We start from the raw sequence: 336,010 nt of genomic DNA on the forward strand, positions 1-336,010 counted from the left end.
CCTCTTTCACCAGCCGCGCCATCGTGACCGGCGCGTACGCCCGCAGGAACTCCTCCATCGCCGTCGGCAGCAGCCCCGGCTCGGCCACCAGCCGCTCCCGATCGGCCGGCGTCCTGGCCAGATGCCACAACGACGCCCCGATGGCGCTCCACGTCGTGTCGATGCCGGCGATGAGTAATAACGCCATCGTCCCCGCCACGTGCGACGATTCGAGCTTGCGCCCGTACAGCTCGGCGTTGATGAGATAGGTCGTCAGGTCGTCGCGCGGCTGGTCGAGGTGGGCGCGGATCTGGACGAGCAGGTAGTCGAACAGCTCGTCCATCCGCGCCGTCCGCTCCTCCGCCGGCAGGTTGACGCCTTCGAGCACGTTCTCGATGAAGCGACGGAAGCGCGGCCCGTCCTCCTGCGGGAAGCCCAGCATGTCGGCGATCACCCGCCGCGGGATGTGCTGGGCGTAGTCGCGGGCCGCGTCCACGACCTCCTGCCCGCGCAGATCGTCGATCAGCGAGTGGCACATCGCCCGCGCCGCCTCCTCCCGCTTGGCGACCGCGCTCTTGGTGAACGCCGGCAGCAGCAGCCGCCGCGCGTCGTGGTGGAACGGCGGGTCGGAGGAGATCGGCGGCGTGCTGCCCACCGGCGCCAGCTCGCGCGGCGGCCGGAAGTTGCTCATGATGATCGAGCGCGAGGAGAACCGCTCGGTGTCGTACGCGATCGCCGCGACGTCCGCGTAGCGCGTCGGCAGCCACCCGCCGCCGAACCGCCCGGTGTGCGCGATCGGGCAGCGCCCCCGCAGGTCCTCCATGATCGGGTACGGGTCCGCGGCCCATTCGGGTTCGAGGTGGGAGAAGTCGGTCGCCCAGTCGGACACCGGCCCGGTGATGATCTCGTTGCGCGTACCGCCGGGCTCCTCCCCGTCGTCCTGCCCGAAGTCTCGGACGAAACGGTCGTCCACGCCCATATCACGCCTCCTCGGTGGTGGAGCCCGCCGGTGCGAGGCCGGCGATGACGCGGGTGAGCAGCGCGGCCCACTCCTCGCGGTCCACCGCCCGCAGGTCGGGCGGGACCAGGGCGCTGCCCATGGCGAGCAGCAGGCAGAAGTGGGCGAGCGCGTCCGGCGACAGCGCGGGATCGAGCTCGCCGTCGCCCTGCGCCACGTGGACGAGGTCGGCGATCCACCCGGCCCGTTCGCCGATGTAGTCGCGCATCGGACCGGCCACGTCCTCGTCCCTGCGGGCCGCGACCAGGGCCTCGACGATGAGGTAGGCGCCGGGATCGCGGCGGCGCGGCAGGTTGCGGCCGAGCGTGAGCAGCAGGTCCGTGGCCGACCGGTCGGGATCGGTGGCGAACAGGCCGGCCAGCAGCCGCCGCCCGTGCGCCCGCAGCGCGGCCACGAGCAGGTCGGCCTTCGAGCCGAAGTGCGCGTACAGGGCGCCGTTGCTCACGCCCGCGGCGGCGGCGATGTCCGCCACGCGGGTACCGTCGTAACCGCGTTCGGCGAAGACCTCCGCGGCGGCGGCCAGCAGCCGCTCACGCGTCTCGGCAGCCGTGACACCCGGAATGCGCCCCATGAGGAAGATTAAAATGATCGTTCATTTGATTCGTCAAGAGTCACCGGCCGGATATCCCGGTCAGCGTGACGCCCCTGATGAACGTCTTCTGCGCGATGAAGAACAGCATGAGGATGGGCATCAGCGTGATCAGGGCCACGGCCATCATCTGGTTGTACTGGGTGGCGTACTGCCCCGAGAACATCGCCAGGCCCAGCGGGATCGTGAACCTGTCCGTCGTGCGCAGATAGATCACCGACTCCAGATACTGGTTCCAGTTGCCCACGAACGAGAACAGCATGATGGAGGCCAGCGCCGGTTTCGACAGCGGCAGCATCACCCGCCACAGGATGCGCAGTTCGGAGGCGCCGTCGATGCGGGCGGCGTCGATCAGCTCCTGCGGGATCGTGGTGAAGAACTGCCGGAGCAGGAAGATGTAGAGCGCCACCCCGAAGAACTCGGGCACGACCAGCGGCAGGTACGTGTCCACCCAGCCGAGGCCCGCGAACATGACGTACTTCGGCACCAGCGTGATCTCGCGCGGGATCATCATGGTCGCCAGCAGCAGCGCGAACATCACACTCGCCGCCCTGGCCCGCAGCCGCGCGAAGGCGTAGGCGGGCAGCACGCAGGAGATCAGGTTGCCCAGCATCGACAGCGCGGTGATGAGCACGCTGTTGAGCAGGAACGTGGTGAACGGCAGGCTCCCGCTCCACCCGCGCGCGTAGTTCTCGAAGTGGAAGGAGCTCGGCAGGAACTCCGGCGGGAAGGCCAGGTTCTCGGCGTCCGACTTGAGCGACGTCGTGACCATCCACAGGAACGGCAGGACGAACACGGCGGTGGCGATGACGAGCAGGAGGTAGGCGCCGGTGCGCCGGATCCGCCGGACGCGCTCGGCCTGGACGGCGGTGAGCGTCCTGGGCGGGGCGGCCGGGGGCCTGGCCGTCTCCAGCAGCATCACGGCCTCCTCACGCGAACTCGTAGTGCACCCAGCGCCTGGCCAGGCGGAACTGGACGAACGTGACGGCGATGACGATGACGAACATCGCCCACGACAGGGCGGCGGCGTACCCCATGTCGAAGTAGACGAAGGCGTGCCGGTAGATGTAGAGGCCGAGGACCATGGTCGAATTGGCCGGGCCGCCCTCGGTCATGATGAGGATCAGCGAGTACGCCTGGATGCTCGCGATGAACCCGGTGACCACGTTGAAGAAGATGACCGGCGACATCATGGGCACGGTCACGCTCCAGAACCGGCGCCACCAGCCGGCCCCGTCGATCTCGGCGGCCTCGTACAGGGACCGGGGGATGCCCTGCAGCCCGGCCAGGTAGATGATGATCGTGTTGCCCGCGCCCCACACGCTCATCAGGATCAGCGCGGGCATCGCCCAGTCCGGCGAGCCCAGCCAGCCGGGCCCGGTGACGCCGGCCATCGCCAGCAGCTTGTTGATCAGCCCGTAGTCGGGGTGCAGGATGTTCAGCCAGAGCAGCGCGGTGGCCACGCCGGAGACCACCGACGGCATGTACATCACGGTGCGGAACAGGCCCTGGAAGCGCAGCGGCTGGTTGAGCAGCATCGCCAGCAGCAGGGTGAAGCTCACGCCGAGGGCCACCGAGCCGACGCCGTAGTAGAAGGTGCCCCTGATGGCGTCCCAGAACTCGGTGTCGGCCAGCATCTTGCGATAGTTGTCCAGGCCGATCCACTCGGGCGGGCGCAGCAGGTTCCACTTGGTGAAGCTGAGCACGACGGAGGCGAGGATCGGGCCGCCGCTGAACAGGACGAACCCGATCACCCACGGTGAGACGAACAGGTGGAAGCGCCGCGCCTCCCGGCGACTCGTCGTAACGGGCCGCCTTATACCGAGCGTGGTCATGCGATCTTGTTCTCGGCCAGCAGCGGAGTGACCTTGTCCGCGATCTGCCGCAGCGCGTCCTCCAGGCCGAGTTTGCCGATCATGGCCTGTTCCCAGATCGGCTTGGCCGTGTCCACGACCTTCTTGTTGGCGGGCAGGTGCATGACGCCGTCGCTGGTGGCGTACTCCTTCATGGCCTCCTGGGCGACCTCGATGACGTCCTTGGGGATGCCCAGCGCCTCGGCGTTCGGCAGCCAGGCCGACTGGCGGGCGGGCGCGCTGATCCGGCGGAACTGCTGGCCGGTGGAGGACAGATACTCGTTGAGGTAGATCCAGGCGGCGTCCTTCTGCCGCGAGGCCGCCGTCATCGCCAGGCCGCTGCCCACCGCCGGGGTGAAACGGCCCGCCGGGCCCTTCGGCACGGGCGCGGCGCCCCATGTGAACGCCTTCTGCTTGGCCAGCTCGGTGAGGATCCACGCGCCCTGGATCGACATCGCCGCCTTGCCGATCTTGAACGGTTCCACCTTCTCCAGCACCTGGTTCAGCTCGGCCAGGCTGGGCACCGCCTTGTCCTTGAGCAGCACGTCCAGCCACATGCCCATGGCCTTCTCGGCGGGCGCCTGGGCGATGGTCACCGTCATCTCGTCCTGGCTGAGGAAGCGGCCGCCGTACGGGAGCAGGAAGATCGTGGTCAGGTCGGGCGCCGGGAGCGGCATCGGGGTGAAGCCGAAGATCTTCTGCGCGCCCTCGCCCTTGGTCAGCCTCCTCGCGGTCTCGACCATCTTCTCGACGGTCCACGACGCGTCGGGGTAGCCGACGCCGGCCGCGTCGAAGGCGTCCTTGTTGTAGAAGAGCAGCTTGGGGGCCATATCCGTGGGCAGCGCGTACAGCTTGCCGCCGGCGTCCTTGAAATAGCCGAGCGCGTTCTCCGGCAGGTCGTCCATGCCGAAGCCGGGCGTCTTGGCGATGTACGACTCCAGCGGCTCGAACACGGCGTTGGCGATGAAGTTCTGGGCCCAGCTGTAATGCGTGTACATGACGTCGGGCAGCTTCCCGCCCGCCGCCTGGGCCATGTACTTGGTCAGGTAGGCGTCGATCGGGGAGGTCTCTCGCCTGATCTCGATGTTCGGGTGCCGCCGCCGGAAGAACAGGTCGAACTGGGCGTTGCGCACCTCGGCGATGACGTCCGCCGTGATGGCCACGGTCAGCACCACCTTGGCCGGCGGCTCGGGCACCTGCGTGGCCGGCCAGGTCAGCGACTTGTCGAGGGCCTCGGCCTCCTCGAAGGGCCAGGTCTCGTTGCCGGGCCGGTTCGGGTCGAGGGCGGGCACGCCGGACTTCACCGGGGCCGGGGGTTGCGCCTGGGGGCGCTGCCGGGTGTCTCCGGCGCACGCGCCGAGCGCGGGCAGGGCTACCGCGAGGGCCAGCAACTGGCGGCGGTTCAGATTTGGGGGAGCCGGTCGGGCGGCAGAGATCGGATGAATAGCCGGGCCGGTCGGTCGTTCTTGCGACAGTCCGTGAGGCATGGCCGTACCGTAGACCTGGTAATTAACTTCGTCAAGAATTGAATTGAAACAGCTCTCAACCTAGGCTAAAGCCCGCTGTGAGGAGACTGGCGACCGCCTGTTCTGGGCCGCCGCGAGCGGTGCCGCGCAGTGACGCGGGGCGGTCGACTCCTCCTATCTCTTCGTACTGGAGGGCCTGTGCCGGAGTGGACGTTCAGTGAGGACGATCTGGAGGCGGCGGTCGCGCTCGGCGCGGCCGGCGAGCTGACCCTGGAGGTACGCCACGAGGGCCGCGCCGTGGTCCTGCCGTCCAGGCTCGGGATCCGGACCGCCCACGAGGACCTGACCACGGGGCTGGCCTTCACCGGGAGCGACAGCCGGCGGATCGACGATTTCTATCGGACCGTGACGGGGAAACGGCGCGAGCACCGGTACACGGCCACGGAGTGGACGCTGTCGTTCGCCAAGGGCCCGCACCGGCTCGACCTGCTGGTCCGGGTGGGCGGGGGCGGCGTGGCCTACCGGTACGCGGTGCCCTGGACCGGGCCCGTCACGGTGACCGGGGAGCTGTCGGAGTATGTGGTGGCGGGGGACGCCCGGGCGGTGCTGCTGCCGTACGAGAACGGGCGGTGCGACTACGAGGAGATCCACCGCCACACCACGGTCGCCGGCGCCGAGCCCATCCTGTACGGCTACCCGTCGCTCTTCCAGACCGGCGGCATCTGGCTGATGCTCACCGAGTCCGACCTGGACGGCGGCTACGCCGGTTCCCGCCTGCGCTTCGACGGTCACGCCTTCCGCCTCGACCTGCCCGACCCGTACGTGACCGCCGCCAGCCCGCTCGTCACCCCCTGGCGCACGATGATCGTCGGCGACCTGGCCGCGATCGTCGAGAGCGACCTGGTCACCAGCCTCGCCGCGCCCTCCAAGGTCGCGGACCCCGCCTGGATCCGCCCCGGGGCCGCCGCCTGGTCCTGGTGGTCGGACGGACCCTCGACCCGCGACCTGGACGCCCAGAAGCGCTGGGTGGACTTCGCCGCCGCCAACGGCTGGCCGTACGTGCTGGCCGACGCCGGCTGGAACAAGGAGTGGATGCCCGAGCTGATCGGCTACGCCACGGACAAGGGCGTCGGCGTGTGGCTGTGGTCGCACTGGCAGCACGTGGACACCGAGCTGGAGCACCGGGAGAAGCTCGCGCTCTGGAAGGAGTGGGGCGCGGCCGGCGTGAAGATCGACTTCACCGAGTCGGACGGCCAGGACCGCATGCGCTGGTTCGACGCCATCCTGGCCGCCACCGCCCGGCTGGAGCTCATGGTCGTCTTCCACGGCGGCACGATCCCGCGCGGCACCGAGCGTACGTGGCCGCACTTCATGACCGCCGAGGCGGTCAAGGGCGCCGAATGGATCAAGCCGAAACCCGGCAAACAGCCCCTTTACCCGGCCACCCACTACCTGTCGCTGGCCTGCACCCGCAACGTGCAGGGCCCGATGGACTTCACCCCGTGCACGTTCACCGGCGTCCGCACGATCACGGCCGGGTTCGAGCTGGCCCTCGCGGTGCTCTTCGAGTCCGGGATCCAGCACTTCGCCGACGGCATCGCGGCCTACGAGGCCAGGCCGGAGGCGCTGCGGCTGCTGTCGAACGTCCCCGTCGCCTGGGACGAGACGCGGCTGCTGTCCGGCGACCCCGCCGACCACCTCCTGCTGGCCAGGAGGAGCGGCGGCGAGTGGTACGTCGGCGCCGGCGTGTCGGGCGAGGCCCGCACGCTCACTGTGCCGCTCGGCTTCCTCGACGAGGGGGAGTGGGCGGCCGAGATCTACCGGGACGCCCCCGGCGACCGGATCCTCGCCGAGACGGCCACCGTCTCCGCCGGGGGCAAGCTCGACCTCGCCGTGCCCCCCAACGGCGGGTTCACGCTTCACCTCAGGAGAGAGATCTCATGATCAAGCAGCTCAGCGGCGTGCTGGCCGCACTGACCCTCACCGCCACCGCCCTGCCCGCCTCCGCCGCCGCCTGGACGCTGCGCTGGAACCCCGGCATCCAGGGCGTCTCGGCCACCTTCGAGGGCATCGAGGACGACCGCGCCGACTCCCACTCCGGCACCACGCACATCTACGTCTCCGGCGACGCCTACCGCTTCGACATGCACACCCAGGACCGCGACGGCTCCGACCGGCAGCGCAACGAGGTCAAGGGCATGCGCACGAGCGGCAGCTCGTACCTCAAGATCCTGAAGAACCAGACCTGGCGGATCGGCTACCAGCTCTACATTCCCACCTCCCTCGACGCGACCACCTCCTTCAGCCACATCGCGCAGATGAAGACGCCCGGCTCGGGCGCGCCCCTCTACACGATGTCGCTGCCGGTCTCCGGCGGCACCCCGAAGATCAACGTCAGGTATTGGGACGAGTCCGAGCAGACCCACGAGGTCGGCAACACCAACCTCAACCCGATCCAGGGCAAGTGGCTCGACACCACCTTCGAGTTCAAGGCCGCCGACAACGGCTACCTGCGCTGGACGCTCAAAGACGGCTCCACCACGCTCGTCGACAGGCGCATGGACGGCACCGACCTGTGGCGCGGCGACGACGAGTACCTGCGGCCCAAGTGGGGGATCTACCGCAGCGTCAACAGCTCGGGGCTGCAGAACACCTACCTGCTGATCAGGAACCTGCAGGCCCACCAGCTCACCGGGAGCGCCGAGTGAGGGCCCGCCTTCTGGGCGTTCTGGCGGCGTTCGCGCTGGTCGTCCAGGTCGGCGGCGCCGTCCCGGCCGGGGCGGCGCCGCGCTGGGAGCGCCGCTGGGACCCGAGCCCGGCGCGCGACGGGCTCGGGGCGTTCGAGGCGCTGGAGGACGACCGGCGCGGCTCGCACCCCGAGGGGCAGCCGCACGTGCGGGTGGAGGGGAACGCCTGGCGCTTCGACGCGCACCTGGAGGACCGCGACGGGGCCGACCGGATGCGGAACGAGGTACGCGGCCTGCGCACCTCCGGCGGGCGGCCGCTGGAGATCCGTAAGGATGAGACGTGGCGGCTGTCGTACCGGATGTACATTCCGGACACGCTCGACGCGACCACCGGCTTCAGCCACATCTGGCAGCTCAAGACCTCTGACATCGGTACGCCGGTGGCGCAGGTGTCGCTGCCGGTCGTGGGCGGGGTGCAGAAGATCGCGGCCCGCTACTGGACGCTTGCGGACAACAAGTCACACGACTTCGCCCTGGCCGACCTGGAGCCGATCCAGAACCGGTGGGTGACGACCGTGATCGAGTTCAAGTCCGGTGATGACGGATATATGCGGTGGATCCTGCGGGACGGGCGGCGCACGATCGTCGATCAGCGGGTGGACGGGATCGACCTGTGGTGGACGGCCGAACAGTACAACCGGCCGAAGTGGGGCATCTACCGCAGCATCAAGAGCGCCGGGCTGCAGGAGACGTACCTGCTGGTCAAGGATCTCAAGGCCGAGCAGCTCGGGGCCGCGACGCCGCCCGTGCGGCTGCCGCCGCCGGACCGGAGCCCGGGGACCTACGAGGCCGAGCGGGCCGGGAACGTGTGGGAGGGCGCGGCCGAGCCGGCGTACTGCGCGGTGTGCTCGGGCGGGCGCAAGGTGATCCTCATCGGCGGCAACGTCTACGACCACACCGTGGTCAGGGGCGTGCTGGCGGAGACGGCCGGGGCGCGGCGGATGACCGTGCACGCGCTGGTGGACGGCGCGCAGACGTTCTCGGTCAGCGTGAACGGCGGTGACGCGATCCAGGTGCCGATGACCGGGACCAAGGACACGGTCACGACCGCCACCGTGCCGGTGGAGCTGGTGGCCGGGGTCAACACGATCCGCTTCTTCGGGCACGCGGCACGCGGGCCGGAACTGGACAAGATCGTCATCGGAGAGGTAGTCAATGGCACCTGATCTCAGCAGACGCGGGCTGTTCGCGGCGGGCGGCGCGCTGGCCCTGACCACCATGGCGGGCGCCCCTGCCTCCGCCGGCGTGCTTTGGCAGTCCCGGCTGGTCCGGTACGACCGGCGGGGGCGGCTGGTCTACGAGCAGGACGCCGAGGGCAACCGCGTCCCCGACTTCAGCCACGCCGGCTACCGGGGCGGCGAACGCCCGATCCCGCACGTGCCCGTGGCCAGGACGATCCGGCCGGTCGAGGGCGACAACACCGCGCACATCCAGGCGGCGCTCGACGCCGTCGGCGCGCTGCCCCGCCGCCGGCGCGGCGCCGTGCTCCTGCTGCCCGGCCTCTATCCCGTCGCCGGGACCCTGTACGTCCGCGCGAGCGGCACCGTGCTGCGCGGCTCCGGCGACGGCGAGGACCCGGCGGGCAACACGATCATCAAGGCGACCGGCAACACTCCGGCCGCCCGCGACGTCATCGTGGCCGGCGGGGTCGCGGGCGGTGGATGGGCCGGTGAGGTGCCGGGGACCCGTACCGAGATCACGACCGGGTTCGTGCAGGTGGGCGCACGCGAGTTCGAGGTGGCGAATCCGGGTGCGCTCCGTCCTGGCGACAACATCGTGATCAACCACCCGTGCACCGAGGAGTGGCTGAAGGCCATCGACTACGGCGGCCATGACGTGGGCCCGGCGTGGAAGGTGGGCGAACAGCCGATCATCTACAACCGCTACGTACGCAACATTTCCGGAAATGTCGTGACCCTCGACGTGCCGGTCTTCAACCACCTCAACGGCGCCCACGCCACCTCATACCTCTACCGATGGGACCGGGCCGGGCTCGTCACCGAGGTCGGCGTGGAGCGGCTGCGCGTGGACATCGAGTATCACGGGGATCCCGAGCAGGACGAGGAGCACGCGTACAACGCGATCGTGCTGCTGCGCACCGAGGACTCGTGGGTGCGGGACTGCACGATGCTGCACTTCACCCAGGCCGGGGTCGCCACCCAGGAGACCACCCGCGCCACGGTCGAGAACTGCCGCGCCATCGACCCCGTCAGCGTCGTCACCGGCAGCAGGCGCTACAACTTCAACACCTACACCTACTCCCAGCAGGTGCTCTTCCGCGACTGCTACGCCTACAAGGCCAGGCACGCCTTCGTCTCCAACGGCCACAGCACGGTGTCGGGCGTCGTCTTCCTGCGTGGCACGTCGGAGTACGCGCTCAACTCCAGCGAGGGTCACCGCCGCTGGTCGCAGGGCCTGCTGTTCGACGGTCACCGGGACGTGGACCCGCACTACGACTACACGCTCGGCCTCTACAACCGGGGCCGCTACGGCACCTCGCACGGCTGGTCGGCGGCCCATTCCGTGGCCTGGAACTGCGACGTCGCCACCAGCCGGCTCATCGTCCAGAAACCTCCGACGGCCCAGAACTACGCGATCGGCTGCCGGGGCACGGTGACGGGCGACGGCCCGTTCGCCCAGCCCACCGGCTACATCGAGGGCCCGAACCAGCCCGGCCTCCTGCCACCCTCCCTCTACCAGGCCCAGCTCCTGGACCGGCTACGCCCCTGACGCGGTGGCCCGCCCTCGGGCACACCGGCCCGAGGGCGGGAGGGCGCCGCTAGACGGTGAAGAGGGTCTGGATGGCGACCGCGGCCGCGCCGCGTGCCCACTGCTCGAACGTGCGCGGCCGCAGCAGCACCCGGCAGTCGGCCGCCGCGCCGAACGCCTGGGCGGCGAAGGCCCGGTTGACCTGCTCCTCGAACAGCTCGTACGCCGCCAGCCCCGGCACGTCACCCGTCACGATGATCCGCTCCGGCCCGATCAGGTTGGCCATCGACGCCATGGCCAGCCCGAGGGCGTGCCCGGCCCGGTCGAACACCTGCCGCGCCGCCGCGTCCCCCGCGTGCGCGGCCTCGATGGCCGCCTCGATGCTCAGCGGCCCCCGTCCGGTGGCCGCGCCGACCGCCGCCACCAGGGGCGCGGTCCCGGCGATCGCCTCGACGCAGCCGCGCCCGCCGCAGTGGCACGCGGGCTCGTCGCCGCCCACGGGAATGTGGCCGATCTCCCCGGCCACCCCGTGCGACCCGGCGATCACCCGGTCGTCGACCACCAGCCCGCAGCCGATCCCCACCCCCACGGTCACCAGCGCGAACGACGACGCGCCCACGCCGTCGCCGAACCACTGCTCGGCCACGGTGAGCGACTTGACGTCGTTCTCGATCGTGACGGTCAGGCCGGTCGCCTGGGCCGCCAGCCGGGCCAGCGGCACCTGCCGCCAGCCCAGAAACGGCGAGTAGCGCACCAGCCCGCCGGCCTTGTCGACGTCGCCGGACACGGCCAGCCCCAGCGCGTGGCAGCGCCGGCGATAGGCGGGATCGGTGTCGAGCAGCCCTGTCACCAGGGCCGCCAGCTCCGCCACCACGCCTTCGGGCGCCGTGGCCGTCAGCGGGCGGTGGGCGGAGGCCAGGGGCCGCGCGCGCAGGTCGGTGACCACGCCGATGAGGTCGTCATGGGTGATCTTCACGCCGATGAAGAACTCCCGGTCGGGCCTGATGACCAGCGGGCTGGCCGGGCGGCCGGCGCCGGGTCCGGTCCGTTCGGTCGCCTCCAGCTCCTCCAGGTAGCCCGCGTCGATGAAGGGCCTGGCCGCCTTGGTGACGGCCGCGGACGACAGGCCCGTCCGCCTCGCGATCTCCACCCGGGAGACCGGCCCCTGCGTCAGCACCATGGTGAACACCGTGGTCGCGGCGGGGGTGGTGGTGAGCCGAGGGTGCATGCCGGTCATCGTAACAAGAATTAACTTCGTCAAGAATTGAATTCGAGGCGTTGTGTCGCGGGCCTACGGGTGGGGGGTATGTATAGTGGAACATATGAACACCTCTTCAGATATAAGCGGTTTGGACGGCTGTTCGGTCAAGGTCGTCGATGCCGGCCGGGTGGAGGCGGTCCGCGAGCGGATGCCGGCCGCCCAGGAGCTGGCCGACACGGCGGAGATCTTCGGCCTGCTGTCGGATCCCGGCCGGTTGCGGCTGCTGGTGGCGTTGCTGGACGGCGAGTTGTGCGTGTGCGACCTGGCGGCGGTGACCGGCCAGAGCGAGTCCGCCGCCTCCCACGCGCTGCGGCTCCTGCGCGCGCACCGCGTCGTGGCGGTCCGCCGCTCCGGGCGCATGGCGTACTACCGGCTGGCCGATCCGCACGTGCGGATGCTGCTCGACCTGGCGATCGCCCACGCCGAACACACCGACCCCACCTCCGGGCACGCGCACCCTGACCCCGGACCCGCCCTCAGGTCCGTTTCCTTCGAGGCGCGCGGAAAGGGGCTGTGATGGGGGCGGGGCACGGTCACGGGCACGCCGCCGGGCGGCACCGCTGGCGGTTGGTGGTCTCCTTCGGCCTGGTCGGCTCCTACTTCCTGGTCGAGCTGGTCTTCGGCCTGCTGTCGGGTTCGCTGTCGTTGCTCTCCGACGCCGGGCACATGGCCGCCGACGTGGTCACCCTGGGCGCGGCGCTGGTCGCCACCAGGATCGCCACCCGTCCCGACAGCACCGGCCGCCGCAGCTACGGCTCCTACCGGGCCGAGGTGTTCGCGTCGCTGCTGGCCGTGGTGCTCATGTTCGGCGTCTCGGTCTACGTCGTCATGGAGGCCATCGGACGCATCGGCCGGGACGCGGAGGTCTCGACCGGGCCGATGCTGATCGTGGGCGCGATCGGCCTGGTGGTCAACATCATCGCCCTGCTGCTGCTCAGGGCGGGCGCGGCCGACAGTCTCAACGTCAGAGGCGCCTACCTGGAGGTCGTCGCCGACACCGCCGGTTCGGTGGGGGTCATCGTGGCGGGCTGGCTGGTGGCGACGACCGGCGAGCCGCTGTGGGACACGCTCGTCGCCCTCGCCATCGGCGCCTTCGTGGCCGTACGCGCCGTCGGACTGGGCCGGCAGGTCTTCGCCGTGCTGGGCCAGCACGTACCGGAGGGCATGGACTCGGCGGCCGTCGCCGCCGACCTCGCCGCCATCAAGGGCGTACGCGACGTGCACGACCTGCACCTGTGGACGCTCACCTCCGGCATGAACGTCGCCACCGCCCACCTGGTCACCGCTGACCAGGGCGACCACCACGCGGTCCTGGACGAGGCCCGCGACGTGCTCCTCCGCCGCCACGCCATCGCCCACGCCACCCTCCAGGTGGAGCCGGCCGATCACCGGGGCTGCGACGAACTCGGCTGGTGACGAGCGGCCCGCCACAGTTGTAAGACCCCTGCGCCACGGAAGACCACCTCGCAGTGCACGGATGGTTCGCCGGGACGTGGCGCGCCGATAACCTTCTGGACCACTTTTTCGGAATACGCACGTTGTGTCCTGTTTGTCGGGGCAGGAAGAAACGTCAGTGGGAAAAGTTAGCCTGGGCGGTGTCGTTCCGGCGCCGGGCTCTGGCTCGGCCCGGAGGTGATGGATGTCCCAACGTCCGACCGGAGGGGAAGCGATCGTGGGGTCTTTCGCGGGCGGAGCACTGCCCCCGGACGACGTCGTCGTCACGGCCCTGCGCGCCGGCGACGAGACGATGTTCGCGGCGCTGCTCGACACCTGGTCGCAGGGCCTCCTGCGAGTGGCCAGGTCCTACGTCTCCACCGACCACTCCGCGGAGGAGGTCGTGCAGGACACGTGGCTGGCGGTGATCGACGGGATCGACGGCTTCGAGGGCCGGTCCTCGGTCAAGACGTGGGTCTACCGCATCCTGGTCAACACGGCGAAGAAGCGGGGCGTGCGGGAGAGCCGCACGCTGCCGTGGAGCGCCTTCGAGCGCGACGGACTCAAGACCGCCGAGCTCGAACCGCCGGGCGGATGGCCGGCGCCGACGGCGGCCTGGCCGACCCCCGAGGGCGAGGCGCTGGCCTCGGAGGTGCGCGGGCTGATCGCCGAGGCCCTGGGCCGCCTCCCGCCACGGCAGCGGATCGTGATCGCGCTGCGTGACGTGGAGGGGTGCACCTCCGACGAGGTGTGCGAGATCCTGGAGATCTCCCCGGCCAACCAGCGGGTCCTGCTGCATCGGGCGCGGATGGCCGTGCGGGGCCGGCTCGCCGGCTACTACGAGTCCGTGAAGCAGCCCGAATAGTTTGCGGGCGCCATGACCTCCGTACGCGCGGCACAATAAGTGAAACGGTTCATCTCACAGACAAGGGCGGTCAACGTCGTGAAGCGGTTCACCTGCGACGAACTGGTGGAATCCCTCACCGCCTACCTCGAAGGCGCCCTCGACCAGCCGGCTCATGAGGGCGTGCGGGCACACCTGGCCTGCTGCGAGGGGTGCGGGCGTTACTTCGAGCAGTTCAGCGCGACCATCGGCGCTCTCGGTGACCAGCCGCAGGAAAAGCTGCCCGCCGGCGTACGCGACCGGCTCATGTCCGCCTTCCGCGAGCGCCACCGGCCATAGATTTCAAGACGCCGTGAAGCTCTCCCGCAGCGCGGCGAGCACCGGCGGCGAGATGGCGCCGGCCCGCAGGCAGCGCAGCGCCGCGATCGTCGCGAGAACCTGCGCCAGCCAGGCGTCACACCCCCGGCACCGGTGCAGATGCCGCGTCACGGCCTCCCGCCGTCCGTCGGGAAGCGCCTGCTCCAGATAGTCCGTGAGCAGCTCGCACACGTCGGCACACCCGAGCTCGTCCGCTCGCCCTTCCCTCGCCCGTTCCATGTGACCTAGTCCCCGCTCCGGCCCCATCCGTTACACGACTCCACACGAACCTCTCGAAATTCGTCTGTAACGATCGCGCGGCTCGCGGGTCTGTAGGTGCGGACCGCGACCCGGCTGCCGGGTCACGGCCCACCGCGGACCAGTGGCCACGCGAAGGGGAGACGATGACCGGGCTTACGGCGGAGAGCACGCCGCTGCGGGACGCCTCGGAGGTGGCGGACTACGCGCGCCGCTGCTTCCGTCCCGCCGCCGAAGACCATGTTGGCGTCGAGCTGGAATTCCTGATCTTCGACCGTACGGACCCGGCCGCCCAGGTTCCGCTGGCCAGGGCCGAGCGGGCGGTGCCCGCGCCGCTGCCGGGCGGCAGCCGGGTGACGTTCGAGCCGGGCGGGCAGCTCGAACTGTCCGGCCCGGCGGGCCCGCTGCCCGACGCGGTCGCCGCCCTGGCCGCCGACGTGGCCGTGGTGCGGGATGCGCTGAAGGCGGCGGGCCTGGCGCTGGGCGGGGTCGGCCTCGATCCGGTACGACCGGCGCGCCGCCAGCTCCATTTGCCCCGGTACGACGCGATGGCCGAATTCCTCGGCCGGCCGTACGGGCAGCTCATGATGTGCTCGACCGCCTCCATCCAGGTCAACGTGGACCTGGGGGAGCGGCCGGCGGCGCGCTGGGAGCGGGCCCACACGCTCGGCCCCATGCTGCTGGCGGCCTTCGCCAACTCCCCGCTGCGCGCCGGCCGCCCGTGCGGCTGGATGTCGGGCCGCCAGGAGGTCTGGAGCCACCTCGACCCCACCAGGACCGCCCCCGTGCCCGCCAGCGGCGACCCGGCCGCCGACTGGGCCGAATATCTGCTGGATGCCCGGCTCATGCTGGTGCGGGAGGACGACGAGCGCTATCTCCCGGTGCGCGATGGCTCGACGTTCCGCGACTGGCTGCGCGAAGGAAACCAGGGCGGCCGCCGCCCCACGGCCCAGGACCTGGCCTACCACGCCACCACCATCTTCCCCCCGGTGCGGCCGCGGGGCTGGCTGGAGATCCGCTACCTCGACGCCCAGCAGCCGGCGGCCTGGCCGGTGTGCGTGGCCGTGACCCACGCCCTCATCACCGACGACCGGGCCGGCGACACCGCGATGGCGGCGGCGCAACCGTTCGTCGGCGCGGAATCGTGGCGGATCGCCGCGCGGTGCGGGCTGACCGACCCCCGCCTGCGGCAGGTCGCGGAGGCGGGCTTCCGGGCGGCGCTGGAGGCGCTGCCCCGGCTCGGCGCCGGCCCCGGGCTGACCGGCGCGGTGGCCGCGTTCGCCGACCGCTACGTGACGACCGGCCGCTCCCCGGCGGCCGACCTGATGGACCTCACGCCGGGACCGCGCGTCCCGGCCTGGCTCAACGACGAAGGACCGCGATGAACGACTTCAAGGAACGCATCGCCGCCGAGCTCATCGCCGTGCGCGACAGGTCGCTGGCCTACACGGAGGCGGACGACGATCTGCTGATACGCCAGCACTCCCCGCTCATGTCGCCCCTCGTCTGGGACCTGGCGCACGTGGGCAACTACGAGGAGCTCTGGGTGCTGCGCGAGGCCGGGGGCATCACCCCGCTCCGGCCCGAGATCGACGACATCTACGACGCGTTCAAGACCCCGCGCAAGGACCGGCCCAGCCTGCCCTTCCTGAAGCCGAACGAGGCCCGCCGCTACATCGAGGGCGTGCGCGGCCGGGTGCTCGACGTGCTCGACACGATCGACCTGGAGAGCCCGTCCCCGCTGCACCGCGACGGGTTCGTGTTCGGCCTGGTCATCCAGCACGAGCACCAGCACGACGAGACCATGCTCGCCACGCTGCAACTGTCGAGGCAGCCTGGCCTGGTCCGCGAGGGCGACCTGCCGCCCGGCCGCGACCAGGGCCGGGAAGAGGTGTACGTGCCCGCGGGCCCCTTCTTCATGGGCACCGACACGCTGCCGTGGGCCTACGACAACGAGCGCCCCGCCCACCAGGTGGACCTGCCCGGCTACTGGATCGACCGGCTGCCCGTCGGCAACCGCGCCTACGTGGCCTTCATCGAGGAGGGCGGCTACGACGACCCGCGCTGGTGGACCGCGGAAGGGTGGGAGTGGCGGCGGCGCAAGGGCATCGTCGCCCCGCTGTTCTGGGCCAAGGACGGCGCGTCGTGGTCGCGTACCCGGTTCGGGCGGACCGAGGCGCTGCCGATGGACGAGCCGGTCCAGCACGTGTCCTGGTACGAGGCCGACGCCTACGCCCGCTGGGCCGGCAAGCGGCTGCCCACCGAGGCCGAGTGGGAGAAGGCGTGCGGCTGGGACCCGGAAAGGCGGCGGGCCCGCCGGTATCCGTGGGGCGAGGCCGACCCCGGGCCCTCCCTGGCCAACCTCGGGCACCGGGCCGCGCGGCCGGCGCCGCTGGGGGCGTACCCGGCGGGGGCCAGCGCGTACGGGGCCGAGCAGATGGTGGGGGACGTGTGGGAGTGGACGTCGTCGTGGTTCCACCCGTACCCGGGGTTCCGGAGTTTCCCGTACAAGGAGTACAGCGAGGTGTTCTTCGGCGAGGAGTACCGGGTGCTGCGCGGCGGCTCGTGGGCGGCCGATCCGGCGGCGGTGCGGACCACGTTCAGGAACTGGGACTATCCGATCCGGCGGCAGATCTTCACCGGCTTCCGCTGCGCCCGCTCCGAACGGGCCGCCTGAGGTGTGCCGGCACGCCGCCTGGCTCGGGGCCGCCCGCCCGCTGACCTCGCTCATCCACGAGCCCCAGCACGGGCTGCTCGAACAGTCGTACGCGCCGCGCCGCCAGCGGGCCGGCCTGATGAACGCCGACGGGTACGGCATGGGCTGGTACGACCCCGCCCGCCCCGAACCCGTGCGCTACCGCCGTTCCGTACCGATCTGGACCGACGCCAACCTGCTCGGGCTCGCCCAGACGGCCCGCTCGACCTGCCTGCTGGCGGCCGTGCGCTCGGCCACCGTCGGCATGCCGATCGAGGAGAGCGCCACCGCGCCCTTCACCGACGGCACGTGGCTGCTCAGCCACAACGGCCGCGTCGCCCGCGACGCCGTCAAGGATCTCGCCGACGGCGCCGAGAGCACCTGCGACGCCGCCTGGGTGGCCGCGGCCGTGTTCCTGCGCGGGCGCGCCGGGGCCGAGCTGGGCCAGGCGCTGGCCGAGGTCGTCGTACGGGCCGGGGAGAAGGACCCGCGCGCCCGCCTGAATCTGCTCGCCTGCGACGGCGCCTCGCTCGCCGCGACCGTCTGGGGCGACACGCTCTTCTTTCAATCACTCGCCGACGGCGTGCTGGTGGCCAGCGAGCCGCTCGACGACCTGCCCGGATGGCAGGCCGTGCCCGAGCGGAGCCTGCTGACCGTCACCCGCGAGGACGTCCGCGTCCAGCCGTTGTGATCTCTACACCAGGAGGCCCCGTGCCTGTCAGCCAGTCGACCGTACGTGTGATCAACCATCTTGACCGCGACTATCTGCGCGAGGCGCTCGAACACGACGTCACCAGCGGCCTGACGTCGTCGCCCAAGTGGCTGCCGCCCAAGTGGTTCTACGACGCCACCGGCAGCGAGCTGTTCTCGCGGATCACCCGGTTGCCCGAGTACTACCCGACCCGGCGCGAGCTGGCCATCCTGCGGGCCCGCTCCACGGACCTGGCGGCCGACTCCGGCGCCGACACGCTGGTCGAGCTGGGCTCGGGCACCAGCGAGAAGACCGTGCTGCTGCTGGACGCGCTCGCGGCCGCGGGCACGCTGCGCGGCTACACGCCGGTGGACGTGGACGCGGTCACCCTCGGCGCCGCCGCGCGGCGGGTGGCCGCCCGCTTCCCCGGGCTGGACGTGCGGGCGGTGTGCGCCGACTTCGAGCGACATCTGGCGCTGCTGCCGCGCAACGGCCGGCGGATGGTCGCCTTCCTGGGCGGCACCATCGGCAACCTCGAACCGGCCGTGCGCGCGGTCTTCCTGAAGGAACTGCGGGCCACGCTGCGGCCGGGGGACACGTTCCTGCTGGGGGCCGACCTGGTGAAGGACATCGGGCGCCTGGTGGCGGCCTACGACGACGCGGCCGGGGTGACGGCCGCCTTCAACAGGAACGTGCTGCGGGTGATCAACCGGGAGCTGGCGGCGGACTTCGTGCCGGAGGCGTTCGAGCACGTGGCCCTGTACGACGAGCGCCAGGACTGGATCGAGATGCGGCTGCGGGCGAGCCGGGCCATGCGGGTGTGGGTCGGAGGGCTCGGGCTGACGGTGGACTTCACGGAGGGGGAGGAGATGCGGACGGAGATCAGCGCCAAGTTCCGGCTGGAGGGGCTGCGGGCGGAGCTGGCGGTGGCGGGCTTCCAGGTGCGCCGCCACTACACGGACCCGGAGGGCGACTTCGCCCTGGTCCTGGCCGAGGCGTGAACCCTGCCACGACCCAGGCCGGTACGGCGGTCGGAGAGAGGTGGCGGGCCGCGCGGAGTGTGATGCCGGCCGGGCACCTGGACGCGGCCGGGTGCAACGTGCCCGCCGACCGGGTGCTCGACGCGGTCGTCGGCCACCTGCGGCTGGAGCGGGAGCGGGGCGGTTACGCGGCCGTCCCCGACCTCACGGAGGCGCGAACGGCCCTGGCCGCCCTGGTCGGGGCCGGTCCGGAGGACGTGGCGTACCTGGAGAGCGGGACGGCGGCGATGGCGGCGCTCCTCGGCGGGTGGGACCTCGCGCCGGGCAGCCGCGTCGGCGTCGCCCGCACCGAGTACGGCGGCACGGTGCTCCTGCTGCGCCGCCTGGCCGCCCGGCGCGGGTGGCGGCTGGTGGACCTGCCGGTGGACGGGGACGCCCGCGTCGATCCGGACGGCCTGCGCTCCCGGTTGACGGCGGGGCTGGACCTGGTGGTCGTCTCGCACCTCGGCTCCCACCACGGCGTCGTGCAACCGGCGGCGGAGCTGGGGGCGCTGTGCCGGGCCGCCGGGGTGCCGTTCGTGCTGGACGTGTGCCAGTCGCTGGGGCAGGTGGAGGTACGGGGGATCGGGGCGAGCGCGTACGTGGGGACGTCGCGCAAGTGGCTGGCGGGCCCGCGCGGCGCCGGCTTCCTGATAGTCCCGGACCTCACCCCCGCCATGGACGCTCCGGCGCCCACTCTCGGCGGACACCTGCTGGATGAGGATCCGGTGCCCGTGCGCGGAGTCGCTCGCTATGAGAGCTCCGAGGGCGCGATCGCGTCCCGGGTCGGCCTCGGGGCGGCCGTGCGGGAGCAGCACGAGCTGGGCCCGGCGCTCTACGCCCACCTGGCCGGACTCGGCCGCACCGCGAGGGACCTGCTCGACGGCGCCGGCGGCTGGCGGGTGGCCGAGCCGCTCGGCGAGCCGTCCGCCATCGTCACGCTCAGACCCCCGCCCGGCGACCCGGCCGAGCACGCCGCCGCGCGGGCGGCCGAGGCGTCGCTGCTGGTCAACGTCGTACCGACGGCACGGGCGCCGCTGCACCTGCGCGAGCCCGTCCTGCGCGTGTCACCCCCGCCCGGCACCCCCGAGGAGACCCTGAGAACCCTGGCCCGCGTCCTGGCCCGATGAAAGGTTCACCCTCGATTGACGGGTGGCGGCCCCCGTTGTACGCCTGATCAAAAAGGGGGGGACCGTTGACCTTCTTACGTGTGATCATCGCCACGGCCACCGCGGCGGCCCTGACCGCGCACCCGCAGCCGGCGGCGGCCCCGTCCGTCCAGGTCCTGCGCAACACCCTGGTCGACCCGCGGGCCATCTACTTCGTCTCCTACGACGGCCTGGTCAACCAGGCGACCTTCCAGCAGGACGGCATCCTCACGCACGCCGGCCACCAGTACACCGCCTGGTACACCGCCGACCGCAGCGCCATGATCGCCCGCCGGACGTACAACGGCACCGCCCAGCCCGGCCCGTGGCAGACGCTCAAGCTGCCGCACAGGCTGACCGCCGACGACTCCCACAACGTCATCTCGCTGGGCGTCTCCCGCCAGGACGGCCGGCTGCACATCGCGATGGACACCCACAACACCGCCGTCCACTACGTCAAGTCGGCGCCGGGCCTCGTCAACGCCGCCACCTGGTCGCTCGCGCAGTTCGGCCCCGTGCAGCGCACGCTCGACGGCGTCGGCCTGGGCGACATCACCTACCCGCAGTTCCTCGCCACCCCGGAAGGGCGGCTGCAGCTCAGCTATCGCACCGGCGGGTCGGGCAACGGCACGAACGAGCTGGCCGAGTACGACAACGGCACCTGGACCAGGCTCGGCCGCTGGCAGTCGGCGACCGGCACCTACACGACCGCGCACGGCGGCAGCACCACGCGCAACATGTACCTGCACGGGCTCGACTACGGGCCGTCCGGCCGGCTGCACGCCGCCTACACCTGGCGCGAGGGCAACTTCGGGGTCATCTGCGCGCCGGGCGGCATCAGCAACCACGACACCGGCTACGTCTACAGCGACGACCGCGGTCGCACGTGGAAGACCGCCAACGACGCGACGGCCGCCGTGACCGGCACCGGCACCCAGGTCTCCATCAATACCCCGAACCAGGTCGTGGACCCGCTGAACCCCGACCACGCCCTGATGAACCAGGAGGCGCAGGCCGTCGACTCCCAGGGCCGCCCGCACGTGCTCATCAGCTACGTGCCCGGCCGCTTCACCCAGTGCGTCACCGACTTCGTGGCCGGCCGCCGCGCGAACGCCCGCAACTTCCACCTCCGCCGGCTCGCCGACGGGACCTGGAGAAAGGTCGAGGTGCCGGTGCCCCTGCAGGCGTTCGGCCGCTCCCGGCTCGTCCTGGACGCGCGGGACAACGCGTACGTCATCATGCCCGGCGGCCGCATCGTCGCGGCGAGCGCGGCCGCCGGCTGGAGCGACTGGACGCTCCGGTACGACGCCGCCGGCCTCAACGCGTTCGGCGAGATCGTCGTGGACGACTCCGCGGCGCGCACCACCGGGGTGATCTCGCTCGCCTACCAAGAGCGCTCCTCGGGCACCACGCCGTCCCCTCTCCGCGTCCTGGACGTCCGCCTTCTCGGTTGACACTCTACCCCGTTCAATGTCTATGCTCTGCTCAATAACTACACGGCGTTCAATTTATTGAGGAGAGTCATGCGCATCGGAGTGTTCGGCGCCACGGGGGTCATCGGATCGCGTGTCGTCACCGAGGCCACGAGCCGCGGCCACCAGGTCACGGCGTTCACCCGCGGTTCGGCCTGGACCCCGGCCGAGAACGTGACCTGGCGGACGGTCGACCCCCTGGACGCCGACGACGTGGCCGGTGTCATCGGCGGGCTGGACGTGCTGGTCAACGCGCTCAACGCGGGCCGGGGCATCCCCGACACCATCGCCAACGCGGACGTGCTGCCGAGCGCCGCCCGGTCACTGCTGGAGGCCCTGAACCGGCACCCCGCCATCCGGCTGATCGTCATCGGGGGCGCGGGCAGCCTGGAGGTACGGCCCGGACTCCAGGTCGCCGACGTCGAGGGCTTCGCCGAAAGCCTGCCGGTGAACCTCGGCGTCCCCGTCGAGTACGCCAAGGTCGTCGAGGCCGGCCGCGAGGCGCTGGCCCTCTACCGCCTGTCCAACCGGAACTGGACCTACCTCAGCCCCTCGTCCGGCCTGATCGAGCCGGGGCCGCGCACCGGCCGGTTCCGGATCGGCGGGAACCAGCTCCTCACCGGCGAGGACATCTCCGCGGAGGACGTGGCCGTCGCGGTGATCGACGAGGCCGAGCTGCCCCGGCACGTACAGCGCCGGTTCACGGTGGGCTACTGACCGTCAGCAGCCGGCCGATCGCGGCGGTGACACGCCGGGTGAAGGGCGAGACGCGGCCGGGGCCGTGGAAGGGCTCCGTGGCGCCGTCCGTGACGCCCTCGACGGTGGCGAGGTCGGCGCCGGGATGGCACACGACGTCGGGGCCCGGCAGGTCGGCGAGCAGGAACTCGCCCTGGTCGGCGCGGGCGTCCGCGGGGTGCGCGCCGGGGCGCTCCCAGCGCAGGCGATCGCGGTCGTCGAGCCGGTAGACGCCCGATCCCTGCCCGGCGGTCACCCGCATCGGCCCGCCGTCGTGGCCCAGCCGGACCCGTACCGAGAAGGGGCCGCCCCGCTGGGTGGCGCGTACCAGGCTGAGGTGGTTGAACTCGTTCGGGTCGGCCAGCCAGCTCACCCGCGTCCCCAGCATCACGGCCAGGTGCGCGAGCATGAACGGGGGCAGGCCGATGAGCTGCTGGCCGGCCCCCGACACCTCGGGGCTCTTGTGGTGGCGCCACTTGACGCCGGACAGGTAGACGCGCTCGCTCGGCGTGAGCAGGGCGTCCAGGGTGAACAGCCCGGCGACGCCGTACCGGCGCCAGGCCCAGAGCGCGACGCGCTCCGCGCACTCGAAGAGCAGCGCGGCGGCGGTCGCCGGCCAGGGGCGCGACCAGTCGTGGCCGTCGCAGGACTCGTCGGTGGTGGCGTGCGAGGGGCGGTCGACGTACACGTTCAGACCACCGGCGCCGTCGGGGACGCCGAGCACGGTGACGGCGCACGGCCAGCCGTCCACGTACGCCGCCACCCGGTACGGCCCCAGCAGCCGCACCGCCCGCCCCATGTCCGCCTCGTCCGCCACGATCACCGTCCTGCTCCCGCCGGACATACCGCCCGCCTGCACCACGACCCGCTCGGTGCCGACCGAGCGCCGCAGCTCGGCCAGCCCCGGCAGCCGGTCGGCGGGCACGCAGCGGATCCGCGCCACGGCGGGCACCCCGGCCGCGCGCAGCAGGTCGTCGAACAGGTGCCTGGCCTCCAGAACGGCGCGCACGCCCGGGTCGATGGCCGCGACCGTGCCGCCGGGCCCGGCCAGCTCGTACGGCCGTTCCCCGGCACACCAGGTGGAGATCACCGGCGGCCGGTCCAGCTTGACCAGGTGGCGGGCGGCGTCGTGGCGTACCCGGCGCAGCCAGCCCTGACGCTCGGCCACCGACCGGACGTGGGTGCGTTCCTCGGCGGCGACCACCATGCCGGGCAGGGCGGGGGCCCACGCCGCGTAGCAGCCGATGCTCAGCGCGGGCCGCAGCGCCCCGATGGGGGCGGGGCCCGTGTAGCAGGCGCGCAGGGCGGCGCCGAACCGGTCGACGGTGACCAGGGGACGGCCCGCCAGGGCGGTCAGCAGCTCGCGGTGCGCCGTCTCGGCACGGGCGTCGTCCATTCCTGTTCCTTCTTCTCAGCGAGAGTGGTCACGATGCGCACTATTGACGGTGCGCTGCGTACGGCGCATCGTCGAGGGCACCGCGTTGTGAAGCGATGTGAAGCTGCGATGCCGCCCCGGCGTACCCGTCCCGTCGTGAACCTGGCCCTCGCCGCGCTGATCGAGCGGGCCGGCTGGACGCACGCCGAGACCGCGCGGCACGTCAACGCCGTCGCCGCCGAGACCGGGGAGCGCATCCACTACGACCGGTCGGCCATCGGGCACTGGCTGACCGGCACCATCCCCAGGCCCGAGGCCGTGCACGCCGCGGTGGAGGCGTTCCGGCGCCAGCTCGGCCGGACCGATCTCACGCCCGCGCACCTCGGCTGGCCCGACCCGGCCGTCGCGCCGCCCGCCGACGACCCCTGGCGCGGCGACCCGGTCGCCCGGCTGGCCACGCTGGGGGAGGACGACCTGCTGAACCGGCGGACGGTGCTGACGGCGGGCACGTTCACGCTGGCCGCCCTGTCGGCGCGCGGCGGCGGGATCCGGCCCCGTGCCCCCGCCGGGCGCGCGGGGGCGGGCGACGTCGCCCGCATCCGCGCCGCCACCGCCAGCTTCGCCGACCTCGACGACCAGTACGGCGGCGCCCACGCCCGCGCCGCGGTCGCCGCCTACATCGCCCGCGAGGTCGCGCCCCTCCTGCACGAGGCCACCGGCCGGACCCGCCCCGACCTGTTCGGCGCGGCGGCCGAGCTGAGCTACCTGGCCGCGTACATGGCCATGGACGCCGGGGCCAACGCCCTGGCCCAGCGCTACTACATCAGCACCGTGCGGCTGGCGGACGAGGTCGGCGACCTGGTGCTGCGCGCGACCGCCTTACGCAGCATGGCCGTCCAGGCGGCCGAGCTGGGCCACGACGGCGAGGCCCTGGCGCTGGCCGACGCCGCCGCCTCCGCGCTCGGTGGCCGCGGTCCCGACCGTACGCAGGCGTGGATCACCGGCATGCGGGCGGAGGCGCACGCGGGAGCGGGCACCCGCTGGGACGCGCTCAACCTGCTGCGCCGCACCGAGACCCAGCTCGAACGCGCCGACTCGCCGCCGGAGGCGCTGTGGACCGGCAACTACCGGCGCGAGTCCCTGGAGCACCAGATCGGGCTGACCCTGACCCGGCTGGGCGACCACGCCACCGCCGCCCGGCACTTCGCCGCCTCCATGGAGGCCCGCCGGCCCGGCGAACGGCGTACCAGGGCGCTGATCGGCCTGCGGGCGGCGCACGCGTTCCTGCGCGCGGGCGAGCTGGAGCGGGCCGCCGGCACGGTGCTCGGTCTCAGCGACGACGTGCGGCTGATCGCCTCCGCCCGGGTGCGTGACGAGTTACGCAGCCTGCGGGCGGACTGGCAGCCGTACCGCGACAGCCCGGTGATCGCCGAGGTGGACCGGGCCGTCGCGGAGGCCGCCGGGCTCAGAGCGGGCCGGCGCGGCGGCCGGCGCCGCGCCTAGCGCACGACCGTACGGGCGGCGACGAGCTCCCCGCCCTGGAAGCCCTCCACCCGGATCACCCGGGCGGCGCCGGCGCCGGGAACGGGCACCGTGACCACCTCCTGCGCCAGGTCCGCCGACGCCCGCGGCCGGCCGTCCAGGTAGACGTCCGCCCGGTCCAGCAGCGCGGTCGTGAGCGTCAGCTCGTCGGCGGCCACCGCCACGTCGAGCCGCCGCACCGTGCCGGTGGCCAGCAGCTCCCCGGCGCGGGCGAGCAGGTCCGCGTTGCTCTCCAGCACGTCCGTGCGGGTCATGCGGTGGCGGTGCGTGGGCACCACGCCGAGGTCCTCGACCGGCGTGCCGGCCAGGTCGCCCACGCGCAGCGTGCGCCGGATCGACACCCGCATGTTCGCCTTGCCGGGCAGCGGCTTGTACGGGCTGTCCGGCGACGGCGAGGGCAGTTCGAGCAACTGCTTGAGCAGCGCGTGCGTCCACACGTTGGCGCCGCCCGCGCCGGTGTTGTCGTCGGTGCCGAGCACCGGCCCGATCCGGTGGTCCTGGAAACCGGCGGCGAAGATGTCGGTCGCCGAGTAGCAGCGGGCGTCGGTGATCAGCACGACCGGGCCGAAATACTGCTGGCCGAGGGCGTTGGCCCCGCCGGTGGGCGTGATGGAGTAGCCGCCGGAGAAGACGGCGCCGGTCTCCAGCGCCTGGTTCATGGACGGGCACCAGGGGCCGAGGTCGATCTGGCCGGTCGGGTTCTCCTGGTGCTGCTTGCAGATGCGCACGTTCAGGGCCGTCGCGATGAATTGGGTCGGCTCGGGCGTGATGGGGCGCGGGGTGAGCGTCTGCAGGAGGAACTCACTGGCGAAGATGTGCCCGCCGCCGTTGGCGCGCACGTCCACGACGAGGCCGTTCTGCGGCAGCAGCCCGATGAGCCGGACGAACTCGCGGACGAACCCGTCGGGGTCGTTGACGCTGAAGGTGAACACGCGGATGTGGCCGAAGGTGCCGGACGGCGTGACGATGCTCCTGGCACGGAAGATCGACGGCATGGGCGTCGGCAGGTCCGCGCCCGGCTGCGCCTTCTCGGCCGACAGCTCGCCGGTGTCGATCCGCTCCTCGCTCGTGATGGTCTGCGGGACGTACAGGAGCTGGAGCGCGCGGCCGATCTCGTCGGTGCCGAGGTCGAGCCCCTGCGCCACGGCCGCCGTGCTGACCTGGTCGGCGTCCACGAAGGACGGCTGGTTGTCGGTGACCTGCCACCTCTCGCGCAGCTCGCGCTCGATCCCGTCGGGGTCGAGGTAGGTGAGCACGACCCAGTCCTCGTCGGGCGGCACGTGGATGCGCAGCGGCCGGATGGTCAGCGACTCCAGCCCGCGCGAGTGCCGCGCCGCCGGGTTACTGCCGGCGAACTTGGCCGCGTTCAGGTCGACCGCTCGGTCGATGGGGACGCCGTTCCAGTGGGTGACCTCGACGCCCGGCCCGAACCCGGCCGGCGCGGCATAGCCCTGGACGGTCCTGGTCACCGCGTAGCGGCGGGCGTCGCCGTCGTAGTACTCCTCGATCAGGTACGGGAGGTAGGCGATCTTGGTGTTGTACGGCGCCGGCAGGATGTAGTTGGTGTGCAGGTCGCGTACCGAATGGAAGATCTCCGACAGCTCCTGGTGGAAGCGCGCCTCCGGGTCCATGGTCGTCGCGCTCTGCCGGCTCAGCCGCACGGCCAGCAGCCGCAGCCGCTGCACCGGATTGACCGCGTGCATCGCGGCCTTCAGCGGCAGATGCACGTAGTTCTGCTCGATGAGCACCAGAGCCTGCTGGACCAGGGTCCTCCGGTCGGCGAGCGTCAGCGTGCCCGCCATCCGCACGAAGTCCTGGAGCTCCATCGCCCCGGCGAGCTGCTTGCCCGCGCCCTCGGTCATATCGTTCACCCGTCCCGGTCGTGTGTGATCGAATACCGGCACGGTGACACGAGATCGGCACGTGGCGCATCGGGAGCCGTCCTAGGGTTTTCCCTAGTCAGAAGGCGTAGTTGCGGAGCACGGCCAGGGCCTGCGCGCCGTGCGGGCCCGTCGCCTTGAGCGCCGAGTCGGCGGGCGACAGGCGGCGGGCGCCGACCCGGCAGAAGTCGGCGGCCGGGCCGGTCACCGTGGAGGGCGCGGCCGGGTCGCCGAAGTGCCAGAGGTCGCCGCCGGGCGCGGTCAGCTCGCAGTGCACGGGGCCGCCCTCGATGCCCTCGACCTGGAAGGCGTACGGCAGCGTGCGATGGCCGAGCCAGGCGATGTGACGCAGGCGGGCGGTGTCGGGGTAGGGCAGGCCGAGCGGGGTGGTGATGTCGTAGGCGTGCGCCCAGTGCTCGGCCAGGCGGGTGGTGGCCAGCGTCGCCGGCGACAGGGCGGTGGCCACCCACGACAGGCGGGTGCCCTTGGGCAGCGCGCGCAGCGCTCCGGGCGTGGCGGCGGTGGCCGCCCGCCAGCGGGCCAGCAGGTCGGCGGGGGTGACGTGCCGCTGGGCCGCCACGACCGCTTCGGCCATGGCGTCGACGTCGCCCCGGGGCAGGGTCAGCTCGTCGCCCGCGATGGAGGCGGCGACGAGTTCCTCGGTCTGGGCCAGGTGCACGACCACGTCGGAGACGGTCCAGCCGGCGGCGGCCGAGGGGTGGGTCCACTGGCCGGCGGTGAGGCCGGCCAGGACGGCGTCGAGTTGCGCGTACTCGGCCTGGAGGTCGTCGAAGATGTCGGTCATGATTGCAGAATAATGTTCGGGTGGCCATTGGTCGATGAGATCTGACCGCTCGCCGTACGAGATCGTCCGAATTTTAAATACTGCATACCGTATGTGGTACCCGTGGTTCGTGGCAGACAGGACGAGGTTCCTCAGTCGTTCCCGTACCGTGGCGGGCCCCACCTGGAGCCGGTGGCTCGTGCCGCCCGCCGCGCTCTCCGTGCACCTGGCGATCGGCCAGGCGTACGCGTGGAGCGTGTTCAAACCCCCCTTGGAGTCCTCGCTCGGGCTCTCCGGCACGCAGAGCGCGCTGCCGTTCCAGCTCGGCATCGTCATGCTCGGCCTGTCGGCGGCCTTCGGCGGCACGCTGGTCGAGCGCAACGGGCCCCGGTGGGCGATGTTCGTCTCGATGGCCTGTTTCTCCTCCGGTTTCCTGCTGTCCGCGCTCGGCGTGGCCACCAGTCAGTACTGGCTGGTCGTGCTCGGCTACGGCGTCGTGGGCGGGATCGGGCTCGGCATCGGCTACATCTCGCCGGTGTCCACATTGATCAAGTGGTTCCCCGACCGGCCGGGCATGGCCACCGGCATCGCGATCATGGGGTTCGGCGGCGGAGCGCTGATCGCCTCGCCGTGGTCGGCGCAGATGCTGGCCTCCTTCGGCGCGACCACGGGCGGGATCGCCACGACGTTCCTCGTGCACGGCGTGGTCTACGCGGTCTTCATGTCCATGGGCGTGCTGCTCGTCCGGGTCCCGCCCGAAGGCTGGACGCCCAAGGGCTGGCGGCCGGCCGAGAACCGTACGCGGGCGCTGATCACCACGGCCGACGTCTCGGCCCGCAACGCGATCCGCACGCCGCAGTTCTACTGCCTGTGGGTCGTGCTGTGCTGCAACGTCACCGCCGGCATCGGCATCCTGGAGAAGGCCGCGCCGATGATCTCCGACTTCTTCGCCGGTACGACGCTCGCCGTCGCGGCCGGGGCGGCGGCCGGGTTCGTGGCGCTGCTGTCGCTGGCCAACATGGCGGGGCGCTTCGTCTGGTCGTCCACCTCGGACCTGATCGGGCGCAAGAACATGTACCGCGTCTACCTGGGGGTCGGCGCGCTGCTCTACCTGGTCATCGCGCTCTGGGGCGACGGCTCCAAGCCGCTGTTCATCGTGGCCGCGCTGGGCATCCTGTCCTTCTACGGCGGCGGGTTCGCGACCGTCCCGGCCTATCTGAAGGACCTGTTCGGCACCTTCCAGGTGGGCGCCATCCACGGGCGGCTGCTCACGGCCTGGTCCACCGCCGGCGTGCTCGGCCCGCTGATCGTCAACGCGATCGCGGACGCGCAGAAGGCCGCCGGGCGCTCCGGGCCCGACCTCTACACGACGTCGCTGTTCATCATGATCGGGCTGCTCGCGGTCGGTTTCCTCGCCAACGAGCTGATCAGGCCGGTGCACGACAAATATCACGAACGGCCGGTGGCTGATCGCCTGACGCCGGTGGCGGAGAAGGGACAGGCGCTATGACCGGCACCAGGCGTACGTGGCTGATGGTGCTCGCGTGGGGCTGGGTGGGCGTGCCCTTCGCGTACGGGGTCTACCAGCTCTTCCTCAAGCTCGCCCAGCTCTTCAGCGGGTAAGGCGAAGGTTACCCAGGGCGATGCCGGGGCACCGCTTCCATGGTGGAAATGGTGACGGTGTCGTCCTGGCGCGAGCTGGACGAGGCGATCAACGAGGCCGGACGCTCGGCGGGTGCGTTGCCCGCGCACTCCACGCTGGTCTTCCGTGGCCTGGCGCGGAGCACGTACTCGCACGTGTCAGGGCTGGCCCGCCTCAAGGGCGACTACGCGGCCCTTGAGGCGCATCTCCTCAGAAATTTCCGCAAATACGCGCACCGTCAGGCGCCCGGCCCGGCGATCTGGGACTGGCTGGCCCTCGGGCAGCACCACGGCCTGCCCACGCGGCTGCTCGACTGGACGTTCTCCCCGCTCGTGGCCCTGCACTTCGCGACCGCGTCGTGGCCGGGCGAGGACGCCGTGCTCCTGACGGTCGACTGCGCGGCCGCGCACCGGCTGCTGCCCGACCCCTTGCGTGCGTGCCTGGACACCGAGGGCGCGCTGGTGTTCACCACCGAGATGCTCGCCAAGGTCGCCGCCGACCTCGCCTGTTTCGACGGGCTGAGCGGCGGGCGGCCCTTTCTGGCGTTCTTCGAGCCGCCGTCGCTCGACGAGCGGGTGATCAACCAGTCGTCGGTCCTGTCGGCGTTGTCGGAGCCGACGTTCCAACTGGAGCAGTGGCTGCGGGAGCACTCCGGCCTGGCGCGGGCCTGGCTGATCCCGGCCGGGGTCAAGACCGAGATCAGGCAGCGGCTCGACCAGGCGAACATCACCGAACGCGTGCTGCTCCCCGGCCTCGGCGGGCTGGCCGACTGGCTGCGCCGCTACTACTCGCCCTGCGATATCGAGAGCGGGACGGACGACGGCGGCGCGTCGATGGCAGGTCGGCGGAACCACGTGTCCGGATGATCCGTCATGCCGCTTCGGCCGAGCCGGGGCGGACGATCATGAGCACGACCACGGCCGCCCACAGCAGGTTGTAGAAACCGGCGAGCATCGAGAGCCCCTTCAGCTTCGCGGGGTCGCCGGGCGCCGCGAGCACGTCGCGCTGGCGCGGATAGATCCGCAGGGCCAGCAGGAGCCCGGCGGCCAGGGTGAGGACCATGGAGACGATGACCCAGATCTCGCCCATCCGGCCCTGGACCGAGGCCAGCGTCATGCCGGCGACGGGCACGACGAGGCCGAAGAGGCTGTAGCCGCGGGTGATGCGGTGCATGGCGACGGCCACCGGGCGGCCGCGCTCGTCGGCGAGCGCGTATTTGGGGAAGAGGCTCGTCGCGACGGCGGGCCCTCCGACGAACACGATGGCACCCAGTACGTGCACCGACAGCAGAAAACCTTCCACGAGCACTTCCTCACGAGCCGAACCTTCAGAGTGGCTGAAGCCTAACACGCACCTTCAGATGCCCTGAAGGATGGCGTGATCTGTGGGGTAGCGGTCGTTGACGCCACAGACGGTCCCGGACCAGGCTGGAGACGTGAACCAGCGCCGCGTCGCCTTCGTCGTCTTCGACGGCTTCCAGTCCCTCGACCTGGCCGGGCCGTACGAGGTCTTCCAGCAGACCCGCCGCTACACCTGCCAGATCGTGGCGGCGCGCCCCGGCCTCGTACGCGCGGGCAGCGGCCTGCCCGTGCACGCCGAGCACGGCGTCGCCACCCTGGACCCGGACGGCGTCGACACGCTGGTGGTCGCCGGCGGCTCCGGCGTCTACGAGGCCAGGAACGACCCCGCGCTGACCGCCTGGATCGCCGCGGCGGGGGCCGGCGCCCGCCGGGTCACCTCGGTGTGCAGCGGGGCGTTCCTGCTGGCCGCGACCGGCCTGCTCGACGGCCGCCGGGCCACCACGCACTGGGCCAGGGCCGGGCAACTGGCCAGGGAGTATCCCGCCGTCACGGTCGACGCCGACCCGATCTTCATCAGGGACGGGCGCGTGTGGTCGTCGGCGGGGGTGACCGCCGGCATGGACCTGGCGCTCGCCCTGGTCGAGGACGACCTCGGGCGCGACGTCGCGCTGGCCGTCGCCCGCCACCTGGTGTTGTTCCTGCGCAGGCCCGGCGGGCAGTCCCAGTTCAGCGTGGCCCTGTGGTCGGCCCAGCCGGCCACGGACCCGATCAGGGCGGCGGTGTCGGCCATCCACGCCGACCCCGGCGCCCGGCACGGCATCGACGACCTCGCCGCGCACGCCGGGCTCAGCCCGCGCCACCTGCAGCGCCGGTTCACCGCCGAACTCGGCGTGCCGCCCGGCTCGTACGTGGAACGCGTACGCGTCGAAGCCGCCCAGCGCGCGCTGGCGGAGAGCGACGACCCCGTCGAGGCCATCGCCCGCCGCTGCGGATTCGGCACCGCCGAGACCCTGCGCCGCACCTTCCACCGTCGCGTCGGCGTCGCGCCGTCCGACTACCGAGACCGCTTCCACACGAGGGGAACCCCATGACCACGTACGGACTGCTGATCTTCGACGACGCCGAGGAGCTCGACTTCGCCGGGCCCTGGGAGGTGTTCACGGTGTCGTCGATGCTGCGCGGCGGCGCCGACACGCCGGTGCTCATCTCCGAGCGGCCCGGCCCCGTACGCTGCGCCAAGGGCATGCGCGTGCTCGCCGACCACACCCTCGACGACCACCCGCCGCTGGACGTGGTGCTGGTCCCCGGCGGCAAGGGGGCCAGGCAGACCGAGCTGCACAACCCCGTCGTGACCGGCTGGATCGCCAAGACGGCCGCCCAGGCCACGTGGACCGTCAGCGTCTGCACGGGCTCGTTCCTGCTGCACGAGGCGGGGCCGGCCCGCGGGCGCCGGGTGGCCACGCACTGGAGCTGCGAGGACGCGCTCGAAGAGCGGGGCGACGTCACCGTGGTGCGCGACGCCCGCTATGTCGTGGACGGTGACCTGCTCACCTGCCAGGGGGTGTCGGCCGGGATCGACGGCGCGCTGTGGCTCGTCGGCCGGCTTCACGGCCGCGACCACGCCAGGGCGGTGCGCCGCTACATCCAGTACGACCCCGCGCCGCCCTACCTCGCCGACGAGCCCGCCTGAATCACCGATTCGAGAAGGCGGCGCGGACCGCGTCGCCCACCTGGCGCTGGATCGGGTCGGCGGCCGGCCCGAACATGCGCTCGTCCACCTCGGTCACCGCGGCCTGCGCCGCCCCGAGCAGCCGGGCCCCCTCCGGGGTGACCTCGATGGTGGAGGCCGACCCGGCGCGGGCGGTGTTGTCGCGCACCAGCCCGGCGCCGGCCAGCGCCTTCACCGCCGTGTGCATGCTCTGCACCGTGATGCCCGACATGCGCGCCAGGTCACTGAACGACGCCCCCGGCACGGCGGCGATGTGCGCGAGCAGGCCGAGCCGGTTCACCGTGAGGTCGAGCGGCGCGAGCACGGCGTTGAGCTCGGTCTCGATGCGGCGGGCCAGCGTGAGCACGACGATGGAGGTGCTGCTCACGGGGGCGGCGGGACGGTCGTTCTCGATGCTCACGCCTCTAGTCTCCCGTACGGCGGGATAGTGTTCCGGCCATGGCAGACGACGTACCGGAGAAGGTGGCCTGGGTTCTGCTCCGCGACCAGCGGGTGCTGGTGACCCGCAACCACGGCCGGGAGGTGTTCTACTTTCCCGGCGGCATGCGCGAGCCCGGCGAGTCCGACGATCAGACCCTCGTGCGGGAGATCGACGAGGAGCTCCAGACGGTGATCGACCCGGGCACGATGGTGCACGTCGGCACCTTCGAGGTGCCGCCCGGCCATTCGGAGCGCGGGCCGTTCCGCATGATCTGCTACACCGCCGACCACGAGGGGCCGCTGAGCCCGGCCAGGGAGGTCGAGGAGAAGGCGTGGATCGGATACGCCGACCGCCACCGGGTGTCATACGTCGACTCCCTGGTCCTCATCGCCCTCCACGAGCGCGGCCTGCTTTCATGAGCCGGTGATCGAGAGGTAGGCGCCGAGCTCCGAAGGGACCCGGACCTTACCGTTCTTGGGGGCCACGGCGAGGTAGATCGCGGACACCGACTTGGTGGCCCGCTTCGTGTAGCGGCGGCCGTGGCTCGTCGCCGCCGCGACGGGGTCGTCGAAGTTCAGCCGGCTGGTTCTGGTGCGGGCCGTGAAGGTCTCCTTGAGCGTGATGGCGTACCAGACCAGGGCGCCGCCGGCGGCGGTCCGCAGCGCGTAGAGCTCCGCCGCCCGCGCGAAGATCACCTGCGTCCAGCCGCGCTCACCCTCGCGGGCGAACTCGGCCATGAACCACGGCTTCCGCGTGGTGCCCTTGGCGGGGATCGCGAAGCGCGGCTTGATCATGGTCGCGTGGGAGGTCTCGACGCGCTCGCCGAGCGACTTGCGCAGCGCGCTGTTGATCTGGCTGATCTTCATGACCGGTCCGGCCTCGGCCGCCGCGAAGTCCGCGCCGCCGTCCGACTCGGCCTGCTTCACGGCCTGGTCCCAGAGCTTGAGCACGTTCCCGGCCTCCGCGACGGTGACCACGCCCGTGGGCTCGGGGGCGGCCTTGACGGCGGGCGGCCGTTCGGCCGCGCCGCAGGCGGGAAGGGCGAGCAGGCAGATGAGCGCGAGAGTGGGGCGGCGCATGGTCATGGTCGTCTCCGGGATGCCGATTGCCAGGGTGTACGAGGCCATCGGCGGCCCGGGTTCGACCCATACCGGATCGGTCGTTTCTACGGGGTGAGGGCGGTGACGGCGGTCGCCAGGTAGAGGCAGCCGCCGATCGCCACGGCCACGCCCGCCAGCGCCGGCGTCCAGGCCGTCGCGGCGCGTAGCAGCCGGTGACCGGGCACGCGGCGGCGCAGCAGCACGGCCCCGTGCACGGTCACCATCCCTACGGCGGTGAGCGTGACGGCCATCCCGGCGCCGAACGCCAGCACCAGCACGACGGCGTCGGCCGAGCGGCCGGTGAGCAGGCCGCTGACCAGCACGATGAACGCCGAGGGCGAGGGCACCAGGCCACCGGAGAGCGCGAGCGCGGTCAGTCCACGCCGCGACCAGGGATCCACCGGGTCCCCATGGCCGTGGCCATGCCCATGACCATGACCGTGCCCATGACCGTGCCCATGGCCTTGGGGTTGACGGGGGCGGAGGTGGCGGTAAGTCAGGTGCATGCCGACCGCGATCACGATCACGCCCGCGACCACCTGTAGCCAGGCCGTCACCGTCTTGGTCGCGACGGCCGCGCTGCTCAGCCCCACCCACGCCAGCGCGAGCGCCAGCACCGACACCGTGTGCATCAGCGCCACGACCACCCCGAGCCGCAGCGCGTCGCGGTAGCGGCCCCGCGTGCCGATCAGGTAGGCGGCCGTCACGCTCTTGCCGTGCCCGGGCGCGACCGCGTGCAGCGCGCCCACGCCCAGCGCGACGGCCAGCACCAGCCAGAACGCGCCCGCCCCGTCGAACAGGGCGATCAGGTAGCCGTCCTGCTCGTTCACGCGGCCGCTCCCGCCCGGCGGCGGCGTACCAGGAAGGTGACCAGCACGCCGAGCACGGCCACCAGCGCCACGGCGGGCACCGCGAGGGGCACGCCGCTCGCCGCCGACGGGTCGAAGCGCAGGCGGTGGGCGCCGGACGAGGCGGTGAACAGCGTCCGCGCGGGCGCGGCCGGTGTCTCGGCCGTGAGCATGGTCCGGTACGCCTCGTGCACGTCCGTCAGCGCGTCGATCCGGACGTCGACCTCGACGACCGGGGCCGCGCACGCGAAGCTGAACCGGGCTCCGTCGGCGAGCAGCCGCTCCAGCGGTGCCAGTTCCGCCGCGCACGGCCGTCCGGCCTGGGTCACGCCGACGCGGGCCAGCAGGTAGTCGCGTACGGCGGTCGAGCGGGCCAGCTTCTGCTCGCCGGTCAGCGTCGTGTCGGTGCCCGTCGCCGGGTCCTCGAACGCGCCGACCGAGCGGCCGAGCGCCACCCAGTCGTCCTCGGCGGGCAGCCAGGCGAGCGTCACCCGCGTGCCGTCGGCGCCGATCCTGGCGGTGGAGGGCGGCCCGAACGGATGCGCCAGCGCGGGCTGCGCCGCGATGATCACGGCGGCGACGGCCATGAGCAGGGCGCGTTTGATGAGGATCACGAGGTGGCTCCTGTTGGGCCCGGACACGGCCGGTCCCGCGATGGTTGGGCTTGGGTGCGGTTTGTCCGCGGCGGTTGGGGCTCGGGCTCGGGCGCGGGCGGTGCGCGGCAGTTGGGGTTGGGTGTGGCTGGTCCGCGACGGTTGGGCTTGGGTGCGGCCAGGCCGCGACGGTTAGGGCTTGGGTGCGGGCGGTGTGCGGCGGTTGGGGCCGGGTGAGGCCGGGGGACGGCCTCACCCGGGGTGGGTCACTGGGTTACGGAGATGGCCGGGCTGGTGATCTTCTGGTTCCGGCTCTCCATGAGGACCTCGTACGTGCTGCCGGCCTTCACCCCGGCCGGCACGCTGATGGTCTGCAGGACGCGGCCCAGCTCGTCGGCCGACACCTCGCCGATCAGCGTGCCCGGCCGGCCGCCGGGACGCCCGCCGCCGTTGGCCGCGTCGTTCTGGTCGCGCCACCACACGGTGACCTTCTCGCCCGGGTCGTAGCCGTAGGCCGCCGCCTTGACCTGGTCAAGCCGCCGTACCGTGGTCTTGTCGACGGTGACCTGCGCCCCGACCGTGTTCTCCGGGGTGCGAATGTCGTTGACGGTGCGCTCGCCCTTGGCGTTCTTGCGGATGACGAACCCGTCGTGGTGCTCGCCGTTGGCGTAGCGGGCCTCGAACGTGATGGAGTCGCCCGCCACGTCGATGAGCTGGTAGAGCTGGGTGTTCTGGCTGGTGCTGCGCACCTCGGCGCCGTTGCCGGTCCAGTTCTCGCCGCCGTTGAGCGTGTACATCTTGCCGCCGGAGACCGACACGACGTACGCGACGCCGTTGTGCACGCTCGTCGACTTGCGCGCCGCCATCTGGTTGCCGCGCCCGTACGAGTGGTCGTGGCCCTGAAGCACCAGGTCCACGCCGTACTTCTCGAACAGGGGCGCCCACTGGGTGCGCACGTTGGGGTTGTTGCGGGTGCCGGTGGTCGAGTAGACGGGGTGGTGGAAGGTCACCACGGTCCACTTGTTCGGGTTGTCCTTCAGCAGACCCTCCAGCCAGGACGTCTGCGCGGCCATCAGGGTGGCGTTGCTCTGGTGGTTGGTGTCCAGGCCGATGAACCGCACGCCCTGGTAGTCAAGCGTGTACGCGGTCTGCTTGAGCTCGGCGTTGCCGGGCCCGTTGTCCGGGTACGGGAACTGCGGCCGCCAGAAGGTGGACAGGCCGCCGCTGTACTCGTGGTTGCCCGGGATCGAGACGTTGTTGACCTGGCCGTCGATGAACCCGGCCGCCTTGAACCACTGACCCCACTGCTCCTCGCTGTTGGCGGAGTCGATGAGGTCGCCGGCGTTGACGATCATCTTGGCCTGCGGCCGGTCGCCGAACGCCTGCCGGAACACGCGCGGCACCGCCGAGTCGAGGTAGTTCTGCGCGTCGCCGTAGTAGATGAACGAGAACGGCTCGAAACCGGCGGCGGCCGTGGTGAAGTCGGTCCACGCGCTCCAGTTCGTGCCGTCGCCGACGCGGTAGGTGTAGCGGGTCTCCGGCTTCAGGTCGGTGAACTCGGCCGTGTGGTACGTGGAGGCGTACCCGAGCGTGGTGTTCACCGGCGTGCTGGCCAGGGCCCGGACGGTCTTCACCGCGCCGGCCGCGGGCGTGACCTGGCCGAGCGCGCGCGGCGCCTCCAGGAACTCGGCCTGCGCGGTGTCGGCGGTGGCCTCGGCCCGCCACGACACGCGCTGGCTGGTGGCCGGCGTGGTGGTCGGGATGAGGATCATGCGGTCCGGGATGGGGGAGGGCTTGTGCACCTGGGCGGCCGGGTACACGGGTGGCGCCGCCGCGCCGACGGCGGCGCCGCCGAACGCGAAGCCGGTGATCAGCAGCGCGCCGGTGCCGATCGCGGCGAGCTTCGCCTGCCGGGGCCCGAACGGCCACGGCTTCCTGGGGTTGTTCACGTCTGGCTCACTCCATGAGAAGCGGTCTCGTCCACCCGCGAGCGCGGGAATGGACGCCAGCGCATTCACCCAGGCACCGCTGACGATCACCTGTCCGGTGTTCGTCCGTCAGATGAATTCACGATCGTCAAGGCGGCGGTCATCGCACGTTGGCCCGGCGTTTCCCCGGCCCCGTCTACGATCGGCCACGCATCGTTACGGGAGGGAAGGTGCACGGATGCGCCACTGGGGGCTGCTGCCCGCCGTCGCCGCCCTCGGGACGCTCTTCGTGATGCCGTCCGTGGTCAAGACGGACGCCTTCATCACCGCCGAGACCACTGGGATCCTGCTGATCGAGGGCGGGGAGTGCTTCAGCGATCCGGCGTACTCGCCGGGTGCGGGGGAGCGGACCGTGCTCTACACCCCTTGTGACGGCGGGGCCGACAATCAGTCGTACGGCTTCACCCACGTCCCCGACGGCCCGTACGACCGGGTGGCGCTGTCGGCGTTCGCCTGGCGGAGCTGTGGTGAGCGGTATGCCGGGCTGTGGGGCGGCCGGGACGACCTGCGGTACTACCCGATCATGCCGACCGCCGAGACCTGGGCTGACGGGGACCGCGACGTGATGTGCGCGGTCTACCGTCCCACGGGCCGCCTCACTGGTTCGGCGCTGCCTTAGACGCCCGGTCCGCGCCGGGGATCCAGGTGGAGAGCGGCGCGTCGATCTGGTGCGCGGTCGCCGGCCCGCCCAGGCGTGCTCCCCGGACGTCCGTGCTGAGCTCGCCCAGCACACCGACCGCCACCAGGAACCGGCGCTCGGTGGCCGGTTGGTGGTCCGGTGAGGGGAGGCCCAGGGCGGCCGACTGGGGCAGCAGGTCCGGCTCGGCGGTGGCCTGGTGGAAGAGCTGGTGCGGGGCGGCGAAGGGGAGCTCGACCTCCGACTCGACGCCGTAGGCCCGTAACACGCGAACCGGTCCCGCGCGGTCCAGGAGGGCTGATTTGCCGATCCCTGGCTCGCCGCGGATCACCAGGGCGGCGCCGCGGTGCTCCCGTACGCCCGCGAGCGGCGCGTTCAGCCGCGCGCATTCGACGTGCCGGCCGGGCAGCATGCGCCGATCGTCAGCCACCGGGACCGGGGGTGTCAGACGAAGGCGCCGTGGCCGGTGATCGCGCGGCCGACGATCAGGGTGTTGATCTCGCGGGTGCCCTCGTAGGAGTAGATCGCCTCGGCGTCGGCGACGAAGCGGCCGATGTCGTAGTCCAGGATGATGCCGTTGCCGGCCAGCAGTTCCCGCGCCCAGCCGACGACCTGGCGCATCTGGGTGGTGCAGTACGCCTTGGCCAGCGCGGAGTTCTCGTCGCGGTAGATCCCGGCGTCCTGCAACTGCGCCAGTCGTACGACCATGCCCAGGCAGGCCGTCGCGTTGCCCAGCATCCTGACCAGGAGATCCTGGACGAGCTGGAACTTGGCGATCGGCCGGCCGAACTGCTCGCGCTCCTTGGCGTACCGCAGCGCGATCTCGTAGGCAGCGATCATGATGCCGCACGCCTGCCAGGCCACGCCGCTGCGGGTGCCCCGCAGGATCTTGGCGGTGTCGCGGAACGAGCCGGCGCGCTGCAGCCGGTTGGTCTCGGGGACACGGCAGTCCCGCAGCGTGATGTCGGCGTTCTGGACCGTGCGCAGCGCCATCTTGTTCTCGATCTTGGTGGCGGTGAAGCCGGGCGTGCCCTGTTCGACGACGAAGCCCTTGACGTGCCCGTCCTCGGTGTCGCGGGCCCAGACGACGATCAGGTCGGCGAAGGTGCCGTTGCCGATCCAGCGCTTGGCCCCGTCGAGCACCCACGTGTCGCCCTCGCGCCTGGCGGTGGTCCGCATGCCGCCCGACACGTCGGAACCCCCGGTCGGCTCGGTCAGCGCGAAGGCGCCGATCTTCTCCATCCTGCTCATCTCGGGCAGCCAGCGCTCCCGCTGCTCCTCGGAACCGCAGGTGGCGATGCTGCCCATGGCGAGCCCGGTGTGCACCCCGAAGAACGTCGCCATGGACGGATCCGCGTGCGCCATCTCCAGCGCCAGGAACCCGCTCAGCAGCCCGCTCGGCTTGGGCCCCGGGCACTCGGGATAGGCGAGCCCGGCGATCCCCAGCTCGGCGTAGCCCTTCACCAGGTCCAGCGGGAACTCCGCGCGTGCCCAGTAGTGGTTCGCGACGGGGACGACGTTCTCCTGGAGGAACGCGCGGACACGATGGAGGATCGCCCGCTCGTCGTCGGCGAGCAGGTCCTCGAATGTGTAGAAGTCTCCGGTCAGCAGATCGGCCATGGGTCTCGAGTACCCCGCGAGAGGGGTCCTATCCTGGACCGACTGTGACGCAAACCCTGATATCGGCTTTGAACCGCGCCGTCGCCGGTCGCCCCGCCGCGCCCGTGCGTATCCTGCACCTGGGCCTGGGCGGGTTCTTCCGCGCGCACCAGGCCTGGTACACCGACCACGCCCCCGACGCCGCCGGCTGGGGCATCGCCGCCTTCACCGGCCGCAGCACCCGGATCGCGGCCCGGCTGGCCGCCCAGGACGGCCTCTACACGCTGGTCACCCGGGGTCGCGACGGCGACGCCTACGAGGTGATCGGCTCGGTCAGCGCGGTGCATCCGGGCGGTGAGCACGGCGCCTGGCTGGCGTACTGGCGGCGGCCCGAACTGGCGGTGGTCACGCTGACGGTCACCGAGGCCGGCTACACGCGCGGCCCCGGCGGCGGGCTGGACCTCGGCCTGCCGGAGGTGGCCGCCGACCTCGCGGCGCTGCGGGCCGATCCGGAGGCCCCGGTCGGTACGGCGGCGGCGCGGCTCGTGGCCGGGCTGGCCGCGCGGCGGCGCGCAGGGGGCGGGCCGGTGGCGATCGTGTCGTGCGACAACCTGCCGGGCAACGGCGAGGTGACCGCGCGGGTGGTCGAGGAGCTGGCGGAGGCCGCCGGGCTGCGGGGCGAGGCCGCCTACGTGACGACGATGGTGGACCGGATCACGCCGTACCCGGAAGAGGAGGATGTCCGGGTCGTGGCCGGGGCCACCGGCTGGGCCGACGCCGCGCCCGTGGTGACCGAGCCGTTCGCGGAGTGGGTGCTGAGCGGGGACTTCCCGGCGGGCCGGCCGGAGTGGGACGCCCGGTTCGCGGCCGACGCGACCCCGTACGAGGAACGCAAGTTGTGGCTGCTCAACGGCGGTCACTCGCTGCTCGCCTACGCCGCCTCCCTGCGCGGGCACGTCACGGTGGCCGAGGCCGTGGCCGATCCGGTGTGCCGGGGCTGGCTGGCGGAGTGGTGGGCCGAAGCCTCCCGGCACCTGGAGTTTCCCGAGCATGAGCTGGCCGCGTACCGGGAGGCGTTGCTGGAGCGGTTCGCCAACCCGCGCATCCGGCACACCCTGGCGAAGATCGCCGAGGACGGGTCGCAGAAGGTGCCGGTGCGCATCCTGCCCGCCCTGCGCGCCGAGCGGGCCCAGGGCCGGATGCCCGGCGGTGTCGTACGGGCGCTCGCGGCCTGGCTGCTGCATCTCAGGGGCGGCGGCGTTCCGGTGCGGGACGCCGCCGCGCCGGTCGCCGGCGGGTCCTTGACCGAGGCCGCCCGTGCCGTGCTGGCCTGGCTTGAGCCGGGGCCGGCCGAGGACGCCGCCCTGGTCGAGGCCATCGTGCGGGAGGCGGGGGAGCTCAGCTGAGGGGCTCCCATTCGAAGGCGTCCCGGTGCCGCCTGACCCGGCCCAGCCCGGGGAACGGCAGGTGGTAGGCGTGGATGAGCAGGCTCTCGTCGGCCGCCCACTCCAGGATGCGGCGGCGGCTGCGTACCGAGCGGGTGGCGTCCAGGTCCCAGGGCGTGCGCCACGCGGGGTGCCTGAGCTGCAGCGGGTCGTAGAAGGAGTCACCCACGCACAGCAGCCGCTCCCCCCGTGACTCCAGCAGCACCGCCGTGTGCCCGGGCGTGTGGCCGGCCGCGTCCACGGTGCGGACGTGCGGCAGGATCTCCACCCCGTACTCGACCGCGTGCAGCCGCTCGCCGAACAGCCGGATCGTGTCCAGCGCCGATCCGCGCGCCAGGTCGGGGATCGAGGCCGCCTCGTCCGTCCAGAACGCCACCTCCGCCGCGTGCGCGAACGCGGTCGCCTCGGGGAACGCCGGCTCGCCCGCCCACACGGCGCCCCGGCTGTGGTCCTCGTGCAGGTGGGTGAAGACGACGGCCGAGACGTCGGAGGTCGTGTACCCGGCCTCGCCCAGCCCGTCGGTGAACCGGCCGACCAGGGGCGCGAAACCGGGACCGTACCCGAAGAACTGTTCGCCCAGTCCGGTGTCGATCACCGCGAGCCCGCCCGGCGTCTCCACGCACACGCAGTTGTAGGCGGCCGTCAGCGTGCTCCTGCCGCTCCCCTCCCGCTCCACGGCGGCGCGCAGCTCCTGCTCGGGCACGCCCGAACCGGGGGTGTAGAACAGCTCCAGCGGCGGCTCCCACGGCGGCTCCGGCTGGCCGTCGCTGATCACCAGGCAGTTGAGGTCTCCGACCGTGAACCGATTCCACATAGCCGACACCATAGATCCGCGCGCCGTCCGCCATCTAAGGGTGCGAGACCTCGACGAGGAGAACCTTTGCACCCTGACCAGCAGCGGGATTTCACGGAGTTCGTCACCTCCCGCTCCGACAGCCTGATCAGGCTCGCGTACGTGCTGACCAACGACCAGCACGCCGCCGAGGACCTGCTGCAGACGGCGCTGGCCAAGACGGCCGCGCACTGGCGCCGGATTCGCGAGAATCCGGAGGCGTACGTGCGGCGGGTCATGTACCACGAACAGGTCGGCCGCTGGCGAAGCCCGCGCTGGGGCCGCGAACGCGTGCTCCAGGAGCCACCCGACCGGGGCGTGGCCGACCGGACCGGCGAGATCGAGACGCGCGTCACCCTGGCCGAGGCGCTGCGGGCGCTCCCCGTGCGCAAACGGGCGGTCCTGGTGCTGCGCTACTACGAGGACCTGCCGGAGTCCGAAGTGGCCAAGATCATGGGCTGCTCGGTGGGCACCGTACGCAGCCAGACCCACGAAGCCGTCGCCCGCCTGCGCCGCCTGGCCGGCGAGAGCACCAACCTGGAGGGCCTGCGATGACCATCGACGAACGGCGGATCGCCGACGAGCTGCGGCGGATGGCCGCCGAGGCCACCCCGATCGACGCGGCCGCCTACGCCCGGCGGGCGAGCACCCGTTCCCGGCGGAGGTCCTGGCCGATCGCCGGGCTCGCGGCCGCCGCCTTGGCGGCGGTCGTGATCGTGGTGCCCGCCCAGAACCAGGGCCCGGACACCGCCGTGAAGGTGGGGCTGCTGCCGGACAACGATGCCGCGCAGCGGCGGCTCGTCAGTGAGTGCATGCCGAAGGGCGGGCCCGTGCACAACATGGACGGTAACCGGCGTATCCCCGAGCACGGCTCGGCCGAGGACTTCCGGGTGCTGGTGGAGGCCAGGGACGAGGGCGGGTCGACCGCCCTGGTGGGTAGTACCGCCGGTTTCGTCCTGTGCACGCCGACCACGCAGAGGGACTTCGCGGAGCGGGCGGTGTTCACCTACTGGGGCAACGAGGCGCCGGGGGACATGCGGGGCTTCTCCGGTGATCTGCGGGTGGACGGGTACACCTCGCACACGCACTCGTACGCGGTGGGCGAGCGGCGGATCCAGCGGGACGACGTCTACCGGGTCGTCGTCGGCCGGGTTACCGAGAGCGTGCGGCGGGTCGGGATCGACTGGGCGGACGGGCGGCGTACCGAGGCGCGGATGGCAGGCGGGTTCTTCATCGCGCGGGTGCTCGGCAAGGTGCGTCCGGACTCGGTCCTGGAGTCGCCGGACGTCACGGTGACCGCGTACGGGGCGGAAGGACAGGTGCTCGGCCAGGAGAAGACCGCCTTGGGCCCACTGGGCAGCGAGTAGCGGCCAGACCGTCGGGCGGCGCGGGCGGCGGCCAGATCGTCGGGCGGCGCGGGCGGCGGCCAGATCGTCGGGTGGCGCGGGCGGCGGTCAGGCCGTCGGGCGGTGCGTGGTGGTCAGGTCATGGGGGCTGGTGGCGGTCAGATCGTCAGCTCGTCGAGGAACTGCCCGGAAAGCCGCCGCGCGGGCCCCTCATACGCGCGGGCCAGCGAGCGGAAGACCTGTTCGGCCCGGATGGCGGGCCAGTCGGGCGGCAGGTGCTCGGCGGGCAGGTGAGGGTCTTGGCGGACGAGCTGCAGCCAGTCCGTGTGCAGCAGGAGCTGCCTGGCCAGATCGTCGGGCAGTGACGGGAGCGGCCGCGGGGTGTCCCAGCGGTCGAGGAAGGCCCGGTAGCGCCCGGCGATCTGCTCGGTGTCGAACGCCCGCCCGACGAGGTCGGCCGACTCCGTCGGCTTGAGCGCGCGGGCGGCCAGCACGGTGACGTGATCGTGCAGACCCAGCGCGGCGACCATGGCGCTCACGTCCTTGGCGCCGGGAGCGATCCACATGCCGCCCAGCAGCGGGCCGAACCCGGCCCAGACGAGCTGTGAGCGCAGGTCGTGGCGGGTGCTGCGGCGGCTGTCGGGCAGGGAGAAGCCGACCAGGGTCCAGGTGCCGTCCCAGTCGCGGTTGACGGCGCCGGTCTCCCAGACGCGTCGGCGGCCGTCCTCCAACACCTCCGCCGCGTACGCGGTCAGCCCGAAGTATGTCTTGCGCCCCCGCCGATGCCGCGCCAGCAGCCCCCGCTTGGCCATGCGCGTGAGCGTCGAGCGCACCGCCTCCTCCGACAGCCCCAGCCGGGCGAACACGTCGATGACGCTGCCCGAGTAGACGGCGACGCCCCGGCCCAGCACGTAGATGCCGAGAAAGCTGAACATCAGCGACTGCGGGCGGGCGGACTGCCCTTGGTCGTCCGTCTCTGCTTCACCCAGCGTCACAAGCAGAGGCTAGACGGATCCACGATATTGGGCAAAACTCTGACGAGAGTCACAAGAGTGCCCCAATTCGAGAGGTCGCGCGGATGGATCTGTCCGGAAAAGTAGCCGTGGTCACGGGAGCCGGTCGCGGTCTCGGCCGCGCGTACGCCGAGGCGCTGGCCGCCGCCGGCGCGGCGGTCGTGGTCAACGACGTGGACGCGGAGGCCGCCGCGGGCACCGCCACCGCGATCGCCGCCATCGGGGGCCGGGCCGTCGCCGCCGCCGGGGCGGTCGGCTCAGCCGAGGTGGCCGAGCGGTTGGTGGGGACGGCTGTGGCGGAGTACGGGCGGCTGGACGTGATGGTCACCAACGCGGGCGTGCTGCGCGACCGGATGATGTGGAAGATGTCGGACGACGACTTCGACACGGTGATCGACGTGCATCTGCGCGGCACGTTCACCTGCGCCAGGGCGGCCGCCGTACGGATGCGGGAGCAGGGCGAGGGTGGCCGCCTCATCCTCATCTCCTCGCCGGCCGGGCAGCGCGGCAACCTCGGCCAGACGAACTACGCCGCCGCCAAGGCGGGCATCGTCGCGATGGCACGCACTTGGGCGATGGAGCTGGCCAGGGCGAACGTCACCGTCAACGCCGTCGTCCCGGTGGCCGTCACCGAGATGACCAAGACCATCCCGGCCTTCGCCCCGATCCTGGAAGAGGCCGAGCGCACCGGCGGGCCGCTGCCGGGCTGGCTGCGCAGAGACGAGGGCATGGGCACCGTCGAAGACGTCGCCGGGCTCATCGTCTACCTCGCCTCCGACGCCTCGGCCGGGGTGGCCGGGCAGGCCATCGGCATCGGCGGCGACAAGCTGGCGCTCTGGTCGCACCCGGCCGAGAAGGCCGCCGCCTTCGCCGACGGCGGCTGGAGCGCCGACGCGATCGCCGGGGCCTGGAACGCCTTCGAGCCGGAGACGTACGGCATCCCGGCCCCGAAAGCCCCGATCGCATGAACGCCGATCCTACGAACGCCGATCGCACGAACGCTGGTTCTACCAGCGCCGATCGCACGACCACCGGTCCCGCGACCACCGATCGCACGAACACCGATCGCACGAACACCGATCGCACGAACACCGATCGCACGAACGCCGGTCTCACGAACATCGATGAGCTGGTCGCGATCGACGTCCACACGCACGCCGAGATCTCCAAGGACGGGCACGGCTCGCTCAGCCCCGAGCTGTTCGGCGCGTCGGGAGAGTACTTCGGTGCCCATGAGCAGCCGACCATCGCCCAGATGGCCGCCTACTACCGGGAACGGAAGATGGCCGCGGTGGTCTTCACCGTGGACGCCGAGCACGCCACCGGCCATCCGCGCATCGCCAACGAGGAGATCGCCGAGAGCTGCGCCGAGCACGCCGACGTGCTGATCCCGTTCGCCAGCGTGGACCCGTGGAAGGGCAGGGCGGGCGCCCGCGAGCTGCGCCGCCTGATCACCGAGTACGGCGTGCGCGGCGTCAAGTTCCACCCCAGCATCCAGGGTTTCGCCCCCGATGACCCGATGGCCTACCCCCTGTACGAGGTCATCGAGGAGCTCGGCGCCATCGCCCTGTTCCACACCGGTCAGACCGGCATCGGCGCGGGCGTGCCGGGCGGGGGCGGGGTCCGGCTGAAGTACTCCAACCCGATGCTGGTCGACGACGTGGCGGTGGACTTCCCGCAGTTGCGGATCATCCTGGCCCACCCGTCGTTCCCCTGGCAGGACGAGGCCCTCGCGGTCGCCACGCACAAGCCGTACGTGCACATCGACCTGTCCGGCTGGTCCCCGAAGTACTTTCCGCCCCAGCTCGTCCGCTACGCCAACTCGCTGCTGCAGGACAAGGTCCTGTTCGGCTCCGATTACCCGGTCATCACCCCGGACCGCTGGCTGGCCGACTTCGCCAAGCTCGACATCAAGCCCGAGGTCCGGCCCAAGATCCTCAAGGACAATGCCGCCCGCCTGCTCGGACTCAAGGAGAGCACCCCATGACCACCGCTCACGGCCTCGCCGAGCTGAAGGCTCTCGCGGGCAAGGACCTCGGCCACAGCTCGTGGCTGGAGATGACCCAGGACCGCGTGAACCTGTTCGCCGACGCCACCAACGACCACCAGTGGATCCACACCGACGCCGAGAAGGCCAAAGAGGGTCCGTTCGGCGGCACCATCGCCCACGGTTACCTGACGCTCGCGCTGGTCATCCCGTTCTTCACCGAACTGCTGGAGATCCAGGGCGTCAGGATGAGCATCAACTACGGGCTGGACAAGGTCCGCTTCCCCAGCCCGGTCAAGGTCGGCGACCGGATCCGCCTGGCCGCGACCGTCGCCTCGGTTGATGACGTACCAGGCGACGGGGTCCAGATGGCCATGGACTTCACCATCGAAATCGAAGGCTCCACCAAACCCGCCTGCGCCGCCCGCGCCCTCCTCCGCCACTACACCTGACCACACCTCCCCCACCCTCCGAGAGGGACCGCGCTCTCCGGGAGGATCTCGGCTCTTCGGGAGGGGCCCCCTTCCGTGGAGGGGACTCGCCTTCCGGGAGGCCCTGGCTCTTCGGGAGGGGACCGCACCCTCCGGGAGGCCCCGGCTCTCCGAGGGGGCTCGCCTTCCGGGAGGTCCCCGGCTCTTTGGAGGGGCCGCGCTCTCCGGGAGGCCCTGGCCCTTTGGATGAGTCGCGCTCCCCGGGACGCCCTGGCTCTCCGGGGGCTGTCATTCCGTGGAGGGGGCTCGCCGTCCGGGAGGCCCCGGCTCTTCGGGAGGGGCCGCACCCTTCGGGAGTCTCCCGGCCCTCTGAGAGTCCCCAGCCCTCCGAGAGGGATGCCCGCCCGCTGAGAAGGACCCGCTCTTCCCCCCATCTCCTAGAAGGACGCCAGCCGAAGTGCGGTGGGAAAGGGGTGTGCGGGGCGGCCTGGGCCTGCTCAGAGGAGGCAGGTCGGCGTATGGTGAGGGCCCACGACGGTGCGTCAGGCGGTGGCGGGCATGGCTGACAGCGGCGGGACGGTCGAATCCGGGCTCCTTCGTGACCGGCACCCCTACGTGCGCTTCGGTACGGGGCCGCGTTCGCTGGTCGTGCTGCCGGGTATGGCGCTGGACAACGGCGTGCACGGCCGGCTGGCCGCCTGGGCGTACGCCCGTGCCTACAAGGCGCTCGCCGCCGACCACACCGTCCACGTCATCCAGCGCGGCCGGGGCCTGAAGCCCGGCACCACCACCCGCGACCTGGCGAACGACTACGCCGCCCTCCTCGGCGACGGCCTCGGTCCGGCCAGGGTCATGGGGTTGTCCACCGGCGGGCTGGTGGCCCAGTACCTCGCCCTCGACCACCCCCACCTGGTCGAACGCCTCGTCCTCGTCGTCACGGGCGCCCGCCTGGCCCCGGCCGGGCAGGAGATCTGCCGTCGCTGGCGGACGCTGGCCGAAGGGAAGCGGTGGCGGAGCTTGCGCGGCGACATGGCGGCCATCGCCGTCGACGGCGCCGCCGCCCAGCGCGTGGCCCGCCTGATGGGAGAGCTGACAGGCGGCAGAGCGCCGTCGGCCACGGAGGAGGGCGACTTCCTGGTCACCGTCGACGCCGTGCTGGAGCACGACGCACGTGACCGGCTCCCGTCCATGGTCACGCCGACGCTGCTGATCGGCGGCGCGGAGGACCTGTTCTTCCCGGCGGCGTCGCTGCGCGAGACCGCCGACGCCATCCCCGGATCGACGCTGAACGTCCATGACCGCAGCGGTCACGGACTGCCCAAGAACCAGGCGAGCCGCATGCTGGCAGAAACGCTCGACTTTCTGCGAGGATGATCGATGAATTGCGGCCCCTGAGTTCAGGAGCGGAATGTGACTGCGACCGAACCGTCCGTTCCCGGAGTCGATCCCTCGATTCCCAGCGTGGCCCGCATGTACGACTATTACCTGGGCGGAAAGGACAACTTCCCGGCCGACAGGGAAGCCGCCGAGAAAATCATCGCGATCGTGCCCGAAGTGCGCGAGACGGCCCGTGACAATCGTGCTTTCCTGGGTAAGGCCGTGCGGTTGATGGCCGAGCACGGCGTCCGCCAGTTCCTCGATCTCGGCGCCGGTCTGCCGACTCGGGAGAACGTCCACGAGGTCGCCCGGCGGGCCGCTCCCGACGCCCGCGTCGTCTACGTCGACAACGACCCGATCGTGCTGGCCCACGCCCGTGCCCTGCTGGCCGACGACGCCGGCACCATCGCGGTGCACGGCGACATCACCGACCCCGGCGCCATCCTGGCGGACCCGGCGGTCACCGGGCACCTGGACTTCGGCCGGCCCACCGCCGTGCTCATGTCGGCGGTGCTTCATTTCGTTCCCGGCGACCGGGAGGCGGCCGATATCGTGACCGCGCTGCGCCGTCCCCTTGTGGCGGGAAGTCACCTGCTGATTTCGCATTTCTACACGCCGGACAGCGAGAATGCGAAAGTGAAGGCGGGGCAGCAGGTGTACAAGTCGACGCAGCCCGGAGCGCTGAGCGCACGCTCGTTACGGCAGATCACCGCCTTTTTCGACGATATGACGTTGCTGGCGCCCGGTCTGGTGCCGGTCAAATCGTGGCGGCCCGAATGCGATATCGACCGGCTCGCGGAAATCGACCTGTCCATTCCAGGGTTAGTGGGAGCGGTCGGCCGCCTCTGAACCGGCCCTGGTGACCGTCGTGCTTCTAGGAACCGGGCCGCGCTGACCGTCGTGCTCCTCTGAAACGGGCCCCGCTGACCATCGTGCTACTGTGAAAACGCCCGTAGTCGGATCAAGGGGAGACCAGACATGGCAGGTGACGACGACATCTCCGGGTGATACCGGAAGTGATCGGCCCACGGCCGGCGTGTGTGAAAGCCGCCGTCGCTGTGGCCGTGTCGTCGTTTCACGTTCCCATGTCCCCTTGCCGGGCGGCCGTGGCGCGCCCGCGTTCCGTACGAGGTCTCCTTTCATGTCCGATGCTTTCATCGTCTGCTCCAACCTGTCCTTCTCCTGGCCCGACGACACCCCGGTGTTCGAGGACCTGTCGTTCACCGTGGGCGCCGGGCGTACCGGCCTGGTCGCGCCCAACGGCGCCGGCAAGAGCACGCTGCTCAAGCTGATCGCCGGCGAATACCGCCCGCGCGGCGGCGGCGTCGGCGTCCAGGGGGTGCTCGGCTACCTGCCGCAGAGCCTGCCCTTCGACGGGGATCTGACGGTGGCCGAGGTGCTCGGCATCGCGCCCGTGATCGCGGCGCTGGACGCCATCGAGTCGGGTGACGCGAGCGAGGAGCACTTCACCACGATCGGCAACGACTGGGACATCGAGGAGCGCACCCGGGCCCAGCTCGACCGGCTCGACCTCGGGGAACTCGCGTTCGACCGGCGGCTGAGCACGCTCAGCGGCGGCCAGGTCGTCTCCCTGGGGCTGGCGGCGCAACTGCTGAAGCGGCCCGACGTCCTGCTGCTCGACGAGCCGACCAACAACCTCGACCGCGACGCCCGGCGCAAGCTCCACGGCGTGCTCGAAGAGTGGAACGGCTGCCTGCTGCTGGTCAGCCACGACCGCGAGCTGCTCGACCGCATGGACCGCATCGCCGAGCTGGATCAGGGCGAGCTGCGCTCGTACGGGGGGAACTTCGCCGCGTACGAGGAGGCCGTGCGCGCCGAGCAGGAGGCCGCCGAGAAGAACGTGCGCAACGCCGAGCAGGAGCTGAAGCGCGAGAAGCGGGAGCTGCAGCAGGCCCGCGAGCGCGCCGACCGCCGGGCGAGCAACGCCGCCCGCAACCTCAAGAGCGCCGGCCTGCCGCGCATCTTCGCCGGGAACATGAAACGCGGCGCTCAGGAGTCGGCCGGGCGGGCGGGACAGATGCACGCCGCGCGGCTCGGCGACGCCAAGGCCAGGCTCGACGAGGCCGGCCGGGCGCTGCGCGACGACCAGAAGATCGTGCTGGAGCTGCCCGGCACGAACGTCCCTGCCGGGCGCACCGTCTTCCACGGCGAGCACCTCCAGGCCCGCGGCCTGTTCGCCGGCCAGGGCGTCGACCTGACGGTCCGCGGCCCGGAGCGCATCGCCCTGACCGGCCCGAACGGCTCCGGCAAGTCGACCCTGCTACGCATGATCGGCGGGGAGCTGGAGCCGGAGGGCGACGGCAGGACCAGGCGGGCCGACGGGCGGGTCGCGTATCTGTCACAGCGGCTCGACCTGCTCGACCTCGACCGCACCGTGGCCGAGAGCCTCGCCCTGGCCGCGCCCGAGATGCTCCAGGCCGACCGGATGAACCTGCTCGCCCGTTTCCTCTTCCGCGGCTCCCGCGCGCACCTGCCCATCGGGGTGCTCTCGGGCGGCGAACGGCTGCGCGCCACGCTGGCCTGCGTGCTGTGCGCGGAACCGGCTCCGCAGTTGCTGCTGCTCGACGAGCCCACCAATAACCTCGACCTGGTCGGCATCGGGTGGCTGGAGAGCGCGCTGGCGGCGTACGAGGGGGCGTTCGTGGTGGTCAGCCACGACGAACGGTTTCTCACGGAGATCGGCGTGAACCGGCGCCTGACCCTGTCGGACGGCCACCTCCTGGAGCACTAACCGGGTGCCCGGTCGGTGGGGAACAGGATCGGGCTCACCAGATAGGGGCGCCGGTCGGCGGTGGGCTCGTGGTCCAGGTGGTCGCCGATGGCCTCGGTCACCCGGCCGACCAGGTCGGCGAGCTCGTCCTGGTCGAGCCAGACCGGGATCTGCCGGTAGCCGACCGAGTCGGCGGCCGGGTCGGCGCCCTCCTGGCCGAGATAGGCGTTGAACTCGGCCAGCAGCGCCGCCATCGCGGCGGCGAACCCGTGGCGGTGGTCGTCGAGGGACATCGACGCGGCCGCCTCGGCGTCGATCGCCGCCCGCTCGCGGCGCAGCCGGTAGCTGCGCTCCACGGCCCCGTGCACCCGCCGCTCGCTCTCCACCTCCAGCACGCCCGCCTCGGCCAGCAGGGCGACGTGCCGGTAGAGGCTCGTCTTCGGTATGTCGGGCAGCCGCGCGCACAGGTCGGCCGTGGTCCGCGTGCGCTCACCCGACATGGCGTGCACGATGCGCACCCGGACCGGATGAAGGAGCAGGTCGAGCATGTCCATCGCCCTACGATCCCACATCTGGTACCTTTACCAAAATTGGGAATGCGGGAGGGATGACCATGAATGGACTGAGTGGCGGGGCGATCCATCCGCTGGCCACGCTGGATCCGGCGGCGCCGCCGGACGATCTCGACTGGCTCGACGCGGCGATCGGCGACGCGCGGGTGGTGGCGATCGGGGAGAGCGCGCACTACAACCGGGAGTCCTACCTGCTCCGGCACCGGCTGCTGCGGCACCTGGCCGAGCGGCACGGGTTCGGGGCGTACGCGATGGAGTCCGGGTTCGTGGAGGGGTGGCTGGCCGACGGATACGTGCGTGGCGGCGACGAGCGGCCCGGCCACGTCGCGGCGAACGGCCTGACGTCGCTGATGGGGCTGTGGCAGGAGATGGGCGACCACCTGGCGTGGATGCGCCGCCACGGCGGGGTCCGGTTCTACGGCATCGACCTGCCCGGATCGGTGATGTCGCCGCTGCCGGGGCTGGACGCCGTGACCGCCTATCTGGCCGAGGCGGATCCCGGCTTCGAGGTGGACCCCGCGCTGCGCGAGACGGCCTCCGCGTACGCGGCGCCGTCCGCGTTCTCCGCCCCCGAGGCGCTGGCCGCGTACGGGCAGTTGGCGGGCAAGGACGCGCTGACGGCGGGGCTGGCCGATCTGCTGGCGCGCATGACCGCCACGCGGCTCGACCAGGTCAGGCGTACGTCGGCCGACACCTATGAGCGGGCCCTGCACACGCTACGGCTCACCATCGCCCTCGACGCCGCGCTGCGGGCGATGGCGCGCGGCGCGGCCGATGGCACCCACTTCCATATCCGCGAGGCCGCGATCGCCGATACGGTCGAGTGGATCCTGCGCAGGGAAGACCGCGTCGTCCTGGCCGCCCACAACGGTCACGTCATGCGCCACCCCGTCACCATGCCCGGCCTGCCGCCGTCGGCCACGATGGGCATGCGCCTCGCCGACGGGCTCGGCACGGGCTACCTCGTCATCGGCACGACCACGGGCGCCGGCCACACGCTCAACCTGGAGCCCGACTTCCGCACCGGCCGGCTGTTCACGGAGATGGGCGCACCCGAGCCGGGCACCCTCGACGCGCTCATGACCGCGAGCAACGCGGCCCAGACGGGCCAGGCAGGCCACTCAAGCCAGGCAGGCCATGCGGCCCCCTTTGCGATCGACCTGCGGCACCTGTCCCCGGCCGACGCCGAAGCCGTCAAAGCGGTCTCGCTGCAGCGATTCGGTGGGTTCTCGTCCGAGGTCAGGCCGCTGGACGCCTATGACCTCGTCGTGCACCTCCCGCACGTCACCCCCGCCCACCCGGACCCCGCCGCGCTGGCCTGCGCGCCGGCGGAGGTGCGGGAGGCGTTCGCCGCGTTCACAGGCGGCAGCTGATCTCCATGCCGTCCTCGGTGGGGAACGTCACGCTGTGATAGCCGTTGGCCGGGTCACGCACATAGTCCAGATAGGGCCGGAGGTTCGGCAGGTTCACGTCGTCGGCGACGATCGTGGTGCCGGGGGCGAGTCGCGGTTCGAGCAGGCGTAGCACCGGCAGGCACAGCTCCTTCCAGCCGTCCAGCAGGACGAAGCCGGCGTCGGCGCCCGCCAGGGTCTCCCGGGCGTCCCCTTCCAGCACCGTGATCACGTCGTCCAGGCCCGTCTCGGCGAACGTGCGCCGCGCGGCGTCGATCTTCTCCTTGCTGTACTCCGTGGTGATGACGTGGCCCGCACCGTTGTCGCGGACGGCGGCGGCCAGGTAGAGGGTGGAGATCCCGTAGGACGTCCCGAACTCGACCACCGTCGCCGGGCGGGCGGCGCGGACCAGGTTGTAGAGGAGCTTGCCGCCGTCGGCGGAGATCGGCATGTAGATCTCGGCGGCGGCGGCGATCTGCTCCTCGAAGGTCATCGCGGCGAAGCCGCGCGCGAAGGTCCGTGCCGCGACGGCGTCGTCATTGCCGGAGGCGGCGAACATGCCGCTGAGGGCGCTCTCGACCCGGGGGTCGGCGAGCGTGTACGTGTAGGTCATGCCTTTAGAGTAGACGCAACGTCCTGTCTAGTCTAGAGACGGGTGTCCTATGCTGACGAAATGGCACAAGGGACGGACCGGCGTCACCACGGCAACCGGCACGGGCGCAGTGAGGAGGCCCGGCAGGCCGTGCTGGAGGCGGCCGACGACCTGGTCGCGGAGAAGGGCTTCACCAAAGTCACGATGGAGGGCATCGCGGCCCGGGCCGGAGTCTCCAAGCAGACCGTCTACCGCTGGTGGGGCACCAAGACCGAGGTGCTCATGGACGCGTTCCTGCAGGACATGGCCAAGGACCTGGCGCCGCCCGATCACGGCGACCTCGCCCTCGACCTGCGCGCCTACCTGGGGCGGCTGGCCCACATCCTGTCCGCGACCGACACCGGCGTCGTGGTCAGGGCGCTGATCGCGCAGGCGCAGCACGATCCGGCGTTCGCGGTGGAGTTCCGGGCCAGATATCTGGACGAGCAGCGGCGCCGCGACCGGCTGCCGCTGGAACGGGCGGCGCTCAGGGACGAGCTGCCCGCCGGGCTGGATCTGGCGGCCGAGACCGATCGGCTCGTGGGGCCGCTGTACTACCGGGTCCTGGTAACGGGAGAGCCGGTCGGCGTGGAGTACACCGACCGGCTCGTTGACGACTTTCTCGCCAGATTCCGCTAGGACCTACCGGGTGCGGTAGACGCGCACGTAGTCGAACTCGGCGTCCACCGGAGGCTGCGCGCCGCCGTGGGAGACCAGGCCGATGCGCGGGGTGGTGCCATTCGGGAACGTCCACACGCCGGCCCACGTCCACGTCTTGCCGTCCCGGCTGGAGGCGGCGCGGAACTCGTGCTCGCCGTTGGCAGGGTCGACGTGGTGGGCCAGCCTGAGCCAGGTGGTCTTGGCCGGCGGGCCGGCGATGTTGCCGCCGTAGGACAGACGGCCGGCGAAGGGCAGCTCCCTGCCGTACTCGACCTGGCGGGTGTTCCAGATGGACACCTGCGAGAGACGGGCGAAGTCGTCGTCCGACGCGTACGCGACCAGCCCGGCCTGCTGATAGTTCCGTACGGTGTCCTCGCCCAGGTCCAAGGTCACCTTGGTCTCGACGATGTAGTCACCCTGCGGCGCGTCGCGCAGCAGCACACTGGCCGTGTTGCCGGTGCCGACCAGGTCGGCGCTCTGCACCGGCCAGGTCAGCGCACCCTTGGCGACCTTGGCGGCCGGGTCCTGGCGCACCCAGGTCCAGCCGGCGCCACGGCCGTCGAACTCGTCGCCGTCGAGCCGCCGGCCCGGCTCGGGGACCGGCACGGGGCGGGTCACCGGCTTGGTGAGGTGGGCCGCGCTGACGTTGTCGAAGTCGGCCGCGCCCTCGGTGACCAGCGCGAACGCGCCCGCCAGCGGCACACGGGCCTCCAGGCGCACCGTGGCCTGGGGGTCGCCGAGCCGGGCCGAGGTGACCTCGGCGGTGATCGTGTGGCCCTTGACCGTGACGGCCAGGTTCCGCCAGGTGGCCGCGCCGCCGGGCAGCGCCACCGTGCGCCGCGCGGCGCCCGCCGTGACGGTCAGCCCGTCGGCGGAGACGGTGGCGGTGGCCTCGCCGATCCGCAGTCCGGCGGTCGCGCCGTCCTTGACGCGCAGGTCGGTTTCGGCGCGGAGATCGCCGCCCATGCCGAGCCTGGCGGTCAGGGTGCCGGTGCCGCTGATGTGGCCGTCGCGCACGGACCAGCCGTTCGTGTCGCGCCAGGCCGACAGGTCGCCGGAGAAGCCGTCGTGCACGGATCCGCGCGTCACCGGCGCCTCATCGGAGCGCTCGGAGGGCCCGGCACCCGCGCGCACCATGGGCCAGCCGTCGATCCAGTCCAGCCGGTCCAGCAGCATGGGACGCTCGTTGATCCCGTACGGCTGGTCCAGGAACGGGTCGGACCGGTCGATCGCGTGGTACAGCATCCAGTCCTGCCCGGCCACGTCGGTGAGCTGGGCGTGGTGGCCGGTGCCGATCCAGCGGTCGCCGTTCGGGGCGACGACCGGGGTGCCGCCCGCCCGCGAGGCGAGCAGCGGCTGACCCTCGCGGTCCACGAACGGGCCGCGCGGGCTGGTGGCGCGGCCGGCCAGCACCGAGTAGCCCGTCGTCGGGCCGGCGCAGCAGTTCGCGGAGGAGGCCAGCAGGTAGTAGTAGCCGTCGCGGCGGACGACGTACGCGCCCTCGAACTTGTTGTCAATGGCCACCTGCGACGGCTTGCCGACGGTGCGGAGGCCGTCAGCGGTCAGCTCCGTGACCCACATTCCACCGAAAAATCCGCCGAAATAGAGGTATTTCGTGCCGTCCACGTCCGTGAACTGCGACGGGTCGATCGTGTTCCAGTACGAGTCCCCCGACGGGCGCGGCGGCACCACCGGGGCGGCCTGGTGCGTCCACGGGCCGGTCGGCGTCGGCGACGTGGCCACGCCGATCGAGTAGTCCCACTGGTGCGGCGTGCTCGTGGTGTTCGTGACCGTGAAGTACATGACGTACCGGCCGTCGAGGTAACGGATGTCGGGCGCCCACAGCAGGCTGCCCGGCGCCGCGTACGGCGGCAGTTCGTTCTCGCCGAACGCGTCCCCCACGTACGTCCACTCGACCAGGTCGGTGGAGCGGGCGATGGGCAGCCGGTGATGCTTGCCCTCACCCTCGTGCATCGGGTCGGAGGTGCCGTAGGAGTACCAGTAGCCGTCGAGCCCGCGAATCACGGCCGGATCGGCGAAGGTGTCCGCGATGTCCTTCGACACCGGATTCTCGAACGCCGCCGGTGGACTCGCCGAGGCGACGGGACCGGCGAACAACGACGCGACCAGCGTCGCGACCGCTGCGATGTGCATATTTCAGCCTTTCAATCCACTACGAGAGATGCCCTCGATGACGTAGCGCTGGGTGAACCCGAACAGGATCAGCACCGGCACGCTGGCCAGCACCGCGCCCGCCATGATCACGGGATAGTCGATGCTGTACGCGCCCTGCAGGATCGACAGCCCCGGCGGCAACGTGAAGTACTCGGGGCTGAAGAGCACGAACACCGGCCAGACGAAGTCGTTCCAGTTGCTCAGGAAGCTCAGCACGGCGAGCGTGGCCAGCGCGGGACGCGACAGCGGCAGCGTGATCCGCAGGAAGATGTGCCAGTGGTTGGCCCCTTCGAGCAGCGCCGCCTCGTCCAGTTCCCGGGGCAGCCCGAGGAAGAACTGCCGCAGGAAGAACACCCCGAACGCCCCGGCCGCGCCGGGCACGATGAGCGCGAGCAGGCTGTCGAGCCAGCCGAGCTGGTCGACGATCAGGAACGAGGGGATGAGGAACACGAACCCGGGCACCAGCAGTGTGCCCACGATCACGCCGAAGATCAGCTTCTTGCCCCGGAACTCCAGCCGGGCCAGCGCGTACGCCGCCAGCGACGACACGACCAGTACGAGCACCATGTGCCCGGTGGCGGCGACCAGGCTGTTGACGAACCAGCGCAGCACCGGAGTCTGCGAGGTGCCCTCGAAGATCGTGTCGTACGCGACGCCGGTCGGCGAGGTGGGGAACAGCGTCGGCGGCACCCGCGTGGCCTCGGACTTCGTCTTGATCGAGGTGCCGAACGCCCACAACAGCGGCGCCACGAACAGCACGGCCAGCCCGATCAGGGCGGTGTAACGCTTCACGAGCGCCCCCTGAACAGCCGGAAGTTGAGGACACTGATGACGATCAGGGCGAGGGTCAGCACGTAGCTCATCGCGGAGGCGCTGCCCATCTTGTACTGCTTGAGCCCCACGTCCAGCATGTAGACGATCGCGGTCCTGGTCTCGCCGCCGGGCGAGCCCTGGGTCAGCAGGTACGACTGCCCGAACATGTTGGCCGAGGCCAGAATCGTCGTCGTGACCACGAACAACGCCACGGGCCGCAGCCCGGGCAGCGTCACGTGCCGGAACTCGGCCCACCTGCTGGCGCCGTCGACCTTGGCGGCGTCGTACAGCTCGCGCGGGATGTCCTGCATGCCGGCCAGGTAGATCACGCCGTTGAAGCCGATCGTCCACCAGACGGTGACGCCGACGAGGGCGACCCAGGCCCAGGGCAGCGACGTCGTCCAGGCGATGTCGGTGCCGAGCAGGGAGTCGATCAGGCCGAGGTTGGGGTCGAGCAGCAGCCGCCACATCAGGCAGACCACCGCCACGCCCAGCACGTACGGGGCGAAGAACAGCCCGCGGAAGAACGTCCTGCCTCGGAAGGGCCGGTTGAGCAGCAGCGCGATCCCGAGCGGCAGCACGACCAGGAACGGCACGCTGATCAGCGTGAAGATCCCGGTGGCCCGCATCGACATCCAGAAGTCGGCGTAGACGGCCGAGGCCGGGTCGAGCAGCGCGGTGTAGTTGTCCAGCCCGACGAACGGCCTGCCTTCGAGCATGAAGTCCCAGTCGTGCAGGCTGACCCAGATCCCGAAGAGCGCCGGGGCCAGCACGAACACGCCGAACAGCACCAGGTACGGCGCCAGGAAGAGGTAGGGGGTGGCCCACCCGTTCCAGGACATCGACTTCGATGTCCGGGAACGGGCGGCCTTGGCTGCGAGGGAGACCATCAGGCGCCGTACTTCTTCCGGTTCTGCTCAAGGATCTTGTCGGCCTTGGCGGCCGCCTCGGTCAGCGCGTCCTTCGGGCTCTTCTTCAGCAGGATCGCCGCGTTGACGGCCTGGTCCACGGTCGCGGAGGCGTCGCCGATGCCGGCCACGGACGGCAGGAAGTACAGGTTGTCGATCTGGGAGCCGATCGCCGCCTGCTCCTTCAGCCCCTGGAACTCCGCGCCGTCGCGGATCGACTTGCGCGCGGGGACCTGGCCGGCCTTGGCCCACTCGATCGAGTGGCCGCCGATCCAGTTGATGAAGACCTTGGCCGCGGCCAGCTTGTTCTGGTCGGCCTGGCGCTGCTTGAAGATGACGAACTGGTGGGAGCCGGCCCAGGCGGCGGGTTTCGTACCGATCTGGGGGAGCGGCGCGACACCCCACTCCAGGTCCTTGGCCTCACGCAGGGTGTTGATGGACCAGATGCCGTTCCAGTTGAAGGCGGCCTTGCCGTTCTGCAGCGCGATGAGGTCGGCGTCCTGGCCCACGTTCTTGGGGCTGTAGCCCTTGTTGACCAGCTCGACCAGCCAGGTCAGCGCGGTCACACCCGGCTCCTCGGCGAAGCGTGACACGCTCGCGTCGTCGGCGAAGAGCGCGCCGCCGTGCTGGTAGAGCAGGCTGCCGAACTGCATGTTGCCGGTGAACGGGAACGGCGTCGCCCAGTGACCCTGGATGCCGGCCTTCTTCAGCGCTTCGAGCGCGGCCAGGTACTCCTCGCCGGTCTTGGGCGGGTTCTCCGGGTCGAGCCCGGCCTTCTTCATGACGGCCTTGTTGTAGAACATGCCGAGGGGGTGCACGTCCAGCGGGATGGAGTAGCGCGCGCCCTTATAGACGCCCGCCTGCCACACCGGCGGCGAGAAGTCGGCCTCGGTCAGGCTGAGCGCCTTGGCCACGTCGTCCAGGGGCAGCACCACCTGGCGGGCCGCGTTGGTCGCGACGCTGTCGACGTGCATGATGCCCAGGTCGGGCCCTTGCCCGGCGGCGACGGCCGCCGGGACCTTCGCGTAGTAGTCGGCCCACTGGTAGACGTTCATCGTCACCTTGATGTTGGGGTGGGCGCTGTTGAACTGCTCGACCAGCTTCTTCATGAACGGGCCGTCGCCGCCGGTGAAGCCGTTCCAGAAGGTGAGAGAGACGGCGGGACCTGTGTACGAGGTCGGTGCGGCCGTGGCCGCCGCGCCTGTCTGCTGGGCGGCCTGCTGCCTTGGGCCGCCGCCCCCGCCGCATCCGGTGAGAACTAAGGCGCCGAGGCCGAGACCGAGCGCGCGCCGCCGGGTGAGGTTGTCCAGGGACATCTTGCATCACTTCCTGCCCGTGTGGTGATGCCCCGTTGTACATCGTTGTATCTAACGTTGTAAACAGCGTCCGGCCAATTCGTTACATCGTTGTAAATCAGGCGCCGGACCGTGGTCCGGCGCCTGGGATCATGCGTACGCCTTCACCTCCAGGAGGCCGACCGACGCGGTGCCGCTCTGCAGCACGGCGCGGAGCCTGCTCGTGGTCACCGGGCTGAACGTCACCCGGTTGTAGGCGTTGAGGCTGCGCGGATAGGTGCCGGGGATGTCGGCGTAGGCGGTGCCGTTCCAGGACTGCAGCTTCCAGGACGCGGGCAGGCGCACCCCGTTGTTGTCGTCGAAGAAGTACACCTCGGCCGAACTCAGCGTCTGGGCCGACGGCCAGGTCAGCTCGGCCCACTGCGAGCCGGTCTGCGGCCAGGTGCCCCAGCGGCGGTTGACCGTGTCGTTGGAGGAGGGCGGGTCGATCCCGTCGTTCAGCGCCGCGACGCTCTCCCACGGGGAGGTGTACGACGCGGTCGGCGTGGCCGTCCTGGCCAGGTTCGTCGCGCCACCGCCGCCTCCGACGGTGATCGTGAACGACTTGGTCACCGGCGTGCTGAGCCGGTCATAGTCCCTGAGCTGGACCGTGAACGTCGAGGTGCCGGCCGACGTGGGCGTGCCGGTGACGGCGCCGGTGAAGCGGTCGAGGCTCAGCCCCGCGGGCAGCGAGCCGCCGGTGACCTGCCAGTCGTAGAACGGCACGCCGCCCTTCGCGGCGAGCGTCTGCTGGTAGGCGGCGCCGGGGGTGGCCTGCGGCAGCGAGGCGGTGGTGATCGACGGCTTGAGGAACGGCGTGAGGTTGCGGTTGAGCTTCCAGCCGGCGTTCTCGGCCACCAGCAGGGCCAGTTTGGTGAGCATCCACCTGCGGGTCGGGAACAGGTGGGTCCAGCCGCCGCTCTGGCCGCTGAGCCGGTCCCAGTTCGGCTGGTCGCCGGGGATGTGGTAGCTGCCGTCCAGCGGGACCGCGCGGCCCTGGTACTCGACGACGTCGGGGTCGGTGCCGCCGCCCGCCACGTACGAGCGCATGCCGGCCCAGTCGCTGTGGAAGGCGACGGCGTGGCCGTACTCGTGCATGACCAGGCCGTGCACGTCGAGGACCGAGCCCTGGATCTCCGTCTTGTACCAGTCCTCGTCGGCCAGCGAGGTGAAGAGCTGCTTGCCGGCCTCGTCGTACTCGAAGATCATCGCGGTCGACCGGTGCAGCGGGCCGGCCAGTTGCTGGCCGTTCCTGGTGCTGTAGCGGCCGTTGTTGGCGGGATAGCCGGTCGAGTACGGGGTCTGGATGCCCCTGAAGTAGACGTACATGCCGGTGTAGGCGCTGTTGTTGGTGACGTTGATCGTGTTCTGCCAGTCGTTGCCCGGCAGGTGGTTGGGCTCGGCGCCGGCCGCCACGGAGTCGAAGGGCGCCATGTCGAAGAAGCGGAACCAGTCCTTGACCGCCTCCTCGGACGCGGTCCTGAAGGCCGGCTGGTTGAAGTAGCCGGTGATGTTGTCGTAGCGGTAGTCGAAGGTGAGCGGCAGCGTGGGCTGCAGCGCGGTCTTCTCGTCCTGCTGCACGAAGATCGGCATCGACTGCTGGTACGTCGCCCCGCCCGCGGCCCTGATGTTCAGGCGCAGCGTGTACTGCTCGTCCTCGCCGGGGCCGCGCTTGGAGTGGATGGCCAGCCGGAAGATCTTCTGCTCCGACGCGTTCGCGAAGGTCAGGGTCTTGGTCGCGCCGGTGGCGGTGAGCTGGCTGGGCAGGTCCATCATCAGCCGCGACGTGCCCTCGGCCTTCAGGTCGATGGACACCGGGAACGACACGTCGGACGGGGGCCGGACGGTGAGCTCGATGTGGGGGTTGGCCAGATACCCCTGCCAGTCCACGAGCTTGACGCCGTAGGAGTTGACGTTCCTGCCGAACATGTCGATGACCTGTGCGGTGGGCGCCGCGTGCGCGGGACCCGGTAAGAGGAAGGAGATGAGTAGGGCGGCGACGGCCGCGACAACCTTCATGAGGGCTCCTCTACGAAAGAGCTAAAAGGTTTTCGGCAGCAAAGCCCACCGGTCAGGACTCTGTCAAGGGCCCCTGCACTTCTGTACAGTTCAGAGCAAGGCTTGTTTTCAGAAAAGGTTTTCGGAAGCCTGCTTGCCGCACGGGCCGATCTATTGACTAGTGCTGTGTGACATCTTACATTGCGGCGAGAAACCTGTTCTTGCTTTCGAGGAGCACGATGTCCGGCTTCGTCCGTGGTCCGTTCGTACCTTCGACCGGGGCGCAGCGCCCGCTGAGCATTGACGATGTGGAGATCCACGGCGGCCCGTTCGGGCGCTGGCAGCGCGTCAACAGGGAGCACAGCATCCCGCTCGGCATCGAGCAGATGGAGCGGTCCGGGGCCGTGCCCAACCTGCGGCTGGCCGCGGGGGAGGGGAGCGGCGCCTTCAGGGGCTTCCGCTTCCAGGACTCCGACCTGTACAAGCAGCTCGAAGCGGTGGCCTGGGAGCACTGCCGGCTGCCGGACGACGCCTACCCGGCCTTCGTCGCCGAGTCCGCCGCGCTGCTGGCCCGCGCGCAGCGCCCCGACGGCTACCTGAACTCGCACTACCAGGTGACCAAGCCGGACCTGATCTACCAGGAGCTGGACTACAGCCACGAGATGTACTGCGCCGGCCACCTGTTCCAGGCCGCGGTCGCCGCGACGCGGGCCGGCTGCGGCGAGGAGCTCCTGGCCGTCGCCCGCCGCTTCGCCGACCACCTGGTCCGGCGCTTCCTCGTCGAGGGCGACGACGGGATCGACGGGCACCCGGAGGTGGAGACGGCCCTGGTCGAGCTGTACCGGCTCACCAGGGAGCGGTCGTACCTGGAGCTGGCCGGCAAGCTGATCGACAACCGGGGCAAGGGACTGATCGCCGAGCGCGGCATGGGCCCGCTGTACGCCCAGGACCACCTGCCGGTCCGCGAGGCCGACACCGCGGTCGGGCACGCCGTGCGCCAGCTCTACCTGGAGGCGGGCATCGTTGACGTCTACCTGGAGACCGGCGACGAGTCGCTGCTGGAGTGCTCGGTCCGCCGCTGGGAGGACCTGGTGGCGTACAAGACCGCCATCACCGGAGGCCACGGCTCCCGCCACGACGGCGAGGCGTTCGGCGAGCGGTACGAGCTGCCGCCCGACCGCGCCTACAACGAGAGCTGCGCCGCCATCGCGAGCATCCACTGGAACTGGCGGCTGCTGCTGGCCACCGGCCACGGCCGCTACGCCGACCTGATCGAGCGCACCCTCTACAACGCCTTCGCCGCCTCCACCTCGGCCGACGGCACCCGCTTCTTCTACGTCAACCCGCTGCAGCGCCGCGCCGACCTGTTCGAGGACGCCTACCTCGGGCGGCGGCGGGAGTGGTTCGCGTGCGCCTGCTGCCCGCCCAACATCATGCGCCTGGTCTCCTCCCTCGGCCACTACGTCGCCACCACCGACGACGAGGGGCTCTCCGTCCACCAGTACGTGCCGGGCACCATCCGGGCCGGCGCCATCACCCTCGACGTCGAGACCGACTACCCGTGGGACGGCCGGGTGCGCGTCACCGTGCGCGACACCCCGGGCGGCGAATGGACGCTCAAGCTGCGGGTGCCCGCCTGGAGCGCCTCCGGCGACCTCACACCCGACGCGAACGGCTACGCCTCGATCAGGCGGGCCTGGGAGCCGGGCGACACCTACACCTTCGACCTCGACCTGACCCCGCGGCTCGTGCTCCCGCACCGCAAGATCGACGCGCTCCGGGGGTGCGCGGCGATCGAGCGGGGCCCGCTCGTCTACTGCTTCGAGCAGATCGACCAGGACGGCGACCTCGACGACCTGGCGCTCACCCCGGACACGTGGTTGCGCACCGTGGAGCACGACCTGCCCGGCGCCGGCCGGACGGTGCTGATCGAGGCGGACGCCGTACGCCTGCCGTCCGCTTCCGCTGTGCCGGTTTTTGGGGGCCTGCCCTACGCCACGGCCTCCGCCGACCTCCAGGACCACACGCCGGTCACCGCCACGGCCGTCCCCTACTACCAGTGGGACAACCGCGACGGCGGCCTCATGCGGGTCTGGACACCCCTCATGTAAGGAAACGCGCAGATGAACCGTAGAGACCTGTTCAAAGCGGGCGGCCTGGCCGCCCTGGGCGCCGCCGCGGCGGCCTGTGGATCGGGGGGCGGAGCCGCCGCGCCGGGGGCCACGCAACTGCAGTTCATGTACTGGGGCTCGACGTTCGAGAAGGCCGCCATTGAGAAGATGCTCAAGGCGTTCGAACAGAAGAAGCCGAAGATCAAGGTGAAACCGGTCTTCACCCCCGACGAGTACGACATCAAGCTCAACAGCCTGGTGGCCGGCGGCAAGACCCCCGATCTCGGCTACGTGCCCATGTCGATGTCCTACCGCCTGGCCGAGCAGGGCAACCTGGTCAACCTGTTCCCGTACCTGCAGAAATATCCGCAGCTCGCCGGTTACCTGCCCGACGCCTACCTCTGGTACGGCCAGGACAAGCTGCACGGAGTGGCCACCGCCAACGAGATCGAGCTGCTCTGGTACAGCAAGTCCGCCATCGCCGAGGCCGGGATCGCCGCGCCGCCGGCCGTGGCCGCCTCGGCGTGGTCGTGGGACCAGCTCGTCGAGAACGCGTACAAGCTCACCGTCGACCAGAACGGTAAACACCCGGACGAGTCGGGCTTCGACCCCAAGCAGGTCCGGCAGTTCGGCGTCTCGATCAGCTTCACCTACGCCGCCGCCTGGTACGGCTTCCTGCGCAGCAACGGCGGCGACTTCGCCGACGAGACGGGCAAGAAGTGCCTGCTGGACAGCCCCGAGGCCATCAAGGTGTTCCAGAACCTGCAGGACCTGGTCTACAAGCACCGCGTCGCGCCCGGCCCCGGCCAGCTCGCCGCGACGGGCGACGACGTGCCCGGCACCAACATCCTGCTCAAGACCAAGCGGGTGGCGATGGTCGTGGACGGCCACTGGTCGCTGCTCGACATGAACGAGAGCAAGGTCGACTACGGCATCGGCGTGCTGCCGAAGTACGGCGAGCCCTTCACCACCTCGCAGGTCGCGGGCGCGTCGTCGGTGTTCAGCGGGACCAAGCACGTGGAGGAGGCGGTCGAGCTGTTCGCCTTCCACATCGACCCGCAGTACGTCGACCTCTACAAGCAGGGGCTCTGGATGCCCCAGGAGAAGAAGTACTACGAGGACCAGGCCGCCATCGACTCCTGGACCAAGAACGACGGGCACCCGCCGGAGTTCCGGACGGCGGTCGTCGACTACGCGCGCGAGCACGGCGTACCCGACCTGCGCAACCGGGTGAAGAACCTGTCCGCGATCGCCAGCGACGTGATGACCCCGGCCCTGCAGGAGATCGAGTCCGGCAAGCGGACCGCCGCCGAGGTCCTCAAGGCCGCCACCCCCAAGATCACCGGCATGCTGCAGGGGTGGCAGCACGTTCAGGAGCTGTGAGGTGGCGGGCCTCTCCGGCCAGCGGCGCATGGAACGGCGCTGGGGGCTGCTCATGGCGCTGCCCGCGATCCTCGGATTCGTGATCTTCACGGCGGGGCCGATGGTGGCCTCGTTCGTGTTCAGCCTGACGGACTGGCAGGTCGGGGGCACGCCCGCCTACGTGGGGCTGGACAACTACGGCGCGATGGCCGGCGACGAGCTGTTCTGGAAGTCGCTGAGCGCGACCACGTACTACACGCTCGGGGCGGTCCCGCTGGTCCTGATCGTGTCGTTCGCGGTCGCCATGCTGCTCAACCAGAAGGTCCGCGGCCTGTCACTGTGGCGGACCATCTTCTACCTGCCCACGCTCGTGCCCGCGATCGCCAACGTGGTGCTCTGGATCTGGATCTTCAATCCCGACTTCGGGCTGCTCAACTCGCTGCTGCGCCAGACCGGGCTGCCGTCCGGGCAGTGGATCTATGACGAGGCGACGGCCATCCCGTCGCTGATCGTCATGAGCACCTGGGGGTTCGGCAACACCATGGTGATCTTCCTGGCCGGGCTCCAGGGGGTGCCGAGACACCTGTACGAGGCCGTCGCGATCGACGGCGGCGGCCCGTGGCGGCGCTTCTGGCACGTGACGCTGCCGATGATGACGCCGACCATCTTCTACAACCTGGTGGTGGGCGTCGTCGGCACCTTCCAGGTCTTCAACCAGGCGTACGTGATGACCGAGGGCGGCCCCAACAACGCCACGCTCTTCTACGTCTACTACCTGTTCAGGATCGCCTTCAAGGAGAGCGAGATGGGTTACGCCAGCGCGCTCGCCTGGGTGCTGTTCATGATCATCGTGGTGATCACGTTCCTGCTGTTCAGGAACGCCCGCCGCTGGGTCTACTATGAGATGGCGGGCGCCCGATGACGGCCGTCGAGGCGCCCCCGCGCCCTGGCCGGGTCGCGCCCACCGCCGGGCTTCGCCGGCCGCGCAAATACGGCAAGGCGCTCATCTACCTCGCCCTCGTCGCCGGCGCGGTGCCGACGCTGCTGCCGTTCGTGTGGCTGGTGCGCAGCGCCCTGATGCAGGACGCGCAGATGTTCGTCGCGCCGCCGGAATGGATCCCCTCGCCGTTCCAGTGGAACAACTTCAGCGAGGCGCTCACCGCCCAGCCGTTCTGGCTGTACTTCGTCAACACCGTGATCATCGCGGTGATCAGCGTGCTGGGCACGGTGCTGACCTGCTCGATCGCCGCGTTCAGCTTCTCCCGCCTGCGCTGGCGGGGGCGCAACGTGGTGTTCGCGCTGCTGTTGAGCGCGGTCATGCTGCCGTACGCGGTGACGCTCATCCCGACCTTCGTCATGTGGCAGGAGCTCGGCGCGCTCGACTCCTTCATCCCGCTCACCGTCCCGAGCTGGTTCGCCGGGGCCGGCGGCGGGGTGTTCAACGTCTTCCTGCTGCGGCAGTTCTTCCTGACGATCCCGTTCGAGCTGGACGAGGCCGCCTACATCGACGGCGCCTCGCCGTGGCGGGTCTTCTGGACGATCGTCATGCCGCTGTCGAAGCCCGCGATCGTCGTGGTGACCATCTTCACCTTCATCGGGACCTGGAACGACTTCCTCGGGCCGCTGCTCTACCTCAACGACGAGGAGAAGTACACGCTCTCCCTCGGCCTGGCCTCGTTCCAGAGCGTCTTCCTGACCCAGTGGGGCTACCTGATGGCCGCCTCGGCCGCCGTCATCGCCCCGATCATCGCGCTGTTCTTCTTCCTGCAGCGCTACTTCATCGAGGGCGTCACGCTCACCGGCATCAAGAACTGACAGGAGACGGGCTGACGTGCCTCCCGGCCCACGGGCGGGAGGCACGTCCCGGTCAGCCGAGGCGGGCGAGCTCCTCCTTGGTGAGCTCCAGCGTGGCGGCGGCGACGGAGTCGAGGATCGTCTCCGGGCGGCTGGCGCCGGGGATGGGGATGACGACCTCGCTGCGGGCCAGCTCCCAGGCGAGGCAGACCTGCTGCGGGGAGACGCCGCGATCCTCGGCGATGGCGGTGAAGGCGGCGTTGCGCTGGTGCAGCTCGCCGGTGCGGCCGATGCCGCCCAGCGGCGACCAGGGCAGGAAGGCCAGGCCGAGCTCGGCGCAGACGTCGATCTCGGGCTCGCTGGAGCGGAAGCGCGGCGAGTACTCGTTCTGGACGCTCGCCAGGCGGTCGCCCAGGATGCCGTGAGCGAGCCTGATCTGCTCCGGGTTGGCGTTCGAGATGCCGGCGAGCTGGATCTTGCCGGCGTCGTGCAGGTCCTTCAGCGCCCCGATGGTCTCCTCGTACGGGACCTTCGGGTCGGGACGGTGGTGCTGGTAGAGGCCGATGCTCTCCACCCCGAGGGCCTTCAGCGACCGGTCACAGGCCTCCTTCAGGTACGAAGGCCGGCCGTTGGCGTCCCAGCCACCGCCGGGCGTGCGGGTGTGCCCGCCCTTGGTCGCGACGAGCACGGTGTCCGCGTCGCCCGCCCACAGGGACAGGGCGTGGGCGACCAGGCGTTCGTTGTGGCCCACGTCATCGTGCGAGGGGGTGTAGGCGTCGGCGGTGTCGATCAGGGTCACGCCGGCGTCCAGGGCCGCGAGCAGCGTACGGATCGACTGGTCCTGGTCGGGCATGTGACCGGCCACCGACATGGGCATGGCGCCGAGCCCGATGACTCCGACCTGGCGGTTTCCGATGGCACGCGTTCTCATGGCGTTCTGCATGAGTCCACCCTGTCTGCTGGAGCGCACTCCAGGTCAATGCCGGTTACGTGGCTTCCGGAGCTCCAGGCGTCAGAATGGGCGGATGACGGTCGATGATCATTCGCCGGTCGGCCCGTTCGAGGAGCGGTTGTGGGCGGCGTACCGGGACGGGCGGCGAGCGGTGTGCCTGAGCCTGCTGCGCGGAGCCGACCTGGCCCTGCCGATCACCGCCGCCGCGGCGGCCGGCGACGAGGCGCCCGCCTGGGCGACGGCCGCCGACGCCGAGCGGACCTGGGTGCCGGCCTACACCTCGGTCGAGGCGATGCGGCTGGCCACCGGCGGGGTCGCCACGCACTGCCGGATCGTGTCGCTGATCGAGCTGGCGGCCGGCTGGCCGGACCCGCGCTGGGGGCTGGCGATCAACCCGGGGCTGGAGGTGGCGTTCGCGCTGGAGCCGGGCACGGTGGCCAGGCTGGCGGTGCCCACGATGCTCCAGGACCTGCTGCTCGAACCCGGCTCCGGCGTGCCCGTGGTCCAGAAGCTGCTCGCCCCCCGCGACATCCACGCCCTGCTGACCGGCGGCGAGCCGAAGGTGTCCGGCTACTGCCACAACGCGCTCGACGTCTCGCACATCGCCACGCCCGCGGTGCTCGCCGAGGCGCTGCGGCAGCCGGAGATGCTGACCGAGAGCGGCGCGCTGAACATCCTGCGCTGGCGCCCGGTCGGCCTCGACCTGTACCGCACCCCGTACGGCGGGACCGACGAGGAGGGCCGGGCGGCGATGGCGGGCTGGGTGGTCGAGGAGCCGCCGTTCGTGGGCATGGGCCTGGTGCCCAGCGTCGACAACGTGATCCGCGAGTACAAGGTGTACGGCGTGGGCCTGCCCCACGGCGCCGAGATCTGGGAGCTGACCTTCGAGGGGACCGAGCGCCGGCACGCCGTCTACCACGGCGACCTGCGCCGCTGGCTGCTGATCGGCACGAGGTCATGACCTACCGAGCCCGCTGGCGGGGCGCCGACTATCCGGCCAGCCCCGAGCCGCACGCCATGGAGCTGTGGGTACGCCTGCGCAGCGCCGAGCCGCTGGACGGCTTCGAGGAGGTCGAGCCCGGCTGCCACGTGCGCACCGTCCCCGCGCCCGAGTGCGAGTCCCTGCACCTTGTCACCACCGTGTGCCGCTGGCGGGGGGAGCCGTTCCTGGTGTGCGCCGAGGAGGAGGGGCGGCTGCTGATCGAGTATCCGGGCGGGTCCGCGATCGCCGCGCGTGAGCTGGGGCTGGAGCGGGTCGAACGGGGAGTGTACCGCCTCTGGGTGCCGCGATCGGAGGTGAGCGGGCTCCAAGAGGAGGTTGTGGCCATCGATGTCCAGAATCAACACATTTACGACTAGCCCTTGTTTCATGGTGTTAATGTGACGGAAACTTACTCGTCAGGCAGGAGAGCCGTAAGACACGTATGGCACGAGCTACGGGAGGGTCATGGGTTCAGAGGACCGGCCGGACGTAGCCGCCATGCGGGCGTACGCCGACGAGCTGCGCGACACCTTCAACCGGCTGCAGGACGAAGGGTCCGAGTTGCACGCCCGGGCCAAGGCGGTCCAGGTGACCGAGACCTCGCGCGACGGCCTGGTCACGGTGACCGTCGGCGCGCGCGGCGACCTCGTCCGGCTCGACCTCGATCCGCGCATCTACCGGCGGCCTGACGCGCGCCACCTGGCCGACACGATCGCGGAGACCACGCGGCGGGCGGCGGCCAGGGCGCAGGAGCGGATCACCGAGATCTTCGAGCCGGTGATCCCGCCCGAGCAGTTCAGGGCGCATCTCGACGGTGACCTCGAAACCGTTCTTGCCATGCTGGCCGACCAGATGGAGGGCAACAGGTGAACCTGTGGGATGGCTCGTACATCGCCAAGCCGATCGTGGACCGGGGAATCTCCGCGTGGTCCCTGATGGCCGAGGATCTTGAGCGCGGGCTGCCGAAGCTGACGGCCCAGGTCGAAGAGTGCCTGGCCAGCGCCCCGTGGGGCGGCGGCGCGGAGGGCCGGGCCTTCTTCTCGGCGCACTTCCGCGACGACGGGCCCAGCGAGATGCTGAGCCAGTGCGGCCGGCTCACGCGCGAGATCGCGGACGCGGGCACCAGGCTGCGCAAGGTCATCGACAACACGGTCCAGACCGACCTCGACATCGAGCACGGCATCAGGACCGGCATGGTGCGCGAAGTCTGAGGCGCCGCACATGACGCATACCGGGGGCATCGAGGTCCAGGGCCAGGGCGGCCAGTCGAACGGGCCTGAACTCGTCCGCATCGACACGGACACGCAGCCCGTCTGGGAGACCGAGGTGCTCCCGGACTGGGTGGAGCGCTTCGTGATCCCCATGCTGGCCGCGGGCCAGAGCTGGACGGGGGCCAGTGAGAGCGGGCTGTCGCAGCTCGCCCACGCCTACGCCGCCCTCGCGGACGGGGCCGCCAAGCCCACGGAGCCCGCGGGCGCGGCGGCGCGCACCATCGTGACCGGCTGGGCCGCGCCCGCCACGGCGAACTTCGTCACCCGGGCGAAGGTCCTCTACGGGAAGGAGGGCGGGCTGGCCGGGGTGACCGGCAACGCGCGGGCGTACGCGCAGCAGGCCAGCAACTTCGCGGTCGAGACGCAGTACACGAAGCTGTCGATCAACGTGGCGTTCTGGATCACGGTCGTCGCGATCGCCATCGCGATCATCGCCTCCTTCTTCAGCGCCGGTACGTCCACCGCGCTCATCGGCCCCTACGCCGCCGGGGCCCGGGCGGCGATCAGCCGCATCCTCGTCCGGCTCATGACGGTGGCCGGGCGCGAACTCGGCGTGACCCGGCTGGCCAGAGTCGCCTCGCTCAGCGGGGCCACCGGGCGCGGCGTCCTGACCCGGCTGCTGGCCTCGCCGCTCGGCAGGGAACTCGTCGAGGAGATCGGCGAGGAGTTCTTCATCGACGCGGCGACCCAGTACCAGCAGATCCAGATGGGCACGCGCAAGGAATGGGACTGGCAGAAGTCCGCGGCCTCGATCATCGGCGCGGGCGGCGGCGCGGTCATCGGCACGCGGCTGGCCGGTCCGGTGTCGCGCGTCACCCGGCACGTGCCCGGCTTCACCGGCCGGGCGCTGAGCACCGGCCTGACCAACACACTCGCCTCGCCCGTCGGCAGCTTCATCGCCAACGGGGCCGTGTACGGGCAGTGGCAGAGCCCGTTCACGACGGAGTCGATGCTGGGCGGGTTCATGGGAGGTGTGGGGCGTACCGGGAGCATCAGCCCGTTCAGCCCCGACGTGTACACGGCCCTGGCCAACCCGGTGACGACGCTCGCCTCGGCGTACGACGCGGCGGCCCGTACGGACGCGGCCAATGCGGGCAACGGCCCTTCCGGCGGTACGGCGGGCGGCGGCACCTCCCCGAACGGCGCCCCCCATCCGGACGACGGCCAGCCCTCGGCCCCCGGCGCCACCCGCACCCCGGACCCGGCCACCGTCCCGGCCACCCGCACCACGACCGGCCAGGGCTCAGGCCCTGCGCCGGGCCAGGGGCCGGGTCAGAACGGCAGGCCGGGCTCGGCGCCGGACCTGGACGGCTCCACGCAGCGCCGCACCTCCACCACCCCGGACGACGCCTCGGCCCCGGCCCCGGACGAAGACCCCACGGCCGACGACGCACCCCAGCCGGACACCGCCGGCACCCCGGCGGGTGGCGCCACGGTTCCCGTGGGCGGCGCGACCGCCCCGGCGGCCGGCGCTCACGCTCCGGCGGGCGGCGCCACCGCTTCAGCGGGCGGCGCTGCGGCCCAGCCGGACGGCGCAGCGGCTCAGCCGGATGGCACGGCTGCTCAGGCGGATGGCACGGCCGCTCAGCCCGGCGGCACGCCGGAAGCCTCCGGCGACAGCGCCCCTGCCCAAGGGGACGGTGCCCCCGACCAGGGGGGCAACCCCTCGCAGGCCGGTGGCATGGCGGCGGCGCAGTTGGGTGACCAGCAGGGCCAGCCCGACCAGAACCCCGCCGCCACGTCGACGGCCGCGGTCACACCGGCGCTCAGGGCCAAGACGGCGCTGCTGGACGCCCTCAGCACCAACTTCCCCAACGCGGTGATCGGCCCCACCGGCGACCTGATCCTCCCGGGCCCCGACGGCGACCGCATCGTCCCCGCCGCCACCATGGGCCGCATCCGCACGGCGCTGAACGCCCGCGCCGGCGACCTCCAGAACCAGGCGGACCTCCAGGTCGAGGCCGCCTCCATGCTGCTGGTCGCCCAGGCCGACGACAGACTGTCGGCCCCGGCCCCGGACGACGCCCCGAGAACCCCGGCACCCACCACGTCCCCAAGCCCCGCCCCGGACACCGGCAGGCCGGAGAGAGTCCCCGCCGCGACCAGCAAGCCCGGCACGGTCACCTCCAGGCCGGTGCGCGACACCCGGTACGTGCCCGACGCCCGCCAGGGCCCCGACCTGACCCTCGACGAGGCCAAGGACGGCACCGCCAGGTTACGGCCGCGCCACTTCACCGGCGAGGGCGTACAGGACATCGCCTGGTCCCCGACCGGCGACACCCTGGTGGTCAGCACCCAGAGCCAGGGCACCCAGCACTTCCGCCCGGTGGTCGGCGGCCTCGACCCGAGCCTGATGGGCATGACCGAGCTCAGGGCGGGCACGGCCGACGACCCGCATATAGTCCACCTCGCCCCCCGCGCGGCCAACGACCAGCTCCCCAGAACCTGGCTGCACGAGATCACCGACACCCTGCAGCGGCTGGCGGCCACCGAGGAGGGCAGCCGGCAGGGCGTCCTGCGCCGGGTGCTGCCGGGCAACCGGCCGACGCGCGACGACTGCGTACCGGCCAGGCGCAACGAGCTGGCGTTCCTGATCGAGGAGTGGCACCAGGCACGGTCGCTCCCGGAGAAGCGGCACCTGGCCGTCGACATCGACGGCGTGCTCCGTGAGCTGGCCGCCCACGGCGACACCCCGCCGCTTCCACCCTGGGCCCCGTCCCAGGGCACACGGGACACCCATGCCCCGCCCGTCCTGGGCGAACATCCGCTCGCCGCGGACGTCGCCGGCGTCATCGAGCAGCTCAAGAAGGCGGAGGCGGCGCTCCAGCGGCAGATCGACACGAAGACCAAGAGCGCGGAGGAGGCCGGCCAGGCCGCCAAGAAGGCCAAGAACGAGGCGAGAAAGGCCGGGAAGCAGCGCGACAGCGGCAAGGCCGAGCGCGCCCGCAAGTCGCGGCGGGAGGCCACCACCCACCGGTCCACGCAGGCCAGGCACAAGAGGATCGCCCAGTCGTACGCCGCCGCGCTGACCGAGGCGACCAACGCCAGGGAGGCGTACGAGCGGGCGCTCCAGGCGATGAACCAGTCCGCCGGGCCCGTGCGGCCGGGTGAGGTGGGCATGGCCGGCATCGCCGCGCGCCTGGCGGCCGACGCCGCGCGGCAGCACCAGACGTACCTGGACACGCTGGCCAAGGCGCTGCCGCAGGAGATCGCCCTGTCCGCGGCGATGCCCACCGGCAGGCTGGCCCATCTCGGCGCGCTCACCGGCCGGGTCAACGCGCTGCTGGAGCGGAACGGGGTCGCCAAGCAGTTCACGCCGGACGAACTGGAACGCGCGCTGCGCGCCGACTTCCACAAGGCCGTCACGGCGGACGGCGTCGTGCTGCGCGCCGGTGAGGGGAAGTCGGCCGCCGAGGTACGGATCAAGCTCGACCTCAGCGACCTGGTCGAGGTGATCGACCCGGCCGTCAAGGCGTCCGAGATGATGGTGGGCAACTTCTTCCAGGCGGGCAGGACGGTGACCGCCGCGGAGGCGGGCAGCGCCGGCGTGTCGATGGGGTTCAACACGAAGGTGCTGGCCCAGTTCATGCCCGACGGCGAGTGGCCGCGGATGGTGGCCGAGCTGCTGGGCGTCGGCGTGGGGGTGAGCGCCGGGCGCAACTGGTCGGCGTCGGGCGGGGCGGGTACGTACGCCCAGGGCGGCTCGGTCTCCGACAACCGGAGCGAGTCACTGCTGTTCGACGCCGCGGCGACGTGGACCGTCGAGATCCGCACCGGCCGCGACCAGGCGTGGCGCGACGCCACCACGGTCAGCGCCGGCCTGCCGGGGGACACGGGCGCGCAGCGGATGTGGGTGTCGCACTCGTACACCGACGAGGCCCCGCGCAAGAAGGCCTGGATCGACCCCGCCAAGCGCGACCTGAAGATGCCGAACCACACCCTCACCGGCATGACCGGCCTGGAGGAGGCCCTCGCCACCCTCACGGGCCGGCTGGGCGGCGACTTCGCGCGGGTCGGCACGAACGCGCACAACGACCTGCGCAAGTTCGTCACCGACGAGCTGCCGACCCGGCTGCGGCAGGCGGTCAACGGCGGCTTCACCCGCGACCTCACCGTGGACGGCGAGTTGCGAGCGCGGGTGCGGGTCGAGACCGAGGTCGTGCTGGTAAGCAGTGAGATGGTGGGCGGGCCGACCAACGACGAGTGGGAGGAAGAGGTCCTCGTCGACTTCGCCGCCTCGCCCGGCGGGGTGTCGTACGGCGGGTCGCTGGAGGGCAACGCCTCGGCCGGGTTCAACCATCCGGGCCTGGAGGACGTGGACGTCCTCGGCGACATGGGCGACTACGCCCCGAACCTCGGGCCCAGGCTCAGGGGCGCGCGGGCGGCGTCGCAGTCGTACTCGTCCACGGCCAACGGCCAGGCGATCCACCCGAGCGTGCACAGGAAGACCCGGCACACGCAGGGCTACCGGCTGGAGCTGCGGCACACGTTCGCCGTGGAGGAGATCGGCGAGCCGCCGGTCAAGCTGAAGCCGATGACGAGCACCGCGCTGGTGCGCATGCAGGAGTCGGCGGCCTACCGCTTCGGCCTGCCCGTGGACGCCGCGGCGCTGGTCCACCACAACGGCAAGATCCTCACCGACCGCGACGGCAACGTGGTGCTGCGCGGCGACCCCCGGCCGGTGCCGATCAAGGGGCGCAAGACGGAGCTGCCGGACTGGCTCGGCGACGGCCCCGGCCAGATGCGCGGCTCGGGCCCGGCCCTCGTCCAGGAGATCAGCGGGCTGGACAAGGCCACCCAGGACACGATGGACGAGCTGGCCAAGCTCGGTGTGATCCCGAAGGTGGTCAACGGGCAGCCGCAGTACTCCTCCAACGACCTCGCGCGGGCCAGCCAGATCCTCAACCTCCAGGAGATCGTCACCCAGCTCTCCGAGCACCGGCTCAGGACCGCGTACGACCAGCTCGCCCAGGACGGCATCTTCATCGACCTGGTGCTGCACGGCCTCAACGCCGCCCCGGACCACTACACGGTGCACGTCCAGCTCACCCAGGACTTCAGCGACCGCGACGACTACGTCGGGGTGACCGACGACGAGTCGGCGGTCAACCTGGACATCGGCACGGACACCTCGGGCCGCGGCATCTCCCGGTCCAGGACGTACAGCGGCGGGCCCTCGGGAAGCGAGAGCGACGGGCCGGACCAGGGCCAGGACGGCCTGTCGCACGAGGTGGGCGTCAACGCCGGCGGAAACCAGACCCGGACGGCGGGCTCCAGCGTCGGCAGCACCGTCAACATGGTGACGCTGGCGGAGAGCACGGGCCCGGTCGCCATCTTCAACGTCAAACACCAGCTCACCGTCACCCTGCACCACAACGGCGAGGTCACCGAGCTGGCGTCGGAACCGGGCAAGGCCAAGCTGCTGTTCGCCACCGACCTCCTGCCGCCGAGCGACGCGACGCCCCCCACCCCGGTGGGAAAGCCGAAGAAGAGCCTGCTGAGCCGGGCGACGCTGCTGCACATGGACGTGCGCGGGGCGGTGGACGCCGCGCGGCGGGTGCTGCCCGGCGCCATGAACGAGGATTCGCCGGCCTTCCACCACATCGCGGCGTTCCTCAACATGCGCAACCTCATCTCCCACCCCGAGATGCTGACGAACCCGCTGACCACCGACGTCGCCGTCCGCCCGCAGGGGGCGATGGCCACGCGCTCGTCGTTGTCGGTGTCAGGCGAGATGGACAACGCGGAGGTCCTCGGCGTCGTCGACCACGTGAACGGGCGCATCGTCTTCGGCCTGGGCAGCGCCGGAGTGTCGTGGGGCGGCTCGACCGGCGTCTCCGCCGGCGCCTCGGTCGGGGTCTCCGACCTGGACGACGCCGGCGCCTCGAACGACGGCGGGAAGATCGGGCTGCCCTCGCGCTCGGGAGGCACCGCCACCTCGACCTCCATTCTGGACATCTGGGGCACCGAGGAGCTGACGATCGAGTTCGGCCGCCAGTACCTGCTGCGCGCCGACGTCAACCTCACGCTCACGGGCTCCGAGAGCGCGGCCAACGCGGTGCCGACCGGCCGGGGCCGGATCCCGCTCGTCCCGGGCGAGACGGCGGACACCCAGGGCAGCGCGCTGTTCACGATCCCGGAGTACGACGCGCTGCGCCTGTACGCCGACGGCGAGCTCGATCTGCCGCTGGCCCTGGTGGGCGACGCGGTGGAGCGCTTCCGCAACGGCAGCCTGACCCTCGACAAGATGCTCGCCGTGCCCCTGGTGCAGGCGTACGTCAAGGCCCTCACCCAGGCGCGGGCGGCGGGCGAGGCCCCGAAGATCTCCGAGAAGCACACCCCCGACAGCCTGATCAGGGCGCTCAAGCAGGTCGCCGGGCTCGACGCGACCGCGAGCCAGCCCCGGAAGGGAAAGGCCACCAGGCGGCTCAACCAGGTGCTCAGCGAGGCGAAGGAGCTGATCAAGCGCGCCAGGGACGTCGTCGTCGCGCCGCAGTACGAGAACGGCATGGGCCTGAGCGTCGTGGAGTCCTTCACGATGAGCGACCAGGGCAACGAGGTCAACCTGCTGGACGCGGTGCTGGACGCCGTGAACGACACGGTGCCCGGGGCGGTGGACGACACGCCGAACCTGCGCAAGGAGATGAGCGTCGACTTCGCCGGTGACCGCGGGCAGATCCACATTCCCGACATGTGGTCGCCCAGCGGTTTCGAGAAGGACTACACCGTGCAGACCGGCCCGCAGGCCGACCAGTCCGAGGTGGTCACCGTCCGGGTACGGATGGAGCCCGCCGACGGGACCGACCCCCGCAAGGCGACGCTGCTCGGTCACACGTCCGACTCGGGGATCATCGTCCAGCGTTACCGCTACACCGACCTGTCGCACACCGAGGCGTACAACGGCTCGTACTCGGCCGGGCTCGACTACTCGGCCGCGGACGACGGCAGCGGCCGGGGCACCGGGGTGTCCACCGACCGGGGCCGCTCCTACTCCGGCACCACCAACCAGCAGGGCACGAGGCTGCAGCGGATCGGCCTGTTCAACGGGCTCGACCGGATCCAGCAGGACATGACGCTCGTCATCGAGATCGAGCGCAGACCGGCCCGCACACGGACGCTGCCGGGCGCGGCCGCGATCCGGAAGGCCGCCGCGCGCATCCGCCGCGGGCGCCGCCCCGCCGTCCACTCCAAGAGGTACGACGCCTCCCTCGTCCGCCGGATCCCGACCGGGATGACCAGGCCCGAGAGCGAGGACCCAGGACCCGTCACCACCGTGACCGACACCCGGCGGGTCGAGCTCCACCCCGGCCACTTCGTCGAGACCCTGAGCCAGGACCTGGGCAGGCCCTCGCTGTACGAGGTCGTCTCCGCGCAGTTGTCGAAGATGCTGGGCGCGAGCACCGTCAAGGAGCGCCAGGCCGAGCTGTTCACCCGGCTGAAGCCGTCCGCGCTGATCACCGGCTTCGAGCGGATGGCCGGCGTGGACGGCGACGTCGTCGTCCGGATGTCCCGGCCGAAGTTCAAGGACCAGGGCGCCGACGTCACGGTCAGGGCCCGCCTGTCCGACCTCACCGTCGTCGGTGGGCCGTTCGACGCCGAGATCGGCGAGGTGGACCGGAAGGCCGACGCCCAGAACGTGTCCGTCTCCCGAGGCCACGCCGTTCCCGTCGCCGGGAACGCGAACGCCTCGAACGACGCGCTGGGCATCAACGGCGGCGTACGGGCCGGCGAGCAGTCGTCGACCGGCGTGACCGAGCACCACGGGGCGCGGCGCGAGCGCAGCAAGTTCGAGCACGGCAAGGCGTACACCATCCGGCTCCGGGTGGACTACGACCTCACCTTCCAGCATGTCGCACGCCGACGCGACGGCAACGTCCATCCCGTCGGCGAGCCGACCCACCTGCCGGGCGCCAGCGGCGGCGTCGTGGACGTGACGCTCTTCGCGCACCAGATCGAGGAACTGCTGGATCGGATGACGGCCGGGGTCAGCCTCGGGTCCACCGTGCCGGGGCTGAAGACGTTCCAGTTCGTGATGGACGAGGCACGGCAGCCGCTGGTCACGACCCTGCGGGCGGCGCAGGTCGCGGCCCGCGAGCGCGGGGCCGTGGCGGTCGTGCCGGTGTACGAGCCCGACGGGCTGCGCCGCTACGAGGTGTCGCCCGACGGGACGGTGCACAGCGTGACGCCCGACGGCGGGTTCGCGGCGGCGTACTCGACGCTCTCCCCGCCGGTGCTGGACGCGGCCGAGGAGAGCCGGCTCGACCTGCGGGACGTCTTCCTGAACTCGCAGGTGCCCGGCACCTTCGACGAGCAGGTCACGGCGGCGCTGGCGGCCGGAAACGTGCAACCGGCCGCCCCCGCCGCCCCCGCCTGGCCCGCCACCGGCAACCCCGCCGCACACGCGGCGCACGCACCGGTGCCCTCCTCGACGGCGACGTCGGCCCCGTCGGCCACGCCGGGCTCATCGGGCCCGTCGGCTCCCTCCGCGACCTCGCCGGAGATCGCGAATACGCCGTTCGACGCCGGCGCCCGGCCCGAGGGCGAACCGGATCTGACCGTCGCCGAGATCCTCGCCCAGGACGTCACGGCGGCCGACTTCGGCGGCGCCGTCGCCCACCTGCGCACCGCCGGGCCCGACCGGATGGTCCTGCAGGTGCCCGGCCTGGCCGACCAGCACGTCCGGGTGCTGGCGGAGGATCCGGGTGAGGGGCTCACCGGACGTACCGAACTGCGGGCGGGCACCGCGCAGGACCCGCACGTGCTGCGGATCGGCCCGCGCATCGATCCGGCGGTCGTGTCGTCGGTGCTGGTGCACGAACTCTCGCACGTCGCCCAGGACAGGATGGCGGGCGCGCGGCACGGGGTGGTCAGGGCGTCGCTGTCGGAGCAGCAGACCGAGGGCACCGACCACTGCCTGACGCCGCGCCTGAACGAGCACGCCCACCTGGCGCGGAAGTGGCGCGGCAGCACCGACCCCCGGCAGCGGGCCCGGCTGGCCGAGGCCATCGACGCGATCGCCGCCGACGTCCAACGCCGCGGCCACACCCCACCCCCGTCCCCCTGGGGACCGGCACCGACGGGCGCTCCAGGGAATCGCGCGCCGGGTTCGCCGGTGGCCGCCAAAATTCGTGAGCTGGTCAGCGCCATGGCCGACGCGCCCGCCACGCCGAAGCACCGTTCCCTGGCCGCGGCCCTGGGCGGGGTGAAGCCGGAGGCCACGGCCGACGAACTGGCCACCGAGCTGCGGGCCGAGGCCGCGAAGGCCGGGCTGGCCCCCGGGCAGCCGGGCGCGGCGGCCAGGACGGTGGCGCTCGCGCGGGCCGGGGAGCTTCAGCCCGAGCACGTCGCGGCGCTGCGCGGACCGGCGGCGCTGCCCGAGATGGCCGCCGCCAAGGCCCTGGAGCGGGCGGCGGCGCTCCTGGGGGCGCGCGTCCGTACTCACGGCCCGGGGCTGCTGGACATCGAGATCCCGGGGCACCCGCCCGTCCCCGTCGAGATCCGCCCGCCCCAGAGCGGGCCCGCCGCCCCCGAGCTGCTGACGTTCCAGGTGGACGGCCGCACCACGATCGGCGCGAACGAGCGCGCCGCGGCCGCCCTGGCCGCGGGAGCGGTGGCCCGGGCGCGCGGCCTGCCGGTCGTCGACCTTCAGGCCGTGGCCGAGCTGCACGAGGCCGTCCGCCAGGTCAGGACGGCCACGTCCGCGCAGCTCCCCGGGCGCAGAGGCGTCCTGTACGACCTGGCCGCCGCCCTGCCCCAGCGCCTCATCCCCCCGGCGCTGGCCGCCGAGCTGGACACGCTGCTCGACGGCTGCCGCCCCGGCGACCGGCACGCCTACTGGGAGCGCATGCGCAAGCTCAGCAACGGAACCGGCCTGCCGCGCGACGACGAGTGCCGGTGCCCGGAGGGCGGGCCGTGCCTGTGCGGCCGCCGGGTCGGGGCGGGCACCGTACCGGCATGATAGGAATCCCGAGGGAAGGACGGTTATGGCATTCGCGGTAGCACGGACGAGGGATGAGGCGCATCTCTACCTCGACCTGCACCCGTGCGCGTGCGGTTCGGTGGACACCACCTGGGACAGCGGGCTGGTCAGCGTGGAGGGCGAGCTGAGCAATCGCTACTCCGGGAGCTGCGGGGCGTGCGGGCGGCCGCGGGAATACCTGTTCGGGCTGCCGGGCAAACCCGTGATGCCCGCCGGATATCCGACGTTCGGCGGCGCCGAGTCCTCGCAACTGCTCGACGCGGGGGAGTGGATGTGGGTGGCCGATCTGACGGCGGGCAACGTGCCGGTGGACGACGAGGCCGAGGCCCGGCGCACCCTGGCGGTGGCGGCGGCGGCCGTGGAGGAGGTCGTCAAGTTCATCCCGCCGGGCGCCGACGAGGTGCCCGACGACGGGTTCTGGTCGGAGCGCGGGCAGCAGGTGCGGGCGGCCGAGCCCGGCCGGTTCCGGCTCGACCGGCTGCTGATCGTCAGGGACACCTACCGTGACCTGAAGGCGCGGCATGCCTGAGCGCGGCACGGGCCGCTCCCTCGTGGAGGCGTACGTCCACCTCGACCTGATGGTGTCGGGCGCGTCCGACCGCGCGACGGTCACCGACACCCCCGAGGGGTGGGTGCTGCGCGTAGAAGACGTCGAGGTGCTGGTGCCGTACGAGGCGGAGGAGACGGCCCAGCAGGCGGGCGCGGTGTTCGGGACGGGGCTGTCCGAGCTGCTCGACCCGGGCCAGTGGGTGCTGATCGCCGGCACGTACGCGAGCCGGGCCCTGGAGGAGGGCCTGTTCTACGCCGCGGGCCCCGAGGATCCCGAGCAGTTCGACGCCATCGCCGCCGACTGGAGCTTCGCGGCCGAAGCGGTGGCCGAGGCGCTGAAGTTCCTGCCCGAGGGGGCCACCGAGCTGCCCGTGGAGGAGTTCTGGAGCGAGATGGGCAGAGAGGCCCGCGACGCGGAGCCCGGCCAGTTCACCAGGGAGAAGCTGGAGGGCGACCTCGCCTTCTTCCGCCAGAGCCTCGACGACTTCCACCGCCTGCACGCGCACTAGGGCAGGCGCCGGGCCGTCGAGGCGCGGGCGCGTAACTCCATCGGCAGCTTGCGCACCCGCGGCTCCGCCTCGTCGGCCAGCAGCAGCTCCACGGCCCGCCGGCCGAGGTCGAAGTAGGGCAGGTCCATGCTCGACAGCGCCGGATGCAGCCAGCGGGCCAGGTCGGAGTTGTCGAACGAGATCACCGACAGGTCCTCGGGGATGCGCCGGCCGGCCGCGGCGGCCGCCTGGTAGACGCCCATCGCGGCCCGGTCGTTCATGGCGATCACCGCCGTGGGCCGTTCGCGCTCCCACCAGCCCGCCTCGAACAGCCCGCCCAGCGCCCGGCGCGTCTCGTCGGGCCACCAGCCGCACTGGAGGTGCCCGGCGAGCCGGAGCCCCACCGCGCGCAGGCCCGCCCGGACCCCCGTCAGGCGGCGGCGGGCGGCGGGGGCGCGCGGGAGCACCTGGCCGACCAGCCAGATCCCGGTGGTGTGCCCGGCCTCTGCCAGCGCCCTGGCGGCGTCGCGGCCGGCCCTGGCGTCGTCGGGGATGACGGCCGGCACCTCCAGCGTCGGGTCGACGTTGTTCATCGTCACGAGCCGCTGCCCGCGCAGCACCTGGGGGACGGTGTGGACGGCCGTCGCCATGGTCGCGTACACGAACTTGCGCACCCCCTGCCCGAGCAGCGCGCCGACGGCCGAGACCTCCAGGGCGTCCACGCCCTCGCTGTCGGCCATCAGCACGACGTGGCCCTGGTCGGTGGCGGCGGCGACGCAGCCGCGGAGCATCTCCCCGGCGAAGTGCTCGGTGGCCACGACGTCGGAGATGACGCCGATCGCCGGCGCTCCGGGCGGAAGGGGCGTTCTGGGCACGAGCCGGCGGCGGTAGTCGAGCGTCCGAGCGGCCTGGACGACCCGCTCCTCCGTGGCGGGGGAGATGCGCATGTCGCGGCGGCCCGACAGGACGAAGGAGGCCGTGGTGGTCGAGACTCCGGCCCGCTCGGCGACGTCACGCAGCGTCACGCGGGTGCGTTGGCCTGCAGACATGTCGGCCCTGCCCGTCTTCGTCCGCCAGGATGCGTGTCTTGACATCCCGTGTAAGGAGAAGCACACTCGCGCTAAATATTTAGCACAGGGGCGAAATCCCGTGAACGCCACCGACCCCCTCAGGGCTCCGGTGGCCGGCGGCAAAGGAGACCCCCATGGCCACCCCCCTCAAGGCCCGCGACGACACACGACTGGCGCTGCTCTTCATCCTGCCCGCCCTGATCGGTTTCCTCGTCTTCCTGGTGTGGCCCGCGCTGCGCGGCATCTACCTGAGCTTCACCAAGTTCAACCTGCTCACGCCGGCCGAGCTCAACGGGCTCGACAACTACGTGCGGATGGCCCAGGACCCGGTCTTCTGGAACGCGATGCGGGTCACCGTCTACTACGTCGTCGTCAACATCGCCGTGCAGACGGTGCTGGCGCTGGTCATCGCGGTGATGATGCAGCGGCTGACGCGCCGGACGTGGTTACGCGGGATCGTGCTGACGCCGTACCTGGTGTCGAACGTCGTGGCGGCGATGGTCTTCCTGTGGATCCTGGACTTCCAGCTCGGCATCGGCAACAAGGTGCTGGAGGCCATCGGGGTCGGCAAGATCGCGTTCCTGTCCGACTCGGCCTGGGTCATCCCGACGATCGCGCTGATCAACGTCTGGCGGCACGTGGGCTACACCGCGCTGCTGATCTTCGCGGGCCTGCAGACCATCCCCGCCACCGTGTACGAGGCCGGCCGGGTGGACGGAGCCGGCGAGGTGCGGATGTTCCGCAGCATCACCCTGCCGCTGCTGCGCCCGATCATGGCCCTGGTGCTGATCATCACGGTGGTGGGGTCGTTCCAGGTGTTCGACACCGTCGCCATCGCCACCAGGGGCGGGCCGGTGGACTCGTCGAGAGTGCTGCAGTACTACATCTACGACGTCGCGTTCGGCCGCTTCCAGTTCGGCTACGCCTCGGCCATGTCGGTCGCGCTGCTGGTCGTCCTGGTGATCATCACGTTCGTTCAGTATCGGCTCACCCGGGCCGAGTCCACGGACCTGGGCTGAGGAGGGCTGCATGGCCATCGTCACCGGCACCCCGGCCACCGCGGCCGGCTCGTACGCCGACACGGCGGAACCGCCGCCACGGCCCCGCTTCGGGGTGGGCCGCGCGTTCGCCTGGGCGTTCATGATCCTGGTGATCCTCGCCAGCCTGTTCCCGTTCTACTGGATGCTGCGCACCGCGCTGTCCAGCACCAACGCCCTCTACGCCGGCGGCGACAGCCTGCTGCCGGTCCAGCCGTCATGGGGCGGCTTCGCGCGCGTCTTCGGGCTCCAGACCGGCCAGGAGGCGATCGACGCGGGCGGCGCGGGCCAGCCGATCGACTTCTGGCGCTACCTGCTCAACTCCGTGCTCGTCTCGACGCTGATCACCGCCGGCCAGGTGTTCTTCTCCGCCATGGCCGCCTACGCCTTCGCCCGGCTGCGCTGGCGGCACCGCGAGAAGGTGTTCGCGTTCTTCCTCGCCGGGCTGATGATCCCCTCGATCTTCACGCTGCTGCCCAACTTCGTCCTCATCAAGCAGATCGGCCTGATCGACACGGTGCTCGGGATCGCGCTGCCCAGCATGCTGATGACGCCGTTCGCGGTGTTCTTCCTGCGCCAGTTCTTCCTGACGATCTCCCGCGAGGTCGAGGAGGCCGCGCTCGTCGAGGGCGCCTCCAAGGCGCGGGTGTTCTTCCGGCTCATCCTGCCGATCTCGGCCGCGCCGATCGCGACGCTGTCGCTCCTGACCTACATCACCGCGTGGAACGAGTACTTCTGGCCGCTCATGGTCAGCTACACCGACCGCTCCCGCGTGCTCACCGTCGCGCTCGGCGTGTTCAGGGCCCAGTCGCCACAGACCGGCCCCGACTGGGCCGGGCTCATGGCGGCGACGCTGGTGGCGGCGCTGCCGATGCTGGTGCTGTTCATGGTCTTCGCCAGGCGCATCGTCAACTCCATCGGCTTCAGCGGGATCAAGTGAGGAGGCCGGCGATGATCAGGAGAGCGTACGCGGCCGCGGCCCTCGTTCTGGCGGCCACCGCTTGCGGCGGCGGGGGCGGCGGCAGCGCGGGCACCATCGAGTACTGGCTCTGGGACGCCGCCCAGCAGCCCGGCTACCAGAAGTGCGCCGACGCCTTCCAGCGCCAGAACCCGGGCCTGCGCATCAACATCTCCCAGTACGGCTGGGACGACTACTGGTCCAAGCTGACCGCCGGCTTCATCGCCGACACCGCCCCCGACGTCTTCACCGACCACCTGTCGAAGTTCCCCCAGTTCGTGGACCTGCGGGTGCTGCGCCCCCTCGACGACCTCGCCGCCACCCGCGACCTGCGCGACTCCGACTACCAGCAGGGCCTGGCCGCCCTCTGGAAGGGCCAGGACGGCAAACGCTACGGCGCCCCCAAGGACTGGGACACGATCGCGATGTTCTACTCCACCGCCGCCGTGCGGGCCGCCGGCATCGACCCCGCGCAGCTCCAGAACCTCACCTGGAACCCGCGCGACGGCGGCACCTTCGAGAAGACGATCGCCCGCCTCACCATCGACCAGAACGGCGTGCGCGGCGACGAGCCCGGCTTCGACAAGACCAAGGTCAAGACGTACGGGCTGGCCGCCGACGGCTCGGGAGGCAGTAGCTGGGGCCAGACCCAGTGGTCGGCGTTCACCGGGAGCGCCGGCTGGCAGGCCACCGACAAGAACCCGTGGGGCACCCACTTCAACCTGGACCAGCCCGTCCTGCAGGAGACCTTGAACTGGTACTTCGGGCTGGCGCGCAAGGGCTACATGGCGGACTTCGCCGCGATCGGCGGCAACACTCCCATCGGCCCCGACAAGCAGATCCAGGCGGGCGACGCCGCCATGGGGCTCAACGGCTCGTGGACGATCGCGGCGTTCACCAAGCTCACCGACGCGTCCGGCAAGAAGCTGGACATCGGCCTCGCGCCCACCCCGATCGGGCCGACCGGCAAGCGGGCCTCCATGTTCAACGGCCTGGCCGACTCGGTCACGACGTTCTCCAAGCAGCCGGAGGACGCCGCCAAATGGGTCAAGTTCCTGTCGGGCGAGGAGTGCCAGAACATCATCGGCCAGTCCGGCGTGGTGTTCCCGGCCCGGCCTCGGGGGACGGAGCTGGCCATCCAGTACAACAAGAGCGAGCGGAACCTGGACGTCTCCCCGTTCACGAACCAGGTCAAGGACGGCACGACGTTCCTGTTCCCGGTGACCTCGAACGCGGCCGACATCACCGCGCTGACGCGGCCGAACCTGGACGCCGTCTATATCGGCAGCGCGCCCGCCTCGTCGCTGACGGGCCTGAACGACCAGCTCAACGCCCTGTTCCAGGTGGTCGGCTGAGGTCGGAGCCGGTGGCCAGGCGTTTGCCGAGGCGCTGGGCCGGGGCCTCGATCAGGTGGTAGGTGAGGAAGGAGAGCGGGACCAGGGCGAGGAGGAACAGCGGCAGGTCCGGGGTCACGTACAGCAGGAGCGGGTGCAGGAGGTAGAGGGAGAAGCTGATCACGCCGAGCCAGGGCAGCCAGGCCGGGAACCTGCGCCGGCGCAGGGCGAAGGCCAGCCCGAACGCGCCGAAGGCGAGCACGAGCGCCGGGGCCCAGGCGGGGTCGTCCTTGGCGAAGATCCCGCAGCCCAGCACCGCCGCCACCGCGAGCCCGGCCGCGCGCCAGGAGATCGTGCCCTGCTCGGCGCGGTGGATCGCGGTGCCCGCGAACATGGTGGCCAGGATGATCACGCCCTGCCAGGTGCCGCCGCGGCTGCCCAGCACGACCAGCGCCAGCCCGAGGAGACCGCCCGCGACGGCGGCCACCGTACGGGCTCGGCCGCGGCCCAGCGCGCTCACCGCGATGGCCGCCACCACGGCGAGTGCGAGCACGGCGGCCACCAGGTCGGCCCGGCCGCCGATCACCGTCCGGGGGATCAGCAGCCCCGCCCCCACGGCCCCCACCGCCAGCGCGACGGCGATCCCCGCCGATCTGTGCGCCTGCCGGGCCGTGAACAGCGCCACGCACATCAGGTAGAACGCCAGCTCGTACGAGAGCGTCCAGGTCACGCTGATGACGGAGGGCAGGTTGAGCAGTTCCTGCAGCATCGTCACGTTGCCGAGCGCGACCACCGGCAGGGGACGTTCGGCGAGCCCGGGGGCGAGCGGGAACAGGCCCGCGGAGGCGAGGAGCAGGGCCAGGCAGAAGGCGGCCAGCAGCAGCGGCAGCAGGCGGAAGGCGCGGCCGGTCCAGAAGGCGCGCAGGTCGCCGCGCCGTTCCAGGGAGGCGGGGATGATGTAGCCGCTGACGAGGAAGAACACGAACACGCCCCAGGTGCCGGCGTCGATGCGGCGGTCCACCTCCGCCCAGACCTCGGGGACGAAGGTCCAGCCGGCGTGGTGCATGGTGACGGCCAGCGCTGCCGGTCCCCGGAGGGCGTCCAGCCAGGCCAGCCGGGCGGGGGCCAGGAGCATCTGAGGCAGTTTAGGCCATAACGGACGCTGGACGATGCCATCCGGACACACTTGTCCGGTTGCTACGATGGGTGTTGTGCCAGCCGATCGCCGACCCAACAGAGGACCCAGCGCCGCCGCCGAGAACCGCGCGGCGCTGATAGCGGCGGCCCGCGAGGTCTTCGCCGGCGCCGGATACGCCGCACCGCTCAGCACGGTCGCCCGCGCCGCCGGAGTCGGCCAGGGCAGCCTCTACCGGCACTTTCCCGACCGAGTCAGCCTGGCGATGGCCGTGTTCGAGGAGGGCGTCGCCGAGCTGGAGGCGCTGGCCGCCGAGCCGGGAACGACCGTGGACGACGTGCTCGACCTGATGACCGAGCAGACCATCGCCTCGACGGCCTTCATCGACATGGTCACCACGCGCCCGATCGACCCGGACCCGCGCATCATCGCCGTGCGCGACCGGGTGGCGAGGATCCTGGCCGGCGTGCTCGCCGACCCGGCCAGGGCGAGCGGCATCCGGGCGGGCGTCACGGCCGACGACCTGGTCCTGGTGGTCGGCATGCTGTCCGGCATCCTCGCCAAGACCCCGGCTTCCGCCCGCCGCCAGATCGCCGACCGGGTGTGGGCCCTGCTGCGGGCCGGCCTAGGAGACCGTACGCAGTAGTTCGGCCGGTGGGGTCCGGTAGCCATTGATGAAGGCGGCGTCGAAGGCCGCCGCGCCGAGGTGGTCGCGCAACGCGGTGAGGAGGGCCGGGCCGTCCGGGATGAGGCGGGAGGCGGCGCCGAGCAGGGCGGCGGCGCGTTCCGGTGCGCCGGTCGCGTGCAGGGATTCGGCCAGCAGGTGGAGGCCCAGCGCCGTGACGCGGGCGTCACCCAGCCCGAGGGCCAGGCCGACGCCTTCGCCCAGGTGACGCCGGGCGGCGGCGTGGTCCCCGTGGAAGGAGGCGGCCCGGCCGAGCCCGAGCAGGCAGCGGGCCGCGCACCGCAGGTCGCCGATGCGCCGGAACTCGGGCAGCAGCCCGCCGAAGCGGGTCCGCGCGATCGCATGGTCGCCCAGATACTGGTCGAGGGCGGCGCGATGGATCTCCGCGTGCAGCCGTTCGTGGTCGTTGCCGCTGGTCCTGGCCAGCCGGGCGGCCTCGCCTGGTTGGGGCCGGTGCCGTCGCCGGCGGTGCGGCAGGCGCGCTCGGCGAAGTCGCGCGCCCGTTTCGTGTCCTGGTAGCACAGGACGATGGCGCAGGTGATCGCGACGCGCAGGCCCAGGGCGCCGTCCGGCAGGGGGCGCCGGAGCAGCCGGTCCAGCCAGTCGAACAGCTCGCCGCTGCAGCCGACGATCTCCCAGGCCGTCCCGATGCCGGCGATGAACTCCCAGGCGGCGGTGGGGTCGTCCCGGTCGAGGGCCCAGCGCAGGGCGGCGCTCAGGTCCGCCGAGCGGCGGTACATCCACCGCAGCGCGGCCACCTGGTCGCGCCCGCGCAGATCCGGTACGGCGGCCACGGCGTGCCGCAGGTGGTAACCGGCGTGCTGCTCGCGCGCCGTCTCCGCGCCGCCGCGCGCGGCCAGCCGCCGGTGGGCGAACTGCCGGACGCTTTCGAGCAGGCGGTATTCGGTGGTCTCGTCGCGCCGGTGCGAGGAGATCAGCGAGCGGTCCAGGAGGCGGGCGAAGCTGCCGAGCAGGTCGGGGGAGCGCAGCGGCGGGTAGGCGACGACCTGCTCGGCGGTGTCGTAGTCGAACTCGCCGGGGAACACCGAGCAGCGTTCGAGCAGCAGCCGCTCGTCCTCGCTCAGTAGCTCATAACTCCAGGCCAGAGCCTCCTCCAAGGTACGGTGCCGGCTCGGCGACCCCCGCGCGCCATCGGTCAGCAGCGCGAACCGGTCGTCCAGCCGGGCCAGCAGCTCGGTGGGCGTGAAGAACCGGACCCGGGCGGCGGCGAGCTCGATCGCCAGCGGCAGGCCGTCCAGGCGGCGGCAGATCGTCGCGACCTGCCGGGCGTTGGCGGCCGTGACCTCGAACCCGGGCGAGGCCGCGGCGGCCCGATCGGCGAAGAGACGGCCGGCGCCGGACGCGAGGACGGCGGCCGGGTCGTCGAGCTCGGCGGGCAGCGGCAGGGGCGGGATCTCGTAGACGACCTCTCCGTCGAGGTGCAGCGCGCCGTGGCCGGTGGCCAGCACGTGCAGGTCTCCGAGGCCGGTGAGCAGGTCGGCGAGCAGCGCCGCCACGCCGGCGGTCACGTGCTCGCAGTTGTCCACGATGAGCCAGTGCCGGCCGTCGGCCAGCGTCCCGCGAATGAGCGCGCGCAGGCGGTGCTCCTGGCCGATGACGCCCAGCGCGTCGGCGAACGCGCGCTCCACCGCCTCCCCGGGCGCGACGGGGGCCAGGTCGATCAGGACGGCGGGCGGCAGCGAGGTGACCGAATGGGCCAGGCGCAGGGCCAGGCGGGTCTTGCCGGTGCCCGCGGGGCCGGTCAGCGTCACCAGCCGGTGCTCGCCGAGCAGCCGGTGCAGGTCGCCGAGCTCCCTGGTCCGGCCCACGAACGACGACAGCGGCCGGGGCAGCGCGTCGCGGGGCTCGCGGCGGGCCCGGACCCGGGCCGCCACGTCGACCAGTGCCAGCCGGTTGCCGCCGCCGAGCTTGCGGAGCAGCGACGACACGTGGCTCTCCACGGTCCGCTCCGACAGCCGCAGCCGGGCGGCGATCTCCTGGTTCTGCAGGCGGTCGCCCACGAGCCACAGGACCTCCAGCTCGCGCGGAGTCACGCCGGCGGTACGCGGATCGGTACCCATAAAGGGGAGTATGCCGCCGGGTGGGCGGAACGCCACGGTCCAGTACGGGGTGGATTTCCGTACTGAGCACGGATGTGCGGCCCCGGGAGGACGGGGTGGAATGAGGGGCCGGGTGCGCAGGAGGAGAGGAGACGGTGTGACGATGGGCTTTCTCGAGCCCGCGGACCTCACTACGGAGGCGCGGCGGCTCTACGACGAGGACGTCGCCGACGTCGGATACGTCATGAACCTCACCCGGCTGTGGGCCCACGACCCCGCCACCATGAGCGGGCTGTTCGACCTGCTGGGCCGGGTGATGCGGATGGGCGGGTTCGACCTGCGGCGGCGCGGGGTCCTCGTGGCCGCCTGCGCTTCCGCCTCGGGGGACTCCTACTGCTCGCTGGCCTGGGGGTCCAGGCTGGCGGGCGCGGCCGGTGCCCGTACGGCGGCGGGGGTGCTGCAGGGGGACGACGGCGGGCTGGAGCCGGGGGAGCGGGCGATGGCGGACTGGGCGCGCAAGGTCGCCCGTGACCCCAACGGGATCGGGCCCGAGGACGTGGCGGCGCTGCGGGAGGCCGGGTTCGACGATGCCCGGATCTTCGCGATGACGGTGTTCGTGGCGTTGCGGCTGGCGTTCTCGACCGTCAACGACGCCCTCGGCGCCCGGCCTGACGCCGCCTTCCGCGTCACGGTCCCGAGCGCCGTCCTGAACGCCGTCACCTACGGCCGCCCCATCGCCGACCAGCCGGCGTCGTGAGGGGGGACGGCCGGCCACGTGGCCCGGTACGGGGGTGGGTCGCGTGGCCGGCCGTGGGCTTCAGGCGGCTGACCAGCCGCCGTCCACCGGGACGATCGCGCCGTTGATGAACGAGGCGGCGTCTGAGGCGAGGAACAGGGCGGCGTCCGCCATCTGCTCGGGCTGGGCGAGGCGCTCCCCGAGGGCCAGTACGCCGCCGAGCCGGGCGGCCCCCTCCGGGTCGAAGCTGGCGCCGGTGGCGATGTTGGTCATGGTCGGGCCGGGCAGGATGGCGTTGCAGCGGATCCCGTCCTTCGCGTACGCCCACGCCACGCTCCGCGTGAGCCCGACGACCCCGTGCTTGGAGGCGGTGTACGCGGCCCCGGCCGCCCCGCCGCGGATCCCGGCCTCGGAGGCGGTGTTGACGATGGCCCCACTGCCCTGGCCGAGCATGTGCGGCAGCACCGCGTGCGTGACCAGGAAGGTGCCCGTGAGGTTGACGCGCAGCACCCGCTCCCACTGATCGACGGTGATGGCGGCGGGCAGCGCCATCGTGTCCATGATCCCGGCGTTGTTGCACAGCACGTCGATGCGCCCGAACGCGGCGAGCGCGGCCTCGGTGAGCGCGGCCACCGACGCCTCGTCGGAGATGTCGGCCGCCACGGCGACGGCGGCGGGCCCGATACTCGCGGCGGTCTCCTCGGCGTTGTCTCGATTGATGTCGCAGACCACGACGCGGGCGCCGGCCTTGGCGAAGGCGACGGCCATCGCCCGGCCGATCCCGGAGCCCGCGCCGGTGACGAGGCTGACACGGTCGTCGAAGGTGTGGTTGGTCAAGGGTTCGTCCTCCAGCTCCGGGCATACCGGACAATGTTGTCCGGTCAACATAGCCGCTCGGTGCGCCCCGCGTCGACTCTCGGCTCGGACCAGGGGGCGGCCGCGGTGGCGGATATGCTGACGTGCACCGGCGCGGAGAAGGACTGGCATGGACAAGCCCACGCACATGATCGAATACGAGACGATGCTGCTCAGCCGGCACCGCCACGTCGATCGCAGTGCGTACATCCTGCTCAGCCGCATCCGGCTGGCGGGCATGATGTCGATCGGGCAGCTCAGCGAGGCGTTCGGGCTCGACGCCTCCACCCTCAACCGGCACACCTCGGCCCTGCTGCGCGAAGGGCTCGCCGAGCGCATCCCCGACCCCGAGGGCGGCATCGCCCGCAAGTTCCGGATCACCGAGGCGGGCGAGCGCTACCTGGACGACGAGCGGGCCAGGAACATCGGCGGCCTGGAGAAGGTGCTGGCCGACTGGACGGCCGAAGACGTCACGGCCTTCGCGGCGTTCCTCAAGCGCTTCAACACCGACATCGAACGGCTCGCCGGCCGCCCCTGGCCCCGCCCCTGACCTTCGGCTGAATTAAATCAGTTGCTTGACTTATGACCTCCGCCTTGGTTGGCTGGCGTCAGGGTGAGTCAAGCCGGAAGTGGGACAGCGTGGCCGTACGCACGCCGACATGGGCGGCCCCACCTGGTACGCCCGCTTCGCCGCCCAGGTCAGGACGCTGCCCACGCCCCGCGCGAGCCGGCACGACGCGGCGACCGGCCTGATCGGCGCGATCGTCGCCCTGTGGACGGCCCCCGTGACCACCGAACGGAAGGGAACCCGCTGATGAAGGTCCTGGTGGACGAGCGCTGCGGCGCCGGGAAGTGCGAGGGACGATGAGCGAGACGTTGCGGGAGTTTCCGGGCGTCCGGGCGGCGCGGTGCCCGTTCGATCCGCCGCCGGCGCTGCGGGCCCTCCAGGAGGACGGCCCGCTGGCCCGGGTGCGGCTGGAGGACGGCACCACCCCGTGGCTGGTGACCACGCACGCCGAGCAGCGGGCGTTGCTGGGCGACCCGAGGGTCAGCGCCGACGTCACCCGCCCCGGCTACCCGGTCCAGACGCCCAAGGCCGGCGGCGGCTCGCTCAGCTTCATCCTGATGGACGATCCCGAGCACGCCCGGCTGCGCCGCGTGGTGCAGGGGGCGTTCACCGTCCGGCGGGTGGAGACCATGCGCCCGGCGATCCAGAAGATCGTGGACGACCTCATCGACGACCTGCTGGCCGGGCCCAGGCCGGTGGACCTGGTCGAGGCGTTCGCGCTGCCGGTGCCCTCGCTGGTGATCTGCGAGCTGCTCGGAGTCCCGTACGCCGACCACGACTTCTTCCAGGACAACAGCAAGACCATCATCAAGCGCGACGTCTCGCCCGACGACCGGATGGCGGCCTTCGGCCGGCTGGCCGCCTACCTGGACGGCCTGGTGGGCGACAAGCTCACCGGCCCGGCCGACGACCTGCTGTCCAAGGTGGCCGCCAAGGTCAAGACGGGCGAGCTGACGCGCTCCGAGGCGGCCCAGATGGGCGTGCTGCTGCTGATCGCCGGGCACGAGACCACCGCGAACATGATCGCGCTCGGCACCCTGGCGCTGCTGCGGCACCCCGGCCAGCTCGCGCTGCTGCGCGACGACGACGACCCCAAGCTGGTCGCGGGCGCGGTGGAGGAGCTGCTGCGCTACCTCAACATCACCCACAGCGGGCGCCGCCGGGTGGCGATGGAGGACATCGAGATCGCCGGTCAGGTGATCCGCGCGGGCGAGGGCATGATCATGCCGAACGACATCGGCAACCGCGACCCCGCCGTGTTCCCCGAACCGGACGAGCTGGACCTGCGGCGTGACGCGCGCCGCCACGTGGCCTTCGGCTTCGGGGTGCACCAGTGCCTCGGGCAGCCCCTGGCCAGGGTGGAGCTGCAGGTGGCCTACAGCACGCTCTACCGGCGCATCCCCACCCTGGCCCTGGCCACCGACCTGGAGAAGATCCCCTTCAAGCACGACGGCCAGGTGTACGGGGTGTACGAGCTGCCGGTCACGTGGTGACGGTTAAGTCCTGATATACCCGGTACGTGATCAAGGCCGCTCTTCTATGGTTGGCCTGACCATGCGCGCCCCCTAAAGGAGATCTTCACTGTGGAGCGACTTCCTCTGCGTACCAGTGTCGTCACGGCCGTCGTGCTGGCCGGCGGACTGCTCGCCGCCCCCGCCCCCGCCAGTGCCACCCCGTCCACCACCGTCGTCTCCGTACCGCAGGCGACCGTCTCGACCGTCACGCTGGCCAGGCCGCGCAACGGCGCGATCCTTTCCGCCCGCATCAGCGGCGGCATCGGGCTGCTGAAGATCAAGAACGGCACCTCCAAGGACGGCGTCGTCGCCCTGGTCCGAGGGAAGACCAAGGCGATCAGCATCTACGTCCGCGCGAAGTCGACCGCGACGATCAGGACCGTCAGCGACGGCACGTACAAGGTCTACTTCACCACCGGCTACCGCTACAGCACGTCGAAGCGCCGGTTCACCTCAAGTGCCACCTACCAGCGCTTCAACACCACGCTGAAGTACCGCACCACCTCCACTTACCGGCCCGGCTGGAGCCTGAGCATCCACCCGGTCAAGGGCGGCAACGCCAGGACGACCCAGATCAACCCGAAGGACTTCCCGGCGTAGCCCCTTACGCGACGCGGGCCCGGCGCGCGGCCTTCCGCCAGACCTTGAACAGGCGTCTGGCGGAGCCGCCCACCGGGCCCGCCGCCTCGTACAGCACCTTGCGCGAGACCGGCTCGGCCGTCTCCACGGCGGCCACGGCGCCGTCGGCGGCGGTGATCGTGTGGGTGCAGACGCTCAGCAGGTAGGCGGGGATCTGCAGGCGCGGATCCGTGCAGCCGACCAGCGGAACGCCCACCGCGGCGACGACGGGGAAGACGGTCCCGGGGATGCCGATGGCGGCCTCGGCCCGCGCGGACGCCTGGACGGACGGGACGGTGCTGATCTCGTACCGCTCCCAGAGCGAGCGGTCCTCGCGCGGGTGCAGGCCGACCAGGATGTGCTTGCCGGCCGCCGCGAGCCGCTCGGCCGCGGCCAGCAGCAGCTCGGTGCCGGGTGCCGCGCCGCCGGTGCCGTCGGCCTTGGTCACGCTGGTGAGCACCAGGACGGTGCCCGCCTCCGGAGCGTGCCGCGGCAGGTCGTCGGTCTGCGGCGTGCCCACGACCTCGATCGGCCGGCGGCCCGTGCCCAGATAGTCGTCGAACACCTTGGCCTCGGCCGGCGACGACGCCGTGATGGCGCGCAGCCGTCCCCTGAACTCCTTCGCGCGCGGCGCCTCGACCGGCAACTGGTAGGCCAGCGACGAGGCGACCAGCGGCAGCCGGCGCAGCCGCGCGGCGCACTCGGCCGGCCAGTCGCCCGCGCCCGTCACCACGAGCAGGTCGGCCTCGTCGACCTCGCCGGGCAGCGCCACCGGCACCGGGTCGCCGGGCTTGATCCCGGACCGGTCGGGCACGAGCTGCACGACCTCCCAGCCCAGCCGCCGCGCCTCGGGCAGCAGCGGGGCCGCGTGGTAGGTGCCCCACGGCTCGTTCGTGGCGATCAGCACGCGCGGCGCCCTCGTGACGGCCCCGGCCGCCGTGGCACCGCCGCCCACCACGACTCCGGACAACGCACCGGTGAGCAATACCCGTCGGGAAAGGCCGCGATCCTCATGGAAAGTCATGGTCCGGCAATCTACGAGGCGTACGTGAACTGCGGTTATCGGGTCTCTGTCAGGGGGATGGCCTCGATGCGTTCCATGTGCTCCTCGCCCCATTCGCCCAGCGGGCCGAGCGCGATGTTGAGCGACTCGCCGAAGGCGGTGAGCGAGTATTCCACCTTCGGCGGCACCTGGTGGTAGACCTCGCGACGCACCAGCCCGCTGTGCTCCATCTCCCGCAGTTGCAGGATCAGCACCCGCTCGCTGATGCCGGGCACCGCCCGCCGCAGCGCCCCGAAACGCACCGGCCCCTCGCCCAGGGCGAACAGGATCAGCCCCTTCCACTTGCCGCCCATGACGGCGATGGCGGCGTCCAGCCCGCAGGTGTACCGCTTCGTCATCCGCGCTCCCACTAACAAAAAGGTCAGTACCTGAGAAAATTGTAGGTACTTGTACGTGCGCGGGTGAAGCGGCCAGCATGAACGCCATGACAACTCCCGCACCGGTGACCGTCATCGGGCTCGGCTCGATGGGCACCGCACTGGCCGGGGCGTTCATCGCCGCCGGGCACCCGACGACCGTCTGGAACCGCACCGCCCGCAAGGCCGAGTCCCTGACCGGCGCGGCCCGCGCCACGTCGGTCGAGGCCGCGGTCGCCGCGAGCCCTCTCGTGATCACCTGCCTGACCACCTACGACGACACTCTGGAAGCCCTCGGACCGGCCGCCGCCGCGCTGGCCGGGCGCGCCCTGGTGACCCTCAACAGCGGCACCCCGGCCGGCGCCCGCCGGATGGCCGAGTGGGCGACCGGGCACGGTGCCCGCTTCCTCGACGGCGCGGTCAAGAACGTGCCGTCGGCCGTGGGTGCGCCGGACACCCTGCTCTACTACGGCGGCGACAAGACCGTCTTCGACGAGTACGAGACCACGCTGCGGGTGCTCGGCGGCGACACCGTCCATCTCGGCGACGACAGCGACCTGGCCGCCCTGTACGAGATGGCGGTGGGCAGCACCCTGCTCCCCGCCCTGCTCGGCTTCTTCCAAGGCGCCGCCATGGTCAGGGCACGGGGGCTGGAGGCGAGCACGCTGCTGCCGTACAGCGCCAAGTGGTTCGAGATGATCATCAGCCTGCTGCCCGTCTTCGCCAAGGAGATCGACAGCGGCGACTACACCGAGGCCGCCTCGTCCGTCGGCGTCTTCCACGCGGCGCTCGCCGAGGAGCGCACGCTCGGCCAGGAGAGCGGCGTCGACAACTCCTGGCAGTTCCCCATGTACGACCTGGTCGAGCGGGCCGTGGCCGCGGGCCACCGCGACCACAGCGTCTCGGCCCTGACCGAGCTGCTCACGCGTACGCCTCGGTGAGCTCCCTGCGCAGCTCGCGGGCCTGGTACTGGTAGTGCGTGGCCAGCGTGGAGCGGCCCGCCGAGCGGTACAGCTCGCTCAGCGTCTGGTAGGTGTCGGCCACGCCGCTCCGGTCGCCGAGCTGCTGGAAGATCGCCAGCGAGCGCTGGAGCTGGTCGGAGCCGTCGGTACGCTCGCCGCGCGCCACCTGGAGCCCGCCGAGGTTGCGCATGGCGTACGCGCCGCAGTGCCGGTCGCCGAGTGACTCGAAGATGTCCAGCGCGTGCCCCTGGCAGCGCATGGCCCGCTCCGACTCGGCGACGAGGTCGTACAGGCGGCCGAGATGCATGGACACGCAGCCCTCGCGGTGCGCGTCGCCCAGCTCCCCGGCCAGCCGCAGCGCCTCGCCGAGCCACCTGGACGCCTGGCGGGCGTCGCGCAGCGACAGGTAAACGCGGCCGATCGCCTGCCGCGCGTACGCCTCGCCGCTGCGGTCACCGGTCGCCACGAACATGGCCAGCGCGTGCCGGAACGATCCCAGCGCCCGGAAATGCCGGCCGGAGAACTGGTTGACCGCCCCCATCCCGCAGATGGAGATCGCCTCGCTGCGCGCGTCGCCCAGCTCGCGGAAGATGGTCCGCGCGCGCCGGAACATGTCGTCGGCCTCGGTGTAGCGGTCCTGGTAGAGGGAGACCTGGGCCAGGCCGCGCAGCATGGCCGCCTCGCCGTAGCGGTCGTTCGCGGCGCGGGCGCTGTCCAGGGCCACGCGGTGCGTCTCCCGCCACTCCTCGACGCGGCAGTGCAGGTCGAAGTAGGGAACGAGGGTCGAGGCCAGCCCCCACGCCGACTGGGCCATGCCCGCGTCGGCGGCCAGTCGTACGGCGTCCACCAGCGAGTCCCGCTCGGCGTCGAGCCACGGCAGCGGCTCGGCGGTCAGGCGCGCGAGCGTCTCGCCCTCCAGGCTCCAGCGGGGCACGTCGGGCGTCAGCCCGAACAGCGTGGTCGGCAGCGCGGCCGTGGCCCGCTCGGCGGCGGTCTGCCAGCCGCCGAGCACCCGCTTGAGCGCGTGCCGCTCGGCGTCGCCGCCCGCCTTCTCCCTGGCGGCGCAGCGGATCAGGTCGTGCAGCCGGTAGCGGGGCTGCCCGGCCGGGTCGGTGCCGGCCAGGCGCAGCAGGTTCGCGTCCACGAGGGTGTCCACCACGGCCTCGGAACGGTGCCGGTCGAGCACGGCGTCGGCCACCCAGCCGGGCACCGACCGCGGGCCGAGCAGCCCGAGGGCGCGGAAGGCCATGGCCGCGTCGCCGGGCAGCCGGCGGTAGCTCAGCTCGAACGAGCCGCGTACCTCCAGGTCGCCGGCGCGCAGCTCGTCGAGCCGGCTCGTCTCGTCCTCCAGCCGGTGCCGCAGTACGTTCAGCGACCACCCAGGGCGACCGGCCAGCCGCGCGCCCGCGACCCTGACGGCGAGCGGCAGGTAGCCGCAGGCGCGGACGATCGCCTCGGCCGCCTCGCGCTCGCGCGCCACCCGGTCGGGCCCGGCGACCTTGGCCAGGAACTGCTCGGCCTCGGCGGGCGGCAGCACATCGAGCTCCAGTTGCAGCGAGCCGGGCAGCTCCGCGATCCGGCGCCGGCTCGTCACGAGCACCGCACTGCCGTTGCCGGGGAGCAGGGCGCGTAGCTGGGCGGTGTCGGCGGCGTCGTCGAGGAGGACGAGCATGGGCCGCTCGGCCAGCAGGGAGCGGTACAGCGAGGCCCGCTCGCGCACCGTGGGCGGCAGGGCCGCGTCGCCGACCCCCAGCGCCCGCAGGGCCTCGGCGAGCAGGTCGGCCGGTTCGGCGGGGTCCGCGTCGGTGCCGCCCAGGCACAGGTACAACTGCCCCGCCGGGTACGCGGCCCGTACGGCGTGCGCGCAGTGCACGGCCAGCGCCGACTTGCCCACACCCGGCGGCCCGGTCACGACGGCGATCGACGGCGGCCCGCCGGGTCGGAGCGGGTCGGGTAACAAGGCGGCGGTCAGGGCGCGCACGTCCAGTGCCCGGCCGGTGAAGTCGGGCACGTCCGCGGGAAGCTGGTAGGGCGCGGTCAGGACGTCCTCGGCCGGGGTGGGATCACCGGCCAGGACGGAGGCGTGCACGTCCCGCAGGTCCTGGCCCGGCTCGATGCCGAGATCGTCCACGAGCTGCCGCCTGATCGTGGTGTAGGCGTGCAGCGCCTCGGCCCGCCGGCCGCTTTGGTGCAGGGCCAGGATGAGCCGCTGCCACAGATCCTCCCGGTACGGGTGCTCCCCGATGAGCTCGCGCAGATCGTCGATGGCGGACGCGTGCTCGCCCCGGGCCATCTTCATGGCGACGAGCTCCTCCACGGCGGCCAGCCGGGCCTGGGCGAGCGAACGCAGCCGGGTGTCCCACAGCGGGCTGGCGGGCAGGTCGCTCAGGGGCGTGCCCCGCCACAGCGCGAGCGCGTCCCGCAGGTTCCTGAACCCCTCGTCGGTACGCCCCGCCGTCCGTGCCGCGGCCACCAGCTCCTCGAACCGCAGCGCGTCGAGCTCCGCCGGCGTCACCTCGATCGCGTAGCCCGAGGGATGGGCCGCGATCCGCACCCCGATCGAACGCAGGGAGCTCACGTACGTCCGCAGGTTCGCCACGGCGGACGACGGCCGTGCCCGCGGCCACAGCACCTCGGCCAGCAGGTCCGCGGACACGACCTGGTTCGCGTCCAACAGCAGCGACGCGAGCAGGAGACGGGGCTTCCTACCCGCGATCTTCAAGAGCCCTTCCGGGACCCGGACCTGTAACGGCCCGAGCACCCCGAACGTGGGTTGTTCAACCACCATGACCGCGCGCTCTCCCTCAGCTGGAGGTCTCGCAACCATCCGTAAGGCGTACAAGCTGGACAAGCTGGAAGGGCCTTTATACCGATTTTGGATGTTCTCTGTATGCCGTACCCGCAATCTTGATCCCCAGCAAGAGCGCTTCGAGAGATCCAACGGACGGTTCGCGGCGCCGGCCGGGCTCAGCCCCCGGCGTACGCAGAAAGGTATCCGCATGATTCCCAGAGGGGCACTTACCGCGGGGTTCGCCCTGCTCGTCGGCCTCGCCACGGGCCCGGTCGCAGCTTCGGCCGCCTGGGCCGCGCCGACCCCGGCCCCGTCACCGACGGCTACGGCGACGGCGACGCCGACCCCCACGCCGACCGGCACCGCCGACGACAACGACCCGAAGAACCAGGTCGACGTCCCCGAGGTGTCGACGCTGGCCGCACCGAAGTTCCAGCTCCCGTTCCCCTGCGGGCAGAAGTGGACCGGCAACTCCAGCAACAGCAGCGCGCACAAGGCGTATGAGATCGACTTCAACCGGGGCAGCACGGCCGCCGCCGACCGCGGCGACGCCGTGGTCGCCGCCGCGGCGGGCACCGTCGTCATCTCGGCCCACCAGGGCTCGGCCAACGGCTACGGCAACCTGGTCAAGATCGACCACGGCGGTGGCTACCAGACCTTCTACGCGCACCTGACCGTCCGCACGGTCGGCGCGGGCACCCAGGTCGCCCAGGGCCAGAAGATCGGCACCGTCGGCAACACCAGCAAGCCGGGCAACAACATCAGCCCTCACCTGCACTACGAGGTCCGCCAGGGCTCCGGTTACCCGGGCAACATCCGCAAGGCCACGTTCAACGGGGCCACCTTCGGCTACCCGAACGCCACGGTGACCTCCAAGAACAAGTGCGGCGGCGGTGGCGGCAGCACCAACCCGCACACGGCCCAGTCGGTGTGCGGCAGCGGCTACAAGGTGATCGACTCCGCGCCCCTGGGCACGGCGGCCACGGTCTCCCTGCTGTACAACTCGGCCAACGGCAACAACTGCGTGGCCACGATCAAGAAGACCTCCCTCGGCAAGGCCACGGCCGTCACGGCCTACCTGGAGGTCGAAGGCAAGCCGCGAGCCTCCGACACCGGCAACTTCACGTTCTACGCGGGGCCGGTACGCGGCTCGGCGTCCGACAAGTGCGTGAAGTGGGGCGGCAAGGCGGGCACGGCCGTCTACAACAGCCCGCTGGAGCACTGCAGCTAGCACTGACCTGAAAGTGCCGGACCGCGCGCGGCGGCCCGGCACTTTCTGCGTTGTGCCGGACGTGCGGCGATCCGGCACCGCTTCGCGCTGGGCCGCCAGGTGTGTGGCGATTTGGTGCTGCTTCGCACCGAGGCTGCTTCGCGCTGAGCCAGACGTGCGGCGGCCTGGCATTGCTTCGCGCCGGGTCAGATGGGCGGCGACTCGACGCTGCTCGCTTTGTGTCGGAAGTGCAGCGGTCCGGAACTGCTTCGCGCCGGGTCAGAAACCGATCAGCTCTGGCGCCTGCGCGCAGGGTCCGAGCACGCGGAGCAACGCGGCGCGCAGCTCATCGACCTCCCCTGGCGGCAGGTCGAGGCGGACCTCGAAGGCGGCCTCGGTTTCCAGCGCGTCGGCGGCCACGTCGGTCAACTCCAGCCGGAGCACGTTGCCCTCCATCGTGACCGAGCGCAACCCTCCGTCGGTGCCGCGCGTGCCGTGCCGCGCGACCAGGTATTGCCCCATGAAGTGGGCCACCATCAGCTCCTCGTCGTCCTCCCCCTCCAGACGGACCACATCAGCGCGGCGCTCCCGGCTCTCATCGAGGACCTTGGCGGTCATCACCGTGGCCGGCACATACGACAACGGCCCGTTGATCGGCGGCGCGGACTCCGGCTGTTCGGCGAAACCCATGGACTGCCAGCGCTGGTGCCCGGTGTGGCCGAACTGCAGCCCTATCGGCGCGGCGGTCGGCAGCGCGGCCAGCAACCAGCCGGGCGGCTCGTCACTGGCGAACATCGTCAGCTCCGCCAGCGCCGCCCTGGCCGGCACATCGACGAACGGCACCCCCTTCGCGTCCACCCGCCCCGTGTAGTTCCTGCGGCCGGGCGTGAACGCCAGCTCGCAGGTGAACCAGGTGCCGGCGAACTCCTTGTACGACAGCTCGCGCAGGCGCTGGAACGGCTCGTCCAGGCCCTCAACGGCGATCTCCCGGCCGTCGACGGTGACGACGGTCTCCGCGTACGGACCGACCTGCCCCCGGCGGACGACCAGCTCCGACCAGCCGGGCGCGGCAGCGGACCGGGCCAGGTCGCCGATCGCCATCCGCAGGTGGTGGGCCTCCTCGCGCCGCGACTTGTGCTTCTTGGACCCCATGATCACCCCTCCACATCCGCTGCAGTGGCGCCCCGGGCTCTCTGGTGCGCCGTAGCGGCGCTGCCGGCCTCTCGATCCGCCGCAGTGGCACCGCCGGCTCGATGACCTGCTGGTGCAGTGATCACGTTGGCGCCGGTATCTTGGTCAGCCGGAGCGGTGATGCCGTCAGCACCGGACTCCGGGGCCGCCGGAGCGGTGCTGTTGGCGGCGTTCGCTGCTGAGCGGGCTGGAGTGGTGCTGTCGTCGGGATCGGCTGCCGAATGCGCCGGAGCGGTGGTGAGGCGGTCGTGGAGGCGGCGGAGTTCGCGGAGCAGGCCGCTGTTGCCCTTGCGGGCGGCCAAATCGCGTACCGCCGGAATTTCGCCACGCGCGTCCGACCACTCGGCCGTCGCGAGGGCGAGTTTGACGAAGCCGGTCAGGCCGTTGCGCGGTCGCTCGCCCGGCGCGGGCAGTAGGTCGGGCAGGGCGGCGGCGGCGATCCGCCACACGTGCGCGGGCGCGCCCCGCTGGGCGACCGAGTCGAGGGTGGTGATCACGTCGATCATCCTGGCCTCGCCACCGGCCACGAAGAGCGCGAGGTGGCGGCCGATCTCGGCGGCCGGTAGCTCGTCCCGCGCGGCCACCTCCAGCAGCACGTCGATCGCCTCGGGCAGGTCTCGCCGGCCCAGCAGACGCGCCAGCACCGCCGCGAACGCCGACCCGGCCGGTCCGTCGGCGCGCGCGAGATCACGCGCCTGCCCAGGACTGATGGACGTCGCGTTGTAGTAATAGGTGAACAGGTACGGCACCAGGTGCGCGGCGGCGAGGTCGCGGTGTGAGGGCAGCATCGACGACCACCAGTCGTGATACATCGCCAGCGTGCCCTCCTCGGAGACGTCGAGCATCAGATCGACCAGCGGCAGACCGGTCGGCGTGGCCTTGGCGGACATCACCGGGACCACGGAATGGTCACAGCTCCGGTCGTTCCAGTCGTGCTCCTCGCCGTCGCGTCCGCAGGACCAGCCGACCGTGATCTCGACGTCCGGGCAGGTCCACGAAGCGATGATCTCGCCGGCCGGGGACGTCAGGCGGGCCGCCCGCGCCGCCGCCTCGGGATCGGGCGTGCGCGGCAGTCGCAGCAGCGCCTGCTGCAGGTCGGCGGCCAGCGGCTTGGCTCCGGCCGCCTCGATGACCTCCATCCGCCTGACCAGCTCGGCCGCCGCCACGTGCCCGGTGCTGTGCGTGGGCGTGGCCAGCAGCAGCGGCGGCAGAGTGCCCTCCTCGGCGGCCCGCAGGATCTCGGCCGCGCGGTGGATCAGGAGCCGGTGCGGTGCGGCGCCCCTCGCCGGCATCACGCGCCGCCAGGCTCGGGACATTTGCGTGGTCACGGTCAGGGAATGGACGGCGCCCTGGAACCACAGATCGATCCGCTCCCAGCTCTGCTGGCGGTACACCCAGGATTGGCCGCCCATCAGCCGGGGACGCAACGCCGCCACCACGGCGGCGCGGTCGCGGGCGACGAGCATGACGAAACCGGCCACCAGCCGCTCCCACTCCTGCCAGGAGGCCGGGTGCTCCATGAGTCGCCGGTCGAGCTCCTCGATGGACACGGCCGGGAACTCGAGCTCGTGGACGCGTTCGGGCGCGGGGGGCAGCGGCGGAGGCAGGAACATGGGCTCGGCCTCGGCGACCAGGCCGCCCGCGAACACCGTGGCGGCCTGGTGCCCGAGGTGCGGCGGGAGCAGCTCGATCGCCTCGCGTACGGTGGCGCGGCCCTCCTCACCCATGCCGCCTGCGTGGGCCACGGCCAGCTCGACGGCCCTCTCCTGCAACTCGGCGGAGTCGGCGGCGAACGCCCGGGCCAGCGGCGTGGCGAGGACGTTGGCCAGCGCGGGCGTACGGCGTACCGAACGGTCGAGCCAGGACAGCCCGGCGCGCACCAGCTTGCGCTCGGCCCGGAACAGCAGTGACTCCCACGCCTCGGCGAGGTCGTCGGGGGTGAGGTCGCCACAGGTGCGCAAACGCTTCATGGCCAGCTCGGCGACCGGGCCGGGGGCGGCCGGCAGCAGGCTCAGGTAGTCGCGGGCGTGCGCGGCGACCTCGGCGGGCGTGGGGTCCAGCACTTCGTGCAGGCGGACGAAGAAGCGCAGGTCGATGGGGGTGCCGCCGCGCAGGAAGCGGCGTACGCAGCCGTCGATCAGCGCCTCGCGCTTGACCCGGCCCGCCTCGGCCAGCGCCGGAAGCGCGGCCAGCCAGCCCTGACGCGGGTCCTTCTCCCACTGGAGGACCTGGCCCACGCCCTCGGCCTCGAACAGGCGCGGCAGCAGGTGGTCGAGCAGCGGGTCGTCGCCGAGCTTCGCCGACGGGCCGTCCGCCCAGCCGGACACCAGGGGATCGTGCTGCGGCGGCTCGATGCCGGTCTGGCGGAGCAGGGCCAGGGCGAGCCCCATGCCGCGGTCGTTGGCCGTGCGCAGGCGCAGCACCAGCCGCTCGGCCAGGTCGGCACGCCAGGCGGCGGGCCGGTCCGCGAGCGCCGCCAGGACGAGGTGCGCGTCGTCGTCGACGCTCGCCCACCGTGGCGCGAACTCCCGCCGGACCAACCACGCCGCCGCGCCCGCCGCGCCACCGATCGTGGCCGCGCCCGTCACCCGCAGCGCGGGCGCGTAGGCGGCCAGGCTGTCGTCCCACCGGTCGAACCCGGCCCGCAGCTCCTTCAGCAGCCCCGGCAGCCCCGCCGCGACCTGCTTGCGGCCGTCGTCGTCGAGCGACTTGACGTATGCGGCGAGCCGGTGAATCGGCCCGTTCACGATCAGTTTCCTGACCTGGCCCCAATGATCCATGGGCGGGACAGTAACGGGCCTGGCCGACACTTTCAGTGTTCGACCGCCGTCGGCGGGTAGCTCGTTCAGCTCACGGTTCCGACGAAAGGGGTCGAAGTGAGCGCGCAGCAGGATGTGATCGACGTACTGGTGACCGACCATCGCGAGGTCGAGGAGATGTTCGCCCGGCTGGAGCTGATGGAGGGCCGCGCTGTGGACGAGGCCAAGGCGCTGGCCGAGCAGGTGGTCATCGAGCTGGTACGGCATTCGGTGGCGGAGGAGGAGTACCTGTATCCGGCGGTGCGCAAGCACGTGCCGGGCGGGGATGAGACCGCCGACCACGAGATTCAGGAGCACGCGGAGGCGGAGGAGACGATGAAGCGGCTGGAGGCGCTGGAGCCCTCCGACGCGGAGTTCTGGCCGACGGTCGATCGGCTGATGGTGCAGATCCGGCACCATCTGGACGAGGAGGAGAACGACCTGTTCCCGCGGTTGCGGCAGGCTTGTTCGGAGGAGCAGTTGGTCGAGCTGGGCGGGAAGATCCAGCGGGCCAAGAAGCTGGCGCCGACTCGGCCGCACCCGTCGGCGCCCGACACGCCGCCGGGCAACAAGCTGCTGGCTCCGGGGACGGCGCTGGTGGACCGCATGCGGGACGCGCTCAGCGGGCGCGGTCGTTCCTGAACCCCCATCGGCCTTTTCGAAAGGACCCCTGCCGTGCTTCGGCGGGGGTCCTTTCGAGGAGATGGGAAGGACGCGAGGTCCCTTGGGAGGTGGAGCGGCGGGCTCCCGTGGTGAGAAGGGAGGCGGCCAGGTCTCTGGAGGGGGTGGAGGCAGTGGGATCGCCTGGACGAGGTGGCGGCGGTGAGGCCCTTCAGAGGGAGGGGGGGGCGATTCGGGTGATGGGGGTGGGGGCTGGTCAGTGGCGGTCCTGGCGGGGGAGGACCACTTCGCTGAGGATGAGCTGGATGGCGGCGGCGACCGGGATGGCGAGGAGGGCGCCCACCACGCCCAGCAGGGCGCCGCCGATCAGGGCGGCGACGATGGTGACGGCGGCGGGCACGTCCACCGAGGACTTCATCACCTTGGGCGCGATCAGGTAGTTCTCGATCTGCTGGTAGATGATGAAGAACACCAGGCACCCGATGGCCACCGGCGCCGATACGAACAGGGCGGTGAGGGTGGCGATGGCGGCGCCGATCCCGGCCCCGATCATGGGGATCAGGTCGGTGACCGCCACGATGATGGCCAGCGCCAGCGCGTACGGCACCCCGAGGATCGACAGGAACACGAACGTCGTCACGCCCGCGATGAGCGAGATGATGAGGTTGCCGGCGACGTACCCGCCGACCCGGTCGAGGATCTCGTCGCCGAGGTGCTGCACGCGGGGACGGCGGCTTCCGGGGATCAGGCGGTACCCGGTGCGGGTGATCGAGCGTAGCGAGGCGAGGAAATACAGGGTGAGAATCAGTACGGTCAGCGCGGAGAACACGGCGCTGACCACGACGCCGGCCGCTCCGAGCAGCCCGCCGAACACCTGACGGCCGAGGTCGCCGCTGAGCAGGTAGGACTGCAGGCGTTCGAGCAGGCCGAAGCGCTGGTCCAGGTCGCGTACCTGAGGATGGTTCTGCAACTGGCCGATGTAGCCGGGCAACTGCTCGACGAACTGGCCGGCCTGCTGCGACAGCGCCGGGATCACGGCCATGCCGAACCCGGCGAAGAACAGGATGACGGCCGCGAACACGGCGGCGATCGCCCCCCAGCGCGGCAGCCCGTGCCGGTGCAGCCAGCGCACCGCCGGATCCAGCCCGACCGCCAGGAACAGTGACACGACGATGAGGAGCAGCACGGACGCGGTGACCGTCAGCGCCTGGACCAGCAGCCAGGCGGTCAGTACGCCGAGCGCCGCGGTGAACCCGAAGGTGAAGGGCGTACTCCCGAAAGGCCGCCCCGGCCTGCCGAACGGTAACGCGCCATCACCTGTTTGCGGTGACCCGGGCTGCGACGAAGCGGACTGTGGCGACCCCGGTTGTGGTGACCCCGGCTGTGGTGACCCGGGCTGTGGTGAGGCGGGCTGTGGTGAGGCGGGCTGCGATGCCGCGGGCTGCGATGACGCGGTCTGGGGTGGGGCGGTGCGGTCCGGGGCGGGGGGTGCGCTGTCGGGCATGTGGGCTCCTTCAGGGGTGGCCTCCCTTCTGCCCTTGAGCCGCCGTGGTAAGCGGTATCCCGGCCTACCGGGCGGCCCTGACGTGCTTTTGCTGACATGACGTGATCACGCCTGGGCGTCCTCAAGGGCGCCCTGCCCGGAGGCGCGGTCGTGCGCGCCGCCGTACACCAGAGTCTGGTCGGCCCGACCGAGGTCACGCTCTACCGCGAGGACGACGAGGTGGCCCGCTTCACCGGTTTCGTGGCCTGACAGGGCTCGGTCGTGGGGGTGTTCATGCCGGTCCGCCGAATGCGGGCCGGCATGAACGTGTCACGGCCTGGACCAGGAATCGGTGTGGGTGAGCCCGCCGCCGCCGAAGGGTCCGCCCGCCGTGATCACGGGCGTACGTCCAAGAAGCGGTCGGGTTTGTTGGTCATGATGCCGTCCACCCCGTACGAGATCAGCCGGCGGATCACGGACGGCCGGTCTGTCGTCCAGGTGTAGACGCGCATGCCCCGCTCGTGCACCCGCGCGACGTACCGCTTGGTGAGCCCGGCGTGCGGCAGCGTGATCCCGCCGGCGTAGCGGGCCAGCTCCGTCAGCCGAGCGGCGGGCGGCTTGCCGAGCAGGGAGACGGGGACGTCCGGGAGCATGCTGCGCAGCACCCGCATCGAGTGCCAGCCGAACGCCTGCAGCCCCAGCCGTTTGCCGGTCCACCAGGCGCGGCTCTCCTGCAGCTCGACCGCCACCCGCCGGTCGATGTCGGGGCTTCTCGGCGAGTGCTTGATCTCCAGCAGCAGCCCGGTCTCGCCGCCCATCGCCTGCAAGGCCTGCGCGAGCGTGGGCACCCCCTCACCGCGATAGCGCGGCGAGAACCACGAGCCGGCGTCCAGACGCCGGATCTCCGCGAGCGTGAAGTCGGAGACCCGCCACGGCGACCGCCCGGGAAAGACCCGCTCGACGTCGGTGGTACGCGCCAGCGTCTGGTCGTGCATCAGCACGAGCTGATGATCCCGGGTCTGCTGGACGTCGAACTCGCACAGGTCGGCCCGCTGCGACCGGGCCACGGCGCAGGCCGCGATGGTGTTCTCCGGCGCGTACGCGGACCCGCCCCGGTGCGCGATGGTCTCGACCTCCGGCGGCCCCGCGGCGGCGGCCCGTGGCACGGCGGTCAGGGCGGTCAGGGCGGTCAGAGTGGCGATGACGACGCTGCCGAGCGGACCGTACATGTCCCTCCTCGGGCTCGATCCGGACAACCCGATACGGAGGAAAGTGCCCATTAAGCAGCACATGGACCGCTTTCTCCGGGCGTGCCGATCAACATTTGGCCTCCGGGAAAGCGGTCCATTGCCTACGAGGCGCGCAGCCAGTCGAGCAGGGACGTGTACGCGGGACGCCAGCCGAGCAGCCGCCGCGTCTTGGCCGACGAGACCTCCTGGTCCCGGGTGAACAGGCCGGCCAGAGCGCCCAGTTCGGCGGTGGCCTCGTCGAGGGGCCAGGAGACGGCCCGGCCGCCGCCCAGCTCGGCGGCGATCGCGTCCAGGCGTACCGTCTCGGCGACCCCGTGCCAGATCGCGCCCGGCGTACCGTGGCCGATCGCGGCGAGATAGAGACCGGTGAGATCGGCGCGGTGGACGACCGGCCAGCGCACCCCGGGCTCGCCGATGTAGACGCCGGTGCCCGACTCGGCGGCCTTGCGGGCGAACAGGCCGGGGACGAGGCCGCCGCCGTCGCCGTACACCATGCCGGGTCTGAGCACCTGGCCGCCGGCGGCCAGGACGCGGCGTTCGACCTCCGCGCGCCAGGCCACGAAGGGGTGCGGGTCGGGGGCGCTGTCCTCGTCCACCGTGCCGCCACCGAGCACGGCGACGCCCGTCGTGTAGAGCAGCGGCGGGCCGGCCGCGAGTAAGGCGTCCACCCCGGCCAGGTCGGCCTGCTCGCCGAGGGGAGCGCCCGCGTGGAGCACGAGGTCGAAACCCTTGGCGGCGGGGGTCAGCGAGGCCGGGTCGGTCAGGTCGGCCTCGATCTCCGGGTGGCCCGTCGGGCGGCCGTCCGGGTGGCGCAGGGCGGTGACCTCGTGGCCGGCGAGGGCGGTCGCCACGGCCGAGCCGATGTAGCCGGTGGCGCCGATGATCAGAATTTTCATGCGATGTCCTCCTTGGCACCGCTACGCGCGGCGCGTTCGACGGCCGCGAGCAGCCGGTGGTAGCGGGCGGCGGCGTGGAAGTCGGGCCGCGGGGCGCGGCCCTCGGTGATGGCCGAGGCGAGGTCCCGGTAGAGGGCCGCGACGTTCGCGGCGGGGCCGTCGGCGGGACGCAGGCCGACGGTCCGGTACGCCTCCGGCATCGCCACCCGTTCCCCGCCGATCCGGACGTCCCAGTCGGTCCAGTGCAGGTAGCCGCCCTCTGCGGCGCGGGTGATGGTGAGCGCGCCCTCGGAGCCGACGAGCTTGACGAAGAACCCGTCGGGGGCGCCGGACGCGCCGTGGATCGTGACGGACGCGGTGGCGCCGCCCTCCAGCGTCCCGTGCAGCAGGACCTGGTTCGGCGCCTTCCCGGCCACCGTCCGATCGGTGCCGGCGACCTCGACGCGGTCGTACAGGTGGGGCAGCCGCGCCGTCACGTCCGTCAGCCGGCCCGCCAGGTGCTCCAGCGAGGCCAGGTAGTGCCCGGTCACGATCGACAGCACCGTGGTGCCGCCGGCCGGGTCGTTGGTCCAGGCGTGCTCGGGCGAGACGGTGGCGCCGCCGAGCGGCCCGGCCGAGGCCACCAGGACGGCCGACTCCAGCCGCCCGATCCGGCCGCCGGCCACCAGGTCCGCGACGAACCTGGCGTCCGGCTGGTGGAGACCCTGCAGGCACACGGCGTGCGCCACCCCGGCGGCCGCGGCCGCCTCGGCCAGTTCGTCGGATTCGTCCGGGTCCACGCCCAGCGGCCACTCGGCCAGTACGTGCTTGCCCGCCTCCAGCGCGGCCCTGATCACCTTCGCGTGCTCCGCCGCGCGTACCGAGACGACGACGAGGTCCACGTCGTCGTGCGCGGTCAGGAGCCCGGCGTCGGCGAACGCGAGCGGCACGCCGAACGCGGCGGCCACCCGGTCCGCGCTCTCCTGCCTGGTCGTCGCGACCGCCGTCACCTGGAACTCCTCCAGCGTGGCCAGCGCGGGCAGGTGGGCCTCGTTCGCCCATCCGCTGGCGCCGACTACTCCAACCTTGATCACGTGCTTCCCCCTTAGTTTTATACCGACAGGTATGAAACTAAGGTGTGCGGCGGCGGGATTCAAGAGGTAACTTACCGATAGGTATAAAACTTGAGGAGGTACGGCATGCCAGGCGGCCGCCCGCGCGCCTTCGACGTCGACGCCGCGCTCGACCGGGCCCTGGAGGTGTTCTGGCGGCAGGGCTACGAAGGCGCCTCGCTGTCGGACCTGACCGCGGCGATGGGCATCAACCGGCCCAGCATGTACGCCGCCTTCGGCAACAAGGAGGAGCTGTTCGTCAAGGCGCTGGACCGCTACGTCAGCGGCCCCGGCGCGTTCGCCGCCGACGCGCTGGCCGCGCCCACCGTACGCGAGGTCATCGAACGCCTGGTCAACGGCGCCATCGACCTGACCACCGGCGACGACGCCCCGGTGGGCTGCCTGATGGTGAACAGCGTGCACGCCTGCGGCCCCGACGCCGCCTCCGCCCGCGACGCGGCGCTCGCCTGCCGCCGGGCCGCCGAAATGGCGCTCCGGCGTCGCCTGGAGGACGCGCCCGACCTGCCCGGCGGATACGACGCCGGCACCCTGGCCCGGCTGGTCCAGACCGTCACGGACGGGATCGCGGTGCAGGCGGCCGGCGGGCGCACCCGCGACGAGCTGCGCCAGGTCGCCGATCTCGCGCTCGGAAATCTTTTCCCTGACGTGTGAAGAACGCGCGGCCGGCTCCGACTCCTGGGTGAAACAGCGCTTCACGGCAGGAGGAAAGAGATGAGCAAGGTCACCTGTGACATGTCGATGTCCATCGATGGCTTCGTCGCGGGCCCGAACCAGCGCCTGGACCAGCCCTTCGGGGACGGCGTCGGCGACAGCCTGCACGAGTGGATGTTCGCGGAGCCCGAGGAGCACGCCGAGATCATCAAGGCCGTCACGTCGGCGGGCGCGTACATCATGGGCCGCAACATGTTCACCCCCGGGCGCGGCGACTGGGACCTGGAGTGGACCGGCTACTGGGGGCAGGAGCCCCCGTACCACGCGCCGGTCTTCGTCCTGAGCCACCACGAGCGCGAGCCGGTCGAACTGGACGGCGGCACGACGTTCTTCTTCGTCACCGACGGGATCGAGGCGGCGCTCGACCGGGCCCGCGCGGCCGCCGGCGACCGCGAGGTCGCGATCGCGGGCGGCGCGGCGACCGTGAACCAGTATCTGGCGGCGGGGCTGATCGACGAGCTGCGGCTGCACGTCGCGCCCGTGGTGCTCGGCGCGGGCGAGCGGCTCTTCACCGGCGTCGGACGCCTGGCCTTCGAGCCGCTCGCCGTGTCAGGCACCGGCCTGGTCAGCCACCTGACCTATCGCGCGGTCAGGTGAACGCCGGGCACCCGATCCCGCCAGGGCATGGCCTCTTCCAGGTGGGCGGCGACCTGGAACAGCAGATCCTCCCGGCCGTAAGGGGCGACGATCTGCACGCCGACGGGCAGCCCGTCGTCGCCCTGCCCCAGCGGCAGGCTGATCGCAGGGTGACCGCTGACGTTGAACGGCACCGTGAACGGCCCGAAGTCGGTCAGCGACCGCAGCCAGCTCTCCATGGTGTGGCCGGGGTCGTCGTACCGCAGGGTGCCGTGCGGCGCCGGTGGGCGGCCCAGCGTCGGGGTGACGAGCAGGTCGTACTCGGTGAAGAACGCGCCCACCGTCCTGGTCACCCGGTTCTGGGCGTCGAAGGCGGCCATCATGTCCAGCCCGCTGTACGCCCTCGCCGTCTCCAGATAGAGCCGGGAGACGGCCTCCATCCGCGCCGGATCCGGCAGCCGCGGCGCCAGGAGCAGCATCGAGGCGACCGCCACCCCCTCGGCCACCAGCGCCCGCATGACGGCGTCCCAGTCGAGGGCCGGGGTGTCCTCGACGACAGTGTGCCCCGCCCGCTCCAGTGCCTGGCCGGTCCTGGTCGCCCAGACGGCCACCTGGCCGTCCACCACGGAGCCCGACCACGCCTTGGTGGTCACCGCCACTCGTAGCGGGCCGAGTGCGGTGCCGATCTCGTCGGCGTAGCGGCCGCGCGGGGGCGGCGCGGTGTACTTGTCGCCGATCCCGGGGCCCTGGACGGCGTCCAGCAGGTGGGCGGCGTCGCGGACGGTACGCGTGAGCGCGAACTCGTACGACATCCCGAGCATCGGCTCGCCCATGTCGGGCCCGCACGGGACGCGGCCGCGGCTCGGCTTGAGCCCGACCAGCCCGCAGGCGGACGCCGGGACGCGGATGGACCCGGCGCCGTCGCTGGCGTGCGCCAGAGGTACGGCCCCCGCCGCCACCAGGGCGGCCGCGCCGCCGCTCGATCCGCCCGCGCCCCGGTCCGGGTTCCACGGGTTGCGGGTCGGCCCGAACCTGACCGACTCGGTGGAGAAGCTGAGGCACATCTCCGGGACGGTGGTCAGGCCGAGGGTGACCAGCCCGGCGGCCCGGAAGCGGGCCATGAGGTCGGTGTCGTGCCGCGCGACGATGCCCGGCAGCGCCCGGCTGCCGAGAAAGAACGGCACCCCCTCCGCCACCGGGCCGTGGTCCTTGATCAGGAACGGCACGCCGGCGAACGGGCCGTTGTCGTCGTGGCGGAGCGCGGGCCTGAACGGCGGCAGCGCCAGCCCGTTCACCTCGTCGTTCACCGCGGCCAGGGCCTTCCTGGCGGCGGTCTCCACCTCGGCGGCGCTCACCTCGCCCGCCCTGATCAGGTTTCTGAGGCCGATGGCGTCGTAGCGCGCGTATTCATGGAAGTTCATCGGAAAAATCCCTCGATCACAGATGGAAGTGGATTGCCTGATAGAGGGACGGCGGCTCAGCGGCCGTCCCCTGTGATCGAGGTGGTTCTACGCTCGGGACATCACCGTCATGGTGACAGCCGCCGCCGCGACATTCGACTCGATTTCCGCCGTCTACGGCGTGAGGCAGTCGCCGTCGGGGTCGATGGCGTGGGTGATGCGGCGCCCGATGTCGCGCAACTGCCGGATCTGCGCCTTGGTGAGCGGCTCGAAGACCAGGTCACGGACCGCGTCCACGTGGCCGGGAGCGGTGGCGACCACCTTCTCCCAGCCTTCCTCGGTGAGGGTGGCCAGCATGTAGCGGCCGTCGGCGGGGTCGGGCGTGCGGCGCACCCAGCCGCGTTTCTCCAGCCGGCTCACCACGTGCGACAGCCGTGACAGCGACCCTTCCGAGAACGCCGCCAGGTCGCTCATCCGCATCGTGCGCTCCGGGCTCATCGACAGCCCGGCGATCACCTGGTATTCGAAGTGGCTGATGCCCGCGTCGCGCTGGAGCTGCCTGTCGAGGGCGGCCGGTAGCCGGATCAGCACGCTGGCCAGCGCCAGCCAGGTCTGCGACTCCTCCTCGGTCAGCCAGCGCGGCTCCTGCGACGTGTCCACGTCCCCACATTAACCGAGAGATCGCCCCGCCGATTCAGTTGACGCTTCAAGTCGAAGCGGCCTAGATTGCGCTTGAACCTTCAAGTCCTTTCTGGGAACGGATCTCCGATGAACGTCGTCCTGTGGATCATCGCGGCCCTGCTCGCCCTCGCCTTCCTGGCCGCCGGGGCGATGAAGCTCGCCCAGCCGAAGGAGAAGCTCGCCGCGGCCGGCATGGCCTGGACCGACGACTTCTCCGCCGGGGCGGTCAAGGGCATCGGCGCGCTGGAGGCACTGGCCGCGCTCGGCCTGATCCTGCCGGCCGTGACGGGCATCGCGCCGGTGCTGACGCCGCTGGCCGCGACCGGCCTGGTGCTGGTCATGGCGGGCGCCGCCGTCGTCCACGCGCGCCGCAAGGAGTTCCCGATGATCGCCGCCAACGTGGTGCTCCTCATCCTGGCCGCCGTGGTCGCCTGGGGCCGCTTCGGCCCGTACGCCTTCTGAGGCCCTGCTACATCAGCCCCTGCTCGGAGCGCCACTTGTCGATCGCCGTGGCGATGAGCAGGGGCCGGTCCTCGGGGGTGTGGTGCCCGGCGATCTCCTCGTGCTCCGAGATCTCCAGCGAGGCCATGTTCGCCGCGCACCAGGCGACGGTCTCCCGCGTCCACATCGAGCCCGGCCCCGGCCGGAAGCCGATCAGCAGCTTCGGCACCGCCGCCACGCCGGCCCACCGGCCGAACGCCTCGATCCTGGCCACGACGTCGGCCGGCTCCCCGCCCAGCGGCAGCGAACGCGGCCACCGCAGCAGCGGCACCCGGCTCTCCCTGGTCGGGTACGGCCGCAGGTATTCCGCCAGGTCCTCCTCCGCGAGCGGCGTGGCCATGGTGCCGGGCAGGCCCTGCCGCAGGAAATCAGCGTCGTCGAGGATCATGGACTCGCCCACCCCCTCGGTCTTGATCGCCTGGAACAGCGGACGGCCGCCTTCAGGGAACTCCTCCCAGGTCATGGGCTTGACGATGGCCTCGGTGAAGGCGATCCCGCGTACTCGATCGGGGTGGCGGGCGGCCCAGTCGAAGGCCAGCGCGCCGCCCCAGTCGTGGCCCACGAGCAGCACGTCGTCGAGACCGAGGGCGTCGAACCAGGCGTCCAGGTAACGGGCGTGGTCGTCGAAGGTGTAGCCGATGGCGGGCTTGCCCGACGCTCCCATGCCGATCAGATCGGGCGCCAGGCGACGGCCCGACCCGAGGGCGGGCATGACGTTCCGCCACAGGTGGGACGAGGTCGGGTTGCCGTGCAGGAAGACGATCGGCGCACCCGCGCCGATCTCACGGTGGGACATGGTGGAGTCGAGTACGTGCATGGTGGTGCTCCTCATCGGTAGACGGCGGCGTTGCGGGCGGCCCAGTCGGCGAAGGTGCGGGGCGCGCGGCCCAGGAGTCGCTCCACGTCGGGGCTGACCCGGCGTTCGGCGGCGGTCGGCGTACCGAGGATGGACAGGGTGCCGTCGGCGACCGGCTCAGGCATGAATCGCAGCATCTGCGCGCGAGCCTCCTCCCGGGTCTGCTCGGTGAACCGCACCTCCGCGCCCAGCGCCGCGCCGATCGCCGCCGCGCGCTCGCGCGGGGTGACCGGCTCGGGGCCGGTGAGCTCATAGGTACGGCCCGCGTGCCCGTCCGCCCGCAGCACCACGGCCGCGACCTCGGCGATGTCGGCCGGGTCGATGCCGGGCAGCGCGACGTCCCCGAACGGCGCGGCGACGGTACGGTCCGCGCGGACCGTCTCGGCCCAGGCCAGGGAGTTGGTGTGGAAACCGCCCGGCCGCAGGATCGTCCACTCCAGCCCCGAGTCGCGCACGGCCTCCTCGAAGGCGACGGGATGTCCGTACATCGCCGGCCTGGTCCCGGCGCCCAGCGAGGACAGCAGGACGACGCGCCGGATCCCCGCCGCCTTCGCCACGTCCAGGACGGCCCGCGGGTCCGGCCCCGCGACCAGCAGGAACAGCGCGCCGGCGCCGTCGAAGGCGGGCTTCAGGCTCGCCGGGTCCGCCAGGTCGGCCGCGACGTGACGTACCCCTTCGGGCAGGTCGGCGGCGCTCCGGGAGACGGCCGTCACGCGCTCGCCCGCGGCGGCGAGCAGCCGCACCAGCTCGCCGCCGACGTTGCCGGTCGCGCCCGTTACCACGATCATGATTTCGCTCCGAGTTAGTTAGTTGACTGACTTAGATCGAGACCATAGCGGTCCGGCGAGCGGCTTGTCTATAGTGAGTCAGGTGACTGACTCAACGCGGGCGGGGAAGCGGGAGCGGCTGGCCGGCGCCGCCGTACGGGTGCTGCACGAGCAGGGCGTCGAGAAGACCACGCTCGCCGACATCGCGCGCGCGGCCGACATTCCGGTGGGGAACGTCTACTACTACTTCAAGACCAAGGACCAGCTCGTCGAGGCGGCCATCGAGGCGCACGGCCGGCAGCTCGACACCATGATCGGCGCGCTGGAGGAGTTGCCCGCGCCGCAGGACCGGCTCAAGGCGCTGCTGGGCGGCTGGATCGACCAGCGCGACCTGACCGCCCGCTACGGCTGCCCCACCGGCACCCTCGCCTCGGAGCTCGACAAGCGCGACGACGGCCTTGACCGCGCGATCGCCACGGTCATGGAAAGGCTGCTCGACTGGGCGGAAGGCCAGTTCGCCGCCATGGGCCGCGCGGACGCCCGTGAGCTCGCGGTCGCGTTGATCGCCGCGTACCAGGGCATTTCCCTGCTGACCAACACGTTCCGCGACCCCGGCCTCATGGCGATGGAGGGCCGCCGCCTAGAGCGCTGGATCGACTCCCTGGCCTGACCCGGGAGCGGGCCGGCCGAACGAGGGCACGCCCATCAGGCCCATCAGCCGCCGGATCTGGTGCGGGACGTCGCGCACCTGCACCGGCCCGGCCGCGGTGAAGGCGAGCAGCGCCCGCGCGCCGGAGACGTCGGCGAAGGTCAGCCCGCCAAGATCCATGATCAGCTCGTCGTCGATGCGCCACGCGTGGGAGAGTGTGCGCGACACCTCGGCGCTGTTGCAACCGTCGATCTCGCCGATCAGCCGGATGACCGAGGGGCCGGGCATCACGGTGCAGGTCACGCGGAGCATGTGATCCACGTAGAGCAGGTGCTCGGAGGAGGGCGCTTCATGGTCCTGGCGGGCACCGGAGGTCATCGCATCCGCCCAGCGTGCTCGGGCAGGCCGGGTGTCGGACGGTCGTGTAGCGCGTACGCGGTGAGCGGCGGCGTGCCGCGATGTACGGGACATCCCACCTCCTGACCGTGCGGGGAGGGCCGTGGACCGGCGCTCTCAGGCTAACTTCGTAAGAAGGATACCGGAATAGTTTTTCTGTATAAAATCTTCCGCTATGAGGCCGGGGCGCCCTTGCCCCGGTAAGGAGGACTTGGCGTATGGAGGAGTCCGCTGACCGGCACTCCGGCTGGACGTTCCTGACCAACCACGCCCGGGTGCTGGTGGCCATCGCCGCCGACCCGCAGGTACGCCTGCGCGACATCGCCGCGAAGATCGGCATCACCGAGCGCGCCGCCCAGGGAATCGTGGGCGATCTGGAAGAGGCCGGCTACCTGCGACGCAACCGGGTGGGGCGCCGCAACCACTACGAGATCAACCCGAACCAGCGCTTCCGCCACCCCACCGAGGCGGGCATGCCCGTCCAGGCGCTGATCGAGATCTTCGCCCACCGGGACCTCGGCGACACCGAGGACACGGGGGGCACAGGGGACACAGAGGACACGAAGTCGTGACGACGTCATGGGTGAGGTCGGTGTGTTGATCACGTATGCATACCGGGCACGCTCCTGGGCAGCGTAGGCGGAGGAAGGCAACCCCCGGGGCACGCACCGGCGCCCCGATATTGGAGGTCCAACCTCATGCTCGCCGCCCTGGCCATCCCCCTCGTGGTGTTGATCGGCTTGATACTCATGCAACACGTGGAGGACGCCCTGCTGCCCTCCGCCCCCGTGCCGCCGCAACCCCCGTCCCCGCCACGAGCCGACCCAGTCACAGACACAGTCACAGACCCAGGCACCGACACCGAACGAGAGGACCGGGGCGCGGTCGTCACGCGAACCGTACGATTCGCGCCGGGATACGCCGCCCGCCCGTTCGGCGCCCACCACGCGCGGCCACGCCGGAGCGCGACGGCGTCGTGCCCCCGGCGGCGTCAGCGCTCGAGCCCGCCGCAGCGTCTGCCGGAGACGAAGCCCGCCCCGAGCGAACACCCGCTCGGCGAGACCCAGGAAGCGTTCGTCCCGGTCACGCTCCAGGTCGAGAGCTGACAGCGGCGGACGGCCCCCCGGCTCATCGAACCGTGACGCGGTCACCCTTGGGGGCGGCAAGGGGTGAGTGAGCGGCGATGTACGACGCCAGCGCACCCGTGTCGTCGGGTCCGCCGCGGTACACGGACTTGGCCCCTTCCCAGGCCGGGAAGCCCTGCCCGCCATACCTCAGGATGTAGTTGGCCGCGACCTTGACCACCTGGGTGTCGGACACCGGGGTCCCGTTGAGGGTGAGATCGGTGACCACTCCGCCGGTCACCGTGTAGCGCAGCGCCGCCGACGGGGTGAGCCTTCCCGCTGTCGGGCTCACGTGTCCCAGTGCCTTCCTGGGCTGCGCGCCCGTCATCGACCACACGTCCGGGTGGAACCCGTCGGGCTGAACCTGGTACAGGTCCGAGAAGGTGATCGGCCCCGCCTTCAGGCCCTTGCGCATCCCGTACTTGCTGACGAGAGCGAGGTCCGCGCCGGAGAGGGTGCGCACCGATTCGAGCATGGCGTCCGCGGTCAGTTCGGCCAGGGGGCCGCCGTCGCCGGTCAGCGGGATGTCCTCGGCCGCGACGCCGACGGTGCCAGCGCTCGGCGGGCGGCACTTGAAGTAGTAGATGATGTTGGACCTGTGGCGGTCCGGCTGGTCGAGCTCGATCTGGACCGAGTTCTCCGCCGTCTCCCAGCCCCAGGTGAGCGTCTCCAGGACGGTGGAGTGGACGGCTCCATGGGCGGCCGGCACGTTGACGGTCTTCCACGTCTCGGTGCCGGCGAGGCGGTACCGGACGGTCTGCGCGCCGGCGGGCAGCCCTTCGAACGAGCCGTGGATCTTGAAGGTCACCGGGCACTTCGCCGCGGTGGTCCGCTCGAAGGCGATGGTGGCCTTCCGTACCAGGTTGCGAGCCGCGTCCTGGCCGGAGGAAGACGACGGCGGCGGGGTGGCCGCGGCGTCCGGGGTGCCGGGCGTGTCGACGGTGGTGACGACGCTGTCCCAGACGTCGCCCGCGCCCAGCGTCTCGGAGCCCGTGCAGGTGACGGCGAAGGAGGCCTTCCTGGAGGTCTTCTTCACCGGGCTGACCAGGCGGACCGCGCCCCAGCCGCGAGCGTCGCCGACGGCCTTGACCGTCGTGGACAGCCGGACGGTCTTGAGACCCTTGCCGCCGGCCCTGTAGGTCCTGGTTCGGCCGTCGTCCCCGTCGCTGAAGGTCCACACGTATTTCAGCGTGGCCGGCGCCTTGACCTTCACCGTGGTGGACAGCGTGACGGTCGCCGGGCACGCCCCGGTGTGGGTCTTCGGCAGGGCGGACGCCGTACCGAAGACGACCGGGTGCGGGGCGGCCTGCGCGCCCGGCACGAGCGTGCCGGACGCCAGGGCGACCACCGCGACCAGCGTTCCGAGTCGGCGCCCGGCCATGGATAAGAGCCTCACGCGATTCCTCTCTCGTGATCATCGACGAGGAGAGATCATGACAGGTTTCGATCAACGCGAAATAACGTTCGAATGGGGCCGTGGGCGCGGGCGGCCGGCCGCGCCCACGGCCCCGGGTGCGGGTGGTCAGATGGAGATGCGGCCCGCGCCGGCGCCGGCCGTCACGATGGACTTGACGCTGCTGGCGCCGTCCAGCGAGTACGAGTACGGGATCGCCCGGACGCTGCCGCCCGCGCTACCGCTGCCGGACCCGACGAAGTGGTTGTTGCGCGCCACCAGGCTGCCGGCCGGGGAGCTGCCCTCGCCGAGGTGGAACGGGTCGCCGGTGTTCTCGAAGTAGTTGCCTTCGACCAGCACGCCGGCCTCCTGGGTGGAGGCGACGCCGTAGCTGCCGACGCCGCGGTAGAAGTTGTTGTAGACGTGCACCGGGTTGCCGAAGCGCACGCGCGGGTGCCGCTGGTTGGTGCCGTCGAACCAGTTGTGGTGGTACGTCACGCGCAGCTTGTTCCGGTCCTCGCCGCCGTTGCTGTCGCTGTGGCCCAGCAGCATGGTCTTGTCGTGGCTGAAGAACCTGTTCCAGGAGACGGTGACGTAGTCGCTGGCGCGCTTGATGTCCAGGGCGCCGTCGTAGCCGTTCGAGAAGGAGTTGTGGTCGATCCAGACCCGGGTGGAGTACTGGACGTTGATGCCGTCGTCGTTCCAGTTGCGGAAGGTGAGGTTGCGGATGATGACGTTCGACGCCTGGGAGACGTTGAAGCCGCAGCCGGCGATCGTCGCGCCGGAGTTGCCGATGACGGTCTTGTTGGAGGTCACGCGGAGCATGCCGGAGCAGGAGATCGTACCGGACACCCTGATCACCGAGGCGGAACCGGACGACAGGGCGCTGGTGAGGGCGGAGGCCGAGGACACGTTCGTGGTCGCCGCGGTGCCGCCGCCGGTGGTGCCACCGCCCTGGGTGGCCCAGCCGACGAGCGGGGTGTCGGCCGACGCCGCCGGTCCGGACACGGTCAGTCCGGCGAGCGCGGCGGTCAGGCATGTGACGAGCGTGAGGGTACGTCGTGGTGTGCGCATGGGGCGCTCCTACTGCGGGGGGTTGGCTCTCGTCCACGTATGTGAACGACAGGCACGTTAGTGAACGGTGTGAATGTAGGAAAGCGCTTTCCGTCCGTCAATGCGCGACCGCCGCCCCGGTTCGGTGGCGGCGGAGTCGTGGCCGGTCAGGGCATAACAAGCGAGATTTCTAAAAGTGAAACTTTCATGTCGGAGATCAGGTCAGCGTCAGGATGATCAGTGCGAGACCCAGGGTCAGATCGAGGGCGGCACAGAACTCGGCCAGCGAGCGGGCCACCACCTGACGGGCCCGCCAGACGATCACGTCGAGGGTGCCGTGACCGATCAGCGCCGCGGCGACGAGCAGGGTGCCCAGCGTGGGAGACAGGGACAGGGCGAGCACGGCGGCCGCGCCGAAGACCAGCATGGCGGGGATCTGCACGGCGTCGAGCCGCGGGCGGCGCGGCAGGTCGCTCACCAGGGCCATGGCCAGGGCGGTGACCCCACAGGCGACCAGCGCCGGCCACAGTGCCGCCTCGAACAACCGCAGCACCGTCACCCCCACCACGGACACACCGAACAGGATCCACACCGTGCCCGGCCGGCCCACCACGGCGGTGGCCAGGTAGATGAGGGCGGCGAGGAACACGATGACGGCCTGGCCGCGGCCGTCGTCCTCGTCCAGCACGGAAAAGACCATGGCCAGCAGGCCGAGCGCGGTGGGCCACCGGTGGGCCAGGAAGGTCAGGGCGCGGGTCGCGGGGGAGCGGGGCGGGGAGGTGATGTCCGTCATGACACCGACCTTCTCGACCCTGCGGCGTCCGGCCCAAGATCTCACGGCCGAGGTGTCCCAAATCCTGGGCCCCTGGTCCGATCCACAACACCTTCACAGCGCTACGTGGGTCCGGCGCCGTCTCGCAGGTCTGGTGTCCTGCGGGTGCGGCGTCTTGCGGGTCCGATGTTCCGCGGGCGGCATCTCGCGGCCGGGAGTCTTACGGGTGTGGTGCCGTCCGTGGGGCGGTGCCGTGTAGGTGGAGTGCCGCGCGAGGGGCGGGGTCTGCGGGTGTGGTGCCGTCCGAGGGGCGGGGCTGTGCGGGTGGGGTGTTTTGCGGGTCCGGCGCCTTATGGGGTCGGGGTTCGGTGGGTTTCGTTCTCGCGGGTCCAGGTCGCGACCCAGTAGGCCACGCCGAACGGGTCGTCCTCGTAGCGCAGGTGTGCGAGCCAGCGCGTTCCCTCGCAGGCGCCGGCCATGACCTGCCAGGCGGCGCGGCCCGCGACGAGCAGGGCCGTGCAGGTGGCCGGGTCGAGGGCGCTCAGCCGGGTGACGTCGCCCGTGCCGAGAGCGCGGCCGATCTGGGCGTCGAGGTCCGCCGCCCGGGGGTCGAGGTAGCCGGGGGCCTTCTCGCCGCGCCGGGCACTGCCGTCGGCGGCCACGATCAGCCCGGTGCGCCCCGGCCCGACCGCCGGCCGCCCCCTCCCCGCCTCGGGTTGCCGCCGCTCGGCCTCGGGGCGCCGTTCCTCGGCCGCCCGCTGCCCTTCCCCGGCCGCCAGCCGTCGTCCCACCTCCAGGCAGAGGTCCGGTGGTGCGTCGGACGCGATGCCGTACAGGGTCAGCGGGGTGGTGGTGGGTGGCAGGAACGATCGTCCGACGGCGAGTGCGACGGGCAGTCCGTCCGCGCCGGTCGGGCCTGCGAGGGAACGGTGGCTCCCGGGGGCGACGCGGTCCGCCGGATCCCGGGCGTCGGCGGGGTAGCCGCCGGTACGGGGTGCCGCGGCGAGCACGATCACGTCGTCGAGCTCCTGGTCGAGGAGGCCACCCGCGGCACTCGCCGCCGACTCCCTGAGCTTGTCCACCTCGGCGACGGGCCGCCCGGTCACCCCGGGCAGCAGCAGAGGCGCCTGCGGCACACAGACCACCGCGACGATCACGCCACCCTCCTCGCACCGCTCCCGGCACGACCCCGATCGGCCTTCGCGCCCCTCAGGTCCCGACCCCGGTTGCCCTTTGCACCTCTCAGGTCGCGAGGCCGATCAGCCTTCGCGCACCTGAGGTCGCGCCTGAGGTCGCGCCTGAGGTCGCGCCTGAGGTCGCGCCTCACGTCGGCTGCCCTCGGCCGCCTCCCGCTGGTCTTTGTGCGGCCCAGACCGGTGGTCGGGCGCTTCGGGTCGGTTGTTGTGCGGTGCGGGTGGGTGTCCGGGGGGCTGGAGCCGGGCTTCGTGGTCGCCTTGGGGATCATGCCAGCCCCCGTACGACCCGTTCCGGTGGGCGGAGGTTGCGGAGGACGGCGATCATGTCGAGCACCTGCCGGGTCTCCGCCACGTTGTGGGCGCGGAAGACCTGGGCCCCGTGCCAGGCGCACAGGGCCGTGGCGGCGAGGGTGCCGTTGAGGCGCTGGTCGACGGGCAGGCCCAGGGACTCGCCGATGAAGTCCTTGTTGGACAGCGACACCAGCACCGGCCACCCCGTCGCCACCAGCTCACCGGTACGCCGGGTCACCTCCAGCGACTGCCAGGTGTTCTTGCCGAAATCATGCGCGGGATCGATGAGGACGCTCTCACGCGGCACCCCGAGCGCGACCGCCCGTTCGGCGAGCGCCGTGGTGCGGCGGATCACGTCGGCGACCACGTCGTCGTACTCCACGCGATGCGGCCGCGTACGAGGGACGAGCCCGCCGGTGTGCGTGCAGACCAGGCCCGCCCCGGCCCCGGCGGCGACCTCGGCCAGCAGGGGGTCGGCGCCGCCCCAGGAGTCGTTGAGCAGGTCGGCCCCCGCCCGGCACACCTCCAAGCCGACCTCGTGCCGCCAGGTGTCGACACTGATCAGGAGGCCGGGATGGCGCTCGCGTACCTCCGCGACGAACGCCGCCGTCCGGTCGATCTCCTCGTGTACGTCCACCTCCGCCCCAGGACCGGCCTTGACGCCGCCGATGTCGACGATGTCGGCCCCCTCGGCGGCGACCTGGTCCACGCGCCGCATCGCCTCCTCGCGGGCGAAGGTGGCGCCCCGGTCGTAGAAGGAGTCGGGGGTGCGGTTGACGATCGCCATGATCAGCGGCAGCGCGCCGAAGCTTCTGCCGCCCAGCGTGAGACTCACCTGTCAGTACCTCCTGACCGGCCGCCGGGAGAGCGCGGGAAGAGTGCGGGGAGAGCACGAAGCGCGGTCCGCCGCGCCTCCTGGGTCACGCCTTGAACGATACTCCGCGAAGGAGGGGAGGCTCAGTGCTTGGCGGCGTGCGCCGGTTCGGGTACGGGGGCGGGTTCGGCCCGGCGGCCCGGGAGGGCGAGGGTGATCGCCGCGGCCACGAGCGCGGCGCCGCAGCCGATGAGCATGCCGGTACGGAACCCCGTCTCCGACGGCAGCACATGCCCCCCGAACTCGATCGTCAACTGCGACAGGACCAGCCCGACCACCGCGGCCGACACCGTCGTGCCGATGGAGCGCATCAGCGTGTTGAAGCTGTTGGCCGCCGCCGTCTCCGACCGGGGCACCGCGCCCATGATGAGGGCGGGCATCGAGCCGTACGCGAAGCCGACGCCGATGTTGCAGACGCAGGTGACGATCAGCAGGCCCCAGGTGGAGCCGAGCAGGGCCACGGAGGAGCCGTACCCGAGGGCCATGATGAGGCTGCCGACGATGAGGGTGACCTTGGGGCCGCGGGCCGCCGACAGACGGGCGCCGATGGGGGAGATGATCATCATCATCAGCCCGGACGGGGCCATCCACAGGCCGGCGGCCAGCATCGACTGGCCGAGCCCGTACCCGGTGGCCTCGGGGAGTTGCAGGATCTGCATGACGATCAGCGCCTGGGCGTACATGGAGAAGCCGACCACGATCGAGGCCAGGTTGGTCAGCAGGACCTGAGGCCGGGCGGTGACGCGCAGGTCGACCAGCGGGTCCCTGGTCCGCAGCTCCCACCAGCCCCACACGAGCAGGACGACGACCGCGGCGGCCAGCAGCCCGAGCGTGGTCCCGCTCGACCAGCCCCAGTCGGCGCCCTTCGAGACGCCGAGCAGCAGGCACACCAGGCCCACGCCGAGCCCGAGCGCGCCGACGAGGTCGATGCGTCCCCTGGCCGTGGCGGACGTGGCCGGCACCAGGAGCCAGATGAGCGCGGACACCAGCAGGCTCAGCACGGCCGTGGCCCAGAAGAGCACCCGCCAGCTCGCGTACTCGGCGACGGCGGCGGCGATGGGCAGGCCGAGCGCGCCGCCGATGCCCATGGAGGAGCTCATCAGCGCGATCGACGGGCCGAGCCGGTCGGGCGGCAGCACGTCGCGCAGGGCGCTGATGCCCAGCGGGATCATGCCCATCCCCATGCCCTGCAGCCCACGTCCGATGATCATGGGAGTGAGGGAGCCGGCGAGCGCGCAGACGACGCAGCCCAGGATCAGGGGTATCGAGCAGATGAGCATCATGCGGCGCTTGCCGTAGAGGTCGCCCAGCCGGCCCATGACGGGGGTCGTGACGGCGCCGGCCAGCAGCGTGGCCGTGATCACCCAGGAGGCGTTGGAGGCGGTGGTGCCCAGCAGTCGCGGCAGCTCGCCGATCAGCGGTACGACCAGGGTCTGGGTGAGCGAGGCGACGATGCCCGCCACCGCCATCACGGTCACGATGCCGTTCGGGCGGGTGCCGGATATGGGCTCTTCCACGCGGATCCCCCTTGTTGTCGCGACGTAGGAAGCGATGTGCACTCTACACATAGACTGTTACATACATACGATGTGGGGGTTACACACTGGCATGGACAAGCCCACCGATCTGATCGAGTACGAGACCATGTTGCTCGGGCAGCACCGCCACGTCGATCGCAGTGCGTACATCCTGCTCAGCCGCATCCGCATGGCGGGCATGATGTCGATCGGGCAGCTCAGTGAGGCGTTCGGGCTCGACGTCTCGACCCTCAACCGGCACACCTCGGCCCTGCTGCGCGCCGGGCTGGCCGAACGCATCGCCGACCCCGGCGGCGGCATCGCCCGCAAGTTCCGCCTCAGCGAGGCCGGTGAGCGCTATCTCGACAGTGAGCGGGCCAGGCACATCAGCGGCCTGGAGAAGGTGCTGGCCGGTTGGACGCCCGACGAGGTCGCGTCCTTCGCCGCCTATCTCAGGCGCTTCAACACCGACGTCGAACGCCTCGGCGGCCGTTCCTGGCCGCGCCCCGGCTGATGGTCATCCCGCCGACCTGAGCGCCTCGATGACGCTGCGCAGGTGGTCGCGCATGGCCGACTCCGCCCGGTCCTCGTCGTGGTCGCAGATCGCCTCGATGATGGCCAGGTGCTGCGGCAACGACACGGCCGCCCGGCCGGGCCGCAGGGCGAGGCGCACCTGGTGGCGGGCCAGGTGACCCCGGATCCGCTCGATGATGTCACCGGCCGCCGACTGGCCGCTGATCGCCTGGATCAGGGAGTGCAGCTCCCTGTTGCGGGCCGAGTATTCGAGCAGGTCACCGGCGGCCAGGTGCCGCCTCATGCGGTCCCCGATCGAGCGCAGCCGCCGGGCGTCGTCACCGGTGGCCGCCGCGGCCGCCTTCGCCGCGCACAGGCCCTCGACGACCATGCGGATCTCCGTGAACTCGACGGCCTCGTCGAGGGTGATCGCCCGCACCCGGGCGCCCCGGTGCGGGATCCGCTCCACGAGCCCCTCGCTGACCAGGCCGGCGAGGGCGTTGCGGACGTGGGACCTGGACGCGCCGAGCTGCGCGCACAGGTCCGCCTCGATGAGGCGCTGGCCGGGCGCGAGGTCTCCCTCGAAGATGGCCGTACGAATGCGGTCGGCGAGGTTCATGGGCGGCCCGGCTCGTCGAGCAGGGAGGCGAGCCAGTTGCGGGAGGCTTCCATGACCCACGCGGGCCGGCCCAGCTCCGCCAGGTACGCGGCGGCGTCCTCGACCTCGTGCACCCGCCGGGCCGCGTGCTCCCTGCTGCCGTCGATCAGCCGGTCGATCAGTTGCCCGGGGTCGCCGGAGAGCTCGCCGACGATCTGGCCCCGCAGCCACTCGCGCTCCCCGGCGGCGTCGGCGGCGCTCTCGCACTCCAGCATCAGCGCGGCCAGGCCCTTCATGAACACGCTGCGCAGCAGCTTCCTGGCCGCCGCCGCGCCCGCTCCGCCGGGAATGACCTCCACGGGGACGTTCGCGGTCGCGACGAGGCCGGCGAACCTGGCGGCGCCGGTGCCGGCGGCCAGCAGCGGGGTACGCGCGCCGTGCCGTGGCACCGGCGCCAGCACCGCGACGTCGGCGAACGCGACCCCTTCCGCCGCCGCCAGCTCGGCCAGCGTGCGCTTCAGGCCGGGGGAGGCGGTGTTGAGGTCGGCGTAGACGGCCTGCTCACGGCAGCAGGGTAGCGCCTGCCGGGCGACCGACTCGGCGGCCCGCGCACCGACCAGGCTGAGGATGAGGTCCGCGCCGCCCACGGCCTCCCCGACGCTGCCCACCTGATCGTCCATGAGCCGCACGTACGGGTCGAAGCCCCGCACCTCGTAGCCGGCCTCGCGCAGGTCGCGGGCGTAGATCCGGCCGGCCTCGCCCAGCCCCAGCACCGCGATCACCGTCATCCGGCGCCCCCGATCCGCAGCGCGGGCGGCACGATCTGGTCGTAGGCCGGCAGGTGTTTGACCAGCCCCGTCGTGCGGTGGAAGGCGATGGCCGTGTCGAAGGACGTCCGGGTGAAGCCGATCGTCTCCGGTATTTCGGTCCGCATCAGCGCGGGCAGCTCGGTCAGCGCCTTCGGGTCGATGCCCTTGAGGTAGGCCGTCAGCATCGCCGTGATCTCGGTGGGGTCGGCCGCGTGGATGTGGCGCTGGGCACGTTCGAGGGCGCGCTGGAAGGCGGCGACCTCCTGCGGCTTCTTGTCGATGATCCGCTGCGTGGTGAACACGACGCCGTGCGCCGTCCGTTCCAGGCCGGGCACGTCGCCGGCGGCGGGGGAGATGTAGCGGGTGCCGATCCCGGCGGCCGCCGCCTGCTGGGCGATCGGCTGGAAGAAGGCGAGCGCGTCCACCCGGCCGGCCTTGAGCGCGCCCAGCGCCGACGCGGCGGTGCTGCCGAGGTTGACCAGCTCGCAGTCCGTCCTGGAGTTCATCCCGACCTTCGCGAACAGGTACGTCACCAGCGCCTCGGTCCCGCTCCCCGGCCCCGTGATGCCGATCTTCTTGCCGCGGAGGGCGCGGACGCGCTGGTCGAGCGGGTCGGACGCGGTGGCGCCGGCGAAGGACGAGCCGACCACGACGTCCACGTAGTAGCGGTCCACCAGGTTGGCCACCAGCCGGCCCTTGTCGTCGATCCTGGCCAGGTTGAGCGCGTCGGTCAGCACCCCGGCGCCCAGGTCGATGCTGCCCGACTTGAGAGCCGCCGCGACCTTGGCCCCGGTGCCGAGCCGGGGCCGTTCGCCCATCTTCACCCCCTCCTCGGTGAAATAGCCCTTCTGCTCGGCCACGAAGAGCGGGAAGAAGGCGATCGAGTTGCTGATCTGGCCGACGTTCAGCACGCCGGGCGGCGTCGTCGAACCGCGTTGCGCGCAGCCGGTCGTCCCGACGAGCAGGGCGGTCAGGAGCACCAGGCCCAGGCGCCTCACCGGTCCGCCCCGATCGGCTTCCACCGGCTCGCCCGCCGGTCGAGCAGCCCGACGACCAGGTTCAGCAGGGCCGCGATCACGCTCAGGACGACGAGGGTGGCGAACACCCCGGCGGTGTCGAACTGCGCCGCCGCGTCGTTGATCAGATAGCCGAGCCCCCGGTTGGAGGCCACCAGCTCGCCGATCACCGCGCCGATGAGGGCGTACGGGATGGCGACCTTCAGCCCCGTGAGCAGCCCGGTCATCGACGACGGGATGACCACCTTGACCATGATGTCGCGCTGGTCGCCGCCCATCAGGCGCACGGCGTCGATCAGCCCGCGGTCCACCTCGCGTACGCCCGCGGCGGTGTTGAGGAAGACGAGGAAGAACACCGTCGCGGCCGCCAGCAGCACCTTCATGTGCATGCCGATGCCGAACCAGACGATGAACAGCGGCGCCAGCGCCACCTTCGGGATCGCGTACAGCGCCATGATGAACGGGTCCAGCACCCGGTACACCGCCTGCGCCGAGGCCAGCACGAAACCGGTCACCGCGCCGGCCGCCGCGCCGAGCACGAAGCCGTACACGACCTCCTGAACGGTGATCCAGGTGTTGGACCACAGAGTCCCGTCCTGCTGCCACTGCACCAACCGGGTCCAGATGTCGCTCGGCCGGCTCGTGAACGTGATGTCGAACCAGCGCTCCGCGGTGAGCTCCCACACCACCAGCAGCCCGGCCACCAGCAGCACCCGCAGCGACCACACCGTGGCCGTGCCGCCGTGCCTGCTCCACCAGCTCCGGTCCAGGCTCACCGTCTGTACGGCGGTCATCGCGCTCCCTCCCGCAGGGCCTCGGTCAGCTCGCGGTGCAGCGCCACGAAGCCCGGGTCCACGCGCAGCTCGTCGGCGTCCCTGGGCCTGGGCAGGTCGATCGGCCGGTCCAGCACGATGCGGCCGACCCGGCCGAGCACGACCACGCGGTCGCCGAGCAGCAGCGCCTCCTCGATGTCGTGGGTCACGAACACCACGGTCTGCCCGCTCTCCTCCCACAGCCGCAGCAGCTCGGCCTGCAGGTCGTGGCGGAGCTGGGCGTCGAGCGCGCCGAACGGCTCGTCCATCAGCAGCGTCTCCGGGTCGCCGGCCAGCATCCTGGCCAGGCTGACCCGCCGCCGCATGCCGCCGGACAGCTCGCGCGGGTAGTGCCGCTCGAACCCTTCGAGTCCGACCTTCGCGATCAGCTCGGCCGCGCGTTCCGCGCGGCGCCGGGCGGGCACGCCGGCGATCTCCATGGGCAGCTCGACGTTCCTGGTGACGCTGCGCCAGGGCATGAGCGTGTCGGACTGGGTGAGGTAGCCCATCTCGGTACGCGGCCCGGCGACCGGCTCGTCCCGGTAGGTGACCGTGCCCGACGTCGGCGTGGTCAGCCCGGCCAGCAGGTTGAGCATCGTCGACTTGCCGCACCCGCTGCGCCCGAGCACGCTGACGAAGCCGCCCTCGGCGATTTCGAGGTCGAAGTCGCGCAGCGCCACGATGCCGACGTCGTCCTTGACGAACTGCTTGGTCAGCCCGCCCACCTTGAGCACCGTGGCGTTCATTCGGCACCGGCCAGCCGGCGGGAGTTGCCGACGGCCATGGTCCTGATGTCCTTGTCGGTGAAGCCCTCCGCCAGCAGCCGGTCGGCGAGCAGGGCGAGGCCGTCCTCCACGGGCGGGTTGAACGGCTGGCCGAGGTCGCTGGAGAGCACGGAGTGCTCGGGGCCGACGGCTTCGATGTGCTCGAACCAGGTCCGCCAGGACACCTTGCCGCTGTGGGGGGTGGTGAAGCAGCGTTCGAGCAGGGCGCCCTTGGCGGCGAGCGCGCGCTGCCGCTCGACCGCGACGCGCTGGGAGGTGAACTCCGGGTGGGTGATCACGATGCGGCGCACGCCCTCTGTGGCGGCGGCGTCCACGACGACGTCGATCTCGTCCGCGCTGAGGTGGCCGGTGGCCAGCGTCATGTCGTGCTTGGCGATCAGGCGCAGCACCTGCCGGGTGCGGTCCAGGACGCCGCCGCCGGGCCCGAGCACGTCCACGGGATCGGCCGCGATGCCCTCCTCCCGCAGCTCGTCCTGCAGGCGGGCCCACATGGGCGGCGTGGCGCCCTCGGGGTCGGTGGCGGTGCAGGCGCGCTGGTTGGCGCTGTCCACCGTGGGCAGCCACACGACCTGGGCGCCGCTACGGGCGGCGATCTCGACGGCGATCGGGTTCATGCCGCCGACGGCGGCGTTCAGGGTGATCGCGCCGACCGCGCCGAAGCCGGGCACCGCCGCCCGCACGACGGCGGCCCGCTCCGCTGTGGGGACATAGTGCGACTTGAGGACGAACCCGGCGAGCCCCACCTCGGTGAAGCGCGTCGCGAGGGCGAGGTCGTCGATCCGTCGGCGCATCACGTCGGGGGCGACGTGGATGTGGATGTCGTACGCGTCCGCGACCAGTTCGCGGGCGCGGCGGGAAGGCTGGGGATGGTCTGGCATGCCTGTCTCCCAAAACAAATTGTCAACAATATCGGCGACGAGCGTCTAGGCATCTCAGGGAGGGGTGCCGTGGGTGTGGAAGGATTCGATGGTCTTCAGCCCCCACGCCTGCCCCTTGGCGCGCTCGGCCTCCGTCCAGGTGATCAGCGGCCAGTCGGGGGCGAGCACCAGCCGGGTCAGCGGGTTGCACAGCTCCATGCGGTTGCCGCCGGGCTCGTAGACGTACAGGAAGAACGTCTGCTGGATGGCGTGTTTGTGCGGGCCCGTCTCGATGTGCACGCCGTTGTCCAGGCACAGGTCGGCGGCGCGCAGGATGTCGTCGCGGCTGTCGGTGGCGAACGCGATGTGGTGCAGGCGCCCGCGCCGGCCCGACCGGTCCTCGGTGTGGACCAGGTCGTAGGACTTGCTGGAGAAGGTCAGCCAGCGGGCGGCGATCCGGCCGGAGTCGAGCATGATCTGCTCGGTGGGGCGGGCGCCGAGCAGGTCCTGCGCGAACGCGGCTTCCAGGGCGACGTCGGCGGCCAGGTAGTTGACGTGGTCGAGGCGGCGCACGCCGACGCCGTGGCCGGGCTTGGCCTGGGGCTGGTTCTTCAGCCCTGGGCGCAGCTCGGGCGGCGCCTCGTACCACTCGCTCTCCCAGTAGAGGGCGATCTCGTGGCCGTCGGGGGCGTGGGTGACGTACAGGGGGCCGAGACCCGGCTCGTCCTCCTCCCATTTGCCCGGTAGGCCGGCCTCTCGCAGGGCCTTGACCCGGGCGTGCAGCGCCTGCTCGCTGGAGGCCCGCAGCGCCGTCCGGCCGAGGCCGGAGGTCTCGTGCGCGGTGAGGACGAGGCTGTGGTGCTCGTAGTCGTCCCACGTGCGCAGATAGACCGAGTCGCCCGAGCGGCCGTTCTCGGTCAGGCCCAGGATCCGGGTGAAGAACCACAGGCTGCGGTCGGGGTCGGGGGTGCGGAGATGGACGTGGCCGAGATGGGCGATGTCCCCTGACGGCGGTCCGGTCAAGGCGCCGTTCCGTCCCGGTCGTACTCGTCGGCCGTCAGGTAGCGGACGCCGAGCCGGGTGAGGGTGTCGCGCAGGCCATAACGGTCGAGGCCGAGCTCGCCCTCGGCGAAGGCCGCGCGGCTGGCCTCCTCCTTCGCGGTACGCGCCGCGGCGGCCTTGACGGCCGTGGCGACCTGGTCACGGGGTACGCACATCACCCCGTCGTCGTCGGCCAGGATCGCGTCACCGGCCTTGACCACCTGGCCGCCGAGCACCACGGGCACGTTCACCGAGCCCGCGCTGGCCTTGACGGTGCCCTGCGCGCACACGGCCGCCGACCACACCGGGAACCCCATCGTGCGCAGTTCCTCGGTGTCGCGTACCCCGGTGGTCGTCACCAGCCCGCGCATCCCGCGCCGGTGCAGCGCCGTCGCGAACAGCTCCCCGAACAGGCCGTCGGTGCACGGCGACGTGGTCGTGACCACCAGCAGGTCTCCCTCGCGGCACTGCTCGACCGCCGCGTGGACCATGAGGTTGTCGCCGGGCCAGCACAGCACGGTGACCGCCGTGCCGCTGACGCGCACGCCCCGCTGGATGGGACGCAGGTCCGGGCCGAGGCTGCCGGTCCGGCCGAGGGCCTCGTGCACGGTGGCCACGCCGTAGCCGGCCAGCGCCGCGACCGCGGCGGCGTCCGCCCTGGGCGCGCCGGTGACGATCACGCCACTCACGCCAGCACCCCCGTCACCTGCGGGTAGGGACGCATGTAGGCCTCGCCGTACGTGGTGTGCGGCAGCCCCAGGTTGGGCCCGGCGTTGCGCTTGAGCTGCACCCCGCGCCGTACGGCCAGGTCGGTGTAGTAGTCCCACAGGTGCCGCTGCGCGGGCAGGCACTCCATGGCCTTGCGCTTGGTGTCGAAGACCTCGGTGATGTCGAGCAGCACCTGCGGTACGAAGCCGCACATCTCGGGCTGGTGGGGCTCGAAGAAGAACACCGGCGGCGCTCCGAGCGGCTCGCCCTCCGCCGGATAGCCGATCGCCTGGGCCAGCACCCGGGCCTGCAGCGCCATGCGCGCCGCCGCCGGATGGTCCCCGTTGTACGGATCCTCCAGCGGATGCGTGAGCACCACACTCGGCCGCGTCTCCCGGAAGACCCGGACCAGCTCGTCGGTGAGCTCCGGCGTCTCCCGCAGCGGATAGTCACCGGCGTCCAGGAACACGATGCCGGCCCCCAGAGCCGCGGCGGCCCGCTCGGCCTCGCCGCGCCGGAGCCGTTTGATCTCGTCGAGCGACTTGCCCTCGCGCCAGGCCTTGGCGGACTCGCCGCGCTCGCCGTAGGACAGGCAGACGATGGTCACGCGCTCGCCCCGCGCGGCGGCCAGGGCGATCGCCCCGCCCGCGCGCCAGACGAAATCGCCCGCGTGCGCGCTGACGACCAGGGTGGATGGGTCGGTCACGTTGCTTCTCCCGCCTCTCCTGAAGACTGCCCGACGAGGCTAAAATGATGGCCACAAGATTGTCAACAATTCTGTTGAGAATATTGGCGACACGAGCACCCTTCCCGCTGGACGCGGTACGGTTCTCGTAGGTTTCCCTGGAAGTCTCTTTTCCCTACCAAAGTTGTGGGATAATTGAGCATGGGTTTGGACACGCAGGGCGAGACGCCCCTGACCGCCGCCATCCTGGCCGGGCGGTGGATCCGGGCCGCCGCCGTGGACGACGACCGAGGGCGGCACTGGCTCGCCAACCCCGACGCCAGGCAACGCTCCGCGCTCACCGCCGAGCCCGCCTCGCTCTACGCCGGCGGGGCCGGCATCGTGCTGTTCTTCCTGGAGCTGGCGGCGGCGACCGGGCACGAGGCGTACCTGGAGGACGCCGCGCAGGGGGCGCGGCGCCTGGCGGCCACCTGGCGTGAGCAGCGTGACCTGTCGCTCTACCACGGACTGACCGGCATCGTGGTGGCGCTCGCCGAGGCGGGCTGGGCGCTCGGCGACGAGAGCCTGGAACGCGAGGCCAGGGCGGCGGCCGAGCGGATCGCCCGCGAGGCCCGACCGCTGGGCGGCGGCCCCGGCTGGACCGGCGACCCCGCGCAGCGCGGCGACGGCGGCATCGTGCTCGGGCTGCTGCGCGCCGCCACCGCCCTGGGCGCCCCGGAGCTGGAGCAGCTCGCCGTCGAGGCGGGGGAGCGCATCGCCGGCCTGGCCGTCCCCGGCCACCGGTTCGGCGACTGCCCCGACCTGCCCATGGACGCGGTCACCCCCGGCTTCCTCGCCGGCACGGCCGGCACGTCCTTCCTCCTGGCCCGCCTGTACGGTCTCACCGGCGACCGCCGTTTCCTGGAGGCGGCCGACCGGGGCGCCGGCTTCGTCCGCGAGATCAGCGTCGTGGCCGGCAAGTGCGCCGTCGTCCCGCACCACGTGCCGCACGAGCGGGAGCTGCACTACCTCGGGTTCTGCTCCGGCTCGGCGGGTGTGGCCAGGACGTTCTACGAGCTCTACCGGGTGACGGGCGACCCCGGCCACCTCGACTGGGTGCGGCGCCTGGCCGGCGGCATCGTCCAGAGCGGCGCCCCGGCGCGGCGCACGAAGGGCTTCTGGGACGTGGCCTGCCAGTGCTGCGGCACCGCCGGCCTGCTCGAACTGTTCGTCGGCCTGTGGGCCCAGACCGGCGAGGAGGGCTACCTCACCTACGCCCAGGAGCTCGCCGGTCACCTGATCGGCGGCGCCACCGACCCCGATGGCCGGGGCTACCGCTGGTACCAGGCATATCGGCGGCTGCGGCCGGGCGAGGTGAGCGCGGACACCGGCTACATGATCGGCGCGGCCGGCATCGGGGCGGCCCTGCTGCACCTCGACGCCGCCCTGCAGCCGCGCCAGGCCCGCCGGGTCATCCTGCTGCCCGACAACCCGTTCCCGGCCATCCCGGTGCCGCGCGTGCGGCTGTGCGAAGTCGAGAAGGATTGATCACCCCCGGCACGTCGTGACCGGATCCCGGCCCTGACCTGCCTATCGTGATCAAGTGAGTGATGATGACAGGACCGGGACCGGCGCCGACACCGCCGAGCTGAAGCGGCGCCTCGGCCGCGTAGGAGTCTGGAGCGCCACGCTGAGCGGGCAGCCGGCCTCGTTCGAGCGGGCGGCGGCCGCCGAGATGGAGTCCCTGGGCTACACCGCGCTGTGGGTCGGGGAGGGTCCCGGGGCCAAGGAGGCGCTGGTGCACGCGGGGATCCTGCTCGGCGGGACCGAGCGGATGGCGATCGCCACCGGCATCGCCAACATCTGGGCCCGCGACGCCACCGCCGCCGCGAACGGGGCCAACGCCCTCGCGGAGGCGTACGGCGACCGGTTCGTGCTCGGTCTCGGCGTGAGCCACGCCCCCTTGGTGACGTCCAGAGGGCACGACTACGGCAAGCCGGTGACGGCGATGCGCAAGTATCTCGACGCCATGGACGAGGCGCCGTACGACGGCCCGCTGCGGGAGCGGCCGCCGCGCCTGCTGGCCGCCCTGCGTCCGGCGATGCTGGAGCTGTCCGCGCGGCGCGCCCAGGGCGCCCATCCGTATTTCGTCACCCCCGAGCACACCGCGCGCGCTCGCGAGATCCTCGGTCACGATCCCGTGCTGGCGCCGGAGCAGACCGTGCTTCTCGACACCGACCCGGAGCGCGCCCGCGCCACCGCCCGCCGCTTCACCGCGAACTACCTGCGGCTGCCGAACTACACCAACAACCTGCGCGAACTGGGCTGGACCGACGAGGACTTCGCCGACGGCGGCAGCGACCGGCTGGTGGACGCCATCGTGGTCTGGGGTGACACGGACACGATCATCGAGCGGGTGAAGGCGCACCTCGCCGCCGGGGCGGACCACGTGTGCATCCAGCCGCTCGCGGACACTCCCGCCGAGGCGCTGGAGCACCTGCGCGTCCTGGCCCAGGGCGACGTGGTCGCGAGCTGACCTCTCACAGGTGCTCGGCGAACCAGGCCGTGGCCAGCCGGGACACCTGCTCCAGCGTTCCGGGCTCGGCGAACAGGTGGGAGGCGCCCGGCACGATCTCCAGCCGGACCTCGGCGGTCATCCGCTCCATGGCCTGGCGGTTGAGGTCGATCACGACGGGGTCGTCGCCGCCCACGATGAGCAGGGTGGGCTGCCGGACGCCGGGCAGGAAGTCACCGGCCAGGTCGGGGCGGCCGCCTCTGGAGACGACCGCGCGGACCTGGTCAGGACGCCGGGCCGCGGCGATCAGCGCGGCGGCGGCACCGGTGCTGGCCCCGAAGAGGCCGATGGTGGTCAGGGCCTGATCGGTAAGGGTCCAGTCGGTCAGGGCGGTCACGCGGTCGGCCAGCAACCCGATGTCGAACCTCAGCTCGGCCGTGACGGCGTCGCGCCGCTCCTCCGCCTCCGTCAGCAGGTCCGCCAGCACGGTCGCCAGCCCGGCGGACTGGAGCGCGGCGGCCACCTGGCGGTTGCGCGGGCTGTGCCGGCCGCTGCCGCTGCCGTGCGCGAACAGGACCACGCCGCGCCGCTCCTCGGGCACGACGACGTCGGCGTCCAGGGTCACCTCGCTCACCGGAATGCGTACGCTCATAGCCGGACTGCTCCCCGCCCTTTCCCCGGATAACCCCGGCTTGGCCGTTCGCTGCCCTACTCCAGGGTGAAGACCGCCCAGGACTGGTCCGGCGCCAGCCCCGCCAGCTCGCGGCCGCACTCCCGAAGCAGCTGCGGGCCGGACGTGATGTGCGCGGTGCCGGCCTGGGCGTCCCTGAACAGCCGCTGGATCAGCCCGTCGCGCAGCGCCGACGTGCCGCCCGACGCGTACACGAACCGGGCCACCTCGGCGATCGTCGAGGTGATGTGGTTGAGCGCGAGCCGCACCATCGTCTCCTCGCGCACGTCGAGCAGCCGGCCCGCGTCCAGGGCGCGCTCGGCGTCGTCCCACGCCTCGTGCACCAGGGCCCGCGCCGCCCGGAACGTCGCCTCCGTCCGGGCGAAGTCGGTGTGGAAGGCGTCACTGCCGGCGATCTGGCCCGGCCGTCCCGTCCGCGCCCGCGCGTGGCGGGCCAGCTCGTCGAGCAGTCGCCGGCCGACCCCGAGCGCCCAGCCGGAGTGGCAGATGAGCGCCTGGTCGAGCACGCCGAGCCGGAAGAGCGCGCCGCCGCGCAGCGGCTCGTTGGCGGTGAAGACGTGCGTCTGCGACTCCGGCACGTAGGCGCCGTCGATGGAGTAGTCGATGCTGCCGGTCGCGCGCAGGCCCAGGACGTCCCAGTTGCCGAGCAGCTTCGCGTCCTCGATCGGGGTGATGAAGATCCGGACGTCGTCGGTGCCCTCGACGGCGCCGAGGCTGTGGACGTACTGGGAGTGCAGCATGCCCGAGGCGAAGCTCCACTGCCCGCTGAGGCGGAAACCGCCGTCCTCGCGCACGGCGACGCCCGGCCGGGTGCCCTGACCGGCGAAGACCGGCATCCGCGGGCCCTTGAAGATCCGCTCGACGGCGTCGTCGCCCAGGTAGGCGCCGGCCGTGCTGTTCTCCAGGGTGGTCGCCATGAGCACCCAGCCCGTGGAGGGGTCGGCGTAGGACAGCTCCTCGACGACGGCCATGAACTCCCTCGGGGACGACTCGGAGCCGCCGAGCGGCACCGGCGCCCACACGCCGAAGAGTCCCGTCTCGTGGAGCGCGTCCACGACGGGGTCGGTGAGCCTGCCCTGCGCCTCGGCCGCGCCGGCCTCCCGTTCGATCAGCGGGCGCAGCTCACGGGCTCGGTCCAGCAGGGTCGTGCCCGCTCTGTGCAGTCGCGGCGTATCGCTCATCTCCAGGTGCTCCTGTCCGTGATCGACGGCGCTCTCACCTACCGTCAGATCACGTCCGGGCGGCGTTGTCCAGAGCCGGGCGGGCGACGAGCGCCTGGAGCAGGCCGGGGAAGGCCTCGTCGATCTCGTCGCGGCGCAGGCCGTTCATGCGGGAGGTGCCCGCGTAGTACTGGCGGATCAGGCCGGCCTCGCGCAGCACGTTGAAGTGGTGGGTGGCGGTGGACTTGCTGACCGGCAGCTCGATGGTGCCGCAGCTCAGGTCGCGGCGGGCCGCGTACAGCTCGCTGACGATCAGGCGGCGCACCGGGTCGACCAGGGCCTCCAGGACCTGCTGCAGGGTGATCGTGCCGATGTCCGGGTGAGGTGGGACGCGGTCCCGTGCGGTCGCCATCGCCCCATAGTACGACACTCATCGAAGTTTGACGGCGATCGTACTTTCTGTTTGGGTGAGGCATCACCGACGGAAAGGATGAGGGCGATGGCCAGGACGGTGCGGTTCCACGAGCTCGGCGGGCCGGGTGTGCTGCGGCTGGAGGAGGTGGAAATGGGGGAGCCGGGGCCCGGTGAGCTGGCGATCCGGGTGGACGCGATCGGGCTCAACCGGGCCGAGTCGTTGTTCAGGAGCGGCCACTACATCGAGCCGGTGAAGGAGTTTCCCGCCCGGCTCGGGGCCGAGGCGGCGGGCGTGGTCGAGGCCGTCGGCGCGGGCGTGACGGGGTTCGAGGCGGGCGTGGCGGTCAGCGTGGTGCCCGCGTTCTCCATGAACGACTACGGGGTCTACGGCGAGCGCGCGATCGTGCCCGCCGCCGCGGTGGTGCGCCGGGCCGAGGGGATCGACGCGGTCGCGGGGGCGGCGGTGTGGATGTCCCATGTGACGGCGTACGGGGCGCTGGTGGAGGTCGGCGGGATGCGGCCCGGGGACACCGTCGTGGTCACCGCGGCCTCCAGCAGTGTGGGGCTGGCCGCGATCCAGGTCGCGAACCGGACCGGCGCCACGCCGATCGCCACCACCAGGACCCGCGCCAAGGCCGGGCGGCTGCTCCAGGCCGGGGCGGCGGAGGTGATCGTCACCGGCGAGGAGGACGTCGTGGCCGGCGTGCTCGGTGTGACCCGCGGGCGGGGCGCCGAGTTCGTGTTCGACGCCGTCGCCGGGCCCGGTGTGGTGGACCTGGCCAAGGTGGTGGCCCCTGGCGGGACGCTGATCGCGTACGGGGCGCTGAGCGGTGAGGTGACGCCCTATCCGGGGTTCGTGCTGGGCATGCCCGCGCTGAACATGCGGACGTACACGTTGCACGAGACCACCAGGGATCCGGAGCGGCTGCGCCGGGCGGCCGCGTACGTCATGTCGGGCCTGCGGACCGGCGCCTTCGAGCCGGTCGTCGACCGGGTCTTCGGCCTGGACGAGATCGCCGAGGCGCACCGGTACCTGGAGGCGGGCACGCAGTTCGGCAAGATCGTCGTCGCCGTCGGCCACTGAGCAAGACGCGGCTGCCGGACATTTGGGATTATTCGCTCATGCCTATCGACCCGCACTCGCTGACGCTCTTCACCGTCACCACCATCGTCGCCATGATCACTCCGGGGCCGGACATGCTGGGCTGCGGAATGCGGGACGGCGAACGAAGCAACCGAGCCGGAACTCTTCGCCGTTCTGTCCGACCGTTACGCACCGCTCCTGCACCGCCATGTCACCCACGTGGCGACGCCGCGGTCCCTTGGAGACTCGGTTCCTTCCTGGCAAAGGCGTACGCCGAGGTGAAGCCGTGTGCCGTCATCCCCGACCCCGGCTGAAACCCTCAATGGGCGCGTCAATGAAACAATTGAGGAAAGCGAGGAGGTCCAGACATGGACGCCGCGGCCATGACGCGCCACATCACCGAGACCTTCGACCGGATCCAGGCCGTCGAAAGCTCGGGAGACACGTTCTTCAGCTATGACGCACCCGGCGACCAGTGGCTGCTGTTCGCCACGGTGGTGACCGGTGACACCTACGACTCGGTGTCACGCCTGAGCCGCGCTGGGGCGTACCGGCTCAACATCGGCCTGACCAAGGCCACCTACGTGTCCCGTTTCGGCCCGGCACCGACCCTGCGGGACGAGCACGGCGTGCTGGAGACGGGATTCGACCACGCGGTGCCGGACGTGGTGATGCCGCATCCGCACTACGCCTCCCAATACTGGGTGTGCGTGGTGAACCCGGCCGCCGGCACCCTAGACGACGTACGGGTGCTGCTGGACGAGGCGTACCGGTTCGCCGCCCGCAAGCACGCCAACCGCAGTGCCAGAGATCAGCTCCACACCCGGGGCTGAGAGGGCACGGACTGCAGGCCACCGAGGAACAGCCGCTGGTCCTGGTAGGTGTAGGGCATGAACACCCGGAACGCGATCCCGGCACGGTGTTCCACGTCCACGCACACGGCGTCGATGGCGCCGGGCACCTGCGGGCTCTCCTGCTGCCACTCGGTGGACCTGGAGATCGTCACCTCGTGCGGCGCGTTCTCGGCGACCGGCCGCATCCGCACCTTGTAGCCGAGCGCCATGCAGCGCAGCTCGGCCGCCCGCGCGGTGATCTGGCCGAACAGGTTGTTCAGCGCGGTGAACACGGCTTCGTCCTCGTAGTGGTAGTCGACGTCGTAGTCGGCCACGGTCTCCATGAAGTCGCCGTCGCCCTTGATGATGCCCGACGGGGTCAGCAGGACGGACGTCGTCGCTCCGGCGCGCAGGACGTTCTCGGCACCCTGGAGCTGCGACCGCAGGCACGCGTTGAGGTCCGCGTACGCCTCGGGCGGCACGCCGCCCAGGTTCAGCAGACGGAGGGGCTCGGTGTACGTCGGGTCCGAGCCTTCTGCGGAGGGGTGCCAGGAAAGCATGATCACCACCATAATGGGGGGCATAGTGGCTATACAGTGAATTCTGGTTGTCCGAAAACGAGGACAAGACGGCGATGGGCGATTCAGCGGCCGAGCTCTACACCACCAAGGCGGACTTCGCCTACCTCCGGGTCAAGGAACTGATCCTGTCCGGTGAGCTGGTGCCCGGGTCCGTCATCGCGCAGGCGCAGCTCGCCCGCGACATCGGCATCAGCACCACCCCGCTGCGCGAGGCGCTGCGCCGGCTCAAGAGCGAAGGGCTGGTCGAGCTCGACGCCCACCGCGACGCCCGGGTGGCGGCGCTGGCCGCGGAAGAGGCCCGCGACCTGCTGGAGCTCCGCCGTTCCCTCGATCCGCTGGCCGTCGCGCTGGCGGCCGAGCGGCGGACCAAGGCCGACATCGCGGCCATGCGGGCGGCGGCGCAAGGGCTCGATCCGCTGCCCGGCAACCCCGCCTACGCGCAGCTCGTCGCGCACCGCAAGTTCCACGCCGCCCTCTACACCGCCTCGCACAACGACCTGCTGATCCAGACGCTCGACGGCCTGTGGGACAAGGCCGACCGCTACCGCCGCCTGGCCCTGGAGGTCGAGCGCGGCCAGGACGCCCGCGACCGCAAGGCCGCCGAGCACGAGGCGCTGCTGGAGTACGTCATCGCGGGCGACGCCGAGTCCGCCGCCGCCGTCATGCGCGAGCACATCGACACCAGCCTCGGCGCCCAGGCCGCCTGGCGCCTGCGCAAGCACCAGGCCGGCCAGACCGGGGAATGACCGCTCACCGGCCCGCCACCAGGTCACCAGTCGTGGACCGTGCCGTCCTGGAGCCGGTTGACGGGCAGGTAGGCCGGCTCGTACGGATGCGCCGCCGCCAGCTCCTCGTCGAGCTCGACCCCGAGCCCCGGCGCCTCTCCCGGATGCAGGTGGCCGTCGGTGAAGGTGTAGGCGTGCCGGAACACCGCGTTGGTCAGGTCGGTGTGCCCCGAATACTCCTGGATGCCGAAGTTGTGGATGGCCAGATCCAGGTGGATCGCGGCGGCCATGCCGACGGGGGAGATGTCCTCGGGCCCGTGAATGGCGCTCTTGATCTGGTATTGGGCGGCGAAGTCGAACAGCTTCCTCATCGGTGACACCCCGCCGAAGTGCGTGACGGCCGAGCGCACGTAGTCGATGAGCTGCTCGCTCACCAGCGTCTGGTAGTCGAAGACGGTGTTGAAGACCTCGCCGATCGCCAGCGGGGTGGTGGTGTGGGCGCGGACGAGGCGCAGGGCCTCCTGGTTCTCCGCCGGGGTGCAGTCTTCGAGCCAGAACAGGTCGTACGGCTCCAGGTCCTTGCCCAGCCGCGCCGCCTGGCTCGGGGTGAGGCGGTGGTGGGCGTCGTGGAGCAGGGGCAGGTCCGGGCCGAACTCCTGGCGTACGGCGTCGAAGACCCGGGGGAGGTTGCGCAGGTAGGCGCCGGTGTCCCAGTCCTCGACCACGGGACGGGCGCCGAGGCCGGGGTCCTGGGCGTGGCGGACGCCGTACACGAGCTTGAGACCCGGGACGCCGGTCTGCACGCGGATGGCCGGATAGCCCTCGGCGAGGCGCGCGCGGATGGAGTCGAACAGCTCGGGCAGGTTGCGCCCGCTGGCGTGCCCGTACGTGCGGACCCGGTCCCGGCTCGCGCCGCCGAGCAACTGGTACAGCGGCAGGTTCGCCACCTTCGCCTTGATGTCCCACAGCGCCGTGTCGACGGCGGCGATCGCGGCCATCGTCACCGGGCCGCGGCGCCAGTACGCGCCCCGGTAGAGGAACTGCCACGTGTCCTCGATGCGATGGGGATCGGACCCCAGCAGCAGCGGGACCACATGGTCGCGCAGGTAGCCGACCACGGCGAGCTCCCTGCCGTTGAGGGTCGCGTCGCCGAGGCCGGTGACGCCCTCGTCGGTCTCCACCTTCAGGGTGACGAAGTTGCGGCCCGGGCCGGTCAGGACCACCTTGGCGTCAACGATCTTCAATGCACTGCCTTTCACTGTGAGCGGGTCAGCCCTTGGTGGCTCCGGCCGTCAGACCGGCGACCAGGTATTTCTGTCCGAGGACCGCGACGACGACGACCGGCACCGTCATGAGCGTGGAGGCGGCCATCAGGCCGCCCCAGTCCGTGCTGGCGTAGGAGATGAAGTGGAAGAGGGTCACGGGCGCGGTCTGCGTGGTCTCGTCGGAGAAGATCAGCGCGAACATGAAGTTGTTCCAGCTGAACACGAACGCCAGCACGGACGCGGTCATGGTGCCGGGCGCGGCCAGGGGCAGCGCGATGCGCCGGAAGGCGCCGAAGGCGCTCAGCCCGTCGGTACGCGCCGCCTCCTCCAGTTCGATCGGCAGCCCCTCGAAGAAGCCGATCATGATCCACAGGATCAGCGGCACCGAGACGAACATGTGGCTGAGCACCAGCACGGTGTAGCTGCCGACCAGCCCGAGCTGGGCGAACAGGTAGTACCAGGGCACGAGCAGCGAGATCGCCGGGACGATGCGCGCCACGAGCACGAGGGAGCCGGTGTGGTGCATCCGGAAGCGCCCGACCGCCCACGCGGCCGGCACCGCGATGATCGCGGACAGGACCGTGGACACCACCCCGACGAGCAGCGAGTTGCCCAGCGATGTGAGGATCTCGCCGTCGGCCAGCACGTTCGAGAAGTTCTCCAGGGTGGGGGAGAAGATCAGCCCCACCGAGGGGTCGGTGACCTGCACGTTCGTCTTGAACGCGGCGGCGAACATCCAGACGACCGGCAGGACGAAGGCCAGGCAGACGAGCGTGATGGCGATGCCGCGCAGCCAGGGCAGGGCCCGCTTGGTACGCGCACTCATGCGGACTTCCTTCCGGAGCCGCGCCGGAGCAGGATCACGACGCAGACGATGGCGAGGGTGAACAGGACGAGGACGGCCGAGGCCAGGCCGTATTCCTGGTAGTCGAAGGTGAGGCCGTAGGCGTAGACGTTGAGGGTCTCGACCTCGAAGTTCGAGCCGCCGCCTGGGCCCTTGGTGGCGTACAGGATGTCGAAGGTCTTGAGTGCGTCGACCGAGCGCAGCACGACGGCGATGGCCAGCGTCGGCGCGAGCATCGGCAGGACGACGAACCGGAAGCGCTGCCACAGCCCCGCGCCGTCCACGTGGGCGGCCTCCTCGGGGCCGTCCGGCAGCGTGGACAGGCCCGCGAGCAGCAGCAGCGTCATCATCGGGGTCCACTGCCACACGTCGATGAGCATGAGGAGCGGCAGCGACTGGCTCACTGAGCCGAGGAACTCCTGCGGTGGAACGCCGACGGAGGTGAGCAGGTGGTTGGCGATGCCGTTGGTCGGGTCGAGGATGAGCAGCCAGAGGATGCCGACCGCCACGGGCGTGGTCAGCAGCGGGACGATGAGCACCGTGCGCACCCAGCGGATGCCACGGAACGGCTTGCGCATGAGCATGGCCAGCGCCAGGCCGAGCACCGTCTCGACCAGCACGGCGCCGATCGTGAACAGGGCGGTGCGCTGCAGCGCGGGCCAGAAGCGGCGGGAGTCGGTGAGCGCGTCGCCGAAGTTGCGCAGGCCCACGTGGCCCTTGTCGGCGTTCACCGCGCCGAAGGCGTCGGTGAAGCTCAGGTTGATCGTGAAGACCAGCGGAAAGATGATCATCATGCCGACGAACACCAGGGCGGGGGCGAGCATCGTCCACTTCAGCCGCCGGTTGGCCTGTTCGAAGGAGCGGGTCCGTACGGCGGACATCAGGCCTCCCGGTAACGGTTGTCGCGGACGAGGAAGTCGGCGAACTCGGCGTCGGCCTCCCGCGCGACCGGCGCGACCGGCTGCCCGAGGATGCCCGCGACGAGCGGCCGGCCGATGATGTCCCTGGCCCGGCCGACCTGCAGGACGTCGGGCCGGTCGATACCCACGCCGATGCGCGCGCCGGTCTGCATCGACCTGGCCAGGTCGGGCGGGAACGACGCCAGCGTCGCCCGGTCCGACCAGACCTCCTGCCGCGCTCCCGGGATGCCCTCCGCCTGAAGGCCGCGCACCATCTCCGGGCCGCTCGCCCAGCGGATGAACTCCCAGGCCGCGTCGGGCAGCCGGGAGAACCGGCTGATGCCGAGGCTCCACGAGGGGATGTTGAAGGGCCGCGCCCCGGCGGGGCCGGCCGGGAACGGCGCGAAGCCGACGGTCTCCCGCACGGTCGAGATCTTCGGGTCCAGGAAGTTGGTGTAGATCGCGTCGGCGTCGATGTAGAACGCCGCCTTGCCCTGGGCGAAGATCGGCATGGCCTGTTCCAGGCTCATGTTGGTGGCGCCGGGCGGCCCGGCCCGTTCCAGCAGCCCGCCGTAGTACTCGTACGCGCGGATCGCCTCGGGCCGGCCGATGCCGGAGCGCCCGTCGATGGTGAAGTTCCCGCCGAAGGAGTAGAGGAAGCTCGACCACATGCTCACCGCGCCGCTGCGCTGCCCCCGGCCCACGAAGCCGAAGAAGTTGCCGGCGCGGTCGGTGAGCCTGAGCGCCGTCTCCATGAGGTCGTCGAGCGTCGCGGGCGGCGCGCCGCCGACCAGGTCCTTGCGGTAGTACAGGGCCGGCCGCTCGGTGACGACCGGCACGCTGAGCACCTTGCCGTCGGTCGCGGAGCGCTCACGGGTGGCCGGCAGGAAGTCGTCCCACTGGTACGCCGCGTCGCCGCGTACCCGGCCGGTGAGGTCGGCGAGCCAGCCGTTGTGCGCGAAGAGCAACTGCTCCTGAAGCGCCCGGACCATCATCACGTCGATGTCCGTGGCCGAGGCGTTGAGCTTGACGTTGTAGCTGTTGGCGAGCTGGTCCGAGGTGAGCAGCGACATCGACACCCGGCGGCCGATCCGCTCCTCGAACTCGGCGAGCCGCTTCCTGATGGCCTGCGACCAGACATGGTTGATCGCCATGACCCGCAGCGGGGTGTCCGGCGCGGGGGTGCCGCCGCCGGTCGTACAGCCTGTCAGGGCCGCTCCGCCGAGGGCGGTGGCCATGAGCCTGCCGAACGCGCGTCGGCTGAGGTCAGGGCTGTTGATGGACATGCTCATGCTCGGCTTTCTGCTCAGGAGCGTCCAGGATGAACACTGGTCCAACTGGTAGGACCAGTTGGACCATAGCAAACGGCCTTCACCCCTGACCACCCCCTGAACAGGGCTAGCGCCGCCCGCGCCCCTTCGACCGGCCGAGCAGCGTCTCGATGTGCTGCCTGGCCATCACGTCGACGCTGATGTCGAGGTCGGCGCCGTAGGTGCGCAGGCCCAGCGTGAGATGCTCGCGCATGTGCCGCCGGGCCAGCTCGATGTCGCCGGCCACGACCGCGTCGAGGATCTCGGGGTGGTGTGGCACGCCCGGCTCGCCGATCGACGGATCGGAATGCGATCGGAGCATCATCTCGAACATCATGCCGCTGATCGACGACAGCATGATGCGCAGCACCGGGTTGCCGCTCGCCTGCGCGATCGCGTCGTGGAAGTCGAGGTCGGCGTAGGCCTTGTCGACCACGTCGGTGGCCTTGAGCAGCGCGTCGTTGGCCGCCCGCATGACCGCCAGCTCCGCCTCGGTGGCCCGCTCGGCGGCCAAGCCGACGATCTCGACCTCCAGCGGGATCCGCGCCTCGATCAACTGCCGGACCGTGGGCCGTCCGGCCCGGTAGAGCGCGTCGTAGCTGCGCGCCTGCGCGGACGACTGCTCCCTGACGAACGAGCCCCGGCCTGGGGCGACCTCGATCAGGTGCTGGGCCTCCAGCCGGCGCAGCACCTCGCGCACCACGTTGCGGCTGGCGCCGAACTGGGTGGCCAGCTCGCGCTCGGACGGGAGCTTGGCGCCCACCTCGATGTCGCCGGAGCGGATGTCGTGCTCCAGTTGGCGGGCGATGCGCTCGGTCAGCAGCCCCCGGTGTGCGGGCGAGACGTCGTGGCCCATCGCTGCAGGCAGGTCGGTGGGCATGCGACGAGAATACAGGAGGCGCCGCGGCGGGCCGCTACTGTCGGATGTCATGGAGATCTGGATCAATCCCGCGTGTTCCAAGTGCCGCTCCGCCCTGTCCGTCCTGGACGCCGAGAAGGCCGAATACACCGTGCGCCGCTATCTGGAGGACCCGCCCAGCGAGGCGGAGATCCGTGATGTCCTGGCCAAACTCGGCCTCGAACCGTGGGACGTCACCAGGACCGGCGAGGCGCGGGCGGCCGAGCTGGGCCTGGACACCTGGCCACGCGACGCGCGGGCCCGCGGCCAGTGGATCGAGGCGCTGGCGCGCAACCCGGTCCTGATCCAGCGGCCGATCATCACGGCCGACGACGGGTCTGCGGTGATCGGCCGCTCGGAGGACGCCGTGCGGTCCGTGCTCTAGGCTTCAGGCCGATGGCCGCAGGCGGCCGTTGCGCACCAGCCAGATGGCCCGCTCCAGGTCAGGAGTCAGATAGCGGTCCTCGCCCAGCGGCGTGACGTACCGCCTGATCTCCGCGTGCAGGGTGCGCGTGGCGGTGCCGAGAGACAGCCCCGCCATCTTCCGCGTGATCAGGTCGACACCCTGGGCCGCCATCAGATACTGGACCGCCAGCACGATTTCGAGCCGGTCCAGGTTCTCGTGCAGGTGCCGGACCGAGGCCATCGCCATCGTGTTGTGGTCCTCCTGCCCGTCCTTGACCGGCCGCGACAGCGTGCCCGCCGGCGTGGCCCTGACCTGCATCTCCGGGATCAGCGCGGCGGCCACCGTCTGGACCTGGACCATCCCGGAGTTCAGCCCGACGGCGCCGCCGGCCAGGTTCGCCGGCAGGTCGTAGCTCCACCGGGGCGACAGCAGCCGTCCTGACAGCTCCTGGGACAGCACGCCGACGTCGGTGATCTCGGAGTTCAGGGTGTCCGCCAGGTGACCCAGGACGGAGCCGTCCCAGTTGCCGCCCATCACGAACTCGTACCCGCGGCCCGACTTCTTCTTGAAGATCAGCGGGTTGGAGGTCGAGGCGTTCGCCTCGCGCACCAGGGCCCGGCGCGCGCCGGTGAGCGCGTGCCGCAGGCCCGCCATGATGTGCGGCGCGGCCCGTACGGACACCGCGTCCTGGACGCGCGGGTGGTAGTTCGCCGGGTCGAGGCGCTTGCGGCCCTCCTCGGTCATCCAGCCCGAGCCCGCCACCATCGCGCGCAGCCGCGCGGCCACCGCGTCCTGCTCGGGGATGCGGCGCTCCTTGTGGGTACGCGCGTCGAGCGAGCTCCGCTCGGCCCTGGTCGCCTCCATGAACAGCGCGAAGGCACCCTCCGCCTGGTCGGCGAGCCGGGTGGCCCGGTGCACGGCGTCCAGCAGGGTGGCGGCCAGGACGGTGCTGCCGCTGATGATCGGCAGGGCCTCCCCGGCCTGGAACGCGAAGCCGGCGGGCAGCCCGGCCTTCGGCAGCAGCAGGGAGGCGGGCCCCTCCTCGCCCCGGTAGCGCACCGGCGCGTCCTCGCCGAGCGCGGCCAGCCCCGCCGCCGCCTGCGGCTGCAGGTCCCCGGTGCCCAGCGAGCCGATCTGCGGCATCCGCGGCGTGACCCCGGCGTTGACCATGGCCAGCAGTCGTTGCGGCACCTCCGGCCGCACCCCGACCTTGCCCCTGGCCATCTGGTTGGCCTTGAGGACCAAGGCCAGCCTGACCACGTTGTCGGGCAGCGGGTCGCCGACGCCCGCGGCGTGGGAGCGCAGCACGTTGCGCTGGAACCGCTCGGCCTGGCCGGGGGAGAGCGGCCGGTCCTTCAGCGGGCCGAGCGCCTGGTTCCAGCCGTAGACGCGCTGGTCGTCCAGGGCCTTCAGCGCGCCCGCCCGGGTCTCGTTCATGACCGCCTGAGCGGCCGGGGAGAGCCGTACGGAGACCTGGCCGCCCTCCAGGATCGCGAAGGCGTCCCGGAGCGTCAGCGAGTCGCCGTCCAGCACCAGGTCCGTCACCGCCCGCGGGGTGGGGTCGGCGACCGCCTGGCCCGGGACGCAGAGGGCGGCGAGCAGGCCCACGCCGATGGCCGTACGTGCTGTTCTGGTGGTCAACTCGGCCCCTTGATGACGTAGGTCAATGCCGATCCGTTATAACCAGCGGACAAAGGGGCGCACATGGTGGCGCAACACCATTGGGCGATTCCTGGCCGGTTCCAGGGCGAATGCTTACCCGGCGGGCAACCTCAGGACGAACCGGGCGCCCGCGTCGGAGTCCTCCAGGGTCAGCCGGCCGTGGTGACCCAGTGCGATCTCGCGGGCGATGGACAGGCCGAGCCCGGTGCCGCCCGCGTCGCGGTTGCGGGAGGCGTCCAGCCGGGTGAAGCGCTGGAAGACGATGTCACGCTGGTCGGGCGCGATGCCCGCGCCGTCGTCGAGCACCTCCAGCACGGCCTCCCCGCCCTCCTGCCGCACCGTCACGGTGACCTGCGACTCGGCGTGCCGCTCGGCGTTGTCCAGCAGGTTGGTCAGCAGGCGGACCAGTTGCAGCCGGTCGCCCATGACGACCACGCCCATCGGGGCCCTGGTGATCACGCGCTTGGAGCGCGGCCTGGCGGTCTCCAGGGCGACCAGCTCGCCCAGGTCCACGGGCTCGCGGCTCCTGGGCGCGCCCGAGTCGAGCTTGGTCAGCGTGAGCAGGTCCGTGACGATGGCCTGCAGCCGGTCCAGGCTGGCCAGCACCTCGTCGCTCGTCTCCGCCCAGTCGGTCTCCTCGGGATGCAGCATGGCCTCCTCGACCTGGGTGCGCATCGCGGTGATCGGGCTGCGCAGGTCGTGCGAGGCATCGCCGGCGAACCTGCGCTGCCGCTCCATCGCGATCTCCTGCTGCTCCCACGCCGCCTCCAGCCGCTCCAGCGTGCGGTTGGCGGTGTCGGCCAGCGCCCGGATCTCGTCGTCGGTGTCAGGGACCGGTACGCGCATCCCGCCGCCGCCCGCCGTGATCTCGGCCAGCCGCCTCGTGATGCTGCTGACGGGCGCCAGCGTCCTGTCCACGACGCGCGACACCCCGAACCAGGCCAGCGACACCAGCCCGGCCATCACGCAGAGCATGAACAGCAGCACCTCCAGGCTGACGTACCAGGGCACCGTCGGATAGAAGGCGTAGATGACCCAGATGCCCTCCGGCTGGAACGCGCGCAGGGCCACCACGATCTCGCACCGCCCGGGGAAGGCGGGCATGTCGCAGACCTCCGCGACGTCGTTGGCCTGGTTGGGGTGCGGGATGGCGTCGGTCTGGCGGGGCAGGCCGGCCAGGTTCGGTGTCCAGGCGACGGGCCGCCCGGCCGGGTCTACCACCTGCATGCCGTCGAGGTCGTGCCGGTCCAGCACCTGGGGCAACCGGTCCCGCTTGATCAGTTGCAGCACGTGCAGGGCTTCGCTGGAGACCTCGCGGGCGCGGATCTCGATGGCCTCGTCCCTGATGCCGTACAGGACGAACGCGTTGACGACGATGTTCAGCAGCAACATGGTGATGCCGGCGAGCAGCGCCAGCCGCGTCCGCAGCGAACGGCGCAACCGTGTTCTCACGCGTCTCCCTCCGTGACCAGAAGATCACGGCTATCGCGTTCGCCGCTAACTTAGGGAGATTCATCGATAAATGCGGACAGCAGGGCCGCTGCCGAAGACCGTCAGAGGCCGTTCAGGGTGTCGAGGAAGCGCTGCTCGAACGCGATGGTGTCGGCCGCGACGCCGTACGAGAGCAGGCCGCCCGCCGGCGACAGGATCGTGCGCCCGGCCGAGGGGCCGTCCGTGACCACGTCGACGCGCGCCGAGGTGAACTCGACGTGCCCGGGGCGGATCGCGCTCATCGCGGCCAGCGGGTCCCACCAGTAGAGCAGATCGGCCTCGATCAGGGGCAGGACCTCGGGATGCGTGACGATCTCCCGTACGGTGTCCGCGGCCGGGGTGTGGTGCTCGGCGTTGAGCCGGGCCAGGAACGCGCCGGTGATGGGCACCGCGTTGGCGGCGTCCAGCGACACCATCCGCACGGTGCCGCGGCTCTGCGTGAGCACCGCCCGCGCGGCCGCCGGATCGAGCCAGTAGTTGAACTCCTGCGTCCCGTCGAACTCCGGCGGGGTGCCGCAGCACAGGTTCCCCGGCACGTTGACGGCTCCGCCCATCGAGGTGAGCCGGGAGGCGGCCCGCGGCAGGGCGCGGGCCAGGTTGCTCAGCGGGCCGGTGGCGATGATCTGGGCGCCGGGGGACTCTCGCAGCACCTTCCCGATCAGCTCGGGAGCCGTCAGGCCGGACGGCGTCTCGTCACCGGCGCAGCCGGGGGTGGCCGCCGTGAGCACCCGGTCGAAGAGCTGCCGCAGATCGGCCGGAAAGGAGTTGGGCGCCGCGCTCGAATGGTCGGCGATCCGCACGTCACGCAGGCCGAGGCGCTCGGCCAGACAGCGCGCGTGCCGGATCGCCCTGCCGGGTAAGCCGGCGCCGTTGTTGGTCACCGTGATGGCGCGCAGGTCGATGCGGCCCGCTTTGTGCTCCTGCGACAGGTAGGCCAGCGTGGCGGCGTCGTCGAAGTCCATGTCGGTGTCGAAGATGATCGCGGGCGGCAGGGCGTGGGCCGCTGGGGCCGCTGGGGCCACTGTGACGGTTGTGACGGCTGTGGTGAGAGTCAGGACGAGGGACAGAAGAATTCTTTTCATGGGGTTCCCGGGTTCGTGATCGTGGTCGGAACCCCAGTTAAACCCAGGTGGCCGGCTTTGTGGATCTACGTGCGCGCATTTTGTCCTGTTGAACCTGAACGGTGAGGCAGCCGTACCAGGCCGAGAGAGCATCGAAAGGGTAATCATGAACATGCGCACCCTCACCGTCCCCGGCCTGACGGTCGTCACGACGCTGCTGGCCACCTCGATCAGTCCGTTATCCGCGCAGGCCATCACCCCGATCTACCTGGCCGCGTCCCTCAAGGGAGCCAATGAGGTGCCCGTGGAGGGCATGAAGGTAGGTGACGGAGACGGCAGCGCGCTGGCCGTGTTCCGGATTCATGGTCAGCGGGTCGACTACGCGATCAGGTGGCAGAACGTGGACGCGCCCAGCGGGTTCCACATCCACCGGGGCCAGTCCGGTGAGAACGGTGAAGTCAAGATCCCGTTCATCGGCGAGGCCCTGCCGAAGTCGTTGCACGCCATCAAGGGAACGGTCGTGGTCAAGGACCTCGACCTGCTCAGGAGAGTGGTCAACAACCCCGGCAACTGGTACGCCAACCTGCACAACACCGAGTTCGGCGGCGGCGCCGTACGGGCCCAGTTGCACCGGGTCCGCCCGGTCGAGCTGGAGTCCCTGCTGTCGCACGGGTTCAGCACCACGCTCACCACGCGGGCCAACGGGCGGCAGGAGGTGCCGGCGCCCGGCACGAAGGTCGGCGACAGCGACGGCAGCGCCGGATGGCTGGTGCAGCCGGAGGGCAACCGGGTGTGGTTCGCCTCCTCCTGGCAGAAGATCGGGAAACCGGTCGGCGCGCACATCCACCGCGCCCCGAAGGGCCAGAACGGGCCCGTCGTCGTGCCCTTCTTCGCCGCCGAGAAGGGTCTGCCCCGCAGCGTGAACGGCGTCGCCGGCAGCGTGACCACCGACGTCGCGACGGCCCGCCGCATCTGGAACAACCCGAAGAACTGGTACGTGAACCTGCACACCGCCAAGCTCCCCGGCGGCGCGGTCCGTGGCCAGCTCTACAAGGGGGACTGGTAGAGGCCGGTAAGCCACGCGCCGTGCGGGTCCTCGCTCGCACGGCGCGCCGGGCCCGGCCCAGTAGGCTCTGTGCCCATGCCGAGAAGGGTGCCGATCTGGCTGGCGTTGACGCTCCTGGCCGGGGGCTGCGGTGGTGAGCCGGTGGTCTCGTCTCCGCCTGCCACGGCCGCGGCGACTCCAGCGGTCACCCCTTCCACGGCCGCCCCTCGTGCCGACGACCTCGATGGTGACGGCCTCGCGGACCTGGTCGCCGAGGCCGGCGGCGACACGGCTTCCCTCGTGGTCGTCCCCGGCTCGCGGCGCGGCCTCGACCCGGCGAAGCGGACGGTCGTCTCCCCGGAGGTGTTCCGCCCCGCGCTGCTCGACCCGGTCATCCGGGCCGACCTCGACGGCGACGGCTTCGGCGACGTCCTGGCCTATGGCACCAAAGACGACGTCGAACGCTCGTACATCCTCTGGGGCGGCCCGCGCGGCATCGGCCCTGCGACACCGGCGGCCTACCGGGCCGTCGCCGGTGACTTCGACGGTGACGGCGCCGCCGACCTGGCGACCGCCGGTCAGAGCGACACGAACCTGGTCATCCTGTACGGGCCGTTCAGCCGCGACGGAAAGCCGGCCCGTCAGACGACCCGGCCGTCGCCGACCGGCGCGGAGTTCTGGCGGATGACCGCGGACCGCGTCAACGGCCGCCGTCCGACCGGCCTGATCGTGTACGAGGCCGACGACGGCGAGCAGACCTCCGGCCGGCTGCTCGAAGCGGGCCAAGGCGGTCTGGCGCAGCAGGGGCGCACGCTCAACCCGGGCATGTCGGCCACGTTCGGCGACTTCGACGGCGACGGCGCCAGAGACGTGGCCGTCGGCGACGACGGCAGCCGCAACAACGAGCCCGGCTTCGAGACCGAACCGCCCACGGTCGACAGGACCCTGACCGTCTACTACGGCAACGGCGCCACCAAGACGTTCAAGGGCACCGCCGGCCCGCTGGTCGCCGGCGACTTCGACGGCGACGGCCGCGACGATCTCGCCTTCGGCGGCGCGGAAGGCCTCTTCTGGGGTGGCCGGGACGGCCTGCGCCCCGGCGGCGCGATCGCCGGGACGAGCCCGGCCGTGCCGCTGACGGCGGGCGACTACGACGGCGACGGAGACGACGAACTCGTCTTCGCGCACGGCGAGGACGAGTCCGGGATCATCGTGACGGACGGCAGGAAGGTCCTGAACCGGTTCGGTCTGACCTGATCAGCCGTTGTGCGCGCGGGCCCGCCACAACAGCCACACGAAGTACGGCGTCCCGATCAGCGCCGTCACCAGGCCCGCGGGCACCTGCGCCGGGGCGATGACGGTACGCCCGAGCGTGTCGGCCAGGCTGACCAGCAGCGCGCCGAGCAGCGCGGCCACCGGCAGCACCCGGGTGTGGTGCGCGCCGACCAGCGCGCGGGCGGCGTGCGGGGCCACCAGGCCGACGAAACCGACGACCCCGACCGCCGACACGGCCGTGGAGGTGAGGAGCACGGCGGCGGCGAGCGCGCCCAGCCGTACCGGTTCGAGGGGCACGCCCAGGATGCGCGGCGTGTCCTCGTCCAGGGACAGCAGGTCGAGGTCGCGGCGCAGCCAGGCCAGCAGCGGGATGGCCAGCAGCAGCATGAGCGCGACGGGGATGAGCTGGACCGGGACGCGGCCGTACGTGGAGCCGGACAGCCAGGTCAGGGCCTTGGCGCTGTTCCAGGGGTCGGACAGCACGATGATCAGCACGGTGATGGCGGTGCACGCGGCCTGTACGGCGACGCCGATCAGGACCAGCCGGTCGGAGCTCAGCCCGCCGCGCCAGGACAGCCCGTACACCAGGCCGAAGGCGAGCAGCGCGCCCGTGCCCGCGGCCGCGGACATCGCCCAGACCCCGGCCAGCGGCACCAGCGTGAGCAGCAGGATCGCGCCGACGCCCGCCCCGGCGGTGACGCCCAGCACGCCGGGTTCGGCGAGCGGGTTGCGGCACACGGCCTGCACGGCCGCGCCCGCCACGGCCAGCGCGGCACCGGCCAGCAGGGCGGCGGCCACACGCGGCCAGCGCTGGTCGAGCACGAAGGTCAGGGCCCGGCCGCTGCGTCCCTGCAGCCAGTTGACCACGTCGCCGGTGAGCAGCCACCGGTCGCCGGCCAGCATGCCGACCACCAGCGCGCCCACCACGAGGACCGCGAAGACGCCGACGATGGTCAGGAAGGCCGCCTGCGAGCGGCTGCCGCCCGTACGCACGGCCGGAGGCTGCCGGGTCGGGCCGGCGTCGCGGTAACGGCGGGCCAGCCAGATCATCACCGCCGCGCCGAGCACGGTGGTCACCGTGCCGGGCGGCACCTCCACGCCCGCCTGCGCGCCCAGCGCGGCCCGCAGCGCGATGTCGGAGCCCAGCACGACCAGCACGCCGGCCAGCCCGGACAGCGGCAGCAGCGTACGGTTGCGGTGCAGCCCGGGAATCGACTTGGGCAGCAGCCGCACGATCACCGGCGCGCACAGCCCGACGAACCCGATCGGGCCCGCGATCGTCACCGCGGCGGCGGCCAGCAGCACGGCCAGCAGGGTGAGCCAGAGGCGCAGCCGCCGCACGTTCACCCCGAGCACGGTGGCGGTGTCGTCGCCCAGGCCGAGGATGTCCAGCCGGGGCCCGGCCAGCATGGCGGCGACCAGGGCCACCACGATCACGGGGCCGAGCTGGGTGACGGCGTTCAGGTCGCTCTGCACGAGCGAGCCGCTGCCCCACGCGAACAGCCCGGTGGTCTCCTGCTCGAAGAGGATCATGAGCAGGTTCGTCAGCGAGCTGAGCGCCAGCGCGGTGGCGGAGCCGGCCAGGATCAGCCGGGTCGTCCCGCTGCGCCCGCCCGCCGACAGCGCCAGCACCAGGGCGGCCGCGGCCAGCCCGCCGATCAGGGCGAGCCCGCCGGACACCGGGATCGGCAGCGACAGCCCGAACGCGGCCGCGCCGGCGACCGCCAGGTAGGCGCCCGAGCTGACGGCCAGCGTGTCCGGCGCGGCCATCGGGTTGCGGGCGATCGTCTGCAGCAGCGAGCCCGCCACGCCCAGCGCCACGCCGACGCAGGCTCCGGCCAGCAGCCGGGGCAGCCGGGAGGCCAGCAGGACGCGGGCGGCCTCGTCGCTGCCGCCGAACGGCAGGGCCAGCAGGTCGAGCGCGCCGACCGACGAGGTGCCCTGCGTCACGTGCACGGCGGCCACCAGCACGGTGGCGGCCAGCGCGAGGAGGAAAACCCCGGCGGTGCCGAGACGCCGCAGGGGCGTCTCGGGCGGTGCCGGGGTCAGGACGTCCGTGCTCAACCCGTGTACGCCTTCACCAGCGCGTCGGCGTACTGCTGGCACGACAGCGGCCCGCCGAACGTCCAGATCCCGTTGGGCAGCTTGGTGACCTGCTGGTTCTTGACGAACGGCAGCGACTTCCAGATGCCGTTGTCCTTCAGCCCGTCGGCGAACACGTCCTCTTCGGGGGCGTTGTAGAAGAAGCGCACCTTCTCGTCCTTGAGCGCGGTCAGGCCCTCGACGTCGGTGGTGCCGAGGCCCCACACCTTGTCGACCTTGCCCGTCCAGGCGTTCTTCAGCCCGAGCGCTTCGGCGACGTCGGAGACGAGCGCGCCCTTGCCGAACAGCCGGATCGAGATCGTGCTGCCCTGCTTCCACCCGTCGGCCATCGCGAACGGCGTGCCCGCGGCGCCCGCCGCGGCGATCTTCTCCTTGCCGGCGGCGAAGGCGGCGTCCATGTCGGCCAGCAGCTTGGTGGCCTGGTCGGTCTTGCCGACCGCCGTGGCGATCAGGTTGAGGTCCTCGCGCAGGCGGTCGAAGTTGCGGGTCGCGTCGCTGCCGGTGAACACCAGCACCGGTACGAACTTCTCCAACTGCTCGACCAGCGGCGAGTCCCGCTCGGCCTCCATGAGGACCAGGTCCGGCTGGAGGGCGCTGATGGAGTCGACGCTGGGCTCCTGCCGGGTGCCGACGTCCTTGACCGAGGGGTCGAGCTTGGCGGCGGTGTTCCAGAGGGTGTAGCCCTTGATGTCGGCCGCGCCCACGGGCATGACGCCAAGGCTGGTCACCATCTCGGTCTCGCCCCACTCCAGGCTGACCACGCGGGTGGCCGGGCGGTCGAGCTTGACCTGCTTGCCACGGCCGTCGGTCACGGTCACGGCGGCGGCGGTGGTCGCCGGGGCCGTTCCGCCGGCGGCGGGCTGCTCGGGTACGGGTGCCTCAGTCGTGCCGCAGGCGGCGAGGACGACGATGGCGGCGATGGCCGTCAGGGCACTGCGCATGGTGGTTCCTGTCATGTCGTTACGGGGACGCTTCATGTCGTTACGGAGACGCTCGGGTCGTGGAGGCCACTCGGGTCGTGGCGGCCGTTCCTGTTGTGCCGGCCTCTTGGCCGGGTGGTCACGATTCCCGTCTCGGGGTCGTGGCTTACTTCGATGTGGAGGCCGTACGTGTCGCTGAGCAGGCTCTCGGTGAAGACCTGGGTGGGCGGGCCGTCCGCGCGGACCCGGCCACCGTGCAGCAGCACGACGTGGTCGGCGATCTCGGCGGCCTGGTTGAGGTCGTGCAGGACGACCCCGACCGCCACGCCGTGCTCCTCGGCCAGGTCGCGGATGAGCTCCAGCAGCTCGACCTGGTAGCGCAGGTCGAGGAACGTGGTGGGCTCGTCCAGCAGCAGGACGCCGGTGTCCTGGGCCAGGCAGGTGGCCAGCCAGACGCGCTGGAGCTCGCCCCCGGACAGCTCGTCGACGGGCCGGTCGGCCATCGTCGTCACGCCGGTCAGCTCCATCGCCCTGGCGACGGCGGCGGTGCCGTCCGGGTCGGCGGCCTTCCAGCGCCGCCGGTAGGGGTGGCGGCCGTACCCGACGACGTCGCGCACCTGCACACCGCCGGGCGTGGGGCGGCTCTGCGACAGCAGCGTCACCCGCTGGGCGAAGTCGCGCGCCGACAGCTCCAGGGCGCCGGAGCCGTCACCGAGCGTCACCGCGCCGCTGTCGGGGCGGTGCAGCCTGGCCAGCGCGCGCAGCAGCGTGGACTTGCCGCTGCCGTTCGGGCCCACAAGAGCGGTCACGTGGCCCGGCCGCAGGGTGATGCGACCGTCCTCGACCACGGTGGTGCCGTGGTAGCTGAGGCAAAGCTCCGCGCCGCGGAGAGAGATCTCCTCGGTCATGGGCCTAAGGTTAGGCTAACCTTGCTCAAAGCACTACGGCGGGTACGCGTTCCTAACGGTGAAATATCAACTCTTGTCCTGAAATGTGATCGCAGAGACACTCCGGACGGAGCCGTTTACTTCGCCGGGGAGGCGCTATGCGCTGGCGTGCCATGATCGTCACACTGCTGATGACGCTCGTGCTCGGGGGTGCCGCACTGCCCGGCTCCTCCTCGGACCCGGGCTCGCACGCGTACGAGATCTGGCTGGTCGACCAGTCCGACACCAACGGTCTCGCGTACGGCGGCACCGTCCACGTGTACGACGGCGGCGACGTCACCCGGAGGCTCTCCGCAGCCCGCCCGGCCGCCGTGATCGACCTCGGCGGCGCCACCTCGGCCCTGTGCCTGGCGAGCACCGGGCGGAACCCGGTCCGGCCGCACATGATCGTGTTCAACCAGGCCGACACCCACGCCGCGCTCGCCTTCGTCGCCAGCGGCCATGTGGTGATCTTCGACGCCGCCGCCCGGCGGCCGCTCGCCTGTCTCTCCACCGAGGCGGGTGCGGGCGGCGCCCGGCAGGCCCACGCCCTGTGGCCCACCGGGGACGACCGGTATCTCGTCGTCGCCAACCAGAACGGCAAGAAACTGGAGCGGATCCGCACCGACTACGCCGCCGGCACGTTCACCCAGGAGCCCGCGGCGACGCTCGACCTGGCGGGCTGTCAGACTCCGAGCGGCGCGCCGTGCCAAGCGCCGGAGGTCCGTCCCGACAACGCCCCGATCTGCCCGTTCATCGCCTCCGACAACGGGCCCGTCTTCGTCAGCCTGCGCGGGGGCGGCATGTTCGTCGTAGATTGGCGCGCCACGCCGATGGCCATCGTGGGGGAGTACGACGGGGCTCACGTGCCCGCGAACGGGTGCGGCTTCATCGAGGCCAAGGGCGCCGTCTTCGGCGACGGGGGCGGTGGCACCCCGGCCAACCTCGACCAGTTCAGCGTCTTCCGGATGCCGCGAACCGGCTACTCCGCCGCGAACCCGCCCAACACGCCGCCGGTGCAGCGGCTCTACGACGACGACACGCCGGAGCGCGACGCCCACGGGACGGCGGTCGGCCCCCGGGACCGGTACGTCTGGGTGGGCGACCGTGACGGCAACGTGGCGGAGGTCTTCGACGGCCGCACCGGTGCCCGGGCCGGGACGGTGCCGCTGACGTCGCCGTACAGTGCCGATCCGACGGTGGACCTGTTCGCCTCGTCGCCCGGGCGGGCGTGGCTGTTCGCCTCGACGCGCGGCCCGAACCCGCTCTCCGGTGACCCGCACTCCTCGCATGGGCACGATCCCGGGCTGCTGATCATCCGCATGGCGGACGACGGCCGCTCAGGGCAGGTGCGCGGCCTGATCCCCATCACGAACGTGGACGCGACGGGCGTCGAACGCGCCGACGCCCACGGCATCCGGGTGCGCCGCACCTCTTGAGCCCTTTGAGCGGCGTTCAGGGGCGGCCTTTGCGCGGCGTTCAGATGGTCACCGGGTCGCCGAGCCGGAGGCGGCCCTGGTCGCGGGGCACCAGGCGGACGCCGAACCAGGTCTTGCCGTTCCAGCTGCGGTGCCTGGCCAGCGTGCGGATCGGCTCCTTGCCCTTGACCAGGGTCAGCGGGTCGATGGTGGTGGCCGCGCACCGGTCGCACAACTCGGAGACGCGGAAACGTACCTCGCCGATCGTGACCTCGCTCCAGGCGTCCTCGGCGTACGGCTCGGCGCCGTCGATCACCACGCTCGGGCGGAAGCGCGCCATGTCGAGCGGGGTGTCGCCGCCGATCTGCTCGTCGAGGACGCGCAGCGACGCGGCGGACGTCAGCAGCAGCGGCGCGTCCCCGGCGAAGCTGACCACGTCGCCGGGCAGGCCGCCGTGGGCCGGGTCGATGGTGTGGCGGCGCGGGTCGTCCAGCCAGACCAGCCGGGCGGGGCGGCCGAGCAGGCTCGTGAACCACATGTGGGCGTCGTCGTCGGCGAGGATCGCCTGGTCGAGGCCGGTGAAGCCCACCGGGACCGGGCGCCCCGCGGCTGGGGGGACCTTCAGGTCGGGCAGGCCGGCGGCGGACAGCAGCAGGCCGTCGTCGCTCTGGTTCTGGGCGCGGACCGAGGCCAGCCGGGGATACTCGCCGAGCCAGAAGGTGTCGCCGGCCTCGTCGATGACGGCCCACCGCCGGTCGCCGGCCAGGCCCCAGGGTTCGACGGTCGCTTCGGGCAGGGACCAGCCGGCACTGCTTTTGACCGGATAAATGCGGATATCCACCAGGTGCATGATCGAATCGTAGGACGTGCCGCAGGCGATCGGCACCCGGCGGTGAAACTTTCACGCGCTCATGGCGCCCCGAAAGGAACGTGATCGACGCCGCGCCTTTATCAGCCAGGCGCCCGGCCGTATTAGTGCCCGCCCGATTGATCGCCCCCTGGACGAGTAAAATCTTCAACCAATAGCCTCCGGAGCACGTGGCGATATCGGCGTCACCTCAGGCGGAAGGCGGCAAGAATTGTCATCCCACATCCTGCGACACCGCACCGCGATCGTTCTCACACTGCTGGCCGCGGTCGTTCTCCCGGCCGCACCGGCACAGGCGACCACGGCCCGGGTCCCGGTTTTCCTGGAAGTGCGCGGGGACAACAACCAGAAACTTTCCGGCATGTACGGCTGGATCGAGTTCAACGACAGCACGACGTACACCTACCAGTTCTACCTGTGCCGTGAGTCCAGCTACAGCGCCGCGGGCGGCTACGTCTGGATGAACGACCGCACGAGCCAGCGGGCCTCGTACAGCGTGAATTACGGGAACACGTCGATAGCCGAATGCAGGTATCCGGCGGACCTGTTCGGAAAGACGGATTACGTCGGCAGCACCGTCACGAACGTGCGCTTGGAGGTGGAGGGTGTCAATTTCAACGGGCAGGGCCAGGCCACCTGGAGAAGGAGCGGTACCACCTACGACAATCCCTTCAACTGAAGCCGGGAGTCCCGTTCGTTGACACCCCAGGCGGCCGGTGTTTCACTCGGCCGGGTGCCGGCCAGATCTTCGGTGGCGCGGCTGCCTCGTGAGCCCGGCGTCCACCGGTTCCGCGACCGGCGCGGCCGGATCCTCTACCTGGGGCGCGCCACCGACCTGCGGAGCCGGGTGCGGTCGTACGGGGGGTGACCTGCGCGACCGCGCGCACCTGGCGGAGATGGTCGCCAGGGTCGCCCGGGTCGAGGCGGTGGCGTGCGGCTCGGCGCACGAGGCCGCGTGGCTGGAGCGCAACCTGCTCGAAGCCGCCATGCCGCCCTGGAACCGCGGCCAAGGAGGTGCGCGGCTGGCGGTCTCGGGGCTGCTGCGGGCGTACCCGCTGGCGTACACGCGGGACCGGCTCACCGCCGCCGGACGCGACCTCGCGAGCGGGCGCGGCGTCGGCCCGCGAGACAGGGAACGGCTGGCCGCGGCCGTCGCCGCCCGCCCCCTGAGTGGGCCGAGTTCGCCCGGCGCAACGCCGAGCTCGCCGCGACGCTCAGATAACGGCCGACGTACTTTCCGCGACCGCCGAAGCCGGGGCGCCGGCGAATAGAGTGGGATTCTGGGCAATTCCGGACGCGCTTTCGGGGGGCCGTCTGTGAACGATGCGCACGAAGTCTCATTCCTGATCCTGGGCCCGCTGGAGATCCACCGCGGCGGGCGTCCGGCCGAGCTGACCCGTCCCGCCGTACGCCGGCTCCTCGGCCTGCTGCTGCTCCGTCCCGGCCAGGTGTGGCCCGCCGACCGGCTCCTCGAACTGGTCTGGGAGCCGGGCACGGCGGCGTACGGGACGCTGCACACGACGGTGTCCCGGCTGCGGCGCTGGCTGTGGCAGAACCTGGACATGACCGACGTGCTCGTACGAGACGGCCCCGGCTACCGCCTCGACGTTCCCCCCGCCCTGGTCGACGCGAGCCGGTTCATGGCCGCGCTGACCAAGGCCGCCTCCGGCGAGGAGCCCGCCGCCGACATCGACGGCCTGCGCGCCGCCCTGCGGCTGTGGCGCGGCCCGGTGCTCGACGGTTGCGCGGAAGAGTGGACCTCGGTGCTGCAGGATCTGGAGCGGGCCCGGGTGCACGCCACCTGCCTGCTGGCCGACCGGGCCCTCGACCTGGGCAAACCCGAGCTGGCGATGCCGTTCGTCACGATGACCGCCGAGGCCTGGCCGTACGACGAGGCGCTGCAGCACCGGTTCATCGGGCTGCTGAACGCGTCGGGGCGGCGCGCCGAGGCGCTGCGGCACTATGAGAGCGTACGCACGCGGCTGGCCCACGACCTGGGCGTGGACCCTTCGCCCACGTTACGGCAGTTGCACCTCGACCTGCTGGTGGAGCGCGCGCCCGCCGTGACGTCCGCCGCCGCGCCGCCCGTACACCTGCCGCCGGATCTGCGCGACTTCACCGGGCGCGGCGAGCAGACCGAGCGGTTGCTGGGCGAGCTGGGCAACGGGCCGCACCACACCGTGGTGGTCTCGGCGATCACCGGGGGCGGCGGCGTCGGCAAGACCACGCTGGCCGTGCACGCCGCCCACCGCCTGCGCGCGGAGTTCGCCGGTGTCCTGTACGCCGACCTCAGGTCGGGCAAGCGGACGCCCGCCGACCCCGGCGCGGTCCTGGTCACCTTCCTGCGCGACCTCGGCGTCGAACCCGCCGCCGTGCCGCCGGGCACCGAGGAGCGCGCGGAACTGTACCGCTCCCTGCTCGCCTTCCGCCGCGTACTGATCGTCCTCGACGACGCCGACACCGAGGAGCAGGTGCTCCCGCTCCTGCCGGGCACCTCCACCTGCGGCGTGCTGGTGACCAGCCGTTACACCCTGGACCGGCTGCCCGGCGCGCTGCACCTGGAACTGCGCGAGTTCTCTCCCGCGCACGCGCTGGAGCTGCTGTCGCGCATCATCGGCCGCGAGCGCGCCGAGGCCGAGCCCGAAGCGGCCCGTGAACTGGTACGGCTGTGCGGCCACCTGCCCCTGGCGGTCCGCATCGCCGGCGCCCGGCTGAGCGCGGACCCCGCCGCGACGGCGGCCGACCTGGTGGCCCGCCTCCGCGACGAGCGGCTGCGCCTGGACGAGCTGTCGCATGGCGCCCTGAGCATCCGCGCCAGCCTCGCCGTCGGCTACCGCGGCCTGGACGAGCGGGCCGCCCGCCTGCTGCGCCTGCTCGGCCGGCTGGACTCGCCCGACTTCACCGCCGCCACCGGAGCGGCCGCGCTCGACTGCCCGGTCGCGGAGGCGCAGCGGGTGTTCGACCGGCTGGTACGCGCACGCCTGCTGGAGGTCGAACAGGGCCGCTACACCATGCACGACCTGATCAGGGCGTACGCCCGTGAGCTCGCCGACCCCGCCGACGAGGCAGAGGAGGCGCTGGGCCGGGTCCTCACCTGGTCGCTGACCCTCGCCCGGCGGGCACACCGTACCCAGTACGGCGGCGACTTCGTCGTCCTGCACGGCGACGTGGCCGACTGGGAGCCCGAACCCGGGCTGGCCGCGGCCGTCATCGCCGACGACCCCCTCGGCTGGGCGGACGACGAGCGGCACAACCTCGTCGCCCTGGCACGCCAGGCGGCCGCCACGGGCCGGGACGAACTGTGCTGGGACCTGGCGGTCTCCCTGGTCTCGGTGTTCGAGGTGCACTGGCACCACGACGAGTGGCGCGCGGTGCACGCCGCGGCCCTGGAGGCGACCCGCGCCGCCGGCAACCGCAGAGGCCGGGCGGCGGTGCTGACCGGGCTGGGCTATCTCCTGCGCTACCAGCACCGCTACGAGGAGGCGGCCCGTTCGCTGGAGGCGGCGGTGAAGCTGTTCGGGGAGGTGGAGGAGGTGTACGGGCTGACGCTGGCGCTGGTGCTGGCCGCCTCGACCGACGCCATGCGCGGCCGCTGCCACCGGGCGCTGGCCTCGTACGAGCAGGCGCTGGCCATCGTGTGCGCGGCCGGGGACGTCGGCACCGAGATCCTCACCCTGCGCAGCATCGCCGAGGTCCACCTCGACCTCGACCAGCCGGAGGAGGCCGAATCGCGCCTGCTGCGCGCCATGGCTCTGCTCGACCTGCACGACAGCCACCGCTCCCATCCACAGGTGCTCTCCCGCTGCGGCGAATTACGGCTCCTGCAGGGGCGGCCGACCGAGGCCCGGCCGCTGTTCGAGTGGGCGCTGCGGCTGGCCCGCGACGACGGCTCCCCGTACGCCGAGGCGCACGCCCTGCACGGCCTCGGCCTGGTACGCCTGGCGGCCGGCGACACCGACCGGGCCAAACGGACGCTGCGGGAGGCGCTGGTGATCGCGGAGAAGATCAGGGACGGCTTCGTCCAGGCGCGGGTCCTGGCCTCGCTCGGCGAGTGTCATCTGCGGGCCGGGGAGGTGGAGCGCGCGACGGCGTACCTGACCGAAGCCGCGCTGCTGAGCAGGCGGCTCGGCGCGCTGCCCATCGAGGCCAAGATCCTGACCGTACTGGCCCGGGCGCAGTCGGGCAGCGCGGAGGCCTCTGGGACGGCGTCACGTGCCCGGGAACTGAGCGAACGGATCCGCGTCCTCGGCTGAGACGGCCGTGGCCTGTGCGGTCAGTGTGCGGTAAGGCGGATTGTTCACGATGGTGCTCCATCGCCGACGGGGGTCGGGGAAGGAAAGGAGCACCTCGATGATCGGGACAATGTCGGGGGCCGGCGCACTGGCGTCACTGCTGGACCTCATCGCCGCCATACTCGTCCGCGAACCCACCGCCGAGCACCGTTTTGAGACGCGCCGGGACTCTCAGCTGGCGCGCGTTCGCGGCTATATCCAGGAGAACCTGGCCGATCCGCGCCTGTCACCCAAGACGATCGCGACGGCGCACCACATGTCCGTACGCTCCCTGCACCGGTTGTTCGCCGGCCAGGACACGACGGTCGCGTCGTGGATCCGGAACCAGCGGCTGGAACGATGCCGCCACGACCTGACGGATCCGGCGCTGCGGGATCGGCCCATTCACGCCATCGCCGGCCGGTGGGGTTTTCCCAGCCACGCCCATTTCACCAGGGCCTTTCGTACGGCCTATGGAATGTCCCCGCTTGAACACCGCCACGGGTACGGACCTCCGCGCCCGGCGCGGAGGTCCTGACCGTTTCAGCAGTCCTTGGTGCCGGACGGCTTGTCGGGGGCCCGCAGGTCGGCCCGGCTGTAGGCGCCGACCCATTCGCACGGGCCGTCGAACCAGCCGGTGACCGTGGCCTTCATTCTCTTGGATTGGCCGCAGGCGTTGTAGACCCGGGCGTACCAGGTGCCGTCCTTCTTCACCGCGCCCTCGAAAGCGCCGCACCCCATGACCGCGGAAGAAGCGGCGGTGGCGGGGGTGACCAGGACTGTACTCGCGCAGAGCGCGGCCGCTGCGGCCGCCATGGTGAGCTTGCCGAGTTTCGGCATGGTGTTGCCCTTCTCTGAGGAGGTCGGTAGTGGCCACTGCGTCCATGGTGTCCCGCGGGCGGGCGCTGGATCGTTAGCGATGCGTGCCAGGCACTTGCCACTACGCGCCAGGGGCGGGTGGCCGGAAGAAGAGGGCGACCAGGAGGGCGGTGAGGAGGCTGGCGACGGCGGCGACGGCCAGGACCGGGATGCCCAGGGTGAGGCCGATCTGCCGGCTCATCGTGCTCAGGCCGGTGGCCGGCCCCTGCTCGCTGTCGGGCAGCCTGGAGGTGGCGATGACCGTGTAGGCGACCAGCCCGACGGCGTGACCGAAGAAGGCCGCTGTGGGGACATACGGAGACGGTGGCGAGCACGATGGCGATCCCGCTGCCGCTCTGGCCGACGGTCAGCAGGGCGAGGATGCCCAGCCCCTGGATCGTCAGTGCCGTGATCAGTTGCTCCCTTGCACGGTCAGGCGCCTTCTGCCCCGTGGAGGACCGGGCTGTCTCGGGGCATGAGGCAAAGCGTGCGTAGGGCGGAGTTCGTGTCAGCCGGCGTCCAGAACGAAGAACAGAAAGCTCAGGAACCTCGTGCCGGTGATCTTGCGGAACTCCTCGGGGAACAGTTCGCGGGCTTCCGGCACGAACGGCGGTTCGCTGATGACGCTGATGCGAAAGCCGGCCGCGGTGAAGGCCTCGGTCATCGCGTGCAGCGGCCGGTCCCAGAAGCTCATCTGGGTGGTCTGCCCACCCATGGTCCATTCTTCGATCCGGTTACGGGTTCCGAAATAGCTGGGCTTCTCCCCGGCCATGTGCTGCATGAGGGTGATCACGAAAGGATGGTCGACCGAGACGAGGAGCCGGCCGCCCGGCCTGAGCACGCGTCGCAGCTCGGCCAGCGTCGGTCCCCAATCTTCCAGGTAGTGCAGCACCAGGGACGCGATGACGTCGTCGAACGCGCCGTCGGGAAAGGGCAGCGGGCCGGCCAGGTCGGCGACCCGCAGATCCGCGTCATCGCCCAGCCGCCGTCGCGCCAGCTCCAGCATTCCGGCACTCGCGTCGATGCCGGTCACGATGGCGCCTCGATCGCGCAGCGCGGAGAACAGGGGACCCGAGCCGCAGCCGGCGTCGAGGATCCGCCGGCCGGTCACGTCCCCGGCGAGCTCCAGCATCGCGGGCCGTTCGTAGTACGCGTTCGGGAGGCTCGTCTCGTTCTCGGCCGAGTACCCCTCGGCGATATGGTCATAGTCATTGAATCGGGACGGGTGCGCGGTCTCAACGTGATCTTCGGGCATTGTAGGCATGCGGGCCATTTTGGCCCAGTAGCCTCGGCGGCACAGACATACGGCGGATATGGATCGAGCAGGCAGCCGGCCTAACACCCTCACCAGCGAAGACGCAGCAGATCGAGCCGGGTCGAAGGAGCCGCTCCTCCGGCTCAGGCGCGCCGATCGCCCCCATGGGCCAACCGGCGACGGTGGTCGGCCTCGGGGCCGTCTGTACGCAGAAGGCACAGGGTGCGAAGCCAGGGCGACAGGTACGGTAGTCCCCACGAGCGTGGGGAGAATCCGCATGACCATCGATCAGCTCGCCGGCGAGATCATGGACGTCCCACCCCGTCGGCACCGGCCTGCCCGCTCGGGGCCGGAGCCGGCAGGCGCGCTCGACGAGGTCGTCCAGGCGTGGGCCGGCGGGCGGCCGTGACGCTGGACGGGCTTGAGCTGGCCCACCGCCGCACCGGCGCCGTCGGCCTGGGCGGCGCGCCGCCGGTCCCGTTCGCCGGTGCCGCCGAGGTGGTCGGCTGGTTCGGCGCGCTGCAGTCGCAGGACTACCACCCGGCGAAGTGGGCGGTCGCCCAGCGGCTCGGCCCCGGCGTCACCGACGTGGACCTCGATCGCGCGTTCGACGACGGCGTCATCCTGCGCACGCACGTGCTGCGCCCGACGTGGCACTTCGTGGCCCCCGCCGACCTGCGCTGGCTGCTGGAGCTGACGGCGCCGCGGGTGCACGTGCTCAACGCCTATGCCTACCGGCGGGGCGAGCTCGACGGCCCGCTGCTGCGCCGTACCACGGACCTGATCGCCGACGCCGTCGCCGGCGCGAACCACCTGACCCGCACCGAGATCGCGGCGTTGCTCGCCCGGCACGGCATCCTCGCGGAGCGGTTCCGGCTCGGCTACATCCTCATCCACGCCGAACTGGAGCGGGTGATCTGCAGCGGCCCGCTGCGGGGAAGGCGGCACACGTACGCGCTGCTCGACGAGCGGGTCCCGCGGGCGGCGAGCCTGGAGCGCGAGGCGGCGCTGGCCGAGCTGGTCCGCCGGTTCTTCACCAGCCACGGTCCGGCGACGGCGAAGGACCTGGCGTGGTGGTCCAGCCTCACACTCGCCGACATCGCCACCGGGCTGTCACTCGCCGGCGACGCGCTGGAGAACACCGACGTCGACGGCGTCACCTACTGGTCCGCGCCGGGGGACGCCCCCGCGCCGGCCGGACACCCATCGGTGCGGCTGCTGCAGGCGTACGACGAGTACATCGTCGGCTACCGGCAGAGCAAGCACCTGCTCGACCTCGGCGGCCTGCTGGTGGCGGCACCGGACAAGCTCGCCCTGCCGAACGGCGTCATCGTGGTCGACACGCAGGTGGCCGGCCGCTGGAGGCGCACGGTCCGGGCCGGCGCAGTCGTGCTCGAAGCGGTGCTGTACCGGCCGTTCGGCGCCGCAGAAACCGCCGCGCTGCACGCCGCGGCCGACGAACTGGGCGTGTTCCTGGGCGCACGCGCCGTCGTCTCGGTGAGCCTGCTGTGACCTCGGCCCCGGGCGGCCGCATCGACGCCGGCTCGAACCGTCCCGCTCGGTGGAGGCCCGGTCAGGGCCGCCTCCGCCGGACCGGATCCCTGAGCCGGTGTCCAGGGTTGTCGAGCAATCTGGCCGATCGGTCGCGTGAAGGTCCATCAACCGGCGGAGGCATCATGCGCAAAGGCATTGTGGTCACGGCTCAACCCGGTGTGGAGGACTTGGCCGCGCAGGCCGAGGAGCTGGGCTTCAGCAGCTTCTGGGTCTACGACACACCCATGCTCCACGGCGATCCGTTCGTGGCGCTGGCCTTGTGCGCGAAGGCCACCAGCCGTATCAAGCTCGGCGTCGGGGTGACCTCACCGGCATTGCGGTCGTTGCCGGCCGCGGCGAGCGCGTTCGCCAGCCTCAACGCGCTGGCGCCAGGCCGGATCATCTGCGGCGTCGGCACCGGCAACACCGCCCGGCGCACCCTGGGAATGCCGCCGGCCACGACGGCCGAACTCGAGAGATTCACCGCCGGGCTGCAGGAATTGTGCGCCGGAGGCGCCGTCGAGTACCGCGAGGGTGACCGGGCCGGCGACATCCGGCTCCTGCATGCCGGTCAGCATGTCAACACCACCGACCCCATCGAGTTCCTGGTGGCCGCGACCGGTCTGAAGGCCGCCGCCGTCGCCGGCCGTCGCGGCACCGGCATCATCTCCTTCGGCCTTCTGGATCCTGCGGCCTGGAGCGCGTTCCACCACACTCGCAGGCAGGCCGCGGGCGCTCCTCATGACGTCGGCTCCTACGTCATGACCTCGCTGCACGTGCTCGACGAGGGCGAGGACCCCTATGGCGACGCGGTCCGGGACGCGACGGGTCACATCGTCATGTCGCTGTTGACGTTCGCCGCCGACGCACCCGCGTTCGCCGAAAGGCTCGGTGCCGAGGAACGTCACGCGGTACGGTCACTCCTCGACCGGCGGGGCACCACGACCGTCGCGCCGGACCGGCACACCGCGCTCTACCCCCACTATCTGGAGCGCATCGCACCGGCGGACCGGGACCTGATCCTGCCGTCGCTGATCGACGCGCTGACCCTGGCCGGAACGCGGGACGACCTTCTCGCTCGCCTCGCCACCCTGGAACAAGCCGGGGTCGACGAGATCGTCATTCAGCCGGTGATCGATCCATCGACAGAGATGGCCCAGCTCGCGAAGCTGACCACCTGAGCCGTTCCCCAGCGGGCCCCGCCTCAGACACGCGGGGCCCTTGACGTATCAAATGAATGCTTTTTTAATTGCGGCATGTCGTGATCCACGTCAGAGACGGAGTTGCGAGATGACCGTGGACGACCGCTTCGGTCAAGGCCTCGAAGAGGCCCGCAAGAACCGGCTGCTCGGCACCTACAGCGAGATCGTGACCGATCCGGTCTCAGACTGGGCGACCGACTTCTCCCATGTCGACCCCGCGTACGCCGCGGACCCCTACGCCATCCAGGACGACCTGCGGCAACGCTGCCCGATCGCGCACACCGAGCGGTTCGGGGGTGTCTGGCTGCCGACCCGCTACGAGGACGTCGCCGCGATCGCGTACGACACCGACCGCTTCTCGTCGCGCTCGATCATCATCAGCAACGTCAAGCCACCCCCCGAGCTGGCCCCGGTCGGCGCGGCGCCGCCGATCTCCTCCGATCCGCCGTTCCACCACGACGCCCGCAAGCTGCTGCTCCCGGCGTTCACCAAGACGGCCGTGAGCAGGCAGGAGGCGGCGACGCGGGCGTTCTGTCACGAGCTGATCGACGCGATGCAGGGACAGGACGTCGTGGACGCGGCCCGTGACTACGCCCAGCACATTCCGATGCGGGTGATCGCCGACATGCTGGGCTTCCCGCCCGAGGACGGGCCGCGGTTCCGGGTGTTCGTCGAGAACGCCCTGGAGAGCGTGAACCGGCCGCCCGAGGAGCGGTTCGAGCGGTTCACGCAGTTGTCCGACTATCTGGTCGTGCAGATTCAGGACCACCTCGCCAACCCGCGCGACGACCTGACGACGTACCTCATCAATGCCGAGCTCCACGGCCGCAAGCTCGATCCCACGCATGTGGTGGGCACGATGACGTTGCTGCTCATCGCGGGGATCGACACGACGTGGAGCGCCATCGGGGCGTCGTTGTGGCATCTGGCGAAGACGCCGGCCGATCGGGAGCGGCTGGTGGCCGAGCCGGGGCTGCTGCCGACGGCGATGGAGGAGCTGCTGCGGGCGTACGCGCCGGTCACGATGGCGCGGCTGGTAAAAGAGGACATGAGCTGGAACGGCGTCGACATGCGGGCCGACGACTGGGTGCTGCTGTCGTTCCCGGCGGCCAACCGTGATCCGGCGCAGTTCGAGCAGGCGAACGAGGTCGTCATCGATCGGGAGGTCAACCGGCACGCCGCCTTCGGGCTGGGCATCCATCGGTGTGTGGGCTCGCATCTCGCGCGGATGGAGCTGCGGGTGGCGCTGGAGGTCTGGCTGGAGCGCGTTCCCGAGTTCACGCTGGCCGATCCGGCGGCGGTGACCTGGGCCGCGAGTCAGGTACGCGGTCCGCGCACGCTTCCGCTGCGGATCGGGGCCGTCCCGGGTTGACGGACGAAATGAACGATCTTTTAATTCTCCTATGGGACGCATCGCCGGTGTCACCGCCGCCGAGACTCGCGCACGGTTGCTGCGGGCCGCGGCGGAGGTCTTCGCCGCCCGCGGCTACGACGGCACCCGCGTGGCCGACATCGCCGTGGCGGCGGGGGTGAGCAACGGCGCGCTGTACGCCCACTTCGGCTCGAAGGCCGACCTGCTGGTGGCCGCGCTGCGCGAGCACGGCCGGCGGCCGCTGGCCGACGTGGTCGCCGCCGGCCCCGATCTGCCGGTGCCCGACCTGCTGCTCGCGATCGGCCGCTGGCTGCCGCACCGCAACGCGGCCAGGAACGACGTGATCGTCGAGGCCATGGTCGCGGCCCGCAGGGACGAGGACGTGGCGCTCGCCATGCGCGACTACGCCGCCGAGCGTGCCGGCTGGCTGGCCGACCTGGCGCGGGTGGCGCAGGATGGTGGCGAACTGGATCCGCGGGTGTCGCCGGACGCGCTGGCCCACTTCTGCCTGCTGCTGTCGGTGGGCAGCGCGCTCATCAGCCCGGCCCTGCACGCCGTCGATGACGAGGAGTGGGGGGCGCTGCTCGCCCGCGTCGTCGGCGCGCTCGCCGCCCCATCGAACACAGAGCGGAGTACGCACGATGAAGGTACGCATCGATCCTGAACGCTGCCAGGGGCACGGCCGCTGCTACGACCTGGCCCCTGACCTGTTCGGCGAGGACGACGAGGGCTACGGCCTCGTCACCGGCGACGGCAGTGTGCCGGCGGGCGAGGAGCACACCGCCCGCCTGGCGGTGTCCAACTGCCCGGAACGCGCGATCGAGCTCCTCTAGGAAGGGCAGGGGGCGGTGAAGGGGATCTCGGGGCCGATGCGGCGCCGCCATTCCGCCGCCGTGAGCACCTGCCCGGTGAGCGCGCAGATCCGCTGGACGGCCCGGTCCGCGTCGAGGTCGTAGAAGATCAGTTCACTGCCCGCGGCGGCCAGGGTCCTGCCGCCGGGGCCGAAGTCCAGCGAGCTGATGCCGCCGCTGAACCCGGTCAGCGGCCGGCCGAAGGGCTCGGGCCGGGCCGGGTCGGTGACGTCCCACAGGCGGATGCTCTCGTCGGCACCGGCGCTCGCCAGCGTGCGCCCGTCGGGGCTGAAGGCGACGGCCGCGACCGGCTCCGTGTGGCCGGTGAGGGCAGGTCCGATGGACTTCGGGGCCGTGGGGTCGGCGAGGTTCCACAGGCGTACGCGTCCGTCCTCGCCCGCGCTGGCCAGGACCCGGCCGTCGGGCCGGAAGGCGACGGCCTTGACCTCCGCCGTGTGGGCGGTGAACGTGGCGGCGGGGGCGAAGCCGGGCACGTGCCACAGGCGTACGGTCAGGTCTTTGCCGGCGGCGGCGAGCAGGCGGCCGTCGGGGCGGAAGGCCACCGCGTGGACCCAGCCGGGTTCGGCCAGCGTCATCAGCGTCGAAGCGGCGCCGATGTCCCACACCCGGATCGTGCGGTCCCAGCTCGCGCTGGCCAGCAGCCCTCCGCTCGGGTCGAAGACGAGCGAGGAGACGTGCTCGGTATGACCGGTGAGCCGGCTCGGCGGGCCGGCCCTGGCCGGGCCGGAGACGTCCCACAGCCGCACCGCCGGGTCCCTGAGGGAGGAGCCGCTGGCGAGCAGGCGTCCGTCCGGGCTGAAGGCGATGGCCGTGACGGCGTCGCCGTGTTCCCTGATGGGCGGGCCGAGTGGCGTGAGGCCGCCCGTGCCGGAAAGGCTCCAGAGCCTGATCGTGTGGTCGTAACCGCCGCTGGCCACGACCCGGCCGTCGGAGCGGACGTCCACCGCGGCGACGCCGACGGTGTGCCCGGCCCAGCGTGACGGCGTCAGGTGCCACAACTGGATGGTGTGATCGGCGCCGGCACTGGCCAGCAGCCGCCCGTCGGCGCTGAAGGTCAGGGCGCTGAGGTAACCGGTGTGGGCGGAGAAGGGCAGCCCGAGCGCCAGCGGGGCGCCGGGAGCGGAGATGTTCCACAGTTGCACCGCGCCCTGCGTGTTTCCGGTGGCCAGGACCTGCCCGCCAGGGCCGAAGGCCGCGATGTTGCTGGACCGGTCGGGGAAAGGGCGTCCGATCGGGGCCGGTGACCTCCGGTCGTCCAGATGCCACAGGCGCGCGGCGCGGTCGGCGTCGATGGCCGTCAGCAGGCGGCCGTCGGGGCTGAACGAGGGTGCGCGCGCGGCGCCTTCGACGCGCTTGCCGAGCGGCTCGGGGCGGGCCGGATCGGACACGTCCACCAGCAGCGCGTTCGCCACCAGGGTGCGGCCGTCGGGGGCGAAGGCCAGCGACTCCGTGGAGCCGCCGGTGTCGACGCTGGACAGGAGCCTGGGCCGGGCCGGATCGGCCAGGCTCCACAGCCGGACGCGATCTCCGTGGCCGCCGCTGGCCAGCAGTCGCCCGTCGGGGCTGATGGCGATCTCGCTCTCCGTATCGTTGGCCAAAGGCTCGCCCAGCGTTTTCGGTGCGGCGGGGTCGGAGACGTCCCACAGCCGGATGTGCGAAAGGTCCGCGCCCGCCACGATCCGCCCGGCGCCGAAGGCCAGGGAGGTGACGCCGAACTCCAAGCCGGTCAGCGGAAGCCCCAGGGGTCTGGCCTTGCCGGGCCGTGACACGTCCCACAGCCTGATCGTGCCGTCGTCGGAGGAACTGGCCAGGACCTTCCCGTCAGGCCGGAAGGCCAGGCCGGACACCGCGTCGGTGTGGCCGGTGAGCGGGGTGGCGAGGGGCAGGGTGGCGGCCGAGACGAGCCGCGTGAACGTCTCCGCCGACGGCCTCATCTGGTGCGCGCGCACCGCGAGCTGGGCCGACAGCGAGGCGTTCGTGTCGCGTACCCGGTCGGACTCGGCGAGCACCCGGCTGTAGAGCACGAGGTCGCGCTGGCGTATCGCCTCCGACTGGCCGCCGAGGGCGAGGAGCGCGCCGCTCGTGGCGGCGACCGTCAGCGCGGTCAGCGCCGCGATGATCCCGCCGCGCACCCGCTGCGTACGGCGCCGCTGCCGTTCGGAGGCCGCCAGGAACGCCCGCGCCGCCTGGCTGAGATCCGCGTCCGCGGACCCGTTCGCCCACCCGCGTACCGCCTCCAGCCGGTTGCCCCGGTACAGCCGCGAGGAGTCGCGCCGCGCGCGGTCCCACGCCGCCGCCGTCTCCTCCAGGTCCTGGCGGGCGGGCCGGCCGGCGCGGTCGTCGTCTATCCAGCGGCGCAGCAGCGGCCAGCCGTGCAGGAGGGCCTCGTGCGTGATCTCGACGGCGTCCTGGTGCCGGGTGAGCAGCCGCGCCTGCGTGAACCGGTCGGCCACCGCCGCGGCCGTGGCCGGGGCGGAGCTGCCGTTCACCAGCTCGGCCCACGGCAGCCGGCGGCGCGTGTCCTGGGTGCCGTCGCCGATCCTGGTCAGGCGCAGCAGCAGCGAGCGGGCCATGGCCTGGCCCGCGGGGTCGAGGCCGGCGTACACGCGTTCCGCGGTGGTGGCGATGGCGCGCTGAATGCCGCCGGTCGCCCGGTAGCCGTCAACGGTGAGGGTGGCGCCGTGGCGCTGCAGCCAGCTCGCGCGCAGCGCGTGGGCCAGCAGCGGCAGCCGGCCCGCCGCGTTCTCGGAGTCGTCGGTGACCGCGCCGAGGTCGCGCAGCAGCACCTCGACCAGGCCGGGCTCCATCTCCAGCCCGACGTCCTGCGCGGGGTGCACGATGGCGGCGCGCAGCTCGGACGGGGACATCGCGCCGATCACCAGCGGGCTGTCCTGCAGGGCGGTACGCAGGGCGGGAAGGCCGACGCAGGCCGGGTAGAAGTCGGCCCGCACGCCGATCAGGACCAGCGCGTCCCCGGCGGCCAGCAGGGCGAGCGACTCGGCGAACCGGTGCCGCCGCGCGGCGTCGCCGCACAGCGTGAACAACTCCTCGAACTGGTCGACCACCACCACCAAGCGGCCGTCCCGGCTCAGGGCCTCGTCGAGCAGGCGTACCGCCTCGCGCGGGTCGTCGGCGAGCGTCTCGGCCACCGCCTGGGGATCGGCGCCGGCGAGCGGGCCGAGCCGCGTGGCCAGCGCCAGGAACGGATCCCCGGTCGGCGTGCACTCCACCACCGGCCAGTGCCGGGACCCCGGCAGGGCGCCCTGCTCCAGCCGGGGCAGCAGGCCCGCGCGGAGCAGCGAGGTCTTGCCCGCGCCCGACGGCGCCACCACCATCTGGATGCCGCGCGCGGTCAGGCGGTGGTCGAGCCGGGCGAGCAGCTCCGCGATCAGCGCGTCCCGGCCGAAGAACCAGCGGGCCTGGTCACGGCCGAAGGCGGCCAGCCCCGGGTACGGGCACTGGTCCGCCACCGCGCCCGGCACGGTCCGGCGCGTGCCGTCCGCGTAGTGGAAGTGCTGGTCGCGGCCCGCCTGGTGGATCCGGGCCGCGTCGGAGGCGTGCGCCGTCAGGTGGACGCCGTCCCGGCCGTCGTCGTCCGGGCCGGGCGGGGGATCGTCGGGGCGCGGCTCCATGGGGCCTCTCATCCCACCACCGCTCACATCAGCGGCGGAAGATGCCCGGGAGGCCATACAAGGGTTACGAACGCCGCGAATAGGTCAGCGCGACCACACCCGAGTCGAACGTGCGGCTCCCCGACAGCGCCAGCGACGTCTTGTCCGGCGACTCGGCGAACAGCCGCGCGCCGGACCCCAGCACGACCGGGAAGACCATGAGCCGCACCTCGTCGACCAGGCCCCGCCGCAGCAGCTCCTGCGCGAGCGTGCGGCTGCCGTGGACGAAGAGGTGCCCGTCGCCGTCCTGCCGCTTGAGCGCCTCGACCTCGCTCGTCAGGTCGCCCGCGAGAAGGGTGGCGTTCCAGGTCAGGGGCTCCCGCAGGGTGCCGGACGCGACGTACTTGGGCAGCGCGTTCATCCGGTCGGCGAACGCGCCCGTCACCTCCGGCCAGGCGGCGGAGAAGCCCTCGTAGGTGACCCGGCCGAGCAGCAGGGCCGAGGTCTCCTGAAGCTCCTCGAACTTGTGGTCGTCGTGGTCGGGGACGTAGTGCTCCATCACCCAGCCGCTGTGCCGGAAACCGGGCTCGCCGCCCGGACCCTCCATGACACCGTCGAGTGACACGAACTCCGAAATGACCAGCTTTTTCGTCATGCCTGGAAGGCTAAGAGCGAGCGCGAGGCCAGGTCTTGTACAGAAGCGACAGCGCCCGAATCGGAGGATTCCCTCCGCTTATCATGTGGTCATGACCACGACCGGAGGACTGCGAGCCGACGCCCGGCGCAACCGTGAGAAGCTCGTCGAGGCCGCCCGCGACCTCATCGCCGAGCACGGCACCGAGGTCTCCCTCGACGACGTCGCCCGTCGCGCCGGGGTCGGCGTGGGCACCGTCTACCGCCGGTTCCCGCACCGGCAGGCGCTGGTCCAGGCCGTCGCGCTCGACGACCTGCGCCGGGTGGTCGACACCGCCAGCACCGCCGAGGCCGAGGAGCCCGACGGCTGGGGCGCCCTCGGCCGGTTCGTCCGCGCCGCCGGTGACGACCTGCCGCTGGCCAGCCGCCTGTCGGCCTGGTTCGCGCCGGCGTGGGACGCCCCGCGTACCGATCCGGAGAACCTGCGGCTGCGCCGGTCGCTGCTGCGGGCCCTGGACCGGATGGTCGCCCGCGCCCAGGCCGAGGGCGCCGTGCGCGCCGACCTCACCGGCGGCGACCTGGCCCTGCTCCTGGCCCGGGTGCTGCGCCCGCTGCCCGGCCTGCCGGACGGGATGGACGACACCGACCGGCACCTCGCGCTCGTCCTCGACGGCCTGCGCCCGGGCGCGCCCCTGCCCGGCCGTGGCCCGAGTTTCGAGGACCTGGACGTGCGGTGAGAGGGGGTTACCGTGGAGGCGGGAAGGAGCTCCGATGCTGCTCATCTCGCGCCTCGCCATGGGAACGATGTTGTCGATGGGCCCTTGCGGCCCGGAGCGGCCAGGCGAACTGCGATTGGAGAGCGAGCGCCTGCTCTACACCGACACCCTGCTGTGGGTCGGTCTGGTGGAGCGGCCGGGGCGGTCGGAGCTCCGGCTGATCGGTGAGATCGACTTCAGCAACGGCGCCGCCGTGGCGGGCATCCTGGCGACGGCCCGGGGCATCGCCGGCCGGCTCGTCGTCGACCTCGACCGGCTCACCTTCATCGACGTGGCCGGGATCCGGGTGCTGGCCACCTTCTGCGAGGAGAGCGCCGTACTCTTCACGAACGTCCCCGACAGCGTGAGCCGCGTCAGCGAGCTGCTGGAGCTGCCCCCGCTGCGGTGATCGCGGAAACGCCACGGAAACACCGCGCCCGCTTTCATCACCTGGATGAAAAAGATGACGCGACCCTCCCGGCGCGCCGCGCTCGGCCTGCTCGGCGCCGTCCCGCTGACCGCGAGCGAGGTGCTGGCAGGTACGGGCGCCGCCCGGACCCCCGCGGACCTGCGCCCCGGCGGTTCCTTCGACCGGTACATCAAGGACCTGGCCGAACAGGACAAGTTCTCCGGCACGGTGCTGCTCGCCCACCGCGGCCGCCCCGTGCTCGCCCGCGCGTACGGCATGGCCGACAAGGAGAAGGCGATCCCCAACCGGATCGACACCATCTACGCCCTGGCCTCGGCCTCGAAGCCGTTCACCGGCCTGGCGGTCTGCCGGCTCGCCCAGCAGAAGAAGATCAAGTTCTACGACAAGATCGGTGCCTACCTCGACGGCTTCCCGAAGGAGATCGCCGAGCACGTCACCGTCCACCAGATGCTCACCCACACCGCCGGGATGACCGACCCCACCAACTCCACGCCGACGGGCCACATCTTCACCAGCATCGAGGAGCGCAACCAGGACATCGCGCGCCGGGGCCGGGCCCAGAAGCTGCGCTTCACGCCCGGCACCGCCAAGGAGTACGCGAGCATGGGGTACGAGCTGCTCGGCGAGCTCGTGGCGACGGTGTCGGGGCAGCCGTTCCACGAGTACGTCCGCGAGCACGTCTTCGTGCCGGCCGGGATGACCGACTCCGCCTACTACACGACGCCGGAGTGGCTGGCGAACGAGCGCATCGCGCATCCGTACATGTGGCAGGAGGACGGCTCGCGCGTCGACGGCGTGCGCAACCTCGACAAGGGCGGCGGCAGTGGCGTGGTGGGCAGCAACTCGGCGCGCGCCTTCATCGGCTCCGGCGGCGGGAACGGCTTCTCCACCGCCCCCGACCTGGTCCGCTTCGCGCTCGCGCTGCAGCGCAACAAACTGCTCAAGCAGGCCCACACCGACCTGTACGTGAGCCCGAAGGTCTCCGGCGCGCCCCTGCGCGAGGGCCCGCCCGACCCCGCCCGCGGCGAGCCCTTCCAGGCCTACGGGCCGATCGCCTCCATCTACAACGACCGGCGTTTCATCGCGCACGGCGGCGGCATCGCGGGCGGCTCGACGAACTGGAGCATCTACCTCGACCTCGACTGGGTGGCCGTGGTGCTGTGCAACTACGACCTCGACATCGAGCCGATCATCAACCACGAACGCCGGCTGATCACCGCCTAGCGCCGCCGGCAGATCATCAGTTCCGTCGTGGGGCTTTCGCGCACGACCCGGACCAGCCGCCGTTCGGCGAGCGTGAGCAGCCCTCCGGTCAGACCGCCCGTGAACTCCGTGAGCGTGGCGGCCCGCAGGAAGCCGCCCCAGAGCTTGCGCCACACCGGGTTGGCATCGACCTGGGCGTTCATCAGCACCAGCATCGGCACCCGCCGGACCACGTCGAACCCGGCCTCGTCGAGGGCTCCGGTGATCCACGAGAGCGTGTGGTTCACCTGGTGCTCGCCGCGCTGCTCGCGCCCGTGCAGGAAGTTCTCCGACAACACGAAGGTCCCGCCCGGCTTCGTGGCCGCGCCGATGGAGCGCAGCGCCGCCCGGTAGCGTTCGTCGTCGGTGATGTGGAACAGCATGTCCATGGCCGAGACCGCCCCGAACGAGGCGGGCTCCAGCGCGCCCGCCGGGTCGGTGATGTCGAGCCGCAGGATCTCCGTCTCGGGGAAACGCAGGCGCAGGCGCTCGGTGGCCGCGCGGGTGAGGTCGGAGCCCGTGATCGACCGGGCGCCGAGGGAGCGCCACAGCCGCAGGTAGAAGCCGGTGCCGGAGCCGACGTCGAGCACGGGGACCGACGACAGGTCGAGACCGAGCGCGCCCACCTCGCGCCGGAAGACCTCGCTGCGCACCCGGTACATCCAGACGTTGAACGCCCGGCCGAGGCTCTTGTAGCCGACCCCGCTCTCGGTCCAGTCGGCCTGCAGGCGCGTCTCCCAGAAGTCCTTCAGTTCAGTCTGCTGTTCCCCCACGAACACTCCTCACCGACCGACTTACGCGTCCTGAAAGACTGGCGAGGTTGACCCGGGGTGTCAACTGAGCGGCGGCGCCGCCACAAGGAGGACGGCGCCGCCCGGCATCGTTCAGCGGTTGGCGTTCTCCCTCTGGTGGACGTACCAGGTGACCACCCACAGCACCAGGCCGATCGCCAGCAGGATGCCCGCGATCTGGTATTGGCCGGCCGGGCGCCCGGAAGACCAGGGCAGCACCAAATAGAGGCACGTGATCGAGCCGATCACCGGCAGGATCCGGCCCGCGTTGAAGTGCTCGCCCGTCACCCGGTCCTTGCGCAGGACGAGCACGGACAGGTTGACGAGCGCGAAGACCGCGAGCAGGAGCAGCGACGTCGTCCCGCCCAGCAGGGACACGACCGGGTTCTTCGGGTCCAGCGAGACGAAGACGATGAGGCCGCCGGCGAGGGCGGTGGTGAACAGGATCGCCGCCTGCGGGGTGCGGCGCCTGGGGTGCACCTTCGCCAGGAAGGACGGCAGCACGCCCTGCTTGCCCATCCCGTACAGCAGGCGGCTGGCCATCAGCATGTTGATCAGCGCGGAGTTCGCGACGGCGAACATGGAGATGAACGGCAGCAGGTCGGAGATCGGGAAGCCGGGGGCGGCCGTCTGCACCACGAGCGACAGCGGGGTCTCGCTGGCGGCGAGCTCTCCGACGGGGACCACGGCGACGGCGCAGATGGACACGAGCACGTAGATCAGGCCCGTGATGCCGAGCCCGGTGAGCATGATGCGGGGGAAGATCCGGGCCGGGTTCTTGGTCTCCTCCGCCATGTTGACGGAGTCCTCGAAGCCGACCATGGCGAAGAAGGCCAGCGACGTCGCGGCGCTGACCGCCAGGAACACGCTCTTGTCCTCGGGGGTCTCGAACGCGACGACGCGGGAGAAGTCGGCGTTGCCGCCGGAGATGAAGTACAGGCTGATCACGATGACGAGCAGCAGGCCGGAGAGCTCGATCGCGGTGAGCACGACGTTGATCTTGACGCTCTCGCCGACGCCGCGCAGGTTGACCGCCAGGACCAGCAGCATGAAGCCCAGCGCGATCATCAGGATGACGCCGTTGCCGACGTCGAGCCCGAACCCGGTGCTGAGGTTGGCGGCGAAGGCCCGCGACGCCGCCGACGCGGAGGTGATGCCCGAGCACATCACGGCGAAGCACACCAGGAACGTCACTATGTGCGTGCCGAACGCCTTGTGCACGTAGAGCGCGGCGCCGGCCGCCTGCGGATACTTGGTGACCAACTCCAGATATGAGCACGCCGTGATCAACGCGACGACGAAGGCGACGGCGAAGGGCAGCCAGGCGGCGCCGCCGACCTCGCCCGCGACCTGACCGGTCAGCGCGTAGATGCCGGTGCCGAGGATGTCGCCGATGATGAACAGCAGCAACAGGCCGGGGCCCATCACCTGCTTGAGGCCGGGCTGGTCGCCGCTGCTCGTATCTGGAGAACTGGGGGGACTGGTCTGGGCCATGGGGGTCCTTATCGTGCAAGTACCTGTCGAGGTGGGGTTCGTACCCCACCCGTAGCACGGCTACTCTGGCCCGCGCGACGGCTTCGTGAGACAAATACGGCGGGAATCGTCGATCACTTTCAGGAGAGCCGCCGTGTCCTTCTCCCGCCACCGGAAATGGCGCTTATCGTTCGCCGTCCTCGTGAGTGCCGTCGCTATCGTCCTGGCCGGTCCGGGCATCGCGTACGCCGCACCGCCGACCGCCCTCGACCCCGCCGCCCCGGCGGCGGACCGTACCTATCAGCCGGCGTTCGACTATGACGGCGACGGCTGCTATCCGACGCCCGCCATCGGCCGCGACGGTACCATCGCGCCCGGCCTGGCGCTCGGCGGCGCCGTCAACGGGCAGTGCCACGACCTGTCCGACCTCGACAACACCAACTCCTACTCGCGCTCGAAGTGCAACAACGGCTGGTGCGCCTACATCTACGGGCTCTACTTCGAAAAGGACCAGACGTTGCCCGGCTGCTGCGGGCACCGGCACGACTGGGAGCACGTCGTGGTCTGGGTCCAGGGCGGCACGGCGCAGTATGTGGCCGCCTCCGCGCACGGCAACTACAGCGTCCGCCCCCGTGCGCAGCTCTTCTGGGAAGGGACCCACCCGAAGATCATCTACCACAAGGACGGGCTGTCCACCCACGCGTTCCGGTTCGCGAGCGCCACCGAGCCGCCGGAGAACCACAAGGGCACCTGGCAGTTCCCGGCGCTGGTCGGCTGGGACGGCTACCCGCCCGGCCTGCGCGACCGCCTGGTGGCGCACAACTTCGGCTCGGCCAGTTTCGGGCTCAAGGACGCCTCGTTCGCCGGCGAGCTGGCGAAGGCGAAGCCGGCCGGCATCCCGTTCGACCCGCAGGGCTGAGCGTCAGAAGCGGCGGCACTGGCCTTCCTTGTCGCCGCTGACGGCGTTCTTGCCGCCGGTCACCCTCGCGCCGTTGCCCTCGCATTCGAGGTTGCCCTTGACGGAGTTGCGGTGGACCCGCAGCCCCTCGCGGTTGTCGCTGAGCTGGATGTTGCCGTCGACCCGGTTGCCGTTGACGCGCAGGTGGCGCCGGTTGTCCTCAAGCTGGATGTCGCCACCGACGCGGGCCGAGGTCACGGTGACGGCGCCGCCGTCCTTCACCTGGATGTTGCCGTCCACCTTCGAACCGCTGGTCACGGAGACGGCGCGGGCGCCGTCGGCCTGGACGTCGCCGTCCACCCGGACGTCGCGCGCGATCAGGGTGGCGCCCTCGCCGACCTTGACGTTGCCGCCCACGCGCGTGCCGAGGAGGGTGCAGGTGGCGCCGTTGGGCACGCTCACGTCGTCAACGCCGATGGTACGGATCGTGCCGCCGCACGTACGGGTGTCGGCCGCGGCCACGGGCCCGGTGAAAGCGAGGCCGCCGAGGAGGGCACCGGCGAGGGTCAGTCCGATCTTGCGCATGTCGAGCCTTTCGTCAGGTCCGGCGCGGGTCGTCCGCCCCGGTGATGAGAAGCCTCTCGGCCGGCCGTGGCGCGCACGTGAGATGGACATTAGGGATTTCTCATCAGAATCAGCGGCGAGTCCTATGATCTTGGGATCGACTCCGCGAGGAAGGGACGCCTGTGGCCGAGAAAGCAGATGAGTGGGGCAGCGCGATCGACACGACCAGGCCCAGCATCGCCCGGGCCTACGACGTCGTGCTGCACGGCAAGGACAACTTCGAGGTCGACCGGGCCTTCGTCGCGGAGATCGTCAAGGTCATCCCGGAGATCTACGACGTGGCGACCTACAACCGGCAGGTGCTGGGCCGGGGTGTGCGCTATCTGATCGAGCAGGGCATCACGCAGTTCCTCGACCTCGGCTCGGGCCTGCCCACGGTGGAGAACACCCACCAGGTGGCGCAGCGCGCGAACCCGGAGTCGCGTGTCGTCTACGTCGACAACGACCCGATGGTGCTGGCCCACGGCCGCGCGCTGCTGGCGGAGAACGAGAACACCGCCGTGGTCACCTCCGACCTGCGCGACCCGGCGGCCATTCTCGCCGACGAGTCCGTCCAACGGCTCATCGACCTCGGCCGCCCGGTCGGCGTCATGCTGGTCGGAGTCCTGCACCACCTGCACGACGACGAGGACCCGCGCGGGATCGTCGAGGCGTACATGGCGGCGGTGCCGTCCGGCAGCTACCTGTTCATCACCCACTTCTGCGACTCCAGCCAGGACTCGCGCGACGCGGAGAAGAAGTATCTCGCGCTGCTCGGCACCGGCCGGTTCCGCACCGTCGAGGAGATCACCACCTTCTTCGGCGACGCCGAGCTGGTGGAGCCGGGGGTCGTGCCGCTGCCGCTGTGGCGCCCGGAGGAGCCCGTCCCCGCGGAGCTGACGGTGGGCCAGCGGCTCATGTTCGGCGGCATCGCCCGCAAGCTCTAGTACGTGACCTGGAACGTCGCGTCCTGCCGCGCGGTCGGCGCGGAAGCGCTGCTGAGCTGGTCGATGCGGAGCAGATAGCCGGAGTGCCGGATATATCGGTCCGGGAAGTTGTACGAGCGGAACGACGCCCACGCCCCGTCGGCCAGCCCCGCCGTACGGTAGAACGTCGCGTCGGCCCGGAAGGCGGAGGTGTTGTCGTTCGGGTCGAGCCTGAGCGCGTAGTCCCAGTGCCGCAGATACCTGCCGGGGAAGTTCACCGACTCGAACGACACCCCGGCCGCGTCGGCCAGGCCGGGCACCAGCCGCCACTGCTGGTCGGCCGTCGGGTCCATGGGGAAGGGGTCGATCCTGGCGATGTTGTTCGCGTGCCGTACGTACCGGTCGGGGAAGTTGGCGGACTTGAGCCGGTTCCACTGCGGCGCTCCCCACCGGCCGACCAGCGCGCTCTGCTCGGCCGCGGTGATCGGGGAGATGGTCGCGTGCTTGGCGTTGATCGGCGGCGTGAAGGCGCGCTGGCCGATCGCCGACCAGTTGGTGGTGTTGCCGGACTGCCAGGCGTAGAAGACCGCGTTGGCCGGCGAGTACGAGTCGCCCCACAACCAGAACGTGCCGCTCGTGTTCGACTTGACCAGGATCGGCGCCTCGATGCCGTTGCCCTGCCGCAGCCCGCCGGTCAGCGTGGTGAAGCTGTTGGGCGCGCCGGTGGTGGAGCGGGCGACGTACAGGTTGCCGTCGGCGAGGTTCTTGTAGGCCAGGTAGAAGGTGCCGCCGTCCACGAGCACGTCACCGTCGAGCACGTTGAAGCCCGGGTCGAAGAAGACCTGGGGCGTGCCCATGTTGATGAAGTCGGTCGTGTAGTTGACCATGAACACGTCGCGGGTGCCGTTGTGGGCCGAGTAGATGACCGCGTACTGGTTGCGTGAGGGCACCCAGAACGCCTCCGGCGCCCACGAGTGCGTGTTCATGCCGTGCAGGCGCACCCGGCGGTAGTTGCTGAAACCGGTCAGGTTCGCCGAGTCCCACACGTGGATGTACTGGTTGTTCAGGTTGAACACCCGGCCCTTGAGGTCGGTGGCCAGGACCACGAACGTGCCGTCCTGCTTGCGCAGGATGTACGGGTCCCGCAGCCCCTGCATGCCGGCGGTGGGCGTGGCGACCGGGTTGTTCTGGTTCAGCGGCATCCAGTTGAGGCCGTCGGAGCTGACGGCCAGGTGCAGGGCGTAGCTGTCGCCCGACTGGTTCGGCGACTCCTTGAAGTAGCCCATCACATAGCCCTGGTACGCCGCCGCGGCCTGGGCGGGGGCGGCGTGGAGGCCCATCAGGACCATGAGTAACGCGAGGATCGTTCGGCGCAGGGACACGGTGGTCACCCTTCTGAACGCTGTCGGATGTTAGCGCTACCAGAGATTCTTCGCCGTCGGACGAGCGCTTGTCTACGATGCGGATGGTGAACAGACGAGCACTGACCGGAACGCTGCTGCTCCTGACGGCGTGCGGAACCCAGACCCCCGCGGCCACGCCGTCGAGCCCCGTCCCGTCGCCCGTCCCTTCGGTTTCCGAGCAGGGCCCGCGCCGGAGCGACATCCGGTGGCACGGCGAAGGCGACCCGTTCAACGCCGAGGTCGAGCTCGCCGACGGGCGGCGGGTGGCCATGCACTATCGGCGCGGCAAGGGCCTGTTCGAGCAGCACTACAGCCCGCGGGCACGGCGGTGGACAGAGCCGCGCCTGGTCTACCGCACGAAGACCGAGGCCTGTCAGGGGATCGAGCTGCGCGCCTTCGACGGCACCGTCGCGGCCATCGCGGACTTCGGCCGCTACTGCGCGGACGGCGAGCCGCCGATGGAGTCGATCGCGGCCGTCGGCACGGGCGACCTGAGCACCTGGGACCACCACCTGACCAGGAGCTTCGACGGCTGGGAGAAGATCTCCGGCCGCGCCGGCACGGTAACCTTCGAGCGCGGCTCCTCGTCCCTGCGGTGGACCAGGAACGGGGGATTCGCCGGCTAGGTCACCGGTGCAGGGGGACGGCCTCCTGGTCCGCGACGATCCGCCGGATGCCGAGGACGGCCACCAGGCTCACCAGGCCCGGCACCGTCAGGAAGATCGCGACCGGGGTCGAGGAGCCGTACGCGGCGTACAGGGCGGGGAAGAGCGGCGTGATCGCCCCCGCGACCGTGCCGCCCATGGAGTAGGCGACCGAGATCCCGCTGTAGCGCACCTTGACGTCGAACATCTCGGTGAACAGCCCGCCCTGCGCGCCGGCCATGATCCCCTGCACCACCGCCGCCACCAGGAAGGCGACCAGCGCCGGCCCGGTGTCGCCGGTGTCGACCAGGAGGAACATCGGGATCGGCCAGACCACCGCGGTCAGCGCGCCGGCCAGGTAGAGCCGCTTGGCGCCGAACCGGTCCGACAGCCGCGCGGACACGGCGATCGCGATGATCCACACCGACGTCGAGGCCAGGATCAGCGTGAGCAGCGTGCCGCGCTCGAAGCCGACCACATTCGTGCCGTACGTGAGCAGGTACACGGTCACGGCGTAGCCCACGGCGGGCGGCGCGATCGCGGCCAGGCTGCCCAGGATCAGGTTGCGCGGGTGGCGGCGGAGCAACTCGCGGAAGGGCACCTTGCTGACCGCCCGCTCCCGCTTGGCCCTGGCGAACTCCAGCGGCTCGGACAACCGGGCGCGGATCACCAGGCCGACCACCACCAGCACCGCGCTGAACAGGAAGGGGATGCGCCAGCCGTACGAGAAGAACGCCTCGTCGTCCAGGCCGGAGATGGCCAGGAACGCCAGGTTCGAGGTCAGCACCCCGACCGGCACGCCGAACTGGGCGAAGCTGCCGAAGACGGCGCGGCGGCCCGGGCCGGCGTTCTCGGTGGAGACGAGCAGCGCCCCGCCCCACTCGCCCGCCACGCCGAACCCCTGCACCAGCCGGAGGGCGACCAGCAGCAGCGGCGCCCCGATCCCGATGGCGGCGTACGTGGGCAGCACCCCGATGAGGAACGTCGATCCGCCGGTCAGGATCAGCGTGAGGACGAGCATCGACTTGCGGCCGATCCGGTCGCCGAAGTGCCCGATGACCGCGGCGCCCAGCGGGCGGACCAGGAACCCGGCGGCGAACGCCGACAGGGACGCGAGCGTGGCGGCCTCGGGCGACGCCTCAGGAAAGAACAGCCGGGGGAACACCAGCGCGGCGGCGGTGCCGAAGATGAAGTAGTCGTACCACTCGATCGAAGTGCCGATGAAGCTGGCCGCGAAGAGGCCCTTCACCGATGGAGGCTTGGACGTGCCTTGCTGGGCCATGGAGGGCACTCCTCGGAGTCTCACGGTTCCTACGGTCAGGATGTCCGCGCGGCGGAGGAGAAATCGACGGGGATTTCGTCCAGCGGAAGTCCTGTGGCCCGCCGGTCGGCCCGCCGCGCATAGTGAAGCCCCGCTCCCGGAAGGACGTCACGTGATCACATCCGGCTTCGTCGCGCCCGAGGACCGCGACGCCGTCACCGTGATGCTCCGCGCGCAGCTGGCCGGGCTGCCCGCGCGCTCGCCGTTCTACGCCCGCCTGTTCGCCGAGCACGGGACCGGCCCGGCGGCGGCGCTGACGTCCCTCGACGACCTGCGCGAGCTGCCCTTCACCGACAAGCAGATGTTGCGCGACTCCCAGGCGGCCGCGCCTCCGCTCGGCCGGCACGCGGGCGTGGGCATGGCCGAGGTGATTCGCGTGCACGCCTCCACCGGCACCACCGGCCGGCCGAGCTGGGTCGGGGTGACGCGGCGCGACGCCGACGTGTGGACGAAGATGGTGGCCAGGGCGTTCACGACCATGGGCGCCCGGCGCGAGGACGTCGTGCTGCACGGCGCGGGGCTGACGCTGTTCGTGGGCGGGCTGCCGATCCGGGACGCGCTGGAGCGCATCGGCTGCACGATGGTCCCGGTCGGTACGGGCGCCTCGGACAAGGCGGTGCAGGCACTCGACGGCCTGGGCGTCACCGCGCTGCACGCCACCCCCTCCTACGTGCGCTACCTGACCGAGTACGTGCGCGGGCTCGGCCGCGACCCGCGCGAGTTCGGCGTCCGCAAGGTGTTCGTGGGCGGCGAGCCCGGCGGCGGCGAGCCCGCGTTCCGGCGGCACATCGAGCAGGAGTGGGGCGCGCGGGTCACTGAGGGCTTGGGCAACGCGGACATGGCGCCGGTGCTGTTCGCCGAGCCGCCCGGGGCCGGGGGCATGCGGTTCACCGGGGGCCGGCACGTGCTGGTGGAGCTGGTCTCGCCGGACGGCGATGAGCCGGTCGAGCCCGAGCCCGGCGCCTCGGGTGAGCTCGTCTACACCTCGGTGGATCGGGAGTGCTGCCCGCTGGTCCGGTTCAGGACCCGGGACCGGGTGCTGGTCACCGGGATCGCCGCCGACGGGGCGCCGCTCATCCGGTGCGTGGGGCGGACCGACGACATGCTGATCGTGCGGGGGGTGAACGTCTTTCCCACGGCGATCCGCGATCTGGTACACGCGTTCCGGCCGCGTACGAACGGGGTGGTGCAGATCGTGCTGCCCGATCCCGGCCCGCGCGTGGAGCCGCCGCTGCGGGTCGAGGCCGAGGTCGGTGACGAGCCCGGCGATCCGGTACGGCTGCGACGCGAGATCGAGGAGCTGATCCGGGCCCGGCTGACGGTCCGGGCCTCGGTCGACCTCGTTCCGGCCGGGTCGCTGGGGCGTACCGAGACGAAGTCCCGCTTGACCCGCTACCTCGGTCCCTGACGCCCGGCCGCGTACGTGACCTCGCGCGCCTGCCTGCGCCCCGCAGGAAGCGGGCGGGTGGTGCCGGCCGACGGCGCGCCGAGTGCGCGGGAGATGCTCCGGGCGGCCGTGGTCATCGCCGGCACCAGCGTGCGCGGGGCGGCCGACCCGCTCGGCAGCGTGATGCCGACCGCGGCCACCACCCGGTCGCGGGCGCCGCGGATCGGCACCGCGACGGCCATGACGTCGTAGGTGAGCTGGCTCTCCACGATGGCCACGCCCGACCTGCGCACCTCGGCCAGGAAGCGCCGCAGCGGGCCCGGCTCGGTCATCGTGTGGACGGTGTATCCGCGCAGCTCGGACGCGAGCACCTCCTCCTGGAACTCCTGGGAGGAGTGGGCGAGCAGCACCAGGCCGGTGCCCGTCGCGTGCATGGGCCAGCGCCCGCCGAGCCGGCTCGGAACCGGGACGGTGTCCCGGGCGCGCAGCGACTCGACGTAGATGACGTCGTGTCCCTCGGGCACGCCGAGATGGATGTTGGCCCGGGTGGCGTGCTGCAGATCGTGCAGGTGGGGGAGCGCGATCTCCCGGAGCTGCCCGCCCTCGGGAGCGAGTGTGCCGAGCTCCAGGATGCGCAGGCCGATGGTGTACCGGCCGTCGTCGTGCCGGGTCAGCGCGCCCCAGCGGCGCAGCTCGTTGAGCAGCCGGTGGGTGGTGCTGAGCGACAGGCCGGTCCTGCGGCTGATCTCGCTGAGGGACAGGGCCAGGTTCTCGGTGTCGAAGACGCCGAGGATGGAGAGCACGCGCTGGGCCGAGGTCAGGCGATGGGGCTCGGCAAGAGCGGTCATTTACTCACCCGCCTGTCCGCGAGTCACATGATTGCCGACCACGCTACACAAACGGGCAGGCTCGCCATAGCGGCCGGGGAATTGCTTCCGCTCCGCGAAAACGGGCCTTCTCCCGGCGAGCGTCCGCGTGAATACTCGCACGCCTGATGATGGACGTCTCGTTCGGCACGATCTGGGAGGCCGTCGCCCGCCGGCTGCCCGGCGCCGTGGCCATCTCCGAGCCCGGCCGCGACCACACGTACGCGGAGTTCGACGACCGCGCCGCCCGGCTGGCCACGGCGCTGGTGCGGGCCGGGGTCGGACCGGGCGACAAGGTGGCCTGCTACCTGTACAACGGCGCTGCCTACCTGGAAACCGTGTTCGCCGCTTTCAAGATCGGCGCGGTGCCGGTCAACGCCAACTACCGCTACACGGGACACGAACTGTCCGCACTTCTGCGGGACGCCGACGCCGCCGCGATCGTCCACAGCCCGGAACTGGCCGCGAACGTCGCCCACGCCGCGGAGACGGTGGCCACGCTGCGCCTCGTCCTCCAGACCGGGCGGCCCCTCGGCACGCCGCCCCGGCCCGCCGGACCACGGCCGGGCTCCGACCGGCTGTTCATGTACACCGGAGGCACCACGGGCCGGCCCAAGGGCGTCATCTGGCGGCAGGCCGACCTCCTGCACGCGCTGACGGTGCCCATCTTCCGGCCGCTCGGCGTACCGGAACTGCCGTCGACGCTGGACGAGGCCGTCGAACTCGCGGTGACCGCGCGCACGGAAGGGCGGGCGCCGGCGACGCTGCCGGTGGTGCCGCTCATGCACGGCACCGGACTGTTCAACTCGATGGGCGCGCTGCTGGTCGGCGGCCGGGTCATCACCACCCGCCCGGGACGGCTCGATCCGCGGCACGTGTGGGAGACCGTGGCCCGGCAGCGGGCGGGCATGATCATCGTGGCCGGTGACGCGGTCTGCCGCCCCCTCGTCGACGAACTGGCCGCCGCCGAGCGGGACGGCCGCCCGTACGATCTCGGCTCCCTCACCTCGATCCTCTCCTCGGGCACGGTCCTCAGCGACGGGCTCAAGCGCGCCCTGCACGAACGCGCCGCCATCACGATCGTGGACGCGCTCGCCGCCAGCGAGGGCGGCCCCTTCGCCTTCGCCATCACCGCCTCGGCCGGCGACCTGCCCTCCCGCTTCCGCCCGGCGCCCGCCACCAAGGTCATCGCCGCGGACGACACGGAGGTCGTCCCGGGCAGCGGGGAACACGGCCTGCTCGCCTACTCGGGCCCGATCCCGCTCGGCTACCACAAGGACCCGGTCAAAACCGGGACCACGTTCCGCGTCATCGGCGGCGTCCGGTACGCCATCCCCGGCGACCTGGCGCAGGTCGAGGCGGACGGCGCCATCCGCTTCCTCGGCCGCGGCTCCGGGGTCGTCAACACCGGCGGGGAGAAGGTGTACCCGCAGGAGGTCGAGAACGCCCTGCTCACCCACCCCGGCGTCACCGACTGCGTCGTGGTGGGCCTGCCGGACGAGACCTGGGGCGAGCGCGTCGCCGCGGTGGTCGCCACCCGGGATCCGGCCCTGACCGAGCGCACACTCCAGGACTGGGTACGCCCCACCCTGGCCGGCTACAAGATCCCCCGCCGCATCGTGCTGCTCCCCGCCCTGCCCCGGACCCCCACCGGCAAGCTGGAGATCGCCTGGGCCAGGCGCGCCGCCGAGGAGTGAGGGCGTCAGCGGGGGATCATGGCCCACCGCCGGCCCCCTGGCCCGGTTCCGGGGCGAAGACCTGGGACATGACATCGCCGCCCTGTCGGCCGAGGCCGAGCGACCGAGTGCCCGCGCCGGGCCACCGATCCCCCGGGTGTGCCGACGGAGGGACACCCCCGGGCCGTACGCTGGTGCCGCTCATGATCGTTCGACCGCGAGGAAAACGCATGCCCGCACCGGAAATCAATCGCCGCCGGCTTCTGACCTCGGCGGCGGCCGCCGCCGGCGGCCTGGCCCTGGCCCCCAGCGCGGCGCACGCCGAAGCCTTAGCCGCCCGCCGCGCCGCCCCGACGTGGGAGAACCTCATCGAGAAGTCCTCCTTCGGCAGCACCACGGCGTTCAACCAGAGCTGGAACCACCTCTACCCCTGGGACGGCGGCGCCGACACCCACAACGGCGCCGCCAAGATGCACTCCAGCCAGATCTCCCTCTCCCAAGGCGTGCTGACCCTCACGGCGACCCGGCTGGCCGCCCCGGACGGCACCAGCCCGCACCCGCCGAACGCGCCGCTGTGGTACCGCTCCGGCGCCGTCCACGCCAAGCGGCAGATCCTCGTCAACGACCAGTTCCCCGAGTACGACATCGAGGGCGAGTTCAGCACCGACACCGGCCTGGGCGTCTGGCCGGCCTTCTGGACCACCGGCACCTGGCCGGCCTGGCCCCCGGAGACCGACATCCTGGAATATGTCGGCAACTCCACCAACCTCTTCAACACCTGGAACAAGACCTCCACCGGCGAGACGGGCGAGGAGCCGACGACGGACGGCTTCGTCACGCGGACGAAGGTCCCCGTCGCGACCCCCGGCGAGTGGCACAGGTACCGCGTCTGGCTGTACAAAGAGGGCAACGACGTCATGATCGACTACTACTTCGATGACTACGTGGCGACCCATCGGGGGAAGGACTGGGCCGGCATCCCGCAGTGGCTCATCATCAACCTGCAGATGGGCTCCTGGTCCTCCGAGATCGAGCCCGGCGGTGCCGGCTGGGCCGAGCAGCGGCCGGGCCCCGACGGCGACACGCACCTCCGCGCCCGCAACGTGTGGGTCGGCCGTACCCGCGCCTGGTAGAGGCTAGAAGCTGCCGCCCCCTCCGCCGAAGTCGCCGCCTGCCGCGTCCGGCGAGGACCAGCCGCCCGTGCCCTGCCCGCGCAGCGAGCCCTTCTCCTTGGACGGGCCCGCGAACTGCCTTCTGAGCCTGTCGTCGGACATGCCGCGCACACCGTCGAGGGCGATCCGGATCGTCGCCGGTTGACGCTCCTTGGTCCGCTCCTCCAGCAGGGCCCTGCCCTCGGCGGTGGGGCGCGGCGCGCTCCACGGCCACCTTCGGGCGGCGAGCCGGCGGGCCAGCAGGTCGGCCTCCACGGCCACGACGACCTCGTGCGCGGCCAGGGCGTCGAGCGCCTCCATGAGGGTCGAGCGCTGGGCCAGCGCGGCCTCCTGGAGCGGGTCGTCCGCCGTGGCCCCGGTGACGGCATAGAGCCTGCCGTTGTGCGTCAGCTTCAGCCGCCCGTCGATGAGCATCGGTGCCAGCGCCGCCAGGGCGACCCGGCGACGTCCCCCGCTGAGATAGGCCAGTTCATTACGTTGCATCGCATCCCCCGCGAAAACCGTACGAACCTTGGTGAACTGGCATTTTGCTTCGTGATCGTCGCGCGAATCAAGGCGTACGTTGGCAGAATGACCCGAAGCCGGGCGGTGCCACCGCTCCGGCGTCGGGGCGTCGAGGATCTGTCAGGGGTTGCCGGACGGGCAGACGGGAGAGGTGCGGAATTCGACGGACGCGCCGGTGGCGTCGGAGATCACCGAGCGGATGCCGACCGGGAAGCCGGGCTGGCAGCCGATGCTCACGAACGTCCTGTCGTTGAACGCCGGAATGTTGCCGCCGTTGACGAACCAGCGGATGGCGACCGGCGCGACCGCGCCGCTGAAGGCGACCGAGCAGAGGAGCCGCCGCGCGAGCCCTTCACAGCCGCCCCCGGTGAGGGTCAGGGCCATCGAGGCCGTCGAGCCGGCCGTCGCGGCCGACGCGGAGGAGGTGGTGAGTGCCGCCGGCAGCATCAGCAGCCCGGATGCCAGCACGGCCGGTAGGGCGAGTTTGTATGACTTGCGCATTCCTGTCTCCTTTTGGGTGATGAAGGAATCCACCCACTGCTTCGCTCGCGGGATGCCCCCGGATGAACGCGCAGCCGTAGGAACGCGAACGTCCAGGCCGGTCACCACGGACCGGCCTGGACGTCGAAACAGGATCAGACGAGGTCGAACCGGTCCAGGTTCATGACCTTGTCCCACGCCGAGACGAAGTCGAGGACGAACTTCTCCTTGGCGTCATCGCTCGCGTAGACCTCGGCCAGCGCGCGCAGCTCGGAGTTCGACCCGAAGACCAGGTCGGCCCGGCTGCCGATCCACTTGACCTGGCCCGTGGCGGTGTCGCGGCCCTCGAACGTGCTCTGGTCCTCGGCCGTCGCCTTCCACGTCGTGCCCAGGTCGAGCAGGTTGACGAAGAAGTCGTTGGTGAGCGTCCCGGGGGTCGCGGTGAACACGCCGAGCTGCGAGTGCTGGTGGTTGGCGCCCAGGACGCGGAGGCCACCGACGAGCACCGTCATCTCGGGCGCGCTCAGGGTCAGCAGGTTGGCCCGGTCGATCAGCAGGTATTCGGCCGGCAGCCGGTTGCCCTTCCCGGCGTAGTTGCGGAAGCCGTCGGCGGCCGGCTCCAGCGCGGCGAACGACTCCACGTCCGTCTGGTCCTGCGCCGCGTCCACGCGACCCGGCGTGAAGGGCACCTGGACCTCGAAGCCGGCGTTCTTGGCGGCCTTCTCGACGCCCGCCGCGCCGGCGAGCACGATCAGGTCGGCGAGGGAGATCTGCTTGCCGCTCTGGGCGCCGTTGAAGGTCTTCTGGATGCCCTCAAGGGTGCCGAGAACCGTCGCGAGCTGGTCGGGGTCGTTGACCTCCCACGAGCTCTGCGGCTGCAGGCGGATGCGCGCGCCGTTGGCGCCGCCGCGCTTGTCGCTGCCGCGGAAGGACGAGGCCGACGCCCACGCGGTGGCCACGAGCTGCGACACCGACAGGCCCGAGGCGAGGACCTGCTCCTTGAGGGAGGCGACGTCCGCGGCGTCGACGAGCTCGTGCGTCACCGCGGGCAGCGGGTCCTGCCAGAGCAGCGTCTCGGCCGGGACCTCCGAGCCGAGGTAGCGCACGATCGGGCCCATGTCGCGGTGGGTCAGCTTGTACCAGGCGCGGGCGAAGGCGTCGGCGAGCTCGTCGGGGTTGGCCAGCCAGCGCCGGGTGATCTGCTCGTAGATCGGGTCGAAGCGCAGCGACAGGTCGGTCGTCAGCATCGTCGGGGCGTGGCTCTTCGACGCGTCGTGGGCGTCGGGGACGGTGCCCGCCCCCGCGCCCTCCTTCGGCCGCCACTGGTTGGCGCCCGCGGGGCTCTGGAACAGCTCCCACTCGTAGCCGTACAGGATCTCGAGGAAGCTGTTGTCCCAGGTGATCGGCGTGTTCGTCCAGATGCCCTCGAGGCCGCTGGTGATCGTGTCGCCGCCCTTGCCGGTGCCGAAGGTGTTGTTCCAGCCCAGGCCCTGCTCCTCCATCGAGGCGGCCTCGGGGTCGGCGCCGACGTGGTCGGACGGGCCCGCGCCGTGGGTCTTGCCGAAGGTGTGACCGCCGACGATCAGGGCGGCCGTCTCCTCGTCGTTCATCGCCATCCGGCGGAACGTCTCACGGATGTCGCGGGCCGCGGCGAGCGGGTCGGGGTTGCCGTTCGGGCCCTCCGGGTTGACGTAGATGAGGCCCATCTGCACCGCGCCGAGCGGCTTCTCCAGCTCACGGTCGCCGGTGTAGCGCTCGTCGCCGAGCCAGGTGGTCTCGGGGCCCCAGTAGACGTCCTCGTCGGGCTCCCACACGTCGGCGCGGCCGCCGGCGAAGCCGAACGTCTTGAAGCCCATCGACTCCAGGGCGACGTTGCCGGACAGGATCATGAGGTCGGCCCAGGAGAGCTTCTGGCCGTACTTCTTCTTGACCGGCCACAGCAGGCGGCGGGCCTTGTCGAGGTTGCCGTTGTCGGGCCAGCTGTTCAGCGGCGCGAAGCGCTGCTGACCGGCGCCGGCGCCGCCGCGGCCGTCGCTGATCCGGTAGGTGCCCGCGCTGTGCCAGGCCATCCGGATGATGAACGGGCCGTAGTGGCCGAAGTCGGCCGGCCACCAGTCCTGCGAGGTGGTCAGCACCTCAGCGATGTCGCGCTTGACGGCCGCGAGGTCGAGGCTCTTGAACGCTTCGGCGTAGTCGAAGTCCCCGCCGAGCGGGTTGCCGACGACGGGGTTCTTGGCGAGGATCTTCAGGTTGAGCCGCTCCGGCCACCACTGGCGGTTGCCGCCGCCCTGCGTCGGGTGGGGCGCGCGCTCGTGCGCGACCGGGCAGCCGCCGCTGCCTTCCGTCTTGGGGTCTGTGACGATTGCGTCATGGTTTTCGGACATGAAATCCCTCTTGTACTAGGAGAAACGGTGCTCAGGTACGGCGAGCGGCGGAGCAGTCAGGACACAGGCCCCAGTAGGTGACCTCGGCCTCGTCGATGGCGAAGCCGTGGTCATCGGCCGCGGTGAGGCAGGGCGCGTGGCCGACCGCGCAGTCGACATCGGCGACCGACCCGCACGATCGGCACACGATGTGATGGTGGTTGTCGCCCACGCGTCCTTCGAAACGGGCCGAGCTGCCGGCCGGTTCGATGCGGCGGACGAGGCCCGCCGCGGTGAGTGCGTGGAGTGCCTCGTACACGGCCTGCAGGGAGATGTGGCCCACACGTTCGCGCACTCCGGAGGCGATCGCCTCGGCATCGAGATGATCACCCTCCCGGACGGTTTCGAGCAGCGCGACACGAGCGGCAGTCACCCGCAGGCCTGCCCCGCGCAACTCCTCGGCGATGGTCGGAGCCTTGGACGCGGTCATGGCGCCACACCTACCTACGTAAACACGAACGATACAAGATAACGAATCATCCAAGATAAGCTTCATGAACGCAACCCCGCCGCGCCGGGCGTTGTCATGATCTTGTCAGTCGATCTGTTACCGCATGTTGCGATCATCGAGACAGGGCTGAACCACGATGGGGCCGCACGGAATCGCCGCGACGTGTAGGAGGCCGAGATGGAGTTCCGCGTCCTGGGGCCGGTGGAGGTCCGGCGTGACGGGAATGCGGTGCCGGTCGTGGGCGAGAAGCAGCGCACGCTGCTCGCGCTGCTCGTCCTCCGCGCCGGTCAGGTGGTGCCGCACGACGAGCTGCTGCACGCGCTCTGGGGCGACGACCCGCCGGGCGCGGGGCGCCGGGCCCTGCACAACCACGTGTGGTCCCTGCGCCGCCTCCTCGCCGACGACGTCTCCCTGGCCACCAGCTCCGGCGGCTACGCGCTGAACGTCCCGCCGGGCGGCTCGGACCTGGCGCGGTTCACGGCCGAGGTCGCCGCCGCCGACGCCGCGCGGGCCGGCGGCGACCTGCCGGCGGCCGCCGGACGGCTGCGCGCCGCGCTCGCGCTGTGGCGGGGTCCGGCGCTGGCGGGCACCCGGCTGGAGTTCCAGAACGCGGAGGGCTACACGCTGGAGGAGCTGCGCCTGTCGGCCCTCACCGGCCGCATCGACGCGGACCTGGCGCTGGGCCGGCACGCGGACCTGGTCGGCGAGCTGCGGCAGCTCGTCACCGTCGAGCCCCTGCGCGAACGCCTCCGCGCCCAGCTCATGCTGGCGCTGCACCGCGACGGACGGCGCGCGGACGCGCTGGAGCAGTATCGCCTGACGCGCCGGTGCTTCCGCGACGAGCTCGGCCTGGAGCCCGGCGACGAGCTCAAACGCCTGCACCAGGCCATCCTGGCCGGCGACCCTGACCTCCTTCCCGATCCGGTACGGCCCCGCGAAGCGGATCTCGTGCCCCGGCAGCTCCCGGCCGACGTCGCCCGCTTCACCGGCCGCGCGCACCACCTCTCCGTCCTCGACGCCCTCCTGACCGGCGACGGGGGCGCGTTGGTGATCACCGCGATCGCGGGCACGGGTGGCGTCGGCAAGACCGCCCTGGCCGTCCACTGGGGCCATCTGCGGGCCGATCACTTCCCCGACGGCCACCTCTACCTGGACCTGCACGGCTACTCCCGCAGCGCCCCGGTCACCCCCGCTCAGGCGCTGTGGCAGCTCCTGCGCGGGCTCGGCGTCCCGCCGGAGTCGATCCCCGTCGACGTGGACGAGCGCGCGGTCCTCTACCGCTCGGCCGTCGCGGGGCGGCGCATGCTGATCGTGCTGGACAACGCGGCCGCCGCCGACCAGGTACGGCCCCTGCTGCCCGGCACCTCGCCGAGCCGGGTGCTGATCACCAGCAGGGACTCGTTGCGCGGCCTCACCGCCACCCACGGCGTCGACGTCATCGCCCTGGATCTGCTCACCCCTTCGGAGGCCGAAGCGCTGCTGCGCGCGTTCCTCGACAAGGACCTGGACGGGATCGGCGAACTGGCCGCTCTGTGCGGATATCTGCCGCTCGCCCTGCGCCTGGCCGCGGCGCACCTTCGCGGGGCGGGCACGCCGGTGGGGGAGCAGGTGGCGCGATTACGCGCGGGCGACCTGCTGGAGGCCCTCGACTTCGCCGAAGATCCCCACATCGGGGTACGCGCCACGTTCGCCCTGTCCTACCAGGCCCTGCCCGAGCCCGTACGGGCCACGTTCCGCCTCATGGGCCTGCACCCCGGGCGAGACGTCAGCCTCGACGCGCTGGCCGCCATGTCGGGACAGGGTTTCGAGGCCACGCGCGAGTGCGTCGAGGCCCTCGTCCGCGCCCACCTGGTGAGCCGCGCCGAGCGGCGGGTCAGCATGCACGACCTCATCCGCGAGTACGCCAGAGAGCTCGCGAAGGCCGAAGGCGAGCGGCCGGAGGTGTGGGAGCGCCTGCTCGGCTGGCACACGCACACGGCCCGCGCCGCCATGGCCCACGTCGATCCGGACGCCCTGCTGCTGACGCCGACCGTGCCCGGCCCGGCGGGCGGGGCGCGGCGGTTCGCCGACCGGGACGCCGCCATGGCCTGGCTCAACGGCGAACGCCACAACACCGTCGCCCTGGTCGTCCACGCCGCCGGGCACGGGTGGCCGGTCCACGCCTGGCAGCTCGCCTATGTCACGGCGTACTACTTCTACCTGGGCCGGCACGTCGACGACTGGCTCGCCACCCACCGCCCGGCCCTGGAGGCCGTACAGGGGCTGGGCGACCTCGGCGGCGAGACGATGATCCTGACCACCCTGGGTCACGCCCTCATGGAGGCCGACCAGTACGGCCCGTTCCTGGAGTGCCAGCGCAGGGCGGTGGAGCTGGCCGCGGCCACGAACGACCGGCGCATGCGGGCCGAGGCGCAGAACTACGTGGCGTTCGGCCTGTTCAGAACCGGCGAGCTGGTCGCCGCCCTCGACGCGAACGACGAGGCGCAGGCCCTGTACCGGGAACTCGGCGACCGCCCAGGAGAGCTCGCCACCATCTACCTGGCCGGCCAGATCCACGTCCGGCTGGGCGAGGGGCACCGGGCGCTGGCGTACCTGGACGAGAGCCTGGACTGGATGCGGCGGCGCGGCGGCCGGCGTCACGATGAGGCGTTCGCCCTGTTCGAGGTGTGCATGGCCCGGCTCGGCCTGGGCCAGGTGCCCGCCGCCAGGGAGGCCGCGGAACAGGGCCTGGCCATCGCCCGCGACCTCGCCGACCCCATGCTCGAAGCCCAGGCCCTCCACCACCTCGGCCAGGTCGCCGTCCGCCAGGAACTGCCGCTGGAGGCGCTCCGGCTCCAGGAGGAGGCCCTGGTCCATGCCCGGCGGCTGCCGGGGCGGATGACGGAGTGCATGGTGCTCAACGGGCTGGGGCGGACGTATGAGGCGTGCGGCGAGCCCGGCGAGGCCACGGCACATTTCCGTGCGGCGCTGGAGATCGCTCTGCGGATCAACGATCCGTACGAGCTGGCGGCCGCTCGCGCGGGACTTCGCGTGGACCGCAAGCCGAACGCGAGCTGAACCGCCGACGGGCGCAAGCCATGTTGCTTTTTTGCGCAATTTCGTCTGCTCGACATCTTATGGTTCGGCCATCCGTCCTACCCGAAGGGCCATCCCCATGAGAGCTCTGCTTGCCGCCCTTGCGTCAGTCATCGTCGCGCCGCCAACGTGACCGACGGCGACCAGGCCACCTATGGGTAGTCGGCCGGCGACATAGTCAGGGAGCCGGGGCCGGGCGTGCGGCTTCGGTGTCCTCAGGAGCCGCACGCCCGGCGGTCATGCGACCGTGGTCGCCGGGGTCAGCCGGTCCTGTTCCATGGCCAGCCGGTCCCTCGTCGCCCCGAAGGTCTCCGCCGGATGCGCGGCGAGGCGGGCGGCGACCGCGCACAGCCTCAGGGGCAGGCCGCCGCAGAGCAGCACCACCTCCCGTGCGGCCTGCGGCTCGGCGTCGACGCGCGCCGGCCCCACCAGGCGGGCCAGCAGCAGGTACGCGTCCGCCGCCGGCAGCCTGCCGAGCCGGCTCTGGTGGGCGGCGGCCAGCGGCACCAGCGAGCGGCGGCACGTGACGATGACGCCGCAGCCGAGCCCGCCGGGAATGAGCGGCCGTACCTGGTCGGCGTCGTGGGCGTTGTCCAGGACGACGAGCACCCGCCGGTCGTAGAGCGCCGACCGGAAGCGTGCCGCCGCCTCGTCCACCGAGCCGGGGATGGCCGGGCCGGCGAATCCGCACGAGCGCAGGAAACGGCCGAGCACGTCGAGCGGGCGCAGCGGCCGCAGCCCGGGCGTGGCGCCGTGCAGGTCCACGTAGAGCTGCCCGTCGGGGAAGTGGCCGGCGATCTGGTGGGCGGCGTGGACGGCCAGGGCGGACTTGCCGACGCCACCCGTACCGACGATCGCGACGAACGGGCGGGGCCGGCCGGAGGTCAGGTGCGTGCGCAGCCGTCCCAGCTCGGCCGCGCGCCCGGTGAAGGCCCCGGCGCCGGCGGGCAGCTCGGCGGGCATCGGCACACCCCCGCCCGCCGGTCCCACCTGCGGCGGCACGTCGAGCGGCCGTGCCGCCTTTGGCGTCGCGTCCCGGGGTGGGAGGTGCCGGGAGTCTCCGAGGGGGACGTGCCGGCGGGCCTGCTGGATCTCCGAGCCGGGTTCGACGCCGAGCTCCTCGGACAACGTCCGGCGGGCCGCGGCGTACGTCTCCAGCGCCTCGGCCGGCCGCCCCGTCTGCGCATGCGCCCGGATCAACTGGGCCCAGAACCGTTCGTACGTCGGATGCGCCACCACGGCCGTCTCCAGATCGGCGATCACCCCGGCGGCCCCGCCGAGACCGATCTCCGCCTCGAACCAGCGCTCCTGCGTCCGCGTGTGCTCCCGCTCCAGAACCGGAACAACGTCCCGCTGCAGCGACTCGGAGTCCACGTCCGCCAGCGCGGGCCCCCGCCACAACCCCAGCGCCTCCCGCAGCAACCGCGCCTCCCGTACGGCGTCGCCCCGCCCCCGCGCCCCCGCGGCCAGCGTGGTGAGGTGCCGGAAACGCAGGATGTCGAGCGTCTCCTCGCTGGCCGGCACCGCGTACCCCAGGTCGCGCCTGGTGATCAGCCCTCCTCCCTCGCCCAGGCTGCGGCGCAGCCGGGACATGTGCGTGTGCAGGGAGGCGAGCACGTCCATCGGGAGCTCGCTCTCCCAGATCCGGTCCATCAGCTCGTTCTTCGTCACGAGCTGGTTGGCCCGGAGCAGCAACGTGGCCAGCGCGATGCGCTGCTTGCACGATGTGATGATGATCGGAGAGTGGTCCCTGGTGACCTCCAGGTGGCCGAGCACCCCGAAACGTAAGCCAGCCCCCATACCTAGCATGAACCGCCAATCTCGTCAGGGCCGGCGAAAGACGCCGGCCTGTGAAGGGCAGCAGGGGGAGCATAAACTGGCGTAGGCGGGATGTGTCAACCCGTGTTTGAGGAGAAAGAGATCTGCTCAAACAACAGTTGGGAGGTGCGAGGTGGCCGAAGAACGGCCTCGAACGTTGGCGGACAAGCTCAACCACCTGTTCGCGACGATCCATCCGGGCGGTCGGGGGCCGTACTCGAACACCGAGGTCGCGGCCGGGATCGGCTCGATCACCGACGCCTACATCGGGCTCCTGCGCAGCGGCAAACGCAGCAACCCGACCTACAACCACCTCAAGGGCCTGGCCGAGTTCTTCGGCGTCAGCGTCAACTACTTCTTCGACGACGAGGTCGCGGCGAAGATCGACGCCGAGCTCGAACTCGTGGTCGCGATGCGGGACAACGACGTGATGCAGATCGCCCTGCGCAGCAAGGACCTGACCCCGCAGAACCGCAGCGCGATCCTCACGATCATCGACCAGATCCGGCAGATGCAGGGCCTGCCGCCCGCGAAATAGAGGGCGAGCCATTGGGGAGGAGCCTGCGCAGAGCCTGCGCGGCGAAGTTACGCGAGCTGGACCTGCCGTCACCGCTGACCATGGACGGCCTGCGGGCACACCTGGAGGAGGCCAGAGGCCGGCCGATCACCCTGATGCCCCTGCGCGGCCTCGAAGCGGGCGGGCCCTGCGGCCTCTGGATCGCGACCCCCGCCACCGACTTCATCCTCTACCGCGACAACACCTCGCCGCTGCACCGGTCGCACATCATCCTGCACGAGTTCTCGCACCTCGTCTTCGAGCACGCGCACGGCCTCGAAGGCGACTACCGCCGCGTCCTGCTGCCGAATCTCGGCGCCACCGCGATCCAGCGCATCCTGGGCCGGTCCGCCTACGCCGTACGCGAGGAACGGGAGGCGGAGACGCTGGCGTCCCTGCTCGCCCAGCGGATCACCGCGGCGCCGGCGGAAGGCGATGGGTCGGAGCGCGAACGCCTGCTGCGGGACCTCCTCGAATGACCCAGCCCGGGCTCCTGCGGCTGCTGCACATCGGCATCGCGGCGATCTGCTGGGTCGTGTTCGTCGTGAAGGCGGCCGACCTGGTCAGACGGCCACGGCACCCGGGGCTGCGCAGCCTGGTCGTCATCTGCCTCGGCCTGAGCGTGGCGCTGACGGTGGGGATTCCGCCCGTGTACGCGGCGTTCGACCGGCTGACCGACGTCCCCAACGCGGCCAAGCTGATCCAGCACCTGGCCACGCTCACCGCCGCCGGCGCGATCAGCGTCATGCTCGTCGGCCCTGACATCGCCCGCGCCCGTGACCGTGACCGCGACCGCCCCGGCGCCCGCGCCCGGGGCCGGGGCCGGGCCCGGGCCCGGCGGCGGATCGTCCTCGGCTGCGGCGCCGCGACCGCGATGACGGTCCTGTTCGCGCTCGCGCCGGTGGACGTCTCCGAGCCGATCCTGTTCGCCGACCGCTACTCGACGGCCGCCTTCATCCCGCAGTACATGCTGGTGTTCGTCGCGATGACGACCCTCGCCTGCGTCGACATCGCGCTCTCCACCTGGCGGTACGGGCGCCACACCGCGAGCGGCGCACTCCGCCTGAGCGTCCGGCTGGTCTCCGCCGCCGCGCTGTTCGGCATCGCCTACTGCCTCTACAAGGCCCTGTACGTCGCCGGCCGCCTCCTGGGCCACACCCCGGCGGACGGGGAGAACGCCGTCTCCACACCCCTGGCGCTGACCGCCGTCATCCTCGGCGCGACCGGTCTGGCCCTGCCCAAGCTGGGCGCGGCGGCGGAGACGGCCAGGAAGCGGCTCGCATGCCTGCGGGCGTACCGCCGGCTGCGTCCTCTCTGGTCCGACCTGCACGCCGCCATGCCCGAGATAGCCCTTCACCGGCCACGGACGCGCGAACCCCTCGCCATCCTCGACATCGAATACCGGCTGTACCGCCGCGTCATCGAGATCAACGACGGGCTGCTCGCCCTGGACATCGCCGCGCACCACGAACCCGGCCCGCGCGCGGCCGCCGCCGCGGCCTCGGCCGTGGCGCACGCGCTCAGAACCAGGGACGGGCGGGCCCTGGAAGCCGCCGATCAGCCGCCGGAGCGCTCGCTGGACGACGAGGTCAGATGGCTGGTCATGGTCGCCGACGCCTACCGGCCGGGAAGACTCCGGACGACCACGCCGACGAATCGCTCCGCCGGGACGTAGCCGTGGTGCCGCGAGTCGTACGAACGCGCCCGGTTGTCGCCCACGACCAGTAGTTTCCCCGCCGGGACCGCGGTCTCGGCCAGCGTGGGGAAGCCGATCCGGGGCACCGGGTCGCCGGGGACCGCCACGGCCCGCTTGATGACGAGCTCCGTGCCCTGCGCCGGGTCCCGCCTGACCAGCACCACCTGACCCCGCCGGACACGGGCGAAGGGCACCCGCCGGACCAGCACCCGGTCGCCGGGCGCGTACGCCGGCTCCATGCTCGGCCCGTCCACCGTCACCAGCAGGTGCCGCCCGCGTACCCACAGCAGGCAGGCGCCCCCCGACAGGGCGAGCGCCACGATCACGACCAGCATCGCCTCACCCCGTGAAGACCTCGACGAGATCGTCGAGCCGGATGACGAGCACGGAGACCGTCACGGCCCCCGCCCGCGAGACGCCGAACACCACGGCGATGAGACACCGGCAGGCGAGCGCCAGATGGCCGGCCATCACGTTACGGGCAGTCCGTCCAGAGGTTGGTGCATCCGCACCGGTGCCCGCTGATGCAGTCGTAACAGAGTTTGCCCCGGTAGTTGCGGCCGTTGACGAAGACGCAGCACGGGATGCAATCGCAGTTGCACCGGTCGAGGGCGGACGCCGTGGCCTTCGGCACGAAATTCTCGAGCAGCCGATCGCTCCATCGTTCCAGCAGTGCTTTCACGGTCACCTCCAGGTAGGGAGAATCGCTCCGGGCATTCTCGCCACCGCCGCTTTCCCGAAGCTGTCGGCTCGCGCCGCGGGGCGACAGGTTCGTGACAGGCCGCGGAAAGCACGGCAGGCCATCGTCGTCCCAGACACTGCTCTGCTCTGCTCACGAGCGAAGGGAATGACGCCCATGGTGTTCCTCACGGTCGCGGTGATTGTCGTCGGCGCACTGTGCCTGCTGAACCTGCTGCTGACGTTCGGCGTGATCCGACGGCTCCGCGCGCACACCGAGCGGCTGGAGATCCTGGGCGCGCAGGGGGTGCGGACGAGCGAGCTCATCCCGGTCCCCGGGTACGAGGTCCCCGAGGTCGCCGCGGCGACGGTCGATGGCGAGCCGGTCTCGTTCGCCGAGCGCACGCTGGTGGCGTTCTTCGCCCAGGGGTGCTCGGCGTGCGAGGACAAACTGCCCGAGTTCGTGAGTCACGCCGGCGCCGTGCCCGGCGGCCGCGACAGGGTGCTCGCCGTCGTCTCGGGGGAGCCCGGCCGCATGGCCGCGACGATCGACGCCCTGGCCGCCGTGGCGCGCGTGGTCACCGGCCCGCAGGCCGACCCCGTGATCGCGGCCTTCGGGGTACGCGCCTTTCCCACGTTCGGCGTGGTCGAGGGCGGTACGGTTCGCGCCATCGACAACGACCTGGCCCGCCTTCCCGAGCCGTCGAGGGCATGAACGCCATCGACGGGATGGGACGGCCCCGCCGCCACCTGACAACCAGGCGCCCGCCGTCGTCGGCGGCCGGCGCCTCACCTGCCTGTGGGTCGCCAGGAACCTCACCGACCGCCTTGTCTGTCAGGTGACGCGGTATCTGGCCGCCGCCAGCCAAAGTGGCCAGAGAGTTGGCCAGTGTCAGGAGAAGCGGTGGCCGGCCCCCTATGACGTGGCCAGTCGTCCACCCTTCAGGGCGAGCCCCAGATCCGCGCGGCGCTTACTAAATGTAACTGATCCGCTACTGACTGTATCCGTGGCCCGAGGTCGATGATTTCGTTCGTGACCCCTGACGACCACAGGCAAGCCACCGCTCGCACCAGCACGGGCCAGCGATGAGGCCGGTCGTGTCCCAGGGCTCTCACTCCCTTTTCCGGCGCGCGTCGGAACGACCGAAAGTGGGACTGTCCATGCTCAAGACCGCTCTCGTAGCCACCGCAACCGCAGCGACGATCATCGTGGGCGCCGCACCGGCGATGGCCAGCCCGCTGATCACCATCCGGACCTCGGCGGTTCTCCCGCCTTCTCCGGACGATGTCTACCCCGGAAGGGCCGCACTCGACGCCCAGTGCCCCCAAGGCTGGGTTCTCACCGGTGGCGGCGCACTCGTCAGGGCGGGAGATTCCCACACCGACCTGGTCGACTTGGACTCCAGCTACCCGCGCGACGACTCCACGTGGTGGGCCCATGGCAAGAACATGTCCACGAGCGCGGGAACCATCGAGGCGTACGCGATCTGCGCCCGCAGGGGCGTGCACATCGTGCCATAGCCTCCCGGGCGGGCCGAGATCGCCGTCGCCGGCCTGGTGCGATCCATGATAGGGGCGTGACAGCGTGACAAGACCCCGGCAGCGTGAGGCTGTCGGGGTCCTGCTTGACGGTTTGACGTGCGGGCCTTCCGCCGCATGCGGAGTGCGAACGCACACCACGTTCTCGAACTTGTTGAGTGACCCGCCTCCGGAGGATGGCCACGTTCGATGTCACGATCTGCGCGGCCGGCGCGAGGTCGCGCCATGGTCAATGGCCAGATTGAATGTCGCCTTCTACGTGGCCCCCGAGACCGCCCACCCCACGGCCACGGCTGGAGTTCCCGAGCCGGGTCAGGCCGGGTCGAGCCCGATGAGCCGGGCCAGGACGGCGACCTGGTCGGCGAAGTGCGCGATGAACTCGGGGGAGCGGGGATCGACGCCGCACACGCCCTCGATGACATGAGGCAGCGTGGTGGTCGCCATGGCGGCGCCCATGAGCATGACCAGCAGGCAGGCCGGATCGACCTCGGCGGGAAGCCGGCCCGACTCCCGTAGCGCGCGCAGCTCGGCGACGGTCTCGCCGAGGATCCGGGCGCGCGCCGCGTGGTCGGGGTCGTCGTCCGGGCCGGTGTATTGAAGGCCGCTCCAGGCGAACAGGCGGGTGCCGTCGGGATTGTGCAACGCCTCCATCGCGTGGCGGCGCAGTTGCTCGGGCAGCGGCGTGTCCGGCGGCGCCAGCTCGCCCCGCCGCTCCTGCCACAGGCGTGACACGGCCTGGTAGAGGCCCTCTTTGCCGTCGAAGTAGTAGGAGATCAGCTGCACGTTGACGCCCGCTCTGGAGGCGATCGCGCTGACCCGGGCCCCGGCGTAACCGTGCGCGCCGAACTCCGCCGCCGCGGCTTCCAGGATCAGCTTGCGGGTGCGCTCGGGGTCGCGCTGCCGATCCTGCGGCTGGGGCGACCTGCGCGGGCTCTGCGGGGACACACGGAAGATCTTACCTCAAGCACCTGTTTGAGTTAATCAAATGAACGCTTGACAGAGTTCTCCGGGTGGTTGACGATGGCGTGGTCCCAGAAGGTCTCAGAAGGTCCCAGAAGACGAAAGGCAATGACATGTCTCCTGCTGCACCACGGATCCTCATCGCCGGTGGCGGCGTCGGCGGGCTGGCGCTCGCACAGGCGCTGCGTCACGGCGGCCTCGACGTCGCCGTGTACGAGCGCGACCCCACCCCGGAGATCCGCGACCAGGGCTACCGCATCCACATCGACCAGGACGGCAATGCCGCGCTGCGCGCCTGCCTGCCGCCGAAGACGATGGACCTGGTACGCGACACCAGCGGCGCCAACGACGACGTGGTGGCCGAGTACACCCATGAGCTGCGACAGGTGGCGCGGCAGACCTTCCCGGGGATCACCGACGACCTGATCACCAATGTGGACCGGAACACCTTCCGGCAGGGCCTGCTCACCGGCCTGGACGGCATCGTGCACTTCGGGCGGACCGTGACCGGCTACCGGGTCACCGGCTCCGGGCGGGTGCGGGTGGAGTTCGCCGAAGGCGGCCACGACGAGGGCGACCTGCTGGTCGGCGCGGAGGGCGTCGGTTCGCCGGTACGCCGGCGACTGCTGCCGCACGCCACCGTACGAGACCTCGGCGTCCGCTGTGTCTACGGCCGGTTGACGATCACCGAGACCACCGCGGCGCTGATCCCGGAGGTCCTCAGTCACGGCTTCTCCTGGGTCTCCGACGGGACCGGGTACGGTGCCGGGTTCGCGCCGGTGCGCTTCCGCTCGCGGCCGGAGGGCGCGGCGGACTACCTGATGGTCACCCTCGTCGCGACCGGGAAGCGGTTCGGCCGGTCGGACGAGGAGCTGTTCGCGCTCTCCTCCGAGGAGCTGTGGCGGCTGAGCGTCGAGGCGACCGCCGCGTGGCATCCGGCGGTCAGGGAGCTGTTCGCGCGCGCCGACCGGGACGCGTTCTTCCCGATCACCATCAGGGCCGGCGTGCGGGTCGCCGCGTGGCAGCCGGGCCCGGTCACGCTGCTCGGCGACGCCATCCACACCATGCCGCCGAGCGGAGGCGTCGGCGCCAACACGGCGTTGCAGGACGCCGCGACGCTGGCCGGCGAGCTGCTCGCGCGCGGGGAGAAACCGCTGATCGACGCGGTGGCGGCGTACGAGCGGATCATGATCCCGCGCGGGTTCGACACCATCGACACCTCGGTCGGGATCGCCGGCCGGCTGTTCGGGGCAACCACCTGACCGGGGCGGACGAGGCGCGTTTGCTCCGGTATTCGCTTACTGTGCATCTCGGGGGAGTTGCTGCGGGAGAATGTGCACGGTTTGTGCCATGTGCTGGGGGAAACACGGAGGATGACGTCGGGGATGAGCACGCAGACGCAGGAGCATCTCGGCCCTTACCGGAAGATCCGGGAGATCGGCTCGGGCGGCATGGGGGTCGTGCATCTCGGGCTGGACGGCGCGGGGCGGCAGGTCGCGATCAAGGTGCTGCATCCGCACGTGGCCGCGGACCTGAAGGCGCGCGATCGGCTGTCGCGCGAGGTGGAGACGATGCGGCGGGTGCGCAGCCGGTACGTCGCCGAGGTGATCGACGCCGAGCTGTCGGGCGGCCGGCCTTACGTGGTGACCCGGTTCGTCGCGGGCCGCACGCTGGAGGACACCGTGATGGCCGAGGGCCCGCTGGCCGCGCGCGACGTGATCGGGCTGGCGCAGGGTTTGTGCCAGGCGCTGGTGGACATTCACGCGGCCGGGGTGATCCACCGGGACCTGAAGCCGTCGAACGTGATGCTGGTCGGCGGTGAGCCGCTGGTGATCGATTTCGGGATCGCGCACCTGGTGAACGCGTCCCGGTTGACGCAGACCGGGATGGTCGTGGGCACGCCGGGCTACCTGGCGCCGGAGATCATCCGGGCGGGGCAGATCACGCAGGCGGCCGACGTGCACGCGCTGGCCTCGACGGTGTTCTTCGCGGCGACGGGGCTGGCGCCGTTCGGGACGGGGTCGTTCGAGTCGGTCTGCTTCAACACGATGGAGGGGCGGGCGCGGATCGACGAGGCGCCGGTGTGGCTGCGGGCGTGGCTGAGCCGTGCGCTGTCGGTGGACCCGGAGGCCCGGCCCCGCGCGGGCGAGCTGCTCCGGCTGGCCAGAGCCCTGCAACCGGCGGGCGGTCCCGGTGGCGCGCCGCATACGGCGAGCGGGCCGGGTGCGGCGCCCCCTTGGGCGGGCCATCCCGTAGACAGAGCCGGGGAGGGGCGGCCGTCCGAGCGTACGCTCACCATGGACGCCGTGTCCGACCTCCTGCCGCCGGTCGCGTACGCCCGCCGGGAGGAGCACCCCGCCGAGCCGGCCCCGGCGCCGACCGAGCTGTCCGGCCGGCCACGGCCGCGCCGCCCGGCGCCCCCGCCCGCGGAGCCGTTCGAGTGGCGGCGGTTCGTGAAGGGCAGCGGCTTCGTCGGCGTGCTCGCCCTGGTGACGCTGGTGGCGCTGACCGTCATGAACCCGGTCGTGATGGGGCTGATGGCGGTGGCGCTGTCGCTGGCGTTGCGGGCGGGTGAGCGTGTCCTGGGCGAGCACATCGGCTACGAGTACGACGACGATGAGGCGCGCCCGCCGTGGTCGATGATCGGGGCGGTGGCGGTGGGCAACCTGCTGGCGTCACTGGCCTTCGGCATCGCCGTCGCGGGCGTGCTCCACTGGGCCGGCGACTTGAGCACCGACTCGGCGGAGTCCCTCGCCGCGGGCGCGTTCACGCTGGGGCTGTTCGTGCTGCCCGGCTCGGGCGTGGTCCGGCGCACCGCCTCCCGCATCCTGGCCCGCCTCCTGCCCGGCCCCAGCGCGACCGTGGTCACGGTGGCCGTGATGGGGCCGATCGCGCTGACCGCGGTGATCGTGGCCCTGCTCCAAGGGCTGTAGTCCCCGTCCCTCCGAGGTGCTACCCCCCTCTGTCCGCACGTCGGTTTGACCCCGCCCCGAAGACCTGAACAGCCTGCGCCGGTGTCATTCTCAGGCCATCGGCGAAGATCTACGCTGTCCGGAGGAGGTCTACCTGAGATGACCACGACGTTCGGCTCGATCGGCAGCGGGCGGCGGACCCGGTTCTTCCTGCGGCTGGCGGCGGCGGTCCCCGACCGGCTCCGGGTCGGCGGTGTCGTCACCCGCAGCGCGGAACGCGGCGCCGAGATCACCGCGGAATATGGCGTACCGGCCTTCCGCACGATGGACGAACTGCTCCGGCACGAGCGGCCCGACTACATCGCCGCCGCGGTGCCCTGGCCGGCGATGCCGGACGCGATCCGCGAGGTGGCCGGGCACCGGATGCCGGTCCTGGCCGAGACGCCGCCCGCGCCCGACGTGGCCGGGCTGCGAGAGTTGTGGCGCGACGTGGGCGGCACCGGCCTGGTGCAGGTGGCCGAGCAGTATCTGCTGATGCCCGGCCACGCGGCCCGGCTGGCGATCGTCCGCGAGGGCGTGATCGGCGAGCCCACCTCGGTCCAGGTCTCCTCGACCCACCTCTACCACGCGGTGTCGCTGATCCGCGGCCTGCTGGGCATCGGGTTCGAGGCCGCCGAGGTGCGGGCCGGCGCGTTCGAGGCGCCGCTCGCCGACCCGCTCGGGTTCGGCGGGTGGACCGGCGACGACACCCCGCGACGGCTGACCACGACCATCGCGACCCTCGACTTCGGCGGCCGGATGGGCCTGTACGACTTCACCGACAACCAGTGGTGGAACCCGCTGCGAACGCGGCGCATCGTGGTGCGCGGCTCGATCGGCGAGCTGGCCGACGACCGGGTGGTCCGGCTGGCCGACCCCGTGACGCCGGTGGAGTCGCTCCTGATCCGGCGGGACACCGGCGTCGACCTCAACCTGGAGCTGCGCGACCTCAAGCACATCAGCTTCGACGGGCGGGTGGTCTACCGCAACCCGTTCGACGGCGCGGGGTTGTCCGACGACGACATCGCGGTCGCGGACATCCTCGCGCGCACGGGCGCCTGGGCCCGCCAGGAGGGCCCGCCCCCATACCCGCTCGCGGAAGCCTGCCAGGACCACCTGATCAGCGTCGCCATCGGCGAGTCGGCGCGGACCGGCGGCCCGGTCACCACCGGCAAGGAGGACTGGGCGCGCTGAACAGTGATCAGCGTTCCAGCTCCAGATCCATCAGCTCGGCCCGGGAGCCGACACCGAGCTTCGGATAGGCCTTGTACAGGTGATATTCGATCGTCCGCGGGCTGAGGAACAGGTGGGCGGCGATGTCCCGGTTGGCCATGCCGTCCGCGGCCAGCCTGACCACCTGGAGTTCCTGGGGCGTGAGGAGGCTGGCCGGGCCCTCGGCCGTGGACACGGCCTTGGAGCCCAGGGCGCGCAGCTCGGCCTGGGCCCGCAGCGCCCACGGGTGGGTGCCGAGCAGGTCGAACAGGTCGAACGCGGTACGCAGGTGCTCCCGCGCGGCGGCCCGCTGTTTGTCGCGGCGCAGGAACTCGCCGTACACCAGCTCGGCTCTGGCGCGTTCGAACCGCTGGTCGGAGTCGGCGTGCCGGTCGTGGATGCGTACGGCCTCGGCCAGGTGCGTCCCGGCCTCGGCGCCCTGGGCGAGCAGGCCCCGCGACCTGGCCGCGCACGCCGCCATCAGGGGTGTGCCCACCGCCTTGGCCCAGTGCTCGAACTCGGCCAGCGGCTCCACGGCCAGGTCGGGCCGGCCCGCCCGGACGGCCGTCTCGATCAGGTCCGGCGCCGCGTACAGGGCCACCGTCTGGTGCCTGCGCCCGCCGTGCCAGAGCGGCGCCAGGCACTCCAGCGCCTCCCGCGCGTCGCCCAGCCCGAGGTGGAGCAGCCCGGACGCCCAGATGCCCATGACCCGGCCCGCCTCCACGGCCGGATCCAGGCCGGCGACCAGCGTCCGGCAGCGCTCGGTGTCGCCGTAGATCGCGGCCAGCCACGCGAGGATGCCGCCGAGATGCTGGACACGGTGCGACTGCCCGATGTCGTGGGCCACCCGTAACGCCTCGTCGGCCGCCTCCGCCGCGTCGCGATGCCGGCCGTTCACCATCTGGGCCTGCGCCAGCAGGGCGAGGGCCGGCGGCAGCACCCCGATCAGCCCGTCGTCGCGGCACCGGGCCACCAGCGCGGCGCCGACCCGGCACGCCGTCGTGTGGTCGCCCGCCAGCAGGCTCAGCGAGGCCGCGAGGAGGAACTGGGCAGGTTGGTCCTGAGCCGTCTCCAGCAGGTGGCCGACCGCGTCGCGTACCGGCGTGAGGTCGTGCACCCGCTCGTCGTTGATCACCTGGGCGACCGTCATCAGCCCGGCGGGCAGCGGGCCTGGCCCGGCCATGGCGGTCGCGGTGGCGCGGGCCAGCTCGGCGTCGCTGCCGAACACGGCGTGCCTGGCCGCGTCGACCAGCATCAGGGTCGCCGCCTCCCGATCCGCCGCCGCCACCCGCCCGGCGCCCTCGACGAGGATGCGACCGGCCCGGCTCGGCGACCCGTGCTCGAACTCCACCGACGCCAGGACGTGGTCGGCCCTGGCCCGAATGGGCAGGTCGCAGGTGAGCGGGCCGGCCCGCTCGGCCAGGGCGACGGCCTTGTCCAGGTGACCGGCGCGGACCGCGAGCTCGGCGGCCCGAACCATCCGGTCCGCCCTGGTCCGCTCGTCGGTCGTCAGCTCGGCGGCGCGTTCCAGGGCCGCCGACGCCGCCGGGGCGTCGTGCCGGTCCAGAGCCTGTACGGCCGCGCGCTCCAGCTCGTCGGCCACGTCGTCGTCGGTGCCCCGCACCGCGGTGGCCAGGTGCCAGGCCCGGCGGCCGGTGTGCGCCTCCCCGGTCAGGACGGCGGCGAGCGCGCGGTGCGCGGCCACCCGCAGGTGGTGCGGCGTGCCCTGGTAGGCGGCGGCGCGGATCAGCGGATGGCGGAACCGGATCCCGGGGACCGGGCCGCCCGAGCCGGTGACGTGCACCAGGCCGGCCTGTTCGGCGGGGCCGAGCGCGTCCGCCGCGGCGCCCAGCTCCTCGGCGGCGCGCAGGATCGGCTCGGCGTCGCCCATGTCGTCGGCCGCCGCGACGAGCAGCACGAGCTGCGTGGCCTCGGGAAGGTCCTCGATCCTGGCACGGAACGCTCGCTGCACCCGGCCGGGCGATGGCTCGGCGCCCACCGCCGACGGGAGCGGGCCCGCGCGCCCGGCCCGCCGGTCGTCGGTGAGCGCGGCGGAGAACTCCAGCAGCGCGAGCGGGTTCCCGGCGGCCTCGTCCAGGATCCGCCGCCTGGCCTGCGCCGACATGCCGCCCGCGCGATCGGCGAGCAGCTCGGCGGCGGCCGTGTCCGGCAGCCGGCCCAGCCGCATCCGGGGGATTCCCGGCGCGGGGTCGTCCTCGCGGGAGCTGAAGATCATGCAGATGCCCTCCGCCTCCAGGCGCCGCGCGGCGAACAGCAGCGCGGCGGCGGAGGCGGTGTCCAGCCACTGGAGGTCGTCGACCAGGCACAGCACCGGTCCCGGATCGTGCTCGGAGAGCAGGGTGAGCGCGGCCAGCCCGGTGAGGAAGAGGTCCTGGGAGGCTGAGGGGCTGAGCCCGAACGCGCTGCGCAGCGCCGCCGCCTGCCTGGGCGGGAGCCGGTGGAGGCGGTCGAGCAGGGGGCGGAGCAGCAGGTGCAGCCCGGCGAACGGATATTTCGCCTCGGACTCGACGCCGAACGTCTCCAGCACGGCCATCCCCGAGTCCTTGGCGTGGGCCAGCAGCGCCGACTTCCCGATGCCCGCCTCGCCGTGGACGATGAGGGCTCCGCTGCGCCGGTCATGGGCCGCCCGCAGCATCCGGTCGATCGTGCTCAGCTCGTCGGTACGTCCGTACAGCATCCTTCCTCCGGCGGCGCTCCACCCGAAAAACCGTGGGTCACGATGGTCTGTGATCCTACGTTGATCGCCTGGAGCGCGCTGCCGGACCGGTCAAACGTTGTCGTGGTAGTACAAAGCGAGCGCGGCGCGCTGTAGCGGCGAGACGCCGTCGCACGACTTCCTGGAGGCGCTCATGTCCTCCCACTGATAGACGCCGCACCACGTCCCGGTGCTGGTGGTACGCACGGCGGTGTGGTTCATCTTCGCCCCCGTCGTGGACTTGCCGAAGGTGACCCAGTTGTCGGCGCGGTAGTTGTTGGTGGCCGACTTCCTGGCCACCCACTGGTCGTGGTCGGAGGCGATCGCGGTGTACTCGGTGCTCATCTGGGAGCGCGGGTTGTACTCCAGCCACTTCAGGAAGCCGCTTTTCGGCCTCATGTCGCTGCACTGCTCGTGGGTGAGGGCGCAGGCGGTGCCGAGGTTGGCGCCGGCGTGCGGGGTGCCCAGGGTGACGACGTCCTCGATGTAGAGCCGGGCCGGCCAGTCGCCGTCGCCGCCGTACCGGTTGACGCCCTCGATCGCGGCCCTGGTCACCAGGCCGCCCATCGAGTGGGCGACGACGTCCACCGGCTGCTTGTACGTGGTCCACTGGCTGTCGACGAACCAGGCGAGCCGGCGGCCGAGCTCCTGGATGCGGGTGTCGGTGGTGCCGGCGAACTCGTGGTCGCAGCGCGTGCCGCCGCCGTAGTAGCCGAACGTGACGAAGCGGCCGGTGAAGCCCTTGCTCCGCAGCGCCTTCTTGGCCGGGGCCCAGGTGCTCTCGCAGTTGGTGTTCGCGCTGCGGCTCCAGCCGTGGACGAACACCGTCGTCCGCGTCTTGGAGTTCGCGCGCGCCGGCGCCGCCTCGGCGAAGGCGGGTGTCGTGGCGAGGAACCCGGCGCACAGGGAGAGCACGGTGACGACCGTGCCACCTCGCATTAATCGAGCCTTTACCCCCGGAAAACCCAGATGTGTGCTCATGGCATGAACGGTAGGAACGACGGTGGCCTCCGCGAATCCGTAGCCGCTACTGGGATGTCCCCACCATGATCTTGCCAGGAAAGGTGGCGTTCGTGCTCATGAACGGCGGCCGGGGCATCGGCAGGACGCGGATGAGCCGCCCATGCGGGGGTGGCAGAAATTTCCAGGAACGTCGGCGGGCCTGAAAAGAAATATTGAGCAGAATGAGCAAAAGCCTGGACCGACGGCTTGACGCGATGGACGATCCGTTCGTCGATCCGAAGATCGTGGACACGCCCGGGCGCTCGATGACCCGCACACCCTGGAGATGGTTCATGGATCTGTCAGCCGTCCCCCGAGAGCCGGACAGTCACTGGGACTGTTCCGGACGCGGCCCCGTCACGAGGAGATGAAGCGAGCGGTCGTCACCTTCCGGTGGCGGCCGCCCGCCTTCACAGGGCCGCCCGGTCACCGGCGGAGGTGACGATGCTCCAGGGCAGTCCGGGCAGCTCGACCCGGTCGGGCCCGGGGTCCAGGAGCAGCGAGCCGGCGGGCAGCCGTGGTGAGTTGGTGGCCACCACCCGGTTCTCGCCGTTCACCAGCGTGATCTGCGCCGGGCTCGCGGCCAGCACGCCGAGCAGCAGCGCCTCGAACCGGGCCGCCCGCACGTCGGCGCCCACCACGCCGAGGAAACGGCCGTCGACCTCGGCGGGCGCGGTGAAGGTCAGCATGTACGTGTCGGTGCCGCCGTAGTCGACGTACGGGCCGACGATGTGGCGGCGGCGGGTGCGCTCGGGCACGGCGAACCATTCGGCGGCCGTGTAGTCGTAGAAGTCGAGGCTCTCCGGGTTGAGGTCGACGTCGAGGAAGATCGGATCCTGCTCGGGCGGCGCCTGCCACCACTCCAGCCACCGCCGCCGGTCGGCCAGCACGCCGGGCGCGACGATGACCCCCGCTCCCGCCACCACCTCGTGCGTGCTGCTCAGGCAGGCGAAGATCTCCGGCCGGACCGCGGCCAGGTCGGCGCAGGCGAACGAGCCGGAGGCGCGATAGCAGGCCACGACGCTCGCCAGGACGCGATCTAAGGAGCGGAAGATGTCCGCCACGATCGTGTGGACCCGGTCCGCTACCTGACCGACGTGCCGATCGCTCATCGTTGCCTCCTCACTCGGATGCGACGAGCCGCCAATGGAACTCCATCAGACGCTCTATCCCCTTGTCGATGTGTTCCTCGGTGAGCGATCTGGCCCGGGCCGGGTCGCGGGCCTCGATGGCGTCGATCACCTGGGTGTGGCTGTGCACGACGTCGCGCGGGTCGACGGCCTCGCCATAGGGGAGCCAGAGCAGCTCGCCCACCTCGGCCTGGATGTCGATCTCGGCGCGCGTGAGCCGTACGGACTGGGCCGCGGCGGCGACCTCGATGTGGAAGCGGCCGTCGGCGCGGCGGCGGGCGCCCACCGAGGTGGCCGCGTCGAGGCGGCCGAGGACCTGGCGCAGGCGGGCGACGTTGTCGGCGGAGGCCCGCAGGGCGGCCAGCCGGGCGGCGGTGCCCGCGATCGCGGAGCGGTAGTCGCCGATCTCGCGCAGCTCCGAGCTGCTCAGCTCGCGCAGGCGGCGGCGCAGCCGGGCCGCGGACGGGTCGGCGGGCGCGAGCACGAACGTGCCCCCGCCGCGCCCCCTGCGGGTCTCGACCAGCCCGCGCTCGCGCAGGGCGGCCAGGGCCGCGCGCAGGGTCACGGTGGAGACGTTGAGCGCGTTGGCCAGCTCCAGCTCGGCGGGGAGCTGGTCGCCGTCGGCGATGAGGCCGAGCGCGATCGCCTCGGCCAGCCGCCGCACCACGACCTCCGCCCGGCCGGAACCGTCGTCGACCGGGGCGAAGACCGCCGCCTTGGGGAGCTGACTCACGCGGTCCAGCATATTGCCTTTTGAAATATGAACTCATAGTTTTAAGCGCAACCCCGTCGTAGGGAGGCCACATGCCGGATCCCGACAAGAGGCCAGAGAAGAGATTCGCCGAGGAGTGGCGCGACGCCGCGTACAACTGCTTCTCCTCAGGCCACAAGTTCTGCCGCGAGGTCTGTCCCGTCATGCAGGTCACGCGGAACGAGTCCTGGAGCCCCACCGCCTTCCACGCCAACGTCGTGGCGATGGAGAAGGGGGAGCTGGAGGTCGCCGACGTCGCGGCCGACTACGTCAACTGCACCGGGTGCGGCGCGTGCGAGCTGCGCTGCCCCAACTCCCTGTTCACCGGCGACTTCTACCGCTTCCGCACGCGTACGGTCGATCTGGTCAAGGCCGTGCGCGGGCTGGCCGTCTCGCAGGGCGTGCACCAGCCGGGCTGGCAGCGCTGGAACCTGCTCACCGACGAGCGCGGCCACGAGCCGGTGCTGAACGGCACCCCGATCGACCAGGCACGGGTACGCGACTGGGCCGACGGGCTCGACCTGCCCATCGGCGGCGAGACGATCCTGTTCGTCGACTGCGAGGCGGCCTTCTCCCGCACGTCGGTGCCGCGCTCGGTGGCCCGGATCCTGAACCTCGCCGGCTACAAGTTCGGGCTGATGAACGAGCAGTGGTGCTGCGGCGGCCCGGCGGCCGAGATGGGCTACGAGGAGCAGGCGCGCCGGTTCGCCCGGCACAACCTGGACGACTGGCGGGCGGCCGGGGTGCGCCGGGTGCTGGTGCTCGACCCGCACGACTACATCACGTTCACCGAGGACTATCCGAAGTATTTCGGCGACGAGTACGACATCGAGATCGTGCTGGTCGTGGAGCTGCTGGCCGAGCTGATCAGGGAGGGCAGGCTGACGCCGCACGTCCCGGTCGAACGCACGGTGACCTACCACGACCCGTGCCGGCTCAACAAGCGCAAGGGCGTCTGGCGGGAGCCACGGGAGATCCTGCGGGCGATTCCCGGCTTGACCTACCACGACGTGGACCGGGTGACGCAGTGGTCGTACTGCTCGGGCGGGGGCGGCGGGCTGCCCATCGAGAAGCCGGAGCTGACCGCGAAGATCAGCGAGCAGCGGGTCGGCAAGGCGGCCGAGCTGGGCGTGGACACGCTGGTCAGCGCCTGCCCGTGGTCGGAGCGGCCGCTGTCGGAGGCCGGCCGGGCGCGCTCGATCGACGTCGTGGACCTGCACGAGCTGCTCGCCGAGTCGCTGGGAGTGGGGCCATGACCGTGCTGCTTGGTGACCCCGTACTGGAGGAACTGCGGGGGATTCTCGGGTCCGAGTACGTGCTGACCGGCAAGGCCGACCGGCTCAACCGGGCGCGCGTGCCGGCGCCGTTCCCCGTGCACCGGTGGGCGGAGCGCATGCCCGACCTGGTCGTGCTGCCGGCCTCCACCGAGGAGGTCGCGGAGGTGCTCAGGCTGGCCAACGGCCTGCGGATCCCGGTGGTGCCGCGCGACGGCGGCACCGGCCTGACCGACGGCGCGGTGCCGCTGCGCGGCGGCATCGTCGTGGACGTCAAGCGGATCAACCAGATCAAAGACATCGATCTCGACAACCGCACCTGTACGGTCGGCACCGGCATCAACGCGCTCAAACTCAACGAGGTCCTCGCCCGGCACGGCCTGATATATCCGGACGACCCGGCCTCCTACCCGTGCTCGCTCGTCGGCGGCCGCATCGGCACCAGCGGCTGGTCGCTGATCGGCTCCCGCTACGGCCACACCCGCGACCTGGTGCTCAGCTTCGACCACGTGCTGCCGACCGGCAAGGTCATCCACGTCGGCGACGGCATCGGCCGGAAGATCACCAAGAGCTCCAGCGGCTACCAGCTCAAGCACCTGTTCATGGGCCACCAGGGCACGCTCGGCATCGCCACCGAGGCGACGCTGAAGTTGTTCCCGAAGCCGGAGGCGGAGTTCTCGCCGTTCTGGGCGTTCGAGGACTACGACACCGCCTACCGCGCGGTCGGGGCGCTGGCGCGGGCGGGCGTGGCCACGTTCGCGGGCGCGGTGCTGTTCGACGAGTGGAAGGTCGACTACCTGCGGCGCGACGACGAGGCGTACATCCCGCAGCCGTCGTCGGTGAAGGCGCTGGTGTGCGCCGCGATGTACGGCTACGAGGACGAGGTGCGGGCCGGCGGGCGGAGGCTGCTGCGCGTCGCCCGCGACCTCGGCGCCCGCTACCTGGGGGACGAGATCTCCGAGGGCGACTGGGCGGCCAGGCACGACAGGTACGCCACGCCGCTGCACGGCCGCACCCGGTCCGGCCAGGTCGTGCCGATGAGCTGGCACTGCGAGGACGCCTCGATCAACTACACGAACCTGCCCGCCGTACGGGTGGCCTGGCACGAGATCGCCGACCGGCTCAGGCGGGAGAGCGACGTGTTCGACGACTGGGGCATGTTCGCCTACACCAACGGCGCGACCGGCGCCGACTACCTCACCGAGATCGACATCGGCATCTGGGAGCAGCGGCTCGACGACACCGCCTGGGAGTCATGGGTGCGGGCCAAGCGCGACCTCGCCGCCGTGACGCTCGCGCACGGCGGCTCGATCAGCGCCTGCCACGGCTCCTGCCGCGAGGGCGAGGTGGACCTGGTGCCCACCGAGCTGGGCGGCGGGTACGACGTGATGCTCGACATCAAACGGGCCCTCGACCCGAACAACATCATGAACCCCGGTAAATACCTGCTCGACCAGGCATACACGGAGAAATCGTGAAATATCGCTATCAGGAGGAGATGTCGCCTCCACCGGCCCACCAGGTGACCGACGTGGCGATCACCCGGTTCGAGCACGTCTACGAGGTCGACCCCGGCCTCATGACCGACCACGTGACCCAGCAGTCCTTCCCCAACTGGGACACGCTGCGCCTCGTCCGGTCCCGGGCCGACCACCTGGCCTGGATGCACCGGCACTTCGCGGACAAGGTGATCTCCGGCGAGGAGCTCCTCCATGACCTCGACGAATGACCCCCTGACGGGCCCGGGGGACGACGCCCGGCTGGCCGACCTCGGCTGCACCTCCGAGTTCCGCCGGGACATGAGCCTGTGGGCCAACTTCTCGCTCGGCTTCACGTACCTGTCGCCCGTGGTCGGGATCTACACCCTGTTCGCCTCGTCGCTGGCGACCGGCGGGCCGCCGATGATCTGGAGCCTGGTCATCGTGGGCGCCGGGCAGTTCCTGGTGGCGCTCGTCTTCGGCGAGATCGTCTCGCAGTACCCGCTGACCGGCGGCATCTACCCCTGGGCCAGGCGGTTATGGGGGCGGCGGTGGGCCTGGATGACGGGCTGGGTCTACCTGGTCGCGCTGCTGGTGACGATCGCGAGCGTGGCGTACGGGGCCGGGCCGTACCTGTCGGCGCTGCTCGGGATCGAGGTGGGTACGGGGAACACGATCCTGTGCGCGCTGGTCATCCTGGGCGTGGCGCTGGCGATCAACCTGGCCGGGACCAGGGCGCTGGCGGTGGCGGCGATCGTCGGGTTCACCGCCGAGCTGGTCGGGGCGCTGGCCGTGGGCGGGTGGCTGCTGGTCACGCAGCGGCACCACGGGCTCGGGGTGCTGTTCGACTCGTTCGGCGCGGGGGCGGGGTCGCAGTCCGGATATTTCGTGGCGTTCCTGGCCGCCGGACTGATCGGGATATTTCAGTACTACGGCTTCGAGGCGTGCGGTGACGTCGCCGAAGAGGTGCCCGACCCCACCCGGCGCATCCCCAAGGCCATGCGCATGACCATCTACGTCGGCGGCGCCGCCGCGACGTTCGTCTGCCTGGCCCTGCTGCTCGCGGTGCCCGACTTCGCCGCCGTCGTCTCCGGCGCCGACGCCGACCCCGTCACGAACGTGCTCACCACCGCGTTCGGCGCCGTCGGTCTCAAGGTCGTGCTCGGCGTGGTGCTGCTGTCGTTCCTGTCGTGCGCGCTCAGCCTGCAGGCGGCGGCGAGCCGGCTGCTCTACTCCTACGCCCGCGACGACATGATCGCGGGCAGCCGCGCGTTCCGGAAGTTCTCCCCGGCCAGGCGCATCCCGCCGAACGCGCTCCTGGTCGCCGCCGTGGTGCCCGCGCTGGTCGTGCTCGGCTCCATCGTATCGGCGGACGCCCTCATCAAGATCATCTCGTTCGCGGTGCTCGGCATCTACCTGGGCTTCCAGATGGTGGTCCTGGCGGCGCTGCGGGCCAGGCTGCGCGGCTGGCGCCCGGCCGGGCCGTTCACGCTGGGCCGCGCCGGGCTCGCCGTCAACGTGGCCGCGCTGGCCTACGGGGTGCTCGCCATCCTCAACATGGCCTGGCCCAGGACGCCCGACGCCCCCTGGTACGACAACTACCTGGTGGCCCTGTCCGGTCTGGTGGTGGTCGCCGCCGGGCTGGTCTACCTGCTGGCCGCCAGACCGTACGACAAGGGCGACGCCCCCTCGGGCGACGCCATCCCTCAGGAGGTCGCACGATGAAGTTCAGTTACGTGATGCTGCCCGACTATCCCCTGCGCGAGTCCCTCGCCTCCATCCGCCTGGCCGACGAGCTGGGCTTCCACGCCTGCTACGCCGCCGACGAGACCTGGCACAAGGACCTGTGGCTGCTGTTCGCGGCCGCCGCGCAGCAGACCTCCCGCATCAGGTTCGGGCCCAGCGTGTCGTCGGTGGTGCTGCGCGAGCCGACCCTGATCGCCCAGGCGGCGGCCACGCTCGACGAGCTCAGCGACGGGCGCGCCGAGGTGGTGCTGTCCAGCGGCAACTTCGGGCTGCTCGCCCAGTACAACATCGACTGGACGGTCATCAAGCCGCTGTCGCGGGTGAAGGAGGCGGCGCACGTCGTGCGGACGCTGCTGGACGAGGGCTCGATCACCTTCGACGGCGAGTTCTTCAAGTACAGCGGCCTGTTCACCTTCGCCCGCCCGGTGCAGGAACGCGTACCGGTCAAGCTCGGCGCGATGCGCGGCCCGCGCTCGTTCCGCGCGGCCGGTGAGCACTCCGACGGCGTGCACCACGCTCTCAGCTACACCCGCGAGGCCTACGACTACCTCGTCGAGCACTTCACGGCCGGCGCGGAGAAGGCCGGCAAGGACGCCTCGGCGATGGACATCGGCGCCTGGGTCGTCTTCGCCACCGGCCCGGACTCGGCCGTGGCGAAGGAGGCCGCCCGCAGCATGGTCGGCCTGTACGCCTCGTCCATGCCCGCCGAGCAGCTCGAACGCAACGGCGTCGACCCGAACGCGATGAAGCCGATCGTGGACGCCCTCGGCGCCGGCGACCTGGCCAGGGCGATCGAGCTGACCACGCCCGAGCTGGGGGAGCGGCTGTCCATCGCCGGCACCCCGGAGGAGTGCGTGGCCAAGATCAAGCGCGAGATCGAGCCGGCGGGCGTCAACCACATGATCCTGGCCATCACCGACCCGACGCTGGTCAAGCAGTTCATGGGACGGGAGCTGCCCGAGGTGGCGGACGTGGACACCCAGCTCAGGCTGATCCACGACCGGATCATGCCCGCCTTCACCTGACGGGAGAGGGGTACGGCGGGCCGCGCCGTACCCCTCTCCCGGATGACATTTCGCGGCCGCTCCTTGCGGACCCGCCACACCCCGGCCATGCTCGGTCTCACGAGTCGATCTCGGGAGGCACGGTGCGTCGGAGCCGCTCATGGTGGTGACACTGGTGCCGCCGGTCCGGCGCAATGAGTCGGTCTCCAGGCGGGTGCGCACGCTGGCCGGGCTGTCCCTGCTGACGCTGACGCTGCTGCTGGGCGCGATCCTGGCCGGCGCGGCGAGCACGGAGACCAGCCTGCGCACCATCGGCCACGACGCCGGGCCTCAGGTGCTGGCCACCGCCGGCCTTTATCGGCAGATGTCGGAGATGGACGCGCTGGTGGCCGAGACCCTGCTGCTCGGCAGCGAGTACGGCCCCCAGCAGCAGGCCGACCTGACCGCCTACGACCAGCGGCGGCTGGAGATCTCCGAGAGCCTGCTCAAGGCGTACCGGCTGGCCCTGGACAACCCCGTCGAGCAGCGTACGGTCGAGTCGCTGATCGAGGGCCTGGGCCGCTACGAACGGCTGGCGACGCAGGCGCGGCTGCTGGACACGCAGGCCGGGCACACGGCGGGACAGCCGCCCGACAACGTGGTCGCGGCCTACCAGCGGGCCACCGACCTCATGCACCGCGAACTGCTGCCGCTGGCCTACAACCTGACCCTGGAGACCGGCACGATCGTCCGGCGCGCGCACGACGCCGAGCGCTCGGCCACCTCGCTGGCCCGCTTCGCCGTCATCGTCACCGGGCTGCTCGCGCTGGCCTGCCTGCTGGCCCTGCAGGGCTATCTGACCAGGAGGTTCCGCCGGATCTTCGCGCCGGCCCTGATCGTCGCCACCGTGCTCACCCTGGCCGGCCTGGTGACCGGCACGGCCCTGCTCAACCGGCAGGGCCAGGCGCTGGAGGAGGCCAAGCGCCGTGGCTTCGACTCGGTGCTCACGCTGACCAGGGCGCGGGCGATCAGCAGGAGCATGCACGGCGACCAGAGCCGCTACCTGCTCGACCGCTTCCGCAAGGACACCTACGAGCACACCTTCCTCGACAAGTCGCGCACGGTCGCGGCCGTCGAGTCCACCAGCCTGCCCGACTACCAGGGCAGGCTGAATCCGAACTTCCAGGGCCTGCTCGGCGGCCTGACGGGCGAGGACCGGGGGCGCCTGTTCGCCGTCTACCAGAAGTTCCAGCAGGCCGACGCGCGCATGCGGACGATGGAGGCCGAGGCGGCGATCAAGTTCTGGGACGGCGAGCTCACGCAGGCGTACGAGGGTTACGACAAGGTGCTGGAGGAGCTGGTCCGGCGGCACGAGTCCGACTTCGAGCGCGCCATCGACAGCGGCTACGGAGCCCTGGAGACGCTGTGGCGCTGGGTCCCCGCCGGGCTGGCCGCCGGCGCCCTGCTCATCCTGATCGGCGTCTGGCCACGACTGCGGGAGTACCGGTGAGACGACTGCTGATCTGCCTGCTCCTGCTGGTCACCGCCTGCGGCGCCGGGCGGCAGGAGTCACTCGCGGACAAGGACGAGGTGGTCGTCGCCATCCGCTCCGACGTGCCGCTGATCAGCGTCAAGGGACGGGACGGCGGCTACGACGGCTTCAACATCGACGTGGCCGAGGACCTCGTCTCGCGGCTGGGCAAGCGGATCCGCTGGCTGGAGATCAAGGCCGGCGACCAGCTCAACGTGCTCAAGGACGGGCGCGCCGACCTGGTCTTCGCCCACATGTCGGTCACCCCGGAGCGGAAGAAGGTGATCGACTTCGCCGGGCCGTACCACGTCGACTTCCAGGACATCGCGGTCCGGCCGGCCGACAAGGACGCCATCCGTGACGTCCGCGACCTCGGCGGGCGCAGGATCTGCTGGGTACGCGGCACCAACATCGCCCAGCGGATCATCGACGAGCGCCGGGTCCCGGCGATCCCCGTCGAGACCTCCGACTACGACGCCTGCCTGGAGATGATGAAGGACGGCCGGATCGACGCCATCTCCACCAACAGCCAGATCCTGGCCGGGCTGCTCACCAAGCCGGGTGTCGACCTGCACCTGGTCGGCGCGACCTTCAACGAGCAGCGCACGTCGATCGGCGTGCGCAAGGGCGACGTCGAGGGCTGCGAGGAGCTCAACCGCGCCATCACCCAGATGTACCAGGACGGCACGGCGCACATGCTCCTGGACAAATGGTTCGGCAAGTCGGGCATCGACCTGTCGGTGGTCGCGGTGCCACAGTTCGAGGGCTGTTCGTGATCAGGACGGCGGCTTGGCGACCTCCGCGCCGAACCTGCCGACGAGCGCCTGCTTGGCGCGCCCGGCGACCTCCACGTCATAGGTGACCAGCTTGACCGTCGCCGGGTCGGCCGCCTTGGAGTGCGCGGGCACCCCGGTGTTGGTGGGCAGCGCGTAGAACTTCGCCAGCGGCCCCAGCCGCTGGGACGCCCCGCTCAGCGCCCAGTCGACGTACTTGCGCGCGCTGCCGGGATTGTGCGCCCCGGCCAGCACCGCCAGGCCACCCAGCTCGTAGCCGGTGCCCTCCCGAGGGAACGTCACCTGCAGGTTCGGATAGCCCTGCTCCTGGGCGGCGACGCAGTCATGGGAGAAGACGACGCCGACGGCCGCCTCCTCCTTGGCCGCCTGCAGCGCCGCCGCGCTGCCGGAGGAGTTGTAGCGCAGCACGTTGGGGTGCAGGTCGCGCATGTAGCGCAGCGCCGCGTCCTGATCGCCGTGGCTCAGCTCCACGGACGTCCACAGGGCGGTGTACGCGGTCCCGGAGGTGGCCGGATGGGCGATGGCCACGCCGCCCTTCAGCCGCTCGTCCAGCAGCTCCTGCCAGGAGCCGATCGGATTCATGCCGCGCTTGGCCAGCTCTTTGGTGTTGTTGCAGAAGGCCAGCACCCCGGCGTAGATCCCGCTCCAGGCGTGCTCCCGATCGGCCCACCCCAGCCGGATCTCACCGGCCTTCTCCGACTTGTACGGCTCCAGCAGCCCCTGACTCTTGGCGGCCACGTACGAGTCTGCCGGCCCGCCGTGCCAGACGTCGAACTCCTGCCGCGTCTTGGCCGCCTTGATCCGCTCCAGCGCCTCCCCGCTCGACAGCCGGACGAAGTCGGCCTCCACACCGGTGGCGTCGGAGAACCTCTTGACCATCAGCGCGCACCACCGCTCGCCCGCGCCGCACGCCACCGTGATCTTGTCCCGTCGGGGCGCCGAGCAGCCCGCGGCCACCAGGACCGCCACCAGCGCGATGACCAGCGGCCTCATCGAACCTCCCCGGCTTCCGCGGTGACGCGCCGCCGGACGAAGTAGCCGAAGACCAGCGTGGTGCCGAACATGAGCACGCCGTAGACGGCGGGCGGCACCGCCATCGTCGAGTTGGCGAGCAGCGACGGGCTGAGCGCGATCGTGATGGCCAGCGTGCTGTTGTGGATGCCGATCTCCATCCCGGACGCGATCGCCTGCCGCCGCTCCACGTTGAACAGCCGCGGCAGCCAGTACCCGATGGTCAGGCTGATCGCGCTGAACAGCAGCGCCACCAGCCCGACGGAGGCGAGGTAGCCGCCCAGCCGCTCCCGCTCCTGCACGATCGCCCCGACGATCACCGCGGCCAGCACGATCGCCGACAGGATCCGGACCGGCTTTTCCATCCGGTCCGCGAACCGCACGCTGAGACGCCGTACGATCATGCCGGCCGCGACCGGCACCAGCACGATGGCGAAGACCTGCACGACCTTGTCGGCCTGCAGCCCGATGTCGGGCCCGGTGCCCACGAAGTGGTCCAGCGACAGGTTGACGACGATGGGAAGGGTGAACGCGGCCAGGACCGAGTTCACGGCGGTGAGGCTGACGTTCAGCGCCACGTCGCCGCCGAACAGGTGGCTGTAGAGGTTCGCGGTCGTCCCGCCGGGCGAGGCCGCCAGCAGCATCATGCCGGCGGCGAGCAGTGGTTCCAGCCCGAACAGCACGACCAGCCCGAAGCAGACGGCCGGCAGCACGAGCACCTGCGCGACCAGCGCGATGAGCACCGCCTTGGGCCGGGTCGCGATCCGGGCGAAGTCACTCGGCGCGAGGGACAGACCCAGCCCGAACATGATCAACGCGAGCGCGGCCGGAAGCATGACTGTGGTGAGAACGGACTGCTGCACGGGGGGACCACCGTTCCTCAGGGCGAGAACCGCTGACCTTGTCTAACAGTCCGTTCCGGCGCCGATCAAGGCATCCGTCCCATTCGTGACGTTACGATCCGCGCAATGAACTGGACCGAATACCTCTACCAGGACCATCCGCCGGCCCGGTTGCACGCCTGGGCACGCGAGCTGACCTCAAATATCGATGCGACTCGTGCACACCTCGCAGTCCACGGTCGGCTACCGCCTCGACCGCCTGGAGAAAAGGCTGGGCCAGACGCTCGTCCTGCGGGCCCGGGGCACCAAGGGCATCGGCCTGACCCCGGCCGGCCGCCGCTACCTCGACCTCCCGAGCGCACGGTCTACTGGGTGGAACGCCACCGCCGCCGGGCCGCCGACGCCGCCGCGCTGCTCGTCCTGGAGGACGCCCTCACCGAGCTCTTCTAGGCGACGATGTCGAGGGCGTTGATCGCGATCGCCGGGGTGACGGTCAGGAAGGGCCGCTCGTCGCCGTCGTTCAGGTCGGTCGTGACGAACCGGCCGTGCGCGGAGCCGGGCCGGACGACCCGGCCGCCGCTGATGGCGAGGTAGCCCTCGAAGCTCCGCCGGGTGAAGCGGCGCTGGCCGCCGGTCGGCACGTCGATCGCGATCAGCGGGCTGTCGTCGTCGGGCTCCGGGTAGACGATCAGCTCGCGCTCGGAGGCCCAGACGGAGTGCGGGCCGGGGAGGGCGACGCGTTCCTCGTACGAGCCGATCTCCTTGCCGGAGAGGTCGAGCACCACGGTGGTGAGGACGTCGTCCGCCGTCAGGTAGGTCGCGGCGAGCAGCAGGCCGTCGGGCGACCAGCTGATCGAGGCCTCCTCCCAGTAACCCTCGGCCGACCAGAGCGGCCGCCGGGCGCCGGTGGCGGTGTCGACCAGCGCGACCCCGGCGCTCGCGTCGTCGGCGCCGGGGATGCCGGAGCCGTTCGAGAGGTCGGCCAGGACGGCGAGCCGGGTGCCGTCCGGTGACAGCGCCGCGCGCATGTAGTCGTCGGAGACGAACTCCTGGCGGGCGCCGGTGGCGAGCGTGTGCAGCACCACCCGCGACGGGCCGGCGCCGTCGTCCTGGCGCGCCAGGAACACCAGCCGGGTGCCGTCGGACGACAGTGACATCGTCTCCGGCGACAGGTGCGCTGGCAGGCCGGGCACGGTCACGAACGCGTCGGTGTCGGCGTCCAGCACGATCACGGCGTTCCGGTCGAGCCCTTGGGCCGCGAGCACCATCCGGGCCGCCCGCACCGGCCGCGCGGCCAGCGCGTCGAACGCCATCTCCCATGACCGGTCGACGATCACGACACCCCCCTCTTACGGATCCGGAGCGCAGCCTAGTCAAAGATCGCGGAAATGGGGAGTTCGCGGCATCTATCGCGAAACGATCTTTGTGGTGTACCTTCCCGCTGCCAGACTTATGTTCTCTTTATTCGGGGTGAACGCGTGCGGCGTCTCTGCGTGATCATGGTGGCCGTGCTTGTGGCGGGTCTTCTCGTTCCCGTCCATGAGTTGTTATTACCCAGATGGGCCGAAGCGGCGGCGGCCGAATGGGCCGAAGCGGCGGCGGCCGACGGTTGCCCACCGAACAGCGATAGCTGGGCGAACGGCCGGAGCGGTGAGAAGCGCTGCGTGTTCAACCGCATGTACTCCACCCGCCGCCGGATCAACGAGGTCTGCCTGCGCGACCGTCCCGCGCTCGGGACGCACATCTACCAGCAGCCGAACGAGTGCAGCCCGTCCGGCGGCGTCGAGGCCATCGGCCAGGCCCGGGCCATCAAGTACCTGAACGACCAGCTCGGCGCCACGCCGCCCGCAGGGCAGCCCGGCGCGGTCATCAACCCGGACATCCAGTGGGAGCCGACCCTCAGCGGCGGCAGCGACCGGCCCGACATCATCTACTACGACCACGTCAACACCAGCTTCGGCCAGGTGATCGAGGCCAAGGTCGACGGCAACCCGGACTACGCCGGCTGGGGCAACCAGGTGGCCCGCTACGCGGCCGTGCTCCAGGCCAACGGCGTCAGGGGCGTGAGCGCCGGTACGGTCCTCAACCGCTGGGGCACCTACACGGACTACTTCCAGGTCTACAACAGGAACTCCACCTGCAAGGTGGACGGCAAGGCCGGGTTCCAGCTCTCCACGTACAAGGCCATCTCGCCGACCCCCGGGCTCCTGCACATCGGGGAGGTCCGCAAGGAGCGCAAGTGCGAGGAGCAGAAGCGGACGCCCACGCCCGGCAGCCCGCCCGCCCAGGTCCCGGCCGATGACGAGGAGGACGATGACAACAGGTGGCCCGTCCCGCCGATCCTGCTGCCGCTGATCACGCGCATCACGACCGTCGGCGCGACCTCGCTCGCCGGTGACGTCGCCGCGTACGGCAGCGTCGAGGCCGCCGCGGCCGTGATGACCGCCGAGGTCGAGGCGTTCCTGGCCAGCCAGCGGGGCGCGCTGTTCCTGCGCTCGGCCGGTTTCATCACCATCGAGGCGGCGATGGCCCTGGGCGTCGCCGCGCTGGTCATCCTCATCCTGTGGTGGTACTTCTCCGAGTACGGCGGCCTGGTGAAGGGCGAACCGCACTTCACCACGCTCGACGGCCTCGGCTACGACCTGCAGTCCGTCGGCGAGTTCGTGGTCGCGGGCGCCGAGAAGTGGGGCCTGGAGGTCCACGGCCGGCTCAGCCCCGCCAGCGGCGGCCGGGACGTGTCGGTGATGTTCGACGCCGCGATGGAGGCGGGCGACCACAAGGTCGAGTTCCACGAGGACGACCTGTACATCGACGGCAAGAAGCGCACCCTCGACACCGGCAAGCTCCTCTACCTGGGCGACAACGCGTGGATCGTCCGGAAGGACGGTAAGTGGATCGTCATGTTCGACGGTCTGGAGGGCGCGGCCCTGTCCTGGAGGCGCGGCGCCGCCGGTCTCTACCTGCCGCCCGCCGCCGACAGTGACCTCGTGGGCCTGCTCGGCAACGCCGACGGCGACCCCAAGAACGACCTGAAGCTGCGGGACGGCACCCAGCTCCCGGCCAACGCCACGCCGGTTCAGTTGCACACCGACTACGCCAACTCCTGGCGGCTCTCCGACACCGAGTCGATGTTCACCTACGGCCCCGGCGAGAGCACGGCGACGTTCACGAACCTGCAGTTCCCCTCCCGCATCGTCACGATTCACGACCTGACGCCCGAGCAGATGCAGCTCGCGACCACGCAGTGCGAGGAGAGCGGCGTCCAGCCGGGCGTGCCGTTCAACGACTGCGTGCTGGACATCGCGCTGACCGCGGACAACTCGTTCGCGGCGGCCGCCGCCGAGCAGAAGACCGTCAGCCTCGACCCGGCGGCGCAGGCCGTCGACGTCAACGGGGACCTGGCGATCGACTTCGAGGGCACGCTCGGCAAGAACGTGCTGCCGTCGCGGGTGTCGGCCGATCCGGCGGTGAGCTCGTTCGCCGGGCCGTTCAGCGGCGGCGACTCCTACCGGTTCTTCGTGCAGGCGCTGCCGCCCCACAAGAGCGGGACGCTGAGCTTCGACCTGCTGACCGTCGGCGACTGGGCGTCCGACACCGACACCGAGAAGGTCACGGTCGAGACCGACCGCGACGACCCGTACACGATCACGCCGAGCGAGCTGACGCCCGTCGCGTCCGGGACGCTGGCGAACGGCCTGCCGTGGGCCAGGCACCGCATCACGATGCCGGTCACCCACAAGAAGAGCCAGATCGAGGTCAAGGTCTCGGTCACCGGGGCGGCGGGCATCTCGAACCAGGCGTTCGGGCTCGACAACGTCAACCTCGACCTTGAGGTCGTCCCGCCGCAGTCGTTCGCGGTGTCGCTGCCGTTCACGGCCTCCGACGGGGTCCCGGGCGAGGGCGCGGGCAACCTGGAGGGCGAGGTCGCGGTCGACGAGTACCGGTTCACGCTGGACCAGCCGGCTTCGATCTTCGTCAACGCGCAGGAGTGCCCCGGGTTCGGGCTGGAGTGGCAACTGGACACCGCCGCGGGCGCGAAAGTGGCCAACGCCTTCCTGTGCGGCGCCAAGCGGATCGACGGTCTGGCGGCCGGGGCGTACCGGCTGCGGGTCTCGCCGTGGAACGACGTGTTCGGGCCGTACAAGCTCAGCGTGAACACCATGGGGGCCGACGTCGTCACGACGGCGGCGATCGGCGGGCCCGCGGTGCCGCTCACGATCACCGACCCGGGCCAGCTCGGCACCTGGACGTTCGCGGGAACGGCTGGGCAGAAGATCTCCGCCGAGCTCGGCGACGGCACCCTGACCTCCTCCAGTGACGCCTACCTGCGGCTGCGCAGGCCCGACGGAACCCTCATGACCGGGGAGTCCTGCGGCAAGGCGTGTTTCGTCGACACCCAGACGCTGCCGGTCACCGGCACGTACTCGGTGGTGTGGGATCCGAAGGACGCCAAGACGGGCTCGATCTCGCTGCGGCTGTTCGAGGTGCCCGCGGCGGTCACCGGGACGGTCGCGATCGGCGCGCCGTCCACGCTGACGACCACCATCCCCGGGCAGACCGTGTCGTGGTCGTTCGCCGGTACGGCGGGGCAGCGGGTCGCGTTCGGGGTCAGCGGGCTGGCCGGTTCGGCCTACGCCTCGATCGCCAACCCGGACGGGACACGGCTGTTCGGCTCCACCTACTGCTCGAAGGCGTGCGCCTTCGACACCACCACGCTGCCCGCGACGGGCACGTACACGCTGGTCGTCGACCCCACCGACGTGCGGACGGGGCCGATCACGGCCAGCGTCATCGAAGGTGACGTCACCGGCGCCCTGACCGTCGGCGGCGCGCCGGTGAAGCTGACCACGACCGGTCCTGGACAGCGGGCGTACTGGACGTTCGCCGGCACGGCGGGGCAGCGGATCGCGTTCGCGCTGACGGACGGGACGTTCAGCGGCGCGTACGCGTCGGTCCGCGACCCGGGCGGAACGGACCTGTTCCGGTCCACCTACTGCAAGGCGTCGTGCGCGTTCGACACGGTCTCCCTCCCGGTGGACGGCACCTACACGGTCGTCGTCGACCCCACCAACACGGCGGTCGGCTCGATCTCCGCGCAGGTCACCGAGGGCGACGCCACCGGCACACTGACCGCCGGCGGTGACCCGGTGAAGCTGACCACGACCGGGCCCGGGCAGGTCGCCACCTGGTCGTTCGCCGGCCGGGCGGGGCAGCGGGTCGCGTTCGCCCTGACGGGTGGCACGTTCAGCAACGCGTACGCGCTGGTGCGCGAGCCGGACGGCACCGAGCTGTTCGACTCGACCTACTGCAAGGCGTCGTGCGCGTTCGACACGGTCTCGCTGCCGGTGGACGGCACCTACACGGTCGTGCTGGATCCGTACGGTACGGCGGTGGGCTCGATCTCCGCGCAGGTCACCGAGGGCGACGCTTCGGGCACGCTCACGGCGGACGGCGACGCGGTGAAGCTGACCACGACCGGGCCCGGCCAGACCGCGATCTGGTCGTACGCCGGGACCGCCGGGCAGCGGATCTCGGTCACGTTCGCGGACGGGACGTTCTCCAGCGCGAACGCCTACATGCGCAAACCGGACGGCACGGTCCTCGTGCCGTCGACGTTCTGCGCGAGTTCCTGCTACTTCGACACGACCGTGCTCCCGGAGACCGGCACCTACCAGGTGGTGGCCGACCCGGCCGGCATCCAGACCGGCTCGATCTCGGCCAAGCTCAACATCGTGCCGCCGGACGTGACCGCCCGGATCACCGTCGGGGGAGCGGCGTCCACGCTGACGACCACCATCCCCGGGCAGCGCGCCGTGTGGACGTTCGACGGGCAGGCGGGCGCGCGGGTCTCGTTCGACTTCACCGGCGGGACGTTCCCCTACGCCTCCGACGCCGCCGTCAAGGTCAGGAAGCCGGACGGCACCGACCTGGTCGCCGAGACCAACTGCGGCACCGGCTGCCTGCTCGAACCGGTCATCCTGCCGGTGGCCGGCACGTACACGGTGGACCTGCGGCCCAAGGGGTCGAAGACCGGCGCGGTGACGCTGCGGACGTACCTGGTGGACGACATCGCCGGCACGGTCGCGATCGACGGCGCCACCTCGACCCTGACCACGACGATCCCCGGCCAGAACGGCACCTGGACCTTCGCCGGGACGGCGGGCAAGTACGTCAACCTCGCGTTCATGGGCGGCACGTTCACCTCCGCCTCCGACGCCGCGGTCTCGGTGAAGGGGCCGGACGGGGCCGTCCTGCGGGAGGACACCTCCTGTGGCAAGCTCTGCATGTTCGAGCCGATCACCCTGCCCGCGACCGGGACGTACACGATCCTGTTCGACCCGCGCAAGGCCGTCGTGGGCTCGCTGACCGCGCAGCTCACCGAGGGCGACGTCACCGGCACGACCTCGGTCGGCGGCGCGGCGTCCACGCTGACCACGGTCGGCGCCGGGCAGAAGGCCGTCTGGTCGTTCGCCGGGACGGCGGGCCGGCGGGTGTCGTTCAACTTCACGGGGACGACGCTCACCAGCCTGTACGACGCCTACGTGGCGGTGAGGAAGCCGGACGGGACCGTCCTGATCGAGGACACCCCGTGCGGGCGCAACTGCCTGCTGGACCCGGCCGTCCTGCCGGTGGCCGGCACGTACACCGTCGAGTTCAGGCCGCAGAACGCCAAGACGGGTTCGATGACCCTGCAGCTCCACGAGGTCACCCACCTGGCCGCCGGCGTCACCGTCGGCGGCGCCGCCTCGACGTTCACCACGACGGTGCCGGGCCAGAACGGCACCTGGTCGTTCCCGGGGACGGCCGGAAGGCTCGTGTCGTTCAACTTCACCGACGCGAACTTCGCCGGCACGACCAACGCGCGGGTGACGGTGAAGAAGCCCGACGGCACCGTGCTGGTCGCCGCCACCAATTGCGGGAAGAACTGTTTCCTGGAGCCGGTGGCGCTTCCGGTGGCGGGCACGTACACCGTGGAGTTCGACCCGCAGGACGCGACGGTGGGCAAGCTGACCCTGGCGGCGCACCCGGTCACCCATCTGACCGCGAACGTCACCGTCGGCGGCGCCGCCTCGACGCTGACCACGACGGTGCCGGGCCAGAACGGCACCTGGTCGATGCCGGGGACGGCGGGGCAGGTCGTGGCGTTCAACTTCACCGACGCGAACTTCGCCGGCACGACCAACGCGCGGGTGACGGTGAAGAAGCCCGACGGCACCGTGCTGGTCGCCGCCACCTACTGCGGGAAGAACTGTTTCCTGGAGCCGGTGGCGCTTCCGGTGGCCGGCACGTACACCGTGGAGTTCGACCCGCAGGACGAGAAGGCCGGCAAGCTGACCCTCAAGACCAACACGGTCGCCGATCTCGCCCCGGCCGCCATCACCATCGGCGGCGCCACCTCGACCCTGACCACCACGACCCCGGGCCAGAACGGAAGCTGGACCTTCAGCGGCACCACCGGCCAGAAGGTCACCGTCACCTTCACCGGCACCAGTTTCACCACCGCGACGGACGTTCAGGTGTCGCTGCGGAAGCCGGACGGCACGGCGCTCGGCAGCAACACCTACTGCGGCCGCAACTGCACCATCTCGGCGGTCACGCTCCCGGCCACGGGGACGTACACGATCGTCTTCAACCCGCAGGCCGAAAAGGTCGGCTCCCTCACCACGAAGGTGGCGGTGTCCTGATCTTCCTGGCGAGGGTGCGCAGCCCGCGATAAGCGGCGGTGCGCACCGCGCCGGGGCCTTTGCCCAGGACCAGGCCGGCCGTCTTGGCGTCGAGACCGATCACCACGCGCAGCACGATCGCCTCGGCCTGGTCCTGGGCAGCAGGCGCCACGGCTCAATGCGCGTCAAGGGCCGCGTAAAGGGCTTCGCGTCATCATGTCATTGAAGCCCGGCCCACCCCACCTGCCGAGTCTCCTGACGAACCGAAAAGACCGGCCGGACGGCGATTGGGGGCCACCGTCCGGCCGGAGCGAGGTCAGCGCGCGGGTTTCACATTCCGCGCCGTGTTGTTATGGCATACCGAAGGCCAGGACGGCCGCGTAGTAGACCTTGGCGAGCTTCTTGCAGGCGCCGCGGACCAGGATGAAGTAGCCACCGCACACCTTGTCGCGCAAGGTGATGTAGAAGCGGGTGTCCACGTCGAGCTTCCGCACGACGTTGCGGTCGAGGTAGTACTTGTAGCGCTTCTTCTGGTTGGTCATCAGGCCGTACCCGTAGTCGTGCGAGTCACAGGCCGGCCGGAAGTCGAACTTGGCGGGGCGGTCGGGAGACTTCGTGCAGTGGTCGTACTCGATGCCCCTGACCTTGAAGCCGCTGGCGGTGCGCTTCCAGGCCGGTTTGCGGAACTTGCCGCCGTGGAACGAGAAGGCCGAGCAGCCCGACTTCGTGTACCACATCCAGGTCTTACCCGTGTTGCACTTCTTCGGGTACGACTGCGGCGGGTCCAGGCCGTCCGGCAGGAAGTCGCTGGCCGGCGGCTCGTCGACGTTGGGGTCCTCGACCCCGGCCGCGCCCTCGGTCGTCCCGCCGTTGACCGGCATGTCGAGGTCGGTGGCGGTCACCTGGGGAGCCGCGGCGCCCGCCGGGAAGGTGAGCTGCCACCCGCCGCTGTTGACGGACTCGATCGACGACAGGCGTCCCACCGGGTCGTAGGCGTAGGTCGCCTGGGTGGCGCCGACGCTGGGGTCGGACACGGTGCGCAGCAGGCCGTTCGGGTCGTAGGCGTAGCTGGCCTCGGTCTGCGGCGCGTCGGTCCCGTACGCGACCGTGATGTTCTTGAGCCGGCCCGCGAAGTCACCGAGCGCCGTGCCGGTGGCCGTGGTGGCCGTGGCGTAGGTGAACCGGGTGACGGACTCGGGGGTCTCGGCCGTGGCCGGCTCCTTGACGGAGCTGATCCGGGCCTGGCCGTCGTACGAGATCGACGACTTGCCGAAGGCGGCGGTGCCGACGCTGGTCACCCGCCAGGGGTCGGCGCTCGGCGCCCCCGGCTGCCGTGACCAGGTGTAGGTGAGCTGGAGGTCGGTGTTGCTGACGGGGGTGCCGTCGGCGTTGGTGAAGGTGTCGTCGCCCGCCTCCAGGGGGCCGAGGTCCGTCACGTACGTCTCGGCCGTCGTCGTGCGCATCGCTCCGATGGCCGCGTCCCACCGGGTGGTCTCGGTGATCTTGGAGCCGTCGGTGGCCTGGTAGGTCTGGATGCCGCCGCCGTCGGGGAAGGAGACGCTGCTCTTCAGCGCGTAGCTGGTCGATGTCCCCTCGTCGAGCTCCGAGACGACGATGGTGCCGTTCTGGTTCTCCAGCTTCCGGTTGATCGCACCGCCGACGAACTCGGCCTGCCAACCGGGACCGAAGACGCCCAACTCGGGACGGGTGGCCGGCGCCGACTGTGGCCGGGCCAGATCACCGCCGGCCAGGGCCACACCGTGCCTGCGGCTGATCGCGCCGGCGGACACGTCCAGCTCGGAGAGCTTGAAGGTCTTGTCGTCCGAGGAGTACTGGCCGGGGCCGATCTCCTGGACCTCGGCCGGCGCCGGGTCGGCGAGCACGGTGGCGGAGACCGGCGTGGCGACGGCGACGAAGGGGAGCAGCATCGCCGTGACGGCGACGGGAAGCGCTAATCGACGCAAGAGGTGCCTCCAGGCAAAACGAGAAAGTGATTTGATCACCTGGAGGTTAAGGGGTTACAAATCGCTTTGACAAGAGGTGGACAAGTTTCAGAAATGATGGTCAAATCGCCTATGAAGCCATACCTCAAGACGCGTCAATTCGGCTGTTCATGCAGGTCGGAGGATGTGTAGTGAGTTTATGGTGAAATTGTGGCGGCGTCTAGAACAATTAATTCGACCAGCGGGCTCGGTGTAAATCCGGGCCCGCCGGCAGTAGTGGTTAACAGGAGAAATAAAGGTCGCCGGTGTCGTAGAGACACGTGTCCGGCCCGTCGTCTCCGTTCAGGACGTCGCCGCCGGGGCCGCCCCAGAAGATGTCGACGCCGCGGTCTCCGTACATCCGGTCGTCGCCGCCACCGCCGACGAGCCGGTCGCTCCCCTGGCCGCCCTTGAGTGTGCTGGGCAGGGAAGTGGCGTTGAGGATCCGATCGTCGCCGTCGAAGGGCTGCACGGTGATGCCGGTGACCCCGGCGCAGTCCACGGTGTCCGCCGCGATCTGGGTGCACCCCGCCCCCGCCGACACGCTGTCGCATGATCCCCCTTCCCCGTGCCGGCGGAGGCCCCGCCGGCCGTAAGCAAGAGGTAGGTCATGGGGGAAGGGCCGAACATGGAAAAGTACTCAGGTGGGGTGTGCCCTGGGGCATTGACAGGGCGTCACTGCCAGTCCAGAGAGCCCCGGGCCGCCCAGTAGGTCCGCGGGTCCTCGGCCAGGGCGGCGAGGCGGTCGTCCAGCTTCGAGTCCCAGCCGACGGAGGTCGCGGTCAGGTTGCTGTGGAGCTGTTCCACGGAGGCGGCTCCGCTCAGCACCACGCCGGCCCACGGCCGGGCCAGGGCGGCGGCCAGGGCCAGGGCGTCCGGGGAGACGTCGCGGTCGCGGGCGGCGGTGGTGAGGGCGGGCGGGGCGGCGTGCGCGGTCAGGCGGCCGTTCGCCACACCCTCCTTGACGATCACGCCCATGCCCGACCGGTACGCCCTCGCCAGGGCCGGGCCCGCGGAGGGTTCGAGCAGGTTCCAGGTCGCCTGCACCGTGTCGAACAGGCCGGTCTCGACGGCCCGGTCGATGGTGTCCCCCTGGCGAGGGCCGGTGGTGGACAGGCCGATCGCCACGCCGGTGGCGCGCAGGTCGCGCAGCTCACCGAGAACGGCCTCGTCGTCGAGCACGCCGCTCTCCACGGTGGCCGAATGGATCTGGTACAGCGACAGGTGCTCGCCCAGCAGCTCCCGCGTCTCGCCGAGCTGGCGGCGCAGGTGGCCGGCGGACAACTCCTTGACCTCGTGCTCGGCGGCGTCCATGCGCCAGTCGCCGACGTAGGCGTACCCCCATTTGGAGCCGACGGTCACCGTCCCCGGCGCGATGGCGCGGTCGCGCAGCCAGCCGGCCAGGAACTCCTCGGCCCGGCCGTAGGAGCGGGCCACGTCGACGTACCGGATGCCGGCCGCCAGCGCCGCGTCCAGGACCGCCCAGCTCCGCGCCCGCATCGTGGCGACGCTGCGATCGTCGCCCAGGTCACGGTCCCGGCCGAGGGCGATGTAGGCCGGGCGGCCGAGCGCGGCCAGCCCGATCCCCATGGGGGTCACGCGCAGTCCGGCCCGGCCCAGCGACTCGGTTTCCTTGGTCATCCCGCCAGTTCATCACACGGCCCCCGCACCGGAGCGCGGGGGCCGTGCGCGCGAGAAATCAGGAACCGCAGTGCTCGAAGCCGCTGGTGTACGAGCTGCTCCCGACGGAGCCGCCCCACTTGACGCACTGACCGGGCGCGGACCGCTTGACCGGCCCCGCGTAATAGCCGAAGCTGCCCGAGTTCGTCGTCCTGCTCTCCCCTTCCGGTTCGATGAAGGCCGACATCGACGTCGCCGTCCCGATGCTCGTCGTCTTCAGCGTCGCGACGCAGTTGTAGCCGTTGCCCGAGTTGTAGAGCAGATAGGCACGACCGCCGGTGAGCGCGGCCGAGTCGATGACCGCGTAACCGTCGCCGCAGACCTCTTCGGGGGTGTACGGGTTGCCGCCGCCACCGCACGCGTTGGTGCTGGTGACGGCCTTCTTCTGGCCCAGGGACACGGTCACGCCGTCCACGGTGGGGCTGGTGTCCAGCCCGCCGCCGGAGGTCCGCTGCTCGTAGTGCAGGTGCGGCGCGTTGGAGCCGCCCGTGGAGCCGACCGTGCCGATCGCGGTGCCCTGGCTGACGGTCATCGAGCCGCCGGCCGCCCGGACCATGGTCGCGAGGTGGGCGTAGCGGGTCCTGGTGCCGTCGCTGTGACGGACCTCCACCCACTTGCCGTAGCTCGTGCTGCCCGCGTCGTTGAAGTACGCGGTGCCGGCGGCGGTGGCACGTACGGTCTCACCGTTGATGTCGTCGCCGCCGTAGTCCTGCCAGTCGATGGAACCCGACGGGTTGTGACCGGGGGACCAGTTGTTGGCGGTGAAGGTCTTTCCGCAGTTGAACGGACTCTTGTGGGACGTGGCCAGAGTCTCGACGGGGTCCGCGGAGGCGGTTTGGGGGACCAGCGCCGTCGCGAGAGCGACGAACAGGGAAAGAGTCGCGGATTTGAGGGCCATGGGCCGTAGCGGCCTTCCGGTCATTGGCATGCTCACCTCTTGAACAGGGGGAGTAGGGGGATGCCGGGAGAAGACGTACGTTCCGGGCCCGGAACACATTGATCGTGAAGATATCTCCGAAAGATCTCTTCATCAATGCCTTGCAGTGTGAAAGTTCTAGCCGGGCCGATAACAGCAGCGCATGCCCGTCTGTACGGTGGTGCGGAGTTCGCCGCCGATCACCGGGTCGGCCTGCGCGATGCGGTCGAGCGCGCGTCTGATGGCCTTGCTCACCGCGACCCGCGCCCGCTCGGCGCTGCCGGCGAAGGGGCGGACCCGCCCGGCGAGCCCGGTGGCCGCGGTCAGTTCGTCGAGCAGCCAGTCGCGCTCCGCGCGCGCGGTGGCCGCCCGTTCCGCGTCGTTCATCGCCTCGAAGTCGTCGATCTCGGACTCCAGCTCCGACAGCCGCTGCTTGTACCGGCGTCTGGCCAGGTCGTCGAGGACCGGCTGGGCGTCCTCGACGACCTGGCCGGCCGGCCGGTCGGGCAGCGCGAAGCCGCGGACGAGTTCGAGGGCGGGAATCTCCTGGTGCGGGTTGGCGAGCAGGACGGCCAGGTGGTTCATCCCCACGCACTGGCCGACGTAGGCCGTCCGCCCGGCCGCCTCGACGCGCCAGCGCCGCCCCACCCGGCGGCAGGACGCCGGGCCGTCGCTCTGCCGGGTCAGCAGGTCCTGGACCGCCAGCAACCGGCGCTCGGCGTCCGGGCCGGCGTCCAGGACCAGGTCGACGACGTGCCGCAGCAGTTCCGCCAGCAGGTCGGCCGTCGTACGTGGCGGTCTTGTCGCCGCCGTTCCCGGCAAGACGGACAGTTCGCGACGTGAACGGGCCATTCCCCCTCCTCGGCCGTGGTCCTCAGACCGTACGGGCGCGGCGGGGCGGCACGAATCGGTGCCCGTTGCCCATTTTCCGGCGCGGGATGCCTAGCTTTCCGCCTCGGCCAGTCCCAGTTCGGCGGCGCGGTCGGCGGCGGCCGCGCGCGTCGGGGCGCCGAGCTTGGCGAGAATGGCGGAGACGTGGTGGGCGACGGTCCTGGCCGAGATGAACATCGCCGCGGCGATCTCCTGATTGGTGTACCGGGCGCAGAGCAGGGCCAGCACCTGACGCTCGCGCCGGGTCAGCCCGAACGGATGCTCCCTGGTCGCGGCCCGCGGCCCGGCCGGGAGCGACCGGACGCCGAGCCCGCGCAGCCGCTGCCGGACGATCCGGGCGGCGGGGGTCGCGCCGAGACCGGTGAAGATCTCCAGCGCCCGGCGCAGCGCCTGTTCCTCCGGGGTGTCCGCCAGGGTCATGGCGGCGTCGTAGAGGCAGCCCAGATCGGCCCAGGCCTGCGCGGACTTCATCGGATGATCGTCCAGCCACAGCCGGTACGGCTCCGCCAGGTCACCCGGCGCCGGGCGCGCGGAGCCGGTCCGCACCAGCCAGACGGCGACCGCGCCGCGGTCCCAGATGTCGCATCCGGGGGAGGCCTCCTCGGCGAGTTCGGTCTCGTGGCGGGCGCGGTCCGCGTCCCCCTCCAGCCAGTGCGCCTCGGCGCGGGCCAGCCGGACCGGCACGATCTGCTGCGGCTCGGCGGTACGGTCCGCGGTCGCGGCGGCCTCGTCGAGATACTCCCAGGCGCCGGGCTCGCCCCGGCGGGCTCGCAGCACGCCGATCTTCCGCAGGACGCACAGCCGGTTGCAGGAGTAGGCGGTGGCGGCGGCGAGCAGGTCGGCGCTGAGCGCGGCGGCCTCGTCCCAGCGGCCGCTCCACTCCAGCACGGTGGCCCACTCGCTCCTCAGGTGCGTCGCGTACGTGGTGAGGTCGTGCTCGTCGCAGTAGGCGAGACCCTCGGTCATGTACCGTTCGGCGTCGGCGAACTGGCGCTGGCTCGCGTGCATGGAGCAGAGGTTCGCGTACGCCCGTCCCGCCTGGTCCTGGTGGCGGCCGGACAGCGCGATCTCCAGCGCCCGGCGCATTTGCCCGGCCCAGGCGCCGCCCGTGGCCGCGGCCGACACCGCCTGGGTGTTGAGCACGTCGCTGAGCACGTCGGTGGCGTTCAGGGGTTCGGCGATCGCCTGCGCCCGCAGTGCCAGGGCGGTCGCCAGGTCGTGCTCGCCCTGCAGCATGCGGCGGTTGGCGTGGACGGCGTACGCCCAGGCCAGCTCGGCGCTCGGGCCGAGCGGTTCCAGGATCGACACGGCGGCCTCGGCCGCGGCGACCGCCTGGTCCGCACGGCACAGGTTCCACCAGATGCGCGACATCCGCCGCAGCGCGGCGCCCTCCCGCGGCCGATCGCCCGCCGCGCGCCACTGGGCCAGCGCCTGCTCACCGGCCTCCGCCGCCTCCGGCCACAGGTCGAGCAGGGCCAGCTCGTCGGCGAGCCCCTCGTACAGGCCGGCGAGCGTCGCGGCGTCCGGCCTGTTGTTCAGCCCGGGGAGTGCCCCGTCCGCGAAGCGCAGGGCGCGGCGGAACTGTGCCGCGGCCTCGCGGTGCGAGGCCAGCCAGGCCGCGCGCCGGGCCGCGGCCGGGGCGTGCCGCAGCACCGCCCCCGCGTCGCCGGCGGCCTCGGCGTGGAAGGCCATCCGGGCGTCGTCGTCGCATCCCATGCCCGCCAGAGCGGCCAGGACCAGGCCGTGGACGGTACGCGCCCGGTGCGCCGGCACCGCCCCGGCCACCGCGAGCCGCGCGATCTCATGCCGGAACCGCAACCATGAGCCGTCCTCGATCATCAGCCCGCACCCGAGCAACTCGTCCAGGACCGGCGCCGGGCAGTCGGTCACCGACTCCAGCAGCCGCGACTCGACCCTGGTCCCGGTCAGCGCCGCCACGTCCAGCACCCGGCGCGACTCGCCGTCCAGGCGCATCGCCCGCGCCAGCACCGCGTCCCGCGCCGACGGCGGCACCTCGCGCACGCCCGCCCGCACGACCTCGGTCACGTAGAACGGGTTCCCGCAGGTCAGCCGGTGCAGCTCGGCCGCCTCCCAGCCGGTCCCGGCGGCCATCACGGCCACCGCCGCCGCCGACAGGGGTGCCAGCGCGATCCGCCGCGCCGGCCGCCGCACGACGAGATCGCCGAGGGCGGCACGCAGCGGATCACCGGTCGCCAGGCCCTCGTCCCGGTAGGTGACGATGATCAGCACAGGGGCGTTCGAGAGCCGCCGGGCCAGGAACCGCAGCAGGTCCAGGGTCGCCTCGTCGGCCCAGTGGACGTCCTCGACCACGACCACGTTCAGCGCCCCTGGCTCGCTCACCGCACGCAGGAACCCCCGGAACAACTCCTCACGCCCGGCCTCCGCACGGCACAGCTCCAGCAGCGCGCCGCCCCGCTGGTCGGCCACGTCGAAGAGCGGCCCGAGCGGGCGCGGCGTGGACAGGCCGTCGCACATGCCCCACGACCAGCGGGCGTCCGGCAGGTCCCGCTGGAACCGCTCGACCAGTGCCGACTTCCCGACGCCCGCCTCGCCCGAGACCAGGACCAGCCGCCCGGCGCCGCTCCGGGCCTCGGCCGCGTACTCCGCCAGCGACGCCAGCGATGCTTCCCGCTCCAGCAACCGCATTCCCGAAGTATCCGCCATATCCGCTCAGATTGGTCAGCTTGCCGATTCGATACCTTCGGCCCCGTTCTCCCGTGCGCCGTCGGCGGCGGAGCGTTCCCTGGCGTAGATGCGGACGAGCTCCGGGATGCGGTAGCGGGGCGGCCCGCCGTCCGCCGCGCCGTCCACGTCCAGGAGATGGACGTCGACGAGCTGTTCCAGGACGTCCTCGGCGCAGGCGGGAAAGCAGCCGAGCAGCGCGGCCGCCACCCAGGACGAGAACTTCCTGACCTCCAGCAGGCTCAGCGCGTGCAGGAGCCGCCTGGGGGCCGGTTCCAGGCAGCCATAGGTACGCGCGAGGCTGGCCCGCACGTCGAGCTGGCCGAAGGCGAGTTCGTCCAGGCGGTGGCGCTCGTCGGCCAGGCGGGTGGTGAGCCGGCTGACGCTCCAGTGCTCCTTGGCGGCCAGCCGGGCACCCGCCACCCGGAGCGCGAGCGGCAGGTGCCCGGCGAGGGCGGCCAGCTCGTACGCGGTGCCCGCCTCGGCCGCCACGCGTTCCCCGCCGACGATCCTGGCCAGCAGTTCGACGGCGGGCTCCGGGTCGAGCACGTCCAGCCTGACCTCCTGGGCGCCGGCCAGCGGGGTGAGGCGTCTCCTGGCGGTCACCAGTACCCCGCAGGAGGCCACGCCGGGCAGGAGGGGCTCGATCTGGGCGGCGTCGGCGGCGTCGTCCACGATGACCAGCAGCCGCCGGTGGGTCAGCAGGCACCGGAACCGCTCGGCCCGCTCCTCCAGGTTCGCCGGGATGTCGGCGGGGGCGGCGCCCAAAGCGCGCAGGAACCTGGCCAGCACGTCGGAGGGATCGAGCGGCTCGCACCCGCTGCCGCGCAGGCTCACGTACAGCTGGCCGTCGGGGAAACGGTCGCGCAGGCGGTGGCCGACGTGCACGACCAGCGCGGTCTTGCCCACGCCGCCCCGCCCGGACACCGCCGCGACCGGCACCGCGGTGCCCTCCGAGGCGAGCAGGATCCGGCTCAGGTCGGCGGTCTCCCGCTCCCTGCCGGTGAAGTCGGCGATGTCGGGCGGCAGCAGACAGGGGGCGTGCGCGGCGGGGTCGGCAGGTGGGAGAGCCGAACGTGGTGATGGGTCCCCCGGCGGTGGGTCGCGCAGCAGGTCCAGGTGCGCCTCCCGCAGCGGCGGGGAGGGATCGACGCCGAGATCGTCGGCCAGCCGGCGCCGGATCGACTCGAACAACCGCAACGCCTCCGCCCGGCGCCCGCACGCCCCCAGCAGTCCCAGCAGCCTGGCCTGGATCGCCTCGTCGTAGGGGAACTGCACGGCCACCGCCTCCACGGTGGCCAGCGCCTCGGCCGCGCGCCCCGCCCCCAAGGCCAGGTCCGCGAGGGCGCTCGCGCAGGCCAGCCGCTCCCGGTCGAGCTGGAGCGCCGCCGGGTCGCCGCGCAGCCACTCCGACGCGTCGGCCAGCACGTTGCCCCGCCACAGCGCCAGCCCGCCGGCCAGCGCGGAGACGGGATCCTCCTGATCGAGCGCGACGGCGGCACGGGCGCGGAAACGGTGGGCGTCGACCTGGTCCGGAGGGACGTCGAGCCGGTAGCCGCCGGGGGCGAACCGCACCGCGGCCTCCGTGCCCGTGTGGTGGTGCAGCCAGGACCTGAGCCGGGAGGCCGCGGTGCGCAGCGCGGCCGTGGTGCCGCCCTCCGGACCCCAGACGCGGGTCAGGAGGCGGCTTTCGGTAACCGGTTCGGGGGCGTCGATGAGCAGCGCGGCCAGCAGCGACCGGACCTGCCGGCCCCGGGGTTCCAGGCGCAGCCCACCGGCGCGTACCTCCAGCGGGCCCAGGATCCGGAAATCGGCGGACACCTCAGCAATGCCGTCGGTCACGCGTACCTCCGTGAGAAACCCTGGCTCCCGAACACTCTTCGGTCCGGCCGTGCCGGCGGATCGCGCGGGAGCGGATTTCAGCCCGATTACAGACGGCGGGCGCGGCCGTCATCGAACGGCTCACCGGCCGCAAACGGCGCCTGCCAGCGTATGGCCTCGGAAGTTCGGCCACCGGAAGGCGAGCGCATGCATCTGGCAGACATCATCACCCTGCGGCCACAGCCGGGAGGGGCGATCTTCTTCGGGCTGACCCGCCGCTGCCCGCTGCTGTGCCGGCACTGCTCGACCGCCTCGCTCATGAGCAGCGAGCAGCACGAGGCCGGGTTGTTCACCCGCTTCGCCGACACCTTCACCCCGGAGGACCACCCGGAACTGGTGCTCATGACCGGCGGCGAGCCGCTGCTGCGTCCTCAACTGGTGACCGCCATCGCCCGGCGCGCGCGGCGGGCCGGGGCGCGCTCCGCGCTCATCTCCGGCATGTTCTTCGCCCGCGAGGAGCGCGTCCCCGACCGGATCGCCGAGGCGATCGCGTCGGTGGACCACTTCGTGGCCAGCATCGACATCTTCCACGAGGAGCAGGTCTCGCGCGCCGCGGTGTTCGCCGTGCTCGGCCGGCTGCTGGAGTCCGGCAAGGACGTGAGCGTGCAGGCCGTGGGGCTGGACGACGCGGATCCGTACCTGGAGGACATCACCCGCGACGTGCGGGAGACCTTCGACGGCCGGGTGCCGATGCTGGTCGCGCAGGTCGGCGCCGCCGGCCGGGCGGCCGACTGGCTGAGCGCGCCCGGCGGCGGCGTGCACACCCTGAACCTGCCCGCCGCGCTGCCCTGCGACATGGCCGCCTGGCCCACCATCGCCTACGACGGGACCGTGCTGGCCTGCTGCAACCAGGACGTCATCGACCGGCGCGGGCCCGAGCACCTGCGGCTGGGCCACATCGGCGAGGACGGCTGGCCGGAGATCAGACGCCGGCTGACCCGCAGCCCGCTGCTGCGCGCCGTCCGCACGCTGGGGCCGCAGCCGCTGGCCCGCCGGGCGGGCGCCCCCACGGACGCCGGATTCTGCGGCACCTGCATGGGCTTCTCCGAGCGCCCCGAGGTGGCGCGGCAGGCGTCGGACCTGGTCGCGGGCGAGGCGTTCGAGGTGATGGAGCAGACGGTCGAACGGCTGCAGGTGGAGGCCGGGCCCACGGTCTTCGCCCTCAGGCACGGCTCGCCCCGGTACGCCGGCCTGGTCACGCTGGGACACCGCGAGGAGGCCCGCTCATGACCAAGGTCAGCGCGGCGCGCCTGACGCGGGCCCGCGCCGAGTCGGGGGCGACGGCGCTGCTGTTCATCACCGACCGCTGCCCCGTCGGCTGCGGCCACTGCTCGGTCGACTCCCGGGCGGACAGCCCCAAGATCACCGACTTCGCGCTGTTCGAGCAGATCGTCGACGCGATCGCCGCCTCCAGCCTGCCGCTCATCGGCATCTCCGGCGGCGAGCCGTTCGTCGAACGGCGCGGGCTGCCGCTGGCCGTCGATCGGCTGGCCGACGCGGGCAAGGAGCTCGTCGTCTACACCAGCGGGTTCTGGGGACGGACCGGCGCCCCGCCGCCCGAGTGGGCCAAGCGGGTGCTCCGCCGGTGTTCCACGGTCGTCCTCAGCACCGACTCCTTCCACGCCTCGCAGATCGCCTCCGAGCGGTACGTCGCCGCCGCCCGCGCCATCGCCGAAGCCGGCACCCACATCGTGGTCCAGGTCATGGACATGGACGGCATGCCGGACCAGGCCGCGGCCCTGCTGGAGCAGGCGCTGGGGGCGGACTGGAACGAGCACGCCGAACTGTCGCTCACCTGGCCGGTCCGGCAGGGCCGCGGGGAGACCCTGTTCGTCGCGGGCCCGCACCGGCGCGGCAAGGAGTACGGCACCTGCCACGCGGCCGCGGTACCGGTCGTCCGCTACGACGGCGTCGTCTCGGCCTGCTGCAACGAGGGCGTCGTCATGGGCCGCGGGCCGGGCGCCATCCGGCGGCGCTGCCGTACGGGCGAGGAGGTGGGCGCCGCGCTCGACGGATACACCAGGCACGCCTTCTTCCACGCCCTGCGCGCGCCCGGATTCGGCGCCCTCATGATGCTGCCCCAGTTCGCCGACCTGGCCGAACAGCGGTTCGCGAGCATCTGCCACCTGTGCTGGGCCGTGACGGAGCGGCAGGGGGAGCTCGCCGTGGACGACCCGTTCTACCGCACCTTGTCACTGATCGGAAAGGAAAGCGCGCATGACGACCCACAGTGAGGAGCTCTGCCGCAAGATCGAGATGGTCATGCCGATCTACGCGGCCGCCACCCGCCGGATGATCACCTCGCCCGGCTTCCGGGACATCTACCCCGAGTACCTGAGCACCTCCCACATGCTCGTGCGGGCCTCCGTACCGGTCATGCGGCGCGCGCTGGCGCGCTGCGTCGAGCTCGCCCGGCAGGACGAGGTCGCCGACCGGCTCGGCGCCTACCTGCGCGAGCACATCCCCGAGGAGCTCGGCCACGACGAATGGGTACGCGACGACATGGCCGCCATCGGCGCCGACCCCGACGAGCCCTGGCGGCGGATGCCGCCTCCGTCGGTGGCCAGGGTCGTCGGCTCCCAGTACTACTGGATCGACCACTACCACCCGGTCACGCTGCTCGGCCACATCACGGTCCTCGAGGGCTATCCGCCCACCTTCCCGGTCATCGAGGACATGATCCGGCGCACCGGATATCCCCGCGCGGGCTTCCAGAACCTGCTCAAGCACGCCCGCCTCGACGTGCACCACCGCAAGGACCTGTTCGCCGCCATCGACGCGCTCCCGCTGCGACCGCACCACCGCGCGGCCATGAGCACCAGCGCCATGAACTCCGTCATCCTGTACGCCGACGTCATCGACGACCTGATGACCCGAGTGCCCGCCCGCGCGGCGGCGTGAAGATCGGCATGGCCAGGCTCGGGATGCTCCAGCCCCTGAAGCACCGGCGGTTCCGGCTGCTGCTCACCGGGCAGGCCGTCTCCGCCGTCGGCAACTGGCTGGACCTGCTCGGCCTGGTGGTCCTCGTGGTCTACGGCTGGAACCTGGGCCCGGGGGCGATGGCGTCGGTCGTGGTGGTCTCGGCGCTGCCGTGGCTGGTGGTCGCGCCCGTGGCCGGCGTACTGGCCGACCGGCTGCCCACGCGAGCGGTGCTGGTCGGCTGCGACCTGGCCCGCGCGGCCGTCGTCCTCGGCTATCTGCTCGCCCCCGACCTGCCGGTGCTGCTGGTGCTCATCGCGGCGAAGAGCACGCTCAGCGCGCTGTTCGCGCCCGCCGAGCAGGCCGCGGTCAAGCGGGTGGTCCCGGAGGAGGACCTGCTGCAGGCGATCGCCGCGACCACGTTCGTGAACCAGTCCGCCAAGATCGCCGGGCCGGTGCTCGGCGGGGTGCTCGTCGGCGCGTACGGCCCGCAGGTGGTGTTCGTGTGCGACGCGGTCACCTTCGTCGTCTCCGCGCTCTTCCTGGCGCGGCTGCCCCTCGCCCGGCCCGCGGGCGGCGGGCGCCCGGAGCGGACCTCGTTCCTGACCGAGCTGACCGCCGGCCTGGTCCACATCAGGCGCAACGGCCTGCTCATGGCCGCCATCGGCGCGATGACCGCGACCACGTTCCTGATCTTCGTGTACGACGTGCTGTCGCCCCTGGCGCTGAAGGAACTCGGCGCCGCGCCCGGCCTGCTGGGCGTGGTCATGGCCGGGGTCGGGGCCGGGACGGTGGTGGGCGCGCTGCTGGTCGGCTGGGCCGGCGACGCCGTGCGGCCGCTCACGCTGATGGGGCTCGGGCAGGCCGGGATCGGCGTGGCGGTGGCCGCGCTGGGGCTCCTCCTGCTGACCGGGGTCCGCCCGTGGCCGGTGCTGCTGGTCGGCGTCGGGGCACTGACGGGGCTGTCGTCGGCCGGGTTCATGATCGCTTTTCCGTACGTGCTGCAGACCGCGACCCCTGAGGAGCTCATCGGCCGCGTGTCCGCCACCGCCAACGCCGGCCCCACGGCCGTGCAACTGGTGGCGCCGCCCTTGGGCGCGCTGCTGGCCGCGTACCTCGGTGTGGGTCCCGTGTTCACCGCCGCCGGGATCGCGCTGGCGCTGCTGGGCCTCGGCCTCATGGCCGTGCGCGCCCCCTCCTGGACCAGCCAGGAGCAAAAGACGTGAACGCGGCTCGGGGTGTCCATCACCCGGGCCGCGTCACACCCGCCGTCTCATCGGCGGAACCTCTGGTAACGCAGAAAGAAAGGAACGGAAATGGGACAGTACGACGCTCTGTCGGCGCTCCAGGACGCCGGGGTCTCCCTGGCCGGTGTCCCCGAGGAGCAGCAGGCCGTCTTCGCCTCGCTCACCCGTGACGAGGTCTCGGTCCTCACCTCGGTGAAGGGCCGCCTGGACGGCGCCACCGAGGTGGCGGCGCACGTCCTCGAGGAAGAGGGCAGGCACGTCGGGATCATCATCCACTGATTCTGAGCCGGCCGGGCCGCGCCACTGCGCGGTCCGGTCACCCGATTCATGGAGGGCCGATGACGTCCTGGCACGTTGATCCCGCCGGGTTGGAGGTGCCCTCCGACTGGCCGAGGGACGCCTTCGCGGAGTGGGCCTACGGGGGTGCGACCGGCGCCGGGGTACGGGTCTGCGTCGTGGACAGCGGGATCGACGGCGGCCACGCGGACGTGGGCCCGGTGACCGCCACCTACGCCATGGTGGGCGGCCGGGCCGTACCCGACGAGCAGGGCGACCGTTCCGGGCACGGCACCGCCTGCGCCAGCGTCATCAGGCGGCTCGCCCCCGACTGCGAGCTGGTCGGCATGCGGGTGCTCGGCAGGCTTCACGGGCGGGCGGAGGTGCTGGTCGAGGGGCTGCGCTGGGCCGTCGGCCAGGGGTTCGACGTGATCAACCTCAGCCTCTCCACCACCCGGCGGGACTTCGTACCGGCGCTGCGCGAGCTGGCCGACGAGGCGTACGCCGGGAACACGCTGATCGTCGCCGCCGCCCACAACCTGCCCGTCGAGAGCTATCCGTGGCGGTTCTCCTCGGTGGTGTCCGTCGGCAGCCACCACGAGCCCGAGCCGGACCTCATCCTGTACAACCCCAGCCCGCCGGTGGAGTTCTTCGCCCGCGGCGTGAACGTGCCGGTGGCGACGCCGGGCGGCGGGCGGCGGCGCCGCAGCGGCAACAGCTTCGCCACTCCGCACGTGGCGGCGCGCTGTGCCCTCATTCGCGGCAAACATCCCGGGCTGACGCCGTTCCAGGTCAAGACCGCGCTCTACCTGTCGTCGTCGAACGTCATGAGCCACTGAGCCTCCCTCACTCCCGTCCCGCGACCAGGTGCACGGGCCGCGCCCGCAGCGTCACCCAGGCCGGCACGAGCGTGGCGCCCAGGCCGAGCACCTGCGCCCGGGTCAGCCCGAGCAGCCGCAGCAGCGCGAACGTGGCGGTGACCAGGGTGTTGACGATGGAGAGCGCGGTGTAGGCGACGCACATGGCGACCAGCAGGGAGGCGAACGCCACGGAGAAGGAGTCGGTCGTCTCCAGGCCGCGGGCCCACTCGGCGCGGGTGACGGCGCGTACGCCCGGATGGCCGACCGGCGCCGTGGCGTAGACGACGTCCAGCAGCCGGTCGGCGGAAGGGGCGGCGACCAGGTCACGGGGGAGCAGCACGCCGGCCGCGCTCAGACCGGTGACCATCAGCAGATCGACGGTCCAGGGGGGTCGGGAGGGCCGGCACGCGATCATCGTACGGGGTTCATATAAGTGGCAAGCGGGGAAGATGATTACTGACACTGAGGTACTTAGGTACCATGGCGTTAGAGAGGGTGTGGGTCATGACTGCTGCCGTGAAGCGCCAGGCGCCTTTGAAGATCGACCCGGCGACCGATGAGCTGATCTCACAAGCCGCACATTTTCTCGGCATGACCAAGAAGGACTTCGTGTCCGAGGCTGTCAGGGCCTATCTGGAGCAGCGCCGTGAAGAGGTTCGCAAGGGCATGATCGAGTCCATGAAGGTGCTGGACGGCTCGCTCACCTCAAGCGTCGCCGCGCTCACCGGTCTGTCGCCTCAGAAGATCGAGGAACTCGGCGGCGTCGGCGATTGGGAGAACTGACCCTCGTGCCGGTTCGCCCCACTCTTCGCTGTCTGCGCGACGACCTGTGCCTGCCCATTCCCACGGCCAAGACTCCGCTCGACCAGGTCGACCACCCGCTGCTGAGGAAGGCGGGCGAGCAATTCGCCGCCGCTGACACTCCGCACGAGCGGATACGTGCCATCGATGACATCGTCCTCTTCAAGGCAAAAGTCGGTCGCTGGCGAGGAGCGGTGCTGACCGGCGAACCCGACGCCGAGGTTCGGGACTGGCTCGTGGCGGCGGGAACGCGCGAGGACGGGTCCGGCGACGACTTCTATGCCGCCCTGCACGCACAGACTCGTACGGCCAGGCAGCGATACAACGCCGAGCACGACAAGCCGCTGATCACCGACACCTACTCAGGGCATCTTCTGCCCGGCCGAGACGACTTCGATCGTTACCTCCTGGAAGCCGGAACTCGGCTCGCGCTGCGCCTCAATGCCGAGTTGCAGGACCTTGTTCGCGGCTCATTGCGCGACGGTCACGAGCATGCCGCCGACTTTTCCGAGTTCCGTCTCGGGGTCGTCGTTCGCGCTGATGACGGTCACGAGACCTACGTTGCCATTCGCATCACCGGGTCAGTTCCGGCGAACCTCACCGCGATGATCCTCTCTCGCGTTCCCGGCTGTGCGCTCGACGCCTGGTTTCCCGAATACACCCTGCCAGAGCGGGACCTGCTTCCCGCCGAGCAGGTCTGGTCCAATCTGATGGACCCCAAGGCGGCGTCGCGCCTTCTCGACGACATGCCCTGACCGCGGCTCTGGCCTAGGCCGCCCATAAGCCCGTAATGCGCGCCCGCGTCGGTGGCGCTTCATTGAGCATCGTCCGCCTATGCCCAGGGGCATTTTTGCCTTGGCCGTATCTCATATTGGGTCTGGCTGCAACCCGTTGACCGTGGTGTGAACGCCATGTATACATACGCAATACCTGATGGATCCCCAACTCAAACGACTCAGTGCCAGGCCCTGACGAGGTGGAGATGTCATGGCAGTGATCAGCAGGCGAGGGTTTCTCGCCGGAAGCGTAGCCACGCTGGGCGCCCTGACGGCCTGCGGCAGCCCAGCGACCTTGCCCGTATCGATGCAGGCCATCCGCCCCGGCGACGGCGGCCCCAACCGCGGTGGGGTCCTGTACTTCGGGCTCTCCACCGACCCGGCCAACCTCGACCCCCACCTCAGCAGCGGCAGCGCCTCCGACTACCTGCGGCAGCTCGCCTACAACGGGCTGGTCCAGTACGACGGAGCCGGCGAGATCGTCGGTGACCTCGCGGCCGAGTTCGGCTGGGCCGACGAGCTGACCTACGAGGTCGAGCTGCACTCGGGGGTCGGGTTCCACGACGGGTCCACGATGACGGCCGACGACGTCGTCTTCTCGTTCCGCCGCATGATGGACAAGGCGACCGCGGCCGCGTCGGCGCCGCTGCTCGACCAGGTGGCCTCCGTCGAGGCGACCGGCGCCACCACCGTGGTGTTCAGGCTCAAGCAGCCCGACGTGGCCTTCCCGTTCGCCCTGGCGGCGCCCACCACCAACATCGTCTCCAGGAAGTGGATCGAGTCGGGGGCCAACACCAAGACGCAGGTCATGGGCACCGGCCCGTTCCGGTTCGTGGAGCGCATCCCAGGGGTGAGCACCACCTACGTCCGGTTCGAGAACTACTTCGACTCCGGCCTCCCGTACCTCAACGGGATCGTCTTCCAGCCGATGGGCGACGACTACGCCCGCGTGACGGCGCTGCGCACGGCGACCGTGGACATGATCGACTACGTTCCCGCCACCCACGTCGGCGTCATCTCCGAGAATCCGCGGCTGCGGTTCGTCTCGGACAAGACGTTCGGGTTCGGGTTCGTCGGCTTCGTGAACAGCCGCCGCCCCTTCGACGACGTACGCGTCCGCAGGGCCATCGCGATGTCCATCAACAGGCAGTCGGTTCTGGACACCGCGCTGCTCGGGCACGGCGCGCCGATGGACGGCGCCCTGATGTCGGAGACCTTCGCCCCGTACGCGGCCCAGCTCGCCGGCTCCATGCCCTACGACCCGGAACAGGCCCGGTTCCTGCTCAAACAGGCCGGGCAGGAGGGCCTGACGCTGCCGGTGGTGACGACCAGTTCGTACTCGGTCATCGCCAGGCCCGCGCAGGCGATGCTGCCCGGCCTGCGCGACGCCGGACTGAACGTGAACCTGACCCAGCAGGAGTGGCTGACCTTCCGCTCCAGCGTGTCGGCCAAGGCGTTCCCCGTCCACTCCTGGGGGACGGCGCCGAAGTTCGGCGATCCCGCCTCGCTCGGCGACTTCATCAGCAGCACCGGAACTTTCGCGAAATATCTGGACTTCGCCGACGACAAGATCGACGAGCTGCTGGCCCGCGCACGCAGGACCTCCGACCAGAGCCTGCGCGACGAAATCTACCTCGACGTCGAGAAACGGGCCCTGGAGCTGGTCCCGATGACCTACACCATCCGCCGCGAACAGGGCGAAGCCCACTACCACCACGTCAAAGGCTACGAGCATCCCCCGAAGGGCGCCTGGACGGCCACGGCCCTGCGCCGGACCTGGATGGAGAAGACGGCGTGAGGCGTTTCCTGGCCAAGCGGTTCGCCCAGGCCATCCTGCAACTGCTCCTCGTCGGCACGATCGTGTTCTTCCTGGTACGCCTCATCCCCGGCGACCCGGCCCGGGCGGTGCTCGGCGACGCGGCCACCGACGAGCAGATCGCCGCCACCCGGGCCGCGATGCACCTGGAAGAGCCGTTCCTCAGCCAGTTCGCCGGATTCTGGACCCGGCTGCTCCAGGGCGACCTCGGCACCTCGCTCATCAGCGGCCGCCCGGTCATGCAGGACCTGCCGTCCCGGATCGGCAACTCGCTGGAGCTCGTCCTCATCGCGCTGGCGATCTCGCTGGTGGCCGGCATCGCGCTGGGCCGGATCGCCGCCACGCGCGCCGACAAGCCGGCCGACCACGCGCTGGTCGCCGGGTCGATCTTCGGGATCTCGCTGCCGGTGTTCGTGATCGGCACGCTGTTGCTGCTGGTGTTCGCGTTCGTGGTGCCGATCCTGCCGCCGCGCCGGTTCGCCTCGCCGTTCGAGGATCCGCTCACCCATCTGCAGATTCTCATCCTGCCGGTGGCCACGCTGACGGCGGCCTCGTGCGCGGTGGTCACGAGGATGACCAGGGCGGCGATGCTGGAGACGCTCAACGCCGACCACGTGCGTACCGCACGGGCGAAGGGCCTGATCGAGAAGCACGTCATCAACCGGCACGCGCTGCGTACGGCGCTGCTGTCCGTCGTCTCCGTGACGACGGTCGAGCTGACGACGCTGATCGGCAGCACGGTCCTGGTCGAGACCATCTTCGGCTGGCCGGGGATGAGCTCCCTGCTCATGAACGCCGTGGGGCAGCGCGACTATCCCGTCATCCAGGCCGTCGTCCTCGCCGCGGCCACCATCGTCATCCTGGTCAACCTGGTCGGAGACCTGGTCGTCAGGGCACTCGACCCCCGGGCGGAGGACAACTGATCATGGCCACCGTGCTGGCAGGCGCGCCCGCGACCCAGAGGACCTTCCTTCATCGCCTGCGGTCCAACCGCAGGACGTCCATCGCGGGCGCGTTCATGCTGCTGATCGCGCTCGTCACGCTGTTCGCCAGGATCATCGCGCCGCACGACTACCGCGACATCGTCGGCAAGCCGCTGACCTCGGCCTCCGTGCTCGGCATCGACGACTTCGGGCGCGACGTCCTGTCGCGCCTGCTGGTCGGCCTCCAGGTGTCGCTCGGGGTGGCGCTGTCGGCGGTGCTGGTCGCGGCGGTCATCGGCGTCGCGCTCGGTCTCGTGGCCGGGTACGTCGGCCGCTGGGCCTCGACGATCATCATGCGCGGCATCGACGTCCTGCTGAGCTTCCCGCCGATCGTGCTGGCCATCGCCGTGGTCGCGATCATGGGCCCGGCCCTGGTGAACGTCGTCATGGTGATCGGCGTCCTGTACATCCCGAGGTTCACCAGAATCGTCTACACCCAGGTCCTGGCCATCAGGAACCTGGAGTACGTCGAAGCCTCGAAGATCATGGGCACCCGCCCCGCCGGAATCCTCCTCAGAACGATCCTGCCGAACGTGGCCGCGCCCATCATCGTCCAGCTCAGCCTGTCGGTGAGCTTCGCCATCCAGATGGAGGCCGGGCTGAGCTTCCTCGGCCTCGGCGCGCAGCCGCCCCTGCCCTCGCTCGGGACGATGGTCGGCGCGGGCCGCGACTTCCTGGAGGTCCAGCCGACGCTGCTGCTCTACCCCTCCGTGCTCATCATCCTCGTCGTCCTCGCGCTCAACGTGTTCGGGGACGGCATGCGCGACCTGCTCGACCCGCGCCGCCGTGGCACCAACTGAAAGGAACCCGTTCATGACCCTCCCTTCCACCCACAGGCTCGGCGAGCTGTCCTGGACCCAGGTCGAGGAACTGGCGGAACGGGACCCGATCATCCTGCTGCCGATCGGCGCGATCGAGCAGCACGGCCCGCACCTGCCGATCCACGAGGACTCCATCGTGGCGGAATGGGTGGCCGACAAACTGGCGAAGGAGAACGGGTGCTATGTCGCGCCCGCCCTCCACTACGGGCACTCCGGGGTGTTCCGCGGCTTCAACGGCAACCTCTCCCTGAGCCAGGCGACGCTGCGCGCGGTCACGTACGAGATCATCGAGGCACTCACGCTGTCCGGCTTCCGTCGCGTGATCATCATCGACAACAACGGCGGCAATGTCGGGCCGGTCATCGACGCCGGCCTCCAGGCCCGCCGTGACCTGGGCGTCCTCGTCGGCCACCTGTACCCGTGGCAGCTCGGCTACGCGCTCATGCGCGACGTGTACGACGACCCGGCCACCGCGTACGGCCACGGCGCCGAGCCCGAGCACTCCGCGATGCTCGCGATGTTCCCCGGCCAGGTGCAAAGTGAGCTGGCCGTCGCGGGCGGCCTGGTGTCGGCCAGCGGCTGGAGCCCGACGAGCTACACGGAGGCGGCGATCCCCGGCCACGACGTGCGCGGCACCGTCCTGTGGGACTTCTCCGAGGTCAGCGCCACCGGCTGCACCGGCGACGTGAGCCTCGGCAGCGCGAAGACGGGCGAGATCTGGATCGAGCGCGTGATCGGCTTCTGCTCCGCCTACATCCAGGAGTACGACCGGAACAACCCGGGGAACGCCTCATGACAGAACCGGTCCTCTCGGTCGAGCGGCTCTCGGTGGACTTCCGGATCGCGGGGGAGTGGGTCCCCGCCGTGAAAGACGTCAGCTTCTCGGTCGCCAAGGGCGAGGTGGTGGCGATCGTCGGGGAGTCCGGCTCGGGCAAGTCCGTCAGCTCGATGTCGGTGCTCGGGCTGCTGGCCAAGAACGCGCGCCGCCGCGGCAGCATCCGGTACGGCGATACCGAGCTGCTCGACCTCGATGAGGAGTCGCTGCGCGCCATCCGGGGCCGGCGGATCGCGATGATCTTCCAAGAGCCCATGACCGCGCTGAACCCCGTCTACACCATCGGCGAGCAGATCATCGAGGCGGTCCGGTGCCACGAGCGGGTGCCGGTCGCCGAGGCCCGCTCCCGCGCGCTGGAGCTGCTGCGCAAGGTCGGCATCCCCGAGCCGGACAAGCGGATCGACAGCTATCCGCACCAGCTCTCCGGCGGCCAGCGGCAGCGGGCGATGATCGCGATGGCGATCTCCTGGTCGCCCGAGGTCATCATCGCCGACGAGCCGACCACGGCTCTCGACGTCACGGTGCAGGCGGAGATCCTGGAGCTGCTGCGCCGCCTGCAGAAGGACCTCGGCTCGGCGGTCGTGCTCATCACCCACGACATGGGCGTGGTCGCCGACCTGGCCGACCGGGTGGTGGTGATGAAGCAGGGCGAGGTCGTGGAGGAGGCCCCGGTCGCCCGGCTGTTCGCCGAACCCCGGCACGAATACACCAGGAAGCTGCTGTCCGCGGTGCCTCGCCGTGGCCAGGCCCCGGAGAAGGCGCTCACAACGCCGGAGCCGGTGATCCGGGTCACCGGCCTGCAGGTCGAGTACCCCGGACGGTTCGGCCGCAAGGGGTTCAAGGCCGTGCACGACGTCGGCTTCGAGATCGGGAAGGGCAAGGTCCTCGGCCTGGTGGGCGAGTCGGGCTCGGGCAAGTCCACGATCGGCCGGGCCATCGTCGGCCTGGTACGCGCCACGTCCGGCTCGATCGAGATCTGCGGGCGCGACGTGACCGGGCTCGGCGCGAAGGAGCTGCGCGGGTTCCGCAGGAAATACTCGATGGTGTTCCAGGACCCGGGCTCCTCGCTCGACCCGCGCCGGTCGATCGGCGACTCGATCGCCGCCCCGATGATCGTCAACCGGTACGCGGGCCGCGCCGCCGTCCACGAGCGGGTGCTGGAGCTGCTCGACCAGGTCGAACTGCCCAGGGCTTGGGCCGGCAGGTTCCCGCACGAGCTGTCGGGCGGCCAGCGGCAGCGCGTCGGGATCGCCCGCGCCCTCGCTCTGGAGCCCGAGCTGCTCATCGCCGACGAGCCCACCTCGGCGCTGGACGTCTCCGTGCAGGCCACCGTGCTGCGGTTGTTCCAGGAGTTGCAGGACCGGCTCGGCTTCTCGTGCCTGTTCATCAGCCACGACCTGGGCGTGGTCGAGCTGCTCGCGCATGACGTCGCAGTCCTGCAGCACGGTCGGATGGTCGAGCACGGCCCGGCCCGCGAGGTGCTCAACGATCCCAAGACGGACTACACCAGGCGGCTGGTCGCGGCGGCGCCGGTGCCCGACCCCGCCGAGCAGGCAGAACGCCGCGAGCTGTGGCGGGCGATCTCCCGATGACCAACCCAGGGCTCCCGACGACCCACCCCAGGCTCCCGACGACCGACCTCAGGCTTCCGCTGACTCACCGCAGGTGGGAGACCACCCGCTCGTCGGGCCGCAGGTGGTTGCGCAGGGTGCGCTCGGCGGTGTCGAAGTCGTGCGTGGTCAGGGCCGCGAGCAGGGTGCGGTGCTCGGGGTTGATGACCGCCAGCCGGTTGGGGCGCACCGCCACGGCGCTGACCCCGATGCGCTGGTGGCGCGGCTGGAGGCTGCTGAACAGGTCGATCAGCACGGTATTGCCGGTCGCCCTGACGAACGAGAAGTGGAAGAAGAAGTCCATCTTGGCGTGCTCGGCGATCGCGTCACGGTCGCCCGCCCGGCACCGCGCGATCATGTCCGGATCCTCCATGAGGTCGAGGTGCGCGGACAGCTCGCGCGGGATGTCGGTCCGCTTGTCGCACAGGATCCGGAACCCGTGGATCTCCAGCACGAGCCGCATCTCGTACGTCTCGAACAGCTCGGCGGCCGTCACGCTGCGCACCTGGGCGCCGCGCCGGGGGAGCAGGTCGATGTACTTCTCGGCCGCCAGGCGGTGGAACGCCTCGCGGACGGGTGTGCGCGAGACGCCGGCCTCGTCGCAGACCAGCTTCTCCTCCAGGAAGGACCCCTCGGGGAACCGGCCGCCGAGAATCGCCTCCCGCGTCCATCGGTAGGCCCGCTCGCCGGCGGTCGCCGCCGGCGCGGTGTCCCGTTCCCAGTTCAATGCCACCCCCACGTCCCAAATGTATACACAGTGTATACCAACGTTGAGAAGGAGTATCCGTTGCAGGACAGGAAGTACGCCGCCTGGCTGTCCGGGCCGAGTTCCGCCGCCGCCGAGATCGTGGCCGGCCTGGGCTACGGCGCGGTGGTGCTCGACATCGAACACGGCTCGTTCGACCTGGCCGACCTCGAACGCTTCATCCCGTTCCTCCGTGGTCTCGGCCTGGAGGTGCTGGCCAAGGTGCTCGGCCCCGAGCGCGGGCCGATCCAGCAGGCCCTCGACTTCGGCGCCACCGCCGTCGTCGTGCCCCACATCGAGGGCGCCGCGCACGCGGCCGCCATCTGCGCCTTCGGCAAGTTCCCGCCGCTGGGCGACAGGAGCTTCGCGGGCGGACGGACAGCACGGTACGGCGGATTCGACGACGACTGGATCGTACGCCAAGATCGCGAGACCCGCGTCTACCCCATGATCGAGGACGCCGGCGCCATCGAGCAGATCGGTGACATCCTCGCGCTCCCCACCGTCGACGGCGTCTTCGTCGGCCCCAGCGACCTGTCCATCCGGCGCGGCCGGGGCGCCTACTCCCGCTCGGAGGAGGACTTCGCCGACCTCAAGGTCGTGGCCGACGCGGCCCGCGCCGCCGGCAAGCCCTGGGTGCTGCCCGCCTGGTCGCCGGCCGAGAAGGCGTTCGCCCTGGAGCACGGCGCCGACCAGCTCGTCCTGACCATGGAGCACGGCGCCATCATGGCCGGTTTCCAGGCCGCGCTCGACCAGACCCGCGAACTCACCCGCACCCGCTAGGAGACCCCGCATGCTCGTCACCGTCGGCCAGTTCAGCGCCACCACCGACAAGTCCGCCAACCTCGCCACCGCCACCGGGCTGATCGAGCGGGCGGCGGCCCAGGGCGCGCGGCTCGTCGTCCTGCCCGAGAACGCCATGTACTCCAACCCGGACGTGACAGCCGACATCGTCCCCGAGACGGAGCCCCTCGACGGCCCCTTCGCGACCGCGATCGCCGCCCTGGCGCGGAAGCACGGCATCGCCGTCGTCGCCGGGATGACCGAGGCGCCCGCCGGGGAGCACGGCAAGCCCAGCAACGCCGTGTTCGCCGTGGACGCGGGCGGCGGCCTGCTCGGCGTCTATCGCAAGGTGCACCTCTATGACGCCTTCGGCTACCGCGAGTCCGACCGGGTGCAGGCGCACGCGCCGCAACCGCTCGTCTTCACCCTGGACGATCTCACCTTCGGCGTCCTGACCTGCTACGACCTCCGTTTTCCGGAGATGGCCCGGTTCCTGGTCGACGCCGGGGCCGAGGCGTTGGTGGTGCCCGCCGCGTGGGTGGCCGGGCCGGCCAAGGAGGACCACTGGATCGCGCTGGTCCGCGCCCGCGCGATCGAGAACACCGCGTACGTGCTGGCCAGCGGGCAGACCGGGCCCGTCTGCACCGGCCAGAGCGCGATCGTGGACCCGATGGGCACCATCGTGGCGTCGGCGGGCGAGGCCCCGGGGGTGGTGTCGGCCGTCATCGGCGCTGACCGGCTGAGCGCCGTACGCGCCAAGAACCCGAGCCTGGCCAACCGCCGCTTCAAGGTGATCCCCGCCTGAGGTCCGCGCCGGCGCTGCGAGGGCACCGAGAAAGCACCGCGAGGGCACTGCGAGGGCGCTGCGAGGGCGCTGCGAGGGCGCTGCCGTGGGACCCGTCAGGACCGGTCGGCGAGGTGGCAGGCCACCAGGTGTCCGCCGCCGCCGACCGGGTCGAGCCCGGGCGCCGACGCGGAACAACCGGCCACGGCCTTCCGGCAGCGCGGGTGGAACGAGCACCCGGCCGGCGGGTCCACCGGGCTCGGCGGCTCACCCTCCAGGACGATCTCCTGACGGGTGCCCCGCAGCGCCGGGTCCGGCACGGGCGCCGCCGACAGCAGGGCCTCCGTGTACGGGTGCGCGGCCGACTCGTACACCTCGGCCTCCGTCCCGATCTCGACCACCTTGCCCAGGTACATCACGGCCACCCGGTCGGCGAGATGCCGCACCACGCTCAAATCGTGCGCGATGAACACGTAGGCCAGCGAGAACGTCTCCCGCAACCGCTCCAGCAGGTTGACGATCTGCGCCTGCACCGAGACGTCCAGCGCCGACACCGGCTCGTCGCACACCAGCACCTCCGGCCGCAGCGCGAGCGCGCGGGCGATGCCCACCCGCTGCCGCTGCCCGCCGGAGAGCTGGTGCGGGTAGCGGTCGCCGTGGTCGGGGTTGAGGCCGACCGCGTCGAGCAGCTCGCGCACCATCCGCCCGCGATCGCCGCGCGGAGCCAGGTCCGGATTGACGTCGTACGGCTCCCGCACGGTGTCGGCGACCGTCATCCGCGGATCGAGCGAGGTGTACGGGTCCTGGAAGATGAGCTGGACGTGCCGCCTGGCCCGGCGCAGCTCCCCGCCGCGCAGCTCGTGCATGGACCGGCCCAGCACGGTGACCTCGCCCGACGTGGGACGGTCGTGCGCGGTGAGCAGCCTGGCCAGGGTGGACTTGCCGCACCCCGACTCGCCGACGATGCCGAGCGTCTCGCCCTTGCGCAGGTCGAGGCTCACCCCGTCGACGGCCTTGAGCACGCCCACGGTCCGCCGCAGGACGCCCGCCCTGATCGGGAAGTGCCTGACCAGGTCACGCACTTCGAGCACCATCTCCGTATCGTTCACTGTGTCGGTCACTGGGCGGCCACCCGCTTCCATTCGTGGCAGGCGGCGAGCCTGCCGGGTCCGACCTCGATCGCCGGGGGCTCGTGCGCGCACGCCTCGACGCCGTACCCGCAGCGGGGCAGGAACCGGCAGCCGCCGCCCGGCCCGGCCAGGTCGGGCGGCGCTCCGGGGATGACCGCCAGCCGCCGCCCGCGCAGCTCAGGCCGGGGGATCGCGCCCAGCAGCGCCTTGGTGTACGGGTGCGCGGGCCCGGCGTACACCTCCGCCGCGCCGCCCCGCTCCACCACCCGCCCCGCGTACATGACGGCGACCTCGTCGGCGACGTCGGCGACGACGCCCATGTCGTGGGTGATGAGGACCAGCGCGGTGCCGTGCTCGCGCTGGATCTCGCCGAGCAGCCGGAGGATCTGCGCCTGCACGGTCACGTCGAGCGCGGTCGTCGGCTCGTCGGCGATGATCACCTGCGGGTTCAACGCGATCGCCAGCCCGATGCCCACCCGCTGGCGCATGCCGCCGGAGAACTGGTGCGGATAGTCGCGCGCCCGCCGGGCGGCGGCCGGGATGCGGACCAGGTCGAGCACCTCGACGGCCCGCCTGCCGGCCTCCTTGCGCGACAGCCCGCGGTGGGCGCGGAACAGCTCGGCGATCTGGTAACCGACGCTGAGCACCGGGTTGAGCGCCGACAGCGCGTCCTGGAAGATCATCGCGATCGTGGTGGCCCGCAGCCGCCGCCTGGCCTCCTCCGGCAGGGTGAGCAGGTCGACGCCGCGCAGCCGCACCGAGCCGGCGGTGACCGTGCCGCGCGGCGGGCGGACCAGTCCCATGATCGCGCGGGCGGTCACGCTCTTGCCGCTGCCCGACTCGCCGAGCACGGCCAGGGTACGGCCGCCGTCCACCGCGTACTCGACGCCGTTGACCACCTCGGCCCGGCCGAACCGAACGTGCAGATCGGACACCGACAACAGCGGCGCGGAGCCGTCGTAGCCGGGCAGCGATTCCAGTGAGCTCATGGCGGCACCTAGCGCAGTCGGGGGTCGAAGGCGTCGCGCAGGGCGTCGCCGAGCAGCACGAAGCTGAGCACGGTCACGGTCAGGAAGATCGACGGGAAGATCAGCAGGTGGGGGGAGCTGAGGAAGTACTGCTGGGCGGTGTTGAGCTGGACACCCCACGAGATCGCCGGCGTCTGCAGCCCCACGCCGAGAAACGTCAGCGCCGACTCCGAGGCGATCACGCCGCCCACGTTGAGCCCGGTGAGCACGGCGACGGGGCCGAAGGAGTTGGGCAGCACGTGGCGCAGCAGGATCCGCGTGGTGCCGGAGCCGACGCCGCGGGCGGCGGCCACGTACTCGCTGCCGGCCACCGCCAGGACGGAGCCGCGCATGACGCGGGCCAGCGCCGGCCAGCCGAACAGGATCAGCACCGCCGACACGGTCAGCTCGTTGTGCGCGCTGGCCGTCTGCAGGATGACGATCATCCCGACGAGCGACGGGAACCCGAAGAACACGTCCATGACCCGGCTGATCAGCGCGTCCGCCCAGCCGCCGAAATAGCCGGCCAGGCCGCCGAGCACGACCGCGATCACCATCATCCCGGCGGTGACGAGCAGCGCGATGAGCACCGACGACCTGGCTCCGTAGACCACGTTGGCGTAGAGGTCGCAGCCCTGGACGTCGAAGCCGAACGGGTGCCCGGGCGCGGGCGGCAGGCCGCTGTTGACCAGGTCGCAGCGACGCGGGTCGCCGGCGCCGAACCAGCCGGCGAAGAGCCCCGGCGCCGCCGCCATCGCGCAGATGACCAGGGCCACCGCGCTGGAGACGACGAACGCCGGGCGCCGGAGCAGCTCCCGCCAGAGGCCACGGCGCGGCTCAACCGAGGCCGAGGCGGATACGAGGGTCGAGGATGCCATAGAGCAGATCCACCAAGAGGTTCACCAGCAGGAAGACGAGGACGAGCAGGGTTCCCACACCGACGACGACCGGGCCGTCGTGCTGCGGGATCGCCGTGAAGATCTGGTAGCCGAGGCCGGGCAGGTTGAAGATCCCCTCGATCAGGACGGTGCCGCTGAGCAGGTAGCCGAGGCTCACCCCGAGCAGCGACACCACGGGGATCAGCGAGTTGCGCAGAATGTGCCGCAGCACGATGACCCGCCTGGTCAGGCCCTTCGCGGTGGCCGTGTCCACGTGGTCGGCGCCCAGGTTGTCGAGGATGCTGGTCCGGGTCAGCCGCGCCACCTGCGGCAGGCTGTAGAGCGCGAGGACCAGGCCCGGCAGGATGTACGCCAGCGGCCACCCGGCCTCGGTCCCCGAGACCGGCAGCCAGCCGAGATCGACCCCCACCACGATCTGCGCGACATAGGCGACCACGAAGAACGGCACGCCCATGATGACCGTGGTGCCGCCGAGCACGACGGCGTCGGCCGCCTTGCCGCGCCGCAGCCCGGCCACGGTCCCGAGCAGGACGCCCAGGACCGCCATGAACAGCCAGGCCGTCACGCCGAGCTGGAACGTCACCGGCCAGCTTCCCCCGATGACCTCCGAGACGGGCCGGCCGGAGAAGCTCGTTCCCAGGTCGCCGGTGAGCAGGCCCTGGAGATAGAGGCCGTACCGCACGATCAGGGGGTCGTCCAGGTGGAACCGCTCGCGCAGCGCCTGCTCGACCGAGGGCGACAACATCCGGTTGGGGCCGGCCAGCGCCTGGATCGGATCCCCCGGCAGGGCGTAGACCGCGAGGTAGATGATGAAGGTGGTGCCCAGCAGCACGGGCACCGCCATGAGCAGCCGGTGGAGGGCGTACCTGCCCATTCAGCCGACCTTGACCGCGGCGAGCACCACGCCGCCGAGGAACTCCGGCTTCACCTCGCTGACCTTGGCCGAGTAGGCCAGACCCCCGACCGGTTGGAACAGCGGCGTGAGCGGCAGCCCGTCGAGCGCGGTCCTGGCCGCCTGCTTGGTCAGGCCGAGTGCCTCGTCCTGGCTCGCGCTCGCGGCCTTGTCCATCAGGCTCGCGAACTCCGGGCTGTCGTAGCCGGTCACGTTGGCGCCGGAGCCCTTGGTGAAGAGCTGGTCGGCCAGCGCGTACAGGTGCGGGTAGCCGGCGCCCATGTAGAGCAGCACCGGGCCGTCGATCTTCTTGGCCGTCATGTTGGGGTAGAGCTGGTCGACGGGCTGGGCCTGCGTCGTCACCGCCTCGATGTCGAGGTTGGCGCGCAACTGGTTGCCGACCGCCTCCAGGATCACGGTGTTCAGCGGATCCTGGTACGTCCACAGCTTGAGCGGCCCCTTCCACCCGCCCGCCTCGGCGAGCAGCGCCTTGGCCTTGGCCGGGTCGTAGGAGCAGGTGGCGCAGTCGGGGTCGCCGCCGCCGGGGACGCTCGCGCCCGCCAGCCCCGTCGCGGGGTGGCCGAAGCCGCGCAGCAGCGACTTGACGATCGTCTCGCGGTCGACGGCCTGCGCGAACGCCTGCCGCACCTTGATGTCGGCGAACCGCTCGTCCCAGAGCGGGAAGCCCAGATAGACCACCGCCGGGTACGGCACCTGGACCAGCCGGTCCTTGAACCGGGCCGCCGCGTCGGTCAGGTTGTTGCCGGTCACCAGCGCGACGTCGAGGCTGCCCGCCTGCAGGTCACGGTAGGCGGCGGCCTCGTCCTGGTACGACTTGGCCTCGATGGTGACCGCGTTGCCCGGCTGCCCCTTGTACTGGTCGAACCTGCGCAGCACGACCTTCGTCACCCCGGCGGCCAGGCCGTCGCCCTCGATCTTGTACGGCCCGTTGCCGATCGGCTTGCGGTCGAAGCCGTCGAGGTCGGTGAAGGCCGCCTTCGGCATGGGCGCGAACGCGGTCTGGGCCAGCACGTACGGCAGCAGCGACAGCGGCTTGGTCAGCGTGACCTTCAGCGTGGCCGGGTCGACCACCTCGACCCCCGACAGCTCCTTCTTCGACGGCTTGCCGCCGGCGGGGTTGAGGTCGGCGTAGCCCTTGATGGCGGTGAACATGAAGTTGTTGGTGAAGGCGTTGGGCCCGTACGCGGTGGCGTTCCACGAGTCGGCGAACGACTGCGCGGTGACCGCCTCGCCGTTGTGGAACGTCCAGCCGGGCTTGAGCCTGATCGTCCAGGTGACGTTGTCGGTGGATTCGATCGATTCGGCCACGGCGTTCACGGCCTTGCCGGTCTTCGTGTCGACGCTGGTCAGCGGGGTGAACAGGGCGTAGTCGATGTTGCTGGCGACCGACTTGCCCGGCGTGAAGTGCGACAGGAAATAGGTGGTCACGCCCACCGAGAAGGACTTCTCCGCCTGCGGGGTGGATCCGCCGGAGCCGCCGGCGCAGGCCGTCAGCGTGACGGCCAGCGCGCTCGCGACAACGGCCCCGAATGCTCTTTTAACCGACATTCGCTGACACCTCCGAGTGTTGCTTGGGGTTGAGCGTGCCATAGCACCGCCGGGCCCTTCATTGTTGGAATGGCTCAACCCGGCGGGGTGGCTTTGTCTGCTGGGACAGCCAGGTCAACCGGGTGTTTCAGAGCCGTTGCCGGTGCGTCCACCGGCCGCCGAGCAGGGTGCCGAGCACCTCGATGCCGCGCAGCCCGGCCGGATCGAGGTCCGCGGGGTCCGCCGCGGTGATCATCAGGTCGGCCGCGTCGCCCGGCCGCACGCCGTGCCGCCCGCGACTGGCGGCGGCGAGGGCGGCCGGCAGCGGCAGCGCCTGCTCGGGGTGCCACGGCGGCCGCTCGTCGTCGGTCCTGGTGACCGCCGACGCGATGCCGTCCCAGGGGTCGAGCGGCGCCACCGGGGCGTCGGAGCCGAGTTCGAGCCGGGCGCCGGCGGCGAGCAGGTCCGCGTAGGCGAAGGCGCGGCCGGTGCGGCCGTGCCAGTGCCGGTCGGCCACCTCACGGTCGTCCGGCGCGTGCGCCGGCTGGACGCTCGCGACCAGCCCGGGCCTGGCGAACCTGGCGAAGTCGGCGGGCCGCAGCAACTGCGCGTGCTCGATCCGGCCGGGGCAGCCGACCCGTTCGAACGCGTCCAGGGCGAGGCTCGCGGCCAGGTCGCCGATGGCGTGGACGGCCGGCTGGACGCCGTGCTCGTGCGCCAGGCTCATCGTGGCGAGGAGGTCATCGGGCGAGGTCTCCAGCAGGCCGTGCCCGCCGGCGCCGGGGTAGGGGTCGTCGCAGTACGCGGTCCTGGTGTTGAGCGAGCCGTCCACGAACATCTTCACCGGCCCCACCTCCAGCAGGCCGCCGGAGCCCGCCACCGGATCCCCGGTGCGCAGGCCGCGCCCGATGGCCTCCGTCAGCCGGTCCTTGGGGATGGAGCAGGCGACCCGGAGGTCCGTCCCGTGCGCGCGGAGCCGGCGGCTCCAGTCGGTGACGTTGTCGGCGTACTCGAAGTCGAGCACGCCGACCACGCCGCGGGCCGCCGCGGCGGTGGCCGCCTCGCTCACCCAGCGGTCGAGCACCTCTTCGGGCGGCAGCGGCATCTCGGTCATCGCGACGTGGCACTCGCGCTCCAGCAGGATGCCCGTCGGGTGCCCGCCCCGGCCGATGGCGGCCAGCGCGGCCGGGCTGAACCAGCCGGTGTGCAGGTCGACGCTGAACAGCGCGATCTGCCTGCCGGGCGCCGCCGCCTCCAGCATCGACTTGTGCGGAACGTCCGGCCACAGGCCGTGGCGGAAGCCGTAGCCGGCGACGAAGCCCTGGCCGGAGGCCAAGCTCTCATGAGCCCTTTCATGAGCCCTTTCATGAGCAAGGACCAGCTCGACCGCCTCGCGCGCGGATCGGGCGGCGCTGACGTCCACCCGGCGCCGGGTCTGCGCCCACTGCGTCATGTGCACGTGGGCGTCCCACAGACCGGGAAGGAGCGTGCCGCCCTGAACGTCCACCGACTCACCGGCGGACGAGATCTCGGTGCCGACCTCCGTGACCCGGCCGTCGGTGATCAGGACATCGCGGACCTGGCCGCGCGAGCCGACCCGCGCGTTGCGCAGCAGCAGTGATGACATGCGACGAAGCTAAGCGGCCGGACCTCGGGCGCTCATCGTCGAAAGCGGACATCTCACCCGCCGCCGGTTGTCGTCCGCTACAGCTCGCCGCGTAGTCGCAGCAGGCGGAGCTGGAGCCAGATCACCAGCCGTTCCGTGGGGTCGGTGAGATCGACGTCGAACAGGGTCTGCAGCCGGCGGACGCGGTAGCGCAGCGTGTTCTCGTGCACGGACAGCTCGGTCGCCGCCTTGGCCGCCTCTCCGAAGGCGTCGAAATAGGCCAGCAGGGTGACGGCGTGGGTGGTGGAGTGGGCCCGGTCGTAGTCGAGCATCCGGCGCACCGGGCGCAGCAGCCGGCCGTCCGCCACGCCGCCCTGGTCGGCCAGGTCGAGGAGGGCGACGCGGCTGCGTACCTGCTCGTCGGTGGCGACCGCCACGGACGCGTGCGCGGTCTCGGCGAGCACGCGCAGCACCCGCTCGGCCAGTTTGCTGGACGACGGCACCTCGCCGAGCCCCTCGACCACGGGGCCGATGCCCGCGTGCAGGGCGAGCCGGGTGGACTTGCGCACGGCGCCGGCGGCGTCGGTCGCGACCCGGACCAGCCGCGCGGCCGGCGTCCCCGGCGGGACGGGCAGCAGGGCGTAGACGCGGCCCCAGGCGGTCGTGCACACGGCCTGCGGATGCCACGCCTCGCAGCTCAGGCTGATCAGGTCGGCGATGTTGGCCAGCGCGGTGCCCGCCTCGGTGCCCGGTTCGGACAGCGCGGTGGCGGGTGCGAAGGCGACGATCGTCACGGGTGAGCCGATCGGCAGGCTGAGCCGTACGGCCGCGGCCGACTCGCTGATCGTGCCGTCGAGCAGGGCGCGCAGCGTCTCCGAGCTGTGCCAGCGCTGCGGGTTGCTGGGATGGCGGGCGCGCAGCAGGTGCAGCGCCGCGAGCCGGCCCGCGTCCTCCAGCACCCGCATGGCGTCCGGCACCACCCGGGGCTCGCCGTCGAGCACCCAGATGAACCCGAGCAGTTCGGCGCCCGCCCGGACCGCCGTCGCCAGGCGCCGCATGTGGCCAGGACCCAGGCTTTCGAAGCGTACGGGGCCGCCGGCCTTGAAGACGTGGGTGTACTCGCTGCGGTTGGTCGGCCGCTGAGGCGTCTTGCGGCCGAGGATGCCGAGCCGGCGGATCTCGTCGATCTCCTGGCCGGGCACGTTGGAGTAGCCGAGCACGTTTCCTTGCGGATCCTCGACGGTGGTGGCCCCGCCGATCGTCATGGCGATGGCGTTGGCCAGCGCGAACAGGTCACCGATCGCGACCGACGAGTAGGTGCTCGCCGAGGCGCCGGGCCCCGAGATCGCCGCGGTCAGCAGCGCGTCGAGCTGCCGCCACGGAATCCGCTGCGGGGCGACGAGCAGCGCGATGCCGGCCGCCTTCGCCGTGTCGATGAGCGGGCCCAGGTCGGCGCCCCTGTCCTTGACGACCACGGCGTGGTAGCCGAGCCGGCCGGCCTGCAGCACCAGGTCGTGGGTGTCCTCGCCGGCCACCCGCGAGCCCACGGCGAGCAGCACGCAGCCGGGCCGCTCGTCGAGCGGGTCGTCGGGGTCGTGCACGATGGGCTCGCCCAGCGCCAGCGGCTCGCCGTCGGGCGCGTAGGCGGCGGAGATCACGTGGCCGCCCAGGGTTTCGAGCACCTGGCTCAGCGGCGGGTGGGAGGGGGTCGAGATCGAGCCGTCGGACACCTCCGGGGCGAGGCCGGATTCCGACATTCGACTCCTTAACGCGACAGGGGGAGCTCCATTCAACCATTGACGGTTACCACAAGGGCCGGTCTGTGACGTTGGGACCTGGCACAATGTCCGCCGGTGCGAATCATGTGCACACTGGAACGTGCTCGACACCCTCATCGCAGAACTCGACACCGTTCCCGATTACGACCGTTTCGCGACCGTCGACGAGGTCCACGAGAGCCTCACCCGGCTGGCGGACGCCCACCCCGGGGTGGCCTCGCTGCGCCGCATCGGCACCTCCCGCCTCGGCGACCCGCTGCTCTGCCTGACCGTCGGCGACGGGCCCCGCCACGCCATCGTGGCCGCCGGGCCGCACCCGAACGAGCCGATCGGCGGCCTGACCGTCACGCACCTGGCCGGCCGCCTGTGCGCGGACGCGGAGCTGCGCCGCTCGGCCGGCTACACCTGGCACATCGTGGGCTGCCTCGACGTGGACGGGACCCGGCTCAACGAGGGCTGGTTCGCGGGGCCGTTCACCAGGGCGCACTACGGCAGGCACTTCTACCGGCCGGCCGGGGACGAGCAGGTCGAGTGGACGTTTCCGTTCGCGTACAAGAGGGCCTATTTCGACCGTGTGCTGCCCGAGACGCTGGCGCTGATGCGGCTGATCGACGACACCCGCCCGACGTTCGTGACCACGCTGCACAACGGCGAGTCGGGCGGCGTCTTCTACTACCTGAACCGGCCCGAGCCCGCGCTGCAGCGGGTGCTCAAGGCGCTGCCCGCGCGGTACGGCGTGCCGCTGCACGCCGGGGAGCCCGAGCACCCCTCGGTCAAGCAACTGGAGGAGGCCGTCTACCTGGCGCCCACCATGGAGGACGCCTACGACTACATCGAGGCGCTCGGCCAGGACCCCACGGAGCACATCGGCGGCGCGGCCAGCGACTCCTACATCAAGAAGTACGGCGCGCTGGGCCTGACGGCCGAGGTGCCCTACTGGACCGACCCGGCCGCCGGGGACACCACACCGGCCGACCGCACCTACCGCGACCTGCTGCTCGCCCACGCCGCGGACCTCCAGGCCACCTCTGGCCTGCTGGACGGAGTGCTGGCGGCGGTGTCGGACGACCTGGTCACCCGCTCTCCCTTCGTCCGCGCGAGCCGGGCCTTCATCCCGATGATCGCCGGGATGGCGGTCACCGACCAGAGCCGGGCGGGCGCCCCGGAGAACGAGCGGCCCGCCACCGTCGCCGAAGTGGTCTCCTGCCGGGAGATGCTGCACAGCATGCGGCTCCGGTTCGGCGGGATGCTGCTGCGGGCGCTCGAAGGGGAGCTCGCGGTGGGCAACGGCACGCCCGTCATCCGGGCGCGGGCGCGGGAGCTGACGGAGACGTACGACGGGTGGTGCGCGGAGGCGGAGGCGGGCGCGTCGAGCCGGACGATCCCGATCGGCCACCTGGTCGCCATCCAGTACGGCGGCATCCTCGCGGGAGCCCGCCACGCGGCCTCCTGACGCCGTTCCGGCCCTTTTTTCAAAGCGCCTAGCGGAGGTGGGTGGCCACGAGGGTGTCGATGAGGGAGTCGAGTGACGGCCAGGGCACGGTGGGGCGGCCGGCGCCACTGAAGCCGGCCCCACCGAAGGGGATGTCCGTTGAGTGTGCCCATTGTTCCGATGCGTATCGATGCCCTGTGGCTCGCCGCCGACCTGGACGTGGCCGGCCCGCCGGCCGACTTCACCCGTCTGCCCTATGTCGCCGCCGTCACCGGCCGCGATGTGGGGGCCGGCGTGCCGTACCTGGGCGAGGTCCTGCTGCTCCTTCAGGCCCAGGTGGCGGACCTCGGCCGGGGGCTGCCCGGAGACGCCCTCAAGCTGGGCTCGGCGATCCCCGGGTCACCGGCGCGCTCATCCGTTCCGACCTCGTCTCCGGCTACCCCGGCCTGCTGGTCGACGCGTACGCCGACACACACGGCCGGACCCCGCTGCCCGCCCTGCGCCGCGACCGGATCTCGCCCAGCATCCTGCTCTGCCTCTTCGAAGGCGTGCTCGCCCGGCTGGACCTGCACCACGCCCCCGAATCACAGCACGCGGCGGTCGCACCGTCCGCGGACGGGTCGGCGTACACCAAGATCCTGCGCGCCGCGGGGGCGCCGACGATCACTCTCCCCCTCGGCGCCCGGCGCACGCTGCCGGTGGGAGCCCTCGTGTCGGAGCCGGCCGCCAAGCTGCACACCAGCCCGGCGGACCTCACCTCGGGCGACCTCGCCCTGCACCTGATCGAGACGGCCGAACGCGTCAGTTTCCTGCCGGAACCTGATCATTAGCCTAATCTGCGATCATGTCCTTCCTTCATCGATCGGCGCTCGCGGCGGCCGTCGCCCTGTCCACGATCCCCCTCGCGCAGGCGCCCGCGGCCGCCGCCGATCGGGTCTTACGGGTCTACAACAACAACATCGAGAACCTGGTACGGAACAACGCCGACGGCACGTGCACCCGGATCTCAGGCCCTGACCACCTCACGTCGATGCTGGTCGACGACAACGGCAATACCGGCACCAGCGGGGTGCAGGCCCCCGATCTCCTGATCGTGCAGCAGGTACGCGGCACCGGCCAGGCCACGGCCTACGCCGACCAGCTCTCGGCCAAGTTCGGCTACCCGGCGGGCACGTACCAGGCGATCGTGGCCTGGGACGACCCCGAGGAGTGGGGCGGCACGCACAAGTGCAGTCAGCAGGCGCTCGGTGACCTGAAGAAGCGGCAGACCAACGGGCTGATCTACAACACCAGGACGTTGAGCGTAGCCGCGGCCGACATCTCGAAATACTGGAGCGCGGGCTGGCTGAAGCCCGGCACCGCGTACGCCGGCGGGGCGGGGTGCACGCTGTACAAGCCGCCCAGCAACGACGCGAGCAGCGCCAACGAGCACAAATGGAAGCGCACGAGCGCCATCGCGGCGAAGTTCACGATCAAGGCGACGGGGACGAAGGTCTTCGCCGCGACCATGCACCTCCCCGAGCAGAACGGCGCCAACGCCTGCGCGGGCGCGGGCACCACGGGCATCGCGAACTCCGGCATCCACGTCGGCGCGGACGCGACGAGCCTGATGAACGCGTCGGCGATCCGCGTGATCGGAATCGACGCGAATCGCACGAACATCGCCCCCACCACGCTCGGCGGCTTCGGCATGACCGGCCACGGAGCCAAGGCGACCTCAGGGTCGCGGAAGATCGACTACCTGTTCGTCAAGGGAACCGTGCGGCCGTCGAGCATCGACCACACGGTGAGCGGCACGAAGTCGAACCACCTGGCGCTGTACGGGTTCATCGACTTCTGAGCGTGGACGTCGCCAGGCCGAGCCGGGCGACCGCCGCCGCGGCCAGCTCGTCCGGCGCCAGCGCGACCTCCAGCACGATCCCGGACTCGTCCGGGCCGAGGTGCTCCAGGATCGCCCGCTGCGAGTCGAGCAGACCGGCCGACATGTAGTGGTCGGTGCGGCGGGTCATCCGCTCCCTGATCAGCTCCGCGGACCCGTCGAGGTGGACGAACTCCACCCGCGGCGGGCCCTGCCGGAGCACGTCCCGGTAGGAGCGCTTGAGCGCCGAGCAGGCCAGCACCGTCGAGACGCCCTCGTCGTGCCGGGCGGCCATCCAGGAGGCCAGGTCGCGCAGCCACGGCCAGCGGTCCGCGTCGTCGAGCGGGATGCCGGCGCGCATCCGCGCCACGTTCTCCTCCGGGTGGAACTCGTCCGCCTCGGCGAACCGCAGCCCGGTCAGCTCGCTGATCCCGCGCGCCACGGTCGTCTTGCCGGCGCCCGACACGCCCATCACCACGATGTGCCGGGGCTCACCAGTCATGAACGGTGCCGTCCTGGAGCCGGTTGAACGGCAGATAAGCCGGCTGGTACGGGAAGCCCGCCGCCGCCTTCTCGTCCAGCTCCACGCCGATCCCCGGCAGCTCACCGGGGTGCAGGTAGCCGTCGTCGAAGGTGAACGACGACCGGAACACCTCGTTGGTGGCCGCCCCGTGCTGCATGTACTCCTGGATGCCGAAGTTGTGAATGGCCAGGTCCAGATGCAGGGCGGCGGCCATGCCGACGGGCGAGATGTCGGTCGGGCCGTGGATGCCGGACTTGATCTGATACTGGGCGGCGTAGTCGAGCAGCTTCCGCATGGCCGTGATCCCGCCGGTGTGGGTGACGGCGGAGCGGACGTAGTCGATGAGCTGCTCACGGATCAGCGTCTGGTAGTCCCACACGGTGTTGAAGATCTCGCCGATGGCCAGCGGCGTGGTGGTGTGCCGGCGGACCAGGCGCAGCGCCTCCTGGTTCTCGGCCGGCGTGCAGTCCTCCAGCCAGAACAGGTCGTACGGTTCGAGGGCCTTGCCGAGTTTGGCGGCCTGGATGGGGGTCATCCGGTGGTGCCCGTCGTGCAGCAGCGGCAGCTCGGGCCCGAACTCGTTGCGCACCGCCTCGAAGACGCCGGGCAGGTGGCGCAGGTAGGCGCGGGTGTCCCAGTCCTCTTCCGCGGGCAGCGCGGTGCGCTGGGCGGGCTCGTAGTCGTAGCGCTTGCCGTCGACGCTGGGCTGGGCGGCCACGCCGTACACGGCGTTGATGCCCGGCACGGAGGTCTGCACCCGGATCGACCGGTAGCCCATGTCCAGGTGGCGGCGGATCGAGTCGAACAGCTCGGGCAGGTCGCGGCCCGAGGCGTGCCCGTACGCCATGATCCCGTTCCTGGAGGCCCCGCCGAGCAACTGGTAGAGCGGCATTCCGGCGGCCTTGGCCTTGATGTCCCACAGCGCCACGTCCACGGCCGCGATGGCGGCCATGGTGACGGGCCCGCGCCGCCAGTACGCCGAGCGGTAGAGGAACTGCCAGGTGTCCTCGATGCGATGCGGGTCCCGCCCGATCAGCAGGGGGACGACGTGGTCGGCCAGGTAGGAGACGACCGACAGCTCCCGCCCGTTGAGGGTGCCGTCGCCCAGCCCGGTGATCCCGTCGTCCGTCGTGATCTTGAGGGTGACGAAGTTGCGGTCGGGGCTGGTGACGATGACGTCCGCTGCGATGATCTTCAAGTACGTGCCTTTCCTCGGGTCACCATTCGGCGAAGGAACCGTCCTGGTGCCGCCAGACGGGGCTGCGCCAGGCGTGTCCTACCTTGTCGGCGGCGCGGACCGCCTGGTCGTCGACCTCGATGCCCAGGCCCGGCGCGGTGAGCCGCTCGACGTGCCCGTCCACGAAGGTCAGCGGGGTCTTGTCGAGGCAGTAGTCGAGCACGTCGGCGCCCAGGTTGTAGTGGATGCCGAGGCTCTGCTCCTGGATCAGGTAGTTCGGCGTGGCGAAGCCGACCTGCAGGCAGGCCGCGAGCGCGATCGGGCCGAGCGGGCAGTGCGGGGCGAGCTGCACGTCGTAGACCTCGGCGAGGGCGGCGATCTTGCGTACCTCGGTGATGCCGCCGGCGTGCGAGAGATCGGGCTGCGCGACCGCGATGCCGGCCTGGAGCACGGGCAGGAACTCCTGCCGGCTGTAGAGCCGCTCGCCGGTCGAGACCGGGATGGTGGTCGAGCGGACGAACTCGCCGATCAGGTGCGAGTTCTCCGGGACGACCGGCTCCTCCAGGAAGAACGGCCGGAACGGCTCCAGCAGCGGCGCCACCCGGCGGGCGTTGGCCAGCGTGAACCGCCCGTGGAAGTCGACGGCGACGTCGCGGTGGTCGCCGAGCACCTCGCGGGCGGCGGCCACCCGGGCGACCACGCCGTCCAGCTCGGCGACGGAGGCGACCGGGCTCATGGTGCCGGAGGCGTTCATCTTCACGGCGGTGAGCCCGGCCTCGACCTGGGCGGCGATGTGGTCGCGTACCTCGTTGGGGTCGTCGCCGCCGACCCAGCCGTACACCCGGATCCGGTCACGGACCGGGCCGCCGAGCAACTGGTGCACCGGGGCGCCGAAGTGCTTGCCGGCGATGTCCCAGAGGGCCTGGTCGAGGCCCGACACGGCACTGGCCAGGATCGGCCCGCCCCGGTAGAACGAGCCCTTGGTCATGACCTGCCAGTGGTCCTCGACGCGCAGCGCGTCCCGGCCGATCAGCAGCTCGGCGAGCTGCTCGACGGCGGTGCGGACGGTCTCGGAGCGCCCTTCGCAGGTGGCCTCGCCCCAGCCGACGATGCCGGACTCGGTCTCCACCCGGACGAAGAGCCAGCGGGGGGCGACGAGGAAGGTCTCGATGCGCGCGATGGTCGTCATGCCGGTCAGCCCTTCGTCGCGCCGGCGGTGAGGCCGGAGACCACGTACTTCTGCACGAACAGGGCGATCACCATGATCGGCACGGTGACCACGGTACTCGCGGCCATCAGGCCGCCCCAGTCGATGCTGGCATAGCCCACGAAGTCGAAGATCGCCACGGGCAGCGTCTTCGTGTCGGCGTCGGAGAGCACGAGCGCGAACATGAAGTTGTTCCACGAGAAGATGAAGGACAGGATCCCGGCGGTCGCGATGCCCGGCACGGACAGCGGCAGCGTGATGCGCCGGAACGCCCCGACGTGGGTCAGCCCGTCGACCAGCGCCGCCTGCTCCAGCTCCTCCGGCAGGCTGTCGAAGTAGCCCATCATGATGTAGACGACCAGCGGCAGCGAGACGAACATGTGGCTGATGATCAGCACCCCGAAGCCGCCGACCATCTTCAGGTTGGAGAAGACGTAGAACCAGGGCACCAGGAGCGAGACACCGGGGATGACCCGCGCCATCAGCACCACCAGCGCCGACTTCTTCATGTTGAACCGGCTCATCGAGTACGCCGCCGGCAGGCCGAGGATCAGCGACAGCACGGTGGCGGCGAAGGCCACCCAGAGGCTGTTGACGATGAACTCGACGTAGTTCGCCTGCTGGAGCACCTTGCCGTAGTTGTCCAGCGTGGGGGAGAAGACCAGGGCCTTGCCCGGGTCGTAGATGTCGACGTTCGTCTTGAGCGACGCGGCGACCATCCAGATCAGCGGCGCGAGCAGGGAGAGCACCACGAGGGTGAGCGCCACCACCCGGAACACCTGGTACGCGGTCCGGGGCTTCATCGCTTGGCCTCCTTGCGCCGGGCGGTCAGGGCCCACATCGCCCCGATGATGATCAGGAAGAACAGGATGAGGACGGTGGAGGAGACGCCGTACTCGTTGTAGTCGAAGCTGAGGCCGTACGCGTACACGTTGAGGGTCTCGACCTCGTGGAACGAACCGCCGCCCCGGCCCTTGGTGGCGTACAGGATGTCGAAGGTCTTCAGCGCGTCGATGCCGCGCAGCAGGATCGCCACGGTCAGCGTGGGCATCAGCAGCGGCAGCGTGACGTGCCGGAACCGCTGCCAGTTGCTGGCGCCGTCGATGCGCGCCGCCTCCTGCGGCTCCTCCGACAGCGAGGTGAGGCCGGCGAGCAGGATCAGCACCACCATCGGCGTCCACTGCCACACGTCGATGAAGATCGTGGTCGGCAGGGCCGTGTACTGACCGGCGAGCCACGGCTGCGGCCCGATGCCGACCCAGCCGAGGACCTGGTTGGCCAGGCCGATGTTCGGGTCGAAGATGAGCCGCCACATCATGCCGACCGCGACCGGGGTGGCGACGAGCGGCATCAGGATCGCCACCCGGACCCACTTCTGCCCCTTGAACGGCCGCCACAGCAGCAGCGCGATCGCCATCCCGAGGACCACCTCGAACAGCAGCGCGACGACGGTGAACGTGGCGGTCCGCCCGACGGCGGGCCAGAACCGCTCGAAGTCCGTGAGGACGTCGAAGTAGTTCCCCAGGCCCACGAACTCGCTCTCCGCGCGGACGGATCCCTCGGCGTCGGTCAGGCTGAGGTAGCCGGTCCAGGCCAGCGGGAACACGAGCAGCGCGGCGACGAAGATCATCGCGGGCGCGGCGAACAGCCATTTGCGGTGGTCATCGACCCAGCGCAGCCAGCCGGGCGTGGCAGGGGCGGTGGCGGCGCCGCGCGGCGCCTTGGTGGGAGTGATCGTTGCCATGAGGTCTCCAGGGGTGGGCGGGTGACGGGCGCTCGATCCCGTCACCCGCGTCCGCTTACTTGGCCTCGTCGTCCAGGAACTTCTGGAACGCGGTGTTCGCCGTACCGGCGGCCGCCGCGGCGTCCTTGCCGGTGATCGCGTCGACGATCGGCTGGCCGACGATCTCGCGGGCCTCGGCGACCTTCACGACCAGCGGGCGGTCATGGCCCACGCCGTCCTTGGTGCTGGCCGCGATGGCCTCCACCAGGTCCTTCGGGAAGGTCGACGATCCCTCCGGGTTCGCCCAGACGGACGTGCGGGCGCCCGGCACGCCGGACTTCTGCTGGGCGAGCGTCTGCTCCTTGCCGGTGGCCCACTCGATGAACTTCCACGCGTTGGCGGTGTTCTCGGAGCTGGCGTTGACGCCCAGCGCCCACGACGGGATGTTGTACGGCTTCGACCCCGCGGGCCCGGCCGGGAACGGCGCGAAGCCGACGTCGTCCGAGACCTTGGACTTGGCCGGGTCGGTGGCGTTCTTGTAGAGCGAGTTCGCCTCGGTGTAGAAGGCGGCCTTGCCCTGGGTGAAGATGGCCATCGCCTCGGGCCAGCCCATGTCGGTGCTGACGTTCGCGGGGCCGGAGTCCTTGATCAGCCCGCCGTAGTAGGCGTACGCCTGCTTGGCCGCCTCGCTGCCGACCGCGGACTTGCCGCCGCCGTCGACGAAGTCGCCGCCGAAGCTGTAGAGGAAGCTGGAGAACTGGGTGACCGCCGCCGACTTCCCGGTACGCGCCACGAAGCCGGCCACGCTCGGGTCGGCCGCCTTGATCTTGGCGGCGGCGGTCTTCAGCTCGTCGAGGGTCTTCGGCGGCGCGCTCAGGCCGGCCTTCTCCAGCAGGTCCTTGCGGTAGTAGAGGACCTCCTGCTCGGTAATGATCGGGACACCGACCGGCTTGCCCTCGTACGTGGTGGCCTCCACCGGGCCGGCCTGGAAGTCACTGAAGTCCCAGCCCTGCGCCTTCACCTGGTCCGTCAGGTCGGCCAGGTACTTGTTCTTGGCGAAGAGCTTCCCCTCCTGCAGCGGGCGGTACATCATCACGTCGATGTCGGACGAGCCGGCGTTCAGCTTGACGTTGTACTGGTCGGAGAGCTGGTCCTCGCCGAGCTGGGTGATCTCGACCTTGAGCCCGCTCTGCTTCTCGAACGCGGGCAGCGCCGCCTTGATGTTCTCGGTCCACACGTGGTTGGCCAGCGTGACCCGGACCGTCTTGGACGAGGCGCCGTCGTCGCCACCGCCGCAGGCGGACAGGCTCATGGCGGCAACCACGGCCAGAGATGTACCGATGATCGATCGACGTCGTCGCATGTCATCTCGCCTTTCTGTCATGGCCGCCGCCCCCCGGGAGAGCGCCACACGTACTTAACATCTGCTTAATGTCGGGATGCTAGGCCCAAAAAGCTGATTTATTCAAGAGTGGAGGTCTAACTGATATGCTTTGTGACGTGAACCAGTCCTCCCCAGAGGGTGCACCCACCCAGCGCGCCCCTGCCGAGGCTGGGCTGCACGCACGCGTCCTCGACCACCTCGGCACCGCCATCTGCAGCGGCGACGTGGCCGCTGCTTCGGTCCTGAGCATCGAAGACCTGGTCGACCGCTATCAGGTCTCCCGCTCGGTCATCCGCGAGGTGCTGCGGGTGCTCGCGTCCATGGGGCTCATCGAGACCCGGCGCCGGGTCGGCATCATGATCCAGCCCGCCGAGGCGTGGAGCGTCTTCGATCCGCAGATGATCCGCTGGCGGCTCGCCTCCGACGGGCGCATGGCGCAACTGCGCTCGATCACCGAGCTGCGGACCGCGATCGAGCCGCACGCCGCCTGGCTGGCCGCCGAGCGGGTCGGCGACGACGAGGCGAGCGAGTTAGTGGGGCTCGCGGCCAGGATGTGGGCCGCCGGGAAGGCCGGTGACGAGGCGCGCTTCCTCGACCTGGACATCGACTTCCACCGGCGGGTGCTGGCGGCCTCCGGCAACGAGATGTTCGCGAAGCTGCAACTGATCGTCGCCGAGGTGCTCGCCGGCCGTCACCACTACCACCTGATGCCGCACCACCCGCACGAGCGGGCGCTGCAACTGCACACCGACGTGGCCCACGCGATCCAGCGGCGCGACGGCCAGCGGGCCAGGGAGGCCATGGTGGGGATCATGGAGCAGGGGTTCGACGAGATGAAGACGATGTGGGCGCAGACCGCCGACCCAGGGGACGCGTAGGCCGCTCAGGCTCTGAAGCCCGTCAGCACCCGCTCGGCCTGCTCCATCATGTCCCTGACGATCTCGGCGGCGGGTTTGATGTCGTGGATCAGGCCGACGCCCTGTCCCATCAGCCAGGGCATCTCCTCCCAGTCGGCCTCCGTCTCCGGAACCGGCAGCAGCAGGCCGAACTTGCGCATCGGCGTCTCCTCCTCCTGGACGACCGTCCTGCCGACCTGATCCAGGGAGTCGAGATCGGCCGGGATCTCCGCCAGCCGGTCGTCCCACTCCGAGACCACGCGGTTGCGCTGGACCCGCATCGGGTTGAACTTCGGCCACTCCGGCCCGAAGATCGACGTGAGCACCGAGCTCTCTCCCGTGGCGGTGACCAGCCGCCGGTGATGCTCGGGGTGCACGCGGGCCTCGCGCGAGGCGACCATCCGGGTGCCGACCCACACCCCGTCGGCGCCCAGGCACAGGGCGGCGGCGACCTGGCGGCCGTCGGTGATCCCGCCCGCGGCCAGGACCATCGCGCGCTCGCCCACGGCGTCCACGATGGCGGGCACGTTGACCATGGTCGGCAGGCCGCCGTAGTTGTGCCCGCCGGCCTCCCAGCCTTGGGCGATGACGACGTCGGCCCCGTCGTCCACGGCGAGCCTGGCCGCGTCGGCGGAGCCGACCTGCTCCCACACCGACACGCCGGCCTCGCGCAGCAGCTTCAGCCGGTCCGCCGGCGGGTGGCCCCAGTGGAACGAGGCGATCGGCACCCGTTCCTCCGCGATCACCTCGACCTGCTCGGCGGTGCTGAAGAAGCTGATGAGGTTGACGTTGAACGGCGCCCCGCCGGTCCGGGCCCGGACCTCGCGGATGGTCGCCCTGAGCTGGTCGGGCGGCATGAGCCCGGCTCCGATCGCGCCGATGCCGCCCGCGTTGGTGACCGCCGCGGCGAGATCGGGCGTCTCGCCCACGAAGGCCATTCCTGCGCAGGCGAGCGGGTACGGGTTGGCGTACTTCGCCGTAAGCCGGGTGGACAGCACGGACATGGCGGCGTCCTTCCTTGAGACTCTCCGTCCATCGTGCTGCCCTTCGGACGGATTGCCCAGACGCCCCCGTGGGCCTGTCCGCTACCGGCCGCGCGTCACGCGGGTCCTGTCACGCGGGTCGTCCCTGTCAGGCGGGTCCCTGTCAGGCGGGTCCCTGTCACGCGGGTCCCTCTTCCCGTGCGGCGGCCGCGCGTCACGCGGGCTCTTCTTCGAGCGTCGCGGTGCTGTCGGCACGGGCCGGGAGGAGCAGGGCGGTGACGACCACGGCCACGGACAGCACCGCGCCGATGATGAAGGCGAGCTGCATGCCGCCGAGGTTGGCCATCGCCTCCGTGACGCCTTCGGCCTTCAGGCCGTCGGCTCGCGCGCTCATCACGGTGATCACGAGCGCGGTGCCGAAGGCGGCGGCGACCTGCTGCAGCGTGCTCAGGATCGAGCTGCCGTGGGAGTAGAGCCGCGGCGGGACCGCGCCGAGCCCGAGGGTGAACACCGGGGTGAAGGTCACGGCCAGGCCCACCATCAGCAGCGCGTGCAGCCCGAGGATCTGCCAGTAGGGCATCGTCATCGAGACCTGGGTGAAGCCGGCGAGCGACAGCATGATGCCGAACGCGCCGGGAACGACCAGCACCCGGCCGCCGAACTTGTCGAACAGGCGGCCCACGGTCGGACCGAGCAGCCCCATCGCGAGGCCGCCCGGCATCACCAGGAGGCCGGTCTCCAGGGCGCTGAGGCCGCGGACGCTCTGCAGGTAGAGCGGCAACAGGATCATCGAGCCGAGCATCGCCATGAAGGCCAGCGACATCATGATCAGCGCGATCGTGTAGGTGCGGTTGAGCAGAGTGCGCAGGTCGAGCAGCGGCACGCCGCGCTTCTGCAGCCACAGTTGGCGGAAGACGAAGACGGCGATGGTGGCCAGCCCGGCCACCACGATCGTGGCGGCGAAGCCGGCGTCACCGCCCTCGAACCGGCTGAGGCCGTAGACCAGGCCGCCGAAGCCGGCCGCGGCGGTGACCACGCTGAACCAGTCGATGCTGCTGAACTGGGGCTCGCCGATGTTCTCCAGCCGCTTCAGGCCGCGCCAGGCGATCAGGGCCGCGATGGGGAGCACCACGGCGAACAGCAGGCGCCAGGAGCCGAACTGCAGGATCACGCCCGAGACCGCCGGGCCCATCGCGGGCGCGACCGACATGGCCAGGGTGACGTTGCCCATCACCTTGCCCCGGTCTTCCTCGGGCACCACCCGCATCAGCGTGGTCATCAGCAGCGGCATCATCACGGCCGTGCCGGACGCCTGGACGATGCGGGCGCCGAGCAGCACCTCGAACGTCGGCGCCACGATGGCCAGCGCCGTGCCGGCCAGGAACAGGCCCATCGCGACGGAATATGCCGTCCGGGTGGACACCCGCTGCAGGAACCAGCCGGTGATCGGGATCACCGCGGCCATGGTCAGCATGAAGGCGGTCGAGAGCCACTGCGCGGTCTGCTCGGTGATGCTCAAGGCCGTCATCAACCGGGGGATCGCGTTGATCATGATCGTCTCATTGAGAATGACCACGAACGTGGCGAGCACCAGCAGCCGGATCACGGCAGGCGTGCGACCCGAACCGGCGGTCGCGGGCTTGGCGGGTGAGTCTAGCTGGGGGCTGGGCACGGCACCTCTATCGGGGTTGCGGGGTGAAACGCGGTCATGGCCGGCGTCACGGTCTCTTGTCTCATACGTTGTCGTCACGTACAGACTGACCGGCGCCACTGACAAAACTCATCGGCCACGCCCAGCATTCCGCCATATGGGGCGAAATGTCACCCGGTTTTCACCAACGGTGCATGATCCACTGATCGTGCGACCTGGGCGAACGCCTCACGCACCCTTCGTGGCGGCCCGGCCTCCGGCCGGCGGCGTGCCGATCTTCGAGCGGGAGTCGAGACCGGTCCACGCTGCACGGCGCCACAGCCACCCCGGGGCCGCCGTCAACACATTTATCGTCAGAAATCAGTGACCATTCATGTCAGAGCGCGATTTCGCCCTCGATACGCCGCAGACTGAACCGAGCGAGCGCCAGGTTGGCGCGTTCCCGGTCGAGAACCAGATAGAGGAAAAGCTGCCCACCAGGCGTGCTGAGAAGCCGGATGATGTGGTACTGGCTTTTCAGCGTGATGAGGATGTCCTCGATTTCGTCGTCGAGCTGGAGTGAGGCCAGTGTGCGCAGTTTGGCCCTTACCACTTCGGTGTTTCCGGCCGCCGCGACTTCAAGATCAAGTTCGCGCCCACCCCCTATGGTGCCGAGGGCCATGCCGCTCCCGTAGTCCACGAGCGCGGCGCCCAGAGCGCCCTCGATGGCCATGGCGTTCTTTAGTGCGGTCTCAATGTTCATGTGACTCTTTCTGCCTTTTGTGCGTGCCGGGACATAAAGTACCCTTGTGGCCCCGGATAGTGAAGGGCCGCAAAGTGCCAGCGCGAGAGGTCGACGACTTGAGCCCCTTAGGCTCGATACTGCGAAACGGCAGGCAGGCGGCGTCCTCCGGCCGGTTGAAAGTCGAGGGCAGCCCCGGTGGCCAGGTCTATTTGCGGTTCGGCCGGGTCATCGCGGCCACCACTCCCGCCTCGCCGGGGCCCGAATCCCTGCTGCTCCGTTCCGGGCGGGTGAGCGAGGACGACTGGAACGTTGCATTCAGCGCGGGCGCCCCGACCGGCCGGGTCGGCCCCGAACTGGTCGATCGTGGCAGCGTGGGGAGCGCGGGCCTGGAGGTCGTGTGCCTGATGGCCACGTTCGACGCGCTGTTCGCCATGGCCCTGTTCGGCGCGGGGGCGGGCACGATGGAGCCGCTCGGCCCCGGCGACCTGCTGCCGAACCTGCTGGTCCAGCCCGGCATCCCGATCGAGCGACTGGACCGGGAGACCGCCCGGCGCCTGGAGATCGCCGCGGGCTGGCAGGAGATCGGCGTCACCCCCCAGTGCCGGCCCGCGGCGGCGCGGGCCGCGGCCGAGTCGCCGATCAGGCCCGACGCGCTGCGCCAGTCGGTGCTCGCCAAGGCCAACGGCCGCCGTACACCCCGCGACATCGCCTTCACGCTCGGCCAGGGCCTCTTCGTCGTCATGCAGGAGATCGCCGACATGGCCCGCGAAGGACTCGTCGTCACCGACCCGCCGCCGCCCTCAGAAGACGAACCCACCCTTGACGACGACTCGTTGCGTCTCCCGCTTCTCCCGCGCCACAACGCGACGGCGAGCAGGCCGCGGGGCGGCGAGGATCCACAGGAATAGCACCAGAGAAAGTCGTGATCATGGCACAGAACCCGATTCTCACGGAGCTCCGCTCCCTCCGCGACCAGGTGACGGGGGTGATGGAGACGGCGGTCGCGACCGTCGACGGGCTGCTCGTGGTCGCCGACACGGACGGCGCCCGGCCCGAGGTCCTCTCGGCGCTGGCCGCCGCCACCCTCGGCCTCGGCAAGCGCACCGGGGCGGAGGTGGGCATGGGCGACCTGCGCGAGGTGGTGATCCGCTGCCGCGGCGGTTATGTCATCGTGTACGCGGTCGGCCGCATGGGCCTGCTGGCCGTCCTCGCGGACGAGGGCCTCGACGTGCCGCGCCTGCACGTCGAGTCCCGCCCCACCGTGGAACGCCTGGACGCTCTCCTCACCCAGGGCAGCCTCAACTGACCGGGGCCCACCGAGGGCGGCCTCAACCGACTGTGGCTCACCGAGGGCGGCCTCAACTGACCGGGGCGCCCTGGGGGACGCCCCGCTGACCCAGGGTGGCCGGGGTCACCCGGGTGCGCAGCCCTGCGCCACCTGCCGGCTCTCCACGTCGCCGACTTGCCTGCGCGGGGCCTTCGCCATGCCGCTAAGACGGGCCGCTGGGACGGGCCGCTGAGACGGGCCGGCATGGCCGAGCCGGCGGGCCCCGTTCCGGACGGTCTGCCGGCTGAACGCGTACGTGCCGGCCGTGGCCGGAGCGGTGTCGTCGAACCGGAATGTCACCGTCGCGCCGGGCCGCACCTCGGGCACTGGCGATTCGACCCGGTTCGTCCCCCACGTGGTGTTGTCCTGAGACGACCGGTGGCCACGGAAGCCGGAAGAAGCCCCAGACCAAGGGTCCCCTCCCTAGACCTGTCAGTGAAGAGCGTCGATGGCAGGGCGGCGATCCCTAGGCTTCCGCGCTCGGTGTTCCATGGCCGTTCCACGGCATGGCACGGGTCATGTCACGACATGTCACGTCTTCCGGCTGAGGTGTCGCCATCCGCTGGGAGGAGACGTGATGCGCCCGAGCGAGACCGAAATAGACGACTCCCGACTGCTCATGGACGTGGCCCGGGCCGTGCTGGCGCGGGAGGAGGCCAGGGCGTGGACGGTCGAGCCGGGTGACTTCTGGTGCCTGCTGACGCCTCCCGGGCACCGCAGCGCCGGCCAGGGGTGGAAGCTGCACCTCTCGGCGACGCAACTGTCCGCGCCGGTGGTGCTGGCCCGCGCCGCCGAGGTGCTGGTACGTGACGGCTGCGCGTTCAAGTTCGCCCGCGGGCTGGAGCAGCTCGGCATGTTGCTGTCGGCCAACTGCGACCGTGGCGGCGGCGGGAAGTTCATCACGGTCTACCCCGACGGCGACGAGCAGTTCCGCCGGCTGGCGGCCGAGCTGGACCGGGTGACCGCCGGTCTGCCCGGCCCGGTGGTCCTGTCGGATCGGCCGCTGCGTCCCGGCAGCCTCGTGCACTACCGGTACGGCGTCTTCGCGGCCGAGCCGGTGCTCACCAACGACGGCAGCTTCGAGTCGATGGTCGTGGGCCCGGACGGGGAGCGGCGCAAGGACGAGCGGCTGGCCTGGTACGACCCTCCGCCCTGGGCCAGGCCGCCGCTGCCGGAGCCCGAGGCTCCGTCAGGCGTGCCGGAGGCCGTGCTGGTCGGGGACCGGTTCGAGGTCCGGGAGGCCGTCCGGCAGTCGTACCGGGGCGGGGTCTACAGCGGCACGGACCGGCGGACCGGCGGCGACGTCGTGCTGAAGCAGGCGAGACCGCACGTCCTGGGCCTGCTGGACGGAACGGACGCACGGGACAGGTTGCGCCATGAGGCGGACATGCTCGACCGGCTGGGCCCGCTGGGATTCACGCCCCGCAAGGTGACCATGGTCACCCAGCAGGACAATCTGTTCCTGGTCCAGGAGCGGGTGCCGGGAGTCACCCTGCGCGAGTGGGCCACGCGGGAGCCGGCGGCGGAAGACGTGATCGAGAAGGCCGGGCAGCTCGTGGAGATCGTGGCCGCGGTGCACGAGCAGGGCCTGGTGCTGCGCGATCTCAACCCGAACAATCTGATGGTCACGCCGGAGGGCCGGGTCCGCCTGATCGATCTGGAGCTCGTGGTCCCCGAGGGCTCTCGTGCGTACCGGGCCTATACCCAGGGGTACGCGGCGCCGGAGCAGGTGTCGGCCGCCGCGATCGGCCCGGCGCCCACCCGGCGGGCGGATCTCTTCGGGCTGGGGGCGACCCTCGTCTACCTGGCCACCGCCGTGGACCCGCTGCTGGCCCCCGACGAGCCCGCCGACCGGCGGGGTGAGGGGCGGCTGGCCGAGTTCGTCGGTCTCCTCGGCGCGGACATGCCGGTGCTGCGGCGGCTGTCCCCGCTGGTGCTGGGCCTGACGAAGGACGATCCTGAACAGCGGTGGACGCTGAGCCGGGCGCGCGAGTTCCTGGCCGCCGATCCCGCCGAGGTCGTGAACACCTTTTCGCCCCCCATCGACCGGCTGATCACCGATGGGCTGCGGCACATTCTGCGCACCATGGACCCGCGAGGCGCTCGTTTGTGGACGACGGACGAGTTCGGCGCGGCGACCGATCCCCTCAACGTGCAGCACGGAGCGGGCGGGGTGCTGAGCGTGCTCACCCGCGGCGCCCAGGTGCTCGGTCAGGCCGAGCTGCTCGCCGGGGTCGCGGACGTGGCCGGCTGGATGCGGCCGCGCCTGTCCGGCATCCCCCGTCTCCTTCCTGGGCTGTACTTCGGCCGTTCGGGCACGGCCTGGGCGCTGTACGACGCCGCCCGCCTGCTGGGGGACGAGGAGACGGCCGCGCAGGCGGTCGAGCTGGCCAAGAAGGTGCCGGTGCGGTGGCCCAACCACGACATCTGCCACGGCGCCACCGGCGCGGGCCTGCTGCAGCTCCACCTGTGGCGATCCACCGGCGACCCGGAGCTGATGGACCGGTTCACACAGGCGGCCGACGGCGTCCTGGAGGCGGCGCGCGAGCGGGAGGACGGCCTGCTCGTGTGGCCCATCCCGAAGACGTTCGACACGACGCTGGCCGGACTCGTCCACTACGGGTTCGCGCACGGCGTCGCCGGGGCGGGCACCTTCATGCTGTACGCCGGGCTGGCCACCGGCCGCGCCGAATACCTGGAGGCCGCCCGGCGCGCCGCCGAGACGGTGGCGGCCGTGGCCATCACCGAGGGAGACGCGGCCTGGTGGCCCAGCGGCGAGCTGGCGGACGAGGCGGACGACCGGCTGCGGCACTGGTGCAGCGGCGCTTCCGGGGCCGGCACCTTCCTGATCCGCTCGTGGGCGGTCACCGGGCGGCAGCGGCACCGGGAGCTCGCGGAGGCCGCCGCAACGGCGATCCGCCGAGGCCGCTGGCACTCGGGCGTCAGCTCCTGCCACGGCCTGTCCGGAGACGGCGACTTCCTCCTGGACCTGGCCGAGTTCACCGGTGACCGGCGCTACCGCGACTGGGCGGCGGACCTGGCCACCGCCATGTACGCGCGGAACACCCTCCGCGACGGGCTCATGGTGCTGCCCGACGACTCCGGCGTCGCGGTCCACACCGGCTACAACACCGGCCTCGGCGGTGCCGTGTCCTTCCTGCTCCGGCTGCGCCACGGCGGTCCCAGACCGTGGATGCTCGACGAGCTGCTGCTCGATCGGGCTCTGAGAGCGCCGCATGGACGCCTCGTCCATGCCGGTCGATCCATGACGGCCGTCAGTGAAGGGAGGTGAGGAAGATGGCCACCGACATCAGTGCGCTGGAGCGGATGTCGTCGAACGCCACTGGTCGTTACCCGTGCGCGGCGACGAACACCTGTGAGCCCGGTACGTGCGTTCCCAGCCGTACGTGCCTGACGCACGACACGTGCACCTTCACGATCAGGCCGTGACGCGGCCCTAGGGGTGGCCGGCCCAGGCCACCCCTCTTTTCTCAGGAGATCGGGTCATGGACATGGTTCCGGAGCGCGCCGCGCCCGACGAAGTGATCTGGGACGTCACCTATGCCTGTCCCTTGCGCTGCGTGCACTGCTACTCCGAATCCGGCAGACGGCCCTCCCGGCGGCTGAGCGACGCCGACATGCTGCGGGTGACCGACGCCATCGTGGCCATGCGCCCGCGCGGCGTCGCCATCGCCGGTGGGGAACCCCTGCTCATCAGGGACATCGCCGAGATCGCCGGGCGGATGACGGGCGCGGGGCTGGACGTCGTCCTGTACACCGGCGGCTGGCCGATGACCAGAGACCTCGCGCTGCGCCTGGCCGGCTTCGGCGCCCGGGTGGTGGTGAGCGTGGACGGGGCGACGCCCGAGACCCACGATCGGATCCGCGGCAGGAAAGGGTCGTTCGCCCGCGCGATGCGGGCGCTGCGACTGCTGGACGAGGTCAGCGCCGAGCGCGGATCCCGGGGGCCGGCCTTCGGGATCGACTGCGTGCTGCTGCGGAGCAACTTTTCGCAGATGGAGGAGTTCTGCCGGGTCATCGCGCCGCAGTTCCCCGAGCTGGGGTTCCTCTCCTTCGGGGCCGCCGTTCCCGGCGGGCTGGCTAGCCGGCCCGGGTTCGAACTGCTCACCGAGGAGCAGCTCGGCCTGCTGAACGATCCCGGCCACGCGCGCCGGCTGCGGGCGAGCGCGCCCGGCTCCGTCACGATCGAGACCACCGACAACCGCATCCTGCAGATGCATCCCGAGCTGATCGCGCGCGGCGTCGTCTTCAACGCGCTCCAGATCGAGCCGGACGGAGAGGTACGGGCGATGCCCATCTACGAGGGCACCGTGGGCAACATCCTGGATGAGCCGGCCGAGGTCCTCTGGCGGCGGGCCAGGGCCCGGTGGAGTGATCCGTTCGTGGTGGAGGCGCTGTCGCCGGCGCTCACCATGCGGGAATGGGCGGAAGCGGCCCGGCGGATCGACTACCGCTTCGGCACCGACGCCGTGCGGGCCCGAATCGACCGCAGAGAGCCGGCGTGACGCGCGCCCGGCGCCCGTGGGGGCCGGTGAAGCACGACCACCGCGTGGGGGCCGGTGTGATGGGCGACCACTGCGGGGGGCCGGTGTGAAAGGCGGTCGCGGGCTCACCGCGCATGAGCTGGGGACGCCCGCGCGTGTGCTGCTCTACTCGGTCCGCCGGGCGCCGTGGTGGACGGTCGTTTCGGTGGTGTCGAGGGTGGCGGGGATCGCGGTCGCGCTGGCGTTCCCGGCGGCGCTGGCCCGGGCGGTGGACGCGGCCCTGGGTGGGGCGCCGGGGCTGGTCTGGCTGGGGAGTCTGATTGGGGCGGCGCTGCTGACGGGGGCGCTGGAGGTCTGGGCGGCCGCGGCGGGTGGTATCGCCGTCGAGGTGTCCCTGCGCCGGGGCGTGATCCGGCGGGTGCTGGAGGCGGGGATCCCGGGGCGGCGCCGGTTCTCCTCCGGTGACGTCGGCAGCCGGTTGGTGTCGGCGTCCGAGGCGGCGAACCTGGTGTCGATCGTGCTGTCCGCGCTGGGCGCGGTGGCGCTCTCCGCCGGTGGGCTGGTGGCGCTGGCGTTGATCGACTGGTGGCTGGCGGTCGCGTTCGTGGTGTGCGTACCGGTCGCGACGGTGCTCGTCCGGCGGTTCGTCGCCGAGACGACGGGGTTGATGAGGAGCTACCGGCGGCTCCAGGGTGATCTGTCGGCCCGTCTGGTGGAGGCGCTGACTGGGGCGCGCACGATCCAGGCCGGTGGGACTCTGGACCGGGAGGTGGAGCGGGTCCTGGCGCCGTTGCCGGAGCTGGGCGCGGCCGGGCGGGCGACCTGGGAGGCCCAGCGTCGCACGGTGTGGAAGGTGGGGCTGCTGGCGCCGCTGACCGAGGTCGTGGTGCTCGCCGTCGCCGGGGTCGGGGTGTCGGACGGGCGGATCACGGCGGGGTCGTGGGTGGCGGTGGCGGGATATGTCACCATCGCGCTGGGGTTGCTCAACGTGGTGGACCCGCTGATGGGCCTCGCGCACGTACGGGTCGGGACGGCCAGGCTGGCGGAGGTCCTGTCCCTGCCCGCCGGCCCGGGCGGCCCCCGCGCGCTCCCGGACGGCCCCGGCGCGATCACGTTCCGCTCGGTGACCGTCCACGCCCGGGATGGGGCCGTGCTGGGTGGATCGGTGGCCATAGATGCCCGGGACGAGGGGTCGGTGAGCGTCTGTGCCGGTGGCGGGGCCGTGCTGGATGGGGTTGATCTGGATATTCCGCCCGGTCTCGCGGTCGCCGTTGTCGGGCGGTCGGGAGCGGGCAAGTCCACTCTCGCGGCGCTGGCCGGTGGGCTGCTCAGGCCCGATCGGGGCGAGGTGCTGCTGGACGGCGCCGACGTGGCCGAGGTGTGCCCCGAGGAGCTGCGGCGCGCCGTGGCGTACGCGTTCGAGCGGCCGGCGCTGCTGGGGGACACCGTGCACGACATGATCGCGTACGGTTCCGTGGACGTGTCCCGTGAGGAGGTGGAGCTCGCGGCGCTCCGGGTGTCGGCGGACGGTTTCATCAGGCGGCTCCCCGACGGCTACGACACCGCCCTGGACCGGGTGCCGCTCTCCGGCGGGGAGGCGCAGCGGCTCGGCCTGGCCCGGGCGGTGGTCCGGGAGCGCAGGGTGCTGATCCTCGACGACGCCACCTCCAGCCTCGACACCGCGACCGAGGCCGAGGTGACGATGACGCTGACCCGCCTGCTGGCCGGCCGTACGCGGATCGTCGTGGCGCACCGGGCCGCCACCGCCGCCCGTACCGACCTGGTGGTATGGCTGGAGGACGGACGGGTGCGGGCGACCGGCCCGCACGACCTGCTCTGGCGGGAGCCGGACTACCGGGCTCTGTTCGGCGAGGCCGTGCCGCGGGAGCCGGCATGACCGGCCGCGTGGTGAGCCGGGCCGGATGGCGGCTGCTGACCGGGGAGCTGGCCCGGCGGCGCAGAGCGATCGCCTTCCTGGCCGGCTGGTCGGTCGTGGAGTCGCTGCCCGCGCTGCTGTCGGGCATCGCCGTGGCCGGCGCGCTGGACCGGGGCTTTCTGGCGGGCCGGCCGCTCATCGGTCTCGGGTGGCTGGGGGTGCTCGGGCTGGCGATGGTGGTTCAGGCGCTGGCGACCCGCAACACGTTCCCGTGGCTGGCCGCCATCGTCGAGCCGCTGCGGGACGCGCTGGTCAGGATGGTGGTCACGACTGCCTTACGCCGCGCGGTGGAAGGGGGCGAGCGCGGGGACGGCTCCGTGGTGGCCCGGATCTGCGGCCAGACCGAGGCCGTCCGGAATCTGGTGGCCGCGCTGCTGCGGACGCTGCGGCCGACCGTCGCGTCGCTGGTGCTGGCCCTGGCCGGGCTGGTCGCGCTGGCGCCGATCGTCGCGGCGATCGCCGTCCCGCTGATCCTGACGAGCCTGGCGCTGTTCGCGTGGCTGTCGCGGGCGCTGGCCGTACGTCAGCGCGAGATGATCCTGGCCGAGGAGACGATGGCGCGGACGGTCACGGACGTCGTCGAGGGCCTGCGCGACGTGGTGGCCTGCGGCGCGGCCGGCACCGCGCGCGACCTGGTGGACCGGGCGGTCATGGCGGAGGCGCGGGCCGCGCTCGCGATGGCGCGGACCTCGTCGGCGCGATCGACGATCATGGCGATCGGCGGCGTCGTGCCGGTGATCCTGGTCCTGGCCCTGGCGCCCTGGCTGCTCGGCACCGGCCGGCTGACCTCGGGCGCGCTCGTGGGCGCGATCACCTACCTGGTCGGCACCCTGGATCCGGCGCTGCGCGCCCTCACCGGGACCGTCGCGACGTGGAGCCGGCAACTGGGCGTGCTCCTGCACCGGATCGCCGAGACGAGCGCCGCCCGCTCCGAGGCGAGCGCTGCCCTTCCCGAGGCGAGCGCCGCCCTTCCCGAGGCGAGCGCGGCCCGCTCCGGGACGAGCGCGGCCCGCTCCGAGATGAGCGCCGCCGTTCCCGAGACGCCTGGACCGAGGGGAGCGGCTCGGCCAGGCTCTGGTGAGCTGCGGGTGACCGGGCTGACCTTCGCCTATGGGCCGCGAGCCGAGCCGGTGATCGACGATCTCACGCTGAGCATCCCCGAGGGGGAACACCTCGCGATCGTGGGGCCCAGCGGGATCGGCAAGTCCACGCTCGCCTCCCTCCTCGCCGGCCTGGCCGTCCCGCGGCGCGGCACCGTCCGGCTCGGCGGGGTCGCCGTCGCGGACATCGACGCGGCGCACCTGCGCCGCTCGGTGGCGCTGATCCCGCAGGAGGCGTACGTGTTCACCGGAACCCTCCGCGAGAACCTCGCCTACCTGCGCCCGGACGCGACGACGGCCGAGCTCGGCCAGGCCGTGGCGGCACTCGGGATGCGGCCGCTGGTGGACCGGCTCGGCGGGTACGACGCCGCGCTGGGCGTCGGCGGGCCGGAGCTGTCGGCCGGGGAACGCCAGTTGATCGCGCTCTGCCGGGTCCACGTGTCCGCCGCCCGGGTGGTCGTGCTCGACGAGGCGACCTGCCACCTCGACCCCGTCGCCGAGGCGCGAGCCGAGAGGGCCTTCGCAGGCCGCACGCTCGTGGTGATCGCGCACCGCATCAGCTCCGCCCGCCGCGCCCGGCGCATTCTGCTCCTGGACGGCACGACCGGGTCCCACGAGGAGTTGCTCGCCACCTCGGCCATGTACGCCGGCCTGGTGGGGCACTGGATCGCTTCGACGAATCCGGAAGTGAGCGGGGGCGTCCGGCGTACCGGCTAGGTTGCCGTGTCATGATCCGCCTCACTGTGGGACTTGCCTGCGCGCTCCTGATGGTCACGGGCTGCGCCGCCCCGGACGACCCGAGTAGGGCCGAGCTCGGATCCTGCCTCGAAGCGCGGGGAAAGGGCGGCAAGACCGTACTAGAGGACTTCCGCCTCGTCCCGTGCACCACTCCGCAGGCCGCCTACAAGGTGATCAAGAAGGCGGGGAGCTGCGACGACATCACCAACGGATACGTCCTGGTCGGCAGCCGCCGATCGCGCAGCCGGCTGTGCCTGACGCTGAACGCCAAACAGGGCGACTGCTTCTACCAGGAGATCGGCTTCCCCACCGGCAAGGTGTCCAAGGTGGCCTGCGGAGCGGCGGCGACCTACCGGGTCACCAAGGTGGCCGACGGGGCCGCCGACGCCTCGGTCTGCGGCGACGACGTCCCCAACTGGACCAAGACGCCCGACGTGCTGCCGCGCGCCATCGTGTACCGGACCCCGCCGCTCACGCTCTGCGCCGACCGGCCGTGACTCACCTGCACGGCTTGTACGGCTTGTCGAACAGCGAGTAGTCCGCCGGCTTCTTCAGGGAGTTGAACTTCAGCGTCTTCGACTCGGCGCAGAAGCTCGCCGGCGACGTCTCGTACTCCACGTGGAAGACCGGCTTGCCCGCCTTGACGAAGACCGACAGCTCCTCGCATTCGTCGTACTGGAAGCACTCCTCGTTGACCGCGTAGTCGAAGCTCGACACCAGCTCGGCGGCCTGGCTGAGGTCGTTCTTCAGGGCCGCCGACAGGCCTTTGGCGTGCGCGAGGCCGGCCAGGGCCCGGTTGTAGACGAGCTGGGTGGCGGGGGAGACGTTCCAGCCGGTGACGGATTTGCCCTCCTCGTGGGCGTTCACCACGTCGAACTCGACGCCGTCGAACCCGGCCTGCGCGCACTTGTCGACCCGGGCCGCCATCATCTTCAGCAGGAAGTCGCGCTGGCCCTTGTCGTTGTTGATGTTGGCCCAGCGCTCGTTCGGGAACTCGGGGCTGAACGGCTTGCCCAGCAGGGAGTTGCCGTTCTTCTTGTGCCAGTCGACGAACTGCTGGTAGTCGGGGCGGAACTCCTCGATCGAGCCCGCGTCGACGTAGCAGATCGCCTTGGCGCCCCGGGCGTGGATCGCTTTGACGGCGGCCGTGTTGAGCGTCCTGTTGTTGCCGGCGGCCTCTTCGGCGGCGTACAGGTCGATGTCGAACACGGTCGGCCGCACGCACGCGCCGCCGCTCTGCGGGACCTCGCAGATGTCGACGTTGACGCCGCCGGTCGAGGCGAAGGTCTTGCCGCCCTGGAGCTGGTACTGCCAGCGGCTCTCCACCGGAGGCCGCCAAATCGCCGCCGACTCGGCCTGGGACGGCACCGCGAGGCCGGCCGCCGCGACCGGCGCCAGGGCCGTGACCACGGCGAACCGGGTCATGAGCGTTCTGAACCGTACCGACATGCTCACCCTCTGTTCTGCTAGGCGGAATGGGATTTCAGTAAGTAGAATGCGAAGATCTTGGCGACGAGAATCGCACAGGGCGATGACGCCCCGCCACCGGATCCGCCCAACAGATCCTTATTCCGAATGACGGAACGCTGTGATCTCTTCTGACGGCTGTCCTTTCTTGCGTCATGTGTCCCTGTTACGCACAGAAAGGCACTGCCATTGGGGCAACTCAATGGGTAAGGTCATCCCGGCATGTCACGCAAACCCGTCACAGGCCGTCAAAACTTGCACTACAAGCGCGAGCACCTAAGGCAGAACCGTTGATGGCGAGTACGGAACGGTCAATGGCGACCGATGCGTTGGAAACACCGTGCCGCGTCCACGAGGCGATCGAAGCGCAGACCCGGCGAACCCCGGAGCGCACCGCCATCGTGGCCGGGACCACCAGGCTCAGCTACGCGGAGCTGAACCGCCGCGCCGACGACGTGGCGCACGCCCTGTCCGAGCGGGGCGCCGGCCCCGGCGGGCGGGTGGGCGTCTGCCTCGATCGCGGCGAATGGCTGATCCCGGCGCTGGTCGGGGTGTGGAAGGCGGGGGCGGCCTACGTGCCGCTGGACCCGGCCTACCCGGCCGAGCGGCTGCGGTTCATGATCGAGGATGCCGCGGTGACCGCCGTCCTCACGTCAGAGGCGCTGCGCCCCGCCGGGACCGAGAGCATCCTGATCGAGGACGTGAAGCCCGGGGCCGGGCCGTTCCACGTGGCGGGAGACCCGGGCGACCCGGCGTACGTGATCTACACCTCCGGCTCCACCGGGACCCCCAAGGGCGTGGTGGTGGAGCACCGCAACACCATGAACCTGCTGCGCTGGGAGGCCGCCGCCTACACCGCCGAGGAGCTGGGCGGCATGCTGGCCGGCGCGTCGGTGTGCTTCGACCCGTCGATCAGCCAGCTCTTCCTGCCGCTGGTGGCCGGAGGGACGGTGATCCTGGCCGACAACCTGCTGGCGCTCCCGACCCTGCCCGCCAGGGACGAGGTGACCACGGTCTACGGGGTGCCCTCCGCGCTGGCGGTGCTGCTGCGCGACCCGCTGCCCGCCGGGGTGCGCGCGGTGTTCTCCGGCGGCGAGCCGCTGACGGGCGCGCTGGTACGGCGGATCTACGCCAACCCGGGGGTGCGGCGGGTGCTCAACCTGTACGGGCCGACCGAGTGCACCACCACCTGCGCCGTCGCCGAAGTGAGCCGGGACCGGGACGACGAGCCGCCCCTGGGCGAGCCGATCGCCGGCGCGGTGTTCTCGGTACGCGACGCGCACGGCGCCCCCGTTCCCGACGGAGAGCCGGGCGAGTTGTGGATCGGCGGTCCGGTGGTGACCCGGGGATACCTGGGGCACGAATCGGCCGCTTTCCGTACGGAGCCGGACGGCACCCGCGTCTACCGCAGCGGCGACATGGTCCGCAGGGTGGCGGGGGAGCTGCGCTTCGCCGGCCGGGCCGACGACCAGGTCAAGATCCGCGGCTACCGGGTGGAGCCGGGCGAGGTGGAGGCCGCGCTGTCCGCCCATCCGGCGGTGCGCGGGGCCGCCGTGTTGGTCGCGTACGACGGTGACGGCGTCGCCTCCCTCGTCGGCCATGTGGCGGCCACCGGCGTCGGCGAGCCCGAGCTGCGCGAATGGCTGCTGGCCCGCTTACCCGGTCACCTGGTGCCGACCAGGATCGGCGTGGCCGGCGAACTGCCGCTCGGCCCCAACGGCAAGGTCGATCGCGCGGCCCTGCCCGAGCTGCGCGCCTCCCGGTCGGCGCGCACGGCGCCCGTCGCCCCCCGGGACGACGACGAGCTCCTGGTGACCGAGGTGATCGCCGGGGTGCTCGGCCTGCCGGAGGACGAGGTCGGGGTGCACGACCGCTTCGCCGAGCTGGGCGGGCATTCGCTGGCCGCGGCGCGGGTGGTCATCGAGCTGTCGCGCAGGCTCGGGCGTACCGTGCCCCTGGCGGCCTTCCTGACCGAACCGACCGCGGCGGGCCTGGCCCGCCGGTTGGCACAGGCCGGATCACAGCCGGTACGGCGGAGCGGACGGACCCGCTACCCGCTCACCGGCATGCAGCGCGAGTTCTGGACTCTCCGGCAACTCCACCCGCACACCCCCGTCACCACGCTCGGGATCCGGCTGCGCGTGCGCGGCCCGCACGACGCCGCCGCACTGAACTCGGCGCTGGACGCCGTGGTCCGCCGGCACGAGGTGCTGCGCAGCACCGTCGCCGTCGGCGAGGACGGCGTGCCGTACAGCGTGGTGCATCCGCCGGCCTCTGTGACCCTTCTCAAACACGCGGCGGGCGAGGACCCGGAGCAGGTGGCCAGGGCCGCGGCGGCGCACGTGTTCGACGTGACGAGCGAGGTGCCGCTGCTCCGGGCCCACCTGTGCCCGCTGGGCGAGGACGCCGAACTGGTGGTCGTGGTGGACCACCTAGCCTTCGACGGCGCCTCGGCCGGGGTGCTGATGAGCGAGCTGGCCGCCGAACTGGCAGGCCGGCCGGTCCCCGGGCCCGCTGTTCAGGTCGGCGATGTGGCCGTACAGGAGCAGGAACGGCCGCTGCGGCCCCAGGAGTTCTGGCGGGACGAGCTGGCGGGCGCGCCGGTCGCGGGACCGCCGCCGGCGGACCTGACGACCGGCAGGGTGATCCGGCCGCTGCCGGAAGAGCTCGTGACGGGCGTGAGCACGCTGGCACGGGAGAGCGACGCCACCCCGTTCGCGGTGTACCTGGCCGCGCTCGGCCTGGCCGGCGGCGAGCCCGACACCCTTGTCGGGATGGTCGCGGCCCGGCGCGCCGGGCCGGAGCTGAGCGACGTGATCGGCCCTCTGGTGGACACGCTGCCGGTACGGCTGCGGCCGGCCGGCGCGCTCACCTTCCGGGACCTGGTCCGGCAGGCCGCCGCCGCGACCACCCGGGCGCTGCTGCACCAGGAGATCCCGCCCGCCGAGCTGCCCCGCGCCCCGGTCCTGCTGGCCATGCAGCACGCCGACGTGCCGGTGCGCCTGGACGGCCTGGAACTGCTCACCGACCTGGGCTCGGGCGCCGCCGGTCACGAGCTGAGCGTGCTCGTCAACCAGAGCGTGGCCGGTGCCGAACTGCAACTGGAGTACGGCACCGCCCGGCTCGACGCGGGCCGGGCCGAGGCGTACCTGGACCGGCTGCTGTGGCTGCTGCGGTGCGCGCTGGACGGCCCGGACCGGCCGCTGCCGGCGTTCGACCTCGTCACCCCGGACGAACGCGCCGCGCTGCTGGCCCTCGCGACCGGTCCGGAACTGCCGGACTTTCCCGCGACGGTGCCAGAGGCGCTGGCGGCCCACACCGGCCCGGTGGCCGTGGTCGGCCCGGACGGCGCCTCGCTCGGTTACGCCGAGCTGCGGGCCTGGTCCGGCAGGGTGTCGGCGGGGCTGCGTGAGCACGGGGTGCGGCCGGGCGACGTGGTCGGGGTCTGCCTGCCGCGCGACCACCTGATGCCCGCGGCCCTGCTGGCGGTGTGGGGGGCGGGCGCGGCCTACCTGCCGCTGGATCCGGAGCACCCGGCCGAGCGGCTGCGCTGGCTGGCGCAGGACGCCGGCGTGCGGGTGGTCCTCACCCGGGGCGGCCTCCCCGCCGTCCCCGGCGTCACCACCTTGGACGCGGACCATCTCGCCACCGCCCGAACCGGACCGGCCGAGCCCGCGACCACCCGAACCGGGCATACCGTCCACGACGGACCGGCGGTGCCGCACACGGCGAGGCCCGACGACCTGGCGTACGTGCTCTACACCTCCGGTTCCACCGGCAAGCCCAAGGGCGTCGAGGTCACCCACGGAAACCTCGCCGCCTACGTCGCCGGCCTGGTGACCGAGCTGGGGCTGGGCCCGGAGATCGTGCAGCCGGCCGTGGCGCCGCTGACCTTCGACACCTCAGCGTCCGAGCTGTGGGTCCCGCTGAGCATCGGCGGCACCTGCGTCGTGGTCGACCGGGCCACGGCCGTGGACGGGCACGCGCTCGCCGGCAGGATCGCGGACGTCAAGGCCACGGTGATCGACCTGGTGCCCACCACGTACCGGATGTTGCTGGCCGCGGGCTGGGCCGGCGATCCGGGCCTGATCGCCATCACCGGCGGCGAGGCCCTGGACCCGGCCCTCGCCGGGCAGATCCTGCCCAGGGCCGGCAAGCTGTGGAACACCTACGGCCCCACCGAGGCCACGGTCGCCTCCATCCAGCACGAACTGGACCCCCACGACACCGGCCCGGTGCCGATCGGGCGGCCGATGCCGGGCGAGCGGGCCTACGTGGTCGACTCCGAGCTGCGCCTGGTCCCGCCGGGCGCGATCGGCGAGCTGCTGCTGGGCGGCGCCGGTGTGGCCCGGGGCTACCGGGACCGGCCCGACCTGACCGCGGCCGCGTACGTCGACGACCCCTTCGTGCCCGGCGGCCGGTGTTACCGCACCGGCGACCTGGCACGATGGCGGCCCGACGGGACGCTGGAGTTCCACGGCCGCCGAGACCACCAGGTGAAGGTACGCGGATACCGGATCGAACTGGGCGAGATCGAAGCCGTGCTGCGCGAGGTGGCCGACGGCGTGGTGACCGTGACCGGCGAGGGGGCGGAAGCCCACCTGGTCGGCCACGTCGCGCCCGAGACCGCCGACCTGGCCGCCGCCGAGCGGCACCTGCGGGCGCGGCTGCCCGGCCACATGGTGCCCCGGCGCTGGGTCGCGCTGCCCGGCCTGCCCACCCTGCCCAACGGCAAGGTCGACCGGGCCGCCCTGCCCGAGCCGGACGACGGCCGGAAGGCCGAACGGGCGGCGCCGGGCACCGACTCGGAACGCCTGGTGGCCACCATCTGGGCCGCCGTCCTGGACCGGCCCGCCATCTGGGCCGACGACGACTTTTTCGCCCTGGGTGGGCATTCCTTCGCCGCGACGCGGGTGGCGAGCCGGCTCCGAGAGACGCTGGGGCTGGCCGTACCGGTGCGGTTGCTGTTCGAACGACCGTTGCTCGCCGACTTCGCCGCCGGGCTGGAAGACCTTCTGATCGCCGAACTGATGAACGGGAGCGACGCATGACCGAGGTTCGCCCGGACCGGATCGCCGAATTACTCCGGTCCCGGTTCGCCGTCGCCCAGGCAGCGGCCGAATCCTCCGGGAGCGCGGGCATTCCGGCGCTGTCCACGACGGACATGCCCCTGTCGCCGGCCCAGGAGCGGCTGTGGTTCCTGGCCCAGCTCGAACCGGAGAGCGCGGCGTACAACGTGCCGCTGGCGCTGCGGCTGAGCGGGCCGGTGGACGTCGCCGCCCTCACCGGCGCGGTGTCCGACCTGGCCGAGCGGCACTGGATCCTGCGCGGCGTCATCGAGGACGGGAGGGTGCGGCCGGCCGGCCGCGTACCCGTCTCCGTCGTGGACGTGGACCCCGCCGAACTGGAGCGGGAGCTGTCCGAGCGGGCGTGGCGGCCGTTCCGGCTGGACGCAGAGCCGCCCATGCGGGCCACGGTGTTCCGGCTCGGCGGCGACGAGTGCGTGCTCGCGCTGACCCTGCACCACATCGCCACCGACGCGTGGTCGGAAGGGCTGCTGCTGCGCGACCTCTCGGCCCTGTACGCGGCCCGCCTCGGCCTGACCCCGCCGCCCGAACCCCCGGCCCTGCAGTACGCCGATGTCGCCGCCTGGGAGGCCGGCCGGCCCGAGACCGGCCTGGACTGGTGGACGGAGCGCCTGGCCGGCCTGCCGCCGGTGCTGGACCTGCCCGCCACCCACCCCCGCCCGGCCGTCTCCACCTGGCAGGGGGCCTCGGTCAGGGTCGAGGTGCCCGAGGCCCTGTCCGCCAAGGTCCGCGCGGCGGCGGGCGCGACGCCGTTCATGGTGTTCCTGGCCGGTTTGCAGGCGCTGCTGGCCCGTCTGTCCGGCGGTGACGACATCGCCGTCGGCGTCCCGCACGCCGGACGCCACCACCCGGACGCCGAGGAGGTGGTGGGCTGTTTCATCAACACGCTGGTGATGCGTACCGACACCTCCGGCGACCCGACCGGCGCCGAGCTCCTGGGCCGGGCCCGCGCCACCGCGCTCGACGCGTTCACCCACGCCGCCACGCCGTTCGAGCGGATCGTGGAGCGGCTGCAGCCGGAGCGGAACTTGTCGGTCACCCCGCTGTTCCAGGTGATGCTCAACGTGTACGACGCCGGCCCGCCGGTGAACCTGCCCGGCGTCGGCGTACGGGCCGAGCCGCTGCCCTCTCCCACGGCCAAGTTCGACCTGAACCTGCAGCTCGGCGACGACGGGACACGGTTCTCGGGCGAGCTGCGCTACCGCACCGACCTGTTCGACGAGCCCGCCGCGCGGCAGCTCGTGGACTGGTACGTGGCGCTCCTGGACGCGATGCTCACCGAACCGGACCAGCCCGTCCGGCTGCCCACCGGCGCCGACCTGCGCGGCCCCGCCCTGGAATGGGCGGCCGGCGTGCCGCTGCACGGCTACTTCGAGCGGATCGCCGACACCGTCCCCGACGCGCTCGCGGTGTTCGCCTCGTCCGGCGACGGGCTCAGCTACGCGGAGCTGGAACGGCGCGCCAACCAGGTCGCGCACTGGCTGCTGGCCCAAGGAGTACGCCCCCAGGAGCCGGTCGGCGTGCTCATGGAACGTCGCCCCGAGCTGGCGGTCGCCCTGCTGGGCGTGCTCAAGGCGGGCGCCGCCTACCTGCCGCTGGACCCGATCTACCCGGCCCGGCGGACCGAGTCCGTGGTCGCCACCGCGGGCGTCCGGATCGTCCTGACCGAGGCGGAGATCGCCGACACCGCAGACCAGTCCGGAGATCGCCCGGACGTACCCGTACCGCCCGATCACCTGGCGTACGTGATCTACACCTCGGGCTCCACCGGAGAGCCCAAGGGCGTCGCCGTCGAACACCGGCAGATCACCCACTACCTGGGCGCGATCGCCGACCACCTCCCCGGCGACCTCGCCTCCTTCGCCCTGGTGTCCACCACCGCCGCGGACCTGGGCCTGACCAACGTCCTGTGGCCGCTGACCACGGGCGCCACCCTGCACCTGATCGACCACGAGACGGCCACCGACCCGGACGCCTACGCCGCCCACCAGGCCGCGCACCCGGTGGACGCGGTGAAGATGGTGCCCAGCCAGCTGGAACTGCTGGGCATGACCGCGCTGCCCGGGAAACTGCTGGTCCTGGCCGGTGAGGCGGTGACGGCCGACCTGGTCGAACGGGTCCGCGCGGCCCGCCCCGACCTGGCGGTGAAGATCTACTACGGCCCCAGCGAGACCACGATCACCGCGCTGGCCTGCGACGCGGCCGAGGTCAGGCCGGGCCTGGCGCCCCTGGGCCGGCCGCTGGCGAACGTGGTGTGCCGGGTCGTCGACGGCGCGGGCCGGCCGCTGCCGCACGGCGTGCCCGGAGAGCTGTGGATCGGCGGGCCCGGCGTGGCCCGCGGCTATCTCAACCGGCCCGGCCTGACCGCCGAGCGCTTCACGGACGGCTGGTACCGCACCGGCGACCGGGTGCGCATCGGCCCCGGCGGGCTCGTCGAGTTCCTGGGCCGTGTCGACGACCAGGTCAAGGTGCGCGGGTTCCGGGTCGAGCTCGGCGAGGTCACCGCGGCGCTGCGGGCCCTGCCGCAGGTCGCCGAGGCTTTCGTGCAGCCGGTCGGCGACGGGGCCCTGCGGCGGCTGGCCGCCTGGGTCACGCCCGACGGCCTGGACGCGGCGGCCATCCGCGCGGCGCTGCGGGAGCGGCTGCCCGACTACATGGTCCCCGCCGCCATCGGCTCGCTGAAAACGTTTCCGCTCACCCCGAACGGCAAGGTGGACCGGGCGGCCCTGCCACTCCCCGAGGCCGCGCCGGCGGCGCGGGCACCCCTGAGCACTCCCGCGGAATGCCTGGTCGCCGAGGTCTGGGCCGAGGTGCTGGAGCTGCCGCGGGTGTGGGCGGACGACGACTTCTTCGTCCTGGGCGGGCATTCGTTCGCCGCCACCCGGGTGACCGGCCGGCTGCGGGAGCGGCTCGGCGCGCCGGTTCCGGTGCGGCTGCTGTTCGAGCACCCGGTGCTCGCCGACCTGGCCGCCGCGCTTCCCCGCCCGTCGTCGGCGGCCACGGTACGGCGGGAGCGGGCCGACGGCCCGGCCCCGCTGTCGGGGACGCAGGCCCGGCTGTGGTTCCTGGCGCAACTGGAGCCGGAGAGCGCGGCGTACAACGTGCCGGTGGCGCTGCGGCTGAACGGCCCGCTCGACGCGGAGGCGCTGCTCGGCGCGGTGCGCGACCTGGCCGAGCGGCACCACGTGCTGCGCGGCGTGATCGACGACTCCGGCCCCGAGCCGGTGCTGGTCACGCGGCCGGTCTCCGACGTGCCGATCGTCACCCGTACCGTCGAGCCGTCCGGCGTCGCGGCCGCGCTGGACGAGCAGCTCGCCACGCCGTTCGCGCTGGACCGGGAGCCGCCGATGCGGGCCGTGCTGTTCGCCGTCGGCGAGCGGGAGCACGTGCTGTCGATCACCTTCCACCACATCGCCACCGACGCCTGGACCAAGGGCCTGCTGCTGTCGGAGCTGTCGGCCCTGTACGCCGCCCGCCTCGGCCTCCGCGAGTCGCCGGAGCCGCCACCGGCGCAGTACGCCGAGGTGGCCCCGCTGCCCGACCTGGCCGAGCTGGACTGGTGGGCCGAGCGGCTGCGCGGCCTGCCGCCGGTGCTCGACCTGCCCGCCGACCGGCCCAGGCCCGCCGTGGCCGACCCCGGCGGCGGCGAGGTGGAGCTGGCGATTCCGGCCGAGCTCAGCGAGCGGGTGCGCGCGGTGGCCGCCGCGTACCGGGCGACGCCGTTCATCGTCCTGCTGGCCGGGCTGCAGGCCCTGCTGGCGCGGCTGTCGGCGAGCACCGACATCGCGGTCGGCGTGCCGGTCGCGGGCCGGGACCGTCCGGAGACCGAGGGCGTGGCCGGCTGCTTCCTCAACACCGTCGTGGTACGCACCGACACCGGCGCCGACCCCACAGGGCGCGACCTGCTGACCCGGGTCCGCGAGGACGCCCTGGGCGCCTTCGCGCACGCCGACGCCCCGTTCGACCGGGTGGTCGACCGGCTCCGGCCGGAGCGGAACCTGGCCGCGACCCCGCTGTTCCAGGTGATGCTCAACTACTACCCCGACCCCGGCCGGCCGGAGCTGCCCGGCTTGGACGTCAGCGAGCTGCACCTGGAGGAGCAGACCGCGAAGTTCGACCTGAACTGGTACGTCATCGACGCCGGCCCGGACAGCCCGCTGCGCGGCGGGCTCGGCTACCGCACCGACCTGTTCGAGCCGGACACCGCGGCCCGGTTCACCCGCTGGTATCTGGCGCTGCTGGACGGCATGCTGGCCGACCTGGACACGCCGGTGGGCGCGGTGCCCCTGGAGCCGGTCACCGGGCCCGTCATCACCGGCTCCGTCCTGCCGCCCGCGCCCGGAGATTCGGTGCACCGGCTGATCGAGCACTGGGTGGACGAAACCCCGGACGCGCCCGCCGTGGTGGGCGCCGACCGCGGCCTGACCTACGCGGAGCTGGAGGAGTCCGCCAACCGCATCGCCCACTGGCTGCTGGACAACGGCGTACGCGCGAACGAGCCCGTCGGCGTCCTCCTGGAGCCGGGCGCCGGCCTGGCCTGCGCCCTGTTCGGGATCCAGAAGTCGGGCGGCGGCTACCTGCCCATGGACCCGGCCTACCCGGCCGCGCGGATCGCCGCCATGCTGGACGCCGCCGAGGTGCGCACCGTCGTCACCACGGCCGAGTTCGCCGGGCTGATCGCACGGGACCGCCGGGTGCTGACGCTGGACCGGCTCCCGTCCCTGGCCTCCACCAGGCCGTCGGTGGACGTACGGCCGGAGCACCTGCACCACGTGATCTTCACCTCCGGCTCCACCGGCACGCCCAAGGCGGTGGCCGCCGAGCACGGCGGCGTCATGAACTACCTGAGCGGCATGCTGCCGCGCATCGGCGTGCCCGGCGGCTCGTACGCCGTGGTCTCCACGCCCGCCGCCGACTTCGGCCTCACCTGCGTCTTCGGCGCGCTGACCACGGGCGGGACCGTCCACCTGGTGCCCCGCGAGACCGCGATGGACCCCGCCGCGTTCGCCGAGTACCTGACCGAGCACCGCGTGGACGTGGTCAAATGCGTGCCCAGCCACCTGGAGCTGCTGGCCTCGGGCGGCGACCTGCCGTCGGTGCTGCCGGACAAGCTGCTGATCCTGGCCGGCGAGGCGTGCCCGTGGGACCTGGTCGAGCGGGCCAGGGCGGCCAGGCCCGGACTGCGGATCCAGAGCCACTACGGGCACACCGAGTCGACGATGATCTGCCTGGTCTGCGACACCGAGGAGATCCCGGCCGCGCGGCGGACCGGCATCGTGCCGCTGGGCCGGCCGCTGCCGGGCGTGTACGGCCACCTGGTGGACGCGAGCCTGCGGCCGGTGCCTCCCGGGGTGCCGGGCGAGCTGGTCGTCGGCGGCTCCGGGGTCACCCGGGGCTACATCGGGCTGCCGGAGCTGACCGCCGAGCGGTTCGTCCCCGATCCGCTGACCGGGCAGGGACGCTGCTACCGGAGCGGCGACCTGCTCCGGCTCACTTCGGACGGGCAGATCGAGTTCCGCGGCCGGGTGGACGACCAGGTCAAGGTGCGCGGCTACCGGGTCGAGCTGGGTGAGGTCGTCACCGCGCTGCGCGCCCTGCCCCAGATCGCCGAGGCCGTGGTGCTGCCGGTGGGCGAGGGCAAGGCCCGCCAACTGGCCGCCTGGGTGACACCCGCCACGGTCGAGGCCGCCGTGGTCCGGTCATCGTTGCGTGAGCGGCTGCCCGACTACATGGTGCCCGCCCACATCGTCGCCCTCGACCGGCTTCCGCTCAACCCGAACGGCAAGGTGGACCGGGCCGCGCTGCCCGAGCCCCAGCCCGAGCAGGCGAAATATGTCGCCCCGGCCACCGCGAACGAGGAGCTGGTCGCCCGCGCCTGGGCGCAGGTGCTCGGCGTGCCCGAGGTCGGGGCGGGCGACGACTTCTTCGCCCTGGGCGGCGACTCCTTCGCCGCCGTGCGGGCGGTCAAGGAGATCGGCCGCGGCCTGCGAGTGATCGACCTGTTCACCCGGCCGACGGTGGCCGAGCTGGCCGCGTTCCTGGACCGCGAGGACGGCGGAGGGCTGCTGCACCGCCTGGGCGGCGGCCGTACCAGTGAGTTCACCCTGGTGTGCATCCCCTACGGCGGCGGCTCGGCGGCGGTCTACCAGCCGCTGGCCTGGGCGCTCGGCGACCGGGTCGAGGTGCTCTCGGTCGAGCTGCCCGGCCACGACCCGGCCCGCCCCGACGAACCGCCGCTGCCCCTGGACGAGCTGGTGGCGCGGCTCGCCCCCGAGGTGGCCGCCGCCGCGTCCGGGCCCGTCGCGATCTACGGCCACTGCGTCGGCTCCGCGCCCGCGCTGGCCCTGGCCCGCCGGCTGGAGGCGGACGGCGTCGAGGTGGCCGGCGTGATCGCGGCCGGCAGCTTCCCCGCCGCCCGGCTGCCAGGGCTGGCCCAGCGGCTCTTCCGCGGCGATCGCTGGGTGTCCGACCGGATGTTCCACGACGCGCTGCGGGCCACCGGCGGGCTGCTCGACGACATGGACGAGGCCGCCAAACAAGCCTCGGTACGCGCGATGCGCCACGACGCCACCGAGGCCAGGGACTGGTTCGGCCGCGAGCTGGCCGCCGGCGGCGCGCCGCTGCGCGCCCCGATCCTGTGCGTGGTCGGCGAGCGGGACCGCATCACCGAGCTCTACCAGGAGCGATACGCCGAATGGGCGGTCTTCGGCTCCAGGGTGGACCTGGCCGTGCTGCCCCGCGCCGGCCACTACTTCCTGCGGCACCAGGCCGAGCCGCTGGCCGCCCTGGTGATGGAGCACCTGCGGCGCTGGGCGGCCGGTGACCTGCCGGCTCCCGTGCCGCCGCCCGAACGTACCGGCCTGCGGCCCTTCTACACCGTCGCCACCGGGCAGCTCGTCTCGACGGTGGGATCGGCGCTGAGCTCGTTCGCGCTCGGCGTCTGGGCCTTCCAGCACAGCGGCAAGATCCTCGACCTGGCCCTGGTCGTGATGTTGTCCCAGATCCCGGCCGTGCTGCTCACCCCACTGGGCGGCGCGCTGGCCGACCGGGTGGACCGGCGGCGGATCATGCTGGCCTGCGACGCCGTTTCCGGGCTCGCCATGGCGGCGATGGTGCTGCTGCTGGTCACCGGCGGGCTCGACCTGCTGAGCGTGTGCCTCATCGTCGGCGTCACCTCCGTGGTCACCGCGTTCCAGCAACCCGCCTATCTGGCCGCGATCGCGCAACTGGTGCCCAAGCCCTATCTGCCGCAGGCCAATGCCCTGGCGAACCTGGGGTTCGGCATCGGCAACGTGGTGGCGCCGCTGGCCGGCGGCGCGCTGATCGGCACGCTGGGACTGTCGGCGGTGGTGGCCATCGACGTGATCACGTTCGGGGTGGGCGTGGTGACGCTGCTCGCCGTACGCTTCCCCGACCGGCTCTTCCGCAAGCAGGAGGAGACGTTCCGGGCCGCGCTGACCGGTGGCTGGCACTTCCTGCGCAGGCGGCGCCCGCTGCTGGTGATGGCGCTCTACTTCGCGGTGGTCAACTTCGGCACCGCGCTGATGTGGGTGCTCATCACCCCGGTCGTGCTCGGTCTCGGCACGTCGGGCGACCTGGGCCTGGTGACCGCGCTCGGTGGTCTCGGCGCCGCCGCGGGCACCGGGCTGGTGCTGGTGTGGGGCGGCACCCGGCGCCGGGCCACCGGCATGGTCGGCTTCGTGATCGGCTCCGGGCTCAGCATGATCCTGATGGGCGCCTGGCCGGCGCTGGGGCTGGTCGCGGCCGGGCTGTTCTTCCGGCTGGCCTGCATGAGCATCACCAACGCGCACTGGCTGTCCATCATCCAGGTGAAGGTCGGGCAGGAGCTGCAGGGCCGGGTGCTGGCCGTCAACGTCATGCTGGCCACGGCCATGCAGCCGCTCGGCTTCCTGTCCGCGGGGCCACTGGCGGACTGGGCGCAGCCGTACACGTCGGGTGGCGCGGGCCGGGGCGCCGCGCTGGTGCTGCTGGTCAGCGGGGTGCTGCTGGTGGTGTGGGCCGTGCTCGGGCTGCGCTACCGCACGCTGCACTACCTGGAGGACCTGGTGCCCGACGCCGCGCCGCCGCCCGAGGCCGCGGCCGACCTGAACGCCGTCCAGGAACGGGTGCTGGCGGCGTGACGCTCACCCAGGAATCGACTCTGGTGACGGCGGCCGACGTCAGCGCGGCCGCCGCCCGGATCGCCCCTTTCCTCCGGGCGACCCCGCTGCTGCCGCTGCCCGGTGAGCGGCTCTGGATCAAACCCGAGAACCGCCAGCCCACCGGCTCGTTCAAGGTGCGAGGGGCGATGAACGCCGTGGGGGTGCTGGCCGAGCGGGGGGCCGGGCACGTCATCGCGCAGTCGTCCGGCAACCACGCCCAGGCCGTCGCGTACGCCGCGGCGCGCCGGGGCCTGCGGGCCACCGTGGTCCTGCCCGACACGGCGCCGGAGCTGAAGGTGGCCGGTGCCCGCCGGCTCGGCGCGGACGTGGTGATCACGCCGCCCGCCCTGCGCGAGGACACCTGCGTGGCCCTGGCCGAACGGCTCGGCGCGGCGCTGATCCGCTCCGACGCGTTCGACGTCATCGCGGGCCACGGCGGCGTCGGGAGCGACATCGCGGACGAAATGGCGGGGCCCGTCACGATCCTGGTGCCGGTCTGCAACGGCGGCCTGCTGGCCGGGGTCGCGGTGGCGGCCAAGTCGGTGAACCCGGCGATCACCGTGATCGGGGTCGAACCGGAGCTGGCCGCCGATGGCGCGGCCAGCTTCCGTTCCGGCCGGCGTACCGCCTGGCCGGTCCAGGAGACGTACCGCACCAGCGCCGACGGACTGCGCGCCCCGGTCCTGGGCGCCCTGGCCTGGGAGCACATCCGCCGGTACGTGGACGACATGCTCACCGTCAGCGAAGAGGGCATCGCGGCGGCCGCCGGCCTGCTCTGGGCCGAGCTGGGGGAGCGTGCCGAGCCCAGCGGCGCGGTGACGACGGCGGCCTACCTCGCCCACGGTCCGTCGCTGCCGCCCGGGCCCGTGGTGGCCGTGCTCACGGGCGGCAACGTCGGCGGGTCACCCCTTCAGGCCGCCGGCCAGCAGGTCGGCGCGCCAGAAGCGCTGCAGCACCAGGACCAGGACGATCAGCGGGATGACGGCGACGGCCGATCCCGTGATGACCAGTGAGTACAGGTCGCCGTCGCCCGCGCCCTTGCCCAAGAACGTGTACAGGCCCAGGGTGATGGGGTATTTGTCCTGGTCGGAGAGCATGATGAAGGGCAGCAGGAAGTTGTTCCAGATGCCGACGAACTGCAGCAGGAACACCGTGACGAGCCCCTGCACCATCATGGGCAGCACGATGGTGGTGAAGATGCGCAGCTCGCCGGCGCCGTCCAGGCGGGCCGCCTCAAGGGTGCTCTCCGGCACGGAGGCCGCGGCGAAGACCCGGCACAGGAAGATGCCGAACGGGTTGATGATCACCGGCAGCAGCACCGACCAGTGCGTGCCGGCCAGGCCGACGGCGGCCATCAGCAGATACTGCGGGACGGCCAGCACGATGCCGGGCACGAGCACGCCGGCCAGGATCACCGAGAACAGGGCCTGGCGTCCTAGGAAGCGGAACTTGGCCAGCGCGTAGCCGGCCATGGCCGACACCAGGGTGGACAGGACCGCGCCGAGGCCGGCGTACAGGAGCGAGTTGAGCCCCCACTGCCAGAACTGGCCGCCCCCGTAGGTGCCGAGGGCGGCGAGGTTGTCGAACAGGCCGCTGCCGGGGGCGAAGGAGAAGGTGGTGAACAGCTCGCGCGAGGTCTTGGAGGCGGCGATGACCACCCAGGCCACGGGGGTCAGGCAGTAGAGCGCGCCGAGCAGCAGCACGACCAGCGCCAGGCGGGGTCGCCGTCTCCTGGCGGGGCGGCGGCGGTGGAACTGACGGTCACCGGTGCTCATACGTTGTCTCCGAAGGTGCGGCGCTGGAAGAAACGCAGCAGGAGCAGGGACAGGACGAGGATGCCCAGCGCGAGCACGACGGAGGCGGCCGCGGCCCCGCCGAGGTTGTCGTTCGTGAACGCCTCCTGGTAGATCTTCATCAGCGGTACCCAGGTGGAGCTGATGGCGGCGGTCATCGGCTTCAGCGTGGCGGGTTCGCTGTAGAGCTGCAGGGTGCCGATCACGGAGAACAGGCCCGTGAGCACGAGCGCGGGGGCGACCAGCGGGATCTTGATCCGCCAGGCGATCTGCAGTTCGGTGGCTCCGTCGATGCGCGCGGCCTCGTAGACGGAGGTGGGGATGGCGCGCAGCGACGTGAAGATGATGATCATGTTGAAGCCGACGCCGGACCACAGCGCGATGTTGGCCAGCGAGAAGTACAGGGCGGGGAAGCCGAAGAAGTCCAGCGGCCCGGCGTTCAGCTCCCTGGCGAGGTAGCTGACGGGGCTGGTGCTGGGCAGGTACAGGAAGCCCCACAGCAGGCTGGCGATCACGCCCGGCACCGCGTACGGCAGGAAGATCGCGGTGCGGCTGAAGCCGCGCGCCCGCACCCTCGGGGTGTCGAGCAGCAGCGCGAACAGCAGCGCCAGGCCCAGCACGGTCGGAATGGAGATCACGCCGTAGAGCAGCACGCGGCCGAGCCCGGCGACGTATTCGGGGTCGGTGAGCGCGGCGGTGTAGTTGTCGAACCCGATGAAGGTCTGCACACGCCGCCCGAACGCGCCGCCGCCTTCGATGCGGAAGCCACGGAAGCTCAGGTAGATCGCGTAGCCGATCGGGATGATCAGGAACAGGGCGAAGAGCACGATCGCCGGCGAGGCGAATAGCCAAGGGGTGGCGGCGGCGCGCAGGCGCCGCTTGGTGTGGACGGGCATGAGTCGGTCCAGGTGCGGTCGTGTCGCGGGCCCGGCTTGCCGGCCGGGCCCGCGGCGTCTACTTGGTGACGGTGTAGCCGGACTTCTGCAGGTCGGCGACGACCGCCTGCTGGGTGGCCTGGTACACCGCGCGGAAGGAGGTCTTGTCGAGCGCGGCCTTGTTGAGCGCGTCTCCGAAGGCGCTCTGGGCGACGTTCACGTTGGGCCCCCACGTCACCGGGATCGTGGTGTTCTTGATCACCTGGTCGGTGACCTGGTAGAAGTCCTTCTGCTGCGGCATCAGCTTCGGCGGCTCGGCGGTCAGCGTCGCCTGCCGGCCGGCGTTCCCGCCGGGGAAGATGTCGAGGGTGAGCAGCAGCTTCGAGCCCTCCTCCGAGGCGCCCAGCCAGGCCGCGAACGCCGCGGCCTCCTTGGCGTGCTTCGACTTGGCCGGCACCAGGTACGCCGACCCGCCCAGGAACGGCACGGCCGCCTGCCCTTCCGTCCACTGCGGCAGCGGCGCGGACTCCCACTTGCCGGCGGTGTCCGGCGCCACCGAGTGGATCACGCTCGGCGCCCAGGCTCCGGCCGCCCAGCTCAGGATCTTGCCGTTGTTGACCTTGGCGTTCCACTCCGGGGTGAGCAGCGGCTCGACCTTGACCAGGTCGCGCTCCACGAGGTCCTGCCAGAAGTCGGCGGTCTTGAGCGAGGCCTCGCTGTCGATGCCGACCTTCCAGGCGTTGCCGTCGGTGCTCCACCACTGGGCGCCGGCCTGGGCGGCGTGCGCGGCGAAGAACTCGAGCTGGTTGGCGGCGAAGCCGGCGATGTAGGCGTCGGGATCCTTCTTGTGGATCTGCTCGGCGGCCTTGGCGTACTCGGCCCAGGTGGTGGGCACCTTGACGCCGTACTTGTCGAACAGGTCCTTGCGGTAGGTGAGCACCATCGGGCCGATGTCCTGGGGCACGCCGTAGACCTGGTTGTTGAAGGTGGTCTGGGCCCAGATGTTGGGGTCGATGCCGGACTTGGCGCCGGCCACGTCGGCGGTGATGTCCTTGACGGCGCCGGCCACCACCAGCGCGGGAACGCCGCGGTACTCGATCTGCACGACGTCGGGAGTGTCGCCGGCCTGGTCGGCGGCCAGCAGCTTGGCGGCGGTGTCGGAGGTCCCGCCGACCTCCGACAGCTTGACGGTGACGTTCGGGTGGAGCTGGTGGTATTTGTCCACGATCGCCTTGGCCGCCGCGTCACTGCCCTTGAGGCTCCAGGTCCAGAACTCCAGCGTGACCGGCCCGGCGGCCTTCGAGGGGGCGGCGGTGTCCGAGGAGGGGCTGCCGGCGGACGAGCAGGCGGCCAGCGACGTGGCCAGGGCGACCGCCAGGGCGGCGATCACGGTGCGGCGTCCCCCAGGCCGGCGGCGGGGGAGGGGCGGTGAGGTCATGACGTGCTCCTCGGCAAGGTGGTGCGTCTCGGCGGGATGCCGGGTCGTGCGATTGGGATCTAACCTGATGTTAACGTTGTCATTCTGTCAAGACCTGGCTCGTAACCGAGCATGCAAACGTTTCGGAGCCCGCCCCCGTGCCCACCTTCCGTAACCCCGTCCTGCCCGGCTGTCACCCGGACCCGTCGATCTGCCGGGTCGGTGAGGACTACTACCTGGTCACCTCGTCGTTCGCGTACTATCCGGCCATACCCGTCTTCCACAGCCGTGACCTCGTCCGATGGCGTCAGCTCACGCACGTGCTGAACCGGCCGGGGCAGCTTCCGCTCCAAGGGCTCGACGTCTCCGACGGGGTCTGGGCGCCGACCGTCCGGCACCACGACGGCAGGTTCTACGTGGTCTCCACGCTGGCGGTGAATCGGCGGGGCCACCTCACGTTCGTCGTCACCGCCGACGACCCGGCCGGGCCGTGGTCGGACCCCGTGCCGCTGGAGGCCGAGGGCATCGACCCGTCGCTGTTCTTCGACGACGACGGCCGGTGCTGGCTCACCGCCTGCCGCGACGCCGTGACCGGCGGGCCGGGCGAGCTGTGGATGCGGGAGCTCGACCTGGACCGTCTCGAACTCGCCGGCCCGACCCATGTGCTCTGGCAGGGCGCCGTACGGGGGGCGTGGGTGGAGGCGCCGCACCTGTACAAGCGCGACGGCGTCTACCATCTGATCGCCGCAGAGGGTGGCACCGAGCGCAACCACAGCGTCACCGCCGCACGCGCCGGCGCCGTCACCGGTCCGTACGTCACCGACCCGCGCAGCCCGCTGCTGACCCACCGGCACCGGGGTCCGGACGAGCCCGTGCACAACGTCGGTCACGCCGACCTGGTGGACACCCCAGGCGGTGAGACGTGGGCGGTGACCCTGGGGGTGCGCCCGATCGACGGCACGCACACGCTGGGGCGCGAGGTGTTCCTGGTGCCCGTCGGCTGGACCGCGCACGGGCCGGTCTTCGCTCCCGAAACGGGCGGCGTCCAACTGACCGAACGGCTCCCCGGCCTCGCGGCCTTTTCACAGCCCGTCGCGGCGAGCCGGACGTCCTTCGACTCGCCGGAGCTCGGCCTGGAGTGGAGCAGCCTGCGCGGGCCGGTCACCGACCTCATCCGGCCCGCCGCCGGGGGCGGGCTGGAGATCGACGCGGCGCCCGAGCCGCTCGGCTCGACCGGGGTGCCGGCCTTCGTCGCGCGGCGACAGCAGCACGTACGCTGCCACGTCCAGGCCCGGATCGGCTTCTCGGCGACGCTGCCGTCGGAGGAGGCCGGCCTGGCCGTCTTCCAGAACCAGGACCAGCACGCCACCCTCGCCCTCACCGTGGACGCGGACGGGGAGGCGCGGGCGGTGCTGACCCTCCGCGAGGCGGGCACGAGCGCCGTTCTGGCCACCGCGCCGCTCACCTCGGGGGAGGCGGTGCTGTCCGTCGAGTCCGACGAGTCCGGCTACACCTTCCGCGTCCAGGACTGTGACACCGGCCGCCGGCTCGACCTGGCCACCGTCGAGCGGCCCTTCTTCAGCACCGAGCGGGCGGGCGGCTTCGTCGGCGTCCACCTGGGCCTCTACGCGACCGCCAACGGCCGGGCCGGGGGTGGGCGGGCACGGGTGCACTGGTTCGACTACCAGCCGGCCGACTGACCGGGGGCCCTGCCCCGCATTCCGCACGTCGCCACGACTTCCCTTCTCGCCCCATCCACCGCACTCCGGCGGGGTCCCTTGAGAAGACGGGCGAGGCAGTGGGGTGGCGCCGCGGCGGCCGACCGGCGCGGCTGGGCGGTGGGGCTGCGGGGCTGCGGGGCTGCGGGGCGGTGGGTCAGGGCCGGCCGGGTGGGGCGGTGCTGCGGCGGATGATCAGTTCGGGTGGGATGCGTTCGCTGGAGGCGGGTTCGCCGCGCATCATCCGGAGCAACCGCTCGATCGAGCGTTCCCCCAGCGCGACGAAGTCCTGGCGGACCGTGGTGAGGGACGGCACCAGGTAGGCCGCGCCGGCGATGTCGTCGAAGCCGACCAGCGAGACGTCGCCGGGCACCTTGACGCCGAGTTCGGCGAAGGCCGCCAGGACGCCCATGGCCATCTGGTCGTTGCCGGCGAAGATCGCGGTCGGGCGCTCGTGCCCCTCACGAGTGACCAGGTAATGGGCCAGGCGGTAGCCGCTGTTGCCGGTGAAGTCGCCCTCCAGCAGCTCTCCGTGCGCCTCCGTCACGCCCTTCAGCGCGGCCCGCCAGCCCTCGACGCGGGCCCGAGCGTCGAAGGTCCGCAGCGAACCGGTCAGGTGCACGATGCGGCGATGCCCCAGCCCGAGCAGGTGCTGGACGGCCAGGCGCGCCCCCAGCTCCTGATCCAGCTCGACGAAGCCGATGTCCGGGTTGGGTACGTTGCCGGACATGATGACGGTCACGGGCACGCCGGTGGCGATGCCGGCCAGGGCGTCCACCACCAGGGGACGGTCGGCGATGACGGCGACGGCCTCGACGGCCTGATCGGTGAGCCGCCGCAGCGTCTCGGCCAGGTCGACGGTGGTGCCGCCCTGCCAGCTCGCCATGTTGACCCAGTATCCGGCCCGTTGCGCCGCCGTCTGGACGCCCCGCAGCACGCGGGGCAGCTCGAAGAGCTCGGCGCCGGCGAGCACCAGCCCGATCGTCGAGGATCGGCGGCTCTTGAGGGCGCGGGCGACGCTGTTGCGGCGGTAGCCGAGCTTCTCGATGGCCGCCTCGACACGCGCCCGGGTCTCCGGGCGTACGGAAGGGTGGTCGTTGAGGACCCGGGACACGGTGACGTGCGACACGCCCGCTTCGCGCGCCACGTCCACCATGCCTGGTGCCCGGCCCATGTCCTTCGCTTCCCCACCTCACCGGGACGTCACGCCCGCTACGCGCTCACGCACCGCCGGCGCGGCAGGTGGATCATATCCCGCCGTTCGGCGAATTCCGGTACGGGTTTTGACCGCCTGGTCGCCGTTTCTCCTTGGGAAATCTTCCTGGACTGTACCCGCCGCTGGCCTGTCCCCGCTGCTCAAGGGGTAGGCCGCAGGTGATGACGCAGGACGGTTGCCGACGAAGGAGGACGCCAGAGCAGGGGGTGATGACGGTGCCGGCGAGCGAATCCCGCGGACCGGAGGATCTCGACCAGGCGGCGGCGATGTTCACCGGGGTGCGGCCGCGACTGTTCGGCATCGCGTACAGGATGCTGGCGAGTGCCACCGAAGCCGAGGATCTCGTTCAGGACGTCTGGTTGCGCTGGCAGGGCTATAACCGCGCGACGGTGGACAATCCAGCGGCGTTCCTGGCGACGACGACCACGAGGATGGCCATCAACGCGGCCCGGTCAGCCCGCGTCCGCCGCGAGATCTCCTTCGGGTCGTGGCTGCCGGAACCGGGCGACACCGGCGCGGACGACCCCTGCCTCGGTGCCGAGCGGGTGGAGGCCCTGGAGTTAGCGGTGCTGGTGCTGCTGGAGCGGCTTTCGCCCACCGAACGGGCGGCGTACGTGCTGCGGGAGGCGTTCGACTATCCCTACCGGCAGATCGCCGGCATCGTCCGGCTCAGCGAGGCGGCCGCACGCCAGCTCGTCAGCCGAGCGCGTAAACACGTGCTCGTCGAGCGTCGCACACCTGTCACAGGGGTCGAACGACGCAGGCTGCTGACCGCGTTCGTCGCCGCCGCCCGCTTCGGCGACCTGCCCGCGCTGGAGGAGATCTTCGCCGCGGACGTGACCGGCCACTCCGGCGGCGCGTCTCGCATCTCTGTGACGGGTTCGTCGCGAATGGTGACGTACGTCAAGGTGCTCGCCGGCCGGTGGGCCAGGCGCTGACCCGGCTCGCCTGCCCGGCCGCCGGGGAGGTGAGCGGACGAGGAGGTAGCGATCATGGATGTGTACGAGGCGGTCACCAGCCGGCACGCGGTGCGCGCGTTCACCGCCCGGCCGGTCCCGAAGGAGGTGCTGGAGCGCGTGCTGTCCGCCGCGGCCTGGTCGCCGTCCGGATCGAACCTCCAGCCCTGGCACGCCTACGTGCTGACCGGCGAGCCGCTGGCCGAGCTCAAGAAGCGGGCCGGCAAGCGCGTGGCCGCGGGCGACCCGTGGGACGAGCGGGAGTACGAGATGTACCCGCCCGCGCTGAAGTCCCCCTACCACGAGCGGCGATCCGCCTTCGGCAAGGAGCGCTACAGCGCGCTCGGTGTCGCGCGCGAGGACTGGGAGGCGCGCCAGCGGGCCGCTTCCGGCAACTGGCAGTGCTTCGGCGCGCCCGCCGCCCTGTTCTGCTACATCGACCGCGACATGGGCCGGCCCCAATGGGCGGATACGGGAATGTACCTGCAGACCGTCATGCTGCTGCTGCGCGCCGAAGGGCTGCACAGTTGCCCTCAGATGGCATGGTCGGTGTATCGCGAGACCGTCGCGGAAATCCTCTCACCGCCGGACGAGCTCATCCTCTTCTGCGGCATGTCGATCGGATTCGAGGACGTCACGGCGAATTCCCTCCGTACGGGCCGGGCGCCCCTCGACGAGACGGTCACGTTCGTCGAGGGCTGAGCGGGGACGGCACGGCGCGGCGAGAGCCCGCGGGACCGCTTACGCCGCGGCGGCGAGTTCGGTCTCGAACCGCTCGCGCAGCGCGGCCTTCTCCGGCGCCGGCAGCCAGCACGCGTCCACCCCGGCCAGCGCCATCGCCCGCAACCGCTCGTCCGGCACGCCGAGCCGATCGGAGAGGATCCGGTACTCGTTCGCCAGCGACGTCGGGAACATTCCGGGGTCGTCGGAAGCGGGAATGACGTTGAGCCCCGCGTCGAGCATCGCCGCGATCGACGCCCGCCGCCACGGCCGCCACGAGCGCCGCGAGGTGGTCGAGATGACGGTGAACGGGATCTGCTCGTCTCTGACCCTGGCCACGACCTCGTCGTCCTCGAGGACGAAGTAGCCGTGGTCGATCCGGTCGCACCCGAGCACGTCGAGGCAGGTGATCGTGTTGACGGCGACGGGCGCGTGCTCGGAGGAGTGCGCGGTACGCCCCAGCCCGGCCTCACCGGCGAGCCGGTAGGCGGCCTCGAACCGCTCGGGCGGCCCGGCGGTCTCCAGGTTGTCCAGGCCGATCCCGGCCACGTAGTCGTGCGGGTGGTCCACGACCGTGCGTACCCAGGCGAGGGCCTCGTCGCCCGTCTTGCTCCGGTCGATGGCCGCGATGAGCCGGCCCGACATGCCGAAGTCGCGCTCCGCCATCCTGATGCCCTCGGCGTACGCCTCGACCACCGTGGCGTAGCCGAGCTTCTCCTGGTGCTCGGTCAGCGCGTCGAAGGAGACCTCCAGGTGCCTGGTCGCGCTGGTCCGGTGGGCGTCCTCGAACGCCTCGTACGTGATCCTGGTGAGATCGTCGGCGTCGCGCAGGACCTGGAGCACCCACGAGGACACCTGGAACAGCGAGTACGACACCGCGGGCTCGTCCGCGCTCCTGCCCTGCGGAACCGGGACCCGGGTGTTCAGGTAGAGCGCCGGGTCCGGCGGCAGCGAGTTCACGTCCGCGTAGATCCGCTCCGGCGTGTCGGGCAGGTCGAGCCCCTCCCGCCTGGCCAGCTCGGCGAAGGTCGAGCCGCGTACGGTGCCGATGAGATGGCAGTGCAGATCGACCTTGGGCATCAGGTCCAGGTTCACTTGCCGGCCACCTCGCGGGCGAAGCGGTCGACCCAGGCGGCGCGGGTGTCGACGAGCTGGGCGGGGTCGAGGGTCTTGAACCCGGCGGCCACCGGGTCCTTCGCCGCCTCGCCCGTCACCTTGGCGATGTCGGCCGGGACCTCGGCCTTCGGGTTCGTGGGCAGGTCACCGGCGGCCTTGGCCATGGCGCTCTGCGCCTCGGCCGACAGCATGTAGTCGATGAACTTCGCCGCGCCCTGCTGGTTGCGCGCGCCCTTGGGGATCATCGCCCGGTTGGTGGCCATGTAGCGGCCCTTGGCGGGAGCGGTCCAGGCGATCGGCTCGCCCGAGGTGACCAGCTTGGTGGCGAAGCCGCTCAGCGCGTCGGCGGCGACGATCTCGCCCTGCGTCAGCAGATTCGTCACCTCGGTGGAGGAGGTGTAGAACTGCAGGACGTTCGGCGCCCAGCCGGCCAGCGTCTTCAGCGAGCCGTCGATGTCGTACGGGCCCTTGCCGTACGCCTCACCCACGCCGGAGATCATGAGCTGCCCGGCGGTCACCGAGATATCGGGCAGGGCGACCTTGCCCTTGTTCGCCGCGTTCGCGAACAGCGCCCAGTCGGCCGCCTGCGCCTGGCTCAGCTTGCCGGTGTTGTAGATGATCCCGTTGAGCTGGTGCGTGTAGGCGGGCCCCTCGTACGCGCCCTCGGTCGCGAACGGCGCGAGCTGCTTGATGTTGGGCACGTCGACCTTCTGGAAGAGGCCGTCCTTCTGCCCGAGCGCGGCGAAGTAGTCGGAGATCAGCACCACGTCCGATTCCGGCTCACCTTTGGCGAGCTTCAGCTTCGACAGCCGGTCGGCGTTGGAGCCGGTGTCCAGCTCGACCTTGATCCCCGTCTGCTTGGTGAACGGGGCGACGACCGCCTGCTCGAACTCCTTCACACCGAAGGGGAACGTGCTGACGACGAGGGTGTTCTGATCGGCGGCCTGCTCACCGGAGCCGGAGCCGGAGCCGGAACATCCGGCTGCGGCGAGCACCGTCAGAGCGGCGGCCAGTACGGCGCGGCGCGTGGGCATGAGGTTCCTTCTTTCAGCGGGGTAGGGAGACCAGGTGGTCGTCGGGCGCGATCACCGTGACGCTCGATCCGGGGGTCAGGATCGCGCCGCCGCGTACGTCGGCGACCAGCCGGACGGTCGCGCCCGACGGGTCGACCACGTCGAGTGAGACCAGCAGGTCGACACCGCGGAAGGCCGCGTCGACCACGACCGCGTCGAGGCCGGGACCGGCGGAGGCGATGCGCAGGTGTTCGGGCCGGATGGTCAGCGGGGTGCCGTCGGCCGCGGTGAGGAAGTTCTCGTAGCCGAGGAACTCGGCCACGAAGCGGTCGGCCGGGCGGGGGAAGATCTGCTGGGGAGAGCCCTGCTGCACGATCCGGCCCTCGTTCATGATGACCATCTCGTCGGACATCTCCAGCGCCTCGTCCTGGTCATGGGTGACGAGGATGACGGTCAGCTCGGTCTCCGCCTGGATGCGCCTGATCTCGGCCCGCATCTGGACGCGCAGCCGCGCGTCGAGGTTGGACAGCGGCTCGTCGAGCAGCAGCAGCTTGGGCCTGATCGCGATCGCCCTGGCCAGGGCCACCCGCTGCTGCTGGCCGCCGGAGAGCTTCTTCGGCTTGCGGTCGGCCAGGTGGGCGAGCCCGACGAGTTCGAGCGTCTCCATGACCCGCGTGCGTCTTTCGGCGGCGGGCACCTTGCGCAGCTTGAGGCCGTACCCGACGTTGTCGGCCACCGTCATGTGCGGGAACAGCGCGTACGACTGGAAGACCATCCCGAGGTTCCGCTTCTCCGGCGGCGTGCGCGTGCTGTCGACCCCGTCGATGCGGATCGTCCCCGACGTCGGCTCCGAGTAGCCCGCGATCATCCTGAGCGTGGTCGTCTTGCCGCAGCCGCTCGGCCCCAGCAGCGTCGTCAGCTTGCCGGCCGGCACGGTGAGGTCGATCTCATCGACGGCGGTGAAGGAGCCGAACCTCTGGGTGACTCCGATCAGCTCGGCGGCGGCGGTCATTGGTTGATCCCTCCGAAGATCTTGGCGAATCCGACCGTGCGCTCGGCGATCACCGCGATGACCACGGTGGCGGCCAGGATGAGGGTGGACGCGGCGGCGACCATCGGGTCGTAGGACTGCTGCACGTAGTCGAGCATCGTCACCGGCAGCGTCCGGAAGTCACGTCCCTGCAGCAGGAGCGACAGCGGCACGTTGTTGAAGGACGTGACCAAGCTGAGCAGCCCGGCGGAGAAGATCCCCGGTCGCAGCACGGGCAGCGTCACGTTGAAGAACGCGCGCAGCGGCGAGGCGCCCAGGCCCCGGGCGGCCTCCTCCAGCGCGGGGTCGGCCAGCGCGAGCGACGCGCCGGTCACGCGTACCGCATAGGGGAGCATCAGCGCCGTGTGCCCGACCAGCAGGGTGCTGAAGTTGTTCAGGTCCAGCCCGACCATGAGCTGCTGGAACAGCGCGAGCCCGACGACCAGCTCGGGGACGATGAGCGGCGACAGGAACAACCCCTCGACCAGCCCTTTGCCGGGAAGCTTGCCGCGATGGATGGCCAGCGTGACGGGCACGCCGATCAGCAGCGCGAGCGCGGTGGCGAGGACGGCGAGCTCCAGGCTGGAGATCGCGGCCTCGACGAACGGCTCGTAGCCGAGCGCCTCGCCGAACCAGCGCAGCGAGACCCCGTCCGGCGGGAACCGCAGGGTGCTCCCGGCGGTGAAGGCGGTGGCGACCACGAAGATGATCGGCACGATCATGATGACGTAGCCGATGACCGCGAGCGCCGCCGTGATCGGCCGCTTCATGAGGTGGCCCCCTTCCGGCCGATCAGCGAGGACAGCCCGGAGACCAGGAAGACCAGGACCGTCATGATGAGCGCCGTCGCCGAGGCCGAGGCCCAGTCGAGCGTGGTGCTCGCGTAGTTGAAGAGCTGCGTGGAGAGCATCCGCTGGCTGGACCCGCCGAGCAGATAAGGCGTGGTGTACGCGGTGACGGACCCCGCGAACACCAGGGTGGCGGCCACCACGATGCCCGGCATGGTCAGCGGGATGACGACGTTCCACATCGTGCGGATCCGGCTCGCGCCGAGCCCGCGCGAGGCGTCGTCCAGGCCGGGATCGACCTGGGCGACGGCCGAGTAGCAGGAGATGATCGCCAGCGGCAGGAACAACTGGGTGAGGCCGAGCACGATCGCCAGCTTGGTGTAGAGGAGCTGCGGCGCCGTGTCGACCAGGCCGAGCTGGACCAGGAGCCGGCCGAGCGCCCCCTTGGAACCGAGAATGACGAGCCAGCCGAACGTGCGCACCACGTTGCTCAGCATCAGTGGAAAGATCGCCACTGCCAGGAAGACCCCGCTCCAGCGCGACGGCGAGCGGGCGAGCCAGTAGGCGATGGGAAAGCCGAGGACGACGCAGATGATCGTGACAGCCAGGGCCAGCCCGACCGTGCGCCCGATCACCTCCAGGTCGTACGGATCGGTGAGCATCTCGCCCAGGCGCGCGAAGATCTCGCCGGTCGACACGTCCGGCGGCGCGAAGAGCATCGCGGCCGAGGGGACGAGGAATCCCGCGACGAGCAGGACGAGACCCGGCACCAGAAGAAAGGCCGATTTGCGGGAGATGTCGGCGTCCTTTCCGAGTGGCGTACGCTGGGGTGGAACCGGTTGCGGAACCGGTTCCAGAAGCCTGACCATAGATTATGAGGGGCCCCGCGCACAAACCCCCGCGTGAAATCCGTGTTACGACTCAAGGAGGATCTGTGCCGACACTCGCGGACGTCGCCGCGCTGGCCGGGGTTTCCAAGGCGACGGCCTCCCGCGCCCTGGGCCGGCCTGACCTGGCCGCCCCCGAGACGGTGGCCCGCGTCCGCGCCGCCGCCGAGCAGCTCGGATTCGTCCCCAACCGGGCCGCCACCCAGCTCGCCCGCGGGACGACCGGGGTGGTCGCCATCGTGGTGCCCACGCTCGACAACACCTTCTTCAGCCCGATCATCGGCGGCGCCCAGGCGCGCGCGGCCGACTCCGGCATGCAGCTGACCATCGCGGTGCACACGCTGGAGCACGCGGCCCAGCTCGCCGCGGTCGAGCAGCTCGCGCACCAGGTCGACGGGTTCCTGCTCACCGCGCCCCGGGGGTCGGACGAGATCGTCCGCGCGGCGGCGTCGTACAAGCCGGCCGTGCTCATCGACCGCGAGGTCGAGGGCATGACCTCGGCGGTCGCCGACACCGCCACCGCCTTCGGGGCGCTCGTCGGCTGGTTCGCGGAGAAGGGCCACGAGCGGGTCGTCTACATCGGCGGCCCGGCGGGCTCCTGGCAGGACCGCCAGCGTCAGGCGGCCATCCGCGCCGCGGCCGAGTCGAGCGGCGTGACGCTGACCATGCTCGGCCCCTACCCCTCGACGTTCGCCGCCGGGGTGGAGACGTTAGAGGCCGTGGTGGCCGCCCGCGCCACCGCCGTCGTCCCCTACGCGACCTCGATCGGCCTCGGGCTCATGTTCGCCCTGCTCAACCGGGGGATCCGCGACGTCGTGGTCAGCTCGGAGCGCATGATCGTCGACAGCCTCGGCCTGGGCGACGTGCCCTCGATCGACGTGGACGGCGAGAAGCTCGGCCAGGTGGCCATGGACCAGCTCATGACCCTCCTGGGTGAGCGCAAGGAGCCGTCGCCCACCAGGCGCCGCCTCACCGTCCCGATCAAAGAATGAGCACGGCAGGCCGCGGGACGGCCTGCCGTGCCGGTCGGACGTCAGGAGACCGGTTCGATCCAGACGTTGCGGAAACGGGGGTTCGCGCCGGCGTCGCCGTGGTCCTGCAGGCGGATCGCGCCCGAGGCCGCGCTCTCCGCGACGTTGTCGCCGGTGCCGCCGTCGATGGCCACGTTGTCGTGCACCACCACGCCGTTCCAGATGACCGTCACCCGCGCGTTGTCCACCTTCACGCCCGCGCCGGTGAAGCGGGGCGCGCGGTAGGTGATGTCGTAGGTCTGCCACGTGCCGGAGGCGGTGGCCATGTTGCGGTCGGGCGCGCGCTTGGAGTAGATCGCGCCCGCCTCGTTGTTGGCCAGGGTGGTGTCACCGAACGACTCCAGGACCTGCACCTCGTAGCGTTCCTGCAGGAAGACGCCGCTGTTGCCGCGCTGCTGGCCGGTCACGTCCGGCGGGTAGTCCGGCTCGTTCCACTCGACGTGCAGCTTGAAGTCGCCGAACGTCCGCCGGGTGCGGATGTCGCCGCCGTAGGACTCCATGGCGCCGTCCGCGATCGGCCAGGTCGCCGCCCCGCCGGACCGCTTCTCCCACGCCGCCAGGCTCGACCCGTCGAACAGCTTGATCCGCTCCGCCTTCGACACGGTGATGTGGTCGAGGTTGAACCTGCCGCCGTCGCCGGTGTCGTACCTGTAGGCGACCGTGTTCGCGCCCTGCCTCAGGTCGAGCGCCTCGGTCTGGACGGCCCAGTCGTCCCAGCCGCTGGTGGCGGCCAGCCGTGACTGCCTGACCTTGGTGCCGTTGACGTACACGCTGACCGACGTGCCGACGTCGGACGCGTAGCGGAGGCCGACGTTGTGCGGGCCGGCCGAGTCCGCCTGCACGGTGAACGAGGTGTTCGCGCCGGCGTTCCAGTAACCGTCGACGAAGCCGGTGCCGGTGTAGCCCTGGTGGTCGGTGTTCGGCTGCGCGCCACCGCTCAGCGCGGCGCTCTCCGCCTCGATCACCGGCCGCGCCGCCACGGTGAGGGAGTCCAGGTTGACGTGGCCGGTGTCGCCGGTGTCGTACCGGTAGGCGATGGTGTTGGCGCCGGCCTTCAGCACGAGCGGCTCGACGCGGGTGGCCCACTGGTCCCACGTGTCCGTGGGGGCCAGCGGCACCTGCCTGACCTTGGCGCCGTTGACGTACACGCTCAGTGACTTGAGCTGCCCGGGCGCGGGGTTCGGGCCGTTGGAGTAGCGCAGGCCCACGTGGTACGTGCCCGCCGTGGCCGCCCGCACGGCGAACTGCGTGTTCGCGCCTACGGCCTGGTAGTTGTCGACGAAGCCGGAACCCGTGTAGCTCCGGTGGTCGGTGTTCAGCTTCGCGCCGCCGCTGTGCGACGCGCTCTCCGCCTCATAGGTGGTGTCCGTGACCGGGCCGCCGACCAGCGAGTTGAGGGTGTACCAGGCTTCGGTGCTCCAGAGCTGCTGCCCCGACGCCGAGCTGAACGGCCGCGGCGACCGCAGGTGGACCACGCGTCCCGGCTTCAGACCCGCGATCTTGAGGGTGACGATCTTCCCCCGGGCGGACGGCTCCGCGGAGGTGATGGTCAGCGGCTCCTCGTCCACCTTGGGGCCGCCGTAGGTGGAGGCCGCGACGTAGCGCCACTGTGTGGCCTGGTACTTGGCCGCCAGCGACGCCGACGTCTCCGCCGACAGCGGCTCGGTGTACTCCAGCTCGAAGCCGCCCTCGATCGCGCGCATCTTCAGGATGTCGAACGCCTTGTCACCGGACGGCGTCAGCTTCTGCAGCCCGTAGGTGAGCTTGCCCGGCTGGCCCCAGTTCCCGCCCGCGCCCAGGCCACCGGCGTAGATGGCGCCGTCGGGCCCCAGGCTGATCCGGTTGACGCCCGCCTCAAGCCCCTGGGTGAGACGGAAGACCGCGCCCTGGTACTCGCCGTTGACCTTCTCCAGATAGGCCCGCTGGATCCCGCCGTAGGTGACGTCGCCGAACAACATCTGCCCCGCGAACCTGCCCTGCTTCATGAGCAGCGGCGTGCTGGGGGAGTTGGCGATCTCGTTGTGCGGCAGCCACAGCGCGGGCTGGCTCACCACGTTGTTGTCGAACGGGCCGTCCGGGTTCATGTAGTGGTTGAAGAACCGGTCCTTCTTGACGTGCACCAGCTTCGAGGCCGGCAGCCAGCCGCCCTGGTTGTCCGCGACGAACAGCTCGTCCTCCGGACCCCAGCCGATCCCGTTGGGCGTGCGCAGGCCGCCCGCGAGGTACTCGACCTGGCCGGTGGCCTTGCTGACCTTGATGGTCGTGCCCCTGTTCCGCGCCGGCTGCGGGTCGGTGGTGGCGCCGCCCTCGTTGATCGCGACGGAGAGGTTGAGGTAGAAGTGGCCGTCACGGTAGAGCAGCCCGAACGCGAACTCGTGGAAGTTGCCGCCGAACGGCCAGGTCGCCACGGTCCTGAGACTGTCGGCGACCTCGTCGCCGTTGGTGTCGTTCAGCTCCACCAGCCGCGACTTCTCCGAGACGTAGAGCTTGCCGTCCACGTACTTGATGCCCATGGGCTCCTGCAGCCCGCTGGCGATCTTCTTGGTGGTCACCCGATCCGCCGAGACCCTGCCTCCGACGTTGCCGAGCAGATAGACCTCGCCGAGCGTCTTGCCCGAGCCGCCCCACGTGGCGATCGCCAACCGGCCGTCGGGCAGCCAGTCCATCGCGCTCACCTGCGGCTCGAACCCGGCCGGGCGCAGGTCGGTGAGGGCGAAGTCGGGGTGTACGGCCCGCAGTGGCAGTCCGTCGCCGGGGGAGTCGGCGCCGCTCTCGCACTCCTTGCGCCCGGGGGCGGTGACCCGCACCACGCCGGCGTCCGTGCTCAGCACCGAGGTCGGCACGAGGGTGAACCCGGCGGCTCCCGGCGGCTTCCACTCCAGCTTGAGCTGCTGGCCGTACAGGTGCTCGAAGTGGTCGACGCGCAGCGCGTGGTAGCCGGGGGTCAGCGTGATCATGCCGTCGATGGCGATCGGCGCGTGCCGCCCCTCGTTGGTGATCACGACGGTGTCGTCGATGCGCAGCCGGGAGCCGTCGTCGCTGGTGAGGCGGAACTCGTACGTGCCCGCGCTGGGGACATTGAGGTTGCCGATGACCTCGGTGACGAACATGTCGGTCAGGCCGAAGTCGGCGTCGGAGGTCCAGTCGATCGTGGGCATCAGTTTGTCCACGTTGGGTGTCTGACCGGCCTTGAGCGTGCAGATCTTGTTCAGTTCGACCTGGACGTCATAGGTGCGCAGGGTGACGCCCGGCTGCTGCGGCGGCACCGCCGCGTGCGCGGGAGCGGGGGCGACCAGGCTGGAGAGTGCGGTGATCAGTAAGACGGATAACAGGGGTGATTTCCGCATGACCAATCCCATCTCGGCGAGAGTGCCGCGTTCGGCGTGGGTGGGGGGTGCGCATCGCCGGGACAGCGCTGTCAGTGCTGCCAGCGGCGGATGCGGGGGCTCATTCGCTGGAACGTGGAGGGGATAACGCTGCTCTGCGCCGTAATATAAAGCGAGATCTTCAGCTTGCCCATAGTCTTTCGCCGAAAATCGGAGAAAGTCGTGACATGTCGGTGCAGAAGGATGCCCGCTGGGTCGGTCTCAGCGCGCCGCCCGTACGACGTTGCGCAGGGAGCCCGTACCGAGCAGGGCCGCCGCGTTGTGGGCGATGAGCTCGGCGTATCCACGTGGCCGGCCACCCGCGGCGTGCGGGCTGACGATCACGTTGGGGAGCGTCCACAGCGGTGAGCCCGCCGGCAGCGGCTCGGTCTCGAACACGTCCAGCGCGGCGCCGCCGAGCCGGCCACCGGCGAGCGCCTCCGCGAGGGCGCTCTCGTCGACGGTGCTACCGCGGCCGACGTTGACCAGCCAGGCGGTCGGCGGCAGCAGCCCGATCCGGCGGGCGTCGAGCGCGTGCCGGGTCGCGTCGTCGTCCGGCAGGATCATGATCAGCAGGTCGGTCGCGGGCAGCAGGCCGTCGACGTCGTCGCCGGCGACCACCCGGAAGCCGTCGCGCTCGCCGGCGGTGCTCGCCACACCGGTGACCTCGGCGCCGAGCATCCGCAGGTACGGGGCCAGGGTCCGGCCGATCCCGCCGAACCCCCAGATGAGACAGCGGGCGCCGGCCAGCGTGGTGAACTCACGGGCGTTGTCGAGATCCTGCAGACCGCCCCGGCGGCTCCACTCACCCGCGAACTGCGCGCGGAGCAGCAGGTCCAGCCGGCGCGCCGCGGCCAGGCTCAGCATCAGGGCGTGCTCGGCCACGGTCGCGTCGTGCAGCGTCGCCCCGTTGCAGATGACCACGTCGTCGCCGAACCCGGCGGCGGCCACGGCCTCCCAGCCGGCGCCGAGCGTCTGCACCCAGCGCAGCCGCGGCAGCCGGGACACGGCGGCCTTCGTCCAGGCGGCGCTACACCCCCAGAGCACCAGCCCCTGGGCGTCCGTGGTCGAGGCCGGCAGCTCGGCCGCCGGGTCGTAGGGCGTCGCGCGGACGCCGCCGGGCAGGGCGATCGTCGTGTCGATCGTGGTGGGGAGCAGGATTTCCAGGGGTCGGGTCATCGGCCGGTCCTCAACGTCGAGTGTACGTACTGAGCAGCACAAGTATGATCAGTGCGCGCGGCGCGACGGTCGCCGGGGAGGCGCGGGGCTGCCTCATTTCAGAGCTGGTCAATCGATCATGGCCCACGTTTGACACCTTTTACGGCTAACCGCTATCTATGGGCTAACCGTTAGGGGGCAGAGGTGCAGGACGCGGTGCTGGCGATGCTCGCCAAGGAGCCGTCACACGGCTATCACCTGCGCGCCCGGCTCCAGCGGAGTCTCGGCCCGCTGGGCGAGTCGATGAACCCCGGCCAGATCTACGTGACCCTGGCCCGGCTGGAGAAGGTGGGGCTCGTCGTCGGCGAGCGGGCGCACGGCCCGGCCGAGCGGCCGGAGCGCAAGGTCTACGCCCTGACGGCGGCCGGGCAGCAACGGGTGGCCGCCTGGCTGACCGAGGTGGGCTGGCCGAAGCCGGACCTCGCGGAGTTCCACCTCAAGCTCGTCGCCGCCGGCGCCACCCGGCTGGCCGACCCGGTCGAACTCGTGGCGGCGCAGCGCCGTGAGCTGCTGCGCCATCTGCGCGAGGCACAGCACGCGATCCTGGCCGAGCCCGCGGGGTCGTCCGCCGCCCTGCTGCTGGAGGGCGTCGTGCTGCGGCTGCGGGCGGATCTGCGCTGGCTGGAAGCCTGTGAGCGGGCCTGGTCCAAGGTCGATGACGAAGCTGAGGACGTGTGAACGAGCCGAGTTCGGTGGTCCGGGTCCGCGCCCTGGTGAAGGAGCACGGTCAGGGGCAGAGCCGGGTTCGCGCGGTCGACGAGGTCGACCTCGACGTGCCCGAGGGCCAGATGCTGGCGGTCATGGGGCCCAGCGGCTGCGGAAAGTCGACCCTGCTGCACCTGCTGGGCGGCCTGGAGCGGCCCACCGGCGGTGAGGTGTGGCTGGCCGGCCGGCGGGTCGACGGCCTGAGCGAGCGGGCGCTCGCGCGGCTGCGGCGCCGGTCGCTGGGCTTCGTCTTCCAGGCCTTCCACCTGGTGGAGGAGCTGTCGGCGCAGGAGAATGTCGAGCTGCCCGCGTTGCTGGCCGGGCGTTCGTGGCGCGAGGCCGGACGGCGCGCGAGCCTGCTGCTGGACCGGGTCGGGCTCGCCGACCGCGCGCGGCACCTGCCGTCGCAACTGTCCGGCGGCCAACGCCAGCGGATCGCCATCGCCCGCGCGCTGGCCAACGACCCGCTGGTCGTCCTGGCCGACGAGCCGACCGGCAACCTCGACAGCGCGGCGACGCTCGACGTGCTGAGGATCTTCGAAGAGCTGCGTTCGGCGGGGCTGACCCTCGTGATCGTCACGCACGACGAACGCGTCGCGGCCACCGCCGACCGGCTGGTCTCGATGCGCGACGGGATGTTCGTCGACGACGTCCGGCTGACCGGCACCGGCGGCGGGCGGCTGAGCGGCCTGGGCGGCCTGATCGGGCTGGAGGGCTGAACGACCATGGGCCGCCTCGTCCTCATCGTGCGTCTCGTGCTGGCCGACCTGCGGCGGCACCCGGCCCAGGCCGCGATGCTCGTGCTCGCGGTGACCGCCGCCACCGCCACCCTGGCCCTGGGCCTGTCGCTGAGCGGGGCGAGCCAGAGACTGTACGACCAGACCAGGGCGGCCACCGCCGGCCCTGACGTGGTGGCACTCGTCCCCGGCTCCGGCCCGGACGTGACCTCGGCCATGGCCACGCTGGCCGAGGACCCCGAGGTCGTGGCCGGCAACGGCCCCTACCGCATCGTCTACGCCACCCTCACCGTACGCGGCCTGTCCTCGAACGTGGTGGTGCACGCCGCCGCCGAGACGCCCGGCCCGGTCGACCGGCCCCTGGTGACCTCGGGCCACTGGGTACGCCCCGGCGGCGCGGTCGTCGAACGCGGCTTCGCCACCGCCCTGGGCGTCGGCCCCGGCGACCACGTCACCATCGCCGGCCGGTCCTACCCCGTCGTCGGGATCGCCGTGACCGCGGCCACCTCCATCTACCCCTGGGCGGCGCAGATCGGCCCCGGCGGCGGCCCCAGTGACGCGACCGGCCTGGTCTGGTTCACCCCATCGGACACCCGGACCCTGGCCGCCGGAAACGCTCTCCCGGTGACCACGGCCCTGGACCTCAAGCTGCGCGACCCCGACGCCACCGAGGCATTCCTCGACACCCACCATCTGCCCGGCGTCAGGATCACCTTCCACACCTGGCAGTTCAAAGCCGGCCAGGACATGGTCATCCTCAACGACAGCCAGCCGATCCTGGTCGTCGGGAGCTGGCTGCTCGGCTTCCTGGCCATCACCGGAGTGACCGCGCTGGCCGCGGGGCGCGCCGCCGAGCAGACGCGCCGGGCCGGGCTGCTCAAGGCCGTCGGCGCCACCCCCGGTCTGATCGCCGCCGTCCTGCTCACCGAATATCTGGCGCTGGCGCTGCTGGCCGACGCGCTGGGCCTGGCGCTCGCCGACCTGACCGTGCCCGCCATCGCCAGCCCCACCGCCAGCCGGATCGGTGACGCCGCCGGGCTGACGGGCGCGACCGTGATCGCGACGACCGTCTTCGCCGTCCTTGTGGCGGCGCTGTCCACCGTGCGCCCCACGCTGCGCGCCCTGCGCACGGCGACGGTCACGGCGCTGACCGCCACCGCCCACCGGCCACGCCACCGCCCCTGGCTGGTCGCGCTGAGCGCGATGCTGCCCACCCCGCTGCTGCTCGGGCTGCGCCTGACCGCCCGCCGGCCGGGCCGCGCGGTGCTGCAGGCGTGCTCCACCGCCACCACGCTGATCGCGATCATCGCCCTGCTGACCTTCTACGCCCAGCCTTCCAGGGCATACGGCCTGAGCCTGCCCAACCTGAGCACCGAACACGACCGCTGGCTGCTGCTCGCGGTCACGGCCCTGGTGATCGCGCTCGCGATCGTCAACACCATCACGTTCACCTGGACCTCGGCGATGGAGGCCCGGGCCAATATGGCCATCGCGCGCACGCTCGGCGCCACCCCCGGGCAGATCTCCGCGGGGCTGTCCACCGCCCAGCTCCTGCCCGTCCTGTCCGGCGCCCTCGCCGGCGTCCCTCTGGGCATCGGCGTGTACGGGATTCTCAGCGCCGGGAAGGTGATCGCACCGCCGTTCTCCTGGATGCTCGGCGCCGTACTCGCGATCCTGCTGGCCACGGCGGCGCTCACCGCCCTGCCCGCCCGCCTGGCGGCCCGCCGGGAGGTGGCGCGGACCCTCAGTGCCGAAACGGCCTGACCTGGGACTCGCGGATCTCACTGAACAGCCTGAGCGTCACCCACCGCGGCCAATGCCCCAGGCCCAGGGCGCTGGAGCGGAACACCGTCTCCAGCACGATCTTCACGTAGGGGTGCTCACCGGGGATCTCGGCGCACATGACCGAGACGGGCGCCCGCACCTCCCTGCGTCCCAGCCGCAGCCACGCGTGCGGGTCGCGGTCGAGGTCGGCCGACTCCCAGGACAACTCCGGCGACGGCAGCGGGAGCCGCAGGTCGAACCCCGCCAGGGTGGCGTCGGGCCGCAGGTAGAAGGAGCCGTCCACGCGCGGCGGCGCGTACAGGAGACGGGGGCCCTTGCGCCCGCTCGTCGTCATCCTCGCTTCGGTCGCCTCCAGGACGATCTGCCACGAGCCGGGGCCGATGGACGTTGTCAACGGGATCACCTCGCCGTGTTCGTACGCGCTGGTCACCTCTAAGACGTACGAAGCCCCTCGAATGTGACACCGGGGGGTGATGTCACAAACCATCGGCCGGAGGCGTCTTAGTGATGAACGCGACAGAAAGGGAATCGCGCCCATGCAAACCGGCCCGAAGGCGGTCCCCGGCGCCATCGCCAGGACCTCATCGTTCCTCGACGACCGCCTGGGAGCGGCCCGCTTCCTCAACCGCAACCTGCGCAAGATCTTCCCCGACCACTGGACGTTCCTGCTGGGCGAGATCGCGCTGTACTCGTTCGTCATCCTGCTGCTCACCGGAACGTTCCTGACGTTCTGGTTCAAGCCGAGCATGGGCCACGTCGTCTATGACGGCGTGTACGCGCCGTTGCGGGGCGTGGGGATGTCGCAGGCGTACGCCTCCACGCTGGAGATCAGCTTCGAGGTGCGCGGCGGGCTGCTCATCAGGCAGATCCACCACTGGTCGGCGCTGCTGTTCATCGGCAGCATGATGATCCACGCGCTGCGCGTGTTCTTCACCGGCGCCTACCGCAAGCCGCGCGAGCTGACCTGGATCATCGGGGTCACGATGCTCGCCCTGGCCCTGCTGGAGGGGCTGACGGGCTACTCGCTGCCGGACGACCTGCTGTCGGGCGCCGGGCTGCGGGTCACCGAGGGCGTGCTCATGTCGGTGCCCCTCGTCGGCACCTACCTGACCTTCTTCCTGTTCGGCGGGGAGTATCCGGGCGAGGACGTCATCTCCCGGTTCTTCTCACTGCACATCCTGCTGATCCCGGGGGTGCTGCTGGTGCTGATCTCGGCGCACCTGGTGCTGATGTGGGTGCAGAAGCACACCCAGATGCCGGGCAAGGACCGTACCAACACGAATGTGGTGGGCGCGCCGCTGTACCCGTCGTTCATGGCCAAGACGGGGGCGTTCTTCCTGTTCACCCTGGCCACGGTGGCGGGCCTGGCCACCTTCGCCCAGATCAACCCCGTGTGGCTGTACGGCCCCTACAGCCCCGGCGACATCTCGGCCGGCTCCCAGCCCGACTTCTACCTGGGCTTCCTGGAGGGCGCGCTGCGGCTGATGCCCGCCTGGGAGGTCAACCTGCTCGGCACCGGCCACGCGGGCACGCTGCCGTTGAGCGTGGTCATCCCGGCGCTGGTGCCGCTGGGCGTCATCCTCACCGGGATGGTGCTCTACCCGTTCATCGAGCGGTGGATCACCGGCGACCATCGGGAGCACCACATCCTGGAGCGCCCCCGCAACAACCCGCACCGCACCGCGATCGGCATGAGCACCGTCGTCTTCTACGGGGTGCTGTGGCTGCTGGGGGCCAACGACGAGCTCTCGTCCACCTTCCACATCAGCCTGTACGCCACCACGTACGCGGGGCGCGTCCTGGTGATCGCCGGGCCCGCGCTCGCCTACCTCGTCACCTACCGGATCTGCCTCGGCCTGCAGCGCTCCGACGCCGAGCTCGTCGGGCACGGGCTGCCCACCGGCGTGATCAGGCGGCTGCCCGGCGGCGCGTTCACCGAGGCGCACGCGCCGCTGGACGAGGACATCGAGGCGCACCTGCGCGCCAAGGAGGCCGTACCGGTGCTCGCCGCTCACAACGGCTCCGGTGTCCCGCCCGAGCGTGTGCGGGGCCCGCTCGGCAGGCTGCGGGCCCGCATGTCGGCCGCGTACGGCGGGGAGAAGGTCGCCCTGGAGGAGGAGCACGACGACCGGTCCCTGACGCGCTGAACCGCGCTACCGGGCGATCCCGGCGATCAGCTCCAACTGGGCGAGCTGGGCGTCGAGGCCGGGCGCCGCGATGCGGCAGACCAGGTGCTCGGCGCCCGCCTCCACGTAGCGGGCCAGCGTCTCGGCCACCCGCTCGGCCGGGCCCGCGACCAGCACCTGGATCGTCCGCACCACCTCGTACGGCAGGCCGTAGGTGGCCCGGCAGTAGGCGTCGAGCTCCCGTTCGCCCCGGGCCGCGTCATCGGTGACCAGCACCGTGACGAACAGCGCCGGGGTGATGGTGCGGCGTCCAGCGGCGTGCCGTACCGTCTGGAGGCCCGCCCGATAGTCAGCGGGATCGGGCGGATAGGGCAGCCAGCCGTCGTAGAGCCGCCCGGTGCGCTCCAGCGCCGACGGACTCGCCCCGCCCAGCCAGATCGGCGGCCCGCCGGGCCGGAAGGAGGGCGTGGACTCGGGCAGTTCGTCGAAGGACAGCACCTTGCCGTGGAAGGCCCGCTCGCCCGCCCACAGGGCCCGCCACAGGGCGACGGTGTCGTCCAGCCGGGCGAAGCGGCGCGGCCACGGCACCTCCGACAGCGCGTACTCGGCCTCCGACCGGCCGGGAAAGCCCGCGCCCACCGTGACGACCAGCCGCCCGGCCGACAGGTGGTCGAGGGAGGCCAGCTCCTGCGCGGCCGTGACCGGGCGGCGGAAGGCGGGCAGCAGCGCGGCGGTGCCGAGCGTGACGCGCCCGGTCATCGGCGCGAGGGCGGCGAGCATGGTCAGCGGCTCGATCCGGGCGCCGAGCAGGGTGTCGTTGGCCCAGACCGAGTCGTAGCCGAGCCGCTCGGCGCGGACGCCGAAGTCGACGAGCCGCCGGGCGTCGTCCCACTGGCTCTGGTTCGCAGGGAGGAGAACCCCCAGTCGCGTGTTCACGGGCCGATCGTGCTCCCGCCCGGGAATGCCGGCAATTCCCTCGAAGGAATGGACGGGTCCACCAGACTGGGAGCGTGGACTTCGCCGACACGCTGCGCGCGGCCCGGCAGCGCCGCCGCCTCAGCCAGCTCGACCTCGCGCTGCGTGCGGGCACGACCCAGCGCCACCTCAGCTTCATGGAGAGCGGCCGCTCCCGGCCGGGCCGGGCGATGGTCGTACGGCTCGGCGAGTCCATGGAACTCCCGCTCAGGGAGCGCAACGAACTCCTGCTCTCAGCCGGTTACGCCCCCGTCTACCCGCACACCCCGCTCGACGACCCGAGCCTCGCGCCGGTACGCACCGCGCTGGGGCACATCCTCACCGGGCACCTGCCGTACCCCGCGATCGTGGTGGACGCGCGGCACGACCTGGTGCTCGCCAACGACGCGTTCGGCCTGATCACCGAGGGCGTCGCGGAGCACCTGCTCCGCCCGCCGATCAACGTGCTGCGCGTCTCCCTGCACCCCGAGGGCCTGGCGCCGCGGGTCGTCAACCTGGCCCAGTGGGCGCGGCACATCCTCGACCGTCTCCCGCACGACGACCTCTACGACGAGCTGTCCGGCTACGTGCCGCACGTCGCGCCCGGGCCCGGCCACGTGGGCTTCGCGGCGCCCCTGCGGCTGCGCTCGTCGCGCGGCGAACTCCTGCTGACGACCACGATCACGACGTTCGCGACAGCGCTCGACGTGACCGTGGCGGAGCTGAAGCTGGAGGCGTTCCTGCCCGCCGACGCGGCCACGGCTGCACTGCTCACCGGTTAGAGGCCGGTCGCCGCTGGAGCTTTGGAGGCGGCCATGGTGGCGCGCCCGGACGGCAGGCGGGTCGCGATCGCCATCACGACGATGGTGGCCAGGCCGGCGACGATCAGCAGCGCCTGCACGCTCACCACATCGGCCAGCGGGCCGAAGACGACCATGCCGACCGGCGTGGCCAGCGCCATCACGATGCTGACGTAGCTGAAGACGCGCCCGTGCATGGTGGCCTCGACGGTCTCCTGGATCAGCGTCACGAACGGGGTCGAGAACGGCGGCACCAGCAGCCCGAGCAGGAACATGAAGCCGTAGAAGACCCACAGGTTCGTGCTCAGCCCGAGCGCCAGGGTCACCGCCCCGAAACCGTAGACGGCGACGAGGATCAGCCCCACCCGGCCGCGGCCGGCCAGCACGGTGGACATCAGCACCCCGCCGAGCAGCATGCCGAGGCTGAAGGCGATCTCCAGCACCGCCAGCATCCACTCCTCGCTGCCGAAGTCGCGCGCGACCATCAGCGGCGTGACGAACGAGGGGGCCACGGTGAGCAGGAAGATGACCGTGTACACGATGAGCAGCCAGCGCACGATCGGATGCGTACGGATGTAGCGCATCCCCTCGGCCAGGTCCTGCCAGTAGGTGGCGTCCGACTCGGTCACCCGCTCCAGGGTCGGGACGGCGACCAGGGCGAGCAGGCCGATCCCGATGACCGCCGTGACCACGTCCAGGAAGAAGACCGGGACGATGCCGAAGGCCGCGAAGATCGCGCCGGCGGCGGCGGGCGCGAGCAGCGCCATCGCCGAATGGATGGTCTGGAAGATCCCGTTGACCCGCATCAGGTGCTCGCCCGGCACGACCTGCGGGATCATCGCCTGCACGGCCGGGGTCTGGAAACCGGCTCCGACCGACCGCACCGCCACCGCCAGCAGCACGATCCACAGGTCGGTGACCCCGTTGGCCATCAGCAGCGCGAGCACCAGCGTCGCGGCGGCGATGCCCGCGTCGGCGACCATCACCAGCACCCGGCGGTTCATCCGGTCGGCGAGCACCCCGCCGAAGAGCGACACCAGACCCTGCGGCAGGAACGCGGCCACGGCGTAGAGCGCCACCGCCAGCCCGGACCGGGTCTCCAGGGTCACCCACCACATCACCACGTACTGCACGACCATCGACCCGAATAAGGACACGGTCTGGCCGACCAGGAACAGGGCGACGTTGCGCCGCCAGGACGGGGCTGCCGTCGCGTTGTCATCCATGCCATCGATCTTGCCCGGTTCGCGTTCCCGGCGTGGCCCTCTGGGTAGTCGAAGTGACCGGAAAAGCGCGCGATGGAACCGAAACCGGACTTCCGACCGTCCCCTGAATAGAGGGAAATCCGCCAACCGCATCCGTCCCGTGACAAACCCGCAGGCCAACTCCACTGGACCCCGTTCGAAACCAAGGAGTACGACTTCGGTGAATCCGCACTCACTTGCCCACAGGGCCAACCGACACGGCTGGGATGTGCAGACCATCCCGCGATCCGCCGGCCCTGTGGTCATTCTGCAGCGTGACGGCTGGCGTCTGGAGATCGCGTTCGACGGTCACGCGCCCAAGCAGGCCACCGCCAACGGACCCGGTCACAACGTCGGCAAGCAGCTCAACCTCCGCTCGATCAACGACTTCGTGCACCAGCCGGGAACCGACCGGTTAACGCACTCCTGCCTCGGCCGGCGGACCGCCCGTCGCAAGAGCGAGCACGAAGGGGGCGAGCGGCCCGGCGACCGCGAGCAGGACGAGCAGCAGCAGGGCGACCCGATCGGCGGCTGAGCGACCACGCGCCGCGCCTTCGCGCGGCGCTCCGCGGGTCTCGCCGGTGCTCGGCCGCCGGCAGGAAGCCTTCGGCGGCCGCGGCGTCGGTGACCGCGCCGAAGGCCGCCGGGCGCGTTCCCGAGGTCTTCGCGGAGGAGTTCCGACGTCGAGCCCGGCGCCAGGCGGTCGCCGACAATTAACAGAATTCGGCCTTATCAATATTCGCCTGGGTGAGTAAAGCATTACTTTTTCCGCCGGTGATCTCGGGAGAGTGTGTGGAGAGGCAGGTGGGAACTCCCCTAGGAGGATGACGTGTCGTTCCTCGACGTCCTGGATCCGGATTTCGACTTCGATACCCCGGAGGTTTATGCCGCGCAGGCGGAAAACTGGTATGCGGACAGCCCCATCGGCCTGCTCGTGCTCCGTTACGAAGAGGCCAGCGAACTCCTGCGCGACCGCAGGATGGACCACGGCGGTAAACGCTACATGGAGACGCACGGCATCTTCGACGGCCCGGTCTACGACTGGTTCGTGCCGATGATCGTCAACCATGAGGGAGAAGTCCACCGCCGCCTGCGTGGCCTGATGAACAAGGCGTTCACCGCGCGCCGGATCGCCGGGCTGCGGCCGTTCGTCCGGGAGCAGTCCGAGCTGCTGGCCGGCCGCCTCGAAGGTGACGAGACGCGCGACTTCGTCGTCGAGTTCGGCAACCGGCTCCCGCTCGCGGTCATGTGCCGGCTGCTCGGCGTACAGCCCGAGGATTATGACCTCATCGGCCCCTGGACCTCCGACCTCGGCCTGGTCTTCGCCCTCTCGGCGGGCGGCGACATCGTGACCCGGCTGGAGAGCGCGGTCAACGGCCTCTACGACTACGTCGGCCACCTCATCGACGAGAAGACCGCCCACCCGGCCGACGACCTCAGCTCCGACCTGGTCGCGGCCCACCTCGCCGACGACACCCAGGTCAGCCGGGACGAGCTGTGCAACCTCCTGGTCACCCTGGTGTTCGCCGCCCACGACACGACCCGGCACCAGCTCGACAACGCCATGCTCGCCTTCGCGGGGCATCCCGGCCAGTGGACGCTGCTCGGGCGGCGGCCGGAGCTCGCGGACCAGGCCGTCGAAGAGGTGATCCGCTGGCAGCCCTCGGTGCCCACCGTCTACCGGTACGCCGCCGAGGACCTCGACTACCAGGGGCTGCCCATCGAGAAGGGGGCGTACCTCACGATGTGCGTGAAGGTCGCCCAGCGCGATCCGCGCGCGTACAAGGCCGCCGACCGGTTCGACATCACCGCCGCCAGGGACGTGGCCCCGCTGCAGTTCGGCGCGGGCCCGCACCACTGCCTGGGCGCCGCCCTCGCCCGCGTCGAGGTCGGTGAGTCGCTGGCCGCCCTCGCCACCCGGCTGGGCCCGCCGTCCATCGCGGGGCCGGTGCCCCGGATGGGTCCCATCGGCGTCCAGGGCCCCGAGGTGCTCCCGCTGCGCTTCGGCTGATCACCGGCTTTGTCCAAGCGGCTGCTCTGGACAATGTTCGGACAAATAGTCGTTGTCGCGCGCCGCGGAACCCGACATAGTCAGAACCGTTTAGCTCATTCGATAAAGGAGCCGGTTCGACATGAAGATTCGCGTAGCGGCGGTTGCGGTATCGGCAGCGGCGATTTCGACGCTCTTGCTGAATGCGGGGCCGGCCAGCGCCCACCCGTACGACGGAAAGGACCCTTACCGGTCCGGGTGTGCCGCCAGCAAGGTGTACACCGGAAAGAGTGCGTCGCTGAAGAACGAGATCGGCGACGTTCTGGGCACGGTCCGGCTCTATTACTCGCGCCGCTGCGGCACCAACTGGGGCGAGGTGCGGGTGTCCAAGAACGCGACCGGTCACATCAATGTCTTCACCAGTAAGAAGAGCAGGTCCTTCGTTTACCGCGCCGGAAACGGCGGGCACCACTGGGGCGACATGGTCTACGCCCCCAGTGGTGTCTGCGCCCAGGCCCAGGGCAGCGTGACGGTCGGGATCGGCCGCGTCAACAAGGGCAGCGGCACGACGGGCAAGGCCTGCGACTGACGGGTCAGCCCGGCTCCGCGCGGCGCACGTGCGTACGCCAGCCCCGCGGGTCGGTGCCGGCCAGCTCGGCGGCCTCGCGCCCGCCGAGGAGGGTGAACGCCTCGACCGCCTCCCGCCAGTGACGGGACGCGGCGGCGGGGTCCGTCTCCCACTCGGCGGCGGCCAGGTCGCGCAGCGTACGGGCCCGCCAGAGGTCGAGGCCCAGCTCCGTCCACTGGTCGAGCGCGGTGGTGAGCAGGTCGCGGGCCCGCGCGTCCGCGCCCTCCGCCAGGGCCAGCTCGCCCTGGGTCCGGGTGACGAGCGCGACGCCGAACCGGTCGCCGTGCTGGTCGAAGAGCCGGTGGGAGGCGTCGAGGAGCTCGCCCGCCCTGGCGGTGCGGCCCTGCCTGATCATGGCCTTGGCCAGCGACTGGCGCGCGTACTCGGCGCTGAGCGGGTCGTCCGCCTCGACGAGGATGCGCACGGCCTGCTCGCTCAGCTCCGCCGCCGGGTCCGGCTCGCCGGCCGCGCGGTGGCACAGGCTGAGGCCGCGCAGGGACAACGCCTCGCCGCGCTTGTCGTCCAGCTTGCGGTTGAGCGCCACGCTGGTACGCAGGATCTCGGCCGCCTCGTCCAGGTCACCGGCGTCCCTGCGGGTGGTGCCGAGCCCGTACAGCGCGGCGGCGACCACGACCTGGTCGCCGATCCGCTCGGCGATGCGCGCGCCCTCGCTGAGCTCGGCCGCGGCGGGCCCGAAGTGGCCCAGGTCCCGGTGCACGATGCCGATCCCGACCCTGGCGACCGCCTGGACGGGCTCGTCGCCGACGGCCTCCGCATGGCGCAGCGCCTGCTGGAAGTGCTCCCGCGCGGCGGCGAAGTCGTCCTTCTCGTAGGAGAGCTGCCCGAGCCGGGCCAGCACGGTCGCCTCGGCTCCCCGGTCGCCCGCGGTCCTGGCCGCCACGAGCGCCACGTCGAGCGTACGCTGCCAGCCGTCGAACTCGTTGCGCACCGCGAACGGCGACGACAGCAGCGAGGCGATCAGCGTCGTCGCCATCTTGTCGACGCCCAGCTCATGGGTGCGCTCGACGATCCTGACCACCGTCGAGGTCTCCGACCGCAGCCACCCCGTCGGGTTCTCCTCGACCTCGGCGCGTAGCCCTGGGTCGAGGTCCGCGCCCGTGGACGAGGGCCGCCACAGGCCGAGCGTGGCGCGGGGCAGCCGGCGCGCCCCGGCCTCCACCAGCGACCGCCAGGTGGTCAGCATCCGGCCGAACGCCTCGTCCACCTCCTCCTCGGCGGCGTGCTCGGCGCCGAAGAGCTGCACGAGGTCGTGGAAGCGGTAGCGGACGCGGCCGAGCGGGTCGACGCCCGCCACGTCGAGCAGCCGCAGGTCCACCAGGTGCTCGGTGACGTCCTCCGCCTCCTGGGTGGAGACGTCCAGCAGCGGCGCGACGAGCCAGGAGCCGAAGTCGGGCAGGTCGAGCAGCGTCAGCAGGTGGAAGGCGCGCCGGTGGCCGCCGGTCAGCTCGGCGTAGTTGAGCTGGAGGCTGGACCTGATCGCGAGGTCGCCCACCGCCAGCTCGTCGAGCCGGCGCCGCTCGTCGGACAGGCGGTCGGCCAGGGCGCGCAGCGGCCAGTGCGGGCGGGCGAGCAGCTTGCCGCCGGCCGCGCGGATCGCCAGCGGGATGCCGCCGCACAGGCGGGCGATGGTGGTGGCGGAGGCGGGGTCGGTCGCGATCCGGGCCGGGCCGATCATCTTGCTGAGCATCTCGACGGACACGTCGACGGTGAAGAAGTCGAGTTCGAGCAGCTCGGACGCCTCCAGCCCGGTCAGCCGCATCCGGCTGGTGATGATCACCAGGCAGCCCGGGGAGCCGGGGAGCAGCTTGCGCACCTGGTGCTCGCCGCTGACGTTGTCCAGCACGATCACCAGGTTGCGGCCCGCGATCTTGCGCCGGTAGAGCTCCACGCGGTCGTCCAGATTGTCCGGCCGCTCGGCCACGGTGACGCCGAGCGCGCCGAGAAAGCGGCCGAGCGCGTCCCTGACCCCGGCGTCGCCGTCGGCGCCGCGAAGGTCCGCGAAGAGCTGGCCGTCCGGGTAGACGTCTTTGAGCAGGTACGCGGCGTGGACGGCCAGCGCCGACTTGCCCGCCCCGCCGAAGCCCGACACGACCACGGTCGGCGTCGCCGGGCCCGGATGCTCGCGGGCGGACGCGGCGAACTGCCGCAGGGCCTCCACCTGCTTGGCGCGGCCGGTGAAGTCGCCGATCCCGGGCGGCAGGTTCCTCGGCACCGTGTACTCGTCCACGATGGCCGGCGCCCGGCCCGCCGTCGCCTTCACGCTCTTGCCGGCGGGCGTGCGGGCGGCGGGCACGAGCGGCGACAGGGCGCCGCTGAGCACCTGGTCGTGCAGGCTCCGAAGCTTGGCGCCGGGCTCGATGCCCAGCTCGTCGCGCAGGTGGCGGCGGCCATCACGGTACGCGGTGAGGGCGTCGGCCTGGCGGCCGCTCTCGTACAGGCCGCGCATCAGCAGCCCCCTGGCCTCCTCGCGCAGCGGATGCGTGGCGCTCACCCGCGCCATGCGCGAGGCGCACTCGTCGGGCCGGCCGGCGGCCAGGTCGCACCGGGCGAGCCCTTCTTCGATGCTCAGCCGGTCCTCTTCCAGGGCGGCCGCCCGCGCGCGGACGAACGCGGCCTCGATGCCGCCGAAGGCCGGGCCGCGCCACAGGGCGAGCGCCTGCTGGTAGTGCTTCATGGCCTCGGGGTGGTCGCCCTCACGCTCCAGCCGCCGGGCGAGGTCGAGGTGGCGGTCGTGGATCTCGAGGTCGTTCTCGGTGCGCTGGACGTCGAAGAGATAGCCGGGGGAGCGGGTGGCGAGGGCCGACTGCCGTCCGATGGCGGCCAGGCCCCTGCGTAACGCGGAAACGTAGGTGTGCACCAGAGCGGTCGCGGAGTTGGGCGGGGACTCGTCCCAGATGAGGTCGATGAGGTGCTCGATCGAAAGGACCTGGCGGGGGTGCTGCGTCAGCGCGGCCAGCAGCGCTTTCGGCTTGGGACCTCCCAGGGGTACGGATTCGCCATCTGCCCGAACTTCGACCGGCCCCAGCATTAAGACGAGCATGCGATATACCCCCCCATGAGTCCCGTGCTTGCACCATACCGGCTACGTAAGGACCGTAAACAAAGAAAGGCGGACCGCCGTCGTGGCGGTCCGCCTTTAATCGGGTCGCGGGTTAGGCGAAGTGCAGATTGTCGTTGGTGAAGCCGGTGGCGATGATGGCGTCGGCGTTCCATGGCATGGCGGCGAAGCCGGCTCCGTTGTGCCAGGCCTTGACGTCGCCGTTGGC

296 protein-coding genes and 3 pseudogenes (1 of these 299 cut by a window edge) are annotated in these 336,010 nt (G+C 71.5%); 154 read left to right on the forward strand and 145 right to left on the reverse strand.

From position 1 onward, the window contains the following. The 5 genes in view from C4V41_RS04380 to C4V41_RS04400 are tightly spaced (at most 40 nt apart) and all read right to left on the reverse strand, a layout consistent with a single transcriptional unit that may run on beyond the window. Positions 1–958 carry the 5' portion of a cytochrome P450 gene (locus C4V41_RS04380; RefSeq protein ID WP_103954380.1) on the reverse strand. The gene continues 320 nt to the left of window position 1, outside the view, so 958 of the gene's 1,278 nt are visible here — the first part of the coding sequence; the start codon lies at positions 956–958; its stop codon lies beyond the left edge, outside the window. Between the two features lies 1 nt (position 959). Next, positions 960–1,568, reverse strand: coding sequence for a TetR/AcrR family transcriptional regulator (locus C4V41_RS04385; protein WP_103954381.1), 609 nt, complete (start codon positions 1,566–1,568; stop codon positions 960–962). A 40-nt stretch (positions 1,569–1,608) separates the two neighbouring features. Beyond that, entirely contained in the window at positions 1,609–2,505 is an 897-nt protein-coding gene (locus C4V41_RS04390) for a carbohydrate ABC transporter permease (RefSeq protein WP_103954382.1), read from the reverse strand. A gap of 10 nt (positions 2,506–2,515) precedes the next feature. Next, a complete protein-coding gene (locus C4V41_RS04395; RefSeq protein ID WP_103954383.1) occupies positions 2,516–3,421 on the reverse strand; it encodes a carbohydrate ABC transporter permease in 906 nt (301 codons plus the stop codon). Further along, a complete protein-coding gene (locus C4V41_RS04400; protein ID WP_160150163.1) occupies positions 3,418–4,830 on the reverse strand; it encodes an ABC transporter substrate-binding protein in 1,413 nt (470 codons plus the stop codon). Before C4V41_RS04400 ends, C4V41_RS04395 begins: the two co-directional genes overlap by 4 nt. A gap of 273 nt (positions 4,831–5,103) precedes the next feature. Between C4V41_RS04400 and C4V41_RS04405 the strand changes: the two genes are divergently transcribed. The 4 genes from C4V41_RS04405 to C4V41_RS04420 are packed head-to-tail and all read left to right on the forward strand — an operon-like array spanning position 5,104 to position 10,382. Beyond that, complete coding sequence (locus tag C4V41_RS04405) at positions 5,104–6,849, forward strand: glycoside hydrolase family 97 protein (RefSeq protein ID WP_146103530.1); 1,746 nt, start codon at positions 5,104–5,106, stop codon at positions 6,847–6,849. Continuing rightward, positions 6,846–7,613, forward strand: a complete 768-nt coding sequence (locus tag C4V41_RS04410) for a hypothetical protein (protein ID WP_103954386.1) — start codon at positions 6,846–6,848, stop codon at positions 7,611–7,613. The genes C4V41_RS04405 and C4V41_RS04410 overlap by 4 nt, the downstream gene beginning before the upstream one ends. Then, positions 7,610–8,818, forward strand: coding sequence for a carbohydrate-binding protein (locus C4V41_RS04415; protein WP_103954387.1), 1,209 nt, complete (start codon positions 7,610–7,612; stop codon positions 8,816–8,818). The genes C4V41_RS04410 and C4V41_RS04415 overlap by 4 nt, the downstream gene beginning before the upstream one ends. Further along, positions 8,808–10,382 carry a pectate lyase family protein gene (locus C4V41_RS04420; protein ID WP_103954388.1) on the forward strand — a complete coding sequence of 525 codons (1,575 nt, stop codon included), beginning with the start codon at positions 8,808–8,810 and terminating at the stop codon, positions 10,380–10,382. The genes C4V41_RS04415 and C4V41_RS04420 overlap by 11 nt, the downstream gene beginning before the upstream one ends. A 49-nt stretch (positions 10,383–10,431) precedes the next feature. On the opposite strand, the gene C4V41_RS04425 is transcribed toward C4V41_RS04420, so the two are convergent. Further along, positions 10,432–11,589 (reverse strand): ROK family protein, encoded by a 1,158-nt coding sequence (locus tag C4V41_RS04425; protein ID WP_200823734.1) that lies wholly within the window; start codon positions 11,587–11,589, stop codon positions 10,432–10,434. 94 nt (positions 11,590–11,683) lie between these two features. Here C4V41_RS04425 and C4V41_RS04430 point away from each other — a divergent pair, with 94 nt between their 5' ends. From C4V41_RS04430 to C4V41_RS04445, 4 genes are all read left to right on the forward strand, one after another. Next, positions 11,684–12,139, forward strand: a complete 456-nt coding sequence (locus tag C4V41_RS04430; protein WP_103954389.1) for an ArsR/SmtB family transcription factor — start codon at positions 11,684–11,686, stop codon at positions 12,137–12,139. Next, a complete protein-coding gene (locus C4V41_RS04435) occupies positions 12,139–13,038 on the forward strand; it encodes a cation diffusion facilitator family transporter (RefSeq protein WP_103954390.1) in 900 nt (299 codons plus the stop codon). Before C4V41_RS04430 ends, C4V41_RS04435 begins: the two co-directional genes overlap by 1 nt. A 256-nt stretch (positions 13,039–13,294) precedes the next feature. After that, on the forward strand, positions 13,295–13,921 hold the full coding sequence (locus C4V41_RS04440) for an RNA polymerase sigma factor (RefSeq protein ID WP_235029896.1): 627 nt from the start codon (positions 13,295–13,297) through the stop codon (positions 13,919–13,921). 78 nt (positions 13,922–13,999) lie between these two features. Further along, complete coding sequence (locus tag C4V41_RS04445; RefSeq protein ID WP_103954745.1) at positions 14,000–14,239, forward strand: anti-sigma factor family protein; 240 nt, start codon at positions 14,000–14,002, stop codon at positions 14,237–14,239. A 3-nt stretch (positions 14,240–14,242) separates the two neighbouring features. Here C4V41_RS04445 and C4V41_RS04450 read toward each other — a convergent pair whose 3' ends face one another. Then, positions 14,243–14,497 (reverse strand): zf-HC2 domain-containing protein, encoded by a 255-nt coding sequence (locus tag C4V41_RS04450; RefSeq protein ID WP_160150164.1) that lies wholly within the window; start codon positions 14,495–14,497, stop codon positions 14,243–14,245. Positions 14,498–14,661: 164 nt separating this feature from the next. On the opposite strand from C4V41_RS04450, the gene egtA reads away from it, so the two are divergent. The 7 genes from egtA (at position 14,662) to C4V41_RS04485 (ending at position 22,257) form a co-directional block, all read left to right on the forward strand. Beyond that, positions 14,662–15,900, forward strand: a complete 1,239-nt coding sequence (gene egtA, locus C4V41_RS04455; RefSeq protein ID WP_103954393.1) for an ergothioneine biosynthesis glutamate--cysteine ligase EgtA — start codon at positions 14,662–14,664, stop codon at positions 15,898–15,900. Further along, on the forward strand, positions 15,897–17,192 hold the full coding sequence (gene egtB / locus C4V41_RS04460; RefSeq protein ID WP_103954394.1) for an ergothioneine biosynthesis protein EgtB: 1,296 nt from the start codon (positions 15,897–15,899) through the stop codon (positions 17,190–17,192). Before egtA ends, egtB begins: the two co-directional genes overlap by 4 nt. A gap of 1 nt (position 17,193) precedes the next feature. Then, positions 17,194–17,901: an ergothioneine biosynthesis protein EgtC gene (gene egtC / locus C4V41_RS04465; RefSeq protein ID WP_103954395.1), complete on the forward strand. Its 708-nt coding sequence runs from the start codon at positions 17,194–17,196 to the stop codon at positions 17,899–17,901. A 20-nt stretch (positions 17,902–17,921) separates the two neighbouring features. Beyond that, complete coding sequence (egtD, locus tag C4V41_RS04470) at positions 17,922–18,902, forward strand: L-histidine N(alpha)-methyltransferase (RefSeq protein ID WP_235029897.1); 981 nt, start codon at positions 17,922–17,924, stop codon at positions 18,900–18,902. Beyond that, a complete protein-coding gene (locus tag C4V41_RS04475) occupies positions 18,899–20,050 on the forward strand; it encodes an aminotransferase class V-fold PLP-dependent enzyme (RefSeq protein ID WP_235029898.1) in 1,152 nt (383 codons plus the stop codon). The genes egtD and C4V41_RS04475 overlap by 4 nt, the downstream gene beginning before the upstream one ends. 65 nt (positions 20,051–20,115) lie before the next feature. After that, positions 20,116–21,522: a BNR repeat-containing protein gene (locus C4V41_RS04480; protein ID WP_103954398.1), complete on the forward strand. Its 1,407-nt coding sequence runs from the start codon at positions 20,116–20,118 to the stop codon at positions 21,520–21,522. A 69-nt stretch (positions 21,523–21,591) separates the two neighbouring features. Then, on the forward strand, positions 21,592–22,257 hold the full coding sequence (locus C4V41_RS04485; protein WP_103954399.1) for an NAD(P)-dependent oxidoreductase: 666 nt from the start codon (positions 21,592–21,594) through the stop codon (positions 22,255–22,257). Here C4V41_RS04485 and C4V41_RS04490 read toward each other — a convergent pair. After that, positions 22,241–23,671, reverse strand: coding sequence for a hypothetical protein (locus tag C4V41_RS04490; RefSeq protein WP_103954400.1), 1,431 nt, complete (start codon positions 23,669–23,671; stop codon positions 22,241–22,243). The two genes, C4V41_RS04485 and C4V41_RS04490, sit on opposite strands and share 17 nt — an antisense overlap. A gap of 135 nt (positions 23,672–23,806) precedes the next feature. On the opposite strand from C4V41_RS04490, the gene C4V41_RS04495 reads away from it, so the two are divergent. Continuing rightward, complete coding sequence (locus C4V41_RS04495; protein WP_200823735.1) at positions 23,807–25,153, forward strand: hypothetical protein; 1,347 nt, start codon at positions 23,807–23,809, stop codon at positions 25,151–25,153. Here C4V41_RS04495 and C4V41_RS04500 read toward each other — a convergent pair. Both C4V41_RS04500 and C4V41_RS04505 read right to left on the reverse strand, forming a co-directional pair. Further along, the gene (locus tag C4V41_RS04500) at positions 25,150–27,054 is read right to left on the reverse strand and encodes a S41 family peptidase (protein ID WP_103954401.1); all 1,905 of its coding nucleotides are present in this window, start codon (positions 27,052–27,054) and stop codon (positions 25,150–25,152) included. The two genes, C4V41_RS04495 and C4V41_RS04500, sit on opposite strands and share 4 nt — an antisense overlap. A gap of 97 nt (positions 27,055–27,151) precedes the next feature. Then, positions 27,152–27,877, reverse strand: coding sequence for a maleylpyruvate isomerase family mycothiol-dependent enzyme (locus C4V41_RS04505; protein WP_103954402.1), 726 nt, complete (start codon positions 27,875–27,877; stop codon positions 27,152–27,154). A gap of 109 nt (positions 27,878–27,986) precedes the next feature. Between C4V41_RS04505 and C4V41_RS04510 the strand changes: the two genes are divergently transcribed. Genes C4V41_RS04510 through C4V41_RS04515 form a run of 3 tightly spaced genes read left to right on the forward strand, consistent with a single transcriptional unit; the run spans position 27,987 to position 30,364 of the window. Beyond that, a complete protein-coding gene (locus tag C4V41_RS04510; RefSeq protein ID WP_235029899.1) occupies positions 27,987–29,366 on the forward strand; it encodes an L-lactate MFS transporter in 1,380 nt (459 codons plus the stop codon). Further along, a complete protein-coding gene (locus C4V41_RS66425; RefSeq protein WP_456093847.1) occupies positions 29,363–29,479 on the forward strand; it encodes an MFS transporter small subunit in 117 nt (38 codons plus the stop codon). The genes C4V41_RS04510 and C4V41_RS66425 overlap by 4 nt, the downstream gene beginning before the upstream one ends. Positions 29,480–29,527: 48 nt before the next feature. Beyond that, positions 29,528–30,364, forward strand: a complete 837-nt coding sequence (locus C4V41_RS04515) for an FRG domain-containing protein (protein ID WP_200823736.1) — start codon at positions 29,528–29,530, stop codon at positions 30,362–30,364. Between the two features lie 4 nt (positions 30,365–30,368). Here C4V41_RS04515 and C4V41_RS04520 read toward each other — a convergent pair whose 3' ends face one another. Continuing rightward, positions 30,369–30,800, reverse strand: coding sequence for a hypothetical protein (locus tag C4V41_RS04520; RefSeq protein WP_103954405.1), 432 nt, complete (start codon positions 30,798–30,800; stop codon positions 30,369–30,371). 133 nt (positions 30,801–30,933) lie between these two features. Between C4V41_RS04520 and C4V41_RS04525 the strand changes: the two genes are divergently transcribed. Both C4V41_RS04525 and C4V41_RS04530 read left to right on the forward strand, forming a co-directional pair. Next, a complete protein-coding gene (locus C4V41_RS04525) occupies positions 30,934–31,890 on the forward strand; it encodes a GlxA family transcriptional regulator (protein ID WP_103954406.1) in 957 nt (318 codons plus the stop codon). Continuing rightward, positions 31,887–32,489, forward strand: coding sequence for a DJ-1/PfpI family protein (locus tag C4V41_RS04530; RefSeq protein ID WP_103954407.1), 603 nt, complete (start codon positions 31,887–31,889; stop codon positions 32,487–32,489). The genes C4V41_RS04525 and C4V41_RS04530 overlap by 4 nt, the downstream gene beginning before the upstream one ends. A 1-nt stretch (position 32,490) precedes the next feature. Here C4V41_RS04530 and C4V41_RS04535 read toward each other — a convergent pair whose 3' ends face one another. After that, positions 32,491–32,928: a MarR family winged helix-turn-helix transcriptional regulator gene (locus tag C4V41_RS04535; RefSeq protein ID WP_103954408.1), complete on the reverse strand. Its 438-nt coding sequence runs from the start codon at positions 32,926–32,928 to the stop codon at positions 32,491–32,493. A gap of 38 nt (positions 32,929–32,966) precedes the next feature. On the opposite strand from C4V41_RS04535, the gene C4V41_RS04540 reads away from it, so the two are divergent. Then, entirely contained in the window at positions 32,967–33,368 is a 402-nt protein-coding gene (locus C4V41_RS04540) for an NUDIX hydrolase (RefSeq protein WP_103954409.1), read from the forward strand. On the opposite strand, the gene C4V41_RS04545 is transcribed toward C4V41_RS04540, so the two are convergent. From C4V41_RS04545 to C4V41_RS04560, 4 genes are all read right to left on the reverse strand, one after another. Further along, entirely contained in the window at positions 33,363–34,076 is a 714-nt protein-coding gene (locus C4V41_RS04545) for a hypothetical protein (protein WP_103954410.1), read from the reverse strand. The two genes, C4V41_RS04540 and C4V41_RS04545, sit on opposite strands and share 6 nt — an antisense overlap. A 38-nt stretch (positions 34,077–34,114) precedes the next feature. Next, a complete protein-coding gene (locus C4V41_RS04550; protein ID WP_103954411.1) occupies positions 34,115–34,879 on the reverse strand; it encodes a nickel/cobalt transporter in 765 nt (254 codons plus the stop codon). Continuing rightward, positions 34,876–35,511 (reverse strand): hypothetical protein, encoded by a 636-nt coding sequence (locus C4V41_RS04555; RefSeq protein ID WP_103954412.1) that lies wholly within the window; start codon positions 35,509–35,511, stop codon positions 34,876–34,878. Before C4V41_RS04555 ends, C4V41_RS04550 begins: the two co-directional genes overlap by 4 nt. Positions 35,512–35,756: 245 nt before the next feature. Further along, complete coding sequence (locus tag C4V41_RS04560) at positions 35,757–37,439, reverse strand: purple acid phosphatase family protein (protein ID WP_103954413.1); 1,683 nt, start codon at positions 37,437–37,439, stop codon at positions 35,757–35,759. 217 nt (positions 37,440–37,656) lie between these two features. Here C4V41_RS04560 and C4V41_RS04565 point away from each other — a divergent pair, with 217 nt between their 5' ends. Next, positions 37,657–38,097, forward strand: a complete 441-nt coding sequence (locus C4V41_RS04565; RefSeq protein ID WP_103954414.1) for a hypothetical protein — start codon at positions 37,657–37,659, stop codon at positions 38,095–38,097. Here the strand turns inward: C4V41_RS04565 and C4V41_RS04570 are convergent. Continuing rightward, the gene (locus C4V41_RS04570; RefSeq protein WP_146103533.1) at positions 38,075–38,545 is read right to left on the reverse strand and encodes an AAA family ATPase; all 471 of its coding nucleotides are present in this window, start codon (positions 38,543–38,545) and stop codon (positions 38,075–38,077) included. The genes C4V41_RS04565 and C4V41_RS04570 overlap by 23 nt on opposite strands. A 14-nt stretch (positions 38,546–38,559) precedes the next feature. Then, positions 38,560–39,735, reverse strand: coding sequence for an acyl-CoA dehydrogenase family protein (locus tag C4V41_RS04575; protein WP_103954416.1), 1,176 nt, complete (start codon positions 39,733–39,735; stop codon positions 38,560–38,562). A gap of 68 nt (positions 39,736–39,803) precedes the next feature. On the opposite strand from C4V41_RS04575, the gene C4V41_RS04580 reads away from it, so the two are divergent. Beyond that, the gene (locus tag C4V41_RS04580; protein WP_200823737.1) at positions 39,804–41,120 is read left to right on the forward strand and encodes a mannitol dehydrogenase family protein; all 1,317 of its coding nucleotides are present in this window, start codon (positions 39,804–39,806) and stop codon (positions 41,118–41,120) included. Here C4V41_RS04580 and C4V41_RS04585 read toward each other — a convergent pair. Beyond that, positions 41,113–41,973: an MBL fold metallo-hydrolase gene (locus C4V41_RS04585; RefSeq protein ID WP_160150165.1), complete on the reverse strand. Its 861-nt coding sequence runs from the start codon at positions 41,971–41,973 to the stop codon at positions 41,113–41,115. The two genes, C4V41_RS04580 and C4V41_RS04585, sit on opposite strands and share 8 nt — an antisense overlap. Positions 41,974–42,039: 66 nt before the next feature. Here C4V41_RS04585 and C4V41_RS04590 point away from each other — a divergent pair, with 66 nt between their 5' ends. After that, complete coding sequence (locus C4V41_RS04590) at positions 42,040–42,546, forward strand: SigE family RNA polymerase sigma factor (RefSeq protein WP_103954419.1); 507 nt, start codon at positions 42,040–42,042, stop codon at positions 42,544–42,546. Further along, a complete protein-coding gene (locus tag C4V41_RS04595) occupies positions 42,543–43,358 on the forward strand; it encodes a hypothetical protein (protein WP_103954420.1) in 816 nt (271 codons plus the stop codon). The genes C4V41_RS04590 and C4V41_RS04595 overlap by 4 nt, the downstream gene beginning before the upstream one ends. Positions 43,359–43,495: 137 nt before the next feature. Here the strand turns inward: C4V41_RS04595 and C4V41_RS04600 are convergent, their stop codons facing one another. Beyond that, a complete protein-coding gene (locus C4V41_RS04600) occupies positions 43,496–44,332 on the reverse strand; it encodes a PaaX family transcriptional regulator (protein ID WP_200823738.1) in 837 nt (278 codons plus the stop codon). A gap of 83 nt (positions 44,333–44,415) precedes the next feature. Between C4V41_RS04600 and C4V41_RS04605 the strand changes: the two genes are divergently transcribed. The 6 genes from C4V41_RS04605 to C4V41_RS04630 all read left to right on the forward strand — a co-directional run bounded on the left by C4V41_RS04605 (position 44,416) and on the right by C4V41_RS04630 (position 50,897). Beyond that, positions 44,416–45,318 (forward strand): SDR family oxidoreductase, encoded by a 903-nt coding sequence (locus C4V41_RS04605; RefSeq protein ID WP_103954421.1) that lies wholly within the window; start codon positions 44,416–44,418, stop codon positions 45,316–45,318. Beyond that, the gene (locus C4V41_RS04610) at positions 45,315–46,337 is read left to right on the forward strand and encodes an amidohydrolase family protein (RefSeq protein WP_103954422.1); all 1,023 of its coding nucleotides are present in this window, start codon (positions 45,315–45,317) and stop codon (positions 46,335–46,337) included. Before C4V41_RS04605 ends, C4V41_RS04610 begins: the two co-directional genes overlap by 4 nt. Then, complete coding sequence (locus C4V41_RS04615) at positions 46,334–46,789, forward strand: MaoC family dehydratase (protein WP_103954423.1); 456 nt, start codon at positions 46,334–46,336, stop codon at positions 46,787–46,789. The genes C4V41_RS04610 and C4V41_RS04615 overlap by 4 nt, the downstream gene beginning before the upstream one ends. 537 nt (positions 46,790–47,326) lie before the next feature. Next, positions 47,327–48,142: an alpha/beta fold hydrolase gene (locus C4V41_RS04620; RefSeq protein WP_146103534.1), complete on the forward strand. Its 816-nt coding sequence runs from the start codon at positions 47,327–47,329 to the stop codon at positions 48,140–48,142. Positions 48,143–48,178: 36 nt separating this feature from the next. Then, positions 48,179–48,994 (forward strand): SAM-dependent methyltransferase, encoded by an 816-nt coding sequence (locus C4V41_RS04625; RefSeq protein WP_268808526.1) that lies wholly within the window; start codon positions 48,179–48,181, stop codon positions 48,992–48,994. A 292-nt stretch (positions 48,995–49,286) separates the two neighbouring features. Further along, the gene (locus C4V41_RS04630) at positions 49,287–50,897 is read left to right on the forward strand and encodes an ABC-F family ATP-binding cassette domain-containing protein (protein ID WP_103954426.1); all 1,611 of its coding nucleotides are present in this window, start codon (positions 49,287–49,289) and stop codon (positions 50,895–50,897) included. Here C4V41_RS04630 and C4V41_RS04635 read toward each other — a convergent pair. Further along, positions 50,894–51,430 carry a helix-turn-helix domain-containing protein gene (locus tag C4V41_RS04635; RefSeq protein ID WP_103954427.1) on the reverse strand — a complete coding sequence of 179 codons (537 nt, stop codon included), beginning with the start codon at positions 51,428–51,430 and terminating at the stop codon, positions 50,894–50,896. The genes C4V41_RS04630 and C4V41_RS04635 overlap by 4 nt on opposite strands. A 59-nt stretch (positions 51,431–51,489) precedes the next feature. Between C4V41_RS04635 and C4V41_RS04640 the strand changes: the two genes are divergently transcribed. Beyond that, a complete protein-coding gene (locus tag C4V41_RS04640) occupies positions 51,490–52,821 on the forward strand; it encodes an erythromycin esterase family protein (RefSeq protein ID WP_200823739.1) in 1,332 nt (443 codons plus the stop codon). On the opposite strand, the gene C4V41_RS04645 is transcribed toward C4V41_RS04640, so the two are convergent. Then, on the reverse strand, positions 52,805–53,452 hold the full coding sequence (locus C4V41_RS04645; RefSeq protein WP_103954429.1) for an O-methyltransferase: 648 nt from the start codon (positions 53,450–53,452) through the stop codon (positions 52,805–52,807). The genes C4V41_RS04640 and C4V41_RS04645 overlap by 17 nt on opposite strands. A gap of 60 nt (positions 53,453–53,512) precedes the next feature. Here C4V41_RS04645 and C4V41_RS04650 point away from each other — a divergent pair, with 60 nt between their 5' ends. Further along, a complete protein-coding gene (locus C4V41_RS04650; RefSeq protein WP_103954430.1) occupies positions 53,513–54,109 on the forward strand; it encodes a TetR/AcrR family transcriptional regulator in 597 nt (198 codons plus the stop codon). Between the two features lie 3 nt (positions 54,110–54,112). On the opposite strand, the gene C4V41_RS04655 is transcribed toward C4V41_RS04650, so the two are convergent. The 5 genes from C4V41_RS04655 to C4V41_RS04680 all read right to left on the reverse strand — a co-directional run bounded on the left by C4V41_RS04655 (position 54,113) and on the right by C4V41_RS04680 (position 61,379). After that, positions 54,113–56,284 carry a family 43 glycosylhydrolase gene (locus C4V41_RS04655; protein WP_103954431.1) on the reverse strand — a complete coding sequence of 724 codons (2,172 nt, stop codon included), beginning with the start codon at positions 56,282–56,284 and terminating at the stop codon, positions 54,113–54,115. A gap of 3 nt (positions 56,285–56,287) precedes the next feature. Continuing rightward, positions 56,288–57,097: a carbohydrate ABC transporter permease gene (locus tag C4V41_RS04660; RefSeq protein WP_103954432.1), complete on the reverse strand. Its 810-nt coding sequence runs from the start codon at positions 57,095–57,097 to the stop codon at positions 56,288–56,290. Next, positions 57,094–58,008, reverse strand: coding sequence for a carbohydrate ABC transporter permease (locus C4V41_RS04665; protein WP_200823740.1), 915 nt, complete (start codon positions 58,006–58,008; stop codon positions 57,094–57,096). The genes C4V41_RS04660 and C4V41_RS04665 overlap by 4 nt, the downstream gene beginning before the upstream one ends. Beyond that, entirely contained in the window at positions 58,008–59,342 is a 1,335-nt protein-coding gene (locus C4V41_RS04670) for an ABC transporter substrate-binding protein (protein WP_103954434.1), read from the reverse strand. Before C4V41_RS04670 ends, C4V41_RS04665 begins: the two co-directional genes overlap by 1 nt. A gap of 129 nt (positions 59,343–59,471) precedes the next feature. Continuing rightward, positions 59,472–61,379 carry an Ig domain-containing protein gene (locus C4V41_RS04680; protein ID WP_200823741.1) on the reverse strand — a complete coding sequence of 636 codons (1,908 nt, stop codon included), beginning with the start codon at positions 61,377–61,379 and terminating at the stop codon, positions 59,472–59,474. Positions 61,380–61,597: 218 nt separating this feature from the next. Between C4V41_RS04680 and C4V41_RS04685 the strand changes: the two genes are divergently transcribed. Genes C4V41_RS04685 through C4V41_RS04700 form a run of 4 tightly spaced genes read left to right on the forward strand, consistent with a single transcriptional unit; the run spans position 61,598 to position 66,646 of the window. Beyond that, a complete protein-coding gene (locus tag C4V41_RS04685; RefSeq protein WP_103954435.1) occupies positions 61,598–63,469 on the forward strand; it encodes a glycoside hydrolase family 127 protein in 1,872 nt (623 codons plus the stop codon). Between the two features lie 12 nt (positions 63,470–63,481). Then, positions 63,482–64,852 (forward strand): extracellular solute-binding protein, encoded by a 1,371-nt coding sequence (locus C4V41_RS04690; protein WP_103954436.1) that lies wholly within the window; start codon positions 63,482–63,484, stop codon positions 64,850–64,852. Between the two features lies 1 nt (position 64,853). Beyond that, positions 64,854–65,753: a carbohydrate ABC transporter permease gene (locus tag C4V41_RS04695; protein ID WP_200823742.1), complete on the forward strand. Its 900-nt coding sequence runs from the start codon at positions 64,854–64,856 to the stop codon at positions 65,751–65,753. Next, positions 65,750–66,646 (forward strand): carbohydrate ABC transporter permease, encoded by an 897-nt coding sequence (locus tag C4V41_RS04700; RefSeq protein ID WP_103954437.1) that lies wholly within the window; start codon positions 65,750–65,752, stop codon positions 66,644–66,646. Before C4V41_RS04695 ends, C4V41_RS04700 begins: the two co-directional genes overlap by 4 nt. A gap of 52 nt (positions 66,647–66,698) precedes the next feature. On the opposite strand, the gene C4V41_RS04705 is transcribed toward C4V41_RS04700, so the two are convergent. Then, positions 66,699–67,556: an aldo/keto reductase gene (locus C4V41_RS04705; RefSeq protein WP_103954749.1), complete on the reverse strand. Its 858-nt coding sequence runs from the start codon at positions 67,554–67,556 to the stop codon at positions 66,699–66,701. Positions 67,557–67,650: 94 nt separating this feature from the next. On the opposite strand from C4V41_RS04705, the gene C4V41_RS04710 reads away from it, so the two are divergent. From C4V41_RS04710 to C4V41_RS04740, 7 genes are all read left to right on the forward strand, one after another. Next, complete coding sequence (locus C4V41_RS04710) at positions 67,651–68,538, forward strand: SseB family protein (RefSeq protein ID WP_103954438.1); 888 nt, start codon at positions 67,651–67,653, stop codon at positions 68,536–68,538. Further along, a complete protein-coding gene (locus C4V41_RS04715) occupies positions 68,535–68,936 on the forward strand; it encodes a hypothetical protein (protein WP_103954439.1) in 402 nt (133 codons plus the stop codon). The genes C4V41_RS04710 and C4V41_RS04715 overlap by 4 nt, the downstream gene beginning before the upstream one ends. Before the next feature lie 88 nt (positions 68,937–69,024). Beyond that, positions 69,025–69,429, forward strand: coding sequence for a YbaB/EbfC family nucleoid-associated protein (locus C4V41_RS04720; protein ID WP_103954440.1), 405 nt, complete (start codon positions 69,025–69,027; stop codon positions 69,427–69,429). After that, on the forward strand, positions 69,426–69,770 hold the full coding sequence (locus C4V41_RS04725) for a hypothetical protein (protein ID WP_103954441.1): 345 nt from the start codon (positions 69,426–69,428) through the stop codon (positions 69,768–69,770). The genes C4V41_RS04720 and C4V41_RS04725 overlap by 4 nt, the downstream gene beginning before the upstream one ends. A 10-nt stretch (positions 69,771–69,780) precedes the next feature. Continuing rightward, complete coding sequence (locus C4V41_RS04730) at positions 69,781–79,788, forward strand: WXG100-like domain-containing protein (RefSeq protein WP_103954442.1); 10,008 nt, start codon at positions 69,781–69,783, stop codon at positions 79,786–79,788. A 25-nt stretch (positions 79,789–79,813) separates the two neighbouring features. Continuing rightward, on the forward strand, positions 79,814–80,338 hold the full coding sequence (locus tag C4V41_RS04735) for a hypothetical protein (protein WP_103954443.1): 525 nt from the start codon (positions 79,814–79,816) through the stop codon (positions 80,336–80,338). Next, positions 80,331–80,867 carry a hypothetical protein gene (locus C4V41_RS04740; RefSeq protein ID WP_103954444.1) on the forward strand — a complete coding sequence of 179 codons (537 nt, stop codon included), beginning with the start codon at positions 80,331–80,333 and terminating at the stop codon, positions 80,865–80,867. The genes C4V41_RS04735 and C4V41_RS04740 overlap by 8 nt, the downstream gene beginning before the upstream one ends. Here C4V41_RS04740 and C4V41_RS04745 read toward each other — a convergent pair. Then, positions 80,864–81,895, reverse strand: a complete 1,032-nt coding sequence (locus C4V41_RS04745) for a LacI family DNA-binding transcriptional regulator (protein WP_160150166.1) — start codon at positions 81,893–81,895, stop codon at positions 80,864–80,866. The two genes, C4V41_RS04740 and C4V41_RS04745, sit on opposite strands and share 4 nt — an antisense overlap. Positions 81,896–82,050: 155 nt before the next feature. Between C4V41_RS04745 and C4V41_RS04750 the strand changes: the two genes are divergently transcribed. The 3 genes from C4V41_RS04750 to C4V41_RS04760 are packed head-to-tail and all read left to right on the forward strand — an operon-like array spanning position 82,051 to position 85,266. Further along, positions 82,051–82,935 (forward strand): carbohydrate ABC transporter permease, encoded by an 885-nt coding sequence (locus C4V41_RS04750; protein ID WP_103954446.1) that lies wholly within the window; start codon positions 82,051–82,053, stop codon positions 82,933–82,935. Between the two features lie 10 nt (positions 82,936–82,945). Continuing rightward, positions 82,946–83,893 carry a carbohydrate ABC transporter permease gene (locus C4V41_RS04755; protein WP_103954447.1) on the forward strand — a complete coding sequence of 316 codons (948 nt, stop codon included), beginning with the start codon at positions 82,946–82,948 and terminating at the stop codon, positions 83,891–83,893. An 11-nt stretch (positions 83,894–83,904) separates the two neighbouring features. Further along, on the forward strand, positions 83,905–85,266 hold the full coding sequence (locus C4V41_RS04760; protein ID WP_103954448.1) for an ABC transporter substrate-binding protein: 1,362 nt from the start codon (positions 83,905–83,907) through the stop codon (positions 85,264–85,266). Here the strand turns inward: C4V41_RS04760 and C4V41_RS04765 are convergent. Further along, the gene (locus tag C4V41_RS04765; protein WP_103954449.1) at positions 85,238–86,380 is read right to left on the reverse strand and encodes an acyltransferase family protein; all 1,143 of its coding nucleotides are present in this window, start codon (positions 86,378–86,380) and stop codon (positions 85,238–85,240) included. The genes C4V41_RS04760 and C4V41_RS04765 overlap by 29 nt on opposite strands. Before the next feature lie 67 nt (positions 86,381–86,447). Here C4V41_RS04765 and C4V41_RS63970 point away from each other — a divergent pair. Further along, positions 86,448–86,585: pseudogene (locus C4V41_RS63970) on the forward strand (TetR/AcrR family transcriptional regulator); the annotation flags it as partial. 26 nt (positions 86,586–86,611) lie between these two features. Here C4V41_RS63970 and C4V41_RS63975 read toward each other — a convergent pair. Beyond that, a complete protein-coding gene (locus tag C4V41_RS63975) occupies positions 86,612–89,146 on the reverse strand; it encodes an ATP-binding protein (RefSeq protein ID WP_103954451.1) in 2,535 nt (844 codons plus the stop codon). 142 nt (positions 89,147–89,288) lie between these two features. On the opposite strand from C4V41_RS63975, the gene C4V41_RS04780 reads away from it, so the two are divergent. Further along, a complete protein-coding gene (locus tag C4V41_RS04780; protein WP_103954750.1) occupies positions 89,289–89,882 on the forward strand; it encodes a carboxymuconolactone decarboxylase family protein in 594 nt (197 codons plus the stop codon). 60 nt (positions 89,883–89,942) lie between these two features. Here the strand turns inward: C4V41_RS04780 and C4V41_RS04785 are convergent, their stop codons facing one another. Then, complete coding sequence (locus tag C4V41_RS04785; protein WP_235029900.1) at positions 89,943–90,698, reverse strand: SDR family NAD(P)-dependent oxidoreductase; 756 nt, start codon at positions 90,696–90,698, stop codon at positions 89,943–89,945. Between the two features lie 148 nt (positions 90,699–90,846). On the opposite strand from C4V41_RS04785, the gene C4V41_RS04790 reads away from it, so the two are divergent. The 4 genes from C4V41_RS04790 (at position 90,847) to C4V41_RS04800 (ending at position 93,398) form a co-directional block, all read left to right on the forward strand. Further along, entirely contained in the window at positions 90,847–91,266 is a 420-nt protein-coding gene (locus C4V41_RS04790; protein ID WP_103954453.1) for a MarR family winged helix-turn-helix transcriptional regulator, read from the forward strand. A gap of 79 nt (positions 91,267–91,345) precedes the next feature. Continuing rightward, a complete protein-coding gene (locus C4V41_RS60590; protein WP_146103535.1) occupies positions 91,346–91,531 on the forward strand; it encodes a hypothetical protein in 186 nt (61 codons plus the stop codon). A gap of 49 nt (positions 91,532–91,580) precedes the next feature. Beyond that, entirely contained in the window at positions 91,581–92,777 is a 1,197-nt protein-coding gene (locus C4V41_RS04795) for a cytochrome P450 (protein ID WP_103954454.1), read from the forward strand. A 90-nt stretch (positions 92,778–92,867) separates the two neighbouring features. Next, on the forward strand, positions 92,868–93,398 hold the full coding sequence (locus C4V41_RS04800) for a hypothetical protein (protein WP_103954455.1): 531 nt from the start codon (positions 92,868–92,870) through the stop codon (positions 93,396–93,398). Positions 93,399–93,402: 4 nt separating this feature from the next. Here the strand turns inward: C4V41_RS04800 and C4V41_RS04805 are convergent, their stop codons facing one another. Both C4V41_RS04805 and C4V41_RS04810 read right to left on the reverse strand, forming a co-directional pair. After that, positions 93,403–94,440: a hypothetical protein gene (locus tag C4V41_RS04805; RefSeq protein ID WP_103954456.1), complete on the reverse strand. Its 1,038-nt coding sequence runs from the start codon at positions 94,438–94,440 to the stop codon at positions 93,403–93,405. Positions 94,441–94,475: 35 nt separating this feature from the next. Next, positions 94,476–94,817 (reverse strand): winged helix-turn-helix transcriptional regulator, encoded by a 342-nt coding sequence (locus C4V41_RS04810; RefSeq protein ID WP_103954457.1) that lies wholly within the window; start codon positions 94,815–94,817, stop codon positions 94,476–94,478. 86 nt (positions 94,818–94,903) lie between these two features. Between C4V41_RS04810 and C4V41_RS04815 the strand changes: the two genes are divergently transcribed. Continuing rightward, a complete protein-coding gene (locus C4V41_RS04815) occupies positions 94,904–95,776 on the forward strand; it encodes an NAD(P)-dependent oxidoreductase (RefSeq protein ID WP_103954458.1) in 873 nt (290 codons plus the stop codon). Here C4V41_RS04815 and C4V41_RS04820 read toward each other — a convergent pair. Continuing rightward, on the reverse strand, positions 95,757–98,585 hold the full coding sequence (locus C4V41_RS04820) for an AfsR/SARP family transcriptional regulator (protein WP_103954459.1): 2,829 nt from the start codon (positions 98,583–98,585) through the stop codon (positions 95,757–95,759). The two genes, C4V41_RS04815 and C4V41_RS04820, sit on opposite strands and share 20 nt — an antisense overlap. Positions 98,586–98,796: 211 nt before the next feature. Between C4V41_RS04820 and C4V41_RS04825 the strand changes: the two genes are divergently transcribed. Further along, positions 98,797–99,819: a M23 family metallopeptidase gene (locus tag C4V41_RS04825; protein WP_103954460.1), complete on the forward strand. Its 1,023-nt coding sequence runs from the start codon at positions 98,797–98,799 to the stop codon at positions 99,817–99,819. A gap of 258 nt (positions 99,820–100,077) precedes the next feature. On the opposite strand, the gene C4V41_RS04830 is transcribed toward C4V41_RS04825, so the two are convergent. Together C4V41_RS04830 and C4V41_RS04835 are read right to left on the reverse strand one after the other, a co-directional pair. Then, a complete protein-coding gene (locus tag C4V41_RS04830) occupies positions 100,078–100,950 on the reverse strand; it encodes a hypothetical protein (RefSeq protein WP_103954461.1) in 873 nt (290 codons plus the stop codon). Between the two features lie 2 nt (positions 100,951–100,952). Further along, positions 100,953–103,769: a DUF7824 domain-containing protein gene (locus tag C4V41_RS04835; RefSeq protein WP_103954462.1), complete on the reverse strand. Its 2,817-nt coding sequence runs from the start codon at positions 103,767–103,769 to the stop codon at positions 100,953–100,955. Between the two features lie 96 nt (positions 103,770–103,865). Here C4V41_RS04835 and C4V41_RS04840 point away from each other — a divergent pair, with 96 nt between their 5' ends. After that, positions 103,866–104,429, forward strand: coding sequence for a hemerythrin domain-containing protein (locus C4V41_RS04840; RefSeq protein WP_103954463.1), 564 nt, complete (start codon positions 103,866–103,868; stop codon positions 104,427–104,429). 235 nt (positions 104,430–104,664) lie between these two features. Here C4V41_RS04840 and C4V41_RS04845 read toward each other — a convergent pair whose 3' ends face one another. The 4 genes from C4V41_RS04845 to C4V41_RS04860 all read right to left on the reverse strand — a co-directional run bounded on the left by C4V41_RS04845 (position 104,665) and on the right by C4V41_RS04860 (position 109,110). Further along, positions 104,665–105,912: an AI-2E family transporter gene (locus C4V41_RS04845; RefSeq protein WP_103954464.1), complete on the reverse strand. Its 1,248-nt coding sequence runs from the start codon at positions 105,910–105,912 to the stop codon at positions 104,665–104,667. Positions 105,913–106,286: 374 nt separating this feature from the next. After that, positions 106,287–107,120 carry a glycerophosphodiester phosphodiesterase gene (locus tag C4V41_RS04850; protein WP_103954465.1) on the reverse strand — a complete coding sequence of 278 codons (834 nt, stop codon included), beginning with the start codon at positions 107,118–107,120 and terminating at the stop codon, positions 106,287–106,289. A gap of 122 nt (positions 107,121–107,242) precedes the next feature. Beyond that, positions 107,243–108,037 carry an NAD-dependent epimerase/dehydratase family protein gene (locus tag C4V41_RS04855; protein WP_103954466.1) on the reverse strand — a complete coding sequence of 265 codons (795 nt, stop codon included), beginning with the start codon at positions 108,035–108,037 and terminating at the stop codon, positions 107,243–107,245. Then, positions 108,034–109,110, reverse strand: a complete 1,077-nt coding sequence (locus tag C4V41_RS04860) for a Gfo/Idh/MocA family protein (protein ID WP_103954467.1) — start codon at positions 109,108–109,110, stop codon at positions 108,034–108,036. Before C4V41_RS04860 ends, C4V41_RS04855 begins: the two co-directional genes overlap by 4 nt. A 105-nt stretch (positions 109,111–109,215) precedes the next feature. On the opposite strand from C4V41_RS04860, the gene C4V41_RS04865 reads away from it, so the two are divergent. Together C4V41_RS04865 and C4V41_RS04870 are read left to right on the forward strand one after the other, a co-directional pair. After that, positions 109,216–109,800, forward strand: a complete 585-nt coding sequence (locus C4V41_RS04865; RefSeq protein ID WP_103954468.1) for a TetR/AcrR family transcriptional regulator — start codon at positions 109,216–109,218, stop codon at positions 109,798–109,800. A gap of 60 nt (positions 109,801–109,860) precedes the next feature. Beyond that, the gene (locus C4V41_RS04870) at positions 109,861–110,457 is read left to right on the forward strand and encodes a dihydrofolate reductase family protein (protein ID WP_103954469.1); all 597 of its coding nucleotides are present in this window, start codon (positions 109,861–109,863) and stop codon (positions 110,455–110,457) included. Here the strand turns inward: C4V41_RS04870 and C4V41_RS04875 are convergent. Continuing rightward, positions 110,439–111,857 carry an amidase gene (locus tag C4V41_RS04875; RefSeq protein WP_103954470.1) on the reverse strand — a complete coding sequence of 473 codons (1,419 nt, stop codon included), beginning with the start codon at positions 111,855–111,857 and terminating at the stop codon, positions 110,439–110,441. The two genes, C4V41_RS04870 and C4V41_RS04875, sit on opposite strands and share 19 nt — an antisense overlap. 153 nt (positions 111,858–112,010) lie before the next feature. Beyond that, positions 112,011–112,496, reverse strand: coding sequence for a MarR family winged helix-turn-helix transcriptional regulator (locus C4V41_RS04880; RefSeq protein ID WP_103954471.1), 486 nt, complete (start codon positions 112,494–112,496; stop codon positions 112,011–112,013). Positions 112,497–112,604: 108 nt separating this feature from the next. Here C4V41_RS04880 and C4V41_RS04885 point away from each other — a divergent pair, with 108 nt between their 5' ends. Next, positions 112,605–112,979, forward strand: a complete 375-nt coding sequence (locus C4V41_RS04885) for a DoxX family protein (RefSeq protein WP_103954472.1) — start codon at positions 112,605–112,607, stop codon at positions 112,977–112,979. Positions 112,980–112,986: 7 nt separating this feature from the next. Here the strand turns inward: C4V41_RS04885 and C4V41_RS04890 are convergent, their stop codons facing one another. Next, complete coding sequence (locus C4V41_RS04890; protein WP_235029901.1) at positions 112,987–113,835, reverse strand: haloalkane dehalogenase; 849 nt, start codon at positions 113,833–113,835, stop codon at positions 112,987–112,989. An 11-nt stretch (positions 113,836–113,846) separates the two neighbouring features. Further along, complete coding sequence (locus C4V41_RS04895) at positions 113,847–114,662, reverse strand: NAD(P)H-binding protein (RefSeq protein ID WP_103954474.1); 816 nt, start codon at positions 114,660–114,662, stop codon at positions 113,847–113,849. Positions 114,663–114,744: 82 nt separating this feature from the next. Here C4V41_RS04895 and C4V41_RS04900 point away from each other — a divergent pair, with 82 nt between their 5' ends. Continuing rightward, the gene (locus C4V41_RS04900; protein ID WP_103954475.1) at positions 114,745–115,311 is read left to right on the forward strand and encodes a TetR/AcrR family transcriptional regulator; all 567 of its coding nucleotides are present in this window, start codon (positions 114,745–114,747) and stop codon (positions 115,309–115,311) included. Here C4V41_RS04900 and C4V41_RS04905 read toward each other — a convergent pair. Next, a complete protein-coding gene (locus tag C4V41_RS04905) occupies positions 115,282–115,668 on the reverse strand; it encodes an STAS domain-containing protein (RefSeq protein ID WP_160150167.1) in 387 nt (128 codons plus the stop codon). The genes C4V41_RS04900 and C4V41_RS04905 overlap by 30 nt on opposite strands. Positions 115,669–115,904: 236 nt before the next feature. Here C4V41_RS04905 and C4V41_RS04910 point away from each other — a divergent pair, with 236 nt between their 5' ends. Next, positions 115,905–116,258 (forward strand): helix-turn-helix transcriptional regulator, encoded by a 354-nt coding sequence (locus tag C4V41_RS04910; protein WP_103954477.1) that lies wholly within the window; start codon positions 115,905–115,907, stop codon positions 116,256–116,258. 556 nt (positions 116,259–116,814) lie between these two features. Here C4V41_RS04910 and C4V41_RS04920 read toward each other — a convergent pair. The 6 genes from C4V41_RS04920 to C4V41_RS04945 all read right to left on the reverse strand — a co-directional run bounded on the left by C4V41_RS04920 (position 116,815) and on the right by C4V41_RS04945 (position 123,858). Continuing rightward, positions 116,815–118,191: a 5'-nucleotidase C-terminal domain-containing protein gene (locus C4V41_RS04920; protein WP_103954479.1), complete on the reverse strand. Its 1,377-nt coding sequence runs from the start codon at positions 118,189–118,191 to the stop codon at positions 116,815–116,817. A 141-nt stretch (positions 118,192–118,332) separates the two neighbouring features. Next, complete coding sequence (locus C4V41_RS04925) at positions 118,333–119,277, reverse strand: pectate lyase family protein (RefSeq protein ID WP_103954480.1); 945 nt, start codon at positions 119,275–119,277, stop codon at positions 118,333–118,335. Between the two features lie 196 nt (positions 119,278–119,473). Continuing rightward, positions 119,474–120,049: a hypothetical protein gene (locus tag C4V41_RS04930; protein WP_103954481.1), complete on the reverse strand. Its 576-nt coding sequence runs from the start codon at positions 120,047–120,049 to the stop codon at positions 119,474–119,476. 329 nt (positions 120,050–120,378) lie between these two features. After that, entirely contained in the window at positions 120,379–121,185 is an 807-nt protein-coding gene (locus tag C4V41_RS04935; RefSeq protein WP_103954482.1) for a class III extradiol ring-cleavage dioxygenase family protein, read from the reverse strand. Between the two features lie 304 nt (positions 121,186–121,489). Further along, positions 121,490–122,302: a dihydropteroate synthase gene (gene folP / locus C4V41_RS04940; protein WP_103954751.1), complete on the reverse strand. Its 813-nt coding sequence runs from the start codon at positions 122,300–122,302 to the stop codon at positions 121,490–121,492. Positions 122,303–122,472: 170 nt separating this feature from the next. After that, positions 122,473–123,858 carry an MFS transporter gene (locus C4V41_RS04945; RefSeq protein WP_456093849.1) on the reverse strand — a complete coding sequence of 462 codons (1,386 nt, stop codon included), beginning with the start codon at positions 123,856–123,858 and terminating at the stop codon, positions 122,473–122,475. A 139-nt stretch (positions 123,859–123,997) separates the two neighbouring features. Between C4V41_RS04945 and C4V41_RS04950 the strand changes: the two genes are divergently transcribed. Further along, entirely contained in the window at positions 123,998–124,420 is a 423-nt protein-coding gene (locus tag C4V41_RS04950) for a MarR family winged helix-turn-helix transcriptional regulator (protein WP_103954484.1), read from the forward strand. A gap of 3 nt (positions 124,421–124,423) precedes the next feature. On the opposite strand, the gene C4V41_RS04955 is transcribed toward C4V41_RS04950, so the two are convergent. The 9 genes from C4V41_RS04955 to C4V41_RS04995 are packed head-to-tail and all read right to left on the reverse strand — an operon-like array spanning position 124,424 to position 131,751. Then, entirely contained in the window at positions 124,424–125,038 is a 615-nt protein-coding gene (locus C4V41_RS04955) for a GntR family transcriptional regulator (protein WP_103954485.1), read from the reverse strand. Further along, positions 125,035–125,805 (reverse strand): NAD(P)-dependent oxidoreductase, encoded by a 771-nt coding sequence (locus C4V41_RS04960; protein ID WP_103954486.1) that lies wholly within the window; start codon positions 125,803–125,805, stop codon positions 125,035–125,037. Before C4V41_RS04960 ends, C4V41_RS04955 begins: the two co-directional genes overlap by 4 nt. Continuing rightward, positions 125,802–126,824, reverse strand: coding sequence for an ABC transporter substrate-binding protein (locus tag C4V41_RS04965; protein WP_200823743.1), 1,023 nt, complete (start codon positions 126,822–126,824; stop codon positions 125,802–125,804). The genes C4V41_RS04960 and C4V41_RS04965 overlap by 4 nt, the downstream gene beginning before the upstream one ends. Continuing rightward, entirely contained in the window at positions 126,821–127,636 is an 816-nt protein-coding gene (locus C4V41_RS04970; protein ID WP_103954487.1) for an ABC transporter permease, read from the reverse strand. The genes C4V41_RS04965 and C4V41_RS04970 overlap by 4 nt, the downstream gene beginning before the upstream one ends. After that, on the reverse strand, positions 127,633–128,400 hold the full coding sequence (locus C4V41_RS04975; protein ID WP_103954488.1) for an ABC transporter ATP-binding protein: 768 nt from the start codon (positions 128,398–128,400) through the stop codon (positions 127,633–127,635). Before C4V41_RS04975 ends, C4V41_RS04970 begins: the two co-directional genes overlap by 4 nt. Continuing rightward, positions 128,397–129,317 (reverse strand): DUF6282 family protein, encoded by a 921-nt coding sequence (locus C4V41_RS04980; protein ID WP_103954489.1) that lies wholly within the window; start codon positions 129,315–129,317, stop codon positions 128,397–128,399. Before C4V41_RS04980 ends, C4V41_RS04975 begins: the two co-directional genes overlap by 4 nt. Positions 129,318–129,371: 54 nt before the next feature. Next, the gene (locus tag C4V41_RS04985) at positions 129,372–130,319 is read right to left on the reverse strand and encodes a catechol 2,3-dioxygenase (protein WP_103954490.1); all 948 of its coding nucleotides are present in this window, start codon (positions 130,317–130,319) and stop codon (positions 129,372–129,374) included. Further along, positions 130,316–131,026 (reverse strand): 4-carboxy-4-hydroxy-2-oxoadipate aldolase/oxaloacetate decarboxylase, encoded by a 711-nt coding sequence (locus C4V41_RS04990; RefSeq protein ID WP_103954491.1) that lies wholly within the window; start codon positions 131,024–131,026, stop codon positions 130,316–130,318. Before C4V41_RS04990 ends, C4V41_RS04985 begins: the two co-directional genes overlap by 4 nt. Next, positions 131,023–131,751 (reverse strand): PIG-L deacetylase family protein, encoded by a 729-nt coding sequence (locus C4V41_RS04995; RefSeq protein ID WP_103954492.1) that lies wholly within the window; start codon positions 131,749–131,751, stop codon positions 131,023–131,025. The genes C4V41_RS04990 and C4V41_RS04995 overlap by 4 nt, the downstream gene beginning before the upstream one ends. Before the next feature lie 180 nt (positions 131,752–131,931). Between C4V41_RS04995 and C4V41_RS05000 the strand changes: the two genes are divergently transcribed. Together C4V41_RS05000 and C4V41_RS05005 are read left to right on the forward strand one after the other, a co-directional pair. Further along, positions 131,932–133,257 (forward strand): lanthionine synthetase LanC family protein, encoded by a 1,326-nt coding sequence (locus C4V41_RS05000; protein ID WP_103954493.1) that lies wholly within the window; start codon positions 131,932–131,934, stop codon positions 133,255–133,257. 55 nt (positions 133,258–133,312) lie between these two features. Next, complete coding sequence (locus tag C4V41_RS05005) at positions 133,313–134,245, forward strand: LLM class F420-dependent oxidoreductase (RefSeq protein ID WP_103954494.1); 933 nt, start codon at positions 133,313–133,315, stop codon at positions 134,243–134,245. 4 nt (positions 134,246–134,249) lie between these two features. Here the strand turns inward: C4V41_RS05005 and C4V41_RS05010 are convergent, their stop codons facing one another. The 3 genes from C4V41_RS05010 to C4V41_RS05020 are packed head-to-tail and all read right to left on the reverse strand — an operon-like array spanning position 134,250 to position 136,487. Next, a complete protein-coding gene (locus C4V41_RS05010; protein ID WP_103954495.1) occupies positions 134,250–134,876 on the reverse strand; it encodes a dienelactone hydrolase family protein in 627 nt (208 codons plus the stop codon). 56 nt (positions 134,877–134,932) lie between these two features. Beyond that, complete coding sequence (locus C4V41_RS05015) at positions 134,933–136,096, reverse strand: acyl-CoA dehydrogenase family protein (RefSeq protein ID WP_103954496.1); 1,164 nt, start codon at positions 136,094–136,096, stop codon at positions 134,933–134,935. Between the two features lie 49 nt (positions 136,097–136,145). Then, the gene (locus C4V41_RS05020; RefSeq protein WP_103954497.1) at positions 136,146–136,487 is read right to left on the reverse strand and encodes an ArsR/SmtB family transcription factor; all 342 of its coding nucleotides are present in this window, start codon (positions 136,485–136,487) and stop codon (positions 136,146–136,148) included. Between the two features lie 87 nt (positions 136,488–136,574). Here C4V41_RS05020 and C4V41_RS05025 point away from each other — a divergent pair, with 87 nt between their 5' ends. Both C4V41_RS05025 and C4V41_RS05035 read left to right on the forward strand, forming a co-directional pair. Then, entirely contained in the window at positions 136,575–137,573 is a 999-nt protein-coding gene (locus tag C4V41_RS05025; protein ID WP_103954498.1) for a zinc-dependent alcohol dehydrogenase family protein, read from the forward strand. Between the two features lie 368 nt (positions 137,574–137,941). Then, positions 137,942–138,406, forward strand: coding sequence for a DUF6194 family protein (locus C4V41_RS05035; RefSeq protein WP_103954499.1), 465 nt, complete (start codon positions 137,942–137,944; stop codon positions 138,404–138,406). Here the strand turns inward: C4V41_RS05035 and C4V41_RS05040 are convergent. Further along, on the reverse strand, positions 138,385–138,966 hold the full coding sequence (locus tag C4V41_RS05040; RefSeq protein ID WP_146103536.1) for a hypothetical protein: 582 nt from the start codon (positions 138,964–138,966) through the stop codon (positions 138,385–138,387). The genes C4V41_RS05035 and C4V41_RS05040 overlap by 22 nt on opposite strands. A gap of 47 nt (positions 138,967–139,013) precedes the next feature. Between C4V41_RS05040 and C4V41_RS05045 the strand changes: the two genes are divergently transcribed. Further along, a complete protein-coding gene (locus tag C4V41_RS05045; RefSeq protein WP_235029903.1) occupies positions 139,014–139,733 on the forward strand; it encodes a GntR family transcriptional regulator in 720 nt (239 codons plus the stop codon). Between the two features lie 23 nt (positions 139,734–139,756). On the opposite strand, the gene manD (C4V41_RS05050) is transcribed toward C4V41_RS05045, so the two are convergent. The 5 genes from manD (C4V41_RS05050) to C4V41_RS05070 all read right to left on the reverse strand — a co-directional run bounded on the left by manD (C4V41_RS05050) (position 139,757) and on the right by C4V41_RS05070 (position 144,910). Further along, positions 139,757–140,956 (reverse strand): D-mannonate dehydratase ManD, encoded by a 1,200-nt coding sequence (manD, locus tag C4V41_RS05050; RefSeq protein WP_103954501.1) that lies wholly within the window; start codon positions 140,954–140,956, stop codon positions 139,757–139,759. A 25-nt stretch (positions 140,957–140,981) separates the two neighbouring features. Next, positions 140,982–141,803: a carbohydrate ABC transporter permease gene (locus C4V41_RS05055; protein WP_103954502.1), complete on the reverse strand. Its 822-nt coding sequence runs from the start codon at positions 141,801–141,803 to the stop codon at positions 140,982–140,984. Further along, positions 141,800–142,702, reverse strand: coding sequence for a carbohydrate ABC transporter permease (locus C4V41_RS05060; protein WP_103954503.1), 903 nt, complete (start codon positions 142,700–142,702; stop codon positions 141,800–141,802). Before C4V41_RS05060 ends, C4V41_RS05055 begins: the two co-directional genes overlap by 4 nt. Further along, a complete protein-coding gene (locus tag C4V41_RS05065; RefSeq protein WP_200823744.1) occupies positions 142,702–144,012 on the reverse strand; it encodes an ABC transporter substrate-binding protein in 1,311 nt (436 codons plus the stop codon). Before C4V41_RS05065 ends, C4V41_RS05060 begins: the two co-directional genes overlap by 1 nt. 106 nt (positions 144,013–144,118) lie before the next feature. After that, positions 144,119–144,910 (reverse strand): FadR/GntR family transcriptional regulator, encoded by a 792-nt coding sequence (locus tag C4V41_RS05070; protein ID WP_103954505.1) that lies wholly within the window; start codon positions 144,908–144,910, stop codon positions 144,119–144,121. A 49-nt stretch (positions 144,911–144,959) separates the two neighbouring features. Between C4V41_RS05070 and C4V41_RS05075 the strand changes: the two genes are divergently transcribed. Next, on the forward strand, positions 144,960–145,313 hold the full coding sequence (locus C4V41_RS05075; protein WP_103954506.1) for an arsenate reductase family protein: 354 nt from the start codon (positions 144,960–144,962) through the stop codon (positions 145,311–145,313). Positions 145,314–145,316: 3 nt separating this feature from the next. Here the strand turns inward: C4V41_RS05075 and C4V41_RS05080 are convergent, their stop codons facing one another. The 3 genes from C4V41_RS05080 to C4V41_RS05090 form a co-directional block, all read right to left on the reverse strand. Next, on the reverse strand, positions 145,317–146,975 hold the full coding sequence (locus tag C4V41_RS05080; protein WP_103954507.1) for an HAL/PAL/TAL family ammonia-lyase: 1,659 nt from the start codon (positions 146,973–146,975) through the stop codon (positions 145,317–145,319). A gap of 114 nt (positions 146,976–147,089) precedes the next feature. Further along, positions 147,090–148,448: a sensor histidine kinase gene (locus C4V41_RS05085; protein ID WP_235029904.1), complete on the reverse strand. Its 1,359-nt coding sequence runs from the start codon at positions 148,446–148,448 to the stop codon at positions 147,090–147,092. A gap of 101 nt (positions 148,449–148,549) precedes the next feature. Then, complete coding sequence (locus C4V41_RS05090; protein WP_160150168.1) at positions 148,550–149,509, reverse strand: nucleoside hydrolase; 960 nt, start codon at positions 149,507–149,509, stop codon at positions 148,550–148,552. Between the two features lie 205 nt (positions 149,510–149,714). Between C4V41_RS05090 and C4V41_RS05095 the strand changes: the two genes are divergently transcribed. Continuing rightward, positions 149,715–150,614 (forward strand): CHRD domain-containing protein, encoded by a 900-nt coding sequence (locus C4V41_RS05095; protein WP_103954509.1) that lies wholly within the window; start codon positions 149,715–149,717, stop codon positions 150,612–150,614. 75 nt (positions 150,615–150,689) lie between these two features. Then, positions 150,690–151,850, forward strand: coding sequence for an FG-GAP repeat domain-containing protein (locus tag C4V41_RS05100; protein ID WP_146103538.1), 1,161 nt, complete (start codon positions 150,690–150,692; stop codon positions 151,848–151,850). Here C4V41_RS05100 and C4V41_RS05105 read toward each other — a convergent pair whose 3' ends face one another. The 3 genes from C4V41_RS05105 to C4V41_RS05115 are packed head-to-tail and all read right to left on the reverse strand — an operon-like array spanning position 151,851 to position 155,799. After that, positions 151,851–153,932, reverse strand: a complete 2,082-nt coding sequence (locus C4V41_RS05105) for an iron ABC transporter permease (protein WP_103954511.1) — start codon at positions 153,930–153,932, stop codon at positions 151,851–151,853. Beyond that, complete coding sequence (locus C4V41_RS05110; RefSeq protein ID WP_103954512.1) at positions 153,929–154,912, reverse strand: ABC transporter substrate-binding protein; 984 nt, start codon at positions 154,910–154,912, stop codon at positions 153,929–153,931. The genes C4V41_RS05105 and C4V41_RS05110 overlap by 4 nt, the downstream gene beginning before the upstream one ends. A gap of 32 nt (positions 154,913–154,944) precedes the next feature. Further along, on the reverse strand, positions 154,945–155,799 hold the full coding sequence (locus C4V41_RS05115) for an ABC transporter ATP-binding protein (RefSeq protein ID WP_103954513.1): 855 nt from the start codon (positions 155,797–155,799) through the stop codon (positions 154,945–154,947). 137 nt (positions 155,800–155,936) lie between these two features. Between C4V41_RS05115 and C4V41_RS05120 the strand changes: the two genes are divergently transcribed. Further along, on the forward strand, positions 155,937–157,256 hold the full coding sequence (locus C4V41_RS05120) for a hypothetical protein (RefSeq protein ID WP_103954514.1): 1,320 nt from the start codon (positions 155,937–155,939) through the stop codon (positions 157,254–157,256). A 40-nt stretch (positions 157,257–157,296) separates the two neighbouring features. Here C4V41_RS05120 and C4V41_RS05125 read toward each other — a convergent pair whose 3' ends face one another. After that, complete coding sequence (locus C4V41_RS05125; protein ID WP_103954755.1) at positions 157,297–158,085, reverse strand: MOSC domain-containing protein; 789 nt, start codon at positions 158,083–158,085, stop codon at positions 157,297–157,299. Positions 158,086–158,314: 229 nt separating this feature from the next. Here C4V41_RS05125 and C4V41_RS05130 point away from each other — a divergent pair, with 229 nt between their 5' ends. The 5 genes from C4V41_RS05130 to C4V41_RS05145 all read left to right on the forward strand — a co-directional run bounded on the left by C4V41_RS05130 (position 158,315) and on the right by C4V41_RS05145 (position 162,912). Beyond that, a complete protein-coding gene (locus tag C4V41_RS05130; protein ID WP_103954515.1) occupies positions 158,315–158,782 on the forward strand; it encodes a hypothetical protein in 468 nt (155 codons plus the stop codon). Between the two features lie 54 nt (positions 158,783–158,836). Next, entirely contained in the window at positions 158,837–158,971 is a 135-nt protein-coding gene (locus C4V41_RS65245) for a GIY-YIG nuclease family protein (protein WP_268808530.1), read from the forward strand. Between the two features lie 28 nt (positions 158,972–158,999). Continuing rightward, a complete protein-coding gene (locus C4V41_RS05135) occupies positions 159,000–159,374 on the forward strand; it encodes a hypothetical protein (protein WP_103954516.1) in 375 nt (124 codons plus the stop codon). 45 nt (positions 159,375–159,419) lie between these two features. Then, positions 159,420–162,356 carry an AfsR/SARP family transcriptional regulator gene (locus C4V41_RS05140; protein WP_103954517.1) on the forward strand — a complete coding sequence of 979 codons (2,937 nt, stop codon included), beginning with the start codon at positions 159,420–159,422 and terminating at the stop codon, positions 162,354–162,356. 97 nt (positions 162,357–162,453) lie between these two features. Beyond that, on the forward strand, positions 162,454–162,912 hold the full coding sequence (locus C4V41_RS05145) for a helix-turn-helix domain-containing protein (RefSeq protein ID WP_235029905.1): 459 nt from the start codon (positions 162,454–162,456) through the stop codon (positions 162,910–162,912). A 5-nt stretch (positions 162,913–162,917) separates the two neighbouring features. Here the strand turns inward: C4V41_RS05145 and C4V41_RS05150 are convergent, their stop codons facing one another. Both C4V41_RS05150 and C4V41_RS05155 read right to left on the reverse strand, forming a co-directional pair. After that, a complete protein-coding gene (locus tag C4V41_RS05150) occupies positions 162,918–163,214 on the reverse strand; it encodes a hypothetical protein (RefSeq protein ID WP_103954519.1) in 297 nt (98 codons plus the stop codon). Between the two features lie 526 nt (positions 163,215–163,740). After that, positions 163,741–164,505 (reverse strand): class I SAM-dependent methyltransferase, encoded by a 765-nt coding sequence (locus C4V41_RS05155; protein WP_103954520.1) that lies wholly within the window; start codon positions 164,503–164,505, stop codon positions 163,741–163,743. 259 nt (positions 164,506–164,764) lie between these two features. Between C4V41_RS05155 and C4V41_RS65250 the strand changes: the two genes are divergently transcribed. From C4V41_RS65250 to C4V41_RS05180, 6 genes are all read left to right on the forward strand, one after another. Next, the gene (locus C4V41_RS65250; protein ID WP_268808531.1) at positions 164,765–164,896 is read left to right on the forward strand and encodes a hypothetical protein; all 132 of its coding nucleotides are present in this window, start codon (positions 164,765–164,767) and stop codon (positions 164,894–164,896) included. Next, positions 164,875–165,999 (forward strand): winged helix DNA-binding domain-containing protein, encoded by a 1,125-nt coding sequence (locus C4V41_RS05160; RefSeq protein WP_160150169.1) that lies wholly within the window; start codon positions 164,875–164,877, stop codon positions 165,997–165,999. Before C4V41_RS65250 ends, C4V41_RS05160 begins: the two co-directional genes overlap by 22 nt. 164 nt (positions 166,000–166,163) lie before the next feature. Further along, the gene (locus C4V41_RS05165; protein ID WP_103954522.1) at positions 166,164–167,201 is read left to right on the forward strand and encodes an LLM class flavin-dependent oxidoreductase; all 1,038 of its coding nucleotides are present in this window, start codon (positions 166,164–166,166) and stop codon (positions 167,199–167,201) included. A gap of 109 nt (positions 167,202–167,310) precedes the next feature. Continuing rightward, complete coding sequence (locus tag C4V41_RS05170) at positions 167,311–168,594, forward strand: cytochrome P450 (RefSeq protein WP_103954523.1); 1,284 nt, start codon at positions 167,311–167,313, stop codon at positions 168,592–168,594. 31 nt (positions 168,595–168,625) lie between these two features. After that, positions 168,626–169,258 (forward strand): TetR/AcrR family transcriptional regulator, encoded by a 633-nt coding sequence (locus tag C4V41_RS05175; protein WP_103954524.1) that lies wholly within the window; start codon positions 168,626–168,628, stop codon positions 169,256–169,258. Further along, positions 169,236–169,427: a ferredoxin gene (locus C4V41_RS05180; RefSeq protein ID WP_103954525.1), complete on the forward strand. Its 192-nt coding sequence runs from the start codon at positions 169,236–169,238 to the stop codon at positions 169,425–169,427. The genes C4V41_RS05175 and C4V41_RS05180 overlap by 23 nt, the downstream gene beginning before the upstream one ends. On the opposite strand, the gene C4V41_RS05185 is transcribed toward C4V41_RS05180, so the two are convergent. Further along, positions 169,424–173,110 carry an nSTAND1 domain-containing NTPase gene (locus C4V41_RS05185; RefSeq protein WP_146103539.1) on the reverse strand — a complete coding sequence of 1,229 codons (3,687 nt, stop codon included), beginning with the start codon at positions 173,108–173,110 and terminating at the stop codon, positions 169,424–169,426. The genes C4V41_RS05180 and C4V41_RS05185 overlap by 4 nt on opposite strands. A gap of 52 nt (positions 173,111–173,162) precedes the next feature. Beyond that, complete coding sequence (locus tag C4V41_RS05190; protein WP_103954527.1) at positions 173,163–173,732, reverse strand: dihydrofolate reductase family protein; 570 nt, start codon at positions 173,730–173,732, stop codon at positions 173,163–173,165. Between the two features lie 91 nt (positions 173,733–173,823). On the opposite strand from C4V41_RS05190, the gene C4V41_RS60595 reads away from it, so the two are divergent. Genes C4V41_RS60595 through C4V41_RS05205 form a run of 3 tightly spaced genes read left to right on the forward strand, consistent with a single transcriptional unit; the run spans position 173,824 to position 176,119 of the window. After that, on the forward strand, positions 173,824–174,447 hold the full coding sequence (locus C4V41_RS60595; RefSeq protein WP_160150170.1) for a TetR/AcrR family transcriptional regulator: 624 nt from the start codon (positions 173,824–173,826) through the stop codon (positions 174,445–174,447). A gap of 34 nt (positions 174,448–174,481) precedes the next feature. Beyond that, positions 174,482–174,874 (forward strand): STAS domain-containing protein, encoded by a 393-nt coding sequence (locus tag C4V41_RS05200; RefSeq protein ID WP_146103543.1) that lies wholly within the window; start codon positions 174,482–174,484, stop codon positions 174,872–174,874. A gap of 54 nt (positions 174,875–174,928) precedes the next feature. Beyond that, positions 174,929–176,119 (forward strand): serine hydrolase domain-containing protein, encoded by a 1,191-nt coding sequence (locus C4V41_RS05205; protein ID WP_103954529.1) that lies wholly within the window; start codon positions 174,929–174,931, stop codon positions 176,117–176,119. On the opposite strand, the gene C4V41_RS05210 is transcribed toward C4V41_RS05205, so the two are convergent. Continuing rightward, entirely contained in the window at positions 176,116–176,910 is a 795-nt protein-coding gene (locus C4V41_RS05210; RefSeq protein ID WP_103954756.1) for a class I SAM-dependent methyltransferase, read from the reverse strand. The genes C4V41_RS05205 and C4V41_RS05210 overlap by 4 nt on opposite strands. A gap of 111 nt (positions 176,911–177,021) precedes the next feature. Then, on the reverse strand, positions 177,022–178,422 hold the full coding sequence (locus C4V41_RS05215; RefSeq protein ID WP_103954530.1) for an APC family permease: 1,401 nt from the start codon (positions 178,420–178,422) through the stop codon (positions 177,022–177,024). A gap of 181 nt (positions 178,423–178,603) precedes the next feature. Here C4V41_RS05215 and C4V41_RS05220 point away from each other — a divergent pair, with 181 nt between their 5' ends. After that, the gene (locus tag C4V41_RS05220) at positions 178,604–179,320 is read left to right on the forward strand and encodes an NPP1 family protein (RefSeq protein WP_200823745.1); all 717 of its coding nucleotides are present in this window, start codon (positions 178,604–178,606) and stop codon (positions 179,318–179,320) included. A gap of 3 nt (positions 179,321–179,323) precedes the next feature. On the opposite strand, the gene C4V41_RS05225 is transcribed toward C4V41_RS05220, so the two are convergent. Further along, complete coding sequence (locus tag C4V41_RS05225) at positions 179,324–179,884, reverse strand: bactofilin family protein (RefSeq protein WP_103954532.1); 561 nt, start codon at positions 179,882–179,884, stop codon at positions 179,324–179,326. 161 nt (positions 179,885–180,045) lie between these two features. Between C4V41_RS05225 and C4V41_RS05230 the strand changes: the two genes are divergently transcribed. Further along, positions 180,046–180,849 (forward strand): SAM-dependent methyltransferase, encoded by an 804-nt coding sequence (locus tag C4V41_RS05230; protein WP_103954533.1) that lies wholly within the window; start codon positions 180,046–180,048, stop codon positions 180,847–180,849. Here C4V41_RS05230 and C4V41_RS05235 read toward each other — a convergent pair. Further along, positions 180,846–182,210, reverse strand: a complete 1,365-nt coding sequence (locus C4V41_RS05235; RefSeq protein WP_235029906.1) for a glycoside hydrolase family 43 protein — start codon at positions 182,208–182,210, stop codon at positions 180,846–180,848. The two genes, C4V41_RS05230 and C4V41_RS05235, sit on opposite strands and share 4 nt — an antisense overlap. 83 nt (positions 182,211–182,293) lie before the next feature. Between C4V41_RS05235 and C4V41_RS61665 the strand changes: the two genes are divergently transcribed. Further along, entirely contained in the window at positions 182,294–182,857 is a 564-nt protein-coding gene (locus tag C4V41_RS61665) for a hypothetical protein (RefSeq protein ID WP_103954535.1), read from the forward strand. A gap of 1 nt (position 182,858) precedes the next feature. Here the strand turns inward: C4V41_RS61665 and C4V41_RS05245 are convergent, their stop codons facing one another. Then, the gene (locus C4V41_RS05245; RefSeq protein WP_103954536.1) at positions 182,859–184,157 is read right to left on the reverse strand and encodes an MFS transporter; all 1,299 of its coding nucleotides are present in this window, start codon (positions 184,155–184,157) and stop codon (positions 182,859–182,861) included. A gap of 151 nt (positions 184,158–184,308) precedes the next feature. On the opposite strand from C4V41_RS05245, the gene C4V41_RS05250 reads away from it, so the two are divergent. Then, positions 184,309–185,604, forward strand: coding sequence for a phenylacetate--CoA ligase family protein (locus C4V41_RS05250; protein ID WP_103954537.1), 1,296 nt, complete (start codon positions 184,309–184,311; stop codon positions 185,602–185,604). Here C4V41_RS05250 and C4V41_RS05255 read toward each other — a convergent pair. After that, positions 185,589–186,431, reverse strand: coding sequence for an IclR family transcriptional regulator (locus C4V41_RS05255; RefSeq protein WP_200823746.1), 843 nt, complete (start codon positions 186,429–186,431; stop codon positions 185,589–185,591). The two genes, C4V41_RS05250 and C4V41_RS05255, sit on opposite strands and share 16 nt — an antisense overlap. Before the next feature lie 146 nt (positions 186,432–186,577). On the opposite strand from C4V41_RS05255, the gene C4V41_RS05260 reads away from it, so the two are divergent. Next, positions 186,578–188,146, forward strand: coding sequence for an AMP-binding protein (locus tag C4V41_RS05260; protein ID WP_200823747.1), 1,569 nt, complete (start codon positions 186,578–186,580; stop codon positions 188,144–188,146). Between the two features lie 209 nt (positions 188,147–188,355). Beyond that, positions 188,356–189,258, forward strand: coding sequence for a glycoside hydrolase family 16 protein (locus C4V41_RS05265; RefSeq protein ID WP_103954538.1), 903 nt, complete (start codon positions 188,356–188,358; stop codon positions 189,256–189,258). A gap of 3 nt (positions 189,259–189,261) precedes the next feature. Here the strand turns inward: C4V41_RS05265 and C4V41_RS05270 are convergent, their stop codons facing one another. The 4 genes from C4V41_RS05270 to C4V41_RS05285 all read right to left on the reverse strand — a co-directional run bounded on the left by C4V41_RS05270 (position 189,262) and on the right by C4V41_RS05285 (position 193,134). Beyond that, on the reverse strand, positions 189,262–189,780 hold the full coding sequence (locus tag C4V41_RS05270; RefSeq protein WP_103954539.1) for a DUF2207 domain-containing protein: 519 nt from the start codon (positions 189,778–189,780) through the stop codon (positions 189,262–189,264). 141 nt (positions 189,781–189,921) lie between these two features. Continuing rightward, a complete protein-coding gene (locus C4V41_RS05275; protein WP_103954540.1) occupies positions 189,922–190,302 on the reverse strand; it encodes a hypothetical protein in 381 nt (126 codons plus the stop codon). Between the two features lie 134 nt (positions 190,303–190,436). Further along, on the reverse strand, positions 190,437–192,665 hold the full coding sequence (gene katG / locus C4V41_RS05280; protein WP_103954541.1) for a catalase/peroxidase HPI: 2,229 nt from the start codon (positions 192,663–192,665) through the stop codon (positions 190,437–190,439). A 31-nt stretch (positions 192,666–192,696) separates the two neighbouring features. Next, positions 192,697–193,134 carry a Fur family transcriptional regulator gene (locus C4V41_RS05285; RefSeq protein WP_103954542.1) on the reverse strand — a complete coding sequence of 146 codons (438 nt, stop codon included), beginning with the start codon at positions 193,132–193,134 and terminating at the stop codon, positions 192,697–192,699. A gap of 198 nt (positions 193,135–193,332) precedes the next feature. Between C4V41_RS05285 and C4V41_RS05290 the strand changes: the two genes are divergently transcribed. After that, positions 193,333–196,212: an AfsR/SARP family transcriptional regulator gene (locus tag C4V41_RS05290; RefSeq protein ID WP_103954543.1), complete on the forward strand. Its 2,880-nt coding sequence runs from the start codon at positions 193,333–193,335 to the stop codon at positions 196,210–196,212. A gap of 255 nt (positions 196,213–196,467) precedes the next feature. Here C4V41_RS05290 and C4V41_RS05295 read toward each other — a convergent pair whose 3' ends face one another. Beyond that, positions 196,468–198,030 (reverse strand): AfsR/SARP family transcriptional regulator, encoded by a 1,563-nt coding sequence (locus C4V41_RS05295; RefSeq protein WP_160150171.1) that lies wholly within the window; start codon positions 198,028–198,030, stop codon positions 196,468–196,470. Positions 198,031–198,205: 175 nt separating this feature from the next. On the opposite strand from C4V41_RS05295, the gene C4V41_RS05300 reads away from it, so the two are divergent. The 3 genes from C4V41_RS05300 to C4V41_RS05315 are packed head-to-tail and all read left to right on the forward strand — an operon-like array spanning position 198,206 to position 200,279. Beyond that, positions 198,206–198,586, forward strand: coding sequence for a helix-turn-helix domain-containing protein (locus C4V41_RS05300; RefSeq protein ID WP_235029907.1), 381 nt, complete (start codon positions 198,206–198,208; stop codon positions 198,584–198,586). An 11-nt stretch (positions 198,587–198,597) separates the two neighbouring features. Further along, a complete protein-coding gene (locus tag C4V41_RS05305; RefSeq protein ID WP_103954546.1) occupies positions 198,598–199,083 on the forward strand; it encodes a hypothetical protein in 486 nt (161 codons plus the stop codon). Continuing rightward, the gene (locus C4V41_RS05315) at positions 199,080–200,279 is read left to right on the forward strand and encodes an MAB_1171c family putative transporter (protein WP_146103545.1); all 1,200 of its coding nucleotides are present in this window, start codon (positions 199,080–199,082) and stop codon (positions 200,277–200,279) included. The genes C4V41_RS05305 and C4V41_RS05315 overlap by 4 nt, the downstream gene beginning before the upstream one ends. Here C4V41_RS05315 and C4V41_RS05320 read toward each other — a convergent pair. The 3 genes from C4V41_RS05320 to C4V41_RS05325 are packed head-to-tail and all read right to left on the reverse strand — an operon-like array spanning position 200,222 to position 200,982. After that, positions 200,222–200,635: a S26 family signal peptidase gene (locus C4V41_RS05320; protein WP_103954549.1), complete on the reverse strand. Its 414-nt coding sequence runs from the start codon at positions 200,633–200,635 to the stop codon at positions 200,222–200,224. The genes C4V41_RS05315 and C4V41_RS05320 overlap by 58 nt on opposite strands. A 4-nt stretch (positions 200,636–200,639) precedes the next feature. Next, on the reverse strand, positions 200,640–200,771 hold the full coding sequence (locus C4V41_RS65255) for a hypothetical protein (RefSeq protein WP_268808532.1): 132 nt from the start codon (positions 200,769–200,771) through the stop codon (positions 200,640–200,642). A gap of 4 nt (positions 200,772–200,775) precedes the next feature. After that, positions 200,776–200,982 carry a hypothetical protein gene (locus C4V41_RS05325; protein ID WP_146103546.1) on the reverse strand — a complete coding sequence of 69 codons (207 nt, stop codon included), beginning with the start codon at positions 200,980–200,982 and terminating at the stop codon, positions 200,776–200,778. Positions 200,983–201,156: 174 nt separating this feature from the next. On the opposite strand from C4V41_RS05325, the gene C4V41_RS05330 reads away from it, so the two are divergent. Together C4V41_RS05330 and C4V41_RS05335 are read left to right on the forward strand one after the other, a co-directional pair. Next, positions 201,157–201,693: a peroxiredoxin family protein gene (locus tag C4V41_RS05330; RefSeq protein ID WP_103954551.1), complete on the forward strand. Its 537-nt coding sequence runs from the start codon at positions 201,157–201,159 to the stop codon at positions 201,691–201,693. Between the two features lie 446 nt (positions 201,694–202,139). After that, entirely contained in the window at positions 202,140–202,499 is a 360-nt protein-coding gene (locus C4V41_RS05335; RefSeq protein ID WP_146103547.1) for a hypothetical protein, read from the forward strand. Positions 202,500–202,829: 330 nt separating this feature from the next. Here C4V41_RS05335 and C4V41_RS63980 read toward each other — a convergent pair whose 3' ends face one another. Continuing rightward, positions 202,830–203,462 (reverse strand): TetR/AcrR family transcriptional regulator, encoded by a 633-nt coding sequence (locus C4V41_RS63980; RefSeq protein ID WP_103954553.1) that lies wholly within the window; start codon positions 203,460–203,462, stop codon positions 202,830–202,832. 128 nt (positions 203,463–203,590) lie between these two features. On the opposite strand from C4V41_RS63980, the gene C4V41_RS05345 reads away from it, so the two are divergent. The 3 genes from C4V41_RS05345 (at position 203,591) to C4V41_RS05355 (ending at position 207,622) form a co-directional block, all read left to right on the forward strand. Beyond that, positions 203,591–204,739: an FAD-dependent oxidoreductase gene (locus tag C4V41_RS05345; protein WP_103954554.1), complete on the forward strand. Its 1,149-nt coding sequence runs from the start codon at positions 203,591–203,593 to the stop codon at positions 204,737–204,739. Between the two features lie 123 nt (positions 204,740–204,862). Further along, complete coding sequence (locus C4V41_RS05350) at positions 204,863–206,410, forward strand: serine/threonine-protein kinase (RefSeq protein ID WP_103954555.1); 1,548 nt, start codon at positions 204,863–204,865, stop codon at positions 206,408–206,410. A 138-nt stretch (positions 206,411–206,548) separates the two neighbouring features. Continuing rightward, entirely contained in the window at positions 206,549–207,622 is a 1,074-nt protein-coding gene (locus C4V41_RS05355; protein WP_103954556.1) for a Gfo/Idh/MocA family protein, read from the forward strand. A 7-nt stretch (positions 207,623–207,629) separates the two neighbouring features. On the opposite strand, the gene C4V41_RS05360 is transcribed toward C4V41_RS05355, so the two are convergent. The 4 genes from C4V41_RS05360 to C4V41_RS05375 form a co-directional block, all read right to left on the reverse strand. Further along, positions 207,630–210,338, reverse strand: a complete 2,709-nt coding sequence (locus C4V41_RS05360) for a helix-turn-helix transcriptional regulator (protein WP_103954557.1) — start codon at positions 210,336–210,338, stop codon at positions 207,630–207,632. A 90-nt stretch (positions 210,339–210,428) separates the two neighbouring features. Continuing rightward, complete coding sequence (locus C4V41_RS05365) at positions 210,429–211,295, reverse strand: esterase/lipase family protein (protein ID WP_160150172.1); 867 nt, start codon at positions 211,293–211,295, stop codon at positions 210,429–210,431. Between the two features lie 473 nt (positions 211,296–211,768). Beyond that, positions 211,769–212,470 carry a cache domain-containing protein gene (locus tag C4V41_RS05370; RefSeq protein WP_103954559.1) on the reverse strand — a complete coding sequence of 234 codons (702 nt, stop codon included), beginning with the start codon at positions 212,468–212,470 and terminating at the stop codon, positions 211,769–211,771. 10 nt (positions 212,471–212,480) lie between these two features. Then, entirely contained in the window at positions 212,481–213,221 is a 741-nt protein-coding gene (locus tag C4V41_RS05375) for a FadR/GntR family transcriptional regulator (RefSeq protein WP_200823749.1), read from the reverse strand. Positions 213,222–213,292: 71 nt separating this feature from the next. On the opposite strand from C4V41_RS05375, the gene C4V41_RS05380 reads away from it, so the two are divergent. From C4V41_RS05380 to C4V41_RS61675, 7 genes are all read left to right on the forward strand, one after another. After that, positions 213,293–214,495, forward strand: a complete 1,203-nt coding sequence (locus C4V41_RS05380) for a (Fe-S)-binding protein (RefSeq protein WP_103954561.1) — start codon at positions 213,293–213,295, stop codon at positions 214,493–214,495. Then, positions 214,492–215,991 carry an FAD-binding oxidoreductase gene (locus tag C4V41_RS05385; RefSeq protein ID WP_103954562.1) on the forward strand — a complete coding sequence of 500 codons (1,500 nt, stop codon included), beginning with the start codon at positions 214,492–214,494 and terminating at the stop codon, positions 215,989–215,991. Before C4V41_RS05380 ends, C4V41_RS05385 begins: the two co-directional genes overlap by 4 nt. Continuing rightward, positions 215,988–216,242, forward strand: a complete 255-nt coding sequence (locus C4V41_RS05390; protein ID WP_235029908.1) for a hypothetical protein — start codon at positions 215,988–215,990, stop codon at positions 216,240–216,242. The genes C4V41_RS05385 and C4V41_RS05390 overlap by 4 nt, the downstream gene beginning before the upstream one ends. Further along, positions 216,226–217,716 (forward strand): APC family permease, encoded by a 1,491-nt coding sequence (locus C4V41_RS05395; RefSeq protein WP_103954563.1) that lies wholly within the window; start codon positions 216,226–216,228, stop codon positions 217,714–217,716. Before C4V41_RS05390 ends, C4V41_RS05395 begins: the two co-directional genes overlap by 17 nt. Then, entirely contained in the window at positions 217,713–218,762 is a 1,050-nt protein-coding gene (locus C4V41_RS05400; protein ID WP_103954564.1) for an LLM class flavin-dependent oxidoreductase, read from the forward strand. The genes C4V41_RS05395 and C4V41_RS05400 overlap by 4 nt, the downstream gene beginning before the upstream one ends. A 139-nt stretch (positions 218,763–218,901) precedes the next feature. Further along, entirely contained in the window at positions 218,902–220,230 is a 1,329-nt protein-coding gene (locus tag C4V41_RS61670; RefSeq protein WP_160150173.1) for a hypothetical protein, read from the forward strand. Further along, the gene (locus C4V41_RS61675) at positions 220,227–221,027 is read left to right on the forward strand and encodes a substrate-binding periplasmic protein (protein ID WP_160150174.1); all 801 of its coding nucleotides are present in this window, start codon (positions 220,227–220,229) and stop codon (positions 221,025–221,027) included. Before C4V41_RS61670 ends, C4V41_RS61675 begins: the two co-directional genes overlap by 4 nt. Here the strand turns inward: C4V41_RS61675 and C4V41_RS05410 are convergent, their stop codons facing one another. Then, on the reverse strand, positions 221,028–222,038 hold the full coding sequence (locus tag C4V41_RS05410) for an ABC transporter substrate-binding protein (RefSeq protein ID WP_103954566.1): 1,011 nt from the start codon (positions 222,036–222,038) through the stop codon (positions 221,028–221,030). Next, positions 222,035–222,919 carry a bile acid:sodium symporter family protein gene (locus C4V41_RS05415; protein WP_235029909.1) on the reverse strand — a complete coding sequence of 295 codons (885 nt, stop codon included), beginning with the start codon at positions 222,917–222,919 and terminating at the stop codon, positions 222,035–222,037. The genes C4V41_RS05410 and C4V41_RS05415 overlap by 4 nt, the downstream gene beginning before the upstream one ends. A 187-nt stretch (positions 222,920–223,106) precedes the next feature. Here C4V41_RS05415 and C4V41_RS66030 point away from each other — a divergent pair, with 187 nt between their 5' ends. After that, positions 223,107–223,370 carry a LysR family transcriptional regulator gene (locus tag C4V41_RS66030; RefSeq protein ID WP_103954567.1) on the forward strand — a complete coding sequence of 88 codons (264 nt, stop codon included), beginning with the start codon at positions 223,107–223,109 and terminating at the stop codon, positions 223,368–223,370. On the opposite strand, the gene C4V41_RS05425 is transcribed toward C4V41_RS66030, so the two are convergent. Continuing rightward, positions 223,345–224,235, reverse strand: a complete 891-nt coding sequence (locus tag C4V41_RS05425; RefSeq protein ID WP_103954568.1) for a hypothetical protein — start codon at positions 224,233–224,235, stop codon at positions 223,345–223,347. The genes C4V41_RS66030 and C4V41_RS05425 overlap by 26 nt on opposite strands. A gap of 327 nt (positions 224,236–224,562) precedes the next feature. On the opposite strand from C4V41_RS05425, the gene C4V41_RS05430 reads away from it, so the two are divergent. Then, positions 224,563–230,583, forward strand: coding sequence for a VWD domain-containing protein (locus C4V41_RS05430; protein ID WP_103954569.1), 6,021 nt, complete (start codon positions 224,563–224,565; stop codon positions 230,581–230,583). Here C4V41_RS05430 and C4V41_RS60605 read toward each other — a convergent pair. The 8 genes from C4V41_RS60605 to C4V41_RS05465 all read right to left on the reverse strand — a co-directional run bounded on the left by C4V41_RS60605 (position 230,558) and on the right by C4V41_RS05465 (position 240,576). Continuing rightward, entirely contained in the window at positions 230,558–230,734 is a 177-nt protein-coding gene (locus C4V41_RS60605; RefSeq protein WP_200823750.1) for a hypothetical protein, read from the reverse strand. The genes C4V41_RS05430 and C4V41_RS60605 overlap by 26 nt on opposite strands. Positions 230,735–230,912: 178 nt before the next feature. Next, the gene (locus C4V41_RS05435) at positions 230,913–232,526 is read right to left on the reverse strand and encodes a phospholipase A2 (RefSeq protein ID WP_146103548.1); all 1,614 of its coding nucleotides are present in this window, start codon (positions 232,524–232,526) and stop codon (positions 230,913–230,915) included. A gap of 259 nt (positions 232,527–232,785) precedes the next feature. After that, positions 232,786–233,088, reverse strand: a complete 303-nt coding sequence (locus tag C4V41_RS05440; protein WP_103954571.1) for a calcium-binding protein — start codon at positions 233,086–233,088, stop codon at positions 232,786–232,788. 131 nt (positions 233,089–233,219) lie between these two features. Then, complete coding sequence (locus tag C4V41_RS05445) at positions 233,220–234,185, reverse strand: aldo/keto reductase (protein ID WP_103954572.1); 966 nt, start codon at positions 234,183–234,185, stop codon at positions 233,220–233,222. A 58-nt stretch (positions 234,186–234,243) separates the two neighbouring features. Then, positions 234,244–235,122, reverse strand: coding sequence for a M23 family metallopeptidase (locus tag C4V41_RS05450; protein ID WP_235029910.1), 879 nt, complete (start codon positions 235,120–235,122; stop codon positions 234,244–234,246). Positions 235,123–235,278: 156 nt separating this feature from the next. Continuing rightward, a complete protein-coding gene (locus C4V41_RS05455; protein WP_103954574.1) occupies positions 235,279–235,992 on the reverse strand; it encodes a hypothetical protein in 714 nt (237 codons plus the stop codon). A gap of 90 nt (positions 235,993–236,082) precedes the next feature. Next, a complete protein-coding gene (locus C4V41_RS05460) occupies positions 236,083–238,698 on the reverse strand; it encodes an ATP-binding protein (RefSeq protein ID WP_160150175.1) in 2,616 nt (871 codons plus the stop codon). A gap of 33 nt (positions 238,699–238,731) precedes the next feature. Next, positions 238,732–240,576, reverse strand: a complete 1,845-nt coding sequence (locus C4V41_RS05465) for an AfsR/SARP family transcriptional regulator (protein WP_103954576.1) — start codon at positions 240,574–240,576, stop codon at positions 238,732–238,734. A gap of 186 nt (positions 240,577–240,762) precedes the next feature. Here C4V41_RS05465 and C4V41_RS05470 point away from each other — a divergent pair, with 186 nt between their 5' ends. The 6 genes from C4V41_RS05470 (at position 240,763) to C4V41_RS05495 (ending at position 245,896) form a co-directional block, all read left to right on the forward strand. Beyond that, positions 240,763–241,845: a radical SAM/SPASM domain-containing protein gene (locus C4V41_RS05470; RefSeq protein ID WP_103954577.1), complete on the forward strand. Its 1,083-nt coding sequence runs from the start codon at positions 240,763–240,765 to the stop codon at positions 241,843–241,845. Next, positions 241,842–242,849 carry a radical SAM protein gene (locus C4V41_RS05475; RefSeq protein ID WP_103954578.1) on the forward strand — a complete coding sequence of 336 codons (1,008 nt, stop codon included), beginning with the start codon at positions 241,842–241,844 and terminating at the stop codon, positions 242,847–242,849. Before C4V41_RS05470 ends, C4V41_RS05475 begins: the two co-directional genes overlap by 4 nt. Beyond that, the gene (locus C4V41_RS05480; protein ID WP_103954579.1) at positions 242,833–243,516 is read left to right on the forward strand and encodes an iron-containing redox enzyme family protein; all 684 of its coding nucleotides are present in this window, start codon (positions 242,833–242,835) and stop codon (positions 243,514–243,516) included. Before C4V41_RS05475 ends, C4V41_RS05480 begins: the two co-directional genes overlap by 17 nt. Before the next feature lie 8 nt (positions 243,517–243,524). Further along, positions 243,525–244,760 carry an MFS transporter gene (locus C4V41_RS05485; RefSeq protein WP_146103549.1) on the forward strand — a complete coding sequence of 412 codons (1,236 nt, stop codon included), beginning with the start codon at positions 243,525–243,527 and terminating at the stop codon, positions 244,758–244,760. Positions 244,761–244,850: 90 nt separating this feature from the next. Continuing rightward, a complete protein-coding gene (locus C4V41_RS05490) occupies positions 244,851–245,060 on the forward strand; it encodes an aroma-sacti cluster domain-containing protein (RefSeq protein ID WP_103954581.1) in 210 nt (69 codons plus the stop codon). Between the two features lie 59 nt (positions 245,061–245,119). Next, positions 245,120–245,896, forward strand: coding sequence for a S8 family serine peptidase (locus tag C4V41_RS05495; RefSeq protein ID WP_103954582.1), 777 nt, complete (start codon positions 245,120–245,122; stop codon positions 245,894–245,896). A gap of 7 nt (positions 245,897–245,903) precedes the next feature. Here C4V41_RS05495 and C4V41_RS05500 read toward each other — a convergent pair whose 3' ends face one another. Continuing rightward, a complete protein-coding gene (locus C4V41_RS05500; protein ID WP_146103550.1) occupies positions 245,904–246,284 on the reverse strand; it encodes a hypothetical protein in 381 nt (126 codons plus the stop codon). A 137-nt stretch (positions 246,285–246,421) separates the two neighbouring features. Between C4V41_RS05500 and C4V41_RS05505 the strand changes: the two genes are divergently transcribed. From C4V41_RS05505 to C4V41_RS05535, 7 genes are all read left to right on the forward strand, one after another. After that, on the forward strand, positions 246,422–246,700 hold the full coding sequence (locus C4V41_RS05505; RefSeq protein WP_103954761.1) for a hypothetical protein: 279 nt from the start codon (positions 246,422–246,424) through the stop codon (positions 246,698–246,700). Continuing rightward, entirely contained in the window at positions 246,688–247,473 is a 786-nt protein-coding gene (locus tag C4V41_RS05510; protein ID WP_200823752.1) for a hypothetical protein, read from the forward strand. Before C4V41_RS05505 ends, C4V41_RS05510 begins: the two co-directional genes overlap by 13 nt. A gap of 232 nt (positions 247,474–247,705) precedes the next feature. Further along, entirely contained in the window at positions 247,706–249,292 is a 1,587-nt protein-coding gene (locus C4V41_RS05515) for an ABC transporter substrate-binding protein (protein ID WP_103954584.1), read from the forward strand. Continuing rightward, positions 249,289–250,233: an ABC transporter permease gene (locus C4V41_RS05520; RefSeq protein WP_103954585.1), complete on the forward strand. Its 945-nt coding sequence runs from the start codon at positions 249,289–249,291 to the stop codon at positions 250,231–250,233. The genes C4V41_RS05515 and C4V41_RS05520 overlap by 4 nt, the downstream gene beginning before the upstream one ends. A gap of 2 nt (positions 250,234–250,235) precedes the next feature. After that, positions 250,236–251,093, forward strand: a complete 858-nt coding sequence (locus C4V41_RS05525) for an ABC transporter permease (protein WP_103954586.1) — start codon at positions 250,236–250,238, stop codon at positions 251,091–251,093. Positions 251,094–251,106: 13 nt separating this feature from the next. Continuing rightward, a complete protein-coding gene (locus C4V41_RS05530; RefSeq protein ID WP_103954587.1) occupies positions 251,107–251,910 on the forward strand; it encodes a creatininase family protein in 804 nt (267 codons plus the stop codon). Next, a complete protein-coding gene (locus C4V41_RS05535) occupies positions 251,907–253,541 on the forward strand; it encodes an ABC transporter ATP-binding protein (RefSeq protein WP_103954588.1) in 1,635 nt (544 codons plus the stop codon). Before C4V41_RS05530 ends, C4V41_RS05535 begins: the two co-directional genes overlap by 4 nt. Before the next feature lie 64 nt (positions 253,542–253,605). Here C4V41_RS05535 and C4V41_RS05540 read toward each other — a convergent pair whose 3' ends face one another. Continuing rightward, a complete protein-coding gene (locus C4V41_RS05540; RefSeq protein ID WP_200823753.1) occupies positions 253,606–254,298 on the reverse strand; it encodes a GntR family transcriptional regulator in 693 nt (230 codons plus the stop codon). A 48-nt stretch (positions 254,299–254,346) separates the two neighbouring features. On the opposite strand from C4V41_RS05540, the gene C4V41_RS05545 reads away from it, so the two are divergent. Further along, complete coding sequence (locus tag C4V41_RS05545) at positions 254,347–255,087, forward strand: HpcH/HpaI aldolase family protein (RefSeq protein WP_103954590.1); 741 nt, start codon at positions 254,347–254,349, stop codon at positions 255,085–255,087. Positions 255,088–255,097: 10 nt separating this feature from the next. Continuing rightward, positions 255,098–255,892, forward strand: a complete 795-nt coding sequence (locus tag C4V41_RS05550) for a carbon-nitrogen hydrolase family protein (protein WP_103954591.1) — start codon at positions 255,098–255,100, stop codon at positions 255,890–255,892. 95 nt (positions 255,893–255,987) lie between these two features. Here the strand turns inward: C4V41_RS05550 and C4V41_RS05555 are convergent, their stop codons facing one another. From C4V41_RS05555 to C4V41_RS05585, 7 genes are all read right to left on the reverse strand, one after another. Beyond that, a complete protein-coding gene (locus C4V41_RS05555; protein ID WP_235029911.1) occupies positions 255,988–256,992 on the reverse strand; it encodes an ABC transporter ATP-binding protein in 1,005 nt (334 codons plus the stop codon). Further along, a complete protein-coding gene (locus C4V41_RS05560; protein WP_103954593.1) occupies positions 256,989–257,990 on the reverse strand; it encodes an ABC transporter ATP-binding protein in 1,002 nt (333 codons plus the stop codon). Before C4V41_RS05560 ends, C4V41_RS05555 begins: the two co-directional genes overlap by 4 nt. Positions 257,991–257,998: 8 nt before the next feature. Next, positions 257,999–258,886 carry an ABC transporter permease gene (locus C4V41_RS05565; RefSeq protein WP_103954594.1) on the reverse strand — a complete coding sequence of 296 codons (888 nt, stop codon included), beginning with the start codon at positions 258,884–258,886 and terminating at the stop codon, positions 257,999–258,001. After that, positions 258,846–259,781 carry an ABC transporter permease gene (locus tag C4V41_RS05570; RefSeq protein WP_103954595.1) on the reverse strand — a complete coding sequence of 312 codons (936 nt, stop codon included), beginning with the start codon at positions 259,779–259,781 and terminating at the stop codon, positions 258,846–258,848. The genes C4V41_RS05565 and C4V41_RS05570 overlap by 41 nt, the downstream gene beginning before the upstream one ends. Continuing rightward, positions 259,782–261,368: a peptide ABC transporter substrate-binding protein gene (locus C4V41_RS05575; RefSeq protein WP_160150176.1), complete on the reverse strand. Its 1,587-nt coding sequence runs from the start codon at positions 261,366–261,368 to the stop codon at positions 259,782–259,784. A gap of 127 nt (positions 261,369–261,495) precedes the next feature. Continuing rightward, complete coding sequence (locus tag C4V41_RS05580; RefSeq protein ID WP_103954597.1) at positions 261,496–262,974, reverse strand: amidohydrolase; 1,479 nt, start codon at positions 262,972–262,974, stop codon at positions 261,496–261,498. Between the two features lie 77 nt (positions 262,975–263,051). After that, the gene (locus tag C4V41_RS05585) at positions 263,052–264,710 is read right to left on the reverse strand and encodes a PucR family transcriptional regulator (RefSeq protein ID WP_103954598.1); all 1,659 of its coding nucleotides are present in this window, start codon (positions 264,708–264,710) and stop codon (positions 263,052–263,054) included. Between the two features lie 121 nt (positions 264,711–264,831). On the opposite strand from C4V41_RS05585, the gene C4V41_RS05590 reads away from it, so the two are divergent. The 3 genes from C4V41_RS05590 to C4V41_RS05600 all read left to right on the forward strand — a co-directional run bounded on the left by C4V41_RS05590 (position 264,832) and on the right by C4V41_RS05600 (position 268,003). Then, complete coding sequence (locus C4V41_RS05590; protein ID WP_103954599.1) at positions 264,832–266,184, forward strand: M14 family zinc carboxypeptidase; 1,353 nt, start codon at positions 264,832–264,834, stop codon at positions 266,182–266,184. A gap of 527 nt (positions 266,185–266,711) precedes the next feature. After that, entirely contained in the window at positions 266,712–266,993 is a 282-nt protein-coding gene (locus C4V41_RS05595) for a hypothetical protein (protein WP_103954600.1), read from the forward strand. 14 nt (positions 266,994–267,007) lie between these two features. Then, positions 267,008–268,003, forward strand: a complete 996-nt coding sequence (locus tag C4V41_RS05600; RefSeq protein ID WP_103954601.1) for a hypothetical protein — start codon at positions 267,008–267,010, stop codon at positions 268,001–268,003. Here the strand turns inward: C4V41_RS05600 and C4V41_RS05605 are convergent. Genes C4V41_RS05605 through C4V41_RS05630 form a run of 6 tightly spaced genes read right to left on the reverse strand, consistent with a single transcriptional unit; the run spans position 267,990 to position 274,014 of the window. Further along, positions 267,990–268,523 carry a gluconokinase gene (locus tag C4V41_RS05605; RefSeq protein WP_103954602.1) on the reverse strand — a complete coding sequence of 178 codons (534 nt, stop codon included), beginning with the start codon at positions 268,521–268,523 and terminating at the stop codon, positions 267,990–267,992. The two genes, C4V41_RS05600 and C4V41_RS05605, sit on opposite strands and share 14 nt — an antisense overlap. Next, the gene (manD, locus tag C4V41_RS05610; RefSeq protein WP_103954603.1) at positions 268,513–269,742 is read right to left on the reverse strand and encodes a D-mannonate dehydratase ManD; all 1,230 of its coding nucleotides are present in this window, start codon (positions 269,740–269,742) and stop codon (positions 268,513–268,515) included. The genes C4V41_RS05605 and manD (C4V41_RS05610) overlap by 11 nt, the downstream gene beginning before the upstream one ends. A 19-nt stretch (positions 269,743–269,761) precedes the next feature. Continuing rightward, entirely contained in the window at positions 269,762–270,910 is a 1,149-nt protein-coding gene (dgoD, locus tag C4V41_RS05615; RefSeq protein WP_103954604.1) for a galactonate dehydratase, read from the reverse strand. Between the two features lie 5 nt (positions 270,911–270,915). Continuing rightward, positions 270,916–271,731 carry a carbohydrate ABC transporter permease gene (locus C4V41_RS05620; RefSeq protein WP_103954605.1) on the reverse strand — a complete coding sequence of 272 codons (816 nt, stop codon included), beginning with the start codon at positions 271,729–271,731 and terminating at the stop codon, positions 270,916–270,918. Next, positions 271,728–272,672: a carbohydrate ABC transporter permease gene (locus tag C4V41_RS05625; RefSeq protein WP_103954606.1), complete on the reverse strand. Its 945-nt coding sequence runs from the start codon at positions 272,670–272,672 to the stop codon at positions 271,728–271,730. Before C4V41_RS05625 ends, C4V41_RS05620 begins: the two co-directional genes overlap by 4 nt. A gap of 55 nt (positions 272,673–272,727) precedes the next feature. Further along, positions 272,728–274,014 (reverse strand): ABC transporter substrate-binding protein, encoded by a 1,287-nt coding sequence (locus C4V41_RS05630; RefSeq protein ID WP_103954607.1) that lies wholly within the window; start codon positions 274,012–274,014, stop codon positions 272,728–272,730. A gap of 137 nt (positions 274,015–274,151) precedes the next feature. On the opposite strand from C4V41_RS05630, the gene C4V41_RS05635 reads away from it, so the two are divergent. Beyond that, a complete protein-coding gene (locus tag C4V41_RS05635) occupies positions 274,152–274,913 on the forward strand; it encodes a FadR/GntR family transcriptional regulator (RefSeq protein ID WP_235029912.1) in 762 nt (253 codons plus the stop codon). 5 nt (positions 274,914–274,918) lie between these two features. Here C4V41_RS05635 and C4V41_RS05640 read toward each other — a convergent pair whose 3' ends face one another. From C4V41_RS05640 to C4V41_RS05650, 3 genes are all read right to left on the reverse strand, one after another. Then, positions 274,919–275,935 carry an NAD(P)H-dependent flavin oxidoreductase gene (locus C4V41_RS05640; RefSeq protein WP_103954609.1) on the reverse strand — a complete coding sequence of 339 codons (1,017 nt, stop codon included), beginning with the start codon at positions 275,933–275,935 and terminating at the stop codon, positions 274,919–274,921. Between the two features lie 193 nt (positions 275,936–276,128). Next, positions 276,129–277,520: an MDR family MFS transporter gene (locus C4V41_RS05645; protein WP_103954610.1), complete on the reverse strand. Its 1,392-nt coding sequence runs from the start codon at positions 277,518–277,520 to the stop codon at positions 276,129–276,131. Between the two features lie 421 nt (positions 277,521–277,941). Further along, entirely contained in the window at positions 277,942–278,307 is a 366-nt protein-coding gene (locus C4V41_RS05650; protein ID WP_103954611.1) for a hypothetical protein, read from the reverse strand. A gap of 98 nt (positions 278,308–278,405) precedes the next feature. On the opposite strand from C4V41_RS05650, the gene C4V41_RS05655 reads away from it, so the two are divergent. The 8 genes from C4V41_RS05655 (at position 278,406) to C4V41_RS61685 (ending at position 288,392) form a co-directional block, all read left to right on the forward strand. After that, positions 278,406–279,197 (forward strand): hypothetical protein, encoded by a 792-nt coding sequence (locus C4V41_RS05655; RefSeq protein ID WP_146103551.1) that lies wholly within the window; start codon positions 278,406–278,408, stop codon positions 279,195–279,197. A gap of 20 nt (positions 279,198–279,217) precedes the next feature. Further along, positions 279,218–279,595, forward strand: coding sequence for a roadblock/LC7 domain-containing protein (locus C4V41_RS05660; RefSeq protein WP_103954763.1), 378 nt, complete (start codon positions 279,218–279,220; stop codon positions 279,593–279,595). Between the two features lie 598 nt (positions 279,596–280,193). Further along, positions 280,194–282,908 (forward strand): class IV lanthionine synthetase LanL, encoded by a 2,715-nt coding sequence (gene lanL / locus C4V41_RS05670; RefSeq protein WP_160150177.1) that lies wholly within the window; start codon positions 280,194–280,196, stop codon positions 282,906–282,908. 5 nt (positions 282,909–282,913) lie between these two features. Beyond that, positions 282,914–283,066, forward strand: a complete 153-nt coding sequence (locus C4V41_RS61680; protein WP_160150178.1) for a hypothetical protein — start codon at positions 282,914–282,916, stop codon at positions 283,064–283,066. Between the two features lie 56 nt (positions 283,067–283,122). Continuing rightward, a complete protein-coding gene (locus tag C4V41_RS05675; protein WP_235029913.1) occupies positions 283,123–284,142 on the forward strand; it encodes a radical SAM protein in 1,020 nt (339 codons plus the stop codon). A gap of 85 nt (positions 284,143–284,227) precedes the next feature. Continuing rightward, on the forward strand, positions 284,228–286,018 hold the full coding sequence (locus tag C4V41_RS05680; protein ID WP_235029914.1) for an ABC transporter ATP-binding protein: 1,791 nt from the start codon (positions 284,228–284,230) through the stop codon (positions 286,016–286,018). After that, positions 286,015–287,874: an ATP-binding cassette domain-containing protein gene (locus C4V41_RS05685; RefSeq protein WP_103954615.1), complete on the forward strand. Its 1,860-nt coding sequence runs from the start codon at positions 286,015–286,017 to the stop codon at positions 287,872–287,874. Before C4V41_RS05680 ends, C4V41_RS05685 begins: the two co-directional genes overlap by 4 nt. Before the next feature lie 11 nt (positions 287,875–287,885). Then, on the forward strand, positions 287,886–288,392 hold the full coding sequence (locus C4V41_RS61685) for an LppU/SCO3897 family protein (RefSeq protein ID WP_160150179.1): 507 nt from the start codon (positions 287,886–287,888) through the stop codon (positions 288,390–288,392). Position 288,393: 1 nt separating this feature from the next. Here C4V41_RS61685 and C4V41_RS05695 read toward each other — a convergent pair whose 3' ends face one another. After that, on the reverse strand, positions 288,394–289,344 hold the full coding sequence (locus C4V41_RS05695; RefSeq protein WP_103954617.1) for an endo alpha-1,4 polygalactosaminidase: 951 nt from the start codon (positions 289,342–289,344) through the stop codon (positions 288,394–288,396). 332 nt (positions 289,345–289,676) lie between these two features. Between C4V41_RS05695 and C4V41_RS05700 the strand changes: the two genes are divergently transcribed. From C4V41_RS05700 to C4V41_RS05710, 5 genes and pseudogenes are all read left to right on the forward strand, one after another. Then, entirely contained in the window at positions 289,677–294,413 is a 4,737-nt protein-coding gene (locus C4V41_RS05700; RefSeq protein WP_160150180.1) for a non-ribosomal peptide synthetase, read from the forward strand. A 113-nt stretch (positions 294,414–294,526) separates the two neighbouring features. Further along, positions 294,527–295,738 (forward strand): annotated as a pseudogene (locus C4V41_RS66430) (condensation domain-containing protein); the annotation flags it as partial. Further along, positions 295,721–297,148, forward strand: a pseudogene (locus C4V41_RS66435) (amino acid adenylation domain-containing protein); the annotation flags it as partial. The pseudogenes C4V41_RS66430 and C4V41_RS66435, both read left to right, overlap by 18 nt. Before the next feature lie 12 nt (positions 297,149–297,160). Beyond that, positions 297,161–302,590, forward strand: a complete 5,430-nt coding sequence (locus tag C4V41_RS05705) for an amino acid adenylation domain-containing protein (RefSeq protein ID WP_456093850.1) — start codon at positions 297,161–297,163, stop codon at positions 302,588–302,590. Continuing rightward, positions 302,587–303,624 carry a threonine ammonia-lyase gene (locus C4V41_RS05710; RefSeq protein WP_103954620.1) on the forward strand — a complete coding sequence of 346 codons (1,038 nt, stop codon included), beginning with the start codon at positions 302,587–302,589 and terminating at the stop codon, positions 303,622–303,624. Before C4V41_RS05705 ends, C4V41_RS05710 begins: the two co-directional genes overlap by 4 nt. Here C4V41_RS05710 and C4V41_RS05715 read toward each other — a convergent pair. From C4V41_RS05715 to C4V41_RS05725, 3 genes are read right to left on the reverse strand one after another with little or no spacing between them, the layout of a single operon-like run. Next, a complete protein-coding gene (locus C4V41_RS05715; protein ID WP_103954621.1) occupies positions 303,514–304,386 on the reverse strand; it encodes a carbohydrate ABC transporter permease in 873 nt (290 codons plus the stop codon). The two genes, C4V41_RS05710 and C4V41_RS05715, sit on opposite strands and share 111 nt — an antisense overlap. Next, positions 304,383–305,300: a carbohydrate ABC transporter permease gene (locus C4V41_RS05720; RefSeq protein ID WP_103954622.1), complete on the reverse strand. Its 918-nt coding sequence runs from the start codon at positions 305,298–305,300 to the stop codon at positions 304,383–304,385. The genes C4V41_RS05715 and C4V41_RS05720 overlap by 4 nt, the downstream gene beginning before the upstream one ends. 58 nt (positions 305,301–305,358) lie before the next feature. Then, positions 305,359–306,717 carry an ABC transporter substrate-binding protein gene (locus C4V41_RS05725; protein ID WP_103954623.1) on the reverse strand — a complete coding sequence of 453 codons (1,359 nt, stop codon included), beginning with the start codon at positions 306,715–306,717 and terminating at the stop codon, positions 305,359–305,361. Between the two features lie 137 nt (positions 306,718–306,854). Between C4V41_RS05725 and C4V41_RS05730 the strand changes: the two genes are divergently transcribed. Then, positions 306,855–308,396, forward strand: a complete 1,542-nt coding sequence (locus C4V41_RS05730) for a glycoside hydrolase family 43 protein (protein WP_103954624.1) — start codon at positions 306,855–306,857, stop codon at positions 308,394–308,396. 175 nt (positions 308,397–308,571) lie between these two features. Here C4V41_RS05730 and C4V41_RS05735 read toward each other — a convergent pair whose 3' ends face one another. Next, a complete protein-coding gene (locus C4V41_RS05735) occupies positions 308,572–309,588 on the reverse strand; it encodes a LacI family DNA-binding transcriptional regulator (RefSeq protein ID WP_103954625.1) in 1,017 nt (338 codons plus the stop codon). A 251-nt stretch (positions 309,589–309,839) separates the two neighbouring features. Here C4V41_RS05735 and C4V41_RS05740 point away from each other — a divergent pair, with 251 nt between their 5' ends. Together C4V41_RS05740 and C4V41_RS05745 are read left to right on the forward strand one after the other, a co-directional pair. After that, positions 309,840–310,568, forward strand: coding sequence for a sigma-70 family RNA polymerase sigma factor (locus tag C4V41_RS05740; protein WP_103954626.1), 729 nt, complete (start codon positions 309,840–309,842; stop codon positions 310,566–310,568). 54 nt (positions 310,569–310,622) lie between these two features. After that, positions 310,623–311,288 carry a nitroreductase gene (locus C4V41_RS05745; RefSeq protein WP_103954627.1) on the forward strand — a complete coding sequence of 222 codons (666 nt, stop codon included), beginning with the start codon at positions 310,623–310,625 and terminating at the stop codon, positions 311,286–311,288. 39 nt (positions 311,289–311,327) lie between these two features. Here C4V41_RS05745 and C4V41_RS05750 read toward each other — a convergent pair whose 3' ends face one another. Genes C4V41_RS05750 through C4V41_RS05770 form a run of 5 tightly spaced genes read right to left on the reverse strand, consistent with a single transcriptional unit; the run spans position 311,328 to position 316,023 of the window. After that, positions 311,328–312,401, reverse strand: coding sequence for an adenosine deaminase family protein (locus C4V41_RS05750; protein ID WP_200823754.1), 1,074 nt, complete (start codon positions 312,399–312,401; stop codon positions 311,328–311,330). After that, positions 312,398–313,456, reverse strand: coding sequence for an extracellular solute-binding protein (locus tag C4V41_RS05755; RefSeq protein ID WP_103954628.1), 1,059 nt, complete (start codon positions 313,454–313,456; stop codon positions 312,398–312,400). The genes C4V41_RS05750 and C4V41_RS05755 overlap by 4 nt, the downstream gene beginning before the upstream one ends. A 13-nt stretch (positions 313,457–313,469) precedes the next feature. Further along, entirely contained in the window at positions 313,470–314,447 is a 978-nt protein-coding gene (locus tag C4V41_RS05760; RefSeq protein WP_103954629.1) for an ABC transporter ATP-binding protein, read from the reverse strand. Further along, complete coding sequence (locus tag C4V41_RS05765; protein WP_103954630.1) at positions 314,444–315,235, reverse strand: ABC transporter permease; 792 nt, start codon at positions 315,233–315,235, stop codon at positions 314,444–314,446. Before C4V41_RS05765 ends, C4V41_RS05760 begins: the two co-directional genes overlap by 4 nt. Beyond that, a complete protein-coding gene (locus C4V41_RS05770) occupies positions 315,232–316,023 on the reverse strand; it encodes an ABC transporter permease (protein WP_235029915.1) in 792 nt (263 codons plus the stop codon). The genes C4V41_RS05765 and C4V41_RS05770 overlap by 4 nt, the downstream gene beginning before the upstream one ends. Before the next feature lie 164 nt (positions 316,024–316,187). On the opposite strand from C4V41_RS05770, the gene C4V41_RS05775 reads away from it, so the two are divergent. Further along, a complete protein-coding gene (locus C4V41_RS05775) occupies positions 316,188–317,132 on the forward strand; it encodes a LacI family DNA-binding transcriptional regulator (RefSeq protein ID WP_103954632.1) in 945 nt (314 codons plus the stop codon). A 41-nt stretch (positions 317,133–317,173) separates the two neighbouring features. Here C4V41_RS05775 and C4V41_RS05780 read toward each other — a convergent pair whose 3' ends face one another. Continuing rightward, positions 317,174–320,518, reverse strand: a complete 3,345-nt coding sequence (locus tag C4V41_RS05780) for a family 16 glycoside hydrolase (RefSeq protein WP_103954633.1) — start codon at positions 320,516–320,518, stop codon at positions 317,174–317,176. A gap of 240 nt (positions 320,519–320,758) precedes the next feature. Next, on the reverse strand, positions 320,759–321,715 hold the full coding sequence (locus C4V41_RS05785) for an NAD(P)-dependent oxidoreductase (RefSeq protein WP_103954634.1): 957 nt from the start codon (positions 321,713–321,715) through the stop codon (positions 320,759–320,761). Between the two features lie 183 nt (positions 321,716–321,898). Here C4V41_RS05785 and C4V41_RS05790 point away from each other — a divergent pair, with 183 nt between their 5' ends. From C4V41_RS05790 to C4V41_RS05800, 3 genes are read left to right on the forward strand one after another with little or no spacing between them, the layout of a single operon-like run. Then, on the forward strand, positions 321,899–322,432 hold the full coding sequence (locus tag C4V41_RS05790; protein WP_103954635.1) for a PadR family transcriptional regulator: 534 nt from the start codon (positions 321,899–321,901) through the stop codon (positions 322,430–322,432). After that, on the forward strand, positions 322,429–323,178 hold the full coding sequence (locus tag C4V41_RS05795; protein ID WP_103954636.1) for an ABC transporter ATP-binding protein: 750 nt from the start codon (positions 322,429–322,431) through the stop codon (positions 323,176–323,178). Before C4V41_RS05790 ends, C4V41_RS05795 begins: the two co-directional genes overlap by 4 nt. 6 nt (positions 323,179–323,184) lie before the next feature. Further along, positions 323,185–324,960, forward strand: a complete 1,776-nt coding sequence (locus C4V41_RS05800; RefSeq protein WP_103954637.1) for an FtsX-like permease family protein — start codon at positions 323,185–323,187, stop codon at positions 324,958–324,960. On the opposite strand, the gene C4V41_RS05805 is transcribed toward C4V41_RS05800, so the two are convergent. Then, complete coding sequence (locus tag C4V41_RS05805; RefSeq protein ID WP_146103552.1) at positions 324,941–325,375, reverse strand: hypothetical protein; 435 nt, start codon at positions 325,373–325,375, stop codon at positions 324,941–324,943. The genes C4V41_RS05800 and C4V41_RS05805 overlap by 20 nt on opposite strands. Before the next feature lie 142 nt (positions 325,376–325,517). On the opposite strand from C4V41_RS05805, the gene qcrB reads away from it, so the two are divergent. Next, complete coding sequence (gene qcrB / locus C4V41_RS05810) at positions 325,518–327,128, forward strand: cytochrome bc1 complex cytochrome b subunit (RefSeq protein ID WP_103954639.1); 1,611 nt, start codon at positions 325,518–325,520, stop codon at positions 327,126–327,128. 6 nt (positions 327,129–327,134) lie between these two features. On the opposite strand, the gene C4V41_RS05815 is transcribed toward qcrB, so the two are convergent. Continuing rightward, on the reverse strand, positions 327,135–328,043 hold the full coding sequence (locus tag C4V41_RS05815) for an LLM class flavin-dependent oxidoreductase (protein ID WP_103954640.1): 909 nt from the start codon (positions 328,041–328,043) through the stop codon (positions 327,135–327,137). A gap of 74 nt (positions 328,044–328,117) precedes the next feature. Here C4V41_RS05815 and C4V41_RS05820 point away from each other — a divergent pair, with 74 nt between their 5' ends. Beyond that, positions 328,118–328,843, forward strand: coding sequence for an MmyB family transcriptional regulator (locus C4V41_RS05820; protein WP_103954641.1), 726 nt, complete (start codon positions 328,118–328,120; stop codon positions 328,841–328,843). On the opposite strand, the gene C4V41_RS05825 is transcribed toward C4V41_RS05820, so the two are convergent. Beyond that, positions 328,840–330,087 carry an MFS transporter gene (locus C4V41_RS05825; protein WP_103954642.1) on the reverse strand — a complete coding sequence of 416 codons (1,248 nt, stop codon included), beginning with the start codon at positions 330,085–330,087 and terminating at the stop codon, positions 328,840–328,842. The genes C4V41_RS05820 and C4V41_RS05825 overlap by 4 nt on opposite strands. Positions 330,088–330,364: 277 nt before the next feature. Between C4V41_RS05825 and C4V41_RS05830 the strand changes: the two genes are divergently transcribed. The 3 genes from C4V41_RS05830 (at position 330,365) to C4V41_RS05840 (ending at position 332,684) form a co-directional block, all read left to right on the forward strand. Next, complete coding sequence (locus C4V41_RS05830) at positions 330,365–330,640, forward strand: hypothetical protein (protein WP_103954643.1); 276 nt, start codon at positions 330,365–330,367, stop codon at positions 330,638–330,640. Positions 330,641–330,934: 294 nt separating this feature from the next. Beyond that, complete coding sequence (locus C4V41_RS05835; protein ID WP_103954644.1) at positions 330,935–332,116, forward strand: cytochrome P450; 1,182 nt, start codon at positions 330,935–330,937, stop codon at positions 332,114–332,116. Positions 332,117–332,237: 121 nt separating this feature from the next. Next, complete coding sequence (locus C4V41_RS05840) at positions 332,238–332,684, forward strand: DUF2690 domain-containing protein (protein ID WP_103954645.1); 447 nt, start codon at positions 332,238–332,240, stop codon at positions 332,682–332,684. A 4-nt stretch (positions 332,685–332,688) separates the two neighbouring features. On the opposite strand, the gene C4V41_RS05845 is transcribed toward C4V41_RS05840, so the two are convergent. Beyond that, complete coding sequence (locus C4V41_RS05845) at positions 332,689–335,784, reverse strand: AfsR/SARP family transcriptional regulator (RefSeq protein ID WP_103954646.1); 3,096 nt, start codon at positions 335,782–335,784, stop codon at positions 332,689–332,691. Between the last annotated feature and the right edge of the window lie 226 nt (positions 335,785–336,010).

The sequence above is a fragment of the Nonomuraea solani genome (assembly GCF_900108335.1).
Taxonomy (GTDB): domain Bacteria; phylum Actinomycetota; class Actinomycetes; order Streptosporangiales; family Streptosporangiaceae; genus Nonomuraea; species Nonomuraea solani.

What these genes read in the sequence shown, in the direction of transcription:
- C4V41_RS04730 (WP_103954442.1), top strand. Translation starts at nt 69,781, where the DNA reads ATGACGCATACCGGGGGCATCGAGGTCCAGGGCCAGGGCGGCCAGTCG.
- C4V41_RS04605 (WP_103954421.1), top strand. Translation starts at nt 44,416, where the DNA reads ATGGATCTGTCCGGAAAAGTAGCCGTGGTCACGGGAGCCGGTCGCGGT.
- C4V41_RS04485 (WP_103954399.1), top strand. Translation starts at nt 21,592, where the DNA reads ATGCGCATCGGAGTGTTCGGCGCCACGGGGGTCATCGGATCGCGTGTC.
- C4V41_RS05275 (WP_103954540.1), bottom strand. Translation starts at nt 190,302, where the DNA reads ATGCGCAAGTCATACAAACTCGCCCTACCGGCCGTGCTGGCATCCGGG.
- C4V41_RS05365 (WP_160150172.1), bottom strand. Translation starts at nt 211,295, where the DNA reads ATGCGAGGTGGCACGGTCGTCACCGTGCTCTCCCTGTGCGCCGGGTTC.
- C4V41_RS04865 (WP_103954468.1), top strand. Translation starts at nt 109,216, where the DNA reads ATGCCAGGCGGCCGCCCGCGCGCCTTCGACGTCGACGCCGCGCTCGAC.
- C4V41_RS04665 (WP_200823740.1), bottom strand. Translation starts at nt 58,008, where the DNA reads ATGGTCTCCCTCGCAGCCAAGGCCGCCCGTTCCCGGACATCGAAGTCG.
- C4V41_RS05120 (WP_103954514.1), top strand. Translation starts at nt 155,937, where the DNA reads ATGCGCTGGCGTGCCATGATCGTCACACTGCTGATGACGCTCGTGCTC.
- C4V41_RS04435 (WP_103954390.1), top strand. Translation starts at nt 12,139, where the DNA reads ATGGGGGCGGGGCACGGTCACGGGCACGCCGCCGGGCGGCACCGCTGG.
- C4V41_RS04575 (WP_103954416.1), bottom strand. Translation starts at nt 39,735, where the DNA reads ATGGCCGATCTGCTGACCGGAGACTTCTACACATTCGAGGACCTGCTC.
- C4V41_RS05400 (WP_103954564.1), top strand. Translation starts at nt 217,713, where the DNA reads ATGAAGTTCAGTTACGTGATGCTGCCCGACTATCCCCTGCGCGAGTCC.
- C4V41_RS04835 (WP_103954462.1), bottom strand. Translation starts at nt 103,769, where the DNA reads ATGGATCATTGGGGCCAGGTCAGGAAACTGATCGTGAACGGGCCGATT.
- C4V41_RS05185 (WP_146103539.1), bottom strand. Translation starts at nt 173,110, where the DNA reads ATGAGAGGCCCCATGGAGCCGCGCCCCGACGATCCCCCGCCCGGCCCG.
- egtB (WP_103954394.1), top strand. Translation starts at nt 15,897, where the DNA reads ATGAACGACTTCAAGGAACGCATCGCCGCCGAGCTCATCGCCGTGCGC.
- C4V41_RS05575 (WP_160150176.1), bottom strand. Translation starts at nt 261,368, where the DNA reads ATGTCGGTTAAAAGAGCATTCGGGGCCGTTGTCGCGAGCGCGCTGGCC.
- C4V41_RS05330 (WP_103954551.1), top strand. Translation starts at nt 201,157, where the DNA reads ATGGTGTTCCTCACGGTCGCGGTGATTGTCGTCGGCGCACTGTGCCTG.
- C4V41_RS05200 (WP_146103543.1), top strand. Translation starts at nt 174,482, where the DNA reads ATGCTGCTCATCTCGCGCCTCGCCATGGGAACGATGTTGTCGATGGGC.
- C4V41_RS04420 (WP_103954388.1), top strand. Translation starts at nt 8,808, where the DNA reads ATGGCACCTGATCTCAGCAGACGCGGGCTGTTCGCGGCGGGCGGCGCG.
- C4V41_RS04395 (WP_103954383.1), bottom strand. Translation starts at nt 3,421, where the DNA reads ATGACCACGCTCGGTATAAGGCGGCCCGTTACGACGAGTCGCCGGGAG.
- C4V41_RS05355 (WP_103954556.1), top strand. Translation starts at nt 206,549, where the DNA reads ATGACCACGACGTTCGGCTCGATCGGCAGCGGGCGGCGGACCCGGTTC.
- C4V41_RS04755 (WP_103954447.1), top strand. Translation starts at nt 82,946, where the DNA reads ATGGCCATCGTCACCGGCACCCCGGCCACCGCGGCCGGCTCGTACGCC.
- C4V41_RS05370 (WP_103954559.1), bottom strand. Translation starts at nt 212,470, where the DNA reads ATGAGCGATCGGCACGTCGGTCAGGTAGCGGACCGGGTCCACACGATC.
- C4V41_RS05205 (WP_103954529.1), top strand. Translation starts at nt 174,929, where the DNA reads ATGACGCGACCCTCCCGGCGCGCCGCGCTCGGCCTGCTCGGCGCCGTC.
- C4V41_RS05020 (WP_103954497.1), bottom strand. Translation starts at nt 136,487, where the DNA reads ATGGCGACCGCACGGGACCGCGTCCCACCTCACCCGGACATCGGCACG.
- C4V41_RS05480 (WP_103954579.1), top strand. Translation starts at nt 242,833, where the DNA reads ATGACGACCCACAGTGAGGAGCTCTGCCGCAAGATCGAGATGGTCATG.
- C4V41_RS05640 (WP_103954609.1), bottom strand. Translation starts at nt 275,935, where the DNA reads ATGTCCGTGCTGTCCACCCGGCTTACGGCGAAGTACGCCAACCCGTAC.
- folP (WP_103954751.1), bottom strand. Translation starts at nt 122,302, where the DNA reads ATGGCGATCGTCAACCGCACCCCCGACTCCTTCTACGACCGGGGCGCC.
- C4V41_RS05600 (WP_103954601.1), top strand. Translation starts at nt 267,008, where the DNA reads ATGTCCTTCCTTCATCGATCGGCGCTCGCGGCGGCCGTCGCCCTGTCC.
- C4V41_RS04630 (WP_103954426.1), top strand. Translation starts at nt 49,287, where the DNA reads ATGTCCGATGCTTTCATCGTCTGCTCCAACCTGTCCTTCTCCTGGCCC.
- C4V41_RS04815 (WP_103954458.1), top strand. Translation starts at nt 94,904, where the DNA reads ATGACAACTCCCGCACCGGTGACCGTCATCGGGCTCGGCTCGATGGGC.
- C4V41_RS04650 (WP_103954430.1), top strand. Translation starts at nt 53,513, where the DNA reads ATGGCACAAGGGACGGACCGGCGTCACCACGGCAACCGGCACGGGCGC.
- C4V41_RS05410 (WP_103954566.1), bottom strand. Translation starts at nt 222,038, where the DNA reads ATGAGGCCGCTGGTCATCGCGCTGGTGGCGGTCCTGGTGGCCGCGGGC.
- C4V41_RS04385 (WP_103954381.1), bottom strand. Translation starts at nt 1,568, where the DNA reads ATGGGGCGCATTCCGGGTGTCACGGCTGCCGAGACGCGTGAGCGGCTG.
- C4V41_RS05385 (WP_103954562.1), top strand. Translation starts at nt 214,492, where the DNA reads ATGACCGTGCTGCTTGGTGACCCCGTACTGGAGGAACTGCGGGGGATT.
- C4V41_RS04780 (WP_103954750.1), top strand. Translation starts at nt 89,289, where the DNA reads ATGGGCTTTCTCGAGCCCGCGGACCTCACTACGGAGGCGCGGCGGCTC.
- C4V41_RS05345 (WP_103954554.1), top strand. Translation starts at nt 203,591, where the DNA reads ATGTCTCCTGCTGCACCACGGATCCTCATCGCCGGTGGCGGCGTCGGC.
- C4V41_RS04740 (WP_103954444.1), top strand. Translation starts at nt 80,331, where the DNA reads ATGCCTGAGCGCGGCACGGGCCGCTCCCTCGTGGAGGCGTACGTCCAC.
- C4V41_RS04960 (WP_103954486.1), bottom strand. Translation starts at nt 125,805, where the DNA reads ATGACGGTGATCGCGGTGCTGGGGCTGGGCGAGGCCGGCCGGATCTAC.
- C4V41_RS04855 (WP_103954466.1), bottom strand. Translation starts at nt 108,037, where the DNA reads ATGAAAATTCTGATCATCGGCGCCACCGGCTACATCGGCTCGGCCGTG.
- C4V41_RS05530 (WP_103954587.1), top strand. Translation starts at nt 251,107, where the DNA reads ATGACCCTCCCTTCCACCCACAGGCTCGGCGAGCTGTCCTGGACCCAG.
- C4V41_RS05335 (WP_146103547.1), top strand. Translation starts at nt 202,140, where the DNA reads ATGCTCAAGACCGCTCTCGTAGCCACCGCAACCGCAGCGACGATCATC.
- C4V41_RS04655 (WP_103954431.1), bottom strand. Translation starts at nt 56,284, where the DNA reads ATGCACATCGCAGCGGTCGCGACGCTGGTCGCGTCGTTGTTCGCCGGT.
- C4V41_RS05145 (WP_235029905.1), top strand. Translation starts at nt 162,454, where the DNA reads ATGATCGGGACAATGTCGGGGGCCGGCGCACTGGCGTCACTGCTGGAC.
- C4V41_RS04750 (WP_103954446.1), top strand. Translation starts at nt 82,051, where the DNA reads ATGGCCACCCCCCTCAAGGCCCGCGACGACACACGACTGGCGCTGCTC.
- C4V41_RS05475 (WP_103954578.1), top strand. Translation starts at nt 241,842, where the DNA reads ATGACCAAGGTCAGCGCGGCGCGCCTGACGCGGGCCCGCGCCGAGTCG.
- C4V41_RS04955 (WP_103954485.1), bottom strand. Translation starts at nt 125,038, where the DNA reads ATGAACCTCGCCGACCGCATTCGTACGGCCATCTTCGAGGGAGACCTC.
- C4V41_RS05650 (WP_103954611.1), bottom strand. Translation starts at nt 278,307, where the DNA reads ATGAACATTGAGACCGCACTAAAGAACGCCATGGCCATCGAGGGCGCT.
- C4V41_RS05845 (WP_103954646.1), bottom strand. Translation starts at nt 335,784, where the DNA reads ATGCTCGTCTTAATGCTGGGGCCGGTCGAAGTTCGGGCAGATGGCGAA.
- C4V41_RS05040 (WP_146103536.1), bottom strand. Translation starts at nt 138,966, where the DNA reads ATGCTTTCCTGGCACCCCTCCGCAGAAGGCTCGGACCCGACGTACACC.
- C4V41_RS05515 (WP_103954584.1), top strand. Translation starts at nt 247,706, where the DNA reads ATGGCAGTGATCAGCAGGCGAGGGTTTCTCGCCGGAAGCGTAGCCACG.
- C4V41_RS04545 (WP_103954410.1), bottom strand. Translation starts at nt 34,076, where the DNA reads ATGGCCTCGTACACCCTGGCAATCGGCATCCCGGAGACGACCATGACC.
- C4V41_RS04705 (WP_103954749.1), bottom strand. Translation starts at nt 67,556, where the DNA reads ATGAGAACGCGTGCCATCGGAAACCGCCAGGTCGGAGTCATCGGGCTC.
- C4V41_RS05150 (WP_103954519.1), bottom strand. Translation starts at nt 163,214, where the DNA reads ATGCCGAAACTCGGCAAGCTCACCATGGCGGCCGCAGCGGCCGCGCTC.
- C4V41_RS04745 (WP_160150166.1), bottom strand. Translation starts at nt 81,895, where the DNA reads ATGTCTGCAGGCCAACGCACCCGCGTGACGCTGCGTGACGTCGCCGAG.
- C4V41_RS05755 (WP_103954628.1), bottom strand. Translation starts at nt 313,456, where the DNA reads ATGCCCACGCGCCGCGCCGTACTGGCCGCCGCTCTGACGGTGCTCGCC.
- C4V41_RS04825 (WP_103954460.1), top strand. Translation starts at nt 98,797, where the DNA reads ATGATTCCCAGAGGGGCACTTACCGCGGGGTTCGCCCTGCTCGTCGGC.
- C4V41_RS61680 (WP_160150178.1), top strand. Translation starts at nt 282,914, where the DNA reads ATGGCCACCGACATCAGTGCGCTGGAGCGGATGTCGTCGAACGCCACT.
- C4V41_RS05580 (WP_103954597.1), bottom strand. Translation starts at nt 262,974, where the DNA reads ATGTCATCACTGCTGCTGCGCAACGCGCGGGTCGGCTCGCGCGGCCAG.
- C4V41_RS04530 (WP_103954407.1), top strand. Translation starts at nt 31,887, where the DNA reads ATGACCACGTACGGACTGCTGATCTTCGACGACGCCGAGGAGCTCGAC.
- C4V41_RS05565 (WP_103954594.1), bottom strand. Translation starts at nt 258,886, where the DNA reads ATGGCATCCTCGACCCTCGTATCCGCCTCGGCCTCGGTTGAGCCGCGC.
- C4V41_RS04500 (WP_103954401.1), bottom strand. Translation starts at nt 27,054, where the DNA reads ATGACCGAGGGCGCGGGCAAGCAGCTCGCCGGGGCGATGGAGCTCCAG.
- C4V41_RS04870 (WP_103954469.1), top strand. Translation starts at nt 109,861, where the DNA reads ATGAGCAAGGTCACCTGTGACATGTCGATGTCCATCGATGGCTTCGTC.
- C4V41_RS05225 (WP_103954532.1), bottom strand. Translation starts at nt 179,884, where the DNA reads ATGCGCAAGATCGGACTGACCCTCGCCGGTGCCCTCCTCGGCGGCCTC.
- katG (WP_103954541.1), bottom strand. Translation starts at nt 192,665, where the DNA reads ATGTCCGAAAACCATGACGCAATCGTCACAGACCCCAAGACGGAAGGC.
- C4V41_RS05100 (WP_146103538.1), top strand. Translation starts at nt 150,690, where the DNA reads ATGCCGAGAAGGGTGCCGATCTGGCTGGCGTTGACGCTCCTGGCCGGG.
- C4V41_RS04925 (WP_103954480.1), bottom strand. Translation starts at nt 119,277, where the DNA reads ATGCGCACACCACGACGTACCCTCACGCTCGTCACATGCCTGACCGCC.
- C4V41_RS04685 (WP_103954435.1), top strand. Translation starts at nt 61,598, where the DNA reads ATGTCCGGCTTCGTCCGTGGTCCGTTCGTACCTTCGACCGGGGCGCAG.
- C4V41_RS04410 (WP_103954386.1), top strand. Translation starts at nt 6,846, where the DNA reads ATGATCAAGCAGCTCAGCGGCGTGCTGGCCGCACTGACCCTCACCGCC.
- C4V41_RS04830 (WP_103954461.1), bottom strand. Translation starts at nt 100,950, where the DNA reads ATGGGGTCCAAGAAGCACAAGTCGCGGCGCGAGGAGGCCCACCACCTG.
- C4V41_RS05320 (WP_103954549.1), bottom strand. Translation starts at nt 200,635, where the DNA reads ATGCTGGTCGTGATCGTGGCGCTCGCCCTGTCGGGGGGCGCCTGCCTG.
- C4V41_RS05260 (WP_200823747.1), top strand. Translation starts at nt 186,578, where the DNA reads ATGATGGACGTCTCGTTCGGCACGATCTGGGAGGCCGTCGCCCGCCGG.
- C4V41_RS04805 (WP_103954456.1), bottom strand. Translation starts at nt 94,440, where the DNA reads ATGACTTTCCATGAGGATCGCGGCCTTTCCCGACGGGTATTGCTCACC.
- C4V41_RS05285 (WP_103954542.1), bottom strand. Translation starts at nt 193,134, where the DNA reads ATGACCGCGTCCAAGGCTCCGACCATCGCCGAGGAGTTGCGCGGGGCA.
- C4V41_RS05760 (WP_103954629.1), bottom strand. Translation starts at nt 314,447, where the DNA reads ATGACCGCCGCCGCCGAGCTGATCGGAGTCACCCAGAGGTTCGGCTCC.
- C4V41_RS04690 (WP_103954436.1), top strand. Translation starts at nt 63,482, where the DNA reads ATGAACCGTAGAGACCTGTTCAAAGCGGGCGGCCTGGCCGCCCTGGGC.
- C4V41_RS04425 (WP_200823734.1), bottom strand. Translation starts at nt 11,589, where the DNA reads ATGCACCCTCGGCTCACCACCACCCCCGCCGCGACCACGGTGTTCACC.
- C4V41_RS05075 (WP_103954506.1), top strand. Translation starts at nt 144,960, where the DNA reads ATGGAGATCTGGATCAATCCCGCGTGTTCCAAGTGCCGCTCCGCCCTG.
- C4V41_RS05605 (WP_103954602.1), bottom strand. Translation starts at nt 268,523, where the DNA reads ATGACTGGTGAGCCCCGGCACATCGTGGTGATGGGCGTGTCGGGCGCC.
- C4V41_RS05825 (WP_103954642.1), bottom strand. Translation starts at nt 330,087, where the DNA reads ATGGATGACAACGCGACGGCAGCCCCGTCCTGGCGGCGCAACGTCGCC.
- C4V41_RS04670 (WP_103954434.1), bottom strand. Translation starts at nt 59,342, where the DNA reads ATGTCCCTGGACAACCTCACCCGGCGGCGCGCGCTCGGTCTCGGCCTC.
- C4V41_RS04640 (WP_200823739.1), top strand. Translation starts at nt 51,490, where the DNA reads ATGAATGGACTGAGTGGCGGGGCGATCCATCCGCTGGCCACGCTGGAT.
- C4V41_RS04515 (WP_200823736.1), top strand. Translation starts at nt 29,528, where the DNA reads ATGGTGACGGTGTCGTCCTGGCGCGAGCTGGACGAGGCGATCAACGAG.
- C4V41_RS05620 (WP_103954605.1), bottom strand. Translation starts at nt 271,731, where the DNA reads ATGAAGCCCCGGACCGCGTACCAGGTGTTCCGGGTGGTGGCGCTCACC.
- C4V41_RS05175 (WP_103954524.1), top strand. Translation starts at nt 168,626, where the DNA reads ATGGGACGCATCGCCGGTGTCACCGCCGCCGAGACTCGCGCACGGTTG.
- C4V41_RS61665 (WP_103954535.1), top strand. Translation starts at nt 182,294, where the DNA reads ATGGTGAACAGACGAGCACTGACCGGAACGCTGCTGCTCCTGACGGCG.
- C4V41_RS04710 (WP_103954438.1), top strand. Translation starts at nt 67,651, where the DNA reads ATGACGGTCGATGATCATTCGCCGGTCGGCCCGTTCGAGGAGCGGTTG.
- C4V41_RS04680 (WP_200823741.1), bottom strand. Translation starts at nt 61,379, where the DNA reads ATGAAGGTTGTCGCGGCCGTCGCCGCCCTACTCATCTCCTTCCTCTTA.
- C4V41_RS05745 (WP_103954627.1), top strand. Translation starts at nt 310,623, where the DNA reads ATGGATGTGTACGAGGCGGTCACCAGCCGGCACGCGGTGCGCGCGTTC.
- C4V41_RS04790 (WP_103954453.1), top strand. Translation starts at nt 90,847, where the DNA reads ATGGACAAGCCCACGCACATGATCGAATACGAGACGATGCTGCTCAGC.
- C4V41_RS05700 (WP_160150180.1), top strand. Translation starts at nt 289,677, where the DNA reads ATGGCGACCGATGCGTTGGAAACACCGTGCCGCGTCCACGAGGCGATC.
- C4V41_RS05360 (WP_103954557.1), bottom strand. Translation starts at nt 210,338, where the DNA reads ATGCTGTACGGACGTACCGACGAGCTGAGCACGATCGACCGGATGCTG.
- C4V41_RS04885 (WP_103954472.1), top strand. Translation starts at nt 112,605, where the DNA reads ATGAACGTCGTCCTGTGGATCATCGCGGCCCTGCTCGCCCTCGCCTTC.
- C4V41_RS05495 (WP_103954582.1), top strand. Translation starts at nt 245,120, where the DNA reads ATGACGTCCTGGCACGTTGATCCCGCCGGGTTGGAGGTGCCCTCCGAC.
- C4V41_RS05685 (WP_103954615.1), top strand. Translation starts at nt 286,015, where the DNA reads ATGACCGGCCGCGTGGTGAGCCGGGCCGGATGGCGGCTGCTGACCGGG.
- C4V41_RS05625 (WP_103954606.1), bottom strand. Translation starts at nt 272,672, where the DNA reads ATGGCAACGATCACTCCCACCAAGGCGCCGCGCGGCGCCGCCACCGCC.
- C4V41_RS04700 (WP_103954437.1), top strand. Translation starts at nt 65,750, where the DNA reads ATGACGGCCGTCGAGGCGCCCCCGCGCCCTGGCCGGGTCGCGCCCACC.
- C4V41_RS05445 (WP_103954572.1), bottom strand. Translation starts at nt 234,185, where the DNA reads ATGACCAAGGAAACCGAGTCGCTGGGCCGGGCCGGACTGCGCGTGACC.
- C4V41_RS05025 (WP_103954498.1), top strand. Translation starts at nt 136,575, where the DNA reads ATGGCCAGGACGGTGCGGTTCCACGAGCTCGGCGGGCCGGGTGTGCTG.
- C4V41_RS05135 (WP_103954516.1), top strand. Translation starts at nt 159,000, where the DNA reads ATGGTCGCCAGGGTCGCCCGGGTCGAGGCGGTGGCGTGCGGCTCGGCG.
- C4V41_RS05470 (WP_103954577.1), top strand. Translation starts at nt 240,763, where the DNA reads ATGCATCTGGCAGACATCATCACCCTGCGGCCACAGCCGGGAGGGGCG.
- C4V41_RS05550 (WP_103954591.1), top strand. Translation starts at nt 255,098, where the DNA reads ATGCTCGTCACCGTCGGCCAGTTCAGCGCCACCACCGACAAGTCCGCC.
- C4V41_RS04635 (WP_103954427.1), bottom strand. Translation starts at nt 51,430, where the DNA reads ATGGACATGCTCGACCTGCTCCTTCATCCGGTCCGGGTGCGCATCGTG.
- C4V41_RS04645 (WP_103954429.1), bottom strand. Translation starts at nt 53,452, where the DNA reads ATGACCTACACGTACACGCTCGCCGACCCCCGGGTCGAGAGCGCCCTC.
- C4V41_RS04910 (WP_103954477.1), top strand. Translation starts at nt 115,905, where the DNA reads ATGGAGGAGTCCGCTGACCGGCACTCCGGCTGGACGTTCCTGACCAAC.
- C4V41_RS05585 (WP_103954598.1), bottom strand. Translation starts at nt 264,710, where the DNA reads ATGTCGGAATCCGGCCTCGCCCCGGAGGTGTCCGACGGCTCGATCTCG.
- C4V41_RS05570 (WP_103954595.1), bottom strand. Translation starts at nt 259,781, where the DNA reads ATGGGCAGGTACGCCCTCCACCGGCTGCTCATGGCGGTGCCCGTGCTG.
- C4V41_RS05840 (WP_103954645.1), top strand. Translation starts at nt 332,238, where the DNA reads ATGAAGATTCGCGTAGCGGCGGTTGCGGTATCGGCAGCGGCGATTTCG.
- C4V41_RS05725 (WP_103954623.1), bottom strand. Translation starts at nt 306,717, where the DNA reads ATGACCTCACCGCCCCTCCCCCGCCGCCGGCCTGGGGGACGCCGCACC.
- C4V41_RS05265 (WP_103954538.1), top strand. Translation starts at nt 188,356, where the DNA reads ATGCCCGCACCGGAAATCAATCGCCGCCGGCTTCTGACCTCGGCGGCG.
- C4V41_RS05455 (WP_103954574.1), bottom strand. Translation starts at nt 235,992, where the DNA reads ATGGCCCGTTCACGTCGCGAACTGTCCGTCTTGCCGGGAACGGCGGCG.
- C4V41_RS04850 (WP_103954465.1), bottom strand. Translation starts at nt 107,120, where the DNA reads ATGTACGGTCCGCTCGGCAGCGTCGTCATCGCCACTCTGACCGCCCTG.
- C4V41_RS61685 (WP_160150179.1), top strand. Translation starts at nt 287,886, where the DNA reads ATGATCCGCCTCACTGTGGGACTTGCCTGCGCGCTCCTGATGGTCACG.
- C4V41_RS05765 (WP_103954630.1), bottom strand. Translation starts at nt 315,235, where the DNA reads ATGAAGCGGCCGATCACGGCGGCGCTCGCGGTCATCGGCTACGTCATC.
- C4V41_RS05035 (WP_103954499.1), top strand. Translation starts at nt 137,942, where the DNA reads ATGGACGCCGCGGCCATGACGCGCCACATCACCGAGACCTTCGACCGG.
- C4V41_RS04720 (WP_103954440.1), top strand. Translation starts at nt 69,025, where the DNA reads ATGGGTTCAGAGGACCGGCCGGACGTAGCCGCCATGCGGGCGTACGCC.
- C4V41_RS66030 (WP_103954567.1), top strand. Translation starts at nt 223,107, where the DNA reads ATGCGACTCGTGCACACCTCGCAGTCCACGGTCGGCTACCGCCTCGAC.
- C4V41_RS04980 (WP_103954489.1), bottom strand. Translation starts at nt 129,317, where the DNA reads ATGCCAGACCATCCCCAGCCTTCCCGCCGCGCCCGCGAACTGGTCGCG.
- C4V41_RS05525 (WP_103954586.1), top strand. Translation starts at nt 250,236, where the DNA reads ATGGCCACCGTGCTGGCAGGCGCGCCCGCGACCCAGAGGACCTTCCTT.
- C4V41_RS04715 (WP_103954439.1), top strand. Translation starts at nt 68,535, where the DNA reads ATGACCTACCGAGCCCGCTGGCGGGGCGCCGACTATCCGGCCAGCCCC.
- C4V41_RS05740 (WP_103954626.1), top strand. Translation starts at nt 309,840, where the DNA reads ATGACGGTGCCGGCGAGCGAATCCCGCGGACCGGAGGATCTCGACCAG.
- C4V41_RS05535 (WP_103954588.1), top strand. Translation starts at nt 251,907, where the DNA reads ATGACAGAACCGGTCCTCTCGGTCGAGCGGCTCTCGGTGGACTTCCGG.
- C4V41_RS65250 (WP_268808531.1), top strand. Translation starts at nt 164,765, where the DNA reads ATGACCATCGATCAGCTCGCCGGCGAGATCATGGACGTCCCACCCCGT.
- C4V41_RS05720 (WP_103954622.1), bottom strand. Translation starts at nt 305,300, where the DNA reads ATGCCCGTCCACACCAAGCGGCGCCTGCGCGCCGCCGCCACCCCTTGG.
- C4V41_RS05065 (WP_200823744.1), bottom strand. Translation starts at nt 144,012, where the DNA reads ATGAGCATGTCCATCAACAGCCCTGACCTCAGCCGACGCGCGTTCGGC.
- C4V41_RS05560 (WP_103954593.1), bottom strand. Translation starts at nt 257,990, where the DNA reads ATGAGCTCACTGGAATCGCTGCCCGGCTACGACGGCTCCGCGCCGCTG.
- C4V41_RS05000 (WP_103954493.1), top strand. Translation starts at nt 131,932, where the DNA reads ATGGGTTTGGACACGCAGGGCGAGACGCCCCTGACCGCCGCCATCCTG.
- C4V41_RS60595 (WP_160150170.1), top strand. Translation starts at nt 173,824, where the DNA reads ATGACCACGACCGGAGGACTGCGAGCCGACGCCCGGCGCAACCGTGAG.
- C4V41_RS05695 (WP_103954617.1), bottom strand. Translation starts at nt 289,344, where the DNA reads ATGTCGGTACGGTTCAGAACGCTCATGACCCGGTTCGCCGTGGTCACG.
- C4V41_RS04505 (WP_103954402.1), bottom strand. Translation starts at nt 27,877, where the DNA reads ATGACCGACATCTTCGACGACCTCCAGGCCGAGTACGCGCAACTCGAC.
- C4V41_RS05215 (WP_103954530.1), bottom strand. Translation starts at nt 178,422, where the DNA reads ATGGCCCAGACCAGTCCCCCCAGTTCTCCAGATACGAGCAGCGGCGAC.
- C4V41_RS05500 (WP_146103550.1), bottom strand. Translation starts at nt 246,284, where the DNA reads ATGGTCACCGGTCTGAGCGCGGCCGGCGTGCTGCTCCCCCGTGACCTG.
- C4V41_RS66425 (WP_456093847.1), top strand. Translation starts at nt 29,363, where the DNA reads ATGACCGGCACCAGGCGTACGTGGCTGATGGTGCTCGCGTGGGGCTGG.
- C4V41_RS04430 (WP_103954389.1), top strand. Translation starts at nt 11,684, where the DNA reads ATGAACACCTCTTCAGATATAAGCGGTTTGGACGGCTGTTCGGTCAAG.
- C4V41_RS04895 (WP_103954474.1), bottom strand. Translation starts at nt 114,662, where the DNA reads ATGATCGTGGTAACGGGCGCGACCGGCAACGTCGGCGGCGAGCTGGTG.
- C4V41_RS05315 (WP_146103545.1), top strand. Translation starts at nt 199,080, where the DNA reads ATGACCCAGCCCGGGCTCCTGCGGCTGCTGCACATCGGCATCGCGGCG.
- C4V41_RS05110 (WP_103954512.1), bottom strand. Translation starts at nt 154,912, where the DNA reads ATGCGCAGTGCCCTGACGGCCATCGCCGCCATCGTCGTCCTCGCCGCC.
- C4V41_RS05675 (WP_235029913.1), top strand. Translation starts at nt 283,123, where the DNA reads ATGGACATGGTTCCGGAGCGCGCCGCGCCCGACGAAGTGATCTGGGAC.
- dgoD (WP_103954604.1), bottom strand. Translation starts at nt 270,910, where the DNA reads ATGACGACCATCGCGCGCATCGAGACCTTCCTCGTCGCCCCCCGCTGG.
- C4V41_RS04810 (WP_103954457.1), bottom strand. Translation starts at nt 94,817, where the DNA reads ATGACGAAGCGGTACACCTGCGGGCTGGACGCCGCCATCGCCGTCATG.
- C4V41_RS04490 (WP_103954400.1), bottom strand. Translation starts at nt 23,671, where the DNA reads ATGGACGACGCCCGTGCCGAGACGGCGCACCGCGAGCTGCTGACCGCC.
- C4V41_RS04890 (WP_235029901.1), bottom strand. Translation starts at nt 113,835, where the DNA reads ATGCACGTACTCGACTCCACCATGTCCCACCGTGAGATCGGCGCGGGT.
- C4V41_RS04450 (WP_160150164.1), bottom strand. Translation starts at nt 14,497, where the DNA reads ATGGAACGGGCGAGGGAAGGGCGAGCGGACGAGCTCGGGTGTGCCGAC.
- C4V41_RS04950 (WP_103954484.1), top strand. Translation starts at nt 123,998, where the DNA reads ATGGACAAGCCCACCGATCTGATCGAGTACGAGACCATGTTGCTCGGG.
- qcrB (WP_103954639.1), top strand. Translation starts at nt 325,518, where the DNA reads ATGCAAACCGGCCCGAAGGCGGTCCCCGGCGCCATCGCCAGGACCTCA.
- C4V41_RS05785 (WP_103954634.1), bottom strand. Translation starts at nt 321,715, where the DNA reads ATGACCCGACCCCTGGAAATCCTGCTCCCCACCACGATCGACACGACG.
- C4V41_RS05450 (WP_235029910.1), bottom strand. Translation starts at nt 235,122, where the DNA reads ATGGCCCTCAAATCCGCGACTCTTTCCCTGTTCGTCGCTCTCGCGACG.
- C4V41_RS04795 (WP_103954454.1), top strand. Translation starts at nt 91,581, where the DNA reads ATGAGCGAGACGTTGCGGGAGTTTCCGGGCGTCCGGGCGGCGCGGTGC.
- C4V41_RS05485 (WP_146103549.1), top strand. Translation starts at nt 243,525, where the DNA reads ATGGCCAGGCTCGGGATGCTCCAGCCCCTGAAGCACCGGCGGTTCCGG.
- C4V41_RS05245 (WP_103954536.1), bottom strand. Translation starts at nt 184,157, where the DNA reads ATGGCCCAGCAAGGCACGTCCAAGCCTCCATCGGTGAAGGGCCTCTTC.
- C4V41_RS04765 (WP_103954449.1), bottom strand. Translation starts at nt 86,380, where the DNA reads ATGCTCCTGGCCCCCGCCCGGCTGGCCTGGCTGGACGCCCTCCGGGGA.
- C4V41_RS05780 (WP_103954633.1), bottom strand. Translation starts at nt 320,518, where the DNA reads ATGCGGAAATCACCCCTGTTATCCGTCTTACTGATCACCGCACTCTCC.
- C4V41_RS05070 (WP_103954505.1), bottom strand. Translation starts at nt 144,910, where the DNA reads ATGCCCACCGACCTGCCTGCAGCGATGGGCCACGACGTCTCGCCCGCA.
- C4V41_RS65255 (WP_268808532.1), bottom strand. Translation starts at nt 200,771, where the DNA reads ATGGCCGGCCATCTGGCGCTCGCCTGCCGGTGTCTCATCGCCGTGGTG.
- egtA (WP_103954393.1), top strand. Translation starts at nt 14,662, where the DNA reads ATGACCGGGCTTACGGCGGAGAGCACGCCGCTGCGGGACGCCTCGGAG.
- C4V41_RS05190 (WP_103954527.1), bottom strand. Translation starts at nt 173,732, where the DNA reads ATGACGAAAAAGCTGGTCATTTCGGAGTTCGTGTCACTCGACGGTGTC.
- C4V41_RS05630 (WP_103954607.1), bottom strand. Translation starts at nt 274,014, where the DNA reads ATGCGACGACGTCGATCGATCATCGGTACATCTCTGGCCGTGGTTGCC.
- C4V41_RS05010 (WP_103954495.1), bottom strand. Translation starts at nt 134,876, where the DNA reads ATGAGCGTACGCATTCCGGTGAGCGAGGTGACCCTGGACGCCGACGTC.
- C4V41_RS05170 (WP_103954523.1), top strand. Translation starts at nt 167,311, where the DNA reads ATGACCGTGGACGACCGCTTCGGTCAAGGCCTCGAAGAGGCCCGCAAG.
- C4V41_RS04930 (WP_103954481.1), bottom strand. Translation starts at nt 120,049, where the DNA reads ATGACGGACATCACCTCCCCGCCCCGCTCCCCCGCGACCCGCGCCCTG.
- C4V41_RS05735 (WP_103954625.1), bottom strand. Translation starts at nt 309,588, where the DNA reads ATGGGCCGGGCACCAGGCATGGTGGACGTGGCGCGCGAAGCGGGCGTG.
- C4V41_RS04595 (WP_103954420.1), top strand. Translation starts at nt 42,543, where the DNA reads ATGACCATCGACGAACGGCGGATCGCCGACGAGCTGCGGCGGATGGCC.
- C4V41_RS04735 (WP_103954443.1), top strand. Translation starts at nt 79,814, where the DNA reads ATGGCATTCGCGGTAGCACGGACGAGGGATGAGGCGCATCTCTACCTC.
- C4V41_RS04615 (WP_103954423.1), top strand. Translation starts at nt 46,334, where the DNA reads ATGACCACCGCTCACGGCCTCGCCGAGCTGAAGGCTCTCGCGGGCAAG.
- C4V41_RS04875 (WP_103954470.1), bottom strand. Translation starts at nt 111,857, where the DNA reads ATGAACTTCCATGAATACGCGCGCTACGACGCCATCGGCCTCAGAAAC.
- C4V41_RS05115 (WP_103954513.1), bottom strand. Translation starts at nt 155,799, where the DNA reads ATGACCGAGGAGATCTCTCTCCGCGGCGCGGAGCTTTGCCTCAGCTAC.
- C4V41_RS05165 (WP_103954522.1), top strand. Translation starts at nt 166,164, where the DNA reads ATGCGCAAAGGCATTGTGGTCACGGCTCAACCCGGTGTGGAGGACTTG.
- C4V41_RS04620 (WP_146103534.1), top strand. Translation starts at nt 47,327, where the DNA reads ATGGCTGACAGCGGCGGGACGGTCGAATCCGGGCTCCTTCGTGACCGG.
- C4V41_RS61670 (WP_160150173.1), top strand. Translation starts at nt 218,902, where the DNA reads ATGGTGGTGACACTGGTGCCGCCGGTCCGGCGCAATGAGTCGGTCTCC.
- C4V41_RS05460 (WP_160150175.1), bottom strand. Translation starts at nt 238,698, where the DNA reads ATGCGGTTGCTGGAGCGGGAAGCATCGCTGGCGTCGCTGGCGGAGTAC.
- C4V41_RS04585 (WP_160150165.1), bottom strand. Translation starts at nt 41,973, where the DNA reads ATGTGGAATCGGTTCACGGTCGGAGACCTCAACTGCCTGGTGATCAGC.
- C4V41_RS05270 (WP_103954539.1), bottom strand. Translation starts at nt 189,780, where the DNA reads ATGCAACGTAATGAACTGGCCTATCTCAGCGGGGGACGTCGCCGGGTC.
- C4V41_RS04975 (WP_103954488.1), bottom strand. Translation starts at nt 128,400, where the DNA reads ATGAACGCCACGGTGCTCAAGGTGGGCGGGCTGACCAAGCAGTTCGTC.
- C4V41_RS04540 (WP_103954409.1), top strand. Translation starts at nt 32,967, where the DNA reads ATGGCAGACGACGTACCGGAGAAGGTGGCCTGGGTTCTGCTCCGCGAC.
- C4V41_RS04610 (WP_103954422.1), top strand. Translation starts at nt 45,315, where the DNA reads ATGAACGCCGATCCTACGAACGCCGATCGCACGAACGCTGGTTCTACC.
- C4V41_RS05505 (WP_103954761.1), top strand. Translation starts at nt 246,422, where the DNA reads ATGACTGCTGCCGTGAAGCGCCAGGCGCCTTTGAAGATCGACCCGGCG.
- C4V41_RS04920 (WP_103954479.1), bottom strand. Translation starts at nt 118,191, where the DNA reads ATGGCCGGGCGCCGACTCGGAACGCTGGTCGCGGTGGTCGCCCTGGCG.
- C4V41_RS04970 (WP_103954487.1), bottom strand. Translation starts at nt 127,636, where the DNA reads ATGACCGCCGTACAGACGGTGAGCCTGGACCGGAGCTGGTGGAGCAGG.
- C4V41_RS05060 (WP_103954503.1), bottom strand. Translation starts at nt 142,702, where the DNA reads ATGTCCGCCGTACGGACCCGCTCCTTCGAACAGGCCAACCGGCGGCTG.
- C4V41_RS05155 (WP_103954520.1), bottom strand. Translation starts at nt 164,505, where the DNA reads ATGGCCCGCATGCCTACAATGCCCGAAGATCACGTTGAGACCGCGCAC.
- C4V41_RS04565 (WP_103954414.1), top strand. Translation starts at nt 37,657, where the DNA reads ATGCGCCACTGGGGGCTGCTGCCCGCCGTCGCCGCCCTCGGGACGCTC.
- C4V41_RS05180 (WP_103954525.1), top strand. Translation starts at nt 169,236, where the DNA reads ATGAAGGTACGCATCGATCCTGAACGCTGCCAGGGGCACGGCCGCTGC.
- C4V41_RS04945 (WP_456093849.1), bottom strand. Translation starts at nt 123,858, where the DNA reads ATGGCGGTGGCGGGCATCGTCGCCTCGCTCACCCAGACCCTGGTCGTA.
- C4V41_RS05660 (WP_103954763.1), top strand. Translation starts at nt 279,218, where the DNA reads ATGGCACAGAACCCGATTCTCACGGAGCTCCGCTCCCTCCGCGACCAG.
- C4V41_RS05125 (WP_103954755.1), bottom strand. Translation starts at nt 158,085, where the DNA reads ATGCACCTGGTGGATATCCGCATTTATCCGGTCAAAAGCAGTGCCGGC.
- C4V41_RS05800 (WP_103954637.1), top strand. Translation starts at nt 323,185, where the DNA reads ATGGGCCGCCTCGTCCTCATCGTGCGTCTCGTGCTGGCCGACCTGCGG.
- C4V41_RS05350 (WP_103954555.1), top strand. Translation starts at nt 204,863, where the DNA reads ATGAGCACGCAGACGCAGGAGCATCTCGGCCCTTACCGGAAGATCCGG.
- C4V41_RS05395 (WP_103954563.1), top strand. Translation starts at nt 216,226, where the DNA reads ATGACCTCGACGAATGACCCCCTGACGGGCCCGGGGGACGACGCCCGG.
- C4V41_RS05295 (WP_160150171.1), bottom strand. Translation starts at nt 198,030, where the DNA reads ATGGGGGCTGGCTTACGTTTCGGGGTGCTCGGCCACCTGGAGGTCACC.
- C4V41_RS05055 (WP_103954502.1), bottom strand. Translation starts at nt 141,803, where the DNA reads ATGAGTGCGCGTACCAAGCGGGCCCTGCCCTGGCTGCGCGGCATCGCC.
- lanL (WP_160150177.1), top strand. Translation starts at nt 280,194, where the DNA reads ATGCGCCCGAGCGAGACCGAAATAGACGACTCCCGACTGCTCATGGAC.
- C4V41_RS04390 (WP_103954382.1), bottom strand. Translation starts at nt 2,505, where the DNA reads ATGCTGCTGGAGACGGCCAGGCCCCCGGCCGCCCCGCCCAGGACGCTC.
- C4V41_RS04905 (WP_160150167.1), bottom strand. Translation starts at nt 115,668, where the DNA reads ATGACCTCCGGTGCCCGCCAGGACCATGAAGCGCCCTCCTCCGAGCAC.
- C4V41_RS63975 (WP_103954451.1), bottom strand. Translation starts at nt 89,146, where the DNA reads ATGGGTACCGATCCGCGTACCGCCGGCGTGACTCCGCGCGAGCTGGAG.
- C4V41_RS05380 (WP_103954561.1), top strand. Translation starts at nt 213,293, where the DNA reads ATGCCGGATCCCGACAAGAGGCCAGAGAAGAGATTCGCCGAGGAGTGG.
- C4V41_RS05095 (WP_103954509.1), top strand. Translation starts at nt 149,715, where the DNA reads ATGAACATGCGCACCCTCACCGTCCCCGGCCTGACGGTCGTCACGACG.
- C4V41_RS05290 (WP_103954543.1), top strand. Translation starts at nt 193,333, where the DNA reads ATGGAGTTCCGCGTCCTGGGGCCGGTGGAGGTCCGGCGTGACGGGAAT.
- C4V41_RS05490 (WP_103954581.1), top strand. Translation starts at nt 244,851, where the DNA reads ATGGGACAGTACGACGCTCTGTCGGCGCTCCAGGACGCCGGGGTCTCC.
- C4V41_RS05015 (WP_103954496.1), bottom strand. Translation starts at nt 136,096, where the DNA reads ATGAGCGATACGCCGCGACTGCACAGAGCGGGCACGACCCTGCTGGAC.
- C4V41_RS04820 (WP_103954459.1), bottom strand. Translation starts at nt 98,585, where the DNA reads ATGGTGGTTGAACAACCCACGTTCGGGGTGCTCGGGCCGTTACAGGTC.
- C4V41_RS04760 (WP_103954448.1), top strand. Translation starts at nt 83,905, where the DNA reads ATGATCAGGAGAGCGTACGCGGCCGCGGCCCTCGTTCTGGCGGCCACC.
- C4V41_RS04845 (WP_103954464.1), bottom strand. Translation starts at nt 105,912, where the DNA reads ATGCCCGACAGCGCACCCCCCGCCCCGGACCGCACCGCCCCACCCCAG.
- C4V41_RS05255 (WP_200823746.1), bottom strand. Translation starts at nt 186,431, where the DNA reads ATGACCGCTCTTGCCGAGCCCCATCGCCTGACCTCGGCCCAGCGCGTG.
- C4V41_RS05715 (WP_103954621.1), bottom strand. Translation starts at nt 304,386, where the DNA reads ATGAGCACCGGTGACCGTCAGTTCCACCGCCGCCGCCCCGCCAGGAGA.